Source organism: Streptomyces sp. A01, assembly GCF_059026195.1.
In genome coordinates, this window is sequence record NZ_JBWLKN010000005.1 from 1 (window position 1) to 369,401 (window position 369,401).

A 369,401-nucleotide genomic window follows, 5' to 3' on the forward strand; every position below is an offset into this window, starting at 1 on the left:
CAATCATCACCGCGGACACACCGCGCTGAAAGGCCAACCACCCGCCAGCCGCGTCCCCAACCTCACGGGTCAGTACAGCTAGTGCCTGATCTGTCCCGCCCGTGCGTGATGCTCCCCCATGGCGCGCGGTCGGGGCTGCTTGGTTGTCCCGGGGCTCGTCCTCGCGGACCGGCTCGGCGGACTCGGCAACGTACGTCCCTCGCTGCTCCAGAAGGAAACAGCTAACCCGCGTCGAGTCCGGCGAGCACCAGCGGCAGCCGGTCGGCGCCACCGTCGGTGACCACGACCGGCACGCCCCAGTCCTGCTGGTGGACGTGGCAGGCCGGGTACTCGATCTCCGGGTCGTCGTCGCAGGAGGCGGCCATCGCCGACACGTGCAGCACGCCCTCGCGCACGCCGTCGGCGAGCAGCAGCTCCCGGTTCAGGTCGGTCCCCGCGCCGTCACCGGCCGCCAGCAGCTCCGGCGGCGTCGAGCTGACGAGCAGCCGCGTCGAGGGGCCGTATCGGGTGTCGAGCTTCTGGCCGCTGGGCGCCTGGAACACCACGTCGAGACGGAGCTTGCCGGGGGCGACCTCGGTGGCCGCCCGTCGCGTGCGGTGCGCGACGGACTCGACCCGCACCGCCTCCTCGGGCAGCCGCAGCCGGGTCAGCCGGTGCCGGGCGGACTCCACGACCACGATGTCGTCCCCCGCGAGCACCGCCCCGGAGGGCTCCCGCAGATCGGTGGCCAGGGTGGAGACCTCGCCGGACGCCGGGTCGTAGCGGCGCAGCGCGTGGTTGTACGTGTCGCAGACGGCGACCGAGCCGTCAGGCAGTGCCGTCACACCCAACGGATGCTGGAGCAGGGCCTGACCGGCGGGACCGTCACGGTGCCCGAAGTCGAAGAGGCCCGTGCCGACGGCCGTGCGGACGACGAAGGCACCGGCGTGGCCGGGGTCCCGCTCGACGAAGCGCAGGGCGGAGGTCTCCGAGTCGGCGACCCACAGCCGGTCCCCGTCGTGCGCGACCGCGAGCCCGGACGGCTGCGCGAACCACGCCTCGGCGGCCGGGCCGTCCACCAGGCCCTCGTTGGTCGTGCCCGCGGCGACCTGGACGGTGCCCGTCGCCGGGTCGTACGTCCACAGCTGGTGGACACCGGCCATCGCGATCCACAGCCGGTCGGCGAACCACGCCACGTCCCACGGCGAGGAGAGGGCCACCTCGGACGCCGGGCCCGAGGTCGGCGCGCCCTGCCACCACTGGCTGCCGGTGCCCGCGAGGGTCTCGACGGCGCCCGTCGCCGGGTCGTACGTCCGCAGCGCGTGGTTCACGGTGTCGGCGACGACAATCCGCCCGCCGAGGCCGCCCGCGGCCTCCGGGAGCAGCGCGAGCCCCTGCGGTTCGTTGAACCGGGCCGTCTCTGTGTCTCCATCGGTCCCATCGGCCAGTCCGCGCTCGCCGGTCCCGATCCGCCGTACGACCGTCTCCCCGTCCGGCTCCAGCTCGACGAGCGCGTGCCGCGTCGAGTCGGAGACGAGGAAGTTCCCGGTGGGCAGCGACAGGGCCTTGCCGGGGAAGCGCAGGTCGGTGGCGACGGGCTCCGGCTCCACGTACGGTCCCGCACCGCGCCGCAGGGTGCCCTTCGCCTCGTGGGTGGCCTCCAGTTCGGCCACGAGCCTGGCGATGGCGTGCGCGTGGCCCTCACCCGCGTGCTGGGCGACGACGTAGCCCTCGGGGTCGATCACGACGAGCGTGGGCCAGGCCCGCACGGCGTACTGCTTCCAGGTCGCCAGCTCGGGATCGTCCAGCACGGGATGGCGCACCTCGTACCGCTCGACCGCGTCCACCACCGCCTGGTGCTCAGCCTCGTGGACGAACTTCGGGGAGTGCACGCCCACGATGACGAGCGTGTCCCTGTGCTGCTCCTCCAGCTCGCGCAGCTCGTCCAGGACGTGCAGGCAGTTCACACAGCAGAACGTCCAAAAATCCAAGATGACAATACGTCCTCGCAGGTCAGCGAGGGTGAGGTCAGTTCCGCCTGTGTTCAGCCAGCCGCCCGCACCGATGAGTTCGGGGGCCCGGACGCGCGCACGTGAAGCCATGACCCCATCAAACATCACCCACCCCCGTACGCATTCCCCCGGGCCTGCCGGGAACTCCGAGAGCATGAGATACCGAGTGCGAGAGCGTGTGTTCGCCATCGGCGACGACTACTGGATCGAGGACGAGAACGGCGACCGCGCCTTTCTCGTGGACGGCAAGGCGCTGCGGCTGCGGGAGACCTTCGAGTTGTGCGACCCGGGTGGCGCGGTGCTCGCCGTCATACGGAAGAAGCTGCTCAGCCTTCGCGACACGATGGAGATCGAGCGCGGCGGCGAGGTGCTGGCGACGGTCAAGAAGAAGAGGTTCACGCCGCTGCGCGACCACTACCGCGTCGAGCTGTCGGACGGCACCGAGCTGGAGGTGTCGGGCGACATCCTCGACAAGGAGTACGGCGTCGAGTACGGGGGCGAGCTGCTGGCGCACATCTCGCGCAAGTGGTTCCGGATGCGTGACACGTACTCCGTCAACGTCGTGCGGGAGGACGCGGACGCCGCGCTGCTGATCTCCGTCGCCGTGTGCGTGGACCGGCTCGCCGAACACGAGCGGGACAAGGAAGAGGAGAAGCGCGCGACGGAACGCGCGAAGGAAGAGGACTGAGAGCCCGGTGGAATGCGTACGGGGAGCCCGAGGGGCCTGGGGCTCTGAGGGGCCGGCCGCGGCGTCTGCCCGGCTCAGCCGATGACGTTGCGCGCGGCCATCCAGGTCACCGCCGTGCCCAGGACGGCGGCCGTCCCGCGCCGTCCGAGCGCGGGCCGGAAACGGCGGCCGCGCAACCCGGCGAGCAGCCAGCGCGCGAGGTAGTACGCCGCGAGCGGCAGCCCGAGGACCAGCAGAGCCGCGTTGTCGTGGAACGCTCCGGGGAGGTCGCCGTGCAGCAGGTCGTACGCCATGCGGGTGCCGCCGCAGGCGGGGCAGAGCAGCCCGGTCGCCCAGTTGACCGGGCAGCGGGGCAGCGGGTGGCCGGGCTCGTGGGGGTTGGTGCCCCAGAGATAGACGGCCCCGGCCACCCCGGCCGCCAGCGCCGCGAGTGGCGCCGTGGCCGGGTGGGTGACCGCGCGGAGAACCCCGGAGCGGAGCTTGTCAGCCACGCAGGACGCGGCCTTGCGCATCGGTCTTGCCGTCCCCGGCAAGCAGCATGATGCCGTCGATGAGGGCCCATATACCCAGGCCACCGCAGGTGAACAGCTGCCCGAGGGCCATGCCGGTGTGGCCGGTGTAGAAGCGGCCGATACCCAGGCCGCCGAGGAACAGCTGGAGGACGCCCGCGACGATCTTGGACTTGTCCGAGTAGGGGCGGCCGTACGGGTCGTAGCCGAACGGGGCGCTGGGGTCGGGGGGCCCGAACGGCGCGCCGGGGGCGACCATGCCGGGCTGCGCGTAGCCGTAACCGGGCTGACCGGGGGCGCCCTGCTGCGGGTAGCCGTAACCGGGCTGGCCAGGGACACCGCCTTGCGGGTGGCCGTAGCCGGGCTGGCCCTGCGCAGGCCCGTAGGGGTTCGGGCCGGGCTGGCCCTGCGGAGCGCCGTACGGGTTCTGGTCGGGCTGGCCTTGCGGAGCGCCGTACGGGTTCTGGTTCGACATGGCTGCGACCCCCGGGGGTTGGTCCTCATGGGTGGGTGGAACAGCGCGCCCGAGCGGTGGGCCACGCTGCGGCCATCCTGCCAGCCGTTCCCGGCCCGCTGCGGCGGTGTGGCCCACGGGCCGCCCCCTCTACCCGCCCGCGGCCCGGTCTCTCCACAGGATGTCCACAAGGCCAGGGCCCAGGGGAAGCAGCCCTGGGACAGCGAAGGCGTGTGCCCCGTCAGGGACGCGGGGAACTGCGCGACCAGCCACGACGCACCCGCACTCCGCGGCACACGGACACGGGCCCCCCGCTCCCCGCTCGCCCATCCGCACGATCCGCCGGACACGGCCTGGCTCCGGCCCGTCACGGTCCGGTCGCGAGAAACCTGCCGCACCGGTACGGAATCGAGAGCTCTCGCCGGCTGGGCCACCTCGGCCACGCCGCCACCGGCACTACGGGCACCACCGCGGTCAGCGGCGCGGAACCGGCAGGCCGAGGAGCCGGTCCCGCAGCGCGGGGAACTCCGCGCGGGTATTCGCCACCCGGTCCAGGTCGAGATCGACGGTCAGTACCTCTTCGCCGGAGCCCGCCTCGGCCAGCACCTCGCCCCATGGGTCGACCACGAGGCTGTGCCCGGCCTGCTCGACGCCCGCGTGTGTTCCGGCCGTACCGCACGCCAGCACGTACGCCTGGTTCTCCACGGCGCGGGCGCGGGCCAGCAGCGTCCAGTGCTCGCGCCGCCGCTCGGGCCAGCCCGCCGACACCACGAGCAGCTGCGCTCCCGCGTCCACCAGCAGCCGGAACAGCTCGGGGAAGCGCAGGTCGTAGCAGGTCGTCAGGCCGATGGTGGCGGCCGGGAGCCGCGCGGTCACGGGCTTGTCGCCCGCGCTCATCATGACGGCCTCGCCCTTGTCGAAGCCGAAGCGGTGGATCTTCCGGTAGCTGCGGACGAGTTCGCCGTCGGGGCTGAAGAGGAGGGTCGTGTTGTACAGCGCCTCGTCCGCCGCGCCGGAGGGGTCCGCGGCACCGGCGGCGGAGGGTGCCCGCTCCACGATGGAGCCCGCGTGCAGCCAGACGCCGGTCTCGCGCGCGACGACGGACATGGCGGCGGCCGTCGGTCCGTTCAGCGGTTCCGCCTCGGCGGCGAACGACTCGTAGGCGAAGGCGCCCACGGGCCAGAGTTCGGGGAGCACGATGAAGTCGGCGCCGGTCTGCCGCTGGGTGTCGCGTACGAGCGAGACGACGCGCTTACGGCGTGAATCGACCGGCTCGTCCAGGTCCACACCGATCTGGATCAGGGAAGCGCGCACATTACCACCGCTCTCGACTGTCGAGCTGTCCAACCGGGCCTACGATCAGTCTGGAAAGCACTGCCGGGGTGCCCGTGCGCAGCGTAACTTAACTGCACAACAGCACCCAGCCCGCGTACGAACCGCCCGAGGGGTCCCGTGACCGTCCATCCAAGTCTTCAGCCTGCCATCGACGCCTGGACCCACTCCATCGAAGCGATATCCGAGTTGGTGACACCGCTCGTCGAGGGGGAGTGGAACCGGGCCACCGAGTGCCCGGGATGGTCGGTGCGTGATGTCGTCTCACACGTCATCGGCTTCGAGTGTGAACTGCTGGGCGACCCACGCCCGATCCACAGTCTGCCGCGTGATCTCTACCACGTCACCAGCGAGTTCGCCCGGTACGTGGAGGTGCAGGTCGATGTGCGGCGCTGCCACACCGCTCCGGAGATGACGTCCGAGCTGGAGTACACGATCATCCGCCGCTCCCGTCAGCTGCGGAACGAGCACCGCGACCCGGAGACGGTGGTGCGCGGCCCGCTCGGCGAGCACTCGCTGTACGACACCCTGATGACCCGGGTCCTCGACGTGTGGGTGCACGAGCAGGACCTGCGCCGGGCACTGGGCAAGCCGGGCAACCTCGACTCGCCGGGCGCGGCCATCACCCGCGACCGGCTCCTTCAGGGGCTTCCGAAGGTGGTGGCCAAGAAGGCGGGCGCGCCCGCCAATTCGGCCGTGGTCTTCGATGTGAGCGGGCAGCTGGAGTTCATGCGCACGGTCAGGGTCGACGCGGAGGGCAACGGCACCCTCGACGCGAGCGTGTCCCTGGGCCCGGCCGCCACGCTCAGCATGGACTGGGAGACGTATCTGCGACTGGCGACGGGGCGCGTCCGGCCGGACACGGTCGCCGCGCAGGTGAAGATCGACGGTGACGCCGCGCTCGCCAAGGCGATCCTGGCGAGGTTCTCGGTCACACCGTAGGGCGCGCGCGGGCGGATGTCCTGCGGGCCCGTCACACGGGGACGTGCCCTTACGCCGGGACGTGCACCGCTTCCACCCGGCTCGCGACCACGCGTTCGCGCTCCCGCCGGTGGGCCTGGCCGCGCAGCCGCAGCACCTGCGAGAGGCCGACCGCCTGGAGGAAGAAGACCGAGGCGAAGGCGATCCGGTAGTTGTCGCCGGTGGCGTCCAGCAGCACGCCGATGGCCAGCAGGGTGACCATCGAGGCCGTGAAGCCGCCCATGTTGACGATTCCCGAGGCCGTGCCGAGGCGCTCCGGCGGGTTCGCGGGTCTGGCGAAGTCGAAGCCGATCATCGACGCCGGGCCGCACGCCCCGAGCACGACGCACAGGGCGATCAGCAGCGGCACCGGGGCGTGGTCGCCCGGCCAGCCGAGCACGCTCGCCCACAGCAGGGCGGTGGCGGCGACGGTGCCGAGCGCGATGGGCGCGCGTGCCGCGTGGTGCCGGGCGATGACCTGGCCGTAGACGAGGCCGACCGCCATGTTGGAGAGCACCACCAGGGTCAGCAGCTCCCCGGCCTCCGCCCGGGACAGGCCCTGCGCCTCCACGAGGAACGGCATGCCCCACAGCAGCAGGAAGACCATCGCGGGGAACTGCGTGGTGAAGTGCACCCACATGCCGAGGCGGGTGCCGGGCTCCTGCCAGGCCGCGGCGATCTGCTTGCGGACGAAGCCGTTGCCGACATGCGGGTGCGGCTCCGGCTCGTGCCCCTCCGGGTGGTCGCGCAGGAACAGCAGCACCAGGACGAGGACGGTCACCCCGCCCACCGCGCTCCCGGCGAACGTCGCCGTCCAGCCGAGGTCGTGCAGCAGCCGGGCCAGCACCAGGGTGGAGACCAGGTTGCCCGCCATCCCGATCAGCGCGGCGACCTGCGCGATCATCGGGCCGCGGCGGGCGGGGAACCAGCGTGAGCCGAGCCGCAGCACGCTGATGAAGGTCATCGCGTCACCGCAGCCGAGCAGGGCGCGGGAGGCGAGTGCCATCCCGTACGAGTGGGACAGCGCGAAGCCGAACTGGCCGACGGTGAACAGCACGACACCGATCGCGAGGACGCGCTTGGTGCCGAGGCGGTCGACCATCAGGCCCACGGGTATCTGCATGCCCGCGTAGACGAGGAGCTGGAGGATGGAGAACGTGGACAGCGCCGACGCGTTGATGTGGAACCGCTCGGCCGCGTCGATCCCCGCGACACCGAGGCTCGTGCGGTACGTGATGGCGACGAAGTAGACGGCGACACCGAGCCCCCATACGGCGACGGCTCGCCGCCCGCCCGGTAGGTCGCCCGGCAGCTGGGCGGCGCCGCCCGCGCGCGGCGCGTCGGAGGCGCTCATCGGATGTCGCCCTGTGCCAGGTTCCGCACCCAGCTCACGTGCTGGTGGACGGCGGCCGCCGCCGCGTCGGCGTCGCCCGCGCGCAGCGCGTCCAGGATCTCGGCGTGCTCGGCGATGTTCTTGGCGATCCGGTCGGGGTGGGCGTGCATCACGGCGACGCCCATCCGCAGCTGGCGGTCGCGGAGCTGGTCGTAGAGCCGGGCCAGGATCTGGTTGCCCGCGCTGCGGACGATCTCGGCGTGGAAGCAGCGGTCGCTGACGGCCACGGCGGCCAGGTCCCCGTCGGCGGCTTGCCGCCGCTGCTGCTCCAGCAGCTCCTCAAGGCGGGCGATCAGCTCGGTACGGGCGGGCACGGCCTTGCGGGCGGCGTGCTCCTCGACCAGCAGCCGGGTCTCCACGACGTCGGTGATCTCCTGCGCGGAGACCGGGAGCACGAGGGCCCCTTTCTTCGGATAGAGCTTGATCAGCCCTTCGACCTCAAGACGGAGCAGCGCCTCGCGCACGGGGGTGCGGGAGACGCCGACGGCGTCGGCGAGGTCACCCTCGGTGAGCAGCGTGCCGCCCTCGTAACGGCGATCGAGCACGGCGTGCTTGATGTGGGCGTACACCCGCTCGGCGGCGGGCGGCGGCTTGACCGCGGCCGGGGCGGAAGGGGCGGGAGGAGTGGCCGGGACGGTGGGGACGGGAGCCATGCGCACAGGATAGATACAACAGGTATGCGTGCGAAGACCCCGTCCGGGATGCGGACGGGATGCGGACGGGGGCGGATGGGGACAGCGGTGACCACGGGTGCCGGACGGCACCGGGGCACGAGCCGGGGAGGGAGCGACCCGCGCAGCCGCTGCCGGCCTCGGGCGACGCGAGTGGCTCGGGCGACGCAGGTGGCTCGTTCCTTCACCGGCCGAGTGCCCTCAGTGAGGACGGGTGCTTCGACCGTGGGTCGGTCGGTCAGGCGAGGGCGCCGACGCGGTGCGCGAACGCGCGTACGCCAGGGAGGGTGCGATCGTGCCGGGTAAGCCCGGCGGCCATCGTCCGGACCGCGTCGCGGCGGACTTCCTGCGGTGCCGCGTGCTCGGCGGCGAGCAGAGCGCGGTAGCAGCGGTCGGGCTTGGCCCACTGGTCGAAGGCGCGGGCGACGTCGATCCAGTACCGGGCCTGGCGTTCGTTGGTGGGCAGGGCGGCGGCGTCGATGCGGCGGGCGTGCTCGATGGCCTGGCCCGCGTCGCCGAGCAGGTGGCTGATCGAGATCTGGTGGAGAAGTACCTGGCTGGGTCCGAAGGTGGTACCGCGCAGCAGCGCGTCGTGGCCCAGTTGCCCGGCGGTGGCCTCCGCCTCGCTGATGAGGGCCTGCGCGGTGTCCCGGTCGCCTTGCTTCGCTGCGGTGTAGGCGGCGGTGGCATACAGATTGCCCTGGACGGACAGTCGTTCGGTTACGTCGGTGGTGCGGTCGGTGGACAGGTGCTGGGCGGCGGTGACGGCGACGTCCGTGGCCCGGGCGTAGTGGCCCTGGCGGCGCCACGCGGACGAGACCATGCGGTGGGCCTCGGCGACGGTGAGCGCGTCCGCGCCACCGAGTGCCGCGGTGAGGGCACGGTCGGCGGTGACGGCCGCCAGGCCGTCTTCCCCGAGCTTGATGCACAGCCGCGTTGCGGTGGTGTAGAGATCGGCGATGGCGGTCACCGCCTGGTCCGGCTGGCCGTTGGCGCCGAGGGCCTGGGCATGCGCGATCCGGGTCGGGAGGGCGCGGGCGAGGGTGTCGTAGCGGCAGGCGCTGAAGTCCTGTCGGGAGGCGTCCACCGCCGCGGCGACGGTGGACGGGGTGGGATCGGGGCCGAGGACCTGGCCATGCTGCCGGTAGAGCAGGAGGTCTTCCAGGCCGGACAGGCTCGGCTTTGCCGGAGCGTGGGCGGCGGCTGGGGTTCCGAAGACCGCGCTGGTAGTGGTTCCGGCCAGGGTGGCCAGGAGTTCGCGGCGTCGCACCGGGTCGTCCCCCTCTTCGCCGAACAGGACATGCCTGCCCAGCGTAGTGGCGCTTGGCAGGCGTTGACCGGTGACCTGGTGCGGTGTTGCCCTCTGGGGTCGCGTCGCGAGGCCGAGCAGGTGTGGCGGGATGTCCAGGCAGGTGGCGAGGCGCTGGAGCAGGAGCACATCGCGCATCGGCTGCTTGCCGCGTTCCATCCGGGACAGGGAGGCAGCGGTGTAGCCGACCTGCCTGCCGAGTTCGGTGAGCGTGATGTCGGCCGCGCGGCGGGCTATCCGGACGATGGTGCCGGCGTCGCTGCGGGCGAGAGCGTCACGCATGGCCGCCGAGTGCCAGATCGGATGGGTGCCGTCCACGACTCACCTCCTGCCGGGACTCATTGTCCCGGTCAAACCGCCTCCCGGCAGGAGAAGACGCAAGCCGTTTACACCGCGTGCAAACGGTGTGCGCGCCGACAGGCCGCACCTCCCGCCGCCGGGCGGACTGCGGTGTCCTCGACACCGAGGGGCGGCGCGTACGCAGAGCGGGCCGCCCGCGATCCCCCGGAGAGGTGAGCGAGATGAACGAGCAGGACCCGGCCGCCCAAGCTGTGTGGGCGTCGGTCACTCACGCGACGCCGCTGAAGCGGGACGCGACGTACGACCACCGCGCCCAGCAGGCCGCCCTGGGCATCGAGGCACACCACACCGACGGCCGAACCACGCAATCGGTACTGGTCCTGACACCGGACCAGGTAGAGCTGTACGCCATCCAGCTCGAACAGCTCATCGCCAAACGCGAGGAGGCCCGTCAGGCGGACCGGTGACACCGCACATCCCACCTCGACTTGGAGGCACTGTGCAAGACATCCACGTGAAGGAACTGGACGGCAAGACCGTGCTGGTCACCGCGCCAAGCTGGCGGTGCCGTGGATTCAGGCGATGGCGACCGTCCTGCCCGAGAGCTCGATGCTCATCGACAAGGCCGACTACACGACCGATGTGCAGAGCCTGGAGTTCAACAAGTCAGCCCTTGACCACATCATCCACGTCAGCGCCGACCAGGGCATCGGCACCGAGGTCCCGGCCGCCGTATGGGACCTCATGGAACGCAGATCGCCGAGGGCCATGGCGCGGACAGCCATACGCGGATGGTCGAGAGCGTCAAGCACCTGTGAAGCCGGTAAGGCCCACGCCGCCCTCCGGGTCACGTCACGTCTCGTCTCACCTCGCCCCGCCTCGCCGCTACGGGACAGCGGAAGCGCGTGACGGTGCGGGCGACAACCCTCTGTACTGCACCGGCCCTTGACTGGATAATGGGGAGCATGCTGCTGGTCGTACTGGGTTGCCTGTTCGCCGGGATCGTCGCCCTCGCCGTCGTCATCGAGCGGCGCACGCGACGGCGCGGGCGTAGCTTCCAGGACAGCGCCGCCATGTCCGGTGCGGTGCGGGCGACCCGCCGCGATGTGCGGGCCTGGTCGCACGGCTCGGCGGGCCACAGTGGCGAGGACACGTCCTGGATGAAGCCGACCAAGCCGGCCAAGTAGCAGGCCGCCCCGGCCGGTGCCGGGAATTTCACTCCTCGAACTCCTCGAAACGCCGGACCCGCTCCGCGTCGCCCGTGCGCGGGCAGGCCGCGCACGCTTCCGCGGGCCGGATGGCGTAGTAGAGGCAGCAGCCGACGCGGGTGCGCGTCAGGTACGTGCGGCCGCCGGTCCCGGTCAGCCGCCGGAAGTCCGCGCCGCCGGGGAAGGGCGCCACGGCGTGCGGAAGGAGCGCTTCCGCTCGGCGTACCGCCCACTCCTCCGCGTCCTGCGCGCGCCCCAGGGACCAGATGCCGGAGACGAGGTCGTCGCCCACCATCCCCCACAGCGCCCGCGGTCCGCGCCGGAACTGCGGGGCGATCGCGGCGAGCAGCGGCCGTACGAGATCGACGACGGCCGTGCGCAGCGCCGTGTCCAGCGCCTCCTCGTCGGCGACCACCCGCGCGCCCGGCAGCGACGCGGCGGGGTCGTCCGGCAGACAGCTGAAGCCGCCGGGGGAGACCTCGTGGAGGTCACCGGCCAGGTCGGCGCGTACGTCGCGAGGGCTGAGCGCGGGAACCCGGTTGTCGAGGTACCACGGACCGCTGAGCAGCAGCGATACGGACCAGAGAGAGCTGTGCAGGGCGCGGGCCGCGACGACGTGCCGGGGCGGGACGAATCCGTGCGCGTCCTCGATGCGGGCCGCTTCGACGTCGAGGAACGCGTTCAGCAACTCCGGCTGGGTGGCGAGCTGTTCGACGTCGTAGCGCGGCTCCGCCGGTTCCGCCCCGCCCGGCCATCGGATGTCCAGACGCAGCGGCTCGCAGAGCGCGGTGAGCCGCTCATAGCTGTCGGCGAGCAGATCCGCGCAGGTCGTGACGGGCGCGGTACGCGGGCAGGCCGGGGCAAGGGCCAGGGTCATCAGCGATTCCTCAGCACCAATTAGAAGCAAGGCTAGGCTTACCTTACTCACATGGAAGCGCGGTGCTGATCACGGGTGTTCACGAGGTGGACGACGTGGACGAGGCGGACGAGGCGGACGAGGCGGACGAGGCGGACGACGTCGACAAGGTGAACGACGCGGAAGCGACGCGGGCTTGCCCCGGCCCCCACCCCCGGCTCCCGGACGGGCCCCCGGACGGGCCCCCGGACGGGCCCCCGGACGCGAAAGTGCCGGACAGGCTGACTTCCAGCCTGTCCGGCACTTCAGGGAGAGACGAACTTACGCCCAGGTGATCAGCCGCTTGCCCGGGTTCTCCAGAATCGCCGCGATGTCGGCGATGACCTTCGAGCCCAACTCCCCGTCCACCAGCCGGTGGTCGAAGGACAGCGCGAGAGTCGTCACCTGACGAGGCTTCACCTTGCCCTTGTGCACCCATGGCTGGGGCTTGATCGCTCCGACCGCGAGAATCGCGGACTCCCCCGGGTTGAGAATGGGGGTCCCGGTGTCCACGCCGAAGACGCCGATGTTGGTGATGGTGACCGTGCCGCCCGACATCGCCGCCGGAGTGGTCTTGCCCTCGCGTGCGGTGGTGACCAGATCGGCGAGCGAGTTGGCCAGCTCCGGCAGGGTCTTGCGGCCCGCGTCCTTGATATTCGGCACGATCAGGCCGCGCGGGGTGGCCGCGGCGATGCCCAGGTTCACATAGTCCTTGAGGACGATCTCCTGGTTCGCCTCGTCCCAGGTCGCGTTGATCTCTGGGTTCCGCTTGATGGCCAGCAGGAACGCCTTGGCGACCAGCAGCAGCGGGTTGATCCGCACACCGGCCAGCTCCGGGTCCTGCTTCAGCTCCTGCACGAGCTTCATCGTGCGGGTGACGTCCAGCGTGATGAACTCGGTGACGTGCGGCGCCGTGAAGGCGCTGGTGACCATCGCCTGCGCGGTGGCCTTCCGTACGCCCTTGATCGGCACCCGCGTCTCGCCACCGGCGGCGACGGCCTGCGGCGCGCCCTCACCGGCGCCGACGGGCACGGCAGGCGCTGCCGGGGCAGCTGCCCCGGCCTCCTCCGGCAGGCCCGGCGCGGCACCGGACGCCGTCGCACTGGCCGCCGCGTACACGTCCTCGCGGGTGATGACCCCGCCCGCACCGGACGGCGCGACGGCCGCCAGGTCGATGCCGAGGTCCTTGGCCAGCTTGCGCACCGGCGGCTTGGCGAGCGGGCGCGGCCCACCGGCGGGCACCGAAGGCGCGGGAACCGCCGGAGCGGAAACGGGAGCCGCCGGGGCCGAAGCCGGTGCGGCGGCGGTGCCGTGCCCGTTCAGTTCCGCCTGGACGGCGGCGGCCACGGACGGGCCCTGGCCGGACGCCTCCTGGCCGGGCTGCGGCTTGCGCGCGCGGCGCTTGGTGGAGGACGGCGCCGCCCCGTACCCGACGAGCACGGCCTGGCGGCCCTGCTGCTCGGGCTCGGCGGGCTCCTCGGCCTTGGGCGGGGTAGCCGCCTCGGCAGCCGCCTCCTGGGCCGGTGCCGGTTCGGCCGGGCCCGCGCCCGGCTGGGTGTCCACGGAGATGATCGTGGTGCCCACGTCCACCGTCACGCCCTCGCCGAAGCGCAGCTCGTGCACCACACCGTCGAAGGGGATGGGGAGTTCGACGGCCGCCTTGGCGGTCTCGACCTCGCAGACCACCTGCCCGTCGGTGACCGTGTCACCGGGCTGGACGTACCACTTGAGGATTTCCGCCTCGGTCAGTCCCTCGCCGACATCCGGCATCTTGAACTCACGGAAGCGCTGCACATCAGGGGCGCCGGGATTGGTCCCCCGGGAAGATGCTGTCGTCATCGTCACTGCTCCTCAAGCCCTTCAGTACGCCAACGCGCGGTCAACGGCGTCGAGCACCCGGTCAAGACCCGGAAGGTACTCGTCCTCAAGCCGCGACGGCGGATACGGGGCGTGATAACCACCAACGCGCAGCACCGGGGCCTCCAGGTGGTAGAAGCACCGCTCGGTGATGCGCGCGGCGATCTCCGCACCCGTGCCGAGGAAGACGGGCGCCTCGTGCACCACGACCAGCCTGCGCGTCTTCTCCACCGACCGCTGGACAGTGTCGAAATCGATAGGGGACATCGACCGCAGGTCGAGAACCTCGACCGACTTGCCCTCTTCGGCGGCGGCCGCCGCCGCGTCGCGGCAGACCTTCACCATCGGCCCGTACGCCGCGAGCGTCAGATCGGTGCCGGGCACCTCGACGCGCGCCGTGTGCAGCGGCCCGGGGATGAGGGCGGTGTCCACCTCGGAACGGTCGTGGTAACGGCGCTTGGGCTCGAAATAGATCACCGGGTCATCGCTGGCGATGGCCTGCTGCATCATCCAGTACGCGTCGGAAGCATTCGAAGGCGATACGCACTTCAGGCCCGCCACATGCGCGAACAGGGCCTCGGGCGACTCGCTGTGGTGCTCGACAGCGCCGATGCCGCCGCCGTAGGGGATGCGGATGACAACGGGCATTTTGATCTTGCCGAGCGCCCGTGCGTGCATCTTGGCGAGCTGCGTGACGATCTGGTCGTACGCGGGGAAGACGAAGCCGTCGAACTGGATCTCCACCACCGGGCGGTACCCGCGCAGGGCGAGGCCGATGGCGGTGCCGACGATGCCGGACTCGGCGAGCGGGGTGTCGATGACCCGGTCCTCGCCGAAGTCCTTCTGCAGGCCGTCGGTGACCCGGAAGACGCCGCCGAGCTTGCCGACGTCCTCGCCCATGATGAGGACCTTGGAGTCGGTCTCCAGGGACTTGCGCAAAGAGGCGTTGATCGCCTTGGAGAGCGACAGCTTCTCCGTAGTCGTGCTGCCAGCCATGTCAGTGACCCTCCTCGGCGAACGATGCCTGGTAAGCGGCGAACTGCGCCCGCTCCTCGTCGACGAGCGCGTGGCCGTCGGCGTAGACGTGCTCGAACATCGCCATGTCGTCGGGGTCGGGCATGGAGCGCACGGCGTCGCGCACCCGCTTGGCGAGCGCGTCGGACTCCGTCTCAAGCTCGGCGAAGAACGCCTCGTCAGCGATGCCCTCGGCGGTGAGGTAGGTCTTCATCCGCAGAATCGGGTCCTTGGCCTCCCACAGCTCGCGCTCCTCGTCCGCGCGGTACTTCGTCGGGTCGTCGGAGGTGGTGTGGGCACCCATCCGGTACGTGTACGCCTCGACCAGCATCGGGCCCTGGCCCGTGCGCGCCCGCTCCAGGGCTGCCCGGGTCACGGCGAGGCAGGCGAGCACGTCGTTGCCGTCCACGCGGACGCCGGGGAAGCCGTACCCCTGAGCGCGCTGGTAGAGCGGCACGCGGCTCTGCCGCTCGGTGGGCTCGGAGATCGCCCACTGGTTGTTCTGACAGAAGAACACGACCGGCGCGTTGTACACCGCGGAGAAGGTGAAAGCCTCCGCGACGTCGCCCTGGCTGGAGGCACCGTCACCGAAGTACGCGATCACGGCCGAGTCGGCGCCGTCCTTGGCCACGCCCATCGCGTAGCCGGTGGCGTGCAGCGTCTGCGAGCCGATGACGATCGTGTACAGGTGGAAGTTGTTGACGCTCGGGTCCCAGCCACCGTTGTTCACACCGCGGAACATGCCGAGCAGGTTCGTCGGGTCGACGTCCCTGCACCAGGCCACGCCGTGCTCGCGGTAGGTGGGAAAGACGTAGTCGTCGTCGCGCAGCGCCCGGCCGGAGCCGATCTGGGCGGCCTCCTGGCCGAGCAGCGAGGCCCACAGGCCCAGCTCGCCCTGCCGCTGCAGGGTGGTGGCCTCGGCGTCGAAGCGACGCGTCAGCACCATGTCCCGGTACAGGCCGCGCAGCTCGTCGGGGGTCAGGTCGATGGAGTAGTCGGGATGCTCGACCCGCTCGCCCTCGGGCGTCAGCAGCTGTACGAGCTGGGGTTGGTCAGCCGTCGGCTGACTGGCCCTGGTGCGCTTGGTGCTGCTGCTGCGGCGCGGTTTGCGCGCGGCAGTGCTGTCCACGGTCACGTGTGCTCCTCCGTCTGTCCGGCCTCCGGGGTCCGCCGGCGGCTGGTGGTCCTCCGGCCAAGGCCAGGAGGGCGGCTCCGCTCGGCCAGCGACTGACGCACGGGGTGGGTGCGCCAATGCCCGACCGGGCGTGACAGGTGCCCCGGCGGGTGGCCCGCAAAACTCACGTTACCCAGTGCTCCGCATCTCTGCGAAACCCCTCTGACCTGCGATTTTGCTTGGATTTCCAAGTAAATCGAGAAAGCGGGGAAACAATCACTGGTCACAGCCTTGCGGGCGTCCCTCTGCCTTCGGCGGAGGGACCCCTCGGAACAACCGCACGTTATCCCGGAGGGCAAGAGCACGGGAAGACTTCTTGTGTGAGACTGGGGCCGTGCCCGAAGAAGGAAAAATCACCGTATTTCTACTTGATGACCACGAAGTCGTCCGCCGGGGCGTGCATGAACTTCTCGCGTCGGAGGACAACATCGAGGTCGTCGGTGAAGCGGGTACGGCCGCTGACGCACTGGCCCGCATCCCTGCCACCAGGCCGGATGTCGCCGTGCTCGACGTACGCCTGCCCGACGGGAGCGGCGTCGAGGTGTGCCGCGAGATCCGCTCCAGGGACGAGCGCATCAAATGCCTGATGCTGACGTCGTTCGCTGACGACGAAGCCCTGTTCGACGCGATCATGGCCGGTGCGTCCGGTTATGTCCTCAAAGCCATCCGTGGCAATGAACTGCTATCGGCGGTCCGCGATGTGGCCGCGGGCAAGTCACTGCTCGATCCGGTCGCCACAGCGCGCGTCCTGGAACGGCTCCGCGACGGAAACACTCCCAAGGGTGACGAGCGACTCGCCAAACTCACCGAACAGGAACGCCGAATTCTGGATCTGATCGGCGAGGGCATGACCAACCGCGCCATCGGCGAGCAGCTTCATCTCGCGGAAAAGACGATCAAGAATTACGTCTCCAGCCTGCTGTCGAAACTCGGCATGGAACGCCGCTCCCAGGCGGCCGCGTATGTGGCCCGCCTCCAGGCGGAGAAACCGTAGGCACGCGAGAGCCGGGCGTCAGCGGGCGTCAGCGGGCGTCAGCATGCACCAGCACGCGAGCGGCGGCCCGGAACAGAGACGCCCCATCCGACCGCCTGCCGACTTCCCCTCCCTCCCGCCCCATCCCTGAGCCAAAGCCCTGAACAGGGACATCGGCACAGGCGGCATCCGCACAGGGGCATCGGCACAGGGGGACATCCGCACAGGGGCATCTGGCCAGGGGCATTCGGCAAAAGAGGGAAGCCTGTCAGCCGGGTGGCCCACACCGTTAGCCCGTTCGGGTGTCGCTTCCCGCCGCACACCCGGTACCCGCACCGCCGCTACCGCCCTCCCGCCTGGGCCGGTTCGCCCGACAGCGCCCCAATCGGGACCAACGTCCTGGAAATCCGGGGCGGCTGCCTCTAGGGCACGCGGGCGGAAGCGGGCACGGTTAAGGACATGCCCTCCGAAACGCCCGCGGACGACATCCACGCGATCGAACTCCTCAGCCGCGCCCAGTACGGCAGGCTTTCGGTGAGCATGCGGGCGCTGCCCTTCGTCACCGTCGCCCGGCACATCGTCGTCGACGGCCACGCGCTGCTGCGCCTGCACCGCGGCCACGGCTACCATCGCGCCTGCGACGGCAGCGTGGTCGCCTACGGAGCCGACAACCTGGAGACCGACGAGGCCGAGGTCTGGTCGGTGCAGTTCATCGGCACCGCCCGGCTCTGCACGCCCTCCGAGGCGGAGCTGGCACTTTTCGGCGAGCCGCCGAGCACGGCCGACGGCGCGCCGTACGACCCGGCGTATTTGCGGATAGAGCCGCAGTTCGTCACCGTGCACCGACTTGAGGGTGTCCCTTCGCGTCGGATCGCGCACTCTGTGTGATCTAGCATCTGGCGCGTGCCGCGCTCACCTGTTACCTCCGTCGTCGCCGTTCAGCGTGTCCCCCACGACAGCGCCGCCACCCTCACCCCCGACGCGCTCAACGCCCTTCTACGGCGCTACGAGAGTCCCGGAGAGCCCCTTTCCTGCCAGCCGCTCACGCAGGGACTGCTGAACCGTGGCTACCGCCTCGCGACCACCCGGGGCCGCTACTTCCTCAAGCACCATCTCGACGGCGACCCCGCCGCCATCGCCCAGCAGCACCACGCGACGCTGCGGCTGGCCGCCCTCGGCCTGCCCGTCGCCCCACCGGTCACCGCGGCCGACGGCGGCACCGTCACCGTGCTCGGCGGCCGCTGCTACGCCCTGCACCCCTGGGTCGAAGGCAGACACCGGGACGGCGCCGAACTCACCGACGCCCAGTGCCGCACCCTCGGCGCGCTGCTCGGCCTCGTCCACACCTGCCTGGACCGGGTCATGACCGGCTCACCCACGCCCCCGCAAGCACCGTCAGCACCGTCAGCACCGAAAGCGCCGCAAGCACCCGCAGCGCTGTCAGCGCTGTCAGCGCGACCGGACGGCCGTCGGCCGGTGCGTCCGTCGTCGGTGCTGCCATCGTCAGTGCCGTCAGTGCCGTCAGTGCCGTCGTCGGTGCCGCCGTCGTTATCGCCCGTGTCCCTGTCGTCGCCGGCACCTGGGCAACGCCCGCCCGTGCCGCCGCCTCGCCGGGCGGTGGACGCGGCCTCGCTCGGCGCTCCTTTCGGCGCCCCCCGGCGGCCGGCAATCCCCGGCGCACGCCTCCCCGGTCAGGCCCGTCCTGGGCCCGGGCCCGCCACCTCTGTCCCTCCCCCCTCGTCTGCCCCCCTCCCCGTTCCTTTCTCCCGCGTCCTCTCCTCCCCCCGCTCCCTCTTTCCTCCGCCCGGCGGGGAAGGGTCGTTACCCCGCCTGCTCACAGCGCCCGCCCCGCGTACGGCGGAGAGCGACGCGGCAGGGGCACCACGCGTCGAGGCCACGAACGGAGTCGGAGTCGGAGCCGGGGCCGATCCCGCGCACACCTTCGCGCTCATCGATGACCTGGTTGCCCTCACCCGCGGCAGGCGCCCGCGCGACGCCTTCGACGAGCTCGCCGAACACCGCCTCAACGAGCGACGCGCCCTGCTCGAACGGCACGCCCACCGCCGCCCGACCGCGGCCGCCGTCCCGGCCTCCGGATGGGTGCACGGCGACTTCCACCCGCTGAACCTGCTGTACCGGGGTGCGGAGCCCGCCGCGATCGTGGACTGGGACCGGCTGGGCGTCCAGCCGCGCGCCGAGGAGGCGGTACGGGCCGCCGCGATCTTCTTCGTACGCCCCGGGGGGACCCTGGCGCTGACGAAGGTCCGCCCGTACGCGCGTGGCTACCGGGGGGCGACGGGCGCGAGCGCCCAGGAGCTGGCCGCCGCGGTGCACCGGGTGTGGTGGGAGCGGTTGAACGACTTCTGGATGCTGCGCTGGCGCTACCAGCGCGGTGACCACCGGGCCGACCCGCAGTTCCCGGCGGCGGCCGCCCTGGTGGTGTGGTGGACCAAGCACTACGAGGCGGTACGGGACGCCTTCTGCGACTAGGACGGGCGCCAAGGCCCGCAGCAGCAAGGCCGACCAGGCCGACGAACCAACAAGGCCCCAGGTGACCAGGTGGCCGAGCCCGCGCGAGGAACCCAGAGGACGCGCGCGGACGCGCACGGGCGCGTTGGCCGGGGCGGGTGACCGCCCCGTGCCCGCCTCAGCTCACCCGCCGCCGGGCACGCTCAGCCCGGCGCCTCCTGGGCACCCGTACTCGGCGTACCCAGGCACCTGGCTCACGCGCCGCCGTCGATGCCGCCGTCTTCGCCCGGCGGGTCAGTCACCGGGTCGGTGGGCGGGTCGGTCACCGGGTCGGTGGGCGGGTCGGTCGGCTTGCTGTCGTCCGTGGTGGGCGTGTCGGTGGGCTCGGTCGTCGGGTCGGTGGGCTCACCCGTCGGCTCCGTGCCGCCCGTCTCGGTCGGGGTGGTCGGCTGCGTCGGAGTCTCGGTCCAGTCACCCGTGTTGCCCGAGGTCCCACCGGGCAGCGTGGCCTCGGTCGTCGGAGCCTTCGTGGGCTCCTTCGTCGGCTCCTTGGACTTCGTGTGGGTTTTCGTGGGCGTCACCTTGTCGCCCGGCTGCTTCCCACCGTCCCCCTCGCCCGCCCGCAGGGCGAAGACCACGCCGACGCCGATGGCGATCAGCGCGAGGATCACGAACAGCCAGAGCTTGCCGCGTCCGTTCCTGTGCGGGCCATCGCCGTCGAAGCCGCCGTCGTCCCCGCCGTCCCGGCGGATCAGGACCGGCTGCTGCGAGGTGTCGCCGTGCCCGGGATGCGGCAGCGCGGCCGTGCCCGGCAGGCCCATGGCGGGCGTGGAGGCGCCGAGGTGGCTGACCGGGCCGGTGTTCCAGGTGCCGGTGTGGCCGCCCTCTTCGTGCAGCATCTGGAGCGCGTACTGCACGAGGCCGCGCATTTCCTCGGCGCTCTGGAACCGGTCGTCCGCGTCCTTCGCGAGCGAGCGCATCACGAGCCCGTCGAGCTCCGGCGGCACGGCGTCGGAAACCTCGGACGGCGGCACCGGGGTGTCCTGGACGTGCTGGTAGACCACCGACAGCGGGGTCTCGCCGGTGAAGGGCGGGCGCAGCGCGAGAAGTTCGTAGAGCAGACAGCCGGTGGCGTACAGGTCGGAGCGGTGGTCGACGGCCTTGCCGAGCGCCTGCTCGGGCGAGAGGTACTGCGGGGTGCCCATGACCATGCCGGTCTGCGTCATGGTGCTGGCCGCGCCGTGCAGCGCGCGGGCGATGCCGAAGTCCATGACCTTGACGGCGCCGCTGTTGGTGATGATGACGTTGGCGGGCTTGATGTCCCGGTGCACGATGCCGTGCTGGTGGCTGTAGGCGAGCGCTTCCAGCACCCCGGCGACGATGATCAGCGCCTGGTCGGGCGGCGGTGCCTCCGCGTTGAGCAGCAGCTCACGGATGGTGTGCCCCTCGACGAGCTCCATCACGATGTATGGGACGACGTTCTGCATGCCGCCGACGGCGCCGACGATGTCCTCGCCCGAGTCGTAGACGGCGACGACCGCGTGGTGGTTGAGCCCGGCCACCGACTGCGCCTCACGGGTGAAGCGCGCCTTGGATACGGGATCTTCCGCGAGGTCGGCGCGGAGCAGCTTGACCGCTACCGTGCGTCCGAGCCGGACGTCCTCAGCGGCGAAGACCTCGGCCATGCCACCGCGGCCGAGCTTGTGCGTGAGCCGGTACCGGCCGTCACCAATGACCCCACCGTTGCCCCAGAATTCCGGCGTATCGGACATTCCAACCCCGGTGGCGTCAGAATCGGAGGGCCCCTGAGCGCCCTGGGTCTGTGCCATCAGTCCTCGCCGTCGTTTCTGTCCACTCGCACGGGCTAGGGTTCCCCATGCCGCAGGCTAGGGGACGTACTTCCGTTAAGGCACGCTACAGGCTTCGCGCGGCGTACCGGTTCGTGATGGACCGGCCATCAAACCCGTTTTGGGCGGAGCGAGGCAAATCACGTGACGGCTTCTTGCGCATCCGGTCACGGAACGGGCACGCGGCTTGACGTGCTGACGGCCTCGGGCAAACTTGGCCGAGAAATAAGGATCACCGAGGTTCGATGAGCGAAAACGCCAGGGCAGTGCGCCAAGGGGGAAGTAAACAATGAGCCAGCACGGCGCACAAGGCCGCTACCAGGGCCGCTCCATCAGCGGGGGCCGCTACCAGCTGCAGGACCTGCTGGGCGAGGGTGGCATGGCGTCTGTGCACCTGGCCTACGACAGCGCGCTTGACCGCCAGGTGGCGATCAAAACCCTGCATACCGAACTCGGCCGAGAGCAGTCCTTCCGCGAGCGCTTCCGCCGCGAGGCCCAGGCTGTCGCCAAGCTCTCCCACACCAACATCGTCTCGGTCTTCGACACCGGCGAGGACGAGCTCGACGGCGGCCTCATGCCGTACATCGTCATGGAGTACGTCGAGGGGCAGCCGCTGCGCTCCGCCCTTGACACCGACGTACAGCAGTACGGCGCGATGCCCGCCGAGCGGGCCCTGAAGATCACCGCGGATGTCCTCGCCGCGCTTGAGATCAGTCACGAGATGGGTCTGGTCCACCGCGACATCAAGCCCGGCAACGTGATGATGACCAAGCGCAATGTGGTCAAGGTCATGGACTTCGGCATCGCCCGCGCCATGCAGTCCGGTGTCACCTCGATGACCCAGACCGGCATGGTCGTCGGCACCCCGCAGTACCTGTCCCCCGAGCAGGCCCTGGGGCGCGGCGTGGACGCCCGCTCCGACCTGTACTCGGTCGGCATCATGCTCTTCGAGCTGCTGACCGGCCGGCTCCCCTTCAACGCGGACTCCCCGCTGGCCATCGCGTACGCCCACGTACAGGAGGAGCCGGTCGCCCCGTCGACCATCAACCGCTCCCTCACCCCCGCGATGGACGCGCTCGTCGCCCGTGCCCTGAAGAAGAACCCGAACGAGCGTTTCCCCACCGCCGAAGCCATGCGCGACGAGATCGCGCGGGTCCTCGGCAGCGGGCAGTCCGGCGCCGCGCCGATCATCATCACCGGCGGCCCCCCGGCGCAGAGCGGCGCCGGGATCGGCTCCGCCGTCTTCCCTCCGGTCGACCAGCACGCCCAGGCCCCGGGCCCGCAGCACGTGCAGACGCCGTACCAGCCGCAGCCCGGCCCGTACACCGGCGGCTACGGCCCCTCGACCCCGCCGCCCGGCCCGTACGCGGCCACCCAGCAGTCGGCCCAGCAGCACGGCTACCAGGCCCCGGCCCCCGGCCCGCACACCCCGTCCCCGTACCAGGGCGGTGCCAGCACCCCGCCGCCGTACAACACCCCGGCGAGCACCGGCGCGGGCAGCGGCGGAACCGGCGGCTCGGGCGGTCGTGGCAACAAGAAGGTGATCATCAGCTCGGCGGTCGTCGCCGCCGTGGCGGTCGTCGCGGTCATCATCGCGCTCGCGGCCAGCGGAGGCGGTGGCGGAGGCGGAGGCGGAGGCGGCAAAAAGGACGACGAGGCGAAGCCGAGCACGAAGTCGACCGCCGGTTTCAAAGAGGGCGACAAGACCAAGACGATCGAGCCCGACGCCTGCCAGAACGCGTATGAGGCGTCGGAGAAGAGCGACGCGTACATCGTCCCGGACTTCCAGAACCTCTACGTCGCGTCCGTGAAGAAGTGCCTCCAGAACGCGGGCTGGAAGTACGAGGAGATCCCCGTGGACGAGAACGTCTGGGGCAAGGGCACGGTCATGGAGTACACGTACGACGAGCGCAAGCCGTTCGACCCCGATGAGGACACCATCGAGCTGACGGTCTCCACCGGCTACCCGGAGGACTAGGACACGCCGACCAGCAAAGCGCTCCGGGTGGACCTGTGGTCACAGGTCCACCCGGAGCGCTTTGCTGAAGTTTCGCGAGAAGTACCGAGAAGAGTGTGAAGTGGCGGGACCACCGAGAAGACGGCCCGCCTGACGCGCTGGAGATACGGACGAGCCAGAGACTGGAGATACGGACGAGCTAGAGATATGGGCCCGAGCGGGCACTGCCGCCCAGGTTCTGGCCGTCCTCTTCCTCACCGCCGCCGACGCCGGGCGGCAACGCCCTGCGCATCTGCTCCAACTGGGCACGAGCCGCCATCTGCTGGGCGAAAAGCGCCGTCTGAATGCCGTGGAACAGACCCTCAAGCCAGCCGACCAACTGCGCCTGGGCGATCCGCAGTTCCGCCTCGGTCGGAATGGTGTCGTCCGTGAAGGGCAGGGACAGCCGCTCCAGCTCCTCGATCAGCTCAGGAGCCAGACCGTCCTCCAGCTCCTTCACCGAGCTGGAGTGGATCTCCTTCAGCCGGACCCGGCTGGCCTCATCAAGAGGCGCCGCCCTGACTTCCTCCAGAAGCTGCTTGATCATGCTGCCGATACGCATGACCTTCGCCGGCTGTTCGACCATGTCCGTCACGGGGACCTCGCGCGAGTCGTCGTCACCGCTGCCATCGCCACTACTGGCGCTGCCGAGAGCCATGCCGTCGGGACCAACGACCAACACGTGCGGGCTCTCCTGCGACCGTTCGTTCATCGGCTGGTTCATACCCCCATTGTTCCGCACGTCACCTTGCCGGGCTGGCGTGGGTCCGCTGCTACTCGGAGGCTACGACAATCCTCAGTGCCGCCGCAGACGCAACCCGAAGTAGGCAAGGCCAAGACCGGTGAGCGCCATACCCGTTCCGAGCGGCAGCACCCGCATGACCCGTCCGGTCGGCTCAGCCGAGGACTGCCGCGCTCCGGCTTCGGCGCCGGCCGCGTCGGACGCCGCCCCCGCGGAGGGACCGACCTGGCCCTGGGTCGGCGCGAGCGGTGGCACCCGTTGCCCCGACGGCGACCACACCGGGGCCGGCCACAGCGGCCGCCCCGCCTCGTCCCGATCGCGGGGCGGCGACCCGGAGGGCCCGGCATCGTGGGCCGACGGCCGTGCCGAGGGCGCTGAGGACGGATCGGAGGACGCCGGGGAAGTCGGTGAAGACCCGTCGGAGGTCGTGGCGGATGGTCCCCCGGAGTCGGCGTCCCTCCCCGAGGGCGGGGCCGTGGGAGGCATCGGCAGCGCGGGCGAGAGGCCGTCGGGCGGCGCCGCGCCGGACGAGTCGCGCGGAGCCTGCGGGACCGGCTCGGAAGCCTGGGCCTCCGGCGTGCGCCCCTGCTGGGCCTGCGCCGGACCGACGTGCTGCGGCAGCGCCCTGCCCGGGTGCGCGCGCCCCTCGCCGGAACTGCTTCCCGCGAGCCTGCCCGCGGACGGGTCCGGAGGCGCGGCGAGCGCGAGGGTCGCCGGGCTGGACAGCGAGAATCCCAAGACCAGCAGCCCTCCCGCGAGCGACGAAGCGGCCACCCACCGCGCGGCAGCATGCGCGCCACCCGCACGCGGCACGCTCCGCGGCCCGCCGGTGCCCGTCAGGGGAGCTTCTACGTGTCGTGATCGGTGCGCTGAGGTCACGGCCGCGTTCCTCCCGTACCGGCGGATCAATCGACTGACCGTCTCAGCGTCACACACGGCGACATACCCGGCATCTTGGGTCACAGGCATCGACGTGGCCGCACCGCGACCGCACCACGACCGCCCGATGAGCGACCGGCGACCGGCGACCGACCAATGACCGACCGACGGCTGACTGGCGACTGACGGGCGACCGACCGGCGAGCGCGCCCTTTCCCGCAGGGCGGCGCGCTCGCCGTCGGCCGGACCAGCGGCACGGTCGCGGCCGGGCGGCCTCGGACTCTGTGGGCAGACCGAGGGGGAGGCTCCGTGGTCGGGGCCTGTGGCCGGGGCCCGTGGCCAGGGCCTGTCGTCGGGGGTCGTGTCAGACCGTGAGGAGGACCTTGCCGATGTGGCCGCTGGCGTCCAGCACGCGGTGGGCCTCCGCGGCGTCGGACATCGGAATCGCGCGGTCCACCACCGGTCGCACCCGGCCGCTGGCGAGCAGCGGCCACACGTGTTCCCGTACGGCCGCGACGATGGCCGCCTTCTCCACCGTCGGCCGCCCCCGCAGGGACGTGGCGGTGACGGCACCGCGCTTGCCGAGCAGGGTGGCGAGGTTCAGCTCGCCCTTCACACCGCCCTGCATGCCGATGATCGCGAGGCGCCCGTTGACGGCGAGGGCCCGCACATTCCGGTCGAGGTACTTCGCTCCGATGATGTCGAGGATGACGTCGGCACCGTCCCCGTCCGTGGCCGCCCGGATCTCCTCCACGAAGTCCTGGTCCCGGTAGTTGATCAGCACATCCGCGCCCAGCTCGGCGCAAGCGGCCAGCTTGTCCGCGCTGCCCGCCGTGACGGCGACCCGCGCGCCGACCGCCTTCGCCAGCTGGATCGCCATCGTGCCGATGCCGCTCGAACCGCCGTGCACCAGCAGCATCTCGCCGGGACGCAAGTGCGCGATCATGAACACATTGGAGTTTATGCAAGTCCCCCCATGTCCCATGAACACGTTTGACCACACCGTGGCCACAGCTTCGGGCAGTGCGGCAGCCTCCCGGACGCTCACGCCATCGGGCACCGGAAGCACCTGACCAGCGGGAACGGCCACCTTCTCGGCGTAACCCCCACCTGAGAGCAAGGCGCACACCGGCTGACCGATTTCCCAGCCGACCACGCCAGGGCCGAGCGCCGCCACCCGGCCCGAGCACTCCAGCCCCGGATACGGCGAGGCGCCGGGCGGCGGATCGTAGAAGCCCTGACGTTGCAGCAGGTCGGCACGGTTGACGGCACTGGCCGCGACCTCGATCAGCACCTCGCCCTCAGCGGGCTCTGGGTCGGGGACCTCAGCCCAGACGAGGGCTTCGGGTCCGCCTGGTTCTGGAATGGTGATCGCACGCATGGTCGCGAGGCTACTCCCGTCTACCCCGCCGTCGGCTGAGCCCGTATGACCGCGATCACCCGGTCCGTCGCCTGAAGCGGGCTCGCCTCCGGATGGTCGTAACCCAGCAGCCGGTGTCCGCGCAGCACCGTGACGATCAGATCCTCGGTCTCGCGAACGTGCTTGCCGACCTCCGCCTTGACGACGGGACGCTCCACGAGGTCGAGGCCGCTGCCCTGCTGGATCAGGTCCTCCATCACGGCTCCCGCGCTCGGGCTCAGCACGGACAGGCCGAGCAGCCGCCCGGCCGCGCTCGCGCTGGTGATCACGGCATCGGCGCCGGACTGCCGCAGCAGCGGCGCGTTCTCCTCCTCACGGACGGCGGCCACGATGTTGGCCCCCTTGTTCAGCTGCCGCGCCGTGAGCGTGACCAGCACCGCCGTGTCGTCGCGCTGCGTGGCGATGACGAACTGGCGGGCCCGCTGCGCCTCCGCCCGCAGCAGCACATCGCTGCGTGTCGCGTCGCCTATGACACCCGCGAAGCCCTCGGCGTTCGCCGACTCGATCACCTTCTGGTTCGGGTCGATGACGACGACCTGACCCTTCGGCAGACCTGTCGCGCACAGCGTCTGCACGGCCGACCGGCCCTTCGTGCCGAAGCCGACGACGACGGTGTGATCACGCAAGGCGGTTCTCCAGCGGTTCAGGCGGTACTGCTCGCGGGTGCGCTCGGTGAGCACCTCAAGCGTGGTACCGACGAGGATGATCAGAAAGAGCACGCGAAGCGGCGTGATCAGCAGTGTGTTGACGAGCCGCGCGCTGTCGCTGTGCGGGACGACGTCGCCGTAACCGGTGGTCGACAGGGTGACGGTCGAGTAGTAGACGGAGTCGAGGAAGTCGACCTTGTCGTCGGCGTTGTCGTGATAGCCGTCGCTGTCCAGATACACGAGAAGAATTGTCGTCACCATCACCAGCAGCGCGATGAGCAGCCGCCGGCCGACCTGACGCAGCGGCCCCGCAGCGAAGTGCGGCAGCTGTACGCGGTGCGAGACAGCTTCGGTCGTACGCGCCGCCGCGTCGTGCGTGGGCAGCTTCACTCAGTTCCTCCGGGCCAGACGCCGGGCGAGGTCTCTCCCCCGGAACGCGGATGACGTGCCGCGTCGTGCGACACGCCCACGTCCATGCGGGCTGTGCGTGACGTAGGTGACGAGGGCGATGTGTCCGGCGAGAGCCATGTGTTCGACGAGTGCCGGGCGTCCGAAGAGCGCGAGGCATCCGACGCGTCCCACGCGCCCGATGCGTGCGCTGTGTGCGACGTAGGTGACGCAGGTGACGCAGGTGACGTAGGTGACGTAGGTGACGTAGGTGACGTAGGTGACGTAGGTGGTGCGTGCAGGTCGTACGGCGTTTCCATGCGGGTGGTGGGGGGTGGGTCGTGCGGCGAGGCGCGGCCGGCGGAACGCGGCGGGCCGTCCGGCGGCGCGTCGGAACGTACGGTACGAGGCGGATCAGACGGCCCGCCGGGCAGACTTCCGGCACTGGCACTGGCACTGGCACCGGCACCGGCACCGGCAGGGGGTACGGGCTGCGGCCCGCCCGGTGCCGACCACGGCAGGCTGATGACCTCGACCTCGGTGCCTCGCGCCGACCCGCCGGGCGGGATGACGGCCATGCCGTCGGCGACCGCGATCCCACGAAGCATCGCCGGGCCGTTGAAGTGCAACGGCACCACCTCGCCCACGCGTCGGCTCACCGGCACCAGCCGAGTGTCCCTCGGATGCCCGGGCACAGCGGCGGCCAGCACAGCCGACCAGGACCCGGCCTCGTTGCCGGTCTTCACCCCGGCCCGAGCAGTGGTCGCAGGGCGGATGCCGTTCTCGGGCCCGAGGTCGGCGCCAGGCCCACCGCCGGTGCCTGGACGGGCGGCGAGCGTACGGAGCAACGGCTCAGCGAGCGTCAGCAATCCGGACACGGCGGCCAGCGGATTCCCGGGCAGCCCGACCAGGTGCCGGTCGTTGTCGAGCCTGGCGAGCAGCATGGGGTGACCCGGCCGTACGGCGACGCCGTCGACGAGCAGCCGCGCACCGAGGCGGCGCAGCACCGGATGAACGTGATCCACCGGCCCTGAAGCGGTACCGCCCGTGGTGATCACCAGGTCGGCACGCGAAGCGGCGACGGCCTCGTACAGCGCCTCGGCCGCGTCCCCCAGCCACCGCGTGTCCATGACCTCCGCGCCGAGCTGTCGCAGCCACGGGCCGAGCATCGGCCCGAGCGCGTCCCGGATGCGCCCCTCGTGCGGCAGCCCCGACCGCAGCAACTCATCGCCGAGTACCAGGATCTCGACCCTCGGCCGTCGAACAACCCTCAACTCGTCGTAGCCCGCGGCAGCCGCCAAACCCAGCACGGCAGGCGTGACAAGCGTCCCAGCGGGCAACAACTCGTCCCCTCTGCCGCACTCCTGGCCCCGGGGCCGGATATCCTGGCCGGGCAGCACGGGATGCGCGGCGGACGCGTACAACCAGCCCGCCTCCGCATCAGAGCCACGCCCCACTCGCTGGCCCTCGCCCGCTCGCCCACTCTCGGACTCGTCCGTGTACGCACCTTCGCGATACGCACCCTCGCGCTGGTCCGCCCCGTGGGTCTCCGCCCCAGCACGCCCAGTCTCAGGACGGTCGGTCTCAGGACGGCCGGTGTCAGGACGGCCGGTCTCACGGCGGTCGGTCTCACGGCGGTCAGTCTCAGGCCGTCCCGCCTCGGGGCCGTTCTCGGCGTACGGGTCGTACACGACATCGCGAGGGGCGGAGGCACCACTGTGCGCAGGGGAACCACGATGAGCAGGCGAGTCGCCCTGAGCAGACGACCCACCAGAACCAGGGGTGCCGCCGGATGTGCCCCGGCTTCCGCCTTCTCGTCCGTCCCTGACTGTGCCGTGCTCACTACGGAGCACGGCGGTCGTCCCGGGCGGGGTGCGGGCGCCCGTCGCGATCCGGATCGCATGGCCATCGTGCAGCGGTGCGGGCTGCGCGTGCCCGGCCAGGACACCGGCGTTCCCGACCGGCAACCGCCAGGGGCCCGGGCCGGCGAGGGCCCAGCCGTCCATGGCCGAGGTGTCGAAGGGAGGCAGGTCGGTCAGCGCGGGCAACGACTCGGCCAGCACCTGGCCGAGGGCGTCACCCAGCGGCCGTACGGACGTCGGCAGCGACGAACTCGCCGCACGCGCGGCCCTCGCACGAGCCTCCCGCCACGCCACAGCCCCGCCCCTGCCCTTTCCTCGCGGGCGCCCGCCTTCAGCCGCACCACCCGCCCGGGACGCCCCAGCCGATCGGCCCCCGGCCACCGTCTCCGCTTCCGCCGCCGCGTCGTCTGACCCACTCACCGCAGCCGTCCCATCTGCCCCGCCTGTTCTGTGTGACCCAGCCGCCCCGGAGGAGTTCGCTGCCCCAGCCGTACCAGCGGCCCCGGTCGCCCCCACCGCTTCACCACCATCCGCAGAACCGCCGCCCCGCCCGGCGTCACGATCACGACGAGCGCCCGACTCCCCATGCCCGGCCGTCGCACGCCAGGAGCCGGTGAAACCGGAATCAGCGGCCCCGGAATCGGCTGCCCCGGAGCCGGCAGACCGATAACCGCTGGACTGGGCATCGGCAGACCGGGGATCGGCGGACCGGGAGGGCGCAGTCTCGGCAGATGTGGGCCCAGGGGGTGTGGCAGACCTGGCGGACCTGGGAACCCTGGGGGAGCCAGGGGAGGTGTGCCCCGACGAGGCGGTGATGGCCAGCGCCTGTTCGGCCGCGCGGTCCAGCTCCGCTTCAGCGTTCTCAGCGTTGGCCGACGCCGCGCGATGTCGCTCCGTCATCCTGTGGACTGCTCCGGTGCCCCGGGCTCTCCGGCCCCGGTCGGTCGTTCCCCTTCCCGCGCCGCTTCCGCCTCTGCCTCCTCCGCCCACCGCGCGGCCAGCGCGACAGCCTTACGGCTCGCCTCGGCGACCGCGTCGGGGCTCCCTCCGCCCGCCTGCGCCGCCGCGTAACCGACGAGGAAGGTCGTCAACGGCGCGGCGGGCCTGGCAACCCCGTGCGCGGCGTCTCTGGCCAAATCGAGCAGAGCTTTCGTGTCGACGTCGAGCTCGATACCGAGCTCCGCCTTGACCGCGGCGATCCATTCATCAAGCACACGCCCATGCTCCCTGATCCGCGCGCGGGCCGCGCTGACCGCATCCCAGGTGTCGCAGTCGAAGGCGGCGGACGGGCGGTGCAGGCCCCCGAGTTTCAGCTCACGTGTCATCAACCGGAACGGCAGGCCGGACAGGCCACCGTGTTCAGTGACCAGCAAGCCGAGTTCGCGGCGCAGCGGCTCCGCACGGTAAGCGGCGACGAGCGGATGCTCGCGCCCCTCCGCGTCGATCAGCTGAACTCCTTCCTGACCAGGGGGGACCGACAGCAGCTCCCGTACGGTCTCGGGCACGAGAAAGGGCAAGTCGGCGGAGAGTACGAGCAGGGTGTCGGCCTTCGTGTGTCGTACTCCCGCCTCCAGCGCCGCGAGCGGCCCCCCGCCGGGCGGCTCCTCCCGTACCCAGTGGACCGGGCGCGCCGTCGGCCGCCGTGGGCCGACGACGACCGTCGTACGAGCGTCGTCGCACGCGGCGAGCACCCGGTCGAGCAGCGAGCGCCCGCCGACGCGCAACGCGGGCTTGTCCGCTCCCCCGAGACGACGCGCCGCGCCCCCGGCCAGCACCACGACGTCATACGCCACCGGTTCACCTGTCATGCCCCGAGTATGGCCGCCACCCCGCTGAGGTCCGAGTGGCGAGGGTGTATGTGACGTGCGGGAGAGAGAAGAGCGGGAGAGAGGAGAGCGGAGAGAGGAGAGCGGACAGACAGAGAGGACAGCAAACGGAAGAGGGGACGGGGGTCGAGGTGGGGTCGAGGTGGGGCCGGGAGCAGGGACAGGAATCGGGACGGGGACGGGGACAGGGATCAGGATCGGGACGGGATGTGGCAGCAGCGAACGGGGGCGCCCGGTCCCTACAGCGTGCGCAGCAGCACCGCCGGATGCTCCACACAGTCGGCCACGTACCGGAGGAATCCGCCGGCTGTCCCGCCGTCGCACACCCGGTGGTCGAAGGTGAGCGACAGCTGGACCACACGACGGGCCGCCAACTGGCCCTCGTGGACCCATGGTTTGTCCACTATGCGTCCCACACCCAGCATCGCCGCCTCGGGGTGGTTGATGATCGGCGTGGAACCGTCCACGCCGAAGACCCCGTAGTTGTTGAGGGTGAACGTGCCGCCCGTCAGCTCGGCCGGGCTGAGCCTCCCGGCCCGTGCGGCTTCCGTGAGCCGGGCGAACTCGGCGGTCAGGCTCTCCGCATCCCGGGTGTGGGCGTCGCGGACGACGGGCACGACCAGTCCCCGGTCGGTCTGCGCCGCGAAGCCGAGGTGCACGCCAGGGAGCCGTACGATCTCGCGAGCTTCCATGTCCACCGTGGCGTTGAGCTCGGGGAAGCGGGCGAGCGCGGCCGTACAGACCCTGGCCAGCACAGCGAGGAGCGATATCTTCGGCCCGCCAACGGCGTTCATGGCTGCGCGCGCCGCCATAAGCTCCGTCGCGTCGGCGTCCACCCAGCACGTCGCGTCGGGAATCTCCCGGCGGCTGCGCGACAGCTTCTCGGCTGCCGCACCACGCATCCCGCGCAGCGGAACGCGCTCGGCGACCGGCGCCTGACCGCCCGCGGCCCCGAGCGCCGACGCACCTGCCGCACTCGCGGTACGCGCCGCCGCAGCCGGTACTCCGGTAGCCGTGGCAGCCACCGGCTGCCCGCTCCCGCCTCGCGCTTCCTCCGCCGCCCTGTCCGCTACGGCGCGCTCTACGTCCGACCGCAGGATCAGCCCCTCAGGGCCAGAACCCGTCAGCTCCCGAAGGTCGAGCCGGTGCTCACGCGCCAGTCGCCGCACGAGTGGCGAGATCACGGGGACCGGCTGGGCGTCGCCCACCGCCGCGGCGACCGGATGCGCCGCCGCTCCCGTTTGTCCGGCATCGGCCGGCCGCGCCGCGTCCACCGACCGGCCCGATGACGCCGACCGCCCGGCCTGCCCCGCCTCTCCGCGCGCGGCCGTCTCCGCCGCACGCCTGCCGTCACCCGGTGTCCCGGCGGCGCGCACAGCCTCCGCGGCGGTCGTGGACCGCCCAGTCACGCTCGACGCCTTCAGGCGACGGCGGCGCGCCGCTGGCGCGCCCGTGCCATAACCGACCAGGACGTTCCCCGACCCCTCACCGCCACCTGCCTCAGCAGCGCTGCCACCACCGGCCCCGGCACCGCCACCCGAGGAAACACGGCCGGAGGCGGCGTCCGGCGAACCTGAGCCACGACCGGAGCCACGAGCCGAGCCGTTCTGCCCAGCCGAGCCACCGGCCCCTGGTGCGCCCGAGCCGTCCGCCGTCGGCTCCGGCCGCGACGGCTCACCGACGGCGACGGTCAACAGCGCCGCGCCCACCGGCAGTTCCGTGCCCTCCTCACCGAAGCGGGCCGTCACCACGCCCCCGTACGGGCAGGGCACCTCCACCATCGCCTTCGCGGTCTCCACCTCGACCACGGGCTGATCCACCGCCACCACGTCGCCGACGGCCACCAGCCACCGCACGATCTCCGCCTCGGTAAGCCCCTCCCCCAGATCCGGAAGGGCGAATTCGCGAACGACCGCCATCAGTTCGCCCCCTTCTCATCGCCTTCGGCCTGCCCGGACTGTGTCCAGTCGGACTCCCACTGGAGCCGGGCGACCGCGTCAAGCACCCGGTCCACGCCGGGCAGGTGATGCCGCTCCAGCATCGGCGGCGGATACGGGATGTCGAATCCCGCGACCCGCAGCACCGGCGCCTCCAGGTGGTGGAAGCAGCGCTCGGTGATCCGGGCAGCGATCTCCCCGCCCGGGCCGCCGAAACCAGTGGCCTCGTGCACCACGACCGCCCGCCCGGTGCGCCGCACCGAGGCGCACACCGTCTCGTCGTCGAACGGCACCAGCGAGCGCAGATCGAGCACTTCGAGCTCCCAGCCCTCGGCCCTGGCCGCCTCCGCCGCCTCCAGGCAGACGGGGACGGAGGGCCCGTAGGTGATGAGGGTCGCGCTGCGGCCGGGGCGCCGGACGACCGCGCGGCCGATGGGGGCGACACGCTCCGGCGCGTCAGGCGACCAGTCGGCCTTCGACCAGTACAGCCGCTTCGGCTCCAGGAAGACGACAGGGTCGTCGGAGGCGATGGCCTCGCGCAGCAGCCCGTACGCGTCGGCGACCGTCGCGGGAGCCACCACGTGCAACCCGGGAGTCGCCATGTAGTAAGCCTCGGAGGAGTCGCTGTGGTGCTCGACGCCGCCAATGCCGCCGCCGTACGGAACGCGGATGGTCAAGGGCAGCGGCACCGCGCCCCGTGTGCGGTTGCGCATCCGCGATACGTGGCTGATCAGCTGCTCGAAGGCGGGGTAGGCGAACGCGTCGAACTGCATCTCGACGACCGGACGCAGCCCGTACATCGCCATGCCCACGGCCGTGCCCAGAATCCCGGCCTCGGCCAGGGGGGTGTCCGTACAGCGGTCCTCGCCGAACTCCTTGGCGAGTCCGTCAGTGACCCGGAAGACACCGCCCAGCGCGCCCACGTCCTCACCCATCACGTGGACGGTCGGGTCCTCGGCCATGGCGTCGCGCAGCGCCCGGCCCAGCGCCTGCGCCATGCTGGCGGGCTTACGGCCGGTCTTGGGGACGGTCGGGGCTGCCGCCGTGGTCATCGGTCCTCCTCGGCGTCGCACTCGGCGTCGAGCTCGGCGCGCAGCTGGGCCGCCTGCTCACGCAGTTGGCTGGTCTTGTCGGCGTAGACATGTTCGAAGAGGTCCATCGGGTCCAGCACGGCGTCCGCGTTCATCCGGTCACGCAGCTGGGCCGCCATCTGTTCGGCGGCGTCCTGAGCGGCTCGTATCCCGTCGTCGTCCAGCAGCCCACGCGATCGCAGCTCGTCCTCCAGCAGCATGATCGGGTCGTGCGCGCGCCACGTCTCGACCTCGGTGTCCTCGCGGTAGCGAGTGGCGTCATCGGCGTTCGTATGCGCTTCGACGCGGTAGGTGACGGCCTCGATCAGCGTCGGGCCCCCACCGCCACGGGCCCGGCGGACGGCCTCGGTGAGCACCTGGTGCATGGCGACCGCGTCGTTGCCGTCGACTAGGCGGCCCGGCATGCCGTAGCCGACGCCTTTGTGCGCCAGGGAGGGGGCGGCGGTCTGCTTGGCGAGCGGGACGGAGATCGCGAACCCGTTGTTCTGCACAAGGAAGACCACCGGGGCCCGCCAGACCGCGGCGAAGTTCAGCGCTTCATGGAAATCGCCCTCGCTGGTGCCACCGTCGCCGACCATGGCGAGCGCGACCACGTCGTCGCCCTTGAGGCGCGCGGCATGCGCGAGGCCGACGGCGTGCGGGAGCTGGGTGGCCAGCGGGGTGCACAGCGGGGCCACCCGGTGCTCGCTGGGGTCGTAGCCGGTGTGCCAGTCGCCGCGCAGGAGCGTGAGCGCCGCTACCGGGTCCACCCCACGGGCGATGGCAGCGAGGGTGTCCCGGTAGCTGGGAAAGAGCCAGTCCTGGTCCTCAAGCGCGAGCCCGGCGGCGATCTCACATGCCTCCTGCCCCGTGGAGGAGGGGTACACGGCCAGCCGCCCCTGCCGGGTCAGCGCTGTGGCCTGCGTGTTGTAACGGCGACCGCGCACCAGCTCCGCGTACAGCCTGAGGAGCAGCTCGGGGTCGACGTCGGCCACCGCGTCGGTGCCCAGCACGCGGAACGGCTCGGCATCGGGCAGGAGCGGCGCGGGGTCGGTGCGAGGCTGCCAGGCCGGGGGCGGGGTGGGCCGGTAGGAGCCGGGCTGCTCAAGGACCGTCATGTCGAGCACCTCCTCGTGGGGCTGCGTCAGAAGGGCGCGCTGTGGTGCGCCTTCCCTACCGATTGTTCGGTCGCCCACGCAATTTGGCTACAGGCGGCCTCAGCCTGTGGACAATCGGTTCTCCACAGCCTGAAATGTGGGCAGGGCGTCCACGCAGGGGAGGCGGCAGGGCATGTCGGGCGAACAGATGGCCAATCCGGGTGAGCACCTGCCTGCCCGCCCCCTCGACCCCATTGACCGGGACATCCTCCGCATGCTGCAGTCGGATGGCCGCGCTTCCATACGGTCCGTGGCCGAACGCGTACACATCTCACGCGCCAACGCCTACGCGCGCATCAACCGCCTCATCGACGATGGCGTGATCCGCGGCTTCAGCGCCCGCGTCAATCAGGAACGCGCAGGCCAGGGCGCCTCCGCCTACATCACGCTGAAGATCGTGCAGAACTCCTGGCGCACGGTCCGCGAAAAACTCCAGGAACTGCCAGGGACCGCGCATATCGCTCTGGTCAGTGGTGACTTCGATGTCCTGCTGCTCGTCCACACGGCTGACAACCGCGCCCTGCGTGAGCTGGTCCTCACCCGGATTCAGTCCATACCGGAGGTGCTGAGCACCCGCACGCTGCTGGTCTTCGAGGAAACCGACCTCGACTCCGAGCCGTGACCCGACCATGGTCACGCCACGGCCGCAGCCGCGCATCACGGGCGGCAGCGACCACGGCGCACGGTCACGCGACCGGCGTCACGGCAGCCGAGGGCACTGGCCGACCCCGGCCCGGCGCGCGCCATCGCGCACGCGCCCCGGTGTGAAGCGCTCAGCGCCCTCGTACGCGCCGGGCCCGCCTCCGCTACGTCCGCAGGCCCGCGAACGCCGTACGGACCACCGCGTCGGCCACCTCGTCGCTCGTCGCCGCCCCGCCGCGCCCCGGCCGGTACCACTCCACCACGGAGTTGATCATTCCGAAGAGCAGCCGGGTCGCCAGCCGCGCATCGACATCGGCCCGCAGCCCGCCCTCGGCCGCCGCCTGCTTCAGCAACTCGGCGACCTGGTGATCGAACTCGCGCCGCCGTTCCATCGCCCACCGCTCAGTGTCGGTGTTGCCGCGCACCCGCAGTAGCAGTGTCACGTACGGCAACTCCGCCATCAGCACCTCGACGGTGCGTCTGGCCACGTACTCCAGCCGGTCGACCGCCCTGCCTTCGAGCGCGCGCGGCTCCTGGAGGACGACGAACAGCTCGTCCAGAGCACGGCTTATCGCCAGCCGCAGCAGCTCTTCCTTGCCCTTGACGTGGTGGTAGATCGAGGACTTGGAGATTCCAGCGGCCCGGGAGAGATGTTCCATGGATGTGCCGTCGTAGCCGCGCTCGTTGAACACCTCAACGGCGACCGCGAGCAGCGATTCGGGCGTATAGGTGTCGCGCTTGGCCATGGTCATGATTAGAGCAGGTCCCGCCGCGCCGCCGCACGGCGGAGCAGTACCTGGGACGGGGCGTAGCGGCCGGTGGGGTAGGCGTCGTGCAGGTTCCGCAAGACGTCCGTTACCCAGTCGGCGCCCAGTTCGCTGCCCCACTCAAGCGGTCCGCGCGGATAGTTCACGCCGAGCCGCATCGCGGTGTCGATGTCCTCCGCGGTGGCCACACCACGGCCGACCGCGTCCGCCGCGAAGTCGACGAGCATCGCCACCGTGCGGGCGACGATCATGCCGGGTATGTCCTCGATGACGCTGACCTGCTTGCCGAGTGCCTGGAACAGCCCGGCGGCGGCCGCGACACACGCGGGACGGCTGTTGTCGGAGTGGGCCAGCGCGATACGGGTCGCCGCGCGGTAATCCAGGGCGAGGTCGAAGCGCAGGCACTCGCCCGACGGATCGGCGGACGCGGCCGAGCCGTCGGTGAGCGCGAGCCTCGGGCCACCGGGCAGCTCGATGAAGCCCACGCCGCCGTCGGCCCGTCCCTCGTACGTGACCTTGATTCCGGCCTCGGATATCAGCTCGGCCAGCACGGCGGCCGGTCCGAGGCCGCCGTGGACGACGACTGCTTCGGGAGCCGGATGCGGCCCGGCGGTGTGCGGAGCGGGCCGCTCCGGGCCGCTGCCTCCCTCTCCGTACGCGTACCAGCCGCGCCCCGCCTTGCGCCCGTGCAGCCCGGACTCCACCAGTCGGCGCTGGGCGAGGGACGGTGTGAACTTGAGGTCTTGGAAGAAGGCCTCCCACACCGAACGGGTAACGGCCTCGTTCACGTCCTGCCCGATCAGGTCCGTCAGCTCGAACGGCCCCATCCGGAAACCACCTGACTCGCGCAGCACGGCGTCGATGGTGGCCGGGTCCGCGGCCCGCTCCTCGTAGCCGCGGAAGGACTCGGCGTAAAACGGCCTGGCGACCCGGTTGACGATGAAGCCGGGGGTGTCGGCGCAGCGCACGGGGGTCTTGCCCCAGGCGGCCACGGTGTCGTACGCGAGGTCGGCGGCGGTCTCGTCGGTGGCGAATCCGCTGACCACCTCGACCAGCGGCAGCAGCGGCGCGGGATTGAAGAAGTGCAGGCCGACGAAGCGCCCGGGGGAGCGCAGCGAACCCGCGATGGCGGTGACGGCGAGAGACGAGGTGTTGGTGGCGAGCACGCAGTCGTCGGCGACGACCCGCTCAAGCTCGCCGAACAGCTCCTGTTTCACCGGAAGTCGCTCCACGATCGCCTCGATGACGAGGGAAGCGTCCGCGAGCTCGGCGAGGCTGCCCGCCGACGCCAGCCGGGCCACCGCCGCGTCGCGCTCGGCGGCTGACAGCTTGCCCTTCTCCACCAGCCGGTCAAGCCGCTTGGCGATGGCGGCCGCGGCCTGTTCGGCGCACCCCGGCAGGGCGTCGTACAGCCTCACCGGATGCCCGGCGACCAGGGCCACCTGGGCGATGCCCTGGCCCATCGTGCCCGCACCGACGACGGCGACGGTGCGGCTGCGCTCCAGTCCCCCGCCGCCGCCCTCGGGCCCGGCCGCGGTCCTGTCATCGGTTCCGGCAGCAGTGGTCATACCGTTCATCCTCCCCGAAGAATGATCCACACGTTGGTTATCCACAGGCTTAATCCGGCTTCTTCCAGCCTTTATCCACAGGATTGCCAGGCCCTCTTGTCCCGACCGATCGTTCGGTTAATCTAGCTCTGTTCGCCCATTCCCGCCCAGCTCGACGAGGAGTTGGTCATCCATGACCACCGAGCTCACCGCAGCCCAGTTGATCGAGAAGCACCGCCCCACACTCGACGGAGCGCTGGAAGCGATTCGCACCCGCGCGTACTGGTCACCGCACCCGGAGCACCCCAAGGCGTACGGCGGGACCGATGAGGCGGGACGCAGCAGCCTCAGCGCGGCCGAGGGGCAGGCCGCCTTCGACGCGCTGCGCGGCGAGCGGTTCGAGCTGGACCAGCCCGGCACCGACGACTGGGTCGGCGAGGAGATCTCGCCGTACGGCATCGATGTGAATGTGCGGTATCCGCACGCCGACATCGACGCCCTGCTGCCCGCCATGCGAGCGGCGATGCCCAGCTGGCGGGAGGCCGGTCCGCAGACGCGCGCCCTCGTCTGCCTGGAGATCCTGGCCCGGATCAGCGCCCGGACACACGAGTTCGCCCACGCCGTCATGCACACCTCGGGGCAGGCGTTCATGATGGCCCTCCAGGCAGGCGGGCCGCACGCGCAGGACCGCGGCCTTGAGGCCGTCACCTACGCGTACGCGGAGCAGGTCCGCACCCCGGAGACCGCTGCCTGGTCGAAGCCGCAGGGCAAACGCGACCCGATCAAGCTCAACAAGGAGTTCACAGCCGTCCCACGGGGCATCGCGCTGCTCATCGGCTGCAACACCTTCCCCACATGGAACGGCTACCCCGGCCTGTTCGCCTCGCTCGCCACCGGCAACCCGGTCCTCGTGAAGCCGCATCCGCGCGCCGTGCTGCCGCTGGCACTGACCGTGCGCGTAGCGCGGGAGGTGCTGTCCGAGACGGGCTTCGACCCGAACCTGGTGGCGCTCGCCGCCGAGCGAGCCGACGAGGGACTGGCCAAAACGCTGGCCGTGCGCCCCGAGATCCGCGTCATCGACTACACAGGTTCCACCGCCTTCGGTGACTGGCTGGAGGCCAACGCCCGTCAGGCGCAGGTGTTCACGGAGAAGGCGGGCGTCAACACCGTCGTCATCGACTCGACCGACGACTACAAGGGAATGCTGGGCAACCTGGCGTTCTCCCTCTCCCTCTACAGCGGCCAGATGTGCACCACACCGCAAAACCTCCTCATCCCCCGCGACGGCATCGCGACGGACTCCGGCCACAAGTCCTACGACGAGGTGGTCACCGACCTGGCCGGCGCCGTGGACGGGCTGCTCGGCGACGACGCACGGGCGAACGCGCTGCTCGGTGCGATCGTCAACCCGCAGGTGAAGGAACGCCTGGACGCGGCGTCCGGTCTCGGCGAGGTGGCGCTGGCCTCACGCGAGGTGGAGAACCCCGATTTCCCCGCCGCCACGGTCCGCACACCGGCGATCGTGAAAGCCGACGGCGCCCGCAAGTTCTGGGAGGGGCCCGACACCGACGCGGCCTACCTGTCCGAGTGCTTCGGGCCTGTCTCGTTCGCGGTCGCCATGGACTCCACGACCGAGGCGATGGAGTTGCTGCGCCGCACCATCCGCGACAAGGGCGCGATGACAGTCGGCGCGTACACGACGTCGGCCGCTGTCGAGCGGCTGGCCGAGGACGCCTGCCTGGAGGAGTGCGCCCAGCTCTCGCTGAACCTGACCGGCGGGGTGTACGTCAACCAGACCGCGGCGTTCTCCGACTTCCACGGTTCGGGCGGTAACCCGGCGGCCAATGCCGCACTGTGCGACGGCGCGTTCGTGGCGAACCGCTTCCGCACCGTCGAGGTCCGCCGCCAGGCGTAAGCGAGACCGCTTGCCGGGCTGCTTCGGCCGCCCGGCAAGCGGGGTTCGCCCGTCCGCGGTCGCCGTGGCGACGACCGCCGCCGGCGCTTGTTCCTGCCTCGGTCAGTCGCCAGCCGGCCAGCGTGCGTCGGTCAGTCGCCGATGACGGCGTGCGCCTGTACCCACGCGTGCATCGCGATGGCGGCCGCCGCGCCCGCGTTGATGGAACGCGTCGAGCCGAACTGGGCGATCGAGCACACCATCGCCGCGTGCTCACGCGCGCCGCCGGTCAGGCCAGGACCCTCTTGGCCGAAGAGGAGGACACAACGTCGTGGCAGCTCGACCCGTTCCAGCGGGACCGCGCCCGGGAGATTGTCGATCCCGATGACGGGCAGGTCCTCGGCAGCCGCCCAGGCCGTCAGGTCAGCGGTGTCCGGGTGGTGGCGGACATGCTGATAACGGTCGGTGACCATCGCGCCCCGCCGGTTCCAGCGCCGGTTACCCACAATGTGGATCTCCTTGGCGAGGAAGGCGTTCGCCGTGCGGACCACGGAGCCGATGTTGAAGTCGTGGCTCCAGTTCTCCACCGCGACATGGAAGTCGTGGCGCCGCGTATCAAGATCGTCGACGATCGCCTCCCGCGTCCAGTAGCGGTACTGGTCGACGACGTTGCGACGGTCGCCGCCTGCGAGCAGCTCCGGGTCGTAACGGTCCCCACTCGGCCACGGCTGAGGGTGCGGCCCGACCCCGACCTGGGTGCTGAACCCCTCGTCGTACTGCACGGGCTCGCGCTCCTGAGCAGGCGGGACGGGCTGGTCAGCGGCATCGGGTGAGGTCTGGCTGGTCACCCCACGAGGGTACGGGCCCGCGACTCATCGCCGCTCCGCTCCTCCTCCCGAGCCGGGCGGCGGAGCAGCCGGTCACGCCCCCGGCGCGGGTACGAGCCCAGTCGGCGCAGAAAACTCGTCGGCAGGAAGACCGAGTCCGCCGCGATCATCGCCAGCGAAAGGAACGGCAAGCCGAGCGCGACAGCGATGCCGATGTGCTCCAGCATCATGAAGGCGAGGAGCACATTCTTGGCCCGCCGGTTGAGGAGGGCGAACGGGAAGGCGACCTGGACGAAGACCGTCCCGTAGGTGAGCACCATGACCAGCACTCCGCTGCTCCCGAGAGCGTCGGTCAGCTCGGGCCACGGCGAGAAGTAGTCCAGGTGCAGCGGATAGTGCACGGCCGTGCCGTCCTGCCAGCGCGTGCCCTGGATCTTGTACCAGCCAGCGGTGGCGTAGATCAGGCAGACCTGCCCCATGATCACCAGCAGCGTGGCGTTGTGCGCGAGGTTGGCGAGCGCGTCGAGGACCGTGCGCGGCTCCCCTGGCGCGTACCGGCAGGCGACCCACCACGCGGCGTGGACGGCCCACAGCCCCCAGAAGATCAGTGTCCAGCCCCAGCCGAGCTCGCCGAGCGCGGTGACAACGGCGAGCGCGGCGCCGAGCACCGCCCACAGGGCGATCCCGGCCCGGTCGCCCACGGCCGCGCGCCCAGCCGGGTCCGCGAGACCGCTCATGCCGCCCGGCAGCCACCGCGTGGGCGCCTTCGTGCGCGCGGCGCGGCGCGCGTCCAGGGACCAGACCTGTCCGCACCGGGTGAGCACGAGGTAGATCGCCAGCAGATGGACGATGTTGTCGCCGCCGTCACCGACGAAGATGCTGCGGTTCTGGAGCGAGAGCACGCCCACCATGAAGAGCACGGACATGGCGCGGGTGTGCCAGCCGAGCATCAGCAGCGCGCTGGCGATGACGGCGACGGCGTAGACAATCTCGAACCACAGCTGACTCTCCGACCACATCAGTGCGGTGAAGGCGCCGTTCCCGTCGATCATCTGCCGGGCCATGTGCGGGCCCCATGGGCTGTCGGGCCCGTAGAGCACCTGCCGGTGCGGCCATTCCCGCAGGAGGAACAGCAGCCACGTGAAAGAGACCCCGATCCGGACCACCGCGGTCTGGTACGAACCGAGCGCGCTGCCTACGACCCGGGCCTGGCCACGGGCGGCCGCGCTCTCCCACCGGGAACCCAGCTTGGAGGATTTCACCGGCTCTTCTCCTCTGACTGGTGGCCGGGCAGGTCATCGCCGGTGACCGGCCACCACGGCAGGACCCGGTTGACCGTCTTGTTGTCGATCTCCTCGTCGCTCCACGGGGGCGGCGCGACGATCTTGGTTCCCGCTCGCACCTGCACTCGTTCCACCACTCCGCCCTCCCGCTCAGGCCCGAAGCGGTTCATCACGATGCGGCGTATGTACTGCTCGGAAAGCTCGCCGCGCAGGCCAAGTGGCTGTTCTTGCGCGTTGTGGGAATTGGCGTAGAACTCCCAGGCGCGGCGGAGCTGGTTCTGCTGGGAGTGGCTGGGCAACGGGTTGTGCCGGATGGCCGCGCCGTCCTGGGCCGTCAGATTGCTCCACGACGTGACCACGGTCCCGCCGTCCGCCGTCCGCACCTCCGCGCGCGCTTGCACGGCGATGTTCTGCTGCAAGGGGTTGGGGGCGAACAGCTTCCAGTCCTGCTCGAATTCGGGGTAGATGTAGTCGTCGATCGTCTCGCCGTGTTCTTTGGTGATCGTGTTGGACGGCGATACGTGCAGGAACATCATGCCCAGGTGGACGACGACGGCCACGGCGGCGACCGCCAGCGCGACACCGATGATCACCTGAGCGGGCAACGAGAGCGGGCTCTCGGCAGCCGGGCCCCCAGCGACCGGCCCGGCGCTGTCCGGGGTTCCGGCGCCCACACCGGCACCGTCGGCGAGACAGGCGCCCGCCGCCTGAAGATCCGCCGTCGCGGCATCCCGCTCACCGCCACCTGGCTCACCGGCCGCCTCCGGCCCGTCGCCCGCCGGCGCTTCGGCCTCCGGCTCCTCGGCGTCTGGGCCTCCCGCCATGCCCGGGCCACCCACACCCGGGCCATCGACGTCCAGGCCGCCGATATCCGGCGCCGCTCCGACTGGCTCGGCCCGCTCGGGCCTCTCGGCTCGCCCGTCCGGCTGCATACCCCGCCCCGTTCCCACGTCCTGGCCGAGTACTGCGCGCGGCCCCTTACGCCCCGGAACGGTACCTACGCAGACCCACCAGGCACAGCGCCGGCAAGTTATCCACAGCCTTGACAGCGTATGAGGCACCCGACACCATTGAACCGAACGATCGGTCGGTTGGTTGTGAGAGGCCCGTGGGCACAAGCCCGGCGGGTCACCGGTAGCGAGTCGGGCGGCGAGGGGCTTGGCATGACGACGATGGCAGCGGACGCCAGCACGGATGACAGCGCGGAAGCGTATGAAGCGGTGTTCAACGCGGCCGTGGCCGCTGAGGAGCGCATTGAGCCGCGCGACTGGATGCCCGACGGCTACCGCTCCTCGCTGGTGCGGCAGATAGCCCAGCATGCCCATTCCGAGATCATCGGAATGCAGCCAGAGGCCAACTGGATCTCCCGCGCGCCCTCCCTGCGGCGCAAGGCGATCCTCATGGCCAAGGTCCAGGACGAAGCGGGCCACGGCCTCTACCTCTACAGCGCCGCGGAAACGCTGGGTACCGGCCGCGACGAGCTGCTCGACCGGCTCCACACCGGCCGCCAGAAGTACTCCTCGATCTTCAACTACCCCACGCTGACCTGGGCCGACGTGGGAGCGGTCGGCTGGCTGGTGGATGGCGCGGCGATCACCAACCAGGTCCCGCTGTGCCGCTGCTCGTACGGGCCGTATGCCCGCGCGATGGTCCGCATCTGCAAGGAGGAGTCCTTCCACCAGCGCCAGGGCTTCGAGCTGCTGCTTGCCCTCAGCCGCGGCACCGAGGCCCAGCACGCCATGGCACAGGACGCGGTGGATCGCTGGTGGTGGCCCTCACTGATGATGTTCGGCCCTCCCGATGACGAGTCGGCGCACTCCGCCCAGTCCATGGCCTGGAAGATCAAGCGTCACTCCAACGACGAGCTGCGGCAGCGCTTCGTTGACATATGCGTTCCCCAGGCGGAAGCGCTTGGCCTCACCCTCCCCGACCCGGACCTGGAGTGGGACGAGGAGCGCGGGCACTACAACTTCGGGCCGATCAACTGGGACGAGTTCCGCGAGGTCCTGCGCGGCAACGGCCCATGCAACGAACAGCGCATCAGCCAGCGACGCCAGGCACACGAGGACGGCGCGTGGGTGCGCGAAGCCGCCGTGGCGTACGCGGCGAAGCGGAGTCAGCACCAGGACCGGCCCCAGGAGCAGGGCCAGGAGCAGGGCGCAGCGGCGCGGGAAGAAGAGGGAGTCGCATGAACACGACGGACTGGCCACTGTGGGAGGTGTTCGTGCGCAGCAGGCGCGGCCTGAGCCACACCCACGCCGGAAGCCTGCACGCGCCGGACGCCGCGATGGCCCTGCGTAACGCCCGTGACCTCTACACCCGGCGCTCAGAGGGCGTATCGGTATGGGTCGTGCCGTCCACCGAGATCACCGCCTCGTCACCGGACGAGAAGGACCCGTTCTTCGAGCCCTCGGCCGACAAGCCGTATCGCCACCCGACGTTCTACGAGATCCCCGAGGGAGTCCGCCACCTATGAACCAGGTACCCGCGAGCGCGGCTCTGGCCCTCGGCGATGACGCGCTGGTCCTGTCGCACCGGCTGGGGGAGTGGGCCGGGCACGCGCCCGTGCTTGAGGAGGAACTGGCTCTCGCCAACATCGCGCTGGACCTGCTCGGCCAGGCCCGCGTGCTGCTGTCGCTCGTCGGAGACGAGGACGAACTGGCGTATCTCCGTGAGGAGCGCGCCTTCCGCAACCTCCAGCTCGTGGAGCAGCCGCGCGGGGACTTCGCGCACACCATCGCCCGCCAGCTCTACTTCTGCACCTATCAGGGCCTGTTGTACGAGGAGCTGGCGCGCGGCGACGACGCGTTCGCCGAGCTCGCCGCCAAGGCCGTGAAGGAGGTCACCTACCACCGTGACCACGCCGAGCACTGGACCCTGCGGCTCGGCGACGGCACGGAGGAAAGCCACCAGCGGATGCAGCAGGGCCTGGACGCGCTGTGGCGGTACACGGGTGAGGCGTTCGAGCCCATAGAGGGCCTGACCATGGACTGGCACGCGCTGCACGACAACTGGTCCGCGCGAGTAGCCGACGTAGCGAAGCGGGCCACGCTGACCATGCCTTCCGGTCCTCAGAGCGGCGCGTGGGCAGCGGGCGGCGGCCGTCAGGGCGTACACACCGAGTCGTTCGGCCGGATGCTCGCCGAGATGCAGCATCTGCACCGCAGCCACCCGGGGGCGACATGGTGATGGCCGACCCGGTGGAGAGGACTTCGGCGGAGGAGGCCCCGGTGAAGGAGACCTCGGCGGACGAGACCCCGCTGGAAAGCAAGCTGCGCGAGATCGCCGGCTCCGTTCCCGACCCCGAGCTGCCCGTGCTGAGCCTCACGGAGCTGGGAGTGCTGCGCGGAGTCCGCGTCCTCGGCCCCGGCAAGGTCGAGGTCCGGCTCACCCCCACCTACACCGGCTGCCCGGCGATCGAGACGATGTCGGCGGACATTGAGCAGGTGCTCCACGACCACGGCATACCGGACGTCGAGGTCCGCACGGTCCTCTCGCCGCCCTGGACGACCGACGCCATCACCGCGGACGGGCGCCGCAAGCTGAGGGAGTTCGGCATCGCTCCGCCGCGCTCCACCCATTCCGCTGGAGGCGGCCCCGTGCTGGTGGACCTGGCCATCCGCTGCCCGCAATGCGGCTCGACGCAGACGACGCTGCTGAGCCGGTTCTCCTCCACCGCCTGCAAGGCCCTGCGCCGTTGCGAGTCCTGTCTGGAACCGTTCGACCATTTCAAGGAGCTGTCATGACCGCGGTTCGCCACAGCGCTTTCCACAAGCTGCGGGTGACGGCCGCCGACCGGCTCACCGATGACGCCGTGGCGCTCACTTTCGCCGTGCCGCCCGCACTGCGCCAGACCTACCAGTACCTCCCCGGCCAGCACATCGCGGTCCGCCGCTTCATCGGCGACGCCGAAATTCGCCGTACATATTCGATCTGTGCCCCGGTGACCAGCCCGGACGGCCCTGAGACACTGCGCGTGGGTGTCCGGCTGGTCGACGGCGGCGAGTTCTCGACGTACGCGCTCAAGGAGCTGGCAGTCGGTGACGAGGTGGAGGTGATGGCGCCCACCGGACGGTTCGTACTCGACCCCGACGTCTCCCCCGGCCGTGACAGCTCCGACGGCCGCGACAACTCCCGTGACGACGGCGACCACTACGCGGCCATCGTCGGCGGCAGTGGCATCACACCCGTACTGTCCATCATCACCACCCTCCTGGCACGGCGACCAGGTGCCCGGTTCTGCCTCATCCGCAGCGACCGCTCCGCCGCGTCGACGATGTTCCTGGAAGAAGTCGCCGACCTCAAAGACCGCTACCCGGACCGGTTCCAGCTGGTCCACGCGCTCTCCCGCGAGGAACAACAGGCCGGGCTGCCCTCTGGCCGACTCGACCAGGAGCGGCTGATGGGCCTGCTCCCCGCCCTGCTGCCCGTGGCCGCCGTGGTCGGCTGGTTCCTGTGCGGCCCGCATGGGCTGGTGGACGGGGCCGAGGGCGCGCTGCGCGAACTGGGCGTCCCCCGCGACCGGGTGCACCAGGAGATCTTCCACGTCGATGACGGCACCGTCCCGGAGCCGACCACAGCCGCCCCCGAGCACAGCACGGTGACCGCCACGCTCGACGGCCGATCGGGAACCTGGGCGGTACGGGAACGGGAATCGCTGCTGGAAGCCGTGCTGCGCAACCGCGCGGACGCGCCCTACGCCTGCAAGGGCGGCGTCTGCGGCACCTGTCGGGCATTCCTGGTCTCAGGAGAGGTTCATATGGACCGGAACTTCGCACTGGAGCCGGACGAGATAGATGCGGGCTACGTGCTGGCCTGCCAGTCTCATCCCAGTAGTGAGCGGGTCGAGTTGGACTTCGACCGCTGAAACCCCGCCCCGCCGACCACCGCACTGCCGACCACCACACCGCTGATCACCACCACTGCTGACCACCAGGCCGCCAACCATCTGGGGTCACCGGTCAGATCACCTGCTGCCAGACCCACCCATTCCCTTCTTTCGCCCACCGCCCTACTCTGACGCCCCGTCAGGAATACTCTGCCGGCCACAGAACGCCGACCCAGAACGCCGAGCAGAGACGGCGGACACAGACCGTCCGGCACAAACCGCCGGACACAGACGGCCAGGAGCAGTCAGCCAGACGCAGACTGTCGGCAGCTGACCGCCAGGGGCGGTCAGGGGGCGCAGGGGAGGACCGGAGTGGACTTCACCTTCACCGAGGAACAGCAGGCGGCAGCCGAGGCGGCCCGGGCGGTCTTCTCCGGGGTCGCCCCCGACACGGTGCCGAGTCCCGCGCTGACTCAGGGACCGGTCGCCGAAGACTTCGACCGCCACCTTTGGCAGCGGCTCGCGGAGGGCGACCTGCTCGGGCTGGCCCTCGACCCCGCCCATGGCGGCTCGGGCCTCGACCTCATCGCCCTGTGCCTCGTGCTCCGCGAGTCCGCGCGGGTGCTCGCCCGCGTGCCGCTACTCGAATCCACCGCAGCGGCTCTGACAGTGCGACGCTATGGCCAGGCGGCGCTACAGGACGCCGTGCTGCCCGCCACCGCGCGCGGTGACCTCGTGCTCACGGTCGCTGCCAACGGACGCACCGGCCATGACAGTGCCGAACTCGCCGTGGAGGCCCACCAGGAATTCGGCGGGTGGGTGCTCGACGGCACTCAGACAGCGGTCCCCTGGGCATACGACGCCGACCTCACCGTCATTCCCGCCCACACTCCCGAGGGCCGGGCCGTGCTCGCACTGCTGCCGCGCGACCGCGAAGGGGTCACGCTGGCCCTCCAGGTGTCGACCACCGGCGAACGCTGCGCCGAGGTCCAGCTCGACACCGTGCGGCTGGCCGAGGAAGACGTCATCACCGCCCCCGGCGCCTGGCCATGGCTGCGCGACGTCCTCACCACCGGCACCTGCGCGCTCGCCCTCGGCCTCGCCGCTCGCACGCTGGACATGACCAGCGAATACACCGGAAAACGCGAACAGTTCGGCTATCCCATCGCGACCTTTCAGGCCGTCGCTGTGCAGGTGGCCGACCGCTACATCGATCTGCGGGCGATGGAGGCCACTCTCTGGCAGGCCGCCTGGCGCCTGTCCACAGCCCACGACCCCGCAACCCCGCCCCCGGCCTCCGCCGCAGCCCCGGTAACCGCCCTGGAGGAAACCGCCAACGGCCTGCCGCTCTCAGCGGACGTCGCGGTCGCCAAGATATGGGCCGCTGAGGGGGTACGCCGGGTGGCCCAGACCGCGCAGCATCTGCACGGCGGCTTCGGCGTGGACACCGACTACCCGCTGCACCGCTACCACGCGTGGGCGAAGCAGTTGGAGCTTTCCCGGGGCTCAGCCGCCGCCCACGAAGAAGTCCTCGGTGCCCTCCTGGCCGCCCACTCGTTGCCGTAGCCAGCCACCCGCCTGCCCCCACAAGCCAGGCGTCAGGCATCAGCCAGCGGGTGACAACCGCTGTAGGTCACAGCCGCAGCGGGCCAAACCGCCGCTGTGGGTGAACAACCGCTGTGATTGGCCTCTGCGGCGAGTTACAGCACCGACGCCGGGTCGCCGCTCTCGCTGACGAGGGGCCTTCCTGCGGCGTGCCAGGCCAGCATGCCGCCGTCCACGTTCACCGCGTCCAGGCCCTGGGCGATCAGATACTGCGTGACCTGCGCCGACCGTCCACCGACCCGGCACACCACGTGCACGCGCCGACCGTCGGCGACCGCCTGGGTCAGCTCGCCGAACCGGTCCACGACCTGGCCCATCGGCAGGTGCAGCGCCCCCTCGGCGTGCCCGGCCGCCCACTCGTCGTCCTCACGGACGTCCAGCAGAAACGCCTCGGGCGGTACCGCCGTGGCTTCCACCTCCGGCAGCTGGCCAAAACGCATCAAAATACCTCTCTCAGACATTCATCCAGAACACACGCATGCGATCCGGGAAATTTACTGCACCAGCTCCGCGAGCCGGGACTCCCGTTCGGCGACCTGTGCGAGCAACTGCTCGGCGATCTCTTCGAGCAGGCCGTCCGGATCATCCTGAGCCATCTTGATCATCGAGCCGATCGCGCTCGACTCAAGCTCCTCGGCCATGGCCGCCAGCAGTTCCTTCCGCTCGGCCAGCCACTCCAGCCTCGCGTACAGCTCCTCGCTGCGGCTCGGCCACTGCGGCTCGGGCGGCGGTCCGGACTCCCACTCTTCGGCGAGCTCCCGAAGGACCTCCGCGTTGCCGTCCGCGTACGCCGCGTTGACGCGCACGATGAACGCCTCACGGCGTTCGCGTTCGGCTTCCTCACGGGCCAGGTCCGGGTGGGCCTTGCGGACCAGCTCACGGTAGATCCGCCGGGCCTCCTCGCTCGGGCGCACCCGGGCCGGGGGCCGCACCGACTGCTCGGTCAGCATCGACGCCGCCTCCGGCGACAGCCCGTCCGAGTCCATCCAGCCGCCGAACAGCTCTTCCACCTGCGGCATCGGCAGCACCAGGGCGCGCGCCTCGGCGGCCCGGCGCACATCCTCCGCGTTGCCCGACCGCGCGGCGACCGCTTCGGCGATCAACGCGTCCAGCTCGTCCAGCCGCGTGTACATCGGGCCGAGCCGCTGGTGGTGCAGCCGGGAGAAGTTCTCGACCTCGACGCGGAAGGTTTCCACCGCGATCTCAAACTCGATCAGCGCCTGCTCAGCGGCTCGCACCGCCCGTTCCAACCGGTCCTCCGGCCGTGGCTCAGCTCCAGGCCCAGGCCCGGGCCCGGGTCCAGCTTCCGCCGCAGTTCCCGCTCCCGGTACGGACTGCTGCGCCTGCTGCTCTTCCTGCCGCTGGGCCTCCTGCTGCGCGTCCACGTCGGGGCTCTTCGGCGCGGCCGCGTCCGCTCGCGCGTTCGCCTGCGTGTGCGCGTCCGCGTTCGTCTGCGCGTCCGGGTTCGTCTGCGCTTCGGAGTTCGTCACCCGGCCAGCCTACGGGCCGTAGCACCAAGCGGGCTCGCGTGGCTCATACCCCCAGCTCAGCGGCTATGCGACCGCCTCGTACGGCGGCGACAAGCTCCGCGTGATCGGCCTCCGTGCGGTCCGCGTAGGCCACGGCGAACGACGCCATCGCCTCGTCCAGCTCCTCCCCCTTGCCGCCGTAGGCACCGATGAGGCGCGGGTCAGCGCTGTGCGAGTGGGCCCGCGCCAGCAGGGCGCCCGTCATCCGGCCGTAGTCGTCGACCTGGTCGGCGGCGAGCGCCGCCGGGTCCACACTGCCCTTGCGGTTACGGAACTGCCGCACCTGGAACGGCCGCCCCGCCACCGTCGTCCAGCCCAGCAGCTGATCACTGACCACCTGCATCCGCTTCTGCCCGAGCACGACACGCCGACCCTCGTGGCCCGCCGCACCGCCGGCCGTGGCGGCTTTGTCCGCCGCACTCCCACTCCAGCGCGGATCGAGGGAAACCCTGGCCAGGTGCGGCAGCAGGACCGACGCCCGGGCCTCCTTCACCTGGAGCACCAGCGGCTCACCCCGGTGATCGAGCAGCAGCACCACGTACGACCTGGTTCCCACGCTGCCCGTGCCGACCACCCGGAAGGCCACGTCCTGGATCGCGTACCGCGCGAGCAGCGGCAGCCGGTCCTCCGAAAGCGTCGCCAGATATCCGCCGAGTGACGCGGCCACCTCGGCCGCCTCCTCGTCCGGTATGCGGCGGAGCGTCGGTGGCGTGTCGACAAAGCGCCGCCCGCCGTCCGCCACCGGCTCCGTCGCCTTGGCCGCGAACCGGCCGCTGGTGTTCTTCCGTGCCTTCTCGGAGACCCGTTCCAGTGTCCCCAGCAGATCGTGCGCGTCGGTGTGGGAGACAAGCTCCTCGTCGGCGATCGCGTTCCACGCGTCCAGCACCGGCAGCTTGGCCAGCAGCCGCATGGTTCTTCGGTAGGAGCCCACGCAGTCGTGCGCCGCCTGCCGACAGGTCTCCTCGTCCGCCCCGGCCTCCCGCCCCGCGAGCACGAGCGAGACCGCGAGCCGCTTGACGTCCCACTCCCAGGGGCCGTGCATGGTCTCGTCGAAGTCGTTGAGGTCGATGATGAGGCCGCCGCGCGCATCCCCGTACAGGCCGAAGTTCGCGGCGTGGGCGTCGCCGCAGATCTGCGCGCCGATGCCCGTCACGGGGCCGCCCGCCAAGTCGTACGCCATCAACCCGGCCGAACCGCGCAGGAACGCGAAGGGTGTGGCGACCATCCTGCCCACGCGTATCGGGGTGAGCTCGGCGATCCGGCCACGGTTGGACTCCTCAACGGCCTCGACCGCGCCTGGCCGCCCGGCACCGGCTGCGCATTCCGCATGCGCGCCGCGCGCCACCCGGTCCCGCAGCGCCTTGCCCTCTCGCTTGGGTGAGCCCTCCGCCGGCCACCGGGCGAATCCGGGCACCCGGGGGAGCCGCCCCGACTCCTCCTCCTCGGCCGGCACCCGCGCCGGACCCTCATCACCGAACTCGGTCACAGCGACCGCCTCCCCCGTCTCGTACGCCGACCACACACGGGCTCTTCAAGACCGCTGAGGCCGACCGTACTCGGACTCCCCGAAGCGCGTCAGAGCCTGTGGATAACCCTCAGACCCCGACCGCTTCCTCCATCTCCTCCTCCGCCTCGACGGACCTGGCCGACCCGGCCGACCCGGCGGGCTCCGCAGACGTGCCCACCCCGTCGGCTTCGGCGGCAGCCCGCTCGTCCGGGGTTCCCGTCCCGGTGGCGGATCGCCCCTTCGACTCGGCCAGCCCCGCGATCCCCAGCATGGCGACGGCGGCGACCGCCCACACGGCCAGCGTCAGCACATGCCCACCGAGGCCGTACTCGTCGAAGTACACGAGGCTGCGCGCCCCTTCGACGAAGCCCGCGCCGTTCCAGAAGTTGTGCAGCGTGGCGAAGAAGCCGGGCTGGAGCTCTGGCCGGAAGATGCCGCCCGAGCTGGTGAAGTTGAGCATCACGAACAGCACCATCACCGACAGCGTCGTCCACCGCTTCAGGAACGTGTGCAGTCCGATCCCGATGCCGAGGATTCCCGCCGAGTACAGCCAGGACAGCGCCCACACTCCGCCGAGCCCGTGTTCGACCAGATGGAAGACGGGACCGGCGAAGGCCGCGCCGATCAAGCTCACCGCGAGCGACATCCCGAGCCCGAGCAGCGCCCTGATCCGCAGCGGCAGCACGGCACCGGCGCCGCCGATCACCGCCACCGACGCGTACGAGCCGATGCTGAGTGCCACGAGGAGGAAGAACAGGCCCTGTCCCGTCGGGTCGCCCGACGCCAGGTGGGTCACGTCCGTCACCGCCAGCGGCTTGCCCTTCTCGGCGGCGACCTTCGTGAAGACCTTCTCCACGGCCGTGGCGCTGGTGTCAGATCCCGCCGAAGCGACGACGAGTTCCGGCCGTTCCGCGTCCGGTACGTAGGCCCCATAGACCTTCTGCTCACGCAGCTCCCGCACGGCCTCGGGCCGCGAGGCCACGGTCCGCACGTCCAGTGCGCCCGCTCCCTTGTCCTCCAGCGTCTGCGCCAGCACCTGGGCGCTCGCACCCGATCCGACGATGTCGACACGCAGGTCGTGCGGCTGTGGGTGGTGGAAGGCCCCGAGGTAGGCGAGGCCCATCCCTACGCACATCAGCAGGGGCGTCACAAGGTGGGCGAGAACGTGCCGCAGCGCGGCGGATGTGCTCGGCGTCGGCGCCGCGTGAGCGGCAGCGGAGGCGGACATGGGCAGCAGACCTTCCTGGGGAGCCGGAGAACAGCATCCGGTCGACTTGGTTGCAAAGTACAACTCACGAATTACGTTGTACTATACAACTGAATCGCGAGAGCGTCGAGGAGAGCCAGGAAAGAGCCGGAGGTGTCCGCACAAAGGACCCGCGGGGACCGGAAGGGCGGTACACGCATGACGGACAGCCGTACCGAGCACAGCCGTGACGAGGACAGCCGTGACGAGGACGGCCACAGCGACCACAGCCACATCGGCAGCGACCACATCGACAACGCCAGCCACGCCGAGGGCCGTGACGCCGAGGACAACCACACTGAGGGCAACCGCGCCACAGACCGACGCGACGGAGACAACGGAGGCATCCGCACCGAGCACAGTGGCGCGGACAGCAGTCGTGACGAGGCCGTGGAGACCATCCAGCGCGAGATGACGGCCTTCGCCCGCCGCGCCCGCGCCGTCGCCGCGCGCATGCACCCCGAGCTGTCGCTCGTCTCCTTCACCCTGCTCGCCCACCTTGAGGACCGGCAGGGCTGCCGGGCCACCGACCTCGCCGCGCACTACATGCTCGACAAGTCGACTGTCAGTCGGCAGATCGGGGCGCTGGAGAAACTTGGTTACGTCGAGCGCCGGACGGACCCCGATGACCAGCGGGTCCAGACCCTGCACCCCACGGAGCACGGCACGGCCGTCCTCGCCCAGGTCACCACGAGCCGCCGCGGAGCCTTCCACGAACGCCTGGCCGACTGGGACGCCGCCGACCTCGGACGCTTCGCCTCCTACCTGGTCCGCTACAACGAGGCAGCGCAGGACCCGCGGTAACCCTCAGCCCGCCCGGCCCGTCCAGCCCACCCGGCCCGTCCAGCCCGCAGGCTCAGTCCGCGGGCCCGGCCCCCGCGCCACCTTCCCGCGACCGGCTCAACGACCGGCTCAGCTCCGGAAGCGCTCCGGGCACTCGCCGCCGTCCACCAGGTAGGTCTCCGCCCACTTCCCCAGGGCCTTCAGCGCGGGCTCGATCGCCTCTCCGCCCTCGGTGAGCCGGTAGAAGACGCGCAGCGGCGGCCCAGGCTCGACCTCGCGTACGACGAGACCCACGGCGGCCAGCTCCGTCAGCCGGTCCGACAGCATGCGCTCGCTGATTCCGGGGATGGCCCTGCGCAGCTCCGCGAAGTGTCCGCCGCCGCCCATCAGCGTGGCCACGATCAGCCCGGTCCACCGCTTGCCGAACAGGCCGAAGACGCGCGTCACGCCCTCGTCGACCTTCTTGCAGCTCTGTTCGGTGTGCTCTGCCATGACCCCAGAGTACGGCCTTCACGTGCGGAGCTATAGAAAAGTAAGCAGCTGTGCTAATAATAGGAACGTACGGAAGGGCGGACCGCTGTCCGTCCGCGCACGTCCCTCACGCTGCCGTCTCATCTCTTGAAGACCCAAAGCACCGGAAGGCCCCGACATGCCCACCTTGCTGCACCTTGACTCGTCCGTTTTCCCCACCGACGGCTCCGCTTCCCGCGGCGTGACCGCCACCTTCCGCAAGGCCTGGGAGGAGCAGCACCCGAACGGCACCGTCATCTACCGCGACCTCGCCGCCGAGCCGCTGCCGCACCTCGACGGTGTGGGCGCGAGCGCGGGCTTCGCCGACCCGGCCGACCACAGCCCCGAGCAGCGGGCCGCCTTCGCCGTGCGCACCGCGCTCGCCGAGGAGCTGGAGCAGGCCGACACGGTCCTCATCGGCGCCCCGATGTACAACTTCACGATCCCCTCGACGCTGAAGGCATGGCTCGACCACGTGATCATCATGGGCCGCACGGCCGGTGACGCGCCGTCAGCGGCGGGCACCCCGGTCACGGTCGTGGCAAGCCGTGGCGGCTCGTACGCCCCGGGCACCCCGCGCGAGGGCTTTGAGTTTGTCCAGAACTATCTGGAGAAGGTCCTGAACGGCATGCTCGGCCTTGATGTCCGCTTCATCGTTCCGGAGCTGACCCTCGCCCCGACGACCCCGTCGATGGCCGACCTCATCGGCCTGGCCGACGCCTCACGTGTCAAGGCTCACGAAGAAGCCGTGGCGCGGGCCAAGGAGCTCGCGGCCCAGTTCGCCGCCTGACCCGGCACAGCGAGCAGGACCAGGGCGGGCCGGGACGTACGGCCGCACCCGCGTGTACGGCCGTACAGCCGCGCCGGACAGCGCCACCGGCACCCGCCCACGAGCCCACGCGCCCCCACGGGCGGACACCGCACGAACCCGAAGCACGGACCCGAAGCGCCGATCCGGCACTCCCGAGCCGACGTGCCGCGCCTCGGGAGTGCCGACATACCGACATACCGACCCGGATACGAATCCGGACAACGAAAAGGACCCCCATCCCGGATCTCTCCAGGACGGGGGTCCTTCTTCATGTGCGCGAGGGGGGAGTTGAACCCCCACGCCCTTTCGGGCACTGGAACCTGAATCCAGCGCGTCTGCCTATTCCGCCACCCGCGCATGGGTGTTGCCGTGAGATTCCCTCACCTTATCCGGTGTGATCGGTCCGATCAAAAACGATCGGGAAGATCCATCCGTTACGGTGTGGGCGCCTTCCGACATCCAGAAGATTAGCACGCTGGCAGGGGTGCCCTCACATCCGTTATCGGGCTCCCCACCGGCCCAGAGACCGACCCGGTTGCGGGACACTGGTTCAGGGGCGCATCTACGATCCCTTGTGAGAGGGGACACTCCGTTGTGAGAGGTGACACTCCTCGCACCGGGCCAGGAAGGGGAACCAGCCGATTTCCCGACGCGTGGATACGATCAGTAAGCAGTATCAAGACGACACGACCGAGGAAGACTGAGGAAGGAGGTGCCCCGTGGGAGTACTGAAGCGCTTCGAGCAGCGTCTCGAAGGTCTCGTGAACGGCACCTTCGCCAAGGTGTTCAAGTCCGAGGTCCAGCCGGTCGAGATCGCGGGTGCGCTCCAGCGCGAGTGCGACAACAACGCCACCATCTGGAACCGCGACCGCACCGTCGTCCCCAACGACTTCATCGTCGAACTCAGCACGCCTGACTTCGAGCGGCTGAGCCCGTACAGCGGGCAGCTCGGCGACGAGCTGTCCGGCATGGTCCGCGACTACGCCAAGCAGCAGCGCTACACGTTCATGGGCGGCGTCAAGGTCCATCTGGAGAAGGCCGAGGACCTCGACACCGGGCTGTACCGGGTACGCAGCCGCACCCTCGCCTCCAGCGAGAGCCAGAGCCCGCAGCCGGGCGCCCCGCAGGCGCAGCCGCAAGGCCGCCCCCAGGGACCGCGTCCGGTGCCGCCGCGTGGCGGCCAGCCCACCCAGGCCCCGGCGGGCCCACCGCCGATGCCGAGCGCACCGCCGCCCGGCGCACGCCCCGTGCCCCGTACGGGGGGACCCAGTGCCGCACCGCCCGCGGGCGCGCAGACCCGGCGCTGGATCGAGATCAACGGCACCCGCCACCAAATTTCCCGGCCCACCCTGGTGCTGGGCCGGAGCACCGACGCTGACGTGCGGATCGACGACCCGGGCGTTTCCCGTCGGCACTGTGAGATCCGGGTCGGAACGCCCCCAACGGTCCAGGATCTGGGATCGACCAACGGCATCGTGGTAGACGGACAACACACCACGCGCGCTACGCTCCGCGACGGCTCACGCGTCGTCGTGGGCAGCACCACCATCGTTTACCGGCAAGCCGAAGGGTGAAGCGGGGGCAATGTCAGAGCTGACCCTCACGGTCATGCGGTTGGGTTTCCTCGCCGTACTGTGGCTGTTCGTCATCGTGGCCGTTCAGGTCATCCGCAGCGACTTGTTCGGCACGCGGGTGACCCAACGCGGGTCACGCCGGGGAAGTCCTGACCGGGCGCAACAGCAGCAACAGCAGCGGCAGGCGGCTCCACCGCAGCAGCGCCAGCAACAGCAGCAAAACAGCCGGGGCGGCGGCCGCCAGCGGCGCGGCGCCCCCACGAAGCTGGTCGTGTCCGAGGGCACCTTGACCGGCACCACCGTCGCCCTCCAGGGGCAGACCATCTCCCTGGGCCGGGCACATGACTCGACGATTGTGCTGGACGACGACTACGCGTCCAGCAGGCATGCCAGGATCTATCCAGACCGTGACGGGCAGTGGATCGTCGAGGATCTCGGGTCCACGAACGGTACGTACCTCGACCGGACCCGGCTCACCACGCCGACACCGATTCCGCTCGGCGCGCCGATCCGCATCGGCAAAACCGTCATCGAGCTGCGGAAGTAGTAGGACCATGACGACCGGAGGGTGGGCACCGTGCGGATGTACCCGGAGCCGACGGGCGAGGTGCGCATGAGTCTGTCACTGCGTTTCGCCGCCGGATCGCACAAGGGCATGATCCGGGAGGGCAACGAGGACTCCGGCTACGCCGGGCCCCGGCTGCTGGCGATCGCCGACGGCATGGGCGGGCAGGCGGCCGGAGAGGTCGCCAGCTCGGAGGTGATCTCCACCCTCGTGCAGCTCGACGACGACGTGCCGGGCTCCGACATCCTCACCTCGCTGGGCAGCGCCGTGCAGCGCGCCAACGACCAGTTGCGCGTCATGGTCGAGGAGGACCCGCAGCTTGAGGGCATGGGCACCACGCTCACCGCCCTGCTGTGGACCGGCCAGCGGCTCGGCCTCGTCCACGTCGGCGACTCCCGCGCCTACCTCCTGAGGGACGGGGTGCTCACCCAGATCACCCAGGACCACACCTGGGTACAGCGCCTGGTCGACGAGGGCCGGATCACCGAGGAAGAAGCCACCACCCACCCGCAGCGCTCCCTGCTGATGCGGGCACTGGGCAGCGGCGACCACGTCGAGCCCGACCTGTCGATCCGCGAGGTGCGGGCCGGCGACCGGTATCTGATCTGCTCGGACGGCCTGTCCGGGGTCGTCAGCCACCAGACCCTCGAAGAGACCCTCGCCAGCTACCAGGGCCCGCAGGAGACCGTGCAGGAGCTGATCCAGCTCGCGCTGCGCGGCGGCGGCCCCGACAACATCACCTGCATCGTCGCCGACGTCCTCGACGTCGACGGCGGTGACACCCTCGCCGGGCAGCTCAACGACACCCCGGTCATCGTGGGAGCCGTCGCCGAGAACCAGATCCAGCTCGGAGACGGCGGCGCCGCGCAGACACCCGCGGGGCGCGCCGCCGAGCTCGGCAGGAACAAGCCCGTACCGCCGCAGGCGACGGGTGACGACGCGGGCGGCTTCGGGCCGCCCGGAAGCGGGGCCCCCGCCCTCAGCACGCCCCACGACGGCGGCTACGGCGGCTACGTGGACGGCGACGAGCCCCCCACCAAGGAGGGCCGCAACAAGTGGATCAAGCGGTCGCTGTACATCGCGCTCGCCCTCGCCGTGGTCGGCGGTGGCCTGTACGGCGGCTACCGGTGGACGCAGAACCAGTACTACGTGGGCACCAACGGCGATCACGTCGCGATCTACCAGGGCATCAGCCAGGATCTCGCCTGGATCAGCCTCAACGACGTCCACGAGGATCACCGCGAGATCGAACTCAAGTACCTGCCGATAGACCAGCGCACCCGGGTCGAGGACACCATCGCGGTGAGCAACCTCGGCCAGGCCCAGCAGAAGACCAAGAACCTCGCCCTCGTCGCCGGCGCCTGCAAGAAGCTCGACGAGCGCAAGCGCGCCGAAGAGGAGCGCAAGCAGGCCGAGGAACGCCAGAAGGACCTGAAGAAGGACGAGAGGCAGGCCGGCGGCAACGTCGGCACCCGCGCGGGCGAGATCAGCAAGACCGGACCCAGCGCCGACAAGACCAAGCCGTCTCCGACTCCGACTCCCGGCCCCACCCTGTCGGAAGCAGAGCAGCAGGTGGTCCCGCAGTGCAGCAGCACCCAGCAGTGAAGCGGTAGGGGGCCGTCCAGCGATGAGCAGCAGCACCACCAGTACGACCACGATCAGCACGGTCGGGCCACCGAGCCGCCGCAACACCGAGCTCGCCATGCTCGTGTTCGCCGTGATCATCCCGGTCTTCGCCTACGCCAACGTGGGCCTCGCCCTCAGCGACGAGATGCCCTCCGGCATGCTCAGCTACGGCCTCGGGCTCGGATTCCTCGCGGGCGTCGGCCACCTCGTGGTCCGCAAGTTCGCGCCCTACGCCGACCCCCTGCTCCTCCCGCTGGCGACCCTGCTCAACGGGCTCGGGCTGGTCCTGATCTGGCGGCTCGACCAGTCGGAGCGGCTGGCGCGCATGGCCGAGTCACGCGGCTACACCTACGCGGCGTCAGCACCGAACCAGCTGATGTACTCCGCCATGGGAGTGGCGTTCTTCGTCGCCGTCCTGATGCTCGTCAAGGACCACCGCATCCTCCAGCGCTACACCTACATCTCCATGGCCGCCGCGCTGGTCCTGCTGGTCATGCCGGTGTTCTTCCCCGCCAAGTTCGGCGCCCGCATCTGGGTCACCGTCGGGGCCTTCTCCATCCAGCCCGCCGAGTTCGCGAAGATCGTGATCGCGATCTTCTTCGCGGGCTATCTGATGGTCAAACGGGACGCCCTCGCGCTCGCCAGCCGCCGCTTCATGGGCCTGTACCTGCCGCGTGGCCGCGACCTCGGCCCGATCCTCGTGGTCTGGGCGATGAGCATCCTCATCCTCGTCTTCGAGACCGACCTGGGCACCTCGCTGCTGTTCTTCGGCATGTTCGTCGTGATGCTGTACGTGGCGACCGAGCGCACCAGCTGGATCGTCTTCGGCCTGCTGATGTCCGCGGTCGGCGCGGTCGGCGTCGCCACCTTCGAGCCGCACGTGCAGCAGCGCGTTGACGCCTGGCTCGACCCGTTCGCCGTCTTCGAGACCGGTCAGGGCACCGAGCAGATCGCCCAGGCCCTGATGGCCTTCGGCTCCGGCGGCGTCATGGGCACCGGCCTCGGCCAGGGCAACTCCGACCTCATCGGCTTCGCCGCCAACTCCGACTTCATCCTCGCCACCGTCGGCGAGGAGTTCGGGCTCGCCGGGACCATGGCGATCCTGCTGCTGTACGGGCTGATCGTGGAACGCGGCGTACGCACGGCACTCGCCGCCCGCGACCCGTTCGGCAAGCTGCTCGCCATCGGCCTCTCGGCAGCCTTCGGCATCCAGGTCTTCGTCGTCGCCGGCGGAGTCATGGGCCTGATCCCGCTGACCGGTATGACGATGCCCTTCCTCGCGTACGGAGGGTCCTCCGTACTCGCGAACTGGGCCCTGATCGCGATCCTCATCAAGATCAGCGACACCGCGCGCCGCCCGGCGCCCACCCCCGCACCCTCCACCGACGCCGAGATGACCCAGGTGGTCCGCCCGTGAACAAGCCCCTGCGCCGCATCGCGATCTTCTGCGGAATACTGGTCCTCGCCCTGCTCGTACGCAGCAACTGGCTCCAGTTCGTCCAGGCCGACGAGCTGAAGGAACACGAGCACAACCGACGGGTCGAGATCGCCCGCTACAGCCAGCCGCGCGGCAACATCATCGTCGACGGCGAGGCCATCACCGGCTCCACCAAGACCAACGACGGCGACTTCCAGTACAAGCGGACGTACAAGAACGGCGCCATGTGGGCACCGGTCACCGGCTACGCCTCCCAGGTCTACGGCGCCAACCAGCTGGAGAAGCTCGAAGACGGCATCCTCACCGGCGACGACGACCGGCTGTTCTTCAACCGCACCCTCGACATGATCACCGGCAAGGGCAAAAAGGGCGGCGATGTCATCACCACCCTGAACACCAAGGCCCAGGAAGCCGCGTACAAGGGCCTCGGCAACAAGAAGGGCGCCGTCGCCGCGCTCGACCCGCGCACCGGCAAGATCCTCGCGCTCGCCTCCACCCCGTCGTACGACCCGTCCACCATCGCGGGCAGCAACGACGGGAAGGCATGGAAGGCGCTCGACAAGAAGAACAACCCGGACGACCCGACGCTGAACCGGGCGCTGCGCCAGACGTACCCGCCGGGCTCCACGTTCAAGGTCGTCACCGCGGCCGCGGCGCTGGAGGACGGGAAGTACACGGACATCAACGCGCCGACGGAGTCGCCCCTGCCGTGGACGCTGCCCGACACCAGCGGCATCCCGCTGAAGAACGAGGGCAACATCCCGTGCAAGAACGCCTCGCTCAAGCTCGCCCTCCAGGTCTCCTGCAACACCGTCTTCGGCAAGATCAGCGCTGATCTCGGCAACGACAAGATGATGGAGCAGGCCGAGCGGTTCGGCTTCAACGAGACCGTCGACACCCCGGTCCGCACCAACGAGAGCGTCTACCCCAAGGACAACAGGCCGCAGAACGCGATGGCCGGCATCGGCCAGGCCAGCAACCGCGCCACGCCGCTCCAGATGGCCATGGTCACCGCGGCCATCGCCAACGACGGCAAGATGATGAAGCCGTACATGATCGACAAACTGCGCGCGCCGAACCTCAACGTGGTCGAGCAGAACAGCCCCGAGCAGATGAGCCGCCCGCTGTCCACGGAGAACGCGCAGAAGCTCCAGGAGATGATGGAGAACGTCGTCGAGAAGGGCACCGGCTCCAACGCCCAGATCTCCGGCGTCAAGGTCGGCGGCAAGACCGGTACCGCCCAGCACGGCGTGGCGAACAGCGAGAACCCGTACGCGTGGTTCATCTCGTACGCCAAGGGCGATGACGGCTCCCCCGTCGCCGTCGCCGTCGTCGTCGAGGACTCCAAGGCCGCCCGCGATGACATCTCCGGTGGCGGCCTGGCCGCCCCGATCGCCAAGGACGTCATGAAGGCGGTACTCGACAGCGAAAAGTGATGCCGGTCACGCCTCGTACCGATCTTCGCACGTCGCGATACCGGTCGGATATCAGCTCATGGTGGTGGCCAGGACCCGCGAGACACGCCGGGTACGGTATGCCGAGCAGCACACCGCCGGGCCCCCACAGCGGTGCGGTCGGGAATGACGGAGAGGGCTGGAGAAGCTATGGAAGAGCCGCGTCGCCTCGGCGGCCGGTACGAGCTGGGCTCGGTGCTCGGCCGCGGTGGCATGGCCGAGGTGTACCTCGCGCATGACACGCGCCTCGGCCGCACCGTCGCTGTGAAGACGCTGCGGGTGGACCTCGCCCGCGACCCGTCGTTCCAGGCCCGGTTCCGCCGAGAGGCCCAGTCGGCCGCCTCGCTCAACCACCCCGCGATCGTCGCGGTCTACGACACCGGCGAGGACTACGTCGACGGCGTCTCGATCCCGTACATCGTGATGGAGTACGTCGACGGTTCCACACTGCGCGAACTGCTGCACTCCGGGCGCAAGCTCCTGCCCGAGCGCTCGCTGGAGATGACCGTCGGCATCCTCCAGGCCCTGGAGTACTCGCACCGCAACCAGATCGTCCACCGCGACATCAAGCCGGCCAACGTCATGCTGACGCGCACCGGCCAGGTCAAGGTGATGGACTTCGGCATCGCACGGGCCATGGGCGATTCCGGCATGACGATGACGCAGACCTCGGCCGTCATCGGCACCGCCCAGTACCTCTCGCCCGAACAGGCCAAGGGCGAACAGGTCGACGCGCGCAGTGACCTGTACTCCACCGGCTGCCTGCTGTACGAGCTGCTGACCGTGCGGCCCCCGTTCGTGGGTGACTCGCCCGTGGCCGTCGCGTACCAGCACGTACGGGAAGAGCCCAACGCGCCCAGCACCTACGACCCCGAAATCACCCCCGAGATGGACGCCATCGTCCTGCGGGCGCTGGTGAAGGACCCGGACTACCGCTACCAGTCCGCCGACGAGATGCGCGCCGACATCGAGGCGGCCCTCGAAGGGCAGCCCGTCGCCGCCACCGCCGCGATGGGTTCGGTCGGCTACGGCGAGGACCAGCCGACGGCGATGCTGCGCTCGCAGGACGGCGGCGCGCCCACCTCGATGCTGCCGCCCACGCGCGACGACGACGGCGGCTTCGGCTACGACGAGCGCGGCGACCGCAGGCGCGAGAAGAAGAACCACACCTCGACGATCCTGCTGATCCTCGCGGGAATCCTCGTCCTCGTCGGCGCCATCTTCATCGGCAAGTCGGTCTTCGGCAGCGGCAACAACGACGACATGGTCGACGTGCCGAACCTGCAGGGCAAGACGTTCGCCGAGGCGGAGAAACAGGCGAAGAACGGCGACTTCAAGGTCGAGAAGGCCGGTTCGAAGTTCTGCGACCAGCCCAAGAACACCGTCTGCGCCCAGGACCCGGAGGGCGGCCCGGACGCTGAGATCAAGCGGTTCGGCACCGTCGAGCTGACCATGTCCAAGGGAGCCAAGCCGGCGGCGAAGGTCTCGGTCCCGGACGTCCTGAACATGCAGTACGACGAGGCCAAGGCAGCTCTGGAGAGCAAGGGCCTCACCGTCGCGCAGCAGACGCAGGAGTCCGACCAGACTCCGGGCAAGGTACTCAAGCAGGACCCCGACGGTGGCACCAAGGTCGCCAAGGAGGCCAAGGTGACCCTGACCGTGGCCAAGGAGAAGGAACAGGTCGTCGTCCTCGATGTCGTCGGCAAGCCCGTCGAGGAGGCGAAGAAGCTCCTTGAGGACAAGGGCTTCACGGTCGAGACGCAGGAGCAGGAGAGCGCGGACAAGGAAGAGGGCACGGTCCTCAGCCAGTCGCCCACCGGCGGCACCCCCGTGGTCCCCGAATCGAAGATCGTCCTGACCATCGCCAAGGCCCCCAAGGACGAGCCCAGCGACGAACCGGTAGCCGTGCCGCAGCTGACCCAGCAGACCGTGGCCGCGGCCCGCACCGCCCTGGAGGACCTGGGTCTTAAGGTCGGGAACATCACCGGACCGAAGGACGACGACGCCATCGTCATCTTCACCAGCCCGGGCGCCGACAGCCAGGTCCCGCCGGGGACCGCTGTGGACCTCACCACGATCGGTGGCCGTCCCGGCGGAAACGGCAACGGCGGCCACGGCGGCAACGGCGGGGACGGTGGCGACGGCGGCGGCTGGTTCGACTGACCGGCCGACCCGGCCACACCGGCCGCGCTGATCCCGTACGACCCTGATCCGCAGACACGAAAGCGCCGGGTGGGCCTGGAATCCAGGCCCACCCGGCGCTTTCGTGCTTTTGCTTTCTCCCCCGGAGGCGCTAGCGCAGTTCCTCCGGCTTCGTACGGTCCCTGTCGACCTTCTCCGTACGTTCCAGTTCCGCCCATACGACGTAACGGTGCCGGGAGGTGTAGACGGGCGTGCAGGTCGAAAGCGTGATGTACCGGCCCGCCTTCTTCTTGCCCGACTCCTTCGGGACCGGGTCGAGCACGTCCACATTGAACTTCGACGTCTCCGGCAGCTTCGCGTAAACCCGGTAGATGTACCAGACATCCCGGGTCTCGAAGACGACGGAATCGCCCTTGTCCACCTTGTTGATGTTATGGAACTTCGCGCCGTGCCCGTCCCGGTGCGCGGCCAGCGAGAAATTGCCCTTCTTGTCCCACGGCATGGCGGACTTCACCGGGCCCGTGTAATACCCGGCGACCCCCTTGTTCAGGGTCTTCGTCGCCGTGCCCTTCCTGACCAGCACCTCACCGTTGTTCATCGACGGGACATGCAGGAAGCCGATGCCGTCCTTGGTGTCGAGCTTGCCGGGCCCCTTGGCCCAGTTCTCGCGCACCTTGTCGCCCTGCTTCCTCGCCTCCCGGTCGGCTATCACATTCGTCCACCACAGCGAGTAGACGACGAACAGCGCCATCAGCACACCAGCCGTGATCAGCAACTCGCCGAAGACGCTGACAGCGGCCGCGATCCGGCGCCCGGCGCGGCGCCCGCGCGATGGTGCGGCGGGCGCGGCGTCCGCCTCACTCCGCTCGTCCTCGTCGGTCCGTACCACCGCGTCGTACCTCGTTCCCTCTGGATCTCTGGCCCGCCGAGCGTCTCGCACCCCGCTGCGCACCCGCACCTCAGGTCCGGCCGCCCAGCGCCGCCCAGCCCGGCGGATTCTTGCCGTCTGTGGCGCCCGCTCAGTCAACCAGCGCGTCCGGCTTGCCCTTCGCGCGCGGCCGCTCCTCAACCATCTTGCCCCAGACGATCATTCGATACTTACTGGTGAATTCCGGGGTGCATGTCGTCATCGTGAGATAGCGCCCCGGCTCGGCGAAGCCGGAACCGGGCGGCACCGGACCGATGACACCCGTGTTCGACGGCGAGGTCTGCGGCAGAATGCTGCTCATCTCGTACGTGTAATACGAGGTCTGCGTCTCCACGACGATCTCGTCGCCGGGCTTGAGCCGGTTGATGTACCGAAACGGCTCACCATGCGTGTTGCGATGCCCCGCGACCGCGAAATTGCCCTTCTTGTCGGACGGCATCGCGGTTTTCAGCTTGCCCTCGGCGTAGTGGCCGACCATGCCCCGGTCGAGCACCTTGTGCTTGTTGATGCCCTCAGCGACCGGGACGACCACGTCCAGCTTGGGGATGTACATGATGGCGAACCCCTCGCCAGGCTCGAACTTGCCCGGCTTCCGGTCCTTGTCCTGCGCCCACTGCTTCTGCAGCTTGTCCCTCTCGCGCTCCGCCTGCTGGTGGGCGAGGATGTTCGTCCACCACAGCTGATACGTGACAAACAGCAGCATCAGCACCCCAATGGTGATGAACAGCTCGCCCACCGCCCGGCTCACCAGCGTCCCGGTGGTCGGTTTACGCGCCCGCGCGGCCCGCTTCGCCTCCAGCCGCGTCAGGGGAGCGGCGTCCACCCCGCCCGCCACCGAGTCCCCCGCGCCCCGTCCCGCAGCCTGACGCGGCCCCTGGCCCGCTTCCTTGGCGCCTCTCCGCCCGCCCCTGCCAGAGCCTCGTCTACCGCCCCGCTTCGCGGCCTGCCGGGCCGCCTTGCGCCGCTCGGCCCGCCCACCGGGGGACGGCTCCGGCACGGCGGACCCCGCCGCCCGGGTCCGCTCCGCCGTCGGCGGCTCCGCCTTGCGCAGCGCGACGGTCTCCCCGTCGGCCATCGGCGGCATCGGTCCTGGCCCGGGGGCGGGCTGCCGCCGGGTGATGACGCGCAGCCCCACCGTCTCGGCATCAAACGGAAGGCGCGCCACGGGCAGCACAGTGGTGGCGTCGGTGGCGTCAGCCGTGTCAGCGCAGTCGGCCGTGCCGGTGGCGCGGGGGGTGCCGGTGGCGCGGGGGGCGCCGGTCGCCGCTTCCCGCGTCGGCGGGCGCCGTAAGGGCTCAGCCACGGGCGGGGATACAGGCCCGGACACGGCCGGCGACGCGGGCGACGCCGAGGCCGGGGCCGACACCGAGGCCGGGGGCAAGGGCGCGGCCTGGGGCGGGAGCGGGTCGGTCAGGGGATCGTCGAGTCGTTCGACGGCCGCCGCGAACGCGTCCGTACCGACGGAGGAGTCCTGCGCGTCCCGCGCCTCCTCCGCGACGGGTTCCCGGGCGCCTCGCGCGGCGCCCTCGCGCTCGGGGCGGAGTGCCGTCACGCGCCGGCCTTGCCGACCACCGGCGCGAGCCCCACCGCCCGTTCCACCGCGCCCGGGTCCCCGCAGCGCGTCAGCCAGTTGGCGAGCATCAGGTGGCCCCACTCGGTGAGCACCGACTCCGGATGGAACTGCACCCCTTCAACGGGCAGTTCACGGTGCCGCAGCCCCATGGCGATCCGCCCGCCCGGAGCGTCAGCGGTCTCCGTCCAGGCGGTGACCTCCAACTCGGGCGGGAAGGAGGCGCTCTCAACGGACAGCGAGTGGTAGCGGGTCGCCGTGAACGGCGAGGGCAGACCACTGAACACCCCGGTGCCCTCGTGCGTGACCGGCGACGTCTTGCCGTGCAGCAGCTCCGGAGCGCGCCCGACCACCCCGCCGTACGCGACGGCCATGGACTGCATCCCCAGACATACGCCGAACACGGGCACGCCCACCGCGGCGCAGTGCCGCACCATGTCCACGCAGACGCCCGCCTCCTCCGGCGTGCCGGGGCCGGGGGAGAGCAGCACCCCGTCGAACCCGTCCTCGGCGTGCCGAAGGGCCACCTCGTCGTTGCGCAGCACCTCGCACTCGGCGCCGAGCTGGTAGAGGTACTGGACGAGGTTGAAGACGAAGCTGTCGTAGTTGTCCACAACCAGAACGCGCGCGGTCATCGGGTGCCTACCGTCCTTGCCGTTCCTGCCGTATCCGCGGTCACTCGTCGACCGTCACATCGTTGAACGGGAGCAGCGGCTCCGCCCACGGGAAGATGTACTGGAAGAGCACATATACGGTGCCGAGCACGAGGAGCAGCGAGATCAGTGCCCGCACCCACGCGTTACCCGGCAGATGCCGCCAGATCCAGCCGTACATGCTGTCCCTACTCGCGATGAACCGATGGAAGAGTCACTTGCGCCACCAGAGTAAGGGGCGGGGCACGGGGGCCGTGGGTCAGCCGCGTAATGCGACGGGCCTGCCCTCGGTGACGGGCTTGGTGGTCTCCAGCCGCGCCCAGGCGATCAGCCGGTGGCTGTGGCCCCACTCCGGCTCGCACGTCGTCAGCGTCAGATAGCGGCCGGGCCGGACGTAACCCGCCGCGCGCGGCACGGGGTCGATGACGCCGGTGTCGGTGGGCCGGGTGCGGTACGGCTCGCGGCTGACGCGGTAGGTGAACCAGGTGGTGCCGTCGTTGACCACCACGGCGTCGCCGGGGCGCAGCGCGGGGAAGTCCTTGAACGCGTCGCCGTGTGTGCGGCGGTGCCCAGCGACCGCGAAGTTGCCCAGCGCACCGAGCCGCGCGGTGCGCGCGTAGTGGCCGAGTCCCCGGCGCAGCGTGCCGGCGTCGGTGCCGTGGAGCACGGGCTTGGCCCAGCCGTCGCCGAAGCGCGGGATGTACATGACGGCGAACGCGTCACCCTTCGTGTACGGTCGGCCGTTCACCTTTTCCGGTGCTTCCTGGCGCGGGCCCTGGCCGCCGGGGGGAGCGGTGTCCCGCGGCTGCTGGGCCGCCCACCGCTTCTCCAGGCGGGCGATCTCGCTGTCCATCGCGCGGTCGGCCCGTACGCCCGTCCAGAACAGCACGTAGACCACGAACAGCACGATCAGCGAGCCTACGGTGACGCACAGTTCGCTGAGTGCCCGCACGATCAACCGCGCCCGCGCCCGCACCCGCGCTCGTGCCCCTGTCGAGACTCGCGTCCGCACCCGCACCGGCCGCCACTCCCTCCCCAGCAGGACCGCGCACCGCGGCACTCCCGCCGCACGGGCGGCTGGCTACTTCACGGGCTGCGCGTGGTGGAGGTCCACTGTGCCGGAGTATCCGGGAAGAGTCATCGCGTCGTGGTCGTCCACTTTCCAGCCGAGGCCGTACGCCTTCACGTACTGCTGGTAGTTCTGGATCGCGGGGGAGGCGGTCAGCGCGTCGCGCAGCGCGGAGATGTCGCCGACGGCGGTGATCTTGTACGGCGGTGAGTACACGCGGCCCTGGAGGATCAGGGTGTTGCCGACGCAGCGCACCGCGCTGGTGGCGATCAGCCGCTGGTCCATGACCCTGATGCCCTTGGCGCCGCCCTGCCACATCGCGTTGACCACGGCTTGCAGGTCCTGCTGGTGGATGACGAGGTCGTTGGGCTGCGGATCGGGGACGCCGGAGACCCGGGGCGTGGCGTTCGGCGGGGCGTCGGTGAGGGTGACGGTGACGGCGCTGCCCTGTAGCTTCTTGGTGCCGGCGGCCCGCTCCAGGGCACGGAGCCGCTTGTCCTCGGCCGCGCTGCTGCCGTCGTCCCTGCGGATCAGGGCGTCGACGTCCGAGCGCATGCCCGCGGTCTTCTCGTCGAGCCTGGCGTTCTTACGGCTGCGGTCCTGGATCAGGTCCGACAGCCGCAGCATGGACTCGTCGCTGCGGATGTTGGTGCCCTGGGCCGTGTTGAAGCTGATCCAGAAGATGAGCCCGGCGAGCGCGAAGATCGCGCCCGTCAGCAGCCGGATCGGGCGGAACGCGAAGCGGCGAGGAGCCGGGTCGGGGGAGTCGGCTGAATTACTCAACGTACCCTTATCTCTCTCGACGCCGCGGAAGCACTACGCTAACGGACGCCTGGGGGAATGGAAGTGCTCCCTTCGCTGTCCCCGGGCGCCCGTCCATGTACGTTTCCGCGCGGTCACGCAGCGCATCGACAGGAGAGTTCCTCGTGCCGAAGTCACGGATTCGCAAGAAGGACGACGCCAAATCGCCACAGGCGAAGCAGCAGCAGACCACGACCATAAAGCTGACCAGTGGTCGCAGCTGGGTCGCGCCTCTGATGCTGGCGATGTTCCTGCTGGGTCTTGCCTGGATTGTGCTGTTCTACGTGACGACGGGCGATATGCCCATCGAACCCCTCGGGAACTGGAACATTGTCGTCGGCTTCGGCTTCATCGCTGCGGGGTTCGTCGTCTCCACGCAGTGGAAGTAGGGCTGGACGCGGGGGCGGTCGCGGCCGACCAGGCAAGCCTTGCCCTTAGTTATCCACAGAGCGATCCACAGTGGGGAAAACTTACGACGATCTGTGGATAACCCCTGCGAGGTTGACGCCGGTGTGACCGGTGGAGCATCACTCCGCCCCCGCCCACTCCCCGTCCCGCCAGGCAAAACGTAGATCTGTGCGACCTAGCACACCCGTTCCCCACAGGCTCGCCGTTCCACTGTGGACAACTTCGCCAGCCGGAACGTTTCCCTCCCCGCCGACCAGGCCCGACAGGCCCCGGAGCAACCGCCTCCGCACTGGAACGCCAGCCTCCGGCCCCGGAACGACGGCTCCGGCCCCGCATGACGGCTTCAGCCCTGGAACGGCGGCTTCGGGGGGCTCCCCAGGGGGCGCGCCTCCGCCCGCACGCGCCCCGGCGCGACCGGCGTCCCGCGCATCAGCCCAGCTGCGCGGTCCGCACCACGACCACCACCACGATCGCCAGGAACGCCAGCGCGCAGGTCCCCACCTGCACCAGGTCGCGTCGCTCACGCGGCGCGTGCACCAGGCCGTACGCCACCACCGTGCCGATGACGAGGCCGCCGATGTGCGCCTGCCAGGCGATGTTGCTCCAGGTGAAGGTGAAGAGCAGGTTCAGCGCGAGCAGCGCGACGACCGGGCGCATGTCGTAGTTGAGGCGCCGCATCAGCACCGCGGTCGCGCCGAGGAGACCGAAGATCGCACCGGACGCGCCCAGCGACGCCTGCGAGGCGTCGGCCACGAGGTAGGTCAGGGCGCTGCCGCCGAGGCCGGAGAGCAGATAGAGCGCGAGGAAGCGGACCCGGCCGAGCGCCGCCTCAAGCGGAGCTCCGAGCCACCACAGCGAGAGCATGTTGAAGGCGATGTGGAACGGCTCCTCGTGGAGGAACATCGAGGTCAGGAGGCGATACCACTCCCCCTCCGCCACACCTTCCGACGGGACGAACCCGGCGTCAGCCGGTGGCCACTCGCCCACCAGCGCCCAGTCGTCGATCAGCCGGTCGCCCACCGAAAGCACCGCGATCCACACCAGCACATTGAGCGCCAGCAGGATCTTGGTGATCAGGCGTGGGTCGGCGGTCAGCGCGGCGCCCGTGACCGTACGGGGCTGACTGCCGCGCGCCGTGCGGCCCACGCCGCTGTCAGCGGCGTTCGCCCCGCGCACGCACTCCGGGCAGTGGAAGCCGACCGAGGCACTGACCATGCACTCCGGACAGATAGGCCGCTCACAGCGGGTGCAGCTGATACCGGTCTCCCGGTCCGGGTGCCGGTAACAGCAGACGGCCTGGTCTTCCATGACTCCCCTTAACCCCTTATACCCCTCGCCCGTCCAGTCGGGCAGCGTACGGCCGCCGCCCCACCCATCTGTCTACGGACGGGTGGGGCGGGATGGTTCCCTCGCGCGTCAGGCGATGTCAGCTCTCGCGGGTCTCGATCACGACGGACTCGATGACCACGTCGTTGACCGGACGGTCGGTACGCGGGTTGGTCTGGGCGGCGGCGATGGTGTCCACGACCTTCTGGCTCGCGGGGTTGACCACCTCACCGAAGATGGTGTGCTTGCCGGTCAGCCACGCGGTCGGCGAGACGGTGATGAAGAACTGCGAGCCGTTGGTGGCCGGGCCGGCGTTCGCCATGGCCATGAGGTACGGCTTGTTGAAGGCGAGGTCCGGGTGGAACTCGTCCGCGAACTTGTACCCAGGGCCGCCCGTGCCGTTCCCCAGCGGGTCTCCGCCCTGGATCATGAAGCCGCTGATGATCCGGTGGAACACCGTGCCGTCGTACAGCTTCTTCTTCGACGACTCCCCGGTCGCCGGGTCCGTCCACTCACGAGTGCCCTCGGCGAGCTCGACGAAGTTCTTCACCGTCTTCGGCGCGTGGTTCGGCAGCAGCCGGACCTCAATGTCCCCGTTGTTGGTCTTCAGGGTGGCGTAGAGCTGCTCGGCCACGATCTACCTTCCATAGTCCGCACTGACGACTCACGATCCTCGCACGGACGCCGACGAGACGAGTAGCCGCCGGAAACGGCGCGCGGCGCCCCGTTCCGTGACATTGTCGTCGGAAGCTCCTGTATGACCCGGATGCCCGACCACAGATGCTCGCCAGTCAACCGACAGGCATGATCTGCAAATAGGCGGAAAGGCGACACTACGCGTCCAGGGGTAGTCCCTGACCCCCGGATACGCCACCGAGGAGGAGGAATTCCGTGACCCGCAAGGACAGCGTGCGAGCCGCTACCAGCACGGCCAAGGACAGCGTCCGGCACGCGGCGGAGGTGGTGGGGCCGCACGCCAGCCAGGTCAAGGAAGCCGCTGTGCACCAAGCACAGGAGGCCCGCAGCCGCCTGGCGCCGAAGGTGTCGCAGGCCGCGCACCAGGCCCGCACGGCGGCGAGCTGCCAGTACCAGGCGTACGTCAGCCCCCGGCTGGAACACGCCCGCGACGCCCTCCCGCCGAAGGTCGACGAAGCCGCCCACCGCGCCGCCGTACGGACCCGCAAGGCCGCCCGGCAGGCCGCCGACTACACCGCGCCCCGCGTCGGCTCCGCCGTCGCCGGTGCCCGCGCCGCCGCAGAGCCGGTAAGGGACGAGGCCGCCGCGCGTGGCGGCGCCGCTCTGGCGGCGCTGCGCGGCCAGATCAGCGCGGCGGACGTCGCGCGACTCCAGAAGAAGCAGCGCCGCCGCGCCCGGCGCGGCAAGCTGGTCAAGCGGGTGACCGTGCTCGGCCTGCTGGCAGGCGGCGCGTACGCCGCCTGGAAGTGGTGGGACAAGCAGGCCAACCCGGACTGGCTGGTGGAACCCCCGGCGGCGACGGAGACCAGTGACCGCGCACCGCTGACGTCGGTGGACGGCAGCGACCAGACGGCACTCGACCCGGAGGTCCAGGCCAAACAGGCGGAAGCCGAGTCGACCAAGGACGACAAGAACCCCTGACCCGCCGCGGCGCCGCGTCCGACCGGCTGCCGCCGCGGCGCCCCCTCTGATCCGCTGCCGTGCCGCCTGAGCCGCCCGGGTCGCGGGAGACCCGACAGAACACAGAACGCCCTCTGGCCGACGCGAACGCGCGAACCGGCCGGAGGGCGTTTCCCGGGAGACCTGACGAAGAAGTCCCCTTAGAGGTCATCTCATTTGGGCTGTTCGACAGTCTGGCGTCGTGGGGATCGTTGAGCATCTCGTGCCGGATGAGTTGTGGGAGCTGTTCGAGCGGATCGCCTGCACCCTCATCTGCTACCGAAGACTCGCCGAATGAGACGACCTCTTCACCACCATGGCCCCCGCCGCCTCCCTGCCGAACTGAGGGGGATCTCCGCATGCGCGTGACGCTGGGCGCATAGGTGTTACCCAAATCGTGACGATCAACTTGCTCAGATCACAGGGCCTGGTCCACTCCGTAGTCAGCAAGTACGCGAATGCCGGAGCTGCTTCAACAGACGTCGCATCAGAGGGTGAGTACGGTCCGGAAGCGAAGCAAGGGGCCTTCTTCCCTCACGGCGGGGTAGATGCGGTAGCCCATGACAATCTGCGACGGGTCTGCTTCGCCCGCGTTGAAGGAGTCGTCCGGTTCTTGAACGGGGTGCGAGAGCACCGCCCCCAAACGCGACAGCGCCCCGTCGCCCTGGCCCAACATGTCCTCGATCATGTACCGGTCCAATGGGCTCGTGGTCTTGCGGAGCCTGGCCCCGGTGCACTGGTCAACGCTGGGGGAGCGGGCTGGCGACCACGGAAACCCGCCGACGCCAGCGGGTCACACCGCAACCAGGCGGACCCGGTCGCCGCACAGCTTGCCCATATCATCGATGTCGGAGGTCAGCATGACCACCGGGCGTCGCTGTCGCAGGGCCGCCTCGGCCACAGCCGCATCGATGGCGTACTTGTGGCCATGCAGCCCGGCTTCCATCAACAGCGCCGGGGCCGCCCGCGCCTCCTCGTCGCCTACCGGAACAGCACGCAGACCGGACAGCACCCAGTTCAGCCGGGCCTTGTTCGTACGCGCGTGCACGGCCTCGATGATGGCAAGCGCGCAGATCACCACCTCCATGCCACGGGACCGCGCCTCCACAACCAGGGCGACCACCGCCTCGTCATCACCCAACAGCTTGGAAAGCCCTTCGCTGTCGAGGACCAGCGTCCCCTCGTGACTCAGCTTGCGGCGGGCCACTGACCCTCCTCGGCGAACACCTCGTCAAAGACCTGCCGCGCCCGCTGCCGTGCTTGCTCGGAGACAGATCCCTTACGGCTCTCATAGTCCGCCAGGTACTCATCCAGCACTTGGCCGCGCAACTCCCGTTCGACGGCTTCCGCGATGAACGCAGAGAACTCCCGCTTACCGACCCGGGCACGGATTGCCTGCGCGGTCCCCTCGGGCAGCGAGAGGCTGACCCGTGTCGCCGGCCCCTCACCGATGCTGTACGTCGTCTCGGACATGAATCCAGTGTCAAACAAGTAGGAAAGCGGAAAGCCCTGGCAGTTTCCCTCAACGACCAACGAGGTCCAGGAGGGGGAACCTCAATCTGATCCATGCGCTCGGACCAGAAACGATCACCGCGCCGCAACGGTGCGACGAGCACAGCCCGGCTCACATGCCTCAGCACGCACATCAGGCAGGACCCGCACCACCGGCCAGAGACCAGCCCACGTAGCCCACCCGCTTCCAAACCGCCATGCCACTTGAGCCCAGGGGACCCACGGGAGAGCAGCGGCGAGCGGCAAACCCCAAGCTTCCCCCGGACCTCGGGCCTCCGACCGCAGCTCGTCAGCACCACCGTGCTGACATGTCAGCACGGAAAATCGGGACAAAAAGACCCCCCTGACCGCGTTCCCGCAGGTCAGAGGGGTCTCGCGACGTGGAGCCTAGGAGAGTCGAACTCCTGACATCCGCCATGCAAAGACGGCGCTCTACCAACTGAGCTAAGGCCCCGTCGCGGATCAGGATACCTGTTCCGCGATAGCTTTCCCGACCGGGTATCGCTCGTGCGTACCGCTCTCCGTAGGATGCCACGCAAGATTCGCGGCAGCGAAGCGAAGGGGAGAGCGAGATGGACGCAGCACAGCAGGATGCCACCGCCCGTGCACGGGATCTGCAACGCAGTTGGTACGGGGAACCGCTGGGAGCTCTCTTTCGCCGCCTCATTGACGACCTCGGCCTCAATCAGGCCCGGCTCGCCTCTGTATTGGGGCTTTCCGCCCCCATGCTGTCGCAGCTGATGAGCGGGCAGCGCGCCAAGATCGGCAACCCGGCGGTGGTGCAGCGGGTGCAGGCGCTCCAGGAGCTCTCCAGCCAGGTGGCGGACGGCCGGATCAGCGCGGGTGAGGCCGCCGAGCGCATGGAAGAGGTCAAGAAGTCGGCGGGCGGCTCCGTCCTGAACAACACCTCCCAGACCACGGCCAGCAGCGGCGCTCCCACGGTGCGGCGCGTGGTCCGGGAGATCCAGTCCCTGCTGCGTTCCGTGTCAGCTGCCGGAGACATCATCGATGCCGCCGACACCCTCACCCCGACCCACCCCGAACTGGCAGAGTTTCTTCGCGTGTACGGCGCGGGGCGCACCGCCGACGCGGTCGCCCACTACGAGTCACACCAGGGCTGACCGGCCGCCCCGGCCGATCAGCCGAACCGAGTCGATGGGCGAGTGGACGGTCAGGCGCGATGGGAGAGATCTTCGCTGGTCGGTACGAACTGGTCGATCCGATCGGCCGTGGCGGGGTAGGCGCCGTTTGGCGCGCCTGGGACCACCGCAGACGGCGCTACGTAGCTGCCAAGGTGCTCCAACAGAGCGACGCCCACACGTTGTTGAGGTTCGTCCGCGAACAGGCACTGCGGATCGACCATCCGCATGTGCTCGCCCCGGCGAGCTGGGCGGCCGACGACGACAAGGTCCTGTTCACCATGGACTTGGTGCGCGGCGGCTCGCTCGCGCATCTCATCGGGGACTACGGCCCGCTGCCGCCCGCCTTCGTGTGCACGCTGCTCGACCAGTTGCTCGCGGGCCTGGCCGCCGTCCACGCGGAAGATGTCGTGCACCGCGATATCAAGCCCGCCAATGTCCTGCTTGAGGCGACCGGCACCGGCCGCCCGCATTTGCGGCTCTCGGATTTCGGCATCGCCATGACGAAGGGCGAACCGCGGCTCACCGATACCAACTTCGTTGTGGGAACACCCGGTTATTTCGCACCCGAGCAGATGCTCGGTTCGGAGCCCGACTTCCCGGCGGATCTTTTCGCCGTCGGACTGGTCGCGCTGTATCTGCTCAGCGGTCGCAAACCGGACGCGGAAGCCCTCGTCAAGCTGTTTACGGAACACGGTGTGCCAAATGCCCCCGAGGGTGTTCCGGAACCGCTGTGGCAGGTGGTCGCGAATCTTCTCCAGCCCGATCCGCAAGCCCGGTTCCGTACGGCGACGGGAGCCCGCAAGGCGCTGCTGGCCGCCGCCGAGCTGCTTCCCGAGCCCGATGTCGACGACGAGGTGGTCGAGGTCTTCGACCACCTCGGCCCGCTCCCCGCGGGCTTCGGCGCCAAGGGCCCCGCGGGCCCACGCCGCCCCGCGCGCCCGCCCCACTCCACAGAACCCTTCGCGACACCGGACGCGTACGTCCCCTCAGGCCCTTACGCCTCGTCCGACGTGCACGCCCCGCCAGACACCTCTGCCCCGCCGGACGCATACGCATCGTCGGACGCGTACGCCGCCTCCGGCACGGCGGAGCAGACGGACGCCCCGGGCAGCTACCCGACCGGCTCGCACCCGGCTCGCCCGGGAGGCAATCCGTACGCGACCGGCTCGTATCCGGCGGATTCCTACGCGACGGGCCCCTATACCGCCGGTCCGTACCCGGCAGGCCCGTACCCGTCGGGTCCCTACCCGACCGGTCCCTACGCGACGGGCTCGCAGCCCACGGACCCGCACACCTCGACCAGCTCCTGGTACGGGCTGCCGCAGGGCTCCTGGCAGGAGACACCCACCCCGGCTCCCGGTGCGGATACGAGTACGGGCGGGCATACGGGTGCGGATGCGGGTACGGGCGGGCATACGGGTGCGAGTGCGGGTGCGAGCTCATCGCAAGGCCCTATCGCCTCCGCCTCCACAGCCTCTTCGGGCCTGTCATCTCCTTCGGCACCCTCAGCCCCGTCGGCCACTCCGGAGGAGCCCGACTCGCCAGAACCGGCTACCGGAACCGGCGACGAGCCCGCCATGTCCCGGACCGACAGCTTCCCGCTCGCCCCGCCCCAGCAGCAACAGCAACAGCAACAGCAACAGCAACCATCAGCACTCCAGCCGTCCGCCGAGCCGACGCCGCCTACCGCGTCCCTGCCCGGCCAGCCGGCACCCGGGTCCGGGCCATCAGAGGCGACGGCAGCGCGTACGGACAGCGGCACAGCAGGTGACACGGGAGGCGGCGCACTCTCCACACCCGCGCCCCCGGCTCCCGCCGGCGCGGCGCGCCAACCGGCCGCGCGGCAGGGCCAGTACAGCTACCAGAACGCGCCACACACCCCCCACCCGGGCAGCCCCAGCGGCCTGGGCGGCACCGGCAACCCGTACGACGCCTACTACCCCCAGACGTCGCACACGCCGCAGACGCCGCACACTCCCCACACCCGCCCCTACACGCTGCCGCAGCCCTTCCTCCAGCCACCGCCTCCGTACGTACCGGAGCCGCGGAAGCCACAGAGCTCACAGAGTTCGCAGAGTCCGCAGAGTCCGCAGGCCATGCCGTACGGTCCGGGCGCGCCCGTGGCGCACTCGACAGCCGCCGTTCAGGTGGCTCAGGCCGCCACAGGCTCCTCGGTGGTCACAGGAGCCGCAGAAGCGTCAGGAGCGGCAGCTCGGCAGACGGCGTACGGGCGCCCGGGCCCTTCCCGCCGTGTCACGTTCGCGATCCTCGTGGCAGCGGCGCTCTGCTTCGCCGTCGGCACCTGGGCTCTGCTCGCGAGCTGACCTCGCGGGGAGCCGCTAGCCCCGTAGTCCGGTGTCCGGCCCCGCGTTGGCCCGGCGGCGGGCGATGAGCTTCCACGCGCCCAGTCCGGCCAGCAGCGCCGCGCCAAGGCCGAAACCGGTGTACGCGACGGCACGCAGGGTGTCGCTCTCCCCGACGTCCGAGGTGCTCTGTCCGCGCGCCGCCGCCCGCTGGTCGTCCGCGTCGACGCCGAAGCCCGCCTCGGCCGCGTCCCCGTCGTACCGGGGTCCCTCGCGTGGCTCGCCCTTGACGTGGACGCGCACCGTCACCGGGACACCGTCCTTGAAGTAACGCTCGGTCTCCGGGCTGAGGGTGACGGCCAGGTAGTACCAGCCCGCGACGCTCATGCCGCGGACCGCCATGGACGGGCCTTCGTTCCGGTTGTCGTAGGCGATGGGCGCGCTGCCCAGCTTGGAGGCCGTGCGTTCGCCGTCGTAAGCGATGAAGTTGTTGGTCGCGACTTCCGCGCGTCCGGGGTTGTAGACGCTCACGCCGAGGGCGTTGCGCAGGTAGCCGCTACTGCCCGTCGGCTTGCCCGTCGACCGCTTGGGAGTGGGGACTTCGACGCTGGTGAGGAGCTGCTGCCCCCAGTCCACGGGCACCTTGAAGAAGGTGGTCTCGCCGGGCCGTACGGTGTCCTTCCAGACGCCGGGGGACAGCGGCTTGGCGTCGTTGAATCCGGTGCCGCCCGCCCGGGGTCGGGCCGCCCCAGAAGGCGGGATGGGCGCTCCCGTGCTCCAACTCCCCTCCGGGAGCTGCCGGGTCGAGCCGCCCTTGGCCGCCGGCTCCCGCATGAAGCGGAGTTCGGTCGTCCAGCGCTCCGCGCGGGCCGTCGCCGTGTTCGGCCGCTCCACCTTGACCAGGTGGCGGCCCGTCTCCCCGCAGCGCGCCGCCGTGGCGGACGTCGGCTGCCAAGTGACGGCGGCGCCGAACGGGTACGCGGTGTCGTCCGCGTGGGACTCGGCTGTGGACGCGTCGCACAGCCCGCCGTCCTCCCGGGTCAGCGTCACCTTGATCTTGTCTTTGTACTCCTCGATCCCTGAGCCGGGGGGAGGTATCGCGACCGCTGAGACGTAGGCGGTCGAGGTCGCGTCGAGGTCGACCGCGTAGTAGCGCGTCTCGCCCGCGCCGATGCTGTCCACGCGGGGGCCACTGGGCGGGAGCTGCGCGGCCCTGTCGCCCGTCGCGCCTCCGGTGATCCGGGCGCCCACGGTGCGGTACGTACGTTTCTCGGCCTGCCGCGCCTGGGCCGCGCCCGGGTATCCGGCGTCTTCGGCGTCACCGGCGCCACCGGCGTCTTCGGCCAGAAGGCTCGCGGCGTGGAGCCTGGGGGCCGAGGACTGATGGGGTGGACTCCCCACGGGGTGCGGGCCGGTGGTGGCCGCCCGCGCCGTCGCCGCCTGCCCGGGTATCGCGCCGCTCACCGCACAGAGAGCCGCCACCGCGGCGAGGCCCGTCCTGACCTTGCTGCGGTCGTTCATCGGGCGCCGCCCCTCGTCGTCACAGATCCCCGGCCTCATTTTTGCTCACGCACGCTATGCGTTTGCTGGAGCGAACTCAAGAGGCGAAAGCGCTATGGTCCGGCGTGCCTCTCCCAGCAGGACTTTCCTCCGCGCAATCGCGACCCCAGCCGTCGCTTCCGCTACCAGCCGCGGCCAGCCAGCCGCCGAGCCGTCCAGCCGTCCAGCCGTCCAGCCGTCCAGCCGTCCAGCCGCCGAACGACCGGCTACCGGCCCGCCGCGCAGCCGTCGTGCGGCCCCGGCCCGGCACCCAGGCACCGGCCGCTGGGCACCGGCCGCCAGGGCCGTCTGTCACCCGGATGGCCCAAAAACTACGGGGCTCCGACCGCCTGAGCGGTCGAAGCCCCGTGGAGGACTGTGGGACTCACACACCCGAACCTGCGGGCACGGAGTCGGTCGCCTCCGTCCACAGATCCTGCTCGGCGCGATCCGCCTGGATCTGGCGGTACACGAGGAGCCCGCCGATAGCGGCCAGTGCGACCAGGAGAAGCTTCTTCACCGCGCGACCTCGTCTTTCCTTGACGTAGGGGACCTTCTGGCGCCCGATGATACACACCAACCGATACCGATCAGTGACCTAGCCCCCGCCTCAACTCACTGGGCGGACAAATGAATCGGCCCGGATGGAGTCATCTCCATCCGGGCCGGATCGCATCGGTGGGGCTAACAGGACTTGAACCTGTGGCCTCTTCCTTATCAGGGAGCGCTCGTTCCTTTACATTCGCGCTGGTCGACGTATTGCGCTGTCAAACGGCATATACGCCCATCTACATCTACAGGCATACGTAGAACCCTACCCCGCTTACTCCGAGTCCGGATTTTTTCCGGACTCCAGCCGGACTCACGCCACCAGCTTCAAGCGCCGCCGCCCCGGCTTCCCGTCCTCAAGCGCGGCAAGCACCTGGCCCGGATAGTCCGCAGCCGCGTGCGTGTACAGCCACGTCACCTCACCCGCTCTCTCATGCCCAAGGATCTCCTGGGCGATCACCTCGGGCACTCCGCGGTCATGGAGCCGCGAGGCGAAGGTATGCCGAATGTCGTGGAAGTCCGGCCACCACTTGATCCGCTTCTCGACTACCTTCTTGGTGCGCCCAGTCTCCTTGTTCGTCTTATGGGTAGCGACTCGCTTCACGGTCTTCCGGGCGACCCCTGCGGCCTCGATGGCAGCGACCCACAGACGCCGGAAGGCGCTGCGCCGAAGCGGCGCCCGGTAGGGCTTGCCTGTGGTCCGGCTCTTGCGGTTCCGGCCGTGGAACACCAGCTCCTCCGTACACAGACCCTCCTCGGGGTCTGAGTGCTTGGTGCTGGGCTGCTCCTCCGCCAAGAGGTCGCGCAGCACACGCCACGCCAGCCCGGTGAGCGGCACAGTGCGCAGGCCCGCGTCTGACTTTGGGTAGACCTTCCGCCGGATCTTGCCGCGCACCTCGGTCAGGACTTCGCGCACCTGGATGCGCCGGTTCTTCAGATCGACCCAGCATGCCCGCAGGCCCGCCAGCTCTCCCCAGCGGAGCCCCGTCTCCTGCGCGACGATCTGCAGGGCGTGCATGTACTTCGGCAGACAGGCCCGCACGCGCCAGAGCATGGCGTAGGTCGGTGGCCGGCGGTCTTCTGGGTGCTTCTTCTTGATCGTCGGCAGCTTGACCCCGTCGGCTGGGTTGAACGTCAGCCGCTTGTCGAGCCTGGCCGCGTTGAGCATGCGGTCAAGGATCTGGAAGACCTTGGTGACCGAGGCCGCGGCGAGCGGTCCGCCCTTCTCGTCGTGCAGACCGTTGACCCAGGTCTGAATCTCCAGCCACCCGAGCTCGTACAGCCGCCAGCTGCCGAAGGTCGGTCTGATGTGGTTGTTCCACAGGCCCCAGTCGCGCACCAGAGTGGCCGACCATTCGTCGGGGCACGGGTGGTCGGGATCATCGCCGGTCTGCGTCGGCCACCACAGTTCGTGCCAGGCGCAGAGAGTGACGTCAGACCGTCGCGGGTCGAGCCATGTCCGGTCGCGCAGTTGAGTCCGCGTTCGCTCGAGGAAAGCCAAAGCTTCGGTGTCTGTCGGCCAGTTCTTCGACCGTTCATCGCCCCCGGGGACTGGGTAGCGGGCCTGCCACGACCCGCTGCATTCTGTCTGTGGCTCGCGATTGCCTGGGTATTTTTCCAGGCAAAGTTTGCATCCGCATGCTTTGGACCGAATTTGGCGAGGGTTGTTTGTCGACTTACGCCCCACGAAATACCTGCCTGTGAGTGAGAATGGCGGCGCTGCGAGGCAGGGAGTACGCGGCGAACAGGTCGTGCGGGAGACGAAGCGGTTCACCGCAGTAGCAGAGAGCCCCGAGCGTGGGAGCCGCCCCCAGGTCGCTGAGGATGAGCCGCACTTCGTTCAGTACGTCGGCAGGGTCGACGCCCTGACGGTAAAGGATTTGCACATCGTCTGGGCGCCAGACAGCGGTTTCGACAAGTTCGTCGACCGCGACGATTTCAACGCACACAGATGCCCCCCTTGGACATGCGCGACTAAAGCGAATTGCCGCTACGGGAGGACAGCGGTAGCGGTGAGGCTACCTCTGCGTGGAGAAGTTGTGGAAGACTCTGTTGACTTTAGTTTTACCTTCATCCAAGCCGAAGGAAATGCCGATAGGACAGGCAACCCTAAGCATTACTGCGGAACGCGGGAGGCCCGCGTCATTGTCTCGACGAATTGCAGAGTGGCACGCTGGCCGTCCACGGGCAGACTGCGATACAGCCGCAGCAGCCTGGCTTCCCGCTCCTGGTCGACCGGCCCGGGTATGGCACGTCCGCTGGCTTCGAACACCTCCCTCACGGTGACCTTTGCGCCGAGACGCTTCAGGCCGTTCGCGACGGCCCGGAGCTTTTCAGGGTCGATCCCACCGCCGCCGCCGCGCCGCCCCTTCACCCAAGCGTTGAGCGTGGGGTACCGGACACCGGCCGCAGCCGCCAGGTCTTTCTGCGTCGCGCCGATCTCAGTGAGGGCGCGTTTGATCAGCGCTGATAGGTCCTCGGAATCCCGAGAGGGCTCGGCGGGAGCCTCGGCGGGTTGGTCAGGCTCGCCCGAGTACTGGGTGGTCACGCCTCACAGCATCTGGCATGCCATCTACATACGCAAGTAGATCGGGCCGCTGTGACGCGTACTAGACGGCACACGGAGGCGTCTACAGCCACCCCCGCGTACCCCCCTCAAGCGTCCAAGGAACCCTGTGCGGCACGCTTGACCGAATCTACATCTACATGCACACTGTAGATAGTGAAGGTCGGCACGACCAGCACAGCGTGAAATCAGCCAAAGGTCAGAGGAATTCCCATGCGACGACTGCGCAAAGGAGCCCCCGTCCGAGAGGCCATGAAGGCCGCTGGCCTCAGCGTGGCCGCCCTCGCCGCTGAGACCCGACGCGTAGACCCCGCCGGGCGCGGACTCTCGCCAGCGATGATCGGATTCATCTCCGGGGCGGGAGAGAGCGCCCGCGAGGAGTGCAGCGAGCACGCCGCCACCCTGGTTGCGGCCGCACTGGCCGCCCCACGGTCGGAGCTCTTCGAGGACACCGACGAAGGCGATTCCATGCCTTCAGAATCTACATCTACATGCATAGAGCACACCAAGGCCGAGAGTGAGGTTGCGGACCCGCTCATGACCCAGAAAGAGCTCTGCCGCTACCTGCGGAAGTCCTCGAGCTGGATCGACAAGCAGATCCAGCACGACGAGGAGTTCCCCGTCGAATACGCCGGGCGAAACCGCCGATTCAACCGCGATGCAGTGCTGCAGCACCTGCGCGAGCTGCGTAGGCAGCGGACACAGCAACCCGCCTAACACGACGCGGGGCCGCCCCAACGCCAAGTCCGGGCGGCCCCACCGAACCAACCCCAACAACCAGTTAAGGAGGGCGGTCCGTGATCTCACAGACTAGCCCCAAGATCAGGCTCCCCGAAGAGATGCGTGCGGAGCAGCATCTGGTCGACCTCGCCCGCCAGGGCGACCGCGACGCATTCGGTGTCCTCTACGACGAGCATCAGCCGACCGTGTTCCGGTTCATCGTCGCCCGTGTCCGTAACCATGCACTCGCCGAAGACCTGACGAGTGAGACCTTCCTGCGGGCCCTGCGCCGGATCGACACGTTCACCTGGCAGGGCAGGAGCATCGGCGCCTGGTTCCAGACCATCGCCCGGAACCTCATCACGGACCACTACAAGTCCGCCCGGGTCCGTGCGGAGATCACTACCGGGGTTCTGCTTCCCACGGACCTTCTCGAGAACAGCGCCGAGGACACCGTGCTCGCCGCGATCGGCAACGCACGCGTCCGCGCCGCCTTGGCGTCGCTCTCCGCCGACCACAAGACCGTGCTCGTGCTCCAGATGTGGGGCGGCCTGACCAACCCGCAGATCGCCCACCGCATGGGGCGGCAGACAACAGGCGCAGTCAAGCAGCTCCGCTTCCGCGCCCTGGCCGTGCTCCGCTCGCAGATGGGAGCGACGGCATGACCACGAACCCGAAGATCCCGCACACCAACTCGCCTGCTGAGGCCCAGACGTCACCACCGCAGACGGTGCCGCAAGGCGGGAGGGTACTACGCCGCGCGACCGCGCCCGTCGAGCCGGACGACACAGCCATGGACTGGGACGCCCGTTGCGCGCAGGCCCGGTCAGTCCGTACCAAAGTGACCGCCGCCGTAGGGGCACGGCCCGGTGTCCTGGCAACCCAGGCCAACCTCGATCAACTGATCGTCGCGATCAAAGCCAACGAGCTCGCGGACTGGCACTGGTGGCTTCGCATGATCGGTACGCCGACGCCCCAGGACACACGGCAGATGGGCTTCGCGCAGGTGGCGTACGGCTCGATCGACGGAGTCCGGACCCGCCTGGTGGCGCATGAGGTACCCCGCCTGCTCGCCGCCGCCTTCGAGGCCGCCACGACGCCCTACTTCCTGTGGGGGCACGTCTACGACCTGGCGCTGCCGCTCCGCGATAAGAGCGGCACCACGTGGATGTACTCCGGCGAAGTGGCCGGACGGCAGCCGCTGATGGTGGTGGTGGGCCGTACGGAGCGCTGCACTCTGGAGTCCGTGGTCGTCCACTGCGGCGTGCTGCAAGCCGTTGCGTTGCCTCGCGAGCCGAGCGGCGCCGAGGGCGGTGGCGTCTGATGGCTGGCCCCAGGATCACCTCACAGCAGTGGAACCGCGGGATGACGGGGACCCCCGCCGCGCCGGTTCAGCGTCCCAGCCGCTGCATCACGGATGGGTGCGGTGAGCTCGCCACCGGCAAGAAGCCGCGCGGCGCGCACCGTGTACAGGTCCGCGACTCGTCAGAGCCCGCCCGGGACTACTGCTCGAAGTTCTGTGCCCTCTACGGCACGGCCCTGGCCGAGCTCCGCTCCCCGGCAGGGGGTGGCCAGCGTGACTGACGAGACCTATCCGGGCGAGCTGGCGGCACTGCGCCGCGCGCTTGAACGCCTTCGTGGGATCGCTGCGCACGGCACGCTTGACGACGTCCGCCGCGTACTCGATCAGCACGCCACCGAGCAGCCCACCGGGAACAGCACCGACCCCGCGTACATGGTCCAGTTGCGGCGCGCGATCGAGCTCAACGGGCGCATCGACTGGACGACCACGAAGGCGTTGAAGCGGACTTGCGGGTCCGACGTACCCCGCATCCGCAGCGAGGTCCGGGAGGCTCTCGAGCAGCTGGCCGAGCAGCGCTTTGTGATCCGGCACGAGGACGCCGGTCGCCGCTGGTACCGCCTGAACAAGACGTTGGTCGGCTGCTCGCACTGCATCCACGGTGAGCTCGAGCGATGGGCCGTCCGGCGCGGCTGGGTGAAGGACTCCACCGGCGCGTGGCTGTGCCCCGAGCACCGGGGCGCGCTCGCGCCCAGCGGGGCATCCGAGACAGATGAGTCGGCGGCCGCACGCGTTGCCGCGCTCATCGAGCACCAACCGGATCTGCGGTCGGTCCAGATCGAGGGCCCGGACCGGCTGAGCGTGGTGGTCGCTCCGCAGAGCCTCGACTGCTGGCGCTGGTGGCTCGCGCGATTCAAAGTGCCCGTCCACACGATCACGCAGCGCGGTGAGGCGGTGACCGCCAAGGGCTCGTACGGCAGCGTCGAAGTGCTGATCTGCGGTCAGGGCGCCAGCGCTTTTCAGGCAGATGCCCAGGCGGTGACCGAACGCCGCGAGCGCCCCGCTCTCGACATCCCCAGTCCGCGCAACGCAAGCACCCCCAAGGACGACCGATGAACACATTCATCTTCGAGGACGCCACCCGCGAGCAGGCCAAGGCCCGCGTCGGGCTCCAGGGACCGGCCGGGTCCGGCAAGACCAAGACCGCACTCCGCCTCGCCGAGGGACTGGCGAACGGTGGCCTGATCGGCGTCGCCGACACCGAGCGCGGCTCCGCGCTCAAGTACGCCCCGGTGCCCAGCCGACCCGACCTCGGCGGCCACGCCTTCAAGCACCTGCCCATGAACACCCACGACCCACGCCACCTCATCCAGGTCGTCGCCGCCGCCGAGGCCGCCGATATCGCCGTCCTCATCGTCGACAGCTGGAGCCACTTCTGGAACGGCAAGGGCGGTCTCCTCGAGATCGTCGACGAGGCCGGATCTGCGAAGGGCTCCGGCGGGACCTTCGGCGGCTGGAAGACCGGCAACCCCATCGAGCAGCAGATGCTCGACGCCCTCCTGAACTTCCGCGGCCACCTCATCGTCACGATGCGCACCAAGGGCGACTACGTGATCGAGGGCAAGAAGGTCACGAAGGTGGGCGTCAAGGCCGTCCAGCGGGAGGGCGCCGAGTACGAGCTGGACGTGGTGATGGACATGGTCGAGGGAACGGCCACCGTCACGAAGACGCGGTACCAGCCCCTGGAGGGGCTGGTCATCCACCACCCTGGCCCGGATGTGGCCGAGCTGATCCTGGAGCAGCTGGGTCAGGGGATCGATCCGGTGGCCGCGCTGGTCGATCAACTGGCAACGCCCGTCGAGTCACTGACTCTCGACGTGATCGGCCGTGTGCAGGGTGATGCGGCACGGCGGCGGCTGCTCGAGGTGGGACTGATGCACCCGGAAACCGGGGAGCCGACCACTCTGGGTGCCTACCTGCACCAGCGCCTGGGCGATGTTGTCGACCGGCTGCTGAGCGACACGGAGCTGACCTATCAGGGCGCGCGTGACCTGCATGCCAGGGGCATGGCAGAGCGGTGGCTGGACATCCCGCACGTGTCCACGGTGACCGGTGAGGTCACCACTCTTGGCGCGCTGATCGCGGAGCGCGGCGCTGCACTCAATCCGGGACGTCGGGCCCCCAACGGCGACGCGCCGCCCCCGCAGAAGGCCAGCGGGCAGCCCGCTCCGGCGTCGGCCTCGGAAGGGGCCAGCGCACCACAGATGCGGAAGATCTTCGCTTGCCTCCGGGACCTGGAATTTCCCGACCAGGACCGCGAGGAGCGGCTGCGGGCCGTCAGCATCATCCTCCGCCGCGATGTCCCGACCATGAACGATCTCAGCTTCGGCGAAGCCGGTGAAGTGATCGAACTTCTTGACGAGTACGCGAAGAGCGCCACGGGCCAAGACGACTTCCGGGCCTGGCTGGACGCCAAGGACACGGCACCGGCCGCCTCTTGATCCACCACTGACTGCGGGGCCCGGGCGGAACTCCCCCATGCCGCCCGGTCCCCGCACCCCACCGCGAGAGGAGGACCCCAGTGGTGGACCCAACACCCGAGCAGACCGAGGCCATCGCAACCTACGGCGACGGGCTCGACATGGTCATCCAGGCCGGAGCCGGATGCGGCAAGTCGGCCACCCTCAAGATGATCGCCCAGGCTGACTCGCGCCGCCGGATGACGTACGTCGCCTACAACAAGGCCATCGCCGCTGATGCGGCACGCAGCTTCCCGCCCAGCGTCGTCTGCAAGACCGGCCACAGCCTGGCCTTCGACCCGCGCCACCTGCCGCGCCTCAACCGGCCCCGGCAGACCGCGCACGACGCCGCCCAGGCCCTCAACATCAAGAAGATCGTCGGCATCGTCGGCGCCACTCCGGCGATCCCCACAGACATCGGGCCGCCGAAGGCCATGACCAACCGCATCATCATGCGCGTCGCGCTCGACACCGTGACTCGCTGGTGCCACTCCGCTGACCCCGAGATTCGCGCCAAGCATGTCCCGCAGTACGACGGGCTCACGGAGAAGGAGCCGCGCAACGCACTGCTCGCCTTGGTGCTCCCCGCCGCCCTGGCTGCCTGGGCCGACCTCACCGGCGAGGCCGGCGTCCTGAAGATGGCGCACGATCACTACCTCAAGATGTGGGCCCTCACCGAGCCGACGATCCCCAGCGACGTCGTGCTGCTCGACGAGGCCCAGGACACAAACGATGTCCTGTCGGCCGTGTTGCTCGCCCAGGAGCACGCGCAGCGCATCGCGGTCGGCGACAGCTCGCAGGCCATCTACGGCTGGCGCGGTGCGAACGACGCCCTGAAGAAGTTCACGACCGCGCTCGCCGCGCCGGAGCTCACACTGTCGCAGAGCTTCCGGTTCGGCCCGGCTATCGCCGACCGGGCCAATCTGTGGCTCGGCAAGATCAGTGCGCCGCTGCGGCTCACGGGCTTCGACCAGTGCAGTTCCACCGTCGGCCCGGTCGCCGACCCAGACGCAGTCCTGTGCCGCACCAACGCCGGAGCCATGGGCACCGTCATGGCCGCGCTCGAGGCAGGGCGGAAGGTCGCCCTGGTCGGAGGAGGCGGCGATATCCAGCGCCTCGCCTGGGCCGCCGACGCACTCCAGGCCGGACGCCCGACCGACCACCCCGAGCTGATGGCGTTCAGCAGCTGGCAGGCAGTTCGCGACTACGCGGAGGAAGAGGACCAGTCGCTGAGCGTCCTGGTGAAGTTGGTCGATGACCACGGCACTGCCGGTATCCAGCAGGCCGTGAGTCGCCTGGCGACTGAGGACAACGCCGACTTGATCGTGTCGACTGCTCACCGGTCCAAGGGGCGTGAGTGGCCGACGGTGCGCATTCACGGAGATTTCAAGGCGCCCCGGCCGGACCCGAAGACGGGCTTGACCATCCTCCGCCGCGAGGAGGGCCGGTTGGCGTACGTAGCCGTGACGCGGGCCCGCCAGCGCCTCGACGACACCGCCCTGTCTTGGGCCGATGACGTCACGGCGGTGAGCGACTGATGAGCACAGATGCGTTGCTCCAGACCACGCCCAGGAGGTTCCTGATGCACCACTGGTCTGAGCTCGCCGCATGCGCAGGCATGGACACCGAGATCTTTTTCTCGAAGGCCGACGGCCTCCAGCGCGACGCCAAGGCCACGTGCCTCAGATGCCCCGTTCAGATCGAGTGTCTGGAAGAGGCGATGGCGACCGAGGGACGTAGCGGCAGAGAGTCCCGGTTCGGCATCCGAGGCGGTCTTACGCCCAGCGAGCGGCACCGCAAGTACACGCGTGTTCGGGACACACAAGCCGCCACGGCGCGGGAGCTGGATCGATGACGACGCCGCCACCCGAGTGCGGGCACTGGAGCGGCGCGGACCAGCAGCTTTGTTGCTCCGTCGAGGCCGTACGCCGGTACGTCACAGGGTGGCGGTGCCCTCTGCACACCCCGGCCGCAACCGGCCATCGGCCTGAGCCACCGCCGGGCCCGGGTTGGCCGTCCACCGCCTGGTCGACGCCCTCTCCCCAGGGCGCGTCCGCGCTGGTCGATGACCGCGCGGTCACCTCCGGCAAGCGCCGGTCGTCTGCTCACACCTACCGCGCCGCCCAGGCCGCGGTAGCCACTTTCCGGAAGACCAGCACCTGACTCGAGAGGACAGCCAGATGGCCATCACCCCGACCGAGATCGCTTTGCGCTTCGAACCGCCCAAGACGGACCTGGAGCGCGTGGAGATGAAGGCCCGTATATGCGCCGTCGCCGGTGAACTGGCGTCGCTTATTCACCAGTTGGTGCCCGGCTCCCGAGAGCAGTCTGAAGCGATCACGGCCGTCGAGCACGCGGTGCAGTGGTCTCACAGCGGGCTTGACCGGCGGTATGTGCCCCAGCGCGGGCGCGGGAGCGCCGACCGGCTCTGAGCGGCCCCTGGGGCGGGACGGGCATACCTCCCGCCCCAGGGCGCACCACACCGATTCAACCCTGACCGGAACGAGGCCACGTGGGCATGCGCCTGTTCGTCGAGGTGCTGGACTACGCACCGGAGACGCTGACTCACCGCGAGAAGCTGGTGCTCGCGGTGCTGGCGGATGATGCCCGGGACTCGACTCGGGTCACGTGGAGCAGCGTTGAGTCGGCGAAGATCTTGCGGCGCGGGAAGGTCAGTCGTGCCCAGGTCTACGAGGTGATCAAGGCTCTGGTGCGCAAGGGGTGTCTGTCTAAGGTGGCCGCCGGGCAGAGGAACAGCTCGGCCAAGTACAAGATTGCCGAGCTTCAGTGTCCGCAACTTCCGGACACTGACGACGACTCCCAGCGTCCTGAATTCCCGGACACTGACCACGGTTCTCAGTGTCCGGGAACTGCGGACACTGACACCGATCAGTGTCCGGGAATTCCTGACACTGACGCCAATTCTCAGTGTCAGGAAAACCCGGACACTGAGGAGTCTCAGTGTCCGGAAACACCGGACGTCAGTGTCCGGGAATCCCGGACACCTACTCTCTCCCTCTCTCAACAAGACCTCTCTCGTGACACCTCCGACGCCACACCGGACCCGCCCGTCACCGCACAGACGATCGTCGGCGAATGGCTCGACCGCGTCACCAAGCGCCCACCCGAGTCCGTCATCGGCCAAATCGCCAAACAGGTACGCGTCCTCATCGGCGAAGGCATCGCCCCGGACGACATCCGCCGAGGCATCGCCCACTGGATGACCAAGGGCCTCCACCCCGCCACGCTCCCCAGCGTCGTGAACCAGGTCATGAACGCCACACCCGGCCGCACCCCCGGAGCCCCGGCCCAGTACGGCCAGCAGCCCGACGGCGCCGGTGACATCTTCGACCGCGCCATGGCACGCGCCACCGCCCGAACACAGCAACTGGAGGAGCAGTGACCCCCCAGGAAGCCATCATGATCGCCAAGTACGTCGCGGCACTGTGCCCGCAGCAGCGCTTCAACGAGTTCACCCCCGACGCCTGGGGCGACGTCCTCGCCCCCTACGACCCCGACGAAGCCCGCGCCGCCGCCATCACCGTGGCCGCCCGCCAACCGTTCATCTCCCCCGCCGAGCTGATCACCGAGATCCGCAACCGCCGGGCACAGCGCATCGCCGACGCCAACGTGGTCTACGACGGCAACCCGCACGAAACCGGCGCCGAATCCGCCCAATCCGTCCGCGCCCTCATCCGTGCTGTCGCCGACGGACACACCGGCCCCAGAGCGATCGGCCCCCGCCTCCGCGCCATCGAGGCCGCCGAACCCCCGCCCACCGGCAGCCGCGTCCGCGCCCTCCTCAACACCGTCGGCCAACACGTCCCCCGAGTCCGCAACGGCATCGTCAACGTGATGGCTGTCGCCTGCCGCCGCTGCTCAGCCGCCCCCGGCCGCAGCTGCACCACCAACGGCCGCCGCCGCTCCGACGTCCACCCCTCCCGACTCGAAGACGCCCGCCGCGCCGCCGCTGGCCTCCCCCCGATCGACCCCGACGAGGACCGCCGCGACATCGAGCGCCGCCTCCAAGCCTCCCGTCGCGCCACGAACTCAGAGGACTCCGTCTGATGCCCCAATCCCGTGTCCTGCGATTCGCCCAGATGGCAATCCGCTGTACCTGGTGTCACGCAGCCCCCGGCGAGTTGTGCACCAACGCCCGCGGCTCCCGGCACCGGCGCGCCGACACCCACAGCACCCGCCGCAACGCCTGGGTCATCCAGAACGCCACCTGCCCCGTCGCGACCTGCCAGGCCGCCCCCGGCACCCCCTGCAGGTCAGCCACCACCGGTCTGCAGCTCGCTACCGGGGTCCACAGCGAGCGCGACGCCGCCGCCCAGCGCGCGGCCGCCACCGCGAGCAGGGAGCCACCGACATGATCCGCGCTGGACTCGCCACCTGCCGGTCATGCGGCGAGCTCATCCGCTGGACCAAGACCGACGCCGGTAAGCGCTTGGCCGTCGACCCCGTGTCCGATCCCGGCGGCAACACAGCGATCTGGCGCGACGCGTCCGGTGACTGGCGCTCCCGTCGGCCCACCACCGAGCTGCCCCTGGCCGGTTGGGAGCGCCTGCACAAGCCGCACATCGCCACCTGCACCGCCGCAGTCCGCCAGGAGCAACTGACCCTTCCCGTCGGCGTCACCCGACTCGACGACCACCGCCGCCGTAAGCACGGCCACTGACCAGCAAGGAGCACCCGCCACATGGCCGGAGAAACCGTCATCACCGTGATCGGCAACCTCGTCGCAGACCCAGAACTCCGCTTCACCCAAGGCGGCGACGCCGTTGCCAACTTCCGCATCGCCAGCACACCCCGCACCTTCGACCGCCAGACCAACGAATGGAAGGACGGCGACAGCCTGTTCCTCACCTGCACGGCCTGGCGGCAGCTCGGCGAGAACGTGACCGAGTCCCTGCAGCGCGGCAACCGCGTCATCGTCCAAGGCCGCCTCAAGCAGGAGTCGTACGAGGACCGCGAAGGCGTCAAGCGCACGGTCTTCAAACTCGACGTCGATGAGATCGGCCCCTCACTGCGGAACGCCAGCACGGTGATCACGAAGAACAGCAGCCAGAACGGGACCGGCGGTGGCCAGGGCGGACGTACCCAGGGGCAGCGTCCCCAGCAGGCCCAGCAGCGCTCAGCAGCCGCACAGGACGACCCGTGGGCAACCGCCACCCCTGCTCGCCCCGGTGCCAGCCACCAAGGCGGCGGCTTCAGCGACGAACCCCCGTTCTAGCCATCCACCGCGCCCCAACCCCACGAACAGCCGGGCCCCGACGACTCCCGGGGCCCGGCACCCATCCCAAGGACGGACGCACCCCATGCAAGAACTGTCCACCTACCGCCAACTCGCCGAAGACACCCTGGACAAGGCCACCGCCGAGATCAACCGACTGAACCGCGGCGACCTCCCCACCGCCGTCGCCCAATGCCACGCCGCCACCGGCCAAGCCATGACCGGCCTTGCCCTCGTTCAAGCAGTACTGGCCCTCGACGCCACCCTCAACAAGCTGCTCGACAACCGATGACCGAGGCCCAGCCCCTCGCGGCCGCCGCCATCGAGTGGCCCGCCGACACCTGAACGTGACGACGGGGCGCCCCCATCCGGCAAAAGATCCGGGGCGCCCCACCAGGTGCGATCACCATAGCCCCAACATCCCCCGGAGCCCCCGATGATCGACCCCACGCACACCCACCTCCAGGCCGTGATCACCAACTGGTCCCACCTCCAGGACATGCTCGAGACGCCGACTACCGTCACCTGGCCGCCGCCCGCCAGCGTCACGGGCTACCTGCGCAAACTCGAAGAAACCGAGCTCGCCACCGCGCACGCGGACCGCCTCCAGCGCCTGGAGCCCGGCGCCCTCGACGCCCCCGGCAACCGCCCCCTCCCGATCAACGTAACCGCCCACGACACCATGCAGCTGGTCGAAAGCCTCCTCCTCGAGCTCGCCGACCAGACCGCCGAACGCATCCAACGGCCGGCCATCCAGGCCACCGTCCGCCAGGGCTGGCACGACGACATCCACCTCCAGGCCGTCATCCTCGCCGCCCGCGATGCCGCCAACCCCGCACGCTGGCGCTACACCGGCACCCGCTCAGCCCCCATGGCCGCCCTCTGGCTCCAACACCGCCTGACCGACCCCGGCCCCAACGAACCGTTCCGCCCCCTCAACAGCCAGCAGCAGAAACGCATCGCGGCCACAGCGCGCGAGTGCGCCGACCGCGTCACGACCACACTCGGCCTGGCCCGGCAAACCATCCGGACCGGAAAGACCTGCCCACCGCCGTGCGGGGGCCCACTCGACATCCTCGGCGGTGACGGCCAGCCGCCCTCTGCCGCTTGCCGCACCTGCGGCCGCACCTGGCAACACATCAGCGAATGCGCTGCGTGACCGCCCGCTGCCGCGCATGCAGGCGACCACTGCGCGCCCCCGACAGCATCGCCAGCGGCTACGGACCCACCTGCCGACGGATACGCCGAGCCCTGCTGTGGCCCACCCACCACCGCGGCCGCCAGGTGAGCACCGTGCCCGACATCGCCACCTACCAGACCCAGGAGACCTGATGCCCACTCGCACCCGCACCTTCACCGTTGCCGAGCTCGAAGAGATCGGTGTACCCCACGACCTTCCTGCAGCCGCCGAGGTCGCCGACGAGCAGGTGTCGACCGGCCGTTGGTTTGAGACCCGTCGCAGCCTCTTTCGCCACGACGGTCGCGTGTGGGCTGTGCAGTACCAGCAGGGCCTCACTGAGATGCAGGAGGCGGGCCCGTTCGAGCACTACCGCGAGGGGGTGCCCGCCACGGCGATGGAGGAGCGCGAGGTGACCGTCACCCGCTGGATGCCCGTCGAGGAGGAGACCGTCTGATGCCGTCCCGTATCCAACGCCGCCGCACCAAAGACTGGCGCGCCCCCGCCGGAGCCGTCTACGTCGGCCGCCCCACCCGCTGGGGCAACCCCTACCGCCTCGGCCAGACGCAGATCCGTGTCCCCGCTATCGACGGGTCCGAGTGGGAGCACGAAGGCCGCCTCGGCAAGGCGAGCGGCGCCCGGCACGCCTACGTCCACCCCGGTGGCACCGTGACCCACCACCTCGTGCAGGACGCGACGGCAGAGCAGGTCATCGACCTATACAGCCGCTGGCTCGACCGGCGCCCCGAGCTCGCCGACGCGGCCCGCCTGGAGCTCGCCGGCCGGGATCTCACCTGCTGGTGCCCCCTGCCGGTTCACCCCGGCGAGCCCGACCACTGCCACGCCGCCGTGCTCCTCACCCTCGCCAACCCGACCCAGGAGACCCGCTGATGTACGACGAGACCGAGGACCAGGCAGACGCGGACAGCGTCGTCTTCCAACTCATCGGCGAGATCGCTAGCCGCCTCCGCGACGCCACCGACGCGGACGAGTACCACGCGGTCGGGCTGATTCACGATCTCGCCACCGGGGTGACGACGGTCACCGAGGCCCGCGCCGAGCTGGACGAGCTGACTTTCCGCCACGTCTGACCGCCTGCTGACCGGCCATCACCGGCGGCCGGGCCCCAACCACTGGAGACCCGATGCCCCGTACACACGACCCACGCCGCGAGCCCACCATTTACCACCCTGAGCTGATGGTCACCTGCCGGCACTGCGGCAGCGTCGCCGGAGCCCCGTGCACCCGCGACCGAGGAACACGGCAGTGGCACGACGGTGTGCACCGTGCCCGCAAGACCGACTACCGCAACCGCCTCGCCCGCTGACCACCTGGCCGCCCCCAGCCCGAGAGCGGCCGGGCCCCAACCACCGGAGACCACCGATGACCGCCATGGATGAACTCGCCCGCACCCGCACCGAACTCCGCGACGCCATCACCAGGGGCAAGCCCGGCCGACACGCCGAGGACCGCGCCCACCACCTCGTGGACGAACACCAGGCCGCACTCAAAACGGTCCTCGCTCACCGGCTCGCCGAGGAGATCCGCGAAGCCGGTAGCCACCTCGGCCACAACACCAACCTGGCGTACCGCCGGGCCGCCGACCTCATCGACCCGGAGACCCGCCGTGACCACTAACCCCAGCGCGCTGCTGCGCGCCGCAGCCACCCGCCTCCGCGACCTGGCCACCGCCATCGCCCCATCGGCCGCGTCCTTGGAACCCACGATGACGGGCCGCTCGCACGCGAAATCCGTGCAGTCCTGGACGCGGCAGTCCAGCACGGAGACCCGGAGGCCGGCCGTGACCACTGACCCCGCGGGCCAGATCGCCACCCACCTCGACGCCCTCACCCGACACGTCGACCTCCTGACGACGCACGTCCGACGCGCCGCCGACGCCCTGACGACGCCCGCCGACAGCCTGACTCGCATCCGCGCCATGGCACCCGCCATCATCGAGCAAGAGCGACAGGCGGCCCACGCCGAGGAAGCCAAGGCGCGCAACAGAGACCTCCTCGAAGCTCACGACATGCGCCGCAAGGCCCTCGCCCACGCCATCAACATGACGCTCTGCCGCAACTGGGAGCAGCTCATCGAGGGCGCGACGCGACTCCACAAGACCACGTCTGAGCGGATGGCCGACGCCCAGACAGCCACCACCCGCGCAGAACAGGCCGAGGCGACCATCGAACGGATGAAGCGCACCAACCGCATGGTCAACGGCGGGGCGCGCCAAGCCCGGGAACGCGCCGAGCAGGCCGAAGCCGCCATCACCCGGGCGCACGCCGAGTGCGACGCCATCGATCGCGACCGCGAACGGCTCGACAGCGAGTCCTTCGGCGACGGATACGCCGACGCTGTCGCCCGCATCCGCGCCGCCCTCGACCAGCCGACCACCACGGAGGACTGAATGGCCTACGCTCGCCCCTTCCTCGTCCACCTGCCCGACGGCCGCACCTGGCAGGGCGCCGCCTTCGCCACCGGCTACGTCTGCGTCCACCACCCTCACGAGCCCAACGCATGGACCCTGGCGATCAGCGTGGACGGCTTCCTCACAGACCGACATTCCGACGACCCGGCACGCGACGCCCGCATCACCTGGGCCAACGAGCCGCCGCCCACCCCCTGAGCATGCGGAAGGGGCGCCCCGACATCTGGCCGGACAGGGGCGCCCACAGCTCATCGTCGTCCACGCATGGGCCAACTCTGCGCGGCCGCGTTGGTTCACTGGCGCGCTGCAACGCGCCCCCGCGCCGCCCTTGAAGCGCACCATCCGCGGCCGCAGGCTGGAAGCAGGAGGTGAAGCAATGGGCGGATACGGAGGGCAGGAGATCCCCCATGCCAACGGCTACGACGTCGGCGGCGAGGAGATCATCAGCGAGCCCGAGCCGGAGGAATCCGAGGAGGACGACGATGGGTAGCCGACGCTGGCGGCCGTCCTCGTTCGATCTGATCCGCCGCGACTTGCCTGAGCAGGTGTCGGAGTACCACGAGCTGATGTGCCCGAAGCACCCCGAGCAGCGCATGCAGCGCATCGCGCGCGCCCGGCTGTTCTGTCCACTCTGCGTCCGCGCGAGCAGCCGCCCCGAGTAGCACAGCACGAAGAAGCCCCCGACGGATCACCGTCGGGGGCTGGTCTCTGCCTACCCAGCAGCAGCGGGCGGGTCCTTCACCGGACGGTTCTTCGTCCCCCGCATGCCCTTCGCGATCTGCTGCGCTCGGGTGAAGTGGACACCCATGATGTCGCCGATCTCCTGCCAGGTCTTGCCCTGCTCGCGCAGGTTCAGGACACGCTGCTGCCGGAGTTCCCGCAGGCGCGCGTGATGGGCAGGCCACTCATCGAGGACTTGGGTTACGGCCTTCGCGCATGCCTCGTCGTCGCCGATCCGCTCCAACGCGTCGATGGCTTCCAAGAGCCGCTGCACCTCCTTGGATTGGTCTGCCACTCCTACTCCCTCCACAGCGTGAGGGCGCGGCACGACCTCATGTTAGACCCTAGGGTCTTGCGCCACTAGACCCCAGGGTCTAACGTGCTGAGGCAAGGAGACCACGCACCTCGGTTTCCAGCGCAGAACGGCCCCGGTCGGGCTCTCACACACCGGCCGGGGCCAGCCGTCCACCTGCATCACCAGGAGGAAAGCCATGTCGGATCGTACCGACCACACCCCGCCCCAGACCCCCACCGCACGCCACGTACTCGCCGTCGGCAGCATCCGCCGCCACAGCGGCCGAGCGATCACCGTGTTCGTCACCAAGGACGGCATCACCGGCACCAGCCGACCGGCGGTGACCCGATGAGCGCCTCGACCCTGGCCCAGCAGCAACCCCAGCTCGACGCGCTCAGCGAGATCATCCGCGCCTTCGGCCACCTGCCCAGCGCCACCTTCGCCCTCAGCGACATCTTCCCGCAACGGCTTGAGATCAGCCTCCACGAGGACCTGAACGACTTCGAGACGTGGTGCCAGGTCCTAGGCGTCTCCCGCCCCGACGTCACCTACGCCGAGTCCTCCGGCCACATGCGTCTGCAAGCCGTGACGCGCTTCGCTGGCGCCGACATCCAGCTGACCGGCTTCGCCCCACCCCTGCCCACCCGCGAAGACGGGGGCGAGTCGTGAGCGACCACACCACGCCGCCCGCCGCCGACCGGCCGCGCACTGACCTCGACGACTACCACGACCACCAGGCGACGTGCGAGGACAAGGCCGCCGAGATCCGTGACGCCCGCGCGTACGCCCACGGCCACGGCAACGAGGCCGGTGGTGCCCAGTGAGCGAGCACTTCGCCGCCCCCGTCGCGGACCTGCTGCACGCCGTCCGCGAGGCCATCGACATTCCCTACCCCGCCACCGCCGCCGACGCCGAGGTGCGTGACCGGCTGCTCGCCGACCGGGCCATGCACGCCGTCATCGCCCTGGCCGGAGCCCTGGATGGCGATTGCCCCCTCGGCGTCGAGTGGACCACTCGCTACCTGCGCGAGTGCCTGGCCGAGCACCCGCCCACCGGCTACCGGCACGCGGGCGCTCCCTCGCCCCAGGGCAACAACGCTGGCGGTGGCGCGCAGTGAGCGCCGAGCCGGAGCCGCAGCACGAGCGGCCCACCAGCCACCAACAAGCCCGCACACCCCCGCCCCAGCATCCCGAGCTGCCCCACCGGCTCCCCGGCGCCCACCTCTAACCCCGCCGGACGGGCCCCTCACCCGGGCCCGTCCACATCCTCGGGAGCACCTTCCATGGACACCAGCACCCTCATGGGCTGGGCCACCACGCACCCCTACCCGTCCGCCATCGCTTCGGCCGCCGTCGTGCTGACGGCTGTCGGCGGCACCTGGGGCGTGATCCACGCGGTCCGCCGCGCGTCCCTGCCGCCCGTGTCCGTCGTCGTCGCTGCCATCGCGGCCGCCGCATGCACCGCGTACAGCGCGGACACCAGCTGGCGGTTCGCCGCACACCGCCTCGGCATGGCAGACACCGTCGAACGCGCGGCAATGTTCGCCGCGGCCGAACTCGCCCTCATGGCTTGCGCTCTCATGGCCCGCGCCAACATGCGCGCCACCGCAACCGAGACCCACGCCGGATCACCCGGCGTACCCGGGATGCTGGTCTGGGTCATCACCGGCGTGCAGATCATCCCCGCGTACAGCGAGTCCGGCATGGTCGGCGGCACCGTCCGGGCGATGATCGGCCCCGTTCTCGCCGCGCTGCTCTGGCATATGGCGATGGGTCTGGAGCTGCGGCTGATCCGGCCCGGCGCCCTGTCCTCCGGACTGCCCGCCCAGATCGCCCGCGAGCTCCGCGAGCGCCTGCTGTCCCGCCTCGGCCTCTCCGTCCGGGACCGTACCGCGGAGCAGATCTCACGTGACCGCGCGACCGACCGAGCCGTCCAGCTCGCCGCGCGCCTCGCACTCCAGGACCCCGACACACGGCGCGGCCGCCGCACCGCGCGCCGCCTCGCGGCCGCCGTCGCCCGCGCACATGTGGGCTCCGACCCGGCCCAACGGCACCGCCTCATGCAGCTCCTCGCCGCACGCCGCGCCGCACCCACACTCGCCACCGTGCGCCTGCCCTCCCCGTGGGAGCCCGAGCCCGGACCGGTACAGCCGCGCACCCCAGCCGCACTCGCACACCAAGCCCTCACCAAGATGGACCCTCTCGAGGCTGTACAGCAGGTGCACGCGGCGAACCCGGGCCTGCACCCGGCCGCACTCGCCAGCCTGCTGATGGCGCACGGGGTGGTCGTCTCCGAGCAGATGGTCCGCGTCGCGACCGGCGCTGGAAACCCGGCCCGCACCCGACCGCAGAGTGCAGCCGCACCCGCGAACCTGCTTGTCCTGGACGTACGCACCGAGCCCGAGGTGCACCCCGAGGTGCGCGCACCCGAGTACGTCGCCGCCGCAGGTCACGGCCGAGGCGCGGTCCACGCTCGCGTACCCGACGCGCCCGATCCCGAGGCGCCGAGCGCTGCTGACCCCAGCGACACCGCAGCCCGCCCGCCCCAGGACCCGCAGCCGACCAGCGGGCCCGAGTGCACACCACCGGGTGCGCACCCGGACGCACCCGGCCACGGCTGTGACATCCCGCCCGCACTCGTGATTGCCGCCCGCGCACTCGGCCGACCCGCACCCCTCCGCACCCTCAAGGCCGAACTCGGCATCGGACAGGCGCGCGCGCAGCAGCTGCAGAAGCTCACCCGGGGGGACACGTGACTGCCGACCCCGGGGCGGACGAGCTCCGCATCCGTAACCTGCTCCGCCGCCACGGTGTCGGCCCCGACGCCATGCCCCGGCCCACCGTGCCCCCACCGCCCAACCACCCCCCGACCGTGGGCGCAACAGCCACGGCCGAAACCGACGACTGGTGGAACGAGATCTACGCCGGCCCCGGCGCCACCGCGATCCCGCCTGAGCCGGTCGGCGCCGACCGGCTCCCACCACCCGGCCACATGATCGACCTCGCCCCCACACGACCAGTGGACGAACCGGTCGTGCCACCGCGTCCCACGCCACCGCCGACCGCGACGGCTCCCGCACGCGAAGACCCGGAGCAGCCCGAGGAGACGGAGGAGGAGCCCGAGGCGGAAGGAGCCCCCAGCCTCCCCGGTTGGGACCCCCTTCGCCTCGCCGACCGCCTCACCCAAGCCCACCAGCGCACCCCCATCCACCAACGCGCCGCGACCCAACTGGCGAGCGCCACCAAGGCCGCCACCCAGGCCCGGCACCGCCCGGCGCCCAGGCGTGTCGTCTACGGCATCAGCGCTGTCATCGCCCCCTGGTGGATCGGCTGGACGCCGTGGCTCACCAGCGCGCTGACCGGCGCGCCCATCGGCATCAGCGTCGGCGTCATCCTCGTCGGCTGGAGCGTGGACCGCGGCACCGCCCGCAGCGCTGTCCCCCTCGCCTGGCTCGGCCACTGCGCGTACAGCAGCTGCGTTATCGCCGCATTCCTCCACCACTGACCCACCGGCCCGAAGGACCCGCCGCCATGCTGGAGATCGGCCTCCACGGCCTCTCACTCCTCCTCACCGTCATCGTCATCGCCGCGGTCAAAAAGGGCGGCCAAACACTGAGCAGCAGCGCCGGACTCGCCATCGGCGTGGCCATGGGCTACTGCTATGCCCGCACCGGACGCCCCTGGTCGATCCTCGCCGAGAAGGCCCAAGGCATCACCACGTCCGCCGGCAGTGAGTTCGCCGTCGTCCCGGCGGCCATCGCCCTCAGCCTCTACGCCTGGTGGTGGTACACCCGTCCCAAGCTGGCTCTCGCCACCGCCCTGGGCTTCCTGATGATCACCGCCGCTGCCGGGGCCGACGGCCTCTGGAAAGAGATCACCAGCATCATCGGCAGCATCATCACGATCATCGCGGGCTGACACCATGACCAGCCACGACACCGAGTGCCGCGCCGAACAAGCAGGACGAGCGTTCGGCCGGGCCTACACCCAGGCCACCGCCACCCTCGTCACTCCACTCCGCCGCGCCCCCGCGCCTACCTGGCACTGGCGCGCCGCCCACCACGCGGGAAGCCGCCTGCGCCACGCCACCCGCGCGGCCGCCCGCGCTACCGCCCGCCGGGTGAGCGGCGCGCCCCGCCGTCTCGTGAACAGACTCCGCAAACTCCTACGCCCCGCCGCCCCCGACGCCAAGCAGAAAGACGCCAAGCAGAAGCCGAAGAAGCCACTCAAGACACGTGCCGCGTGGGTCGGCGGCAGCCTCTTCCTCGGCTGGTGGGGCTGGACCTGGGCCGCCGAGGAACACGTACTCCCCTGGATCTACAGCGCGGGCGCCACCGCCCTCACGGCAGTGGCCTACGCCGCAGGAGACGACCCCCCACCCACCGAGCCCAAGCCCGCGCCGCCACGCGAGCCCGCCACCACCACTTCCGAATCGCCCACCCCCCACCCCTTGCTGACCCTCTGCGCCAAGCTCACCGGCGCCGCCCGCGGGGTCCATCTCAACGCCCTCGTCCAGCACCTGTATCCGCCCCCCGCCGACCCCCGGCAGGCAGCCGCCGCAGTGCGCGCCGCACTGGCCCAACAAGGGGTCCCCACCCGGGCCAAAGTCCGGGCCCCGAAAGGGGCCATCCCGGGGGCGGCTGAGGGGGTCACCCGCGGGGTGCACCGCGCCGACCTGGAGGCCGTCACCGGACCCCTCCCCGACTACCTCGCCAAGTCCCCCACCCGCCCGTAGCTACACCCGCTACACCCGCGCCCACCTGCGATGTAGCGGCACCCGCTACACCCGTAGCGGCCTCTGTAGCGCTCACCCGAGAGAGCCCTTGATGCCCTACCGATACGAGTGCCACGCCTGTCAGATCCACAGTCAGACCAGCAGCTGGCGCGGCCCCGCCCTCGCTGCCCGTGACACGCATCGCGCCGAGTCCCACGCCGGGATGAGCCCGACCGCCGGTGACCGCGTCCGACACGTGACCCCGAGCGTCCTCGGTCCCGCTCTGGTGATCGCGGTGCTGCTCCTGCTCGCCCTCATCAAGGCCGCCCTGGGCATCGCTCCGGACGACGTCGCCCGCTGGATCGGACTGCTCTGAACCCCTGCACGCACGACCGAAAGGATCAACACGCCCGACCGTCACCAGGCCATCGAGGCCGCAATCACCACCCGAGCCTGACCGTCACCGAAACCCCCGACGACAAGTAGGAGACCGACATGAAGGGCTTCGCCTACATGACCACCGATGAGGTGCACGCCTTCATTCGACGTCAGCGGGAGGCAGTCAAGAGCTGCGAGACCAGCAACCCCCTCAAGGGAGCCGCCCGCGAGGCGATGGACGCGGCCCTGGACGAGCTGAACCAGCGCCGCAGGAGCTGACACCACCACCCCGGGGCGGCCGACTCACTGCCAGGCGACCGACCGCCCCGGACCCATCCCAACCACGAGATAGGAATCTCAGGATGGCATTACGCGAGGACATGCCCATTCGTGACAACGAGCGGTCGGAGGCGGAGCCTCAGCATGCCCGCCAGTACGCGGGCAGTACGGGCGGTTGGAGCCGTCCGGTTGAGCCCTCGCCGGAGCCCAGGTCCAACACTGAGAAGTGAGCAACGAGAGGATGAGTCCCATGAGTGAGCGAGTCGGCGTGAAGGTGTTGTTGCTGTTCGGCGATCAGGCCGAGGTGACTGCGGATGCTCCGGATGCTGCGGAGCCGGTGCGGTATCCGGCGGCGGAGATCGCGGCCGCAGTCGGTGTACCGGTCGCGCAGTTGCCTGGGCTGAGGTTGACGGCTGATGTCGGGTCGGATGATCAGCTGTCCGGGTGGCGGCTGGCGTAGCTGTCGCGGGAGGCCCTGACGTGCTCGAGGTCGGGGCCTTTTCGCCCCCTTGCTGTTGCAATATACTACTCCAGTGCTGTAAGATACTCATTAAGAGGGAAGGGGCCGCGAACCCCAACCCAACACCCAACCGAAAGGACCCCGATGTCCGACACCTTCGACCATGACGCCCACAACACCGTCACGCACATCACCCGGACCTACCGCCTCCTCGCGGACGTCTGCGCCAACCTCCCCCTCCCGATCACCCTCCCCCAGGGCAAGGTCACCAATCTGGACGCCATCCCGGCCATCCGGCGGGTCGTTGACATCATCAATGACGTGCCGATCTCCGAGGAGGACAGGGGGGCACTGTTCGCCGCGTGCGTGTGGTGGCTGGGCGCCAACGACCTGTTCGCCGCGATGGTCGCCACGGAAGACACCCTGCGCGGCACCTGCGCCATGGCGGCGTGCCTCGCGGCTGATGACGCACTGATGTACCTGATCGACTCGCAGGCAGACCCGGGGGAGCCGACCGACGGCTAGCCATCTTCACGCCCCCCGACATCCAGCCGGGGGGCGTTCGCCTATTGCAATCCACTAATCGAGTGCTGTAATCTACTACTCAAGAGGGAAGGGGCCGCGAACCCCAACCCGACACCCAACCGAAAGGGACCACATGTCCGACAATCTGGAAGAGATCACGGCGTCCATCGCCGTCCACCTCAGCGAGAGCTACGGCCTCCTCGTGAGCGTCTGCGCGAACCTGCCGCTCCCGATCACTCTCCCCGCCACCGGCGCCACCATCAGGAGCAGCGACGTCATCCCGGCCATCCGGCGCGTAGTCGACATCATCGACGACATCCCCATCCGCGAACGGGACAAGGCCGCCCTGTACGCCGGGGTCGTCTTCTGGCTCGGCGCGGCGGACCTCCTGGTCCTGACGAGGACGACGGGTGACGTCGTGCGCGGCCACAGCGCCTTGGCTACGGCCATCGCAGCCGAGGATGCCCTGAGCGCACTCGCCGAGTGGCAGCGCGAGGCGGAGGGCCCGACCGACAGCTAGCCGTACCGGCCCCCCGGCATCCAGCCGGGGGGCTTTCCGTCACCCATCTATTGCAAAACACTAATCCACTGCTGTAAACTACTACTCAAGAGGTGAGGGGCCGCGAACCCCAACCCAACACCCACCAACCGGAAGGACCACCCGATGTCCGAGAGCTTCGAAGACGCCGCAGCCCAGGTCGACCAGCAGACACGCGAGACGTACACCCTCCTCCGCCACATCTGCGCCAACCTCCCGCTCCCGATCTCCCTCCCCGAGGAAGTCACATATCTGTCGGAGTCCATCGCGGCGGTCTGCCGGGTGGTGGAGATCGTTGACGAGGTGCCCCTGTCGGAACTGGACAGGGCGACCTTGTACACCGCATGCACTCTGTGGCTCGGCGCCACGGACCTGTCAGCACTGCTGAAGGTCACCCAGGACGGCATGCGCGCCAACTCCGCCCTGACCGCCCTCTGCGTCGCGGATGACGCGCTGGACGTTCTCCGGCAGGCCCTGGGCATCCCGGAGGCCCCCACCAACGGCTGACCGCCAACCACCCCACGGCCCCCCGGCTCAAACCGGGGGGCTTCCCCTCGCTCCAGGTGTTGCAATCTACTCATCAAACGCTGTAAGGTACTCATTAAGAGGGAAGGGGCCGCGAACCCCAACCCCCACCCAACCGAAAGGACCACCCAATGTCCGACAACGAAGACCAGAACGCAGCCGCAATGGCCGAACACCTCGGCCTCACCTACGGCGCACTCGCCAGCGTCTGCCTCAACCTCCCCGTACCGGTGACACTGCCCACCGGCCGAGTCACCGCCCAGGAGGCCACGGCAGCCCTCACCCGACTCATCGAAATCACCCAGGAACAGCCCATGCCGGAGAGCCAGATCATCAACCTCCAGATGGCGTGCTGCGGCTGGATGAGCGCCACCGAACTGGTAGAGCTCACCGCCACCAGCCACCGGCCGTACCGACTCCAGGGAGCCCAGATGCTGCTCATCCAGACAGACGGCGCCCTGATCGACATCACCCGCTGGATCAAGGCAAACATCAAGCACTAACCAGCACAACGCCCCCCGGCACCCAGCCGGGGGGCACCCCCGCACCAACAAAAAGGGACCGGCGGGGCCGGGCCGAAGCCCTCAAGGCCGAAGCCCTGTCGCGAAACCCACACCGGTCACCACCCAGCCAGAAAGGCCAGACCAACATGGTAGCCCCCATCGGCGAGACCGTAGCCGAGATCGCAACCCGCACCGGACGACCGATCACCACCGTCCGCAACACCTGGACCCGCCACCCCCACTGGCCCAAACACATCAACAAGCGCGGCCGCTGGCTCGAGTACGACCCAGCCGACATCGACGCATTCATCCGCGACCACATCGACCGAGCCGCTGTCGACCTCGAGCCACACCGCCTCTACACCGCCCAGCAGCTCGAGGCGGCAGGCATCGGCATCAAGGCATCAACCATCCGCGCCGACCTGACACGCCGCCGCTGGCCCGAACCCGACTCCGCCGACGACGGCGCCAACCGCTGGTACGGCGCCACCGTCTCCCACCACCTCAAGACACGCCAGAGCTACCGCCGCAAGACCCGATGACCCGAACGCGCCTCTTCGAACGCTTCCTTGATTTCAGCCACACCATCACGCATGATCAGGGCATGCCCGGCGTGCCCGGACAAAGATCGCTCCGCTTCAGCCCTCGCCAGCCACCCCGGCGAGGGCTGAAACATGCACAACCCGACTCCGGGAAACCCACCACCACACGCCCCGCCACACGCCATCATGAGCCCCACACCACTCGAGGGGGCCACGTGTTCGGCAGCAAGAAGACACCCGAGGAAAAAGCCGCAGCCAAGCGCGCCAGCCAAATCCGCGCAGCAGGCGCCGCAACCGGCGTAAACGTCCTCGGCGGCAAGTTCCACCAGCCCGGCCAGACCCCCATCCCCGTCGACGGCTCCCGCGTCACCATCGAACTCGGCGAGACCGCACGGAAGCGCATCACCGCCACCCGAGTGGCCCTCATCGGCATCTTCGCCCTCTGGGCCAAGAAGGACATGCAGCAGCTCTTCCTCACCATCGAGCACCCCGATGGCGTCCTCCTGGTCCCCGTGCCCGCACGCAAAGAAGCACAAGCGCGCGTGTTCGCCACCATGGTCAACGGCGAAGCCACCGGCGTGACAAAGACGGAATAGCGACACCCACACTCGAGGCGCACGAACATGCTGACCGAGCTCCTGCACACCATCGCAGGGCGATGCCCGACCCACGACAAGCCTTCGCCCTGCCGCATCGCACACCAGGACGCCTGGCGACCCTGATCCCGGGGAGGTGCCGCGTGCCGATGGCTCCGCCCTCCCGCTGCACCGACCCCGAGTGCCACGACCTCGCCACCAAGGGATCACGCTGCGACGAACACCAGCCCATCCCATGGCGAGGACGCGACAACAAGGCCGAGCGATACGGCATCAGCTCAGGCGAATGGCGCACGCTCAAGCGCAAGATCACCAAACGCGACAACGGATGCTGCTACATGTGCGGAGCCGAACCCGTCGACCCCGAGCTGTACGACGAGGACAACCGCACCACGTGGCCACACGAACTCGACCACGTCATCCCCATCAGCGAAGGCGGAGCACGCCGCTCCCTCGACAACCTCGGCCTCGCCTGCGTCACCTGCCACGACGCCAAGAGCAAGGCAGAGGCCGCTCGAGCCAACGCCCGCCGTCACAGAAGGAGCTCAACGTGAGCGAGGACCGAGAGGACCGACCGGACGAGGTACGGCACTCCCGCCGCTTTGTCAGCCGTCACCCGGAGCGACCTGACATCCACGGCGTCCAGTTCCCCTCCGGCCGCGTCATCGCCGACGATCCACGTACCGGGCTCGTCGCTGCCATCGGACCCGAGCATCTGGACGGTGACGACGGCCTCGCAGCCGTCATGTGGGCCGACGAGTCACCCTCCCCGGGGGTAGGGGTGTCGCAATCACCAGCTTGATCGTCTTGGGGCCCGCCGCGGTCAACTCGGAACACGTCGTCTCAGAATAAATTTCGGGCGATGGGCCCCCGGGGCAGTCACGCTGAGTAAATATGCTGGGCAGGGGGTGATCGCCGTGGGGCGTACCGCCCAGCCCGCCACCCTGAAGCTGATCAGTGGGCGCGGCAACGGCACCGACTCCGGCGGCCGTAAGGTGAACCAGGGGCCGGCCTTCCGCCGCATCGCCCCGAACCCGCCAACATGGATGAGCGCCGAGGCGAAGGCCGAGTGGAAGCGGGTCGCGCCCGGCCTGCAGCGCCTAGACCTCCTCAAGGAAGAGGACCGGGCGACGCTCGCCGCGTACTGCGAGACGTGGTCCCAGTTCGTCACGGCCACCCGCACGGTCACCGCCGAGGGCATCACCTCCGAGGTCACCACCATCAGCGCCTCCGGGAGTGAGACGACGCGTACCGTCCCGCACCCGGCGGTGGCGATCGCTCGGTCCGCTGGCCGCGAGCTCCGGGCGTACGCCGCGCAATTCGGCCTGACCCCCTCAAGCGAGCAGGCCCTGGCAAGAGGGGCCGACGATGGCGAGGACGACAACCCCTTCGCGTAGCTCACGCAAGCCGCGCAAGCCCAAGGCCGCGCCGCGCACCGACACGGCGGAGATGCCGGACCAGGAGACGCTGGACCGGCTGAAGCTCAGCCCCGAGGTCGCCTGGTATCTGGCCTCGCGCGGCATCCCGCTGCCGGACTGCCCGCCGCTGATCCAGACGCCGTCGCCTGGCGAGGCCCCCGGCGCAGTTTTCGACCCGGACCGTGTCGACAAGGTCGTCAACGCGTTCTCCAGATTGCGGCACACCAAGGGGCAGTGGGCGGGGCAGCCATTGCGGCCGGACCCGTGGCAGGTTGCGTACGTCATCGCCCCCGTCTTCGGGTGGGTGCACTGGGACGACGACGCGGACGGGTACGTCCGGGTCGTCTCCGAGCTGTACGTGGACGTGCCGCGCAAGAACGGCAAGAGCACGTTGTGCGGCGGCATCGCGATCTACATGACGTGCGCGGACGATGAGCCCGGCGCCGAGGTCCTCGCGGCGGCTACGACGAAGGATCAGGCAAGGTTCGTTTTCGACCCGGTCAAGCGGCTTGCCGAGTCGGCGCCCGCGCTAAAGGGCCACGTCAAGCCGCTCAAGGACAAGATCCTCCACCCGCGTAGCGGCTCGTACTTCCAGGTCATCAGCAACGTCGCCGACGCGCAGCATGGTGCGAACCTGCACTGCTACGTCTGCGACGAGCTGCACATCCACAAGAGCCCGGACATGCTGGAGACGCTGGAGTCCGGCACCGGCTCCCGCCGCCAGCCGCTCGGCGTGGTGATCACGACCGCCGACACCGGTAAGCGCGAGACCCCGTACGACAACAAGCGGCGGCGCGTCGAGCAGTTGGCGCGCCGTGTCCTGCACGACTGGTCCCTGTATGGGGTGATCTTCGCCGCGCCGGACGACGCCGACCCGCACGTCGAGGCGACGTGGCGCGCGGCCAATCCCGGGTTCGGTGTGTCACCGACGCGCGCGTACGTGGCCAAGGCGTCGCGCAAGGCAGCCTCCTCACCAGCAGACCTGGCCTCTTTCATGCAGCTTCACCTGGGCATCCGTACGCGGCAGGACGGCAAGTTCCTGCCGATCGCGGCGTGGGACCGCAATGCGGGCATGGTCGACGAAAGCGCGCTGCACGGCAGGCAGACTTGGGGCGGGCTGGACCTTGCCGCGACGTCCGACCTGTGCGCGCTGTGCTGGCTGTTCCCGAACGACGAGGACGGCACGCTGGATGCGCTGTGGCGATTCTGGACGCCGGAGGACAACCTCGCGGCCCTGGACAAGCGGACGGCCAAGGCCGCGAGCAGGTGGGTACGCGAGGGCTGGCTGACCAAGACCCCGGGCAACGTCGCCGACTACGACTGGATCAAGGAGCAGATCCGCAAGGACCGCGACGTCTTCCGCGTCCGGTCGATCGGCTACGACCCGTGGAACGCCAGCCAGTTGACCAACGATCTGATGAGTGAACGCGCCAACCTGGTCAAGGTACGGCAGGGCTTCCAGACCTTGTCGCCGGTGTTGAAAGAGACGCAGCGGCTAATCCTGCAGGGCACTCCGGAGCTGACCGTGCTGCGGCACGGCGGGCATCCAATCGTCCGCTGGTGTGTCGACAACCTCGCTGTCGTCATGGACCCGTCGGGCAACGTCAAGCCCGACAAGGCCAATTCCGGCGACAAGATCGATGGGGTGAGCGCGCTACTCACTGCCATGGCCGAGGTCATCGCCAGGCCCCCGCGCCGGAAGTCCCGGTACGCGGATGACGAAATCATGGTCGTGTAGCGCGCCGCTGTTGCGCGCACCAGGTGTGGCCGCAGCCGATGATCCCTGGGTCGCTGTGGTCCGCGATCAGGTCGCCCGAGGCCGCGCTCAGTTCCATGCCCAAACCGGCCTCCAACTCGCGGATGAGCTTGGGTGACGCGCGGTCGTGCATGGGGCAGCGGCCAGCGATCCAGTTCAGCAGATCGTTCATCACGCCGCCACGGTAGCGGCCCAGCGCAGGAGGTGGCCGTGTTCGCGTGGCGCCGTACGGCGGTCCGCCGCCGAGTCGTGATCAACCTGGTCGACAAGGCTTTCAGCGGAGTGCTGTGGGCGAAACGCGGCCCCCTCCTGGTCCTCCGAGACGCGGATCTGCTCGAGACCGGCCGCACCCCGCAACCGGTCGACGGCGAGGTCGTCATCGAGCGGACGAAGGTGGAGTTCATCCAGGTCCTCGCGGGCGGAGGCAGCTGATGGCGTTCGTGGTCAGCTCCGGCGAGCTCGCAACGACCGGGGCCGGAGTCACCCACGGGTACGCGGCGATGTCACTGCGAGCAGCCCCGTGGGAGTACAAGACGATCTGGCGCACCCAGCCCCAGGTCCGAACGGTCATCGGATTCATCGCGCGGAACATCGCCCAACTCGGCATCCACACCTTCCGGCGGGTGAGCGACACCGACCGCGAGCGGCTGCGGGATCATCCGCTGGCGCAGCTGCTCGCCAATCCGCTGCCCGGGATGACGCAGTACCGGTTCATTGAGCGGATCGTGAGTGATCGCGCGCTGTACGACAACTTTTTTGGGATCAAGCTGAAGCTCAACAACCAGCTGCGGATTCTGCCGGTGCCACCGACGCTGATCCGACCGTACGGCGGGAACTGGATTCGCCCTGAGTACTTCGAGACGGCGGGCGGGCGGCACTTCGCGCCAGATGAAGTTATCCACATCCACGGCTACTCGCCGACCGACCTGACGTACGGCGAGTCGCCGATTGAGTCTCTGCGGGAGCTGATCCTCGAGTCCTCGGAGGCGGCCAAGCAGCGGTCGGCGATGTGGAAGGGCGGGGCCCGTATGACCGGCGTCCTCGTCCGGCCAGCGGAGGCCCCCGAGTGGAGCAAGGAAGAGAAGCGGCGCTTTCGGGAGATGTGGCGCAGCTTCTCCTCCGGTGGTGGCGCTGAGGGCGGCACGCCGATTCTCGAGGACGGCATGGACTACAAGGCTGTCGGTTTCAATCCCGAGCAAGCCCAGTACATCGAGGCCCGCAAGTTGAATCGGGAGGAGTGTGCCTCCGCGTATTACATCCCGCCGCCGCTCATCGGAATCCTCGACCACGCCACCTACAGCAACATCAAGGAGCAGCACGCCCACCTGTACCAGGACACGCTGGGCCCGTGGACGGTCGACCTGCAGCAGGAGTTCGTGGCGCAGATCCTTCCCGACCTGCCTGGCAACAACTCGGATGTGTACTGCGAGTTCAACGTCGAGGCAAAGATGCGTGGCGACTTCGAGTCGCAGGCCGCTGCCGCGTCGACCGCGACGGGCGGACCGTGGATGACGGTGAACGAGACCCGGGCGCGGAACAACCTGCCCGCCGTCGAGGGCGGCAACAGCCTGATCGTGCCGCTCAATGTCACCCAGGGCGGCCTCGCCAACCCCAGGGACACGGCCCCGAAGGCGCGCGGCCTGCCGCGTAGAAAGGCGAGCGGCAGGCCCTCGAGCATCGGCACCTTCGCGTCTGAGCGCGATGCCCTCGAGAAGACTCTCGCCCGGTTCAGCGAGCGGCAGGCCGATGGGCTGCTCGCCGCGGCCGGAGCGAAGGCCGACGACGGGATGCCCGACCTGCTCGAGCTGTGGGCGGCCGGATCTGAGGACCGGCTCGCGCAGCTGCAGGCGCTGCTGGCCCACCACGGGTATCGGCTCGCGCAGGTGGGCGCCTGGGAGGTCCTGGACGTCCACAATCCCGAGGCCGAGGGCTGGTCGGCCGATGTGATGCTCGCCTGGGTTCTCGCGGCTGCTGAGACGCATGCGGCGCAGCACGAGGAGTCGGGCCGGGAGGCCCTCGCCAAAGTGCAGGAGGAGGGCGGCGACGGCTGGCGGGAGGCCCTGCAGACGGCTGCGGTTGCGTGGGGCACCGCGGCCGCTGCACGGGCTCTCACCGCCTCCACCGAACTTCGCTCCTTCGGAGGTCACGACGCCGCTGGCGCGAGCGGTCTGACCCAGAAGATTTGGCGCACCGGCGGGACCAACCCGCGTGCCTCGCACAAGGCGCAGAACGGCGAACAGGTCGCTCTCGGCGACGTGTTCGGCAACGGCCTGCGCTGGCCCGGTGACGGCAAGGGCCGCACCGAAGAACTCGTCAACTGCAACTGCGCTCTCGACTATGCGAAGGAGGTCTGACGCCGTGCGCACCATGGAAGTGACCGCCAAGGTCAAGGCGGCAGGCGTCGCCGACGGCCTGGCCGAGGGACAGTTCGTCGCGATCGTCTCCGTCTTCGACAACGAGGACACGTATGGCGACGTCGTCCGCCCGGGCGCCTTCACCCAGACCCTGGCGGACTGGGCAGCCAAGGGTGACGACATTCCCGTCATCTGGTCCCACCAGTGGTCTGACCCTTTCGCTCACATCGGACACGTCGTCAAGGCAGCCGAGACCCTCGACGGCCTGGAGGTGCTCGGGCAGATCGACGACCTCACCGGCGACGACGAGAACCCGACCGCCAAGCAGGTGTACCGCCTGCTCAAGGGGCGCAGGGTCACACAGTTCTCCTTCGCCTACGACATTCCCAACGGGGGCGGCGCCTGGGTCAAGGACGACGACCACCGCTGGGGCGGCTACTACGAGCTGCGCCAGCTCGACCTGCATGAGGTCGGCCCGTGCCTGCTCGGCGTGAACCGCGAGACCGAGCTCCTGGCCGCGAAGGCCGAGCGCCTGGCCGTCGGTGCCAAGGCCGGCCGCGTCCTGTCACAGAAGAACTTCGCCTCCCTCACCGCGGCGTACGAGTCGATCGGTGAGGTCCTCGCCGCGGCGGAGCCTGAGAAGGCCCGCCCTGCGGCAACCCCCAAGAACGCCCCCGAGACGCCCGGCCAGCCCGGCCCTGCGGCAGCCAGCGGCGACACGCCGCCCGCTCAGCCCCCAGAGCCCGCGCCCGCCCAGGACACCCCGGAGAACACCCCCAGCAAGTCCGACAGCAGCACCGAGGAAGAGACCACGCCGGGCCCCCGCGAAGCGCCGTCCACGGACGACGCCGCCAAGGCCGGTGCCGACTCTGCCCGTCTGCGTTCCGGCCTCGAGCTCCTGGAGCTCGAGGTCTCGCTCACGGAATGAGGAGACATGGCCAAGACCATCAAGGAACTGACCGAGGAAGCGAAGCAGCACCTCCTCAAGGCGCGGGAGATCACCGTCCGCGCCGAGGAGGACGGCGAGCGCAACTTCACCGAGGCTGAAGCCAAGGAGCTTCGCGACCTCATGTCCAAGGCCACGGCGGCCAAGGCAGCGATCGAGGGGCTGAAGGGCGACGCTGAACTGAAGCGGACGCTGGAGGAGCTGGGCGACGACATCGCCCTGAACGCCAAGACCGACGAGCAGGGCAAGCGGCAGACCGCATCCGGCTTCCAGCTGCCCGACAAGGGCAAGAGCCTCGGCGCTCAGTTCACCGAGTCGGCTGAGTACAAGGGGCTGCTCGCCCAGGCGCCCAACGGCGCTTTCGCGAAGAACCAGCGCGTCCAGTCCGAGATGTTCGGCGTCAAAGCGCTGGTCACCGGCGGCTCCGACACCTCCGGGGGCGCCTTGGTCCAGAACGACTGGCGCGGCCCGCAGGTCGGCCTCGATGCCTTCCAGCGGCCGCTGCAGCTGCGGGACGTCGTCACCCCGGGCACCACCACATCGGACACGGTGGAGTACGTGCGCGTCACCTCCGTGACGAACGCAGCGGCCCCGGTGCCGGAGGCGACCAGCTCGGCGGCACCGACCGCGCCGGGCGGTGCGGGCGCGCTCGTGAATGCGGCGGGTGGCGGCTACAAGCCCGAGTCGGGCGTGGCCCTGGCGAAAGTCACCACGGCGGTCAAAACGATCGCGCACTGGATGCCCGCAACCAAGCGGGCACTGTCGGACGCCGCGCAGGTCAGGACCTTGATCGACGCGTTCCTCCTGTACGGCTTGGAGGAGGAGCTCGAGGATCAGATGATCCAGGGCGACAACACCGGCGAAAACTTCGAGGGCCTCTCGAACGTGTCCGGTGTTCAGGCGCAGCCCTTCGACACCAACCTCCTCGTCACCTACCGCAAGGCGAAGACGAGGGTACGCACCGTAGGTCGTAGCCGCGCGAACGCGTATCTGATCAACCCGGTGGACCTCGAGGCCCTGGACCTCCTGCAGGACAACGAGGCGCGCTACTACTTCGGCGGCCCGGCCGGTGCCGGTATGGCGACGCCGCTGTGGAACCTGCCGGTTGTCGAGACCGAGGCCGTGCCGCAGGGCACCGCGTACGTCGGCGACTTCCGGAAGGCAGTCCTGTGGGACCGCGAGCAGGCGACCATCCAGGTCACTGACAGCCATCTGGATTTCTTCGTCCGCAACCTCGTGGCGATCCTCGCCGAGATGCGCGCGGCGTTCGGTGTCCTGCAACCGTCCGCGTTTGTCGAGATCGACCTGACCGCCTGATCGGAGGTAACCCCCTATGCCGTACCTCAACCCCGGGGCAGGCAAGGCTCGCGAGGGCAGCCAGGCAGCCGCCTCCGCAAACGCGGCTGCCATGACCACCACGGTGGCCGCCGGCGCGAACCCGACCAAAGCCGAGTTCGACAAGGTCGTCACTGACCTCGGTGTCCTGCGTGCCGCACATAACGATCTGCTGGCCAAGCTGCGTACGGCTGGCCTGCTGGCGTCCTGATGTTGTTCACCCATCGCACGGCCAAGGGACGGTGTCCGTGCGGCGTCGAGAACGCGGCGTGCGGCCCGCCGTCCACCGCTGTGCCGGTGGACCAGATCATCGAGGAGGTGGCCGCTGTGGGCGGGCCCCTGAAGAAGTACCGCATCGTCTCACCGAGCGGTGTCGAGACCGTGATGAAACTGAACGAAAGTGACGCTGAGCGCAGCGGCCTGACCGATACCGACCTGGTAGGTGAGCATGGGCCCGCCCCTCTGGCCCTGCCGGACGGCGATTCCGACACGGGTTCTACGAGCGAGGACGGCGGCGATCCGGGGCCGGGCGGTGAGAAGGCGGCGAGCGGTCCGAACAAGGCCCGCACGGCGGCGGCGAATAAGGGGCGCTCGCCGCGAGGCAAGGGCGGTGCGGGTGGTGGCGGCTGACGACTATCTCGCCGACCCCGAGGAGCTCGCCGTCTGGCTCGGCCGACCGGCTGATGACCTGAAGCTGTTGGCCTCGCTGACCGCTGCGAGTCGTCGGTTCCGGGGCGCGGTCGGGCATCGGGTGACCTTGGTCGCCGACGACGTGGTGACGCTGGACGGCAACGGCCGCCGGTCGCTGCTGCTACCGGTGTGGCCGGTCACAGCTGTGACCGGGGTGCTGCTCGACGGGACCGCTCTGGTGGAAGGCACGGACTATTCCTGGTCGGACACGGGCGTACTGCGGCGGCTGAGCTGCGCGTGGCCGGACCGGCTGCGGTGCCTGCGGGGGACGTACAGCCACGGCTGGGCTGTGGTGCCGGAGGACATCCAGGAGGTCGTCATCGATCAGGCGCGGACCATCGACACGGTGGTGCCGGGCATCCAGAGCAAGACGGTCGGCGGGCAGTCCGTCACGTTCGGGGCGCAGGCCGCGATCGGCGTGACGGACCAGTGGCAGAAGGCCGTCGACCGGCACAAGGTCCGCACGTCGGGGGACGCGTGATGTTCTTCTTCGACTCCCTCGTGCGGGTACGCGCGGGGACACAGGTGGACCGGGGCGGGAACACCGTGGCCGATTGGTCCCCCGGGGCGGTTACCCGTCTAATCGTGGAGCACCTGAACGTGCAACCGAACGGGGCACCCGGTGCCGCCTCAGAGGCGACGACGGTTGAGCGCACGGTGGTAGTCACCGGCTGGCGGGTGCAATCCGCGCCCGGCACCGCACCGGATATCCGCGCAGTGGACCGCGTCGAGTGGGACGGCATGACGCTGGAGATCGAAGGCGAAGTCGGGCGCTGGCCCGACCCCCTCACCGGGGCTGTGCATCACGTCGAGTTCACCATGACCCGCGCCACCGGATAGGAGGCTGCCGTGCTGGAGGAGCTGCGCCTGGACGCCGAGGGCATCCGCGAGGTGCTCAAGGGCCAGGCTGTCCGCGAGGTGATCGACGGCCTGGCCGACGACATCGCCGCGAACGTGCGGGCTGCGGAGCCGCGGGCGACCGTGTCAGTCCGCCAGTACACGACGGACCGCGGAGCCGCGACCGTGACGGTGGAGGACGTACGAGCCATGGCGTGGCAAGCACGTGACGGGCTGCTCACCAGGGCGGCCGGCCGCACCGGGCTCGAAGTCAAGGCGTGGCAGCGATGACCAAACCCTTGGTCGTCTTCCCGGACGTGCAGTCCGCCGGGGCTGGGGTGCTCCGTACGGCTCTGGCAGGGCGGTCGGAGCCGTACGCAGCGGGCACGACGGTCGGCACGCGGGTACCGGGCGACCGGTCGCCGGAGCTGGAGCGCCTGCCGTACGTGATGGTCCGCAAGGACTCCGACCTGCCGCACTCGTCCATGGCCAACTCCCGGTGCACGCTGCGGGTGACCGTGTGGCATGCCGACCCGGACCAGGCGCATGACCTGGCGATGCTCTGCCAGGGCCTCCTCCTGGTCCACTCCGGGCCCGTGATCCGTGGTTGCCGACCGGCGACCGGCCCACTTCCTGCTGTCGATGACCCGAGCGGTATTGACCTGAACACGCTGACGGTGCTCGCTAACGTCCGGCCACAACTGGTCTGACCTGCGCAATAGCTGAACCGCGACGCCCACTCACCCTGAACGAGAGGAGGGCGCCGCATGTCCGGCGACCCGACGAAGGCAAACTTGTGGACGGACGCCGACGTGTACGTCGCGTTCGACATCTCTACCCCCAACCCGGTCAACGCCGAGACGCCGTTCGGTGCGGGCTGGGCCCTGGTCGGTCTGCTCGACGGTGACGAGGGTTTTCCCGAGAGCAGGGACGAGGACACGGACGACAAGTTCGCGTGGGGCGGCATCTTGGTCAGGACAAGCCGCCAGCACTTCAAGCTCACGAAGAACTTCACCGCGCTGGAGGACAACGCGACGACCAGGCGCCTGGTGTGGCCTGGCTCGACCGCGACGAAGATCAAGGTGCCGCGCCCGGAGCAGGTCAAGGTCGCCTTCGAAACGCGTGAGGGCGACAAGGTCAGGCGCTTGATCACCAGCCTGTACGCGGAATGCTCGCTCGACGGGGACCATGGTGAGAACGAAACCGACCTGGAGTCGGCCACGATCGCGTGCAGCATCTTCCCGACCGCCGCCGGTGATCTCTTCGACCGGCAGGACACACCAGTGCTCTCCTCGATCAGTGTGACTCCGGCGACCCTCAGCGTGGCTGACACGGAGATCGAGGCGCTGACCGCGACGGCAACGTACTCGGACGCATCGACCGCCAATGTCACGGCGCAGGCGTCGTGGTCGTCGTCGGCCCCGGCGATCGCCACCGTCTCGGCCGGGTTCGTGACGGGTGTGGACCCGGGCAGTGCCACGGTCACCGCGTCGTACCAGGGGCAGACCGACACCTGCGCCGTGACCGTCACGGTGTAGCCCAACTGCCGGGGCGCGGGTGTTCGTCGCGGTTCGGCCGCGCCCCGGTACCACCCGAACCGCGACCGTGAGGGGGCGCCCGTGCTGGAGTACAGCGATGCGCAGATCCATGCCAAGGCCGTCCATCTGGGCCTGGTCAGCGAGACCGAAGAGGTGCCGCGCCACCTGCGCAGTCGGGTCGTGGCGGCCCTCGCCCAAGAGGCGCCTCGTCCCGTCGAGTCATCGGGAACCAAGGCGGTGCCGATCGCGAAGACGATCAGCATCCAGCCCGGCGCCATCGAGATCGACGGCCAGCCCTTCCCCTGGATCGTGCAGGGCGAATGCATGGAGGTCACCCTCCAGCCGGACGGCTCCGGCACGGTCCGCCTGACCATTCCCACCCGCAGCATCCAGATCACCCAACCGCAAGAGAGCGAGCAACCGCGATGACCACCCGAACCGCGACCAAGCGCGCCACCCCAGATGACCAGCCCTTCGATTTCAATCTGGATGCCGCACAGGCAGAGGCCGAGCTCACACCCTTCCGGGTCCACTGGGATGGCCGCCGCTGGGAGTTGAAGCACGCCGAGGAACTCGACGTGTGGAAGCTCATGACGCATGCCGACGGCGGTGACACCGGCTCCGTGCTCGGTGTCCTCCAGACAGCTCTCGGTGCCGAGCAGTGGCCCGACTTCAAGAAGATCGACATGCCGCAGTACAAGATCAAGGCCCTGTTTGAGGCGTACAAGAAGCACTGTGGCTTGGGGGAACCGGGGGAATCAGGGGCCTCGTCCAGCTCCTGAGAGAGCACGGCGAGGCCGTCCAGGCTGACCTGCGCAGCCACTACGGCATCAGGCTCAGCGACCTGTTCCGCCGGGACTCGACCGGCTGCCCGCTGCTGACGTGGCGGGAGCTCCGCGGCTACATTCGGCAGCTCCCGCCCGATGCGCGGACTCGTCTCGCGATGGGCGACACGGACGGCGTGTGGGGACTCCAAGAGCACCTGACCGCGATCGCCATCGATGAGCTGCGGGTCGCGAACTGGCAGAGATCGAACGAGGGTGTGAAACCCAGCAAGCAGACGAAGCCGCCGCGTCCTGTCGACCGGCCGGGCTCCGGCCGCAAGACGCTGGACAAGAACAGCCCGGAGCGCGTCGCGAAGCGGAAGGCCGCGCTGGAGCGCGCGGCAGGCCATCGCAGCAGGCCGCATCACCTGACAACTCCATAGCGAGCTGAGGAGGTCGCCCATGCCCTCCGTCGGCTACGCCACCCTGCAGATCATCCCGTCCGTGCGCGGCATCGGGAATGAGTTGCGAAGTCAGCTCATCGGCCCGGCTGGCGACGCGGGTGGCGACGCCGGCCAGGCTGCTGGCGGCAGCCTGCGGGACAAGCTCAAGATCGGCGCGGCCGCCGCCGGTGTTGCCGCTGGCGCGCTGCTGGTGGCTGGCCTGTCCAAGGCGATGGAGCAGGCCAACGTCACGAGCACGCTGCAGGCCCAGCTCGGCGCGACGGGTAAGGATGCGTCGCGCTACGGCAAGATCGCGGGTCAGCTGTACGCGAAGGGCATCACCCAGGACATGCAGCAGGGCGCGGACGCGATCCGCGCCGTCGTCAACGCGGGCCTGGTACCGCCGGACGCGACGAACAAACAGCTCAAGTCCATCGCGGCACAGATGACGGACGTGGCCAACACGTTCGGCACGGACATGTCGATGCAGACGCAGGCCGTGTCCGCGATGATGAAGAACAAGCTCGCGCCCGACGCCCGGAGCGCGCTCGACGTGATCACCGTCGGCATGCAGAAGCTCGGCCCCAACGCTGAGGACCTGCTGGAGACGTTCCAGGAGTACAGCGTCCAGATGCGCAAGCTGGGCCTGGACTCTACGGAGGCGTTGGGCCTGTTCCAGCAGGGCCTCCAGGGCGGTGCCCGCGACACCGACATCATCGCCGACAGTTTCAAAGAGTTCTCCATTCGCGCCGTCGACATGAGCGACACCTCACGAGACGCGTACAAGGCCCTCGGCCTGGACGCGGAGAAGATGGAGACGCAGATCGGGCGGGGCGGAGACTCCGCTCAGCGTGGGCTGCAGACCGTGCTCGACAAGCTCCGCGCGATGAAGGACCCCGTCGAGCGAGAAGCCGCAGCCGTCGGTCTGTTCGGCACGCAGGCTGAGGATCTGGGCACTGCCCTACTCAAGCTCGACCCGGGCAAGGCGCGGAAGGGTTTCACAGACGTCGCGGGGTCGGCGGAGAAGCTGGGCAAGACCCTGCACAGCGGGCCGTCGCACGAGATCGAGGTCTTCACGCGCGGTCTCCAGCAGGGCTTCGTCAACGTGCTGGGCGGCCAGGTGCTGCCAGTCATCGCCTCCACCGGCCGGGCCGCCAACGTCTATCTGCTGCCTCCCTTGAGCGCCCTGGGCTCGGTGCTGGTGGGCGTAATCGCTGGCGGGAAGGCCACTGTGTCGTGGCTGCGGGAGTGGGGCGTGTGGCTTCTGCCTGCCGCCGTCCTGGTCGGTGGGCTGACGCTGGCGCTGAACGCGCAGGCCATTGCGACGGGTGCGACTACCGCGGTGTTCGCCGTGTACCGCACGGCGATTCTGGTCGGCACAGCGGTCACCACCGGGTTCACCGGCGCGCAGGCCGCGCTGAACGCGGTGATGGCGCTGAATCCCATCACGCTGGTCGTGATCGCGCTGGTCACGCTGGCGACTGCGGTGTACATCGCCTGGCAGCGGTCGGAGATGTTCCGGGCCGGTGTGATGGCCGCGTGGCTGGGCATCCAGACGGCGGTCCTGTGGGCGTGGACCACCGTGATCAAGCCGGTGCTCGACGGTCTCATGGTCGGCCTGCGTGCGGTCGGCTCGGCCGCGATGTGGCTGTGGACCAACGCGATCAGCCCGGCGTTCTCGTTCATCTCCGTCGCTGTGCGCATTCTCGCGACACTCTTCACGATCGTGCTGTTCGGCCCCCTCTACCTGGGGTTCCGGGTGCTGGGTGCGGTGGCGATGTGGCTGTGGTCTGCTGCGATCCGGCCCGTCATCGGGTGGATCGTGGGCGGCTTCAAGTTCTGGTGGGCGGGAGTCCAGCTCTACCTGGGGCTGGCGAGAGCCGGGCTCCGAGGTGTGGGCGCGGTGGCCATGTGGCTGTGGCGCGCGGCGATCTCGCCGGTGCTGGGCTGGATCGTGGGCGGCTTCAAGCTCTGGTGGGCCGGGGCCAGATTGTACTTCGGACTGATCCGGGCCGGAGTGCGTGGTGTGGGTGCCGGGTTCACCTGGCTGTGGCGCAACGCCATCTCGCCCGCCATGACGGGCATCCGTGTGGTGATGGGCACGGTGTGGCGGGAGGGCATCCAACCGCCGCTGGACGCCATCCGGGCTGCTGCGGGCAAGGTCGGCGGGGCCTTCGGCTCAGCCGTCAAGGCCGTGGACAAGCAGTGGAAGAAGCTTGAGGGCATCGCGAAGCGGCCGATCGCGTTCCTGATCAACACCGTCTACAACAAAGGCATCGTGGGGGTCTGGAACAAGGTCGCAAAAGCGTTCGGCGCGCCGAAGATCGGCGAGTTCCATCCCGAGGGCTTCGCAAGCGGTGGCGTGCTGCCCGGGTACAGCCCGGGCCGGGATGTGCACCGGTTCATCAGCCCTTCTGGCGGCGGTCTGGATCTGTCCGGCGGAGAGGCGATCATGCGTCCCGAGTGGACGCGAGGTGTCGGTCCCGGCTTCGTGAACTACATGAACAAGATTGCCCGCAGCAAGGGCATCGCAGGCGTGCGGCGAGCGATGGCCCCGGTGACCGGAGGTAACCCCGGCGGAGAGCGCAAGCGGTTCGCGGGTGGTGGGATCTTCCCGACCCAAGCGTTTGCCGATGGCGGCATTTTCGGCTGGGTCGGGAAGAAAATTTCCGGTGCGGGCAGCGCGGTGTGGGACAAGATCAAGGAGGGTGCCAGCTGGTTGAAGGATGGCATGGAGGCGTCCGCGCGGGCGGGCGTGAAGCACGTCGTCAACCCGCTGGTGTCGAAAATTCCTGGCACGGACACAGGCTTCGGCAAGATGATCCGCCGCATCCCGAACAAGGTGATCGACGCCCTGTTCGGCTACACCAAGACGGCCGACAAGAAGGGCGCGTCCAGCGGCATCAGCGGGAAGGGGATTGCGGCCGCGCTGAAGTGGGCGCGCACGCAGGCCGGCAAGCCGTACCAATGGGGTGGCGCGGGAAACCCGTCGTGGGACTGCTCGGGTTTCATGTCCGGCATCCAGAAGGTCATCCAGGGCCGCAACCCGAAGGGTCGGCTGTACTCGACCTTCTCTTTCCAGGGCGCGAGCGCCCCCGACGGCTGGGCGCAAAACAAGAAGTCCCCCTTCACTATCGGCATCACCAACGATGGCGTCGGCCACACGGCGGGCACCCTCGGTGGCAAGAACGTTGAGTCGCGCGGCGGTGACGGCGTGTTGGTCGGGTCGCGCGCCCGGGGAACCCTCAGCCCTCTGTTCAACAGCCGGTACGGATTCACCCCGGCTGGCGGCTACGCGTCCGGTGGATCGCCGCGCCCGGGTGAGATCGCGTGGGTGGGTGAGCAGGGCCCCGAGCTGATCCAGTTCTCCGGCGGGGAGGTGGTCTACAGCAACGCCGACTCGCGGCGGATGGCGGAGGGCCTTCGCCCGCTGCCGGGATACGCCAAGGGCACGGCCTCCTCCCGGGCGCGGGCGGCCGCGCGCAAGCAGATCCCCGGCGACCTCGGCGGGTTCACCAAGAGCCTGACCGGCTCGGCGTCGGACATCGCGCGGGCAGCCAACGAGCTGACGAAGGACCTAAAAGCAGCGGGCGGGGCTGGGCGTGGACTCGCCACATCGACGCAGAAGGCGTCGATCAAGCTGCAGGGCCTGGCCAAACGGCGAGACACTGTGGATTCACGGTTGGCGGAGGCCAAGCAGTCGGCGGCCGATCAGAAAAAGAACGCGGCCGACTTCATCGGGCTGGGCGGTCAGACCGACGCCACCAGCCTCGGCGACCTGATCAGCGGGCTGAAGGGCAAGCAGGGCGAGGCGGCGACCTTCAAGAGCCAGATCGCCAACCTTTCCAGGCGGGGCCTCAGCCATGACCTGATCCGGCAGCTGGTGGAGCAGGGCCCGGGCGGCAACCTCATCGGCATGGTGTCGGGCGCGTCGAAGGCGCAACTGGACCAGCTCAACGGGCTGGCGAAGTCCGGCGCCAAGCTGTCGACCAGCTACGGCAACACCATGGCTGACGCCATGTTCGACAGCGGCAAGCAGGCCGGGCGCGGCTTCCTGACTGGTCTGAAGGCGCAGGAGAAGGAGCTCCAGGCGGCGATGGATCGGCTCGGCGCCGGGCTGGTGAAGGCCATCAAGAAGCGGTTGAAGATCAAGTCACCGTCGCGGGTCACAGCGAGTGTGGGCATGCAGACCGGGCAGGGCTTCGCGCTCGGTCTGGACTCGACGGCTGCGCGGGTGGCGGCGGCCGCGTCGCGGGTGGCGGATGCTGCCGTGCCAAACGCGCCCACCGTGCCTGTTCCGACGGTCGATGATGCTCGCGCGGCCGGGCTGGCGGCAGGCTCACGCCTGCGGCTGGTGGTGGGCGGCCGCGAGTTCGACGCCTACCTGGAAGAAGTCGCCGATGGCCGGGTGGATGCCGGATTCGTCCGGGCTCGGCGTCTGATCGAGTCCCGATAAGGAGGTACGGCAGTGCCGATGATCGTGGACCCGCTGGCGCCGCCGGTGGTGGTGCCTACGCCGGTGGTGAGTGCGGATGGGTGGCTGACGGCCATCGTGGACCCGACGTGGGATGGGGTGGTGCTGTCCGTGAATTACACGGCGGCCGCCCCGCTCCCGGCGGCCGCCGATGTCCGCCGGGTGCTGATCACGCGGCTCGACCCGGGCGCGGCCGGCCCGGTGCCGGTGCGCGGGGCAGACCTCGCCTGGTGCATCGAGGGCGTGGGTGTCGGCTACGACCATGAGCCGCCTCTCGGCCGGGCGGTGACATACACCGCGCGGCCGACGTACGCCGACGGCTCGACCGGTCCGGCGTCCAGTGTGTCCGTCAGCCTCCCGGACCCCACCGCACCCGCTGACGTGTGGATCAAGTCGATCGATGCGCCGGGCGTTTCTGCTCGGGTCACGGTGACGGCCTGGCCGCAGCTCCAGTGGGCGGAGCGAATTGAGCGGGCGGACGTGCTGGGCAGCCCCTACCCGGTCACCGCGCAGGACGTGTACGGGGCGGCGGCCAGCGAGATCACTCTGGACGCGGAGGGCGACGCGATCGAGGTCGTACGGCGGCTACTGACCACCCCCGGTGTCCGGCTGCTCCAGACCAGGAGCGACGCGCACCGGCCGGATCAGTTCGTGCTGCTCGGCTCGCCAGCCGAAGCGCTCGACACCACGCCGGCCGGGGCGCGGACGTTCACCGCGAGCGTCATCGAGGTGGAGCGGCCGCCGACGGCTGGGCAGGCGATGCGGATGCCGGGCTGGTCGTGGGACATCCTCGGCGTCACGGTGCCCTCGTGGGATGCGGTGGCCGTGGGTTACAGCTCCTGGGCGTCTCTGGCGACGAACGGTGCGGCCTGATGCTGCCGATCAGCGCGGCGGCGTTGGCAGCGCTGCCTAGTGCGATCCGGCGCCCGGCCCGCGCAGAGTGGTCCAATGACGGCGTGACGTGGGCGCCGGTGCATCTGGTGCCCGGCTCAGCGCAGGTGAAATGCGATGGGACCGCTGAGACGCGGTACACCGCCAGCGCCGAGCTTGCCGGGGTCGGCATCGGCCGGGACGGCATCAACGACATCGTCACCAACATGCGCCTGTGGCAGGGGTTGCAGCTGGAGCGGCGAGACCCCGACTGGATTCCGGCCGGGCACTACGTGGTCAGCCGGCCGGTCCGCACCCGTACGGGCACGGTGACGGTCGAACTCGCTGGCCGCGAGGATGAGCTGCGGAAGGCCAAGTTCCCCACGGCGAGGACCATCGGCCCGGCGTCCGCCCGTGAGTTGGTCGAGCATCTGGTTGGTGAGGCGCTGCCCGGGGTGCCGGTCGCCTGGCTGCCGGGCGTCGCGCCGGAGACCACGGTGCCGCAGATCGTCAGCGATGACCGGTGGGGTGTGCTGTCCGCCGGAACGGATACCAATGGCACGGGCACGGGCATCGCTGCGGCGCTGGCTGGGCGGATCTGGGCGGACGCGCGCGGCACGATCACGGTCGGCCCGGTGCCAACGTTGGCGGACCCGGTGGTGTGGCGGATCGCCCGTGGTCAGGGCGGCAGCCTGGTTGAGGTCCAAGAGGAGTCCAGCGCTGAGGCCCTGGTCAACCTGTGGATCGTCACGAGCGACGGTGGCGACGGGGCTGCGGTCGTCACCGCGTACGCCTGGGACGACGACCCGAACAGCCTGACCTACGCCGGGCCCGACCCGGTGAATGATCCGCTCGCTCCGCAGCGGAGTGGCCTGACCGGGGTGAGGTTGCGGGTAGAGCGGTACGCCAGCGCGGTCATCACCGGCCAGGACCAGGCGAACGACGTGGCCCAGGCCCGGCTCGCGGACTCCCTCGGCGTCCAGGCCAGCCTGGCATTCACCGCGGCGTGCAATCCAGCGTTGGAGGCAGGCGATGTGGTCGAGGTGGAGACCTCCCCGGGCGTGTGGCAGCCGCACCTGATCGACAGCTACAGCTACACGCTCGGCGCGCCCACCATGCAGTGCACCACCCGGACAACCACCAGGAGGCTGTGATGGGTTCCGCTGAGGACTTCGGCCGCGCGCTGACGCAGACGAGGCCCTCATCCGGGGGCATCGTGTCCGCGCGCGTGGTTGACGTGACCGAGACCGGCGTCAACGCCGACGTGAGCGGCCAACTGCTGCTGAACGTGGCGTGCGCGGATTCCTACCGCGATCGGGCGCCCGACGACTGGGTGGCAGTACGTATGGGCGCCCGCCCCGTGGTGATGTGGCGCCTGGGTGAGGACCCTGCCGAGGCAGAGGAGGCACGGCTGGCGGCCCTGGCCGAGAACGTCATGGACGACATGCAGGTGATCCGCGCGGCCACCTACGGCACGGGCGCCCCGTCGGGTAGCGGCTGGCAGCAGGCCACCGAGACGTGGGTCCGCAAGGTCAGCGGAAAAGTTGAGGTGTATTTCAAGGTGGCCTCGACGGCGGACCCGTCGCCCAGCACGCCGCCAACCCGTCCGCCCCGGGCGGTCACCATCTCGTCAACCGCAGCGGGAGCCTGGCGCTCGGGGCGCCGGGACGATTACCGCGACAATCCCTACCAGGGCGATTACAGCGGGCGGGGCGATTTGCGGGGCGGCTGGTTCTACGGGACCGCCATCGCGGCCGCGTGCTCCGGCAAGACCGTGGCGAGCATGCGCGTCGCGCTCACCAGGAAGACCGGCGCTGGCGCGAACTCCCGCAGAGCCCTGCACCTGTACCTACACGACTACACCGCGCCCCCGTCCGGTCAGTTGAACATCTCCGATGGGCCGGAGGAGCTGCTGAGTCTGTCCGTGGGTGCCCGGGGTACCGCGACGCTGCCCGCTGCCTGGCGTTCCCAGCTCGCGTCCGGCACAGCGCGCGGGCTGGCCATCTACGCCCGCGGTACCCGGGACTACATGTCCGTCACCGGCGGCGCTCTGACCATCACCTTCTCTGCCTAGGAGGCATCTTGGCCACCATCGGCTACGCCGAACTCCCGGTGCCAGCGGGTGGCTCCGCGCCGCTGGGCCCGGACGCCATCGCGGATCTGGCAACCGCGCTCGATCCGCACCTCGTCCAGCACGTCACCAACTTGGCCGACCGGGACACCAGGCTCCCGGCCGCGCCTCAGCACACTGTGGCTGTCGCTGCTGACGGCACGATGTGGATCAAGACCGCCAGCGGGACAAACACGTGGATCACCGTGTGGGAGCCGGTCCCCGCATGGCGGGACCTGACCCTGGCCAGCGGCTACCAGACGGACACGTACGCCCCGCAGGTCCGCCGGACCGGCACGCAGGTATGGCTGCGCGGCCGGATCTCCAGAGTCGACGGGGCGGTGATCCCGAATCAGGGCATCAGGGTGGCATCCGTGCCCTCCGACTGCATCCCGCAGGAACAGATGGGCGCTTACGCAGCGACGGCCAGCCTCGCCGGGTCCGTCACCATCGGCGTCGGCAAGTTGGAAATCCTCGACGTCGACACGGCCAGCTCGCTCGGCCCGGCCGGCAGCGTCATCTGGTGGTCCCAAGACGGACCCACAGAGGACGGGACGCCCTGGATCAACGTCTCCGGCTCCTACTGGATCGACTGAGAGGGCGCCATGGCGCAGTACACCTACGGCGGTACCCCCGCCGACGTCCTCACCGACGCCGCGGGCAACGTCATCCCCAACTACCAGGTCTTGATCTATCGCGCGGGGACGGCTGAGCTGATCACCGCGCTGTATGAGGCGGACGGCACGACACCGATCGCTGAACTGCGCACGAACGGCTCTGGCTCAGCGACGCCGGGGGCAGTCCGCACGTTCCGCGTGGACGACGCGACGGCGATCGAGTACGAGTACAACGGGCCCGGCGGCACACCGGTGCGCTGGTACCAGGCCGGGCGCGAGCTCGCGCAGCAGGCACTGAGCGCGGCAGCGGACGCCCTACAGAAAGGCGTGGGCGGCACGGTCACCGCGCCCGTGACCTTCTCGGCCGGTGCGGCGGTCGCGGGCGGGCTCGCCGCTACCGGTGGCGTGACGGCGGACGGGCTCGACGTCGCCGGGGACGCATCAATCTCCGGCGTCCTCGACGCGCCGCTGCTCCAGCTGTCCGGGATGCGGATCTACAACCCGCGCGTATACGGGGCGCTCGGCGATGGCACGGGCAACGACTTCACGGCGATCCAGGCCGCGCTGGATGCGGCGCGGACTGCGGGCGGTGGGTGGGTGCTCGTGCCAGCGGGCACGTACCTGATCGGCGCGACGCTCCGCATCTACGGCAACACAAGGCTCACCCTGATGCCGGGCGCGGAGTTCCGGCGGAACGTGGCCGGAACGCTGCTGCTCAACGGGGACGCGGACCAGAACCTCGGCGGCTACACGGGCCACGGGAACATCCTGATCGAGGGCGGCCTGTGGAACATGCGCGGCACCACGTCGGGGCTGACTGCGAGTGCGATGTGCATCTCGATCGGCCACGCGCGCAACATCACCATCCGCGACCTGGAGGTGCTCGACGTTCCCGGGTACCACGCGGTCGAGTTGAACAGCACGAGGGACGCGACGGTGGAGAACTGCCGGTTCCGCGGCTACATCGACCCCGGGGGCAGGACGTTCAGCGAGGCGGTGCAGGTCGACCTGGCGAAGGCGTCGTCGGTCTTCGGCGGCTTCGGCCCGTACGACCACACGGCGTGCGAGGACGTCACGGTGCGAGGCTGCTACGTCGGCCCATCCGGGACGTCCGGCACCACCGCGTGGCCGCGCGGTGTCGGGTCACACGCGGCGACGATCGGACGCTGGCACAAGCGGATCAAGGTGAGCGGCTGCACGATGGAGGGCGGAACGCAGTACGCGGTGGGCGGGTACGCCTGGCAGGACTGCCTCATCGAGGGCAACACGATGGTCGACATGGGTGCAGGTGTACGGCTGTGGACGAACGACACCGGAGACGCGAACGCGACAACGGACGCGTCCGGCACGCAGACCAACGCCAGCCAGGAGACGCGGGGCGGCGCGATCGTCGGCAACACCTTCCGCGATCTGACGGGGTACGACGACGTCGTGCAGTTGAAGGGCGAGGCGACCGGCAAGCTCACCGGCTGCACGGTGGCGGGCAACGTACTCGACGGCTCCACCGGTGACGGGTCTCAGGGCGGCGTGCGGGTCGAGTACGCGGAGCAGTACGCGATCACCGGCAACATCATCAGGGGCCAGGCTGGGTCCGGGATCAGCATGGTCAACGGGGTCGGCGGCGTCATCAGCGGCAACCGGGTGTACTCGGTCGGCGGGTCCGGTATCGCGTGCGCCCCGTGCACCGGTACGCAGATCGTCGGCAACGCGATCCGCGAGCCGTCCAGTAATGGGGTCCACGTCCAGGGCGGTGCGGACGTCCAGGTGGCCTCGAACTACATCAAGGGCGCCAGCCGTGCGACTGGTTCCTTCGGTATTCGGGTCACGTCCAGCGCGGACGGGGTGCAGATCACCGGCAACAAGATCCGCATGCTGGGCAGTGGCAGTGAGGCTGCGTACGGGGTGTCGATCACGAGCACCTGCACGAACGTGGCGCGGCACGGGAACGACCTCGCCGACGCGGGCAGCACCGGGCCGCTGGACGACCAGAGCGTCCAGCCGAATCCCAGCCCGCTCGACGCGATGGGCGTCACGGAACTGCTGATGCGTCCGGCCGGGCGGCATGAGACGACTACCCGGCTGCGCGCGGGCACGAGCAACACCCCGACCAGCGGCACTCTGTATCTGGTGCCGATCTGGCTGCCCAGGGGCGCCGTGATCTCGAACCTTGGGTTCGTGTCGGGCGGCACGGCGATGGTGACACCGACGAACTGGTGGTTCACCCTCCACAACAGCAGCAAGGTCGCCCTGGCTCGAACGGCAGATCAGCTCACCGCGGCCTGGGCGGCGAACACAGCGAAGTCGCTCGCCATCGCACAGGCCACCGCAGGCGCTGCGTCGTCGTACACGACGACGTACACGGGGCTGCACTACATCGGCGTGATGATCAAGGCGTCCACGGTGCCGAACCTCGTGTCTGAGGGCTCCGTGGCCGACGTACTCGCCTCCGTGGCCCCGGGCTTCGGTGGCACGGACGCCGGGCTGAGCACACCGCCGACCGTCACCGCCGGCGCTTTCACGGCCGGGGCGTTCGGTACCGGCAGCGGCATCCTCCTGTACGGCTACGCCACCTGACCTGACCTCGTCCGTTCACCGCGCCCCGAGCCTGCTGGCCGGGGCGTTTCCCATGCCCAGGAGGGCGCCATGGCTACACCTCTGTCCTTCGATCGCTTCGTCGCCGCGCTCCGCGCCGAGGGCCTGACCGTGCGAGTCGTTGGTGACGCCGAGCACCACAACCGCAACCACAAGGGACCCTGGGGCCCGGCGCACGGCGTGATGATCCACCACACCGTCACGGACGCCGCCCAGCACGACACCGTCGGCATCTGCCGCCGCGGCCACACCCAGTTGCCCGGCCCGCTATGCCACGGCGTCATCACCAAGGACGGCACCGTGCACGTGATCGGCTACGGGCGCACGAACCACGCGGGCCTAGGCGACGACGAGGTGCTGCGCGCGGTCATCGCTGAGGACTACGGGGCCCGGCCGCCGACCGACAACGAGGCGAACACCGACGGCAACCGGCACTTCTACGGGTTCGAGTGCGAGAACCTCGGCGACGGCAAGGACCCCTGGCCTGCGGTGCAGGTCGAGGCGATGGAGAAGGCGGCCGCCGCGCTGTGCCGGGCGCACGCTTGGTCGGCCCGCTCGGTCATCGCCCACAAGGAGTGGCAGCCCGGGAAGATCGACCCGCACGGCGCGCCGTTCACGGACATGGGCGCCTGGCGGGAGGACATCGCCGACCGCATCAAGACCAAGCCCGGCGGCAGTCGGCCGTCTACGTACACCGTGCGCAAGGGCGACACCCTTGGCGCGATCGCGCGCAAGCACGGCACCACGGTGGCCAAGCTCACGCGGCTCAACCGCCTCCCAGACCCTGACCGGATCACGGTCGGCCAGACGCTCAAGCTCAAGTGAAAGGGGCCACCATGCTGACCGCTGCCTTCTGGAAGGCCACCGGCGAACGCGCGGTGCGCACCGCCGCCCAGGCCACGCTCGGTGTCCTGGGCGCCAACGCCACCGGCGTACTGGACGCGGACTGGACCGGCGCCGCTTCCGTCGGCGGCCTGGCTGCCGTCCTCGCCGTGCTCACCGCCATCGCCTCCTCCGGCGGAACCGAGGGGCCCGGCCTGACGGAGACCGTGGCCCGGCCCGCCCCTCGCTCCCTGTAGAGGAGAACCTGTTGGACGCCACCACATTGGGCGCGCTGCTGGTTGGTGTCGGCGGGCTGGCGAGCGCCGTGGTGGCGGCCATCGGGAAGAAAGGCGAGAACGCGATCACCGCGTACAGCAGCCTCACCACGGATCTCCAGGAGGAGCGGGACGGCTTGCGGCTTCAGCTCACTGAGCTGCACGCTCAGCGCGCCGCCGACCTGGCTGAGATCACCCGCCTAAGAATCGAACTCGCCCGACTGGGAGGGAACCCGTGACCCGCACCGAGCGTGTGCTCGCCCACCGCTGGCGGTCGATCGCGCTGGTGTGCACGCTGATCGCTCTGTCCGGCGCGGTCCTCATCATCTGGGCGCGGATCTCTTCGGAGGCGGAGCGCGCGGACCAGCTGGCCGCCGAGGCCGACCGGCGGGGCGGCGCGGTGGCGACGCTGGCCGGGGACGTACGGACGCTGCGGGCCCAGATCCAGGCGAAGGGCGGCACACCGAAAGCACCGCCCCCTGACGAGTCTGTGGATGACCTGCCTGACCGGGAGCGGGTGCCGGTGCCGATCCCGGGCCCGCGCGGACCGGTCGGCACCCCGGGCCCGGAGGGCAGCGATGGAGAGGATGGGAGCGAGGGCGCCCCGGGCGCGGACGGGTCACGTGGCGATGAGGGCCAAGCGGGCGCTGACGGAACTGACGGCGTGGACGGGGCGACGGGTCCGCAGGGTGTGCCGGGTCCCGCTGGTCCGGAGGGTGCGGCTGGTCCTGCGGGTGAGCGCGGCCCAGCGGGCGAGCAGGGGCCGCCTGGTGAGCAGGGACCGCCGGGTGAGCGGGGCCCGGCGTGTCCGGATGGATATTCGCTCCAGCCGCCTGCTGGTGATCCGGATGCGCTGGTGTGCCGCCGTGACGATGCCCCTGATCCGGAGCCGTCACCATCACCGCAGTCCCCTGCACTGGCGCCGGACCGCCGCAGATCGTGATCGCCGCCCCCTCGCCGCCTGGCGAGGGGGCTTTCGTCATGCCGTCAACACGACGGCCCCCACCGCGCGTTGGTGAGGGCCGATCGCCGCTCCCGCCAGAAGCCGGGAGTACCGTTCTGAATGTCTAAGGTCAGAACGGAGATAAGCATGTCACAACCCACTGACGCCCACTCCGGTGCTCGCATCGCACGCGCCCGGAAACTCGCCGGATACACGCAGCTTGGGCTGGCGGAGCACTCGCACTTGTCGCTGGGCACCATCCGAAAGGTTGAGCGTGGCGAACGACTGCCCACAGCGAGCGTGCTGACCGCAGTAGCGCGGACCCTTCACGTAACGATTGAAGACCTCACCGGCCAGCCATACCGGCAGCAGCCAGAAGACCAGCAAGTACATGCGCCTATCGCCGACATCCGCGCGGCCCTGCGGCATTGGGATCTGCCTGCCGACTGGTTCGAGCGGCCTCGCCCGCTGCACGAACTTGATGCTGATCTGCGGAACGCGATGAGGTATCGATCCGCCGGGCACCTCACTCGCCTCGGCCGCGTGCTGCCCGGCCTGCTGGAGGAGCTGACCGCAGCGGTGCATCGGCATACTGGCCGGGAACAGCGACGGGCAGCCCGGCTACTCGCCTTCGCCTACGACCTGACGCACACTCTGACGTATCGACTGGGGTACCCGGATCTTCGTGGCCAGGTAGAGGATCGCCTGCGGTGGTCTTCAGCTCTCGCCGCCGACCCGCTGCTCATGGCCCTGGCGGAGTACGCCCGGGTTGAGACGTTCAAGTCGGCGCACGAGTACGCGGCGGGCCTGCGAGTGATGGACGTAGCCCGCCGACGGCTCGCAGAAGAGGCGACCGCGCGGGGCCCGGAGTACATGACTGTGCTGGGCGGGATGCGACTCCGAGAGGTGACGCTGGCCTCTCGGGGCGACGACCCGGATGCCACGGAGCACCATCTCCGCGAAGCCCGCGAGCTACTTGAGCAGCTGCCGACAAGTGACGACCGTCGCCACTACTGCCTGGTCTTCGGCCGAGGGAATCTCGCCATCCACGAAATTCAGGCGCAGCTGGAGCTGAAGCGGCTGGGCGATGCGGAGAGGACGGTGAAGGCTACGCAGTTGCCCGCGACGGTTCCCCCTACCCGGGTCAGTGCGTGGCACATCAACGCCGCCCGGGTACACATCGCCGCCGACCGCCGGGAGGCGGCGTTGAAAGAGTTGGCGAGGGCCCGGCGGGCAGCGCCGCAGATCACGCGGTACAAGCCCATGGCTCGGGATGCGGCCGTACTCCTCAACACGAAGTACCGGCGAACGAGTGAGGAATTGCGGTCGCTCAACTCGTGGTTCGGTCTGGACTTGTCAAGCTGAGAACTGGCGGGCAGGTACCCCAAGTTGGGGTACCTGCGGTCTTCCCTCGTCGGCACGATGTGACTGTCATCACGTCGCCTGCCGTTGGAGCCGACCATGCCACCCGGACCCGGAGCCCGCCCCCGTCCGACCGCACCACTGACGTGGATTCCGCCGGGCAACGGCGTGAAATGGCTGGTGGTGGGCAGGCACGGCTGGCACGCCGTGGGCGTGCCTCTCATCGCGGGCATCGGCACCTTGACGCGCCTCGGCGACACCAGCGGGGCCGTCATCCAGGACGACACCGACCGCTGCCTGTACTGGCTGATCAAGTGCGGCGCGGCGAAGGACTACCAGCCGCCCGCCGGGGTGCAGGTCTTCGGGGACGACGGCAGCTTCCTCTTCATCCCCGGCCTCGAACGCGAATACCTGCTCTGGTGGCGCATCAAGCCCAGCCGAACCCGGCTGCTCACCGACATCAGCCCACTCGCCGCCGCGATCAGCGCCACACTCGGCGGGACAGCGTCATGACCGGCTGGTGCAGCTGGCACCAGGGCGCGTGCGACGACGCCGTCCCCGTGCGGTACGTGGCACGCACCGCCGGGGCCGACCACCCGGTGTACGCCTGCTCCACCTGCATAGCGCAGTACCACCTGACGCGAGCCACGCAGCAGCAACAGGGGCGTCCACCGGGGCAGATCGAGCGGAGGCCGAAGAGCAACCGGTGAGCGGCTGATGCCACGTGCCCGGGGTGCCTACTCGGCGGGCTCGGGGTGCCGCACGATCCTCTTCAGTGCGGCCTCAACAGCGGCGCGGCTCAGCCCGTGGTTGGCTGCGTGTGCGGTGACGGCGGCCTGCACGGTGGTGGCTGCCTCGCGCCAGGTCTCCCACTGGGTCCGGTACTCGGCGCCGCCGTCGAGGGCGAGGAGTCGGGAGTGCTCGGCGTCGGCGGCCTGCTGGAGCTCGATCAATCTGTCGGGGATATCCACAGGTCAGGATGATAAACCGGCGGTCGGTCACCCTAGGCGCAGGCGGTGCAGCATCAGCAACGCGGCGACCGCGTTGGCCGACCGGATCTCTCCGCGCCCGATGAGATCAGGCACGGTCTTCAGCGGCACCCACGCGCGCCGCGACGACTCGAAGTCATCCTCGGGGTCCCCGACGTACGTGGCACCTTCCGCCCAGTAGACGTGGTGCCGCGAGGTGGAGATGCCTACCTGCGGATCGACGGACAGCAGGTGCCGCATCGGTCCTGGCCGCCACCCGGTTTCCTCTTCCAGCTCGCGGGCCGCAGCCATGGAGGCGTCTTCGCCTTCGCCGATGCCCCCTGACGGCAGTTCCCAGCCCCAGGTATCAGCGATGAACCGGTGCCGCCACAGCAGCAGTACCTCGTTCGCCTCGTTGACCACGGTGGCGACGGCGACCGGGCGCAGGCGGATGACCGTGTGGTCGAGGTGACGGCCGTCGGGCAGTTCGACATCGGCCATGTTCACCGTGACCCAGCGGTTCTCGTACACGGTGCGCTCGCCGAGGTTCTTCCACTCCATGCACCCATCCCACCACGTGCCTGATCACATAGGGATGGTCAGGGTGTCGTCGATGCGGTCAGCTGTCTCGGTGGCTGCGCTGCCCCCATGTGCCGTCAGGCTGTTCCGGACGGTCACCAGGCGATCTCTCAGTCGTCGGGACTCCATTCCCGCCACCGTGTCCAGCATCTCCGACGCGGTGGCGGCTGCGCGCTCGGCGTCACCGCGTCGCAGCTCGATGTCCGTGAGTGTGGCGAGCCGATGGGCTTTGCCCCGCTCGTGTGTCTGCACGTCTACTGCCTGCCGGGCGTACGTCTGGGCCGGAGCCAAGTCCCCGAGGCGCAGGAGCGCATCGGCGAGCTGGGCTTCCACCAATCCTGCTTGGACGTAGCCGGTCTCGGCGGGCTCGTCGTCCCGGCAGATGCGTCCGGCTGCCGTCTCGGCGAGTGTCATACAGAGGTGCGCCCCGGACTGGTCACCCATGCGGGAGTACGCCTTGGCTTGCATGGCGTAGATGTCGGTGGCCAGCGCGTGGGAGATATGCGAGCCAGCAGTTCGGACGGCGGCTTCGGCGAACGCGACCGCTTGCCGGTATTCGCGCAGGTAGAGGCACTGATTGACCATGAGGGCGATGACGTACCCGCCGAACCCCCGGTCGCCGCTGGCCTTTGCGAGTCTTAGCGCCTGGTGGAAGTAGCGCTGGGCCAGGCCCTGAGTGTCGGAGTCGTAGCTACAGATGCCTGCGATGGCGGTCAGGCCGCCGACCGCGCGGTGAAGCTCGCGCCCCACCGCGTCGGAGTAGGCGCCACGTAGTAGTGGAGCGGTCTCGGCCGTGAGAAAGCCGACGATGCGGGCTCTGGTCGCGACGCCGCCTGCCTTGCGGTACATCTGCTCGTAGTGGGAGCGCGCCGACCGCAGCATGGCGACGTCGGCTGTGCTGACACGGAGGGTGCCCGGGCGGGAGACGTCCGAGTCTTCGGGCGGGTTTTCCCACTCCCACACGGGGCCCACTGCGCGCAGTCCAGTGATTATGGGGGCGGTGTGCAGCTCGGGGCGTTGCTGCCGGTCGCCGCGCCACAGCGCGGTGGACTGATCGATGAAGCCGTCGAGCGGCGCGGCGACGGCCTCGGGCGTGCCGGGCTTGCCCATGCCGATGTCCTCCAGGGTGAGGGGGCGTTGCAGTCGTGCGGCGAGGATGTCGCAGATCAGGTCGGGCACTCCGCCGCGTGGTCGCTGTCCCTTGATCCACCGGATAACGGATGTGTGGTCGTAGCGCGACCGTTTTCCGCGTTGGGCTTGGGCCGTGTTGACGCGGGCGGCTAGGCCCACGCGCGAAATGCCTGCCTCGTCCAGGAGGGCGTCGAGAAGGGTGTTGGGCTCCATCGGTCCCCCACATTCGCTCAGTGACCCGAGTTTAGTGACAGCGCGGTCACACAGTGTGTGATTCGCGTACTCACACCCGGGGTTGACACACGCTCCCGCGATGAGACCGGGCGAGAAAAGCTGAGGCCATGACCCCCTCAGCCACGCCGCACCCACTCATTCTCGACTGGATTCCGCCGGGGACCGATGTGCGATGGGCCAGCGTCGGTGCGTACGGCTGGCACGTGCTCGGCATGCCCCTCAGCCTGGGCGCCGACGTCCTGACCAGCCTCGGCGAGCACACCGGCGCCGTCATCCAGGACGACGACCAACGCCGCCTGTACTGGCTGGTCGAGCCCGGTACGACGAAGGACTACCAACCCCCCACCGGGGTGGAGGTGAGCGGGGACGACGGCTCCTTCGTCTACGTGCCAGGGCTGGACCGCGAATTCCTCATCTGGTGGCGCGTGCCTCCCGGCCCTGACCGACTGCTGACTGACGCGCAGCGCCTGTTCGCCGCCATCGCCGACGCCAACGTCTACTCGCGCAGTGCCGTGAACCAGACGCTCACACCCGAGTGCCGCGTAGCCACCGACCACCCGCAGTACGCCGACGCGCATCGGCGCTGCGAAGGCCCTGGCGACGTGTACCTCTCAGGCCGGAAACCCGGGCAGGGCGCCCCACTCATGCGCATCCGCTGCGACTGCCCGTGCCACCAGGGCAAGGGGACCGCGTCATGATCCGCTGGTGCAGCTGGCACAAAGGCGACACCGACGACCCCGTTGCTGTCCAGTTCGTAGAGCAGGGGTCCGGACCCGGCCGCCCCGTCTACGCGTGCTCTACGTGCGTCGCCGAGCACCACCTGGCACCGATCACACAGCAGAGCCAGGGGCGCCCGCCCGGCCAGGTCGAGCCGAAGCCAAGGGGCAACCGGTGAGCGACCCGCCGACGCCTCGCAGCTGCCACTTCCACGGCGGCCCCGGCACCGAGGACAACCCCCTCGCCCCCGGCACCGAGGACAACCCCCTCGCCCCCGTCGCCGTCGTCCACTCGCTGTCCGGGCGAGGCCGCACGGTGTACGGCTGCCGGGGCTGCGTGCTCACCCGGGACGTCATACCCGTCAGCGAACGACCCCGAGACGACCCATGCCACCAGATCGCCTACCGCACCAGGGAGTCACGCCCCGCCCCATGACCGGGTGGGCTGCTGCGGTCCGGTGCCCCGTGCCGGACGCCCAGCGTCCAGTAGCCCACCCCACGGGCCGGAGGCGGCCACCCCACCCGCACCGCCTCCGGCCCGGCACTCACCGCACCAGATCAGCCGACGGCCCGTCGAGCACGACGAGGTGATAGAGGCACACAAGCCGTGGCACCGGGACGAGTCTCAACCCGCCTGGGTCCACGTCCATCCCGCCTGCGCCCACACGGCAGGGCTCATCGTCCAGGAGCACGCCTGATGACCCGCAGCACCCACCGGTACGTCGACATGACCATCGACCACCCCGGCGGTCGCCACACCCGGTACGCCGCAGTCATCACGATGCGGTGGCTGGTCACCCCGGCCGAGAACATCGGCGCAGCCGCCGCGACCGCCGGAGGCGCACGTGCGTAGACGGACGCGGAGGCGGAGGGTACCGGCGTGGTCTCCACCACCCGGCACGGACATCTCGCTGCTACCCATCGGCGTGTGGTGGGACGCCATCCGGGCGCCGGTCAGTGTCGATCCATGGATGTGCACCCATGGGTGCACCGGCGCCCCGCACATCGTGTCGCCCGCAGGCCACTGCACATGGCTCGTACACACAGGCAGCCACGGCAGGCATCCATGGCTCTGGCAGCGGATCGACCGCTACGTACAGGTGCTCACCACCGGGTTCCTACCCGTACCTCACGCGAACCGGCTGGAGGGCCCGGGATCGTATTGGCGGCGGCCTCATCCCTCGAACTGGCGGGGCGACTACCTAGACGACGGGGCGCTGGACCAGGAACTCGCGGTAGCGACGCTCCCCCTGGGTCCGCCTGCGTCCCACTGCGGACTCTGCGACGGCCCTGTGTATCCAGACGAGGCTGTGTGGGCGCTCACCCCTCATCACTGGAACTTCTTACCCGTGCACGCATCATGCGCCCAACGTCTTGCAGCGGGGACAACTCATGCCTGATCGCTGCCCCGACACCGTGGTGCTGGCCGTCCTCCTCTGGCTCGGCCTGCGCATAGCGCTCACCTAGACCAGCGGTCCACTGGAGTCCGGCGTTGCGCCCGTCGGACGCCCCCTTCAGTGGTCCGCCTTCGGGGCCGCTGCGGCCTCTCTCCTGGCCGCAGCGGCCCATCAAGCCGAACGACCAACCCCATAGCGACCGTTGCCTCATCCAGGTGGCAACGGCGTGTGCGCGGCGGCACTGTGATGTGCGTCCTCTGCCGCCGCTTGATTCGGCTGATTTTCGGGCCGAGTCTGCCGCCCCGGACCCCCGCAAGGGTCCGGGGCGGTTTACTCTGCCAGCGACCACCCCCCTGCCGAACTATGCGGCAGGGGGGCGGCGCTGTCCGGCTGCCGGCCCTCCCGAACCAGCCGCCGGGCTTGCTTAGGGATGTGCGTCAGACGAGCAAGCCCATGCCTGGGGGCTCTCGTCTCCCTACTGGGCACTCTACAGAGGGCCATGTGTGATCTACAGGTTGTAGACGCGTGTCATGCGTGTGGTTGAGAAAGATCGGGATTCCGAGGGTTTCGGACTCTTACCGGACTTTCAAGATCCATACATGTAGATGGCCCGACCCCCCGGATAGGGGAATCGGGCCTCTGACCTGCGTGATGCGGGTGGTGGGGCTAACAGGACTTGAACCTGTGGCCTCTTCCTTATCAGGGAAGCGCTCTAACCGTCTGAGCTATAGCCCCGCGCTGCACCGAAAGATTAGCGCACCACCAGCCCTGTCCCAAAATCGGTAACCGGCCGGTCCCAGGACCGCTTACTCGTCCTCCGCCAGCGTCAGCTCAACGCCGCCGACGAATCCCGCCGACAGGTTGTAGATGAAGGCGCCCAGCGTCGCCAGCGCCGTCGCCAGGACCACGTCGATGACGGCGACGATGGAGGTGAAGATCAGCACGCGGGGCAGCGAGAGGAACGACTCCAGATCGAAGCCGCCGCCCTCGTTCGACTCGGTGGCGTCGGTGATCGTGCCGCCCACGGTGCTGAAGACACCCATGGCGTCCATGACCATCCACAGCACGGACGCCGCGATGATCGTGCAGATCCCCAGCGCGATGGAGAGCAGGAAACTGACCTTCATCACCGACCAGGGGTCGACCTTCGCCACGCGCAGCCGGGCCTTGCGGGTGCGCGGGGTGATCCGGGCGGCTGTGCCGGGGCGCGGGCGCCGTACCGCCTGCTGCGGCGCCGCGGCGCCGCCCTCGCCGCCGCTGTCACCACCGCCGCCGTCCTCGCCCGCCGGAGGCGCGTAGGCGTGTGGCGGGCGGTACGGCTGGGACTGCTGTCCCGACGTGGGCCGCTCACTCGGCAGGGGGCTGGCGGAGAACGGCTCGTAAGCCTGCTTCCCGTCCCGGGTGTCCGTCCCCGAGCCCCTTGGAGATTCAGCGGCCGAGCCACGGGCGCCGTCCGATACGGTCGCGGGTCCGGCGGGCCGTCGGCCCTCGGCACCCGCGGCGCCCGTGGCTCCAGTCACGACTTACTCCTCATCGCTCCCAGCCGGGGGCGCTGCGCCCTCGGCCGCTTCCGGCCCGGCCTCCTCGGCCGCCTCGACCAGTTCGTCGACCTCTTCGGCCTCTCGACCGGCCTCGGCGTTCCGCGCGATGCCAACCACGGCATCACGCTTGCCCAGGTTGATCAGTTGAACGCCCATGGTGTCACGGCCGGTCTCCCTGACCTCGCTGACCCGCGTACGAATCACACCACCGCTCAGCGTGATGGCGAGGATTTCGTCGGTCACCTCGACCACCAGCGCGCCGACCAGCGAACCACGATCTTCCACGATCTTCGCGGCCTTGATACCGAGGCCACCACGCCCCTGCACCCGGTATTCGTCCACATTGGTGCGCTTCGCGTACCCACCGTCGGTCGCGGTGAACACGAACGTACCCGCCCGGACGACATTCATCGAGAGCAGTTCGTCGCCCTCACGGAAGCTCATGCCCTTCACACCGGACGTCGCGCGCCCCATCGGGCGCAGCGCGTCGTCCGTGGCGGTGAACCGGATCGACTGGGCCTTCTTGCTGACCAGCAGCAGGTCATCCTCGGCGGACACCAGCTCGGCGCCGATCAGCTCGTCCTCGCCGCCGTCCTCGGTCTCCCGCAGGTTGATGGCGATGACACCACCGGAACGCGGCGAGTCGTAGTCCTTCAGCACGGTCTTCTTCACGAGACCGGCCTTGGTCGCCAGCACCAGGTACGGCGCCGCCTCGTAGTCCCGGATCGCGAGGATGCGGGCGATCTGCTCGTCCGGCTGGAAGGCGAGCAGGTTGGCGACGTGCTGGCCGCGCGCCTCGCGGCCCGCGTCCGGCAGCTCGTAGGCCTTCGCCCGGTACACGCGACCCTTGTTCGTGAAGAACAGCAGCCAGTGGTGCGTGGTGGAGACGAAGAAGTGGGAGACGATGTCGTCCTGCTTGAGCTTCGTGCCCCGCACGCCCTTGCCGCCGCGCTTCTGCGAGCGGTAGTCCTCGGTCTTGGTGCGCTTCACATAGCCGCCACGCGTGATGGTGACGACGATGTCCTCCTCGGCGATGAGGTCTTCCATCGACATGTCACCGTCGAAGGGCATCAGCTTGCTGCGCCGGTCATCACCGAACTTGTCCACCAGCGCGGTCAGTTCCTCGCTGATGATGTGCCGCTGCCGCTCCGGCGAGGCGAGGATCGCGTTGTACTCGTTGATCTTCGTCTGGAGCTCGTCGTGCTCGGCGACGATCTTCTGCCGCTCCAGGGCGGCCAGCCTGCGCAGCTGCATCTCCAAGATCGCGTTCGCCTGGATCTCGTCGATGGTCAGCAGGCCCATCAGGCCCTCGCGGGCGATCTCGACCGTGTCGCTGCGCCGGATGAGCGCGATGACCTCGTCGATCGCGTCCAGGGCCTTCAGCAGACCGCGCAGGATGTGCGCCCGCTCCTCGGCCTTGCGCAGCCGGTAGCGCGTGCGGCGGACGATGACCTCGACCTGGTGGGTCACCCAGTGCCGGATGAACGCGTCCAGGGACAGCGTGCGCGGCACGCCGTCGACCAGCGCGAGCATGTTGGCGCCGAAGTTCGTCTGGAGGTCGGTGTGCTTGTACAGGTTGTTGAGGACGACCTTGGCGACCGCGTCCCGCTTGAGCACGATGACCAGCCGCTGGCCCGTACGCGAGGACGTCTCGTCGCGCACGTCGGCGATGCCGCCGACCTTGCCGTCCTTCACGAGGTCGGCGATCTTCTGCGCGAGGTTGTCCGGGTTGACCTGGTACGGAAGCTCCGTGACCACCAGGCACTGGCGGTTTTGGATCTCCTCCACCTCGACGACGGCGCGCATCGTGATGGAGCCGCGGCCGGTGCGGTACGCGTCCTCGATGCCCCGGCGGCCGACCACCAGCGCGCCGGTCGGGAAGTCCGGGCCCTTGATCCGCTCGATGAGCGCGTCGAGCAGCTCCTCCGGCGAGGCGGTGGGGTTCGCCAGGAACCACTGCGCGCCCTCGGCCACCTCGCGCAGGTTGTGCGGCGGGATGTTCGTCGCCATGCCGACCGCGATGCCCGCCGAGCCATTGATCAGCAGGTTCGGGAAGCGGGCGGGGAGGACCGTCGGCTCCTGGTTACGGCCGTCGTAGTTGTCCTGGAAGTCGACGGTCTCCTCGTCGATGTCCCGGAGCATCTCCATGGCCAGCGGCATCATCTTGCACTCGGTGTACCGCATGGCCGCGGCCGGGTCGTTGCCCGGGGAACCGAAGTTGCCGTTGGAGTCGACCAGCGGCAGCCGCATCGACCAGTGCTGCGCCAGCCGCACGAGCGCGTCGTAGATCGAGGCGTCGCCGTGCGGGTGGTACGTACCCATGACGTCACCGACGACACGGGCGCACTTGTAGAAGCCCTTCTCCGGGCGGTAGCCGCCGTCGTACATCGCGTACAGCACGCGGCGGTGCACGGGCTTGAGGCCGTCCCGCACGTCGGGCAGCGCACGCGAGACGATCACGCTCATCGCGTAGTCGAGGTACGAGCGCTGCATCTCCGTCTCAAGCCCGACGGGCTCGACCCGCGCCCCGGCGCCTACGGCGATCTCGGTCAGCTCGGGGTTCTCGGTGATGGGGGTGTCCCCGCCGGGGGCAGGGGAGTTCTCGTCGGCCATTGCTGGTCAAAGTCCTTTCAGGCGGCGGCTGGGGGCCCGGGCCGGAGCCGGGGGGAGGGGCCGACTCAGATGTCGAGGAAGCGGACGTCCTTGGCGTTGCGCTGGATGAACGAGCGCCGTGCCTCGACGTCCTCACCCATCAGCACCGAGAACAGGTCATCGGCCTGCGCCGCGTCGTCCAGGGTCACCTGGCCGAGCACGCGGTGATCGATGTCCATCGTCGTGATCCGCAGCTCCTCGGCGTTCATCTCACCGAGACCCTTGAAGCGCTGGACCGAGTCGTCCCTGGTCCGCTTGCCCGCCTCGCGGCCCGCCTGGATCAGCACGTCGCGCTCACGGTCCGAGTACGCGTACTCGAAGTCCTCCCGGCCCCACTTGATCTTGTAGAGCGGGGGGCGGGAGAGGAACACATGCCCTGCCTCGACCAGCGGCCGCATGAAGCGGAAGAGGAAGGTGAGCAGCAGGGTGTTGATGTGCTGACCGTCGACGTCGGCGTCCGCCATCAGAATGATCTTGTGATAGCGGAGCTTCTCGATGGCGAAGTCCTCGTGCACCCCGGTGCCGAACGCCGAGATCAGCGCCTGCACCTCGGTGTTCTGGAGGATCTTGTCGATCCGCGCCTTCTCGACGTTGAGGATCTTGCCGCGGATGGGCAGGATCGCCTGGTACTGCGGGTTACGGCCGGACTTGGCCGAACCGCCGGCGGAGTCACCCTCGACGATGAAGATCTCGCACTTCGAGGGGTCGTTCGACTGGCAGTCGCTGAGCTTGCCCGGCAGCGACGCCGTCTCCAGCAGACCCTTGCGCCGGGTCAGGTCGCGCGCCTTGCGTGCCGCCACGCGGGCCGTCGCCGCCTGGATCGACTTGCGGACGATGTCCGCGGCCTCGTTGGGGTTGCGGTCGAGCCAGTCCGTCAGGTGCTCGTGCACGACCTTCTGCACGAAGGTCTTCGCCTCCGTGTTGCCCAGCTTGGTCTTGGTCTGGCCCTCGAACTGCGGCTCGCCGAGCTTCACCGAGATGATCGCGGTCAGGCCCTCGCGGATGTCCTCACCCGTGAGGTTGTCGTCCTTCTCCCGGAGCAGCTTCTTCTCCCGCGCGTACCGGTTGATCAATCCGGTCAGCGCGGCCCGGAAGCCCTCCTCGTGCGTACCGCCCTCGTGCGTGTGGATGGTGTTCGCGAAGCTGTAGACACCCTCGGTGTACTGGCTGTTCCACTGCATCGCGACCTCAAGGGAGAGCATGCGCTCTTTGTCCTCGACCTCAAGGTCGATCACGGTGGGGTGGACCAGCTCGCCCTTGCGGGAGTTCAGGTACTTCACGAAGTCGACGATGCCGCCCTCGTAGTGGTACCTGACGGTGAGCGGCTTGCCCTCCTCGTCGACGTGCGCCTCGCGCTCGTCGGTGAGGGAGATCGTCAGCCCCTTGTTGAGGAACGCCATCTCCTGGAAACGCCGGGCGAGCGTCTCGAACGAGTACTCGGTCGTCTCGAAGACGTCCGGGTCGGCCCAGAAGGTCACCGTCGTACCGGTGCTCTCGACCGCCTCGTTCTTCGCCAGCGGAGCCGTCGGAACGCCTTGCTTGTAGTCCTGCGTCCAGCGGAAACCGTCGGCCATGACCTCGACGGCCAGCTTCGACGACAGGGCGTTGACGACGGAGACACCCACGCCGTGCAGACCACCGGAGACGGCGTAGCCGCCACCGCCGAACTTGCCGCCCGCGTGCAGCACGGTCAGCACGACCTCGACGGCCGGCTTCTTCTCCACCGGGTGCAGACCGACAGGGATGCCACGGCCGTTGTCGATGACGCGCACGCCACCGTCGGCCAGGATCGTCACATCGATGGTGTCCGCGTGCCCGGCGAGGGCCTCGTCGACGGAGTTGTCAACGACCTCCTGTACGAGGTGGTGGAGGCCGCGCTCACCGGTGGACCCGATATACATGCCGGGCCGCTTGCGGACCGCGTCCAAGCCCTCAAGGACCGTGATCGCGCTGGCGTCGTACGTCGGGCGGGGCCCGGCGGCGGCAGTGACTCCCTGGGTCGAGGCAGCGGAGATGTTCTCGTTGGGGTTGCCGGAATCGGCCACGAAGCGCCCTTTCTGGCACAGCAGAGCCGAACCCCTGGTACTGAGGACCGGCCTTGTCTTTCGAATGCCCCGCACCCACTGTGAGACACAGTGTGCGCAAGCGGCGACGGTGTACTTCAGTCTACCGGTAACCGCTGACAGAATTGGGGCTTGCAGGTGCCTGAGTCGGCGACTGCCGCCCTGAACCGGCGGCTACCTACTCCCCATATCTGGTCTGGGCCTCCAAGAGGCTCACACCGGCACTCAGCGCTTCGGGCCATCAACGACCGGCAACGTGAGCGGCGTCTCACTCTCCCCGCCGGTACAGGCACCCGTCAGCCATCCCACACATGCACACGTGTCCATCTCGCCCCAGGCGTACGCCAACCACGGTCGCGCGGCGAAGATCTCGCCCGGGCCTGCTCCACTCGCGCGCGCCCGTACGCGTACCCGTACGCCCGTCCGCACGCTCGCCCTCGGCGTGTCCGGCCCGGGCAGCCAGAACGGACGCGAGACCGCCGAGAAGCACGCCGAACCGGGAAGGGGCGGGCAGAGCGAAAAAAGGCGCGGGGTAGCGGCAGGAGCAGAGCGACGGAGTGCGGGCGGACGCGAAGGCGCGCTCAGCCGTACGTGTCCCCGGGACCCTTGCTGCCCGGCGCCCGCAACGGGCCGAAACGACGGGCCGGGCCCGCGGGCCCGAGCACCTTCAGCAACCGCACCGTGCCCTGCCCAAGGTCGGAGTTCAGCCTCGCCACCAGCTGCGGGGCCAGCAGCCGCAGCTGCGTCGCCCACGCCGTCGAGTCGCAGCACACCGTCAGCACCCGCGCGTCCTCGTCGTACCGCTGCGGTTCACAGTGCTGCGCCACCTCGGGGCCCACCAGCTGCGGCCAGCGCCCCATGACCCCGCCGACCGCCGCCGGGGTCTCCCAGCCACGCTCAGTGATCAACCGGTTGATCGCCGTCCCCAGGGGCAGCGGATCACGGCCGTCCGCCCGCGCGCCCGAGCGCAGCCCGCCCCGCCGGGCCTGCTTCTTCTGCTGCGCGGCAGCGCCACGCGCCCGCGCCTGCTCCTTCGCCGCCCGCAACGCCACCCGCGCCAGGTCCACCCCCGACGGCTCGGCGGCAGGAGCTCCCGCGGCGGAGCCAGGACCGGAAGGGCCGGAAACGGCGGGGCCGGGGACGCCCTCGGCGCCCGCCTCATCCCGCGACGACGACCGGCTCATACCCGCTCCACCCTGCCTTCGGCGACCGCGTACCGCGCTCCCGCGAGCACCTCCGGCACATCGGCCTCCACAGCGGCGGTCACCAGCACCTGCTCACCAGGCGCCACCAGCTCGGCGAGCCGTTCCCTGCGCCGCACATCCAGCTCCGCGAACACATCGTCGAGCACCAGGACCGGCTCGTTCCCCTCGGCCCGCAGCAGGTCGTACGAGGCCAGCCGCAGCGCGAGCGCGTACGACCAGGCCTCCCCATGGCTCGCGTACCCCTTCGCGGGCAGCTCGCCAAGCTTCAGCAGCAGGTCATCGCGGTGCGGGCCCACCAGCGTCACCCCACGCTCGATCTCCCGCTTCCGCGCCTCCCCCAGCGCGGCGAGCAGCATCTCGGACAGCTCGGCGCGGCTCATCCCCGCGCCCAACGCCCCGGCACCCGACTCCGCACCCATCGAGCTCCGGTACTCCAGGGCGACCGGACCACCGCCGGGCGCCAGCTGCTCGTACGCCTTGTCCGCCAGCGGCCGCAGCGTGGCGACCAGATCGAGGCGCTGCGCCAGCAGCTCAGCGCCCACCTGGGCCAAATGCTGGTCCCACACGTCCAGCGTGGACAGATCCGCCCCGGAAGTCCGTCCGGGCGGCCCCTGGCGGCTGCCGTGCCGCCGGGCCATCGCCGCCGACTTCAGCAGCGTGTTCCGCTGCTTCAGCACCCGCTCGTAGTCCGACCGCACGCCCGCCATACGCGGCGACCGCGCCGTGACCAGCTCGTCGAGGAACCGCCGCCGCTCCCCGGGATCGCCCTTCACCAGGGCCAGGTCCTCCGGCGCGAACAGCACGGTCCGCACGATGCCGAGCACGTCACGCGGCCGGACCTGCGACGACCGGTTGATCCGCGCCCGATTGGCCCGGCCCGGGTTCAGCTCCAGCTCCACGAGCTGCTGCCGGTCGCCCTGCACCACGGCCGCCCGCACGATGGCGCGCTCGGCGCCCATCCGCACCAGCGGCGCGTCCGACGACACGCGGTGGCTGCCCAGCGTCGCCAGGTAGCCGACGGCCTCGACCAGGTTCGTCTTCCCCTGGCCGTTCGGCCCGACGAAAGCGGTGACGCCCGGATCGAGAGGGACCTCGGCCCGGGCGTACGACCGGAAGTCGGCGAGCGACAGATGCGACACGTGCATGGCTACGACGACCTCCCCCGGCAATCGCGTCCCGCGTACGTACTGCCGTACTGCTGCTGCCTGTTGCTGGTGCTGTGCTGTGTTGGGTGATGCTGATCCGGTGCCGCTGGTGTGCTGCTCCGCGGCCCCGGTGGCGCCTACTGCTTGTTCTCGACCGCGTGGCCACCGAACTGGTTGCGCAGCGCGGCGATCATCTTCATCGACGGCGAGTCGTCCTGCCGCGAACCGAAACGGGCGAAGAGCGAAGCGGTGATCGCGGGCAGCGGCACGGCGTGGTCGATGGCCGCCTCCACGGTCCACCGGCCCTCGCCGGAGTCCTGCGCGAAGCCCCGGAGCTTGTTCAGGTGCTCGTCGTCGTCCAGCGCCCGGACGGCGAGGTCCAGCAGCCAGGACCGGATGACCGTGCCCTCCTGCCAGCTGCGGAAGACCTCGCGGACGTCGGTGACCGAGTCCACCGCCTCCAGCAGCTCCCAGCCCTCGGCGAAGGCCTGCATCATGGCGTACTCGATGCCGTTGTGCACCATCTTGGCGAAGTGGCCGGCGCCGACCTTGCCCGCGTGCACGGCGCCGAACTCGCCTTCCGGCTTCAGCGCGTCGAACACCGGCTGCACCTTGGCGACATGCTCGGCGTCGCCGCCGTACATCAGCGCGTAGCCGTTCTCCAGGCCCCACACGCCACCGGAGACACCGCAGTCGACGAAGCCGATGCCCTTCTCCGCGAGCTCGTTGGCGTGCTTCTCGTCATCCGTCCAGCGTGAATTGCCGCCGTCGACCACCACATCACCGGGCGAGAGCAGCGCCCCGAGCTCATCGATCGTGGACTGCGTCGCCGCGCCGGACGGAACCATGACCCAGACCACCCGCGGGCCCTTGAGCCGGCCGACCAGCTCTTCCAGGCTCCGCACGTCGGCCAGGTCCGGGTCCCGGTCGTAGCCGATGACGGTGTGGCCCGCGCGGCGGATGCGCTCGCGCATGTTGCCGCCCATCTTGCCGAGGCCGATGAGACCGAGCTCCATCAGTAATCCTTCTTGCCGGAGTCATTGCGTTGCGTACCTGCGCCGAGCCTACGCCCGCCTGTCCGTGCACAGCTGTGGGCTCAGCCGCTCAAAAGCGGCGTCCACCGCCGACCGGGTCACCCCGCGCCGCCGCCGGTTCCAGCACGGCGACGGCGCGGGGTGAGAGCCCGGGCGATCAAGCGCCCGGGGCCCGGCTTCCCAGCGTCAGCCGGACAGCCGCACCGGCATGATCAGGTACTTGTACGCCTCGTCCGCCTCGGCGTCGAGCGCGGGCTTGCCACTGAGCAGCGCGGGCTTGGTCGAGGTGGTGAAGGAGAGCTGGGCGACAGGCGAGTCGATCGCACTCAGGCCGTCCAGCAGGAACGTCGGGTTGAAGGCGATCGAGATGTCGTCGCCGTCGAGCTGGGCGTCGACTCGCTCCACAGCCTGTGCGTCGTCGCTGGAACCGGCTTCCAGGATCAGCACACCCTGCTCGAAGCTGAGCCGCACCGGGGTGTTCCGCTCGGCGACAAGGGCGACACGCTTGACGGCCTCGACGAAGGGGGCCGTCTCGATGACGGCGATCGAGTTGAACTCGGTCGGGAAGAGCGTGCGGTACTTCGGCAGGTCGCCTTCGAGCAGCCGCGTCGTCGTGCGGCGTCCGGCGCCCTCGAAGCCGATCAGGCCCTCGCCCTCGCCCGACCCGGCCAGCGCGATGCTGACGGTGTCGCCGCTGGTCAGCGACTTGGCGGTGTCCAGCAGCGTCTTGGCGGGCACCAGGGCGACCGCGGAGATGTCGGGGGTCTCCGGCTTCCACAGGAACTCGCGGACGGCGAAGCGGTACCGGTCGGTGGACGCGAGGGTGACGTGGTCGCCCTCGATTTCGATCCGGACGCCGGTGAGCACGGGCAGCGTGTCGTCGCGGCCGGCGGCGATGGCGACCTGGGCGGCGGCCGCGGCGAAGACCTCACCGGCGACGGTGCCGGTGGCGATGGGCATCTGGGGCAGTGCCGGGTACTCCTCCACAGGCAGGGTGTGGAGGGTGAACCGCGACGAGCCGCAGGCGACGGTCACTCGTACACCGTCTGTGGAGATCTCCACGGGGCGGCCGGGCAGGGAGCGGCAGATGTCGGCCAGCAGGCGGCCGGAGACGAGGACGGTGCCGTCCTCCTCGACCTCGGCGTCGACGGAGACCCGGGCCGAGACCTCGTAGTCGAAGCCGGAGAGGCTGAGGGCGCCCTCTTCGGCCTTCAGCAGCAGGCCCGCGAGGACGGGCACTGGCGGACGGGCCGGGAGGCTGCGGGCCGTCCAGGCCACTGCCTCCGCGAGTACATCGCGCTCCACCCGGATCTTCACCGGAACCGCCTCCTGCTGTTGCTGACGCCCTGCTGGCCTTCGTCGTCGGCTGAGTTGCCGGAGACCAGTCTGACGCACGCCACCGACAGCCGGTGCGGCTCGGGGTCAAGTTGATGCGAGAGGCGTCGGGTGGGCCGACCCGCAGTTGTGCACAGGCCCTACTTCGAATCGAGTTTCCCGCTTTACCTATGTGGTCGTAGTAGTAGGGCCTGTGGAAACGGTGGATAACTGCCTTTGCGCAGGTCAGCCCACGTTTTTTGTCCACTGACCCTGTGGGCGGAGGCGGTGGATAACCAGGGGTCTCTGTGGACCACCGAAAGTTCTGCACACCCGGTACACAGGGGAGGCCTACTTCTCCCCAGCTCCGTCCCCAGTTTTACCCACGTTGCCCACAGCCCAACCCGGCACCTTGGTGTGACGCCTTTCACTCCTGACGGTGATCGGGGGTGTCGGGTTGCCGAACAGTGGACAACGGTGTGGAGAAGTGCGGGAAAGCTGTGCACAAGAGCCGGTTCGCTGTGGGTAGCCAGTGGACAAGCGAGTCACCGGCCCTGGGGACAAAAGTTCATCCACACCCTGTGGATAAAGGTTTGCCACAAATCCCCAGCCACTTGACCTCGGCTGATCCTCCCTCACCAGGGGTGCCTGTGGACACTTTCGGGATAGTCGGGGCGTCCCCAGGTTGTGGACGCGAAATACTTGGCACATCTGTGGACAAGACCCGTGTCCCGCCATGGAATCGAACAGTTTTCTTGTGAGTGACCGTGTCGTGGCCAGGTCGTAGCCGCCCCACATCGGCTCCGCGGCGGCCCGGTGAACACCAAAAGGCGCCCCTGGAGTGGTTCCAGGGGCGCCTCTTGACGCGTGAACGAGGGTGCGGTGCGGCTTCGTACGGGCGCGCTGAGAGCCTCCTATGGACCCCGCAGGGGATCATCAGGGGGCCCGAACTGCGCGCGCGTCAGCCGTTCTTGATGCGGTTCGTCAGCTCGGTCACCTGGTTGTAGATGGAGCGTCGCTCGGCCATCAACGCGCGGATCTTGCGGTCCGCGTGCATCACCGTCGTGTGGTCCCGGCCGCCGAACTGGGCGCCGATCTTCGGCAGCGACAGATCCGTCAGCTCGCGGCACAGATACATGGCGATCTGCCGGGCCGTCACCAGTACCCGGCTCCGCGAGGCGCCGCACAGGTCCTCGACCGTGTGCCCGAAGTAGTCGGCCGTCGCGGCCATGATGGCCGTGGCCGTGATCTCCGGGGCCGCGTCCTCCCCACCGGGGATCAGGTCCTTCAGGACGATCTCGGTCAGCCCAAGATCGACAGGTTGCCGGTTGAGGCTGGCGAAGGCCGTGACCCGGATCAGCGCGCCCTCCAGCTCACGGATGTTGCGCGAGATGCGGGAGGCGATGAACTCCAGTACCTCGGGCGGGGCGTTCAGCTGCTCCTGTACCGCCTTCTTACGGAGGATCGCGATCCGCGTCTCCAGCTCCGGCGGCTGCACATCGGTGATCAGGCCCCACTCGAACCGGTTGCGCAGCCGGTCCTCCAGCGTCACCAGCTGCTTGGGCGGCCGGTCGGAGGACAGCACGATCTGCTTGTTGGCGTTGTGGAGCGTGTTGAAGGTGTGGAAGAACTCCTCCTGCGTCGACTCCTTGCTCGCGAGGAACTGGATGTCGTCGACCAGCAGGATGTCCATGTCGCGGTAGCGCTTGCGGAACGCGTCCGCCTTGCCGTCGCGGATGGAGTTGATGAACTCGTTGGTGAACTCCTCCGAGCTCACGTAGCGCACCCGGGTGCCGGGGTACAGGCTCCGGGCGTAGTGCCCGATCGCGTGCAGCAGGTGGGTCTTGCCGAGCCCGGACTCGCCGTAGATGAAGAGGGGGTTGTACGCCTTGGCGGGGGCCTCGGCGACGGCGACGGCGGCGGCGTGCGCGAAGCGGTTGGAGGCACCGATGACGAAGGTGTCGAAGAGGTACTTGGGATTCAGGCGCGCGGTCGGCTCGCCGGGGCCCGGCGCGGGCGCGGGCTGCGCGGCGAGGGGCCCGGGCGCACCGGTGGGCGCCGGGAGGCCGCCGGGGCCCTGGCCCGGCCGGCCGTGGCCGGGCGGCTGGTCACCGGAGTCGCGGCGCTGCGGGTCATAGGAGGAGCCGCCGTGAGCGGGCTGGGTGTGCTGGGGCCGCTGGCGCTGGCCGGCGTACGGGTCGCCCTCGGGGAACCCGCCGAGCCGCGGCTGCTGCCATCCGTAGTCGCCGCGGCCGTCCGGCGGCGGCGCGGATGAGGGCCGCGGCCAGGCGCCGGGTTCGGGCCGTTGCTGTGCGTAGTCGGGGTAGGCGGGGCGCGCGTTCGGGAGGTCGTCGGCGGGGCGGCCGTAGCCGTCGCGCCCGTCGTAGGACTCCCGGCTGTCGTAGCTGTCACGGCCGCCACGGCTGTCCCGGCCGTCGCGGGGCTCCCGCTTGTCATACGACTCACGGTTGTCGTACGTGTCCCTGTTGTCGTACGGCTCGTACGCGTCGCGCGGCTCGTAGCCCTCGCGGCCGCTGTCGTACGCGTCGCGCCCGTCCCGCCCCTCGCGGCCTTCACGCCCGTCGTAGGTCTCGCGTGGCGCGTCGCCGTAGCGAGACTGGGGCTGGGGCTGCTGGGACTGGTGCTGCTGAGGAGGTCCTTGGGTCTGCGGTCCGGCGGGCTCGTCCTTGGAGTCGTCCACGGTGATCGCGATCCGGATGGGGCGGCCGCACTCGCGGCTGAGGGCCTCGCTGATCAGTGGGGCGAGCCGCCCTTCCAGGACGCCCTTGGCGAACTCGTTCGGCACGGCGAGCAGCGCGGTGTCGGCGACGAGGGCGAGTGGCTGGCAGCGGTTGATCCAGTGCTCGTCCTTGGCTTCGACACCTTGTCCTCTGCCGTCACCGCGCAGTTGCTCCAGCACGCGTGGCCACACTGCGGCAAGATCGGCAGGTACGTCAGCCACAGGGCACGCTCTCTCACTCACTTGGAGGGGGACGCCCACAGGTCCCACGAATGCGTGGTTCTCGGGACGGGCGGGAGGTATCGAAGTTCCGCCACGGTAGTCAGGCCGACGCGCGTGGTTCAAGTTGTTGTCCACAGGGTGTGTACAAATGTGCCATGCCCCGCCGCTTCATGCTCTAGTGGGCCGGTATCCAGCCGCGATGCCTCTGCGCACCAGGGCTGGTTTGACCGGATGGCGTAGCCGCGCGTACCGTGACCAGGTCGAGTTGTCGATGGCTGCTGCCGCCTGCCTCCGATGGGCATACACCACGTTCCGTGGTCAGAAGCGGTGCAATCGGGCGTATACGAGCTTCTCGTGGGCGCACGGTGACAGCCAGGCGATGTCCCGCCAACACACGAATCATTTCTGGAGCCCCCGAGTGAGCAAGCGCACCTTCCAGCCGAACAACCGCCGCCGCGCGAAGACCCACGGCTTCCGGCTGCGCATGCGCACCCGTGCCGGCCGCGCGATTCTCGCGACCCGCCGTGGCAAGGGTCGCGCCCGTCTGTCCGCCTGACCGACGCAGGTCATGACGTGCTGCCTACCGAGCATCGGCTGAGGCGGCGCGAGGACTTTGCGACCGCGGTACGCCGAGGACGCAGGGCCGGGCGCCCGCTCCTTGTCGTGCATCTTCGAAGCGGTACAACGGACCCGCACCCACCTGGGGAGATCGCTCCCCCGGTGCGTGCGGGTTTCGTCGTCAGCAAAGCGGTCGGCGGCGCCGTCGTCCGCAATCTGGTGAAGCGGAGGTTGCGCCACCTTGTGCGCGATCGGCTCGACCGCTTCCCCCCCGGTAGCCTGGTAGTCGTACGGGCACTGCCCGGCGCGGGCGAGGCGGGCCAGGAGCAACTGGCCCGTGATCTCGACGCCGCTCTACGCAGACTGCTGGGCGGGGCCGCCCCTGAGTCCTCCTCGCTCAACCTCGGGGGAGACACCAAGGGGAGGGTGCCGCGATGAAGTACCCGCTGCTGTGGTTGATCAAGCTCTATCAGTGGACCATCAGCCCGATGCTCGGGCCGGTCTGCAAGTACTACCCGTCGTGCTCGCACTACGGCTACACGGCCATCGACGTGCACGGCGCGGTGAAAGGCACGGCGCTGACGGCCTGGCGCATTCTGCGCTGCAACCCGTGGTCGCACGGCGGCGTCGACTACGTACCCGCCAGGAAGCGCCCAGTCTGGCACCAGTGGCTGCGGAGCCGTCTCCGACGACATTCCGCTGTCGAGCCCGCCGCGCAGCCCGAGACTCAGCCCAACGCCCAAGGAGCCTGATTCGTGGACACGATCCTCGGTCCTCTCTATGCCGTAGTTTCCTGGATCATCGTCCAGTTCCACTCGCTGTACAGCCTTGTCTTTGATGAGAACAGCGGCTGGGCTTGGGGCCTGTCCATCGTCTCGCTGGTGGTGCTGATCCGTATCTGCCTGATCCCGCTTTTTGTGAAGCAGATCAAGGCGACGCGGAACATGCAGGCGCTGCAGCCACGGATGAAGGCGATCCAGGAGCGCTACAAGAGCGACAAGCAGCGCCAGTCCGAAGAGATGATGAAGCTCTACAAGGAGACGGGCACCAACCCGCTCTCCAGTTGTCTCCCGATCCTGGCGCAGTCGCCGTTCTTCATCGCGCTCTACCAGGTGCTCAACAAGATCGCGAACAACCACACGGTCGGGTCGATCAACCAGGACCTGCTGAACAGCGCCCGTGAAGCGCACATCTTCGGTGCCCCGCTGTCGGTGAAGTTCATGAGCAGCGCGTCGAAGGTGGAGGGCCTGGGCGCCTCGCTGACCGATGTGCGCGTGGTCACGATCACGATGATCATCCTGATGTCTGGCTCGCAGTTCTTCACGCAGCGCCAGCTGATGACGAAGAACGTGGACCTGACGGTGAAGACGCCGTTCATGCAGCAGCAGAAGATGCTGATGTACATCTTCCCGGTCATGTTCGCCGTGTTCGGTATCAACTTCCCCGTCGGTGTTCTCGTCTACTGGCTGACCACGAACGTCTGGACCATGGGTCAGCAGATGTTCATCATCCGCCGTAACCCGACTCCCGGCAGCGTCGCCTACACCGCGCGCCAGGACCGGCTGCGGGCCAAGGGCAAGCTGAAGGAAGACCCGGAGGTCGTCGAGGCCCGGGAAGCGGTGGAAGCGGCTCGCCAGAACCGGCAGCAGCCGAAGCGGCAGTCGAAGTCGCAGCGCCAGTCGGCGGCCGCGCAGGGCACCACGAAGACCCCTGAGAGCAGTTCGACCACGGGGCGGGGGCGTGCTCGGGCCACGGCGCAGTCCGGCACCGCGAAGGGTTCCACGGCGAAGTCGGGCGCGGACGCGCGCAAGCCCTCGCTGGAGAAGGGGAAGAAGGGGACGCAGTCCGGTAAAGCCGCCGGCGGCTCCTCTTCTGGCTCCTCCCGTAACACCAAGTCCGGGCAGCGCAAGGGCCAGGGGCCCAAGCACCCGACCAAGAAGTAAGAAGGAGTCCATCCGTGACGGAAGGCACCACCCCAGCTGAGGGTGTCGATACCCTGACCCGCCTGGAGCAGGAAGGCGAGATCGCGGCCGACTACCTTGAGGGCCTGCTGGACATCGCGGACCTCGACGGTGACATTGACATGGACGTCGAGGCCGACCGTGCCGCGGTGTCGATCATCAGCGACTCGACCAGCCGGGACCTGCAGAAGCTGGTCGGGCGCGATGGCGAGGTGCTGGAAGCCCTTCAGGAGCTGACACGGCTTGCGGTCCACCGGGAGACCGGCGACCGCAGCAGGCTGATGCTCGACGTCGACGGCTTCCGGGCGCGGAAGCGCGAGGAGCTGTCGGAGCTGGGCGCCAAGGCCGCGGAAGAGGCCAAGGGCAGCGGACAGCCGGTCAAGCTGAAGGCGATGACCCCCTTCGAGCGGAAGGTCGTCCACGACGCGGTCGCGGCGGCCGGGCTGCGGAGCGAGTCTGAGGGTGAGGAGCCCGAGCGCCGGGTGGTTGTGCTTCCCGCTTGATGCAGTGAGCCGACCCGGGCTCTGGGCCCGGGTCGGTGGAGGTAGCTCCGGCCCCGTCTGTTTCGCAGGCGGGGCCGGAGTTCGTCGGGCATGGAAACGGCATTCGAGAGGAAGGACGGTCCCTCGTGGCGGGAGCAGCGGAGGAACTTCCCCCAGCGCCTGAGGCGGCGCGGGAGGTATTCGGCGATCGCTTTGCGGAGGCTGTGAGGTACTCCGAGCTGCTGGCTGATGTGGGCGTCACACGTGGCCTGATCGGGCCGCGCGAGGTGCCGAGGCTGTGGGAACGGCACCTTTTGAACTGTGCTGTGCTCTCGGAGGCGGTCGCTGAGGGCGTCTCGGTATGCGATGTGGGCTCGGGGGCCGGGCTGCCCGGGATTCCGCTGGCGCTGACACGGCCGGATCTGCGGATCACGCTGCTGGAGCCGCTGCTGCGGCGGACGAACTTCTTGCAGGAGATCGTCGAGCTGCTGGGCCTGGACCATGTGACCGTGGTCCGCGGCCGGGCGGAGGAAGTGCTCGGGAGCCTTCCGCCGGTGCACGTGGTGACCGCGCGCGCCGTGGCTCCGCTGGACCGGCTGGCCGGCTGGGGGGTGCCGCTGCTCCGCCCGTACGGGGAGATGCTGGCCCTCAAGGGCGACACGGCCGAGGAAGAGCTGAAGGGGGCACGGGCCGCTCTCAGCAAGCTGGGGGTCGTGCAGACGTCGGTGTTCCAGGTCGGTGCGGGCATCGTCGATCCGCCGTCGACGGTGGTGCGGGTCGAGGTGGGAGAGAGCCCGGGTGGTGTGAGGTTTGCCGCGAAGCGCGCCAAGGCCGCTCGCAAGGGGCCGCGCCGTCGCCGCTGAGCCGGTGAGGGGGCAGTGGAGTGAGTGACGTGACCGGTGAGGCCGGCAATGCTCCATACAAGCTGGCAAACGTACCCATACCGGAGTGTCGTGACCACCTAGCGTGTGCGTCCGTGCATCGTGTTTCACGTGAAACGCCGCTCTTTGCTGCATGGAATCATCAGCCGCGGCCGTGCGGCTGCCGCGCCGCGCGACCGCCGACCCCGGATGAACGCTGATTCATCCACAGGAGAACGGGCCTCGCTGGTTCACAACCCCGAAAGCATGGCAGGCTCTGTTCATTGCGAGCCTGATGTCGAGGAGAGTGAATCCTTGCGGTCCGACGCCAACATCGCGGGGCCGATGACCGACCCGGTCCCCGGTCCCCGTACCGCTGAGCCCTCCCCGGGGGCGCCCGGGGAACCTCCAGCCACGGGGGAGGATGTTTCACGTGAAACGCCGCCTCCGATGGACGCTTCCCCTACCTTCGAGCGGGATGTGTCCGCTCCCATCGGCCGTGCGGCGCAGGTCGCCGTGGCGGCGCTCGGCCGGGCGGGCGAGGGCCTGCCACGCCCGGAGCAGACCAGAGTCATGGTCGTCGCCAACCAGAAGGGCGGCGTGGGCAAGACGACCACGACCGTGAACCTGGCGGCTTCTCTCGCGCTGCATGGCGCGCGGGTGCTCGTGGTCGATCTGGACCCGCAGGGCAATGCCTCGACGGCGCTGGGGATCGATCACCACGCCGAGGTGCCGTCGATCTACGACGTCCTGGTCGACAGCAGACCCCTGTCCGATGTCGTGCAGCCGGTGCCGGACGTGGAAGGGCTGTTCTGCGCGCCCGCCACGATCGACCTGGCGGGGGCCGAGATCGAACTCGTGTCGTTGGTTGCCCGGGAGACCAGGCTGGAGCGTGCCATTCAGGCGTACGAGCAGCCGCTGGATTACATCCTCATCGACTGCCCGCCCTCGCTCGGCTTGCTGACGGTCAACGCTCTGGTGGCGGGCGCGGAGGTGCTGATCCCGATCCAGTGTGAGTACTACGCCCTGGAGGGGCTGGGTCAGCTGTTGCGGAACGTGGAACTCGTGCGGGGACATCTGAACCGCAAGCTGCACGTCTCGACGATTTTGCTGACGATGTACGACGGCCGGACCCGGCTGGCCTCTCAGGTGGCCGACGAGGTCCGGAGCCACTTCGGTAACGAGGTGCTGAGGACGAGCATCCCGCGTTCGGTGCGGATCTCGGAGGCGCCGAGCTACGGGCAGACGGTCCTCACCTACGACCCTGGCTCCAGCGGGTCACTGTCCTATCTTGAGGCCGCCCGTGAGATCGCCTTCCGTGGGGTCGGCGTCTTCTACGACGGGAAGCACGCCCACGCAGCGGTCGAGAACCATCAGCAAGGCCAGCACAACATGTCGGAGGGGCTGTAGTGAGCGAGCGACGTAGAGGACTGGGCCGGGGGCTCGGTGCGCTGATTCCTCCCGCTCCCAAGGGAGCGGAGACTTCCACGCCCTCGGTGAGCGTCGGGGCGACGTCGCCGTCGGCGGTGCCGGTGCTCTCCCCGGACCGGGGGGTCGCGGCGGCCGCGGTGGCCACGCTCCCCCAAAGCGGGCGCTCGTCGGAGAACGACACTCCGCAGGACGACGGCGTTTCACGTGAAACAGACGCCGCCCAGCCCGAGGAGCCGACGCCTGCCGTCGAGCCCGATGCGGTGGTGGGCGCGCACTTCGCCGAGGTGCCACTGGACTTCATCACACCCAACCCCCGGCAGCCCCGCGAGGTCTTCGACGAAGACGCCCTCGCTGAGCTGGTCACCTCCATCCAGGAGGTCGGCCTCCTCCAGCCCGTTGTCGTACGGCAGTTGGGCCCGGAGCGCTATGAGCTCATCATGGGCGAGCGGCGCTGGCGGGCTTGCCGGGAGGCGGGCCTGGAGAAGATCCCGGCGATCATCCGGGCGACGGACGACGAGAAGCTGCTCCTGGACGCGCTCCTGGAGAACCTGCATCGCGCGCAGCTGAACCCGCTCGAAGAGGCGGCGGCGTACGACCAGTTGCTCAAGGACTTCGACTGCACGCACGACGAGCTGGCGGGGCGGATCGGACGGTCGCGTTCTCAGGTCACCAACACGCTGCGGCTGCTGCGGCTGTCGCACTCGGTGCAGCGGCGGGTCGCCGCCGGGGTGCTGTCGGCGGGACATGCCCGTGCTCTGCTGTCCGTCGATGACTCGGAGGAGCAGGACCGGCTGGCGCATCGCATCGTCGCCGAGGGGCTGTCGGTTCGTGCGGTGGAGGAGATCGTGACCCTGATGGGGTCGCGGCCGAGCAGCTCGGCGAAGGCCAGGGGGCCGCGGGCGGGGACCCGCGTATCGCCCGCGCTGACGGACCTCGCCTCACGGCTCTCCGACCGCTTCGAGACGCGGGTGAAGGTCGACCTGGGCCAGAAGAAGGGCAAAATCGTTGTCGAGTTCGCGTCGATAGACGACCTGGACCGCATCCTGGGCACCCTCGCTCCCGGCGAGGGCCGGGTCCTGGAACAGAAGCTCACCGAGGAAGAGGCGGCGGAAGCGGGCGAGGGCGAGAGCCCCGAGTAGTCGGCCTTCCACCGGAGCGGGTCGTGTTCCCCTGGCGGGAACGCGGCCCGCTTTTTGTTCTGTGTGCGGCGGTATCGGAGAAATCGCCTCGCGGATACGATGCGTAAGGGTATGGAGCGTCCACTCGGAGAGGGAGGCCCATGCGAAGAGTGAGCCGCATCGGTTGGATGGCTGCGGGGCTCGGGCTGGGGGCTGTAGGCGGTTTCGTGGGCAGCCTCGCCAGGGAGCGCGGCGCATTGTCGGCCGCTCGCGTCGCGGCCGCTGAGGGAAGCGAGGTACTGACTACATGGGGCGTCGGCTCGTACCGCTCACACTGGACAACCTTCCCGACATCCCCAAGCGCTGTCGCGCCTGTGTCTTTTGGGAGCTCGACCCGGTCAGCGGCGAGGCCGCGGTAAAGGCCGGGCGGCCGGAGGTCGAGAAGGAAGCCTGGATCTCGGCTGTCCTGCTGGAGTGGGGCTCCTGCGGCCGGGTCGTCTACGTCGACGACGTCCCGGTGGGCTTCGTCCTCTACGCGCCTCCGGCGTACGTGCCGCGTTCGACGGCCTTTCCCACCAGCCCGGTGGGCGCGGACGCCGTGCAGCTGATGACCTCCTGGCTCATGCCCGGCTACCAGGGGCAAGGGCTGGGGCGCGTCATGGTGCAGGCGGTCGCCAAGGATCTGATCCGCCGTGGAGTCAAGGCCATTGAGGCGTTCGGTGACACGCGGTGGAAGGAGCCCGCGTGTGTGCTGCCCGCGGACCATCTGCTGGCTGTGGGCTTCAAGACGGTGCGGCAGCATCCGCGCTACCCTCGGCTCCGCCTTGAGCTGCGGACCACGCTCACCTGGAAAGAGGATGTGGAGCTGGCGCTGGACCGGCTGCTCGGCGCCGTACAGAAAGAGCCGGTGCTGCGCCCGTTGTAGCCCCCGCCCACGCACGGAAACGGGCCCGCCCCCAAGGGGGCGGGCCCGTTTCACGTGAAACGTGGCGCTGACGCGGTGGGTCAGGCGAGGAAGTCGGCCAGGTCGCGCTCGATGGCCGCCTTCGGCTTGGCGCCGACGATGGTCTTCACGACCTCGCCGCCCTGGTAGACGCTCATGGTCGGGATGGACATGACGCCGTACTTGGCGGCCACGGCCGGGTTCTCGTCGATGTTGAGCTTGACGATCTCGATCTTGTCGCCGTGCTCGGCCGCGATCGCCTCCAGGGAAGGGGCGATCTGGCGGCACGGGCCGCACCACGCGGCCCAGAAGTCCACGAGTACGGGCTTGTCGTTCTTGATGACGTCTTCTTCGAAGGAAGCGTCAGTCACAGTCTTCAGGTTGCCGGCCACGGCGGTTTCCTCGATTCGTTGGTGCGGGGTAAAGAGCGGGGCTTCAGACGGCGACGGCGGGCGGCTCATCGTCCGAGCGGCCGGCGAGGTAGCGCTCGGCGTCGAGTGCGGCGGAGCAGCCGGTGCCGGCGGCGGTGATCGCCTGGCGGTAGGTGTGGTCGACGACGTCTCCCGCGGCGAAGACGCCGGGCAAGTTGGTGCGGGTGGTGGGGGCGTCGACGGTGAGGTAGCCATCGTCGTCGAGGTCGAGCTGGCCCTTGAACAGTTCCGTGCGCGGGTCGTGGCCGATCGCGATGAACAGACCGGTCACCGGCAGCTGCGAGGACTCCCCCGTCTTGAGGTTGCGCAGGGTCACACCGGACAGCTTGGCGTCGCCGTGGATCTCGCTGACCTCGCTGTCCCAGATGAAGGAGATCTTGGGGTCGGCGAAGGCACGGTCCTGCATGGCCTTGGAGGCGCGGAGGGTGTCGCGGCGGTGGACGATGGTCACGGACTTGGCGAAGCGGGAGAGGAACGTGGCCTCTTCCATCGCGGTGTCGCCACCGCCGATGACGGCGATGTCGTGGTCCTTGAAGAAGAAGCCGTCGCAGGTGGCGCACCAGGAGATGCCGCGACCCGAGAGCTCGTCCTCGCGGGGGAGACCGAGCTTGCGGTGCTGGGAGCCGGTGGTGACGATCACGGTCTTCGCCCGGTGGACGGTCCCGGCCGAGTCGGTGACGGTCTTGATGTCCTCGGTGAGGTCCACCGCGGTCACGTCGTCCGGGATCAGCTCGGCGCCGAACCGCTCGGCCTGGGCGCGCATGTTGTCCATCAGGTCCGGGCCCATGATGCCGTCGCGGAAGCCGGGGAAGTTCTCCACGTCGGTGGTGTTCATCAGCGCGCCGCCAGCGGTCACGGCGCCCTCGAAGACCAGCGGCTGCAGCGCGGCGCGTGCGGTGTAGAGCGCGGCCGTGTAGCCCGCGGGCCCGGAGCCGATAATGATCACGTTGCGGACGTCGCTCACGGGGTGTCTTCCTTGTCTCTGCCGACTACGGACTGGGGGCAACCGGACCGGCGATCTTTCCCGGAAAGTGCTGCCATCCCACCCAACGGATACTACGGGCCGGGCATTCCCGGGAGGCCCGGGGTCACTCGCGTGTGTCCGTTCGCCCGTGTACTCGTGGTCCCCGGTCCGTGTGTTGGCCCGGCCCCGTCAGCCGCGAGGGTAGGTCCGGTTCAGCAGAACCGTGCCAGGCGACGAGGGGGACTTGGTCACACAGTCCGCGTCGATGACGAACGCGTCGGCCTTGGAACCGTCGCCCGGGTGCGGGAGGACGACGAGATACGCGGCCTTGCCTTCGTAGGTCTCTTCCCGAGTGGCCAGCGGTGCCTCGGAGCGCTTGGTGCCCTTGGTGACGCACGAGGGCGCGGAATCGGACTCGCCGCGCAGGGGCACAGAGGGCGAAGTGTGGATGCCGACGTCACCGGAGGGAGCCAAGGACTTCCTCTTGTTGCCTTGGTCCGCGTCCGCGAGGAGACCCTGCACACGGCCCTTGAGGCTCGACGCCGTGAGCGTCGAAGCGCCTTCCGTGGGACCCGTGGATTCGGTGGCCGTCGCCGCCTCGCGAGGCGGGTCATCGCCCGGGTTGTTCTGGAGGAAGAAGGTGCCGGCGCCCAGCACGGCGGCGGCGCAGGCTGTACTGAGGAGAGCGGTCCGCCAGCGTCGCCCGCGGCCGCGTCGGGGGCCCGGCGTCTGGCGGCCGGGACTGGTAGCCGACCTTGGGCGCCCGGCGGGGCGGTCGGCCCCTGGGGGCGTCGTTTCACGTGAAACAGCGGCTGGCTCCGGCGCTGTTTCACGTGAAACAGCGCCGTCGGCACGCTGGTCGTCGTCGTGGCGGCTCGCGGTCGCGTCAAGAAGCGCCTCGGCGGCCAGCGCGGCGTCGATCCGCCCCGCGATGTCGGCGGGCATCCGGGCCGGTCCGGGCAGGGTGCCCAGCAGCCCGCGGATCTCGTCCAGCGATGCGCGGACGTCCTCGCACACCGGACAGCTCGCGAGGTGATCGCGGACGCCGCGCACGCGGTCGGGGGGCAGCAGGCCCTCGGTGAGTGCGGAGATTTCCGCGACCTCAGGGTGCTCGTCCGTGTCGGTCGTCGATGTCACGCTCGCCCACCTCCGCCCTTCACGGGATCTGCGTCGTTCGGTCCTGTCGGCGGTGAGACGGATGTCCCCTGCGCCCGGTTCCTTCCCCCAGTCGAAGCCGCGCTATCCCTTTCCCGAGGGTGGAGATGTGACAGCAGGGGCAGGAGTCTGGCGCGGCCCCGGGCGCACCGGCTCTTCACGGTGCCGGTGGGGACCCCCAGGACGTCGGCGGCCTCCGCTACGGGGTATCCCTGCATGTCGACGAGCACCAGGGCCGCACGCTGCTCCGCGGGCAGCGTGCGCAGCGCCTGGAGGAGTTCCCGGTGGAGGTCCTGTCGCTCGGCGGGGACGGCGGCGGACTCCTGCGGTTCGAGGAGCTGTTCCAGCCGCTCGGTGTCGTCGATCGGGGTCGTCCTGCGGGTGGCGGCCTTCCGGGCCCGGTCCAGGCAGGCGTTGACGGTGATCCGGTGCAGCCAGGTGGTGACGGCCGACTGGCCCCGGAAGGTGTGGGCGGCCCGGTAGGCGGAGACCAGGGCGTCCTGAACGGCGTCGGCGGCCTCCTCCCGGTCGCCGAGAGTGCGCAGCGCGACCGCCCAGAGGCGATCTCGGTGGCGCCGTACGATCTCGCCGAAGGCACTGGGGTCGCCCGCTACGTGACGTGCCAGGAGCTCACCGTCGCTCGTGTCGCCGACTGCGTCGTCTTTCAACGGTGAGCCCCCCTCTCTTTGCGTACTGGCTGGCGTGGATCAGCCGGTGACCTTGATTTCCGAGATGCCGCCACGGTAGCCGTCCGCGGAACCATCACTGGGCAGCTCGGTGATGTGGATCAGTACGTACCGTGTCCGGACGGGCTTGTCGAGGGTCCTGGACAGGCTGTCGTCGGTCTTCTTGAGCTTGGTGAGCTCGTGGGGGAAGTCGGCGAGGGTGGAGGGCTGGTCCGCGGAGGGGTCGGCGGCCAGGAGTTCCACGGTCTGCCCGGGCTTGTAGAAGTCGACGGAGACGCCCGAGACCTTCTTGGTGCTGCCGAGATCGACGACGATGCCGCTGCCGTCCCGCCGCTCTCCGAGATTGCCGAAGTTGGCGTATCCCTGGTAGCGCTTGGTCACCCACGCGCTGTCCTGCTGCTTGTCGATGGTGGCGCTCACCTGGTTCCCGGACATCGGTGCGGCCAGCGGCGTGAACTCATAGGCGTCGGAGATCGCGAGGGGCTTGCCGGGGGACTTCTTCTTGGGGGTCTTGTCGTCGTCCCCGTTCTGAGAGCTGCCGGAGTCGCCTGACTTGCCCTCTTCCTTGAGGAGGATGTCGGCGAGCTGCCAGCTGCCGAGTCCCAGGGCGACGATGAGGAGGGCGGAGACGCTCCACTTCAGTGCCCTGCCGGTGCGGCCTTGCAGCGGCGGCGGAGGGGGCGTGGGGGCGACCCTGCCCGCGCCTGTGCCGCCTCGGCTCGGCGGCTGCGCGTAGGAACCCTGCTGGTACGTGGTCCGCTGGTAGGCGGGGGTGGCGGTGAAGGAGGGCTCCGGCGGGCGGACGCGCGGCATGGCCGCGACGGCCTTGGCCAGTTCCTCCGGCGTGGTGCAGGGCGGGTCCTGCCGGGAAGCCGTCGCGCCGTCGTTGACGAGGGCGCGCATCGCGAGTTCGGACAGCCCGCGGTGGACTCCCGCGCGCACCTGGTCGGGCGCGATGAGGCCGACACCTTTGGGGAGGCCGGACAGGCCGTGGGCGTCGCTCTCGTAGGGCCAGCGCTGGGTGAGTGCCGCGTACAGCAGGGCGCCGATCGCCTCGGTATCGGTGCGCTGCGGCTGGTCGGGGGTGATGCCGCGCAGGGCGGCCATGACGGCGAGGCCGCGGATGCGGTACTGGCCCGACTCCGTACGCAGGACAGAGCTGGGGGTCAGCCGCAGGTGGGCGAGGCCTTCGCGGTGAGCGGCGGCCATGGCTTGCGCCACCTGGCTGACGAGTTGGTAGGCGTCGTGCGGTTCGAGCGGTCCTGCGGCCAGCACCGTGGTGAGTTCGGTGGCGTCCGAGAGCCATTCGTGGACGACGTAGACGAGATCGTTCTCCTCGACCGCGTCGAGGACTTGGACGAACCGGGGGTCGCCGAGCAGCGCGGCCGAGCGCGCTGCCGCGAGGACGGGGCGGGCGCGCGGGTGATCGGCCGGCAGGACGTGTACGCCGACAGCGCGGCGCAGTTTCTCGTCGACGGCACGCCAGCTGCTGAATCCGTCCAGTCGGGTGACGCACTCCTCCAGGCGGTACCGTCTGGCGAGTTTGTGACCGCTGTGCAGTTCGGTGGGGCTTGTGTCGGCCGCGGCGCCGGTGTCCTTGTCGGACGGGCGCGCGGCCTCTGTGTCTTCGCTGGCCTGCTGTTGGGCCTTAGCTTCGTCGGTCGTGGCCTTACCCGCCTTCGCGGTAAGCGGTTCTTCGCCGCTGTTATCGGCCACGTCGACGGCAGCCGTACTCCGGTCCGCCACCGTCGTTCCCTGCCTCCCCATCCGTTGCGCCATTTCCACGCCAGGTCAATTGTGCCCACAGTCCGCCGCTATGCACGACACGCGTCGGCGAATGATGGTTGTGCTCGGGTCATCGGCCGAGTCGGCCTCGGACCATTCCGACCATGGCGGTCAGTTCCTGAATGCGCATCCGTTTCGCGGCGATATAGAAGATTCCGAGAAGGATGACGCCACCTCCGAGCAAGGAAGCGAGTGAACCGAACAATCCGCTGCCCAGCGCGCCGGTGATGGCGTAGGCCGCGGCTCCCGCGAGGGCGGCGGCGGGGATGCAGGCGCCGACGAGGCGGGCGTATGTACGGACGACGTGGCGGCCGTCGAGGTCGCCCCCCAGCCGGTTGCGCATCCGCCGCCAGGCGACGCCTACACCGACCGCGTAGGCGAGGCCGTACGACGCGGCCATGCCGACCACGGTCCAGCGCGGAGGCAGCAGGACGTAACACAGGCCGGAGGCCGCGGCATTGATGGCGGCGACGATGACCGTGTTGTAGAAGGGGGTGCGGGTGTCTTCGTAGGCGTAGAAGCCGCGGAGGACCACGTACTGCACGGAGAACGGGATGAGGCCGAGCCCGAAGGCCATCAGGATATAGCCCATCGCGCGGGCCGATTCGATGCCTGATGACCCGAAGAGCAGGGTGCACATGGGGATGCCGAGGGCGACGAAGGCGAAGGAGATCGGCACGATCGCGACGGCGGAGGTGCGCAGACCCTGGGAGATGTCACCCCGGACAGCGGCGACGTCGCCGTCGTGGGCGGCCCGGGAGATCCTGGGCAGCAGGGCGGCCATCACGGAGACCGTGATGATGGCCTGCGGCATGCCCCAGATGAGCTGGGCGCTGGAGTAGCCGAGGAATCCGGTACCGGGGTATCCCTCGTCGGCGGCCGCTGAGCCCGCGCTGGTGGAGAGCTGGGTGACGACGATCACGCCGGCCTGGTTGGCGAGGACGAACAGGACGGTCCACTTGGCGAGCTTCGCGGCCTTGCCGAGGCCGTGACCGCGCCAGTCGAAGCGGGGCCTGAAGTGGAAGTCCGCTTCCCGCAGGTACGGGATCATCGCCAGCGACTGGACGGTGAGGCCGAGGAGGGTGCCGATGCCGAGGAGCTGGATGCCCTCCGCCGGGAGCGTCGTCACGCTGAACTCGGACTTGCTGGCCGACCCGTAGACGTAGATGAACATGGCGAGCGTGGCGATGATGACGATGTTGTTGAGGACCGGCGTCCACATCATCGCGCCGAACTTGCCGCGGGCGTTGAGGATCTGGCCCATGACCACGTGCACGCCCATGAAGAAGATGGTGGGCAGGCAGTAGCGGGCGAAGGTGACGGCGACTTCGTTGGCCGCCGGGTCGCCCGCGATCTCGGGTGACATCAGGTTGATGAGCATCGGCGCTGCGAACACCGACACGGCGACCAGTACGCCGAGGATGACCATCACCAGCGTGAGCAGCCGGTTGGCGTAGGCCACGCCACCGTCCTCGTCCTCCTTCATCGCGCGCACGAGCTGCGGGACGAAGACGGAGTTGAGACCGCCGCCCACGGTGAGGAAGAAGATCATCGTCGGGAGGCTCATGGCGATGCCGTAGGTGTCGCCGAGGGTGGCGGCACCGAGCGCGGCGACGATCATCATCTGCCGGACGAAGCCGGTGAGCCGGGAGACCATCGTGCCGGCGGCCATGAGAGCGCTGGACTTCAGCAGGCTTGAGGCGCGGCCCGCGCTGCGCTTGGCAGCGGCCGCGGGCGAGCCCAGCATCATCGTGGCGTCGGGGCCCGCCCCGGTGGCCGCTCCTGCGGCTGCCGCCGGGGGCGCGGCGGGGGCCCCCGGCGGGTCGGGGCGCTGCTGCTGCCCGTAGCGGGGGTCCTGGTAGGCGCGCTGGTCTTGCTGGGCCTGCTGGCCGTACGGAGCCTGCTGGCCGTATTGCTGGCCTTGCTGGTCGTACTGGCTGTACTGCGCCTGCTGCCCGTGCTGCTGGCCCTGCTGGCCGTACCCGTGCTGCTGGCCTTGCTGCGGGTGCTGACCCTGCTGACCCTGCTGCGGCTGCTGGGCCTGGCGGCCGCCGTACTGGGTCGGCTGACCGTAGGGGACCTGGTCGGCCTGCTGCTGGTAGTGCCCGCCCTGCTGCGGGTACTGCGGCTGCTGGCTGTAGTCGCCCTGTGCCTGGCCCTGCTGCTGGCTGTAGTCGCCCTGCTGGCTCTGCTGGCCCTGGCTCTGGCTCTGCTGGTTGTAGCCCTGGTTCTGCTGGTTGTACTGGTCGTACGGGCCGGGGTACTGGGGCTGCGGGTGCTGCGGGTCGTACGGCTGCTGGTCGCGGAAGAGGTGGGCGAACGCGTCGGGCTCAGGACGCTCGTCCGCCGCCTGGCTGATCAGGTCGTCGACACCCACGTACTGGGTGGGCGCGCTGTCGTCGCCGTACGGGAGGTAGCGCGAGGGGCCGTCCGGCTCGGGGGCGGGCGTGGGGGCCCACGCGCGCGGGTCGGGCGTCTGCTGCTCGGGCGGTGGCTGGTGGTACATGTGCTGAGTGGGGTCCGCTGAGCCGGGAGGCGGCGGATGCCGCACGTCGCCCAGCGGGTCCTGTGCGGGCGGGCTCTGCGCCGGATACGGGTACTGGGCGTAGGCGTCCTGCACGTACGGGTCCTGGGCATACGGTGTCTGCGCGTAGGGGTCCTGCTGGTACGCGCTGTCGGTGTAGACGGGAAAAGAGCCCGTGACATATGGCTGCTGGTAGAAGCCCTGCTGATACGCGTCCTGCGCGTAGGGGTCCGGAATGTACGGGTCCTGCGGGTAGGACGGCGGGTGGTAGGTGGGGGCGTACTGAGGGTCCTGCGCTGCGGCGTCGGACGGGTACGGGGGGTCCTGCCCCGCCGGGTCCGCGCCCGCGTCGCGGTCGCGGTCACCGTCGTACGGCGCGTTCATCGCTACCCCACCTCATTGTCCGCGGCCGAGTGGCCCCACCATTCCTCAACGGTCCACTTTCTCACCTGTGCCGGATGGGCCAGTGCTTTGCGGTCCGGTGTCAGGGGCCGGGTCACTCGGCTGCACGGGCTCGCCGGAGTGCGATCCGGCCTCGTCACCGGTGCCGCCATCGCCGTCATGCCCATTGTCGGGGTGCGGACCGGCCGGTGCGTCCGGGCTGTCGCCACCGGATTTGCCGCCGGAACGCTTGCGCTTGATGTAGATGCGGATTCCCGCCAGCACAAGGAGCAGCACGCCTCCGGCGATGACGAGTATCACTGTCGAGGTGATGGAGGTGACGTTCACCTCGAAGGTCATCTCCTCGCCGTAGGGCTGGCCGTCCTTCGTGTAGAGCTGGGCGGTGATCGTGGTCCGGCCGTTGGCACGCGCAGAGGTGTCGAACTTCACCGACTGGCTGTGCCCGCCGTCGATCTTGATGGCCTTGGGGCCATCGACCTTCAGACGCAGTGGCTGCTTCGAGGTGAGAACCAGCTCAAGGCCTTCCACGCCCTGCACGAGGCCGTTCTGGACCGTCACGGGGATCGTCGCGCTGCGCCCGGAGAGTGTCGCCGGTGACTTCTGGATGAGGTGGACCTGGTTGGCGAGGTCGGAGAGGTGGTTCTTCACGGACGCGCGGAAATTCGTCGCGTCACGGGAGTCGCCCCGCCAGGAGGTGGACATGTCCCGCATGATCGCGTTGCCGAAGGGGGTGACGACCCGCCCCTCCTCGGAGAGGACCGAGCGGAACTTCTCGAACTCTCCCTGGGTCTGCTTGATCTCCCTGAACGCCCGCGTGGGCAGTTCGTGCTCGCGCAGCGCGGCCGGGTAGGACCGGCCGCTGGGCACCTGCCGGGTGGCCGCCGGGTCGGGCTTGGCCTTGGCGGCGCGGCCCAGATCGAGCGGCTCGGTCCAGCGCCCGGGCTCCAGAGCGCCGAGCGCGGTGGCCATCGCCTGGATCTGGCTGGTGGTGGGCATGCGGGGCGGTGTGACGACGATGCTGCGCTGGAGCTCCGGTGTCTGCTGTGTGAGCACCAGGGACTGGGCGACGAACTCCTGAACGGCGAGGGTGGCGTTCTCCGCACGGGACATGTCGCCGTCGAAGGCCGTCGACAGCCGGGCGTCGGCGACGATGGCGGTGGTGCCGCCGCCGATCGGCCGGGCCGAGGTGGGTGTGTACGGGAGGCCGCCGGTCTCCTGGAGGCTGTCGCCGCGGGTGATGACGTGATGGGCGCCGGCCGAGGTGGCCACGTCGACGATGGAGGAGTCGATGGCTCCCTGGACGGGCCAGGCGAAGTCGGTACGGGGCGTCAGTCGCAGGACTGACTCCACGGTCTTCGTGGACAGCTCGGTCGCCGACTGGAGGTGGCTGAGGCTGCCGGTCACGGCCTTGCCGCGGTGGGCGAGGGAGGCCAGGTCGGGGTCGGCGAACGGCAGCGCCACCACTTGGCGGCCGTCCACGGCCTCTTCCAGGGCGTCCAGCCACTGGTTGGCGAGGGCCTGGCCCCGGCCGGGCGTGGTGTCCTCCCCGTCCTGCACCTCGTACTTCCTGGTCATGGCGTCGACGGCGGCGAGGAGATCGGGATCGATGACCCAGGTGACGTCGAGGTCCTTGCCCAGCGCGACGAGCTGCTGGAGCCGCCCGCCCGGCGCCAGCTCCTTCGCCAGGTCGTCGTTGCGGAAGACCGGCGTCTGCTGCTCGTCGGGCTTCGTGCGGGCGGTGAGGTGGGTGGAGGAGATGACCGGCCACAGATAGGTCAGCTGGGTCTTCTTGCCGGACGAGCCGGTCTGCCAGGGCAGGAACGTGCGCTGGATGCCCAGGACCTGCGCGGCCTGCGTCGTGGACTGGCCCGTGAGGGAGACCGCGAGCTGGTACACGCCCTGGCTGGTCAGGGCGAGCTGCTTGACGGGGATGGCGAGGGTGAAGTCACGGCTGACCCGGGGCGGCAGCTTGGGGACCTTCTTGAGGTACTTGCCGCCGACCTCGATGCCGTCCGCGCCGGGGAAGAAGCCGGTGCGGCTGGCGGCCGTGTCGATCGCGCTGCGGCCGCTCATCACCGGGCCGACCCGGAGCGCCACATACGCGTTGGTGATCGCCGAGTCGCCCTTGTTGGTGACGGTGCCCTTGATGGTCAGCACATCACTGGCCGACGGGGCGGTCGGCGTCATGGAGTCGATCGATACGTCCACGGTGTGCGACCCCGTGGGGGCGGGGGCTGCCTCGGCGTCCGGCGGCGCGGACACCTGCAGCAAGGCCGCGAGGAGCGGAACCACCGCCATCAGTGTCACGGCGCGCCGTAGCCACCGTCGGGCAGGAGCAGAAGTCGTCCCCTGGAGCTCTGCCGCCTCGGCCACGCGCTCGCCCGTCCCTCATTGTCGTCAGTGGTCGTCGATGGTGCGTCCACGCATGGTAACGAGATCCGGTGTGACGAAGTGCTGCGGACTCTCCACATGATCGTCACAGAGTGTGTGGCCGGTCCCACGTGGCACCCGCCGTACAACGAGGAGGCCCCATGGCGATCGGCCACGTACTCTTTTCTGTTGTGCCGAACGCCAACAATGACACCCAGACCGCGCAGTCGTCCTACGAGCTCAGCCAGGTTCAGCGCCGGGCGGTAAGTGAGCTTTTGCGGGTCTCCCCCGTCGCCGACGATCTCGCCAGCCGCTTCCAGGAGGCCGGGTACTCTCTCGCCCTGGTCGGCGGCTCCGTCAGGGACGCGTTGCTTGGCCGCCTCGGCAACGACCTCGACTTCACCACGGACGCCCGCCCCGAAGAGGTCCTGAAGATCGTCCGGCCCTGGGCGGACGCGGTCTGGGAGGTCGGGATCGCCTTCGGCACGGTCGGCTGCCAGAAGCAGGGGCCGGGCGACAGCGGGGCAATGCAGGACTTCCAGATCGAGGTCACGACATATCGGTCGGAAGCCTACGACCGGACCTCGCGCAAGCCCGAGGTGTCCTACGGCGACTCCATCGGCGAGGACCTCGTCCGGCGTGACTTCACCGTCAACGCCATGGCCGTCGCCCTCCCGCAGAAGGAGTTCATCGACCCCCACCACGGGCTTGAGGACCTGGCCGCCCGGGTGCTGCGCACCCCGGGCACCCCCGAGGAGTCCTTCTCCGACGATCCGCTGCGGATGATGCGGGCCGCACGCTTCGCCGCCCAGCTCGACTTCGAGGTGGCACCCGAGGTCATCGCCGCGATGAAGGCCATGGCCGACCGCATCGACATCGTCTCCGCCGAGCGCGTACGCGACGAACTCAACAAGCTCATCCTGTCGCCGCACCCCCGCAAGGGCCTGCGGCTCCTCGTGGACTCCGGGCTCGCCGACCGCGTGCTGCCGGAGCTGCCCGCGCTGCGCCTTGAGCGGGACGAGCACCACCGGCACAAGGACGTCTACGAGCACAGCCTCACCGTGCTGGAGCAGGCGATCGACCTGGAAGAGGACGGGCCCGACCTGGTGCTGCGGCTCGCGGCCCTGCTGCACGACATCGGGAAGCCGAAGACGCGGCGCTTCGAGCAGGACGGCCGGGTCTCCTTTCATCACCACGAGGTCGTCGGCGCGAAGATGACCAAGTCGCGCATGACCAAGCTGAAGTACTCCAACGAACTGGTCAAGGACGTCTCCCGGCTGGTGGAGCTGCACCTGCGCTTCCACGGTTACGGGACGGGCGAGTGGACGGACTCGGCGGTCCGGCGCTACGTGCGCGACTCCGGGCACCTGCTGGAGCGGCTGCACAAGCTGACGCGCTCGGACTGCACGACGCGCAACAAGCGCAAGGCCACCGCCCTGTCGTGCGCCTACGACGGTCTGGAGCAGCGCATCGCGGAGCTCCAGAAGAAGGAGCGGCTGGACGCGATCCGGCCGGACCTCGACGGCAACGCGATCATGGAGATCCTCAGTGTCGGTCCAGGTCCGCAGATCGGCAAGGCGTACAAGCACCTGCTGGAACTGAGGCTGGAGCACGGGCCGATGGAGCGGGACGCCGCCATCGCCGCACTCAAGGAGTGGTGGGCGGCGCAGGACTGACGCACGGCTGCCGGTGGTGTTTCACGTGAAACGGCGGAGCCCTGGCGGCTTGCCGGGCGACGGCCGTTTCACGTGAAACATGGCGGCGACGCGTCAGAGTGCCGGAAGCCCAGGCGTCTGACCGACGGCGCCCAGCGGACCGCGTCGACCGCCACCGTGCGGCGGGTCGCCGGGCGGCGTTCCCCCGGCGCCGCTTTCGGTCTCCCCGGTGCGAGGGCCCCGGTCGTGTTTCACGTGAAACACGACCAGCGCGACGCACACGACGTAGAGCGCGGCGACGAACAGCACCAGGGCCGCCGACGCACCATCGGGCGGCAGTATCAAGGCGGCCACCCCCGCGGCGCTCACGAAGGCGACGTTGAAGAATACGTCGTACAGCGAGAAGACCCGGCCCCGGAAAGCGTCGCTGATGGCTGACTGGACGACGGTGTCCGTGGCGATCTTCGCCCCTTGCGTGGTGAAGCCCAGCACGAAGGCCGCGATCAGCATCGGGGTCGGCGCGAAGGGCAGCCCGAGGGCGGGTTCCAGGACGGCCGCCGCCGCGGCACAGGCCGCCACCCAGCCGAGCCGCCCGAGCCTGCCCACGGCCCAGGGCGTACAGACCGCCGCCGCGAAAAAGCCCGCTCCGGAGACGCCGACCGCGAGACCGAGCAGCGCCAGCCCGCCGGAATCGTCGTCGGTCCACGCGTACCGGCAGAGCATCAGCACCATCACCGTCAGAGCCCCGTAGCAGAAGCGCATGAGCGACATCGCGGCGAGCGCTCGGGCCGCGGTGGGCCGTTCCCGGAGGTGTCTGAGCCCGGCGGACAGACCCTGGGCGGTGCTCAACAGCGCTTTTCCCAGGCGGGGTTGGAGTCGGTCGGGGTCGGGACCGAGCAGGTCGGGCGCCATCCGCAGGGAGGCGAGAGCCGCGCAGAGGTAGAGCGCCGAGCCGAGCAGGACGACGAGCGCGTCGGAGGCCGCGCCGTCGGGAGCGGCCAGCCGGACGACGAGAGCGAGCCCACCGGCCGAGGTCGCCGCGAGCGTCCCGGCCGTCGGGGAGAGGGCGTTGGCCAGGACGAGTTGCGGACCGTCGTCCACGACGCGCGGCAGCGAGGCCGAAAGCCCGGCCAGCACAAAGCGGTTGACGGCCGTCACGCTGAGGGCGGAGGTGTAGAAGAGCCAGTCGGGGACCTGCGCGACGATCAGCGCGGCGGTCCCACCGGCCAGGGCGGCCCGTGCCAGGTTTCCGTAGAGCAGCACCTGGCGGCGGCGCCAGCGGTCCAGCAGGACGCCGGCGAACGGCCCGAGCAGTGAGTACGGCAGGAGCAGCACGGCCATGGCAGAGGCGATGGCCGCCGCGGAGGTCTGTTTTTCCGGGGAGAAGACGACGTAGGCGGCGAGCGCCACCTGGAAGACGCCGTCGGCCGCCTGGGAGAGCAGGCGGACGGTGAGGAGGCGACGGAAGCCGCCGATCCGGAGGAGCAGGCGCAGACCTCGCACAACGGGCATGACCCACAGCCTCACACAGCGCGCGGGCCCCCGGGTGGATTACCCGGGGGCCCGCGCGCGAAGAGAGAGGAAGAGCGGGGTTAGCGCTCCACGTCACCCTGGATGAACTTCTCGACGTTCTCGCGAGCCTCGTCGTCGTAGTACTGAACCGGCGGGGACTTCATGAAGTACGAGGAGGCCGAGAGGATCGGGCCACCGATGCCGCGGTCCTTGGCGATCTTCGCGGCGCGCACCGCGTCGATGATGACGCCCGCCGAGTTGGGGGAGTCCCACACCTCAAGCTTGTACTCAAGGTTCAGCGGGACGTCGCCGAACGCGCGGCCCTCAAGGCGGACGTACGCCCACTTGCGGTCGTCCAGCCAGGCCACGTAGTCCGACGGGCCGATGTGGACGTTGTCGGCGCCCATCTCGCGGTCACGGATCTGCGAGGTCACGGCCTGCGTCTTGGAGATCTTCTTGGACTCCAGGCGCTCGCGCTCCAGCATGTTCTTGAAGTCCATGTTGCCGCCGACGTTCAGCTGCATCGTGCGGTCCAGGATGACGCCCCGGTCCTCGAACAGCTTCGCCATCACGCGGTGCGTGATCGTGGCGCCGACCTGCGACTTGATGTCGTCACCGACGATCGGCACACCGGCCTCGGTGAACTTGTCCGCCCACTCCTTGGTACCGGCGATGAAGACCGGCAGAGCGTTGACGAACGCGACCTTCGCGTCGATGGCGCACTGCGCGTAGAACTTCGCGGCGTCCTCGGAACCCACCGGCAGGTAGCAGACGAGAACGTCGACCTGCCTGTCCTTGAGGGTCTGGACGATGTCGACGGGAGCCGCGTCCGACTCGTCGATGGTCTCGCGGTAGTACTTGCCGAGACCGTCGTACGTGTGGCCGCGCTGGACGGTGATACCGGTCGACGGCACGTCGCAGATCTTGATGGTGTTGTTCTCGCTGGCGCCGATGGCGTCCGAGAGGTCGAGGCCGACCTTCTTGGCGTCGACGTCGAAGGCGGCCACGAACTCGACATCACGCACGTGGTAGTCGCCGAACTGCACGTGCATCAGACCCGGCACGCGGCTGTTCGGGTCGGCGTCCTTGTAGAACTCGACGCCCTGAACCAGCGAGGCAGCGCAGTTGCCCACGCCTACGATGGCTACACGAACCGAACCCATTCCGGTTGCTCCCTGTGTGTACTCGACAAAGCCCTGCGGAGTGCAGAGCCTCATATGGCGGTGTCATCGGACGGGTCCGGCCGGGTACTACCCCGGTGCCGGGGCAGGCCGCCCGTTTCTCCTGAAGTGTCCTGTTCGGCGGGACGGCGCTGGTCGCGCCCGGCCCGCTCGCTCTCAATCAGCTCGTTCAGCCAGCGGACTTCGCGTTCCACCGATTCCAAGCCGTGCCGCTGCAGCTCAAGCGTGTAATCGTCGAGCCGCTCACGGGTGCGGGCCAGAGCGGCCCGCATCTTCTCAAGCCGCTCTTCCAGACGGCTGCGCCGCCCTTCCAGCACCCGCATCCGTACATCGCGCGAGGTCTGGCCGAAAAAGGCGAAGCGGACACCGAAGTGCTCGTCCTCCCAGGCGTCGGGCCCGGTCTGCGAGAGCAGTTCCTCGAAGCGCTCCTTGCCCTGCGCCGTCAGCCGGTAGACGATCTTCGCCCGCCGTCCCGCGAGGGTTGCCGCAAGGGCCTCCTCGGGGGCGCTGCCGGGCTCTTCGATCAGCCAGCCGCTGGCGACCAGCGTCTTGAGGCAGGGATAGAGGCTGCCGTAGCTGAACGCTCGGAACACTCCAAGTGAAGTGTTCAGCCGCTTCCGCAGCTCGTATCCATGCATGGGGGACTCGCGCAGCAGACCGAGGACGGCGAACTCAAGTACGCCGGAGCGCCTGCTCATCCCGCCCCCTTCCGCCTGTGACGTCCCGAGTACCCCCTACCTTCGGTACGGGGTGTTCCAGCTGATGTATCGACTCGATACATCCAGACGATAGAACGACCTTCCGGCTGGGACAAGAGCGGGCACGGTGAACGACGTCACATCACTGATTCGTGGGACTCAACGTGCCTGTTTTGGAATGAAGATGACGGTCGGGCGGGTTTTGACCGTGCGTACTCTGTTCGCCATGCAGACCAACGGGAACTGTGAGGCGCCACTGAGCGTCTTCGTCCTGGATGCAGTGCGCCCGGCGGCCCTTCGACGCCGGGCCGTACTTTGGGGGGACCGCATGCCACTTGCCGCTTCCAGGCGATCGCGCCTGCCCGAGGAGTAGTCGTTCCATGAGCGAGCACCGTCGCAAACCGCCGCAGCCCCAGGGCGGCGGACGCGCAGCGGCCCGGCGCGCGGCGCAGCAGCCGTCAGGCCGCCGCGCAGCGCCACCGCCCAGCAGCACGGGGCCGGGCGCCGAGCCGTATGAGTCACCCGCAGAAGAACGCCCCCCAGGGGGGCGGGCCGAATCGCGGCGTGCCGCACAGCGCGGCGGCCGCCGACGGGCAGGCGCCGCGGGCGCTGGTGCCGCCGCCGGCGCGGGCGCGGCCCACGGGGCCGACGCCGCGCACGGCGGCGCAGGACACGGCGCCGGCGGGTCCGGCGGAGGCCGCCGGGGCGCAGGCGGCGGCGGGGGCGACCGAGGGCGCGGGCGCGGTGCCGACGGTGCGGGGAGCCCCAAGAAGCGCTTCATCGACTACCCGCGCAGCGGCAAGCGGGGCGTCCGCCGCTGGGTGCCGTCCTGGAAGCTGGTCACCGGCACCTGCTTCCTCTTCCTCGCCCTGCTGGTCGGGGCCGTCGGCGTCGCTCTGATGCTGGTCGAGGTGCCCACCGCGCAGGCGGCGTCCAAGACCCAGAAGAACGTCTACTACTGGGCCGACGGCAAGCAGATGGTCGTCTCCGGTGGTGGCGACCTGAACCGCCAGATCGTCCCCCTCGCCAAGATCCCCGAGTCCATGCAGAACGCGGTCATCGCCGCGGAGAACGCGTCGTTCTACGAGGACTCCGGCGTCGACCCGATGGGCGTGGCGCGCGCCGTCGTCAACATGGCCAAGGGCGGCCAGACGCAGAGTGGTTCGACGATCACCCAGCAGTTCGTGAAGAACACCTACCTCGGTCAGGAGCAGACGCTCAAGCGCAAGGCGACCGAGCTGTTCATCTCGATCAAGGTCGGTGCCACCAAGGACAAGGACGACATCCTTGAGGGCTATCTCAACACCGCCTACTACGGCCGTGGCGCCTACGGCATCCAGGCGGCGGCCCGCGCGTTCTACGACAAGGACTGCGAGGACCTGACCGCCAGTGAGAGCGCGTTCCTCGCGTCGACGCTGAACGGCCCCAACCTGTACGACCCGGCCGGTGGCCAGGGACTCGCGGCCACCAAGGAGAAGAACACGAAGCGGGCCAAGGCCCGCTGGTCGTGGACGCTGGACCGCGAGGTCAAGGTCGGCCGCATGGAGCAGGCGGAGCGGGACAAGATCGACCGCTTCCCGTACCCGCAGCGGCCGAAGCTGGCGACGAACAAGGGGGGTCAGATCGGCTACCTGACCGACCTGGCCGACAACTACATCATCGCGAACACGGACATCAGCAAGGCCGAGCTGGACCGCGGCGGCTACCAGATCCACACCACCTTCGACCGGCAGAAGGTGGACAAGCTGAAGAAGACGGTCGAGAAGGTCTCCAAGGAGAACATCAAGCCGAAGAAGCGCCCCAGAGACAAACACGTCCAGTTCGGCGGGGCATCGGTCGAACCGGGCACTGGCAAGATCCTCGCGATCTACGGCGGCAAGAACGCCCTGGAGCACTACAGGAACAACGCCGACGACACCGGTGTCCAGGTCGGCTCGACCTTCAAGCCCTTCGTGCTCGCCGCGGCCATGAGAGACGGCAAGCGCAACCCGAACCTCAGTGCCGACCAGGACGCCTCACAGCGCACCCCGGTCTCGCCGAAGAGCGTCTACAACGGCGACAACAAGGTCACGCTGCGGGACTACCAGGGCAAGGTATGGCTCGACAAGGACAATAAGGAATGGCATCAGCGCAACGACGGGGATGAGGACAGAGGCCCCGTCGACCTGCGCACGGCCATGCAGTTCTCGGTGAACACCCCGTTCATCCAGCTCGGGATGGACGTCGGGACGGACAAGGTCCGCGACGCGGCCCTCGACGCCGGACTCAGCAAGAGCCAGCTCGCCTCGATCACGCCGACGTTCTCCCTCGGGACCTCCTCGCCCAGCGCGATCCGGCTCGCCGGCGCGTACGCGACGTTCGCGGCCAGTGGCAAGCAGGTCGACCCGTACTCGGTGAGCAGCGTCGAGCGGGACGGCCAGCAGGTGTTCAAGCACGACGCGAAGGTCCGGCAGGCGTTCGAGCCGAACGTCGCGGACAACGTCACCGACGTGCTCAAGACGGTCATCGAGAAGGGCACCGGCACCTCGGCCAAGATCGACCGGGAGGCGGCGGGCAAGACCGGCACCACCGATGACAACAAGTCGGCCTGGTTCGCCGGTTACACCCCGCAGCTGTCCACCGCGATCGGCATGTGGCGGGTCGACGACAAGGCGGAGAAGCAGAGGTTCCTCCCCATGTACGGCGTCGGCTCCGACAGCGGATCGCAGAGCATCCACGGTGCCTCGTTCCCGGCCGAGATCTGGGCCGGGTACATGCGGGATGCGCTCAAGGGCGAGAAGAAGATGACGTTCCCCGAGCCGGGACCCATCGGAAAGCAGATCTTCGGCGACGGCGCGAGCCCGACCCCGACGCAGACGCCGTCCCAGACGCCGTCGCAGACCCCGTCGCAGACGCCGTCGCAGACCCCGTCGCAGAAGCCGTCGGAGACACCCTCCTCGCACTCTCCGAGTCCCACCGAGACCACCTGCGACCCGCTGGACCTGGAATGCAACGACAATGGCGGCCAGAACGGCGGCCCAGGGGGCGGTGACCCCGGTGGGCCGGGAGGCGGCGACCCAGGCGGGCCCGGAGGCGACCCGGGCGGCACCACGGGCGAACCGTCGACCGAACCACCGGGTAATGACCAAGGCGGAAGCTGGTTCTGAACGCCCCGGCCGAGCCGGGCAGTAACGCCGCGAGCGTCTAGGGCGGGTCCGTTCACGGGCCCGCCCTCGGCGTGTCCGAGGGGCGCAGGACGGCGCGTACGCGGCCGCCGCGCCGACCGGCCGTCCAAGGGCCGCCACCACCGCGCGCGGGCGCGCGTACAGGCGCCCAGGGCCCGCCGCGGGCCCCCGCCTCCGCTCGCCCACGCCCCGCGGTGCCCTCACTGACGACACAAGGCTCGTACGGCAGGATGTGCGTATGACGAGTGCGCACGGCCCCCACTCCAGCGGCACCACCGCTGGGCCACCCGTACGGCCCACCGCCGAAGACGAGGTGGCGGCCGCCGGCAGCGAGCTGATCGGCGGCCCGGCCGGCCGCCGCGTCCTGCACGGCGTGAACTGGTGGACGCCGGTCCGGGTGATCGCCCTCATCGCGATCGGCATGTTCGCCCTCGGCATGGCCCAGAAGGTGCCCTGCTACAACGGCGGCTGGTTCTTCGGCACCACCGGCCAGTACACCCACGCCTGCTACTCCGACATCCCCCACCTGTACAGCGGCCGCGGTTTCGCCATCGACCTCGTCCCCTACTTCGACCGCATTCCGCGCAGCGTCTCCGGCGGCATGGACTACCTCGAATACCCGGTCCTCACCGGGCTGTTCATGGAGGTCGCCTCCTGGCTCACTCCGCACGACGGCAGCAGCCAGGACCGCGCCCAGATCTACTGGCTCGTCAACTCCGGCATGCTGATGTTCTGCGCCGTCGCGGTCGCCGTCTGCGTCTCCCGTACGCACCGGCGCCGCCCCTGGGACGGTCTCCTCGTCGCCCTCGCGCCCGCGGGCGCGCTGACAGCGACCATCAACTGGGACCTGTTCGCCGTCGCGCTGACCGCCGCCGCCCTGCTGATGTGGTCCCGCAGTCGCCCGCTGGCCGCCGGACTCCTCCTCGGACTGGCCACCGCGGCCAAGCTCTACCCCATGCTGCTGCTGGGGCCGCTGTTGCTGCTGTGTCTGCGAGCCGGACGCTGGCGGGCCTTCGCCACCACCCTCGGCGGCGCCGTCGCCGCCTGGCTCGTGGTCAACCTCCCGGTCATGCTCACCCAGAACCAGCAGGGCGACCTCACCATCAGGGAAGGCTGGTCGAAGTTCTACACCTTCAGCCAGGAACGGCCCGTCGACTTCGGCTCGATCTGGCTGATCATCTCCCAGCGCACCGACGACCCCCTGGAAAACGCCAACACCTACGGCACCGTGCTGATGCTCTTCGCGTGCGCGGGCATCGCCGCGCTCGCCCTGTGCGCCCCACGCCGCCCACGCCTCGCCCAGCTGGCCTTCCTCGTCGTCGCCGCCTTCATCCTGACCAACAAGGTCTACTCACCGCAGTACGTCCTGTGGCTCATCCCGCTGGCGGTCCTCGCCCGGCCACGCTGGCGGGACTTCCTGATCTGGCAGGCGGGTGAGGTCGTCTACTTCCTCGGGATCTGGATGTACCTCGCGTACACCGGCAGCGGGGACAAGCACCAGGGCCTGCCCACCGAGGGCTACCAACTCGCCATCGTGCTGCACCTGCTGGGCACCCTGTACCTGTGCGCCGTCGTCATCCGCGACACCCTGCGGCCCGACCGCGACATCATCCGGAGCGACGGCTCGGACGACCCGTCGGGCGGCGTGCTGGACGGCGCGCCCGATGTGTTCACGCTCGGCGCCAGGCGCTACGACGAGATGAGCGACGAGGGCACCTATGTCCATTGGGGCAGGCCGGAGAACAAACCCGCTGGGTCCTCACCTATCGAGTGAACTTAGTTCGATCCCGGCAGAACGCACCTTCGCCCGCGCTTAGCGTGCGCGACGGAGGTGATGTTTCGCATGAGCGAACAGCACACGCCGCCCGCGCGGGTGGCACAGCACGACGCGATCGACGTCAACGACTTCGTGTACGCGGCGACCGGCGCCCGGGTCCGCCGACTGACCCTGCCGGACGGCACCCACTGGTTCCCGGCCGCCGACATCTGCCGGGAACTGGGTCACGGCAATCCGAGCGAAGCGTTGCGCAGACATGTCCCGGCACCGATGCGATCTGTCGTCTCAACCCTCATTTCCCGTGAGGGTTGGAGCATTCCCGCAGGTCAGGGACTCAGAAAAAACATGGTGATGGTGAGCCTCAACGGGCTCATCAGGCTTGTCAACGGCTGTGTGAAGGCCGAGTGCGAGCCGTTCAAGAACTGGGTCACCGACGTTGTCGTCGCCGTACAGCGCGAAGGCTCGTACGGCCTCGGCAGGGTGGAGGTCCCGGCGTCGGGCGACAACGCGATGACCGGCTATGTGCTGCCCGACGCCGTGCTCGCGGTGATCACCCGCCTGGAGGAGCGCAACGCCCGGCTCGACGAGGAGTTCGCCGCCGCCCAGCGGCAGACGGTCGAGCTGCGACGGGAGGCCCTGCGCGCGCAGCAGGAGGCGACGGCGGCACACCAGGAGGCGGTCAGGACCCAACGGGACGCCGTACGGACGCAGATGGTGGCCGCCGAGACCCAGCGGGCCGCGACGCGCGAGGCGGGACGCATCGCGGACTCACTGGAGCAGCTGACCCGGCTCGTCGAGACCGGGCCGGAGCCGGTACGGGCCGTGCGCTCGCAGGTCCGGCAGCCTGAGCTGTCGAGCCCGATGGACATCGTGGACGCGATGAGCTGGCATGAGTTCGAGGAGTACGTCGCCCGCCTGTGCCGTCGCGACGGCTGCACGGACGTCGTGGTCAGCGGACGGCGCGGCGACCTCGGCGCGGATGTGGTCGGGCGGACTCCTGATGGGCGACGGCTTGTGGTGCAGTGCAAGCACTACGCGCCGCACCGCGTCGTCCCGAACACGGACATGCAGAAGTTCGTGGGCACGGCCGCACTGGAGCACCGAGCCGACATCGCCGTCTTCGTGGCGACGTGCGCGTTCAGCAGACCCGCGGTGGAGCTGGCGGCGCGGCGGGGCATCACCGTCGTCTCCCGGGCCGCCTTCCAGTCCTGGAACGCGGGGGTCAGGCTCGACGTGCTGTGACCAGCCCCGTGGGCGGCGAGGAGCCCGAAGTCGCAGCCTGGCATTGCGGCTTCGGGCTCTACGGGATGCTACTGCTCAGCGGTCCAGGATGCGGTCGTACTGGGTGGTGGTGTGCCGCAGATGAGCCACGAGTTCGTCGCCGACCTGGGGCGCGGGCACGTCGTCGGGGACGAAGAGGATGGACACCTGCATGTGCGGGGGCTCGGCGAACCAGCGCTGCTTCCCGGCCCACACGAAGGGCGAGAGGTTGCGGTTGACGGTCGCCAGGCCCGCGCGGGCCACGCCCTTGGCGCGGGGCATCATCCCGTGCAGCGCCTTCGGAGCCTCCAGGCCCACACCATGTGACGTGCCGCCCGCGACGACGACCAGATAACCCGGGCCCGCGGTCTTCTGCTGGCGGTAGCCGAAACGATCGCCCTTGGCGACGGGGGTGACATCGAGCACGGAACCGCGGTACTCGGTCGCGTCATGGTCGCCGAGCCACAGCCGAGTGCCGATGCGGGCGCGGAAACGCGTCTGCGGGAACTGCTGCTGGAGACGGGCGAGTTCGTCCGACTTCAAGTGGCTGACGAACATGGTGTGCAGCGGCAGCCGGGCCGCGCGCAGCCGGTCCATCCACGTGATGACCTCCTCCACCGAGTCCGACCCGTCGGTGCGGTCCAGCGGCAGGTGGAGGGCGAACCCCTCAAGACGGACGTTCTCGATGGCCGCGTGCAGCTTGGGCAGCTCCGCCTCGGTCACCCCGTGCCGCTTCATGCTGCTCATGACCTCGATCATGACCCGGGCGTTGGCCAGCCCGTACACACCGTCGACCGAGGACACGGAGCGGATCACGCGGTCCGGCAGCGGGACCGGCTCCTCGCCGCGCCGGTACGGGGTCAGGACGAGCAGGTCACCACTGAAGGTGTCCTTCATCCGCGCGGCCTCGTACGTGGTGCCGACGGCGAGGATGTTGGAGCCCATGCGAGAGGTCTCATCGGCCAGCCGGTCATGGCCGAAGCCATAACCGTTGCCCTTGCAGACCGGGACCATCCCCGGGAACTGCTGGAGGACGCTCTGCTGGTGGGCCCGCCAGCGCGCGGTGTCGACGTAAAGGGTGAGCGCCATGGCTGGAGGGGGACCTTTCTCGTCAGTCGGCTCGGTTCGGAGGGCTCGGCCGGAGTGCCCGGCGGAGTGACCCACGGGGCGGGTGGGGCCGCGCCGCGGGGAAGTACGGGAACTCCGGTGTCAGCGACGGGACATATACATGTCCAGCGCCTTGTGCAGCAGCTTGTTGAGCGGGAAGTCCCACTCGCCGAGGTATTCGGCTGCCTGCCCACCCGTTCCGACCTTGAACTGGATAAGGCCGAAAAGGTGGTCGTTCTCGTCGAGCGAGTCACTGATGCCGCGCAGGTCGTAGACGCTCGCGCCCAGCGCGTAGGCGTCGCGCAGCATGCGCCACTGCATCGCGTTCGACGGGCGGACCTCGCGCTTGTGGTTGGCGGACGCGCCGTAGGAGTACCAGACGTGGCCGCCGACGATCAGCATCGTCGCCGCGGCGACCGCCTCGCCCTCGTGCATGGCGAAGTACAGCCGCATCCGGTTGGGGTCCTCGGAGTTGAGGGCCGTCCACATGCGCTGGAAGTAGCTGAGCGGCCGCGGCCGGAAGTGGTCGCGCTCGGCGGTGATCTCGTACAGCCGCTGCCACTCGCCAAGGTGCTCGTAACGGCCCTGGACGACCTCGACGCCCGCCTTCTCGGCCTTCTTGATGTTGCGCCGCCACAGCTGGTTGAAGCCCTTGTGGACGTCCTCAAGCGACCGGTTCTCCAGCGGCACCTGGAAGACGTAGCGCGGCTGCACGTCACCGAACCCGGCGCCGCCGTCCTCGCCCTGCTGCCAGCCCATCTTCCGCAGCCGGTCCGCGACCTCGAAGGCGCGCGGCTCGATGTGGGTGGCCTCGACGTCGCGGAGCCGCTTCACGTCGGGGTTCTGGATGCCGGACTTGATCGCCGCCGCGTCCCAGCGCCGGATGATGACCGGCGGGCCCATCTTCACGGAGAACGCGCCCTTTTGCTTCAGGTGCGCGAGCATCGGCCGCAGCCAGTCCTCAAGGTTGGGCGCGTACCAGTTGAGCACCGGGCCCTCGGGCAGGTAGGCCAGATACCGCTTGATCTTCGGCAGCTGGCGGTAGAGGACCAGGCCGGCGCCGACGATCTGGCCCGTGCTGTCGAACCAGCCCAGGCTCTCCGACCGCCACTCGGTCTTGACGTCGGCCCACGCCGGAACCTGCATGTGGCTCGCCGAGGGCAGGCTCTGGATGTACGCCAGATGCTGCTCTCTGCTGATGGTCCTCAGGGTCAGGCTCATGCGGGGTGCTCCTCGGCAGGTGTGTCCCCAGTGTCGGGGCTCCGGCTCTCGCGCCGAAGCCTACTGTGACAAGGGAGCGCCCCGTTTGGGCGTAGTGCGAGGAGCGCGGTGGACGGGTGGTGCGCGCGGTCGGCCCGGCGGGCGCCGGGCGGTGACCACGCGGCGGGTCCCGGGCCGCGCCCGGGACCCCGTGCCTGTGCGGTGTGCGGCTCGCCGCCGGTTCAGCGGCGGCGTGTCAGCCCAGCAAGCCGCCGAACAGCCCGCCGTGCGCCATGCCGAGGAAGAATCCGACGGCGGCCGCGCCGAGGCCGATGACCAGCAGGAACCGTTCCGCCGTCGTGACGGAGATGAACTGTCCCCAGGCACCGGTGATGATCCCGGCCAGGCCGGTCCAGGAACTGATCAGGTGCAGGTTGTGGAACATCGCTGTGACGAAGGCCACCACCCCGAGCGCCACGGTCGTCGCGACGAGGGTGTCCTCGACAGGATGCGGCTTGCCGTCGGTGTCGAGGAAGGAGAAGAGGCCATGCGGGGAACGTGCTGCCTGAGCCATGGGGGCACCTCCGGTCGTCCGGGGTCGCAAGGCGGCGAAGAGAGTAACGCCGCTCACACGTGATGCCACCAGATTGCGGGCATACCCGGCCGGATTTCAACCGGAAGCCCCTGGGCGGGTACTCTGTACGGTCTGCACCGGTGTCTGTCCAGAGTCCTTACGGGCTCCCCGCCAGATGCCGAGGCAGAACGCATTCACGACCCTCCTGCCACGGATCGACCGTGGCCGCTGAGTCCAAAGGAGGTGGGTTCCACATGCGTCACTACGAGGTGATGGTCATCCTCGACCCCGATCTTGAGGAGCGCGCAGTCGCCCCCCTGATCGAGAACTTCCTCTCCGTCGTCCGTGAGGGCAACGGAAAGGTCGAGAAGGTCGACACCTGGGGCCGTCGTCGTCTCTCGTACGAGATCAAGAAGAAGCCTGAGGGCATCTACTCGGTCATCGACCTGCAGGCCGAGCCTGCGGTCGTCAAGGAGCTCGACCGCCAGATGAACCTGAACGAGTCGGTCCTCCGGACCAAGGTCCTCCGTCCCGAGACCCACTGACCGCGTAAGCGGACAGCGGGACCGGGATTCGAGTAGCAAGCACGCCAGCAGCACACCCGCCGAGAGGTTCACCCAATGGCAGGCGAGACCGTCATCACGGTCGTCGGCAATCTTGTCGACGACCCCGAGCTGCGCTTCACCCCGTCTGGTGCGGCGGTCGCGAAGTTCCGTGTCGCGTCCACCCCCCGCATGTTCGACAAGCAGACCAACGAGTGGAAGGACGGCGACAGCCTCTTTCTCACGTGCTCGGTGTGGCGACAGGCGGCGGAGAACGTCGCCGAGTCGCTTCAGCGCGGTATGCGCGTCATCGTGCAGGGGCGGCTGAAGCAGCGGTCGTACGAAGACCGTGAGGGCGTCAAGCGCACGGTCTACGAGCTCGATGTCGAAGAGGTCGGCGCCAGCCTGAAGAACGCCACGGCCAAGGTCACCAAGACCTCGGGACGCGGCGGCCAGGGCGGTTACGGCGGCGGCCAGGGTGGCAGCCAGGGTGGCGGCAACTGGGGTGGCGGCTCCGGCGGCGGCCAGCAGGGCGCCGGCGGTGCTCCCGCCGACGACCCGTGGGCGACCAGTGCGCCCGCTGGCGGCGCCGGTGGCGGCGGCCAGCAGGCCGGTGGCGGCGGTGGCTGGGGCGGTGGCTCCGGCGGCCAAGGCGGCGGCTACTCGGACGAGCCGCCCTTCTAGAGCGAGAGCTCTGCGGGCGACTGCACAAACTTCTTGATGACACAGGAGAGAGACAATGGCGAAGCCGCCTCCGCGCAAGCCTAAGAAGAAGGTTTGCGCGTTCTGCAAGGACAAGACCGTCTACGTGGACTACAAGGACACGAACATGCTGCGGAAGTTCATTTCCGACCGCGGCAAGATCCGTGCCCGCCGCGTTACCGGTAACTGCACGCAGCACCAGCGTGACGTCGCCACGGCCGTCAAGAACAGCCGTGAGATGGCGCTGCTGCCCTACACCTCGTCTGCGCGATAAGGGAAGGGTGACCGAAAGATGAAGATCATCCTTACCCACGAGGTCTCCGGCCTCGGCACTGCGGGCGACGTCGTCGACGTCAAGGACGGCTACGCCCGTAACTACCTGGTCCCGCGCGGTCTCGCGATCCGCTGGACCAAGGGTGGCGAGAAGGACGTCGCGCAGATCCGCCGCGGTCGCAAGATCCGTGAGATCGCGACGATCGAGCAGGCCAACGAGATCAAGGGCCGGCTTGAGGGCCTGAAGGTCCAGCTGACCACGCGAGCCGGCGAAGCCGGTCGCCTGTTCGGCTCGGTCACCCCGGCTGACATCGCCTCGGCGATCAAGTCCGCCGGTGGCCCGGATGTGGACAAGCGCCGCATCGAGCTCGGCACGCCGGTCAAGACCCTGGGCGCGCACCAGGTGTCCGTGCGCCTGCACCCCGAGGTCGCGGCCAAGGTCGGCATCGAGGTCGTCGCCGCCTAGTCGCCACATCGGCGCGTACGCGCTGCGCTCGGCAGAGCACACGAGGGGCCGCATCCTGCAGGATGCGGCCCCTCGTCGTGGTGCGGCACGTGTGCCACTGCCATGCCGGTCGTGGGGTGTAGGGGGCTCGTACGTGATGGGTTCGCGCCGACGTGATGGGTTCGCGACGACGGTGTCAGGCTTCTCTGACGCACCTCTGTCACGGCGCTGGCTTGTGCTGGCGCGTCTGACGACCTGGCCCGCCGCGGTGTCCGCCGCGGCGGCGTTGTTTCACGTGAAACGTCGATGAGCCAGGCGCGAGAGGCACGGAGCTGTCGGTGATCGGGTGGGGCTCAGCGGGTGGCGCCGGTGACCAGCCAGCGGCCGGAGCGGGCGCGTATCCACAGGGTCGCCATCCGAACCGCCATCATCAGCGACATCGTCCACCACAGGGCGGTCAGGCCGCCGCCGAGGCTGGGGACGAGCAGGGCGACCGGGGCGAAGACGGCGAGGGTGAGGATCATCGCCGCCGCGAGATAGGGGCCGTCGCCCGCGCCCATCAGGACCCCGTCCAGGACGAAGACCACGCCGGATATCGGCTGGGTCACCGCCACGACGAGCAGTGCGGGCAGCAGTGTGTCGCGCACCACCGGGTCGGAGGTGAACAGCGGGATGAACAGCGGCCGGGCCGCCACCACGAGCACGCCGAGCACCACTCCCGACGCGATGCCCCACTCCACCATGCGTCGGCAGGCCGCCCGCGCCCCTTCCTTGTCGCCCGCGCCCAGGTACCGGCCGATGATGGCCTGGCCCGCTATGGCGATGGCGTCCATGGCGAAGGACAGCAGGCTCCACAGCGAGAGGATGATCTGGTGGGCCGCGACATCGGCGTCACCGAGCCGGGCGGCCACCCCGGTCGCGATGAGGCTGACGGCGCGCAGCGAGAGCGTACGGACCAGGAGGGGGGCGCCCGCCTGGGCGCAGGCCCGTATCCCGGCGGCGTCGGGGCGCAGGGAGGCGCCGTGCCGCCGGGCGCCGCGTACGACCACGATGAGATACGCGGCGGCCATGGCGACCTGGGCGATGACGGTGCCCCAGGCCGAACCGGCGATGCCGAGGCCGGCGCCGTAGACGAGCAGGGCGTTGAGCGCGGCGTTGGCGGCGAAGCCGCCGATGGCGACGTAGAGCGGGGTGCGGGTGTCCTGGAGGCCGCGCAGGACGCCGGTGGCGGCGAGGACAACGAGCATGGCGGGGATGCCGAGGGCGCTGATCCGCAGATAGGTGACGGCATGCGGTGCGGCGCTCCCTGAGGCGCCGAACAGGTCGACGAGGGCGGGCGCGGTGGGCAGCGCGACGGCTATGACGGCGGCGCCGATGAGGAGGGCGAGCCAGATGCCGTCCATGCCCTGGCGGATGGCGCCCCGCAGATCGCCCGCACCGACGCGGCGGGCGACGGCCGCGGTGGTGGCGTACGCGAGGAAGACGAAGACGTTGACGCCCGTGAGCAGAAGGGCGGCGGCGATGGCGAGACCGGCGAGCTGCGGGGTGCCGAGGTGGCCGACGATGGCGCTGTCGACCATGAGGAACAGAGGCTCAGCGATGAGGGCGCCGAAGGCCGGGACGGCGAGCGCGATGATCTCTCGGTCGTGGCGGCTGCGCATGCGCCGCTCTTTCGCGGGGGCCTCGATCATGCAGTCAATCTAATCGTCCACAGGTAAGAGACGCAAGCCCCTGTCAGTCCTTACGGCTCGTCGCTCAGAGTGGCGCATGCTGTGCCGTTTGTCGCGATCTTCGACCTGCGGGGAAAGTTTTTCTTCTGCACAGCCCCGGGATAAAGAAACCGCAGGTCAAGCGGTTGGGGGTGGAGTGATTGTGTGCTTGTCCACAGCTGTGTCCCCCGGCCCGTGCACAGCTTTCCGGCAGTTCTCCACAGGAACCCCGCCGTCATCCACATCACCTGTGGATAACCAGATTGGCGCACGGCTCGCGCGGGCCTACCGTGGTCCGGCGCCCGCCGCCTGCTTTCGGCGTGAAGAGCGTCGTACTCGACGCGCCGTAAGCGGAGTCGGGCGTCCTGTTTGTCAGAGCCGTGCCGTAAGAAAGAAGGGCACTGCGAAGTCCGCGTCGCGGACGGGAGGAGGTGGGCGGGGTGAGCATGCCCGAGCCCATGGAAGACCCCTGGCCCGACACCGGCCCCAGCGACCGGCTCCCGGTAACCCCCCGTCCCCGACGCGGTGAGGGCCGCGGCGAGGGCAGAGGCGACGGCCGAAGCCGCGACGAACAGCACGACCGGGGGCGCGAGGGCGGCGCCTGGGAGGGCTCGGCCTTCGAGCGCGTCCCGCCGCAGGACCTCGACGCGGAGCAGTCCGTGCTCGGCGGCATGCTGCTGTCCAAGGACGCCATCGCGGACGTCGTCGAAGTCCTCAAGGGCAACGACTTCTACCGCCCGGCGCACGAGACCGTCTACCAGGCGATCCTCGACCTGTACGCCAAGGGCGAGCCCGCCGACCCGATCACCGTCGGTGCCGAGCTGACCAAGCGCGGCGAGATCACCCGCGTCGGCGGCGCCTCGTATCTCCACACCCTCGTCCAGTCCGTCCCCACCGCCGCCAACGCGGAGTACTACGCCGAGATCGTCCATGAACGCGCGGTGCTGCGCCGCCTCGTGGAGGCGGGCACCCGCATCACGCAGATGGGGTATGCGGCGGACGGCGACGTCGATGAGATCGTCAACAGCGCGCAGGCCGAGATCTACGCCGTCACCGAGCAGCGCACCAGCGAGGACTATCTGCCGCTCGGCGACATCATGGAGGGCGCCCTCGACGAGATCGAGGCGATCGGCTCCCGCAGCGGGCAGATGTCCGGTGTGCCGACGGGCTTCACCGACCTCGACTCGCTGACGAACGGGCTCCATCCGGGCCAGATGATCGTCATCGCGGCGCGCCCCGCGATGGGCAAGAGCACGCTCGCGCTGGACTTCGCCCGCGCGTGCTCGATCAAGAGCAATATGCCGAGCGTCATCTTCTCCCTGGAGATGGGCCGCAACGAGATCGCGATGCGCCTGTTGTCCGCCGAGGCGCGCGTCGCGCTGCACCACATGCGGTCGGGCAGCATGACGGACGACGACTGGACCCGGCTGGCGCGGCGGATGCCGGAGGTGACGGCGGCCCCGCTGTACATCGACGATTCCCCGAACCTGTCGATGATGGAGATCCGCGCCAAGTGCCGCCGCCTCAAGCAGCGCAGCGACCTTCAGCTGGTCGTCATCGACTATCTCCAGCTGATGCAGTCCGGTGGCGCCCGCCGTCCGGAGAGCCGTCAGCAAGAGGTCTCGGACATGTCCCGAAACCTGAAGCTGCTGGCCAAGGAGCTGGAGGTGCCGGTGATCGCGCTGTCCCAGCTGAACCGTGGCCCCGAGCAGCGTACGGACAAGAAGCCGATGGTCTCCGACCTCCGCGAGTCGGGCTCGATCGAGCAGGACGCCGATATGGTGATCTTGTTGCACCGCGAGGACGCGTACGAGAAGGAGTCGCCCCGGGCGGGCGAGGCGGACCTGATCGTGGCGAAGCACCGTAACGGTCCGACGGCGACGATCACCGTCGCCTTCCAGGGACACTATTCGCGCTTCGTGGACATGGCGCAGACGTAGGGGCGTGGGGGCGCGGGGCCTCGTATGCCGTGTCGGGGGCTCACGTCGCGGCATGTGACGAGGAGCTGGCTGGGAAGGCGCGGTCCCGCGAGATGATCGCGTCATGACTGAGATCGTTCTGATGGCCGAAGCGGGCCGTCAGTGCGCCGGGGCAGGAGCCCGTGGCCTGGTCGGCCCGGCCCCGTCCGAACTCGTCGCTGTCCGGCCGGACTTCGTATCAGTTCCGTGTTACCTCGGCCACAGGATCGCGCCACTTGGCCGGTTCGCGTCCAGGTACGGGCCCTGTGCCCTAAATGCGCGTCTGAAGGCCGTTGGTGCCGGTGACTTCGCGGGCTAACCTCTCGGAACTCGGCCTCTGACCGGCCGGGACAGCACTACGACCGCAACGGAGTACCGCATATGAAGTTGAAGTTGATGGGGCCCGCCATCGTCACCACAGCCCTCATTGGCACCGCCCTCACCGGCGGTATAGCCACGGCCAGCACCCTTGATGCCGCGCCCACCACCTCGACGGCCAAGGTCTCCGCGGCGAACCGGTGCGGCAACGCCATCATCAACGTTCCCGCCCGCGAGAGCGTGAAGATCCGTACCTCGAAGAAGGTGAACGCCACCGCTGTCGGCCTGTGGCCCAAGGGCAAGAAGGGCACCGTCTGCGACGACGGGAAGTCGTCAAAGGGCCAGTCCTACCGGCTCTGTGGCAAGTCGAGCAACAAGTGGTACTACGGCGAGTACGGCAACAAGCGGGGCTACATTCCCAGCGCCTGCCTCAAGTGGTAGCAGGCCGGTAGGCCCCAGCTGGTCGGCAGTCCGGCAGTCCGGCAGTCCGGCAGCCCGACAGTCCGGATTTCGGTGACACGTGGTGCGGACGGCCCTGCGCCGCCCGCACCACCCGGCCGCCGGTTCGCCGTCCGGGCGCGTCCAGCCCCGCGCGATCTGCTCGTTCCGGGGGATGCGGCGCTGGAGCGGGGTAGGGGGATGCTGACCGGGTGCGGTGCGCGCCCGGTCAGGCGCCGGTCAGGCGGCGGCTAGCCCACTGCGGGGAGCGGCCGTGAGGTGAGCTTCACGCCGGGGCTGCTTGTGGCCAGCGCCTCCCTCAGGGCGTCTCCGGCGGCGGTCAGTGCCTGGTCGTCCATCGGGCCGAGTGCGTCGAGGATGAACAGGCCGCGGGTGGTGGCGTGGGTGAGCCGCGTACGGGTGCACTGGCGCCAGTTCCAGCGGCGGCAGGTGACTCCGAGGTCGTCACGCCAGACCACCTCTCCGGCGGTGGGGTGCTCTGTGGCGGGCTCACCACCGGCGGTGGTGTCGAAGGTCTCGGTTCCCTCGGCGCGGACCAGGCGTGCCGGGCCCGCGTAGTGGTCGAGGTCCTCGCCACCCAGTGGCAGGAAGTGGCCCACCGAGACCGCGTTGTAGATGTCGGTCAGCCGGTCCACTCGGGGCAGTCCGGCCGGGGCGCGGCGTAGCAGTGCCTCCGCGCTCGGCCGGGTGCGCTGCGGCTTCGCGCCGAAGGCGCGGAAGGCCTCACGCCACGCGGCGATGTGGGGGTGTTCCTCCACCAGGCTGTCGCCGAGCCGCTCGCGTGCGGTGGTCTCGGCGGCTGCGAGGAGTTCTTCGCTGTACGCGTCGCTGGGGCCGGGAAGCAGGCCTTCCGCCGTGATCAGCAGGGCGTGGTAGTCGGGGCGGAGCGCGTGGACCGCCGGGTCGATGGTGGCGGCCTCCAGCCACGTGGCGGCGTCGGAGCCCGGCTCTGCCTGGGGAGCGGAATGCACGTCTCTCCTCTGTCCTCGGGTGGTGGCGGCACCTGGCGGCGGCGCGTGGGAGTGGCGGGCAATGTACCAATGGGCCGGGTGGCGGCCGGGTGTGGCTGGGCTGCGGGGTGTGGTGAGCGTTTCCGCAGCTGGGCGGAGTGGGACCGGGGGCGGTGTGTGGCGGTCGGCGCGGAGGCATGCTGGAGGCATGTATCGAGAGCGCCGGTCGCTGCTCGCGGGAACGACGGTGTGGGAGCGCCAAGCCGTTCCCGCGGCGACTCGGGCCCGGGTGCTTCCCGACGGCTGTATGGACCTGATCTGGAGTGAGGGGCTGCTGATGGTGGCGGGCCCGGACACGAAGGCGCAGGTGTTCGAGGAGCGGCCAGGGGTCGCGTACGCGGCGCTGCGGTTCGCGCCGGGGGTGGGCCCCGCTGTGTTCGGGGTGCCCGCGTGTGAGCTGCGGGACCAGCGGTTGTCGCTGGGTGAGGTGTGGCCGGAGGAAGAGGCCGGGCGGCTGGCGGAGCGCGTAGCTCTCGCGCCGGAGGCTGAGCGGGCGCGGGTTCTGGAGCAGGCGGTCGCTGGTCGGTTGCGCGCTGGGCCGCCGCCGGGCCTGCCCTGTTCCACCGTTGTGGACGGACTGCGCGGCGGCGGCACGGTCGCCGGTGTCGCCCGGGACGCCGGGCTGAGCGAGCGGCAGCTGCGCCGCCGGTGCCTGGACGCCTTCGGTTATGGGCCCAAGACCCTGGCGCGGATCTTCCGCATGCAGCACGCGCTCGCGTTGGCGCGCGCGGGTCACCCGCTGGCCATGGTCGCCGCGCGCGCGGGCTACGCCGACCAGGCTCATCTGGCGCGCGAGATCAAGGCGCTGGCGGGCGTCCCGGTGACGGAACTGCTGGCGGCGAGCCGACGCGAGGCGAGCTAGTCGGCCGGTGCGGTGGGCACGGCGACGCCGCCCAGTGCGGGCGATCAGGCCAGCCGTCACGTGCGGCGAACGGGTCTAGCTGTCCAGTGCGGCGAAGAGGTCAATGGAGTTGCCGTCGGGGTCGAGGAGTACGGCGTATCGCTGGCCCCAGAAGGCGTCCCACGGTTCCTTGTACCCGGTGTAGCCGTCGTGTGTGAACTCCGCGTACAGCTTGTTGACCTCGGCCGGGCTGTCACAGAGAAAGGCCAGGCCGAGGCGGTGGCCGCCGCTCTGCGGCGGGGTCCAGCCGGGGTCGAAGGAACGTACCGTCTCGACGGTGTCCCAGGCGATGCGCGTGCCGCCCGGCACCGTGGTCTCGACGTGCGGCTGGGTGTCCGCCTCGGGCGGAAGGTCCAGGCCGAGCTTGCGGTAGAAGGCGAGTGTGGCGGCCATGTCGTCCACAACCATGCCGATGAGGTCGAATCGAGGTGTCATACCAGCACGCTAGGCGGGGGCGGCGGGGTGGTCTTGAACGAATCGGACGTGTGTGGCGATCGATATGGCGCGGCGTCGCGGGACGGGGTTGTGGGGCGGCGTCGCGGCACCCCGATCGGCGCGGCGCTTGGTGCACGGCGCGCGGCGGTCGGTGGGTGGCGGGCGGTGCTCCGGCGCGTTGAAGCCGACGGGCTGGGCCGGTCCCGACGTGCCGAAGACGATCAGTGCCACCAATGGCGCTGACGGGGCGGCGAGGCGTGGTTAAGGTCCGTTGCGAGGGCGTGTTTGCCTCAACAACGAAGGCTCTCGCCGCTTCGACGACCGATGAGGAGCACCATGACCGCACCGCTTGACGAACTGCTTCCCAGTACGCGCCGCGCCCTGCTGCACCGCATCGCGGTGGGGCAGGCCGAGGGGCGGGCGCCCTCGCTGGTGGGGGCGGTGATGCGGGATGGGCGACTGGTGTGGTCGGCCTCGCGGAGCATGCTGGACAACCAGGTCCCCGACCACGACACGCAGTACCGCATCGGCTCGCTGACCAAGATGTTCGTCGCGGTGCTGGTGATGCGGCTGCGTGATGAGGGACTGCTCGATCTCGCTGACCCGGTGAGCAAGCACCTGGGGGAGACGCCCGCCGGTGACGCGACCGTCGCACAGCTGCTGGCCCACCTGAGCGGTCTGGCCGCCGAGGCGCGTGGCCCCTGGTGGGAGCGCACGCCGGGTGAGCTGCGTCCGGAGCTGGCCGATGTGTTCGATGAGCGGCCGCTGCGGCACCCGGCGGGGCGCAGATACCACTACTCCAATCCCGGCTACGCGCTCCTCGGCGCGATCGTGGAGAAGCTGCGTGGTGAGTCGTGGGATGCGGCGTTGCGGCGGGAGGTGCTGGTGCCGCTGGGGCTGGACCGTACGACGTGCCTTCCCCAGGCACCGCACGCGGGCGGTTGGGCGGTGCATCCGTGGGCGGATGTGATGCAGGCCGAGCCTGTGGAGGATACGGGCCGTATGGGGCCTGCGGGGCAGTTGTGGTCTACGGCGGGGGACCTGGCGCGCTTCGCCGCGTTCCTGGCCGAGGGTGACGACCGCGTGCTGAGCGCGGAGACGCTGACCGAGATGCGGCGCCCGGCGACCGGCCCCGAGGGGCCCGTATGGGATGACGCGTACGGCCTCGGATTGCAACTGGCCCGCAGGAACGGCCGGTTCCTCTTCGGTCATGGTGGTTCCATGCCCGGATTCGTCAGCACCCTGTGGGTGAGCCCTGACGACGGCCTCGCCGGGATCGCCCTCGCCAACGCCACCTCAGGACCGCTGGTCGGCGCGGTCGCCGCGGACCTGGTGCGGATCGTCGCCGAGCACGAGCCCACCGTCCCCGCACCGTGGCGCCCGCTGCCCAGCGTCGACCCGGAACTGCTGGCCCTCACCGGACCCTGGTACTGGGGGACACACGCCTTCGCGCTGCGGCTGCGGGCTGACCGCGCACTGGAACTCGGCCCGCTCAACGGCGCCGGCCGAGGTTCGCGCTTCCGCCCGGAACCGGACGGCACCTGGACCGGCCTTGACGGCTACTACGCGGGCGAGACGCTGCGCGTGGTGCGCGCCGAAGCGGACACCGCTGAAACCGCCGACACCGCCGACACCGCCCACGAGACCGGGCCGGTCCCCACCCATCTGGACTTGGGGTCCTTCGTGTTCACGCGCGCGCCGTACGAGCCGTCGGGACCGGTACCCGGCTGGCTCGACCCGGAGGGCTGGCGCGCGGTCTGAGCGAAGGGCGAGGGGGCGAGGGGACGGAGGGCGAGGGCTGGAGGGCCGAGGGGCCGGGGGAGGCGTGAGATGCGGTGATGCGGTGATGCGGTGAAGGACTCAGCCGCGTCCGGCGGATCGTGCCGGGGAGGGGGGGACCCCTGTCCGTGCGTCGCGGACCGCGGGGGCGTCGTGGTTGGTCGCGCGGTTCCCCGCGCCCCTGACGGGGCACGCCCCAGAGCTGCGCCAGGGCTGCTTCCCCTGAGCCTGACGGCCTGGGAGGCCCCGAGCGCAGGTCGATGCCGGATAGGCCGCGCAGCCTGACCCTGGCAGTGGTACGACCCGCGTGCGTACGCGGCACCGAGGTCTGGGTGGCGGTCTATGCAGGCAGCAAGCTCGGTCTCAACGGGCCACACAGGCGCAGCAAGCCCCACCGGCCCACCGAGTACCAGCCGCCGAGTCGCCGAGCCGTCAGGTTGTCAGGTCGTCCAGTCACCGACTCGGCGGCTCACCGGCTCAACGAGCCAGCGCATCGACCACGGAACCACGGAGCACCTGCCATGAATCCGCACCGCACCGCCAAGACCGCCAACACGACCATCACCACCAGCCCGACCATCACCACCAACACGACGAAGGCTGCCAAGGCAACCAACACGGCCAAGACGACCAACCGTTTCACGTCCCTGAAGCTCAGCACCTCCCTCCTCACCCTCACCGCCGTACTGGCCGCCGCGACGGTTGCCAGTGCCAGCCCGGCAACTCGCGGCGCGGGCGCGGTCGCCGACCGGACCGATGCGAGAACGACCTGGTCAGCGGGGTGGGCGGCGCCCGTGCAGCGGCCCAGTTCGGGCTTTGAGGAGAACTGGGCGGAGGAGGGCTTCGACAACCAGACCGTCCGCCAGGTCGTGCGGGTCAGCGGGGGCGGCACGGCTGCCCGGATCAAGCTGTCCAACCAGTACGGCACCGAGCCGTTGAAGGTCGCGGGGGCGACCATCGCACGCCGCGGCGAGCGCGGGGGCGCCTCCGTACGACCGGGCACGCTGCGGAAGCTGACGTTCGGCCACCGTGCGCGGGTGGAGGTCCCGGTCGGCGGGGAGGTGGCGAGCGACGCGGCGCCGCTGCGGGTCAAGGCGTCCGAGTCGGTCACGGTGACGCTGTACTTCGCCGAAGCGACCGGCCCCTCGACCTTCCACTCGCAGGCGTACGCCAAGAGCTACCGCGCGCCCGGCGACCACCGGTCGGATCGCGGCTCAGCCGCCTTCGGCGAGCACACCAACTCCTGGTACTACCTCTCCGATGTGGAGCTGACCGGCGGCGGCCCGGCGCGCCGGGACACGGTGATCACCTTCGGGGATTCGATCACCGACGGTTTCGGCTCCACCGGTGACGCCGACAACCGTTACCCGGACCAGCTCGCCGAACGGCTCGCCGCAGCGGGCACGCCACGTCCGGTCCTCAACTCCGGTATCGGCGGCAACCTGCTGCTCAACGACTCGGCCTGGTACGGCGATGCCGCCCTGGACCGGTTCGACAGGGATGTGCTGGACAAGCCCGGAGTGCGCTCGGTCATCATCTTCGAGGGGCTCAACGACATCGGGTTCAGCGAGGTGGACATCCCCACGTACAAGCCGAACCCGCAGCTTTCGGCCGACCAGTTGATCGACGGCTACCGTCAGCTCATCGCCCGCGCGCATGCCAGGGGAGTCAAGGCCATCGGCGCGACGATCCTGCCGTTCAAGGGTGCTGAGTACCACACGCCGCGCGCCGAGGAGAAGCGCGCGGTGATCAACGAGTGGATTCGTACGTCGGGTGAGTTCGACGCGTACGTCGACTTCGCCGATGCCCTGGCCGCGCCCGAGGACCCGCAGGCACTGAACCCCGCCTACGACAGCGGGGACCGCAAGCACCCCAACGACGCGGGCTACCAGGTGATGGCCGACGCCATCGACCTGGACACGCTCTGAGCACTCGTTAAGTGGTCGGTGGGCGGTCGGTGGGCGGTCGGCGAGTGGCCGGTGAGCGCGGCCCCGGAACGGCCCCGGAACGGTCCCTGAGCGGTCTCTGAGTGGTCAGATCGGGAGCTTGAACCCGAGGTGGGAAGCCTCGAAACCCAGCCGCTCGTAGAAGCGGTGAGCTTCGATACGTGTCGCGTCCGAGGTCAGCTGCACCAACTGGCAGCCCTCGCGGCGCGACTCGTCGATGGCCCACTCGATCATCCGGGTGCCGAGGCCGGTGCCGCGCTCGTCGGAGTGGACGCGTACGCCCTCGATGACCGAGCGGGTCGCGCCGCGCCGCGACAGGCCGGGGATGAACGTGAGCTGCAGGGTGCCGACCAGGCGGCCGTCGCGCTCGGCGACCAGCAGCCGCTGGTTCGGGTCGGCCGCCAGCCGGTCGAAGGCGGTGCGGTACGGGGTGAGGTCGCCCGGGGACTCGCGGAGCGCGCCGAGCGCGTCATCGGCCAGCATCGCCACAATAGCGGGGATGTCGGCAGGACCGGCGAGCCGGAGCACGCACTCCCCCGCCACGGGCATCTCCCCCGCCACGGGCGTCTCGGCCGCCGCTCGTGTCTCCTCCGCCGCGCGTGTTTTCCCCGCCCTGTGTGTCTCAGGGGCCCCGTCAGGCCTGCCGGGTTCGTCGGCCCGCCCGGCACCACGCTCGTCACGTATCCCGAAATCGCTCATGATCGGGAGGTTACGCGGTGGTCAGGACCGGCTCGGCGTCGGCCCCAGGGAGCGGACCACCGCGACCAATGGCGCCAATTCGGGGCGTTTCTCCGCCTCTTGAAGCGCCTCGCGGAGCGCGGTGTCATGGACTGGGCGCGCCTGCTCCAGCAGTTTCCGGCCAGCGGGGCTGACGTCCGTGTAGATGCCCCTGCGGTCGGTGGCGCAGAGAAACCGGACCAGCAGGCCACGGTCCTCAAGCCTGCTGACCAGGCGGGTGGTGGCGCTCTGGCTGAGGACGACGACCTCGGCGAGCTGGTTCATCCGCAGGTGGCCGCCGTCGCCGTCGTGCTGGTCGCTGAGCACGTCGAGCACCGAGTACTCGCGGACGCTGAGCTCGTGAGCCGCTTGGAGGGCGCGCTCGGCGTGTGCCTCGATGCGGCTGTGCAGCGCGGAGAGGGCGCACCATCCCTGAGCCAGGGCACGGCTCGGCGGCTGGCTCACACCGTCCGGCGTGGCGGGTCGGCCCTCGGCCTGTCCCTGGTCCGGTGCGGAGCCGGGTGCCGGGGCCGTTGCGGCAACCGGTGCTGGGGCTGCCGCCGGGACCGGTTCTGGAGCCGGTGCCGTGTCGGCCTGGTGTGCCATGAGACGCCCCCTTCGGTGTCGTACGACCAGGGTAGGCCACGAACGAAATAGACCGCGCTTGCAAGTAGCAGGCGTCTGCAATTATTGTCGGCGCCCGTAAAGGTCGTACGCAACATCTGTGAAGGGGTCCGTCATGCCGCTTGCCCTCCTGGCTCTGGCAATAGGTGCGTTCGGCATCGGAACCACTGAATTCGTGATTCTGGGGCTGCTGCCCGAGGTGTCGGACCAGTTCGCGGTGTCCATCCCGACCGCTGGCTTCGCTGTCACCGGCTACGCCCTCGGTGTCGTCCTCGGCGCACCGATCATGACGGCTCTCGGCACGTGGATGACCCGCAAGCAGATGCTCCTGATGCTGATGGGGCTGTTCATCGCGGGCAATGTGCTCACGGCGATCGCCCCCGCGTTCGGCGTGCTGCTGGCCGGGCGCGTGCTCGCCTCGTTCACGCATGGCGCGTTCTTCGGAGTCGGCTCGGTCGTCGCCGCCGACCTGGTCGCTCCGGACAAGCGGGCCGGAGCCATCGCCACCATGTTCACGGGCCTGACGCTCGCCACGGTGATCGGTGTGCCCCTGGGGACCCTGCTCGGCCAGAGCGAGGGCTGGCGTGCGACCTTCTACGCCGTGGCCGGGCTCGGTGTGCTGGGGGTGCTCGGCGTCGCCAGGCTGGTTCCGGCCCGCCCGGAGCCCGCCGCCGCCCAGCTCAGCAAGGAGTTCGGAGCCTTCCGCAACCCGCAGGTGTGGCTCGCCATGGCGATGACCGTCCTCGGCTTCGGCGGTGTCTTCGCCGCCATCACGTACGTCACGCCGATGATGACGGAGACGGCCGGGTTCGCCGAGTCCAGTGTGATGTGGCTGCTGGCACTGTTCGGCGTCGGCATGCTCGCGGGCAACCTGGTCGGCGGGCGGTACGCGGACCGGCACCTGATGCCCATGCTCTACGTCAGTCTCACGGGGCTCGCCGCCGTCCTCGCCCTGTTCACCCTGACCGCCCACCACAAGGTCGGCGCGGCGGTCACCCTGTTCCTGATCGGGGCGTTCGGCTTCGCGACCGTACCGCCGCTGCAGAAGCGCGTGATGGACCAGGCGGCGGCCGCGCCCACCCTCGCCTCGGCTGCCAACATCGCCGCCTTCAACCTGGGCAACGCGCTCGCCGCGTGGCTCGGCGGCATCGTGATCTCCGCCGGGTTCGGCTACACCAGCCCGAACCTGGTCGGCGCGGCGCTGGCCGGGTCGGCGCTGGGCATCGCGCTCCTCTCGGCGGCACTGGAACGCCGCACCGTCGCTGGTGCTGAGGCGGGAACCGGGGCTGGGACCAGTGTCGGTGCGGGTGCGGGTGCGGGTGCGGGTGCCGGGGCCGGGGCCAGTGCTGGTGCCGGCAGCCGGATCGTCGCGTCAGGCGGCGTGTCCGGCGGCGCGGCGGGTGAGGTGTCAGATGGTGATGTGTCGGGCGCTGAGGTCTCAGGTGGTGTGGTGGCTGGTGCGTCGGGTGACGTGCCGGGCGGGGTCACCCGGGCGACCACGGAAGACCTCGCGCGCGGCTGACGCGCGCTCCGGCCGTGCCCACCCGGCGGGACGAGGCGCCGACGGAGACCCGTGGCGCGGGGGTATGGCAGAGGATCGGGTCGCGCTTACTCGGCCCAGGGGAGCGGACGGGAGTCCGCACTCCCCTGGGTCTCGGCGCCCGCCGCCTGACCGGTGGCCGCCTGGGCGCCCGCACCAGGCGCCTCGCCGTCGGGGTGTACGAGGACGCGGCCACCGACCGGCATGGCGACCAGTACCTCGGCGGGGGTGTCCGCCGTCGTGCGGAACTGTCGTACGGCACCGGCCGGAACGATCAGCGTCTGGCCGACGCTCACCGTTTCCTCGTGGTCGCCGACGGTGGCGATGAGCAGCCCGCCGGTGACCATCCACACCTGCTCGCGATCCATCGAGTGGTTCGGCCCGCCCGCGCCCGGCGCCATGCGGACCTGCCAGGTGCTCAGTTCGGTGCTGCCCAGGCTGGGCGCGGCGAGGGTCGTCATGACGGCGTTGGGGGTGGTGGTCGTGCGGGCCTGTTCCGACGTGATGACATGCATGGCTTCTCGTCTCCCGGTACGTGAGTCAAGCTGCTTTATTCGCCGACAATGGCAAGTAAAGCAGCTTGACTCGCGCGTGTCACCATGGATTCCGTGATGGATTCCGTGCATGGCGACGATCAGCTGCCCAACGCCGAACTGACCTTCCTCCTCGGCATGGCCTTCCAGCTCCTGCTCACCGAGTTCACGGGGCGGGTGGCCGACGCCGGATACGCCGAGCTGCGGCCCGTCCACGGCCTGATGTTCCAGGTCCTGCGCGGCGCGGGCGCCACCAGCACCGAGCTCGCCGAACGGCTGGGCGTCACCAAGCAGGCGGCGGGCCAGATCGTCGACGACCTGGAAAAGCGCGGCTACGTCCGCAGAGACCCGCACCCGGCGGGCGGTCGCCGCAAGCTTGTGGTGCTGACGGACGCGGCCCACGAGCATCTGGCGGTGGCCGGCCGGGTGATGCGCACGCTCGAAGCGGAACTCGCCGAACGCGTCGGCGGCGCGGACCTGACGTATCTACGGGGCGAGCTGGCGCGCCTCATCAGGGGCATGGCAGGCGACGGGCTCCCGCCGCTGCGGCCGGTGTGGTGACAGGGTTGGCGACGGGGCGGCGGCTGGGGACAAACCCAGGCCGTGTCCGGCGGACCGTGGTGAGGAGGGAGCCCCTGCCTGAGGGGGCCCCTGCCTGTGCGTCACCGGACCGCGGGTGCGTCGTGGCTGGTCGGGCAGTTCCCCGCGCCCCTGACGGGGCACACCTCCGCGCTGTATCAGGGCTGCGTTCCCGTAGCCCGGTGGAACGGGCCGGTGGGCCGTCCCGGCCGACCGGCCCCGCGGGGACGGCCCGACCGTACAGCTCGGTCCGCCCCTACGCTCGGACCCTATGACCAGACTCCATCTGTTCGACCTCGACGGCACCCTCATCCACGGTTCGGCAGCCCCCGTCGAGATATCCCGGCAGCTCGGCCTGGAGCGGGAGATCATCGAGCTGGAGCAGGCGTTCGCGCGGCAGCGACTGGGGCCGCCGCAGTTCGCTCTGCGCGTCAGGGAGCTGTGGGCGGAGCTCACGGAGCAGCAGGTGGCGGCCGCGTTCGACGGCGCGCCCTGGCTGAGCGGGATTCGCGAGGTGTGGGCGGACATCGCGGCACGCGGTGAACGGTGTGCCGTGATCTCCCTCTCGCCGGACTTCTTCGTGCGGCGGCTCCTGGAGTGGGGCGCCCACGCCACGTACGGCTCGCGCTTCCCGGCGGTGCCGTTTCGCGAGCCGGTGAACCCCACCGGCATCCTCAACCCCGCCGCGAAAGTGAAGATCGCGGATGAACTATGTGAGAAGTTCGGGGTGGCCAGGTCGGAATGTGTGGCATATGGCGACTCCATGTCGGACGCCGCCCTGTTCGCCGCCCTGCCCGTGTCCGTAGCGGTGAACGCTGATCGACACCTGCGGGGACTCGCCTCATATACGTACGTGGGGAGCGATCTTCGCGCGGCGTACGAATTGGCCGGTAACCAGCGGTAATTGCACGGCAAGCGGGCGCGGCGCGGGCCTCGGGCACAGGCCTTGTGCATTTATCCGGGGCGGGTATGGTCAACCCCGATCGACTACCGGACAGAGATCACCGGGTCATACCGGGGAACTCAGCTTATCGGGAACGGAAGTGCGGTGATGGGGAGTTCTGGCTATTGACCCGACCGGGTGGCGGGTGCTGTCAGGCTGACCGACGGAGATCCACGCACAATGCCACGCGAGGGACTGTGGGGCAGGCCGTATGAGAAGCCGCGCGACAGACCGTGCGGGTCAGGTGGCGGGAGTCATGGCCGAGCGCGTACGAGATCGCGTGGCAGACGTCGTATGAGGCATGTGGCAAAGGCCGCCCGAGGTGAGGGAGCCGCCGAAGTGGTGGCTTGCCAGCGGAAATGACGGGGCCCGGATTCGCATTGGAGGGCAACCGCCCTACGCAGCAGCGTGATGACCGACGAAGACTGACGGAAGACCGACAGAGAGATGTTCGAGGCGAGGCAACCATGAACGCTCCGGCCACCACGTCGGCCGACGACAGCGAGTCCGGCGGCTCCGGCGGCCACCGTGGTGAACGAGGCTGGTTCACCCCGAGCAGACAGGTTCCCGAGGCTCAGCCCCAGGACCGGCACCCGGACCACGTACGGAACCCGGACGACACGCAGTCCCCGGACCACGCACAGCACCCGGAGCACGTGCAGAACGACCCCTCGGTGGCCACCGAGGCGACGGACAGTCCGGCCGCCCGTGCCGCCCAGGTCGCGGCGAGCGGTCAGCGTCTCGGCTCCGGCGACCGGCGTCTTCCCAGCCGCCCCGTCGCGGCGATCAGGCCGGTCGGTACGGGCGCGGAGCGCACCCCGCCGCCCGGACGTGGCGCGGCGCCGCCCACCGCTCCGGCGCCCCCCACCGCACCCGAGCCCGCCGCCGCGACCGGCCCCCGGCGTCCGGAGCCCGCACACGGGCAGGAGTCCGTTCGCGGAGCGGAGCTCGTACGGGCCCCGGAGCCCGGCACCGGACCGGAGGGGCGGCGTGGCGACTCCGTTCCCCCTCAGCGTCAGACCGGCGGAGCCGCCCGGCACGACCCCGGCACAGCGGAACACCAGAGGCCCGCCGAACCGAGGGGCAACTCGACCTCCAGGGACGGGGCCAGCTCCAGGGACAACGCCAGCTCCAGGGGCAGCACCGGCGCCAGCCGCAGCAGCGCAAGCACCAGCCACGGCGATACGAGCGCCAGCAGCGCCAGCGACACGAGCACCAGCGCCAGCAACGCAAGCGACACGAGCACGAGCACCAGCAACACGAGCAACACCAGCCCCAGCGCTACCCCCAGCCCGCCCACCGCCAGCCCGCCCAGCCCCACCGCCAGCCCCACCCCCGCCTCCCCCGACGCGCAGCTCATCCGGCGGACCATGGCCGAGATCGAGCCCATATCCGACAGGGTCACGTCGTACTTCTACGCACTGCTCTTCGTCGGCCACCCGCACCTGCGGGAGCTCTTCCCCGCTGCGATGGACGCCCAGCGGGACCGGCTTTTCAAGGCGTTGCTCACCGCCGCGAAGCATGCCGACGAGCCGGAGATACTCGGTGAGTACCTCGGCCATCTCGGGCGCGGGCACCGTAAGTACGGGACGCTGGCCGAGCACTACCCGGCGGTCGGTGAGTGCCTGCTCGGCGCGCTGGCCCGGTACGCGCCGGACAGCTGGAGCGAAGCGACCGAGGCGGCCTGGGTGCGGGCGTACACCACGATCTCGCAGTTGATGATCGACGCGGCGTCCGAGAACGAACTGCACGCCCCGGCCTGGTGGCAGGCCGAAGTGGTGACGCACGAGCTGCGCACCCCCGACATCGCCGTCGTCACCGTCCGCCCCGACCAGCCGTACCCGTTTCTCGCCGGGCAGTACACCAGCCTGGAGACGCCCTGGTGGCCCCGGGTCTGGCGGCACTACTCCTTCGCCTCGGCCCCCCGTTCGGACGGCTTGCTGTCCTTCCACGTCAAGGCCGTGCCGGCCGGTTGGGTCTCCAACGCGCTCGTGCACCACGCCCAGCCCGGCGACGTCATCCGTCTGGGCTCCCCCGCCGGTTCGATGGTCGTCGACCACGACACGGACAACGGGCTGCTGTGCCTCGGCGGAGGCACCGGCATCGCGCCGATCAAGGCACTGGTCGAGGACGTGGCGGTGCACGGGCGGCAGCGCCCCGTCGAGGTCTTCTACGGTGCCCGCAGCGACGACGACCTCTACGACATCGACACCATGTCCCGGCTGGAGCGCGCCCACCCGTGGCTTTCGGTCCGGCCCGTCGTCTCCGACGGGCCCACCCACAGGCTGAGCGGCCAACTGCCGGACGCGGTCATGCGGTACGGGCCGTGGAACGCGTACGACGCCTATCTCTCAGGGCCGCCGGGACTGATCCGCAGTGGAGTGACCACCCTGCGCGGTATCGGGATTCCGGCCCATCGCATACGCCACGACTCCATCGAAGAACTGGTCGCGGCGGCGGATTAGGAAACGCGGGGATGCGGACCGAATGAGGACACAGGACTGTGGAAGAAACCAAGAGCACATACGGATCGGCAGCCGGAGCTGAAACCGAAGCCGAAGTGGAAGCCGCGGCAGAAGCTGAGGCGGCGGCCGGTGCGGGGAAGGAAACCGCGGCCGGAGGCGGGGCTGGTACCTGCACCGCGGTGGAGAGCGAGGGTGAACGCCGGCGGCGTCAACCGCGTTGGGCTCCCGCGTCCGCGCCTGATCCCGTGCCGGGTAATCCTGGGACTCCGGTGGCGGGAAGTGCCGGCGAGCGTCTGCTGCAACAGCGGCTTGGCACCGGGAAGCGCGCGGATCGTTTCTACGACGAGCAAGTGCTCGGCTATCTCAATCCGCGCATGCGGGAGTTCATCCGGCGCCAGGAGATGTTCTTCCTGGCGACCTCGGACGCGAATGGCGGGTGTGACAACACGTTCCGGGCCGGCTCACCCGGATTTCTCCAGGTCTTCGACGAGCGGACGCTCGCCTATCCCGAGTACCGGGGGAACGGGGTATTCGCCAGTCTCGCCAATGTGGAGGCGAATCCGCACGTCGGCATTCTGCTGATCGATTTCCTGCAGGACCGGATCGGTCTGCACGTCAACGGCCGGGCGCGGCTGGTGGCCGACGAGGTGATGCGCGCCGAGCGCCCGTACCTGCCCGTCGACCCGGTGCCAGGCCGCCGGGCGGTGATGTGGGTGGAGGTCACGGTCGAGGAAACGTATATCCACTGCGCCAAGCACATTCCCCACCTGGCCAAGGTGCCGCCGCGGACGCACGCCGAGGACCGGGCCTGGGGGACGGATGACACCAAGCGCAAGGGCGGTGACTTCTTCGGAGCGGCCGCTCGTTCCCGCGAGGGCGAGTCCCGCCTGCCATCCGGGCCCCACATCCCACCCCCAATGCCGGCACCCACCGCGACGCCGGCACCCACCGCCACGCCAGCCGCCCCGCCCCCGCCGGTCGCCCCTCCCCTGCCGGTTTCCCCTCCCAGGCCGGTCCCGGCCGCGACGCAGGCCCCCACCGCCCTGCCGCCCGCGGCCCCTCCCTTCCCCGCGCCCGCTCCTGTCACCGCCGACAACGACGCCTGGCAGGAGGCCGCGGAACGCGTCCTGGCCCGGGCGCGGCAGCGTGTGACGGTTCCGGAGGGCGAGCGGGAGCCCTTCAGGGGCTGGTTCGCCTGACGTCCGCCCGGGCACGCCTACGCCGCGTGCGCCTCCGCGTCGGCTAACCGAGGTCGACCGCGAGGAGCGCCCGTACGCCCTCGATGTTCGCGTCGAGGTACGCGCGCAGTGACGGCGGGACGACCTCGACCGAGGCGACGCCTTCGCGTGTGAACGGGACGCGCACCACGTCGTACTCGCCGCAGGGATCGTCGATCTCGGGGCCGTGCCGCCGGGCGAGGTCCATCGATTCCAGGCGGCAGACGAAGAAGTGCTGGATCTTCACGCCGCACGGGGCGCCCGGTGGCTGGGGGATGGCGTCGTGCGAGACGGTGTCGACGAAGGCGGGGACGACGTCCGTGACCTTCGCGCCGAGTTCCTCGTCCACCTCGCGGTGCAGCGCGTCGATGACGGTGGCGTCCTCCGGTTCGACACCGCCGCCTGGAGTGATCCAGTACGGGGCTTCGCCGGGCTTGGTCCGCTTGATCAGGATCAGCTGGGGAGTGTCACCCGGGCCGAAGTCGCCGTCGAGCAGAATGGCGCGGGCGGTGCGCTTGACCACTGGTCGTTCGGTCATAGGGGAGATCTGCCGCGAGTGACACCCCGCGAAACGGCCTGCCCGCCGTGAGTTTTCCGGCGGCCCGGCCGCGCTCACCAGTCGACGGCCGCGTGCAGCAGCCACTCGTGCGCCCGCGCGAGGTGCGGCAGGGCCAGGGTGCCGGTCCGCAGGACGAGGAAATAGGTCCGCAGCGGCGGCACCGGCGGATCGAGGAGGGCGACCACCTCTCCCCGGTCCAGCGCGTCCATGCACAGGTAGCGGGGGAGCACGCTGAGCCCGGCGCCCGCCGCCACGCAGGCCAGGACGGCGCGCAGGTCAGGCGCTATGACGGTGCCCGTCACGGTGACCGGGGAGTCGAAGACGGCCGCCCAGTAGCGGGTGACGAGCGGCAGGCTCTCGTGTACTTCGACGACGGGCACCGGCTCCAGTGCCTGGCGCAGGACGGCGGGGCCGCCGCCCGGCCTCAGCAGCGGGGCGCCGAGCCGGGCCGCCCAGCGGGGAGCCGCGATCAGTACGTGCTCCTCGTCGCACAGCGGGGTGGCGCTCAGCAGCCGTCCACGCGGCCGGGCCGTGGTGATCGCGAGGTCGTGGTGGCTGATGGACAGGCCGCTGAACAGCTCCTCCGCGCTGCCGAACGTGGTGCGGACCGTGAGCCCTTCGAGGATCAGCGGGGCGAGCGCGGGCAGCACGCGCAGCGCGGTGAACTCCGGCGGTCCCCCCAGGTGCAGGGTGCGGTGGGCGGCTTCGCCGTCGTCGTGGGACTCGGTGACCTCCAGCAGAGCGTCGACGTGCGGGGCGACCCTGTGCGCGAGTTCGTCGGCGGCGTTGGTCGGGGTGACACCGCGCGCACCCCGGATGAACAGGGGACGGCCCAGCTGGCGTTCCAGGGAGCGGAGCTGGCCTGTCACGGCGGGCTGGGAGAGACCGAGTAGGGCGGCGGCCCGGGTGAGGGAACCGGCCCGGTACACCGCGACGAAGGTACGTAGCAGGGCTAAGTCCATGGATTCCTCTCACCCCAACTGCCCCGCGGTTCAACAACTATAAATATGTCGATAGGTTCATGTCACTACGGTGATTGGACACTGACGCAGAGTCAACTAGCCTGGCTTTCGCGGTTCCCCGGGGGGTGGGGCCGTGGCTGGCAGAGCCACGAGGGGGGAGGCTCTGCCAGCCCGTTCGCGTACTCCGACCGCCTGCGGCCGTGCCCGCGCCGTCCGCCTTCCGGCCCGTTTTCCCGCCTCCGCCGTCGCGAGCCGTCCACTCGGGCCCTGTCCGGAGTGACGCCCGGTGCGCGCCTGGTGCGCGCCGGGCGCACGTCCGGTACGCGTCCAGAGCGCGTCCGGCGCACCACCCGGCCGCCCCGCCCGGCGGCACTCTCAGCGCTCGCCCGGCGCGGCGTTCAGCGCGGCGTTGAGCGCGGCGTCCAGTGCCCGCCGTACGTCCGCGATCAGGTCATCGGGGTCCTCGGCGCCCACGGAGAACCGGATGAAGCCCTCCGGTACGGCGTCGCCGCCCCACCGCTCGCGGCGCTCCGCTGTGGACCGTACGCCGCCGAAGCTGGTCGCGTCGTCCACGAGCCGCAACGCACCCAGGAAGCGTTCCGCGTGGGCGCGGTCGGGCAGGCGGAAGGAGACCACGCACCCGTACCGGCCCCGGCGCATCTGGCGCGCCGCGACGGCGTGCGCGGGGTCGCCGGGCAGGCCGGGGTGGCGCACGCCGGTCACGTCGGCGCGGTCGAGCAGGGCCTGCGCGAGGGCGAGCGCGGTCGACGCCTGGCGGTCGACGCGCAGCTGGAGCGTGGCGAGGGAGCGGTGCGCGAGCCAGGTCTCCATCGGTCCTGGGACCGCGCCCACGGTCTTGCGCCAGGCCCGTACGTCCGCGGCGAGCCGCGGGTCCCGACAGGTGACATAGCCGAGCAGCAGATCACCATGGCCGGTGAGTGCCTTGGTGCCGCTGGCCATCGCGAAGTCCGCGCCGAGTCCGAGGGGGCGCTGGCCGAGCGGGGTGGCCAGGGTGTTGTCGACGGCGACCAGCGCGCCGCGTTCGTGAGCGGCGGCCGCCAGTCGGGAGATGTCGCAGACGTCCAGGCCGGGGTTGGACGGTGTTTCCAGCCACAGCAGCCTGGCGCCGTCGAGCAGGTCGAGCTGGGCGTCACCGCCGGTGGGAGCGGTGCGGACCTCGATGCCGTAGCTCTCCAGGCGGGTACGCAGCGCACGCAGCAGGTGATATCCGTCGGACGGCAGCACGACCGCGTCGCCCTGGCGCAGCTGGGACAGCAGTACGGCCGAGACGGCGGCGGCCCCTGACGCGAAGATCACGGTCTCGGCTGCGGCGCCCGCCGGGTGCCCGTCAGCGGCTGGTTCTCCCGCCGTCGCGCTGACGGGGTCTTCCAGCTCGCTGATGGCCTGTTCCAGCCGCGTCCAGGTGGGGTTGGCGTCGCGGCCGTAGGTGTAAGGACCGGCCAGGGGGTCCGCGTCGGCGGGGAGGTGGTAGTGGGCGGCGAAGACCGGCCCGGGCAGGGTCGGCTCGTACGCCTCGGGTTCGGGCAGTCCCGCCCGTACGGACCGGGTGCCGTCCCCGTACGCGTCGGCTTCGCCGGGCGCCGCGGGTGGCTGTCTCTCGGTCCCGGGACCGGTGGGCGCGTCGGCGGGCCCGGTGCCTCCGGCGGCCCTGGACCGGCCGATGGCCTCCTTCTTGTGGTCTCCGGTGCCGGTCATGGCGTCAGTCCCTGTCGTCGGGGAGGGCCAGGTGGAGTGCCCAGGAGACGATGGAGATGATCAAGGCCCCCACGACCGCCGCCCCGAAGCCCTCCACGTGGAAGCTCAGGTCGAACTTGCCGGCCAGCCACGAGGTCAGCAACAGCATCAGCGCGTTGATGACCAGGGTGATCAGCCCGAGGGTGAGGAGGAAAAGCGGGATCGACAAGAACTTGACGACCGGCTTGACGACGAAGTTCACCAGGCCGAAGAGCACGGCGACCAGAATCAGGGTGAGCGTCTTGCGGCCGGTGTTCTCTCCGGTCAGGGTGATGTCCTTGAGCAGCCAGATGGCGACTGCCAGGGCCGCCGCGTTGGCGAGCGTCTTGACTACGAAATTCCTCATGGGTGAGATCGTTGCAGATCAGATTGGCCGAGCAAGGGGTGGAAACGGGATGAAGGCGTTCCGGCTGGAAGAGCTGGAGGCGGAGCGCGCCGCCAATGACGGCGCGTACCTGCAGTTCCTGCGTGAGCGCAACATGTCCGTCGGGCTGTACGCACTGGACGCGGGCAGCACTGACCCGCAGCAGCCGCACGGCCAGGACGAGGTGTACCTGGTGGTGAGCGGCCGGGCGGCGGTCACGGTCGGCATGGAGACGACGTCGGTGGCGCGCGGCAGCGTCGTCTACGTGCCCGCGGGCGTCCCGCACAAGTTCCACCACATCGCCGAGGACCTGCGGATCATGGTGGTCTTCTCGCCTCCCGAGGCCTGAGCCCGCCTGGTGCCCCGGGCCGTCCCGAGGGCGGACGGCCCCGGGCGGGAACTCCCGGCGGCCCGGGCGGGGACTCCCTCGGTGGGCTGAGGCGCGGCCCTCTCGTCCCGTAGGGGACCGGTCAGGGAGTTCCGGGGGCTGCCGCCCGTCCATCCGCTTCCCTGCCGCTTTAGCATCGGGAGTGCGAGGGGGAATCCACCGGCATCGGCCCGGTCACACAGACCGAGCAGGGCGAGTAGAGAGCAGGGTGCGAACGTGGCCACGAAGCGGATACTCCAGGGCCTTCCGTGGTGGGTGAAGTGGGTCGCTGTGCCCATCGCCGTCATCTTCGTGTTCGGCGGTCTGATCACCAGCGTGGTCGGCCTGGTGGCCTGGCTGCTCTTCCGGGTGCTGCTGCTCGTGGCGATCGTCGGCGGCCTGATCTACGCCGTACGCAAGTTCACTTCCTCGTCCTCCTCACGGTCGTCCCGCGACGACTGGTGAGCGCCGGCTGAGCCGCGGGTGGAGTCGGCGGAGGGGATCGCGACCGCCGACACGCCCGGCGCTCCCGTAATCGAGGAGTGGGTTGATGCCGGGCGGACCGCACACGCGCACGCCATCGGTCAGCGCCCGCCCGCGCACCTTGACGAGCGGTGACGCGCCGACCACTTCGACCGCTGTACGGTGCGTGCCCTGACGCCGTACCCGGTGCGTGATGAGGCGGTACTGCGGCGTCGGACGGCTGTCCGGCGCCGTCCTCACGCGACCGGTCAACCGGAGGGGTGCGCGCCGGGGACGGACCGCGCCGGGTTTCCTCTCCTCGCTGGTTCGTCGTTGGTCCGTCGTTGGTCCGGCAGCGGCGACATTGGCGGTTTCCGCCCCCTCGAATAAAGCGGAACGGCTCCGTCCCGCTGTCGATTCGCTACGCTCCAGAGTCGGAGAGCCCATTGGCTCCCTGTCGTTCTCTATCAGTATCTGAACACTCACTCCTTGTGATCCGCTGAGTGTTGGCGGACGATGGCGTCAAGAGGGCCAGGAGGGTATAAACCTGGCCATTCCCACCGACTCGGGGCGGCGAACGATGCGTGACACAGTCCAGGCAGAGGTGACGATGACCTTTCTCGTCTCGGAGGAACTGTCCTTCCGAATCCCGGTTGAGCTGGGATATGACCGCTGCGATCCCTATGCCGTGCAATTCACCTTCCACCTGCCCGGCGACGCCCCTGTGAACTGGGCTTTCGCCAGGGAGTTGTTGCTTGACGGACTCAGCGGACCGGCCGGCGAGGGCGATGTCCACATCACTCCCGCCGCCCCCGACGAACTCTCGGATGTGCTGATCAGGCTGCAAGTCGGCTGCGAGGGAGCGTTGTTCCGCGCGGGAGCCGCACCTCTGGTGGCTTTTCTGGACCGTACGGACCGGCTGGTTCCGTTCGGTGCCGAGGCGGCGGCCGGTGATCCGGTGGGTGATCTGGAGGCGGTGCTCGACGACATCCTCGCCCAGGATCGCTACGCCGGGTAGTGGCTTGCGGAGCTTCGCGCACTGCCTGAACGCTACTTCGCCCGCCTCCTCCGTCCCCGGCCGCGGCCCGGCACGCTCGCTCGCAGCCCCGCCACGGCGCTCCCGCCCCGACCTGCGCCCGGCACCGGCTGCGCGCCCTCCGCCGACGCCGCGCCCGCACCCTGACCCGAGTCAGGACCCGTGCCCGCAGGCGTCGCCGGTCCCGTTCCCGTGTGTGCCACCGCGCCCGCGTGCTTGCGGTCCGCGGAGACGACCAGCGCGGCGAGCGCCGTGGTCACCGGGACGGCGGCCACAAGTCCGATGCTGCCGACCAGGGTTCGTACGATCTCCTCGGCGACGATCTCGCTGGTCGCGACCGTGCCCACGCCACTGTCAGCGATCGAGAACAGCAGCAGCAGCGGCAGCGCGGCGCCCGCGTACGCCAGGACCAGCGTGTTCACCACCGAGGCGATGTGGTCACGGCCGATGCGCATCGCCGCCGCGTACAACTTGCGCCAATTCGCCGCCGGGTCGGCCTCCTTCAGCTCCCAGACCGCCGAGGTCTGAGTGACCGTCACATCGTCGAGCACGCCCAGCGAGCCGATGATGACGCCCGCGAGCAGCAGGCCCTGGATCTCGATGTCCGGGTAGAGGCCGTGCACCAGGCCCGTCTGGTCGTCGGTATTGCCGGTCAGATGCGCCCAGCCGATGAACAACGAGCCGAGCAGCCCGATGAGGAGCAGCGAGATCAGTGTGCCCAGCACGGCGACCGAGGTACGGGCCGTCAGACCGTGGCACAGATACAGCGCGATCAGCATGATCGCGCTGCCCCCGATGACGGCGACGACCAGCGGATTCGAGCCTTGCAGGATCGCCGGGAGAATGAACAGCGTCAGCACGCCGAAGCTGATGGCGAGCGCGGCCAGCGCGAAGAGGCCGCGCAGCCGCCCGACGGCGACAACTACCAGAGCGAAGGCTCCGGCGAGCAGTGCCATGGGCAGCTTCCGGTCGACATCCGACACCGAGTACTGGAGTTCTTCGGGTGCTTTGGGGGCGTACGCGAGGATCAGTTTCTGATCCTTCTCGTAATGCCGGGACGCGGACGGCTGCACGATCTCGGTGAACTCGCGGCCCTTGTCCTTGCCCGAGGTGACCTTGATGATCGTCTTCTCGCACGTCTCGTCCCTGGCCGGAGGCTTCGCCCCGCCGGTCTGCTCCTCACCGGGTTGCGGCTGCTGCGGCGGCTGGGCGCCGACCTCCGAGCACTTCACCTTGTCGATCCGCACCACCTGTCCCGACTCGGTCTGCCGGTCGAAGCCGAGCCCGGACGTTCCCGAGTGGCCGGGTGCGCCACCCGGCCACAGCACGATGAGCCCGGCGACGACCGCGACCGTGAACGGGATCAGCACCGCGGCGATGACCTTGCGCAAATGCGCTGAAACGGGCGCGGCGGGCCCATGGCTGTGGCTGTGGCCATGGCTGTGACCGGTGCTGTGCCCGGTGCTGGGAGCGGGCTGGGGGGCAGGCGGACCCGCTTGCCCAGCGGGCGGGGGCGGGGCGTGCTGGTGCGGGTGGCCGGAGCCCGGCGGCTGCCCGGAAGACGGCGGCGGGGTGGCGGCGTGCGGCTGCCCGGCGGGCTGCTGTGGCCGCTGCTCCGGCCCTGGCTCGGTGGGACTCATGGACCGATCATCGCAAGGCCCACTAGTCCCCGGGGCAGGGGAACCGCTAGCGTGGTGGCACCTTTGCAATCGCGGGAGCTCGGAGCACCGGGCTGAGAGGGCGCTGATCTCCGTACGGGACAGCCGGTGAACACCGGCATCCGCCACGGATACGGCTGCGCCGACCGCCGAACCTGTTACCGGGTAATGCCGGCGTAGGGAGTAGGTCTCATGACCTTTCAGGATGCACGCACGCCTGCCGCCACGGAGGCGGACAGCACGGACGCCCCGTCCGGCGCTGAGCCGAAGACGATCGGATGGCACAAGGGCTATCTGGCGGGCTCGCGCCCGGACCTCCGGGTTCCGGTGCGCCAAGTGCACCTCACCAACGGCCGTGACGTGACGCTGTACGACACGTCAGGCCCGTACACCGACCCCACCATCGACACCGACGTGCGCCGCGGGCTTCCGCCGCTGCGCGAGAACTGGATCATCGGCCGCGGCGACACCGAGGAGTACGCCGGGCGCCCGCTGCGCCCGGAGGACGACGGGATCAAGCACACCTCGCCGCGCGGTGGGCTGAAGAACCTCGACGCGGTCTTCCCCGGCCGCCCCCGGCAGCCCCGCCGAGGCCGGGACGGCCAGGCGGTCACCCAGCTCGCGTACGCCAAGCGGGGCGAGATCACGCCCGAGATGGAGTACGTGGCCATCCGCGAGAACGTCTCCCCCGAGGTGGTCCGCGAAGAGATCGCCGCAGGCCGGGCGGTCATGCCGGTGAACGTCAACCACCCGGAGATCGAGCCGATGATCATCGGCAAGCGGTTCCTGGTGAAGGTCAACGCCAACATCGGCAACTCCGCCGTCACCTCCTCCATCGAGGAGGAGGTGGACAAGATGACCTGGGCCACCAAGTGGGGCGCCGACACGGTCATGGACCTGTCCACCGGCCGCAACATCCACACCACGCGCGAGTGGGTGCTGCGCAACTCCCCCGTCCCCATCGGCACCGTCCCCCTCTACCAGGCACTGGAGAAGGTGGACGGCCGGGCCGAGGAGCTGACCTGGGAGATCTACAAGGACACCATCATCGAGCAGGCTGAACAGGGCGTCGACTACATGACGGTGCACGCGGGTGTGCTGCTGCGGTACGTCCCGCTCACCGCCCGCCGCAAGACCGGTATCGTCTCGCGCGGCGGCTCGATCATGGCGGCCTGGTGCCTCGCCCACCACAAGGAGAGCTTCCTCTACGAGAACTTCGAAGAGCTGTGCGACATCCTCGCCGCGTACGACGTGACGTTCTCGCTCGGTGACGGACTGCGCCCCGGCTCCATCGCCGACGCCAACGACGAGGCACAGTTCGCCGAGCTGAGGACCCTGGGCGAGCTGAACACCATCGCCAAGCGGCACCACGTGCAGACGATGATCGAGGGCCCGGGCCATGTCCCGATGCACAAGATCAAGGAGAACATCGACCTTCAGCAGGAGATCTGCGAGGAGGCCCCGTTCTACACGCTCGGCCCGCTGACCACGGACATCGCGCCCGCCTACGACCACATCACCTCGGGCATCGGCGCGGCGATGATTGCCTGGTGGGGCACGGCGATGCTCTGCTACGTCACCCCCAAGGAGCACCTGGGCCTGCCGGACCGGGACGACGTGAAGACCGGCGTCATCACGTACAAGATCGCCGCGCACGCCGCCGACCTGGCGAAGGGTCACCCGGGTGCCCAGGAATGGGACGACGCGCTGTCGGACGCGCGCTTCGAGTTCCGCTGGGAGGACCAGTTCAACCTGGCCCTGGACCCGGACACGGCCCGCGCCTTCCATGACGAGACGCTTCCCGCCGAGCCGGCGAAGACGGCGCACTTCTGCTCCATGTGCGGCCCGAAGTTCTGCTCGATGAAGATCTCGCACGACATCCGCCGGGATCACGGTGGAGCGATGGACGCGGCCGACGCCTCGACGAAGGCGGAAGCGGAGGCGGGCATGGCGGAGAAGTCCAAGGAGTTCGCGGCGGCCGGGAACCGGGTGTACCTGCCGATCGCGGACTGAAGCGCAGGTGAGCGCCGTTCCGGGAGGCTGCGGCTTCTTGGGACGGCGCTTCGTCGTACGGACTACCGGAGCGGGTGGCTACTGAGGGAGGGCCGGACCGACGTTCCGCAGAGCGTTGAGGATGGTGTCCTCGGTGGAGTGCACATCGGGGTAGAGCTTTTCCGGGTCGGTGTGGAGCTGGTAGTCCCACACAATGGCGTAGATCCCGAGTGTGACGACCGATAGAAGGAAGTGCATTCCGAAGCCGCGGTTCAAGGTTGGGACAGGCTCGAAGGTTACGGGGTACCGGACGATGCCCAGCTTCGTCCAGGCGACGCTGAGCTTTTCGTAGAAGTCCTGCTCGGTGAGCTGGATCTGCCACCAGAACCGCATCAGGCGATAGACCGCGATGCAGCCATAGATCCCGAGCGTGATGAAGGACAGGAAGAGCGATAGCCCAGCCTTGATGGGTTTGTGCTGGTCCTCGAAACGTTCATTGACGAAGCGCTGCAGGTCGTTGAGGTCGTCGTGGCTGGCGCTGTACTGGCCGTGCTCTTCGGCGTACTGCTTCGAGGCAGTGATGACTGCGTCGTAGTAGTGCTTGCGGCGATTTCTGAAAAGATCGGCGCGGTTGAGTCGACGGTAGAACATCACGATCACGTAGATGCCCAGCGTCACCCACGACAGGAGGAAGAAGTAAATACCCCAGCCGACAAACCGCTGATCCGTCGTGCGCCTCTCATGCACATAGCGGTCCACTTGCTGTACTGCTTGGAGCTGTTCCATGTGAGCCCCCAGCTGGCGAGCCCTCGGAGGCGTCGAGTACCGCGCTTCCACTCTGATCCCAGCATATGCCCGGAACGGCGAGACGGCTCTCGCTCCGCAGTCTGTTACCCGAGGCCGACCGAACCGCTGAGAAGCATGGTGACTCGGGGCTGAACCTGCCCTCGATGAAGATCTCGCAGGGCATCCGCCGTGAGCACGGCGGATGCCCTGGAAGCCACCGTGGCCGAGGCCGGAATGGTGGAGAAGCCCAAGGAGTTCGCAGTCGCGGGCAACCGGGTGTACTTGTCCATTGCAGACTGGCGTCACGTGTGGCGGTGTTCTGGGCCTAGCGGGCAATGGCACCGTCACACGCTTGCATTAATGCCTCTTCACGCCTTGCTGAGCGGGTTTCTGGAGCCTCATTTGACGCGGACACTAGGCGCGAGCGATCGGTGGAGGTTGCGGCCGGGAGGGCCCGGTATCAGGCTGATCGGGCGTGGTCCCGGGACGGCATGGGCCTGCGAACGGCAGCGAACAGCCTTGCCAGGGTGGCCGATCGACCGCTGTCGGCCTCGTGGAGAGTGAGGGCACGGACGCCTTCTTCGAGCCACTGATCCCAATCTGGACGCTCGCCCGGTGCCAGGCGGCCGTGCGCGATGGCCAGGTCCAGGATCGTCTTGCCTATCTCGTGGGCCATGGCGCCGCCGTTGTAACGGAAACGGCTACCGATGACGCCTAGATGGCAAACAGTAGTCTTGCCGCCGGAGAGAGCGATCGAGATGTTGAGAAATGATTCTACTCCAAAGTCGGATGGCAGCGGATTCTGGACGTATGAAGTCCGAATCGCTCGGTATCCCGCGAGAGAGTTGGCGCCGTAAGGGCCAACTTCCGGGAAGAGTTCAGCAGTGAGGGGTTCGTATATGGTGAACGTGGAACTCAGAATGGTTCCTGGATAGTCGTACTCGAAGTCGCCGATCACTTGGTCGCTCGTACCGGACACCGCCGCCTCACGCAGCATGGCCGGAATGTTGTTGGTTGAGGACACTAGGTCGGAGTCGAGATAACAGACCCACTCGGTCCGTATGTCGGCAAGAGCGGCGGTCATCGCTGCACCCTTCCCGCGCGGCCCGCGCAGGACCTCCGCCCCAGCCCTGGTTGCCTCCTCTGCGGTGCCATCGGTAGAGGCGCTGTCAACCACTAGTACCCGATCACCGGGTTGCGCAGCTGTGCGTGCCTGGTCAACGATCGTTGCCACGGTGGACTCTTCGTTATAAGCAGGTATTACGAAAGTGAACATGGGTCCCCTTCCTTCAAGCCGGGCCTGGAAAGAGAGAGTGTACGGGAAACGATCACATCGACCACGATGCGGAGTCCGTCAAGAACGCTGTGGAGAAGGGAGCGTGAGGACGGTGCTTGGGTGAGAAGGCTCGTCTAAACGCCTTGTGCTCGTCACGGGTGGTCGTGTAGTGCATGGGGGTGACCTGCTCGATGAAGATCTCGCACGACATCCGCCGGGATCACGGTGGAGCGATGGACGCGGCCGACGCCTCGACGAAGGCGGAAGCGGAGGCGGGCATGGCGGAGAAGTCCAAGGAGTTCGCGGCGGCCGGGAACCGGGTGTATCTGCCGATCGCGGACTGAGCGGCACGACTGAGCAGCACACTGAGCGGCACGCGGCGCGTGATCCGCTTGGCCGGTGCCTTGACTGGTGCGAGGAGCCCGGCGGCCGGTTGCGGCCGCCGGCCCCGGCAGCGGGCAGGCCAGACGGTCAGACGGACGGGCGGGCAGGGCTCAACGCTCCGCTCGCCGTCCTGGTCGTCGAGCCGGCCGGTGCGGCCTGCCGGTGAGTCAGCGGGGCGGATGGGAGGCGGCGCGCGCCGCCACCGTCCGCCCCGGCGCGCTACTTCGATTGATGATCCGAGCCACCGAAGTCCGGGCTGGTGAAGTCCGGGCTGCTGTAGCGCGGCCTGGTCGCCGCCTCCGAATCGCCGTCCGGGCTGGTGAAGCCCGGCCTGCTGTAACCCAGGTTGGGCGTACGGCTCACTGAGCCGGGCCGCCTGGGACGGTAGGGCGACGAGGACGGGGGCGCCGACGGGACCGAGGGAGCCGGACCGGCGTCCGGGTCGGCCAGCGCCTCGCGGAGGAAGGGCAGCACACCCCGCTGAAGCAGAGCCTGCTGCCAGGCTTCCCTGGCGCGGCTCACCTCCGCGGTGAGCGCGTCGGCATGCCGCCCGGTCCCGTCGCTGGCGCTGTTGCGCAGCGCGGTGAGCAGCAGTCCGACCGCGCCGATCAGGATGCCGGCGGCCGTGCAGGCCGCGAACACCCAACCGGCTGTGACCAGCGGGCCGCCGACGGACGCGTCCGGGGCGACCAGCCGCAGGAGATAACCGACGATGAGGAAGATCGCCGCTGCGGCACCGGCGAGCACCGGTGCCAGCACCGAGAGCACGGCGACAAGCCCCGCACCCGATGTCTCGGCGACCTCTCCCACCGCTGTGGCGAAGGTGACCGTGCTGGAACCGGACTCGCCCTCGTCCTCCTCGGGCCGTGCGGAGGAAGGAGGCGTGCGCAGTTCGTCACGCGCCTCTACGTACTTCTCGTATTCGGCGGAAGCGCACGCGGATATGGCGGTCGCCGCGCTGAGCGCCATCGTGCGCAGTTGTACTGCGTTGAGTCGCTGACCCAGTTTGTCCAGGCCAGGGTGCTGATCTGCGGTGCGCAGCGCCTCGTCGAGAATGCGCTCGAAGTCCGGGCGATCCTCGGTGAGCAGGTGTGGAGCGCTGTTCATGTGCATCCCCCGATGCTCCGTAGGGCCTTGATGCCGGCTGTCACCGGTCACGGGCGGAAACGGAGGAGAGCCTGCTACGGATAAACCGATGGTAGAGCCGGACCGGCACGAGGTGACAGTGTGTTTGCCGAATTCGCCCCGTGCGGGTGGAACTTCCTACCCACTCTGGCGTCTGCCCACTCAGCTCTCAGCCAATCAAGGGGAACTGCACTACCAGCAGCTTTCCAGCCATCGTGACCCCGCCGTCCATGGCGATGGCGAGGCTGTCGGCGTAGATGTGCGGGCCGTTGACGAGCGGCGTGCCGTCGCTGTCGTCGGCGGCGTCCTCGGTACCGACCTCGCCCAGCAGGTACGGGATGGGGCTGTGGCCGTGGACGATGCGCTCGCCACCGTAGGCGTCGAGCAGTTCCCGTACGGCCTGCGACCCGGCGTCGTCGCGGAAGGCGAACCGCTTGGTGAACTTGCGGAACAGGTCCCAGCATTCGTCGGCGTCGCTGCGCTGGAGCGTTTCGGTGACGGTGTCGTTGACCGCCTCGATCGAGTCGCCGTATTCGAGGTACGCGGTGGTGTCGGAGTGCACGAGGAGGTGGCCGTCCTCCTCGGCCATCGCGTCGAGCCGGGACATCCACTGGAGGTGGTGGTCCTCCAGCCGCTCCATGTCGGTGCGCTGCCCGCCGTTGAGGAGCCAGGCGGCCTGGAAGGAGGCGGTGCCGGCGCCGGACTGGACGGGCGTGTCGCCGAACCGCTTGGCGCCGATCAGCAGCAGCTCGTGATTGCCCATCAGGGCCTTGCAGTAGCCGCCGGCCGCGGCGGCCTGCGCGGAGAGCTGCATGACCAGGTCGATGACGCCGATGCCGTCGGGACCGCGGTCGGTGAAGTCGCCGAGGAACCACAGCCGGGCGTTGCCGGCGGCCCAGTCGCCCTCGGCGTCGATCAGTCCCTGCTCGGCCAGTGCCCCGCGCAGCTCGTCCAGGTAGCCGTGGACGTCGCCGACGATGTAGAGCGGGCCGAGGCCGTCGTGGCCGTCCGGGGCGGGTGCGACCGCGGGGCCGGGCTCGGCGGGCTCGGCGAAGGCGACGGTGGACAGGTCGGTGATGGTGCTGCCCGGTCCCACGCCAGGGGTGACGACGGGCAGGTCGCGCTGGGTCGGGGTGTACTCGGCGGGCTCCTCGTGCTGCGGGGGCGTCCCGCCGTACCCCGTCCCTGAGACGGTCGGCGCGCTGCCGCTGCCGGGGCGTACGCCGATGGCTGGGCTGGTGCCGGTGGTGGTGGCGGTCCGGGCGGCGGGGTCGTGACCGGCTGTGTTGTGACTGGCCATGCTGTGACCGGGCGTGTTGTGACCGGCTGCGCTGTGACTGGTGGTGCCGTGACCGGTGGGGCTGTCAGCGGTGGTGCCGTGCCCGCCGCTCGTCGTCGGACCGGCGCCGGGGGAGCCGTCGGCCGGGTGGCCGGTCGCGTACTCGCTCGTGTACGCGTCGCGCGGCGCGCCCTCGGGGGTGAACTGCCGCGGAGTGCGCTGCTGCGGCGCGTAGGTCTGAGGCGAGCGCTGGCCCGAGGCGGGCTGTTCCGGCCGGGTGGCCGCGGTGGGGACCGGGGGCGTGGGGCCGGGCGGCGTCACCGGCGGCGGCGTCAGCGGGTGGCGCGGTGACCCGGCGGGCACCTGCCCGGCGGCGGACCGGGCGTGCGCCGAGGCGGTCCCGGTGCCGTACGACGTGGGGGCGTCGGCCCGGTGGTTGAGGGTGACGGTGTCCGCGGTGGACCGGGACATGGCGGTGGACGCGGCTGGGGGAGCGGGCGGCACCTGGGTGGGCGAGGACAGCGCTTCGCCCTGCTCGCGCCGGGCGTCGTGCTCCGCATCCTGCTGCGAAGCCGTGGTCCGTGCCGTGGGTCCCAGACCGGCCCCCTGAGTCATCGACCCCTCCACCATCGCGCCGCCGTGCACCTTTTGGACCTTGCCCTGGTCGACGGCGGCCCGCGGTGTCGTCCGCCCATCATAGGAATGACCGTCGAGGGTTGTGACGCACCAGGGGTCGCCAAATGGGCCGCGCGCTCGGTTCGCCGGGCATTTCTCCCGAATTGGCCGGTTAGAATCGGCCCGATACCTCCCCACCAGGCTGAATCCCTGCCCGGCGGAACGATTCACTCCTCCGTAGGAACGCCGTTTCCGGCGGGGCCGCTCGCTCCCCGCCGGATCAGCTACGTCCCCGGATGCCCTCCGCGGAGGATTCCTACTCCCCCGCCGGAGCGCGCGGTGCGCTCACCGTCGTACGCGGCGGCCGCCGCTGCGATGAGGTCCGCACGATCAGCTCGGTCGGTATGACCTGTTCCACCGGGCCACCGGCGTCGAGTCCCTCGATGGCGTCGATGAGGAGCTGAATGACGGCGGTGCCGATCCGGCGGGGTTTGAGGGAGAGCGTGGTGATGGGTGGGTCGGTTGTGGCGTACACGGTGGACTCGCTGCAGCACACGAGGAGAAGATCGTCTGGTACGCGCAGGCCGTAGCGGCGGGCGGCGGCGAGCAGGTCGGTGCCGTTGGGGTCGAACAGGCCGTATACGGCATCGGGCCGGTCGGGTCTCGCCAGCAGCCGGTCGGCGGCGACGGCCCCCGCACACGGATCATGCGCCGGGTACTCCTCGTAGACCGGGTCCTGGCCGACACGTTCGCACCAGGAGAGATACGCGGAGGTGGACAGCCGGGTGTAGGTGTCGGTGGTGGTGCCCGTGAGGAGCCCGATGCGGCGCGCGCCCGCCTCGGCGAGGTGGTCGAGCAGCCCGCGCACCGCCGCCTGGTGGTCGTTGTCCACCCAGGCGGTGACGGGCAGCGTCCCGGCGGGGCGGCCGTCGGAGACGACGGGAATGCCGTGCCGGACGAGCTCGGCCACGACCGGGTCATGGTCGGAGGGGTCGATGACGACGGTGCCGTCCAGGGCCACGTTCGACCACACGTCGTGGCGCGAGGTGGCGGGCAGGATGACGAGGGCGTAGCCGCGGGCCAGTGCGGCGGAGGTGGCCGCGCGTGCCATCTCGGCGAAATAAGCGAATTCGGTGAAGGTGAAAGGTTCATCCCCGTATGTGGTCACGGTCAGGCCGATGAGACCTGACTTGCCGGTACGGAGCGTGCGGGCCGCGGCGGAGGGGCGGTACCCCAGCCTGTCGGCGACCTCGCGGACGTGGCGGCGGGTGGCATCCGGTAACCGTCCCTTGCCGTTGAGCGCGTCGGAGACAGTCGTGATCGAGACCCCGGCTGCGGCGGCCACATCCCGGATGCCCGCCCGCCCCAACCGGCGGCCGGTCGACCGGCTCACCTGGTGCTTCCCTGCTGCTGTCATGGCGAGCCGATAGTAGGGCTCGTGGGGTGCGTTCGGAGGAATCGGTAATCGACTGCCAACAGGCACGATTCTGCATGAGAGATTGCCCCCAACTGCCTTGGAAACAAAGGTAGTTGGAGATTTTGGCGGCACTGTGCTTACTCGTTACCGCTTTGTGCCTGTTGATTGCCCTATGTTTCGGAGAGGTCTCAACTCACCTTCACGGGTGATGCGCGCCACGGCGCTCGCCACCAGCGCGCGCCGGAACGAAGAACGCTCCCCCCCTGCTCTTTACGGCAGGTGGGGGAATCCTCATAAGGTGTGCAGTATTGCTGAGGCTGTTGCTGTCTGTTGCTGTGACTGCTGTGCCCGGGACGGTCAAGGAGGACCTGCGGTGTCTGAGAAGAGCCCCAAGTTGCGTGCTGTGCTGGATGGCATCCCGACCTACAAGCCAGGCAAGCCCGCCTCCGGCCGCCAGGACGGGGCCCCCGCCTACAAGCTGTCCTCGAACGAGAACCCGTACCCGCCGCTGCCCGGCGTGTTGGAGGAGGCCGTGCGCGCGGCCGGTTCCCTCAATCGATACCCCGACCTGGCCTGTACGGGGCTGATGGCCGAGCTCGCGGCCCGCTTTGACGTGCCGGTCGAGCACCTGGCCACCGGCACCGGGTCGGTCGGCATCGCGCAGCAGCTGGTCCAGTCGACGGCCGGCCCCGGCGACGAGGTGATCTTCCCGTGGCGGTCGTTCGAGGCGTACCCGATCATCACCCAGGTCTCGGGCGCGACGTCGGTTCCGGTGCCGCTGACGGCGGACGACGCCCACGATCTGGACGCGATGCTCGCCGCCGTCACCGAACGGACCCGGCTGATCTTCGTCTGCAACCCCAACAACCCCACCGGTACCGTCGTACGGCGTGCCGAGCTGGAGAGCTTCCTGGACCAGGTGCCCTCGGACATCCTGATCGTCCTGGACGAGGCGTACCGGGAGTTCATCGCCGACGCGGACGTCCCTGACGGGATCGAGCTGTACCGGGACCGGCCGAACGTGTGCGTGCTGCGCACCTTCTCCAAGGCGTACGGGCTGGCGGGGCTGCGCGTCGGATTCGCGATCGGGCACGCGCCGGTCGCCGCCGCGCTGCGCAAGACGGCGGTGCCCTTCGGCGTGACGCAGGTGGCACAGGAGGCGGCTATCGCGTCGCTGCGCAGCGAGGACGCGCTGAAGGTGCGGGTGGACGCGCTGATCGTGGAGCGGGCACGGGTGTACGAGGCGCTGACGGCCCAGGGCTGGACGCTGCCGGAGTCGCAGGGGAACTTCGTCTGGCTGCGGGTCGGCGACCGCGCGCTGGACTTCGCGGCGGTGTGTGAGCGCGGTGGCGTGGTCGTGCGGCCGTTCCAGGGGGACGGGGTGCGCGTGACGATCGGCGAGACCGAGGCCAACGATCTCTTCCTGCAGGCTGCGGCGGCCTTCCGCAAGGAGCTGTAACCGGGGTAGCCGGGTGTGGCCGCAGCGGCGAGCCGCGGTGGGTGCCGGTACGCCCGGGGCGTGAGCCGGGAGGGCCCGCGTCGCGAGCCGGTCAGGACGGGGGCGGACGCGGTGCGCGGCTCCCGCTCCGTCGCTGTGCTCTGTGCCGTGCTCCAGCGCTGTTCAGAGGTGCCCATCGCCCCTTTCCACCCCCCGGTGGGAAGGGGCGAATGCGTGTGCGGCATAATTGCTTGTGAATGTGAACGCGTTCACAAAGTCGGTCGTTACGTCCCGGTTTCATCGTGATCAATGGGGCGGATCGCGGCGGGGACGCGGCTGAGTAAGACGGCAAGGAGACCTCGACGTGGACCTGGCTCTGGCTCCGGAGACCCTGGCGCGATGGCAGTTCGGCATCACGACCGTCTACCACTACCTCTTCGTCCCGCTCACCATCAGCCTCGCGGCGTTCACGGCCGGTCTGGAGACCGCCTGGGTCCGTACGGGCAAGGAGAAGTACTTCCACGCGACGAAGTTCTGGGGAAAGCTCTTCCTGATCAACATCGCGATGGGTGTCGTGACCGGCATCGTGCAGGAGTTCCAGTTCGGCATGAACTGGTCCGACTACTCGCGGTTCGTCGGTGATGTCTTCGGCGCGCCGCTCGCGATGGAGGCGCTGATCGCCTTCTTCTTCGAATCGACCTTCATCGGGCTGTGGATCTTCGGCTGGGACAAGCTGCCGAAAAAGATCCACTGCGCCTGCATCTGGGTCGTCGCGATCGGAACCACCCTCTCCGCGTACTTCATCCTCGCCGCGAACTCCTGGATGCAGCACCCCGTCGGCTACACCATCGACAAGTCCACGGGGAAGGCCCAGCTCACCGACATCTGGGCGGTGCTCACGCAGAACACCACCATGGTCGTCGTCGTCCACACCCTCATCGCCGCCTTCCTCACCGGCGCCGCCCTCGTCGTCGGGATCGCCTCGTACCACCTCTGGCGGGCCAAGCGCGCGGAGGACAGGGGCGAGGAACTGCCCGCCAAGCAGCGCCGGCAGGTCGGCGTCATGCGCACCTCGCTGCGCCTCGGCCTGGTCGTCGCGGTGATCGCCGGCCTGGGCACCGCGCTCAGCGGTGACCAGCTCGGCAAGGTGATGTTCGAGCAGCAGCCGATGAAGATGGCGGCCGCCGAAGCGCTGTGGGAGACCGAGGCACCCGCGCCCTTCTCGGTCTTCGCCATCGGTGACGTCAGCGACGGCCACAACAGCGTCGAGCTGAGCGTCCCCGGAATCCTGTCCTTCCTGGCCCATGACAACTTCTCCGAGTCCGTCCCCGGCATCAACGACATCGCCAAGCAGGAAGCGGCCCGCTACGGCGGCGAACCCGACGACTACATCCCCAGCATCTTCATGACGTTCTGGGGATTCCGTCTCATGATCGGGTTCGGCATGACGTCCTTCGCCGCCGGAGTCGTGGGCCTGTGGACGACCCGCAAGAAGCTGTGGGTCGCGCCCGGCAAGCGGACCGGGGAGAACGAGGTCCCCCGGCTGATGCTCACCAAGGACCGCGAGCTGAGCCCCTTCCTCACCAAGTGGGCGTGGCGCGTCGGCATCCTCACCATGGGCTTCCCGATGATCGCCAACTCCTTCGGCTGGATCTTCACCGAGATGGGCCGCCAGCCCTGGGTGGTCTACGGGCTGATGAAGACCGAGGACGCGGTCTCCCCCGGCGTCAGCCAGACCGAGGTGCTGATCTCCATGGGCGTCTTCACGCTGCTGTACGGGGTGCTCGCGGTGATCGAGGTGAGGCTGCTCACGAAGTACGCGAAGGCCGGGCCCGACATCGACGAGCAGCCACCCGCGAAGGACCCGAAGCTCCGCTTCCCCTCAGGCGGCGGATCGGGCGGCCCGACGGACACGGGTGGCGCCGGGGCGGCCGAAGAGGCCGACAAGCCGATGACCTTCGCTTACTGACGACCCGCGGGAAAGGAGACACGACCATGCAACTCCACGACTTCTGGTTCTCGCTGATCGCCGTCCTGTGGATCGGCTACTTCTTCCTCGAAGGATTCGACTTCGGTATCGGCGTCCTCACCAGGCTGCTCGCCCGCGACCGGACCGAACGCCGGGTCCTGATCAACACGATCGGCCCCGTCTGGGACGGCAACGAGGTCTGGCTGCTGACGGCTGCCGGAGCGACCTTCGCGGCCTTCCCCGACTGGTACGCGACCCTGTTCAGCGGCTTCTATCTGCCCCTTCTGGCCATCCTCGTCTCGCTGATCGTGCGCGGCGTCGCCTTCGAGTACCGCCACAAGCGCAGCGAGGAGAGCTGGCAGCGCAACTGGGAGCAGGCGATCTTCTGGTGCTCGCTGCTGCCCGCCTTCCTGTGGGGCATGGTCTTCGCCAACATGGTGCGCGGTGTGCCGATCGGCTCCGACAAGAACTACGCGGGCGACCTGCTGGACCTGCTCAACCCGTACGCGCTGCTCGGTGGCCTGCTCACGCTGGTCCTCTTCACCTTCCACGGCGCGGTCTTCGCCGCGCTCAAGACGGTCGGCGACATCCGGACCAGGGCCCGGCGGCTGGCCGGGTGGCTCGGCCTCGGAGCGGCGGCGCTCGCCGTGGGCTTCCTGCTGTGGACCCAAGCGGACACCGGGGGCACCGGCAGCCTGGTCGCGATGATCATCGCGGTGGTCGCGCTGGCCCTGGCGCTGGTCATGAACGGCCGGGGCCGCGAGGGCTGGGCGTTCGCCCTGTCCGGGGTGACGATCGCGGCATCCGTCGCGATGCTCTTCCTGGCCCTGTTCCCGGACGTCATGACGTCGTCGCTGGACCCCCGGTGGAGCCTGACGGCCGAGAACGCCGCCTCCAGCCCGTACACGCTGAAGATCATGACGTGGATCGCGGGTGTCATGACGCCCGTGGTGCTGGCATACCAAGCCTGGACCTACTGGGTGTTCCGGCAGCGGATCGGCACTCAGCACATCCCGGCCGACGCGCACTGATGACGTCGCGACCCTCTCGGCGCTGACCCGGACGGACGTTTCACGTGAAACCAATCGACCCGCGCCTTCTCAGGTACGCCCGCGCCACGCGCCTGTTCCTGGTCGCTTCGGTGGTCCTCGGACTCATCGGAGCCGGTCTGGTCATCGCCCAGGCCATGCTCATCGCCGACATCGTGGTGGGCGCGTTCCAGCGAGGCGAGGGCGTCGGCGAGCTGTCCGGGACGCTGGCGCTGCTCGCGGCCGTGGCGGTCGGCCGGGCGGCGGTGGCCGCACTGACCGAACTCGCCGCGCACCGGGCGAGTGCGCAGGTCAAGTCCGAGCTGCGGGTGCGGCTGCTGGCGCACGCGGCCCGGCTGGGCCCGAACTGGCTGAGTACGCAGCGCACGGGTGAGCTGACGACGCTCGCCACGCGCGGCATCGACGCCTTGGACGACTACTTCGCCCGCTATCTGCCGCAGTTGGGGCTGGCGGTCGTCGTTCCGGTCGCCGTCCTCGCCCGGATCGTCACCGAGGACTGGGTGTCGGCGCTGATCATCGTCGTCACGCTGCCGCTGATCCCCATCTTCATGATGCTGATCGGCTGGGCGACGCAGCACCGCATGGACCGGCAGTGGCGCATGCTGGCCCGGCTCTCCGGCCACTTCCTCGACGTCGTCGCCGGGCTGCCGACACTCAAGGTCTTCGGCCGGGCCAAGGCGCAGGCCGAGTCGATCCGTACGATCACGGCCGACTACCGGCGCGCGACGCTGAAGACCCTGCGGATCGCCTTCCTGTCGTCGTTCGCGCTGGAGCTGCTGGCGACGCTCTCGGTCGCCCTGGTCGCGGTCGGCATCGGCATGCGGCTCGTACACGGCGACATGGACCTGTACGCGGGGCTGGTCGTGCTCATCCTGGCGCCGGAGGCGTATCTGCCGCTGCGCCAGGTGGGCGCGCAGTACCACGCGGCGGCGGAGGGACTGGCGGCGGCGGACGAGGTCTTCGCAGTCCTTGAGGCCGGTGGGGGCGGGGAAGCCGCTGGGGCTGGCGCTGTTGGTGGGTCTGCTAGTGACCGTGGATCTGCTGCTGGCGGTGGTGCTGGTGCTGGTGCTGTTGGCGGTGGTGTGGAGGTGGGGCCGGGCGCGGGTGCCGGTGCGGGGGATGCCGGTGCGGGGCCGGAGGCCCGGGGGGCCGCGCTTGTCGTGGACCGGCTGACGGTGCGGCATCCGGGCCGCGCCGAGCCCTCGCTCGCCGAGACCTCCCTCGTCGTCGAACCCGGCGAGACCGTGGCCATCGTCGGCCCGAGCGGGGTGGGCAAGACGACGCTGATCAACGCGGTGCTGGGGTTCGTCGGCACGGGACAGGGGGCGGTCGACGCCAAGGCGCCGGGGCTGCCCGGCGCCGGCGGCGCGGACCGGGGGCCGGGCGCGGACCAGGAGCCGAGTGCCGACCGGAAGCCGAGTGCCGGACTGGTCCAGGGGCGGGTGCTCGTCGGCGGCATCGACCTCGGCACACTCTCCGAGGCGGGGTGGCGCCGCTGGCGGGAGCAGATCGCGTGGGTTCCGCAACGGCCCTATCTGTTCGCCGGGTCCATCGCCGAGAACGTACGGCTCGCACGTCCCGACGCCGACGAAGCGGCGGTACGTGACGCGCTGCGGGAAGCGGGTGCGGAGAGCTTCGTCGCCGGGCTGCCGGATGGCGTGCACACCGTGCTCGGCGAAGACGGGGCGGGCTTGTCGGCGGGGCAGCGGCAACGCCTCGCGCTGGCACGGGCGTTCCTCGCCGACCGCCCGGTGCTGCTGCTGGACGAACCCACGGCGAACCTGGACGGCGAGACGGAAGCGGTCGTCGTGGACGCGGTACGGCGGCTTTCCGTCGGCCGGACCGTGCTGCTGGTCGTGCACCGCCCGGCGCTCCTCGCGGTCGCCGACCGCACGGTCGAGCTCACTCCTGCCTCCTCTCGACCGGGCCCGGAGCCCGCGCCCGCCCGTACGCCTGTCCTTGCGTCTGCCCGAACGCCTGCCGTATCGCCTGCTTCGGTTTCGCCTGCTTCGGTTTCGTCGCCTTCGGTTTCGTCGTCTCCCGTTTCGTCGTCTCCGGGCCTGTCCGGGCGCGCCGGGGAGGAGGACGTCGGTGGTGGCCGGGGCGGTGGGGCGCTCGCTGTCGTACGGGAGGCGGGCCGGGCCCGGCGTGGGCGGTTCGCGCTCGCGCTGCTGCTGGGCAGCCTCGCTCTCGGCAGCGCCGTCGGCCTGATGGCCGTCTCCGGCTGGCTGATCTCGCGCGCCTCCCAGGAGCCGCCCGTCCTCTATCTGATGGTCGCGGTGACGGCGACCCGGGCGTTCGGCATCGGCCGCGCCGTCTTCCGGTACGCGGAACGGCTCGTCTCGCATGATGCCGCCTTGCGCGTACTGGCCGATCTGCGGGTCGCCGTGTACCGGCGGCTGGAGCGGCTCGCGCCCGCCGGGCTCCGCGAGCGCCGACGCGGTGATCTGCTGTCCCGGCTGGTCGCCGACGTCGACGCGTTGCAGGACTACTTCCTGCGCTGGCTGCTCCCGGTGGGCTCCGCCGTGCTGGTGGGTGCCGCTTCGGTCGCGTTCACGGCGTGGCTGCTGCCGGAAGCGGGCGTGCTGCTCGCCGTGGGGCTGCTGCTTGCCGGGGTGGGGGTGCCCGTGGTGTCCGCCGCGCTGGCGCACCGTACCGAACGGCGACTGGCGCCCGCGCGCGGCGCGTTGTCCGTCCAGGTCGTCGATCTGCTGACAGGCGCGGCCGAGCTCACTGTGGCGGGCGCGCTGCCGGAGCGCGCCGCCGCCCTGCGGCGCGCGGACGGGCTGCTGACGAGCATCGACCGGCGTGCCGCACTGGCCGGTGCGGTCGGCGCCGGGCTGACCGCGCTGAGCTGCGGCATGACGGTGTCCGCCGCCGCCTGGGCCGGGGTGCGGGCCGTTCAGGACGGACGGCTCGACGGGCTGTGGCTCGCGGTCGTCATCCTGACGCCGCTCGCCGCGTTCGAGGCGGTCACGGGCCTGCCGCTCGCCGTCCGCTACCGGCAGCGCGTACGACGCGCCGCCGAGCGGGTCTACGACGTGCTCGACGCGCCCCTTCCGGTGCGTGAGCCATGGGAGACGACGCCCGAGCACGGGCCGGACCGCCCTGACGCGGCCGCTCTGACGAGTCTGACGACGCCGGAAGCCGGGCATCAGCCCGCGCCACCGGACGCCCGTGCCCGTGCCCGTGCCGGTATGGGGCCCGATGCCGCCGGTACAGGGGCCGGTGCCGGTCTTGGTGCGGGAGCGGGGCGGGAGTCCGCGCCGTCGTCGCCGTTCCCCCTGCTCGTACGGCAGTTGACCGCTCGCTATCCCGGGCAGCGGGTGCCCGCGCTCGACCGGTTCGATCTGGAGCTGGTGGCCGGGCGGCGGGTCGCCGTCGTCGGGCCGTCCGGGTCGGGGAAGACCACACTCGCTCAGGTGCTGCTGCGCTTCCTCGACGCCGAGTCCGGCGCGTACACCCTCGCCGGTCGCGACGCGGCGACGCTGCCCGGTGACGAGGTGCGGCGGAACGTCGGATTGTGCGCGCAGGACGCGCATATCTTCGACAGCTCGCTCCGCGAGAACCTGCGGCTCGCCCGGCCCTCGGCGACCGAGGACGAACTGCGCGCCGCACTGGCCGGGGCCATGCTCCTGAACTGGGCCGACAGCCTGCCGGGTGGGCTTGACTCGCTGGTCGGCGAGCACGGCGCGCGGCTCTCCGGCGGACAGCGCCAGCGGCTCGCGCTCGCTCGCGCCCTGCTGGCCGACTTCCCTGTGCTGGTGCTCGATGAGCCCGCCGAGCACTTGGATCTGCCGACGGCGGACGCGCTGACGCGCGATCTGCTGGCGGTGACCGAGGGCCGCACGACCGTGCTCATCACACACCGGCTGGTGGGCCTTGACGCGGTCGATGAGGTGATCGTGCTGGACCAGGGCCGGGTCGCCCAGCGTGGGACGTACGCGGAACTGGCCGGTACGTCCGGGCCCTTCCGGCGGATGCTCGACCGGGAGCGCGCCACGGAGCTGGAACGAGTCGGAGCTGCGACTTTCCCCGACAAAAGGGACTAACTACTCTCAAGGTCATGGCAGCCCAGGCAGCACCCCCGCCCACCGAACCAGCCGGATCAGGCCAGCCAGGCGAGCCTGCCCGACCGGCCCAGCCGTCCGGACCGTCGTCGGGCACGGTGGGTTCCCATGCCGCCGCGGATGAGTCGCTGGAGATCGCCACCGCGGCGACCCGCGGGCTGCGGGGCCTGTCCACCGAGCTGACGGCGCGCGTCCCGAGGCTGCTGGAGGCCATGCGGTCCATCGGCACCGGCCTTGACCTGTGCGTCACTCTCGACCGTCTCGCGGAGACCGCCGCCGAGCTGGCCGACGCGGGCTACGCCGCCATCGGGGTGGTCGACGCCAAGGGAAAGGGGCTGTCGGACTTCATCACGTACGGCGTGACCGACGAGGCCGGGGAGCGCGTCGGCGGGCTCTCCGACGACGCGCGCGGGAAGCTCGGCGCGCTCATCCACCAGCCGGAACCGGTGCTCCTCGCCGACTTCACGGACGATCCGGGAGCGGCGGGCTTTCCGGCGCCGCACCCGCCGGTGGGCACGTTCCTGGGCGTGCCGATCCGCGTGCGAGGCGAGGTCTTCGGCAATCTGTATCTCGCCGAGAAGCGCGGCGGTGGCGCGTTCAGCGAAGCCGATCTGCACATGGTGCGCGTGCTCGCGGTCGAGGCCGGGCTCGCCATCGGCAACGCCAGACACCACGAGGAGACCCGGCAGCGTGAGCGCTGGATCGACGGCTCCGTAGCGCTGACGACCTCGCTGCTGTCCGGCAACGACGCCGAGGACGCGCTCGTGGTGGTCGCCGAGAAGGCCAGGCGGCTGGCCGGTTCCACGGCTGGCATCGTGCTGCTGCCCACGGGGAACGGCGGGCTGGAGATCGTCGCGGTGGACGCCGAGGACCCGCACGGTCTGCTCGGCACGGTCATTTCGCCGGACGCGCCGATCGTGCCCCAGCTCATGCGCGGCGAACCGGTCTTCGTCGAGGATTCGGCGACCGACCCGCGCATGACCACCAGCGTTTCCCACCGTTTCGGGCCGAGCATGATGCTGCCGCTGCGCAGCGGCAAGCGCGTACTGGGCATCCTCACCACCCCCCGGCAACGCGGTGCGCGCCCCTTCACCGACACCGAACGGACCCTTGCCACCCAGTTCGCGGCGCAGGCCGCGCTCGCGCTCGTACTCGCCGAGGCGCAGCGCGACCGCGAGCGGCTCGCCGTGTACGAGGACCGGGACCGGATCGCCCGCGACCTGCATGACCTGGTGATTCAGCGACTGTTCGCGACCGGGATGATGCTGGAGGGCGCGCAGCGCAAGGCGGAGGTGCCGGCGGTCTGGGAGAAGATCGACAAGGCGGTGGACGAACTGGACGCCACCATCCAGGAGGTGCGTACCGCCATCTTCGCCCTCCAGCAGGGCCCGGCGGAGGCGCCTTCCGGGTTGCGGACGCGGGTGCTCCGGGAGGTCGGCACAGCGGCGGTTCCGCTCGGCTTCCAGCCGTCGGCGACCTTCGTCGGGGCGGTGGACGCTCGTGTCAGCGAGCTGACCGGCAGGAATCTCATCGCGGCGCTGCGTGAGGCGCTGTCCAACGCCTTCCGGCACGCGCACGCCTCACGTATCGAGGTGGTCGTGGACGCGACGGTGCGGCTGGCGGACGGCCGGGAAGGGGTACGGCTGACGGTCGCCGACGACGGTGTGGGCATTCCCGAGGGTGGCCGCCGCAGCGGCCTGCGGAACCTGGCCCGGCGAGCGGAGGCGCTGGGCGGTACGAGTACGTACGGCCCTGGCCTCGGCAGTGGTGACCCCGAGGACGGACTGCGCGGCGATGGCGACGGCGATGGCGACGGCGATGGTGGCAGCCAGGGTCAGAGCGATGCTGACGCCTCCGTCTCCGCGGCGGAGGGGCGCGGGCGCGGCGGGACGACGGTGACGTGGGAAGCCCCGCTCTGAGCTTCTGACCCCTGCCCCGAGCCCGTGTCCCGAGCCCCGGCTCTGAGCCGCCGCTCTGAGCCCCCGGCTCGGCCGCCTGGTCTGCTGCCTTGGGTTTCCGCCCCCGCTGGGGGTTCTGCTCTGAGCTTCGCGCGCTGACCGTTCCGGGCTCGCTACCGCTTCAGCACGCTCTCGATCACGGCGGCCACCCCGTCGTCGTTGTTCATCGGCGCCTGCCGCGTGGTCGCGGCCAGCACCGTGGGGTGCGCGTTGGCCATCGCGTACGACATGCCCGCCCAGGACAGCATCTCCAGGTCGTTGGGCATGTCGCCGAAGGCCATGACCTCCTCGGGCGCGATGCCGCGTTCCGCGCAGCACTGCGCGAGGGTGCTGGCCTTGCTGACACCGAGCCCGCTGATCTCCAGCAGCGCGGTGACGCTGGAGCGGGTGAAGGACGCGTGCGCCCCCGCAGCCGTACGGGCCAGCTCCAGGAATGCGTCGGGAGTGAGGTCGGGGTGGAAGGCGAGCAGCTTGAGTACGGGCTGGTCGGCCTGTTCGGAGTCCTCGGAGAGCAGCTTCTCGGCGGGGCCTATCTCCGCGGCCGCGTCGAAGGCGAGTGGCGGGTACTGCGGCTCATGGTGGATGCCGCCGGTCCGCTCCACCGCGAACGCCGTGCCAGGCGCCACCGTGCGCAGGGCCTGCACGACGGCCAGCGCGTCCTTGGCGAGCAGAGGCCGGACCTTGACGAAGCGCGCGCCCTGGCGGAAGTCGACGACGGCGGCCCCGTTCGCGCAGATCGCCAGGCCGTGACCGTGCAGATGATCGCTGACGACGCCCATCCAGCGGGCCGGGCGGCCGGTGACGAAGAAGACGTCGATGCCCGCCGCCTCGGCCGCGGCCAGGGCGGCGACGGTGCGGTCGGAGACCGACTTGTCGTCGCGCAGCAGGGTGCCGTCGAGGTCGGTCGCGATCAGCCGGGGAGCGGTGGGGGCGGGATCACCCTGCGGAGCGCCGTCACCGACGGCGCGGTGCGGGGTGGTGCCGGCGTCGGTGATGCCGTCGGAGGTGGGGGGCTCAGGCTGCTCGGTAGCTGGAGTCACAGCTTCCATCCTTCCGCATGGGCGTACACGCGTGCGGGCGGGAGCGTCTACGGCCTGCGCCCGCCCGCCCGCGTGCCCGCACGCCCGGTCCCACGCCTTGCCACCGTCCGCCTGCCGTCCGTCCGCCGTCCGCCGTCCGCTTGCCTCGCCCGTTCCTCCGGCCTCCCAGACGCGTATCAGGTGACACCAGACGCGTATCAGGCGAGCTGGGCCCGTGCCTCGGTGGCGATCTTCTCGAAGACGGCCTGGTCGGCGGCGAAGTCCGAGTCCGGGATCGGGGCGTGGACGGCGATCTCGGTGATGCCGAGTTCGGCGTGCCGACCGGCGAAGTCGACAAACGCGTCCAGGGACTCCAGCGGGCGATCGCGGTCCGGGGTGAATCCCGTGAGGAGGACCTTGTCGATCTCGCTGACATCCCGGCCGATGTCCGCGCACGCCGCGCCGAGCTTGTCGAGCTGCCCGCGGATCGCCTCCCGGGACTGCTCGGGCGTGCCCGCCTCGGACACCTTCGGGTCGCCCGTGGTCACCCACGCCTGGCCGTGGCGCGCCGCGAGCCGCATCCCCCGGGGGCCGGTCGCCGCCACCGCGAAGGGAAGCCGGGGCCGCTGCACGCAGCCAGGGATGTTGTGGGCCTCGTGAGCGGAGTAGTACGTGCCCTCGTGGCTGACGACATCCTCGCTGAGCAGGCGGTCGAGGAGCGGCACGAACTCGCCGAAGCGGTCGGCTCGCTCGCGCGGGGTCCACGGCTCCTGGCCGAGCGTGGTGGCGTCGAACCCGTTGCCACCGGCCCCGATGCCGAGCGTGATCCGCCCGCCGGAGATGTCGTCGAGCGAGATCAGCTCCTTGGCGAGGGTGACGGGGTGCCGGAAGTTGGGCGAGGTGACCAGGGTCCCCAGGCGCAGCCGCTCGGTGGCCGCCGCCGCCGCGGTCAGCGTGGGGACGGCGCCGAACCACGGGCCGTCGCGGAAGGTGCGCCAGGACAGGTGGTCATAGGTGTACGCGGTCTGGAAGCCCAGCTCTTCGGCGCGCGTCCACTGGTCGCGGCCTCCTTCATGCCAGCGGCGGACGGGCAGGATCACGGTGCTCAGGCGCAGACTCATCTTCCAGAGCCTACGGGCCCCGAAACGCCGCTTCGCAAGCAACCTTCCGGGGCTCGTGAGGCCACCGGGAAGCGTCGGCTGGCCCTCCACAGCGGTGCTTATGCTCCGATTATCCAGCAAAGCGGGACAATCGGAGGAGACGGCAGAGGAGGGCTCATGGCACGCACACGATTCGCTCCTGACCGGGGGCTGGCCACGCGCATGGTCAGCACGATGTTCCTGATCGGCCTGCTCTACGTGGTCTTCGTCGGCGTGCTGGTGGCGCTGCTGGGCAACGCGTGGCCGTTGATCGTGCTGATCGCGGGCGGTATGTTCGTCGCCCAGTTCTGGTTCAGCGACCGCATCGCGGCGTTCAGCATGGGAGCCCGCGAGGTCACTCCGCAGGAGGCGCCCGAGCTGCACGGTGCGGTGGACCGGCTGTGCGCCCTCGCCGACATGCCGAAGCCGCGCGTGGCCATCGCCGACACCGACGTACCGAACGCCTTCGCCACCGGCCGCAACCAGCGCAAAGCACTCGTCTGCGCGACCACAGGGCTGCTGCGGCGACTGGAGCCGGAGGAGCTGGAGGGCGTCCTCGCGCATGAGCTGTCGCACGTCGCCCACCGGGATGTCGCGGTGATGACCATCGCCTCGTTCCTGGGTGTGCTGGCCGGTCTTGTCACCCGTGTCGCCCTGTGGGGCTCTCTCACCCGGGGTAACAGCCGCGACCACAACGTCGGCATCGCCCTGCTGGTCATCCCGCTGGTCAGCGCCGTCGTCTACGTCATCAGCTTCCTGCTGACCAGGCTGCTGTCCCGGTATCGCGAACTGTCCGCCGACCGTGCCGCCGCCCTGCTGACCGGGCGGCCCTCGGCACTCGGCGCCGCGCTCACCAAGGTGACCGGCCAGATGGCCCAGATCCCCACCCGCGACCTGCGCAAGGCCGAGCCGTACAACGCCTTCTACTTCGCTCCCGCGCTCTCCGGGGCGAGCCTGAGCAAGCTGTTCTCCTCGCACCCGACGCTGGAACAGCGCCTCGACCAGCTGGGCCGGATATCCGCCCAGCTCGGCCGCCCCTGACATGCCCGCGCGTAAGGTGCCCGCCTCTGACGTGCTCGCGCGTGGGGTGCCCGCCACGACCTCGTTCGACGCGACCCGCCGCACCGTTTCCGTACTCGCTGGAAGGACGTACCGCCGTGGGCTTCCTGGACACCCTGCTCGGCCGCAGCAAGCCGGTCCGCCCCGACCTGGACCAGCTTTTCGCGCTTCCCTCGGCGGCGATCACGCTCCAGGCGGGCGCGGGATTCACCCCGACCGGCCTGGGGTCGGTGTGCTTCGCCAGCGTCGAGGGCGGCGCCTTCACCCAACTCCAGCAGGACGTACGGGACCTGCTCGACGCCGACACCGAGCGCGGCGGAATTCCCGTGGAGTTCAGCGAGGACGCGTACGGCTACACCTGGCTGCTGACACGCCACACCCCCGACGACACCGCGTCCCTCGTCAACGACCTGCACGCCGTCAACACCACGCTCCACGACGGGGGATTCGGGCCGCAGCTGCTCTGCTCGCTGATGAGCTTCCGCGACACCGGGGGAAGGCCGCTCGCACTGGTCTACCTCTACAAGCGCGGCACCTTCTACCCCTTCGCCCCGCTGCCCGGCGCCCACGACAAGCGCGACAATCCGCTCGAACTCCAGGTACGCGCACTGCTCACGGACGACCTGCGGATCGAGAAGGACCTCGGCCGCTGGTTCCCGGTCTGGGGCGCGCCCGGCTTGTAGCGGACGCCGCCGGTGTCTGCCCCTGGCTCGCGAGCCGGTGAGCGATGCCCCGTGGCGGGGGCTGGCATCCCCGCGAGACGGGCGGGGTCAGCGGGCGACGCTGTGCAGCCAGTCAGTCAGGCCATGAGGCGCGAGGATGGGTTCCTTGTACGTCGTGTCGCCGGGCAGCGGCACGACGAGCGCCTGGTGCGGCGGGAACAACCGCACCTTCACATGCGCGACCCCGCCGTACACCGACTCCAGGAAGGCGGGCACCTGACCACGGGGAACACCGGTGAACTCGACGTCGTCCACGGTGATGCCGGCGTCGCCCTCGGCGAAGACATGGATCTCGATCGTGGGCTTTCCGTTGATCTCGATGAACGCCTCATGCGGAAGCGAGCCGTCCGGGTCCGTGACCGCGAACGCGTCGGCCGCGGACCGGCGCGAGGATTGATCGACGCCGATCGCGTGCTCGACCACGACCTCCCGGCCATGCCGCTCAGCGGTCGCCCGGATCGCGACGACGGCTCCCTCTGTGCTGGTGCCGTCCTGGCCGCCCCCGGCGCCACCGGTCCTGCCCGTGCTGGTGAAGTCCCCGTGGTCCATACCTACCGATGATGCCGCACGACCGGGAGAAGCAGGCCGGTGCCCTCGGTGCCTGGCCGCTCAGCCGGACGGCCTCTGGCCTGCCGCGAGCTGGTCCATGCGGCGGGCTCGGACCTCCCGTTCGGCGGCGGCCGCGATGAACGCGGCGGCGTTCTCCGCACCGACCAGGTCCCGCACGGCTCGCACAGTGCCGACGGGCAGCGTCACGGGCTCCGCGTCCGGGCCGCCACCGGTACCGATGGCGGTGGCGGTGGCGGTGGCGTCACTGGTCCTTGGGCTGGTGCTTGAGCTGGAATTGGCGTCGGGGTCGGGGTCGGGATCGGTCGTCACGGCATGGGGGGCGGGCTCGGCGTGGCCGGTGGGACGGGCCGGGGTGGGGCCCTGGTGGCTGAGCTGGTCCAGGTGGTGCTGGAGATGGCGCGTCGCCAGGGTCCGCATGGCACGGGCCAGCTCGGCGTCGATGGTCTGCTGGGCCAGGGGCCGGAAGCGGCGGATGAGGTGGGCGGCCTCCTCAGCCTCGGCGTCCGTCGGAGGGTGGTCGAGATACTGCTGGAAGACGTGCTCGGTGGTGAAGTCGAGGAAACGGCCCGCGATGTGCTCGACCTGCCCCCGCAGTTCCCGTACGTGGTCGGCGATGGCGAGCAGCGGCACCCCCGCCATGTGCAGCTCGGCGGCGACCGCCAGCTCTTGCGGGCTCGGCACGAGGAATTCGTCGGGGCTGCCGGGCACGGTCTCCAGGATGTGCAGCTCGACGGCCTCCGCGATGGCCGCCTCGTTGGGGCTGCCGCCGAATCGGTCACTCAGCTCCGCGCGCGTGACCCGGACGGCTTCCTCATCGCTCCACGGGCCGTCCACCTCGGCGACAAGACCGAGAATCCCGCCGAGCCCACGCCCCGCGTCCCACGCCTCCAGCAGTTCCTTGATGCTGCTGAGTGTGTAGCCACGGTCGAGCAGGTCCGCGATCTGCCGCAGCCGGGCCAGATGCTCGTCCCCGTACACGTTCGCCCGGCCGCGCCGCTCCGGCCTGGGCAGCAACCCGCGGTCCTGGTAGCCGCGGATGGTCCGGACGGTGGCGCCGCTCTGGTGGGCCAGGTCCTCGATGCGGTACTCGGCGGCCGGTCCCGCCGTGCCGTGTTCGCCGGGGGCGGCGGGGTCGTCCGCCGACCGGTCGGCCGCGCCGGGCTCTGTTGAGCGGGCGGCGGCCGGGCGTTGCTCGGTCAAGGGTTCATCCATTCCTCACATCGCGGCCCGGCCGATGGCGCCAGCCGCGCTCCGAGCCGCCGGGGACACCGCCAGGTAGGCGACGGCCCGGCGCAGCGACCCCTCCTGGGAGGGGTGATACGACCGTTTGAAGTATCGGGGTATGGCACGCCCCAGCTCGCCCCAGGTCGGGAGCAGGCCCTTGGCCACAGCCCGGTTGTGCTCACGCAGCGAATACCGCAGCCGGCCGGCGAGCTGGGGGTCGTGGCGGATGAGGAAGGCCGCGCCCCACGCCCAGAGCCACAGCAGCACGGGTGCGACGGCCCCCATGGCAGCCAGCCGACGGACATAGCGGGCCAGGCCATCGCCTCCGCTGTGCTGGTACATGTCGAAGGCCACCGAGCGGTGCTCGACCTCTTCGGCGCCGTGCCAGCGCAGCAGGTCGAGCATGACCGGGTCGGGCTCCGCCGCGTCCAGGCCTTCGGCGCGCAGCACCCAGTCCCCCAGCACGGCGGTGAACTGCTCTATGGCCGCGACGAGCGCCAGCCGGAAACGCAGCCACTCCTGGGCGGGTACCGGAACGCCGAACGGAGGCTTCTCGCCGAGGAGCACGGTGAAGAGGAACTCGACATGCCGTGTGTACGGCTCGGTGTCCAGGCCCTGGGCGGCGAGGTGCTCCAGCACGTGCGCGTGCTGCGTGCTGTGAGTGGCCTCCTGTCCCATGAAGCCCTTCACGTCTTTCAGCAGCTCCGGGTCGGTGACCAGCGGCAGGCCCTCCTTGAAGACCTTGACGAACCACCGCTCACCGGCGGGAAGCAGCAGATGCAGCACGTTGATGACGTGCGTCGCTGTCGGCTCGCCCGGTATCCAGTGCAGTGGCGTCTCATGCCAGTCGAATGAGACCCGACGCGGCGTTATGGGAACGGTCTCGCTGGTCTTCTCCGGCCGTCCGGTCATGGCCGACCCTCCTCCCTGATCCTTCACTCCTGAACCCTTCGCTCCCGGACTTCACCGCCCGGCTGCCCGCCTTCCCGGCTGGGGCCGCCTCTTGGGCACCGCGCCCGCTGACATCGGCTTACATCGGCGGGTCGATCCGGGCGACCGCCCGCAGCGCCTTGGGCGCGAAGCGGGACATGAGCAGGGAGCCGCGCGCCTCGGGTGTCACCGGCACGACGGCCTGGTTACGCACGACGGCCCGCAGAATCGCGTCAGCGACCTTCTCCGGTGGGTAGTTGCGCTTGCCGTACAGCCGGGCGCTGCGGGTCTGGCGGCGCTTCTCCTCCTCCTTGTCGACCCCGACGAAGCGGGAGGTGGTGGTGATGCTGGTATTGACGATGCCGGGGCAGATCGCGGAGACACCGATGCCCTGGCCCGCCAGCTCGGCGCGCAGGCACTCGCTGAGCATGAGCACGGCGGCCTTGGACGTGCTGTACGCGGGCAGCAGCCGGGAGGGCTGGTAGGCGGCCGCCGAGGCGGTGTTGACGATGTGGCCGCCCTGGCCGCGCTCGGCCATCTGCTTGCCGAAGGTCCGGCAGCCGTGGATGACGCCCCACAGGTTGACGTCGAGTACCTTCTGCCAGTCCTCCGTGGTGGTGTCCATGAAGCTGCCGGACATGCCGATCCCGGCGTTGTTGACCAGCACGTCCACCACGCCGTACGCGGAGGCCACCTTGGCGGCGAGCTTGTCCATCGCCTGTTCGTCGGAGACGTCCACGATCTCGGCCCACGCTTCGGGGGCGCCGATCAGCCGTGCCATCTCCGCTGTGCGCGCCGCGCCCTCCGCGTCCCTGTCCACGGCGATGACGCGCGCGCCCGCTTCCGCGAAGGCGAACGCGGTGGCCCGGCCGATGCCGCTGGCCGCGCCCGTCACCAGCACCAGCTGGCCACCGAACCGCGCCGCGTGGGGGCTGGAGGCCACGGGCTCCTTCGCCGGACTGCCCGACTCGACCGTCGTCACGAACTCCGCGATCCACGCGGAGAGCTGGTCAGGGCGCGTGCGCGGGGCCCAGTGCTTCGCCGCGAGGCTGCGCCGCGTGAGCTGGGGGGCCCACAGCTCCAGCTCGTCGAAGACCTTCTCGGAGACGAATATGTCGCCGGTGGGGTGGATGAGCTGGACCGGGGCATGCGCGTACGCGTCGGTGCGGGGGCGGCGCAGCCGGGCCCTGATGTTGTCCCGGTACATCCACACGCCGTGTGCGCCGTCCGTTGGCAGCGACGATGTCGGGTAGTCGCCACCGGGCTGGTCACGACCGGGGGTCTTCTCCACGCGCCGCAGCAGCTTCGGCCAGGTCTTCGCGAGCGGCCCGCGCCACATCGCCTCGGGGAGGACGGGGGTGTGGAACGCGTACACGTACCAGGACTTGACGCCTTGGCCGAACAGCTGGCCGATCCGGCGCGGGGTCGGCCGCGCGGCGCGCTTCTTCAGCCACATGCCCAGGTGGTCGAGGCAGGGCCCTGACATGGTCGTGAAGGAGGCGATGCGGCCTTCGGTGCGCTTGACGGTGGCGAACTCCCAGCCCTGCACGGAACCCCAGTCGTGGCCGATCAGGTGCACGGGCTTGGACGGGCTCACGGCGTCGGCCACGGCCAGGAAGTCGTCGGTCAGCTTCTCCAGGGTGTACCCGCCGCGCAGCGGCTTCGGCGCGCTGGAGCGTCCGCAGCCCCGCAGGTCGTACAGCACGACGTGGAAGCGGTCGGCCAGCCGCCGTGCGACCTCGCTCCACACCTCCTTGCTGTCCGGGAAGCCGTGCACCAGCACCAGGGTGGGCTGCGAGCGGTCACCCAGCTCGGCCACGCACAGCTGCACGCCGCCCGTGGACACCCAGCGCTCGGTCGCCCCGGCCAGCGCACCGGACGCGCCGGCGGCTCCGGATATCCCCGAAGCGCCGCTCGTTCCTGTGGCTTCCGCTGCCCCGGTCGGCTCCGCCGGGTCGGTCGCTCCGGTCTGTCCCTCGCTCACGCGGCCTTCTCCTCTGCCCAGCGCCGCACATGCGGCAGATCGTCGTCCAGCCAAAAAGCGCTCTCTTCGGGGTCCTTGGAGTCGGTGACGACCAGGATCTCCTCGAACTTCGCGCCCACGCCCCGAAAACCGAGGTGCGGTTCCACCGCCCACAGGCCCGGCTGCGGCGGGTGGTCAGAGAACCGGTACGGGCTCCAGAGCGGTGACCAGCCCTCGCGGTGACCGTGCAGCGCGTCGCTGGCCAGGCCCTTGAGGCTCTGGGTGCCGAAGCCGAAGGCGGTCATCGACCAGCGGCGCTCCTTGACCCGGTCCACTTTGTGCGCGATGACCCCGAACGGGTAGGCCCGGTGCCGGTTCGCGTACCCCTGGCGCACCATGAGCCGTTCCACGTTCTCGTAGATCTCACGCAGCGAGCGGCGCTCGCGCACCTCCCTCAGCAGCAGCTCGCGGTGCGCTTCGAGGTCGGCGAGCAGCTTGTTGTGCAGCGGGCTCGGGCCCAGGCAGCCGGAATACCCGATGTCCGCCGTGTATCCCCGGTAGATGGGCGCCATGTCGAGGATGAACGGCATCCCCGGCTCCAACTTCCGGTTGGTCGGGAAGAACTGGAGCGGTATCCGGAAGTTCGTGAACGCCGTGCGGTCTCCGAACCAGGCGAACGGCAGGTGGAACCAGTCGCTCACGCCTCGTTCCCGCAGCCACTCCCGCTGCATGCGCGCCGCCTCGCGCTCGGTCACGCCCGGTCGCAGCTGCGCGGCGACGGCTTCAGCGCACTCGTAGCTGAGCCGCTGCACCTCCCGGAATCCGCGCAGCTCGGTCGTGAGATCACCGAGCCGCGTGCTGAGTCGTTCGTCCCCAGCTGATGTCATGGCACCCGTCCGTCCCTGAGCGATGGGCCTCCCGCCGCTCCCCTCCCTGTGCCGCCTGCCCTGGAGCTTGGAGCCTGGCGGCGGCGGGGGAGAGGGTGGGAGGGGCGTTCGCAACGCGACCCGCAAGTTGACACTGATGAATGTGACAATGTGCGGCGGTTACGTCAATAGCTTCAGCCGGCCTGTGGAGAACCGTGGGTAACACGTAGCGCCTGCGGCGGGCCTTGCGGTTCTTCTTGGGCCCTTCTTCTGCCTCGGCCGGGCTGGCCGGGCTGGGCTTGGGTTGCGGGGGTGGGGGTGCGGCTGGGCCTTGTCGCACCGGCGGTGCTTTGTCCTCAAACGCCGGACGGGCTGTATTTGCCGGGCGTCCCCTCAAGGCTTCGGCCTCCCGGTGCACGGGTTGTCCTCAAGTGCCGGACGGGCTGGAGCGGGCCTGGAGTGGCATGTGGGGCTCTGTGCCCTGGTTGGTGCTTCGGCTTCCGCGCAGTGGGCGGGGGTCCTCAAGCGCCGGACGGCCGCGGTGGGCGGTGGGGGCTGGGTTCGGGGGCGGGGGGTAGCACCCCTACGGGGTTCTCCGACTATGGGTGTAGGGCGATCCAGCCATCTGGAGTGACGTGTCGCGGGGCAGGCGCTACTACCGTCGATGACGTGACTGTGATCGCTACCGAAGGCCTGAGCAAGCGGTTCCCCAGGGTGACCGCGCTTGACCGGCTCTCCCTTGACATCACCCCGGGCGTGACCGGCCTGGTGGGTGCCAACGGGGCCGGCAAGTCGACCCTGATCAAGATCCTGCTCGGCCTGTCCCCTGCCAGCGAGGGCCGTGCCGCCGTGCTCGGCCTCGACGTCGCCACCGAGGGCGGAGCCATCCGGGAGCGGGTCGGCTACATGCCGGAGCATGACTGCCTTCCGCCCGATGTGTCGGCGACGGAGTTCGTCGTCCACATGGCGCGGATGTCCGGTCTGCCGCCGTCCGCGGCGCGTGAGCGCACCGCGGACACGCTCCGCCATGTCGGCCTGTACGAGGAGCGATATCGCCCCATCGGCGGCTATTCGACCGGTATGAAGCAGCGCGTCAAACTCGCGCAGGCGCTCGTCCACGACCCGCAGCTGGTGCTGCTCGACGAGCCGACCAACGGTCTCGATCCGGTCGGCCGCGACGAGATGCTGGGCCTGATCCGCCGTATCCACACCGACTTCGGCATATCGGTCCTGGTCACCTCCCACCTCCTCGGTGAGCTGGAGCGCACCTGCGACCACGTGGTGGTCATCGACGGCGGCAAGCTGCTGCGGTCCTCGTCGACCGACGACTTCACGCAGGCCACGGCCTCGCTGGCGGTCGAGGTCACGGACTCCGACGAGCACCCGGACGGCACGTCGGCGTTGCGCGCCGCGCTGGAGAAGGCGGGGCTGCTCGCCAAGGTCGCAGAACGGGAGGCGGACGGTACGCCGACGTCAGGCCATGTGCTGTTCGTCGAGGTCAGCGGCGACGAGACGTACGACGTGGTACGCGACGCGGTAGCCGGCCTCGGGCTCGGCCTGGTGCGGATGGAACAGCGCCGGCACCGCATCGCCGAGGTGTTCCGCACCGAGAGCACCACCGGAAGCACCACTGACAGCACGACCGACAGCACCACCGGAAGCACCGAACGCACTGATGCGGCGGCGCCCGTGCGGACCCAGCACGCGCGGCCCCAGCACGAGCAGCAGGAAGGGGGCAGCAGCGATGTCGCCTGAGACGCAAGGCACCGTGCGCGGCGGGGCGCCCGCCGATGTCATTCACAACATCGGCTACCGCCACTACGACGGACCGCGCCTCGGCCGCGCGTACGCCCGCAGGTCGCTCTTCTCGCAGAGCCTGCGCGGCGCGTACGGACTGGGCCGTTCCGCGAAGTCCAAGGTCCTGCCGATGATCCTGTTCGCCGTGATGTGCCTGCCCGCCGGCATCATGGTGGCGGTCGCCGTGGCCACGAACAGCAAGGACCTCCCGGTCGACTACACCCGGTACGCGATCATCCTGCAGGCGGTCATCGGCCTCTACATCGCTTCCCAGGCACCGCAGTCGGTCTCCCGCGACCTGCGGTTCAAGACCGTACCGCTCTACTTCTCGCGCCCGATCGAGTCGACGGACTACGTCCTGGCGAAGTACGCCGCGATGGCGTCCGCCACGTTCGTCCTCACGGCGACACCCGTGGTGATCCTTTACGTGGGAGCCCTGCTGGCCAAACTCGACTTCGCGGAACAGACCAAGGGGTTCGCACAAGGCATGGTCTCCGTCGCTCTCCTGTCGCTGCTCTTCGCCGGGCTCGGCCTGGTGATCGCGGCGCTCACGCCCCGGCGAGGCTTCGGTGTCGCCGCCGTCATCGCCGTACTGACCATCTCGTACGGCGCCGTCAGCACCGTGCAGGCCATCGCGTACGACCAGGACAGCACCGGCGCGATCAGCTGGCTCGGGCTGTTCTCGCCGATCACGCTCATCGACGGGGTAAGCACGGCGTTCCTCGGCGCTTCCTCCAACTTCCCGGGCGGGTACGGCCCGGGCACCGGGGCCGGGCTCGTCTACCTCCTCGCACTCGCCGCGGTGATCGCGGGATCGTACGGCCTGCTGACGCGCCGCTACCGAAAGGTCGGGCTGTGACCACCATCACCATCGACAACGTCTCCCGCTGGTTCGGCAACGTGGTCGCCGTCAACGACGTGACGGTCTCCATCGGCCCCGGCGTGACCGGCCTTCTCGGCCCCAACGGGGCGGGCAAGTCCACTCTGATCAACATGATGGGCGGCTTCCTCGCGCCCTCGACCGGCAGCGTCACGCTCGACGGCGCGCGGATCTGGCGCAACGAGCAGGTGTACCGGCAGATCGGCATCGTGCCCGAGCGGGAGGGGATGTACGACTTCCTTACGGGAGGCGAGTTCGTCCTCGCCAACGCCGAGTTGCACGGTCTGCCGGGGCCCAAGGCCGCCGCGCAGCGGGCGCTGGCCACGGTGGAGATGGAGTCCGCGGCGAGCCGCAAGATCTCCACGTACAGCAAGGGCATGCGGCAGCGCGTGAAGATGGCGTCCGCGCTGGTCCACGAGCCATCGGTGCTGCTGCTGGACGAGCCGTTCAACGGCATGGACCCGCGCCAGCGCATGCAGCTGATGGAACTGCTGCGGCGGATGGGAGCGGAGGGCCGTACGGTCCTCTTCTCGTCGCACATCCTCGAAGAAGTCGAGCAACTCGCCTCGCACATCGAGGTGATCGTCGCCGGGCGGCACGCCGCTTCTGGCGACTTCCGCAAGATCCGCCGCCTGATGACGGACCGGCCGCACCGCTACCTCGTACGGTCCAGCGACGACCGCGCGCTCGCCGCCGCGCTGATCGCCGACCCGTCCACCGCGGGCATCGAGGTGGACGCGTCGGACAACGCCCTGCGCGTCCAGGCCATCGACTTCAACCGGTTCACCGAACTGCTGCCGCGCGTCGCCCGCGAGCACGGCATCCGACTCCTCACGGTCTCGCCCAGCGACGAGTCCCTGGAGAGCGTCTTCTCCTACCTCGTCGCGGCATAACGCAAGGAGCCCACTGCGATGTACAACCCCACGGTCGCCCGGCTCACCTACCGGGCGCTGCTCGGCCGCCGCCGCGCGCTCATCCTGTTCTCCCTGCCCGCCCTGCTGCTGGTCATCTCGATCGCGGTACGGCTGCTGGCCGGTGCGGACAGCGAGACAGCTGACGGCGTTCTCGGCGGCTTCGCGCTCTCCGTCATGGTGCCGCTGATCGGCGTCATCGCCGGTACGGGCGCGATCGGCCCCGAGATCGACGACGGCTCGGTGGTCTATCTGCTGGCCAAGCCGGTGAAGCGGCCATCGATCATCGTCACCAAGCTGTTCGTCGCGGTCGGCGTGACGATGGCCTTCTCGGCGATTCCCACCCTGATCGCGGGCCTGATCCTCAACGGCAACAACCAGGAGATCGCCGCGGCTTACACCTGCGCCGCGGCCCTCGCCTCGATCGCCTACAGCGCGATCTTCCTGCTCCTCGGCACCGTCACCCGGCACGCGGTCGTCGCCGGCCTGGTGTACGCCCTGGTCTGGGAGTCCGTCTTCGGCACCTACGTCGCGGGCGCGCGGACACTCAGCGTCCAGCAGTGGTCTCTCGCCCTCGCCGAGAAGATCGGCGCGGACGGTGTCATCTCCTCGGACGTCGGCCTTCCGGTCGCTCTCGTCCTGCTGATCGGCGTCACCCTCGCCGCCACCTGGTACGCGGGGCAGCGGCTGCGCAGCCTGACCCTGGCGGGCGAGGAGTGATCCCCGCGCCGGGTCGGTGCTTGCGAACGGCCGGCCCGGCAAGCCCGGCGGCCACGGACCCGGCCACGGACACGGATACGGCCACGGCGACTCGCGCTCACGGCGACTCGCGCTCACGTGGGTGGGGGCGGGCCGCCGGGCGCGGCGCGTGGACGTTCGCGAAGACGGGTGAACGTGAGGCGAACATGAGGCGTGAAAGCGCCAGTTGGCCTGGTGGGCGAGCGGGGCAAGCAGGGGGCCGGGGGCCGGTTGTCAGAGGTGGCGGGTAGCGTCTCGGGCATGGGGTACTGGGGATGGATCATCGTCGCCAAGGGCGATGACGCGTTGTCGAAAACACCCGCGATCGCCTCCCACGGGCGTCAGGTGCTGGGGGAGTACGTCCGGGGGGACTGGCGGGAGATATGGCTCGATGAGCGGTCGGGCGTCTGTCCTGGCCCCTCCGTGACCGATGTCGTGGCGGTGACGGGGGCGCCCGCCATGACGGTGTACGTGGCGGATGAGGACTGCGCGGTCGCCTACGCGGCGGCGCCCTCCGGCCGCTGCTGGCAGGGCGTGTTCTCGGAGGAGGCCGCCGAGGAGTACAAGACACTGCCGCGGGGCTACCGCCGGGAGCAGGCCGTCGCCTGCGCGCTGGACTGGGCCTCCGAGGCCGGTCTGTCGGGCGACGCCAAGCAGGTGGACGTGGCGTTCAGAGACGGCTGGTATTCCGACCTGCTCACGTCCTTCGGGCTGCCGGAGGGAGTGGAGATACACCGGGCCTGAGCCGCGCCACGGCGAGCTGTCCCGTCTCCAGACGGCAAGCGGCGGTTTCCGGCACGGGGTGGGAGTACGGGCTCAACAGGTAGCCCCGTTGGCCCGCACCCCGGTTGACGGCGGCCCGGTCCGGGCCGGGCGTCACGTCAGCGAGCGTCACGTCAGAGCTTGAGGTTGCGTCCGGCGCCCAGGCCGAGGGTGGCGAGACCGGCGCAGACGGCGAGCAGCAGAGCCAGGGGCAGCGTCCAGCCGCCGGTGAGCTGGTGCACGGCGCCGAGCGCGAGCGGACCGGCGGCGGCGAGGAGATAGCCCCAGGTCTGCGCCATCCCGGAGAGCCGGGCGGCGGTGTGGGCGTCACTGGCGCGCAGCACCATCATCGTCAGCGCGAGACCCAGCGCACCGCCCTGGCCGACGCCGAGCAGCGTCGCCCACAGCCAGGCTCCGCCGACGGGCGCGATGAGCAGCCCGGCCACGCCGCACGCCATGAGCGCGGCGACCGTGACAGCGAGCCCGCGCTGGCGGCGCATCCGTCCGGCGAGCATCGGCACGACGAACGAACCGACGCCCTGGAGAAGGGTGCTGAAGGCGAAGACGAGCCCGGCGGCGGACTTGCTCATGCCGTGGTCGGTGAAGATGGTCGGCAGCCAGGCGATCATGACGTAGGCGACGAGCGACTGGGAGCCCATGAAGAGGGTGATCTGCCAGGCCAGCGGCTTACGTGAGAGCTGGGACTCCGCCACACCGCCGACGGGGTGGGCCGGTGTCGCGGCGGGCTCGCCATGGTGGGTGCCCCGGCGGGCGATGACGGCCTGCGGGACCCAGAGCGCGGCGGCGACGGCGGCCAGCAGCGCCCAGGAGGCGAGCGAGCCGCGCCAGCCGCCGAGCGCGTCCTCCAGCGGGACGGCGGCGGCGGCCGACGCGGTCGCGCCGATGATCATTGAGGTGGAGTAAAGGGCGGTCATGCCCGCCGCGCGCTCCGGGAAGTCCCGTTTGACCAGGCCCGGCATCAACACGTTGAGCAGGGCTATCGCCGTACCGACGAAGGCGCCGCCGACGAAGAGCGCGACCACGGGCGGCGCTACGCGCAGCAGGATGCCGCCGCAGAGCAGAACGAGCGCGCCGAGCAGCACGGTCTCGGTGCCCAGGCGGCGGGCGAGCCGGGGCGCCAGTGGGGAGGCCACGCCCATGAAGATCAGCGGGATGGTGGTGACCAGGCTGGTCGCCGTGGCGGCGAGGTGAAAGTCGTCGCCGATCTCACCGAGCAGCGGTGAGACGCCCGCGAGGGCGGCTCGCATGTTGAGCGAAGCGAGGACGATCCCGACGAGGACGAGCGCGGGGTGCGCGCGCAGCCTGCGGCGTGCGGTGGCTACGGGTGGGGCCGGGGTCAGGTCCTCTTCCGCGTCGATGAGTGGTGCGTCGGGAATGGCCCTGGGCCCGGACATAGCTTTGCGTTCCTCTCGGGGGTGCTGGGGTTGGTGCTGGAGTTGGTGCTGGCGGGCGCGGCGGTGGACGTGGCCGCGGCTGGGCGCGGCATTGGAGACGGGCTTGGAACCAGCCGGTCCGGCGCGTGGTGACCACGACAGCCGCAGGCCGTGCGGCCGGGTGGACGCGGGGAGGGCGGGCAGGCAGCCGTCAATCGCCCGCCGCGGGCAGGGCGAGGAGCGCCTCGACCGCCCGCTTCGGGGCGTCCAGCAGCGCGCGGGCCGCCGATTCCGCCACGTCAGGGTCGCCGGAGGCGATGGCGTCCACGACGGCGTGGTGGTCGCCGGGCACGATGCGCGGCATGTCGCGGTCGCCGAGTGCGGTGACCAGCGCCTCCCGAACGGAACTGCTGAACCAGCCGTACGTCGCGCTGAGCGCGGAGTTGTGCGCCGCGTCGACGACAGCGGTGTGGAAGGCCACGTCATGGTCCGCGTACAGCTCAAGGTTTCCGCACTGCGGCTGGCCCTCGGCGTCCTCCAGCGCGGCCTGCGCGGCGAGCGCGTCGCGCATCCGCTGGAGGTCGGCGGGCTCGTGGCGGAGTGCGGCGAGCCGGGCACCCTCCGCCTCCAGGGCGATCCGCAGTTCCAGCACATCCCGGATTCCGGCGCGCTGGATGCCGCGCATGACGTCGGCGGGATCGGTCGTGGACACAACGAAGGTGCCCTCGCCCTGCCGGGACTGGAGCATTCCGGCGTGCGCGAGGACGCGTACCGCCTCGCGGACGGTGTTCCTGCCGACCTGTAGCTGCTCGGCGAGCGCGTGCTCGGTCGGGACACGCTGCCCGACCTTCCACTCGCCGTCCGACAACTGCGCGCGCAGCTGCTCCACGACGGTGTCCACCAGGGACTTCCGCCCCGCTGCCCGCAGTGCCATGCCTGTGCTCCCTCTCCGGCCGGGACCCGCCGCCGCTGCCGCTGGGCCGTCTCCGCCGGGCTGCCATTCCCTCGCCAATCACCCGGTTGCCCAATCATCCTACAACTGGCACCCCGCGAGCCTCTACGTCGCTCCCGTGTCCCCCGCCACAATGCCGGAGCTGCCGGAGCTGCCGGAGCTGCCGGAGCTCCGGGCTGCTCGGGCCGCCGGGGCCGCCCGAGCTTGCCGGACCGCCCCAGCCCCCGGACCCCCGCTAGCTCCTCAGAGCCTTTCCGCTGGTCGCGTGCTGTTGCTCCTGCTGCTCCTGTTGCTCCCGTCGCTCCTGCTGCTTTCGCCGGCCCCACTCCCAGGGGCCGCTTCCGTCACCGCTTTCGTGACGGCCTCGGCGAAGGCGAGCGCCGCTGGGCTCAGCGTGTCCCATTGCCGTACGGCCCAGCCGGTCGCCAGCGGCGGCAGGGCGGGTATCGGAATGAGGCGAAGCGCCTGGTGTTCGGCCGCCTGCCAGCCGGGGAGCGCGGGGACGATGGCGTGCCCGAGGCCGAGTTCGGCGAGCAGCATCGCCGTGTCCCAGTCGGCGACGCTGGTGGTGGCGTCGGGTTCGGCGCCCTGCTGGGCGAAGTGGCCGTCCAGTGAGCGCCGGGAGACGGAGTTCTCGGGCAACCGGATGTGCCGGATGTCGGCGAGGTCATCCCGGCCGATGGTCGCGCGTGCGGCGAGCGGGTCGTCGGCGCGGACCGCGAGGACCCAGGGCAGCTCGGTCACGGTGCGCTGCTCGATGCCGCGTACCGGCGGGCCCATCGTGATCCAGGCGAGGTCGGCGGTGTCGGCGGTCAGTGCGTCGATACAGCCGCGGCTTGAGTGGGAGGTCTGGAACTCCAGGCTGACCTGCGGGTGCTCGGCGCGGAAGGCGACGACGGCCTGGGACAGGAAGTGGCGTACGGAGATGGCGCCGGTGGTGACCCGGACCGTTCCGGCGCCGCCCTGCCGGATCTCGTGCAGCTGGCGCAGTACGAGATCGAGCGCCCCGATGCCTTCAGCGGCGGCCCGCCGCAGCAGCCGTCCGGCCTGGGTGGGGGCGACGCCGCGCGGCTGGCGCTCCAGCAAGGGCAGGCCGAGTTCCCGTTCGAGGCGGCGGACGCGCTGACTGACGGCGGACTGGGTGCAGGACAGGTCGCGCGCTACGGCGCTGAGGCTGCCCGCGTCACAGACGGCGACGAAGGCGCGGAGATCATCAAGGGTCACGAAGCCAAGCTATGTCTTGGGTAGTTGGAAGAAAACCCATGGATTGACTTGGAGGTGGCGAACGAAGATCCTTAAGGCAGGGCGAAGGACGGCGCCACGGAGCCCAGGGGCGGCAACCCCGTCTGCGCCCGCCGTAGGCATCCGGATGCGTACGGCGGACACAGGCCGGGTGCCGACCCCGCCCCTGCTTCCGCCGTCCGTGCTTGTGCCGTCCGTGCTTCTGCCGTTCTGCCTTGACTCTGCCCTTCCGCCTTGGCGCCCCCGCGCTGCCCGTACGCGCTCCCGGTAATTCGCGGTCCCTGGTGGACCGGTCGGTCCCGGCGGCTGCCGAAGTCGCCCTCACGCCGGTGTGTGTTCCTGGTCCGGGACCATTGCCCGGGCGCGGTTACGGGCATTGCCCCGGGCGTGGGTTCCGGGTATTGATCGGGCATTGTCCGGGCCCTTAGCCGGGCCACTCCCATGACATGCCGTGTATCCCGGCCGGGCAGCGGACGGGAAGCATGTGCGCGGTATGGGAGACGTCCAGTGCTATCCGCCGGGAGTACCGCTTCTCCGCGCCGATCTTCTCCCGGTAATAGCGGTGGCAGGCCACCGGAATGGCCGCCGGGTGGAAATAGACGTGCAGCAGGTATTCGCGCAGGTTCACCCGGGTGCGGCGCTCGTGATAGGTGGATATCTCCCGGGAGGGCCCGAGCGTGATGTCGTAGTCGATAACCACCGTCTCGTTCTTTGCCAGTTCCCGGCCGAAGAGGATTTCCACCACGATGCTGCGCAGCTCCGGAAGAAAGCGCATCGTGCCGAGCTTTCCGCAGCGCACGTTCACGTCGATCGACTCCGTGGCGATGTCGTCGATGCTGTGCACGACCGTCATCCGGCTGGCACCGTCGTGCAGGGCGCGCAGCACCTGGTTCACGGAGGTGACACGTATGCACCGGTTCTCGTCCAGGCGCACCGTCTCGCGGATGGTGAGCGAGTTGACGTCCTCGTTGAAGTGCGCGAACGCCTCGCCCAGCGCCCTCTCCACCAGGGAGTTCTCGCCGAAGACCCGCTGGGAAGCGGTCAGGTCCAGCGGTCCGGCCATCGTTCGTCCCCGGGGCCGGTGCGGGCCGAGCAGTGAGCGCAGGGCGCCCTCGGGGAGGGTCAGGATGGTTTCCAGGGCGTCCACGGCGCGTAGCGACAACGCGCGTTCCGGCTGGCTGCGGCCGCGCTGCCAGTAGCTCAGCGTGGCCAGGCTGATGCTGATGCCCTGCGCCTCCAGCCGGTCGCGCACCCGTTCCAGGGACAGGCCGCGCTGGCGCAGGGCCTCGCGGAAGACGGCCGCGAACGACATGTCCGTCGGGGCGTCGGAGGGACGGAGACAGGTGCCGTCCGGGTCGCCGGGGAGGGGACCGGGGCTTGAGGTGGGGGTGGGGGCGGGGGTGGCTCTGTCGCTCTCGCCGTCGTGGGGCGCCTTGGTCATGACGTCTCCGATGGGGGGTTCGCACGTGGCGCGCCGCCGCGGTCTCACGGCGTCGCTGCGTCCGCCGCCTCTTTCGACCGGCCGGAACTGGCTGTCCCGAAGAGGAGAGGAGAGGGCGGCGGAGCGGTCCGGCGGCCAGGTCCGCGGCGCGTGGGGGGCGGGGCCGGAGACCGGCCCGGTACCGGGGCCTGATGCCAAACAAACGGGGCCGCTCACCGTATCCGGCGAGCGGCCCCTGTGTCCCGTGGGGAAGGTGTGACTTAGTTGGTGGTCAGGGTGAGCCCGTAGTAGCGCAGGGCGTCATCGAGGGGCTGGAAGTACGAGGAACCCGCACCGTTGACCCCGCTGCACTGCTGGTTGCTGGGACCGCCGGAGGTCATGCCCTGGGCCTGGTTACCGGAGATGTACGCGCCGCCGCTGTCGCCGCCCTCCGTGCAGACGCTGGAGCTGCCCAGCCCGGTGACGACGGTGTCGGGGCCGCCGTTCTGGTCGGTGTAGGTGACGGAGACGTTGTACGACTTGACCTTGCCGCAGGTCCAGCCGGTCGTCTGGCCCGACTTGCACAGTGCGGCGCCCGAGGCGGCGCGCTTGCTGCCGTTGACCGCGATGGTGCCCGCCTGGCCGTAGGTGCCGACCTTGGTGGCTATGGAGTCATCGGCGTCCACGGCCGCGATGCCCATGTCCACGCTGCGGGTGCCGAGCGCGAAGCGGGTCTTCACGCCCTTCGCGAAGTGCGCGTTGTTGTAGTACAGGTCGGGCAGGTCCTCGATGCAGTGCCCAGCGGTCACCAGGTACCGCTTGCCCGAGGAGTCCGTGGCCCCGTAGCCGACCGAGCACAGGTAGCCGTTGAACGTCATCCGGCTGCCCGGGTAGACCACGGCCTGCGGCGACAGGGTCTCCCTGTCGTTGACGACGCGGACGGCCTTGCCGTGTGACCTGGCGGCCTTCAGGAAGGAGCGGGCCGCAGCGCTCTTGTCGCTCTTGACCTGCACCGTCACGGTGTCGGAAGCGAGGTCGACCGACCAGGAGGAGACGCCGGTCGGCACCTGCTTGGTGGCCTTGGCGTCGAGTTCGGCCTTGATGCGGTCCAGGGCGGCCTGGCCGCGCTCGGGGACCCGGGCGTCCAGCCCGGCGTCCTCGATCTTCGCTGCCGTCCTGGCGTTGGCCGCGTTGACGGTGAGGGTGCCGGACTTGCTGAAGAACGCGCCGTCCGACGTGATCCCGTCCTTGCTCAGCCCGGCGAACCGGCTCTGCTGCGCCGCCTGCTGGTCCAGGCGCTCCACAGCGGCCTTCTCGCTGACACCCAGCGATTCCGCCAGTGCCTTGACCATCTGCGGCTGGTAACGCGTGGCGGCGGGGGCCGCGCTTCCGGCGTTGTCGGTGTTTCCGGCGTTTCCGCCGTTTTCGGCCTGCGCGCCGGTGACGACGGAAACGGAAAGCAGCGCGCCGACAGTGGCGGCAAGGAAATACTTCCGGGAAACTCGCACGGTGTTTCCTTCCGGTTGCAGAACAAGCGCCCAGGCAGGGGGCTGGGAAACACGCTGGTAATCCAACGCGCTTCCAGGGGCGGGCGCTTGACTGGCGGCGCGGGTGGGGACCGGTCGCCGCGAACCGAACTTTGTCGTAACCGTCACTTTCGAACAAGGTTCCTTCACAGACGTTTTTTCAACAGAGTTGCGTAAATCTGTTAAGGAGGGCCTTACCGCGCCAATGGGTACATGGTCCGTGACGGACTGCGACAATTCTTCGCCCGATGGCCGGCGATCCGGGCTTGCGGCCGGCGTGTCGCCCCTGCGCGGGCTTGCGAGTGGCCGCCGGCAGTCCGCCCGCAACCGCCCGCGGACGGGCGCTACGGGCCTTCTGACGCGGCGCCCATCGAACCGGTTCCTCTCCCGGCCGCTCTCATGGCGATCCCCCGGCGTTCCTGGTCGGCCCCGCGCCCGCCGCCGAGCAGCACGTCCCCGCACCGCCGCACCCCCGTGCCGCTTTCGCCGCATGCCGTGCGATCCGCGCCGCTTGTCGCGCGCCTACGCTCCCCCAACTCCGGCTCAGACCGAGGGATTTCCGTCATACCTGCGGTGACCTGCGGGTTGTCACCGCGTGCGACAAGTCGTCAAACGTTGTTCATATGAACGACGGTGCATGGCTCTTGTTGTTTGACAGGTACCTGCAGAACTCTGTCTATGCGCGTATACCTCTCCCCACTTCTCCCCCACCCCACCGCTCCCAACGGAGGAACCCCATGCGCAAGTTGGTCGCCACGCTCTCCACCACCGCGGTCGCCACGATCGCCGCCGCGACTCTCGCCACTCCCGCCTCGGCTGCCCCGGCCGACAAGCCGCAGGTCCTGTCCAGCTGGACGCAGACCAGCGCCACCAGCTACAACGCGTGGAACTCCGCCCGCCAGAACCAGGGCTCCTGGGCCGCGTACAGCTTCGACTGGTCCACCGACTACTGCAGCAGCTCGCCCGACAACCCGTTCGGGTTCCCGTTCCAGAAGTCGTGCGCGCGCCACGACTTCGGCTACCGCAACTACAAGGCGGCCGGTTCCTTCAGCGCCAACAAGTCCCGCCTGGACAGCGCCTTCTACGAGGACCTGAAGCGGGTCTGCAACGGCTACAGCGGCGCGTCGAAGACCGCGTGCAGCAGCACGGCGTGGACGTACTACCAGGCCGTGAAGGCCTTCGGCTGACGGCACGGTGAGGCGGGGCCCCGGCGCTGACGCCGGGCCGGCTCCGCGATGACTCCGGGCTCTCCCCACCACGGGAGCGTTCCGGTGACGTTCGTGTGCCGCGCGGGCCGGCGGGGGTCAGGCCCGCGCGGCGCATGGACGCGTACGCGCTCGCGCGCGGGCGCGTACGCGACATGGGGCCCTGCGCCTCGGTCACACCACGCCTACCGGCGAAGAGGCGTTCACGCCTACGTGACGAAGAGGCGTTTCACGCCTACGCGGTGAATGCCCTACGCGGCGAAGAGGCGTTCCAGCACGACCGCGATGCCGTCATCGTCGTTCGACACGGTGACCTCGTCGGCGACCGCCCGCAGCGCCGGGTGCGCGTTGGCCATCGCCACCCCGTGCGCCGCCCAGCCGAACATCGGGACGTCGTTGGGCATGTCGCCGAACGCGATCGTCTCCCCGGCCTTCATGCCGAGCCGCCGGGCGGCGATGGTCAGGCCGGTCGCCTTGGTCAGGCCGAGCGGCAGCATCTCCACCATGCCCGGGCCCGCCATCGTGATGCCGACCAGGCCACCGGCGATGGTGTGTGCCGCTTCAACGAGGTCGTCGGCGCTGAGCGTGGGGTGCTGGAGGTAGATCTTGTTGAGCGGTTCGGCCCAGACCTCCGCTCGGTCCTCGAAGGTCACGGACGGGGGCGTGTCGAGCTGGTAGCCCGGGCCGAACAGTATTTTTCCGTCCAGCCCGTCCCGGCTCGCGGCCAGGAACAGCCGGCCGGTCTCCGCCTCGATCTTGGCCAGCGCGAGCTCGGCGATCTGCCGGTCCAGGGTCACCGACGTCAGCAGGCGGTGCTCGCCCGCGTGGTAGACCTGCGCCCCCTGCCCGCAGACAGCGAGTCCCTGATAGCCCAGGTCATCGAGGATGTGGCGGGTCCAGGGCACCGAGCGTCCCGTGACGACGATGTGCGCCGCGCCCGCCGCGGTGGCGGTGGCGAGTGCCGCGCGGGTGCGCTCCGAGACGGTGTTGTCGGAGCGCAGCAGCGTGCCGTCGAGATCGGTCGCGACCAGCAGGTAGGGGAGGGATGTCACCTGGACACGGGCTCCAGCACCGCGCGGCCGCCGAGGTAGGGCCGCAGCATCTCGGGGACGCGTACCGAACCGTCCGGCTGCTGGTGGTTCTCGAAGATCGCGACGATGGTGCGGGGCACCGCGCACAGCGTGCCGTTGAGGGTCGCCAGCGGCTTCACGTGCTTGCCGTCCCGCAGCCGGACCGAGAGGCGGCGGGCCTGGAACTCGTCGCAGTTCGAAGCGGAGGTCAGCTCGCGGTACTTGCCCTGCGTCGGAATCCACGCCTCGCAGTCGTACTTACGCGAGGCGGAGGCCCCCAGGTCACCGGTGGCCACGTCGATCACCCGGAAGGGCAGCTCAAGGCCGGTCAGCCACTGCTTCTCCCAGTCGAGCAGCCGCTGGTGCTCGGCCAGGGCGTCCTCCGGCGCGACGTACGAGAACATCTCGACCTTGTCGAACTGGTGGACCCGGAAGATGCCCCTGGTGTCCTTGCCGTACGTACCGGCCTCGCGGCGGAAGCAGGGCGAGAAGCCCGCGTAGCGCAGCGGCAGCTTGTCCGCCTCGATGATCTCGTCCATGTGGTACGCGGCGAGGGGGACCTCGGACGTGCCGACGAGGTAGTAGTCGTCCTTTTCGAGGTGGTACACGTTCTCGGCGGCCTGGCCGAGGAAGCCCGTGCCCTCCATGGCGCGCGGCTTGACCAGCGCGGGGGTGAGCATCGGGATGAATCCGGCGGCGGTGGCCTGCGCGATGGCCGCGTTGACCAGGGCGAGCTCAAGCAGCGCGCCGATGCCGGTCAGGTAGTAGAAGCGCGATCCGGAGACCTTGGCGCCGCGCTCGGTGTCGATGGCGGCGAGCAGCTGGCCGATTTCCAGGTGGTCCTTGGGCTCGAAGCCCTCGGCCGCGAAGTCGCGTGGGGTGCCGACGGTCTCCAGGAGGGCGAAGTCCTCCTCGCCGCCGACCGGCACGTCGGGGTGGACGAGGTTGCCGAGCTGGCGGAGCAGGCGCTGGGTCTCCTCGGCCGCCTCGTCCTGCTCGGCGTCGGCTGCCTTGACGGCGGCCGACAGCTCGCCGGCCTTCTTCAGCAGCTCGGCCTTCTCGTCACCGGCGGCCTTGGGGATGAGCTTGCCGAGCTGCTTCTGCTCGGAGCGGAGTTCGTCGAAGCGGACGCTGGACGACCTGCGCCGCTCGTCGGCGGAGAGGAGTGCGTCGACGAGGGCGACGTCCTCTCCACGGGCACGCTGTGACGCGCGCACACGGTCGGGGTCCTCACGGAGCAGGCGAAGGTCAATCACCCCACCAGGTTACCGGTGTGTGCTCCTGAGCCTCGACGCCATATTTCCCCGCCGTTTCTCTGCTGGGACATTTGCTGCCTTTTGTGGCTAAAAGGAAGCGTGTAAGGGCGGGAAAGAGGTACCGGCAGGCGGGGCGGGCATGTGGTGGGATCACCGGGGGCGGGGCGCGGAAATCCCTTCCGGCGGCTCACTGTGGCGGCGTCAAGGATATAGGGCGCATTCCTCACAAGGGGGCACGGGCGGCCCCGGCCAGGCCGGGGCGTGACCGATTCCCGCCGCCGGTGGGGGAGTTGGCGCTCCACTTGTTGTCCACAGGTCTGCCTCGTTTCCCCGATGTTATCCACAGGCTGTGTGCAAGATCTGTGGACTTCCGTATCGGACATTCCCCCTGCCGAGTGCTGGCCCATGGATTCCCTAACCAAACGCACTCCACGCGCTCTTTCGGGTGACTTGGGCCGCTTCTCACCCCCTCCTGGGGTGGTATTCGACGTGGATCAAGAAAGCGGGGGCCGTCCGACCGAACTGTTCTGCGGTGAGGGCGGTGCGGGCGAGTGGGGCGATTTGTCGACTATGCCGGAATGTCATGTCGACTTATCCCCAGGTCGAGGTAGGCCTGTGGATAACTCCGGCGAGATGTGGAGAGGCCGGTGCGGCCGGTCAGGCCCGACCGTCCTGGCAACGGTTCAGCCAGTCCGAGGCCGCCACGAACTCCGCGTCCGAGGTGCCGTGCCGCAAGGGCGCCACCTCGGAGGGATCGACCCCCGCCCTCGGGTACGAGCCGAGGAACCGCACCTTCGGGCAGATCCGCTTCAGCCCCATCAGCGCCTCGGCCACCCGCCGGTCGGTGATGTGGCCCTCGCAGTCCACGGAGAAGCAGTAGCGCCCGATCCCCTCGCCCGTGGGCCGCGACTCGATCCGCATCATGTTGACGCCGCGCGCCGCGTACTCCTGGAGCAGTTCGAGCAGTGCGCCCGGATGGTCGTCGCCGAGCCAGATGACGACGGAGGTCTTGTCCGCGCCGGTACGGGCCGCCGGGCGGGCGGGGCGACCGACGAGCACGAAGCGCGTCTGCGCGTTCTGCGCGTCGTGGATCTCCGAGACCAGCGGTACGAGCCCGTACGTCGGCGCCGCGAACTCCCCCGCGAACGCGGCGTCGTAGCGCCCCTCCTGCACCAGCCGCGCCCCGTCCGCGTTGGAGGCGGCCGACTCCCATACGGCTTCCGGCAGATGGGCCGCGAGCCAGTTGCGTACCTGCGGCTGCGCGACCGGATGACCTGTGACCGTCTTGACGTCGGAGAGTCCGGTGCCGGGCCGTACGAGCAGCGCGAAGGCGATCGGCAGCAGCACCTCGCGGTAGATCATCAACGGCCCGCCCGTGGCGAGTTCGTCGAGCGTGGCGGTGACGCCGCCCTCCACGGAGTTCTCGATCGGCACCAGCGCGGCGGCCGCGTCACCGGACCGGACGGCGTCCAGCGTCGCCGGAACGGAGACCATCGGGATCAGTTCGCGCGTGGCGGCTTCGGGGAGCGTGCGCAGCGCGGCTTCGGTGAACGTTCCCTCCGGGCCGAGATACGTATAGCGGCTGGGCGACATCACCATAATTCCTCACGTTGTGCGTCCGGGGCTCACCGGCTTCGCGGCCCCTGGCCCCAGGCCGCTTGTGCCTGCGGGCCCCTGTGGCCTGCGGCCAGGTCGCTGCTTCCGCGACCCGCTGATGTATCCGCTGGGTGTGTCCGCTGACGCTCGCCACCGGACCTGTTGGGAGATCGCCACGATACCGAGCGGACCGGTGCCCGGCGGACAGCGTTCACGGAGCGGACGCACCGCACGGGTGCCCTCCGGGGGCGCTGCTGTCGGGCCGGGGGCCTTCGAGGGCCCGAGTGCTAAACGCGCACTGCGCGCACCATGCATGCTTGAAACTGCTCGAAAGGCGCACTTACACTGCACAAGCAATCACTACCCCACCCCTCCCCCTTCTGGCTTCGGAGTCAACGTGACGCATGTCGAGACGGAAATGATCAGTCAGCCCGCGTGCTGGAGCCGCGGGGCTGAGCTGGCCGGCGCACAGCGCGACGCGCTCCCCGAGCGCGGAGAGCGGATCGCGGTGGTGGGCTGCGGCACGTCGTACTTCATGGCGCAGGCGTACGCGGCGCTGCGCGAGGGTTCGGGCCAGGGCGAGTCGGACGCCTTCGCCGCCTCCGAGTTCCCCGCCGGCCGCAGCTACGACCGCGTCGTCGCGCTGAGCCGGTCAGGCACCACGACCGAGGTGCTCGACCTGCTGGCCCGGGTCCGCGGCGCCGCCCGTACGACCGCGATCACCGCGGACCCGGACACTCCGGTGATGCGGGCCGCCGACAAGGTGATCGTCCTGGACTTCGCCGACGAGCAGTCGGTCGTGCAGACGCGGTTCGCCACCACGGCGCTCACGCTGCTGCGCGCGCACCTGGGTCTGCACCTGGAGGCCGCCGTGCGCGACGCGGAGACGGCGCTCGCCGAGCCGCTGCCCGACGGGCTGGTCGACTGCTCGCAGTTCAGCTTCCTCGGCCAGGGCTGGACCGTCGGCCTCGCCAACGAGGGCGCCCTGAAGATGCGGGAGGCGGCGCTGGCGTGGACGGAGGCGTACCCGGCGATGGAGTACCGGCACGGCCCGATCAGCATCACCACCAAGGGGACGGCGACCTGGATGCTCGGCGCTGCCCCGGAGGGGCTGGCCGATCAGGTGCGGGCGACCGGCGGTATGTGGGTGGCCGGTGGCCTCGACCCGCTGGCGGAGCTGGTGCGGGTGCAGCGGCTGGCGCTGGCCATCGCCGACGCGCGCGGCCTCAACCCGGACACCCCGCGCCACCTGACCCGCTCGGTGATCCTCGGGGACTCCACGGACTCCTGACGGCAGTCGATCCCTGACGGCAACCAATTGCTGACAGCGGCTGATTCCTGACCGCCTCGGCCCGCCTGGGCGTTCACCAGCGCAGCGCGGTGAAGTCCACGGGCCGGGGCGTCAGGGCGCGCGTCCGGTCCGTCAACCGCCGCATCCGTTCGGCCATGTCCCCGCTGGGCAGCTGCTTGCGGTCGCCGTGCCCCGGAAGGAGCCAGGTGAAGCGGAGCTGGCCGGCCGTCCTGGCCAGTGACGCGGCCAGTTCCCGGATGGAGTACCAGGTGACGCTCTCCGCCACCTCGATGTCCCCCGTGGAACGCGACCAGTAGAAGCTGTCCCCGCTGAAGCAGTACCGCTGGTCCGCGACGTAGAGGACGCTGCCCCGGGTGTGGCCCGGGAGCGGGTAGGCGAGCACTCCCTCGCCGATCTCGACGGTGCTCGTGCCGCGCATGACGCGGTCGGCGTCCGGGGCGGCGTCGAGGTCGCCTTCGTGTATCCACAGCCGGGCGCCGAAGTGGTCCGCGTACTGGCGGCCGTGTGCCGCGTGGTCCCGGTGGGTCAGCAGGACGTCGGTCACGCTCCCCGCGGCCTCGTACCGGGCGGCCAGCTTCCGGCTCCAGCGAGGCGTGTCCACCAGCATCAGCGTCCCCGAGGGCCGCCGGAGCAGGTAGGAGTTGGCTCCGGCGGTGTGGGTCGAGTTGTGCCCGCAGAGGGAGACGGTCTGGTCGAGGGGGAGCGGGAAGGGGTCCGGTTCCGGGTCCAGCCGCCCGGCGGTGTGGCGGATGGAACGGGTGTGGCAGGCGAGCGCGGCGGCGTGCAGCTGCCGGGCCTCCGCTTCGTCGCGCGGCTGGCGCAGCACCTCGGACCGGCCCTCGACCTCACGGACCAAGTCCGGTGCGAGCTGCCTGGCGACGTCGCAGTTCGTGCAGCGGTCGTCCACGTACCAGCCGGTTCGCCCGGCGCCCCGCGCCGGTGCCGGGTGGCTCCTGTGCGCGTCGTCCACCGTGTCACTCATGCGGTGCCCTCCTCGCGGTCTGTACGGGTGTGGTGACCAAGGGGTATCCCGGCGGCCGGGCGAAGTGGAAGGGGGGTCGGGTCTTGTTTCTGGCGCCCGCCACGCCTCTCACGGCCCGGACAGGAAAGTCGTGAACATGACAACGAGTCCCCTGCTAGGTCCGTGCGCCGACGCGCGAGATCATGCTTTCCGTCAGGACACGCGGCGCTGACCCCGCGTCCGCGAGGTGTGGAGGTGCAGTGAACCGGTACGAACGGCACAACGTGCTGCTTGGGCTGCTGGCGGAGCGGCGACAGCTTGAGGTGGACAGCGTCGCGGCCGAGCTGGAGGTCTCTCCGGCGACGATCCGCCGCGACCTGGACCACCTGGCCGAGCAGCGGCTGCTGACCCGTACCCGGGGCGGGGCGGTGGCGCACACCGTCGCCTACGATCTGCCGCTGCGGTACAAGTCCATGCGGCACGGCGCCGAGAAGGAGCGCATCGCCGGGGCGGCCGCCGCCCTGGTGGACCGGGGCATGGTCGTCGGCCTCAACGGCGGGACCACGACGACCGAGGTGGCCAGGGCGATCGCCACCCGTACGGACTCCCCCGACAAGGCCGACGAGCCGGTCGTCACGATCGTCACCAACGCGCTGAACATCGCCAACGAGCTCGCGGTGCGGCCGCACGTGAAGATCGTGGCCACGGGCGGCGTCGCGATGCCGCAGTCGTACGAGCTGATCGGCCCGCTGGCCGGGCACATCCTCCGGGAGATCAGCCTCGATATCGCCTTCATCGGAGTGGACGCGCTGGACGCCGACCTTGGCGCCAGCGCTCACGACGAGGGAGAAGCGAGCATCAACGCACTTCTGGCGGGCCAGGCCCGCAAGCTTGTTGTCGTGGCCGACAGCTCGAAGCTCGGGCACCAGGCGTTCGCCCGGATCTGCCAGACCGGTGCCATCGATGTGCTGGTCACGGACACGGGTGCGCCTGAGCAGGCGGAGCGGTTCGAGGAGCTTGGCGTCACCGTCGTCCAGGCGTGACGCGACCCTTCACCCCGGGCGGGCCTGGCCGCCTCCTGTGTCCTCAAGCGCCGGACGGGCTGGTTTTGGCGGGTTGGTTTGCCGCTCCGTGTGTTCTCAAGCGCCGGACGGGCTGGGTTTGCCGGGCTGGGTTTGCCGCCTCCGGTGTGCTCGATCGCCCGACGGGCTGGAGTAGTCGGCGGGCGGGCTGGAGGAGTTGGTCCGGCCGGTGGCGGCCTGCTCGTCGCGGAACACGCGGGTGTAGTCGGTGACCACCCGCCGGAAGAGGTCATGCCCGGGATGGCGCCCGGTGTGCCGCAGGCACCAGTCCTGGGCGTCCTCCTGCCGTTCCCGCCCGCCGGACTCCTGGCGGCAGCCGACCGTCATGCAGAACGCTTCGTACGTCACGGAACCCTCGGGAGCCTGGCGGATGGTGTGCTGCACGAACGTCATGACACCGCGGCTCATCCGAACGCCTCCGCCGGAAGCCGCGGGCCGTCCCCGTCCGTATCCCCTGTCTCCCGTACGGGCAGCCGGGCGCCCCGGCTCTCCGCGATGCGCAGGGCGTCGACGAGGCATTCGGAGAGCCTCGCGCACGCGTACCGCAGTTCCGATGCTGCCGCACGAGGATCGCGCATCAGGATGCCGACATGCCGCAGGACCTCAGTGCCCATGGCGAGCTGCACGGCCTCCATATCGTCGGCAAGCCGTTCCAGGCGTTCATCGGAGAGGGCGGCTGTGAGGTAGCACGGCTCCCCCTCCTCCGTCACCCAGGGAAGGAGCCGCTGCCGCGTCATGCCCGCAGCCGCGTCGCCCAGTTCCCTGCGCCGATGGCGCTCTCCGTCTGTGCGTTGTTTGGTCATCGTGTCCCCAAGGGGTTCGCTCGGTGAACGGGACACATCGACCGTAACGAGCTGACATAGCGTCAGACCATGGGCGCACGACGGCGGTTCGGGTCAGCGCGTGACGGAGGTGCTACGGAGCGTTGCAGTTAGCCGAGGACTCCCAAGTAGGTGGCCATCTCACGCATGTCGCTGGTGAGGGTTCGCTTACGCCTCTTCAGGATCTCCTGCATGGTGTCACCCGCCATGGACTGATGCTTGATCCATTCCGGGGAGCCGCGTCGTACGTCCTTCAGCTCGTCCATAGCCGCTGTCAGGTCTCTGGTGCGGGCGTACGCGCGTGCAACGTCGAGCCGGTGGCGATTCCAGTTGTCGTCACTAGGGCGCCCCAGTCGCTTCCACGCCTTGGGCGACATGGTGTCCTCGGCGGACAGGCGGACAACCGTGCGGGAATCTCCGATGATCATGGAGTCCTCCGCGTTCTTCATGCCGACAGTGACCGGGCCGAACGTCGTCCAGTGGCGGAAGTAGGAACCGGTGAATTCCTGCCCCACGGCCGCAGCCGCCACGTTGGCGATGCGGTGATACTCCTTGGCCTCGCCCGGCCGGTTGTTCCGTACGGCGGCAGCGGACGCACGCAACATCAGCCATCCCCACGCGGCACACTCCTCCGGCGTGGCCCGGGACAGCGTCGGCTCCATCACGTCCGCTGTGGAGGCTGCCAGTCGCTCCGCCTCCCCCAGGCGTCCCTGGCGCAGGAGAAGCCAGCACATGCCGATAACCCCTGACGCACCGGTGAGCGTGTCCCCCGCTGCCCGCGCGTCCGCGACGGCACGGGAAAGGGCCGTGTACGCGAGATCGTATTGCCGGACCTGCGTCAGGTACCGGCCCGCCAACTGGAGGACCTCCGCACGGGCGAGCAGTGCCTGCCGGTGTTCCTCCCCGTTGCCGTAGTACGCCACGGCGTCTGCGGCGTCCCGGATGAGCTTGGGGAGTTGGGCGGCGACGCTCTTGTAACGGTCCCCGTGGTAGAGCTTGGCCCCGTCGTACACCGCGCGCCGGAAGGCCCGCAGGTTCGGCTCCTCGTCCGTCTCCGGGGGCGCGTCCGACAGCCCCACGGGAGGCGTGAGGGCTGTACGAAGGTCGCGGAGATTCAGCCGGTTGGGGTCCTCTCCCCGTACCGGTTCGGGTTCGTCCGGCGCGATGAGCTGCGACGTGTGAACTCCCAGCGCCCGAGCCACCGCGTGCAGGGTCTCCATGCGGACGTTGCCGCCCTGTTCCAGCTTGCTGATGGTCCCGGTGGACAAACCCGCTCGCTCCGCCGCGTCCTCCTGGCTGAGCCCCGCCGCGCGCCGGTACTTCTTGACGTTCTCCGCCTGATCCGTCGTCATCGGCTCACCACCCTTCCGGACCAAGGTACGCCCCGGGCTGGGCAGTTCGCCGCTGCACGAACAGGGCCCGACGGCCGGGGGCGCTCCGATACGGCAACGCCCCACCCGCCCCCGCCGCTACCCCTCCAGCAGTGGCTGCCCCACGTAGCCGCCCGGTTTCGCGGCGGGTGGGACCGCGAACAGGCCGCTCGACTCGTGCCGCAGGAAGCGCGACAGGCCGTCTCCCCGGTCCAGCTTCCGCTGCACCGGGACGAAGCCCTTCATCGGGTCCGCTTGCCATGCGATGAACAGCAGCCCCGCGTCAGGGGCGCCGTCGTCGCGGAAGCCGTCGTGGTACGAGTACGGGCGGCGCAGCATCGCCGCGCCCTGATTGGACTCGGGTGCGGCGACCCGTACGTGCGCGTCGCCCCGGATGGCGATGGCCCCGTCCTTGGTGAACTTCTCCAGGTCCACGGGCGTCGTCTCGGTGCCGCCGGACAGGGGGGCGCCGTCGGACTTGCGGCGGCCGATGACCTGTTCCTGGCGCTCCAGGGAAAGGTGGTCCCAGGAGTCCAGGAGCATGCGGATGCGGCGTACGACCGCGTACGAGCCGCCCGCCATCCACTCCGGTGAACTGTCCGTGCCGCCCTTCGGGACGAAGATCCGGCTGTCGAAGTCGTCGTCTTCCGGCTTCGGGTTGTTCGTGCCGTCGATCTGGCCCATGAGGTTCCGGGCGGTGCGGGGCTCCTTCGTGGCGCCCGGGGTGCGGTTGAAGCCGTTCATCTGCCAGCGCAGCCGGGCGGTTCCGTCGGCCTGCTTCTGGAGGAGGCGCAGCGCGTGGAAGGCGACGAGTCCGTCGTTCGCGCCGATCTGGAGCCACAGGTCGCCGTCGCTGCGCTGAGGGTCGAGCGCGTCGGCGGAGAACTTCGGCAGCGGGGTCAGCGCCTCCGGGAGCCGGTCCTTCAGCCCTGCCTTGGCGAAGAAGGTGCGGCCGAAGCCGATCGTGACGGTCAGGGAGGAGGGGCCCGCGTCCAGCGCGATGCCGGAGGCGTCGTTGCCCGGCGTCTCGCCCTCCGTCAGCTCCACCGCCGTCTGCGACCAGCGGCGCAGCAGCGCCGCGGCAGCCTTGCGGTCGGCGTTCGCCGCGAGGTCGAAGGCGACGAGGTGGCCGTGGGCCTGGTGCGGGGTGGTGATGCCCGCCTGGGGCGTGCCGTACGGGCGGCGCTCGCCGTGGAAGGCCACGGTGGACGAGCCGAGGGCGGTCAGGGCGGTGGGCGCGTCGTCACGGGTGGCGCGATCGGTGGCGACGCCGCCCGCGCCACCGGCGAGGAGTCCGGCGGCGCCCGCCGCACCGGCTGTGCCCAGCAGGCGGCGTCGGGAGATGGGGTCGTGTGTCATGGGCCGACCTTCACGGTGTCGGTCTCCGTCACCTGGTCGATGTCGGAGGTTCGTACGGTCAGGGAAACCTGCCAGTCGCCTGGCATGGGGAGCTGGACGCCGGTCGCACTCCAGTGACCGGTCGATACGTGGTTGAGGGACACCGAGAGCGGGCCGATGTCCTTCTCCTTCAAGGTGAGCGACGCCTTCAACTCGGGGACGTCGACCGGGCGCCCGGCAGCGTCGGTGAGGTACGCGTGGAACTCGTTGTCGCCGGAGCGCGCCGGGTCCAGGGTGATCTCGGCGGTGCCCCGTCCGCTCTTGCTGCCCGTGTCGTACGGGATCTCGACCGTGGTGGGCCCGGCGGTGGCGGCGGCCCTGGCGGCCTTCTGCTCGGTCTCGGCGCGGCCGGGCTGGGTGCCGGTCAGTACGGTCGTCACGGCCAGCAGGACGACGGCGATGGCCGTCTCGGCCGCGATGGACTTACGCAGCCCGCTGCGGCCGGGGTCGGCGTCGCGGTCGCGCCGCGCGCGGGTGGCACGCACGGCCGCCCGTTGCCTGGCGAGCTGCGCGGCCCGCTCGGCACCGGGCTTGGTTTTCGCCGTGCTCGCCGCGGGCTTGTTGTTCGTCGCGGGGGTGGCGCCTGCGGCTGTCCGCCCAGCCGGGGCGTCGTCGAGCCGGGCCGTCCAGCGGCGGGAGTACCAGCCGACTGCGACGAGCACCGCTACCAGCCCGATCTTGACCAGCAGCCAGCGCCCGTACTCGGTGTCCGTCAGCGCTCCCCACGAACCGACCTGCCGCCACGACTGGTAGAGCCCGGTCGCGGCGAGGGTGACGACGGAGGTGAAGGCCAACTGGGAGAAGCGCCGGACGGCCTGCCGGGGTATCCGGCCCCCGGAGCGGAGGGCGACCAGGAGCGCGGTCAGCCCGCCCAGCCACACCGCGACGGCGAGCAGGTGCAGCACGTCGACCGGCATCGCCAGCGACGACTGGATGCCGACGGAGGCGTGCTCGGCCATGGCCCAGGTGGCGGCGAGGCCCATCGCGACGGCAGCGCCTCCGATGCCGAGGCCGAAGGCGAGGTCACGCCGCCGGGCGGCCTCGCGCGCGGCCACCGCCTCCCGCCCGCCCGCACGGCTGCCGTTCCCGTACCCGTACCCGTTGCCGTTGCCTCGGCCGCCGGGCGGGGCGCTCGCGTCATGCGCGTACGACCCGAAGAGCACGGCGACGAAGACGGCCGCAGCCGCGAGCAGCAGCAGCCTGGAGACCAGGGCCGCGCCGGGCTTGGTGTCCAGCACATCCCTGAGAACGCCGAGGTCGAACGCGGCACCGACCCCCTTGCCGTTGCTCGTGTACGGGCCGCGCAGCATCAGCAGGGCGACGGTCGCGGCGAACAGCGTCGCCCAGCCGGTGGCCGCCACCCGCTGCACGCCGCGCGTGGAGTAGCAGCGCCCCGCGAACACGCACGCCCCGACGAGCAGGACGAACCCGCCGTACGCGGCGTACCTGGCGATGCCGTACAGCGCGGAGACCGTGTCGTCGGGTTCCGCGCTCGGCAGGACGACCGTGGTCTTGGACGGCGCCCCGATGGAGAAGGTGAACGCGCCGCCCACCGGGTGACTGTCCTCCGAGACCGCCTGCCAGGCCACCGTGAACGTGCCGTTCGGCAGCCCGGCCCGCAGGCCGACGGCGGCCGTCGACGACTTGCCGCCCACGTGCGCCGGTTTGCCGTCGTCCACCCGCTTGCCCTGCGGGTCCAGCACCCGCACCGAGTTGTCCGAGAGCAGCACCCCCTCGGAGAAGGTGAGCCCGACGTGGTCAGGCGCGGTCTTGAGGACCGTCCCGTCGGCCGGGTCGGTCGCCGTCAGCGCGGCGTGCGCGGCGGCCGGCGTCGCACCGAAGCTGAGCGCGCACAGCAGTGCGGCGAGCAGCGTCCCGAGCACGGCCGAGACCCGCCGCGCACGCGGAAGGCCGGGCGTGCTCCGGCCGGGGAGGGAGCGGTTCGCGGGCATGCGGGTCAGTCCTCGGGGCTGTAACTCGTGGGCTTGACCGGGACCGTGACCTTGATCGGACCGGACGTCGCGAAGTGCAGCGTCAGCGTGACCTTCTCACCGGCCTTCGGCTTGTGCGTCAGCTGTCCCAGCATCAGGTGGTTCCCGCCCCGGGACAGGGCGAGTTCTCCGTCGGCGGGGACGTCGAACGCCGTCACCTTCTTCATCGTGGTGCCCTTGGTGGCGTGCATCGTGACGTCGTCGGACAGCGGCGTGGTGACGGAGGTCAGCCGGTCGCCCTTGCCGCCGGTGTTCTTCAGCTTCAGATATCCGGCGGCCATGTCCTTGGTGGGCGGCTGCGGGAGGTATGCGCCGTCCACCGACAGGGCGGGCCCAGCGGTGCCGCCGGAGTCGTCATCCGATCCGCAGGCCGTGAGCGTGACACCGGCCAGGCCCAGCGTCAGCGAGACGGCCGCGGCGACCGTCGTCTTCCGGACCCGGACCCGGAACCGGAAGCGGCCCTGGAGCCGGTCCTGGAACCGGCGTATCGGGGAAGCTCGCCGTACGTCGCTCACGGGTTCTGCCCCTTGACGATCTTCGGGAACTCCCGGGCGTACGCGGCCGAGGTGGTCTCCGTCATGTAGAGCCAGTGGCCCTTGTCGTCCTTCGGGGAGAAGCCGACGACCTCGGCGCCGTGGTTGACCGTGATCGACCCGTCCGCCTCCTTCTTCGGCTTCTCGATGAGGATGCCGAGCGGTTTGGCGGCGGCCTCGATGGTCTCGAAGTCGCCGGTCAGCCCGGTGAAGTCGGTGCCGCCCTGCCCGTCGAGCCAGCTGCGCATCCGCTTGGGGGTGTCGCGCTCGGGGTCGGTGGTCACGAACACGACCTGGAGCTTGTCGCGGTCGGCCTTGGGCAGCTTGCGCTCGGCGGTGGCGACGTTGCTCATCACCATCGAGCAGACGTCGGGGCAGTACGTGTAGCCGAAGTAGACGAGCGTGGGCTTGCCCTTGGTCTCCTTCAGCAGGTCGAACTTCTTGCCCTCCGTGTCGGTGAGGACCAGGTCCGGCTTCTTCTTGGGCGTGTCGAGCACGATCGCGCCCTTCGCCTTGGAGGAGCTTTCCGAGGAGACGGAGGCGACGGGCTTGTCGTCATCGGAACCGCCACCGCAGGCGGCGAGGGTGAGGCTGAGCGCGGTGACGGTGGCCAGGGCGGCGCCCGTGGTCTTGGTGCGCATGGAGTTCTGCTCCAGGTGTGGTGAGTGGCCTGATGGTGTCTGGGGTGAGGGAGCGAGGGGAGTGAGGGGGATGAGGAGGGGCGAAGGGGTGAGGTCTGTGGACGGGGGGACTGGACGGCGGTGTGCCGGGCGGCGGCGCGCCGCCAACCGTGCGACGGCGACCGTGCCGTTGCGGGCGGTGCCGCGTACCGGGTGGTCGCGGTCCGTACCCGAGTGCGGCGGTCGGCCGACCGGGAGACCGCCGCGCGCAGCGCCAGCCGGTAGTAGCCAGCCGGTAGCCGGTAGCCGTGGCTGGTGACCGTGGCCGGTGACCGGTCAGGGGTGGCCGGTCACGGGTGGCCGGGGTCGGCCGGCCCGCTTCCGGACACCGTCACCGGCCTCCGGTGACCGGAGGCCGCCGGAGCCCCCGCCAGCCGCCGCTCAGCCGTACAGCTGCCCGCCGACCGCGCCCCGACCGCTACCCGAACCGCTACCCGAACCGCTACCCGGCCGCTCGCCGGTCGCGGTGCACGGCGTCAGGCCGACCGGCGGCGTCCGGCGAGCACGCCGAAGGCGACACCGGCGATACCGGAGACGATGCCGACCACACCGAGCACCCGTGCGGTGGTGTCGCTGCTGTCGCCGTCGTCATCCGAGTTCTTCGTGGCCGTCTCGGAGTCGTCGTCGCGCTTCTCGTCGGCCTTGTCGTTCTTGTCAGCGTCGTCGGACCCCGCCCCGTGGCTGCCCGCGCCGTCCGCCGGTGCGACGAGCTTCAGCACCGGCGCCGGGGACGTGGGCTCATCCCCGCCTGCCTCGGGCACCTCGATCCAGCGGACGACCTCCTTGTTGGAGTACGTCTGGAGCGCCTTGAAGACAAGCTGGTCCGCGTCCTCGGGCAGCTGGCCGATGGAGAGCGGGAACTGCTGGAACGTGCCCGGCTCGACGCCCTTCTTGTCAGCGGTCCACGTGACCGTCCTGGCGGCCTCGGTGATCTTCTTGCCGTGTGGCTCCAGCGGCTTGTCCAGCTTGGACTTGGTGACCTTCACGTCCCAGCCCGGGACTGGCTGCGGCATGACCGAGGTGAGCGGATGGTCGGTGGGGAGGGTGACCTCAAGCTTCACGGTCGAGGCGTTCTCGCGCTCGTTCGGCACCTTGAAGTTGACGGTGCTGTAACCGCCCTTCTCGGCCTCGCCCGGCTGCACGCTGACGTGCGCGAGGGCGGGGGTGGCGAGGAGGAGTACGGCACCTGCGGCGAGGCCGCCGGTGACGGCCAGCCGACGGCCGCGTGGCGTACGGGCCTGGGAACCGGTGGCGGCGGCGGTGGCGCCGGTGTGTGTGGCGTTCATGAGGAGACTCCGGTGACAGGAGGAAAGGGGGAGGGGGAGGTGGATGAACCGCGTCGTGGCGACCACGCGGCACCGCCCCCGGCCTTGCCGGAGTGGGAACTGCGCTTCAGGCCGCCAGGTCGTACCGCGGCGGGCCCCGCCTGATGACCGCGTGGTGCAGCGCGAGCACCCGCGGCCGCGCCTCGGCGGGCCCGTGGGAGCGGGTGGGTCGCGGATCGGGGCCGGTAGCCGACGCCCTCGGCAACCCGGCGCGCAGCGCTCGTACGAGAGCGAGGGCGGCGCGCAGGGTGCGTACGAGGGTGGCTTCGGCGACGCCGCGCTCCGGGGCCTCCGCCAGGGCGATGACGCGCCACAGGGCGGCGTCGCCGCGCCGCAGCAGCCAGCCCGCCGCGAGCGCGGCGAGCAGATGGCCGAGCAGCATGGGCAGGGAGGGCGTGATGGCGTCGAGGACCGTGCCGGAGTGGGCCGACGCGGCCGGGTCGATGGCGGCGCCCGCGTGGCGGGCGGGGTCCAGACCGGCGTCGGTGACGATGCGGCGGGCCTCGGCGACGGTGAACCGCCCGGGCGGTTCGTTGCACATCAGCTGGGCGGCGAGGCCGATGAGCCTGCCGTCAGCGCTGTCGCCGGTCACGCCGGGGGGCAGCGCGGCCCCGGCCGCGTGGTGCCCGGCGTGCGCGCCGGAGCTGGGCAGCATGCCCGCGCCGCGCTGGGCGAGGGCGAAGAGTGTGTGCAGCGCGAGCTGCCCGGCGGCCAGCCCCGCGGCGATGCCGGGCAGCGTCCGTTCCCGTCCGGCGAGCGGCGCGACGACCGCGAACACCGCCAGCCAGCCGACCCCCAGCGTCCACAGCGGCACGGCGGCGCAGGAGCCCAGGGCGTGCCCGCCCGCGGACAGGGACACGCAGGCGGTGGTGAAGATCGCGGCCCGCAGCATCCGCAGGCCGGCACTGGCGCGCGCCACCGGCTCATGGAGCGCGGGGCTCCCTGAGGGGTGGTGATCGGGTGACGTGCGGCAGTACATGGCTGCGCCATCATCCCATCGACCGGGGAGCCCGCCCACGGCAGGGTACGGACCGCGCGTCTCCCGGACGGCTGCCCGCCACCCCCGGGGCAGGGCCTCCACAGGTGAGGACACGGTCCCCAGGAGCCATCGCGGGCGGACGTTCCCGGCCACCGCGCCAGGGGCACGCGCCGCCCACGCGCGGGCGCGCACCGGGCCTGACGCACGGCCGGTCATCTGCGCCCCGCGCCCCGCGCACGCTCCCGAGGCGGGGGCAGCTTCCAGACGCCGGACGCGCGCTCCCACTCCTTGCCACCGGCGTGCGACTCCCTTTCGGCGCGTCGTCGGCGCTTCACCGGTGCTTCGTGGGCGCGTCGTCGGCGCTCTGTCCGTACCGAGTCGCCGCGCGTCGCCTCCCCGGTCCCGGGCATGGCTTCTCGCCCCATGCCCATACACCGCTGGAAGCGGCGACGCATCCGCCGAATGAGCGTAGTCACATCACCGATGTGCTTACGGACCATGGAGTCAGGCAATACGTATCGGTATGTCGAGCCGCGGCCTGGAGGCTGGAGCATGAGCATCTGGTGGTCTCTCCATCTGCGGCGCGAGGCTGCGAGCGTTCCGCTCGCCCGGCGGTTGCTCCTGGGCGCCATGGAGACAGCGGGTGTCGATCCCGATGTCTCGTACGACTTGTCGCTCGCCCTGTCCGAAGCGTGCGCGAACGCCGTCGAACACGGCGGGGACGCGTCCACCTCGGACTACCGGGTGACGGCCTACATCGACGGCGACACCTGCCGCATCGAGGTCACCGACTCAGGGCCCGGATTCCCGAAGCCGTCGAGCACGCGCGTGCCCCGCACCGCCCCGCGTCCGTTGTCCCCGCCCCAAGCCCACCCGCAACACCCGTCCCACCACCCCGTACAGCAGATGACCTGCGAAACGGCCCCCTCGCAGGCTGAGCACGGGCGAGGGCTGTTCCTCATCGAGGAGCTGACCGACCGCGTCCGCTACCGGAACCGTTCGGGGCGCAGCGGCGCGATCGTCAGCTTCGACAAGATCCTCAAATGGCGGGAGGACGCCCTGCTTCCGGCGCTTTAGGCCGTGTCCGGCGGATCGTGCGGAGGGGAGCGGGGGAGTCCCTGCCCCTGCCCCTGTCCATGCGTCGCGGAGCGCGCCTCGACGAAGTGTCGCTGCGTCCACTCGGGCTCGGCCATCGGATAGTCGGCGTTGGTGAACGCGGGCCGGTCGCTGCCCGGCGCCGGGTGCCAGGCCCATCCGAGGTGGTCGATGTGCAGTTGGGTGATGGCCACCGCTTCGATCTCCTGCGGCGTACGGCCGAGCGCGGCCAGATCGTCCAGGAGCGCGCCACCGTGGATCGCGTCGTGCGCGTTGCCCGGCTCCGCCGGGAGCGACTGCGGACCGAACCCGGCGTCGATCAGCATCGCCCGCCCTCCCCGTGCTCGACCAGCAGCCCGCCGATGCTCGCGACCAGGTTGCCGGTCTCGTCGAGGTATTCGGGTGGGCGGCCCAGATCTCGTCGGTCCCCACCGACCGCCGGGCCAAGCGGCTGGTGCTCACCCCGGAAGGCACCGCGCTACGGGAGCGGCTCGTCGCCCTCCTCGTGGAGGAGTCGCCGCTGGCGGGCCTGACGCAGCAGGAGCAGGGAGACCTGTACGGGTCGCTCAACCGGGCGGTCACGCGCCGCTGAGGCCGGTCGCCCGTCTTTGACTGCCGCCGAATCCCTCAACTCGCGTCTCCTTGGAGGTCGGTGATCCCCCGTGCGAACGTGACTGGTAGGTAGATACCGGATATCAGCCATATTCCGGCAGGCTCTACCGCAGACGCCCCTCGTCTGGCTACGTTGTGCCCCGGCGCGACTACCCACCGCACTAATGAGCGAGGAGTTCGCATGGCCGTCTCCACCGCAACCGGTACGAACTGGGGCACGTGGATCAATCTGGAGGGCGGCATTTTCGCCGAGCCCTCATCGGTCCTCACCGCGGACAACCGCGTACGGGTCTTCGTTCAGGGCGGCAGCAACACGCTCTGGAGCAAGAGCGAGAACCGCGACCGTTCCTGGGCGGCGTGGACGCAGCACAAGGGCTCCGTCATCGACGGCGTGCCGCACCCGATCCGCGGCAAGGACGGGAAGATCCGCGTCTTCTACCGGACGCCGGACAACCACCTTGAGGTCATCACCCAGGACTCGATCAGCGGAGGGTACGGCTCGCCGCGGCGCATCGTGACCAACATCGGCGGTGACCCGGCGGCGGCGCTCAACGCCGACGGGAAGATCCAGGTCTTCTTCCGCGGCACCGACGGCGCGCTCTGGTACGTACGCAACCAGGGACTGCTGTACGAGGAGTACACCCGGCCCACGTCGCTCGGCGGCACCATCCACGCCACCCCGTCACCGATCCTCGACGGCTCCGGCCGCATCGTGGTCGCCGTCAAGGGCGGCAACGACACGCTGTACACGATCCAGCAGAAGGCGACGAACTCGCCTGACACCTGGGAGGCGTTCAACCACGAGACCACCGGCGTCACCAGCCGTCAGAGCGTGGTGCTCGACGCGGCCGCGCGCGTGCAGATCCTCTACCGGGGTTCCGATGGCTCGGCCTGGCGCGTCGGGCAGCGCGACGACTACGACAGCTTCACGACCTCGGTGTCGCTCCAGGGGCAGATCATCGACCGGCCCACGGCGGCGCTTGGCCAGGACGGCCGGGTCAACGTCTTCGTCAAGGGCACCGACAAGGCGTTGTGGGTCGCGGTGCAGAGCGTCGAGAACGAGACGACGTACGGCGGCTTCCAGTCGTTGCAGGGCGTCATCGGCGAGGCCCACGTGAGCCCGGCCATCGCCAGCCACGAGGGTCTGATCTACGTCTTCACCCAGGGCTCGGGCGCTCCCAAGAACCTGTGGGTGCAGCGCCAGACCTGGGCGTAACCCACTCGCTCCGCACTCGGGTGATCCGTCGGGTCGCTCTCCGCTTCCGCTCTCTCCGCGGTAACACGATGGCCGCGCGCTTCCCCCCGAGCGCGCGGCCTTCCGCCTGTCCGGAAGGTCCTTCCCGCGCACCCGCGCACCCGCGCACCCGCGCACCCGCGCACCTTGCCGAGGGCCGCGGCTCACCGACGACAATGTGAGTCTGGACAAAAATATTGTTCGGTGAGCCTCGGGCTCTCCGGCGACGACAGCGAAGGCGCCACCGTACGCGTCGGGTTGCCGGTGACCGGGCCGGTGGACGCGGTGCTCGACTACCGCAACGCGGTGGCCAGGCCCGGGACCCGATGCGGGTCCGATGCAGGTCCGGTGCGGCGGCCGCGTGGCCGCGTGGCACGGGTCCTCCCCTGTCGGGCCCCTACCACGCGCTTCCACGCGGAATCTAACGCGAGCGCGTTCGCGTTAGATTGAATAGGAGAATATGGGCCATGTTCGTGCAGGGCAACTCGGAGACGTGATGAGTGAGGAACACCTCTTCCCCGGAACGGTCCGCCCGGGGGGCCGTACGGCGCGTACCCGCGCGGCCGTGCTGGCCGCGGTCTTCGAAGAGCTGGGCGAGGGTGGCTACGCCGAGCTGACGATGGAGAAGGTCGCCCAGCGGTCCGGGGTGCACCTGGCGACGGTCTACCGCCGCTGGCGCACCGTCGAGCGGCTCATCTGCGAACTGATGATCGATCAGGGCGCCAAGGTGCCCGTCCCCGACACCGGTTCGCTCCTCGGTGACCTGCGCGCACTCGCGCAGTCCATCGGCCGCTTCTACGCCTCGCCCCGTAACCGGGGCGTCGTTGAGGCGGCGGTGTCAGCCGCCGTCCGGCACCCGTATGCCGACGCGATGCTGCGCGACTTCTTCCGCGAACGCCGCGAGCAGGTGGCGGTGATGGTCTATCGCGCCATCGAACGCGGCGAGTTGCCCGAGGACACGGACGCCGTGGAGATGATGGCGGCCATCGGCGCCCCCTTTTATTACCGTTTACTCATCGCGCGCGAACCCATCGACGAGTCACTCGCCGAGACCGCTGCGGTCGGCACCTACGCCGCCGCCCTCGCCGGGGCCTTCGCCCGTACCACCGCCGGACCCGCCGCGCAGGAGTGACGGGCGGGCAGCCGGGCGGCCCTCCGCGCGGCGGCGCCCCGCTCGCGCACGGGAAAACACCCGGGGGCGAAGCGCGTCGGCGCTTCGCCCCCGGGTGCGTACGGCAACAGAACCGGCCAGCCCTGCCGGCCGGTCAGCCCGCCGGGCCTTCAGTCCGTCAGCCAGTCCGTCAGCCCTTCAGCCGGGCCATCCACTGCTCGACCTCGTCGGCGGTACGGGGCAGCGCGGCCGACATGTTCCGGTTGCCGTCCTCCGTGACGAGGATGTCGTCCTCGATCCGGACGCCGATCCCCCGGTACTCCTCGGGCACCGTCAGGTCGTCGGCCTGGAAGTACAGGCCGGGCTCGACAGTCAGGCACATGCCGGGCTCCAGCGTGCCGTCCGCGTACGACTCACGGCGGGCCACAGCGCAGTCGTGCACGTCGAGCCCGAGCATGTGGCCGGTGCCGTGCAACGTGTACCGGCGCTGGAGGCCCAGCTCAAGAACGCGCTCGACGGGGCCGTCGAGCAGGCCCCACTCGACGAGCTTCGTGGCGAGCACGTGCTGCGCGGCGTCGTGGAAGTCCCGGAACTTGCCGCCCGGCTTCACGGCGGCGATGCCCGCTTCCTGCGCCTCGTAGACAGCGTCGTAGATCTCGCGCTGAAGCGGGTTGAAGGTCCCGTCGATCGGCATGGTGCGGGTGACGTCGGCGGTGTAGAGGGAGTGGGTCTCCACCCCGGCGTCCAGCAGCAGCAGCTCACCGGAGCGCACAGCGCCGTCGTTGCGCACCCAGTGGAGGGTGGTGGCGTGCGGTCCGGCGGCGCAGATGGAGCCGTAGCCGATGTCGTAGCCCTCGACGCGCGCGCGGAGGAAGAAGGTCCCCTCGATGTAGCGCTCGGAGGTGGCCTCGGCCTTGTCGAGGACCTTGACGACGTCCTCGAAGCCGCGGACGGTCGAGTCGACGGCCTTCTGGAGCTCGGCGATCTCGAACTCGTCCTTGACCAGGCGCAGCTCGCTGAGGAAGCAACGCAGCTCCTCGTCGCGCTCAGCGGTGACCTTGTCGGTCAGCGCCGCCTCAAGCTCCGCGTCGTGACCGCGCACGATGCGCACCGGGCCGGTCGCCGCCGCCAGCAGGCCGGCGATCTCGCGTACGTCCGCGCACGCCAGCCCGTACAGCTGCGCGGCCTCACTGAGGCTGTTGCGGCGGCCCACCCACAGCTCGCCCTGGCCGTCCAGCCAGAACTCGCCGTTGTCACGGTTGGAGCGCGGCAGCAGATACAGGGTCGCGTCGTGGCCCTCGGCACCGGACGGCTCAAGCACCAGGACGCTGTCCTGGGTCTGGTCGCCGGTGAGGTAGGCGTAGTCGGTGGAGGCGCGGAACGCGTACTCGGTGTCGTTCGAGCGGGTCTTCAGGCGGCCCGCGGGGATCACCAGGCGCTCGCCGGGGAAGCGGGCGGACAGGGCGGCGCGGCGTCTGGCGGCGTTCGGTGCCTGCGGGATCGGCCGCAGGTCACGCAGTTCGGTGTCGGCCCAGCCCTTCTTCATGTTCTCGGCGAGCTCGTCGGACACGGCCGGGTACAGGCCGTTCTTGCGCTGCTTGACCGGCTTCTCGCTCTCCGGGGTCTCCGGAGTGGGCTGCTCCTCGGTCACGTTTCCTCCTCGAACTGGACCTCCCCTGGCCTCGGGCCTGGCTGGGGACCACCTCACCCATCGTATGTGTGAGCGGTGAGTACTCCGGAGGGGTGTGATGTAACGGGTGGAGACTGACCGAAAACGGGCAGGAGCCGGGGCGGTTCCCTGCCCCGGCCTGCCTGCGTACGCGCTGCTCAGCCGCTCCGGCCCCGGCCCCGGCCGCGTCCCGGCTCAGTCGAAGTAGGCGGCCAGGAGTACGACGTCCTCATCGGCTTCCGCGGCGTCCGCGCCGGGCGTGCCGTCGACGCCGTGGGCTCCATGGGGGCCGTGAGCGCCGTGCACCGGGCCGAAGCCGTCCGGCAGCACCGTGCGCAGCACATGATCGGCGATGGCGTCGGGATCATCCCGCGCCGACCGTGGCACGTTCGCCGCGGCCGAGTGGAGCCGCGTGAACGCCCGGTCCATGGGTTCCCCGGTGCGGTGCAGCAGCCCGTCGCTGTACAGGAGGAGGGTCTCGCCCGGTTCGGGCTCGATGCCGACGCTGGGCGCTTCCCAGCAGGTGAGCATGCCGAGCGGCGCCGACAGTGTGGTCTCCACGAACTCCGTGCGGTGATCGCCGATGATCAGCGGCGGGCAGTGCCCTGCCCCGGCGAGGACCACGGCGTGCTGGGCGGGCTCGCAGTAGGCGAAGAGCGCGGTCGCGGCACGGGCGGGCTCGGTGAGCCGCAGCAGGAGTTCCAGGTCGGAGAGGACGGCGACCGGGTCCTCGCCTTCCATCACCGCGTACGCGCGCAGCGAGGCCCGCAGCCGCCCCATCGCCGCGACGGCGCTCGGTCCCGTGCCGGTGACGCCCCCGATGGCGAGGCCGAGGGCGCCCTCGGGGAGCGGCAGCGCGTCGTACCAGTCTCCGCCGCCGAACGGCCCGGTGTGGTGCCGGACGGCCAGGCGCACGCCGGGCACCCGCGGCAGGCGGCTGGGCAGCAGCTCCTCGCGCAGCGTGGCGACGGTCGCCCGGGCGCGGTCGAGTTCCAGGTGGCGGGCGATGTGCTCGGCGGCGTACCGGCAGTACAGGCCGATGAGGTGGCGCTGGCGCTCGGTGGGCTCGGCGGGCTCGTCGTAGAGCCAGACGGCGGCGCCGATGCGGCCGCTGGCGGAGCCGGCGGGCTCCCCGTGCCGACTGGGGCCGGTGTTCCCGATGCGGTCGGACCCGCCGGGGGCGGTACGGCCGGACTTGGCGCTGGCGGCCTGGGCGCTGCCGGACTGGATGCCGCCGGGCTGGGAGCAGTCGGACTCGGGGCGGCCGGTGTCGGGGGCGCCGCTGACGCAGGGGTCGGTGTGGGGCTCGCCCGGCGCGAGCGGCACGGCGTAGCTGGCGGCGTAGCCGAGCCGGGCGGCCACCTCGCGATGGCGGGGGTCGAGGTCGGCCTCGCTCGCGATGTCGGGGTGGGCGATCTCGTCCTGCCAGGCGATGGCGGGCGGGTCCGGGCCGGGGTCGGGATCGGGATCGGTGGCGGCGCCGACGTCGGCGGAGCCGCCGGGCGGCGGTCCGTCAAGCAGCGGTCCGTCAAGCAGCGGTCCGTCAAGCAGCGGTCCGTCACGTTGCGCCGCCGCGGAGGTGGTTTCCTCCTGCGCGGGCAGGCCGTCGAGGAGGCGGCCCACGGAGCCGGAGGCGCGCGGGATGGTCTCGATATGGCCGAGGTCGGCGCGGCCGAGGCCGAGGCCGACGGTGGTCACGGGGCCGAGCCCGTCGACCGGTTCGAGCGAGACCAGTCCGCGGCGCGCACCGACCAGGGTGGCCCCGGCGCGCAGCATCTCGTGGAGCGCGTCGTCGAGAGTGGCCGTTCGGGCCAGCCGCTCGGTGAGTTCGTGGAGACTGGTGAGGTCCGAGACCCATCCGGCGAGGCGGTCCTGGACGGCGGCGTCCGGGGTGCCGGGGAGGCCGTTGGAGTGGGGTGCCGGGGACGACGGTGACGTGGGGGAGCCGTCCGGGTCCGGGTTCGCGTCGGGATTATGCGTGGGGGCAGGAAGAGACGGATCGATTCCAGCCACTTTCGGAAGATGGCGTGCGCTCATGATTGACCGCTCTCGGCCCTGGCCTTCGACGGGAGATCGACCCGCCGGACAGCGATGGGGAGTACGCCCAAAGTTGCACCAATTTGGGGCGTTTTCATGATCCGGAGCATGGGGCCGGATGACAGGGGCATTCTTCTCAATAGCATCGCAAACCCCCATGTCATGTTGCGTCGCTATCAATGCTCCACATGTACACGCACCCGAGAGGCGATGTCCAGCATCATGCCGGTGGGGTTATTGGTGTCTGTGGGGAATCGAAGTTGTCCGGAAAATAGCCATCGAGCTGTCAATTCGCGGTCGACTGTCGTCATCCGGCAGCGCGTCGTACCAACTTCGGTGGGTATGTACTTGTTGAAGGGCGGGGGTAGTTGGATCGACCCGGAACCCCGTAGCGGGTCTGAGCGTCTTCACCGATGACGGTCGAGTCCTGCCCCCGGTAGTGGCGGGGGATGTATGCAGAGCACGAGAGCACGAGCTGGCAAGCGCCATGCGCACGCCACCCCTCGCCACGTTCCACGCTCGGCCTCTAGAGGCTTCTCGTACAGCAGGCTACGGGGGAGGCACGCCCCCGGTACGCGCAGTGACGTGTGATTCACGATATGTGATCGGCGGCGCGCAGTTCGAAGCTGTGCCGCGCAAGCGAAGCAACGCGACGAAGTGACAGCAGTTGTCCGTAGTGCCAGAAGCACCAGAAGTGCCAGGTAGTACGAACAGTGTGAGCAGTGCCACGCGAAATGCCCCCGCAGTGCGTGCAGTAGATCGTGCAGTACGCGCAGTGCCATGGCTGAGCCATGGCGATGAAACGTCCTCTGCCTCCTGGCAGAGAGTCCGCAGCCCTCGGCGTTCACGGAAAGGAACGAGCGCTCATGCGCGAGATCCCCGGAAGGCGACGCAAGTTCTCGATGCGGCGTGGCAGGAGGACGGCGATGCTCGGTGCGGCGCTTACCAGCGCCACCGAGTGGCGCTGGCCGATCATTCCCGGTGTGGGCATCCCACCCAGCGGCAGGCCGGGAGAATGCGGGTGCCCGCACCCTGACTGCGTGGTGCCCGGTGCGCACCCCTTTGATCCGGGCCTGCTCGCCGCCACCACCGACGCCCGCATGGTGCGCTGGTGGTGGACCAACCGGCCCAGCGCCCCGATCATCCTCGCCACCGGGCGCGATGGCGCACCCTGCGCCGTAAGCCTGCCCGCGGTCGCCGGAGCCCAGGCGCTGGCGGCTCTCGACGAGGCGGGTGTTCCCATCGGCCCGGTGGTCGCCACCCCCACCCGGTGGTCGCTGCTGGTCGCCCCGTACTCCCTCGAAGAGCTGGGCGAACTGCTGCACAACCAGGACTGGGTGCCCAGCTCGCTGCGCTTCCACGGCGAAGGCGGCTATGTGGCGCTGCCTCCGTCGCGGACAGGCTCGGGCGAGGTCCATTGGGAGCGCGCCCCGCACGTGCCGCAGCGCGGCGACACCACCACGCCATGGCTCCCCCCGGTCGCCACGGTGGCCGACGCCCTCGTCGAAGCGAGCGCGAACGCACCAGGCGGCAGCAGCAGCGAACTCGCCTACTAGTACGGGGGCGGGGCGCATCCGAAGGACAGCCGCGGCGGAACGCCGCGGCGTACGGGGATGAGCGGGGGGACGGGGTGCGAACGGCGTAGGGGGCAGCGGGGTCGGGACGCACACCCTGGCCCTGGTGCGGACCCACCGGGCCTTGGGCCCGGGGACGGGGAGGGCGGCGCGCGGACTTGGGCCGGCGCCGCTGGGCGCGTCACCGGTGCTTGGTCTTCCCGCCGGGGCGCGGCCGGTGACACTCCCCGGCATGGCGCACGCCGTAGCGCCCGGCGCGGAGGCCCAATGCGACCAACACTCCGGACGCGGGTTCCGGCGCACGCTTCGACGCAACGGTTCTACGCAACGCTTCGACGCGACGTTCTCCACGCCTCGATGCTTCGATGCGACGTTTCCACGCTTCGATGCTTCGGCGCGCTCCCCCGGCGGCACGGCATCCGCTGTCGCGGAAGGCGACCGGCCGTGGCAGGGCGCCTCGGTGAACGGTGCCTCGGTGATCGACGGCTCGGCGGCTGGTAGCCCGGCGGTCGTCCGGTGGCGGTGGCCCGGTGGGCATCGCGCGCGTACCCGGCGTACGAGCCTGAATCGCGCCACGCTGAGCTGACTCATCTCGTCGCTCAGCCGTCACGTACTGGCTTGATATCGCCTATGGCGCTGTACATGACCGTGACATATGGGGCTGAAGGGGCTCGAACGATCATGCGCTGCGGGAGTGGTGGGAGCCTGGTGAGTGCCTCGTGCGCGGCAAGGTGTTGCTGTGATGTTCCATCCGGCGGGGATGGGGCCGACCGGAGGGCGGGCGGGTACGCCGCTGCGGGGCGGTCTCACTCGTACGGATGCAAGGCGCCGTGCGGCGGGGGGAGACCTGGGCGCGAACGTCCGAAGCGTTCCGACTCGCCCGCTATGTTCGGGCTCCTGACAAGCGTGCCCGGCGAGTTGCAGGTGGGTCCCCATGAAACGAGCGCCGAAGCGGCGTGCGGTCAACCTTCGGCTCGTCGGCCTCGCCAGTGCGGTGGTGGTCGCCGTGGGGCTGCCGTTCGCCGCGGCGACCGCCGGTCCCTACGGCGCCGGTGGCGCTGCCGACCGCCGCGCCGCTCCGGCGCCGGCACCGGGCCCGCCCGCGCCGACGGGGGCGCACGGCCAGTCGGCCGACACCGGCCGGGGGGAGCGCGCGGAAACCGCGGCTGAGGCGAAGCCGCCGGGCTTCCGTGAACCCTCCGGATCAGCCGGTACGCCAGGCCCGGGCAGCGCGAACGGGCCTGGCGGCGCGAGCCGGACGAGCAGCTCGGCGGGCGGCGAGGGGCGCCGCGAGCCGAGCAGGGCCGGCGGGGGCGGAGGTACGGGCGATGCGGCCGCGTGGGGCGAAGGCCACCCCGGTTCTGCCGGAACGTCACGCCTCGCCGCCAGCTGCGGACCTGAACTCGCCTCCCCCGTGGGGGTGAGCGCGCAGACCTGCGTGTTGACCGGTGGGGGGCTGACGTGGGCCCGTACGTACTACGAGAACGCCACAGGCGCGCCGCTGACGGCCGTACTCGCCCTGCTGCGGCCCGATGGCCAGAGTCGCCAGACGCACTGCGCAGTGCCCGCGAAACGCGCGCCAGGGATGTGCGAGACGGTCCGCGAGCCCACCGTTCGGAGCGGTCGGCCGGGGGCTGGGGCGGGCGCGAGCCGGGCGGACCGCCCTGGGCGTGCCGACCGGTCCACGGGTGGCCCTGCGGGCCGTTCTGCGGCTCGGGCCGCCGCGGTGCGCGGCTTCGGGGCGGGACCGGCGGTCTGGACCGGGTGGACCTGGGGCTCAAGCCCGGCCGTCGGAGCCGCCGGGTGGCCACGTGCCACGTGGACGGGCGTACGGGCCGCAGGCGGGGCGCCGGCTCGGGAGCTGTGGCGAGGAGTCGGAGTCGTCCGGGGGGCCTGGCGGGGCACTGGGCCTGCGGCGGGCTACGCGGCGGTGTGGGAGGCGGCCGACGCGGACGGTCGGCTGCTGCTGCGCTCGGGAAGCAACTCCCCCATGTACGGGGCGGAATAGCCGGTGCGGGAGCTTGGTTGACCCGTACCAGGGGGCACCGACCGGAGCCGGGCATGGAAGCGCCCGGTCGCTGGCGACGGGGGATGCACCAGCGACCGGGCTCCTAGAACGGTAACAAGAGATCGGCGGTTCGCAAATTCGATCGCGGATTTCAAGACGTGTATTTCCTGGCTAATACCGGGAGTTGTGAGCAGAGTCACGTATCTGCACCACCAGAAGATCACGGGCCGCCGCCGAGCCACCATCGATCCGCCGCCGTAGTCTCCCCAGGCGCTGCCTCAGCGCTCCAGGGCGGCGGTGGCGGCAGGAATCCGAGTGGCCCCCAGCGGTCCTCCACCGGCCCTCCAGCGGTCCCCAGCGGCTCCGAAGCGATGCCCCGGCGCCCTGACCGAGGACTCCCGACCCAAGGCGCTGAGGCGTGGCCCACGGCCCTGCCGAGGAGGCGGCGTTGGGGGCGCTGCCTCCGCTACCGGGCAATCCGCGTGATCGCGTGAACAACTGGTCGGTGAGCCCGTGAGCCCGTGAGCCCGTGAGCCTGTGAGGCCGCGAGCACTCGCGGAGCACTCGTACTCGACGAGAAGCAGGCGAGCACTCGGACTCGCGTGATCCGTGTGTCCACGTAATCCGCGTACCCGAGTGCTCGCCTGAGTCACCCGCTGCGTACCGCTGAACGCTGACTGCTGACCTCGCCGGTACCCGCTCCCCGCGCCGCTGTCCGCAGCCGGGCGCGCGACCCGGCGCGCGCTGTTCGGCACCCGCCGTGCGCTGGCGTCATCCGCCGTGCGCTGGGCGCCGATCGCCGTACTCCGGCCGCAGTACGCGTCAGCTCAGCGTCACCTGACGGTTGGTGAGCCCGCTGCGTGCCCGGCGCTCGTCCGTTGTCAGCGGGGCCTCAGTGGCGAGCGCCTTGGCCAGCCGCTCCGCGAAGGCGGCGGCGGGCTTCTCGACATCGTCGGCGCGCATGGTGGTCGGCAGGTCCCACACCGGCACGGTCAGACCGTGCGCCCGGAAGGAGCCGACCAGCCGGGTGCCCTCGCCGAGCGAGGACGTGCCGGCGGCGTGCAGCCGGGCGAGCGCGTCCAGCAGCTTCTCCTCCGGGTGGGTCATCACCCAGCGCAGGTGGTTCTTGTCCGGCGTCTCGCACCAGTACGCCGACTCGACACCCGACAGCCGGGCGGTCGGGATCGCGGCCTCGTTGGCCCGCTCCAGGGAAGCGGCCACCTCGCCGGACGCGTTGTCGGCGTCCTCGATCCAGAACTCGAACCCGTCGTGCACGACCGGGTTGAACTCACTCTTGAGGTCAAGCAGGTCCTGGAGCCGGGGGCTGTCCGCCGCGCCCCAGCCGCCCTCGGGCGGGCCACCCGCGGCGACGGGCGTGCCGGGCTTGGCGCTCAGCGCCCGCCGCAGCGTGTCCGCCAGATCGCGGCTGAGGTCACCGGAGGCGGTGTCGTTCTGCAGGCCCAGGAGGACGGCGCCGTTGTCACGGCGCAGCGCGGGCCATGCCATCGGCAGGACGGTCGCGAGGGTCACCGACGGCACATCCTCCGGCAAGCCGTCCTTCAGGTGCAGCTCGACGGTGGCCGCGGGCACCAGCTCGCGCAGCGCCACCCAGTCGGCTTCGCCGGGCAGGCCCTCGAACGGCCGCTGCACCAGCTCGGTGACCGCGTGCGCGGCGGTGCGGCCGTGGCACGCCTTGTAACGACGGCCGGATTGGCACGGGCAGGGCTCACGGGCGCCCACCACGGGATAGTTGGCATCGGCGGTTCCGCCGCGGGCGGCGTCAGCGCCCTGCGGCTTGGCCTTCGTCTGGGGGCGGCGCTTCTTGGCCATGGCGTGGGTGTCTCCCGATCGGTACGGCTCGTACGGCCGCGAGCCTAGCCCTTCACCCCTGCCGCGACGGCCCCTCAGACTCGCCGGGCGCCCGCGGCCCAGGGCACCCCGCCCAACGACGCGCACCGGGCCCCCGCTCCGCGGCCCGTGCGCTGAGTGGTCACGACCACCGGGGACCACAGGGGAAAACGGACCGGGGACCACAGGGGAGAAACGGGGGGAGCGCCGGAGGAGCCCGGAGTCGCCGTCGCGTCGCTATGCGCCGTTCCGGCCATTCAGGCCCTTGAGCCCGTCGAGCCTGTCGATTCCGTCCAGTTCCTCGATCGCCTCAAGGCCGTCGAGACTGTCGAGGCCAGGGGCGAACCTGAGCTCAGGCGTGAGCACCACACGCGGGCTGAACTCGGGAGCGGGACCAGGACCAGCACCGGGGCCAGGACCGGGTCCGGGATCGGCGGACAGGACCGCCCACACCGTCACCTCGCCAGGGCCTTCCCGCACGCCCCAGTCCTCGGCGAGCGCGGAGATGATGTTCAGGCCGCGGCCGCCACGGGCCGTAATCGACGGGGTGGCCGGAAGTGGTCTTGTCGGCCCGCCGCCGTCGGTGGCTTCGACCGTCAGCCTGCCGTACTGGTCAACGCGCCACGCGGCGCGGACCTCGCCGTCTCCGTCGTCGTCGGCGCACAGCGGGCGGCCATGGCGGCACGCGTTGCTGAGCAACTCCGAGAGGATCAAAACCGCGTCGTCTACGACCGACTCCGGCACGCCACCAGCACGCAGTTCATCGCGCATCCGGTGCCTTGCCTCGCCCACGCCCGCTGGACCATGGGGTACGGCCATAGTCGACGACGTCGGCACTTCTTGTGCCACCACCAACGCCACCCCCGAGACCTCCTTTGCCCCACGCCAGGGGATGAATGCCCGGAGGAAGTGGATCGGAAACCGGCCAACTGCGATCCGGCGACGCACTCGTTACGATCGGATACTTACCGAACGCGCCGGTGCACTCCTTGTAATGGTCGTTATGGTCGGCCGAGTTGGGACAGCACCTGTTTCGGGCGATTAGTGATGATCGCTTCCACGCCCAGCCGCACACACAGCTCGACGTCGGCCGGCTCGTTGACCGTCCATACGTGCACCCGGTGCCCCGCCCGATGCAGCCGGGCCACGTAGCCGGGGTGATTGCGTACGATCCGGATGCTCGGACCCGCGATGGGGACGCCCGTCGGCAACCGTCCGTCGCGGTGCCGGGGCGAGACGAACTGCATCAGGTAGACGGTGGGAATGGCGGGGGCGGCGGCGCGCACCCGGTGCAGTGACCGCGCCGAGAAGCTCATGACCCGCACCGGTGCGGGCTCGTCGGGGGGCGGCGGTGAGTCGAGGCCGAAGCGGCGCAGCAGCGTCAGCAGCCGCTCCTCGACCTGCCCGGCCCAGCGGGTGGGGTGCTTGGTCTCGATGGCGAGGGCGACCGGGCGGCCCGCGTCGGCGACGAGTTCGAGCAGCCGCTCCAGGGTGAGCACTGAGGTGCTGTCCCGGTCCGGCATCTCCGAGTCGTGCGCCTGGTCCTTCCAGGAGCCGAAGTCGAGCGCGGCGAGGTCGGAGAGTTCGAGCGTGGAAACCGCGCCGCGCCCGTTGGAGGTGCGATTGACCCGCCGGTCGTGCACGCACACGAGATGCCCGTCGGCGGTGAGCCGCACATCGCATTCGAGCGCGTCGGCACCGGCCTCGATCGCTCTGCGGTACGCGGAGAGGGTGTGTTCGGGTGCCTCCTCGGAGGCCCCTCGGTGGGCGACGACGGAGAGAGTGTGCGGGCCGGGGCGGATCTCCCGGGCCGGGCGCGCATAGGTCACCGCGTTATGGTGCCACCGCTTGGCGCGGGCCGCGTAGGCGGCCATGGCTCTGGCTGCGGTCGTCGGCGCTGGTTACTGTGCTGGCCCGGTGTCCGCCGGAGGGCTGATCGTCCGGCCCAGGGCGGCCGGCCATGACCACGGAAGTGATCACGTCCGGTGTTCGGGGGTGGTGGTCGGGTTCGGCGGCCGGTCAGCGGCTGGGTTCGGCGGCCGGGTTTGTCCGTCATGACCATGTACGTGGTCGCGACGGTGGTCACGAATGTGGCCAGCTGTGCCGAGATGGCCGCCCGCTTCATCTGCTCTGTCCCGGATGGAGGAGGGTGGTCGGCGGGACAGCCGCTCCTTACGGCGCATTGACACGCCGTGGGAAAGGCTGGCACCAGACCTTCGTACGCGTTGGCCACCCGCCACCCATCACCCAGAGAATGTCGTGCACCTGAGGAGTGAGCTGTGAGCACGGAGAACGAAGGCGCTGCCGTTCTGCCCGAGGCCGAGCCGCGCTCGGCGCCTCCGGCGCCGGGCCCCGAGCCCGTCGCCCCCGCTGAAGCCCGGCCGCGCCCGGCCGCCGATGACGCCGTCCCCGACCCGTCCCCGGGCCGTGACGTTGACCACGGTCCCGACCGCGCCGCGGACGGCGACCTGAAGGGGAGTGCGGACCGCGACCTGAAGGCGAGTGCGGACCGCGAGCCTGACTACGGCCTGGCGCCTCCGTCGGCGGCGGCGGTGGGTGCGGGTGGTGGCGAGGCGGACACGATGATCGGCGTCCCGGCGGCGGAGCGGACAGCGGAGTACACGCGGGTGACTGACACCGGACCTGAGCGTCAAGCGCCCGGCGTGGCTGACGCGGACAAGCCGTCGGCCGCCGCTGCCGACCGCCCCGCGGCAGTCCCGGCGCCCCCTGCCTCCGTGCCGTCGGGCGCCGCGGCAGCCCCCGCGCCTCCCGCTGATGGCCCGGCGCCGTATGCGGCCGACGGCGTGACGATGGCTGGAGCGGGCGCGGGAAGCGGAGCTGAGCACGGAGCCGGAAGCGGAGCCGGGCACGGAGCCGGGGCTGGCGCAGGAGGCGCCGGCTCGTGGTGGAGCGCCGGGGGTGGCCAGCCGTACGGGCACTCGGGCGCGTCCGGTGGCGGCGGGGGCCTGGGCGGGCATGGCGCTGGTGGGCCGGGCTCGCCGTGGGGCGAGACCCCGGGGGCTGCCGCGCCGCCGCCCGGCCGTAAGCGCGGTGGGATGGTCGCCGCTGTGCTGGCGGCTGTGCTCGTCGCCGGTGGCATCGGCGGCGGCGTCGGCTTCTGGGCCGCCGACCGGAACGACGACACCGGCTCGACCACCGTCGCCGCCTCGTCGGACAACCCCAAGGGGAACAGCCGCGCCCCCGGCTCGGTGTCCGCGATAGCGGAGAAGGCGCTGCCCAGTGTCGTCACCATCGAGGCGCAGAGCAGCACCGGCGAGGGCGGCACCGGCACCGGCTTCGTCTACGACAAGCAGGGCCACATCCTGACCAACAACCATGTGGTGGCATCCGCCGCCGACAGCGGCGAGCTCAGGGTCACGTTCTCCAACGGCAAGAAGTACAGGGCGGAGGTCGTGGGCCGGGCCCAGGGCTACGACGTCGCCGTGCTCAAGCTGAAGGACGCCTCCGGCGCCACCCTCAACCCGCTGCCCCTGGCCGACTCGGACAAGGTGCAGGTCGGTGACGCGACGGTCGCGATCGGCGCGCCCTTCGGCCTCTCCGGGACCGTGACCACCGGCATCGTCAGCGCCAAGAAGCGTCCGGTCGCCTCCAGCGACGGCGGCGGCAGCAAGGCGTCGTACATGAGCGCGCTGCAGACCGACGCGTCGATCAACCCGGGCAACTCCGGCGGTCCGTTGCTCAACGCGGACGGCGCGGTGGTCGGTGTGAACTCGGCCATCCAGGGAGCGAGCAACGGAGGCGGCGGCTTCGGCGGCGAGACCCAGCAGTCCGGCAGCATCGGGCTGGGCTTCGCGATCCCGGTCAACCAGGCCAAGCAGGTCGCCGACCAGCTGATCAGGACCGGGCAGCCGGTCTACCCGGTGATAGAGGCCACGGTGAACATGAAGGACACCGGCGGCGGCGCGACCATCGCCCGGACAGGCGAGGGCAGCGCGGAACCGGTCACCCCGGGCGGCCCGGCCGACAAGGCGGGGCTGAAGGCCGGTGACGTGATCACGAAGCTGGACGACACGGCGATCGACAGCGGCCCGACGCTGATCAGCGAGATCTGGACGCACCAGCCCGGCGACAAGGTCACGCTGACGTATACCAGGGGCGGCAAGGAGTCGACCGTGGAGGTCACCCTCGGCGAGCGCAAGGGCGACAACTGACACGCGACACCCAACACCCGACCCGCGTCACCTGAAACACGCCAACTAACAGACGCCAGCTGAAACACGGCAACTGACAGCCGCTGACCCGGATTTGAGGCGGGGCGCCCGAACGCATCAGGCGCCCCGCTCCGGCAGCCGCCGGCAACCACCAGCAAAGTCACCACGAAATTCGAGCGGGGACCTTGTTGTGCCGAGGGCGGACTATCCTGACCGCCATGTCCCCCGCTGACGCACCCGGCCTCCGCCCGCGCAAACGGGAACGCACCCGCAACGCCATCTCGGAGGCGGCCTTCCGGCTCTTCGCCGAGCGCGGCTACGACGGCGTCACGCTGCACCAGATCGCCGCGGCCGCCGACGTGGCTCCCGCCACCGTCTTCACGCACTACGGGTCGAAGGAGGACATCTTCTTCAGCCGCCGGGACGAGTTCAACGCACGGCTCCCTGGGGCGGTCGCGTCCGCGGCCACCGGCGCCGAACTCATCGCCCAGCTCAGGGACTTCTTCAGCGACGCCTGCGAGATCGTGCTGACGGGTGAGTGGGTCGAGTTCGGCCGTACGTTCTCCCGCGTCCTTACCCAGAGCGAGACACTGACTCGCAGCTACCTCCCGCTCCAGCAACGCCGCAAGCTCCTGCTGATCGACTGCCTCGCCGAGCGCGCCGGAGACCAGGCGGACGAGCGAGAGCTGACCCTGTTCGCGTCGCTCGTGACGGCCGTCGGTGGAGCGGCCCTCGACACCATGCACGCCGGACTCGCCGCAGGCGCCCCCGTGGACACGGTTCGCGCGGATATCCGCGACACCCTGACCCGCGGCTTCAACCACCTGACCCGCGCCTACGCCGACACCCCCACCCTCGACCGCGCCCCCACCCCCCTCACCCCGGCAAAGGCTCACCCCGAAGAGACAGCCCAGCGCACCGACCGCCACCGGAGAACCGCTAGGCTGTAAGCGCTCCGCAGCAGGTAGGCGAAGCGAGGAGGCTTGCCCGAGCGGCCTAAGGGAACGGTCTTGAAAACCGTCGTGGCAGCGATGTCACCGAGGGTTCAAATCCCTCAGCCTCCGCCAGGTCAGCGTATGCGCTGGTCAGATGGGGTGTCCCTCTCCGGAGGGGCACCCCATCTGTGTGCTCTCTGTCTCACGCTGAGTCGGCCACATCCCAGGTGTGACCAGCGCGTTTGGGCCATGTGTGGGCCACCAGCGGACCGTGTCAGCCCGCTTCCCCAGCGCGCCAGCAAGGCGCGAAGGAGAAGGTCGGCCCTCCGGCACGCACGAGTGCCGAAGTGAACGCGTGGTCAGTCAGCCACGCCCAGGTCTTCGCGCATGATCCGGCGCATGGCGGTGAGTGCGGGTACTGCGGCCTTCAAGTCGAGGAGCGCCTGATCCGCGCTCTCCCCCTCTCTGGAGAGGCCGCGATCAATGCGCTTGGCAGTAGCGTCAACCCCGGCCAAGACGACGTTCAACTCGCGAGACGCCGTGAGCACCACTTCGGGAACGACCATCTGAGCCTCGGCGTAGCGATCCCGGTAGTCCCGCCGCGCCTCCTCGACCTGAGCACGGTCATCGTCGGTGTATACCCCGTCCCGCAGGCGATGAAGGGCATCCTTCAGCAGGGTGTGGAAGCGACGAGAGGTTCGATTCATCGCGGTGTACGCGGCACGCCGCTCCTCGAAGAGCCGTCTTCGCTCCTCGGCTTGGTTCTCCTCTGCCCGCTGGCGCTTCGTCGCCCACGTCGTGAGCAACGGCGCCATGAGCGTGCCGAGCACTCCGACGATGGCAGTGACCATGGCAGCTGTGGCGGCACCCATGCACGCGACCCTAACGGCTGACTGCCGTCGCTGCTCCCCGGAACCCTTCGGCAGGGGAGGACCACGTACGGACAGACAGCGCAGACAGCGCAGACAGACGGACGCACGGACGCACGGACGGGCGGGAGCTGTCGTCGGCCCCGCTACTGGAACGTCACGGTGTGGACGCCTCCGCACGGGCACATGACGGTCACTCCCCAGCCGGGATCGACGTGGATGTCAGGGTGAGTGCCCTCGCACGTCCGGCACGCTATCAATCCGTGTTCCTGAAGGATCTCCCGGAACCGTTGCGTCGGCCGATGCTGGCTGATGGCGCGCTGTAGCTGGTTCCTCAGTAGTGACTCGCTCACGGGTACGCGTGGGTTCTTGTTGATCACTTGGTCCACACCGCCCCGCACTTACACATGCATAGGAACGTCCCATTTTCTTGGGGGAACACGGTCACGTCCTGACCTCCACACACGGGGCATGTCTCCATCTATCAAACCCTTCCGAGGCCACCTGGCGCAGCCATTCCACCGCATAACCAGCCCCTTTCCCTGGTTGCTTGACAACACCAGGGTCGGCGTGTCCCCGTTCACAGCGGCTGCCCTGACGGGTCCGGTGGGTGGCGCGTACGCCGGTTCGGGCTATCTGGGATTCGGAGTGGGGCTCTTGGGAGTGGAGGCGTGCGCCGGAGCTCCGGGCCTTGACGTCCCGGGGGTGCAGGAACGCTTCGCCCCTTGCTGGGCGTGCTGACGCAGGGGGGGCGCGTCAGGCGGGATGAGAGGGCTGGGCGGGCCGAATAGGGCGAGCTGGTTTGACGGGGATTCCTCATGCTTGCGGGGGAACCAGGCGTCGCGGGTGGTTCGTCGCGGACTCGGTGGGCAGCTCTGGTGGCGCGACGATGGCACAACGTCGCGGCAGCGGCCCCGCAAACAACAACACAGCAAGCGTGGACGGTTCTGGTCTCACAGTGCTTGACCAGGACGACACGACCGTCAACTTACGAATTCGTGGTGACGTTATGACATTACGGTGAGGTGATACGTCGCGCGGCGGTGCCCCTCGGGCCCGCCGCGCCGCGTTTTTGTGCGGTGAGGTGTGGGGTGCGGTTGGGGTGGATTGGTGTGTGTGGTGGGTTGGTGAGCGCCCGCCGGTTGGGCGGCGGGGTGTGCTCGGGGTTCTTGACAGGCGCTCAGGAGCTGACGGACAGTCAGGAAATGCGTTGGGACGCGTACGAGGGACAGGACGCGGTGGTCGGCGGGGTGGGCCGTGATCCGGTCAATGAGCCGATGATCAGGCACTGGTGCGAGGCCATGGGTGATGCCAACCCCGCATACCCGGCCGTCGCGCCGCCGACCATGCTTCAGGTGTGGACGATGGGCGGGCTCGGCGGCCACCCCGCGGGGTCGGGCAGGACCGAGGCATACGACGAGCTGTTCGCGTGGCTTGATGGGGCCGGTTTCACGTCGGTCGTCGCGACCGACTGTGAGCAGGAGTACCTACGGCCGCTGCGGCCCGGCGACCAGATCACCTTCGACGCGCTGATCGAGTCGGTGTCGCCGCGCAAGGACACCAAGCTTGGCGCCGGGCACTTCGTCACGACCCGGATGGACATCAAGGCCGCCGGAAAGCTCGTCGGCACCCACCGCTTCCGCATCCTCAAGTACGCGCCCAGGGCTCGCGGTGACGAGCCGCAGCTGCCTACGCCCCGTTTCGGACGGGCGACATCGCGACCGCAGCCACAGTCACTCCCACTCCCACTCCCGCAACTACACCCACTCCCGCAACCACGTCCACGGTCACGCCCACGGCCAGTGATCAATCGCGACAACGCGGGCTTCTGGGAAGGCGTAGGGCGCCACCAGCTGCTGATCCAGCGTTGCGCGCGGTGCGCCGGGCTCCGTTTTCCCTGGATTCCCGGCTGCGATGCCTGCGGCTGCCCGGAGTGGAGCGCTGTTGAGGCATGCGGCGCTGGAACGGTCTTCTCGTACGTCGTGATGCACCACCCGCCGTTCCCGGCGTTCGGTCCGCCGTACGCGGTCGGGGTGGTGGAACTCGCCGAAGGCGTGCGGATGGTCAGCGGCATCACGGGCGTGCCGTACGACGAGGTGCGCATCGGGATGGCGGTCGAGCTGGACTTCCAGCGGGTGGACGACGCCATGGCCGAGGTCGTGGGCGAGGCCGAGGACGGTGCGGTGGATGAGGGGTGGGAGCTGCCCGTGTTTCGCGCCGTGGGTGAGGCGCCTGCCGTCAATGCCGACCGTGGCGGCGGTGATCACGGTGGTCACCGTCGTGGCGATCAGGGGCTGGGGAGGCCGACGTGAGTCATACGAGATCGGTGAGTTCCGCGAATGCGGACAGTTCTGCTAGTTCTGCGAGTTCCGCGAGTGCGGTGGGTCCTTCGGGGCTTGTGGGCTGGTCTGGTCGTGGAGCGCCTCCCGTGGTGGGTGATGTGCTGCCGCCTCTGCGTATTCCGGTCACCCGCACGTTGATCGTCGCGGGGGCCATCGCTTCCCGCGACTACCAGGACGTGCATCACGACGCCGAGGCCGCCAGGGCGAAGGGCTCCCCAGACATCTTCATGAACATCCTGACCACCAACGGGCTCGTCGGCCGGTACGTCACCGACTGGGCCGGACCTGGCGCCACGCTGCGCCGGGTCGCGATCCGGCTCGGGGTGCCCAATTACCCGGGAGATGAGTTGGTGTTGCGCGCTTCCGTCGTCTCCATGGCCCCTGTCGTCTCCGGTGCGTCCGGTGCGTCCGGCGTATCGGACGTATCCGGCGCCTCTGCCCCGTCGGACCTGCCCGATCTCTCGGACGTGTCCCTCCTGCCGGGCGGCGTGGGGGCTCTTGTCGAGGTGCGGGTCGTGGGGAGCAACGGCATGGGGCAGCACGTGAGCGGGACGGTCACTGTCGCCTTTCCCGCTGCGTGCCCCGGCGCGGAGGGCGCGGCGGACAGCGGTGCGGCGGCCGAAGCGGAGGGCGTTGCGGAGGGCGGCCGGTGAGTCTGCGGCGGCGGGACTGGCTCGGGGGAGAGGCCGCCATCGTCGGCGTCGGGGCGACCGCGTTCTCCAAGGACTCGGGCCGCAGTGAACTGGCGCTCGCCACCGAAGCCGTACGGGCCGCGCTCGATGACGCCGGGCTCGCCCCCCGTGACGTAGACGGCCTGGTCACCTTCACCATGGACACCAGCCCGGAGATCACCGTCGCCCAGGCGGCCGGGATCGGGGAGCTGTCGTTCTTCTCGCGTGTGCACTACGGCGGTGGTGCCGCCTGCGCCACCGTTCAGCAGGCCGCTCTGGCCGTCGCCTCGGGCGTCGCCGACGTCGTGGTCTGCTATCGGGCGTTCAACGAGAGATCCGGGCGCCGCTTCGGCTCGGGCGTGCTGAGGCGCGAGCCGTCGGCTGAGGGCGTGGCGCTCGGCTGGGTGCTGCCGCACGGTCTGCTGACCCCGGCCTCTTGGGCCGCGATGGCCGCCCAGCGCTATCTGTACGCGTACGGGCTGACGCCCGAGGTCTTCGGGCATGTCGCGGTGACCGACAGGCGGTACGCCGCGACCAACCCGGCCGCGTACTTCTACGGGAGGCCGATCACCCTCGCTGACCACGCCGCTTCCCGCTGGATCGCCGAACCGTTGCGGCTGCTCGACTGCTGCCAGGAGACGGACGGTGGTCAGGCGCTCGTCGTCACCTCCGTCGAGCGGGCCCGTACGCTGCCGCGACCGCCTGCGGTGATCACCGCCGTGGCGCAGGGCGCGGGCCGTGCCCAGGAACAGATGACCAGCTTCTACCGCGACGACCTGACCGGCCTTCCCGAGATGGGGGTCGTCGCGCGTCAGCTGTGGCGCAGCAGTGGGCTGGCCCCCGGGGACATCGACGTGGGCATCCTCTACGACCACTTCACTCCGTTCGTGCTGACGCAGTTGGAGGAGTTCGGCTTCTGCGCGCGCGGTGAGGGCGGTGACTTCGTCGCCGCTGACGCGCTGCCGCTCAACACCCACGGCGGACAGCTCGGAGAGGCGTATCTGCACGGAATGAACGGCATCGCCGAGGCCGTACGGCAGGTGCGCGGCAGCTCCGTCAACCAGGTTGCGGGGGCGACGCGCGCTCTGGTGACGGCGGGTGCGGGAGTTCCGACATCCGGGCTGCTCCTGAGCGCAGACGGCTGAACGGCAGGCGTGTCGGCGGGCCGCGGCCGAGGAGGTGCGCCTTCACTCGGCCTATGTACAAGAAATATAGCCACAAAAAGTTCATCGGATATGCGGTCGGTCTGCTCACGGCGGTGATCTCGCTGCTGGGTGGCCTGCTTGCGGCTCCGACGTCCACCGCGGGCGGGTTGCCGGGCGCGACAGCGCGGACGGGGACAGGTCCCGAACCGCATACGGCGCCGGGGGTGGGAGGGGGCGTGTTCCAGGGGACGGCGTGGTGGGGCAGACTCTCGATGGCCGCTGCAACGCCTGAGTCGGGTGTGCTCCCTGTGTCATGGATGCCTGCCTTGTCGCGCAAGCCCGCCACCTACGACGCCTCGGCCACGTTCGCCACGTCGGCCGTGCCCACCGCGTCCGCCAATCCTGCCCCCGCCGCCTCCGGGGTGCCTGATACGCCTGGCATGCCCGACACATCTGCCACATCTGCCACATCTGCCGCGCCTGCCGCGTCTGATGCGTCTGATGCGTCTGGCACGTCGCCGGAGAGCGGGTGGGCGCCGTCCGGGAAGCCCGCTGTGCCGCCCTCCTCCGCTCCCGCGCTGCCGTCGGCCGCTTCGACCGCTTCGGCTCCCGGGGCGGATTCCGGACGGGTGGCGGGGCCCCGCTCGATCTTCCAGGGCTGGGCGTTCGACACCTGCCAGGCGCCGCCGCTGAGCACCATGCGGGCTTGGCGGAATTCTCGCTACCGCGCCGTCGGTGTCTACTACGGCGGGCGCGGCCGGGCGTGTGCCCCGCAGAAGCACCTCAGCAGAAGCTGGGTGCGCGGTGTGAAGCGTCTCGGGTGGCGGGTGCTGCCGGTCTACGTGGGTTCGCAGTCGCCGTGCGTCGTGGTCGAGGGGAAGAAGAAGTACAGGATGGGCCCCAACGCGTGGGCGCAGGGGCGCAACGAGGCGCGGGACGCGGTGCGCCGCGCGCGGGCGCACGGCATGGCCGCGGGCAGTGCGCTCTACCTCGACATGGAGGCGTACCGCTTCCGGCAGGCCGGCTGTGCGCGCACCACGCTCGCCTTCGTACGTAGCTGGAGCCGCGAGGTGCGCAAGCAGGGTTACGTGCCGGGCTTCTACAGCAGCGCCAGCTCCGGCGTGCGGCACATGGAGCAGGCCCGGAAGGCGGGGGTGCGGGATCTGCCGTCGGCCATCTGGTTCGCCCGGTGGCACGTACGCCCGTCGCTGTACGGGGAGCGCCATCTGGACCCGCGCGCCTGGCGCCCGCACCGCCGCATCCACCAGTACGCGGGCAATGTCTCCGAGCGCCACGGCGGCCGGAGGCTGAAGATCGACCGTAACCAGGTGGATGCCCCGGTCGCGATCATCCGCTGAGCGCGCCTCGCCCCTTGTCGTGGTCGGGGCCGGGACCAGGGCAGGAGCCGGAGCCGGGACCGGCCGCGCGCGGGGGCGCGCGGCCGGTCCTCGCCCCGGGTGAGGCGGCGACGGGCTCGGGGTCGGCGAGACGGGCGCCGGGCGGCCGCGCGGGCCGCCGGGGCACGGAACCCGGAGTGCGCCCGGCCACGCAACCCTGAAAGACCCTGAGAGCCCTCCCCCCGGAGGAGGTGGTGCCAGCTCTACGCGTACAACCTGAGGCGGAGCCCGCTTCGGCACCTCCGGCCGATCCCTGGGGCGCTGCTCGCTTCTAGCGTTGAAGCCATGACCACGCCTGTGTGCAACAGCGCATCCACTGCTGGCACTGCTGTGTTCCCGTCGTTCACGTCGTACGTCCGGGCACGCGGTCCGGTGCTGCTGCGTACCGCTCGCTCGCTGACCGCGAACCCGAGCGACGCGGAAGACCTGCTCCAGACTGCTTTGACCAAGACATATATGGCGTGGGAGCGGATAGAGGACCACCGGGCGCTGGATGGGTATGTCCGCCGGGCGCTGGTCAACACCCGCACGTCGCAGTGGCGCAAGCGCAAGGTGGACGAGTTCAGCTGTGAGGACCTTCCCGAGCCCGACCCGGTTCCGGCGCCCGACCCGGCCGAACAGCAGGTGCTGCGCGACGCGATGTGGCGGGCGGTCGTCCGGCTTCCGGACCGGCAGCGCGCCATGGTCGTCCTCAGGTACTACGAGGATCTGAGCGAGGCGCAGACGGCCGAGGTGCTCGGCGTTTCCATCGGCACCGTCAAGAGCGCGGTCTCCCGCGCGCTGGGCAAGCTCCGTGAGGACCCGGAACTGGGCCAGGCCGCCTGACGCCCGGCGCGCCGCGCGCCCCTCGTGTACGTCCCTGCCTCACCTGCCCGTCTTACATGCTCGTGTTACGTGCCGCACCCGACCCGCATACGGTTACGCCCGAAATAGGGCTGAAACGATGCCGTGCTAGTGACATACCGACTGGTCGAATGCAGAATTCAGCGCATCCATTACCCGCGCGTAATACACACCCTCCCGGGAGGCCCCGGTGCTGAGCACGATGCAGGACGTACCGCTGACGGTCAGCCGCATTCTCCGGCACGGATCAACGGTGCACAGCGATTCGCAGGTCATCACCTGGACCGGCGAGGGCGAGCCCGAGCGGCGCAGCTTCGCTGCCGTCGGGGAGCGGTCCGCCCAGCTGGCGCACGCGCTGCGCGATGAACTCGGCGTGGTCGGCGACCAGCGTGTCGCCACTCTTATGTGGAACAACAGCGCTCACCTTGAGGCCTATCTCGCGGTCCCCTCCATGGGCGCCGTGCTGCACACCCTCAATCTTCGCCTCCCCACCGACCAGCTCGCCTGGATCGTCAACCACGCGGCGGACCGGGTGATCATCGCCAACGGCTCGCTGCTGCCGTTGCTCGCACCGCTGCTGCCCAGCCTGGAGAGCGTGGAGCACGTGGTGGTCTCCGGGCCCGGCGACCTGTCGGTGCTGGCGGGCGCGCGGGCGCAGGTGCACGACTACGAGGAGCTGCTGAGCGGGCGCCCGACCACGTTCGACTGGCCGGACGTCGACGAGCGCGAGGCCGCCGCCCTCTGTTACACCTCGGGGACGACCGGCGACCCGAAGGGCGTCGCCTACAGCCACCGCTCCATCTACCTGCACGCCATGCAGGTCAACAACGCCGAGTCGTTCGCCCTCACCGCCGCCGACATCACGCTTCCCGTGGTGCCGATGTTCCACGTCAACGCGTGGGGCCTGCCGCACGCCGCGTTCATGGCGGGCACCTCGATGCTGATGCCCGACCGATTCCTGCAGCCCGCGCCGATCGCCGAGATGATCGAGAGCGAGCGGCCCACCGTCGCCGCCGCCGTCCCCACCATCTGGCAGGGCCTCCTGGCCGAACTGGACGGGAAGCCGCGCGACGTGTCGTCGCTGCGCAACGTCATCATCGGCGGCTCCGCCTGCCCACCCGCCCTGATGAGGGCGTTCTGGGAGCGGCACGGGCTGCGCGTCGTGCACGCGTGGGGCATGACCGAGACCTCGCCGCTCGGCTGCATCGCCCACCCGCCGACCGGCGTCACGGAGGAGGAGGCGTGGACCTACCGCGCCACCCAGGGCCGGTTCCCCGCTTCGGTGGAGGCAAGGCTCGCGGGAGTGAACGGCGAGTTCCAGCCGTGGGACGGGCAGTCGGCCGGTGAGCTTGAGGTACGCGGCCCGTGGATCGCGGGCGCGTACTACGGCGGTGCCGCGGACGAACCGCTGCGTCCCGAGGACAAGTTCAGCGAGGACGGTTGGCTGCGTACGGGCGACGTCGGCACCATCACCCCGAACGGCTACCTCACGCTGACCGACCGCGCGAAGGACGTCATCAAGTCCGGCGGCGAGTGGATCTCCTCCGTGGAGCTGGAGAACCATCTGATGGCCCACCCGGAGGTGGCCGAGGCCGCCGTGGTGGCCGTGCCGGATGACAAGTGGGGCGAGCGCCCGCTTGCGACGGTGGTGCTCAAGGAAGGCGCGAGCGTCGACTACGAGGGGCTGAAGGCGTTCCTCGGTGAGCGGATCGCCCGCTGGCAGCTCCCCGAGCGGTGGGCACTGATTCCGGCGGTCCCGAAGACCAGCGTGGGCAAGTTCGACAAGAAGGTGATCCGCAAGCAGTACGCGGAAGGCACGCTGGACGTGACGCGGCTCGGCTAGGCGGCTGGGCAGCCCCTTCGGACGGCTCCTTCGGCGGCGGGGCCGTCTCGGAGCGGGTGGCGCGCCGGGGGTGAAGTCGGCGGCTGTGCCCGGTTGTTGGCCCGTCTCATACGAAGTCGGCGAGTTTGCCCGTGGGTTGGCGCGCCCGGTGTGAAGTGGGCGCGCCTGGCCGGGCGTTGGGGCGCACCCTGCGAAGCCGCCGCTTTTAGTGGCAAGTTGGCGCGCCTGGCAGCAAGTGGCGCGCGGCTGAAGGGGAGTTGGGGCACGGAAATCGGACGCCGGGGCGCACGCGCGAGCGTGTGCCCCGGCGTCCGCGTGCGGGGCCGGCGCGGGCGGATGCGGTCCGGCGCGTGCCCCGACTGGCGTGCCGTATACGCGAGTTCGTGTGCCAGCGGGCTGTCTGGCAGCAGATGGCCGCGCGCGCCCGCCGGTCGGTTCGCCGGTCAGCCAGTCGGTCAGTTGGCCGGTCGGCCAGTCGGTCAGTTGACTAGTCGGCCGGTCGGCTAGTTGGTGCCGATCTTCGCCAGCAGGTCCACGATCCGGCCCTGCACCTCGGCGTTGGTCGAGCGTTCCGCCAGGAACAGCACGGTCTCGCCGGAGCTGAGCCGGGAGAGCTGGCCAGGGTCGATATCGGCCGAGGTGTAGACGACCAGCGGGGTCCGGTTGAGCAGGCCGTTTCCGCGCAGCCAGTCGACGATTCCGGCGCGGCGGCGGCGTACCTGCATCAGGTCCATGACCACCAGGTTCGGCCGGATCTGCGCCGCGAGGCTGACCGCGTCCGCGTCCGTGTCCGCGCGGGCGACCTGCATGCCGCGCCGTTCCAGCGTCGCCGTCAGCGCGCTCGCGATCGGCTCGTGCTCCTCGATCAGCAGCACGCGGGGCGGGTGCTGCTCGCTGTCACGTGGGGCCAGCGCCTTCAGGAGTACGGCCGGATCGGCACCGTACGCCGCCTCGCGCGTCGCCTGTCCGAGCCCGGCGGTGACCAGCACCGGGACCTCGGCAGCCACCGCCGCCGTACGCAGCGACTGCAGGGCGGTCCGGGTGATCGGGCCGGTCAGCGGGTCGACGAACAGCGCTGCCGGATACGCCGCGATCTGCGCGTCCACCTCCTCGCGGGAGTGCACGATCACCGGGCGGTAGCCACGGTCGCTCAGCGCCTGCTGGGTGGACATGTCCGGTGCGGGCCATACGAGGAGCCGACGCGGGTTGTCCAGCGGCTCAGGCGGCAGTTCGTCGTCCATCGGGGGGCGATGGTCGTCGACGATCTCGACGACACCGTTGGGGCCGTCCAGCGGTTCCGGTCCCTCAGCGCCCTCGTCCGGTGCTCCTATGGCGAAGGCACGGCCGGCGCCTGAGGCCAGCCGTTGCTGCGGCGCCCCGGGGGCCTGCGATGCGTGAGCCGAAGACTGCGGTGAGCCTTGCGCTGTCGGCTGCGGCCCGTGATGCGGCTGGGACTGCTGATGGCCGGGGAGCGCGCCTGGTCCCTGGGGAGAGCGCGAGCGTCCCGATGTTTCCGCTTCCCCGGGCAGAGCCTGGCCACCGGTCTCCGGCGCCGTCTCGGAGTCGGTCATGTCCGCGAAAGCCGCGTTGGGGCGAGCCGCCAGCTTGCGCCGCCGCCCGGACCCGGCCGCCGCACCGCCCGATGGCGACTGCGGCTGCTGCTGCGACTGAGGCTGTGGTGGCGGCTGCTGGCCGTGCTGCTGCGGTCCTTGCCCTGGGTGCCCCGCCTGCGACGGCTGTTGCTGTTGCTGGCGCTGTTGTTGCTGGCGCTGTTGCTCGGCGACGTGGTGGGCGAAGGGCATGCCCTGACCCAGCGTGCGCACGCTGATCGCGCGTCCCTGCGAGGAGTCCGGGTCGGTGACGGGTTCGCCGTGGGGCGTTGACTCGGTCGGGAGCGGGTTCGCGCCGCGCGGTGCGGGTCGGCCACCCCACTGGGCGGACTGGCGGGCGTCGCCGCCGACCGCCTCGGGGTCACCGAGCCGACGCCGCCCGGTCTCCGGCTCGCCTGTCCCACCACCAGGACCACCAGCACCGCCAGTACCTTCAGCGCCGACGGTGCCCTGCGCGCCGCCCGTACCGCCCGCACCGTGCGGGTGAGGTGGCTGGTGCGGCTGCGGCGCCGCGCTGTCCGTGGCCCCAGGGCGGGGCTGCTCTTCGGCAAGGGCACGGCGCGCGCGCCGCTGCCCCTGGCCTTGGGCCTGGTCCCGGCCGCTGATCTGCGACGCGTGGCCTTCGGCTGCCGCCGTGTCGTCCGGCCAGCCCGGCGCGGCCTCACTCCGTGCTGCGGGGACGCCGGTGCCCCATGGTCCGACGGAGGAGTCCATGCCGTACGGGGCGAGATCGCCGGGGACTCCCCCGGGGACTCCGCCACGTACGCCCTCGGCATCCGGCGCGACAAGCCCGCCGGGGGCGACAGGAGTGCCAGGAGCGCCGGGCGTGCCGGGTGTGCCTGGAGCGGGGGCGATCTCGTTTCCGGCCCGCATGCCCGCCGCGGCGCTGTGGACGGACTGTGCGGGCACCATGCCGACGGGGCCCAGGTCGGGCGGCATGGTGGGCGGCGTCTGGTCGGCCGCCGCCGGTGGCAGTGCGAACGGAGCGCGCGCCGATTCCACCCCGTCTGACGCCTGCTGGCGTTGTTGCTGTTGCTGTTGCTGTTGCTGTTGCTGTTGCTGGATCTGTGGCTGTGGTGCTGGTTGTTGTGTCTGCTGCCGGGCTTGCTGCGGCTGCTGAGCCGGGACGCTGTGCTGGGGCTGCTGCGGCCGCCGGGGCTGCTGCCCATGCTGCTGCTGCGCGGGCAGCGACGGCTGGGACGGCTGGGACGGCTGTGAGGGGAACCGTGGGAGCTGTTGCTCCTGGGGCTGGGACTGGTGCGGAATGGGGCGCTCGGGCGCCTCAGCCAGCGCGCGCCGCGCCCGCCGACGGCCCGTGCCCTGCGGCCCGTCACCTTCCTGCGGTCCAGCGCCCGCTACGGGGCTGCCGTCGGGCTCGGCCGACCAGCCGCCGGACCGCGGGTCGGCGCTGCCTGGCCGACCCTCGCCCGGACCGGCCTCTCCCGCTGCCTGCTCAGCGCGGCCCGTCACCTGGTCCGTCGGCACACCCGGCCCGCCGGGCCGCGCGAAACCGGGCGCGTCGGCCGGGGAGTCCGCGGGGTCGGGGCTGCCCGGAGCTGATCGGTGGGCGGCGTCGCCGGCGGCCGGGGGGAGGGCGAGGGCGCCTCCGCCCGCACCGCCGGGCCCGGCCGCGCCGGGAGCGCCGTGCGCGCCCAGGCCGGTACGTGCCTCTCCACGGGCGCCGACCGGCCCGTCGTGCCGTTGGCCCTGGCCCTGGCTCCGGCCGTCGCCCTGGCCAGGCGTGCCGGACGGCTGCTCGCTGCCTCGCTCACGGCCGTAGGGCCCGCCGTCGTACGGGTTGGCGGGCTGCCCCGGGTACCGATCAGCGTGTTGTCCGGTGTGCTGGCCGCGCCGCGCGTCGGTGCCCGGTGCGTCGTTCGGTCCGCCGTTACCGCCTTCCGGGTCGCCCTCCGGCGTCGCGTTCGGGCCGCGCCTGGCCCGCCGCCCCGTCGGGGCGGGGAAGCCGCTGTCGGACGGGGTGCCCTGCGGGGGCACGAGGCTCGTTCCGCTCGGCCCGCCGCCTCGCTGCTGCCTGCCGCCGGGGCCCACCGGCTCGCCGCCAACCGGCGCACCAAGGCCAGGGCCAGAGCCAGGGCCCGGAGTCGTACCGCCTGACCCTGCCGCACCCTCAGTACCGCCGTGCGAGTGCTCGGAACCTCCGCCGCGCGCATGCCGGTTCGCCCTGCGGTGCCCTCCGCTGGCGTCCTCGGCACGCTCGGGTCCACCAGGACGGCCAGGGCCACTGGCCCCGCGCCCCGAGCCCGGCTCACCGGCCGAATCCGTCCCACTCGGACCGCGACGGTCGTTGGCACCACCGGCGCCGTCAACACCGCTACCGTCGCCTACTCCGCCTACTCCGCCCACACTGCCGTTGCCGCCCAGGCTCGCGGCCTGCTCCTCCGCCGGGTCACGCCGAGCCCGGCGCCGTCCGGTGGGCTGAGCCGCCGACGGCTGCCCGCCGCCGCTCTCGATCTCCCGCACGGGCAGCCCGGGCGCACCGCGACCGTGCGAACCGCCACCCTGGGCACCACCGTGGGACGCGCCGCCCCGAGGATCGCCCTGCGGACTGCCCTGCTGACCGCCCTGGGAGCCGGCTCCGCCATCGTCGGCGTCCGAGGCGGCTGCCACCCGCCGTGCCCGCCGCCCCGAGGACGTCTGGCCGGTCTCGGGCCCGTTCCCCGTACCGCTGCCGCCGCCCCGCGTGTCACCGGAACCGGTCCTACCGGCCCCGGCGCCGCCGCCCGTGGCGTCGCCCGCCGCCGGATCGCCGGACGTACCGCGCGCCCGCTCCTTCGGCATGGGCATCACCGTCGTGGCGTTGTCCTGGTCCACGGTGATCCGTACGGCCCCGGTGCCGTCCTCAAGCTCGGCACCGCTCGTACGGGAGCCGCCCACCGGCGCGCCGTCGGCGGAGACCGGCACCTCCAGTACGTACGCGCTGCCGCCGGACTTCGTCCCGGGGGACCCCCAGCCGGGCATCTCGTGCGTCTGTAGGACGCCGCCGTGCTTCCGTACGATCCCGCGCACGATCGGCTCATGCACCGGGTCCCCGCCCGCGTACGGGCCGCGTACCTCGATGCGTACGACGTCGCCGCGTTGCGCCGCGGCGACGACGATGGTCGAGTCACCGAGACCGCCGCCCGCCTGGCGGGCGCCGCCCGTGGCGGTGTCCGGGGCCGGGGTGTTGCCGGTCGAGTCCACCCCCGCGACGTCCGCGATCAGGTGGGCGAGCGCCTGCGCCAGCCGCTGCGGGTCCACGTGCGCCTCGATCGGCGGGGCGTGCACGGCGAACTGGGCGCGCCCGGGGCCGATCAGCTCGATCGCTCCCTCGACGCCCGCGGCGACCACGGTCTCCAGCGACACCGTCTCGCGTGCGAGCGGTTCCTTGCCGGCGGCCAGCCGCTGATAGCTCAGTACGTTGTCGACGAGCGCCGTCATCCGGGCGTAGCCGGCGGCGAGGTGGTGCAGGATCTGGTTGGCCTCGGGCCACAGCTGCCCGGCCGGGTCGGCGGCGAGCCCCGTGAGTTCACCGCGCAGCTCCGCCAGCGGTCCGCGCAGCGACACGTCGAGCACCGCGAGCAGCTGCGCGTGGCGCGCCGCGAGCGCGTCGTAGGAGCGCCGGTCGGTGAAGGTCATCACCGCGCCCACCAGCTGGTCCCCGTCGCGTACGGGGGCCGTGGTCAGGTCGACGGGAACGGGGCGGCGGTCCTTCGCCCACAGCACCTGGCCGCGCACCCGGTGCTTGCGGCCGGAGCGCAGCGTGTCGGCGAGCGGCGACTCCTCGTACGGCAGCGCCGAGCCGTCGGCCCGCGAGTGGTGCACCAGCGGGTGCAGCTCCTGGCCGCCGAGGTCGCTGGCGCGGTAGCCGAGGATCTGCGCGGCGGACGGGTTGACGAGGACGACCTTGCCCTCGGTGTCCACGCCGACGACGCCTTCGGCGGCGGCCCGCAGGATCATCTCGGTCTGGCGCTGCTGGCGGGCGAGTTCGGCCTCGGTGTCGAGGGTGCCCGTCAGGTCGCGCACCACGAGCATCAGCAGCTCGTCTCCGGTGTAGCTGTGGTGGTCGGCGTACGGGGTGCGGCCGTCCTCCAGGTTGGCGCTGGTCACCTCGACCGGGAACTGCGTGCCGTCGGTGCGCCGCGCGACCATCCGGGTCGGCTTCGTGCGGCCGTCCTCGTCCTCGTTGCTGGCGCGGCGCATCGAACCGGGGATGCGCTGTGAGTCGAAGGCGGGCAGCAGATCGAGCAGTCCCCGCCCGACGAGCGCGGTGCCGGGAGCCTCGAAGGTCTCCAGGGCGATGTGGTTGGCGTTGACGACCGTGCCGTTGCAGTTGACGAGCAACAACGCGTCGGGGAGAGCGTCGAGTATGGCTGCGAGGCGAGCAGCGCCTCGGGATGGCCTGCTGCTCACGACGACGCTTCCTCCCAGATCTACCACTCTGTGCGGACACCCGCGGCCATCTTGCCGCTCGCTCCTTGGGGTGTCACTAGGAGAGGAGTCTACGGGCAGCGGCCGTGAACGCTACGGCGGATGAGAGGGAGACGGACGTACGACACAGACGTCGTGGCGCACGCCCGGACAAACCTCTCGGGGGGCGACGCTCGGGCCCAGACCAGGACTAGCCCGGGCGTCGCCGACCCCTTGAACAGCCCCTGGCACTACGGCGCGCCGCGCCGCCGGACAACCCGGTGCGTGCGCCCTAGAACCTGCTCTGACCGGGTCTTTTCGCTCTCTCGCCGGTGTGTCGTGAGGAGCGTCGGACTGGCGGGCAGGTGCGGGGATCGTGCGTTCGCCCCCCGTCCGTCGGCGCCGGAGACCGGTGACGGGGACGACACCGTGCCCCGGCGTGAGGGGCGGGTTCAGCTTGGGGGCTGAGCGGGGATGTGGCCGCCCGGCGCGCCGTGTGGTGCGGCGTGCCGCGCGGTTCACGGTCCCCCGCCAGGGCGGAGAAACGACTGAACGGACAAGCAGTGAAGCGGACAAGCGGTGGAGCAGTGAAGCGGACAAACAGTGCGGCGGACAAGCGGTGAAGCGGGAAGCCAGGCGGGGGCAAAGGGGACAGGCCAGAACGGCGCTTGGCGGGCGCCGGGCTGGCGCGGAGGCCCGCCGAAGCAAGCGCGACCGGGCCCACCGAGCCCACCCGGCCCACCAGGACTACCGGTACCGCGACCGCCGGGGCTAGTTGCGCGGCGTGCCGAGCAGCTTGGCGAACTTGTTCCAGCGGCTGATCTCGCAGCCATCCGCCCGGGTGAAGTCCGTGCTGACCGGACGGCCCGACCAGCGGCCCTCCACGTGAGCCTTCGCAGGACCGCCGTAGATCTTCGTGCACGCCGCCCCGCGCGGTACGGGCGCGAACATGTCGCGCCCCCACCGGGTCTTCTCGTCCAGCTCGGCGCAAGCTGCCGCGGCGTCCGGGTGCGTGCCGCCGGTGGGATGGCAGTACAGGTCGTACGTCCGCGCGTCCGCCGCGTGGCCCGTGTTGGAGACGGTGACCGTGAGGTGGTTGGCGGGGCCGGGGGACGGGACCGGTAGCGGTTTGGCGGCGGCGGAGGGTGCGGCGCTCAGTAAGGCGGGCACCACGGTGGCGGCGGCGACGGTGGCGGCGGCGAGACGGTGCAGTGACATGGGGGACTCCAGGCTCGTGCGGGTGCGGGGCGTGGTGCCCCTGCCCGTCTAACGCGCTGTCGCCGAGGGCGTTGCGCAAAATCCCGCCATGGCGGGTGCAAAATGGTTAAAAACCCCATAAATAGCACCGGTACATTGACGGAACGGCTTTGCCGCCCTGGCCGGACGCCTAGTACCGTGGGGCGCGATTGGTGACAGCCCGCAGGGCTGTGCCATCATCTGCACACACCACTTCGCGCTCGCGCGGGTATGTGTGGAGGCTTCGCCTAGTCTGGTCTATGGCGCCGCACTGCTAATGCGGTTTGGGGTAACCCCCCATCCCGGGTTCAAATCCCGGAGCCTCCGCTTCCTTTTCAGGAGCCCTGGTCGTCTCTGACGGCCGGGGCTTTTGCGTACCCAGGACCCGGGTCTCCGTGTGCGGGCCCGGCGGGCCATGGCGCGCGCCCGGCGGTCGCGATCCCGTGCCCCGCGCTCGGCGCGACTGTCGGCCAGGACCCGCTCGTGATCTTGTTGAGGGGTCGTTTCCGCAGGTCAGAGTGGGTGCGGCGAATGGATTTCACCTCGCGGCGCAGGTCATGTAATGTTGTTCCCGCAACGCCGACCGGGCAAGAAAACGCCGGGAAGTAAGCGCTCGTAGCTTAACGGATAGAGCACTTGACTACGGATCAAGAGGTTGCAGGTTCGAATCCTGCCGAGCGCGCAGCAGTGTGAAGGCCCCTTCCAGAGATGGAAGGGGCCTTTCGCGTTGCCGGGGCGGTGGGGGTGGCATCGACCGCTGTGCGGAGCGATGACTCAAGAACGTCAACAAGACCAAGAAGACACAAGCAGACTAAGAAGGCAGACAAGGCCGACGAAGCCGAGAAGGTGTGATGACGTGAAGGCTCGGAAGCTGGCTTTCGTTCTGTACGCGGACGAGTCCGGCATGGCGTGGATGCGTGGGATCGTCGAAGCGGCGGCGAAGGCCCGGGGGGCCCGCGTGGTGAGGTGGGACGAGCGCACGCTTCCTTCTGGCCCGCGCGCCGCGCCGGAAGCCGTGCCCGCACCCACGACGGCTGACGACGGGGACGCGCACGGTGTCCTGCACGGTGCCGCGCCCACCGACGCGCACGGAGGCGTGGACGTAGGCGTACACGACGAGGCGTACGACGACACGTACGACGACACGTTCGCCATGCTGGTCGACCAGTGGGGTTATGAGCATCCGGACCAGGACCCCGGCGACAGGGCCGTGGTCGAGCTCGGGGTCGGCGTCGTGTGTTCCCTGCGGGTATGGCGCGCCTTGCGGAAGACGGTGCTCGCCACGTTGTGCCCCGAGGGCGACGCGCCGCACTCCTGCCGCGTGCCGTGGATGGCCATGTGAGGCGGACGGGGCGGTCTTCCCGGCCGTGCTCGGTGGTTACCCCGCATGGCAAGCGCGCTGGCTCGCCGTCTGGCGCGCGTGCTGGCTTGCCGTCCCGTGCGTGGGCGTGGGCGCGTGGGGGCGCTGGTCTGCCGGCTCGTGCGCGTAGTGCACGGTGATCCCCGTTTCGCCGGGGGCCACGTCGGGGCGCAGTACGTGGTCGGCGTCGTAGTCTCCGCCGTCCTTGCGGCGGAAGGGGAGCGGGTCGCTGGTGCCCAGGGTGCGGAGACGGTCGCGCAGTTCCTTGGCGGCGTTCTCGTACGCGGTGGTGGAGAAGCGGTCCGCGCCGTAGATCGCGAACGGGGGGAGAACGGACATCCCCGTGTACCAGAGGGTGCCGTGTTGCAGGGGAAACAGCAGATCGTTGAGGTCGCCGTGGATGCCGCGCGGGCCGAAGCCGGGTTCGCCGGCACCGGCCGAGACGACGACCATCGCGCGCTTTCCGGTGAGATTGCCGTCCCCGTACTGAAGTGACCGACCGTGGCGGCCGGGGGCGGGCACGCCGTACGCCAGGCCCTTGACGAATACCCGGTCGAACCAGCCCTTGAGGATGGCGGGCATTCCGTACCACCAGAGCGGGAATTGCAGAATGAGTACGTCGGCCCATGCGAGCTTTTCCTGCTCCGCGACGATGTCCGCGCTCAACGCGCCCGACTGGTAGGCGCGTTTCGACGTGGCACCGACGATCAGGCGGTCGGCCGGATCGTGCTCGAAGTCGTCTGCGTCCACGACCGGCTTCCAGCCCATGGCGTACAGGTCGGAGAGGCGGACGTCATGACCGAGTTCCCGCAGGGTGCTCATTCCGTCGTCACGCAGTGCTCCGCTCAGGGAGCGCTGTTCCGGGTGGGCGAATATCCACAGCACGTTCATGCTGTACAGCGTTGATCACTTCGCCGCCGCCGACGAGTGGCCTGATGGCCAGCATGTGAAAGAATTGGGCCATGGGGTGGGTGAGGGTGGCCCCGGCGTGTGGAGCTTGATTGGAGCTTGGGTGGTGCTCTGTCTGTGGCGCCGGGCTGGTGAGGAGGCCGGGGATGGATACAGCTGACCGCGCCGTGGCGAGTGGCGGACGCGCCGCGGTGGGCGGTGACGGCGGGACGCGTCACCGGCACCAGGTCGTCGTGCTCGTGCGCGCCGGGTTGCTGCCGATCGAACTGGGCATCGTCCACAGGCTGTTCAGCCAGGCGATGTCGGCCGCTGGGGAGCCGCTGTACGAGGTGCGGACATGTGGGCTTGAGCCAGGTGAGACGCGTACGGACGCCGATTTCACGATCAACGTCCCGTACGGTCCTGAGATCCTCGGCGAGGCCGACACCGTCGTCGTGCCCACCTCCGACGAGGACTACGAACCGAGCGGCGACCGCGGGCTGAGCGGTCCGCTGGCGGACGCCTTCGCCCGAATTCGGCCCGGTACGCGAATCGCCTCGATCTGTACGGGCTCCTTCGTCCTCGCCGCCGCCGGGCTGCTCGACGGCCGCCGGGCGACGACGCACTGGAAGTCGGTCGATCAGTTCCGGCAGCAGTACCCCACGGTCGACATCGACCCCGACGTCCTCTACACGGACGAGGGCGACATCCTGACGGCGGCCGGGGTCGCCTCCGGTATCGACCTGTGCCTGCACATGATCCGTCGCGATCACGGCTCGGCCATCGCCAACGACGTGGCCCGCGGCACGGTGGTGCCCCCGCACCGCGAGGGCGGGCAGGCGCAGTACATCAAGCGGCCGGTGGCCGAGCCGTGTGTGTCGTCCACCGGGGCGGCTCGCGCGTGGGCGCTCGAACGGCTCGATCAGCAACTGAGCTTGCCTGAGCTGGCGGTGCGCGAGTCGATGAGCGTACGGACCTTCACCCGCCGCTTCCGCGAGGAGACCGGCGTCTCCCCGGCTCGATGGCTGGCCCAGCAGCGCGTCGAACGCGCCCGGCAGCTGCTTGAGGAGACCGACCGCACGGTCGACCGGATCGCGGCGGACGCGGGCTTCGGCACGGGCGCCTCGCTCCGCCAGCACTTCCAGGCAGCACTGGGCGTCTCGCCGAGTGCCTACCGCGCGACGTTCCGGGGCCCGGGGTCGGGTCCGGGTACGGGACCGGCGGCACGGCCGGTCCCGGGGGCGTAGGCGAGTTCCGGGGCGGGATCGAGATCCGGGGCCGCGGCACTGGTCCGACGGTGGTTCGGCGCCGGCCCGGCAGTGGTCCGGGGAGTGATTTCCCCCTTCCGCGTCATTGCCGTAGTGTCGTACTTACCGACGCGGGGTGGAGCAGCTCGGTAGCTCGCTGGGCTCATAACCCAGAGGTCGCAGGTTCAAATCCTGTCCCCGCTACTGCACACCGAGGGCCTGGCGTATTCTGCCGGGCCCTCGGTTTTTGTGTGGGCGGCTTGCGGCCGGTCGCCTGTGGCCGGGCTGGTGGCCGAAGAAGCGCGGTCGATGGCAGAAACGCGGCCGGTCGCCGGTGTCGGTGGCCGTGGTGGAAAGCGGTCGTTCGGGCGGCTTGAGCGGCGGCGGAGAATCGATTTCCCTCTGCGGAGCCATTGCCGTAGAGTCGTGTTTACCGACGCGGGGTGGAGCAGCTCGGTAGCTCGCTGGGCTCATAACCCAGAGGTCGCAGGTTCAAATCCTGTCCCCGCTACTGCACACCGAGGGCCTGGCACATAGTGCCAGGCCCTCGGTCTTTTGCCTTGTGCCTGGATAAGGGCGTGGATAAGGGCGTGGGTAGGGGCCTGGCCACGATGGTGCCGGTCTGGCACGGTGAGGCGCATGGATCTTGCACGGGACCCGGGCGGTCAGGCTGCGGAGACCGCCGACGCGGGCCGCGGTGCCGCGGCGGAGGATGAGCGGGGGCGCGTCGTCCGGTTCTGGGCGGAGCTGGGGCTGCCCGGCCTGATCGACGTGCACACGCACTTCATGCCGGAGCGCGTGCTGGCCAAGGTCTGGGCGTACTTCGACACCGCGGGCCCACTGCTCGGCCGCCCCTGGCCCATCAACTACCGGCACGAGGAAGACGAGCGGATCGCGACACTGCGCGGGTTCGGGGTACGGGCGTTCACGTCGATGGTCTACCCGCACAAGCCGGGCATGGCCGCCTGGCTCAACGACTGGGCCTCCGGCTTCGCGGCCCGTACGCCCGACTGTGTGCGCACCGCCACCTTCTTTCCCGAGCCCGAGGCGGCGGAGTATGTGCGCGACGCGTTGGAGGGCGGGGCCCGGGTCTTCAAGTCGCATGTCCAGGTGGGCGCTTACGACCCTGGTGACCGGCTCCTCGACCCCGTGTGGGGCGCGATCGCCGACGCGGGGACGCCCGTGGTCATGCACTGCGGTTCGGGGCCCGCTCCGGGCAAGCACACCGGCCCTGAGCCCGTCGCCCGGCTACTGGCCCGGCATCCACGGCTGCGGCTGATCGTCGCCCACATGGGCATGCCGGAGTACGGCGACTTCCTCGACCTCGCGGAGCGGTACGCCGGGGTGCACCTCGACACGACGATGGCGTTCACCGACTTCTCGGAGCGGTACGTCCCCTTTCCGCACGCGGAGCGGGCCCGGCTCGCGGCGCTGGCCGACCGCATCCTCTTCGGCAGCGATTTCCCGAACATCCCGTACGCGTACCACCACGCCCTTGACGCCCTGACCCGGCTCGACCAGGACGAGGCATGGCTGCGCGGCGTGTGCCACGACAACGCGGCGCGGCTGTTCGCCATCGGCTAGCTACGACAGCGGGGCCACAGCTACTACAGCTACTACGGCGACCGCAGCGGACCACAGCTACGACAACTCCTCCAGCTGCTACGCCGGGCAGCTGCTACGCCGGGCAGCTGCTACGCCGGGCAGCTGCTACGCCGCGGCGTCGCCGTAACGGCCCATGTTCGCCGGGCAGTTACGCTACGCGGCGGCCGCCTTCGTCAGCGCGGCGAGGGCGGCGGCCAGCTGGTCGCGGGTCGCGGTGTCGCTGACGCGCCCCGCCGCACGGTCGATCTTGGTGCCGATCACCGGAATGCGCAGACACGCCTCGGAGACGACGTTCGCGTGCAGCAGCCCCAGCGTCTCGCGCAGTTGGGTCTGTGCGAACTCGCCGCCCGTGGGATGCGGGGACGCGGTGACCACGCCGGTCGGCTTGCCGGTGAGCTCACCGGTGCTGACCAGCCAGTCGATGGCGTTCTTCAGCGTGCCGGGCACGCCATGCGCGTACTCCGGGCTGACGAACAGCAACGCGTCCGCCGCCGCGATGGCCGACCGCCACCCGGCGACCGCCGGGTCGGGTACCGCGTCCTCACCGTCGAGGTCCTGGTTGAAGTGGGGGAGGCCGCTGATCTCCCCGTGCGTCGCGGTCCAGGTCGCGGCGTCGAGTGTGTCCAGAGCGGAGTGCAGCACAGCGCCGTTGGACGACTGCGCCCGCAGGCTTCCGGAGATCGCGAGAATCCTCATGAGCCGACCGTACGGGACAGCGAGCGACCGGACAGGACACGCCGGGGGCCGGGCAGGGACAGAGGGCCGGAAGGGGGCGGGGAGTGGGTCACTGGGCGTCCAGGGGGAGGATCTCGGCCAGCGCGCGCCACTGGTCGAGGGGGAGGGCGAGGCGCCTGTCCCCCTCGGTCACCACCTGGACCGCCAAGTGGTCGGCGCCCGCGGCCAGGAACTCGTCGGCACGCTCGCGTACCTTCTCCGCGTCGCCGAGGACGAAGACGGAGTCGAGCAGCCGATCGCTGCCGCCGTCCTTGAAATCGTCCTCCGTGAAACCCATCCGCAGCCAGCTGTTGGTGTAGTTGGCGAGCCCGAGGTAGAGGCTCAGGAAGTCGCGGGCGGTGGCGCGGGCCCGGGTCAGGTCGGTGTCGATGACGACCTTGAACTCGGGTGCGAGCAGGGCGTCGGGGCCCAGCGTGGCACGGGCCGAGGCGGTGTGCTCGGGCGTGACCAGGTAGGGCAGGGCGCCCAGGGCCCGGTCGCGGGACAGCTCCAGCATCTTCGGGCCGAGCGCCGCCAGGGCGCGCTGATCGGCGGGGACGGGCGTCGGAGCGGTGTCCAGCGCCGTCAGGTACTCCTTGATGGCCGAGTACGGGCGGTTGGCCAGCGGATGGTTGTTCTTCTGCGCCATCTCGTCGTGGCTGACGCCGATGCCCAGCACGAACCGGCCGTCGTACTCGGCGTTGACGGCGGTGTGCCGGGCGGCGACGTCGGCGGCTGAGTGCTGCCAGATGCTGAGGATGCTGGTGCCGACGGTGATGCGGGACGTCGTGGCGAGCAGCGGGACGGCCTGGTCGATCGAGGGACTTCCGCCGAGCCAGAGCGCGCCGTAACCCAGTTCCTCCAGCTCTGCCGCCGCCTCGCCGATCTCGCCGTGCCGCGCGGGGTCGTCCCCCCGCAGTCCGAGACTCCAGAGGCCGACCTTGCCGAGACGCTTTACGAATGCCATGGAAACGTCAGCCGGAGGAGCCGCCGCCTTTATTCCGTCGGTCCCTCCGGCGGTCCTTCTGTCGGTCCTTCTGTCGGTCCTTCCGGCGGTCCATCCCATCGGTTTCGCGCCTCGGTGACCGCCCGGCGCGTTCACCTCTTCCGCACCTGGGCGCGGTTTCTCAGAGAATTCACAGATATCGACAAGGCAGCTCTCACCAAGCCCCCCGAGCCTTACGGGTATGACCGCGTCCACGCCCAACGGGCGAACCGAGCTGTTCCGGCCTGACGGCAGTCCCGTACGGGTACTGGTCGTCGAAGATGAGGCGCCGCTGGCCGAGTTGCTGTCCATGGCGTTGCGTTACGAGCGCTGGGACGTGCGGACGGAAGGCGACGGCACGGGCGCGGTGCGCACGGCGCGTGAGTTCCGGCCGGACGCCGCCGTGCTGGACATGATGCTGCCCGACATGGGCGGAAAGGCCGTGCTCGCCAGGCTACGGCGAGAGCTTCCCGACGTCCCTGTGCTCTTTCTGACGGCCAAGGACACGGTCGACGAGCGGGTCACCGGGCTGACGGCGGGCGGCGATGACTACGTCACCAAGCCGTTCAGCGTGGAGGACGTCGTGGCCCGGCTGCGCGGCCTGATGCGCCGGTCGGCCGCTGCCACCGTACGGAACGAATCCCTGCTCACGGTCGGCGACCTGGTCCTCGATGAGGACAGCCACGAGGTGTCACGGGGCGGTGTGGAGATCCATCTCACCGCGACCGAGTTCGAGTTGCTGCGCTACCTCATGCGCAACCCGCGCCGGGTGCTCAGCAAGGCGCAGATCCTGGACCGGGTATGGAGCTACGACTTCGGTGGCCAGGCGAACGTGGTCGAGCTGTACATCTCCTACCTGCGCCGGAAGCTCGAAACGGGCCGCGCCCCGATGATCCACACCCGGCGCGGCGTCGGCTATCTCATCAAGGCCGCTGAGCCGGGTTAAGTCCGCAGGGCCTGGGAGGCCTGGTGAAGCAGCCAGGGCCGTCACGGCGGCTCCGGCGACGAACGCCGCGGTTGTGGGGGCCGCGGCGTCCGTGGCCGGAGCGGCCCAGGCGGCGGGCGGTCAGGCAACACCGCGGCCCCTCCCTCTCCAGCAGTCCCCCGTCCCCCGTCCCCCGTCCCCCGTCCCCAGCCCCTCGCTCTTGCGCGGACCGGACGCCCGGACAACGCCGCCAGCCGGCGGTCAGCCGCCGATCACCACTCATGGTGATCGGCGGCTTCAGCGTTTTCTGAACCGGCATGGGAGCGGCATGTCCCCTACCCGATGCTGGACTGCACTTCTTCCGCAACCGACGCTTCGTCGGAGCCGTCACCGGCGGAATTCTCATCGCTTTCGGCATGGGCGGTTCACTCTTCCTGCTGACACAGCATCCGCAACTCGTTCTCGGCTACGGGACCTTGGACGCCGGTCTGGCGCACCGCGCCACTCGCACTGATGATCGTCATACTCAGCCTCTCCGGCGTCGGCGCGCGGCTGCTGCCCAAGCTCGGCACACCGGTCACCATCCTCGTCGGCATGGGGATGATCGCGGGCGGCCTGGCGGCCATCGGGACGCTCGGCGCCGACGCGTACGAGGGGATGTTCCTCGGCTTGATCCTCATGGGGTCGGGCATGGCCGTGTCGATGCCCGCCATGGCCACCGCGATCATGTCGGCCATCCCGCCGGACAAAGCCGGGGTCGGAGCGGGGGTCAACGGCACCCTCACCGAGTTCGGCAACGGCCTCGGCGTGGCCACCCTCGGCGCCGTGCTGAACTCCCGCTTCACCGCGCTGCTCCCGGCCGTCGCCTCCGGGGCGGGCTCGCTCCCGGCCGCGCTCGGGCAGGCCCGTACGGAGGGGGAGCGGGCGGCCGTCCACGACGCCTTCTCCACCGGCATCCAGACCAGCGAACTGGTCGGCGCCGCCGCCGTGCTGCTCGGTGGAGCGCTCGCCGCCGTGCCGCTCTGGCGGGCCGAACGCTCCGACGCCTCAGCTGAGGCGGCATAGCATCGTGTACGTACAACCCGGCGATCGAATAAGGAGCGCGCATGGCAACCGGCAGCAACGCAAGCAGGCCGCGGACCAGCGTGTGGTTGACCGGGCGCGCGCTCACCAAGCGCAAAGCCGACCAGCCCGCCGGACTCGACCGCGAGAAGATCATCGCGGCGACGGTGCGCCTGCTGGACGCCGAGGGAATGGCGAAGTTCTCGATGCGTCGGCTCGCCGCCGAGCTGGGGGTGACCGCCATGTCCGTGTACTGGTACGTCGCCACCAAGAACGACCTGCTGGAACTCGCCCTCGACGCGGTCAACGGCGAGATGGACCTCCCCGCGGCCGACGAAGCCGACGAAGCCGACGAAGCCGGCGCGGACGGCGGGGTCGGCCTCGTCGGCGAGGAGGGCGCAGCCGCGGGGGCCGACGCTCGCGACTGGCGCGATGAGCTGCGCCAACTCGCCGACGCATACCGGAAGATGATCGTCACACACCCCTGGGTGTCCCAGCTGGGCGGTGAGTACCTCAACATCGGCCCCCACGCGGTGGCCTTCTCCACCGCCGCCCAGCGGGTGATCCGCCGCAGTGGCGTGCCGATGGAGGGGATGACGGGCGCGCTGGGTGCCGTCTTCCAGTTCGTCTACGGCTTCAGCACCATCGAGGGCCGGTTCGCCGCCCGCTGCCGCGACGCGGGGATCAGCCAGGACGACTACTTCGCGCACGTCATGAACACCATCGACGAGCGCCCCGACCTGGAGAAGATGTTCGGGAGCTCCAGCCGCATCATGCGGGCGCGGGGCGGCAGCACGGTCGAGGAGATGCGGGAGCGGGACTTCACGTTCGCGCTGGACACGGTGATCGCAGGCATCGAGGTGATGCGGGACCGCGCGCGGCAAGCCGCCGACGCGCCCGGCGCGACGACGCCAGCCCCTCCGCCCCTCGCGGGGACGGAGGGCCCTGCCCGCCCGGAGCGGCCCGCGTAACGACTCGCGGTGGCGCCCGTGCTCCCGTGCTCTCCTGTATTCCGTCGTGCTCCGTCGTGCTCCGTCGTACTACATGGCCTGCGGCGGGATTCCCGTACGACGGTCCGGAGCCGCCCCTGGCGGTGCAGCGAGCGCGAGCCGTGTCCCGTGGTCGGACCCGCCGTGAGACGGTCGTCAGGCCGCCGTGAGGCCGCCGTGAGGCCGCCGTGAGGCCGCCGTGAGGCCGCCGTGAGGCCGCCGTGAGACGGTCTCACGGCTGCCGTCAGATGGTGTCAGACCGCCGTCAGACAGTCGGCAGGGTCGCGCCCTGGACCGTCTGGATGTCCAGCTCCACGCGCAGTGTGGTGCCGATCGCCGCGATGCCCGCCGCGATCACCTGGTTGTAATGCATGGCGAAGTCCTCGCGGCGCAGCTCAGCGGTGGCCCGGAAGGCGGCCCGTACGCCGCCCCACGGGTCCTGCCCGGTGCCCAGGTACGTCAGGTCCAGGTCCACCGGCCGGATGACACCGCGCATCGACAGCTCGCCGTGCACCGTCCAGCGGTCGGGTCCGGCCGGGCTGATGCCGGTGCTCGCGTACGTGATGACCGGGTACCGCTCGACGTCCAGGAAGTCAGCGGACCGCAGATGGCCGTCCCGCACGTCGTTGCCGGTGTCGATGCTCGCCGTCTCGATGACCGCCTCGACGCTCGACTTCTCGATGTCCTCGGCGATCTCCACGCGCCCGCTGAAGCCGAGGAAACGGCCGTGCACGCTGGAGATCCCCAGGTGCTGGGCGACGGCGCTGACCGACGAATGCGCCGGGTCCAGGGTCCACGCGCCGGGTGGCGGCAGTTCCACGCCGCCCTGGCGTGCCAGGACGACGGTGCCGACCTCGGCCCGGCCCGAGGCCGTCACGATCGCGGTTGACGCGGCGGGCGCGTAGCCGACGGCCGTGGCGATCACTGTGTACGGGCCCGGGGGCAGTCGCTCCTCCGTCCGCACGGCGCCGTCCTCGTCGACGGCCGCGCGCAGCACCTGCCGGCCGGACATGTCGGTGACGGTCAGCACGGCGTGCTGGACGGCCCATCCGTCGCGGGTGCGCACGCGGGCCCGCAGCCCCGCCCCGGCCTCCGCCTTGCCGCCGGCGGCACTCGGCCCGCCGGTCGTCGTCGCCGTTGCCGTCGTGTACGCGCCGGGGCTGTTCCAGCCCTCGCCCGCGCTGTCGCCCGCACCCATGGTCGTCATGCCGTTACCGCTCCCGCTCCCGCTCGCGTCGCCGCTCACGTTCCCGTTTCCACTGCCGTGTCTCTTGCCTGTGCCTGGACGCGCTGCCTGAACGCGCTGTCCGTACGTGCCGCACGCACGGGCACGGGCTGCCTGTCGGCCCCGCCCGCCCGTACGTACGTGGGCGCCTGCGACGTCCGACGCGCGCTGCATGCTGCACGGCCGCACGCGCTGTGCGCTGTGCGCGCCTGCGTGTACGTGTCGCGTGCTGTGCGTGCTGTGCGTGCTGTGCGTGCTGTACGTGGCTGTACGTGCGCGCGCCCGCGTCGTTGTGTCCGTGTGCGTGGGGTTCCCGGGCGGCGGCGGGCAGGCCGTCCCCTGCCTTCGCGCCCGCCGCCGCCGGGTTCCCTGGGACCGTCCGCTCGGTCCCTCCGGGGCGGGGCGCGCCTCCGCTCGACGCGCGCCCCGGCCCGGGGTCTGTCAGCGACCAGCCTGGTCGTCGGGGTGGACGAGTTCGATGTCGTACCCGTCGACGCCCGCTCCGTACACCGGCAGCGCGTTCGCCACCGGCGGGTAGCCGCTCGCGATGACCGTGTAGTCACCCGTGTCCAGGTCGGTGAACGCGTACGCGCCGTCCTCTCCGGTGCTGGCCGTGGCGGCGACATTGCCCGCCGCGTCGACCAGGGTGACCCGCGCGTCCAGCAGCGGTCGCCGGTCCGCACCGGCCCATACGGTGCCCTGCACCCGGGCGCCGGAACGCAGTTCGATCTCGATCCGGGTCACGCCCTGACCGCCGACCTCGACCGGCAGCGCCGAGGGCCGGTAGCCGGGCGCGTTCACGGCGAGCGTGAAGGTGCCCGGTGCCAGCTCGTCGAGGCTGAAGTCGCCCTGCGCACCGGTCTTCGCGGTGGCGAGGACCTCACCCCTGACGTCGGTGACGACGACCATCGCCGTCTCGACCGGCTGCGCGTCGGCGGCGGCCCGCACCACACCGGCCAGCCCGCTCGTACCGGCCAGCAGGATGTCGTAGCCGAGCGGCTCCTGGCCGACGACGACCGTCGACGCCTGCGGCTGGTGGCCGTCGGCCGCCGCGATCAGGACGTACGAGCCGGAGCCGGGCGCGTTGAGCGCGTACGCGCCGTCCGGCTGTGCGACCGACCGGCCCAGCTGCCGCCCGCTGAGGGAGATCAGCGTGACAGCGGAGCGCGGCACGGCCGCGCCTTCCGCGTTGCGGACGTAACCGTGGACCAGGATGCCGCCGGGCTGCCCCGGTCCGTCGCCTCCCACGGAGGCGTACGCGGCGACCGGCTGAGCTTCCGCCGGGTCCGTTCCGTTCGCCGGGTCCGTACCGGCTACCGCGTCCACTCCGTCCACCGCGTCCGCTCCGTCCACCGGGCGTGCTCCGTCCACGGGGCCGCCGGCCTGGCCGGACGGCCGCGTGTCTGCGGCGGGGTCGCCCCAGGAGGCGGCCCGGCCGCCCGCACCAGTCGTCATCGCGTGCTTCGGCCTGCGCCCGCCGAGCTCGCCACCAGCGGCCTCGCCACCGGCTGCGCCGACGGCGGCCAGCTCACGGGTCTCGTTCGCCTGCTCAGCGCCCTGCGCCTGCGGCTCGGTGAGCGCCGAGTCGGCCTCGGCGTGCGCCGGGCTCGCGGCATCGCCGTGGTGGGCGTGCCCGACGACCTTCGTCTGGAGCGCGACCTCCTTGATGAACAGCGTCACGAGGAAGGCCAGCAGGGCGGCCGGAGCGGCGTACATGAAGATGTCGCCCACACCGTGCCCGTACGAGCTCTCCACGATCGTCCGGATCGGCGCCGGGAGCTTGTCGAGGTCGGGGATGGCACCGCCGCCACCGCCCGAGGACCCCGCCGGAACCTGGCCGCCCTTGGCGGCCAGCTCGGTCATGCCGTCCGTCATGTAGTGCGTGACCCGGTTGGCGAGTACGGCACCGAGCGCTGAGACGCCGACGGCGCCACCCAGCGAACGGAAGAAGGTCACGACGGAGCTGGCCGCACCGAGGTCCTTCGGGGAGACCTGGTTCTGCGTGCACAGCACCAGGTTCTGCATCATCATGCCGATGCCGAGGCCCATCAGGACCATGTAGACGGCCATCTGCCAGTACGGGGTGTCGTAGCGCAGCGTGCCGAGCAGCGCCATGCCGGCCGTCAGCAGCGCGCCGCCGCTGACCAGCCACGCCTTCCAGCGGCCGTTCTTGGTGATGATCTGCCCGGAGACGGTCGACGAGACGAACAGACCCATGATCATGGGGATGGTCATGACGCCCGACATCGTCGGTGACTTGCCGCGCGCGAGCTGGAAGTACTGGCTGAAGAAGACCGTGCCGCTGAACATCGCGATACCGACGAACAGGCTCGCGATCGACGCGAGGGTGATCGTCTTGTTGCGGAACAGCCGCAGCGGAATGATCGGCTCGGCGGCCCGCGACTCGACGAGCACGAAGATCAGGCCGAGCGCGATCGAGCCGCCGACCATCGCGTACGTCTGCCAGGAGATCCAGTCGTAGTTGTCTCCGGCGAGGGTCACCCAGACCAGCAGCAGGGAGACGGCGGCGCTGATGAAGAACGCGCCCGCCCAGTCGACCTTCACGCCCTCGCGCTTGACGACCGGCAGCTTCAGGGTCTTCTGGAGGACGATCAGCGCGATGATGGCGAACGGCACACCGACGTAGAAGCACCAGCGCCAGCCCAGCCAGCTGGTGTCGGTGATGACGCCGCCGAGCAGCGGACCGCCGACGGTGGCGACCGCGAAGGTCGCGCCCAGGTAACCGCTGTACCGCCCGCGCTCACGCGGGGAGATCATCGCGGCCATCACGATCTGCGCGAGGGCGGTGAGACCGCCGACGCCGATGCCCTGGACGACGCGGCAAGCGATCAGCATGCTCGTGTTCTGCGACAGGCCCGCGACGACGGAACCGGCGACGTAGATCACCAGGGATATCTGGACCAGCAGCTTCTTGCTGAACAGGTCGGACAGCTTCCCCCACAGCGGAGTCGAAGCGGTCATCGCCAGCAGCGCGGCGGTCACGACCCAGGTGTACGAGCTCTGGCTGCCGTGCAGATCGCTGATGATCTCCGGCAGCGCGTTCGTGACGATCGTGGACGACAGGATCGCGACGAACATGCCGAGCAGCAGCCCGGACAGCGCCTCCATGATCTGCCGGTGGGACATGGGTGCGGCGTGGGAGGCGTGGGCTGCGCTTTCCGCGGCCGCGGAAGGTCCCGCGTCTCCCCGCACACCGGGTGGTGTGGTCGTTGCCATTGAGTTCCTTATCGCATCATCGCTTAGCGGGTGTACGGGTGGTGCTTTCGGCCAACTGCGGGGGCTGGGTCCGGGACCGGCAGTCTCCGAAGCTGCCCCGCAGTCGGCCGAGAAGTTCGTTGAGCCGGCTCAGATCGGAGTCCGGCCAGGTGCTCAGGCAGTGGGCGAGCACGTCGGTGTAGCGCTCGGCGACCTCGTCGAGGAGGGCCTGGCCGCTCTGGTTGATACGGAGCAGCCGTGACCTCTTGTCCAGCGGGTCGGGGTGCCGGTCGATCCAGCCGCGGTCCGCGACGTGGGCGGCGTGGCGGCTGGTGACCGACATGTCGATGGAGAGCAGCTCGGCGAGCTTGCTCATGCGCATCTCGCCGTGCCGGTTGAGCATCGTGAGGACGACGACGGAGGCCGGTGGACAGTCGGTGGGCAGAACGCGGCTGAGGTCGCGCTGGATGGCCGCTACGGCGCTGAGTTGTCGCGCCAGTTCGCGGTAGAGCTCCTGCGTCGCCACCGGCAATCCCTCCTCACCTTCTGGGTCTTTGTGGGCTCTGACCTGGTGCCTGCTTGGGTCTCCGACCGGGTCCTTGCCTGGGTTCCTGCTTGGGTCCCCGAGCAGGTCCCTGACCGGATTCCTGCCTGGGTCCCTGTGCTCCGGCTCGTGCTGGTCTTCGTGGGCTTCACGGCACGGGTTCGTGTCACGGCACGGCCGGCCGGTCCTGACTGCACTGGTCTGCGCTGACCGCACTGACCTGTGCTGACCGGGACTGATCCGTACTGGCTGTACTGACCTGTGCCGGCTGTCTGGCCTGTGCTGGTTCTTTGTGGGTCTCGGCTCGGCGCTCTGGGCTTGTCTCGCTGCGAGCGCTGAGCTCGGCCTGATCGGCTTTGTCGGCATTGCTTGATCCGGTGTGGCCGTCCGGGACGTCTTCACCGCACTGATCAAGTTGCTTAGGGCAACCATAGGAGAAGTTAGTTGCTACAGGCAAATGAAATCCGGCCAGCTGGGGTAAACACCCGACAAAGCCTGCGTAGGTCCCGAGTCAAGACCCAAAAGGGCACGTCAAGCCCGTAGTGGGGCCGGGGGTGTGCGCGATTCCACAGATTCGCTAGGGTCGGGGCCCATGTTGAACAACCCTGGCCCCGAGGGCAACCACGACCCGGCCGGCAACACCCAGATGTTCCGCGCCTTCGTCGACGAAGGCGGACAGCAGCGGCAGCCCGTCGCCGGCACCACCTCTTCCTCCGGCCCGCGCATGGGCCTGATCCTCGGCGTGATCGCAGCAGTGGTGATCGTCGCCGCGGTCGCCTGGCTGGCACTGGGCTAGACCGGGCGCTCGTAGCGGGCCGGACCCGGCTCGTACCGGGCTACGACACCTCGCGCGCGGGGCCAGACCTGGCTCGTACCGGGCAGGAAGGCTCCTGCCGTGGGCTGCTCGACCGCTCAGCCGTTTCAGCCCGCACGCCCCCGCCTGGACCCTGGGCGGGGGCGTCGGCGCCATGCCCCCGCCCAGACCACCAACCAGGGTTCGGTCTCTCACGGCCCGAGGCGACCCAGCACCGCCCTCCGCACGCTTCCGTGCCCAGCAGCCGGTGGAATGGACGCCAGGGCCCCGGAATGGGGAGAAGCCACGCGTCGCGGAAGACGGGGGAGCAGCGACATACGGTGCCAGGCGACCACAGGACCGGGCGACCACGGTGCCGGGCGAGGTCACGGATCAGCGGCACCACGGCCGAGCTGCGTGCGAGAGCCGAGCGCGACGCATGGGTGGGTGGGACACGGTCGAGTGAAGTCGATGGAAGTCCACAGAAGCCCGCGGAGGCAGATCCCCGTGGAGCGGTACACGCGGCACGAGCGGTACACGCGGTACGCGGGTACAGGCGATGCGGGCGGTACAGGCGGTGACGGCGGCCGCAGGCAGTAGACGCGACGGCAGCGGTACGGGCGGTAGACGCGACGCCGGCAGTACGGGCGGTGCGAGCGAGCGATACACACCATGCGGAGGCTGTGAACAGCGCCGACAGTGCCTGCACGCACGCTCGGCTCCCGTCGGCGGGGGACCAGTAGCCGGGAGCCGAGGGTGGGTGCTTCGGCTCAGTCGGCGATGAGCCCCTCGCGCAGCTGCGCGAGCGTGCGGGTCAGCAACCGTGAGACGTGCATCTGAGAGATGCCGACCTCTTCGCCGATTTGCGATTGCGTCATGTTGGCGAAGAACCGGAGCATGATGATTTGTCGCTCGCGCTGAGGCAGTTGGGCCAGCAATGGCTTCAACGACTCGCGGTACTCCACGCCTTCGAGAGCGCTGTCCTCATAACCAAGCCGGTCGGCCAGTGAGCCGTCTCCGCCGTCGTCCTCGGCGGACGGCGAGTCGAGCGAACTGGCGGTGTAGGCATTGCCCACCGCGAGCCCGTCGACGACGTCTTCCTCCGACACCCCGAGGCACGCGGCCAACTCGGGGACGGTCGGGGAGCGGTCGAGTTTCTGCGACAGTTCGTCGCTGGCCTTGGTCAGCGCCAGCCGCAGCTCCTGCAGTCGGCGCGGCACCCGCACCGACCAACTGGTGTCGCGGAAGAAGCGCTTGATCTCGCCAACGACCGTCGGCATCGCGAAGGTGGGGAATTCCACGCCGCGTTCGCAGTCGAACCGGTCGATCGCCTTGATCAGGCCGATGGTGCCGACCTGGACGATGTCCTCCATCGGCTCGTTACGGCTGCGGAACCGGGCCGCGGCGTAACGGACGAGGGGCAGGTTCAGCTCGATCAGGGTGTCACGTACGTACGTGCGCTCCGAGCTGTCCTGGTCGAGTGCGGTGAGCCGCAGGAACAGGGAGCGGGAGAGGGTGCGAGTGTCGATGGCGTCGCAGTCGTCAAGCACGTGTGATGCGTCAGTGGTGAGCACCTTCGAGCTGCCCAGATCTACGGACATGCCACCCCCTTTGAGGTCGCGGACGGTCGCGGTAGCGCTCGCGGCGTGGAACGCAGCCTTCACCTGAATACCGGAAGAACGGCTGCGGCAAACGCAGTTCCAGCAGAATGTCACATGTCGGCAACACGCTGTAGCGCCAAGTCGACATTAGTCCCTGAGGGCTTCTTTGGGGGTCCCTCTTGCCGGTTACGGCTCGATCCGATTTGCGGATCGAAGCCGAGCAAAGCTGCGCGACAGCAGTCGGGACACGTGCATTTGGGAGACTCCGAGCTCCGCGCTGATCTGCGACTGGGTGAGATTGTTGTAGTAGCGCAGCAGCAGGATGCGCTGTTCGCGCTCTGGCAGCTGTACGAGGAGATGCCGGACGAGGTCCCGGTGTTCGACCCCTGCCAGCGCCGGGTCCTCGTACCCGAGGCGATCCAGGAGACCGGGCAGCCCGTCACCCTCCTGCGCGGCCTCAAGCGACGAGGCGTGGTACGAACGCCCGGCTTCGATGCAGGCCAGGACCTCGTCCTCGCCGATCCCCAGGCGCTCGGCGATCTCGGCGGTGGTGGGAGAGCGCCCGTGGAGCACGGTCAGGTCCTCCGTGGCGCCGCTCACCTGGACCCAGAGCTCGTGGAGCCGTCGCGGCACATGGACCGTACGAACATTGTCTCGAAAGTAACGTTTAATCTCGCCGACGACGGTCGGCATGGCGAAGGTCGGGAACTGCACACCGCGGTGGGGGTCGAACCGGTCGATGGCGTTGATGAGCCCGATCGTGCCGACCTGGACCACGTCTTCCATGGGTTCGTTGCGGCTGCGGAAGCGGGCGGCGGCGTAGCGGACGAGTGGCAGGTTCGCCTCGATCAGCGCGGCTCGTACGCGCGCGTGTTCGGGGGTCCCCGGTTCGAGCCCGGACAGCTCGGCGAACAGCACCTGCGTCAGCGCCCTGGCGTCGGCGCTCCGGCTCTCCCGCGTCTTGGCCCGGTCAGCGCCGACGCTCCCGCCGCCACCGTTGCTGACACCGGTGGCCACGACGGCGCCGTCCGTACTCTCGCCGACGGGCGCGGCACCGACCCCGACGGGCGCGGCACTCGCACCGGCACTCGTACCGGGATTCGTGCCGGCGCTCGTGCCGGCGCTGGCATCGGTGGTCGCGCCGTTGATCACATCTGGGCTCGCAGCCGCCGTGCTCATGCTGGCGCCCACCGCACCCGCACTCGCACCCGTGCCCGCACTCGCACCCGTGCCGGTGCTCGTGCCGGTGCTCGCGGTGTCGATCACACTCGCGGCGACGGGGACCGTGGACGTGCCGTTGTGGGGAGCCTCGCCGCCGCCTCCGTCGTCGCCGCTCAGTGCGCCTTCGCTGTCTTCGCTGGCATCTCTCGGGCTCGTGCCGCTCTGGGGCGGCGTTTTGGGGGCAGTACGGGCCGTCACGGTCACGCCACCCTTCACAATCCCATCCCAATCATTCGGCAAAAGCGGTCATAGCATCACAAGACATGTGCACTGTGTGCAAGCACCGCATAGCGCCGTGTTGATGGGTTAGTTGGGGCAAGTGGCTGTAAATAAGGCAAGTCGCTCACAAGGAACGGCCCCTCGCCGCTGGGGCAAGGGGCCGTCGAACTCCGTGGTCCTCTGAGAACCGCTGGGGACGCCCGCGGGTCAGAACTCGTAGTCGGCAATCACCCAGGTGGCGAATTCGCGCCACAGGGCGGCGGCAGCCTGATGGGCCGGGTGTTCGAGGTAGCGCTTCAGCGCGTCCTTGTCGGCTACCGCGGAGTTGATGGCGAAGTCGTAGGCGATGGGCCGGTCCGTGATGTTCCAGCCGCACTCCCAGAACCGCAGGTCGGGGACGATCCCGTCCAGCTCCTGGAACGCCTTCGCCGCGGCGGCCACGCGCGGCTCGTCGCGCTCGACGCCGTCGTTCAGCTTGAAAAGGACCAGATGGCGTATCACTGGGGGCTGCCCTCCGTACAAACGACACAGGTGTGGCGAGGCGTACGGGCCGTGCCGACCCGCGACCGGTCAGTTGACCAGCTCGGTCATGAACTCGCCAATGCCCTTCGCCGCGTCCGAGATGCCCTCGAACCCTATCTGGACAAGGTCAGCAGCTCGCGCGGGGGAGTTGATGATCGTGTACAGCACGAAGACGACGATCATGTAGAGGGCGATCTTCTTCGCCTGCGCCATCCCGCCGTCTCCCCTGTGATCTGCTCTGCGGACGCGTGAGTCTACCCACACCGATGGGCCGCTCGGGTGAGTAGTGCGATCGTTCACGCAGACTTCAGTGCCGAAGGGTCCGACAAACGGGGCCCTTCGCCCCCGTCCCCTCCCCTTGACCCGCCGACCGACACGACACCTCACCGCCACGCGACTCACCGCACGCCACTCACCACCCCCCCACACACCGCCGCACTCATCAGATGCCACACCACTCACCGCCGCACCACTCATCGTCACGCTCCAGCGCCCAGCAAGCCGGTCAGCCGTGCGCGGGTGAACACCGCGATGGTGAACGCGTCGGTGATGGCTCCGTCGACGATCATCTTCTCCACCGCCGGCCAAGCGACCGTCGTGGTGCGCCGGATGCCTTCGGCGGTGTCCAGGCCGCCGGTGTGGTCGATGCGGGCCGCATACAGTTCGACGCGGCTGCTGAGCAGCCCGCTGTCAGGGTGCAGCTCACCCAGCGGAATGAGTTCCTCGGCTCGCGCACCGATCTCTTCGAAAAGCTCCCGCGTGGCGCTGCTGGCTCCCGAGGCCCCGTGGGAGCCCATGCCCCGCGGGGCTTCCCAGTGCCAGGCCCGGGTGGCGTGCCGGTAGTGCTGGATGAGGACGACCTGGTCGGTGCCGACGAGGGGGAGTATCACGGCGCCGGGGGCCACGGTCGTGGGAACGACGCGCACGTACAGTCCCAGCGCGCCGCCGGGAAACCGCACCGCGTCGCGAACGACCGTGATGAAACGGTCCGAGTACACCACTCCGACCGGCTCACCCGTGCCCACTCCCGCGCTGTCGCGTGCCGCCTCGATGTCGTCTGGTGCGAAAAGAATTTCCACCCCATCGGGAGGGTTCTCGAACAACTCCGGGCGTGTGGCGCGTAGCCGGTCGTACGGTGTCACGCTGCGTTCCGCATTCTGCTCAGTACTCCCAGCTGTCTTCCTGCATGGTGGTGGAGCTGGTGGCGGACGTCAAAGCCGCCTCCTCGCGATACCCGGGAAGTCTTCGGACAAGGTCGTGGAACCGTCTCCACTCCCCCTCGCTTTCCAGGCGTACGGTGGCCATTTCCCGCGCGAACTTCTGCTCAAGGTGCCCTGCGGCGCGGTTCCGGAGTACGAGTTGCACCGAGCCGCCGTACGCGCTGGCTGCCGTTGCAGCGATGCAGCCGGTCACCGACCATGTTTCGTCACCGGTGACCGCGGTGAAGGTCGAGCCGCCTACATTGACGATGACTTCGATGATGGGCATCCAGTTGTTGGCCCTGGCGCCTGCGGCGCGGCGGCTGTTCGCGAGTTGGACGATGACGGAGTTGAGCTTGACGTATCGGTGGAATACTCCTGCGACTCCGTCGTGGAATGCGGCCGGGTCGGTGACGAGGGAGTCGAAGGCCGACATGTACGAGCCCCACTCATCGGACTGGCGCAAGCTCACGATGTCCGCGAGGTCGCGCGAGTCGATGGTGGCGGGCGTGAGGTGGTCTTGTACGGTGGCGAACGCCTGCTTCTGCAGGAACCGCAGCAGCTCATGCGGGTCGTCGACCGTGTGGCTTGTCATTCCCCCGCGAACGTCCCGCCATTCCTGTAGGACCAGGCGGCGCAGGCTGTCGCCCGGCGTCAGCGGGTACATGCCGAGAACATCGGCGAGGTTGACGTTGTACATCAGATCCAGCAGTTGCTTGAACTCGCCGGAGAACTGCTTGTTCTTGTCGTACCTCCCGTCGGATATGGGGAAACCGGGCACGGAGACGAACTCTTTGTACAGCACATCCCGGGTGACGCGCTGATTGCTGGTCCGGTTCCTGTTGCTCAGCTCGACCACTTCTCCGATCTTCCGGGCGAACTGCGGGACTTCGCCGGCACGCCGACCTGGGCGGCCAGCAGAGGAATGTCCTTGGCGGTCAGCCCTTGCACGCGGGCGGCGAAGGGGTTGAACAGCGCGGTCTGCGCGGCCGCGGCTCCGGTCGCCACTAGAACTGTACGCATGCGCATGTACGTCTCCCCCTTCTGATTCAGCTTTCTCTTCCCGCACGTCGATCAACTCCGTGTTCAACTCCGCGTTCGGAATCCGGAGGTGGTCGCCTGCGGCTCGCCGTGGAAACCCGCTGTGGGGACATGCCGACCGGCGTGCTCCTACCGACGGGTTCATCTCGGCGTTTGTCGCGCCAAGCCACCCAGTGGTGCGACGGACGCGGTCGGCATCAACGACTGTGCGGGGCTTTGGAGTTGCCCGAAAGCGCCGCCCAGCACCGCATCGGCGGCCAGCAGCGACGGCCAGGTACTGGCCACGGCCGGAGACGACCGCGCCGTACGCGTGTGGAGCCTGGCGACAGGCAAGCGGACCGCCACGCTCAGAGGGCCCACCAGCGCCGTGCGGAAACTGGTGATCACTCCTAACGGGAGCACCCTGGCCGTGGGCAGCAACGACGGCACCATCCGTGTGTGGGACGTCGCCACCCGCCGTACCACCGCGACGCTCACCGCCAACTCCGGCTTCGTCCGCGCGGTGGCCTTCAGCCCCGACGGCTCCACCCTCGCCTCCACCAACGCCGACGACAGCGTACGGCTGTGGAGCACGCGAACCACGCATCTGCGGGCCACCCTCACCGGCCCCGCCATCGAAGGCATACCGACAGTGCGCTTCTCGCCCGACGGCCACGCCCTGGCCATCCCCGGCCCCCGCAATGCCGCCCGCGTCTGGAGCACCGACGCCAGCAGCACCCACGCTGGGAGCTCCCACGCCGACTACGTCGGCCGCGTCCGGAGCGCCGACGCCGACTATGTCGCCAGGCGCGGCTGCGGCCTCAGCAGAGACCACCACTGGGCACAACTCCTCCCGGACCAGCCGCCCAGGTGCCGCAAACAAAACCGCCCCTGACCTGTTTTCGCAGGTCAGGGGCGGTTCCCTTGAAGCGGTAGCGGTGGGATTTGAACCCACGGATAGCTTGCACCATCACACGCTTTCGAGGCGTGCTCCTTCGGCCGCTCGGACACGCTACCGAGAGAGAGCTTAGCGGACGGTGGGCCGTGCTCTGAAATCGGTTCGGGTGACGGCCTCGGATCGGTGGCGTTGTGGGGCACGCGGACGGGTGGCGGGTCAGCGCCGGCGGAAGAAGTGGGTCAGCAGGCTCGCGCACTCCTCGGCGAGGACGCCGTGGACGACCTCGGGCCGGTGGTTGAGCCGGCGGTCGCGTACGACGTCCCACAGGGAACCCACGGCGCCCGCCTTCTCGTCAACCGCGCCGTAGACGACCCGGTCGAGGCGGGACAGGACGATCGCGCCCGCGCACATCGTGCACGGCTCCAGGGTGACCACCAGTGTGCAGTCCGTCAGCCGCCACTCGCCGACCTGGCTCGCCGCCGCACGGATGGCCAGAACCTCGGCGTGCGCCGTGGGGTCGCCCGTCGCCTCGCGTTCGTTGCGGCCACGGCCGAGCACGGAGCCGTCCGGGCCCAGCACGATGGCGCCGACCGGCACGTCGCCCGTCTCCGGGGCCCGTACGGCCTCCTCCAGGGCGTGCCTCATCGGCGCGAGCCAAGGATCGCGCAAAGGGTCGCTCATGACACCAGTGTGCGGCAGCCCGCCGCCGTGCCTCGGCGGGCCGCCCTGGTACGGGGCCTCGTGGGGCCCCCGGATTCAGCGCACCGTCTCCAGGACCTCCCCGCAGCCGAGGACCTCCGCGATCTCCCCGAGAGCGTCGGAGCTGAGCGCGCGCAGCTGCCCGCTGCTCATCCCGAGGTCGGTGAGGATATCCGCGTCGCCGAGCGGGCCCGGCGGGACTGTCTCGTCGGACACGGCGGCAGCGTCCTCCTCCACTTCGGAGTCGGGTTCACCGTCCTCCGTCCCGTCGAGGTCGACCAGCCGGTCCAGGTCGTCTTCCGAGTCGTGGTCGATCAGCTCGTCGGTGAGCATCGTTCCGTACGAGCTGCGAGCGGCCGCTGCCGCATCCGAGACGTAGATGCGCGGGTCCTCCTCGCCGTCCACCCGGACGAGGCCGAACCACGCGTCTTCCTGCTCGACGAAGGCGAACACCGTGTCCTCGTCCACCGCGGCCCCCCGGGCCAGATCGGTGAGGTCGGACAGGGTCTCCACATCGTCGAGCTCTGTGTCGCTCGCTTCCCACCCGTCTTCGGTGCGCGCGAGCAGTGCGGCGAAGTACACCGTGACTCTCCCACTGGTCATAGGCGTGCCGGGACAGACGGGGCTACGCCCCGCCCACTCGGAATCGTGGCAGAAACCAGCGTCTCAGGAGGGGTCTTCCGCACTGCGTCGTGCAGCTGTCCGAAGTCATGTCACTTTCGGAACACTCACGGACGCACTCGGTGATCCGCACATGCGTCCGGTGACGCGGCGGGTACGGAACGCACCGGGCGCCTGCGTCCGCCCACGTCCGCCCCGCTCGCCCGCCCCCGCGCGCGTGCAGGAACGTCGTCGGTGTCGTGCGTGTCGTGCGTGTCGTCGTGTCGTGTGGGTGTCCTGGGCGCGTGCGTCGCGCTTTAGCTCTGCGCTACCAGCGAAACGTGCGCATGCGCATCGCCTGCCGCATCCGGGCGGCGCGCGCCCGGCGCGGCTGCACACGCTCGCGGAGTTCCTTCGCCTCATTCAGCTCGCGCAGGAACTGTGCGCGCCGTCGGCGGCGGTCGATGTCTGTCTCCTGCGTTGTCTCGTCGCCGAGTTCGTCTTGGTCAGCCATGGCACACCACCTCGGGCGGAGCTATGCGCCCAGAGCAGCAGGCCGGGCGTACGTGCCCACTTTCCCCCGAATCAGTGGTTTGACGCCACCGCGACGGCAGACTGTGCGCGGCTGTCCGCCGCGCGGTCAACGCGCGTCCGCTCGGCTACTGTCGATGCCATGCGTATCCACGTCGTCGACCACCCACTGGTCGCGCACAAGCTCACCACCCTGCGCGATCAGCGCACTGATTCCGCGACCTTCCGGCGGCTCGCCGACGAGCTGGTCACCCTGCTCGCGTACGAGGCCACTCGCGATGTGCGCACCGAACAGGTCGACATCGAGACCCCGGTCACGGCGACGACCGGGGTGCGGCTCTCACATCCGCGTCCGCTCGTCGTGCCGATCCTGCGCGCCGGTCTCGGCATGCTCGACGGCATGGTCCGGCTGCTGCCGACGGCCGAGGTGGGCTTCCTCGGCATGGTGCGCAACGAGGAAACGCTGCAGGCTTCGACGTACGCGTCCCGCATGCCCGAGGACCTCTCCGGCCGTCAGGTGTACGTGCTCGATCCGATGCTGGCGACCGGCGGCACGCTTGTCGCGGCGATCAACGAACTGATGGCGCGCGGCGCGGATGACGTGACGGCGCTGTGCCTGCTGGCGGCGCCCGAGGGGGTCGAGGTCATGGAGCGCGAGCTGGCGGGCACGCCGGTGACGGTGGTCACCGCGTCCGTCGACGAGCGGCTCAACGCGCAGGGCTACATCGTGCCTGGCCTCGGCGACGCGGGCGACCGGATGTACGGCACCACAGGCTGACGTTTCACGCGGTGATCCACGGCTGGCGTTCCACGGTGGGCGTTCCGCTACCGATGGTCTCCGGCTGACGGTCTACGACCGATGGTCTCCGGCTGACGCCCCGCTGCTGGTGTTTCTTCAGTCGTGGCGTCGTGGCGTCGTGGCGCGGCACCGCTCCGCCGCCCTGTCGCCGTGCCTTCGGGGTCGGTGTTCGGTGCCGGTGCCGGTGTCTCTGGCTCGGTCTCGGGTCAGCAGTTCCGTGAAGTCGTCGGCGAGGGGTTGGCCAGAGCGGTGAGCGCCTTGCCGGCGGCTTTCTTCGTCGCCAGCTTCTTGTAGCCGTCACCGATGATGAGGTCGATGTCCTTGGCCTTGCGGGCGTCGCTCTTCGTTCTGGCCCCGGCGAGCTGTGCGCCCAGCACGTCGAGGCTGCTGCCGTCGTTGGTGGCCTTGGGGCCGAGCAGCAGCCCGGTCTCCTTGACCTTCTTGTCGTAGGCGGCGGGCGCGTTGCCCACCTTTCCGATCTTGAAGCCGCGCTTCTTCAGCTCGTCGGCGGTGTCCTTGGCGAGGCCGCTGCGAGTGGTGGCGTTGTAGATGTTGACCGTGATGCCGGATGGTTTCGGCAGCGGACGCGCGGACGGGCGCGCGCTCGGCATGTCGACCGGGTGGCAGTCCTTGTCCTCGGAGGCGTGTGCCGCGCTGCCGCCCCCGCCCGTGAACACGTCGACGAGCTGCAGTGTGCCCCAGCCGATGATGCCGAGTGTGAGAGCCGAACCGAGCACGGCGAGCACGAGGCGACGGCGATTCTTGGGACGACGCATACGCGGGTAGCAGTCGCCCGTGATGCGGTACTTTCCGCCCATGCCGGGAGGCGTCAGCATGCTCATGGCCGCAGCGTAGTGCGGGTGGCAGCCAATGCCTACTAAATGATCAATGGTTGACCCCAGGCCCAACCCAAAAGGGTTAATCCGGCCGGGTGCGGAGGCCGTCGCGGCGGTCGGCGGACGGCCCCTCGGACGGGGGCCGGGCTGGTCCGAGTGGGCGTGCGGGCGGGGACGGGCGGGTGCCCCAGGCCGCCGCTCGCGTCGGCGTAGCCGCGGCTCGGTGAGGGATGGGCGTGTCGGGGCGCGCTCGCTCGATGCCGGGGTGGTCGTGCCGGGCCCGGCCGCGCTTGTTCGGTGCTGGTGGTACGAACCCGGCATCCGGTGCGAGACCCCGTGCTCGGTACCCGTACGAGACCGGTCGGCACCCGCTACGAGACCGGGCAGGAGCGTGTTGCTTTACCGGGTGGGGGTGTCGCTTCGGTGCTGGGGCGGCGGGGCCGGCCCGCTCAGCCCAGTTCCAGCACGCGCGCGTGCAGCACTTGCCGCTGCTGGAGCGCCGCGCGCACCGCGCGGTGGAGTCCGTCCTCCAGATACAGATCGCCCTGCCACTTCACGACATGGGCGAAGAGGTCCCCGTAGAACGTGGAGTCCTCCGCGAGCAGCGTCTCCAGATCGAGCTGCTGCTTGGTGGTGACGAGCTGGTCAAGGCGTACCGGGCGTGGGGCCACATCCGCCCACTGGCGGGTGCTTTCCCGGCCGTGGTCGGGGTACGGCCGCCCGTTTCCGATGCGCTTGAAGATCACACGGAAAGCCTACCGGGCAAGCGGTACCCGGCGCAGCCATGAGGCAAGAGTGCGAAAGTGATAAACGGCGGCATATCGGGAGCGATTCCTGAGTGGGAGCGTGTCCTCCGCCGCTGCTTGGGTCCCGGGCGCACTGACCACCGCCGAAATCGCCCCCTCGACCGGTCCGCGTCAGCCTCGCGTTCGGCGTCGGCGCTGCACTGCGGGAGGGTGACGCCTCTCCGGGCGCGTGCGGCCGGGCCAGTTCTTCCGCGCTCATCCGGTGCGGAGATCCGTCGGTCACGGCCTCTGGGCCGCCTCACTCGCCGTCTGAGAACCCGAGCGCGGGCGGCTGCGCCGGGGCGGCAGGGGCGCGACGGAATTCGACACGAACGAGCTACTACGCGCCCCTACGCCTTGCCCTCGCTCTTGCCCTCGCCCTTGGCCCCGGCGCTCCCACGACCGCTGCCGCCGGTTCCGCCGCCGGTGGTCTTCTCCGGTGCCTGGCGTGCCGCCCGCTTGGCGTTCTGTTTGTACGCGCGGACCTTGGCCAGCGTCTCCGGCCCCGTGATGTCGGCGGCGGAGCGGTAGGAGCCGACGTCGCCGTACGGGCCCGCCACCTCGCGCCAGCCCGCCGGTGTCACGCCGAGCTGCTTGCCGAGCAGCGCCAGGAAGATCTGCGACTTCTGCTTGCCGAAGCCCGGCAGGTCGTTCAGCCGACGCAGGACCTCCTTGCCGTCGTCGCAGTCGCGCCACAACGCGGCCGGGTCGCCGCCGTAGTGCTCGACCAGGTACTGGCACAGCTGCTGCACGCGCTTGGCCATGGAACCCGGGTAGCGGTGCACGGCGGGCTTGGCGGACAGCAGCTCGGCGAACCGTTCGGGGTCGTAGGTGGCGATCTCATGGGCGTCGAGGTCGTCGCCGCCGACGCGCTGCGCGATGGTGTACGGGCCGGAGAAGGCCCACTCCATGGGGACCTGCTGGTCCAGCAGCATCCCGATCATGGTGGCCAGCGGGCTGCGGCTGAGGAGGGCGTCGGCCTCCGGCTGCTGAGCGAGCCGAATGCTGTTGTCCATGGGCGGTCGGGGAGCGGCCCTCAGATGGCGGACAGGTTCCCCGTCCTCCTTTCGGTCCATCGCGACCAGCCGTAGCTCACCGGCCGCACATCCGACACAAGCGACGCCTTCCATCATTTCCCGCACGCCGATGCTTCGCGACCGCGCCACACGGGCACTACCGGCACCACTACCGGCACCACCGCCCACGGCACCGCACCCCACGACCACGGCGCCATGGCGCGCTCCCGCACGACCCCGTCCGCCCGACCCTCCGCCCGGCCCCGTCCGTATGTCCCGTCCGTGCGCCCCGTCCGCCCGCCCCGGCCACGCGCCCAGTCCGGGACCCACCGTTCCCGTCTGGCCGCCTACGCCGAGGGCGTGAGCTGGACGAGCATCTTGCCGGTGTTCGCCCCGCTCAGTACGCCGAGGAACGCGTCCACGACCCGGTCGAAGCCCTCGTACACCGTCTGGTCCATGACGATCCGCCCCGCCTGGATGTGCGGTACGAGGAAGTCGGCCAGCTCCTCGGCGACGTGCGGGTGGTCGCGGACCGCGAAGCCCTCAAGGCGAAGGCTCTTGTCCACGATCTCGTAGAGGTTGCGCGGGGCGGCGGGTGGCTGGGCGCTGTTGTACTGGGCCACTGCTCCGCACCAGGCGATGCGGCCGTACGTTCGGAGCGAGCCGATCGCGGCCTCCAGGTGGTCGCCGCCGACGTTGTCCAGGTACACGTCGATTCCGTCGGGGGCGGCCTTCGCCAACTGCTCGCTCACCGGGCCGTCGTGGTAGTTGAAGGCGGCGTCGAAACCCAGGTCGTCGACGAGGTGCGCGACCTTCGCCGCCGAGCCAGCGCTGCCGATCACCCGACCCGCGCCGAGCAGCCGGGCGAGCCGGCCGGCCGCGCTGCCCACGCCTCCGGCTGCGGCCGAGATGAAGACGGTCTCTCCCGGCTGGAGCTTGGCGATCCTGGTCAGCGCGACGTAGGCGCTCAGTCCGGTTCCGCCGAGTACACCGAGGTGGGCGCTCACCGGTACCCCCTCGTACCGGGGCAGCAACCGGGCGTTCCCGGCTGAGCTGACGACCGCGTGCGTACTCCAGCCGCCCCGGTGGAAGACGAGTTCGCCGACGGGCAGCGCGGGGTCGCCGGACGCTGTGACGCGGCCTATCGCCCGCCCCTCCAGCGGGGCGTTCAGGTCCCAGCCGCCGTCCATCTCCTCGCGCATGTACGGATCAACGGAGAGGTAGACGTTCTCCACAAGGGCCGTGCCGGGTGCCACGGTCGGCAGTGGCTGCTGGAGGAAGGTGAAGTTGTCGGCGGTGGGCGCCCCATGAGGGCGGGAAATCTGCTGTACGGAGCGGAAGGTGCTGGTCATGGCGTCACCGTAGAGCGGTGCCACGGTGGCTCCCAGCCTCTTGCGTCGATGGAAGAGCACCTTCCATGAAGGCCGTTCATGGGATTGGATGCGCCAGGTGACCGAAACCGACGCCAGCAGTCCACACCGGGCCCCAGCCGCAGCGACCGGGCCCCAGCGCACCGGCCGGACCCAGCGGGATTCCGGGCGCGCCGACCGGAGCGCGGTAGCGCCGCGGTTCAAGGGCGCGCGGCCGGAGGCGGCGGAGCTCACCGGGCCCGAGCTGCGGGTGTTGGTGGCCGTGGCGGAGGAGGGCGGGTTCACGGCGGCCGGGGTCAGGCTCGGCCTGACCCAGTCGGCCGTCTCCCATGCCGTACGGGCCTGTGAGCGCAAGCTCGGCGCCGTGCTGTTCGACCGTGGCCGGCACGGTGCCAGGCCGACCCCCGCCGGCGCGAGGGCCAGCGCGCACGCCCGGCGCATCCTGCGGCTGCTGGGGACGATGGCCGCCGAGACCCAGGGGGAGGCGGCGGGCGGCATCTCGGGGCCGCTGCGTATCGCCGCCTTCCGCAGCGCGGCCGCCCATCTGCTGCCCGCCGCCCTCGCCCGGCTCACCGCACGGCACCCGGGGCTCACACCGGAGGTGCGGATCGTACGGGAGGTCGGGCGCGGCACGGCGGGGGAGGTGGCCGACGGGCGGGCCGACCTCGCCATCGCCACCCTCAACGCGAACGAGCCGACGCCTGCGGGGCTGCTGTCGGCCGGTCTGATCGACGAGCCGTACTTCCTGATCCACCCTCCGGGCCACGCCGCGCCGCGCACCCTCCCGCTGATCGACTGGGAGGAGAACTGCGGCTCGTACACCCGTGAGTGGTGGGACGCCCAGGCGTGGATACCGCCCGCCACGGTCAACGTCGAGGACGACACCGTGGTGCTCTCGATGGTCGCGCAGGGCATGGGGATGGCCATCATGCCCGCCCTCGCACTGGTCGCCACCCCCGCCGCGATCGCCATCACCGACCTCGGGCCACGCCGCCCGGCCCGCGGCGTCGGCTACGTCACCACGCCGGAGATGGCGCGGCACCCGGCGGTCAGGGAACTCATCCGGGAGCTGCGCTCCACATCTCCGATGGCGGCCGTCGGCGCCGTCCGCTCGGACCCGGAGGAGCCGCGAGCGGTCCGCGCCGACGACACGGTGAGCTGACCGAGTCAGCTGCCGGAACCGGGCGGGCTGGGCCGAGCCGGGCGGGCTGCGTAGGGGATGTGTGGGGGAGCGGATCAGTGGTACGAATCTGGTCGGCTCGGTGGCGTGCGGCGGGAGCGAGGACGCGGCGGCGGGCGGGCCGTCCGGTTCGCCACCGGCAAGCGTGGATGCGCCTGCCCGACACCTTGGATGACGTGCTGTGCTGGATGACGTGCTGAGTGAGCTGGATGACGTGCTGAGTGTGCCGGGTGGCGTGCTGTGAAGGTAGTGATCTTCGGCGCCACGGGGATGGTCGGCCAGGGTGTGCTGCGGGAGTGCCTGCTGGATGAGCGGGTGGAGAGCGTGGTGGCGGTCGGGCGGACGCCGATCGGGAAGCGGCATCCCAAGTTCCGGGAAGTCCTCCACCAGGACTTCACCGACTTCACGGCCATCGCCGACGAACTCACCGGCTTCGACGCGTGCTTCTACTGCCTGGGCATTTCGGCGGCGGGCAAGCGGGAGGAGGAGTACCGGCGGGTGACGTACGACTACGCGGTCGCCGCCGCGCGGGCGGTCGGCGCCGGAAACCCGTCGCTCACCTTCACGTACGTCTCGGGTGAGGGCACGGACAGCACCGAGCGCGGCCGCTCCAAGTGGGCCCGGGTGAAGGGCCGTACGGAGAACGCGCTCCTCGCGTTGGACTTCCACGCGTACATGTTCCGGCCGAACTACATCCAGCCCCTGCACGGCGAGACCTCGAAGACGCCCGCGTACCGGGCGATCTACGTGGCCATCTCCTGGCTCTACCCACTGCTCAGGCGGCTGGCGCCGAAGCATGTGACGACGACGGAGCGGCTGGGGCGCGCCATGATCAACGTGGTGGAGTGGCAGGGCGCGGGCGAGCACGTGCTGCACAGCCCGCAGATCAACCGGGCCGCGGCGGCCGGCGGCCGGCGCCCACTGAGCCGCTGACGCGCTGCTGATCTTCTGCTGCTGACCTGCCACTGACCTGCCACTGATCTGCCGCCGACCTGTCGCCGGCCTGCCTTTGGCCTGGGGCGTGGCAGGCGTGGCGTCGCCCGTCCTATTCGCCCCCGCCCCCGCCTCCGCCACCATCTCCGCCGCCTCCGCCCCCGCCATCACCACTCCCCCCGCCGTCGCTTCCTCCCCCATCACCCCAGCTGTCGCCGCCGCCGGACCCCGAGTCGTCGCTGCCGCCACCGACGTGGGTGAACCAGGGCTCCTCCCAGACGATGGGCTCGCCCGGCTCCGGAGCGGGGCGGCGGGTGCCGAAACGGACCATTCCGGTGCCGTCGCCGATGGCGAAGGAGATGGCGAAGAAGTGGGCCATGACGGCGTCGAGCGGGTCGGCGTTCTCGTGCCGCACCTGCGTGAGCGGCCGCAAGGGCAGGCCCCGGCCCGAGTTGGGCGCCGGGCGGGCGAGCCAGGCCACCAGCACGCCGTTGCGGGAGAGCGACGACGTACGCCTGTTGTGCCGCCGCAACTCCCAGTGCCCCAGCGGCGACGAGACGGTCACGGAGCGCTGGGTCCACCGCCGCCTGAACGTCACGGTCACGGCCGCCGGCACCTCGCCGATGGTGACACTCAGCATGGCCCCGGGGTCGCGCACCCGCGACGACATGCCGTACGGACCGCGCAGCCGGACGACGGGGGCTCCCTGCGCCCATACGTCGGCCCGGACCAGGCGGCGGTCCACGGTGACCGTGACCGGTCCGGACGGTGCCGGTGCCTGCCGCCGCGCCATCCACAGCGGCACGCCTTCCCGCTGCGCCTGGCCTGCCATGGCGGCGACGGCGCCCGGCCCGCCGTTGAACTGCGTCGCCATCCGGCCGAGCACACCGACGAACTCGGCGGCCCGCCGCACCTTCACCAGTTTCGTCGACCCCGAGACCCGTACGACGGGCACCGCCCCGCTGCCCTCGGGTATCCGGCTCAGCGGCCGTTCGGAACCACCGCCACCGAGCCACTGCCCGCGCTGGAACGCCTCGGCCATGGCCACCAGGTGCAGCTCGGTCAGCGGCGTGCGCTGCGCGCCGGTCTTCAGCGTGGTGTCGGTCAGCTGGACGGTCGTGGCCAGCGGGTTCCAGGACTTCTCCGCGTAGATGACCTCATGCATGAGTCCCCCGTTGTGTCTGTTTCGGCCGTGGCGCACAGGGTGCTTCGACCCGTGGTCGTCGGGCCCCGGCCACAGTTTTCGACTACCGCTGGGCGGCTGCCGGTTCCCCGTTCACGCCACTTGCTTCGCTTGGGCGTTGTGGACCTTCGGCCACCGTCGCCCGGGCCTGGCTGGGGGACAGCGGCGCACCCTGGTCGAACGCGGCGCTGAAGGCCGCCGCGCCCAGCGCCTCGCGGGCGGCAGCGGTGGCACGGTCCACGTCGCCGCGTTCGGCGGGCGGCAGCGGTGCGCCGACGGACTGCCGGGCCGCCGCGGCCGAGCCCAGCAGGACCGCCGCCTGGCGGTGCTGACCGGCGCGGGCCCGCGCACCGGCCAACCCCTCCAGCGCCAGTGCCATCGCCCGGGGGTCGCCAAGGCCGTGCGCTACGGCGAACCCGTCCAGGTGCAGGACCAGGGCTGCGGCGGCGTCTCCGCGCAGCTCGGCCGTGAAACCCAGCTCGGCGAGCACCAGGCTGGCGCCGGGCTCGTAGCCGACCTCGCGGAACCAGCTCAGCAGGGCACGCCAATGCCGCTCGGCGGTGTCGTAGTCGCCCTCTCTGCGGGCTCCGAGCGCGAGCCCGATCTCCGCGCTGACCTGGCCCGACCTGAAGTTCTGGGACCGGGCGAGCTGGTGGGCACGCTGGTGGTGGGCGCGGGCCTGCTCGTAGTCGCCGGTCAGCAGGGCGAGACGGCCGAGACCGGTCAGTCGCCGGGACACCTCCGTCCACAGCCCCAACTCCTCGGCGATGAGGAGTCCCTCGTGGTGCAACCGGGTGGCGCGCGCGTAGTCGCCGGTGAACTCGGCCAGGGACGCCAGCGGGAACACCGTCTGCGACTGGCCCCAGCGGTCGCCCAGTTCACGGAACAGGCGCGCGCTCAGCTCGCCGTCGTGCCGCACCGCGTCGAGGTCGCCACGGGCCATGGCGTGCCTGGCGCGCACGCTCAGCGCGGCCGCCGTGCCCCAGGAGTCACCCCGTTCACGGAAACCGGCCAGGGCCTGGTTCACCAGGTCCTCGCCGGTTTCCACGTCCCCGGCTCCCATCTGCGCGGACCCCAGCAGCCACAGCGCCATCAGGCGGCCGGGCGGGTCATCGACGGCGTCGTACATCCGCAGTACGGCACGAATCATGCGCTCGGCGACCGAGCCACCGGCCGACGCCACTGTGCCGGAGTCGGCCGCGCCCGCGTCTGCCGTTCCTGCGTCTGCCGGGCGTGCGATTGCTGTGCCTGCGGTTGCTGTGCCCGGGTCTGCCGTTCCTGCGTCTGCCGTGGCTGCTGTTGTACGTGCTTCTGTCGCGCGTTCTGCTGCCGTACGTGTTGCTGCCGTACGCGCCTCTGCCGTACGTGGGGCTACCGCGCCCGGGGCCGCCTGGGGACTGTCCGTAGGACGGCTGTCCGTTGGTCGGCTGTCCGTCGGCGGGCCGCCCGCCGTCAGCGTGATCGCCGTATGCCACGCCATGGCCAGCGCACGCGACGGCGACGGCACCGGCTGCGCCTGTTCCGGCTCCTGCCCGGTGCCGAGGGCCGAGGCCAGCGCCCGGTGGGCCTCGGCGAGGCGACCGCGCAGCACCCAGTACGGGGCCAGCGAGTTGACCACGCACAGCGCGCGTTCCTCGGCCCCGCTCCGTACGGCATGGTCGAGCGCGCGCCGCAGGTTGGCGCTCTCCTGGTCGAGCCGTCGCAGCCAGCGCTGCTGGTCGGGGCCGCGCAACCGGGGAGCGGCCGCAGTGGCCAACGCCGCGTAGTACGCGCTGTGCCGCTCCCGCGCCCACTCCAGCTCCCCGGCGGCGCGCAGCCGCTCGGAGCAGTAGTCGCATACGGACTCAAGGAGCCGGTAGCGCGGCCCTTCGGGTCCGTCATCGAGGACGACCAGCGAACGGTCGACCAGCCGGGCCAGCAGATCGAGCACATCCCCAGGCCCGAGGGCGGTCCCAATCTCCGTACGGGGGACATCGGTTGTCGCCGACGGCGTCGGTACGGCCGCCGCGCCCGGATCTTCCGTGCGGTCTTCCGCGCAGAGCGCTTCAGCTGCCTCCGGTGTGCAGCCTCCCGCGTATACCGACAGCCTGCGCAGGACGACGCGTTCCGCGTCCGACAGCAGCTCCCAGCTCCAGTCGATCATCGCCCGCAGCGTGCGGTGGCGTGCGGGAGCGTTGCGGTATCCGCCGGACAGCAACGCGAACCGGTCGTCGAGCCTTGCCGCCAGGCCGTGCACGCCCAGCGTCCGTACCCGGGCGGCGGCCAGTTCCAGCGCCAGCGGGATGCCGTCCAGGCGGTGACAGATCGACGCGACCGCGTCGGCGTTCTCGGCGGTCAGGGCGAATCCGGGGGCGGTGGCCGCCCTGGCCATGAAGAGCTGGACGGCGCTCGCCGCCAGCAGGCGCTCGGGGTCGTTCTCCGCCGCCGCGTCTGGCAGGGTCAGCGGAGGGACCGCCCATACGCGCTCGCCCGCCAGCCCGAGCGGTTCCTGGCTCGTGGCGAGCACCCGCAACCCGGGAACGCGCCGCAGCAGCGCACCGGTCGCCTCGGCGACCGGTTCCACCAGGTGCTCGCAGTTGTCCAGTACGAGCAGCAGGCTCTTGCCCCGCAGGGCGTCGGCCAGCCGCTCCACCGGGACGGGTGGCGCCATGTCGCGTGCCCCGTCCGTGGCGGTGTCGTCCCGTAGGGACAGGGCCTTCATGACGCGCTCCACCACCGCGCACACCGCGTCGCTGGTGGCGTCCAGCGTGGCCAGTTCCACGAGCCACGCCCCATCGACGAACTCACCGGGGAATCCGCCGGGAGGCTCAGGGAACCCACCGGGAGACTCGGGGAATCCACGAGGAGATCCGGAGAACCCACCGGGAGACCCGAGGACCGCACCGGGAGACCTGAGGACCGCACCAGAAAATCCGGGGAGCGCACCAGAGGACCCGCTGAGCGCGCCCGGGGCCTCGGCTGCCGGTCGCTGCTCCGCCGCGTCCGCCAGGCGTGTCGCCACCGCCAGGGCCAGCCGGGTCTTGCCGACACCGCCTGGGCCGGTGAGCGTGACCAGACGACCGGTGGCGAGCAGTTCGGTGATCGCCGGGATGGCGTCGGCCCGGCCGACGAGTCCGGTGACGGGGGCGGGCAGATTGCTGCGGGGTCCCGGCCGGCGCTCGGCAGGCAGTGCGGCGAGACCGGGCTCCTGGCGCAGGATCGCCTGGTGCAGAGCGGCCAGTTCGCCGCTGGGCTCCAGGCCGAGCTCGTCGGCGAGCCTGCGCCGCAGGTCGTCGTAGCCGTCAAGGGCCTCGCTCTGCCGCCCGGCGCGGTAGAGGGCGCGCAGCTGCGCGGCGCGCAACCTCTCCCGTAGCGGATGCCTGGCCACCAGGGCGCTGAGCTCACCGGTCAGCGCGCTGTGTTCGCCCAGTTCGAGGCGGGCTTCGGCCTGCTCCTCGTACGCGGCCAGCCGGTCCTCGTCGAGCTGGGCGATGGCCGACCGGGCGAACGGCTCGTCGGCGAAGTCGGCGAACGCCTCGCCCCGCCACAGCCCCAGCGCCTCCGACAGCAGCCGCGTCCTCGCCCGCGGTTCGGCGACCGTACGAGCCTGCCCGAGCAGTGCGCTGAACCGTCCCGCGTCGACGGCGTCCCCCTCCGCCCGCAGCAGATAACCGGCCGGTCCTGACACCACCAGCCCCCGGCCTCCCGGCTCGGCGGCTTCCAGCGCGCGGCGCAGCTGCGACACCTTGCCCTGTAGGGCGTTGGCGGGGTGGTCGGGCGGCTCCTCGCCACTCCACAGATCGTCCACCAGCCGGTCCACGGACACCGGTCGCCCCGGCTCCACCAGCAGCCGGGCAAGCAGAGCCCGCACCTTGGCCCCGGGAACGCGTACGGGTTCATTCCCCGCCGTCCAGACAGCCAGCGGACCCAGCACCCCGAATCGCATGAACAGACGATAGCCGCCGCGCGCACTTCACAGCGGACCGGCAGTGGACCGACAGCCGATCGGCAGCGCGCCCCCGGAAGGTGGTCATCAACAGCCCGGAAGCGGGCGAACGGCACGGCCGCCGCGTACGCCCCAACGCATCACCGGGACAGCGGCAGCGCACCACCGAGACAACAAACCGCGGGAACCGCGCGACTGCGCGACCGCGCAACCGCGCAACCACGAAACAGAGGAGCGAGCGGACATGTCCACCACGCACAAGCAGCACATCACGATCATCGGACTCGGCAACCTGGGCCAGGTGCTCGCCGACATCTATCTCGACAACGGACACCCCGTGACCGTCTGGAACCGTTCCGGGGCGAAGGCCGACAGACTGGTCGCCAAGGGAGCGACCCGGGCGGCCAGCGTGGCCGAGGCCATCGCGGCAGGCGATCTGGTGATCGTCTGCGTCCTCGACTACGACGCGGTACGGGCGCTGCTCACCCCGGCGGCCGCCGCGCTGGCGGGCCGGGTGCTGGTCAATGTCACCTCGGGCATCCCTGAGCAGGCCCGCGAACTCGCCGCCTGGGTGTCCGCGCAGGGCGCTTCCTACGTGGACGGCGCGGTGTACGCGGTGCCGCAGACCGTCGGCACCCCGGAGGCGTTCGTCGTCTACAGCGGTTCGGCCACCGCCTTCGAGGCGAACCGCCCGCAGCTCGAACTCCTCGGCTCCGCCACCTTCGTCGGCGCCGATCCGGGCCTGGCCCCGGTCTACGACGTGGCCCTGCTCAGCGGGATGTACGGCATGTTCGCGGGTTTCTTCCAGGCGGCGGCTCTGGCCGAGGCGGCGGGCATCAAGGCGGCCGACCTCACCACGCTGCTGGTCCGCTGGCTGACCGAGGCCGCCGCCGCGCTGCCCGGCTTCGCCGCGGAGATCGACTCCGGCGACTACGCGACCGAGACGTCCAACCTCGTCATCAACCAGGCGGGCCTGGCCAACATCCTGGCGGCCACCACGGCCCAAGGCGTCCCCACCGACCTGCTGGCGCCCCTCCAGGCGCTGTTCGACGAGCAGGTGTCCCGGGGCCACGGCGCGGAGAGCTTCGCGCGGACGGTCGAGTCCCTGCGCGAACGCACCGCACGCAGCGCGCACGCCGCGCGGTAGCGCGGAGAGCCAGCCGCCGCCGTGCGGTGGGTGCCCGACGGGGGCTACCCACCGCACCGGCGGCGCTTCCCGTCACCGACCGCTCCGTGCTCGTACGTTCACGACCTTGTACGTCACGCCTCACTTCGGAGGACCCGGGCGTAGTCCGTGACCACCCGGCGGAACAGGTCATGCCCAGGGTGGCGGCCGGTGTGGCGCAAGCACCAGTCCTGTGCTGCGTCCTGGCTCTCGTAGCCGCCGGATTCGGCCCGGCAGCCGACCGTCATACAGAAGGCTTCGTACGTCACATCTGCCTCGGGTGCTTGGCGAATGGTGTGCTGGATGAAGCGCGGAACGGCAGGGCTCGCAAGGGCTGCATCGTGCGTGGGTCTGGTGGCCGTAGGCCGGGAGATCTCGTACGGGAGGCTCATTCCGTCACTTCCGTCACTTCCGCCGAAAGCGCCGGGTCGTCACTGACCGGGCCAAGTACGTCGGTTGCGCGTGCCTGGCCGCTCCGTTGATCGGCGATCCGTAGCGCGTCGTCCAGACTCTCCGACAACCGCGCGCACGAGTAGCGCAGCAGATGGGCCGAGGCCCTGGGATCGGCCATCAGGTCCCGTACGTGGCCCAGGAGAGTTCTGCCCATGGCGAGTTGTACGGCTTCGGCGTGCTGGCGGAGGTGTTCAGGGGGTGATGCCATGGGGGGTACCTCGTCTCGCGCTGGTCTCCTGGGATCAGCAATCACTTGACGGGAAAAGGGGTTGCACATGCCCGCATGTCCATGCGACTTGACGCCCGACCGGCCTGCCCGACATCTCTTCGGCTCGGAGATGCGCCGATTACGGGAAGCGGCGGGGACGACCCTGGGAAGGGCCTGGGCGAGGTGATCAACTATGGCTCGGCCGAGGCCTCCGCCGAGCTGTACGGCTGCGTCAAGACGGCGGGGCTGGTGCGTCTCCTATCAGGTTGCGGAGACCATCTTCAGTGCAAGGGCACGCAGGGGTGCGATTCGAGTGCGGGCCGGACCGTTGTGGACGGCGTTGGTGCAGATCACGATGTAGCGGCCGACGGCCGGGGCGAGGTAGATGCTCGTGCCAGTGAAGCCGTGGTGGTAGGCGACCTGGCCGGTATGGGCGCTGATCCAGCCGAGGCCACGGTGAAGACTCGGTTCAATCTCGGCATGTGGAACGAGGCTGCTTCGGAGCCAGCTGCCGAGGGCGGCGTCCTCGTTGGTGTAGGCGATGAGGAGTTGTTCGGCGTAGGTGGCTAGGTCGTTGGTGCTGGCGAAGACTCCGGCGTGGCCGGCGATCCCACCCATCAGGGCGGCGTTGTCGTCATGCGCTGAGCCCCAGATACGCGGTACGCCGGGGAGACGCCGTTCGGTCGGGGCGACCTGCGGGGAACGGGTGACTGGCCCGTATGTGGTGTGACGCATGCCAAGGTTGGTCCACAGGGTGTGGGCGAGCTGGTCGAGCGGCTGCTGGTGGACGTGGGCCAAGGCGAGGCCGAGGAGGATGAAGCCCCGGTTGACGTATCGATGGGTGCGTCCCGGGGTGCCTTCCAGCGGCTCGCAGCTCATGAGCTCGTGGAGCGGCAGCTCGGCGCCCCGGTAGTGGTCGAGGCGTGTAGATGCGCGTACGCCGCTGGTGTGGGCGAGAAGTTGACGGATGGTGGGGTCGGCGCTGGGCGTTTCGCCCTTCATGGACGGTAGGGCGTCGCGGAGGGGCGCGTCGAGGTCGAGCAGGCCCTGGTCGAGGGCGCGGCCGATGAGTGGCCATGTGGCGACGACCTTGGTGAGGGAAGCGATGTCGTAGACCGTGTGCTGGTCGGGGGCTTCGGGTCCCCGTTCAGGGGCAATGGCGCCTGCGGAGAGGAGAGTGCGGGGGCCGGTCGCGGAACCAGTGATGACGACACCACCGGGGGTGGCACCGTTGGCGACAGCAGTGCGCAGAGCCTCGTGCAGGGCGTGGTTGTCGGCGACGGAGAAGGCTGTGGGGTAGGTCATTTACGGAGTCTCCGGTTCAGTGGTGATCTCGGCTCCCAGCGTGGTCAGCCCATCGAGCAAGTGGCCGTAGCCGCGCCGTAAGTGGTGCAGGCCCCGGATCGTAGAGGTGCCATCCGCTGTGAGTGCAGCGATCAGAAGGGCGGTCACCGCGCGGATGTCGGAGGCCTCGGCTTGGGCCGCTCGCAGGCGTACGGGGCCGCGTACGTGGATCAGCGGGCCAGTGGCGCTGATGTCGGCGCCGAAGGCTCGAAGGGGGGCTACGTGTGTGTCCCGCTGTGGGTAGACGCGCTCGCGGATCAGAGAGGTGCCGGTTGCCTGGGTGAGCAGTGCGGCGAGTTGCGGTGCGGTATCCGTGGGGAGAGCCGGATGCGGGCCGGTTTGAGTATCAATGGCGTCCAGGGACTGCGTCGGGAGGGCTTCGGCGGCGCGTCCGGCGAAGCTGAGGGCCAGGCCCGCTGCGGAAAGTGGGGTGGTCAGGCCTTCGGGGAGGTCAGCGAGTGTGATGCTGCTCAAGGTGACGCCGCCACCAGTCGCCGCGGCGGCCATGGCTACGGTCGCGGCTTCGATGCGGTCGCCGGTTACGGTGAAGGTGCCGCCGCCGATGTGGTCGGCGCCGGTGACGTGCAGTCCGGCACCGTCGAAGGCGATGCCCACCCCGCGCTCCGCGAGGAAGCGGGCGGTCTCAGTCACCTCCGGCTCGGTGCTGGGGTTGTTGACGAGGGAGGTGCCGGGTGCGCGGGCGGCCAGGAGCATGGCGGTCACGGTCGCGCCCAGGCTCGGCCCGTACGGAGTACCCACGTCCACGGTGAACGGCTGCACGCCGCTACGGCTGGTGATGGCGCGAATTCCTGTGTGGGAACTGAAAAGGTCCGCGCCCGCGGCTTCCATGGCTGCGAGGTGGCGATCGATGAACCGTGGACAGAACGCGTCACCGCCGGGGTAAGGGAAGGACACCATCCCGGTGCGGGCCAGTACTGAAGCGCCGAGGACGGTGGCCGTACGAACGAGGCGCCCGAATTGCGGGTGGATGACGGGGCAGAGCGCGGCGGCGGGTGTGACGGTGAAGTCGTTTCCGTCGTACGCCGCGCTCGCGCCCGTGTGTTGAAGGAGGCGGGCGCACACGCCGGTGTCCACGACATCGGGGGCGTTGCGCAGGGTGACAGGCTCGTCGGCCAGGAGAGCGGCGGCGTAGAGGTGGAGGGCGATGTTCTTGCTGCCCTGCACGCGATAGCTGCCGAGGAGCGGCCTGCCGCCAGTGACCCTGACGATGCCATCGGTGGGGGGCCGCAAGGCAGTCACCGGACCCGGGAGCCGACGGGCAGAGTGCCGCCGAGCTGGTTGCGGGGATAGATCACGGTCCCGGAACCGATCAGCGTGCCGGGGGAGAGCGCGGTCCCAGCAGGCAGGGTCACTTCGTCGCCAACGACCGCGCCGAACTTCGTCTGGCCGGTGCCGATGCGGCGGCCGTCGAGGTTCACAGTGATCTCCTCGATCGCCGGTTCGGCTACCGGGCCACTGTCACAGCGCAAGCCGGTGGTAGAGCAGAAGGCACCGAAGTTCACCCGGCAGCCGATGACGGAGTCGCCGATGAAGCAGGCATGCTTGGCGAAGACGTGTCCGACGAGCAGGCTGCGCGTGATCTCCGCGTTGAAGCCGATCCGGCAGCCAGGCCCGATCACGCTGTACTCGCGGACCAGGGCACCCGCGCTGACGACCGCGCCCGTGCAGATGAGGGCAGGTCCGAAGACCATGGCCCCGGCCTCGATGCGAGCTCCGGACTGGACGATGACTTCGCCCTGAATGAGGGCACCTGGGTCGATCACGCCGCCGTGGTCAGTGCCGAGTCCGTGGATCGAGGGGTTGTCGAGGTCAGCGGCCAGCAGTGGTTTTACGTCGAAGACTGTCTGGCAGCGGGCGAGCAGGTGCGTGACGTACGGGCTGAGGCCGCGGGCGTCCACGTAGTAGCCGGTGGTCAGCCGGACGTCCGTCGTCGCGGGCGCGGAGAGCTGTCGCACGGGTCCTCCCTAAGAGGTGGGGCTCAAGTTCGGGGGGTTCAGCTCGTGGCCATGGCGTTCTCTCGCAAGGCGATGCCGCGCTCCAGCTGGATGACGAACAACTGGGCCTGGCCGGGGTCCAAGACGAGAGTGGTGGGGATCGTCGTGCCGTCCCGTAGGCACACCTCGACCGGGAGGCGGGCGTGACCACTCGTGCGGTCGTAGCGCAGGTCTCGCCTGACCGGGGCGACGTGTCTGATGAAGGGATGCGAGGCAACATCCGCTGCGGTATGGGTCACCACTTCGTCGGCTGGGAGCCGAGGCGTGGTTTGACGGGAGCTGTTCTGAGCGGTCGTGGGCACTGGCGTCTCCTTCAGCGGTAGGGGCGGCTGCCCGTTACATCAGGCCGGACGGGCGTCAGGTGCGCGCCTCGTCGGGAATCCAGCGGGTGATGTCCAGTCAACGGCCGGTTACCGCCGTCGAGGAAGGTTCACGATGTAGTCCTGTGTACTCCCGTGTAGTCCAGGAGGGTGGGGTGACGGGGTGACGAAGCAGGGAGTTGCGGCCCTGATCATGCGGGCATGCGAAGCACGGCGGTGGGGTCCGAGTGACCTGGCCCGCGCGGTGTCGATGGCGGAGAGTGGCCACCCGGGCCGGTTATCCAGGCAGTACGCCCACAAGTGGATGGCCGGTGACCGGGCGCCGGAATACTGGTGGCCGTATGTGGCGGCAGTGCTGGACCTCGATATCGAGGCGATCAATGCTTCGCGCAGTGATGGGCCGACTCAGCCACCCGCGGATACCGTGATCGCAGTCCTTGAGTTGGGAAGGAGTGACGTGGACCGCCGGAACTTCATCACCGCCACCAGCGGCTACGCCCTGGCGGCCCTCGGACTGCCCGACCTCGAAAGCATTACGCGCCGTTCCCGGAACGCCTCCGCCGGTTCCGTACGCGTGGGCAAGGGCGAGGTAGCGGCCGTCAAGCAGCTGGTGAAGTCGCTCGGTGACTCGGCCTCCGAGCTGGGCGGCGGCCATGCACGCCACCTTGCTGTCCGATACCTCACCCAGGACGTCGCACCCTGGCTGGAAGGCCGCTTCACCGAGGCCATCGGCCGCGAGCTCTTTGGCGCGACAAGCCAGCTCGTCCACTTGGCCGGCTGGATGGCCCAGGATGAGGGTGACACGCCCGAGCTGCGCGGACTTGCCCAGGGTTACTACGCCCACGCCTTCCGGCTGGCCGCCGAAGCCGGTGACGCCGAGCTGTCCGCCACGGCCTTACGGGGTCTCGCTGTCCAATGCGTTGAGTTGGGCTACCGGGCAGAAGCGGTCCAGCTCGGTGAAGCGTGTGTGGACTATGGCCGTCACCTCGACAACCCGCGTGCCGTCGCCTATTACGAGGCGACCCTCGCCAACGCCGCCGCCCAGGATGACGACCGCCGCCTGGCCACACAGCACCTGGCGGCCTCCGAGTCGGCCATCGGTCGCCCCGCAGCGCCGGGAGGCGAGTCGTGGGCCGCGCACTACTCACCTGGTCGATGGGCACACGAGAGCGGGATGATCCGTGCCCGGCTCGGTGACCTGGATGCCGCTGAGGATCACCTGCACCTCGCCCTGGACATCCATGGCCTCGACCGACGACGCACTCGCGCCATCGTTCTCGCGGATCTGGGGGTTGTACGACTGCGACAAGGCGACGTGGACGGCGCGATGACGACCTGGGGCGACTTCCTTGAGTGTGCCGACGGCGTCCGTTCAGTGAAGATCCGAGCCGCCCTGCGCGACATGCGCGTACGGCTTCGCCGCTACCAGGGAACGCCGGAGGCGCAGGCACTGCGCGAGAAGGCCGCTCAGATCAGCGCCTGAAAGCCTCGTTGAGGAGTTCGTCTCGCCGGGTGCGTGCGTAGGGTGGGTGGCTGATTGTCAGCGGAGGGCCGATCCATGCGTAGCGACGACACTGCCGGGCCTCGTACGCCCAGCCCGGAGGAGTTGGTTCAGCTCTACGGGCTTCAGCCGCTGCCCCGCGAGGGAGGCCGGTTCCGGCGGACGTGGGCCGGGGCTGAGCTGGCCGACGGGCGGCCCGAGGGGTCGGCGATCGTCGGGTTGCTGACCACGGAGCCCGGTGACTACTCCGCGCTGCACCGGCTGCCGACCGACGAGGTCTGGCACTTCTACCTGGGTGACCCGCTGGCGCTGCTCCTGCTGGCGGCGGACGGGTCGTCCCGTACGGTCACGCTCGGCCCTGACGTGCTCGCCGGGCAGCACGTGCAGTACACCGTGCCCGCCGGAACCTGGATGGGCGGCCGTGTCGCCGACGGCGGCGCGTGGGCGCTGTTCGGTTGCACGATGGCACCCGGGTTCACCTACGAGGGGTACGAGCACGGGGACGCCGCCGACCTCGGCGCGCGGTATCCGCAGGAGGCAGCGCGGATCGCCGCGCTGTGCCGCCCGTGACCGGCGCTGTGCCGTCCGTGACCGGCGGCCCGGGGGAGGGCGGGCAACTTCCCGACCTCAGTGGGCAGGTGGTCCTCGTGACCGGGGCGGGCGGTGGCCTCGGGCAGGGGATCGCGCTGCGTTTCGCCGCCGCCGGGGCTGCCGTCGTCGCGCATTACCGTACGAGCGGCAGCGCCGCCGAAGCGCTCGTGGCGGGCATCGCCGAGCGGGGTGGCAGTGCGCTCGCGCTGCGCGCGGACCTGTCCGGCGAGGAGGACTGCCATCGGCTGGTGGCGGAGGCCGCCGAGTGGCGTGGGCGGCTCACCGCGCTGGTCAACAACGCGGGCGTGCAGCCCACCCAGGAGCTGGCGGCCATGACCGCCGCCGACTGGCGCGCGGTGGTCGACGCCAATGTGCTGAGCGCTTTCGCCTGCACGCAGGCCGCCGCCGCCGTGATGGCGCCGGGCGGTGGCGGCACGGTCACCCATATCGCCTCCATCGAGGCCGCCCAGCCCACCGCGCTGCACGCGCACTACTGCGCGTCGAAGGCGGCCGTCGTCATGCACGCCCGCTCCGCCGCCCTGGAGTACGGGCCGCGGGGCATCCGGGTCAACACCGTCTCGCCGGGGCTGATCGCCCGCGACGGCCTGGCGGAGGACTGGCCGGTCGGCGTGCGGCGCTGGGAGCGGGCCGCCCCCACCGGCAGGCTGGGGCGGCCCGAGGACGTCGGCGACGCCTGCGTCTTCCTCGCCTCGCCGATGGCCTCCTGGATCACCGGCCATGACCTCGTGGTCGACGGCGGCGTCTCGGCCCGCCCCACCTGGTGACGGCGTCATCCAGGGTGCCGTTCACCGGGTGGGGCTGCGGCGGCGACGGTTACGCGTCGGCTCCGACGTAGGCGCGCAGGTGCTGGGCGGTGAGTGTGTCCGCCTGGGCGACCAGGTCGGACGGCGTGCCGCTGAAGACGACGCGGCCGCCGTCGTGTCCGCCGCCGGGGCCGAGGTCGATGAGCCAGTCGGCGTGCGCCATCACGGCCAGGTGGTGCTCGATGACGATGACCGTGTTGCCGTCGTCGGCCAACCGGTCCAGCAGCGCGAGGAGCTTGTCCACGTCCGCCATGTGCAGACCTGTCGTGGGCTCGTCCAGGACGTACGTCGAGGACTTGTCGGCCATGTGGATGGCGAGCTTGATCCGCTGCCGTTCGCCGCCGGAGAGGGTGTTCAGCGGCTGACCGAGCCGCAGATAGCTCAGGCCGACGTCGGTGAGCCGACCGAGGATGGCGCGCGCCTGGCCCGACGGGAAGAACTCATGCGCCTCGGCGACCGACATGCCGAGCACTTCGCTGATGTTCTTGCCGCGCAGGGTGTACGTCAGCACCTCCGGCGTGAAGCGCTTGCCTTCGCACTCCTCGCAGGGTGAGGCCACACCGGCCATCATGGCGAGGTCGGTGTAGACGAGCCCGAGGCCGTTGCAGCCCGGGCACGCGCCCTCCGAGTTGGCGCTGAACAGGGCCGCTTTGACGCCGTTGGCCTTGGCGAACGCGGTACGGATCGGGTTCAGCAGGCCGGTGTACGTCGCCGGGTTGGAGCGGCGGGAGCCACGGATCGGGGACTGGTCGGCGACGGCCACGCCGTCCCGGCCACTGACGTAGCTGTGGATCAGTGAGCTCTTGCCGGACCCGGCGACCCCGGTGACCACGGTCAGCACGCCCAGCGGGATGTCCACGCTGACGTCCTTGAGGTTGTGCCGGTCGGCGCCCTCGATGGACAGCTGCCCCTGGGGCTTCCGTACCTGCTCGCGCAGCCGCGCGCGGTGTTCCAGATGGCGTCCGGTCAGGGTGCCGGAGGCGCGCAGCCCGGGCACATCACCGGCGTAACAGAGCTGCCCTCCGTCCGTACCGGCCCCGGGGCCGAGGTCGACGACATGGTCGGCGATGGCGATGACCTCGGGCTTGTGCTCCACGACGAGCACCGTGTTGCCCTTGTCGCGCAGGCGCAGCAGCAGGCTGTTCATGCGCTGGATGTCGTGCGGGTGCAGGCCGATGGTGGGCTCGTCGAAGACGTAGGTGACGTCAGTCAGGCTGGAGCCGAGGTGCCGGACCATCTTCACCCGCTGCGCCTCACCGCCGGACAGGGTCGAGGAGGTGCGGTCCAGGCTCAGATAGCCGAGACCGATCTCGACCAGGGACTCCAGCAGGTGCCGCAGGCTGGTCAGCATCGGCGCCACCGAGGCGTCGTCGATGCCGCGTACGAATGCGGCCAGATCGCTGATCTGCATCGCCGAGCACTGCGCGATGTTGACGCCGTTGATCGTGGAAGAGAGCGCGGCGGCGCTGATCCGGGCACCGCCGCACGCGGGGCAGGCGGTGAAGACGACGGCCCGGTCCACGAAGGTCCTGACGTGGGACTGCATGGAGTCCCTGTCCTTGGACAGGTAGATCCTCTGGACCTTGGTGACGAGCCCTTCGTAGGTGAAGTTGTTCGAGCCGACCTTGATCTTCACGGACGGCTTGTACAGCAGGTCCTGCCACTCGGTCTCGGTGAAGTCCTTCAGCTTCTTGTCCGGGTCGTAGAGCCCGGAGTGGGCCAGCACCTGCCAGTACCAGGAGTCGACGGCGAACCCGGGCGCGGTGATGGCCCCCTCGTTGAGGGACAGCTCCCGGTCGAGGAGCTGGTCGAGGTCGATCTTCGACGCCTCTCCGATCCCCTCGCACTCGGGGCACATGCCTTCGGCGCTGTTGAAGCTGAAGGCGCTGGAGGTGCCTATGTGCGGTGTTCCCAGCCGGCTGAAGATGATCCGCAGCATCGTGTACGCGTCGGTCGCCGTGCCCACCGTGGAACGGGAGTTGGCGCCCATCCGCTCCTGGTCGACGACGATGGCGGCGCTCAGGTTGTGCAGGGAGTCGACATCGGGGCGGCCCAGGCTCGGCATGAACGACTGGATGAAAGCCGTGTACGTCTCGTTGATCAGTCGCTGTGACTCGGCGGCGATGGTGCCGAAGACGAGGGAGGACTTTCCTGACCCGGAGACGCCGGTGAAGACGGTGAGGCGGCGCTTGGGGAGGTCGAGGGAGACGTTCTGGAGATTGTTCTCCCTGGCCCCCCGGACCTGGATCACGCTGTGGCGGTCGGCGGCGGTCGGCGTCTGGGCGTCGTACGGCGGCTGGTGGCTCGGCTGATCAGAGTGCATCCGGCTTTCCCTTGCTACGTGGCGCGGTGGCGCGGTGGCGCGGTATCGGGTGGTTGTCGGGGCGTCGTGGGGTCGTCGTGGGGTGGTTGTCGGGTTCGGCGACGGGGGATCGCTGGGTCGTTGGCGGGTGGAGAGCGGGTGGGTGGCGCTCTCGTCGTCGTGTCGTCGTCGTGTCGTCGTCGTGTCGCTGTCCCGTCGCTGTCCCGTCGTTGTCGTGTTGTTGTCCAGTGCGGAGCGCTGTGCGCGCGTGTGCGTACGCCGATGCGTGTGCGTGCGTATGCCCACATGTGCGTACGTATGTGGGTGTGCGTGGCGCGGGGGAGAGGTGTCGCGTGGTGAGTGAGGTGCGTGCAACGGCCGGGGTCCGTGGAGGGCCGGGGTCTGTCGGGTGAGCTGCGCGCGGTGGGCGCGGGGTGCTGAGCCCGGGGCAGCCGAGCCACGCGGTCTCAATCTGGGTACACCGTACTCTATACTTTCGGCCCCTTGCCGGACACCGAAATATGAGGCGTTCTGGCCGCGCGTGGCGGCCGGTGAGTGGCTAGCGTGAGAGCCGGACCATCTGCCAAGCGGAAGGGAGTCGGGGTCATGGCCGCATCAGCGGAAGGCACTCCGTGCTGGGCCGACGCGATGTTCACGGACCTGGAGGGCGCCAAGCGCTTCTACGGGGACGTGCTGGGTTGGACGTTCGGTGAGAGCGCGACGGAATTCGGCAACTATACGGAGGCGTACTCGGACGGCAAGGCGGTAGCCGCGATCGTTCCCCCGATGCCAGGTGGCGAGGATCAGTCGGCCTGGTGTCTGTACTTCGCGTCGCCGGACGTCGAGGCCACCGCCACGAAGGTCCGCGACAACGGCGGCGAAGTGGTGATGGAACCGATGCGCGTCGGCGACTTCGGTTCGATGCTCATCGCGCGTGACCCCAGTGGCGCCCCCTTCGGCGTCTGGCAGGCAGGGAAGCACGAGGGGTTCGAGAAGCGCGGGGAGCCCGGCTCGTACGTCTGGGCCGAGGTCATGACCCGCGACCCGGGCGCGGCGGACGCCTTCTACCCGGCCGTCTTCTCCTACGGGGCCCAGCGGATGGAGGACGACGAAATCGACTTCGGAGTCTTCAGGCTCGCCGACGACATCGTGCTTGGCCGGATGAATATCGGTGACGACTTCCCCGCCGAGATGAAGCCGTACATCGCCGTGTACTTCAGCGTCGACGACTGCGACGCGACCGTGGCGAAGGCCACCGAAGGCGGCGGGACGCTGCACTTCGGGCCGACGGACTCGCCGTTCGGCAGGTTCGCGGCGCTGGAGGACCCGCAGGGGGCGGTGTTCTCCGTGATCGACCTCAAGACGACGAAGGGCGACGTGCCGAAGTTCTCCGACGTCACGCCGTGACCGGTCGCTGACGACACCTCTCCTCTCTCCTCTCCGCTGTGCGCGTCTCCTCTCTGCCGTGCGCGGCATATATACCCCCGGGGGTACCGGTGCTAGGCTGGGGAATCGCATACCCCCGGGGGTAAACGCCCGTCGGTGCAGGCCGTCGGGGCGGGTCGTCGATGAATTCGGCGGTGAACTCGTCGGTCACGTCGGCGGTGAACTCGTCGGTCAAGTCGGCCGTGAAGTCCGGCGGTACAGGTCGTCGTGAGGAGCAGGCAGTGGTCTTTGTGGAGACGCTGGCGCTGGAGGGGCTGGGCAATCGCAGTTATCTCGTCGGCGGGACATCGGCGGCCGTGGTGGTGGACCCGCCGCGCGATGCCGACCAGGTGATCGCCGCCGCCGCACGGCGCGGCGTGCGGGTCGCCACCGTCGTGGAGACGCACGTACACAACGACTACATCAGCGGCGGTCTTGAGCTCGCCAGGCTGACCGGGGCGCGCTACCTCGTCCCGGCCGGGGCGCGGGTGGCCTTCGACCGCGTGCCGGTCGCGGACGGGGACGAGATCCCGGTCGACGGGGATCTTCGGCTGCGCGCGCTGGCCACACCGGGTCACACCCCGCACCACACCTCCTACGTACTGGAGGAGGACGGCCGTGCGGTGGCGGCCTTCACCGGCGGCTCGCTGCTGATCGGAAGCGTGGGGCGGCCGGACCTGGTCGAGCCCCGGCTGACCGAACGGCTCGCCCGCGCCCAGCACGCCTCCGCGCACCGGCTGGCGGCCGAACTCGCCGACGACGTCACCGTTCTGCCCACCCACGGCTTCGGCAGTTTCTGCTCCTCGTCGCAGTCCGAGGGGGACACCACCACCATCGGCGCCGAGCGAGGGCGCAACGACGCGCTCACGCAGGACGTGGACTCCTTCGTCGCCCAACTGCTCGCCGGGCTGGACGACGTCCCGGCCTACTACGCGCACATGGGCCCGGCCAACGCCGCAGGCCCCGCCCCCGTGGACCTGACGCCGCCGGGTCCCGCCGACGCCGAGGACATCGCGCGACGGCTGGCGGCCGGGGAGTGGGTGGTGGACCTCCGTAGCCGTATCGCGTACGCGGAGGGCCACGTCGGCGGCGCGTACAACTTCGAGGCCGAGGGGCGGCTGGCGACCTATCTCGCCTGGCTGATCCCGTGGGGCAAGCCGGTCACGCTGCTCGCCGGGACGCCGGAGGAGATCGCGAGCGCACAGCGCGAGCTGGCCCGGGTCGGCATCGACCGCCCGGCGGGCGCCGCCACCGGGGAGCCGACCGGCTGGCTGCGCGAGGGCGAGCGGCTGCGGTCCTTCCCGCGCGCCACCTTCGCCGAACTGGCCGCCGCCAGGGAGCGCGGCGAGAGAACGGTGGTGCTGGACGTGCGGCGGAACGCGGAGCTGGCCGGGGGCCGCCGCGTCCTGGACTCGGTGCACATCCCCATCCACGAGTTGCACGGGCGGCTCGGCGAGGTGCCACCGGGCACGGTGTGGGTGCACTGCGCGGGCGGGATGCGGGCGGCGATCGCCGCGTCCCTGCTGGACGCGGCCGGTCGGGACGTGGTCGCTGTCGATGACTCCTTCGACGCGGCGCGGGACGCCGGGCTGACCGTCGCCGCCTCATGAGGGGCACGTGGCACGAGACGAGGGGTGCGGGGGACGGGCCCGGGGGACGATTCCGGGTCGGGCCGCTGCCGCGCCCGCGAGGCCCGGCCGCCGGTCCAGCCCCGACGACAGGCGTTGCCTGCGCGCTCACGCCGACGACCGGCCCTGCCTACGCGCTCACGCCAGCGACAGGAACAGCTTTTCCAGCCGGGCGCGCATCTGCTCCCGGTCCACCGGGGTGGCGGCGGCGTCGGAAGCCGAACCCTCCGGACTGTCGCGCGAGTCGGCCATGCAGTGCTGGAGCCCGGTCGCGATGATGGCGAAACCCGCCTTGTCCAGGGCACGGGACGCGGCAGCGAGCTGCGTGACGACGTCCTCGCAGTCCCGCCCTTCCTCGATCATCCTGATGACGCCCGCGATCTGCCCCTGCGCCCGGCGCAGCCTGTTGACCACGGACTTCAGCTCATCGGCCGCCATCTGGAGTCCCACAAGCCCCACTCCTCTCCTCTGCCCCGCCGGTATACCCCGGTGGGTATTCTATCCCGCTGGTTCAGGCCGGCGGGCCGAAGAAGGGAACGACAGTACTTCTCATGAACACCACCCAGCATCTCGCCGTTGACCAGGCCGAAGACCGGCTCCACGAGCTGACCGTCGTCGATGTCCGTACGCCGGGTGAGTACGCCTCCGGCCACCTGCCAGGCGCCCACAACGTTCCGCTGGACGACCTCGACCGCGCTCTTGCCGCGCTACGGGCCGCCTCCACCAGGAGCGGGCTGCTCATGGTGTGCGCTTCGGGGAATCGTTCCGGCACCGCGTGCCAGACGCTGAACGCCGCCGGGATCGACGCCGTCAACCTGACCGGCGGCACCGCCGCCTGGCGCGCACGCGGGAACGAGCTGCACCATCCGGACGGCGCCCGCACGGTGTGGGCGATGGAGCGCCAGGTCCGCTTCGCCGCCGGTGCCCTCGTGCTGACCGGCCTGGCGGCCGGGCGGCGCCGTCCGGTCGCCCGCTGGCTGTCCGCGGGTGTGGCGGGCGGCCTGGTCTTCTCGGCCCTGACCGACACGTGCGGCATGGCCCGGGTGCTGTCCCGCCTGCCGTACAACCGGCCGCGCCCCGCCGACCTCGACGCCACCCTCGCGGCTCTGGCGGGCTGACCGGCAGGGCTGACCCGCACCCGTCGATCGGCGATCCCGTGATCCCCGTCGGCCGGGGAGGTCAGCCCGTGGGCCAGCGCGTCGTCTGCCGCGCACGCTCCGTTGCGCGCGGTGGCCGCGCTCACCATGCCGTCACGCGCACACGGCACACGGCACGTCTCGCGTGTCACGCTCCCGCGTCACAATGGCCTGATGAACAGGTCTGACGAAGACGCTTCGGACCGGTCCACAACGCCGGGTTCCGACTTCCTCCAGCTCAGCGTCGCCGAAGCGCCGGTGGGCGGCCTGTCCGACTGGCTGGCCCGGCGGCTCCGGCTCGCGATATCGGACGGCCGGCTGCCGATCGGGAGCAGGCTCCCCGCCACCCGGGTGCTGGCGGCCGAACTGCGCGTATCGCGTGGTGTGGTGACCGAGGCGTATCAGCGTCTGATCGAGGACGGGCGTGCCGAGGGGCGCGGCCGAGGCGGGACGGTCGTCGTCGCCGCTCCGCTGACGGCCACGGCGGCCCCGGCGGCCCTCACGGCGGAACGGCGGACACCGGCACCGGTACGGACAGCGGCGGCACGATCCGCCGCATCCGCATCCGCATCCGCATCCGCATCCGCATCCGCATCCGCACCCACGCTCGCATCCGCACCCACATCTTCACCCGCACCACCCATCAGCCCCGCCGCGCCAGCCCCACCCGCCGCGTCAGCCGCAGCGAGGGGGCCGTTCGCGGTCGCCCCGGGCGCCGACGTCTTCGACGTGCTGCGCGCGGCACCGGCCCGGATCGACCTGACGCCGGGGACGCCCGACCTGGCCACCTTCCCGCGCGCCGCGTGGCTGCGCGCCGAACGCTCGGTGTTCCGTGACCTCCCGGCCTCCGGCTTCGGATACGGAGATCCGCGCGGGACACCTGAGTTGCGTCTCGCCGTGGTCAACTGGCTCGCCCGCTACCGCGGCATCCGCGCCGACCCCGGTGACGTGGTCATCGTCGCCGGGACCGCTCAGGCGCTCGGCCTGCTCGGGCAGGTGTTCCGCGATGAGGGAATCGACGCGATGGCGGTGGAAGACCCCGGATCGCTCGGGGCGCGCCAGCATCTCGCCAACTGGCGGCTGCGTACGCCCCCGGTCCCCGTCGACGCGGAGGGCATCAGGGTCGACGCGCTGCGCGCGAGCGGGGCCCCGGCCGTGCTGCTGACCCCGGCCCACCAGTTCCCGATGGGTGTCGTGCTCAGCGGCGAACGGCGCCGCGAGCTGATGCGCTGGGCGGACGAGGGCGGGCTGGTCTTCGAGGACGACTACGACGCCGAACACCGCTACGACCGGCCGCCGGTGCCCGCGCTGCGGTCGATGCTCACGGACAGCGTCTGCTACGCGGGCAGCGTGTCCAAGCTCCTCGCCCCCGCCCTGCGGGTGGGATGGGTGCTCGCACCGCCGAAGTACCGCGACGCGTTCGTGGACGCGAAGCGGTGCGCCGACCTCGGCAACGCCGCGCTGCCCCAACTCGTCCTGGCCCGGCTGATGGAGTCCGGCGAGATGGAACGTCAGCTGCGCCTCCTCCGCAAGCGGCACCGCAGCCGTCGCGACGCGATGATCGACGCGCTCGCCGCGCATCTTCCGGACGCCGTCGTACGCGGCGCCGCGGCCGGGCTGCATCTGACGATCACCTTCGAGGCCGACTTCGCCGACGTCGATCTCGCGGCGGCGGCCCTCGCCCGCGGGGTGAAGGCGCAGCCGCTGTCGTGGCACACGCAGGCCGCGTACCAGCCCGGCCTGGTCCTTGGGTACGCCGCGAGCACGCCCGCCGGCATCGCCGAGGGTGTGGCGCTCCTTGGCGAGGCCCGGCGGCGGCTGCCCTGACGGCCCGCCCGGGGTTCGGCGCCCCCGGTCTGCGGGACGCCCCCGGCTCAGTGCACCCGGCATGTGGGATGTGTGCCCCCGGCTCAGCGCACCAGGAAGATCGTCGCCGCTGTGATCCCGACGGTGAAGATGACGCCGCGCAGCACGTTGGCCGGGAGCTTGCGGCCCACTCGCGCGCCCACCAGGCCGCCCAGCGTCGATCCGGCGGCGATCAGGCCGGCGGCTGCCCAGTCGATGTCGGCGGCGGCGAGGAAGACCACTGCGGCGACGCCGTTGACGATGGACGCCAGGACGTTCTTGGCCGCGTTCAGCCGCTGGAGGTCATCGCGCAGGAAACTGCCGAAGAGGCCCATGAGCAGGACCCCCTGGGCGGCGCCGAAGTAGCCGCCGTAGATCCCCGTCCCCAGCACGCCGCACCACATGGGCACCCCGCCGTCCTCCCGCCCGCTCGGCTTCCTCCCGGCGAGCCACCGGTTGAGCCGGGGTTGCAGGAGCACCAGCACACAGGCGAGGAGGATCAGCACGGGCACCACCGCGTCGAAGGCGTCGGCGGGCAGCTTGAGCAGGAGGAGCGCGCCGATGAGCCCGCCGATCAGCGAGCCCGTACCGAACCGGACGAGCCGCCTCAACTGGCCCTTCAGCTCCCGGCGGTATCCGTAGGCGGCGCTGAGCACACCGGGCACCAGGCCCATGTTGTTGGACACGTTCGCCAGTACCGGCGGATAGCCGAAGGCGAGCAGCGTCGGGAAGGTGATGAGTGTTCCGGAGCCGACCACCGCGTTCATCCCACCGGCGGCGATTCCGGCGGCGCCGATGGCCACCGCCTCAAGTGCTTCCACAGTCCACCCTCCGAAGACGCGTCGCCGAGCGCGGCGGACTGGTGCGTGGGGACACTGGAGGACCCTGACCCGCAGCCGGTTCGCGGCGGCCGGGCCGCCGCGATATCCAGGGCAACGGTCGTTGTCCTGGGCCCGCGAAGATCGTCGTCCATGGTCAAAACCCAAGTCAATCCTCGGGTTTCCTTGCACAGGTCCAAGCCTTACCTCAGATCGCCCGGATTGGCCGGGTCGTCGCCGCCCGCGTGCCGAGCAGTCCGCTCATCGACTCCGCTGCCCGGACGGCCGCGTCGGCGCAGCAGTTGTTGAACAGCACGTGAAGCTGCTCGGCCTGGTCGGCCATGGCCCGTACGCGGGGCAGCCACGCGCGGAGTTCGGCGGCCGAGTAGGTGTGGCGGAACCGGTCCTCCTTGGAGCCGGTGCCCCAGGCGGTGTTGCGGCCGTGGAAGCGGATCACCGCGCGCTGACGGCAGGTGATCGGGGTGACCGGGGGTATCGACGTCGGCAGCGTCTGCGTCATGTCCACGGCCACGGCGGCGAACCCCAGGTCGGTCAGCAGCTCGGCCGTACGGGCGTAGCGGTCATCGCGCCACCAGTCCGGGTGCCGGAACTCCACGGCCACCGGCCAGCCCGCGGTGCGCCGCTCGCACTGGCGGAGATGATCCTCCGACCGCGCGCCAGGGGCGAACCACGGCGGGAACTGGAACAGCACCGTCCCCAGGCGGTCTGCCTGGCGCAGCGGTTCGAGCGCGTCGCTGAACCGCCGCCACACCTCGTCGAGCAGCCCGGGATCGGTGGTCCCGTACCCCGCGCGGCCTTGCCTGCCGAGGGCGGGCCGCAGATCGGCCGGCAGTGCGTTCTCCCGCGTCGGGTGGCCGGTGAGCAGGGAGAACGCCTTGATGTCGAAGCGGAAACCGGGTGGGGTGCGCTCGGTCCACAGGCGGCTGTTGCGGCTGCTGGGAAGGGCGTAGTAAGAGGCGTCGGCCTCCACGACGGGGAAGTGGTCGGCGTAGTGCCGTAACCGCCCCTCCGCGTCGCGCCGCCCCGGCGGATACCAGCCGCTGGAGACGAGCGCCCTGTCCGTCCACGAACATGTCCCGACCAGAATCTCGCCCATGCCCGCCCAGGTACCCAGATCGCGGCCGATAGCCCGCCGAACCATCGGGCACCGCCATCAGCAGGGCGGGGCGAGCCGGCGTTGTCGAACGCATCGGTATCGCTGACGAGCCCCGGCCGGAAATATGTGCTGGACCGAGGGGGCAGGTGCGTCGCACGCTGTTGCCATGCCCGAGCCCCCCGCCTCCGCTGCCTCTTCTGCCTCGTCGCCGTCCGCCCCCGCGCTGTCGTGGTTCGCCCGCCCCGCCACCGCCCGAACGTGGACCTGTGCCGCCGCCCCGGCGGCCGTACGGGAATTCCACGCCGGGCTGCCCGGTCACGTGGCCACTCCGCTGGCCGAACTGCCGGGGCTGGCAGCGGAGTTGGGCGTAGCGAGAGTGTTCGTCAAGGATGAGTCGTCCCGGCTCGGGCTGCCCGCGTTCAAGGCTTTGGGCGCGTCGTGGGCGGTCCACCGGGTCCTCGCCGAGCGCGCAGCGGACGGTGCGGGAGCAGCCCGTACGGTCACGCTCGTCACCGCCACGGACGGCAACCACGGCCGGGCCGTGGCCCGGATGGCCCGGCTGTTCGGGCAGCGCGCCCACGTCTTCGTACCGCCGGGTATCCACCCGGCCGCCGTCGCGGCCATCGCCTCCGAGGGCGCCCAGGTCACCGAGGCGGGTGGCTCCTACGACGCGGCGGTACGCGCCGCGGCCGACGCGGCGGCGGCGCCGGACTCGGTGCTCATCCAGGACACCGCCTGGTCCGGCTACGAGCAGATCCCCGCGTGGATCGTCGAGGGCTACTCCACCCTCTTCACCGAGATCGACGCCCAACTGTCCGAGGTCGGCTGCACCGTGCCCGACCTGGTGGCCGTCCCCGTCGGCGTCGGCTCGCTCGCCCAGGCCGCGGTCACCCACTACCGCGGCCACCCCGCCCGGCGCTCCCCGAGCCTGCTGGCCGTCGAACCCGAGACCGCGGCCTGTGTCCTGGAGAGCCTGACCCGGCGGGAACTGGTCAGCGTGCCGACCGGTGAGACGACGATGGCCGGTCTGAACTGCGGCACACCCTCCACCCTGGCCTGGCCCTTCCTGCGGGACGGCCTGGACGCCGCCGTCGCCGTCAGCGACGCGGCCAGCGCCGCCGCCGCGGGTGACCTCGCCGCCCTGGGAGTCTCCTCCGGCCCCTGCGGCGCCGCCTCGCTGGCGGGCGTACGCGCCACCCTCACCGGCGAGGGAGCCGCCGCCCGCCGCGCCGCCCTCGCCCTCGGCCCCACCTCGACCGTCGTCCTGCTGAGCACCGAGGGCGCCGCCGCGAACCCCCGGTTCCTGCCGTCCGGATGACTGGTCGGCGGCCCTGGGCGCGTGTGTCACCAGCGGCACAGCAAGGCACGGCAGAGCGTTTCGACGACCGCTGCCTGAGGAACGCGCACAGACGGCCGGGTCGGGTGACGGCGATGGCGGCAGCCGAGTCAGCGAGTCAGCGAGTCAGCGAGTCAGCCGGGGCAATCGAGGCAATCGAGACGGACCGGGCACAGACTGAGCAGAGGCCCCGGGAGGCCGGGAGGCCGGACAGAGGAGAGTGACGCCGAGCATGACCAGCCCCGCTGCTCACACCTCCACCGACGGGGTCTCCGCCGGCGGGGTCTCCGCCGGCGGGGTCTCCGCCGGCGGGGTCTCCGCTGTGCGTGGTGGCCTCGTGCGCTATCGGGACGACCCGTTCCGTACGAGCTACGAGGAGGCTTTCGCGTACGAGTCGGACGGCTTGCTCATCTGTGCCGGGGGCCGTGTCACCGCGGCGGGTGACTACGCCGCCCTGCGCGACCGGCTGCCCGCCGGGGTCGAGCCCGTCCACTACCCGGGCCAGGTGATCAGCGCCGGGTTCATCGACACGCACACCCACTACGTACAGACGGAAGCCATCGCCGCCTTCGGAGCGGGCCTGAGCGACTGGCTCGACCACACCTTCGTGGCGGAGGAGCGGTTCTCCGACGGCCCGCACGCCCGCCGGGTCGCCTCGCTCGCCTGCGACGAATTCCTGCGCAACGGCACGACCACCGCACTGACCTACGCCGCCGTGTACCCCGGCTCGGTCGACGCGATCTTCGAGGCGGCGTCCGAGCGCGGTATGCGCATCGCCGCAGGCAAGGTGCTGATGGACCGCGACGCGCCCAGCCGCCTGCTCGACACCGCGCAGCGCGGCTACGACGACTCCAAGGCGCTGATCGAACGCTGGCACGGGAAGGGCCGCAACCTGTACGCCGTCACGCCCAGATTCGCTCCGACCAGTACGCCCGGACAGCTGGAAGCGGCGGGCGCCCTGTGGAAGCAGCATCCCGGCACGCTCGTCCAGACCCATGTGTCGGAGAGCCCTGAGGAGATTCCGCGAGTCCGCGCCCTCTTCCCCGACCGCGCGGGCTATCTGGATGTGTACGACCACTACGGCCTGCTCGGCCCCGGCGCGGTTCTCGCGCACGGCGTCCACCTCACCCAGGCCGAGCGCGACCGCTGCGCGGAGACCGGCACGGCGATCGCCCACTGCCCGACCTCGAACCTCTTTCTCGGCAGCGGGCTGTTCCGCATGGGCGAGGCCAAGGACGTCGAACACCCCTTGAAGGTCGGCCTTGGCACCGATATCGGGGCGGGTACCAGCTTTTCGATGCTGCGCACCATGAACGAGGCATACAAGGTCGCCAGGCTTTCCGGCTACGCACTCGACGCCGTCCAGGCGTTCTACCTCGCGACACGCGGTGGTGCGCAGGCGATGGGCCTGTCGGGCGTGGTCGGCTCCCTTGAGCCCGGCCAAGAGGCCGATTACGTCGTGCTCGACCCCCGCGCCACCCCTCTTCTGGCCCAGCGCGCCGCACACGCGGAGAACATCGGGGACCTGCTCTTCGCGCTGGCTGTGCTGGGTGATGACCGCACGATCCGCGCCACCTACGTCGCGGGCTCACTCGCCTACGACCGCGACGCGCCTGCCAGGCCCGAGGAAGCCGACCACGCGCGGAGAGAATCGCGGGAATCGCGGGAATCGCGGGAATCGCGGGAAGAACCACGGGGAGAACGGATGAAGCCGAGGTGACAGATCCCCTGCCGGACGCCGCCGACCGGCGGTTCCCGGCCCGCCACGCGCCCCTCTGCGCGAGCGTCGGCGAACTGGACGCGCACGTGGCCCAGTGCCGGGCGTGCCCGCGGCTGGTGGCCTGGCGTGAGGAGGTCGCCGGGGCCAAACGCGCGGCCTTCCAGGACTGGGAGTACTGGGGGCGGCCTGTCCCCGGCTTCGGGCCCGCCGACGCGGCGGTGGCGGTGGTCGGGCTTGCACCCGCCGCGCACGGTGGCAACAGGACCGGGCGGATGTTCACCGGTGACGCGGCCGGTGACTTCCTGTTCGCCGCGCTCCACACCGTCGGCCTCGCCTCGCAGCCGACCGCCACCCACCGCGGCGACGGCCTCGCGCTGCACGGCGTACGACTCACGTCCCCCGTGCACTGCGCCCCGCCCCAGAACAAGCCCACCCCCGAGGAACGCGACACCTGCCGCCCCTGGCTGGCGGCCGAGCTGGAACTGCTGAGCCCCGGTCTGCGTACGGTCGTCGTCCTCGGCGCCTTCGGCTGGCAGGCCCTGCTGCCCGTACTGAACGACGCGGGCTGGCAACTGCCCCGTCCACGGCCGGCCTTCGGACACGGCGCCCAGATCACCCTGCCCGGCGCGGGCGACAGACAGGAGCTGCGCCTCATCGGCTGCTACCACCCGAGCCAGCGCAACACGTTCACGGGCAGGCTCACCTTCGCCATGCTCGTCGAGGTGTTGCGCGAAGCCGCGCACGCGAGCGGGCTGAGCCCGGCGTAGCGGGGGTGTGCCGACGGGGCCGGGTGGTGGCGCGGGCCCGGGGGCGCGCGACCCGTCGGGCGGAAGGGCAGGGCGGTCGCGCTGTGGAATCACGCCGTTCCCCTGCGCTGTGTCGCAAGATTTCCTAGGGTCATCGCATGGGCGACTCGGCGGACCACTCCAGGGGAGTTCCGGGTGCGCCGGGCCGGAGCTTGCGCGACCTCATCGGCGAGGCGAGGTGGCGGGACATGGTGCGGCACGCGTTTGAGCGCCGCCACCCGGTCGGCAGTGTGCTGCTGCGCCAGGGCGAGCCGGGGACTCATGTGCTTGCCCTGCTCGACGGCGTGGCCAAGGTGGTGCGTACCGAGCGGAACGGCGAGCTCACACTCCTGGCTTTCCGCGGCAGAGGAGAACTCCTGGGCGAAGTAGCCGTGCTGGACGGCGGCGTCCGGCTGGCGAGCGTCGAGACGCTGACGGACTGTGCCGTCGCTGTCCTGAGCAAGGAGCAGTTCACCCGGTTCGTCGCCAGCCGTGATCTGTCCCCCGCGCTCACGCGGTATGCCCTCACGAGGCTGCGCGAATCGGATCAGGCGCGGGGAGGAGGCGATGTCCTACCCCGGCTGGCGGCGACGCTGGTCAGGCTGGCGGATATCTCCGGCCATCTCGCCGACCGTTCTGATCAGCCGCTGGAACTCGCCTTGACACGGCAGGAGCTGGCCCAGCATCTCCAGACCTCACGCAACACGATCACGGCGAAGCTCGCGGAACTGGAGACGTCCCGGGTTCAGGTGCAGCGCATGCGCATCGTGATCAACGACTTGCCTGCCCTGCGCCGCGCAGCCGCCGTCCTCGGCCGGTGAGCCCTCAGCGCCGCCGCGGCTGGGCCCTGACTGCCGGAAGTGTGGCGCCCGTCACATGTCATACGCGTCGAAAAAGCACACCAGCATGTGGGCCGTCGAGAAGCTGGACGGGCACGACAGCCGCCGTTCTCCCTTGGATCGCACAGGCCCGGGCCGTCAACACGTAAAGGGAAAAGATGTCTTCGATGCCCCACGCACCCCACCAAGCGCTGCCCGAAATCAGCGCCGCGCCCCACTCCCGTAGCCGTCGCCTTCCCCCATATCGGGGAGTTGTCGCCGTTGATGCCAAGGACTTCACCGGCTACCCCGCCGTCCAGCACGGCGCGATCAGCCAGGCCATCCCCCAATTGCTGCAAGTGTCGTTCGAGCGTACCGACCTCGCGGAGATCTGGGAGGACAGGCGGTTTCCCAACTCGACAGGGGACGGGTACGTGTTCGGTTTCGACCCGGCGGCGATGCCGTTTGCCATCCACCCCTGGCTGAACACGCTTCAGGACGTGCTGACGGAGTTCAATGTGCACTCCTCGGGTGCCGTGCGCATCCGGCTGCGCGTCAGCCTCCACATCGGCCCTTTGCCTGACTCCGGCGACGAGTTCGACGGCAACGGGACCCCTCGCAACGACACCCACCGGCTGCTCGACTCCCGCCCGGTCAAGGCGATGTTGGCGGCCTCCAGTGAGAACATCACCCAGGTCGCCGCCATCCTCTCCGACCGCTGCTACCAGGACGCGGTGGCGAGCGGTTACACCGGGCGGCACCCGGATCACTTCATCGAGGTCCCTGCCACGGTCGAGGGCAAACGGTTCGACCAGCGGGCCTGGCTGCATGTGCCCGCCCCGTCAGGCAACCTGTACGACCGGCGCATCCTCGGTGATCGAGTGGTCGAGGACCACGAGGCCCGCCCCGCGCGGACGACCGGCACATCGGACAGCGGTGGACGAGGGGAGGCTCACCGCCCGGTGATGACGAGGGCGGATCGCGGAAACGCCAACAGCGGAACGGTGCACGGTGGCCAGAGCGTCAGCAACACCGATACCGGCGGCGGCGACTATGTCGGAGGCAACAAGGCAGGTACGGTCCACGGCAACCAGGGCGACACCGTCCACGGTGACAAGAACGAAGGCCGCCGGTGACTGCCGAACGAGAGCGCCCCGACGCCGCCGACGAGTCCGGGCACGCGTCCGGCGCGGTACCGGAGGAGGAGCCACGCGCTCCAGGCGCGGACCTGGGTGAGGACCTTCCCGACGAGGACCTGAACGACGTCTTCGGTGGCGCGTTGGCCGATTTGACGGCAGGTGGGCGGATACCTGCCTTCGTCTACGCGCCATACGGGAACGTCAACGCGGGCGCCCTTCACGGTGGGCAACGCGTGGACAACCGCGGAGTCGCGGACGGTCCCGGCGGCAGGCGGGTGGAGGCACACGAAGGGCCGATCTCCGCGGTCGAGATCCTGGAGGCCCGCGTGGGGTTCGCAGAGCCGGCGTGGTTTGCCGCGGCGCTGGCGGCACTGGACACCGGTGTGCTGTTCCTGACCGGTGAACCGGGGACCGGGCGCCGCACGGCGGCGCTGAACCTGCTGTACCGGCACAGCGGGAACAGCATGGATCTGCGGGCGGTCGACAGCGATATGAGCCTCGCGTCGTGGTCCCCTCATCGCGCCGGGGCCCGCGGATACCTTGTGGACGGACTGCTGCCCAACTACCCGCTCAAGCCGGGGCTCGTCGGCAACGTGCGGCGTCAGCTGAGCGACGCGGGCGCCCGCATGGTGATCGTTCTGCCGGACGACCCGGAGCTCGCACGGCGCTTGGAGCGGGACCTCCACATCACTGTGATCCCCTGCGTACCGCCCTCTCCCCGCGCGGTCTTCGCCGCGCGCTTCGAGGCCGCCGTGCCCTCGGCGGCCGAGCGCGACCGGCTGCTGTCACGCCTGGAGCCCGGGCTGCTGGACGAACTGCTCGTGCCCGACCTGGTGCCCGCACAGGTAGTGGAGCTTGTGGCCTCCATCGCTGCGTCCAGCGGAGCCGAAGCGGACTCCACCGACATCAGGGACCGGCTGAGCTTCCTCGCCGAGGAAGAGGTGCCGGACCTCCTCAGGAAGCTGCTCGACGACGCGGACGGGTTGGCCTTCCTGCTGGCGACCTGCGTCTTCGAGGGCCTTGACCACCGGGTCGTGCGGCAGGAGGCGGAGCGGCTTCTCACGCTCGCGGACGGACGCCTGAGTTCCGTACTTCCCGAGGGGCCGGAGGACAGGCGCGGCGAGCGGCCGGAGAAGCCCCGGCCCAATCCGCAGTTCGTCTTCCGCCGCTCCTTGCAGGAACTGTTGCGCACCGTACGCGCGCAGTGCGCCCCCAAAGAGATTCACACGGGTTCTGCTTACAGCTACGCGGTGGAGCCCGTGCGGTTCACGAGGCACCGCCAGGGCGAGGCCGTGTTGAGGTACGTGTGGCGGGAGTACGGCCAGCTGTCGACATTGCTGACGGACTGGATGGGCAAGGTGAGCGCCGACAAGGACCTGACGGAGCCAGTCGGCCGGATCATGGGAACGGCCGCGGGGTGGGGCGGCGGGCGGACGGCACTCCAGCATATCCGCGACCTCGCCGAGTCCGACCGGATGACCAGCCGGGCGATCGCGGCGTACGCCCTGGGCATGGCGGCGCAGGACCCGGCCCTGGTCGCCGAGGTGAAGTACCGCCTCGGCCAGTGGAGCGGGCGGGGCGGATGGCAGCTGCGCGCCACCGTCGCGCTCACATGCGGCACCGACTTCGGCGCCTCCCGGCCGGACCTGGCCATGCGCCTCCTGAGGGCGGTGTCCCGGAACGGCGGCGATGCCCGCGAACACACCGTGGCCCGAGCCGTCCAGCGCGCGATGCGTGAGCTCTTCGCGGCAGGCAGTCAGGCGACGGTGTTCCGGTACCTCGCCGAGTGGGCCGACCGCGGGGGCGGCGACGGCAAGCTGGCACTGGAAACCCTTCCGTACCTGCTACAGGACGCCTCATGGTTCCACGGGCAGCTGCTGTCCGACGGGCAGTTCGCCCCGGCCATCATCGATCTCGTCCACCGCGCCCTGGATGACGACGACCTGTTCGACGCGACATCCCGCTCTCTGCTCCTGTGGTGCCGCGTCGCCGCCTGGGGAGAACGGCAGCACGCGGGATTGGACGTCCTGCTGTCCTCACTCGCACAGGAGATGACGCACGGGGTCCTGCGCCTGTTCGTGGACATCGACCGGCATGAGGACAACGAGCTGGCCGGACGACGCGTCGTACGAGAGGCCCTCGACGCGTGGCGCAGTGGTGAGCGCCCGCCGCACAGCATGAGTCACCCGGGAGGGAGAGCATCGTGACCGACGAGAGCGTCTACAGCCTCGCCACCCACGCTCCGTGGCGCGAGATCCTGCGGCAGCGCTGGTCCGGGCGGATGGACCGGGTCCTGGTGCTCAGGGACCGCGCCGGCGGGTATCACGTACTGGGCTCCCGGCACCGGCCAGGTCCTGGCCGTGGCACCGGCGAGGAATGCGGCGAGCCGGGGCTGACAGCTGATGAGACGACCGCGCCCCCACGACTGCTGGGCGGCCACGACAGCGCCTTTCACGTCTACCTGGCCGAGCGTTCGGACACCCGGGCCGTGGCACTGCCGACCCCGTACGGGACCGAGTTGGTGGACGTCCGTGTGCTGTGGTGGGTGTACGACCCCGTGCGGGTCGTCTGCAGCCGGACCACGCACGGGTGGGGCGTCGTACGCAAGGACCTCGACCGCCGCCTGCACCACCTGGAAGAGTCGCTGTCCTCTGCTGGACGCGGTCTCGGCGCACGAGAGCTGATGGACGAACTGGAGTCAGCACACGAGCTGGCGGACTTCGGTCTCGCCTACCGGGTGACAGACGTCGGCTCGCGGGAATCGGCGGGCGAGCTGCGGTTGGGGCAGTCCGGTGACGCCGGTCTTCCGTACTCCTGGACCGCCAACCGCAAAGAGGAGTACGAGTTCTGTCTGCAGGCCGTGCGCAGCGGACCGGCGTCCTTGGCCGCGCTCTGGCTCCTGCGGCATCCGGACCAGGTCAGTCAGGTGCTGAGCTGGTCGGTCGACAACCAGAGTCTTCTGCGCGAGGAAACCGACTGGCAGGACGAGATGGCCCGCCTGCTGGGGAAACTCACCGAGCAGGAGCGGTTGGAACTGTCAGAGATGCTGCGTGACCGTCTCTCGGCCGTGGGGCGACGCGTCCCCGGCCAGCAGAAACCATGATCCGCCGGACAGCCGCCGGACAGCCGCCGGACAGCCGCCGGACAGCCGCCGGACAGCCGCCGGACAGCCGCCGGACGCACAGGGGCCACCGGCCGCCTGGGACGACACGGCTGCCGGAGACCCAGTCCGACACGGTCAGCGACACAGGGAGGCCCGATGCCCCGTACGCCCGCGGTTACGGCTGTCCGCCCCCGGCGGCCGACTCCCTCCGCGTACCGGCAGCAGCACCACCGAACGGTGCGAAGCCGCCGACGGGCGGTCACCGCCCCGCCGACCGCACGGCAGCCGGACACGATGGCGGTGATGGAACGCCTCATGGCCGCGAACGGGGCGGAGATCTCACGAGCGGACACCAAGGCGGCCGTGCTCCTGGGTTTCGCCGGAGCCGCGCTCGGCATGCACAGCACGGCGACCGCACACCAGGCTTCAGGGGCGGCCCCGCGCCTCTGGGGGGCGGACGTCCTGTGGTGGAGCGGGATGGTCACCGCGTTGCTCGCCACCACGTGCTTCGTCTGCGCCCTCATTCCACGGCGCCACGGCGGGAACGGCCGGGACACCGCGGTGCCCGAATTCTTCGGGCACATCACCCAGGGGCCGGGCGGTGAGCCATTGCGCCGCACCCTGGAACGGGTCGCGCGCGACCCGGCCCCACCGCTGTCGTCCTCTCTCCGCAGGACCAGTGAGATCATCCGCGCCAAGTACCGGTGGATCGAGCTCGGTACGGCGTTGCTGCTCGCAGGGCTCCCCCAGATGGCGGTGACGTCGCAACCGCTGTGACGCGAGCGGAACGACGCCGCCGCCCCGCCGGGCCAGGCCGTACCGCCGTCACCGAATCCAGGCGCGGTAGGACATGACGTCTCCCGCGGACACTCCGAACTCTGGCTGGTCAGTGGTGAAGGTGCTCTCCAGACCGAGGGCCGCGCCGGAAGCCGGATCGAGGATCAGCATCTCGCGGCTGCCGGGGAACGAGTCGTACACGTACGCCTGGCCCTTCCGCCCCAGGCGATCGGTGACCTCGCCGACGGGGCGCAGCCCTGGGGCCCGCTCCAGGATGCGGGTCAGGGCGGCGGACTCGCGGGCGCCCAGGGTCCAGTGGTCGAGCAGCGTGCTCACCGAGTCCAGCAGGCTGCCGGTGTCCCGGGAGGCGTCGCGATCCACCTCGTTGAGGTAGGCGCGGAGGCGGGTCGTGTCGTGCGGTGGCCGGGCCCGCGGAGGCGCGTCGCTCCAGGTGGGTGGGGCCGTCTGGCGGCTGATGACGTGACCGTCGTCCACGACGCGCGGGGTTCCGTCGGCGTCGGTGATGACCGGCCTTCCCGGGTGCCGTGGATCGGTCGCCACGACCAGTTCCGTGTGGCTGCCGTCGGACCTCCAGCGGGTGATGCGCTCCTCGGGCAGCGTGATCGGCGGGGTGGCGTCGGGGCCCGAGGTCATGCTGAGGCTCCAGGTCTGTACGTGGCTGCCCTGGCGCAGTGGCTGGCCGCCGCCATCCTCAGCGGCGGCCGCGGCCCGGTCGGCGAGCCGGTCCAGGGGCAGGGGAGTGGAACCGGCCTGGGGCATCAGTGGCCGGGGTGCGGCGACGGCGGCGGGCGTCGTGTTCGGCCCTGCCAGGAGCAGGACGAGCGCGACGAGTGTGGCGACGGCGGCCGTCGCCGTGACCCAGGCCATGCGCGAGGCGGACCGCGTCCAGCCAGTGGCTGACCAGCCCGTTCTCCGGCCGGTCACTCCCCGCCCGGTGGTCCGGCCAGTCGTACGGCGCGACGGCCAGCCGGTCGTACGGCGGTCGGTCGTATGGCCAGTTGCACGGTCGGTCGTACGGCTGGTCGTACGGCTGGTCGTACGGAGCGTCCGGCCGCTGTGCAGGAGTTGGTCCAGCCGTTGTTCGGCGTCCGCGTGCAGCGGGCGGTCGCGCCAGTGGCCGTCGTCGGAGCTCACCGGGTTGGCACGGCGGAGCAGTTCGAGTTCGTCAGCCATGGCCACGTTCCTTCGCGGTGTCGCTGCTGATCGCCGCCGGGCCCGGCGAGGCGGGGACGGTCACGCGCATGCGGTCGATCTCGGCACGCAGCCGACGGCGCGCGCGGTGCAGCCGCATCGCCGTCGCCCTGGTGCCGCAGCCGAGCACGACCGCGACCTCCTCGATGCCCAGCTCCTCCCACGTGGTGAGCCGCAGCACCTCCTGGTCGGCCTCCGACAACCGGGCCAGCGCGTCGTGTATCCACGCGCCCGGCCGCTCGGCGTCCGGGCTGTCGACGATCTGCCTGCCGTGCCGCGTCTCGTCGTCCCGAATCCGGTCGACAAGGCGCCTGCGGCGGCCGTATCCGCGCACGGTGTTCGCCAGGCAGTTGCGCGCGACGCCGTACAGCCAGGGCAGCGGCGCCGGAGGCAGGTCCGACCGGCGGCGCCAGGCGACGGTGAACACCTCCGCCACCACCTCTTCGACGTCGCCCACCCCGCCGTCCAGCCGCCGGGCGACGAAGCGGCTGATCGCCCAGTAGTGCTCGCGGTAGGCAGCGGCGAATGCCTCGTCGTTGCTCATGTTCTGAAGGTGTCCGGCACGTCCTCGATCGTCACACCCGAGCGTGTGATCCCTGTCGCCGCCCCGGAGTGTGGCAGAACGGACGACGCCGGACACAGGCGGGGCATGAGCGAGAACAGTTCCCACCACCCCCCTGCGGCGGCTCCCGGGCGGCGACGCCGACCGGGAAGCGCCGCCGTCGCCTGGCTGACCAGCACCGATCACAAGACGATCGGCACGATGTATCTGGTCACGTCGTTCGCGTTCTTCTGTCTCGGTGGCGTGATGGCGCTGTTCATGCGCGCCGAGCTGGCTCGTCCCGGCACGCAGATCATGTCGAACGAGCAGTTC

Annotated in this window: 350 protein-coding genes, 9 tRNA genes and 4 pseudogenes; 201 read left to right on the plus strand and 162 right to left on the minus strand. The window is 70.2% G+C overall.

What is annotated here, in order from left to right; translation table 11 throughout:
• Positions 1 to 221: 221 nt before the first annotated feature.
• Entirely contained in the window at positions 222 to 2,081 is a 1,860-nt protein-coding gene (locus tag AC5P1B_RS07705; RefSeq protein ID WP_493885821.1) for an NHL domain-containing thioredoxin family protein, read from the minus strand.
• 64 nt (positions 2,082 to 2,145) lie between these two features.
• On the opposite strand from AC5P1B_RS07705, the gene AC5P1B_RS07710 reads away from it, so the two are divergent.
• Positions 2,146 to 2,679: an LURP-one-related/scramblase family protein gene (locus tag AC5P1B_RS07710; protein ID WP_493885822.1), complete on the plus strand. Its 534-nt coding sequence runs from the start codon at positions 2,146 to 2,148 to the stop codon at positions 2,677 to 2,679.
• A gap of 74 nt (positions 2,680 to 2,753) precedes the next feature.
• Here the strand turns inward: AC5P1B_RS07710 and AC5P1B_RS07715 are convergent, their stop codons facing one another.
• The 3 genes from AC5P1B_RS07715 to AC5P1B_RS07725 form a co-directional block, all read right to left on the minus strand.
• Entirely contained in the window at positions 2,754 to 3,191 is a 438-nt protein-coding gene (locus AC5P1B_RS07715) for a DUF2752 domain-containing protein (protein ID WP_493885823.1), read from the minus strand.
• Positions 3,163 to 3,663, minus strand: a complete 501-nt coding sequence (locus AC5P1B_RS07720) for a TM2 domain-containing protein (RefSeq protein ID WP_493885824.1) — start codon at positions 3,661 to 3,663, stop codon at positions 3,163 to 3,165. Before AC5P1B_RS07720 ends, AC5P1B_RS07715 begins: the two co-directional genes overlap by 29 nt.
• 453 nt (positions 3,664 to 4,116) lie before the next feature.
• Entirely contained in the window at positions 4,117 to 4,956 is an 840-nt protein-coding gene (locus AC5P1B_RS07725) for a carbon-nitrogen family hydrolase (RefSeq protein WP_493885825.1), read from the minus strand.
• Positions 4,957 to 5,094: 138 nt separating this feature from the next.
• On the opposite strand from AC5P1B_RS07725, the gene AC5P1B_RS07730 reads away from it, so the two are divergent.
• Complete coding sequence (locus AC5P1B_RS07730) at positions 5,095 to 5,916, plus strand: maleylpyruvate isomerase family mycothiol-dependent enzyme (protein WP_493885826.1); 822 nt, start codon at positions 5,095 to 5,097, stop codon at positions 5,914 to 5,916.
• Positions 5,917 to 5,965: 49 nt separating this feature from the next.
• Here AC5P1B_RS07730 and AC5P1B_RS07735 read toward each other — a convergent pair whose 3' ends face one another.
• The 3 genes from AC5P1B_RS07735 to AC5P1B_RS07745 all read right to left on the minus strand — a co-directional run bounded on the left by AC5P1B_RS07735 (position 5,966) and on the right by AC5P1B_RS07745 (position 9,625).
• Positions 5,966 to 7,288, minus strand: a complete 1,323-nt coding sequence (locus AC5P1B_RS07735; RefSeq protein ID WP_493885827.1) for an MFS transporter — start codon at positions 7,286 to 7,288, stop codon at positions 5,966 to 5,968.
• On the minus strand, positions 7,285 to 7,980 hold the full coding sequence (locus AC5P1B_RS07740; protein WP_493885828.1) for a GntR family transcriptional regulator: 696 nt from the start codon (positions 7,978 to 7,980) through the stop codon (positions 7,285 to 7,287). Before AC5P1B_RS07740 ends, AC5P1B_RS07735 begins: the two co-directional genes overlap by 4 nt.
• 256 nt (positions 7,981 to 8,236) lie before the next feature.
• Positions 8,237 to 9,625: a helix-turn-helix domain-containing protein gene (locus AC5P1B_RS07745; RefSeq protein ID WP_493885829.1), complete on the minus strand. Its 1,389-nt coding sequence runs from the start codon at positions 9,623 to 9,625 to the stop codon at positions 8,237 to 8,239.
• A gap of 203 nt (positions 9,626 to 9,828) precedes the next feature.
• On the opposite strand from AC5P1B_RS07745, the gene AC5P1B_RS07750 reads away from it, so the two are divergent.
• The 3 genes from AC5P1B_RS07750 (at position 9,829) to AC5P1B_RS07760 (ending at position 10,794) form a co-directional block, all read left to right on the plus strand.
• Complete coding sequence (locus AC5P1B_RS07750) at positions 9,829 to 10,074, plus strand: hypothetical protein (RefSeq protein ID WP_493885830.1); 246 nt, start codon at positions 9,829 to 9,831, stop codon at positions 10,072 to 10,074.
• Between the two features lie 97 nt (positions 10,075 to 10,171).
• Positions 10,172 to 10,516, plus strand: coding sequence for an imine reductase family protein (locus tag AC5P1B_RS07755; RefSeq protein WP_493885831.1), 345 nt, complete (start codon positions 10,172 to 10,174; stop codon positions 10,514 to 10,516).
• Between the two features lie 56 nt (positions 10,517 to 10,572).
• Complete coding sequence (locus AC5P1B_RS07760; protein ID WP_493885832.1) at positions 10,573 to 10,794, plus strand: hypothetical protein; 222 nt, start codon at positions 10,573 to 10,575, stop codon at positions 10,792 to 10,794.
• Positions 10,795 to 10,822: 28 nt separating this feature from the next.
• On the opposite strand, the gene AC5P1B_RS07765 is transcribed toward AC5P1B_RS07760, so the two are convergent.
• Complete coding sequence (locus AC5P1B_RS07765) at positions 10,823 to 11,686, minus strand: (2Fe-2S)-binding protein (RefSeq protein WP_493886180.1); 864 nt, start codon at positions 11,684 to 11,686, stop codon at positions 10,823 to 10,825.
• Positions 11,687 to 11,754: 68 nt separating this feature from the next.
• Here AC5P1B_RS07765 and AC5P1B_RS07770 point away from each other — a divergent pair, with 68 nt between their 5' ends.
• Positions 11,755 to 12,006 (plus strand): hypothetical protein, encoded by a 252-nt coding sequence (locus AC5P1B_RS07770; RefSeq protein ID WP_493885833.1) that lies wholly within the window; start codon positions 11,755 to 11,757, stop codon positions 12,004 to 12,006.
• Here AC5P1B_RS07770 and AC5P1B_RS07775 read toward each other — a convergent pair.
• From AC5P1B_RS07775 to pdhA (AC5P1B_RS07785), 3 genes are read right to left on the minus strand one after another with little or no spacing between them, the layout of a single operon-like run.
• Positions 11,993 to 13,549 (minus strand): dihydrolipoamide acetyltransferase family protein, encoded by a 1,557-nt coding sequence (locus tag AC5P1B_RS07775; protein WP_493885834.1) that lies wholly within the window; start codon positions 13,547 to 13,549, stop codon positions 11,993 to 11,995. The genes AC5P1B_RS07770 and AC5P1B_RS07775 overlap by 14 nt on opposite strands.
• 21 nt (positions 13,550 to 13,570) lie before the next feature.
• Positions 13,571 to 14,563 (minus strand): alpha-ketoacid dehydrogenase subunit beta, encoded by a 993-nt coding sequence (locus AC5P1B_RS07780; RefSeq protein WP_493885835.1) that lies wholly within the window; start codon positions 14,561 to 14,563, stop codon positions 13,571 to 13,573.
• Position 14,564: 1 nt separating this feature from the next.
• Positions 14,565 to 15,716, minus strand: a complete 1,152-nt coding sequence (gene pdhA, locus AC5P1B_RS07785) for a pyruvate dehydrogenase (acetyl-transferring) E1 component subunit alpha (RefSeq protein WP_493885836.1) — start codon at positions 15,714 to 15,716, stop codon at positions 14,565 to 14,567.
• 373 nt (positions 15,717 to 16,089) lie between these two features.
• On the opposite strand from pdhA (AC5P1B_RS07785), the gene AC5P1B_RS07790 reads away from it, so the two are divergent.
• The 4 genes and pseudogenes from AC5P1B_RS07790 to AC5P1B_RS07805 form a co-directional block, all read left to right on the plus strand.
• Positions 16,090 to 16,749 (plus strand): response regulator, encoded by a 660-nt coding sequence (locus AC5P1B_RS07790; protein ID WP_493885837.1) that lies wholly within the window; start codon positions 16,090 to 16,092, stop codon positions 16,747 to 16,749.
• A 438-nt stretch (positions 16,750 to 17,187) separates the two neighbouring features.
• Positions 17,188 to 17,616: a pyridoxamine 5'-phosphate oxidase family protein gene (locus tag AC5P1B_RS07795; protein ID WP_493885838.1), complete on the plus strand. Its 429-nt coding sequence runs from the start codon at positions 17,188 to 17,190 to the stop codon at positions 17,614 to 17,616.
• 15 nt (positions 17,617 to 17,631) lie between these two features.
• Positions 17,632 to 18,123: pseudogene (locus AC5P1B_RS07800) on the plus strand (phosphotransferase); the annotation flags it as partial.
• 525 nt (positions 18,124 to 18,648) lie between these two features.
• Positions 18,649 to 19,218, plus strand: a pseudogene (locus AC5P1B_RS07805) (phosphotransferase); the annotation flags it as partial.
• Between the two features lie 233 nt (positions 19,219 to 19,451).
• Here the strand turns inward: AC5P1B_RS07805 and AC5P1B_RS07810 are convergent.
• Positions 19,452 to 21,026, minus strand: a complete 1,575-nt coding sequence (locus AC5P1B_RS07810) for a protein kinase domain-containing protein (protein WP_493885839.1) — start codon at positions 21,024 to 21,026, stop codon at positions 19,452 to 19,454.
• Between the two features lie 307 nt (positions 21,027 to 21,333).
• Here AC5P1B_RS07810 and AC5P1B_RS07815 point away from each other — a divergent pair, with 307 nt between their 5' ends.
• Complete coding sequence (locus AC5P1B_RS07815) at positions 21,334 to 23,022, plus strand: Stk1 family PASTA domain-containing Ser/Thr kinase (protein WP_493885840.1); 1,689 nt, start codon at positions 21,334 to 21,336, stop codon at positions 23,020 to 23,022.
• 178 nt (positions 23,023 to 23,200) lie between these two features.
• On the opposite strand, the gene AC5P1B_RS07820 is transcribed toward AC5P1B_RS07815, so the two are convergent.
• From AC5P1B_RS07820 to pdhA (AC5P1B_RS07860), 9 genes are all read right to left on the minus strand, one after another.
• Entirely contained in the window at positions 23,201 to 23,764 is a 564-nt protein-coding gene (locus AC5P1B_RS07820; RefSeq protein ID WP_493885841.1) for a bacterial proteasome activator family protein, read from the minus strand.
• 72 nt (positions 23,765 to 23,836) lie between these two features.
• Positions 23,837 to 24,520, minus strand: coding sequence for a hypothetical protein (locus AC5P1B_RS07825; protein WP_493885842.1), 684 nt, complete (start codon positions 24,518 to 24,520; stop codon positions 23,837 to 23,839).
• Positions 24,521 to 25,025: 505 nt separating this feature from the next.
• The gene (locus AC5P1B_RS07830; RefSeq protein WP_493885843.1) at positions 25,026 to 26,042 is read right to left on the minus strand and encodes an NAD(P)H-quinone oxidoreductase; all 1,017 of its coding nucleotides are present in this window, start codon (positions 26,040 to 26,042) and stop codon (positions 25,026 to 25,028) included.
• A 20-nt stretch (positions 26,043 to 26,062) separates the two neighbouring features.
• The gene (locus AC5P1B_RS07835) at positions 26,063 to 27,118 is read right to left on the minus strand and encodes a potassium channel family protein (protein WP_493885844.1); all 1,056 of its coding nucleotides are present in this window, start codon (positions 27,116 to 27,118) and stop codon (positions 26,063 to 26,065) included.
• Positions 27,115 to 29,271 (minus strand): molybdopterin molybdotransferase MoeA, encoded by a 2,157-nt coding sequence (locus AC5P1B_RS07840; RefSeq protein WP_493885845.1) that lies wholly within the window; start codon positions 29,269 to 29,271, stop codon positions 27,115 to 27,117. Before AC5P1B_RS07840 ends, AC5P1B_RS07835 begins: the two co-directional genes overlap by 4 nt.
• Positions 29,272 to 29,873: 602 nt before the next feature.
• Positions 29,874 to 30,785, minus strand: a complete 912-nt coding sequence (locus tag AC5P1B_RS07845; protein WP_493885846.1) for an NTP transferase domain-containing protein — start codon at positions 30,783 to 30,785, stop codon at positions 29,874 to 29,876.
• A 257-nt stretch (positions 30,786 to 31,042) separates the two neighbouring features.
• Entirely contained in the window at positions 31,043 to 32,722 is a 1,680-nt protein-coding gene (locus tag AC5P1B_RS07850) for a dihydrolipoamide acetyltransferase family protein (RefSeq protein ID WP_493885847.1), read from the minus strand.
• The gene (locus tag AC5P1B_RS07855; RefSeq protein WP_493885848.1) at positions 32,722 to 33,792 is read right to left on the minus strand and encodes an alpha-ketoacid dehydrogenase subunit beta; all 1,071 of its coding nucleotides are present in this window, start codon (positions 33,790 to 33,792) and stop codon (positions 32,722 to 32,724) included. The genes AC5P1B_RS07850 and AC5P1B_RS07855 overlap by 1 nt, the downstream gene beginning before the upstream one ends.
• Positions 33,789 to 34,928, minus strand: coding sequence for a pyruvate dehydrogenase (acetyl-transferring) E1 component subunit alpha (gene pdhA / locus AC5P1B_RS07860; RefSeq protein ID WP_493886181.1), 1,140 nt, complete (start codon positions 34,926 to 34,928; stop codon positions 33,789 to 33,791). The genes AC5P1B_RS07855 and pdhA (AC5P1B_RS07860) overlap by 4 nt, the downstream gene beginning before the upstream one ends.
• Positions 34,929 to 35,100: 172 nt before the next feature.
• Here pdhA (AC5P1B_RS07860) and AC5P1B_RS07865 point away from each other — a divergent pair, with 172 nt between their 5' ends.
• Positions 35,101 to 35,589 carry an Lrp/AsnC family transcriptional regulator gene (locus tag AC5P1B_RS07865; RefSeq protein ID WP_493885849.1) on the plus strand — a complete coding sequence of 163 codons (489 nt, stop codon included), beginning with the start codon at positions 35,101 to 35,103 and terminating at the stop codon, positions 35,587 to 35,589.
• Positions 35,590 to 35,773: 184 nt separating this feature from the next.
• On the opposite strand, the gene AC5P1B_RS07870 is transcribed toward AC5P1B_RS07865, so the two are convergent.
• Positions 35,774 to 36,361, minus strand: a complete 588-nt coding sequence (locus AC5P1B_RS07870) for a TetR/AcrR family transcriptional regulator (RefSeq protein ID WP_493885850.1) — start codon at positions 36,359 to 36,361, stop codon at positions 35,774 to 35,776.
• 2 nt (positions 36,362 to 36,363) lie between these two features.
• On the minus strand, positions 36,364 to 37,944 hold the full coding sequence (locus tag AC5P1B_RS07875; protein WP_493885851.1) for a 3-hydroxyacyl-CoA dehydrogenase: 1,581 nt from the start codon (positions 37,942 to 37,944) through the stop codon (positions 36,364 to 36,366).
• Positions 37,945 to 38,116: 172 nt separating this feature from the next.
• Here AC5P1B_RS07875 and paaN point away from each other — a divergent pair, with 172 nt between their 5' ends.
• Positions 38,117 to 39,838 carry a phenylacetic acid degradation protein PaaN gene (paaN, locus tag AC5P1B_RS07880; protein WP_493885852.1) on the plus strand — a complete coding sequence of 574 codons (1,722 nt, stop codon included), beginning with the start codon at positions 38,117 to 38,119 and terminating at the stop codon, positions 39,836 to 39,838.
• A gap of 131 nt (positions 39,839 to 39,969) precedes the next feature.
• Here paaN and AC5P1B_RS07885 read toward each other — a convergent pair whose 3' ends face one another.
• The 3 genes from AC5P1B_RS07885 to AC5P1B_RS07895 are packed head-to-tail and all read right to left on the minus strand — an operon-like array spanning position 39,970 to position 42,751.
• Positions 39,970 to 40,665 (minus strand): TrmH family RNA methyltransferase, encoded by a 696-nt coding sequence (locus AC5P1B_RS07885; protein ID WP_493885853.1) that lies wholly within the window; start codon positions 40,663 to 40,665, stop codon positions 39,970 to 39,972.
• On the minus strand, positions 40,662 to 41,906 hold the full coding sequence (locus AC5P1B_RS07890) for an HTTM domain-containing protein (protein ID WP_493885854.1): 1,245 nt from the start codon (positions 41,904 to 41,906) through the stop codon (positions 40,662 to 40,664). The genes AC5P1B_RS07885 and AC5P1B_RS07890 overlap by 4 nt, the downstream gene beginning before the upstream one ends.
• The gene (locus AC5P1B_RS07895) at positions 41,903 to 42,751 is read right to left on the minus strand and encodes a DUF5819 family protein (RefSeq protein ID WP_493885855.1); all 849 of its coding nucleotides are present in this window, start codon (positions 42,749 to 42,751) and stop codon (positions 41,903 to 41,905) included. Before AC5P1B_RS07895 ends, AC5P1B_RS07890 begins: the two co-directional genes overlap by 4 nt.
• 339 nt (positions 42,752 to 43,090) lie before the next feature.
• Between AC5P1B_RS07895 and paaA the strand changes: the two genes are divergently transcribed.
• The 6 genes from paaA to AC5P1B_RS07925 all read left to right on the plus strand — a co-directional run bounded on the left by paaA (position 43,091) and on the right by AC5P1B_RS07925 (position 48,321).
• Positions 43,091 to 44,119: a 1,2-phenylacetyl-CoA epoxidase subunit PaaA gene (paaA, locus tag AC5P1B_RS07900; RefSeq protein WP_493885856.1), complete on the plus strand. Its 1,029-nt coding sequence runs from the start codon at positions 43,091 to 43,093 to the stop codon at positions 44,117 to 44,119.
• The gene (paaB, locus tag AC5P1B_RS07905; protein ID WP_493885857.1) at positions 44,116 to 44,403 is read left to right on the plus strand and encodes a 1,2-phenylacetyl-CoA epoxidase subunit PaaB; all 288 of its coding nucleotides are present in this window, start codon (positions 44,116 to 44,118) and stop codon (positions 44,401 to 44,403) included. The genes paaA and paaB overlap by 4 nt, the downstream gene beginning before the upstream one ends.
• The gene (gene paaC, locus AC5P1B_RS07910; protein ID WP_493885858.1) at positions 44,400 to 45,116 is read left to right on the plus strand and encodes a 1,2-phenylacetyl-CoA epoxidase subunit PaaC; all 717 of its coding nucleotides are present in this window, start codon (positions 44,400 to 44,402) and stop codon (positions 45,114 to 45,116) included. The genes paaB and paaC overlap by 4 nt, the downstream gene beginning before the upstream one ends.
• Before the next feature lie 41 nt (positions 45,117 to 45,157).
• Positions 45,158 to 45,673, plus strand: coding sequence for a 1,2-phenylacetyl-CoA epoxidase subunit PaaD (gene paaD / locus AC5P1B_RS07915; protein WP_493885859.1), 516 nt, complete (start codon positions 45,158 to 45,160; stop codon positions 45,671 to 45,673).
• The gene (locus tag AC5P1B_RS07920) at positions 45,670 to 46,794 is read left to right on the plus strand and encodes a 2Fe-2S iron-sulfur cluster-binding protein (RefSeq protein WP_493885860.1); all 1,125 of its coding nucleotides are present in this window, start codon (positions 45,670 to 45,672) and stop codon (positions 46,792 to 46,794) included. Before paaD ends, AC5P1B_RS07920 begins: the two co-directional genes overlap by 4 nt.
• Positions 46,795 to 47,127: 333 nt before the next feature.
• Positions 47,128 to 48,321 (plus strand): acyl-CoA dehydrogenase family protein, encoded by a 1,194-nt coding sequence (locus tag AC5P1B_RS07925; RefSeq protein WP_493885861.1) that lies wholly within the window; start codon positions 47,128 to 47,130, stop codon positions 48,319 to 48,321.
• 134 nt (positions 48,322 to 48,455) lie between these two features.
• On the opposite strand, the gene AC5P1B_RS07930 is transcribed toward AC5P1B_RS07925, so the two are convergent.
• The 4 genes from AC5P1B_RS07930 to AC5P1B_RS07945 all read right to left on the minus strand — a co-directional run bounded on the left by AC5P1B_RS07930 (position 48,456) and on the right by AC5P1B_RS07945 (position 52,624).
• The gene (locus AC5P1B_RS07930) at positions 48,456 to 48,800 is read right to left on the minus strand and encodes a rhodanese-like domain-containing protein (protein ID WP_493885862.1); all 345 of its coding nucleotides are present in this window, start codon (positions 48,798 to 48,800) and stop codon (positions 48,456 to 48,458) included.
• 54 nt (positions 48,801 to 48,854) lie between these two features.
• Positions 48,855 to 49,745, minus strand: coding sequence for a hypothetical protein (locus AC5P1B_RS07935; protein WP_493886183.1), 891 nt, complete (start codon positions 49,743 to 49,745; stop codon positions 48,855 to 48,857).
• Positions 49,746 to 49,893: 148 nt separating this feature from the next.
• Positions 49,894 to 51,375, minus strand: coding sequence for a DUF2252 domain-containing protein (locus tag AC5P1B_RS07940; protein ID WP_493885863.1), 1,482 nt, complete (start codon positions 51,373 to 51,375; stop codon positions 49,894 to 49,896).
• A 109-nt stretch (positions 51,376 to 51,484) separates the two neighbouring features.
• Positions 51,485 to 52,624, minus strand: coding sequence for an ABC transporter permease (locus tag AC5P1B_RS07945; protein ID WP_493885864.1), 1,140 nt, complete (start codon positions 52,622 to 52,624; stop codon positions 51,485 to 51,487).
• 429 nt (positions 52,625 to 53,053) lie between these two features.
• On the opposite strand from AC5P1B_RS07945, the gene AC5P1B_RS07950 reads away from it, so the two are divergent.
• Positions 53,054 to 53,446 (plus strand): MarR family winged helix-turn-helix transcriptional regulator, encoded by a 393-nt coding sequence (locus tag AC5P1B_RS07950; protein ID WP_493886185.1) that lies wholly within the window; start codon positions 53,054 to 53,056, stop codon positions 53,444 to 53,446.
• A 108-nt stretch (positions 53,447 to 53,554) separates the two neighbouring features.
• On the opposite strand, the gene AC5P1B_RS07955 is transcribed toward AC5P1B_RS07950, so the two are convergent.
• Positions 53,555 to 53,917 carry a winged helix-turn-helix transcriptional regulator gene (locus AC5P1B_RS07955; RefSeq protein WP_493885865.1) on the minus strand — a complete coding sequence of 121 codons (363 nt, stop codon included), beginning with the start codon at positions 53,915 to 53,917 and terminating at the stop codon, positions 53,555 to 53,557.
• Positions 53,918 to 54,074: 157 nt separating this feature from the next.
• Between AC5P1B_RS07955 and AC5P1B_RS07960 the strand changes: the two genes are divergently transcribed.
• Positions 54,075 to 54,725 (plus strand): FMN-dependent NADH-azoreductase, encoded by a 651-nt coding sequence (locus tag AC5P1B_RS07960; protein ID WP_493885866.1) that lies wholly within the window; start codon positions 54,075 to 54,077, stop codon positions 54,723 to 54,725.
• Between the two features lie 294 nt (positions 54,726 to 55,019).
• On the opposite strand, the gene AC5P1B_RS07965 is transcribed toward AC5P1B_RS07960, so the two are convergent.
• Positions 55,020 to 55,103: transfer RNA gene (locus AC5P1B_RS07965), tRNA-Leu, on the minus strand.
• Between the two features lie 362 nt (positions 55,104 to 55,465).
• Between AC5P1B_RS07965 and AC5P1B_RS07970 the strand changes: the two genes are divergently transcribed.
• The 6 genes from AC5P1B_RS07970 (at position 55,466) to pknB (ending at position 63,566) form a co-directional block, all read left to right on the plus strand.
• A complete protein-coding gene (locus AC5P1B_RS07970) occupies positions 55,466 to 56,320 on the plus strand; it encodes an FHA domain-containing protein (protein ID WP_493885867.1) in 855 nt (284 codons plus the stop codon).
• A 10-nt stretch (positions 56,321 to 56,330) separates the two neighbouring features.
• Positions 56,331 to 56,867, plus strand: coding sequence for an FHA domain-containing protein FhaB/FipA (locus tag AC5P1B_RS07975; protein WP_493885868.1), 537 nt, complete (start codon positions 56,331 to 56,333; stop codon positions 56,865 to 56,867).
• 66 nt (positions 56,868 to 56,933) lie between these two features.
• Positions 56,934 to 58,490 carry a Stp1/IreP family PP2C-type Ser/Thr phosphatase gene (locus tag AC5P1B_RS07980; RefSeq protein ID WP_493885869.1) on the plus strand — a complete coding sequence of 519 codons (1,557 nt, stop codon included), beginning with the start codon at positions 56,934 to 56,936 and terminating at the stop codon, positions 58,488 to 58,490.
• A gap of 22 nt (positions 58,491 to 58,512) precedes the next feature.
• Positions 58,513 to 59,928 (plus strand): FtsW/RodA/SpoVE family cell cycle protein, encoded by a 1,416-nt coding sequence (locus AC5P1B_RS07985; protein WP_493885870.1) that lies wholly within the window; start codon positions 58,513 to 58,515, stop codon positions 59,926 to 59,928.
• Positions 59,925 to 61,385, plus strand: coding sequence for a peptidoglycan D,D-transpeptidase FtsI family protein (locus AC5P1B_RS07990; protein WP_493885871.1), 1,461 nt, complete (start codon positions 59,925 to 59,927; stop codon positions 61,383 to 61,385). Before AC5P1B_RS07985 ends, AC5P1B_RS07990 begins: the two co-directional genes overlap by 4 nt.
• 168 nt (positions 61,386 to 61,553) lie before the next feature.
• Positions 61,554 to 63,566 carry a Stk1 family PASTA domain-containing Ser/Thr kinase gene (pknB, locus tag AC5P1B_RS07995; protein ID WP_493885872.1) on the plus strand — a complete coding sequence of 671 codons (2,013 nt, stop codon included), beginning with the start codon at positions 61,554 to 61,556 and terminating at the stop codon, positions 63,564 to 63,566.
• Between the two features lie 130 nt (positions 63,567 to 63,696).
• Here pknB and AC5P1B_RS08000 read toward each other — a convergent pair whose 3' ends face one another.
• The 6 genes from AC5P1B_RS08000 to AC5P1B_RS08025 form a co-directional block, all read right to left on the minus strand.
• Positions 63,697 to 64,434, minus strand: coding sequence for a class E sortase (locus AC5P1B_RS08000; protein WP_493885873.1), 738 nt, complete (start codon positions 64,432 to 64,434; stop codon positions 63,697 to 63,699).
• Positions 64,435 to 64,564: 130 nt separating this feature from the next.
• Positions 64,565 to 66,025: a class E sortase gene (locus AC5P1B_RS08005; protein WP_493885874.1), complete on the minus strand. Its 1,461-nt coding sequence runs from the start codon at positions 66,023 to 66,025 to the stop codon at positions 64,565 to 64,567.
• Positions 66,022 to 66,678, minus strand: coding sequence for an aminodeoxychorismate/anthranilate synthase component II (locus AC5P1B_RS08010; RefSeq protein ID WP_493885875.1), 657 nt, complete (start codon positions 66,676 to 66,678; stop codon positions 66,022 to 66,024). Before AC5P1B_RS08010 ends, AC5P1B_RS08005 begins: the two co-directional genes overlap by 4 nt.
• Before the next feature lie 40 nt (positions 66,679 to 66,718).
• Entirely contained in the window at positions 66,719 to 66,877 is a 159-nt protein-coding gene (locus AC5P1B_RS08015) for a hypothetical protein (RefSeq protein WP_493885876.1), read from the minus strand.
• 78 nt (positions 66,878 to 66,955) lie between these two features.
• On the minus strand, positions 66,956 to 67,714 hold the full coding sequence (locus AC5P1B_RS08020; RefSeq protein ID WP_493885877.1) for a class E sortase: 759 nt from the start codon (positions 67,712 to 67,714) through the stop codon (positions 66,956 to 66,958).
• Between the two features lie 63 nt (positions 67,715 to 67,777).
• A complete protein-coding gene (locus AC5P1B_RS08025; RefSeq protein WP_493885878.1) occupies positions 67,778 to 68,548 on the minus strand; it encodes a DUF881 domain-containing protein in 771 nt (256 codons plus the stop codon).
• A 143-nt stretch (positions 68,549 to 68,691) separates the two neighbouring features.
• On the opposite strand from AC5P1B_RS08025, the gene crgA reads away from it, so the two are divergent.
• On the plus strand, positions 68,692 to 68,955 hold the full coding sequence (gene crgA / locus AC5P1B_RS08030; RefSeq protein ID WP_493885879.1) for a cell division protein CrgA: 264 nt from the start codon (positions 68,692 to 68,694) through the stop codon (positions 68,953 to 68,955).
• A gap of 448 nt (positions 68,956 to 69,403) precedes the next feature.
• On the opposite strand, the gene AC5P1B_RS08035 is transcribed toward crgA, so the two are convergent.
• Both AC5P1B_RS08035 and AC5P1B_RS08040 read right to left on the minus strand, forming a co-directional pair.
• Positions 69,404 to 70,282, minus strand: coding sequence for a rhomboid family intramembrane serine protease (locus AC5P1B_RS08035; protein ID WP_493885880.1), 879 nt, complete (start codon positions 70,280 to 70,282; stop codon positions 69,404 to 69,406).
• Between the two features lie 118 nt (positions 70,283 to 70,400).
• Positions 70,401 to 70,934: a peptidylprolyl isomerase gene (locus AC5P1B_RS08040; protein ID WP_493885881.1), complete on the minus strand. Its 534-nt coding sequence runs from the start codon at positions 70,932 to 70,934 to the stop codon at positions 70,401 to 70,403.
• A 257-nt stretch (positions 70,935 to 71,191) separates the two neighbouring features.
• Between AC5P1B_RS08040 and AC5P1B_RS08045 the strand changes: the two genes are divergently transcribed.
• Entirely contained in the window at positions 71,192 to 71,917 is a 726-nt protein-coding gene (locus tag AC5P1B_RS08045) for a DUF5324 family protein (RefSeq protein WP_493885882.1), read from the plus strand.
• Between the two features lie 505 nt (positions 71,918 to 72,422).
• On the opposite strand, the gene AC5P1B_RS08050 is transcribed toward AC5P1B_RS08045, so the two are convergent.
• The 4 genes from AC5P1B_RS08050 to AC5P1B_RS08065 all read right to left on the minus strand — a co-directional run bounded on the left by AC5P1B_RS08050 (position 72,423) and on the right by AC5P1B_RS08065 (position 73,901).
• A complete protein-coding gene (locus AC5P1B_RS08050; RefSeq protein WP_493885883.1) occupies positions 72,423 to 72,623 on the minus strand; it encodes a hypothetical protein in 201 nt (66 codons plus the stop codon).
• Between the two features lie 105 nt (positions 72,624 to 72,728).
• Entirely contained in the window at positions 72,729 to 73,142 is a 414-nt protein-coding gene (locus tag AC5P1B_RS08055) for a DNA-binding protein (protein WP_493885884.1), read from the minus strand.
• Positions 73,124 to 73,408, minus strand: a complete 285-nt coding sequence (locus AC5P1B_RS08060; protein WP_493885885.1) for a hypothetical protein — start codon at positions 73,406 to 73,408, stop codon at positions 73,124 to 73,126. Before AC5P1B_RS08060 ends, AC5P1B_RS08055 begins: the two co-directional genes overlap by 19 nt.
• Before the next feature lie 420 nt (positions 73,409 to 73,828).
• A tRNA-Ala gene (locus AC5P1B_RS08065) sits at positions 73,829 to 73,901 on the minus strand.
• A 118-nt stretch (positions 73,902 to 74,019) separates the two neighbouring features.
• On the opposite strand from AC5P1B_RS08065, the gene AC5P1B_RS08070 reads away from it, so the two are divergent.
• Positions 74,020 to 74,568, plus strand: coding sequence for a helix-turn-helix domain-containing protein (locus AC5P1B_RS08070; RefSeq protein WP_493885886.1), 549 nt, complete (start codon positions 74,020 to 74,022; stop codon positions 74,566 to 74,568).
• A 59-nt stretch (positions 74,569 to 74,627) separates the two neighbouring features.
• Positions 74,628 to 76,913 carry a serine/threonine-protein kinase gene (locus AC5P1B_RS08075; protein ID WP_493885887.1) on the plus strand — a complete coding sequence of 762 codons (2,286 nt, stop codon included), beginning with the start codon at positions 74,628 to 74,630 and terminating at the stop codon, positions 76,911 to 76,913.
• Positions 76,914 to 76,928: 15 nt separating this feature from the next.
• Here the strand turns inward: AC5P1B_RS08075 and AC5P1B_RS08080 are convergent, their stop codons facing one another.
• The 4 genes from AC5P1B_RS08080 to AC5P1B_RS08095 form a co-directional block, all read right to left on the minus strand.
• Positions 76,929 to 78,413 (minus strand): hypothetical protein, encoded by a 1,485-nt coding sequence (locus AC5P1B_RS08080; protein ID WP_493885888.1) that lies wholly within the window; start codon positions 78,411 to 78,413, stop codon positions 76,929 to 76,931.
• A gap of 403 nt (positions 78,414 to 78,816) precedes the next feature.
• Entirely contained in the window at positions 78,817 to 78,951 is a 135-nt protein-coding gene (locus AC5P1B_RS08085) for a DLW-39 family protein (protein ID WP_003958712.1), read from the minus strand.
• Between the two features lie 342 nt (positions 78,952 to 79,293).
• The gene (locus AC5P1B_RS08090; RefSeq protein ID WP_493885889.1) at positions 79,294 to 80,481 is read right to left on the minus strand and encodes a tyrosine-type recombinase/integrase; all 1,188 of its coding nucleotides are present in this window, start codon (positions 80,479 to 80,481) and stop codon (positions 79,294 to 79,296) included.
• A gap of 615 nt (positions 80,482 to 81,096) precedes the next feature.
• Positions 81,097 to 81,528: a helix-turn-helix domain-containing protein gene (locus tag AC5P1B_RS08095; RefSeq protein WP_493885890.1), complete on the minus strand. Its 432-nt coding sequence runs from the start codon at positions 81,526 to 81,528 to the stop codon at positions 81,097 to 81,099.
• Between the two features lie 231 nt (positions 81,529 to 81,759).
• Here AC5P1B_RS08095 and AC5P1B_RS08100 point away from each other — a divergent pair, with 231 nt between their 5' ends.
• From AC5P1B_RS08100 to AC5P1B_RS08220, 25 genes are all read left to right on the plus strand, one after another.
• The gene (locus AC5P1B_RS08100; protein WP_493885891.1) at positions 81,760 to 82,263 is read left to right on the plus strand and encodes a helix-turn-helix transcriptional regulator; all 504 of its coding nucleotides are present in this window, start codon (positions 81,760 to 81,762) and stop codon (positions 82,261 to 82,263) included.
• Positions 82,264 to 82,343: 80 nt separating this feature from the next.
• Positions 82,344 to 82,931 carry a sigma-70 family RNA polymerase sigma factor gene (locus AC5P1B_RS08105; RefSeq protein WP_493885892.1) on the plus strand — a complete coding sequence of 196 codons (588 nt, stop codon included), beginning with the start codon at positions 82,344 to 82,346 and terminating at the stop codon, positions 82,929 to 82,931.
• A complete protein-coding gene (locus tag AC5P1B_RS08110; RefSeq protein WP_493885893.1) occupies positions 82,928 to 83,590 on the plus strand; it encodes a BN159_2729 family protein in 663 nt (220 codons plus the stop codon). Before AC5P1B_RS08105 ends, AC5P1B_RS08110 begins: the two co-directional genes overlap by 4 nt.
• The gene (locus AC5P1B_RS08115; RefSeq protein ID WP_493885894.1) at positions 83,590 to 83,850 is read left to right on the plus strand and encodes a hypothetical protein; all 261 of its coding nucleotides are present in this window, start codon (positions 83,590 to 83,592) and stop codon (positions 83,848 to 83,850) included. Before AC5P1B_RS08110 ends, AC5P1B_RS08115 begins: the two co-directional genes overlap by 1 nt.
• Positions 83,843 to 84,682 (plus strand): hypothetical protein, encoded by an 840-nt coding sequence (locus AC5P1B_RS08120; RefSeq protein ID WP_493885895.1) that lies wholly within the window; start codon positions 83,843 to 83,845, stop codon positions 84,680 to 84,682. The genes AC5P1B_RS08115 and AC5P1B_RS08120 overlap by 8 nt, the downstream gene beginning before the upstream one ends.
• Complete coding sequence (locus tag AC5P1B_RS08125) at positions 84,679 to 86,067, plus strand: AAA family ATPase (RefSeq protein ID WP_493885896.1); 1,389 nt, start codon at positions 84,679 to 84,681, stop codon at positions 86,065 to 86,067. The genes AC5P1B_RS08120 and AC5P1B_RS08125 overlap by 4 nt, the downstream gene beginning before the upstream one ends.
• 80 nt (positions 86,068 to 86,147) lie before the next feature.
• A complete protein-coding gene (locus AC5P1B_RS08130; protein WP_493885897.1) occupies positions 86,148 to 87,623 on the plus strand; it encodes a UvrD-helicase domain-containing protein in 1,476 nt (491 codons plus the stop codon).
• The gene (locus AC5P1B_RS08135) at positions 87,623 to 87,940 is read left to right on the plus strand and encodes a WhiB family transcriptional regulator (protein WP_493885898.1); all 318 of its coding nucleotides are present in this window, start codon (positions 87,623 to 87,625) and stop codon (positions 87,938 to 87,940) included. The genes AC5P1B_RS08130 and AC5P1B_RS08135 overlap by 1 nt, the downstream gene beginning before the upstream one ends.
• A 325-nt stretch (positions 87,941 to 88,265) precedes the next feature.
• Positions 88,266 to 88,517 (plus strand): Acb2/Tad1 domain-containing protein, encoded by a 252-nt coding sequence (locus tag AC5P1B_RS08140; RefSeq protein ID WP_493885899.1) that lies wholly within the window; start codon positions 88,266 to 88,268, stop codon positions 88,515 to 88,517.
• A gap of 80 nt (positions 88,518 to 88,597) precedes the next feature.
• A complete protein-coding gene (locus tag AC5P1B_RS08145; RefSeq protein ID WP_493885900.1) occupies positions 88,598 to 89,488 on the plus strand; it encodes a hypothetical protein in 891 nt (296 codons plus the stop codon).
• Positions 89,485 to 90,153 (plus strand): zinc finger domain-containing protein, encoded by a 669-nt coding sequence (locus AC5P1B_RS08150; protein WP_493885901.1) that lies wholly within the window; start codon positions 89,485 to 89,487, stop codon positions 90,151 to 90,153. Before AC5P1B_RS08145 ends, AC5P1B_RS08150 begins: the two co-directional genes overlap by 4 nt.
• A gap of 32 nt (positions 90,154 to 90,185) precedes the next feature.
• Complete coding sequence (locus AC5P1B_RS08155) at positions 90,186 to 90,461, plus strand: zinc finger domain-containing protein (protein ID WP_493885902.1); 276 nt, start codon at positions 90,186 to 90,188, stop codon at positions 90,459 to 90,461.
• Positions 90,458 to 90,766: a hypothetical protein gene (locus AC5P1B_RS08160; protein WP_493885903.1), complete on the plus strand. Its 309-nt coding sequence runs from the start codon at positions 90,458 to 90,460 to the stop codon at positions 90,764 to 90,766. The genes AC5P1B_RS08155 and AC5P1B_RS08160 overlap by 4 nt, the downstream gene beginning before the upstream one ends.
• A gap of 21 nt (positions 90,767 to 90,787) precedes the next feature.
• Positions 90,788 to 91,321 (plus strand): single-stranded DNA-binding protein, encoded by a 534-nt coding sequence (locus tag AC5P1B_RS08165; protein WP_493885904.1) that lies wholly within the window; start codon positions 90,788 to 90,790, stop codon positions 91,319 to 91,321.
• Positions 91,322 to 91,406: 85 nt separating this feature from the next.
• Positions 91,407 to 91,613 carry a hypothetical protein gene (locus AC5P1B_RS08170; RefSeq protein ID WP_493885905.1) on the plus strand — a complete coding sequence of 69 codons (207 nt, stop codon included), beginning with the start codon at positions 91,407 to 91,409 and terminating at the stop codon, positions 91,611 to 91,613.
• 144 nt (positions 91,614 to 91,757) lie between these two features.
• Positions 91,758 to 92,480: a hypothetical protein gene (locus tag AC5P1B_RS08175; protein WP_493885906.1), complete on the plus strand. Its 723-nt coding sequence runs from the start codon at positions 91,758 to 91,760 to the stop codon at positions 92,478 to 92,480.
• Positions 92,477 to 92,653, plus strand: coding sequence for a DUF6011 domain-containing protein (locus AC5P1B_RS08180; protein WP_493885907.1), 177 nt, complete (start codon positions 92,477 to 92,479; stop codon positions 92,651 to 92,653). The genes AC5P1B_RS08175 and AC5P1B_RS08180 overlap by 4 nt, the downstream gene beginning before the upstream one ends.
• On the plus strand, positions 92,653 to 92,955 hold the full coding sequence (locus AC5P1B_RS08185; RefSeq protein WP_493885908.1) for a hypothetical protein: 303 nt from the start codon (positions 92,653 to 92,655) through the stop codon (positions 92,953 to 92,955). The genes AC5P1B_RS08180 and AC5P1B_RS08185 overlap by 1 nt, the downstream gene beginning before the upstream one ends.
• Entirely contained in the window at positions 92,955 to 93,389 is a 435-nt protein-coding gene (locus tag AC5P1B_RS08190; protein ID WP_493885909.1) for a DUF4326 domain-containing protein, read from the plus strand. The genes AC5P1B_RS08185 and AC5P1B_RS08190 overlap by 1 nt, the downstream gene beginning before the upstream one ends.
• Complete coding sequence (locus AC5P1B_RS08195) at positions 93,389 to 93,589, plus strand: hypothetical protein (protein WP_493885910.1); 201 nt, start codon at positions 93,389 to 93,391, stop codon at positions 93,587 to 93,589. Before AC5P1B_RS08190 ends, AC5P1B_RS08195 begins: the two co-directional genes overlap by 1 nt.
• A gap of 53 nt (positions 93,590 to 93,642) precedes the next feature.
• Positions 93,643 to 93,825 carry a zinc finger domain-containing protein gene (locus AC5P1B_RS08200; RefSeq protein ID WP_493885911.1) on the plus strand — a complete coding sequence of 61 codons (183 nt, stop codon included), beginning with the start codon at positions 93,643 to 93,645 and terminating at the stop codon, positions 93,823 to 93,825.
• 56 nt (positions 93,826 to 93,881) lie between these two features.
• Entirely contained in the window at positions 93,882 to 94,136 is a 255-nt protein-coding gene (locus tag AC5P1B_RS08205) for a hypothetical protein (RefSeq protein WP_493885912.1), read from the plus strand.
• Positions 94,126 to 94,908 carry a hypothetical protein gene (locus tag AC5P1B_RS08210; RefSeq protein ID WP_493885913.1) on the plus strand — a complete coding sequence of 261 codons (783 nt, stop codon included), beginning with the start codon at positions 94,126 to 94,128 and terminating at the stop codon, positions 94,906 to 94,908. Before AC5P1B_RS08205 ends, AC5P1B_RS08210 begins: the two co-directional genes overlap by 11 nt.
• Positions 94,909 to 95,127, plus strand: coding sequence for a hypothetical protein (locus tag AC5P1B_RS08215; protein ID WP_493885914.1), 219 nt, complete (start codon positions 94,909 to 94,911; stop codon positions 95,125 to 95,127).
• A 284-nt stretch (positions 95,128 to 95,411) separates the two neighbouring features.
• Positions 95,412 to 95,591, plus strand: a complete 180-nt coding sequence (locus AC5P1B_RS08220; protein WP_493885915.1) for a hypothetical protein — start codon at positions 95,412 to 95,414, stop codon at positions 95,589 to 95,591.
• Between the two features lie 50 nt (positions 95,592 to 95,641).
• Here the strand turns inward: AC5P1B_RS08220 and AC5P1B_RS08225 are convergent, their stop codons facing one another.
• Positions 95,642 to 95,944, minus strand: coding sequence for a hypothetical protein (locus AC5P1B_RS08225; protein ID WP_493885916.1), 303 nt, complete (start codon positions 95,942 to 95,944; stop codon positions 95,642 to 95,644).
• A gap of 196 nt (positions 95,945 to 96,140) precedes the next feature.
• Here AC5P1B_RS08225 and AC5P1B_RS08230 point away from each other — a divergent pair, with 196 nt between their 5' ends.
• From AC5P1B_RS08230 to AC5P1B_RS08330, 21 genes are all read left to right on the plus strand, one after another.
• Positions 96,141 to 96,296 carry a hypothetical protein gene (locus AC5P1B_RS08230; RefSeq protein ID WP_493885917.1) on the plus strand — a complete coding sequence of 52 codons (156 nt, stop codon included), beginning with the start codon at positions 96,141 to 96,143 and terminating at the stop codon, positions 96,294 to 96,296.
• Complete coding sequence (locus tag AC5P1B_RS08235; protein WP_493885918.1) at positions 96,293 to 96,613, plus strand: hypothetical protein; 321 nt, start codon at positions 96,293 to 96,295, stop codon at positions 96,611 to 96,613. The genes AC5P1B_RS08230 and AC5P1B_RS08235 overlap by 4 nt, the downstream gene beginning before the upstream one ends.
• Positions 96,610 to 96,768 carry a hypothetical protein gene (locus AC5P1B_RS08240; protein ID WP_493885919.1) on the plus strand — a complete coding sequence of 53 codons (159 nt, stop codon included), beginning with the start codon at positions 96,610 to 96,612 and terminating at the stop codon, positions 96,766 to 96,768. Before AC5P1B_RS08235 ends, AC5P1B_RS08240 begins: the two co-directional genes overlap by 4 nt.
• Positions 96,765 to 97,061: a hypothetical protein gene (locus AC5P1B_RS08245; protein ID WP_493885920.1), complete on the plus strand. Its 297-nt coding sequence runs from the start codon at positions 96,765 to 96,767 to the stop codon at positions 97,059 to 97,061. The genes AC5P1B_RS08240 and AC5P1B_RS08245 overlap by 4 nt, the downstream gene beginning before the upstream one ends.
• 165 nt (positions 97,062 to 97,226) lie before the next feature.
• Positions 97,227 to 98,699: a hypothetical protein gene (locus AC5P1B_RS08250; RefSeq protein WP_493885921.1), complete on the plus strand. Its 1,473-nt coding sequence runs from the start codon at positions 97,227 to 97,229 to the stop codon at positions 98,697 to 98,699.
• Positions 98,696 to 99,448, plus strand: a complete 753-nt coding sequence (locus AC5P1B_RS08255; RefSeq protein WP_493885922.1) for a hypothetical protein — start codon at positions 98,696 to 98,698, stop codon at positions 99,446 to 99,448. The genes AC5P1B_RS08250 and AC5P1B_RS08255 overlap by 4 nt, the downstream gene beginning before the upstream one ends.
• A 26-nt stretch (positions 99,449 to 99,474) precedes the next feature.
• Positions 99,475 to 99,861 carry a hypothetical protein gene (locus tag AC5P1B_RS08260; RefSeq protein ID WP_493885923.1) on the plus strand — a complete coding sequence of 129 codons (387 nt, stop codon included), beginning with the start codon at positions 99,475 to 99,477 and terminating at the stop codon, positions 99,859 to 99,861.
• A gap of 4 nt (positions 99,862 to 99,865) precedes the next feature.
• The gene (locus tag AC5P1B_RS08265; protein ID WP_493885924.1) at positions 99,866 to 100,678 is read left to right on the plus strand and encodes a hypothetical protein; all 813 of its coding nucleotides are present in this window, start codon (positions 99,866 to 99,868) and stop codon (positions 100,676 to 100,678) included.
• Positions 100,679 to 100,769: 91 nt separating this feature from the next.
• Positions 100,770 to 101,033 (plus strand): hypothetical protein, encoded by a 264-nt coding sequence (locus tag AC5P1B_RS08270; RefSeq protein WP_493885925.1) that lies wholly within the window; start codon positions 100,770 to 100,772, stop codon positions 101,031 to 101,033.
• Between the two features lie 119 nt (positions 101,034 to 101,152).
• Positions 101,153 to 101,314: a hypothetical protein gene (locus AC5P1B_RS08275; RefSeq protein ID WP_493885926.1), complete on the plus strand. Its 162-nt coding sequence runs from the start codon at positions 101,153 to 101,155 to the stop codon at positions 101,312 to 101,314.
• Between the two features lie 250 nt (positions 101,315 to 101,564).
• Positions 101,565 to 101,774, plus strand: coding sequence for a hypothetical protein (locus tag AC5P1B_RS08280; protein ID WP_493885927.1), 210 nt, complete (start codon positions 101,565 to 101,567; stop codon positions 101,772 to 101,774).
• Between the two features lie 144 nt (positions 101,775 to 101,918).
• Positions 101,919 to 102,299 (plus strand): hypothetical protein, encoded by a 381-nt coding sequence (locus AC5P1B_RS08285; protein ID WP_493885928.1) that lies wholly within the window; start codon positions 101,919 to 101,921, stop codon positions 102,297 to 102,299.
• 133 nt (positions 102,300 to 102,432) lie between these two features.
• Positions 102,433 to 102,819 carry a hypothetical protein gene (locus AC5P1B_RS08290; protein ID WP_493885929.1) on the plus strand — a complete coding sequence of 129 codons (387 nt, stop codon included), beginning with the start codon at positions 102,433 to 102,435 and terminating at the stop codon, positions 102,817 to 102,819.
• A 144-nt stretch (positions 102,820 to 102,963) separates the two neighbouring features.
• Entirely contained in the window at positions 102,964 to 103,344 is a 381-nt protein-coding gene (locus AC5P1B_RS08295; protein ID WP_493885930.1) for a hypothetical protein, read from the plus strand.
• A gap of 149 nt (positions 103,345 to 103,493) precedes the next feature.
• Positions 103,494 to 103,865 carry a hypothetical protein gene (locus tag AC5P1B_RS08300; RefSeq protein ID WP_493885931.1) on the plus strand — a complete coding sequence of 124 codons (372 nt, stop codon included), beginning with the start codon at positions 103,494 to 103,496 and terminating at the stop codon, positions 103,863 to 103,865.
• A 146-nt stretch (positions 103,866 to 104,011) separates the two neighbouring features.
• On the plus strand, positions 104,012 to 104,407 hold the full coding sequence (locus AC5P1B_RS08305) for a hypothetical protein (protein ID WP_493885932.1): 396 nt from the start codon (positions 104,012 to 104,014) through the stop codon (positions 104,405 to 104,407).
• A gap of 215 nt (positions 104,408 to 104,622) precedes the next feature.
• Positions 104,623 to 105,003, plus strand: coding sequence for a hypothetical protein (locus tag AC5P1B_RS08310; protein ID WP_493885933.1), 381 nt, complete (start codon positions 104,623 to 104,625; stop codon positions 105,001 to 105,003).
• Between the two features lie 149 nt (positions 105,004 to 105,152).
• On the plus strand, positions 105,153 to 105,557 hold the full coding sequence (locus tag AC5P1B_RS08315; RefSeq protein ID WP_493885934.1) for an HNH endonuclease: 405 nt from the start codon (positions 105,153 to 105,155) through the stop codon (positions 105,555 to 105,557).
• Entirely contained in the window at positions 105,554 to 105,805 is a 252-nt protein-coding gene (locus tag AC5P1B_RS08320; protein WP_493885935.1) for a hypothetical protein, read from the plus strand. The genes AC5P1B_RS08315 and AC5P1B_RS08320 overlap by 4 nt, the downstream gene beginning before the upstream one ends.
• A gap of 115 nt (positions 105,806 to 105,920) precedes the next feature.
• Positions 105,921 to 106,400: a phage terminase small subunit P27 family gene (locus AC5P1B_RS08325; protein WP_493885936.1), complete on the plus strand. Its 480-nt coding sequence runs from the start codon at positions 105,921 to 105,923 to the stop codon at positions 106,398 to 106,400.
• A complete protein-coding gene (locus tag AC5P1B_RS08330) occupies positions 106,372 to 108,159 on the plus strand; it encodes a terminase large subunit (protein ID WP_493885937.1) in 1,788 nt (595 codons plus the stop codon). Before AC5P1B_RS08325 ends, AC5P1B_RS08330 begins: the two co-directional genes overlap by 29 nt.
• On the opposite strand, the gene AC5P1B_RS08335 is transcribed toward AC5P1B_RS08330, so the two are convergent.
• Positions 108,146 to 108,352 carry a hypothetical protein gene (locus AC5P1B_RS08335; protein ID WP_493885938.1) on the minus strand — a complete coding sequence of 69 codons (207 nt, stop codon included), beginning with the start codon at positions 108,350 to 108,352 and terminating at the stop codon, positions 108,146 to 108,148. The two genes, AC5P1B_RS08330 and AC5P1B_RS08335, sit on opposite strands and share 14 nt — an antisense overlap.
• 35 nt (positions 108,353 to 108,387) lie before the next feature.
• On the opposite strand from AC5P1B_RS08335, the gene AC5P1B_RS08340 reads away from it, so the two are divergent.
• From AC5P1B_RS08340 to AC5P1B_RS08470, 27 genes are all read left to right on the plus strand, one after another.
• A complete protein-coding gene (locus tag AC5P1B_RS08340) occupies positions 108,388 to 108,609 on the plus strand; it encodes a hypothetical protein (protein WP_493885939.1) in 222 nt (73 codons plus the stop codon).
• Positions 108,609 to 110,531 carry a phage portal protein gene (locus AC5P1B_RS08345; RefSeq protein WP_493885940.1) on the plus strand — a complete coding sequence of 641 codons (1,923 nt, stop codon included), beginning with the start codon at positions 108,609 to 108,611 and terminating at the stop codon, positions 110,529 to 110,531. Before AC5P1B_RS08340 ends, AC5P1B_RS08345 begins: the two co-directional genes overlap by 1 nt.
• 13 nt (positions 110,532 to 110,544) lie before the next feature.
• Positions 110,545 to 111,459 carry an HK97 family phage prohead protease gene (locus AC5P1B_RS08350; RefSeq protein ID WP_493886187.1) on the plus strand — a complete coding sequence of 305 codons (915 nt, stop codon included), beginning with the start codon at positions 110,545 to 110,547 and terminating at the stop codon, positions 111,457 to 111,459.
• Between the two features lie 6 nt (positions 111,460 to 111,465).
• Positions 111,466 to 112,794 (plus strand): phage major capsid protein, encoded by a 1,329-nt coding sequence (locus AC5P1B_RS08355; protein ID WP_493885941.1) that lies wholly within the window; start codon positions 111,466 to 111,468, stop codon positions 112,792 to 112,794.
• A gap of 16 nt (positions 112,795 to 112,810) precedes the next feature.
• On the plus strand, positions 112,811 to 113,023 hold the full coding sequence (locus AC5P1B_RS08360; protein WP_493885942.1) for a hypothetical protein: 213 nt from the start codon (positions 112,811 to 112,813) through the stop codon (positions 113,021 to 113,023).
• A complete protein-coding gene (locus AC5P1B_RS08365; RefSeq protein WP_493885943.1) occupies positions 113,023 to 113,442 on the plus strand; it encodes a hypothetical protein in 420 nt (139 codons plus the stop codon). The genes AC5P1B_RS08360 and AC5P1B_RS08365 overlap by 1 nt, the downstream gene beginning before the upstream one ends.
• Positions 113,432 to 113,983, plus strand: coding sequence for a head-tail connector protein (locus AC5P1B_RS08370; protein WP_493885944.1), 552 nt, complete (start codon positions 113,432 to 113,434; stop codon positions 113,981 to 113,983). Before AC5P1B_RS08365 ends, AC5P1B_RS08370 begins: the two co-directional genes overlap by 11 nt.
• Positions 113,983 to 114,342 carry a hypothetical protein gene (locus tag AC5P1B_RS08375; protein ID WP_493885945.1) on the plus strand — a complete coding sequence of 120 codons (360 nt, stop codon included), beginning with the start codon at positions 113,983 to 113,985 and terminating at the stop codon, positions 114,340 to 114,342. Before AC5P1B_RS08370 ends, AC5P1B_RS08375 begins: the two co-directional genes overlap by 1 nt.
• 9 nt (positions 114,343 to 114,351) lie before the next feature.
• Positions 114,352 to 114,630: a hypothetical protein gene (locus AC5P1B_RS08380; RefSeq protein ID WP_493885946.1), complete on the plus strand. Its 279-nt coding sequence runs from the start codon at positions 114,352 to 114,354 to the stop codon at positions 114,628 to 114,630.
• Positions 114,627 to 115,049 (plus strand): hypothetical protein, encoded by a 423-nt coding sequence (locus AC5P1B_RS08385; RefSeq protein ID WP_493885947.1) that lies wholly within the window; start codon positions 114,627 to 114,629, stop codon positions 115,047 to 115,049. The genes AC5P1B_RS08380 and AC5P1B_RS08385 overlap by 4 nt, the downstream gene beginning before the upstream one ends.
• Positions 115,050 to 115,106: 57 nt before the next feature.
• The gene (locus AC5P1B_RS08390) at positions 115,107 to 115,877 is read left to right on the plus strand and encodes an Ig-like domain-containing protein (RefSeq protein ID WP_493885948.1); all 771 of its coding nucleotides are present in this window, start codon (positions 115,107 to 115,109) and stop codon (positions 115,875 to 115,877) included.
• Positions 115,878 to 115,958: 81 nt separating this feature from the next.
• The gene (locus AC5P1B_RS08395) at positions 115,959 to 116,306 is read left to right on the plus strand and encodes a hypothetical protein (RefSeq protein ID WP_493885949.1); all 348 of its coding nucleotides are present in this window, start codon (positions 115,959 to 115,961) and stop codon (positions 116,304 to 116,306) included.
• Positions 116,303 to 116,659 carry a hypothetical protein gene (locus AC5P1B_RS08400; RefSeq protein ID WP_493885950.1) on the plus strand — a complete coding sequence of 119 codons (357 nt, stop codon included), beginning with the start codon at positions 116,303 to 116,305 and terminating at the stop codon, positions 116,657 to 116,659. The genes AC5P1B_RS08395 and AC5P1B_RS08400 overlap by 4 nt, the downstream gene beginning before the upstream one ends.
• Before the next feature lie 161 nt (positions 116,660 to 116,820).
• On the plus strand, positions 116,821 to 117,084 hold the full coding sequence (locus AC5P1B_RS08405; RefSeq protein ID WP_493885951.1) for a hypothetical protein: 264 nt from the start codon (positions 116,821 to 116,823) through the stop codon (positions 117,082 to 117,084).
• Positions 117,085 to 117,103: 19 nt separating this feature from the next.
• Entirely contained in the window at positions 117,104 to 121,540 is a 4,437-nt protein-coding gene (locus AC5P1B_RS08410; protein WP_493885952.1) for a phage tail tape measure protein, read from the plus strand.
• Positions 121,541 to 121,552: 12 nt separating this feature from the next.
• Complete coding sequence (locus AC5P1B_RS08415; RefSeq protein ID WP_493885953.1) at positions 121,553 to 122,431, plus strand: hypothetical protein; 879 nt, start codon at positions 121,553 to 121,555, stop codon at positions 122,429 to 122,431.
• A gap of 83 nt (positions 122,432 to 122,514) precedes the next feature.
• The gene (locus tag AC5P1B_RS08420) at positions 122,515 to 123,582 is read left to right on the plus strand and encodes a phage tail protein (RefSeq protein WP_493885954.1); all 1,068 of its coding nucleotides are present in this window, start codon (positions 122,515 to 122,517) and stop codon (positions 123,580 to 123,582) included.
• A complete protein-coding gene (locus tag AC5P1B_RS08425) occupies positions 123,582 to 124,502 on the plus strand; it encodes a hypothetical protein (protein ID WP_493885955.1) in 921 nt (306 codons plus the stop codon). The genes AC5P1B_RS08420 and AC5P1B_RS08425 overlap by 1 nt, the downstream gene beginning before the upstream one ends.
• Positions 124,503 to 124,510: 8 nt before the next feature.
• On the plus strand, positions 124,511 to 125,134 hold the full coding sequence (locus AC5P1B_RS08430; protein WP_493885956.1) for a hypothetical protein: 624 nt from the start codon (positions 124,511 to 124,513) through the stop codon (positions 125,132 to 125,134).
• A gap of 9 nt (positions 125,135 to 125,143) precedes the next feature.
• Positions 125,144 to 127,729, plus strand: coding sequence for a right-handed parallel beta-helix repeat-containing protein (locus AC5P1B_RS08435; RefSeq protein ID WP_493885957.1), 2,586 nt, complete (start codon positions 125,144 to 125,146; stop codon positions 127,727 to 127,729).
• 69 nt (positions 127,730 to 127,798) lie between these two features.
• A complete protein-coding gene (locus AC5P1B_RS08440; RefSeq protein WP_493885958.1) occupies positions 127,799 to 128,572 on the plus strand; it encodes a LysM peptidoglycan-binding domain-containing protein in 774 nt (257 codons plus the stop codon).
• 11 nt (positions 128,573 to 128,583) lie between these two features.
• Entirely contained in the window at positions 128,584 to 128,826 is a 243-nt protein-coding gene (locus AC5P1B_RS08445) for a holin (protein WP_493885959.1), read from the plus strand.
• 11 nt (positions 128,827 to 128,837) lie between these two features.
• Positions 128,838 to 129,083, plus strand: a complete 246-nt coding sequence (locus tag AC5P1B_RS08450; RefSeq protein WP_493885960.1) for a hypothetical protein — start codon at positions 128,838 to 128,840, stop codon at positions 129,081 to 129,083.
• Complete coding sequence (locus AC5P1B_RS08455) at positions 129,080 to 129,787, plus strand: collagen-like domain-containing protein (protein WP_493885961.1); 708 nt, start codon at positions 129,080 to 129,082, stop codon at positions 129,785 to 129,787. Before AC5P1B_RS08450 ends, AC5P1B_RS08455 begins: the two co-directional genes overlap by 4 nt.
• A gap of 120 nt (positions 129,788 to 129,907) precedes the next feature.
• A complete protein-coding gene (locus AC5P1B_RS08460) occupies positions 129,908 to 131,152 on the plus strand; it encodes a helix-turn-helix domain-containing protein (RefSeq protein ID WP_493885962.1) in 1,245 nt (414 codons plus the stop codon).
• 96 nt (positions 131,153 to 131,248) lie between these two features.
• Positions 131,249 to 131,662 carry a hypothetical protein gene (locus tag AC5P1B_RS08465; RefSeq protein ID WP_493885963.1) on the plus strand — a complete coding sequence of 138 codons (414 nt, stop codon included), beginning with the start codon at positions 131,249 to 131,251 and terminating at the stop codon, positions 131,660 to 131,662.
• Positions 131,659 to 131,859 (plus strand): hypothetical protein, encoded by a 201-nt coding sequence (locus tag AC5P1B_RS08470; protein WP_493885964.1) that lies wholly within the window; start codon positions 131,659 to 131,661, stop codon positions 131,857 to 131,859. The genes AC5P1B_RS08465 and AC5P1B_RS08470 overlap by 4 nt, the downstream gene beginning before the upstream one ends.
• Positions 131,860 to 131,886: 27 nt before the next feature.
• On the opposite strand, the gene AC5P1B_RS08475 is transcribed toward AC5P1B_RS08470, so the two are convergent.
• The 3 genes from AC5P1B_RS08475 to AC5P1B_RS08485 are packed head-to-tail and all read right to left on the minus strand — an operon-like array spanning position 131,887 to position 134,040.
• Positions 131,887 to 132,120, minus strand: a complete 234-nt coding sequence (locus tag AC5P1B_RS08475; RefSeq protein WP_493885965.1) for a hypothetical protein — start codon at positions 132,118 to 132,120, stop codon at positions 131,887 to 131,889.
• Positions 132,121 to 132,147: 27 nt separating this feature from the next.
• Positions 132,148 to 132,678 carry an NUDIX hydrolase gene (locus AC5P1B_RS08480; RefSeq protein ID WP_493885966.1) on the minus strand — a complete coding sequence of 177 codons (531 nt, stop codon included), beginning with the start codon at positions 132,676 to 132,678 and terminating at the stop codon, positions 132,148 to 132,150.
• Positions 132,679 to 132,702: 24 nt separating this feature from the next.
• Positions 132,703 to 134,040 carry an NsdA family TPR-like regulatory protein gene (locus AC5P1B_RS08485; protein ID WP_493885967.1) on the minus strand — a complete coding sequence of 446 codons (1,338 nt, stop codon included), beginning with the start codon at positions 134,038 to 134,040 and terminating at the stop codon, positions 132,703 to 132,705.
• A gap of 128 nt (positions 134,041 to 134,168) precedes the next feature.
• Here AC5P1B_RS08485 and AC5P1B_RS08490 point away from each other — a divergent pair, with 128 nt between their 5' ends.
• From AC5P1B_RS08490 to AC5P1B_RS08500, 3 genes are all read left to right on the plus strand, one after another.
• A complete protein-coding gene (locus tag AC5P1B_RS08490) occupies positions 134,169 to 134,759 on the plus strand; it encodes a hypothetical protein (RefSeq protein WP_493885968.1) in 591 nt (196 codons plus the stop codon).
• A gap of 193 nt (positions 134,760 to 134,952) precedes the next feature.
• Positions 134,953 to 135,213, plus strand: coding sequence for a hypothetical protein (locus AC5P1B_RS08495; protein WP_493885969.1), 261 nt, complete (start codon positions 134,953 to 134,955; stop codon positions 135,211 to 135,213).
• Between the two features lie 261 nt (positions 135,214 to 135,474).
• Positions 135,475 to 135,630: a hypothetical protein gene (locus tag AC5P1B_RS08500; protein WP_493885970.1), complete on the plus strand. Its 156-nt coding sequence runs from the start codon at positions 135,475 to 135,477 to the stop codon at positions 135,628 to 135,630.
• Positions 135,631 to 136,832: 1,202 nt separating this feature from the next.
• Here the strand turns inward: AC5P1B_RS08500 and AC5P1B_RS08505 are convergent.
• The 9 genes from AC5P1B_RS08505 to dnaA form a co-directional block, all read right to left on the minus strand.
• Positions 136,833 to 136,909 (minus strand) — tRNA-Ile (locus AC5P1B_RS08505).
• Positions 136,910 to 136,980: 71 nt separating this feature from the next.
• Positions 136,981 to 137,694: a DUF3566 domain-containing protein gene (locus AC5P1B_RS08510; RefSeq protein ID WP_493885971.1), complete on the minus strand. Its 714-nt coding sequence runs from the start codon at positions 137,692 to 137,694 to the stop codon at positions 136,981 to 136,983.
• A 3-nt stretch (positions 137,695 to 137,697) separates the two neighbouring features.
• Complete coding sequence (gene gyrA / locus AC5P1B_RS08515; RefSeq protein WP_493885972.1) at positions 137,698 to 140,328, minus strand: DNA gyrase subunit A; 2,631 nt, start codon at positions 140,326 to 140,328, stop codon at positions 137,698 to 137,700.
• Between the two features lie 65 nt (positions 140,329 to 140,393).
• Positions 140,394 to 142,436 (minus strand): DNA topoisomerase (ATP-hydrolyzing) subunit B, encoded by a 2,043-nt coding sequence (gyrB, locus tag AC5P1B_RS08520; protein WP_493886188.1) that lies wholly within the window; start codon positions 142,434 to 142,436, stop codon positions 140,394 to 140,396.
• Between the two features lie 575 nt (positions 142,437 to 143,011).
• Positions 143,012 to 143,614: a DciA family protein gene (locus tag AC5P1B_RS08525; RefSeq protein WP_493885973.1), complete on the minus strand. Its 603-nt coding sequence runs from the start codon at positions 143,612 to 143,614 to the stop codon at positions 143,012 to 143,014.
• The gene (gene recF / locus AC5P1B_RS08530) at positions 143,611 to 144,780 is read right to left on the minus strand and encodes a DNA replication/repair protein RecF (protein WP_493885974.1); all 1,170 of its coding nucleotides are present in this window, start codon (positions 144,778 to 144,780) and stop codon (positions 143,611 to 143,613) included. Before recF ends, AC5P1B_RS08525 begins: the two co-directional genes overlap by 4 nt.
• 137 nt (positions 144,781 to 144,917) lie before the next feature.
• A complete protein-coding gene (gene gnd / locus AC5P1B_RS08535; protein WP_493885975.1) occupies positions 144,918 to 145,796 on the minus strand; it encodes a phosphogluconate dehydrogenase (NAD(+)-dependent, decarboxylating) in 879 nt (292 codons plus the stop codon).
• A gap of 204 nt (positions 145,797 to 146,000) precedes the next feature.
• Positions 146,001 to 147,131: a DNA polymerase III subunit beta gene (dnaN, locus tag AC5P1B_RS08540; protein ID WP_493885976.1), complete on the minus strand. Its 1,131-nt coding sequence runs from the start codon at positions 147,129 to 147,131 to the stop codon at positions 146,001 to 146,003.
• 958 nt (positions 147,132 to 148,089) lie between these two features.
• Positions 148,090 to 150,090, minus strand: coding sequence for a chromosomal replication initiator protein DnaA (gene dnaA / locus AC5P1B_RS08545; protein ID WP_493885977.1), 2,001 nt, complete (start codon positions 150,088 to 150,090; stop codon positions 148,090 to 148,092).
• Positions 150,091 to 150,508: 418 nt separating this feature from the next.
• Here dnaA and rpmH point away from each other — a divergent pair, with 418 nt between their 5' ends.
• The 9 genes from rpmH (at position 150,509) to AC5P1B_RS08590 (ending at position 157,425) form a co-directional block, all read left to right on the plus strand.
• Positions 150,509 to 150,646: a 50S ribosomal protein L34 gene (gene rpmH, locus AC5P1B_RS08550; RefSeq protein WP_030354375.1), complete on the plus strand. Its 138-nt coding sequence runs from the start codon at positions 150,509 to 150,511 to the stop codon at positions 150,644 to 150,646.
• Between the two features lie 17 nt (positions 150,647 to 150,663).
• Positions 150,664 to 151,086 (plus strand): ribonuclease P protein component, encoded by a 423-nt coding sequence (rnpA, locus tag AC5P1B_RS08555; RefSeq protein ID WP_493885978.1) that lies wholly within the window; start codon positions 150,664 to 150,666, stop codon positions 151,084 to 151,086.
• Positions 151,083 to 151,400, plus strand: coding sequence for a membrane protein insertion efficiency factor YidD (gene yidD, locus AC5P1B_RS08560; RefSeq protein ID WP_493885979.1), 318 nt, complete (start codon positions 151,083 to 151,085; stop codon positions 151,398 to 151,400). The genes rnpA and yidD overlap by 4 nt, the downstream gene beginning before the upstream one ends.
• A gap of 3 nt (positions 151,401 to 151,403) precedes the next feature.
• Entirely contained in the window at positions 151,404 to 152,591 is a 1,188-nt protein-coding gene (yidC, locus tag AC5P1B_RS08565) for a membrane protein insertase YidC (RefSeq protein ID WP_493885980.1), read from the plus strand.
• 14 nt (positions 152,592 to 152,605) lie between these two features.
• On the plus strand, positions 152,606 to 153,112 hold the full coding sequence (locus AC5P1B_RS08570; RefSeq protein ID WP_493885981.1) for a Jag family protein: 507 nt from the start codon (positions 152,606 to 152,608) through the stop codon (positions 153,110 to 153,112).
• 125 nt (positions 153,113 to 153,237) lie between these two features.
• The gene (gene rsmG / locus AC5P1B_RS08575) at positions 153,238 to 153,954 is read left to right on the plus strand and encodes a 16S rRNA (guanine(527)-N(7))-methyltransferase RsmG (protein ID WP_493885982.1); all 717 of its coding nucleotides are present in this window, start codon (positions 153,238 to 153,240) and stop codon (positions 153,952 to 153,954) included.
• A 264-nt stretch (positions 153,955 to 154,218) separates the two neighbouring features.
• Positions 154,219 to 155,361 carry a ParA family protein gene (locus AC5P1B_RS08580; protein WP_493885983.1) on the plus strand — a complete coding sequence of 381 codons (1,143 nt, stop codon included), beginning with the start codon at positions 154,219 to 154,221 and terminating at the stop codon, positions 155,359 to 155,361.
• Positions 155,361 to 156,521, plus strand: a complete 1,161-nt coding sequence (locus AC5P1B_RS08585; RefSeq protein ID WP_493885984.1) for a ParB/RepB/Spo0J family partition protein — start codon at positions 155,361 to 155,363, stop codon at positions 156,519 to 156,521. Before AC5P1B_RS08580 ends, AC5P1B_RS08585 begins: the two co-directional genes overlap by 1 nt.
• A gap of 286 nt (positions 156,522 to 156,807) precedes the next feature.
• Positions 156,808 to 157,425 (plus strand): GNAT family N-acetyltransferase, encoded by a 618-nt coding sequence (locus AC5P1B_RS08590; RefSeq protein ID WP_493885985.1) that lies wholly within the window; start codon positions 156,808 to 156,810, stop codon positions 157,423 to 157,425.
• Positions 157,426 to 157,505: 80 nt separating this feature from the next.
• On the opposite strand, the gene trxA is transcribed toward AC5P1B_RS08590, so the two are convergent.
• From trxA to AC5P1B_RS08625, 7 genes are all read right to left on the minus strand, one after another.
• The gene (gene trxA, locus AC5P1B_RS08595; RefSeq protein WP_493885986.1) at positions 157,506 to 157,835 is read right to left on the minus strand and encodes a thioredoxin; all 330 of its coding nucleotides are present in this window, start codon (positions 157,833 to 157,835) and stop codon (positions 157,506 to 157,508) included.
• Between the two features lie 43 nt (positions 157,836 to 157,878).
• A complete protein-coding gene (trxB, locus tag AC5P1B_RS08600) occupies positions 157,879 to 158,838 on the minus strand; it encodes a thioredoxin-disulfide reductase (RefSeq protein WP_493885987.1) in 960 nt (319 codons plus the stop codon).
• 189 nt (positions 158,839 to 159,027) lie between these two features.
• Positions 159,028 to 159,975 carry an RsmA family anti-sigma factor gene (locus tag AC5P1B_RS08605; protein ID WP_493885988.1) on the minus strand — a complete coding sequence of 316 codons (948 nt, stop codon included), beginning with the start codon at positions 159,973 to 159,975 and terminating at the stop codon, positions 159,028 to 159,030.
• Positions 159,972 to 160,661 (minus strand): RNA polymerase sigma factor SigM, encoded by a 690-nt coding sequence (sigM, locus tag AC5P1B_RS08610; protein WP_493885989.1) that lies wholly within the window; start codon positions 160,659 to 160,661, stop codon positions 159,972 to 159,974. Before sigM ends, AC5P1B_RS08605 begins: the two co-directional genes overlap by 4 nt.
• Positions 160,662 to 160,700: 39 nt before the next feature.
• Positions 160,701 to 162,425, minus strand: coding sequence for a protein kinase family protein (locus tag AC5P1B_RS08615; RefSeq protein ID WP_493885990.1), 1,725 nt, complete (start codon positions 162,423 to 162,425; stop codon positions 160,701 to 160,703).
• Positions 162,426 to 162,534: 109 nt separating this feature from the next.
• On the minus strand, positions 162,535 to 165,372 hold the full coding sequence (gene murJ, locus AC5P1B_RS08620; protein WP_493885991.1) for a murein biosynthesis integral membrane protein MurJ: 2,838 nt from the start codon (positions 165,370 to 165,372) through the stop codon (positions 162,535 to 162,537).
• A 45-nt stretch (positions 165,373 to 165,417) separates the two neighbouring features.
• The gene (locus AC5P1B_RS08625; RefSeq protein WP_493885992.1) at positions 165,418 to 167,763 is read right to left on the minus strand and encodes a DUF6049 family protein; all 2,346 of its coding nucleotides are present in this window, start codon (positions 167,761 to 167,763) and stop codon (positions 165,418 to 165,420) included.
• Positions 167,764 to 167,951: 188 nt separating this feature from the next.
• Between AC5P1B_RS08625 and AC5P1B_RS08630 the strand changes: the two genes are divergently transcribed.
• Positions 167,952 to 169,436 (plus strand): CCA tRNA nucleotidyltransferase, encoded by a 1,485-nt coding sequence (locus tag AC5P1B_RS08630; RefSeq protein ID WP_493886190.1) that lies wholly within the window; start codon positions 167,952 to 167,954, stop codon positions 169,434 to 169,436.
• Between the two features lie 93 nt (positions 169,437 to 169,529).
• On the opposite strand, the gene AC5P1B_RS08635 is transcribed toward AC5P1B_RS08630, so the two are convergent.
• From AC5P1B_RS08635 to AC5P1B_RS08645, 3 genes are all read right to left on the minus strand, one after another.
• The gene (locus AC5P1B_RS08635; protein WP_493885993.1) at positions 169,530 to 170,927 is read right to left on the minus strand and encodes an MFS transporter; all 1,398 of its coding nucleotides are present in this window, start codon (positions 170,925 to 170,927) and stop codon (positions 169,530 to 169,532) included.
• A gap of 80 nt (positions 170,928 to 171,007) precedes the next feature.
• Entirely contained in the window at positions 171,008 to 172,090 is a 1,083-nt protein-coding gene (locus AC5P1B_RS08640; protein WP_493885994.1) for an inositol-3-phosphate synthase, read from the minus strand.
• Positions 172,091 to 172,140: 50 nt separating this feature from the next.
• Positions 172,141 to 172,806 (minus strand): PadR family transcriptional regulator, encoded by a 666-nt coding sequence (locus tag AC5P1B_RS08645; RefSeq protein WP_493885995.1) that lies wholly within the window; start codon positions 172,804 to 172,806, stop codon positions 172,141 to 172,143.
• A gap of 380 nt (positions 172,807 to 173,186) precedes the next feature.
• On the opposite strand from AC5P1B_RS08645, the gene AC5P1B_RS08650 reads away from it, so the two are divergent.
• From AC5P1B_RS08650 to AC5P1B_RS08660, 3 genes are all read left to right on the plus strand, one after another.
• Positions 173,187 to 175,952 carry a transglycosylase domain-containing protein gene (locus AC5P1B_RS08650; protein WP_493885996.1) on the plus strand — a complete coding sequence of 922 codons (2,766 nt, stop codon included), beginning with the start codon at positions 173,187 to 173,189 and terminating at the stop codon, positions 175,950 to 175,952.
• A 256-nt stretch (positions 175,953 to 176,208) separates the two neighbouring features.
• On the plus strand, positions 176,209 to 177,744 hold the full coding sequence (locus AC5P1B_RS08655; RefSeq protein ID WP_493885997.1) for a glycosyltransferase family 87 protein: 1,536 nt from the start codon (positions 176,209 to 176,211) through the stop codon (positions 177,742 to 177,744).
• A gap of 69 nt (positions 177,745 to 177,813) precedes the next feature.
• Complete coding sequence (locus tag AC5P1B_RS08660) at positions 177,814 to 178,989, plus strand: restriction endonuclease (protein WP_493885998.1); 1,176 nt, start codon at positions 177,814 to 177,816, stop codon at positions 178,987 to 178,989.
• Positions 178,990 to 179,064: 75 nt separating this feature from the next.
• Here AC5P1B_RS08660 and AC5P1B_RS08665 read toward each other — a convergent pair whose 3' ends face one another.
• The 3 genes from AC5P1B_RS08665 to AC5P1B_RS08675 all read right to left on the minus strand — a co-directional run bounded on the left by AC5P1B_RS08665 (position 179,065) and on the right by AC5P1B_RS08675 (position 181,888).
• A complete protein-coding gene (locus AC5P1B_RS08665; protein WP_493885999.1) occupies positions 179,065 to 180,096 on the minus strand; it encodes an alanine racemase in 1,032 nt (343 codons plus the stop codon).
• 120 nt (positions 180,097 to 180,216) lie between these two features.
• Positions 180,217 to 181,335, minus strand: a complete 1,119-nt coding sequence (locus tag AC5P1B_RS08670; RefSeq protein ID WP_493886000.1) for a lipid II:glycine glycyltransferase FemX — start codon at positions 181,333 to 181,335, stop codon at positions 180,217 to 180,219.
• Positions 181,336 to 181,570: 235 nt separating this feature from the next.
• Positions 181,571 to 181,888, minus strand: a complete 318-nt coding sequence (locus AC5P1B_RS08675) for a hypothetical protein (RefSeq protein ID WP_493886001.1) — start codon at positions 181,886 to 181,888, stop codon at positions 181,571 to 181,573.
• A 254-nt stretch (positions 181,889 to 182,142) separates the two neighbouring features.
• Between AC5P1B_RS08675 and rpsF the strand changes: the two genes are divergently transcribed.
• The 4 genes from rpsF (at position 182,143) to rplI (ending at position 183,871) form a co-directional block, all read left to right on the plus strand.
• Complete coding sequence (rpsF, locus tag AC5P1B_RS08680; RefSeq protein ID WP_005482942.1) at positions 182,143 to 182,433, plus strand: 30S ribosomal protein S6; 291 nt, start codon at positions 182,143 to 182,145, stop codon at positions 182,431 to 182,433.
• Positions 182,434 to 182,508: 75 nt separating this feature from the next.
• On the plus strand, positions 182,509 to 183,114 hold the full coding sequence (locus tag AC5P1B_RS08685; RefSeq protein WP_493886002.1) for a single-stranded DNA-binding protein: 606 nt from the start codon (positions 182,509 to 182,511) through the stop codon (positions 183,112 to 183,114).
• Between the two features lie 55 nt (positions 183,115 to 183,169).
• On the plus strand, positions 183,170 to 183,406 hold the full coding sequence (gene rpsR / locus AC5P1B_RS08690) for a 30S ribosomal protein S18 (RefSeq protein WP_136723411.1): 237 nt from the start codon (positions 183,170 to 183,172) through the stop codon (positions 183,404 to 183,406).
• An 18-nt stretch (positions 183,407 to 183,424) separates the two neighbouring features.
• Positions 183,425 to 183,871: a 50S ribosomal protein L9 gene (rplI, locus tag AC5P1B_RS08695; RefSeq protein WP_493886003.1), complete on the plus strand. Its 447-nt coding sequence runs from the start codon at positions 183,425 to 183,427 to the stop codon at positions 183,869 to 183,871.
• A 332-nt stretch (positions 183,872 to 184,203) separates the two neighbouring features.
• Here rplI and AC5P1B_RS08700 read toward each other — a convergent pair whose 3' ends face one another.
• The gene (locus AC5P1B_RS08700) at positions 184,204 to 185,541 is read right to left on the minus strand and encodes an MATE family efflux transporter (RefSeq protein ID WP_493886004.1); all 1,338 of its coding nucleotides are present in this window, start codon (positions 185,539 to 185,541) and stop codon (positions 184,204 to 184,206) included.
• A gap of 464 nt (positions 185,542 to 186,005) precedes the next feature.
• On the opposite strand from AC5P1B_RS08700, the gene dnaB reads away from it, so the two are divergent.
• Positions 186,006 to 187,499, plus strand: a complete 1,494-nt coding sequence (dnaB, locus tag AC5P1B_RS08705) for a replicative DNA helicase (protein WP_493886191.1) — start codon at positions 186,006 to 186,008, stop codon at positions 187,497 to 187,499.
• Between the two features lie 399 nt (positions 187,500 to 187,898).
• Positions 187,899 to 188,276: an SH3 domain-containing protein gene (locus AC5P1B_RS08710; protein ID WP_493886005.1), complete on the plus strand. Its 378-nt coding sequence runs from the start codon at positions 187,899 to 187,901 to the stop codon at positions 188,274 to 188,276.
• 248 nt (positions 188,277 to 188,524) lie between these two features.
• Here the strand turns inward: AC5P1B_RS08710 and AC5P1B_RS08715 are convergent, their stop codons facing one another.
• Complete coding sequence (locus AC5P1B_RS08715; RefSeq protein ID WP_493886006.1) at positions 188,525 to 189,265, minus strand: B3/B4 domain-containing protein; 741 nt, start codon at positions 189,263 to 189,265, stop codon at positions 188,525 to 188,527.
• 187 nt (positions 189,266 to 189,452) lie between these two features.
• Between AC5P1B_RS08715 and AC5P1B_RS08720 the strand changes: the two genes are divergently transcribed.
• On the plus strand, positions 189,453 to 190,166 hold the full coding sequence (locus tag AC5P1B_RS08720) for a helix-turn-helix transcriptional regulator (RefSeq protein ID WP_493886007.1): 714 nt from the start codon (positions 189,453 to 189,455) through the stop codon (positions 190,164 to 190,166).
• A 75-nt stretch (positions 190,167 to 190,241) separates the two neighbouring features.
• On the opposite strand, the gene AC5P1B_RS08725 is transcribed toward AC5P1B_RS08720, so the two are convergent.
• Positions 190,242 to 190,640, minus strand: coding sequence for a VOC family protein (locus AC5P1B_RS08725; RefSeq protein ID WP_493886008.1), 399 nt, complete (start codon positions 190,638 to 190,640; stop codon positions 190,242 to 190,244).
• A gap of 336 nt (positions 190,641 to 190,976) precedes the next feature.
• Here AC5P1B_RS08725 and AC5P1B_RS08730 point away from each other — a divergent pair, with 336 nt between their 5' ends.
• Together AC5P1B_RS08730 and AC5P1B_RS08735 are read left to right on the plus strand one after the other, a co-directional pair.
• On the plus strand, positions 190,977 to 192,401 hold the full coding sequence (locus tag AC5P1B_RS08730; RefSeq protein WP_493886009.1) for a serine hydrolase domain-containing protein: 1,425 nt from the start codon (positions 190,977 to 190,979) through the stop codon (positions 192,399 to 192,401).
• A 539-nt stretch (positions 192,402 to 192,940) separates the two neighbouring features.
• Positions 192,941 to 194,347 carry an SGNH/GDSL hydrolase family protein gene (locus tag AC5P1B_RS08735; protein WP_493886010.1) on the plus strand — a complete coding sequence of 469 codons (1,407 nt, stop codon included), beginning with the start codon at positions 192,941 to 192,943 and terminating at the stop codon, positions 194,345 to 194,347.
• A gap of 105 nt (positions 194,348 to 194,452) precedes the next feature.
• Here the strand turns inward: AC5P1B_RS08735 and AC5P1B_RS08740 are convergent, their stop codons facing one another.
• Together AC5P1B_RS08740 and AC5P1B_RS08745 are read right to left on the minus strand one after the other, a co-directional pair.
• On the minus strand, positions 194,453 to 194,914 hold the full coding sequence (locus tag AC5P1B_RS08740; RefSeq protein WP_493886192.1) for a GNAT family N-acetyltransferase: 462 nt from the start codon (positions 194,912 to 194,914) through the stop codon (positions 194,453 to 194,455).
• A 171-nt stretch (positions 194,915 to 195,085) separates the two neighbouring features.
• Complete coding sequence (locus tag AC5P1B_RS08745) at positions 195,086 to 195,547, minus strand: MarR family winged helix-turn-helix transcriptional regulator (RefSeq protein WP_493886011.1); 462 nt, start codon at positions 195,545 to 195,547, stop codon at positions 195,086 to 195,088.
• Positions 195,548 to 195,821: 274 nt separating this feature from the next.
• Between AC5P1B_RS08745 and AC5P1B_RS08750 the strand changes: the two genes are divergently transcribed.
• Positions 195,822 to 197,228: an MFS transporter gene (locus AC5P1B_RS08750; RefSeq protein ID WP_493886012.1), complete on the plus strand. Its 1,407-nt coding sequence runs from the start codon at positions 195,822 to 195,824 to the stop codon at positions 197,226 to 197,228.
• 86 nt (positions 197,229 to 197,314) lie between these two features.
• On the opposite strand, the gene AC5P1B_RS08755 is transcribed toward AC5P1B_RS08750, so the two are convergent.
• Positions 197,315 to 197,761: a cupin domain-containing protein gene (locus AC5P1B_RS08755; protein ID WP_493886013.1), complete on the minus strand. Its 447-nt coding sequence runs from the start codon at positions 197,759 to 197,761 to the stop codon at positions 197,315 to 197,317.
• A gap of 96 nt (positions 197,762 to 197,857) precedes the next feature.
• On the opposite strand from AC5P1B_RS08755, the gene AC5P1B_RS08760 reads away from it, so the two are divergent.
• From AC5P1B_RS08760 to AC5P1B_RS08775, 4 genes are all read left to right on the plus strand, one after another.
• Positions 197,858 to 198,340 carry a MarR family winged helix-turn-helix transcriptional regulator gene (locus AC5P1B_RS08760; protein WP_493886014.1) on the plus strand — a complete coding sequence of 161 codons (483 nt, stop codon included), beginning with the start codon at positions 197,858 to 197,860 and terminating at the stop codon, positions 198,338 to 198,340.
• 289 nt (positions 198,341 to 198,629) lie between these two features.
• Positions 198,630 to 199,262, plus strand: coding sequence for an HAD family hydrolase (locus AC5P1B_RS08765; protein ID WP_493886015.1), 633 nt, complete (start codon positions 198,630 to 198,632; stop codon positions 199,260 to 199,262).
• Between the two features lie 506 nt (positions 199,263 to 199,768).
• Positions 199,769 to 201,766: a globin domain-containing protein gene (locus AC5P1B_RS08770; RefSeq protein ID WP_493886016.1), complete on the plus strand. Its 1,998-nt coding sequence runs from the start codon at positions 199,769 to 199,771 to the stop codon at positions 201,764 to 201,766.
• A gap of 269 nt (positions 201,767 to 202,035) precedes the next feature.
• The gene (locus AC5P1B_RS08775; protein ID WP_493886017.1) at positions 202,036 to 202,965 is read left to right on the plus strand and encodes a pyridoxamine 5'-phosphate oxidase family protein; all 930 of its coding nucleotides are present in this window, start codon (positions 202,036 to 202,038) and stop codon (positions 202,963 to 202,965) included.
• A gap of 43 nt (positions 202,966 to 203,008) precedes the next feature.
• On the opposite strand, the gene AC5P1B_RS08780 is transcribed toward AC5P1B_RS08775, so the two are convergent.
• The 4 genes from AC5P1B_RS08780 to AC5P1B_RS08795 all read right to left on the minus strand — a co-directional run bounded on the left by AC5P1B_RS08780 (position 203,009) and on the right by AC5P1B_RS08795 (position 206,605).
• The gene (locus tag AC5P1B_RS08780) at positions 203,009 to 203,521 is read right to left on the minus strand and encodes an NUDIX domain-containing protein (RefSeq protein WP_493886018.1); all 513 of its coding nucleotides are present in this window, start codon (positions 203,519 to 203,521) and stop codon (positions 203,009 to 203,011) included.
• A 74-nt stretch (positions 203,522 to 203,595) separates the two neighbouring features.
• Positions 203,596 to 204,504: a LysR family transcriptional regulator gene (locus AC5P1B_RS08785; protein ID WP_493886019.1), complete on the minus strand. Its 909-nt coding sequence runs from the start codon at positions 204,502 to 204,504 to the stop codon at positions 203,596 to 203,598.
• 375 nt (positions 204,505 to 204,879) lie between these two features.
• Positions 204,880 to 206,220, minus strand: coding sequence for a cystathionine gamma-lyase (locus AC5P1B_RS08790; protein WP_493886020.1), 1,341 nt, complete (start codon positions 206,218 to 206,220; stop codon positions 204,880 to 204,882).
• A gap of 4 nt (positions 206,221 to 206,224) precedes the next feature.
• A complete protein-coding gene (locus AC5P1B_RS08795) occupies positions 206,225 to 206,605 on the minus strand; it encodes a phage holin family protein (RefSeq protein WP_493886021.1) in 381 nt (126 codons plus the stop codon).
• A 49-nt stretch (positions 206,606 to 206,654) separates the two neighbouring features.
• On the opposite strand from AC5P1B_RS08795, the gene AC5P1B_RS08800 reads away from it, so the two are divergent.
• The 3 genes from AC5P1B_RS08800 to AC5P1B_RS08810 all read left to right on the plus strand — a co-directional run bounded on the left by AC5P1B_RS08800 (position 206,655) and on the right by AC5P1B_RS08810 (position 208,470).
• Positions 206,655 to 206,972, plus strand: coding sequence for a cupin domain-containing protein (locus tag AC5P1B_RS08800; RefSeq protein WP_493886023.1), 318 nt, complete (start codon positions 206,655 to 206,657; stop codon positions 206,970 to 206,972).
• Between the two features lie 255 nt (positions 206,973 to 207,227).
• Complete coding sequence (locus AC5P1B_RS08805; RefSeq protein ID WP_493886024.1) at positions 207,228 to 207,455, plus strand: DUF5326 family protein; 228 nt, start codon at positions 207,228 to 207,230, stop codon at positions 207,453 to 207,455.
• A 577-nt stretch (positions 207,456 to 208,032) separates the two neighbouring features.
• Positions 208,033 to 208,470 carry an SsgA family sporulation/cell division regulator gene (locus AC5P1B_RS08810; RefSeq protein ID WP_493886025.1) on the plus strand — a complete coding sequence of 146 codons (438 nt, stop codon included), beginning with the start codon at positions 208,033 to 208,035 and terminating at the stop codon, positions 208,468 to 208,470.
• Positions 208,471 to 208,502: 32 nt separating this feature from the next.
• On the opposite strand, the gene AC5P1B_RS08815 is transcribed toward AC5P1B_RS08810, so the two are convergent.
• The gene (locus AC5P1B_RS08815) at positions 208,503 to 210,128 is read right to left on the minus strand and encodes a YibE/F family protein (RefSeq protein ID WP_493886026.1); all 1,626 of its coding nucleotides are present in this window, start codon (positions 210,126 to 210,128) and stop codon (positions 208,503 to 208,505) included.
• Between the two features lie 210 nt (positions 210,129 to 210,338).
• On the opposite strand from AC5P1B_RS08815, the gene thiC reads away from it, so the two are divergent.
• A complete protein-coding gene (thiC, locus tag AC5P1B_RS08820; protein WP_493886027.1) occupies positions 210,339 to 212,159 on the plus strand; it encodes a phosphomethylpyrimidine synthase ThiC in 1,821 nt (606 codons plus the stop codon).
• Between the two features lie 78 nt (positions 212,160 to 212,237).
• Here the strand turns inward: thiC and AC5P1B_RS08825 are convergent, their stop codons facing one another.
• A complete protein-coding gene (locus AC5P1B_RS08825; RefSeq protein ID WP_493886028.1) occupies positions 212,238 to 212,897 on the minus strand; it encodes a DUF4234 domain-containing protein in 660 nt (219 codons plus the stop codon).
• Positions 212,898 to 213,384: 487 nt separating this feature from the next.
• Positions 213,385 to 214,200 carry a glycosyltransferase family 2 protein gene (locus AC5P1B_RS08830; RefSeq protein ID WP_493886029.1) on the minus strand — a complete coding sequence of 272 codons (816 nt, stop codon included), beginning with the start codon at positions 214,198 to 214,200 and terminating at the stop codon, positions 213,385 to 213,387.
• 191 nt (positions 214,201 to 214,391) lie between these two features.
• On the opposite strand from AC5P1B_RS08830, the gene AC5P1B_RS08835 reads away from it, so the two are divergent.
• On the plus strand, positions 214,392 to 214,544 hold the full coding sequence (locus AC5P1B_RS08835) for a thiamine biosynthesis protein ThiC (protein WP_493886203.1): 153 nt from the start codon (positions 214,392 to 214,394) through the stop codon (positions 214,542 to 214,544).
• A gap of 259 nt (positions 214,545 to 214,803) precedes the next feature.
• On the opposite strand, the gene AC5P1B_RS08840 is transcribed toward AC5P1B_RS08835, so the two are convergent.
• From AC5P1B_RS08840 to AC5P1B_RS08850, 3 genes are all read right to left on the minus strand, one after another.
• Positions 214,804 to 215,697 (minus strand): hypothetical protein, encoded by an 894-nt coding sequence (locus AC5P1B_RS08840; protein WP_493886030.1) that lies wholly within the window; start codon positions 215,695 to 215,697, stop codon positions 214,804 to 214,806.
• Positions 215,698 to 215,878: 181 nt separating this feature from the next.
• Entirely contained in the window at positions 215,879 to 217,009 is a 1,131-nt protein-coding gene (locus AC5P1B_RS08845) for a metallophosphoesterase (RefSeq protein WP_493886193.1), read from the minus strand.
• Positions 217,010 to 217,919: 910 nt separating this feature from the next.
• Complete coding sequence (locus AC5P1B_RS08850; protein ID WP_493886031.1) at positions 217,920 to 219,020, minus strand: LacI family DNA-binding transcriptional regulator; 1,101 nt, start codon at positions 219,018 to 219,020, stop codon at positions 217,920 to 217,922.
• A 373-nt stretch (positions 219,021 to 219,393) separates the two neighbouring features.
• Between AC5P1B_RS08850 and hisC the strand changes: the two genes are divergently transcribed.
• The 5 genes from hisC to AC5P1B_RS08875 all read left to right on the plus strand — a co-directional run bounded on the left by hisC (position 219,394) and on the right by AC5P1B_RS08875 (position 229,465).
• A complete protein-coding gene (gene hisC / locus AC5P1B_RS08855) occupies positions 219,394 to 220,479 on the plus strand; it encodes a histidinol-phosphate transaminase (protein WP_493886032.1) in 1,086 nt (361 codons plus the stop codon).
• Positions 220,480 to 220,822: 343 nt separating this feature from the next.
• Positions 220,823 to 222,427 (plus strand): cytochrome ubiquinol oxidase subunit I, encoded by a 1,605-nt coding sequence (locus AC5P1B_RS08860; protein WP_493886033.1) that lies wholly within the window; start codon positions 220,823 to 220,825, stop codon positions 222,425 to 222,427.
• 26 nt (positions 222,428 to 222,453) lie between these two features.
• Entirely contained in the window at positions 222,454 to 223,458 is a 1,005-nt protein-coding gene (gene cydB, locus AC5P1B_RS08865; protein ID WP_493886034.1) for a cytochrome d ubiquinol oxidase subunit II, read from the plus strand.
• A gap of 44 nt (positions 223,459 to 223,502) precedes the next feature.
• Entirely contained in the window at positions 223,503 to 227,528 is a 4,026-nt protein-coding gene (cydD, locus tag AC5P1B_RS08870) for a thiol reductant ABC exporter subunit CydD (protein ID WP_493886035.1), read from the plus strand.
• Between the two features lie 14 nt (positions 227,529 to 227,542).
• Entirely contained in the window at positions 227,543 to 229,465 is a 1,923-nt protein-coding gene (locus tag AC5P1B_RS08875; protein ID WP_493886036.1) for a GAF domain-containing sensor histidine kinase, read from the plus strand.
• 152 nt (positions 229,466 to 229,617) lie between these two features.
• Here AC5P1B_RS08875 and AC5P1B_RS08880 read toward each other — a convergent pair whose 3' ends face one another.
• Both AC5P1B_RS08880 and AC5P1B_RS08885 read right to left on the minus strand, forming a co-directional pair.
• Positions 229,618 to 230,553, minus strand: coding sequence for a Cof-type HAD-IIB family hydrolase (locus AC5P1B_RS08880; RefSeq protein ID WP_493886037.1), 936 nt, complete (start codon positions 230,551 to 230,553; stop codon positions 229,618 to 229,620).
• Positions 230,554 to 230,741: 188 nt separating this feature from the next.
• Positions 230,742 to 231,644 (minus strand): LLM class flavin-dependent oxidoreductase, encoded by a 903-nt coding sequence (locus AC5P1B_RS08885; protein ID WP_493886038.1) that lies wholly within the window; start codon positions 231,642 to 231,644, stop codon positions 230,742 to 230,744.
• Between the two features lie 156 nt (positions 231,645 to 231,800).
• Here AC5P1B_RS08885 and htpX point away from each other — a divergent pair, with 156 nt between their 5' ends.
• Positions 231,801 to 232,703, plus strand: a complete 903-nt coding sequence (htpX, locus tag AC5P1B_RS08890) for a zinc metalloprotease HtpX (RefSeq protein ID WP_493886039.1) — start codon at positions 231,801 to 231,803, stop codon at positions 232,701 to 232,703.
• A gap of 116 nt (positions 232,704 to 232,819) precedes the next feature.
• Positions 232,820 to 233,404 carry a PspA-associated protein PspAB gene (gene pspAB / locus AC5P1B_RS08895; RefSeq protein ID WP_493886040.1) on the plus strand — a complete coding sequence of 195 codons (585 nt, stop codon included), beginning with the start codon at positions 232,820 to 232,822 and terminating at the stop codon, positions 233,402 to 233,404.
• Between the two features lie 87 nt (positions 233,405 to 233,491).
• Here the strand turns inward: pspAB and AC5P1B_RS08900 are convergent, their stop codons facing one another.
• The 5 genes from AC5P1B_RS08900 to AC5P1B_RS08920 form a co-directional block, all read right to left on the minus strand.
• A complete protein-coding gene (locus AC5P1B_RS08900) occupies positions 233,492 to 233,992 on the minus strand; it encodes a hypothetical protein (RefSeq protein WP_493886041.1) in 501 nt (166 codons plus the stop codon).
• A gap of 60 nt (positions 233,993 to 234,052) precedes the next feature.
• Entirely contained in the window at positions 234,053 to 235,093 is a 1,041-nt protein-coding gene (locus tag AC5P1B_RS08905) for a MerR family transcriptional regulator (protein WP_493886195.1), read from the minus strand.
• A gap of 135 nt (positions 235,094 to 235,228) precedes the next feature.
• Complete coding sequence (locus AC5P1B_RS08910) at positions 235,229 to 236,149, minus strand: metal-dependent hydrolase (RefSeq protein WP_493886042.1); 921 nt, start codon at positions 236,147 to 236,149, stop codon at positions 235,229 to 235,231.
• Between the two features lie 118 nt (positions 236,150 to 236,267).
• Complete coding sequence (locus AC5P1B_RS08915) at positions 236,268 to 238,067, minus strand: SDR family oxidoreductase (protein ID WP_493886196.1); 1,800 nt, start codon at positions 238,065 to 238,067, stop codon at positions 236,268 to 236,270.
• 80 nt (positions 238,068 to 238,147) lie between these two features.
• Positions 238,148 to 239,017: a M24 family metallopeptidase gene (locus AC5P1B_RS08920; protein ID WP_493886043.1), complete on the minus strand. Its 870-nt coding sequence runs from the start codon at positions 239,015 to 239,017 to the stop codon at positions 238,148 to 238,150.
• Positions 239,018 to 239,665: 648 nt separating this feature from the next.
• Between AC5P1B_RS08920 and AC5P1B_RS08925 the strand changes: the two genes are divergently transcribed.
• From AC5P1B_RS08925 to AC5P1B_RS08945, 5 genes are all read left to right on the plus strand, one after another.
• Positions 239,666 to 240,751: an ABC transporter ATP-binding protein gene (locus tag AC5P1B_RS08925; protein ID WP_493886044.1), complete on the plus strand. Its 1,086-nt coding sequence runs from the start codon at positions 239,666 to 239,668 to the stop codon at positions 240,749 to 240,751.
• Entirely contained in the window at positions 240,741 to 241,652 is a 912-nt protein-coding gene (locus AC5P1B_RS08930) for an ABC transporter permease (protein ID WP_493886046.1), read from the plus strand. The genes AC5P1B_RS08925 and AC5P1B_RS08930 overlap by 11 nt, the downstream gene beginning before the upstream one ends.
• The gene (locus tag AC5P1B_RS08935; protein ID WP_493886047.1) at positions 241,649 to 242,566 is read left to right on the plus strand and encodes an ABC transporter ATP-binding protein; all 918 of its coding nucleotides are present in this window, start codon (positions 241,649 to 241,651) and stop codon (positions 242,564 to 242,566) included. The genes AC5P1B_RS08930 and AC5P1B_RS08935 overlap by 4 nt, the downstream gene beginning before the upstream one ends.
• An 18-nt stretch (positions 242,567 to 242,584) precedes the next feature.
• Complete coding sequence (locus AC5P1B_RS08940; protein WP_493886048.1) at positions 242,585 to 243,304, plus strand: ABC transporter permease; 720 nt, start codon at positions 242,585 to 242,587, stop codon at positions 243,302 to 243,304.
• A gap of 279 nt (positions 243,305 to 243,583) precedes the next feature.
• Positions 243,584 to 244,066: a hypothetical protein gene (locus AC5P1B_RS08945; protein ID WP_493886049.1), complete on the plus strand. Its 483-nt coding sequence runs from the start codon at positions 243,584 to 243,586 to the stop codon at positions 244,064 to 244,066.
• 152 nt (positions 244,067 to 244,218) lie between these two features.
• On the opposite strand, the gene AC5P1B_RS08950 is transcribed toward AC5P1B_RS08945, so the two are convergent.
• The 5 genes from AC5P1B_RS08950 to AC5P1B_RS08970 all read right to left on the minus strand — a co-directional run bounded on the left by AC5P1B_RS08950 (position 244,219) and on the right by AC5P1B_RS08970 (position 250,600).
• Positions 244,219 to 245,499, minus strand: a complete 1,281-nt coding sequence (locus AC5P1B_RS08950; protein WP_493886051.1) for a CynX/NimT family MFS transporter — start codon at positions 245,497 to 245,499, stop codon at positions 244,219 to 244,221.
• Between the two features lie 190 nt (positions 245,500 to 245,689).
• Entirely contained in the window at positions 245,690 to 246,412 is a 723-nt protein-coding gene (locus AC5P1B_RS08955; protein ID WP_493886052.1) for a FadR/GntR family transcriptional regulator, read from the minus strand.
• A 261-nt stretch (positions 246,413 to 246,673) separates the two neighbouring features.
• A complete protein-coding gene (locus AC5P1B_RS08960) occupies positions 246,674 to 247,654 on the minus strand; it encodes a LysR family transcriptional regulator (protein ID WP_493886054.1) in 981 nt (326 codons plus the stop codon).
• A 442-nt stretch (positions 247,655 to 248,096) separates the two neighbouring features.
• Positions 248,097 to 249,113 carry a helix-turn-helix domain-containing protein gene (locus AC5P1B_RS08965; protein WP_493886055.1) on the minus strand — a complete coding sequence of 339 codons (1,017 nt, stop codon included), beginning with the start codon at positions 249,111 to 249,113 and terminating at the stop codon, positions 248,097 to 248,099.
• Between the two features lie 260 nt (positions 249,114 to 249,373).
• Positions 249,374 to 250,600: a S1 family peptidase gene (locus AC5P1B_RS08970; protein WP_493886057.1), complete on the minus strand. Its 1,227-nt coding sequence runs from the start codon at positions 250,598 to 250,600 to the stop codon at positions 249,374 to 249,376.
• 755 nt (positions 250,601 to 251,355) lie between these two features.
• Here AC5P1B_RS08970 and AC5P1B_RS08975 point away from each other — a divergent pair.
• On the plus strand, positions 251,356 to 251,805 hold the full coding sequence (locus tag AC5P1B_RS08975; RefSeq protein WP_493886058.1) for a phospholipase: 450 nt from the start codon (positions 251,356 to 251,358) through the stop codon (positions 251,803 to 251,805).
• 269 nt (positions 251,806 to 252,074) lie between these two features.
• Here AC5P1B_RS08975 and AC5P1B_RS08980 read toward each other — a convergent pair whose 3' ends face one another.
• From AC5P1B_RS08980 to pheA, 3 genes are all read right to left on the minus strand, one after another.
• Positions 252,075 to 252,875: an HAD family hydrolase gene (locus tag AC5P1B_RS08980; protein ID WP_493886059.1), complete on the minus strand. Its 801-nt coding sequence runs from the start codon at positions 252,873 to 252,875 to the stop codon at positions 252,075 to 252,077.
• Positions 252,872 to 254,149 (minus strand): serine--tRNA ligase, encoded by a 1,278-nt coding sequence (gene serS / locus AC5P1B_RS08985; RefSeq protein WP_493886060.1) that lies wholly within the window; start codon positions 254,147 to 254,149, stop codon positions 252,872 to 252,874. Before serS ends, AC5P1B_RS08980 begins: the two co-directional genes overlap by 4 nt.
• Before the next feature lie 657 nt (positions 254,150 to 254,806).
• Entirely contained in the window at positions 254,807 to 255,742 is a 936-nt protein-coding gene (pheA, locus tag AC5P1B_RS08990; RefSeq protein ID WP_493886061.1) for a prephenate dehydratase, read from the minus strand.
• Positions 255,743 to 256,142: 400 nt separating this feature from the next.
• Here pheA and AC5P1B_RS08995 point away from each other — a divergent pair, with 400 nt between their 5' ends.
• Entirely contained in the window at positions 256,143 to 257,036 is an 894-nt protein-coding gene (locus AC5P1B_RS08995) for an SIS domain-containing protein (RefSeq protein ID WP_493886062.1), read from the plus strand.
• Between the two features lie 73 nt (positions 257,037 to 257,109).
• Here AC5P1B_RS08995 and AC5P1B_RS09000 read toward each other — a convergent pair whose 3' ends face one another.
• Positions 257,110 to 258,039, minus strand: a complete 930-nt coding sequence (locus AC5P1B_RS09000; RefSeq protein ID WP_493886063.1) for a 4Fe-4S domain-containing protein — start codon at positions 258,037 to 258,039, stop codon at positions 257,110 to 257,112.
• 239 nt (positions 258,040 to 258,278) lie between these two features.
• On the opposite strand from AC5P1B_RS09000, the gene AC5P1B_RS09005 reads away from it, so the two are divergent.
• Complete coding sequence (locus AC5P1B_RS09005; protein WP_493886064.1) at positions 258,279 to 259,061, plus strand: DeoR/GlpR family DNA-binding transcription regulator; 783 nt, start codon at positions 258,279 to 258,281, stop codon at positions 259,059 to 259,061.
• Positions 259,062 to 259,157: 96 nt separating this feature from the next.
• Here the strand turns inward: AC5P1B_RS09005 and AC5P1B_RS09010 are convergent, their stop codons facing one another.
• The 9 genes from AC5P1B_RS09010 to AC5P1B_RS09050 all read right to left on the minus strand — a co-directional run bounded on the left by AC5P1B_RS09010 (position 259,158) and on the right by AC5P1B_RS09050 (position 268,137).
• Positions 259,158 to 259,493 carry a DUF7848 domain-containing protein gene (locus AC5P1B_RS09010; protein ID WP_493886065.1) on the minus strand — a complete coding sequence of 112 codons (336 nt, stop codon included), beginning with the start codon at positions 259,491 to 259,493 and terminating at the stop codon, positions 259,158 to 259,160.
• An 11-nt stretch (positions 259,494 to 259,504) separates the two neighbouring features.
• Positions 259,505 to 259,903, minus strand: a complete 399-nt coding sequence (locus AC5P1B_RS09015) for a hypothetical protein (RefSeq protein WP_493886066.1) — start codon at positions 259,901 to 259,903, stop codon at positions 259,505 to 259,507.
• Between the two features lie 128 nt (positions 259,904 to 260,031).
• Positions 260,032 to 261,273 (minus strand): helix-turn-helix domain-containing protein, encoded by a 1,242-nt coding sequence (locus tag AC5P1B_RS09020; protein ID WP_493886067.1) that lies wholly within the window; start codon positions 261,271 to 261,273, stop codon positions 260,032 to 260,034.
• A gap of 117 nt (positions 261,274 to 261,390) precedes the next feature.
• Positions 261,391 to 262,650, minus strand: coding sequence for an iron uptake transporter deferrochelatase/peroxidase subunit (gene efeB / locus AC5P1B_RS09025; RefSeq protein WP_493886069.1), 1,260 nt, complete (start codon positions 262,648 to 262,650; stop codon positions 261,391 to 261,393).
• Complete coding sequence (locus tag AC5P1B_RS09030) at positions 262,647 to 264,641, minus strand: copper resistance CopC/CopD family protein (protein WP_493886071.1); 1,995 nt, start codon at positions 264,639 to 264,641, stop codon at positions 262,647 to 262,649. Before AC5P1B_RS09030 ends, efeB begins: the two co-directional genes overlap by 4 nt.
• A 5-nt stretch (positions 264,642 to 264,646) precedes the next feature.
• On the minus strand, positions 264,647 to 265,084 hold the full coding sequence (locus AC5P1B_RS09035) for a copper chaperone PCu(A)C (RefSeq protein ID WP_493886197.1): 438 nt from the start codon (positions 265,082 to 265,084) through the stop codon (positions 264,647 to 264,649).
• A gap of 107 nt (positions 265,085 to 265,191) precedes the next feature.
• Positions 265,192 to 265,854 (minus strand): SCO family protein, encoded by a 663-nt coding sequence (locus tag AC5P1B_RS09040; protein WP_493886072.1) that lies wholly within the window; start codon positions 265,852 to 265,854, stop codon positions 265,192 to 265,194.
• 515 nt (positions 265,855 to 266,369) lie between these two features.
• Positions 266,370 to 267,179: a YcnI family copper-binding membrane protein gene (locus AC5P1B_RS09045; protein ID WP_493886074.1), complete on the minus strand. Its 810-nt coding sequence runs from the start codon at positions 267,177 to 267,179 to the stop codon at positions 266,370 to 266,372.
• 106 nt (positions 267,180 to 267,285) lie between these two features.
• Entirely contained in the window at positions 267,286 to 268,137 is an 852-nt protein-coding gene (locus AC5P1B_RS09050; RefSeq protein ID WP_493886075.1) for a hypothetical protein, read from the minus strand.
• Between the two features lie 612 nt (positions 268,138 to 268,749).
• Here AC5P1B_RS09050 and AC5P1B_RS09055 point away from each other — a divergent pair.
• Positions 268,750 to 269,274 carry an ATP-binding protein gene (locus AC5P1B_RS09055; protein ID WP_493886077.1) on the plus strand — a complete coding sequence of 175 codons (525 nt, stop codon included), beginning with the start codon at positions 268,750 to 268,752 and terminating at the stop codon, positions 269,272 to 269,274.
• Here AC5P1B_RS09055 and AC5P1B_RS09060 read toward each other — a convergent pair.
• A complete protein-coding gene (locus tag AC5P1B_RS09060) occupies positions 269,271 to 269,618 on the minus strand; it encodes an MBL fold metallo-hydrolase (RefSeq protein ID WP_493886079.1) in 348 nt (115 codons plus the stop codon). The two genes, AC5P1B_RS09055 and AC5P1B_RS09060, sit on opposite strands and share 4 nt — an antisense overlap.
• A 14-nt stretch (positions 269,619 to 269,632) precedes the next feature.
• On the opposite strand from AC5P1B_RS09060, the gene AC5P1B_RS09065 reads away from it, so the two are divergent.
• From AC5P1B_RS09065 to AC5P1B_RS09075, 3 genes are all read left to right on the plus strand, one after another.
• Complete coding sequence (locus AC5P1B_RS09065) at positions 269,633 to 269,884, plus strand: hypothetical protein (RefSeq protein WP_493886080.1); 252 nt, start codon at positions 269,633 to 269,635, stop codon at positions 269,882 to 269,884.
• Positions 269,885 to 270,085: 201 nt separating this feature from the next.
• Positions 270,086 to 271,120 (plus strand): DUF8189 domain-containing protein, encoded by a 1,035-nt coding sequence (locus AC5P1B_RS09070; RefSeq protein ID WP_493886082.1) that lies wholly within the window; start codon positions 270,086 to 270,088, stop codon positions 271,118 to 271,120.
• A gap of 514 nt (positions 271,121 to 271,634) precedes the next feature.
• A complete protein-coding gene (locus AC5P1B_RS09075; RefSeq protein ID WP_493886084.1) occupies positions 271,635 to 272,270 on the plus strand; it encodes a TetR/AcrR family transcriptional regulator in 636 nt (211 codons plus the stop codon).
• 169 nt (positions 272,271 to 272,439) lie between these two features.
• Here AC5P1B_RS09075 and AC5P1B_RS09080 read toward each other — a convergent pair whose 3' ends face one another.
• Together AC5P1B_RS09080 and AC5P1B_RS09085 are read right to left on the minus strand one after the other, a co-directional pair.
• Complete coding sequence (locus AC5P1B_RS09080; RefSeq protein ID WP_493886085.1) at positions 272,440 to 273,900, minus strand: aminopeptidase P family protein; 1,461 nt, start codon at positions 273,898 to 273,900, stop codon at positions 272,440 to 272,442.
• A gap of 213 nt (positions 273,901 to 274,113) precedes the next feature.
• Positions 274,114 to 275,955 (minus strand): PP2C family protein-serine/threonine phosphatase, encoded by a 1,842-nt coding sequence (locus tag AC5P1B_RS09085; RefSeq protein WP_493886086.1) that lies wholly within the window; start codon positions 275,953 to 275,955, stop codon positions 274,114 to 274,116.
• Positions 275,956 to 276,821: 866 nt separating this feature from the next.
• Between AC5P1B_RS09085 and AC5P1B_RS09090 the strand changes: the two genes are divergently transcribed.
• Both AC5P1B_RS09090 and AC5P1B_RS09095 read left to right on the plus strand, forming a co-directional pair.
• Entirely contained in the window at positions 276,822 to 277,511 is a 690-nt protein-coding gene (locus AC5P1B_RS09090; RefSeq protein WP_493886088.1) for a bifunctional DNA primase/polymerase, read from the plus strand.
• A gap of 952 nt (positions 277,512 to 278,463) precedes the next feature.
• On the plus strand, positions 278,464 to 279,537 hold the full coding sequence (locus AC5P1B_RS09095; protein WP_493886089.1) for a hypothetical protein: 1,074 nt from the start codon (positions 278,464 to 278,466) through the stop codon (positions 279,535 to 279,537).
• 822 nt (positions 279,538 to 280,359) lie between these two features.
• Here the strand turns inward: AC5P1B_RS09095 and AC5P1B_RS09100 are convergent.
• The 3 genes from AC5P1B_RS09100 to AC5P1B_RS09110 form a co-directional block, all read right to left on the minus strand.
• Positions 280,360 to 281,367 (minus strand): DUF5926 family protein, encoded by a 1,008-nt coding sequence (locus AC5P1B_RS09100; protein WP_493886090.1) that lies wholly within the window; start codon positions 281,365 to 281,367, stop codon positions 280,360 to 280,362.
• Positions 281,368 to 281,622: 255 nt separating this feature from the next.
• Positions 281,623 to 282,333 carry an ATP-binding protein gene (locus AC5P1B_RS09105; RefSeq protein WP_493886091.1) on the minus strand — a complete coding sequence of 237 codons (711 nt, stop codon included), beginning with the start codon at positions 282,331 to 282,333 and terminating at the stop codon, positions 281,623 to 281,625.
• Between the two features lie 53 nt (positions 282,334 to 282,386).
• Positions 282,387 to 283,214 carry a glycerophosphodiester phosphodiesterase gene (locus AC5P1B_RS09110; RefSeq protein ID WP_493886093.1) on the minus strand — a complete coding sequence of 276 codons (828 nt, stop codon included), beginning with the start codon at positions 283,212 to 283,214 and terminating at the stop codon, positions 282,387 to 282,389.
• A gap of 753 nt (positions 283,215 to 283,967) precedes the next feature.
• Here AC5P1B_RS09110 and AC5P1B_RS09115 point away from each other — a divergent pair.
• The 3 genes from AC5P1B_RS09115 to AC5P1B_RS09125 all read left to right on the plus strand — a co-directional run bounded on the left by AC5P1B_RS09115 (position 283,968) and on the right by AC5P1B_RS09125 (position 286,624).
• Positions 283,968 to 285,557: a S1C family serine protease gene (locus tag AC5P1B_RS09115; protein ID WP_493886198.1), complete on the plus strand. Its 1,590-nt coding sequence runs from the start codon at positions 283,968 to 283,970 to the stop codon at positions 285,555 to 285,557.
• 218 nt (positions 285,558 to 285,775) lie between these two features.
• The gene (locus tag AC5P1B_RS09120) at positions 285,776 to 286,507 is read left to right on the plus strand and encodes a TetR/AcrR family transcriptional regulator (protein WP_493886095.1); all 732 of its coding nucleotides are present in this window, start codon (positions 285,776 to 285,778) and stop codon (positions 286,505 to 286,507) included.
• Between the two features lie 27 nt (positions 286,508 to 286,534).
• A tRNA-Ser gene (locus AC5P1B_RS09125) sits at positions 286,535 to 286,624 on the plus strand.
• Between the two features lie 227 nt (positions 286,625 to 286,851).
• Here the strand turns inward: AC5P1B_RS09125 and AC5P1B_RS09130 are convergent.
• Positions 286,852 to 287,364, minus strand: a complete 513-nt coding sequence (locus tag AC5P1B_RS09130; protein ID WP_493886097.1) for a hypothetical protein — start codon at positions 287,362 to 287,364, stop codon at positions 286,852 to 286,854.
• Positions 287,365 to 288,566: 1,202 nt separating this feature from the next.
• Between AC5P1B_RS09130 and AC5P1B_RS09135 the strand changes: the two genes are divergently transcribed.
• The 3 genes from AC5P1B_RS09135 to AC5P1B_RS09145 all read left to right on the plus strand — a co-directional run bounded on the left by AC5P1B_RS09135 (position 288,567) and on the right by AC5P1B_RS09145 (position 291,519).
• Positions 288,567 to 289,673 (plus strand): bifunctional MaoC family dehydratase N-terminal/OB-fold nucleic acid binding domain-containing protein, encoded by a 1,107-nt coding sequence (locus AC5P1B_RS09135; protein WP_493886099.1) that lies wholly within the window; start codon positions 288,567 to 288,569, stop codon positions 289,671 to 289,673.
• An 86-nt stretch (positions 289,674 to 289,759) separates the two neighbouring features.
• On the plus strand, positions 289,760 to 290,356 hold the full coding sequence (locus tag AC5P1B_RS09140) for a MaoC/PaaZ C-terminal domain-containing protein (protein ID WP_493886101.1): 597 nt from the start codon (positions 289,760 to 289,762) through the stop codon (positions 290,354 to 290,356).
• Complete coding sequence (locus tag AC5P1B_RS09145; protein WP_493886103.1) at positions 290,353 to 291,519, plus strand: lipid-transfer protein; 1,167 nt, start codon at positions 290,353 to 290,355, stop codon at positions 291,517 to 291,519. Before AC5P1B_RS09140 ends, AC5P1B_RS09145 begins: the two co-directional genes overlap by 4 nt.
• A gap of 346 nt (positions 291,520 to 291,865) precedes the next feature.
• On the opposite strand, the gene AC5P1B_RS09150 is transcribed toward AC5P1B_RS09145, so the two are convergent.
• Positions 291,866 to 292,219, minus strand: a complete 354-nt coding sequence (locus AC5P1B_RS09150; protein ID WP_493886104.1) for a hypothetical protein — start codon at positions 292,217 to 292,219, stop codon at positions 291,866 to 291,868.
• Here AC5P1B_RS09150 and AC5P1B_RS09155 point away from each other — a divergent pair.
• The 3 genes from AC5P1B_RS09155 (at position 292,218) to AC5P1B_RS09165 (ending at position 295,602) form a co-directional block, all read left to right on the plus strand.
• Positions 292,218 to 292,877 carry a DUF1906 domain-containing protein gene (locus tag AC5P1B_RS09155; protein WP_493886106.1) on the plus strand — a complete coding sequence of 220 codons (660 nt, stop codon included), beginning with the start codon at positions 292,218 to 292,220 and terminating at the stop codon, positions 292,875 to 292,877. The two genes, AC5P1B_RS09150 and AC5P1B_RS09155, sit on opposite strands and share 2 nt — an antisense overlap.
• Positions 292,878 to 293,201: 324 nt before the next feature.
• Entirely contained in the window at positions 293,202 to 293,741 is a 540-nt protein-coding gene (locus AC5P1B_RS09160; protein ID WP_493886107.1) for a SigE family RNA polymerase sigma factor, read from the plus strand.
• A 208-nt stretch (positions 293,742 to 293,949) separates the two neighbouring features.
• Entirely contained in the window at positions 293,950 to 295,602 is a 1,653-nt protein-coding gene (locus AC5P1B_RS09165; RefSeq protein ID WP_493886108.1) for a long-chain fatty acid--CoA ligase, read from the plus strand.
• A gap of 503 nt (positions 295,603 to 296,105) precedes the next feature.
• Here the strand turns inward: AC5P1B_RS09165 and AC5P1B_RS09170 are convergent.
• Positions 296,106 to 301,622, minus strand: coding sequence for a response regulator (locus tag AC5P1B_RS09170; RefSeq protein WP_493886109.1), 5,517 nt, complete (start codon positions 301,620 to 301,622; stop codon positions 296,106 to 296,108).
• Between the two features lie 768 nt (positions 301,623 to 302,390).
• Positions 302,391 to 302,837 (minus strand): SSI family serine proteinase inhibitor, encoded by a 447-nt coding sequence (locus tag AC5P1B_RS09175; RefSeq protein WP_493886111.1) that lies wholly within the window; start codon positions 302,835 to 302,837, stop codon positions 302,391 to 302,393.
• 255 nt (positions 302,838 to 303,092) lie between these two features.
• On the opposite strand from AC5P1B_RS09175, the gene AC5P1B_RS09180 reads away from it, so the two are divergent.
• The 3 genes from AC5P1B_RS09180 to AC5P1B_RS09190 all read left to right on the plus strand — a co-directional run bounded on the left by AC5P1B_RS09180 (position 303,093) and on the right by AC5P1B_RS09190 (position 304,197).
• Positions 303,093 to 303,182 (plus strand) — tRNA-Ser (locus tag AC5P1B_RS09180).
• Between the two features lie 282 nt (positions 303,183 to 303,464).
• Positions 303,465 to 303,537 (plus strand) — tRNA-Arg (locus tag AC5P1B_RS09185).
• 174 nt (positions 303,538 to 303,711) lie between these two features.
• Positions 303,712 to 304,197: a hypothetical protein gene (locus AC5P1B_RS09190; RefSeq protein WP_493886112.1), complete on the plus strand. Its 486-nt coding sequence runs from the start codon at positions 303,712 to 303,714 to the stop codon at positions 304,195 to 304,197.
• Between the two features lie 36 nt (positions 304,198 to 304,233).
• On the opposite strand, the gene AC5P1B_RS09195 is transcribed toward AC5P1B_RS09190, so the two are convergent.
• Positions 304,234 to 305,106, minus strand: coding sequence for an NAD(P)H-dependent oxidoreductase (locus AC5P1B_RS09195; RefSeq protein WP_493886113.1), 873 nt, complete (start codon positions 305,104 to 305,106; stop codon positions 304,234 to 304,236).
• 164 nt (positions 305,107 to 305,270) lie between these two features.
• On the opposite strand from AC5P1B_RS09195, the gene AC5P1B_RS09200 reads away from it, so the two are divergent.
• From AC5P1B_RS09200 to AC5P1B_RS09215, 4 genes are all read left to right on the plus strand, one after another.
• On the plus strand, positions 305,271 to 306,350 hold the full coding sequence (locus tag AC5P1B_RS09200) for a GlxA family transcriptional regulator (RefSeq protein ID WP_493886114.1): 1,080 nt from the start codon (positions 305,271 to 305,273) through the stop codon (positions 306,348 to 306,350).
• A 130-nt stretch (positions 306,351 to 306,480) separates the two neighbouring features.
• Positions 306,481 to 306,554 (plus strand) — tRNA-Met (locus AC5P1B_RS09205).
• Positions 306,555 to 306,787: 233 nt separating this feature from the next.
• Positions 306,788 to 306,861, plus strand: a tRNA-Met gene (locus AC5P1B_RS09210).
• 128 nt (positions 306,862 to 306,989) lie between these two features.
• On the plus strand, positions 306,990 to 307,934 hold the full coding sequence (locus AC5P1B_RS09215) for an amidohydrolase family protein (protein ID WP_493886116.1): 945 nt from the start codon (positions 306,990 to 306,992) through the stop codon (positions 307,932 to 307,934).
• 174 nt (positions 307,935 to 308,108) lie between these two features.
• Here the strand turns inward: AC5P1B_RS09215 and AC5P1B_RS09220 are convergent, their stop codons facing one another.
• Together AC5P1B_RS09220 and AC5P1B_RS09225 are read right to left on the minus strand one after the other, a co-directional pair.
• The gene (locus tag AC5P1B_RS09220; protein ID WP_493886117.1) at positions 308,109 to 308,651 is read right to left on the minus strand and encodes an NADPH-dependent FMN reductase; all 543 of its coding nucleotides are present in this window, start codon (positions 308,649 to 308,651) and stop codon (positions 308,109 to 308,111) included.
• Between the two features lie 88 nt (positions 308,652 to 308,739).
• Positions 308,740 to 309,636 carry an LLM class F420-dependent oxidoreductase gene (locus AC5P1B_RS09225; protein WP_493886118.1) on the minus strand — a complete coding sequence of 299 codons (897 nt, stop codon included), beginning with the start codon at positions 309,634 to 309,636 and terminating at the stop codon, positions 308,740 to 308,742.
• A 220-nt stretch (positions 309,637 to 309,856) separates the two neighbouring features.
• Here AC5P1B_RS09225 and AC5P1B_RS09230 point away from each other — a divergent pair, with 220 nt between their 5' ends.
• From AC5P1B_RS09230 to AC5P1B_RS09240, 3 genes and pseudogenes are all read left to right on the plus strand, one after another.
• A complete protein-coding gene (locus AC5P1B_RS09230) occupies positions 309,857 to 310,600 on the plus strand; it encodes a response regulator transcription factor (protein ID WP_493886119.1) in 744 nt (247 codons plus the stop codon).
• Between the two features lie 297 nt (positions 310,601 to 310,897).
• A pseudogene (locus AC5P1B_RS09235) lies at positions 310,898 to 311,644 on the plus strand (MFS transporter); the annotation flags it as partial.
• Between the two features lie 41 nt (positions 311,645 to 311,685).
• Positions 311,686 to 312,612 (plus strand): TetR/AcrR family transcriptional regulator, encoded by a 927-nt coding sequence (locus AC5P1B_RS09240; protein ID WP_493886120.1) that lies wholly within the window; start codon positions 311,686 to 311,688, stop codon positions 312,610 to 312,612.
• A 283-nt stretch (positions 312,613 to 312,895) separates the two neighbouring features.
• Here AC5P1B_RS09240 and AC5P1B_RS09245 read toward each other — a convergent pair whose 3' ends face one another.
• From AC5P1B_RS09245 to AC5P1B_RS09255, 3 genes are all read right to left on the minus strand, one after another.
• Positions 312,896 to 313,828 (minus strand): YceI family protein, encoded by a 933-nt coding sequence (locus AC5P1B_RS09245; protein ID WP_493886199.1) that lies wholly within the window; start codon positions 313,826 to 313,828, stop codon positions 312,896 to 312,898.
• 468 nt (positions 313,829 to 314,296) lie between these two features.
• On the minus strand, positions 314,297 to 317,002 hold the full coding sequence (locus AC5P1B_RS09250) for an MFS transporter (RefSeq protein WP_493886121.1): 2,706 nt from the start codon (positions 317,000 to 317,002) through the stop codon (positions 314,297 to 314,299).
• A gap of 106 nt (positions 317,003 to 317,108) precedes the next feature.
• Positions 317,109 to 317,597, minus strand: coding sequence for a MarR family winged helix-turn-helix transcriptional regulator (locus AC5P1B_RS09255; RefSeq protein WP_493886122.1), 489 nt, complete (start codon positions 317,595 to 317,597; stop codon positions 317,109 to 317,111).
• A gap of 610 nt (positions 317,598 to 318,207) precedes the next feature.
• Between AC5P1B_RS09255 and AC5P1B_RS09260 the strand changes: the two genes are divergently transcribed.
• A complete protein-coding gene (locus AC5P1B_RS09260; protein ID WP_493886123.1) occupies positions 318,208 to 318,411 on the plus strand; it encodes a hypothetical protein in 204 nt (67 codons plus the stop codon).
• A 767-nt stretch (positions 318,412 to 319,178) separates the two neighbouring features.
• On the opposite strand, the gene AC5P1B_RS09265 is transcribed toward AC5P1B_RS09260, so the two are convergent.
• The 7 genes from AC5P1B_RS09265 to AC5P1B_RS09295 form a co-directional block, all read right to left on the minus strand.
• On the minus strand, positions 319,179 to 320,009 hold the full coding sequence (locus AC5P1B_RS09265; RefSeq protein WP_493886124.1) for an RNA polymerase sigma factor SigF: 831 nt from the start codon (positions 320,007 to 320,009) through the stop codon (positions 319,179 to 319,181).
• A gap of 186 nt (positions 320,010 to 320,195) precedes the next feature.
• A complete protein-coding gene (locus tag AC5P1B_RS09270; RefSeq protein WP_493886200.1) occupies positions 320,196 to 321,188 on the minus strand; it encodes an RNA polymerase sigma factor SigF in 993 nt (330 codons plus the stop codon).
• Positions 321,189 to 321,656: 468 nt separating this feature from the next.
• The gene (locus AC5P1B_RS09275) at positions 321,657 to 321,950 is read right to left on the minus strand and encodes a Dabb family protein (protein WP_493886126.1); all 294 of its coding nucleotides are present in this window, start codon (positions 321,948 to 321,950) and stop codon (positions 321,657 to 321,659) included.
• Positions 321,951 to 322,019: 69 nt separating this feature from the next.
• Positions 322,020 to 322,184, minus strand: a complete 165-nt coding sequence (locus AC5P1B_RS09280; protein WP_493886127.1) for a hypothetical protein — start codon at positions 322,182 to 322,184, stop codon at positions 322,020 to 322,022.
• 266 nt (positions 322,185 to 322,450) lie between these two features.
• Complete coding sequence (locus AC5P1B_RS09285) at positions 322,451 to 323,113, minus strand: NUDIX hydrolase (protein WP_493886128.1); 663 nt, start codon at positions 323,111 to 323,113, stop codon at positions 322,451 to 322,453.
• Between the two features lie 19 nt (positions 323,114 to 323,132).
• Entirely contained in the window at positions 323,133 to 324,029 is an 897-nt protein-coding gene (locus AC5P1B_RS09290; protein ID WP_493886130.1) for a hypothetical protein, read from the minus strand.
• Complete coding sequence (locus tag AC5P1B_RS09295; protein ID WP_493886132.1) at positions 324,017 to 324,199, minus strand: hypothetical protein; 183 nt, start codon at positions 324,197 to 324,199, stop codon at positions 324,017 to 324,019. The genes AC5P1B_RS09290 and AC5P1B_RS09295 overlap by 13 nt, the downstream gene beginning before the upstream one ends.
• Positions 324,200 to 324,314: 115 nt before the next feature.
• On the opposite strand from AC5P1B_RS09295, the gene AC5P1B_RS09300 reads away from it, so the two are divergent.
• The gene (locus AC5P1B_RS09300; RefSeq protein ID WP_493886133.1) at positions 324,315 to 325,085 is read left to right on the plus strand and encodes a WD40 repeat domain-containing protein; all 771 of its coding nucleotides are present in this window, start codon (positions 324,315 to 324,317) and stop codon (positions 325,083 to 325,085) included.
• A gap of 35 nt (positions 325,086 to 325,120) precedes the next feature.
• On the opposite strand, the gene AC5P1B_RS09305 is transcribed toward AC5P1B_RS09300, so the two are convergent.
• The 4 genes from AC5P1B_RS09305 to AC5P1B_RS09320 form a co-directional block, all read right to left on the minus strand.
• Positions 325,121 to 325,207, minus strand: a tRNA-Ser gene (locus AC5P1B_RS09305).
• A 97-nt stretch (positions 325,208 to 325,304) separates the two neighbouring features.
• Complete coding sequence (tadA, locus tag AC5P1B_RS09310) at positions 325,305 to 325,769, minus strand: tRNA adenosine(34) deaminase TadA (RefSeq protein ID WP_493886134.1); 465 nt, start codon at positions 325,767 to 325,769, stop codon at positions 325,305 to 325,307.
• 75 nt (positions 325,770 to 325,844) lie between these two features.
• Positions 325,845 to 326,390, minus strand: a complete 546-nt coding sequence (locus AC5P1B_RS09315) for a tRNA adenosine deaminase-associated protein (RefSeq protein WP_493886135.1) — start codon at positions 326,388 to 326,390, stop codon at positions 325,845 to 325,847.
• A gap of 325 nt (positions 326,391 to 326,715) precedes the next feature.
• A complete protein-coding gene (locus tag AC5P1B_RS09320) occupies positions 326,716 to 326,901 on the minus strand; it encodes a hypothetical protein (protein ID WP_493886136.1) in 186 nt (61 codons plus the stop codon).
• 159 nt (positions 326,902 to 327,060) lie between these two features.
• Between AC5P1B_RS09320 and upp the strand changes: the two genes are divergently transcribed.
• The gene (upp, locus tag AC5P1B_RS09325; RefSeq protein ID WP_493886137.1) at positions 327,061 to 327,696 is read left to right on the plus strand and encodes a uracil phosphoribosyltransferase; all 636 of its coding nucleotides are present in this window, start codon (positions 327,061 to 327,063) and stop codon (positions 327,694 to 327,696) included.
• A gap of 227 nt (positions 327,697 to 327,923) precedes the next feature.
• Here upp and AC5P1B_RS09330 read toward each other — a convergent pair whose 3' ends face one another.
• The 4 genes from AC5P1B_RS09330 to AC5P1B_RS09345 form a co-directional block, all read right to left on the minus strand.
• Positions 327,924 to 328,559 carry a LytR C-terminal domain-containing protein gene (locus AC5P1B_RS09330; protein ID WP_493886139.1) on the minus strand — a complete coding sequence of 212 codons (636 nt, stop codon included), beginning with the start codon at positions 328,557 to 328,559 and terminating at the stop codon, positions 327,924 to 327,926.
• Positions 328,560 to 329,002: 443 nt separating this feature from the next.
• On the minus strand, positions 329,003 to 329,299 hold the full coding sequence (locus AC5P1B_RS09335) for a type II toxin-antitoxin system VapB family antitoxin (protein ID WP_003986294.1): 297 nt from the start codon (positions 329,297 to 329,299) through the stop codon (positions 329,003 to 329,005).
• 389 nt (positions 329,300 to 329,688) lie between these two features.
• A complete protein-coding gene (locus tag AC5P1B_RS09340) occupies positions 329,689 to 330,354 on the minus strand; it encodes an HhH-GPD-type base excision DNA repair protein (RefSeq protein ID WP_493886140.1) in 666 nt (221 codons plus the stop codon).
• A 347-nt stretch (positions 330,355 to 330,701) separates the two neighbouring features.
• Positions 330,702 to 331,706 (minus strand): NADP-dependent oxidoreductase, encoded by a 1,005-nt coding sequence (locus AC5P1B_RS09345; RefSeq protein ID WP_493886141.1) that lies wholly within the window; start codon positions 331,704 to 331,706, stop codon positions 330,702 to 330,704.
• Positions 331,707 to 331,968: 262 nt separating this feature from the next.
• Between AC5P1B_RS09345 and AC5P1B_RS09350 the strand changes: the two genes are divergently transcribed.
• Both AC5P1B_RS09350 and AC5P1B_RS09355 read left to right on the plus strand, forming a co-directional pair.
• Positions 331,969 to 332,886, plus strand: a complete 918-nt coding sequence (locus AC5P1B_RS09350) for a LysR family transcriptional regulator (RefSeq protein WP_493886201.1) — start codon at positions 331,969 to 331,971, stop codon at positions 332,884 to 332,886.
• A 258-nt stretch (positions 332,887 to 333,144) separates the two neighbouring features.
• Positions 333,145 to 333,837 (plus strand): Rossmann-fold NAD(P)-binding domain-containing protein, encoded by a 693-nt coding sequence (locus AC5P1B_RS09355; RefSeq protein ID WP_493886142.1) that lies wholly within the window; start codon positions 333,145 to 333,147, stop codon positions 333,835 to 333,837.
• A 112-nt stretch (positions 333,838 to 333,949) separates the two neighbouring features.
• Here AC5P1B_RS09355 and AC5P1B_RS09360 read toward each other — a convergent pair whose 3' ends face one another.
• Positions 333,950 to 335,002, minus strand: a complete 1,053-nt coding sequence (locus tag AC5P1B_RS09360) for a hypothetical protein (RefSeq protein ID WP_493886143.1) — start codon at positions 335,000 to 335,002, stop codon at positions 333,950 to 333,952.
• An 82-nt stretch (positions 335,003 to 335,084) separates the two neighbouring features.
• Positions 335,085 to 338,945 (minus strand): AfsR/SARP family transcriptional regulator, encoded by a 3,861-nt coding sequence (locus AC5P1B_RS09365; RefSeq protein ID WP_493886144.1) that lies wholly within the window; start codon positions 338,943 to 338,945, stop codon positions 335,085 to 335,087.
• Between the two features lie 43 nt (positions 338,946 to 338,988).
• Between AC5P1B_RS09365 and AC5P1B_RS09370 the strand changes: the two genes are divergently transcribed.
• Positions 338,989 to 340,092, plus strand: coding sequence for an NAD(P)-dependent oxidoreductase (locus tag AC5P1B_RS09370; RefSeq protein WP_493886145.1), 1,104 nt, complete (start codon positions 338,989 to 338,991; stop codon positions 340,090 to 340,092).
• 113 nt (positions 340,093 to 340,205) lie between these two features.
• Here AC5P1B_RS09370 and AC5P1B_RS09375 read toward each other — a convergent pair whose 3' ends face one another.
• The 6 genes from AC5P1B_RS09375 to AC5P1B_RS09400 form a co-directional block, all read right to left on the minus strand.
• Entirely contained in the window at positions 340,206 to 340,502 is a 297-nt protein-coding gene (locus tag AC5P1B_RS09375) for a DUF7848 domain-containing protein (RefSeq protein ID WP_493886146.1), read from the minus strand.
• On the minus strand, positions 340,499 to 340,771 hold the full coding sequence (locus AC5P1B_RS09380) for a hypothetical protein (RefSeq protein ID WP_493886148.1): 273 nt from the start codon (positions 340,769 to 340,771) through the stop codon (positions 340,499 to 340,501). Before AC5P1B_RS09380 ends, AC5P1B_RS09375 begins: the two co-directional genes overlap by 4 nt.
• 261 nt (positions 340,772 to 341,032) lie before the next feature.
• A complete protein-coding gene (locus AC5P1B_RS09385; RefSeq protein ID WP_493886149.1) occupies positions 341,033 to 342,076 on the minus strand; it encodes a serine hydrolase domain-containing protein in 1,044 nt (347 codons plus the stop codon).
• On the minus strand, positions 342,077 to 343,366 hold the full coding sequence (locus AC5P1B_RS09390) for a UDP-N-acetylglucosamine 1-carboxyvinyltransferase (protein WP_493886150.1): 1,290 nt from the start codon (positions 343,364 to 343,366) through the stop codon (positions 342,077 to 342,079).
• A 5-nt stretch (positions 343,367 to 343,371) separates the two neighbouring features.
• Complete coding sequence (locus AC5P1B_RS09395) at positions 343,372 to 344,091, minus strand: hypothetical protein (protein ID WP_493886151.1); 720 nt, start codon at positions 344,089 to 344,091, stop codon at positions 343,372 to 343,374.
• 38 nt (positions 344,092 to 344,129) lie between these two features.
• On the minus strand, positions 344,130 to 344,432 hold the full coding sequence (locus AC5P1B_RS09400; protein WP_493886152.1) for a hypothetical protein: 303 nt from the start codon (positions 344,430 to 344,432) through the stop codon (positions 344,130 to 344,132).
• A 211-nt stretch (positions 344,433 to 344,643) separates the two neighbouring features.
• On the opposite strand from AC5P1B_RS09400, the gene AC5P1B_RS09405 reads away from it, so the two are divergent.
• The 3 genes from AC5P1B_RS09405 (at position 344,644) to AC5P1B_RS09415 (ending at position 347,327) form a co-directional block, all read left to right on the plus strand.
• Positions 344,644 to 345,933, plus strand: coding sequence for an NsdA family TPR-like regulatory protein (locus AC5P1B_RS09405; protein WP_493886202.1), 1,290 nt, complete (start codon positions 344,644 to 344,646; stop codon positions 345,931 to 345,933).
• Positions 345,934 to 346,008: 75 nt separating this feature from the next.
• Entirely contained in the window at positions 346,009 to 346,521 is a 513-nt protein-coding gene (locus tag AC5P1B_RS09410; protein ID WP_493886153.1) for a cupin domain-containing protein, read from the plus strand.
• A complete protein-coding gene (locus tag AC5P1B_RS09415; RefSeq protein ID WP_493886154.1) occupies positions 346,518 to 347,327 on the plus strand; it encodes an SDR family NAD(P)-dependent oxidoreductase in 810 nt (269 codons plus the stop codon). Before AC5P1B_RS09410 ends, AC5P1B_RS09415 begins: the two co-directional genes overlap by 4 nt.
• A 49-nt stretch (positions 347,328 to 347,376) precedes the next feature.
• Here AC5P1B_RS09415 and AC5P1B_RS09420 read toward each other — a convergent pair whose 3' ends face one another.
• Positions 347,377 to 349,689, minus strand: a complete 2,313-nt coding sequence (locus AC5P1B_RS09420; RefSeq protein WP_493886156.1) for an ATP-binding cassette domain-containing protein — start codon at positions 349,687 to 349,689, stop codon at positions 347,377 to 347,379.
• 585 nt (positions 349,690 to 350,274) lie between these two features.
• Here AC5P1B_RS09420 and AC5P1B_RS09425 point away from each other — a divergent pair.
• On the plus strand, positions 350,275 to 351,075 hold the full coding sequence (locus AC5P1B_RS09425; RefSeq protein ID WP_493886157.1) for a VOC family protein: 801 nt from the start codon (positions 350,275 to 350,277) through the stop codon (positions 351,073 to 351,075).
• Here AC5P1B_RS09425 and AC5P1B_RS09430 read toward each other — a convergent pair.
• Positions 351,065 to 351,289 carry a hypothetical protein gene (locus AC5P1B_RS09430; RefSeq protein WP_493886158.1) on the minus strand — a complete coding sequence of 75 codons (225 nt, stop codon included), beginning with the start codon at positions 351,287 to 351,289 and terminating at the stop codon, positions 351,065 to 351,067. The genes AC5P1B_RS09425 and AC5P1B_RS09430 overlap by 11 nt on opposite strands.
• 46 nt (positions 351,290 to 351,335) lie before the next feature.
• Here AC5P1B_RS09430 and AC5P1B_RS09435 point away from each other — a divergent pair, with 46 nt between their 5' ends.
• A complete protein-coding gene (locus tag AC5P1B_RS09435; RefSeq protein ID WP_493886159.1) occupies positions 351,336 to 352,703 on the plus strand; it encodes a rhodanese-like domain-containing protein in 1,368 nt (455 codons plus the stop codon).
• A gap of 156 nt (positions 352,704 to 352,859) precedes the next feature.
• On the opposite strand, the gene AC5P1B_RS09440 is transcribed toward AC5P1B_RS09435, so the two are convergent.
• Entirely contained in the window at positions 352,860 to 353,171 is a 312-nt protein-coding gene (locus AC5P1B_RS09440; protein ID WP_493886160.1) for a metal-sensitive transcriptional regulator, read from the minus strand.
• 101 nt (positions 353,172 to 353,272) lie between these two features.
• Here AC5P1B_RS09440 and AC5P1B_RS09445 point away from each other — a divergent pair, with 101 nt between their 5' ends.
• Positions 353,273 to 353,839: a rhodanese-like domain-containing protein gene (locus AC5P1B_RS09445; protein ID WP_493886161.1), complete on the plus strand. Its 567-nt coding sequence runs from the start codon at positions 353,273 to 353,275 to the stop codon at positions 353,837 to 353,839.
• Between the two features lie 192 nt (positions 353,840 to 354,031).
• Positions 354,032 to 355,684 carry an aminotransferase-like domain-containing protein gene (locus AC5P1B_RS09450; RefSeq protein WP_493886163.1) on the plus strand — a complete coding sequence of 551 codons (1,653 nt, stop codon included), beginning with the start codon at positions 354,032 to 354,034 and terminating at the stop codon, positions 355,682 to 355,684.
• Positions 355,685 to 355,767: 83 nt separating this feature from the next.
• Here AC5P1B_RS09450 and AC5P1B_RS09455 read toward each other — a convergent pair whose 3' ends face one another.
• Entirely contained in the window at positions 355,768 to 356,523 is a 756-nt protein-coding gene (locus tag AC5P1B_RS09455; RefSeq protein WP_493886165.1) for a sulfite exporter TauE/SafE family protein, read from the minus strand.
• A 205-nt stretch (positions 356,524 to 356,728) separates the two neighbouring features.
• A complete protein-coding gene (locus AC5P1B_RS09460) occupies positions 356,729 to 357,637 on the minus strand; it encodes a DUF72 domain-containing protein (RefSeq protein WP_493886167.1) in 909 nt (302 codons plus the stop codon).
• Between the two features lie 166 nt (positions 357,638 to 357,803).
• Between AC5P1B_RS09460 and AC5P1B_RS09465 the strand changes: the two genes are divergently transcribed.
• The 8 genes from AC5P1B_RS09465 (at position 357,804) to AC5P1B_RS09500 (ending at position 367,315) form a co-directional block, all read left to right on the plus strand.
• Complete coding sequence (locus tag AC5P1B_RS09465) at positions 357,804 to 358,955, plus strand: diaminopropionate ammonia-lyase (RefSeq protein WP_493886169.1); 1,152 nt, start codon at positions 357,804 to 357,806, stop codon at positions 358,953 to 358,955.
• A gap of 250 nt (positions 358,956 to 359,205) precedes the next feature.
• Positions 359,206 to 360,693: a guanine deaminase gene (guaD, locus tag AC5P1B_RS09470; protein ID WP_493886170.1), complete on the plus strand. Its 1,488-nt coding sequence runs from the start codon at positions 359,206 to 359,208 to the stop codon at positions 360,691 to 360,693.
• Complete coding sequence (locus AC5P1B_RS09475; RefSeq protein WP_493886171.1) at positions 360,690 to 361,460, plus strand: uracil-DNA glycosylase; 771 nt, start codon at positions 360,690 to 360,692, stop codon at positions 361,458 to 361,460. The genes guaD and AC5P1B_RS09475 overlap by 4 nt, the downstream gene beginning before the upstream one ends.
• Positions 361,461 to 361,597: 137 nt before the next feature.
• Positions 361,598 to 362,299, plus strand: a complete 702-nt coding sequence (locus AC5P1B_RS09480) for a Crp/Fnr family transcriptional regulator (RefSeq protein ID WP_493886173.1) — start codon at positions 361,598 to 361,600, stop codon at positions 362,297 to 362,299.
• 185 nt (positions 362,300 to 362,484) lie between these two features.
• A complete protein-coding gene (locus AC5P1B_RS09485; protein ID WP_493886174.1) occupies positions 362,485 to 363,432 on the plus strand; it encodes a hypothetical protein in 948 nt (315 codons plus the stop codon).
• Entirely contained in the window at positions 363,429 to 365,642 is a 2,214-nt protein-coding gene (locus AC5P1B_RS09490) for a hypothetical protein (RefSeq protein ID WP_493886175.1), read from the plus strand. Before AC5P1B_RS09485 ends, AC5P1B_RS09490 begins: the two co-directional genes overlap by 4 nt.
• Positions 365,639 to 366,538: a hypothetical protein gene (locus AC5P1B_RS09495; protein WP_493886176.1), complete on the plus strand. Its 900-nt coding sequence runs from the start codon at positions 365,639 to 365,641 to the stop codon at positions 366,536 to 366,538. Before AC5P1B_RS09490 ends, AC5P1B_RS09495 begins: the two co-directional genes overlap by 4 nt.
• Before the next feature lie 237 nt (positions 366,539 to 366,775).
• Positions 366,776 to 367,315 carry a Pycsar system effector family protein gene (locus AC5P1B_RS09500; protein ID WP_493886177.1) on the plus strand — a complete coding sequence of 180 codons (540 nt, stop codon included), beginning with the start codon at positions 366,776 to 366,778 and terminating at the stop codon, positions 367,313 to 367,315.
• Positions 367,316 to 367,363: 48 nt separating this feature from the next.
• On the opposite strand, the gene AC5P1B_RS09505 is transcribed toward AC5P1B_RS09500, so the two are convergent.
• Both AC5P1B_RS09505 and AC5P1B_RS09510 read right to left on the minus strand, forming a co-directional pair.
• Positions 367,364 to 368,509, minus strand: a complete 1,146-nt coding sequence (locus AC5P1B_RS09505; protein ID WP_493886178.1) for a CU044_5270 family protein — start codon at positions 368,507 to 368,509, stop codon at positions 367,364 to 367,366.
• A complete protein-coding gene (locus tag AC5P1B_RS09510) occupies positions 368,502 to 369,071 on the minus strand; it encodes an RNA polymerase sigma factor (protein ID WP_493886179.1) in 570 nt (189 codons plus the stop codon). Before AC5P1B_RS09510 ends, AC5P1B_RS09505 begins: the two co-directional genes overlap by 8 nt.
• 105 nt (positions 369,072 to 369,176) lie before the next feature.
• On the opposite strand from AC5P1B_RS09510, the pseudogene AC5P1B_RS09515 reads away from it, so the two are divergent.
• Positions 369,177 to 369,401 (plus strand): annotated as a pseudogene (locus AC5P1B_RS09515) (aa3-type cytochrome oxidase subunit I); the annotation flags it as partial.

Excerpts from the sequence above, each read along its gene's own strand:
- AC5P1B_RS07870 (WP_493885850.1), bottom strand. The coding sequence starts at position 36,361 with ATGACCATGGCCAAGCGCGACACCTATACGCCCGAATCGCTGCTCGCG.
- AC5P1B_RS07930 (WP_493885862.1), bottom strand. The coding sequence starts at position 48,800 with ATGCGTTTTGGCCAGCTGCCGGAGGTGGAAGCCACGGCGGTACCGCCC.
- AC5P1B_RS09510 (WP_493886179.1), bottom strand. The coding sequence starts at position 369,071 with ATGAGCAACGACGAGGCATTCGCCGCTGCCTACCGCGAGCACTACTGG.
- AC5P1B_RS08295 (WP_493885930.1), top strand. The coding sequence starts at position 102,964 with ATGTCCGAGAGCTTCGAAGACGCCGCAGCCCAGGTCGACCAGCAGACA.
- AC5P1B_RS07795 (WP_493885838.1), top strand. The coding sequence starts at position 17,188 with ATGCCCTCCGAAACGCCCGCGGACGACATCCACGCGATCGAACTCCTC.
- AC5P1B_RS09090 (WP_493886088.1), top strand. The coding sequence starts at position 276,822 with ATGCGCGAGATCCCCGGAAGGCGACGCAAGTTCTCGATGCGGCGTGGC.
- AC5P1B_RS07955 (WP_493885865.1), bottom strand. The coding sequence starts at position 53,917 with ATGGCAGAGCACACCGAACAGAGCTGCAAGAAGGTCGACGAGGGCGTG.
- AC5P1B_RS09485 (WP_493886174.1), top strand. The coding sequence starts at position 362,485 with ATGCCCCACGCACCCCACCAAGCGCTGCCCGAAATCAGCGCCGCGCCC.
- AC5P1B_RS08080 (WP_493885888.1), bottom strand. The coding sequence starts at position 78,413 with ATGAACGACCGCAGCAAGGTCAGGACGGGCCTCGCCGCGGTGGCGGCT.
- guaD (WP_493886170.1), top strand. The coding sequence starts at position 359,206 with ATGACCAGCCCCGCTGCTCACACCTCCACCGACGGGGTCTCCGCCGGC.
- AC5P1B_RS09055 (WP_493886077.1), top strand. The coding sequence starts at position 268,750 with ATGAGCATCTGGTGGTCTCTCCATCTGCGGCGCGAGGCTGCGAGCGTT.
- AC5P1B_RS08015 (WP_493885876.1), bottom strand. The coding sequence starts at position 66,877 with ATGTACGGCTGGATCTGGCGGCATCTGCCGGGTAACGCGTGGGTGCGG.
- AC5P1B_RS07815 (WP_493885840.1), top strand. The coding sequence starts at position 21,334 with ATGAGCCAGCACGGCGCACAAGGCCGCTACCAGGGCCGCTCCATCAGC.
- AC5P1B_RS08175 (WP_493885906.1), top strand. The coding sequence starts at position 91,758 with ATGATCGACCCCACGCACACCCACCTCCAGGCCGTGATCACCAACTGG.
- AC5P1B_RS09280 (WP_493886127.1), bottom strand. The coding sequence starts at position 322,184 with ATGGCGCAGGCGAAGAAGATCGCCCTCTACATGATCGTCGTCTTCGTG.
- AC5P1B_RS08920 (WP_493886043.1), bottom strand. The coding sequence starts at position 239,017 with ATGACATCAGCTGGGGACGAACGACTCAGCACGCGGCTCGGTGATCTC.
- AC5P1B_RS09245 (WP_493886199.1), bottom strand. The coding sequence starts at position 313,828 with ATGGGTGCGGGCGACAGCGCGGGCGAGGGCTGGAACAGCCCCGGCGCG.
- AC5P1B_RS08405 (WP_493885951.1), top strand. The coding sequence starts at position 116,821 with ATGGGCGACACGGACGGCGTGTGGGGACTCCAAGAGCACCTGACCGCG.
- AC5P1B_RS07845 (WP_493885846.1), bottom strand. The coding sequence starts at position 30,785 with ATGACAGGTGAACCGGTGGCGTATGACGTCGTGGTGCTGGCCGGGGGC.
- AC5P1B_RS09425 (WP_493886157.1), top strand. The coding sequence starts at position 350,275 with ATGGCCGCATCAGCGGAAGGCACTCCGTGCTGGGCCGACGCGATGTTC.
- AC5P1B_RS08750 (WP_493886012.1), top strand. The coding sequence starts at position 195,822 with ATGCCGCTTGCCCTCCTGGCTCTGGCAATAGGTGCGTTCGGCATCGGA.
- AC5P1B_RS09000 (WP_493886063.1), bottom strand. The coding sequence starts at position 258,039 with ATGAGTGACACGGTGGACGACGCGCACAGGAGCCACCCGGCACCGGCG.
- AC5P1B_RS07875 (WP_493885851.1), bottom strand. The coding sequence starts at position 37,944 with ATGACCACTGCTGCCGGAACCGATGACAGGACCGCGGCCGGGCCCGAG.
- AC5P1B_RS08885 (WP_493886038.1), bottom strand. The coding sequence starts at position 231,644 with ATGAGTCTGCGCCTGAGCACCGTGATCCTGCCCGTCCGCCGCTGGCAT.
- AC5P1B_RS09215 (WP_493886116.1), top strand. The coding sequence starts at position 306,990 with ATGGATCTTGCACGGGACCCGGGCGGTCAGGCTGCGGAGACCGCCGAC.
- AC5P1B_RS07830 (WP_493885843.1), bottom strand. The coding sequence starts at position 26,042 with ATGCGTGCGATCACCATTCCAGAACCAGGCGGACCCGAAGCCCTCGTC.
- AC5P1B_RS08410 (WP_493885952.1), top strand. The coding sequence starts at position 117,104 with ATGCCCTCCGTCGGCTACGCCACCCTGCAGATCATCCCGTCCGTGCGC.
- AC5P1B_RS08965 (WP_493886055.1), bottom strand. The coding sequence starts at position 249,113 with ATGACCAAGGCGCCCCACGACGGCGAGAGCGACAGAGCCACCCCCGCC.
- AC5P1B_RS08940 (WP_493886048.1), top strand. The coding sequence starts at position 242,585 with ATGTACAACCCCACGGTCGCCCGGCTCACCTACCGGGCGCTGCTCGGC.
- AC5P1B_RS09265 (WP_493886124.1), bottom strand. The coding sequence starts at position 320,009 with ATGTCCGTAGATCTGGGCAGCTCGAAGGTGCTCACCACTGACGCATCA.
- AC5P1B_RS08810 (WP_493886025.1), top strand. The coding sequence starts at position 208,033 with ATGCGTGACACAGTCCAGGCAGAGGTGACGATGACCTTTCTCGTCTCG.
- AC5P1B_RS07850 (WP_493885847.1), bottom strand. The coding sequence starts at position 32,722 with ATGGCGGTCGTTCGCGAATTCGCCCTTCCGGATCTGGGGGAGGGGCTT.
- AC5P1B_RS09465 (WP_493886169.1), top strand. The coding sequence starts at position 357,804 with ATGCCCGAGCCCCCCGCCTCCGCTGCCTCTTCTGCCTCGTCGCCGTCC.
- paaA (WP_493885856.1), top strand. The coding sequence starts at position 43,091 with ATGACGACGATGGCAGCGGACGCCAGCACGGATGACAGCGCGGAAGCG.
- AC5P1B_RS09340 (WP_493886140.1), bottom strand. The coding sequence starts at position 330,354 with ATGGACAACAGCATTCGGCTCGCTCAGCAGCCGGAGGCCGACGCCCTC.
- AC5P1B_RS08945 (WP_493886049.1), top strand. The coding sequence starts at position 243,584 with ATGGGGTACTGGGGATGGATCATCGTCGCCAAGGGCGATGACGCGTTG.
- AC5P1B_RS08400 (WP_493885950.1), top strand. The coding sequence starts at position 116,303 with ATGACCACCCGAACCGCGACCAAGCGCGCCACCCCAGATGACCAGCCC.
- paaC (WP_493885858.1), top strand. The coding sequence starts at position 44,400 with ATGAACCAGGTACCCGCGAGCGCGGCTCTGGCCCTCGGCGATGACGCG.
- AC5P1B_RS07945 (WP_493885864.1), bottom strand. The coding sequence starts at position 52,624 with ATGTCCGCCTCCGCTGCCGCTCACGCGGCGCCGACGCCGAGCACATCC.
- AC5P1B_RS09270 (WP_493886200.1), bottom strand. The coding sequence starts at position 321,188 with ATGAGCACGGCGGCTGCGAGCCCAGATGTGATCAACGGCGCGACCACC.
- AC5P1B_RS08070 (WP_493885886.1), top strand. The coding sequence starts at position 74,020 with ATGGACGCAGCACAGCAGGATGCCACCGCCCGTGCACGGGATCTGCAA.
- AC5P1B_RS08830 (WP_493886029.1), bottom strand. The coding sequence starts at position 214,200 with ATGTTCACTTTCGTAATACCTGCTTATAACGAAGAGTCCACCGTGGCA.
- AC5P1B_RS07820 (WP_493885841.1), bottom strand. The coding sequence starts at position 23,764 with ATGAACCAGCCGATGAACGAACGGTCGCAGGAGAGCCCGCACGTGTTG.
- AC5P1B_RS07865 (WP_493885849.1), top strand. The coding sequence starts at position 35,101 with ATGTCGGGCGAACAGATGGCCAATCCGGGTGAGCACCTGCCTGCCCGC.
- efeB (WP_493886069.1), bottom strand. The coding sequence starts at position 262,650 with ATGACACACGACCCCATCTCCCGACGCCGCCTGCTGGGCACAGCCGGT.
- AC5P1B_RS08670 (WP_493886000.1), bottom strand. The coding sequence starts at position 181,335 with ATGAGCCTGACCCTGAGGACCATCAGCAGAGAGCAGCATCTGGCGTAC.
- AC5P1B_RS09115 (WP_493886198.1), top strand. The coding sequence starts at position 283,968 with ATGATCGGCGTCCCGGCGGCGGAGCGGACAGCGGAGTACACGCGGGTG.
- AC5P1B_RS08785 (WP_493886019.1), bottom strand. The coding sequence starts at position 204,504 with ATGGACTTAGCCCTGCTACGTACCTTCGTCGCGGTGTACCGGGCCGGT.
- AC5P1B_RS08580 (WP_493885983.1), top strand. The coding sequence starts at position 154,219 with ATGGCAGGCTCTGTTCATTGCGAGCCTGATGTCGAGGAGAGTGAATCC.
- AC5P1B_RS07760 (WP_493885832.1), top strand. The coding sequence starts at position 10,573 with ATGCTGCTGGTCGTACTGGGTTGCCTGTTCGCCGGGATCGTCGCCCTC.
- AC5P1B_RS08645 (WP_493885995.1), bottom strand. The coding sequence starts at position 172,806 with ATGAGCAGGCGCTCCGGCGTACTTGAGTTCGCCGTCCTCGGTCTGCTG.
- AC5P1B_RS08100 (WP_493885891.1), top strand. The coding sequence starts at position 81,760 with ATGCGACGACTGCGCAAAGGAGCCCCCGTCCGAGAGGCCATGAAGGCC.
- htpX (WP_493886039.1), top strand. The coding sequence starts at position 231,801 with ATGGCACGCACACGATTCGCTCCTGACCGGGGGCTGGCCACGCGCATG.
- AC5P1B_RS08010 (WP_493885875.1), bottom strand. The coding sequence starts at position 66,678 with ATGACCGCGCGCGTTCTGGTTGTGGACAACTACGACAGCTTCGTCTTC.
- AC5P1B_RS08815 (WP_493886026.1), bottom strand. The coding sequence starts at position 210,128 with ATGAGTCCCACCGAGCCAGGGCCGGAGCAGCGGCCACAGCAGCCCGCC.
- upp (WP_493886137.1), top strand. The coding sequence starts at position 327,061 with ATGCGTATCCACGTCGTCGACCACCCACTGGTCGCGCACAAGCTCACC.
- AC5P1B_RS09060 (WP_493886079.1), bottom strand. The coding sequence starts at position 269,618 with ATGCTGATCGACGCCGGGTTCGGTCCGCAGTCGCTCCCGGCGGAGCCG.
- AC5P1B_RS08195 (WP_493885910.1), top strand. The coding sequence starts at position 93,389 with ATGTACGACGAGACCGAGGACCAGGCAGACGCGGACAGCGTCGTCTTC.
- AC5P1B_RS07855 (WP_493885848.1), bottom strand. The coding sequence starts at position 33,792 with ATGACCACGGCGGCAGCCCCGACCGTCCCCAAGACCGGCCGTAAGCCC.
- AC5P1B_RS08500 (WP_493885970.1), top strand. The coding sequence starts at position 135,475 with ATGACCCGCAGCACCCACCGGTACGTCGACATGACCATCGACCACCCC.
- AC5P1B_RS08485 (WP_493885967.1), bottom strand. The coding sequence starts at position 134,040 with ATGGAGCCCAACACCCTTCTCGACGCCCTCCTGGACGAGGCAGGCATT.
- AC5P1B_RS09120 (WP_493886095.1), top strand. The coding sequence starts at position 285,776 with ATGTCCCCCGCTGACGCACCCGGCCTCCGCCCGCGCAAACGGGAACGC.
- AC5P1B_RS08170 (WP_493885905.1), top strand. The coding sequence starts at position 91,407 with ATGCAAGAACTGTCCACCTACCGCCAACTCGCCGAAGACACCCTGGAC.
- AC5P1B_RS07960 (WP_493885866.1), top strand. The coding sequence starts at position 54,075 with ATGCCCACCTTGCTGCACCTTGACTCGTCCGTTTTCCCCACCGACGGC.
- AC5P1B_RS08375 (WP_493885945.1), top strand. The coding sequence starts at position 113,983 with ATGTTCTTCTTCGACTCCCTCGTGCGGGTACGCGCGGGGACACAGGTG.
- AC5P1B_RS09230 (WP_493886119.1), top strand. The coding sequence starts at position 309,857 with ATGACCGCGTCCACGCCCAACGGGCGAACCGAGCTGTTCCGGCCTGAC.
- AC5P1B_RS07895 (WP_493885855.1), bottom strand. The coding sequence starts at position 42,751 with ATGGCGGGAGGCCCAGACGCCGAGGAGCCGGAGGCCGAAGCGCCGGCG.
- AC5P1B_RS08185 (WP_493885908.1), top strand. The coding sequence starts at position 92,653 with ATGCCCACTCGCACCCGCACCTTCACCGTTGCCGAGCTCGAAGAGATC.
- AC5P1B_RS09135 (WP_493886099.1), top strand. The coding sequence starts at position 288,567 with ATGCGTTGGGACGCGTACGAGGGACAGGACGCGGTGGTCGGCGGGGTG.
- AC5P1B_RS08140 (WP_493885899.1), top strand. The coding sequence starts at position 88,266 with ATGGCCATCACCCCGACCGAGATCGCTTTGCGCTTCGAACCGCCCAAG.
- AC5P1B_RS08640 (WP_493885994.1), bottom strand. The coding sequence starts at position 172,090 with ATGGGTTCGGTTCGTGTAGCCATCGTAGGCGTGGGCAACTGCGCTGCC.
- AC5P1B_RS08445 (WP_493885959.1), top strand. The coding sequence starts at position 128,584 with ATGCTGACCGCTGCCTTCTGGAAGGCCACCGGCGAACGCGCGGTGCGC.
- AC5P1B_RS08975 (WP_493886058.1), top strand. The coding sequence starts at position 251,356 with ATGCGCAAGTTGGTCGCCACGCTCTCCACCACCGCGGTCGCCACGATC.
- AC5P1B_RS08835 (WP_493886203.1), top strand. The coding sequence starts at position 214,392 with ATGAAGATCTCGCACGACATCCGCCGGGATCACGGTGGAGCGATGGAC.
- AC5P1B_RS08525 (WP_493885973.1), bottom strand. The coding sequence starts at position 143,614 with ATGAGCCGGTCGTCGTCGCGGGATGAGGCGGGCGCCGAGGGCGTCCCC.
- dnaB (WP_493886191.1), top strand. The coding sequence starts at position 186,006 with ATGCCCGAGCCCATGGAAGACCCCTGGCCCGACACCGGCCCCAGCGAC.
- AC5P1B_RS08930 (WP_493886046.1), top strand. The coding sequence starts at position 240,741 with ATGTCGCCTGAGACGCAAGGCACCGTGCGCGGCGGGGCGCCCGCCGAT.
- AC5P1B_RS09040 (WP_493886072.1), bottom strand. The coding sequence starts at position 265,854 with ATGCGCACCAAGACCACGGGCGCCGCCCTGGCCACCGTCACCGCGCTC.
- pheA (WP_493886061.1), bottom strand. The coding sequence starts at position 255,742 with ATGTCGCCCAGCCGCTATACGTATCTCGGCCCGGAGGGAACGTTCACC.
- AC5P1B_RS09030 (WP_493886071.1), bottom strand. The coding sequence starts at position 264,641 with ATGCCCGCGAACCGCTCCCTCCCCGGCCGGAGCACGCCCGGCCTTCCG.
- paaB (WP_493885857.1), top strand. The coding sequence starts at position 44,116 with ATGAACACGACGGACTGGCCACTGTGGGAGGTGTTCGTGCGCAGCAGG.
- AC5P1B_RS08730 (WP_493886009.1), top strand. The coding sequence starts at position 190,977 with ATGACCGCACCGCTTGACGAACTGCTTCCCAGTACGCGCCGCGCCCTG.
- AC5P1B_RS09450 (WP_493886163.1), top strand. The coding sequence starts at position 354,032 with ATGAACAGGTCTGACGAAGACGCTTCGGACCGGTCCACAACGCCGGGT.
- AC5P1B_RS08075 (WP_493885887.1), top strand. The coding sequence starts at position 74,628 with ATGGGAGAGATCTTCGCTGGTCGGTACGAACTGGTCGATCCGATCGGC.
- AC5P1B_RS09175 (WP_493886111.1), bottom strand. The coding sequence starts at position 302,837 with ATGTCACTGCACCGTCTCGCCGCCGCCACCGTCGCCGCCGCCACCGTG.
- AC5P1B_RS08480 (WP_493885966.1), bottom strand. The coding sequence starts at position 132,678 with ATGGAGTGGAAGAACCTCGGCGAGCGCACCGTGTACGAGAACCGCTGG.
- AC5P1B_RS08155 (WP_493885902.1), top strand. The coding sequence starts at position 90,186 with ATGGCAATCCGCTGTACCTGGTGTCACGCAGCCCCCGGCGAGTTGTGC.
- AC5P1B_RS08220 (WP_493885915.1), top strand. The coding sequence starts at position 95,412 with ATGGGTAGCCGACGCTGGCGGCCGTCCTCGTTCGATCTGATCCGCCGC.
- AC5P1B_RS08800 (WP_493886023.1), top strand. The coding sequence starts at position 206,655 with ATGAAGGCGTTCCGGCTGGAAGAGCTGGAGGCGGAGCGCGCCGCCAAT.
- AC5P1B_RS08315 (WP_493885934.1), top strand. The coding sequence starts at position 105,153 with ATGGCTCCGCCCTCCCGCTGCACCGACCCCGAGTGCCACGACCTCGCC.
- rpsR (WP_136723411.1), top strand. The coding sequence starts at position 183,170 with ATGGCGAAGCCGCCTCCGCGCAAGCCTAAGAAGAAGGTTTGCGCGTTC.
- AC5P1B_RS09085 (WP_493886086.1), bottom strand. The coding sequence starts at position 275,955 with ATGAGCGCACGCCATCTTCCGAAAGTGGCTGGAATCGATCCGTCTCTT.
- AC5P1B_RS07735 (WP_493885827.1), bottom strand. The coding sequence starts at position 7,288 with ATGAGCGCCTCCGACGCGCCGCGCGCGGGCGGCGCCGCCCAGCTGCCG.
- AC5P1B_RS08490 (WP_493885968.1), top strand. The coding sequence starts at position 134,169 with ATGACCCCCTCAGCCACGCCGCACCCACTCATTCTCGACTGGATTCCG.
- AC5P1B_RS08300 (WP_493885931.1), top strand. The coding sequence starts at position 103,494 with ATGTCCGACAACGAAGACCAGAACGCAGCCGCAATGGCCGAACACCTC.
- murJ (WP_493885991.1), bottom strand. The coding sequence starts at position 165,372 with ATGAACGCGCCGTACGACGGTGACCGCGACCGCGACGCGGGCGCGGAC.
- AC5P1B_RS08365 (WP_493885943.1), top strand. The coding sequence starts at position 113,023 with ATGTTGTTCACCCATCGCACGGCCAAGGGACGGTGTCCGTGCGGCGTC.
- AC5P1B_RS08665 (WP_493885999.1), bottom strand. The coding sequence starts at position 180,096 with ATGGCGCTCACCCTTTACGTCGACACCGCGCGCTGGCGGGCCCACCAG.
- AC5P1B_RS08725 (WP_493886008.1), bottom strand. The coding sequence starts at position 190,640 with ATGACACCTCGATTCGACCTCATCGGCATGGTTGTGGACGACATGGCC.
- AC5P1B_RS09410 (WP_493886153.1), top strand. The coding sequence starts at position 346,009 with ATGCGTAGCGACGACACTGCCGGGCCTCGTACGCCCAGCCCGGAGGAG.
- AC5P1B_RS09365 (WP_493886144.1), bottom strand. The coding sequence starts at position 338,945 with ATGCGATTCGGGGTGCTGGGTCCGCTGGCTGTCTGGACGGCGGGGAAT.
- AC5P1B_RS09130 (WP_493886097.1), bottom strand. The coding sequence starts at position 287,364 with ATGGGTGCCGCCACAGCTGCCATGGTCACTGCCATCGTCGGAGTGCTC.
- AC5P1B_RS08115 (WP_493885894.1), top strand. The coding sequence starts at position 83,590 with ATGGCTGGCCCCAGGATCACCTCACAGCAGTGGAACCGCGGGATGACG.
- AC5P1B_RS08635 (WP_493885993.1), bottom strand. The coding sequence starts at position 170,927 with ATGCCCGTTGTGCGAGGTCTGCGCCTGCTCCTCCGGATCGGCGGCTTC.
- AC5P1B_RS07980 (WP_493885869.1), top strand. The coding sequence starts at position 56,934 with ATGAGTCTGTCACTGCGTTTCGCCGCCGGATCGCACAAGGGCATGATC.
- AC5P1B_RS09195 (WP_493886113.1), bottom strand. The coding sequence starts at position 305,106 with ATGAACGTGCTGTGGATATTCGCCCACCCGGAACAGCGCTCCCTGAGC.
- AC5P1B_RS08720 (WP_493886007.1), top strand. The coding sequence starts at position 189,453 with ATGTATCGAGAGCGCCGGTCGCTGCTCGCGGGAACGACGGTGTGGGAG.
- AC5P1B_RS08470 (WP_493885964.1), top strand. The coding sequence starts at position 131,659 with ATGACCGGCTGGTGCAGCTGGCACCAGGGCGCGTGCGACGACGCCGTC.
- AC5P1B_RS08840 (WP_493886030.1), bottom strand. The coding sequence starts at position 215,697 with ATGCACATGAACAGCGCTCCACACCTGCTCACCGAGGATCGCCCGGAC.
- AC5P1B_RS08290 (WP_493885929.1), top strand. The coding sequence starts at position 102,433 with ATGTCCGACAATCTGGAAGAGATCACGGCGTCCATCGCCGTCCACCTC.
- AC5P1B_RS08385 (WP_493885947.1), top strand. The coding sequence starts at position 114,627 with ATGACCAAACCCTTGGTCGTCTTCCCGGACGTGCAGTCCGCCGGGGCT.
- AC5P1B_RS08270 (WP_493885925.1), top strand. The coding sequence starts at position 100,770 with ATGCCCTACCGATACGAGTGCCACGCCTGTCAGATCCACAGTCAGACC.
- thiC (WP_493886027.1), top strand. The coding sequence starts at position 210,339 with ATGACCTTTCAGGATGCACGCACGCCTGCCGCCACGGAGGCGGACAGC.
- AC5P1B_RS08910 (WP_493886042.1), bottom strand. The coding sequence starts at position 236,149 with ATGACCGGACGGCCGGAGAAGACCAGCGAGACCGTTCCCATAACGCCG.
- AC5P1B_RS09480 (WP_493886173.1), top strand. The coding sequence starts at position 361,598 with ATGGGCGACTCGGCGGACCACTCCAGGGGAGTTCCGGGTGCGCCGGGC.
- paaN (WP_493885852.1), top strand. The coding sequence starts at position 38,117 with ATGACCACCGAGCTCACCGCAGCCCAGTTGATCGAGAAGCACCGCCCC.
- AC5P1B_RS08205 (WP_493885912.1), top strand. The coding sequence starts at position 93,882 with ATGACCGCCATGGATGAACTCGCCCGCACCCGCACCGAACTCCGCGAC.
- gnd (WP_493885975.1), bottom strand. The coding sequence starts at position 145,796 with ATGGAGCTCGGTCTCATCGGCCTCGGCAAGATGGGCGGCAACATGCGC.
- AC5P1B_RS09160 (WP_493886107.1), top strand. The coding sequence starts at position 293,202 with ATGACCACGCCTGTGTGCAACAGCGCATCCACTGCTGGCACTGCTGTG.
- AC5P1B_RS09375 (WP_493886146.1), bottom strand. The coding sequence starts at position 340,502 with ATGAGCCTCCCGTACGAGATCTCCCGGCCTACGGCCACCAGACCCACG.
- AC5P1B_RS09330 (WP_493886139.1), bottom strand. The coding sequence starts at position 328,559 with ATGAGCATGCTGACGCCTCCCGGCATGGGCGGAAAGTACCGCATCACG.
- AC5P1B_RS08250 (WP_493885921.1), top strand. The coding sequence starts at position 97,227 with ATGGACACCAGCACCCTCATGGGCTGGGCCACCACGCACCCCTACCCG.
- AC5P1B_RS08590 (WP_493885985.1), top strand. The coding sequence starts at position 156,808 with ATGGGGCGTCGGCTCGTACCGCTCACACTGGACAACCTTCCCGACATC.
- AC5P1B_RS08755 (WP_493886013.1), bottom strand. The coding sequence starts at position 197,761 with ATGCATGTCATCACGTCGGAACAGGCCCGCACGACCACCACCCCCAAC.
- AC5P1B_RS08135 (WP_493885898.1), top strand. The coding sequence starts at position 87,623 with ATGAGCACAGATGCGTTGCTCCAGACCACGCCCAGGAGGTTCCTGATG.
- AC5P1B_RS09420 (WP_493886156.1), bottom strand. The coding sequence starts at position 349,689 with ATGCACTCTGATCAGCCGAGCCACCAGCCGCCGTACGACGCCCAGACG.
- AC5P1B_RS08265 (WP_493885924.1), top strand. The coding sequence starts at position 99,866 with ATGACCAGCCACGACACCGAGTGCCGCGCCGAACAAGCAGGACGAGCG.
- AC5P1B_RS08305 (WP_493885932.1), top strand. The coding sequence starts at position 104,012 with ATGGTAGCCCCCATCGGCGAGACCGTAGCCGAGATCGCAACCCGCACC.
- AC5P1B_RS09015 (WP_493886066.1), bottom strand. The coding sequence starts at position 259,903 with ATGACCAAACAACGCACAGACGGAGAGCGCCATCGGCGCAGGGAACTG.
- AC5P1B_RS07775 (WP_493885834.1), bottom strand. The coding sequence starts at position 13,549 with ATGACGACAGCATCTTCCCGGGGGACCAATCCCGGCGCCCCTGATGTG.
- AC5P1B_RS08355 (WP_493885941.1), top strand. The coding sequence starts at position 111,466 with ATGGCCAAGACCATCAAGGAACTGACCGAGGAAGCGAAGCAGCACCTC.
- AC5P1B_RS08280 (WP_493885927.1), top strand. The coding sequence starts at position 101,565 with ATGAGTGAGCGAGTCGGCGTGAAGGTGTTGTTGCTGTTCGGCGATCAG.
- AC5P1B_RS08425 (WP_493885955.1), top strand. The coding sequence starts at position 123,582 with ATGGGTTCCGCTGAGGACTTCGGCCGCGCGCTGACGCAGACGAGGCCC.
- AC5P1B_RS08660 (WP_493885998.1), top strand. The coding sequence starts at position 177,814 with ATGAGCGAACAGCACACGCCGCCCGCGCGGGTGGCACAGCACGACGCG.
- AC5P1B_RS09225 (WP_493886118.1), bottom strand. The coding sequence starts at position 309,636 with ATGGCATTCGTAAAGCGTCTCGGCAAGGTCGGCCTCTGGAGTCTCGGA.
- AC5P1B_RS08675 (WP_493886001.1), bottom strand. The coding sequence starts at position 181,888 with ATGGCTCAGGCAGCACGTTCCCCGCATGGCCTCTTCTCCTTCCTCGAC.
- AC5P1B_RS08790 (WP_493886020.1), bottom strand. The coding sequence starts at position 206,220 with ATGACCGGCACCGGAGACCACAAGAAGGAGGCCATCGGCCGGTCCAGG.
- AC5P1B_RS09380 (WP_493886148.1), bottom strand. The coding sequence starts at position 340,771 with ATGGCATCACCCCCTGAACACCTCCGCCAGCACGCCGAAGCCGTACAA.
- AC5P1B_RS09020 (WP_493886067.1), bottom strand. The coding sequence starts at position 261,273 with ATGACGACGGATCAGGCGGAGAACGTCAAGAAGTACCGGCGCGCGGCG.
- AC5P1B_RS08740 (WP_493886192.1), bottom strand. The coding sequence starts at position 194,914 with ATGCCCGTGGCGGGGGAGTGCGTGCTCCGGCTCGCCGGTCCTGCCGAC.
- AC5P1B_RS08235 (WP_493885918.1), top strand. The coding sequence starts at position 96,293 with ATGAGCGCCTCGACCCTGGCCCAGCAGCAACCCCAGCTCGACGCGCTC.
- AC5P1B_RS09295 (WP_493886132.1), bottom strand. The coding sequence starts at position 324,199 with ATGCGCATGCGTACAGTTCTAGTGGCGACCGGAGCCGCGGCCGCGCAG.
- AC5P1B_RS08735 (WP_493886010.1), top strand. The coding sequence starts at position 192,941 with ATGAATCCGCACCGCACCGCCAAGACCGCCAACACGACCATCACCACC.
- AC5P1B_RS07920 (WP_493885860.1), top strand. The coding sequence starts at position 45,670 with ATGACCGCGGTTCGCCACAGCGCTTTCCACAAGCTGCGGGTGACGGCC.
- rplI (WP_493886003.1), top strand. The coding sequence starts at position 183,425 with ATGAAGATCATCCTTACCCACGAGGTCTCCGGCCTCGGCACTGCGGGC.
- AC5P1B_RS08350 (WP_493886187.1), top strand. The coding sequence starts at position 110,545 with ATGGAAGTGACCGCCAAGGTCAAGGCGGCAGGCGTCGCCGACGGCCTG.
- AC5P1B_RS07810 (WP_493885839.1), bottom strand. The coding sequence starts at position 21,026 with ATGGCACAGACCCAGGGCGCTCAGGGGCCCTCCGATTCTGACGCCACC.
- AC5P1B_RS09315 (WP_493886135.1), bottom strand. The coding sequence starts at position 326,390 with ATGACCAGTGGGAGAGTCACGGTGTACTTCGCCGCACTGCTCGCGCGC.
- AC5P1B_RS08345 (WP_493885940.1), top strand. The coding sequence starts at position 108,609 with ATGGCGTTCGTGGTCAGCTCCGGCGAGCTCGCAACGACCGGGGCCGGA.
- AC5P1B_RS08955 (WP_493886052.1), bottom strand. The coding sequence starts at position 246,412 with ATGGCACTGCGGGCAGCGGGGCGGAAGTCCCTGGTGGACACCGTCGTG.
- AC5P1B_RS08650 (WP_493885996.1), top strand. The coding sequence starts at position 173,187 with ATGAGCGAGCACCGTCGCAAACCGCCGCAGCCCCAGGGCGGCGGACGC.
- AC5P1B_RS08880 (WP_493886037.1), bottom strand. The coding sequence starts at position 230,553 with ATGGAAGCTGTGACTCCAGCTACCGAGCAGCCTGAGCCCCCCACCTCC.
- AC5P1B_RS08465 (WP_493885963.1), top strand. The coding sequence starts at position 131,249 with ATGCCACCCGGACCCGGAGCCCGCCCCCGTCCGACCGCACCACTGACG.
- AC5P1B_RS09460 (WP_493886167.1), bottom strand. The coding sequence starts at position 357,637 with ATGGGCGAGATTCTGGTCGGGACATGTTCGTGGACGGACAGGGCGCTC.
- rpsF (WP_005482942.1), top strand. The coding sequence starts at position 182,143 with ATGCGTCACTACGAGGTGATGGTCATCCTCGACCCCGATCTTGAGGAG.
- AC5P1B_RS09240 (WP_493886120.1), top strand. The coding sequence starts at position 311,686 with ATGGCAACCGGCAGCAACGCAAGCAGGCCGCGGACCAGCGTGTGGTTG.
- AC5P1B_RS07985 (WP_493885870.1), top strand. The coding sequence starts at position 58,513 with ATGAGCAGCAGCACCACCAGTACGACCACGATCAGCACGGTCGGGCCA.
- AC5P1B_RS09260 (WP_493886123.1), top strand. The coding sequence starts at position 318,208 with ATGTTGAACAACCCTGGCCCCGAGGGCAACCACGACCCGGCCGGCAAC.
- AC5P1B_RS09100 (WP_493886090.1), bottom strand. The coding sequence starts at position 281,367 with ATGGCCAAGAAGCGCCGCCCCCAGACGAAGGCCAAGCCGCAGGGCGCT.
- AC5P1B_RS08850 (WP_493886031.1), bottom strand. The coding sequence starts at position 219,020 with ATGACAGCAGCAGGGAAGCACCAGGTGAGCCGGTCGACCGGCCGCCGG.
- AC5P1B_RS07710 (WP_493885822.1), top strand. The coding sequence starts at position 2,146 with ATGAGATACCGAGTGCGAGAGCGTGTGTTCGCCATCGGCGACGACTAC.
- cydB (WP_493886034.1), top strand. The coding sequence starts at position 222,454 with ATGCAACTCCACGACTTCTGGTTCTCGCTGATCGCCGTCCTGTGGATC.
- AC5P1B_RS07780 (WP_493885835.1), bottom strand. The coding sequence starts at position 14,563 with ATGGCTGGCAGCACGACTACGGAGAAGCTGTCGCTCTCCAAGGCGATC.
- tadA (WP_493886134.1), bottom strand. The coding sequence starts at position 325,769 with ATGAGCGACCCTTTGCGCGATCCTTGGCTCGCGCCGATGAGGCACGCC.
- AC5P1B_RS08760 (WP_493886014.1), top strand. The coding sequence starts at position 197,858 with ATGGATTCCGTGCATGGCGACGATCAGCTGCCCAACGCCGAACTGACC.
- AC5P1B_RS09045 (WP_493886074.1), bottom strand. The coding sequence starts at position 267,179 with ATGAACGCCACACACACCGGCGCCACCGCCGCCGCCACCGGTTCCCAG.
- AC5P1B_RS09505 (WP_493886178.1), bottom strand. The coding sequence starts at position 368,509 with ATGGCTGACGAACTCGAACTGCTCCGCCGTGCCAACCCGGTGAGCTCC.
- pdhA (WP_493886181.1), bottom strand. The coding sequence starts at position 34,928 with ATGACGGTCCTTGAGCAGCCCGGCTCCTACCGGCCCACCCCGCCCCCG.
- AC5P1B_RS07715 (WP_493885823.1), bottom strand. The coding sequence starts at position 3,191 with ATGCGCAAGGCCGCGTCCTGCGTGGCTGACAAGCTCCGCTCCGGGGTT.
- AC5P1B_RS07975 (WP_493885868.1), top strand. The coding sequence starts at position 56,331 with ATGTCAGAGCTGACCCTCACGGTCATGCGGTTGGGTTTCCTCGCCGTA.
- AC5P1B_RS08360 (WP_493885942.1), top strand. The coding sequence starts at position 112,811 with ATGCCGTACCTCAACCCCGGGGCAGGCAAGGCTCGCGAGGGCAGCCAG.
- AC5P1B_RS09095 (WP_493886089.1), top strand. The coding sequence starts at position 278,464 with ATGAAACGAGCGCCGAAGCGGCGTGCGGTCAACCTTCGGCTCGTCGGC.
- AC5P1B_RS08900 (WP_493886041.1), bottom strand. The coding sequence starts at position 233,992 with ATGGACCACGGGGACTTCACCAGCACGGGCAGGACCGGTGGCGCCGGG.
- AC5P1B_RS08435 (WP_493885957.1), top strand. The coding sequence starts at position 125,144 with ATGGCGCAGTACACCTACGGCGGTACCCCCGCCGACGTCCTCACCGAC.
- yidD (WP_493885979.1), top strand. The coding sequence starts at position 151,083 with ATGAAGTACCCGCTGCTGTGGTTGATCAAGCTCTATCAGTGGACCATC.
- AC5P1B_RS09220 (WP_493886117.1), bottom strand. The coding sequence starts at position 308,651 with ATGAGGATTCTCGCGATCTCCGGAAGCCTGCGGGCGCAGTCGTCCAAC.
- AC5P1B_RS08215 (WP_493885914.1), top strand. The coding sequence starts at position 94,909 with ATGGCCTACGCTCGCCCCTTCCTCGTCCACCTGCCCGACGGCCGCACC.
- AC5P1B_RS08050 (WP_493885883.1), bottom strand. The coding sequence starts at position 72,623 with ATGATCGAGGACATGTTGGGCCAGGGCGACGGGGCGCTGTCGCGTTTG.
- AC5P1B_RS08765 (WP_493886015.1), top strand. The coding sequence starts at position 198,630 with ATGACCAGACTCCATCTGTTCGACCTCGACGGCACCCTCATCCACGGT.
- AC5P1B_RS08275 (WP_493885926.1), top strand. The coding sequence starts at position 101,153 with ATGAAGGGCTTCGCCTACATGACCACCGATGAGGTGCACGCCTTCATT.
- AC5P1B_RS08460 (WP_493885962.1), top strand. The coding sequence starts at position 129,908 with ATGTCTAAGGTCAGAACGGAGATAAGCATGTCACAACCCACTGACGCC.
- AC5P1B_RS07705 (WP_493885821.1), bottom strand. The coding sequence starts at position 2,081 with ATGGCTTCACGTGCGCGCGTCCGGGCCCCCGAACTCATCGGTGCGGGC.
- AC5P1B_RS08700 (WP_493886004.1), bottom strand. The coding sequence starts at position 185,541 with ATGATCGAGGCCCCCGCGAAAGAGCGGCGCATGCGCAGCCGCCACGAC.
- AC5P1B_RS08795 (WP_493886021.1), bottom strand. The coding sequence starts at position 206,605 with ATGAGGAATTTCGTAGTCAAGACGCTCGCCAACGCGGCGGCCCTGGCA.
- AC5P1B_RS08710 (WP_493886005.1), top strand. The coding sequence starts at position 187,899 with ATGAAGTTGAAGTTGATGGGGCCCGCCATCGTCACCACAGCCCTCATT.
- gyrA (WP_493885972.1), bottom strand. The coding sequence starts at position 140,328 with ATGGCCGACGAGAACTCCCCTGCCCCCGGCGGGGACACCCCCATCACC.
- AC5P1B_RS08060 (WP_493885885.1), bottom strand. The coding sequence starts at position 73,408 with ATGTCCGAGACGACGTACAGCATCGGTGAGGGGCCGGCGACACGGGTC.
- AC5P1B_RS08440 (WP_493885958.1), top strand. The coding sequence starts at position 127,799 with ATGGCTACACCTCTGTCCTTCGATCGCTTCGTCGCCGCGCTCCGCGCC.
- AC5P1B_RS08200 (WP_493885911.1), top strand. The coding sequence starts at position 93,643 with ATGCCCCGTACACACGACCCACGCCGCGAGCCCACCATTTACCACCCT.
- AC5P1B_RS09150 (WP_493886104.1), bottom strand. The coding sequence starts at position 292,219 with ATGGTGCTCAGCGGCGGCGCCTGGCAGGTGTCGAACGCCCAGCCCTGG.
- pknB (WP_493885872.1), top strand. The coding sequence starts at position 61,554 with ATGGAAGAGCCGCGTCGCCTCGGCGGCCGGTACGAGCTGGGCTCGGTG.
- AC5P1B_RS08035 (WP_493885880.1), bottom strand. The coding sequence starts at position 70,282 with ATGGAAGACCAGGCCGTCTGCTGTTACCGGCACCCGGACCGGGAGACC.
- AC5P1B_RS09445 (WP_493886161.1), top strand. The coding sequence starts at position 353,273 with ATGAACACCACCCAGCATCTCGCCGTTGACCAGGCCGAAGACCGGCTC.
- AC5P1B_RS08950 (WP_493886051.1), bottom strand. The coding sequence starts at position 245,499 with ATGTCCGGGCCCAGGGCCATTCCCGACGCACCACTCATCGACGCGGAA.
- AC5P1B_RS08230 (WP_493885917.1), top strand. The coding sequence starts at position 96,141 with ATGTCGGATCGTACCGACCACACCCCGCCCCAGACCCCCACCGCACGC.
- AC5P1B_RS08165 (WP_493885904.1), top strand. The coding sequence starts at position 90,788 with ATGGCCGGAGAAACCGTCATCACCGTGATCGGCAACCTCGTCGCAGAC.
- recF (WP_493885974.1), bottom strand. The coding sequence starts at position 144,780 with ATGCACGTGTCGCATCTGTCGCTCGCCGACTTCCGGTCGTACGCCCGG.
- AC5P1B_RS08260 (WP_493885923.1), top strand. The coding sequence starts at position 99,475 with ATGCTGGAGATCGGCCTCCACGGCCTCTCACTCCTCCTCACCGTCATC.
- AC5P1B_RS09200 (WP_493886114.1), top strand. The coding sequence starts at position 305,271 with ATGGATACAGCTGACCGCGCCGTGGCGAGTGGCGGACGCGCCGCGGTG.
- AC5P1B_RS08390 (WP_493885948.1), top strand. The coding sequence starts at position 115,107 with ATGTCCGGCGACCCGACGAAGGCAAACTTGTGGACGGACGCCGACGTG.
- AC5P1B_RS08845 (WP_493886193.1), bottom strand. The coding sequence starts at position 217,009 with ATGGCCAGTCACAACACAGCCGGTCACGACCCCGCCGCCCGGACCGCC.
- AC5P1B_RS08110 (WP_493885893.1), top strand. The coding sequence starts at position 82,928 with ATGACCACGAACCCGAAGATCCCGCACACCAACTCGCCTGCTGAGGCC.
- AC5P1B_RS08655 (WP_493885997.1), top strand. The coding sequence starts at position 176,209 with ATGACGAGTGCGCACGGCCCCCACTCCAGCGGCACCACCGCTGGGCCA.
- AC5P1B_RS09075 (WP_493886084.1), top strand. The coding sequence starts at position 271,635 with ATGAGTGAGGAACACCTCTTCCCCGGAACGGTCCGCCCGGGGGGCCGT.
- AC5P1B_RS08780 (WP_493886018.1), bottom strand. The coding sequence starts at position 203,521 with ATGACCGAACGACCAGTGGTCAAGCGCACCGCCCGCGCCATTCTGCTC.
- AC5P1B_RS08160 (WP_493885903.1), top strand. The coding sequence starts at position 90,458 with ATGATCCGCGCTGGACTCGCCACCTGCCGGTCATGCGGCGAGCTCATC.
- AC5P1B_RS09250 (WP_493886121.1), bottom strand. The coding sequence starts at position 317,002 with ATGTCCCACCGGCAGATCATGGAGGCGCTGTCCGGGCTGCTGCTCGGC.
- AC5P1B_RS09405 (WP_493886202.1), top strand. The coding sequence starts at position 344,644 with ATGCGGGCATGCGAAGCACGGCGGTGGGGTCCGAGTGACCTGGCCCGC.
- AC5P1B_RS07750 (WP_493885830.1), top strand. The coding sequence starts at position 9,829 with ATGAACGAGCAGGACCCGGCCGCCCAAGCTGTGTGGGCGTCGGTCACT.
- AC5P1B_RS09345 (WP_493886141.1), bottom strand. The coding sequence starts at position 331,706 with ATGACCAGCACCTTCCGCTCCGTACAGCAGATTTCCCGCCCTCATGGG.
- AC5P1B_RS09070 (WP_493886082.1), top strand. The coding sequence starts at position 270,086 with ATGGCCGTCTCCACCGCAACCGGTACGAACTGGGGCACGTGGATCAAT.
- AC5P1B_RS09360 (WP_493886143.1), bottom strand. The coding sequence starts at position 335,002 with ATGCATGAGGTCATCTACGCGGAGAAGTCCTGGAACCCGCTGGCCACG.
- AC5P1B_RS08285 (WP_493885928.1), top strand. The coding sequence starts at position 101,919 with ATGTCCGACACCTTCGACCATGACGCCCACAACACCGTCACGCACATC.
- AC5P1B_RS09385 (WP_493886149.1), bottom strand. The coding sequence starts at position 342,076 with ATGACCTACCCCACAGCCTTCTCCGTCGCCGACAACCACGCCCTGCAC.
- AC5P1B_RS08125 (WP_493885896.1), top strand. The coding sequence starts at position 84,679 with ATGAACACATTCATCTTCGAGGACGCCACCCGCGAGCAGGCCAAGGCC.
- AC5P1B_RS08770 (WP_493886016.1), top strand. The coding sequence starts at position 199,769 with ATGAACGCTCCGGCCACCACGTCGGCCGACGACAGCGAGTCCGGCGGC.
- AC5P1B_RS08685 (WP_493886002.1), top strand. The coding sequence starts at position 182,509 with ATGGCAGGCGAGACCGTCATCACGGTCGTCGGCAATCTTGTCGACGAC.
- AC5P1B_RS08875 (WP_493886036.1), top strand. The coding sequence starts at position 227,543 with ATGGCAGCCCAGGCAGCACCCCCGCCCACCGAACCAGCCGGATCAGGC.
- AC5P1B_RS09010 (WP_493886065.1), bottom strand. The coding sequence starts at position 259,493 with ATGACGTTCGTGCAGCACACCATCCGCCAGGCTCCCGAGGGTTCCGTG.
- AC5P1B_RS08330 (WP_493885937.1), top strand. The coding sequence starts at position 106,372 with ATGGCGAGGACGACAACCCCTTCGCGTAGCTCACGCAAGCCGCGCAAG.
- AC5P1B_RS09320 (WP_493886136.1), bottom strand. The coding sequence starts at position 326,901 with ATGGCTGACCAAGACGAACTCGGCGACGAGACAACGCAGGAGACAGAC.
- AC5P1B_RS09155 (WP_493886106.1), top strand. The coding sequence starts at position 292,218 with ATGCGGGCTTGGCGGAATTCTCGCTACCGCGCCGTCGGTGTCTACTAC.
- AC5P1B_RS07950 (WP_493886185.1), top strand. The coding sequence starts at position 53,054 with ATGACGGCCTTCGCCCGCCGCGCCCGCGCCGTCGCCGCGCGCATGCAC.
- AC5P1B_RS07740 (WP_493885828.1), bottom strand. The coding sequence starts at position 7,980 with ATGGCTCCCGTCCCCACCGTCCCGGCCACTCCTCCCGCCCCTTCCGCC.
- AC5P1B_RS07720 (WP_493885824.1), bottom strand. The coding sequence starts at position 3,663 with ATGTCGAACCAGAACCCGTACGGCGCTCCGCAAGGCCAGCCCGACCAG.
- AC5P1B_RS08190 (WP_493885909.1), top strand. The coding sequence starts at position 92,955 with ATGCCGTCCCGTATCCAACGCCGCCGCACCAAAGACTGGCGCGCCCCC.